425 protein-coding genes, 6 tRNA genes and 1 pseudogene (1 of these 432 cut by a window edge) are annotated in these 452669 nt (G+C 68.4%); 168 read left to right on the top strand and 264 right to left on the bottom strand.

Features of this window, described 5'->3' with window-relative positions; translation table 11 throughout:
- Positions 1 to 73: 73 nt before the first annotated feature.
- The gene (locus F6W70_RS13165) at positions 74 to 631 is read left to right on the top strand and encodes a phosphorylase family protein (protein ID WP_151486968.1); all 558 of its coding nucleotides are present in this window, start codon (positions 74 to 76) and stop codon (positions 629 to 631) included.
- Positions 632 to 711: 80 nt separating this feature from the next.
- Here the strand turns inward: F6W70_RS13165 and F6W70_RS13160 are convergent, their stop codons facing one another.
- From F6W70_RS13160 to F6W70_RS13145, 4 genes are all read right to left on the bottom strand, one after another.
- A complete protein-coding gene (locus F6W70_RS13160) occupies positions 712 to 3696 on the bottom strand; it encodes an AAA family ATPase (protein ID WP_151486967.1) in 2985 nt (994 codons plus the stop codon).
- A complete protein-coding gene (locus F6W70_RS13155; protein ID WP_151486966.1) occupies positions 3697 to 4866 on the bottom strand; it encodes an exonuclease SbcCD subunit D in 1170 nt (389 codons plus the stop codon).
- 256 nt (positions 4867 to 5122) lie between these two features.
- Positions 5123 to 5605: a DIP1984 family protein gene (locus F6W70_RS13150; RefSeq protein ID WP_017828106.1), complete on the bottom strand. Its 483-nt coding sequence runs from the start codon at positions 5603 to 5605 to the stop codon at positions 5123 to 5125.
- Positions 5606 to 5657: 52 nt separating this feature from the next.
- A complete protein-coding gene (locus F6W70_RS13145) occupies positions 5658 to 5966 on the bottom strand; it encodes a GNAT family N-acetyltransferase (RefSeq protein ID WP_151486965.1) in 309 nt (102 codons plus the stop codon).
- A gap of 332 nt (positions 5967 to 6298) precedes the next feature.
- On the opposite strand from F6W70_RS13145, the gene F6W70_RS13140 reads away from it, so the two are divergent.
- From F6W70_RS13140 to F6W70_RS13130, 3 genes are read left to right on the top strand one after another with little or no spacing between them, the layout of a single operon-like run.
- On the top strand, positions 6299 to 7006 hold the full coding sequence (locus F6W70_RS13140) for a winged helix-turn-helix domain-containing protein (RefSeq protein ID WP_151486964.1): 708 nt from the start codon (positions 6299 to 6301) through the stop codon (positions 7004 to 7006).
- 43 nt (positions 7007 to 7049) lie between these two features.
- The gene (locus F6W70_RS13135) at positions 7050 to 8009 is read left to right on the top strand and encodes a DNA-3-methyladenine glycosylase family protein (RefSeq protein WP_151486963.1); all 960 of its coding nucleotides are present in this window, start codon (positions 7050 to 7052) and stop codon (positions 8007 to 8009) included.
- Positions 8010 to 8031: 22 nt separating this feature from the next.
- On the top strand, positions 8032 to 8229 hold the full coding sequence (locus F6W70_RS13130; protein WP_017828101.1) for a hypothetical protein: 198 nt from the start codon (positions 8032 to 8034) through the stop codon (positions 8227 to 8229).
- Positions 8230 to 8238: 9 nt separating this feature from the next.
- Here the strand turns inward: F6W70_RS13130 and F6W70_RS13125 are convergent, their stop codons facing one another.
- From F6W70_RS13125 to F6W70_RS13110, 4 genes are read right to left on the bottom strand one after another with little or no spacing between them, the layout of a single operon-like run.
- On the bottom strand, positions 8239 to 8994 hold the full coding sequence (locus F6W70_RS13125; protein WP_017828100.1) for an iron ABC transporter ATP-binding protein: 756 nt from the start codon (positions 8992 to 8994) through the stop codon (positions 8239 to 8241).
- Entirely contained in the window at positions 8991 to 10019 is a 1029-nt protein-coding gene (locus F6W70_RS13120) for an iron chelate uptake ABC transporter family permease subunit (protein ID WP_151486962.1), read from the bottom strand. The genes F6W70_RS13125 and F6W70_RS13120 overlap by 4 nt, the downstream gene beginning before the upstream one ends.
- A gap of 7 nt (positions 10020 to 10026) precedes the next feature.
- The gene (locus tag F6W70_RS13115) at positions 10027 to 11013 is read right to left on the bottom strand and encodes an ABC transporter permease (protein ID WP_151486961.1); all 987 of its coding nucleotides are present in this window, start codon (positions 11011 to 11013) and stop codon (positions 10027 to 10029) included.
- Positions 11014 to 11061: 48 nt separating this feature from the next.
- The gene (locus F6W70_RS13110) at positions 11062 to 12057 is read right to left on the bottom strand and encodes a siderophore ABC transporter substrate-binding protein (protein ID WP_055869962.1); all 996 of its coding nucleotides are present in this window, start codon (positions 12055 to 12057) and stop codon (positions 11062 to 11064) included.
- Positions 12058 to 12157: 100 nt separating this feature from the next.
- On the opposite strand from F6W70_RS13110, the gene F6W70_RS13105 reads away from it, so the two are divergent.
- The 4 genes from F6W70_RS13105 (at position 12158) to F6W70_RS13090 (ending at position 14600) form a co-directional block, all read left to right on the top strand.
- Positions 12158 to 12925 carry a siderophore-interacting protein gene (locus F6W70_RS13105; protein WP_151486960.1) on the top strand — a complete coding sequence of 256 codons (768 nt, stop codon included), beginning with the start codon at positions 12158 to 12160 and terminating at the stop codon, positions 12923 to 12925.
- Between the two features lie 33 nt (positions 12926 to 12958).
- The gene (locus F6W70_RS13100; protein ID WP_055869954.1) at positions 12959 to 13363 is read left to right on the top strand and encodes a VOC family protein; all 405 of its coding nucleotides are present in this window, start codon (positions 12959 to 12961) and stop codon (positions 13361 to 13363) included.
- Positions 13364 to 13494: 131 nt separating this feature from the next.
- Complete coding sequence (locus F6W70_RS13095; protein ID WP_318278898.1) at positions 13495 to 13773, top strand: hypothetical protein; 279 nt, start codon at positions 13495 to 13497, stop codon at positions 13771 to 13773.
- Entirely contained in the window at positions 13773 to 14600 is an 828-nt protein-coding gene (locus tag F6W70_RS13090) for an acyl-CoA thioester hydrolase/BAAT C-terminal domain-containing protein (protein WP_318278897.1), read from the top strand. The genes F6W70_RS13095 and F6W70_RS13090 overlap by 1 nt, the downstream gene beginning before the upstream one ends.
- Before the next feature lie 3 nt (positions 14601 to 14603).
- Here F6W70_RS13090 and F6W70_RS13085 read toward each other — a convergent pair whose 3' ends face one another.
- The 3 genes from F6W70_RS13085 to sigJ are packed head-to-tail and all read right to left on the bottom strand — an operon-like array spanning position 14604 to position 18363.
- On the bottom strand, positions 14604 to 16064 hold the full coding sequence (locus F6W70_RS13085) for an MFS transporter (RefSeq protein WP_151486958.1): 1461 nt from the start codon (positions 16062 to 16064) through the stop codon (positions 14604 to 14606).
- 55 nt (positions 16065 to 16119) lie between these two features.
- Positions 16120 to 17460, bottom strand: coding sequence for a M20/M25/M40 family metallo-hydrolase (locus F6W70_RS13080; protein ID WP_151486957.1), 1341 nt, complete (start codon positions 17458 to 17460; stop codon positions 16120 to 16122).
- Between the two features lie 24 nt (positions 17461 to 17484).
- Positions 17485 to 18363 (bottom strand): RNA polymerase sigma factor SigJ, encoded by an 879-nt coding sequence (sigJ, locus tag F6W70_RS13075; protein ID WP_151486956.1) that lies wholly within the window; start codon positions 18361 to 18363, stop codon positions 17485 to 17487.
- A gap of 131 nt (positions 18364 to 18494) precedes the next feature.
- Between sigJ and F6W70_RS13070 the strand changes: the two genes are divergently transcribed.
- Positions 18495 to 19235, top strand: coding sequence for an SDR family oxidoreductase (locus tag F6W70_RS13070; RefSeq protein ID WP_151486955.1), 741 nt, complete (start codon positions 18495 to 18497; stop codon positions 19233 to 19235).
- A 93-nt stretch (positions 19236 to 19328) separates the two neighbouring features.
- Positions 19329 to 19595 (top strand): thioredoxin family protein, encoded by a 267-nt coding sequence (locus F6W70_RS13065; protein WP_151486954.1) that lies wholly within the window; start codon positions 19329 to 19331, stop codon positions 19593 to 19595.
- A 188-nt stretch (positions 19596 to 19783) separates the two neighbouring features.
- Here F6W70_RS13065 and thrC read toward each other — a convergent pair whose 3' ends face one another.
- The 5 genes from thrC to F6W70_RS13040 form a co-directional block, all read right to left on the bottom strand.
- Complete coding sequence (gene thrC / locus F6W70_RS13060) at positions 19784 to 21187, bottom strand: threonine synthase (RefSeq protein ID WP_151486953.1); 1404 nt, start codon at positions 21185 to 21187, stop codon at positions 19784 to 19786.
- Positions 21188 to 21275: 88 nt separating this feature from the next.
- Complete coding sequence (locus F6W70_RS13055; protein WP_151486952.1) at positions 21276 to 21782, bottom strand: methylated-DNA--[protein]-cysteine S-methyltransferase; 507 nt, start codon at positions 21780 to 21782, stop codon at positions 21276 to 21278.
- A 41-nt stretch (positions 21783 to 21823) separates the two neighbouring features.
- On the bottom strand, positions 21824 to 22588 hold the full coding sequence (erm, locus tag F6W70_RS13050) for a 23S ribosomal RNA methyltransferase Erm (RefSeq protein WP_151486951.1): 765 nt from the start codon (positions 22586 to 22588) through the stop codon (positions 21824 to 21826).
- A gap of 223 nt (positions 22589 to 22811) precedes the next feature.
- Complete coding sequence (locus tag F6W70_RS13045) at positions 22812 to 23414, bottom strand: response regulator transcription factor (protein WP_017828078.1); 603 nt, start codon at positions 23412 to 23414, stop codon at positions 22812 to 22814.
- Positions 23411 to 24610 carry a sensor histidine kinase gene (locus F6W70_RS13040; RefSeq protein WP_151486950.1) on the bottom strand — a complete coding sequence of 400 codons (1200 nt, stop codon included), beginning with the start codon at positions 24608 to 24610 and terminating at the stop codon, positions 23411 to 23413. Before F6W70_RS13040 ends, F6W70_RS13045 begins: the two co-directional genes overlap by 4 nt.
- A 155-nt stretch (positions 24611 to 24765) precedes the next feature.
- Here F6W70_RS13040 and F6W70_RS13035 point away from each other — a divergent pair, with 155 nt between their 5' ends.
- From F6W70_RS13035 to F6W70_RS13020, 4 genes are all read left to right on the top strand, one after another.
- Positions 24766 to 25314, top strand: coding sequence for a small multidrug efflux protein (locus F6W70_RS13035; RefSeq protein ID WP_151486949.1), 549 nt, complete (start codon positions 24766 to 24768; stop codon positions 25312 to 25314).
- 63 nt (positions 25315 to 25377) lie between these two features.
- Entirely contained in the window at positions 25378 to 25713 is a 336-nt protein-coding gene (locus F6W70_RS13030; protein WP_017828075.1) for an ArsR/SmtB family transcription factor, read from the top strand.
- A complete protein-coding gene (locus F6W70_RS13025; protein WP_151486948.1) occupies positions 25713 to 26372 on the top strand; it encodes a cation diffusion facilitator family transporter in 660 nt (219 codons plus the stop codon). Before F6W70_RS13030 ends, F6W70_RS13025 begins: the two co-directional genes overlap by 1 nt.
- A 34-nt stretch (positions 26373 to 26406) precedes the next feature.
- Positions 26407 to 27312: an SDR family NAD(P)-dependent oxidoreductase gene (locus F6W70_RS13020; protein WP_151486947.1), complete on the top strand. Its 906-nt coding sequence runs from the start codon at positions 26407 to 26409 to the stop codon at positions 27310 to 27312.
- Positions 27313 to 27355: 43 nt separating this feature from the next.
- Here F6W70_RS13020 and F6W70_RS13015 read toward each other — a convergent pair whose 3' ends face one another.
- The 3 genes from F6W70_RS13015 to F6W70_RS13005 all read right to left on the bottom strand — a co-directional run bounded on the left by F6W70_RS13015 (position 27356) and on the right by F6W70_RS13005 (position 30607).
- Complete coding sequence (locus tag F6W70_RS13015) at positions 27356 to 28636, bottom strand: hemolysin family protein (RefSeq protein WP_127481862.1); 1281 nt, start codon at positions 28634 to 28636, stop codon at positions 27356 to 27358.
- Positions 28637 to 28730: 94 nt separating this feature from the next.
- Positions 28731 to 29750, bottom strand: a complete 1020-nt coding sequence (locus F6W70_RS13010) for a TerC family protein (RefSeq protein ID WP_055877000.1) — start codon at positions 29748 to 29750, stop codon at positions 28731 to 28733.
- A 203-nt stretch (positions 29751 to 29953) separates the two neighbouring features.
- Positions 29954 to 30607, bottom strand: coding sequence for a GntR family transcriptional regulator (locus tag F6W70_RS13005; protein ID WP_151486946.1), 654 nt, complete (start codon positions 30605 to 30607; stop codon positions 29954 to 29956).
- A 113-nt stretch (positions 30608 to 30720) separates the two neighbouring features.
- On the opposite strand from F6W70_RS13005, the gene F6W70_RS13000 reads away from it, so the two are divergent.
- A complete protein-coding gene (locus F6W70_RS13000; RefSeq protein WP_318278896.1) occupies positions 30721 to 30879 on the top strand; it encodes a hypothetical protein in 159 nt (52 codons plus the stop codon).
- 10 nt (positions 30880 to 30889) lie between these two features.
- Here F6W70_RS13000 and F6W70_RS12995 read toward each other — a convergent pair whose 3' ends face one another.
- Complete coding sequence (locus F6W70_RS12995; RefSeq protein ID WP_151486945.1) at positions 30890 to 31879, bottom strand: SDR family oxidoreductase; 990 nt, start codon at positions 31877 to 31879, stop codon at positions 30890 to 30892.
- 139 nt (positions 31880 to 32018) lie between these two features.
- Here F6W70_RS12995 and F6W70_RS12990 point away from each other — a divergent pair, with 139 nt between their 5' ends.
- Both F6W70_RS12990 and F6W70_RS12985 read left to right on the top strand, forming a co-directional pair.
- Positions 32019 to 32546, top strand: a complete 528-nt coding sequence (locus F6W70_RS12990; protein WP_151486944.1) for a hypothetical protein — start codon at positions 32019 to 32021, stop codon at positions 32544 to 32546.
- Positions 32543 to 33136: a hypothetical protein gene (locus F6W70_RS12985; protein WP_151486943.1), complete on the top strand. Its 594-nt coding sequence runs from the start codon at positions 32543 to 32545 to the stop codon at positions 33134 to 33136. The genes F6W70_RS12990 and F6W70_RS12985 overlap by 4 nt, the downstream gene beginning before the upstream one ends.
- Before the next feature lie 37 nt (positions 33137 to 33173).
- Here F6W70_RS12985 and F6W70_RS12980 read toward each other — a convergent pair whose 3' ends face one another.
- Both F6W70_RS12980 and F6W70_RS12975 read right to left on the bottom strand, forming a co-directional pair.
- A complete protein-coding gene (locus F6W70_RS12980) occupies positions 33174 to 33719 on the bottom strand; it encodes a DUF6611 family protein (protein WP_318278895.1) in 546 nt (181 codons plus the stop codon).
- A 173-nt stretch (positions 33720 to 33892) separates the two neighbouring features.
- On the bottom strand, positions 33893 to 35200 hold the full coding sequence (locus F6W70_RS12975; RefSeq protein WP_318278894.1) for an FAD-binding oxidoreductase: 1308 nt from the start codon (positions 35198 to 35200) through the stop codon (positions 33893 to 33895).
- Between the two features lie 81 nt (positions 35201 to 35281).
- Here F6W70_RS12975 and F6W70_RS12970 point away from each other — a divergent pair, with 81 nt between their 5' ends.
- Entirely contained in the window at positions 35282 to 36202 is a 921-nt protein-coding gene (locus tag F6W70_RS12970) for a sigma-70 family RNA polymerase sigma factor (RefSeq protein ID WP_151486941.1), read from the top strand.
- 19 nt (positions 36203 to 36221) lie between these two features.
- Here the strand turns inward: F6W70_RS12970 and F6W70_RS12965 are convergent, their stop codons facing one another.
- On the bottom strand, positions 36222 to 37196 hold the full coding sequence (locus F6W70_RS12965) for an alpha/beta fold hydrolase (protein ID WP_127481858.1): 975 nt from the start codon (positions 37194 to 37196) through the stop codon (positions 36222 to 36224).
- A 109-nt stretch (positions 37197 to 37305) separates the two neighbouring features.
- Here F6W70_RS12965 and F6W70_RS12960 point away from each other — a divergent pair, with 109 nt between their 5' ends.
- Together F6W70_RS12960 and F6W70_RS12955 are read left to right on the top strand one after the other, a co-directional pair.
- The gene (locus F6W70_RS12960; RefSeq protein WP_151486940.1) at positions 37306 to 38280 is read left to right on the top strand and encodes a helix-turn-helix transcriptional regulator; all 975 of its coding nucleotides are present in this window, start codon (positions 37306 to 37308) and stop codon (positions 38278 to 38280) included.
- Positions 38281 to 38659: 379 nt separating this feature from the next.
- Entirely contained in the window at positions 38660 to 38971 is a 312-nt protein-coding gene (locus F6W70_RS12955; protein ID WP_081860107.1) for a thioredoxin family protein, read from the top strand.
- A 175-nt stretch (positions 38972 to 39146) separates the two neighbouring features.
- On the opposite strand, the gene F6W70_RS12950 is transcribed toward F6W70_RS12955, so the two are convergent.
- The 5 genes from F6W70_RS12950 to cmtR are packed head-to-tail and all read right to left on the bottom strand — an operon-like array spanning position 39147 to position 42821.
- Positions 39147 to 39356: a hypothetical protein gene (locus tag F6W70_RS12950; RefSeq protein ID WP_029259149.1), complete on the bottom strand. Its 210-nt coding sequence runs from the start codon at positions 39354 to 39356 to the stop codon at positions 39147 to 39149.
- A 54-nt stretch (positions 39357 to 39410) separates the two neighbouring features.
- On the bottom strand, positions 39411 to 39944 hold the full coding sequence (locus tag F6W70_RS12945) for a signal peptidase II (RefSeq protein WP_231494440.1): 534 nt from the start codon (positions 39942 to 39944) through the stop codon (positions 39411 to 39413).
- On the bottom strand, positions 39941 to 40549 hold the full coding sequence (locus tag F6W70_RS12940) for a cadmium resistance transporter (RefSeq protein ID WP_029259147.1): 609 nt from the start codon (positions 40547 to 40549) through the stop codon (positions 39941 to 39943). Before F6W70_RS12940 ends, F6W70_RS12945 begins: the two co-directional genes overlap by 4 nt.
- Positions 40549 to 42465: a heavy metal translocating P-type ATPase gene (locus tag F6W70_RS12935; protein WP_036271584.1), complete on the bottom strand. Its 1917-nt coding sequence runs from the start codon at positions 42463 to 42465 to the stop codon at positions 40549 to 40551. The genes F6W70_RS12940 and F6W70_RS12935 overlap by 1 nt, the downstream gene beginning before the upstream one ends.
- The gene (cmtR, locus tag F6W70_RS12930; RefSeq protein ID WP_029259145.1) at positions 42462 to 42821 is read right to left on the bottom strand and encodes a Cd(II)/Pb(II)-sensing metalloregulatory transcriptional regulator CmtR; all 360 of its coding nucleotides are present in this window, start codon (positions 42819 to 42821) and stop codon (positions 42462 to 42464) included. Before cmtR ends, F6W70_RS12935 begins: the two co-directional genes overlap by 4 nt.
- 234 nt (positions 42822 to 43055) lie before the next feature.
- Between cmtR and F6W70_RS12925 the strand changes: the two genes are divergently transcribed.
- The 6 genes from F6W70_RS12925 to F6W70_RS12900 all read left to right on the top strand — a co-directional run bounded on the left by F6W70_RS12925 (position 43056) and on the right by F6W70_RS12900 (position 47985).
- On the top strand, positions 43056 to 43337 hold the full coding sequence (locus F6W70_RS12925) for a metal-sensitive transcriptional regulator (protein ID WP_029259144.1): 282 nt from the start codon (positions 43056 to 43058) through the stop codon (positions 43335 to 43337).
- A gap of 31 nt (positions 43338 to 43368) precedes the next feature.
- Positions 43369 to 43692, top strand: coding sequence for a heavy-metal-associated domain-containing protein (locus F6W70_RS12920; protein ID WP_029259143.1), 324 nt, complete (start codon positions 43369 to 43371; stop codon positions 43690 to 43692).
- A 56-nt stretch (positions 43693 to 43748) separates the two neighbouring features.
- Positions 43749 to 45860 carry a heavy metal translocating P-type ATPase gene (locus F6W70_RS12915; protein WP_200935185.1) on the top strand — a complete coding sequence of 704 codons (2112 nt, stop codon included), beginning with the start codon at positions 43749 to 43751 and terminating at the stop codon, positions 45858 to 45860.
- A gap of 51 nt (positions 45861 to 45911) precedes the next feature.
- The gene (locus F6W70_RS12910; protein WP_051671013.1) at positions 45912 to 46373 is read left to right on the top strand and encodes a DUF6153 family protein; all 462 of its coding nucleotides are present in this window, start codon (positions 45912 to 45914) and stop codon (positions 46371 to 46373) included.
- 85 nt (positions 46374 to 46458) lie between these two features.
- Positions 46459 to 47058 carry a DUF305 domain-containing protein gene (locus F6W70_RS12905; protein ID WP_029259139.1) on the top strand — a complete coding sequence of 200 codons (600 nt, stop codon included), beginning with the start codon at positions 46459 to 46461 and terminating at the stop codon, positions 47056 to 47058.
- Positions 47059 to 47118: 60 nt separating this feature from the next.
- Positions 47119 to 47985: a F510_1955 family glycosylhydrolase gene (locus tag F6W70_RS12900; RefSeq protein WP_045278977.1), complete on the top strand. Its 867-nt coding sequence runs from the start codon at positions 47119 to 47121 to the stop codon at positions 47983 to 47985.
- Between the two features lie 81 nt (positions 47986 to 48066).
- On the opposite strand, the gene F6W70_RS12895 is transcribed toward F6W70_RS12900, so the two are convergent.
- Entirely contained in the window at positions 48067 to 48339 is a 273-nt protein-coding gene (locus F6W70_RS12895) for a hypothetical protein (RefSeq protein ID WP_029259137.1), read from the bottom strand.
- 258 nt (positions 48340 to 48597) lie between these two features.
- On the opposite strand from F6W70_RS12895, the gene F6W70_RS12890 reads away from it, so the two are divergent.
- The 13 genes from F6W70_RS12890 (at position 48598) to F6W70_RS12830 (ending at position 60440) form a co-directional block, all read left to right on the top strand.
- Positions 48598 to 49071, top strand: a complete 474-nt coding sequence (locus F6W70_RS12890) for a hypothetical protein (protein WP_029259136.1) — start codon at positions 48598 to 48600, stop codon at positions 49069 to 49071.
- A 71-nt stretch (positions 49072 to 49142) separates the two neighbouring features.
- A complete protein-coding gene (locus F6W70_RS12885) occupies positions 49143 to 49808 on the top strand; it encodes a DsbA family protein (RefSeq protein WP_134352971.1) in 666 nt (221 codons plus the stop codon).
- A complete protein-coding gene (locus F6W70_RS12880; protein ID WP_315985398.1) occupies positions 49805 to 50794 on the top strand; it encodes an NAD(P)-binding domain-containing protein in 990 nt (329 codons plus the stop codon). Before F6W70_RS12885 ends, F6W70_RS12880 begins: the two co-directional genes overlap by 4 nt.
- 9 nt (positions 50795 to 50803) lie before the next feature.
- Positions 50804 to 51718 (top strand): cation diffusion facilitator family transporter, encoded by a 915-nt coding sequence (locus tag F6W70_RS12875; protein ID WP_151486939.1) that lies wholly within the window; start codon positions 50804 to 50806, stop codon positions 51716 to 51718.
- The gene (locus F6W70_RS12870; protein ID WP_151486938.1) at positions 51711 to 52385 is read left to right on the top strand and encodes a copper resistance CopC family protein; all 675 of its coding nucleotides are present in this window, start codon (positions 51711 to 51713) and stop codon (positions 52383 to 52385) included. The genes F6W70_RS12875 and F6W70_RS12870 overlap by 8 nt, the downstream gene beginning before the upstream one ends.
- On the top strand, positions 52378 to 52917 hold the full coding sequence (lspA, locus tag F6W70_RS12865; protein WP_151486937.1) for a signal peptidase II: 540 nt from the start codon (positions 52378 to 52380) through the stop codon (positions 52915 to 52917). The genes F6W70_RS12870 and lspA overlap by 8 nt, the downstream gene beginning before the upstream one ends.
- Positions 52914 to 53249: a DUF6804 family protein gene (locus F6W70_RS12860; protein ID WP_151486936.1), complete on the top strand. Its 336-nt coding sequence runs from the start codon at positions 52914 to 52916 to the stop codon at positions 53247 to 53249. The genes lspA and F6W70_RS12860 overlap by 4 nt, the downstream gene beginning before the upstream one ends.
- A 25-nt stretch (positions 53250 to 53274) precedes the next feature.
- Positions 53275 to 54225 (top strand): cytochrome c oxidase assembly protein, encoded by a 951-nt coding sequence (locus tag F6W70_RS12855; protein WP_151486935.1) that lies wholly within the window; start codon positions 53275 to 53277, stop codon positions 54223 to 54225.
- On the top strand, positions 54209 to 55813 hold the full coding sequence (lnt, locus tag F6W70_RS12850) for an apolipoprotein N-acyltransferase (RefSeq protein WP_318278893.1): 1605 nt from the start codon (positions 54209 to 54211) through the stop codon (positions 55811 to 55813). The genes F6W70_RS12855 and lnt overlap by 17 nt, the downstream gene beginning before the upstream one ends.
- Positions 55798 to 56313, top strand: coding sequence for a DUF3515 family protein (locus F6W70_RS12845; protein ID WP_151486934.1), 516 nt, complete (start codon positions 55798 to 55800; stop codon positions 56311 to 56313). Before lnt ends, F6W70_RS12845 begins: the two co-directional genes overlap by 16 nt.
- On the top strand, positions 56310 to 58208 hold the full coding sequence (locus F6W70_RS12840) for a bifunctional copper resistance protein CopD/cytochrome c oxidase assembly protein (RefSeq protein WP_151486933.1): 1899 nt from the start codon (positions 56310 to 56312) through the stop codon (positions 58206 to 58208). The genes F6W70_RS12845 and F6W70_RS12840 overlap by 4 nt, the downstream gene beginning before the upstream one ends.
- Entirely contained in the window at positions 58205 to 58888 is a 684-nt protein-coding gene (locus tag F6W70_RS12835; RefSeq protein WP_151486932.1) for a copper resistance CopC family protein, read from the top strand. The genes F6W70_RS12840 and F6W70_RS12835 overlap by 4 nt, the downstream gene beginning before the upstream one ends.
- A 193-nt stretch (positions 58889 to 59081) precedes the next feature.
- On the top strand, positions 59082 to 60440 hold the full coding sequence (locus F6W70_RS12830; RefSeq protein WP_151486931.1) for a peptidoglycan DD-metalloendopeptidase family protein: 1359 nt from the start codon (positions 59082 to 59084) through the stop codon (positions 60438 to 60440).
- A 98-nt stretch (positions 60441 to 60538) separates the two neighbouring features.
- Here F6W70_RS12830 and F6W70_RS12825 read toward each other — a convergent pair whose 3' ends face one another.
- The 7 genes from F6W70_RS12825 to F6W70_RS12795 form a co-directional block, all read right to left on the bottom strand.
- Positions 60539 to 61300 (bottom strand): cytochrome c biogenesis CcdA family protein, encoded by a 762-nt coding sequence (locus F6W70_RS12825; protein WP_318278892.1) that lies wholly within the window; start codon positions 61298 to 61300, stop codon positions 60539 to 60541.
- The gene (locus F6W70_RS12820) at positions 61297 to 61866 is read right to left on the bottom strand and encodes a TlpA family protein disulfide reductase (protein ID WP_151486930.1); all 570 of its coding nucleotides are present in this window, start codon (positions 61864 to 61866) and stop codon (positions 61297 to 61299) included. The genes F6W70_RS12825 and F6W70_RS12820 overlap by 4 nt, the downstream gene beginning before the upstream one ends.
- Before the next feature lie 517 nt (positions 61867 to 62383).
- Complete coding sequence (locus F6W70_RS12815; RefSeq protein WP_151486929.1) at positions 62384 to 63802, bottom strand: hypothetical protein; 1419 nt, start codon at positions 63800 to 63802, stop codon at positions 62384 to 62386.
- A gap of 556 nt (positions 63803 to 64358) precedes the next feature.
- Positions 64359 to 65276, bottom strand: coding sequence for a hypothetical protein (locus F6W70_RS12810; RefSeq protein WP_151486928.1), 918 nt, complete (start codon positions 65274 to 65276; stop codon positions 64359 to 64361).
- The gene (locus F6W70_RS12805; protein WP_151486927.1) at positions 65273 to 65908 is read right to left on the bottom strand and encodes a Fe(II)-2OG oxygenase family protein; all 636 of its coding nucleotides are present in this window, start codon (positions 65906 to 65908) and stop codon (positions 65273 to 65275) included. The genes F6W70_RS12810 and F6W70_RS12805 overlap by 4 nt, the downstream gene beginning before the upstream one ends.
- A gap of 95 nt (positions 65909 to 66003) precedes the next feature.
- Entirely contained in the window at positions 66004 to 66438 is a 435-nt protein-coding gene (locus F6W70_RS12800) for an ASCH domain-containing protein (protein ID WP_151486926.1), read from the bottom strand.
- Positions 66435 to 68459 carry a hypothetical protein gene (locus F6W70_RS12795; protein ID WP_151486925.1) on the bottom strand — a complete coding sequence of 675 codons (2025 nt, stop codon included), beginning with the start codon at positions 68457 to 68459 and terminating at the stop codon, positions 66435 to 66437. The genes F6W70_RS12800 and F6W70_RS12795 overlap by 4 nt, the downstream gene beginning before the upstream one ends.
- A 290-nt stretch (positions 68460 to 68749) precedes the next feature.
- Here F6W70_RS12795 and F6W70_RS12790 point away from each other — a divergent pair, with 290 nt between their 5' ends.
- Positions 68750 to 69262: an HAD domain-containing protein gene (locus F6W70_RS12790; RefSeq protein WP_151486924.1), complete on the top strand. Its 513-nt coding sequence runs from the start codon at positions 68750 to 68752 to the stop codon at positions 69260 to 69262.
- Between the two features lie 24 nt (positions 69263 to 69286).
- Here F6W70_RS12790 and F6W70_RS12785 read toward each other — a convergent pair whose 3' ends face one another.
- Both F6W70_RS12785 and F6W70_RS12780 read right to left on the bottom strand, forming a co-directional pair.
- Complete coding sequence (locus F6W70_RS12785; RefSeq protein WP_151486923.1) at positions 69287 to 69664, bottom strand: hypothetical protein; 378 nt, start codon at positions 69662 to 69664, stop codon at positions 69287 to 69289.
- Between the two features lie 86 nt (positions 69665 to 69750).
- Entirely contained in the window at positions 69751 to 70173 is a 423-nt protein-coding gene (locus F6W70_RS12780) for a hypothetical protein (RefSeq protein WP_151486922.1), read from the bottom strand.
- A 262-nt stretch (positions 70174 to 70435) separates the two neighbouring features.
- On the opposite strand from F6W70_RS12780, the gene F6W70_RS12775 reads away from it, so the two are divergent.
- Positions 70436 to 70720 (top strand): helix-turn-helix domain-containing protein, encoded by a 285-nt coding sequence (locus tag F6W70_RS12775; RefSeq protein ID WP_205802387.1) that lies wholly within the window; start codon positions 70436 to 70438, stop codon positions 70718 to 70720.
- Here the strand turns inward: F6W70_RS12775 and F6W70_RS17835 are convergent.
- The 5 genes from F6W70_RS17835 to F6W70_RS12760 all read right to left on the bottom strand — a co-directional run bounded on the left by F6W70_RS17835 (position 70601) and on the right by F6W70_RS12760 (position 76410).
- On the bottom strand, positions 70601 to 71263 hold the full coding sequence (locus tag F6W70_RS17835) for a hypothetical protein (protein ID WP_164743609.1): 663 nt from the start codon (positions 71261 to 71263) through the stop codon (positions 70601 to 70603). The two genes, F6W70_RS12775 and F6W70_RS17835, sit on opposite strands and share 120 nt — an antisense overlap.
- 482 nt (positions 71264 to 71745) lie before the next feature.
- Positions 71746 to 72648, bottom strand: coding sequence for a TniQ family protein (locus F6W70_RS18045; RefSeq protein WP_363512367.1), 903 nt, complete (start codon positions 72646 to 72648; stop codon positions 71746 to 71748).
- On the bottom strand, positions 72645 to 73673 hold the full coding sequence (locus tag F6W70_RS12770; RefSeq protein ID WP_058631472.1) for an AAA family ATPase: 1029 nt from the start codon (positions 73671 to 73673) through the stop codon (positions 72645 to 72647). The genes F6W70_RS18045 and F6W70_RS12770 overlap by 4 nt, the downstream gene beginning before the upstream one ends.
- Complete coding sequence (locus F6W70_RS12765; protein ID WP_082682575.1) at positions 73670 to 75673, bottom strand: TnsB C-terminal domain-containing protein; 2004 nt, start codon at positions 75671 to 75673, stop codon at positions 73670 to 73672. Before F6W70_RS12765 ends, F6W70_RS12770 begins: the two co-directional genes overlap by 4 nt.
- Positions 75673 to 76410, bottom strand: coding sequence for a TnsA-like heteromeric transposase endonuclease subunit (locus F6W70_RS12760; protein ID WP_058631474.1), 738 nt, complete (start codon positions 76408 to 76410; stop codon positions 75673 to 75675). The genes F6W70_RS12765 and F6W70_RS12760 overlap by 1 nt, the downstream gene beginning before the upstream one ends.
- A 450-nt stretch (positions 76411 to 76860) precedes the next feature.
- Here F6W70_RS12760 and F6W70_RS12755 point away from each other — a divergent pair, with 450 nt between their 5' ends.
- The 3 genes from F6W70_RS12755 (at position 76861) to hrpB (ending at position 81760) form a co-directional block, all read left to right on the top strand.
- Complete coding sequence (locus tag F6W70_RS12755) at positions 76861 to 77289, top strand: MarR family winged helix-turn-helix transcriptional regulator (protein ID WP_151486921.1); 429 nt, start codon at positions 76861 to 76863, stop codon at positions 77287 to 77289.
- Between the two features lie 163 nt (positions 77290 to 77452).
- Positions 77453 to 79057, top strand: coding sequence for an SPFH domain-containing protein (locus F6W70_RS12750; RefSeq protein ID WP_151486920.1), 1605 nt, complete (start codon positions 77453 to 77455; stop codon positions 79055 to 79057).
- Between the two features lie 150 nt (positions 79058 to 79207).
- Positions 79208 to 81760, top strand: a complete 2553-nt coding sequence (gene hrpB / locus F6W70_RS12745) for an ATP-dependent helicase HrpB (RefSeq protein WP_151486919.1) — start codon at positions 79208 to 79210, stop codon at positions 81758 to 81760.
- 136 nt (positions 81761 to 81896) lie between these two features.
- On the opposite strand, the gene F6W70_RS12740 is transcribed toward hrpB, so the two are convergent.
- Together F6W70_RS12740 and F6W70_RS12735 are read right to left on the bottom strand one after the other, a co-directional pair.
- A complete protein-coding gene (locus F6W70_RS12740; protein WP_151486918.1) occupies positions 81897 to 82649 on the bottom strand; it encodes an AAA family ATPase in 753 nt (250 codons plus the stop codon).
- A 66-nt stretch (positions 82650 to 82715) separates the two neighbouring features.
- Positions 82716 to 84218: an L-serine ammonia-lyase, iron-sulfur-dependent, subunit alpha gene (locus F6W70_RS12735; protein ID WP_151486917.1), complete on the bottom strand. Its 1503-nt coding sequence runs from the start codon at positions 84216 to 84218 to the stop codon at positions 82716 to 82718.
- A gap of 55 nt (positions 84219 to 84273) precedes the next feature.
- Here F6W70_RS12735 and F6W70_RS12730 point away from each other — a divergent pair, with 55 nt between their 5' ends.
- Together F6W70_RS12730 and F6W70_RS12725 are read left to right on the top strand one after the other, a co-directional pair.
- Entirely contained in the window at positions 84274 to 84906 is a 633-nt protein-coding gene (locus tag F6W70_RS12730) for a hypothetical protein (RefSeq protein WP_055876918.1), read from the top strand.
- Between the two features lie 75 nt (positions 84907 to 84981).
- A complete protein-coding gene (locus F6W70_RS12725; protein ID WP_151486916.1) occupies positions 84982 to 85290 on the top strand; it encodes a hypothetical protein in 309 nt (102 codons plus the stop codon).
- 96 nt (positions 85291 to 85386) lie between these two features.
- On the opposite strand, the gene F6W70_RS12720 is transcribed toward F6W70_RS12725, so the two are convergent.
- Positions 85387 to 87117 (bottom strand): L-aspartate oxidase, encoded by a 1731-nt coding sequence (locus F6W70_RS12720; RefSeq protein WP_151486915.1) that lies wholly within the window; start codon positions 87115 to 87117, stop codon positions 85387 to 85389.
- Positions 87118 to 87188: 71 nt separating this feature from the next.
- Here F6W70_RS12720 and F6W70_RS12715 point away from each other — a divergent pair, with 71 nt between their 5' ends.
- Positions 87189 to 88124 carry a LysR family transcriptional regulator gene (locus tag F6W70_RS12715; protein WP_017828050.1) on the top strand — a complete coding sequence of 312 codons (936 nt, stop codon included), beginning with the start codon at positions 87189 to 87191 and terminating at the stop codon, positions 88122 to 88124.
- A 57-nt stretch (positions 88125 to 88181) separates the two neighbouring features.
- Here the strand turns inward: F6W70_RS12715 and F6W70_RS12710 are convergent.
- Positions 88182 to 88254: transfer RNA gene (locus tag F6W70_RS12710), tRNA-Arg, on the bottom strand.
- Between the two features lie 64 nt (positions 88255 to 88318).
- A complete protein-coding gene (locus F6W70_RS12705; protein ID WP_017828049.1) occupies positions 88319 to 88903 on the bottom strand; it encodes a hypothetical protein in 585 nt (194 codons plus the stop codon).
- 130 nt (positions 88904 to 89033) lie between these two features.
- On the opposite strand from F6W70_RS12705, the gene F6W70_RS12700 reads away from it, so the two are divergent.
- On the top strand, positions 89034 to 89873 hold the full coding sequence (locus F6W70_RS12700) for an SDR family NAD(P)-dependent oxidoreductase (protein WP_151486914.1): 840 nt from the start codon (positions 89034 to 89036) through the stop codon (positions 89871 to 89873).
- A gap of 23 nt (positions 89874 to 89896) precedes the next feature.
- Here F6W70_RS12700 and F6W70_RS12695 read toward each other — a convergent pair whose 3' ends face one another.
- The 8 genes from F6W70_RS12695 to F6W70_RS12660 form a co-directional block, all read right to left on the bottom strand.
- Entirely contained in the window at positions 89897 to 90760 is an 864-nt protein-coding gene (locus F6W70_RS12695) for a hypothetical protein (protein ID WP_151486913.1), read from the bottom strand.
- On the bottom strand, positions 90757 to 91002 hold the full coding sequence (locus tag F6W70_RS12690) for a hypothetical protein (protein ID WP_055869848.1): 246 nt from the start codon (positions 91000 to 91002) through the stop codon (positions 90757 to 90759). The genes F6W70_RS12695 and F6W70_RS12690 overlap by 4 nt, the downstream gene beginning before the upstream one ends.
- A gap of 110 nt (positions 91003 to 91112) precedes the next feature.
- Positions 91113 to 91766, bottom strand: coding sequence for a GntR family transcriptional regulator (locus F6W70_RS12685; protein ID WP_017828045.1), 654 nt, complete (start codon positions 91764 to 91766; stop codon positions 91113 to 91115).
- A 124-nt stretch (positions 91767 to 91890) separates the two neighbouring features.
- Positions 91891 to 92532: an NADPH-dependent F420 reductase gene (locus tag F6W70_RS12680; protein ID WP_151486912.1), complete on the bottom strand. Its 642-nt coding sequence runs from the start codon at positions 92530 to 92532 to the stop codon at positions 91891 to 91893.
- 59 nt (positions 92533 to 92591) lie between these two features.
- On the bottom strand, positions 92592 to 93533 hold the full coding sequence (locus F6W70_RS12675) for a GNAT family N-acetyltransferase (RefSeq protein ID WP_127481788.1): 942 nt from the start codon (positions 93531 to 93533) through the stop codon (positions 92592 to 92594).
- Positions 93534 to 93549: 16 nt separating this feature from the next.
- Positions 93550 to 93984 carry a Fe-S cluster assembly sulfur transfer protein SufU gene (gene sufU / locus F6W70_RS12670; protein WP_017828042.1) on the bottom strand — a complete coding sequence of 145 codons (435 nt, stop codon included), beginning with the start codon at positions 93982 to 93984 and terminating at the stop codon, positions 93550 to 93552.
- On the bottom strand, positions 93981 to 95288 hold the full coding sequence (locus tag F6W70_RS12665) for an aminotransferase class V-fold PLP-dependent enzyme (RefSeq protein WP_127481787.1): 1308 nt from the start codon (positions 95286 to 95288) through the stop codon (positions 93981 to 93983). Before F6W70_RS12665 ends, sufU begins: the two co-directional genes overlap by 4 nt.
- Before the next feature lie 43 nt (positions 95289 to 95331).
- Positions 95332 to 95712: a winged helix-turn-helix transcriptional regulator gene (locus tag F6W70_RS12660; RefSeq protein WP_055876892.1), complete on the bottom strand. Its 381-nt coding sequence runs from the start codon at positions 95710 to 95712 to the stop codon at positions 95332 to 95334.
- A gap of 90 nt (positions 95713 to 95802) precedes the next feature.
- Here F6W70_RS12660 and F6W70_RS12655 point away from each other — a divergent pair, with 90 nt between their 5' ends.
- Both F6W70_RS12655 and F6W70_RS12650 read left to right on the top strand, forming a co-directional pair.
- Positions 95803 to 96195, top strand: a complete 393-nt coding sequence (locus F6W70_RS12655; protein WP_151486911.1) for a nuclear transport factor 2 family protein — start codon at positions 95803 to 95805, stop codon at positions 96193 to 96195.
- Between the two features lie 76 nt (positions 96196 to 96271).
- On the top strand, positions 96272 to 96919 hold the full coding sequence (locus F6W70_RS12650; RefSeq protein WP_017828038.1) for a LysE family translocator: 648 nt from the start codon (positions 96272 to 96274) through the stop codon (positions 96917 to 96919).
- Positions 96920 to 96938: 19 nt separating this feature from the next.
- On the opposite strand, the gene F6W70_RS12645 is transcribed toward F6W70_RS12650, so the two are convergent.
- The 6 genes from F6W70_RS12645 to F6W70_RS12620 all read right to left on the bottom strand — a co-directional run bounded on the left by F6W70_RS12645 (position 96939) and on the right by F6W70_RS12620 (position 101466).
- Positions 96939 to 97739: a DUF1206 domain-containing protein gene (locus F6W70_RS12645; protein ID WP_151486910.1), complete on the bottom strand. Its 801-nt coding sequence runs from the start codon at positions 97737 to 97739 to the stop codon at positions 96939 to 96941.
- A 62-nt stretch (positions 97740 to 97801) separates the two neighbouring features.
- The gene (locus F6W70_RS12640; protein WP_151486909.1) at positions 97802 to 98437 is read right to left on the bottom strand and encodes a GyrI-like domain-containing protein; all 636 of its coding nucleotides are present in this window, start codon (positions 98435 to 98437) and stop codon (positions 97802 to 97804) included.
- 106 nt (positions 98438 to 98543) lie between these two features.
- Positions 98544 to 99410, bottom strand: a complete 867-nt coding sequence (locus F6W70_RS12635) for an AraC family transcriptional regulator (protein WP_151486908.1) — start codon at positions 99408 to 99410, stop codon at positions 98544 to 98546.
- A 111-nt stretch (positions 99411 to 99521) separates the two neighbouring features.
- Positions 99522 to 99656 carry a methionine/alanine import family NSS transporter small subunit gene (locus F6W70_RS12630; protein ID WP_082524373.1) on the bottom strand — a complete coding sequence of 45 codons (135 nt, stop codon included), beginning with the start codon at positions 99654 to 99656 and terminating at the stop codon, positions 99522 to 99524.
- The gene (locus F6W70_RS12625) at positions 99653 to 101275 is read right to left on the bottom strand and encodes a sodium-dependent transporter (protein ID WP_055869823.1); all 1623 of its coding nucleotides are present in this window, start codon (positions 101273 to 101275) and stop codon (positions 99653 to 99655) included. Before F6W70_RS12625 ends, F6W70_RS12630 begins: the two co-directional genes overlap by 4 nt.
- A gap of 102 nt (positions 101276 to 101377) precedes the next feature.
- Positions 101378 to 101466, bottom strand: a tRNA-Ser gene (locus F6W70_RS12620).
- 189 nt (positions 101467 to 101655) lie between these two features.
- Between F6W70_RS12620 and F6W70_RS12615 the strand changes: the two genes are divergently transcribed.
- The 4 genes from F6W70_RS12615 (at position 101656) to F6W70_RS12600 (ending at position 108317) form a co-directional block, all read left to right on the top strand.
- Positions 101656 to 102366, top strand: a complete 711-nt coding sequence (locus tag F6W70_RS12615) for an ion channel (protein ID WP_055876881.1) — start codon at positions 101656 to 101658, stop codon at positions 102364 to 102366.
- Positions 102367 to 102553: 187 nt separating this feature from the next.
- Positions 102554 to 104029, top strand: coding sequence for a DUF2252 domain-containing protein (locus tag F6W70_RS12610; RefSeq protein WP_151486907.1), 1476 nt, complete (start codon positions 102554 to 102556; stop codon positions 104027 to 104029).
- Positions 104026 to 105639, top strand: a complete 1614-nt coding sequence (locus F6W70_RS12605; RefSeq protein WP_151486906.1) for an MFS transporter — start codon at positions 104026 to 104028, stop codon at positions 105637 to 105639. The genes F6W70_RS12610 and F6W70_RS12605 overlap by 4 nt, the downstream gene beginning before the upstream one ends.
- A gap of 83 nt (positions 105640 to 105722) precedes the next feature.
- Positions 105723 to 108317, top strand: a complete 2595-nt coding sequence (locus F6W70_RS12600; protein WP_151486905.1) for a family 78 glycoside hydrolase catalytic domain — start codon at positions 105723 to 105725, stop codon at positions 108315 to 108317.
- Positions 108318 to 108330: 13 nt separating this feature from the next.
- Here the strand turns inward: F6W70_RS12600 and F6W70_RS12595 are convergent, their stop codons facing one another.
- A complete protein-coding gene (locus F6W70_RS12595) occupies positions 108331 to 110616 on the bottom strand; it encodes a glycoside hydrolase family 3 C-terminal domain-containing protein (RefSeq protein ID WP_151486904.1) in 2286 nt (761 codons plus the stop codon).
- Positions 110617 to 110709: 93 nt separating this feature from the next.
- Here F6W70_RS12595 and F6W70_RS12590 point away from each other — a divergent pair, with 93 nt between their 5' ends.
- Together F6W70_RS12590 and F6W70_RS12585 are read left to right on the top strand one after the other, a co-directional pair.
- A complete protein-coding gene (locus tag F6W70_RS12590) occupies positions 110710 to 111294 on the top strand; it encodes a TetR/AcrR family transcriptional regulator (RefSeq protein ID WP_055869795.1) in 585 nt (194 codons plus the stop codon).
- A 41-nt stretch (positions 111295 to 111335) separates the two neighbouring features.
- Positions 111336 to 111761 carry a DUF6196 family protein gene (locus F6W70_RS12585; RefSeq protein ID WP_151486903.1) on the top strand — a complete coding sequence of 142 codons (426 nt, stop codon included), beginning with the start codon at positions 111336 to 111338 and terminating at the stop codon, positions 111759 to 111761.
- 112 nt (positions 111762 to 111873) lie between these two features.
- Here the strand turns inward: F6W70_RS12585 and F6W70_RS12580 are convergent, their stop codons facing one another.
- From F6W70_RS12580 to serS, 4 genes are all read right to left on the bottom strand, one after another.
- The gene (locus F6W70_RS12580) at positions 111874 to 113127 is read right to left on the bottom strand and encodes an LCP family protein (protein ID WP_151486902.1); all 1254 of its coding nucleotides are present in this window, start codon (positions 113125 to 113127) and stop codon (positions 111874 to 111876) included.
- Positions 113128 to 113176: 49 nt separating this feature from the next.
- Positions 113177 to 113261 (bottom strand) — tRNA-Ser (locus F6W70_RS12575).
- A gap of 42 nt (positions 113262 to 113303) precedes the next feature.
- Positions 113304 to 114125 (bottom strand): HAD family hydrolase, encoded by an 822-nt coding sequence (locus F6W70_RS12570; protein WP_151486901.1) that lies wholly within the window; start codon positions 114123 to 114125, stop codon positions 113304 to 113306.
- Positions 114122 to 115438, bottom strand: a complete 1317-nt coding sequence (gene serS / locus F6W70_RS12565; RefSeq protein WP_151486900.1) for a serine--tRNA ligase — start codon at positions 115436 to 115438, stop codon at positions 114122 to 114124. The genes F6W70_RS12570 and serS overlap by 4 nt, the downstream gene beginning before the upstream one ends.
- 109 nt (positions 115439 to 115547) lie before the next feature.
- Here serS and F6W70_RS12560 point away from each other — a divergent pair, with 109 nt between their 5' ends.
- Positions 115548 to 115928 carry a YybH family protein gene (locus tag F6W70_RS12560; protein WP_151486899.1) on the top strand — a complete coding sequence of 127 codons (381 nt, stop codon included), beginning with the start codon at positions 115548 to 115550 and terminating at the stop codon, positions 115926 to 115928.
- Positions 115929 to 115964: 36 nt separating this feature from the next.
- On the opposite strand, the gene F6W70_RS12555 is transcribed toward F6W70_RS12560, so the two are convergent.
- The gene (locus F6W70_RS12555) at positions 115965 to 116495 is read right to left on the bottom strand and encodes an RNA polymerase sigma factor (protein ID WP_151486898.1); all 531 of its coding nucleotides are present in this window, start codon (positions 116493 to 116495) and stop codon (positions 115965 to 115967) included.
- Positions 116496 to 116578: 83 nt separating this feature from the next.
- Here F6W70_RS12555 and F6W70_RS12550 point away from each other — a divergent pair, with 83 nt between their 5' ends.
- The gene (locus F6W70_RS12550; protein ID WP_017831496.1) at positions 116579 to 117577 is read left to right on the top strand and encodes a diacylglycerol/lipid kinase family protein; all 999 of its coding nucleotides are present in this window, start codon (positions 116579 to 116581) and stop codon (positions 117575 to 117577) included.
- Positions 117578 to 117598: 21 nt separating this feature from the next.
- On the opposite strand, the gene F6W70_RS12545 is transcribed toward F6W70_RS12550, so the two are convergent.
- The 3 genes from F6W70_RS12545 to F6W70_RS17830 form a co-directional block, all read right to left on the bottom strand.
- Positions 117599 to 118330: a hypothetical protein gene (locus F6W70_RS12545; RefSeq protein ID WP_055869776.1), complete on the bottom strand. Its 732-nt coding sequence runs from the start codon at positions 118328 to 118330 to the stop codon at positions 117599 to 117601.
- A gap of 47 nt (positions 118331 to 118377) precedes the next feature.
- Complete coding sequence (cls, locus tag F6W70_RS12540; RefSeq protein ID WP_151486897.1) at positions 118378 to 119838, bottom strand: cardiolipin synthase; 1461 nt, start codon at positions 119836 to 119838, stop codon at positions 118378 to 118380.
- A gap of 86 nt (positions 119839 to 119924) precedes the next feature.
- Positions 119925 to 120098 (bottom strand): hypothetical protein, encoded by a 174-nt coding sequence (locus F6W70_RS17830; protein ID WP_017831493.1) that lies wholly within the window; start codon positions 120096 to 120098, stop codon positions 119925 to 119927.
- A gap of 112 nt (positions 120099 to 120210) precedes the next feature.
- Here F6W70_RS17830 and F6W70_RS12535 point away from each other — a divergent pair, with 112 nt between their 5' ends.
- A complete protein-coding gene (locus tag F6W70_RS12535) occupies positions 120211 to 121329 on the top strand; it encodes a DUF4192 family protein (RefSeq protein ID WP_151486896.1) in 1119 nt (372 codons plus the stop codon).
- Positions 121330 to 121362: 33 nt separating this feature from the next.
- Here F6W70_RS12535 and lysS read toward each other — a convergent pair whose 3' ends face one another.
- On the bottom strand, positions 121363 to 122895 hold the full coding sequence (lysS, locus tag F6W70_RS12530) for a lysine--tRNA ligase (protein ID WP_151486895.1): 1533 nt from the start codon (positions 122893 to 122895) through the stop codon (positions 121363 to 121365).
- An 80-nt stretch (positions 122896 to 122975) separates the two neighbouring features.
- On the opposite strand from lysS, the gene F6W70_RS12525 reads away from it, so the two are divergent.
- Positions 122976 to 124853 (top strand): DUF2207 domain-containing protein, encoded by a 1878-nt coding sequence (locus tag F6W70_RS12525; RefSeq protein ID WP_151486894.1) that lies wholly within the window; start codon positions 122976 to 122978, stop codon positions 124851 to 124853.
- 49 nt (positions 124854 to 124902) lie between these two features.
- Here F6W70_RS12525 and F6W70_RS12520 read toward each other — a convergent pair whose 3' ends face one another.
- From F6W70_RS12520 to hpt, 10 genes are all read right to left on the bottom strand, one after another.
- Complete coding sequence (locus F6W70_RS12520) at positions 124903 to 125595, bottom strand: DUF2520 domain-containing protein (protein ID WP_151486893.1); 693 nt, start codon at positions 125593 to 125595, stop codon at positions 124903 to 124905.
- Positions 125585 to 127630 (bottom strand): PH domain-containing protein, encoded by a 2046-nt coding sequence (locus tag F6W70_RS12515; protein ID WP_151486892.1) that lies wholly within the window; start codon positions 127628 to 127630, stop codon positions 125585 to 125587. Before F6W70_RS12515 ends, F6W70_RS12520 begins: the two co-directional genes overlap by 11 nt.
- A complete protein-coding gene (locus tag F6W70_RS12510; RefSeq protein ID WP_151486891.1) occupies positions 127627 to 128208 on the bottom strand; it encodes a PH domain-containing protein in 582 nt (193 codons plus the stop codon). The genes F6W70_RS12515 and F6W70_RS12510 overlap by 4 nt, the downstream gene beginning before the upstream one ends.
- Positions 128159 to 128641, bottom strand: a complete 483-nt coding sequence (locus F6W70_RS12505) for a DUF3180 domain-containing protein (protein ID WP_151486890.1) — start codon at positions 128639 to 128641, stop codon at positions 128159 to 128161. The genes F6W70_RS12510 and F6W70_RS12505 overlap by 50 nt, the downstream gene beginning before the upstream one ends.
- On the bottom strand, positions 128638 to 129177 hold the full coding sequence (gene folK, locus F6W70_RS12500; protein WP_151486889.1) for a 2-amino-4-hydroxy-6-hydroxymethyldihydropteridine diphosphokinase: 540 nt from the start codon (positions 129175 to 129177) through the stop codon (positions 128638 to 128640). The genes F6W70_RS12505 and folK overlap by 4 nt, the downstream gene beginning before the upstream one ends.
- Complete coding sequence (gene folB / locus F6W70_RS12495) at positions 129174 to 129569, bottom strand: dihydroneopterin aldolase (protein ID WP_055869756.1); 396 nt, start codon at positions 129567 to 129569, stop codon at positions 129174 to 129176. The genes folK and folB overlap by 4 nt, the downstream gene beginning before the upstream one ends.
- A gap of 33 nt (positions 129570 to 129602) precedes the next feature.
- A complete protein-coding gene (gene folP, locus F6W70_RS12490) occupies positions 129603 to 130412 on the bottom strand; it encodes a dihydropteroate synthase (RefSeq protein ID WP_151486888.1) in 810 nt (269 codons plus the stop codon).
- A complete protein-coding gene (folE, locus tag F6W70_RS12485) occupies positions 130412 to 131020 on the bottom strand; it encodes a GTP cyclohydrolase I (protein ID WP_151486887.1) in 609 nt (202 codons plus the stop codon). The genes folP and folE overlap by 1 nt, the downstream gene beginning before the upstream one ends.
- 1 nt (position 131021) lies before the next feature.
- Positions 131022 to 133022: an ATP-dependent zinc metalloprotease FtsH gene (gene ftsH / locus F6W70_RS12480; protein ID WP_055876837.1), complete on the bottom strand. Its 2001-nt coding sequence runs from the start codon at positions 133020 to 133022 to the stop codon at positions 131022 to 131024.
- A gap of 73 nt (positions 133023 to 133095) precedes the next feature.
- Positions 133096 to 133647, bottom strand: coding sequence for a hypoxanthine phosphoribosyltransferase (gene hpt, locus F6W70_RS12475; RefSeq protein ID WP_017831480.1), 552 nt, complete (start codon positions 133645 to 133647; stop codon positions 133096 to 133098).
- Positions 133648 to 133779: 132 nt separating this feature from the next.
- Between hpt and F6W70_RS12470 the strand changes: the two genes are divergently transcribed.
- Positions 133780 to 134376 (top strand): DUF937 domain-containing protein, encoded by a 597-nt coding sequence (locus F6W70_RS12470; RefSeq protein WP_151486886.1) that lies wholly within the window; start codon positions 133780 to 133782, stop codon positions 134374 to 134376.
- 63 nt (positions 134377 to 134439) lie between these two features.
- Here F6W70_RS12470 and tilS read toward each other — a convergent pair whose 3' ends face one another.
- On the bottom strand, positions 134440 to 135432 hold the full coding sequence (tilS, locus tag F6W70_RS12465) for a tRNA lysidine(34) synthetase TilS (protein WP_151486885.1): 993 nt from the start codon (positions 135430 to 135432) through the stop codon (positions 134440 to 134442).
- A 76-nt stretch (positions 135433 to 135508) separates the two neighbouring features.
- Here tilS and F6W70_RS12460 point away from each other — a divergent pair, with 76 nt between their 5' ends.
- Positions 135509 to 136174, top strand: a complete 666-nt coding sequence (locus F6W70_RS12460) for a TMEM175 family protein (protein ID WP_235563389.1) — start codon at positions 135509 to 135511, stop codon at positions 136172 to 136174.
- 83 nt (positions 136175 to 136257) lie between these two features.
- A complete protein-coding gene (locus tag F6W70_RS12455) occupies positions 136258 to 136749 on the top strand; it encodes an inorganic diphosphatase (RefSeq protein ID WP_055869737.1) in 492 nt (163 codons plus the stop codon).
- A 79-nt stretch (positions 136750 to 136828) separates the two neighbouring features.
- On the opposite strand, the gene F6W70_RS12450 is transcribed toward F6W70_RS12455, so the two are convergent.
- Entirely contained in the window at positions 136829 to 138187 is a 1359-nt protein-coding gene (locus F6W70_RS12450) for a M23 family metallopeptidase (protein ID WP_151486884.1), read from the bottom strand.
- A gap of 211 nt (positions 138188 to 138398) precedes the next feature.
- Between F6W70_RS12450 and F6W70_RS12445 the strand changes: the two genes are divergently transcribed.
- The 4 genes from F6W70_RS12445 (at position 138399) to F6W70_RS12430 (ending at position 139135) form a co-directional block, all read left to right on the top strand.
- Positions 138399 to 138471 (top strand) — tRNA-Glu (locus F6W70_RS12445).
- Positions 138472 to 138500: 29 nt separating this feature from the next.
- Positions 138501 to 138574, top strand: a tRNA-Asp gene (locus F6W70_RS12440).
- Positions 138575 to 138643: 69 nt separating this feature from the next.
- Positions 138644 to 138716: transfer RNA gene (locus tag F6W70_RS12435), tRNA-Phe, on the top strand.
- 128 nt (positions 138717 to 138844) lie between these two features.
- A complete protein-coding gene (locus F6W70_RS12430; protein ID WP_151486883.1) occupies positions 138845 to 139135 on the top strand; it encodes a hypothetical protein in 291 nt (96 codons plus the stop codon).
- Between the two features lie 39 nt (positions 139136 to 139174).
- Here the strand turns inward: F6W70_RS12430 and F6W70_RS12425 are convergent, their stop codons facing one another.
- The 3 genes from F6W70_RS12425 to F6W70_RS12415 all read right to left on the bottom strand — a co-directional run bounded on the left by F6W70_RS12425 (position 139175) and on the right by F6W70_RS12415 (position 141792).
- Positions 139175 to 140020, bottom strand: coding sequence for a coiled-coil domain-containing protein (locus tag F6W70_RS12425; RefSeq protein WP_151486882.1), 846 nt, complete (start codon positions 140018 to 140020; stop codon positions 139175 to 139177).
- Between the two features lie 47 nt (positions 140021 to 140067).
- Positions 140068 to 141393: a peptidoglycan DD-metalloendopeptidase family protein gene (locus tag F6W70_RS12420; protein WP_318278891.1), complete on the bottom strand. Its 1326-nt coding sequence runs from the start codon at positions 141391 to 141393 to the stop codon at positions 140068 to 140070.
- Between the two features lie 135 nt (positions 141394 to 141528).
- Positions 141529 to 141792, bottom strand: coding sequence for a hypothetical protein (locus F6W70_RS12415; protein WP_235563402.1), 264 nt, complete (start codon positions 141790 to 141792; stop codon positions 141529 to 141531).
- A 134-nt stretch (positions 141793 to 141926) separates the two neighbouring features.
- Between F6W70_RS12415 and F6W70_RS12410 the strand changes: the two genes are divergently transcribed.
- The 3 genes from F6W70_RS12410 (at position 141927) to F6W70_RS12400 (ending at position 144433) form a co-directional block, all read left to right on the top strand.
- Positions 141927 to 142232, top strand: a complete 306-nt coding sequence (locus tag F6W70_RS12410) for a DUF7882 family protein (RefSeq protein WP_017831470.1) — start codon at positions 141927 to 141929, stop codon at positions 142230 to 142232.
- A 47-nt stretch (positions 142233 to 142279) separates the two neighbouring features.
- Complete coding sequence (locus F6W70_RS12405) at positions 142280 to 142804, top strand: hypothetical protein (RefSeq protein ID WP_318278890.1); 525 nt, start codon at positions 142280 to 142282, stop codon at positions 142802 to 142804.
- Positions 142805 to 143032: 228 nt separating this feature from the next.
- Positions 143033 to 144433, top strand: coding sequence for a coiled-coil domain-containing protein (locus F6W70_RS12400; protein ID WP_151486880.1), 1401 nt, complete (start codon positions 143033 to 143035; stop codon positions 144431 to 144433).
- An 86-nt stretch (positions 144434 to 144519) separates the two neighbouring features.
- Here F6W70_RS12400 and F6W70_RS12395 read toward each other — a convergent pair whose 3' ends face one another.
- The 4 genes from F6W70_RS12395 to F6W70_RS12380 all read right to left on the bottom strand — a co-directional run bounded on the left by F6W70_RS12395 (position 144520) and on the right by F6W70_RS12380 (position 148518).
- Positions 144520 to 145638, bottom strand: coding sequence for a fatty acid desaturase family protein (locus tag F6W70_RS12395; RefSeq protein WP_318278921.1), 1119 nt, complete (start codon positions 145636 to 145638; stop codon positions 144520 to 144522).
- A 147-nt stretch (positions 145639 to 145785) separates the two neighbouring features.
- On the bottom strand, positions 145786 to 146070 hold the full coding sequence (locus F6W70_RS12390) for a hypothetical protein (protein WP_151486879.1): 285 nt from the start codon (positions 146068 to 146070) through the stop codon (positions 145786 to 145788).
- Between the two features lie 201 nt (positions 146071 to 146271).
- A complete protein-coding gene (locus F6W70_RS12385; RefSeq protein ID WP_151486878.1) occupies positions 146272 to 147228 on the bottom strand; it encodes an intradiol ring-cleavage dioxygenase in 957 nt (318 codons plus the stop codon).
- 75 nt (positions 147229 to 147303) lie between these two features.
- Positions 147304 to 148518, bottom strand: a complete 1215-nt coding sequence (locus F6W70_RS12380) for a low temperature requirement protein A (RefSeq protein ID WP_318278889.1) — start codon at positions 148516 to 148518, stop codon at positions 147304 to 147306.
- A gap of 279 nt (positions 148519 to 148797) precedes the next feature.
- Here F6W70_RS12380 and F6W70_RS12375 point away from each other — a divergent pair, with 279 nt between their 5' ends.
- Genes F6W70_RS12375 through F6W70_RS12365 form a run of 3 tightly spaced genes read left to right on the top strand, consistent with a single transcriptional unit; the run spans position 148798 to position 152658 of the window.
- Complete coding sequence (locus tag F6W70_RS12375) at positions 148798 to 150324, top strand: sugar transferase (RefSeq protein ID WP_017831463.1); 1527 nt, start codon at positions 148798 to 148800, stop codon at positions 150322 to 150324.
- Between the two features lie 4 nt (positions 150325 to 150328).
- Positions 150329 to 151522: a glycosyltransferase gene (locus tag F6W70_RS12370; RefSeq protein WP_151486877.1), complete on the top strand. Its 1194-nt coding sequence runs from the start codon at positions 150329 to 150331 to the stop codon at positions 151520 to 151522.
- The gene (locus F6W70_RS12365; RefSeq protein ID WP_141386585.1) at positions 151522 to 152658 is read left to right on the top strand and encodes a glycosyltransferase; all 1137 of its coding nucleotides are present in this window, start codon (positions 151522 to 151524) and stop codon (positions 152656 to 152658) included. Before F6W70_RS12370 ends, F6W70_RS12365 begins: the two co-directional genes overlap by 1 nt.
- A 66-nt stretch (positions 152659 to 152724) precedes the next feature.
- Here the strand turns inward: F6W70_RS12365 and F6W70_RS12360 are convergent, their stop codons facing one another.
- From F6W70_RS12360 to F6W70_RS12320, 9 genes are all read right to left on the bottom strand, one after another.
- Positions 152725 to 154035: a lipopolysaccharide biosynthesis protein gene (locus F6W70_RS12360; protein ID WP_055869694.1), complete on the bottom strand. Its 1311-nt coding sequence runs from the start codon at positions 154033 to 154035 to the stop codon at positions 152725 to 152727.
- 10 nt (positions 154036 to 154045) lie between these two features.
- The gene (locus tag F6W70_RS17990) at positions 154046 to 156868 is read right to left on the bottom strand and encodes a right-handed parallel beta-helix repeat-containing protein (RefSeq protein ID WP_318278888.1); all 2823 of its coding nucleotides are present in this window, start codon (positions 156866 to 156868) and stop codon (positions 154046 to 154048) included.
- A 191-nt stretch (positions 156869 to 157059) separates the two neighbouring features.
- Positions 157060 to 158412 (bottom strand): tyrosine-protein kinase domain-containing protein, encoded by a 1353-nt coding sequence (locus F6W70_RS12350; protein WP_017831458.1) that lies wholly within the window; start codon positions 158410 to 158412, stop codon positions 157060 to 157062.
- 56 nt (positions 158413 to 158468) lie between these two features.
- Entirely contained in the window at positions 158469 to 159779 is a 1311-nt protein-coding gene (locus F6W70_RS12345) for a hypothetical protein (protein WP_151486876.1), read from the bottom strand.
- An 11-nt stretch (positions 159780 to 159790) separates the two neighbouring features.
- A complete protein-coding gene (locus F6W70_RS12340; RefSeq protein WP_318278887.1) occupies positions 159791 to 164503 on the bottom strand; it encodes a PKD domain-containing protein in 4713 nt (1570 codons plus the stop codon).
- Between the two features lie 92 nt (positions 164504 to 164595).
- Positions 164596 to 165129: a DUF4352 domain-containing protein gene (locus F6W70_RS12335; RefSeq protein ID WP_055876782.1), complete on the bottom strand. Its 534-nt coding sequence runs from the start codon at positions 165127 to 165129 to the stop codon at positions 164596 to 164598.
- A gap of 198 nt (positions 165130 to 165327) precedes the next feature.
- Positions 165328 to 165945: an arsenate reductase/protein-tyrosine-phosphatase family protein gene (locus F6W70_RS12330; RefSeq protein WP_055876780.1), complete on the bottom strand. Its 618-nt coding sequence runs from the start codon at positions 165943 to 165945 to the stop codon at positions 165328 to 165330.
- Positions 165942 to 166661, bottom strand: coding sequence for a CDP-alcohol phosphatidyltransferase family protein (locus F6W70_RS12325; RefSeq protein ID WP_055869677.1), 720 nt, complete (start codon positions 166659 to 166661; stop codon positions 165942 to 165944). Before F6W70_RS12325 ends, F6W70_RS12330 begins: the two co-directional genes overlap by 4 nt.
- The gene (locus F6W70_RS12320; RefSeq protein ID WP_318278886.1) at positions 166652 to 167605 is read right to left on the bottom strand and encodes a glycosyltransferase family 2 protein; all 954 of its coding nucleotides are present in this window, start codon (positions 167603 to 167605) and stop codon (positions 166652 to 166654) included. Before F6W70_RS12320 ends, F6W70_RS12325 begins: the two co-directional genes overlap by 10 nt.
- A 190-nt stretch (positions 167606 to 167795) precedes the next feature.
- On the opposite strand from F6W70_RS12320, the gene F6W70_RS17985 reads away from it, so the two are divergent.
- Complete coding sequence (locus F6W70_RS17985) at positions 167796 to 169793, top strand: glycosyltransferase (protein WP_318278885.1); 1998 nt, start codon at positions 167796 to 167798, stop codon at positions 169791 to 169793.
- Between the two features lie 27 nt (positions 169794 to 169820).
- On the opposite strand, the gene F6W70_RS12305 is transcribed toward F6W70_RS17985, so the two are convergent.
- The gene (locus F6W70_RS12305; RefSeq protein WP_151486875.1) at positions 169821 to 170843 is read right to left on the bottom strand and encodes a glycosyltransferase family 4 protein; all 1023 of its coding nucleotides are present in this window, start codon (positions 170841 to 170843) and stop codon (positions 169821 to 169823) included.
- Positions 170844 to 171049: 206 nt separating this feature from the next.
- Here F6W70_RS12305 and rfbA point away from each other — a divergent pair, with 206 nt between their 5' ends.
- The 3 genes from rfbA to F6W70_RS12290 are packed head-to-tail and all read left to right on the top strand — an operon-like array spanning position 171050 to position 174332.
- Positions 171050 to 171922: a glucose-1-phosphate thymidylyltransferase RfbA gene (gene rfbA, locus F6W70_RS12300; RefSeq protein WP_151486874.1), complete on the top strand. Its 873-nt coding sequence runs from the start codon at positions 171050 to 171052 to the stop codon at positions 171920 to 171922.
- Positions 171919 to 172917: a dTDP-glucose 4,6-dehydratase gene (rfbB, locus tag F6W70_RS12295; protein WP_151486873.1), complete on the top strand. Its 999-nt coding sequence runs from the start codon at positions 171919 to 171921 to the stop codon at positions 172915 to 172917. Before rfbA ends, rfbB begins: the two co-directional genes overlap by 4 nt.
- Positions 172917 to 174332 carry a sugar nucleotide-binding protein gene (locus F6W70_RS12290; RefSeq protein ID WP_151486872.1) on the top strand — a complete coding sequence of 472 codons (1416 nt, stop codon included), beginning with the start codon at positions 172917 to 172919 and terminating at the stop codon, positions 174330 to 174332. Before rfbB ends, F6W70_RS12290 begins: the two co-directional genes overlap by 1 nt.
- On the opposite strand, the gene F6W70_RS12285 is transcribed toward F6W70_RS12290, so the two are convergent.
- Positions 174329 to 175549 (bottom strand): glycosyltransferase, encoded by a 1221-nt coding sequence (locus tag F6W70_RS12285; protein ID WP_151486871.1) that lies wholly within the window; start codon positions 175547 to 175549, stop codon positions 174329 to 174331. The two genes, F6W70_RS12290 and F6W70_RS12285, sit on opposite strands and share 4 nt — an antisense overlap.
- Positions 175550 to 175669: 120 nt before the next feature.
- Between F6W70_RS12285 and F6W70_RS12280 the strand changes: the two genes are divergently transcribed.
- A complete protein-coding gene (locus F6W70_RS12280; RefSeq protein ID WP_017831449.1) occupies positions 175670 to 176125 on the top strand; it encodes an FAD synthase family protein in 456 nt (151 codons plus the stop codon).
- Positions 176126 to 176144: 19 nt separating this feature from the next.
- On the opposite strand, the gene F6W70_RS12275 is transcribed toward F6W70_RS12280, so the two are convergent.
- Entirely contained in the window at positions 176145 to 176537 is a 393-nt protein-coding gene (locus F6W70_RS12275) for an SIP domain-containing protein (RefSeq protein ID WP_017831448.1), read from the bottom strand.
- 141 nt (positions 176538 to 176678) lie between these two features.
- Here F6W70_RS12275 and F6W70_RS12270 point away from each other — a divergent pair, with 141 nt between their 5' ends.
- From F6W70_RS12270 to F6W70_RS12260, 3 genes are read left to right on the top strand one after another with little or no spacing between them, the layout of a single operon-like run.
- A complete protein-coding gene (locus F6W70_RS12270) occupies positions 176679 to 176942 on the top strand; it encodes a glutaredoxin family protein (RefSeq protein WP_017831447.1) in 264 nt (87 codons plus the stop codon).
- A 31-nt stretch (positions 176943 to 176973) separates the two neighbouring features.
- Positions 176974 to 178368, top strand: coding sequence for an MFS transporter (locus tag F6W70_RS12265; protein ID WP_151486870.1), 1395 nt, complete (start codon positions 176974 to 176976; stop codon positions 178366 to 178368).
- A gap of 28 nt (positions 178369 to 178396) precedes the next feature.
- Positions 178397 to 180193, top strand: coding sequence for an aldehyde dehydrogenase family protein (locus F6W70_RS12260; protein WP_151486869.1), 1797 nt, complete (start codon positions 178397 to 178399; stop codon positions 180191 to 180193).
- A 3-nt stretch (positions 180194 to 180196) separates the two neighbouring features.
- Here the strand turns inward: F6W70_RS12260 and pip are convergent, their stop codons facing one another.
- Together pip and ypfJ are read right to left on the bottom strand one after the other, a co-directional pair.
- Positions 180197 to 181174: a prolyl aminopeptidase gene (gene pip / locus F6W70_RS12255; protein WP_151486868.1), complete on the bottom strand. Its 978-nt coding sequence runs from the start codon at positions 181172 to 181174 to the stop codon at positions 180197 to 180199.
- A gap of 66 nt (positions 181175 to 181240) precedes the next feature.
- Positions 181241 to 182125 carry a KPN_02809 family neutral zinc metallopeptidase gene (ypfJ, locus tag F6W70_RS12250; RefSeq protein ID WP_151486867.1) on the bottom strand — a complete coding sequence of 295 codons (885 nt, stop codon included), beginning with the start codon at positions 182123 to 182125 and terminating at the stop codon, positions 181241 to 181243.
- Between the two features lie 52 nt (positions 182126 to 182177).
- Here ypfJ and F6W70_RS12245 point away from each other — a divergent pair, with 52 nt between their 5' ends.
- Together F6W70_RS12245 and F6W70_RS12240 are read left to right on the top strand one after the other, a co-directional pair.
- On the top strand, positions 182178 to 183167 hold the full coding sequence (locus tag F6W70_RS12245) for a malate dehydrogenase (RefSeq protein ID WP_151486866.1): 990 nt from the start codon (positions 182178 to 182180) through the stop codon (positions 183165 to 183167).
- A 54-nt stretch (positions 183168 to 183221) separates the two neighbouring features.
- Positions 183222 to 183698: a recombinase family protein gene (locus F6W70_RS12240; RefSeq protein WP_055869643.1), complete on the top strand. Its 477-nt coding sequence runs from the start codon at positions 183222 to 183224 to the stop codon at positions 183696 to 183698.
- A 20-nt stretch (positions 183699 to 183718) separates the two neighbouring features.
- Here the strand turns inward: F6W70_RS12240 and F6W70_RS12235 are convergent, their stop codons facing one another.
- From F6W70_RS12235 to F6W70_RS12100, 28 genes are all read right to left on the bottom strand, one after another.
- Positions 183719 to 184360 carry a hypothetical protein gene (locus F6W70_RS12235; RefSeq protein ID WP_151486865.1) on the bottom strand — a complete coding sequence of 214 codons (642 nt, stop codon included), beginning with the start codon at positions 184358 to 184360 and terminating at the stop codon, positions 183719 to 183721.
- A gap of 33 nt (positions 184361 to 184393) precedes the next feature.
- A complete protein-coding gene (locus F6W70_RS12230) occupies positions 184394 to 186082 on the bottom strand; it encodes an alpha/beta hydrolase (RefSeq protein WP_170287910.1) in 1689 nt (562 codons plus the stop codon).
- Complete coding sequence (locus tag F6W70_RS12225) at positions 186063 to 186377, bottom strand: hypothetical protein (protein WP_055869634.1); 315 nt, start codon at positions 186375 to 186377, stop codon at positions 186063 to 186065. Before F6W70_RS12225 ends, F6W70_RS12230 begins: the two co-directional genes overlap by 20 nt.
- Positions 186378 to 186544: 167 nt before the next feature.
- Positions 186545 to 186832 carry a WXG100 family type VII secretion target gene (locus F6W70_RS12220; protein WP_028501988.1) on the bottom strand — a complete coding sequence of 96 codons (288 nt, stop codon included), beginning with the start codon at positions 186830 to 186832 and terminating at the stop codon, positions 186545 to 186547.
- 109 nt (positions 186833 to 186941) lie between these two features.
- Positions 186942 to 187619 carry a hypothetical protein gene (locus F6W70_RS12215; RefSeq protein ID WP_055869631.1) on the bottom strand — a complete coding sequence of 226 codons (678 nt, stop codon included), beginning with the start codon at positions 187617 to 187619 and terminating at the stop codon, positions 186942 to 186944.
- A 37-nt stretch (positions 187620 to 187656) separates the two neighbouring features.
- Positions 187657 to 188265, bottom strand: a complete 609-nt coding sequence (locus F6W70_RS12210) for a hypothetical protein (RefSeq protein ID WP_151486863.1) — start codon at positions 188263 to 188265, stop codon at positions 187657 to 187659.
- On the bottom strand, positions 188262 to 189563 hold the full coding sequence (locus F6W70_RS12205) for a putative T7SS-secreted protein (protein ID WP_055869622.1): 1302 nt from the start codon (positions 189561 to 189563) through the stop codon (positions 188262 to 188264). Before F6W70_RS12205 ends, F6W70_RS12210 begins: the two co-directional genes overlap by 4 nt.
- 14 nt (positions 189564 to 189577) lie before the next feature.
- A complete protein-coding gene (locus tag F6W70_RS12200; protein WP_055869619.1) occupies positions 189578 to 189925 on the bottom strand; it encodes a hypothetical protein in 348 nt (115 codons plus the stop codon).
- Positions 189926 to 190011: 86 nt separating this feature from the next.
- Positions 190012 to 190911 carry a hypothetical protein gene (locus tag F6W70_RS12195; RefSeq protein ID WP_151486862.1) on the bottom strand — a complete coding sequence of 300 codons (900 nt, stop codon included), beginning with the start codon at positions 190909 to 190911 and terminating at the stop codon, positions 190012 to 190014.
- Positions 190912 to 190990: 79 nt separating this feature from the next.
- Complete coding sequence (locus tag F6W70_RS12190; protein ID WP_052678951.1) at positions 190991 to 191278, bottom strand: WXG100 family type VII secretion target; 288 nt, start codon at positions 191276 to 191278, stop codon at positions 190991 to 190993.
- Positions 191279 to 191391: 113 nt separating this feature from the next.
- Positions 191392 to 191898 carry a hypothetical protein gene (locus F6W70_RS12185; protein WP_151486861.1) on the bottom strand — a complete coding sequence of 169 codons (507 nt, stop codon included), beginning with the start codon at positions 191896 to 191898 and terminating at the stop codon, positions 191392 to 191394.
- A gap of 50 nt (positions 191899 to 191948) precedes the next feature.
- The gene (locus F6W70_RS12180; RefSeq protein WP_151486860.1) at positions 191949 to 192527 is read right to left on the bottom strand and encodes a hypothetical protein; all 579 of its coding nucleotides are present in this window, start codon (positions 192525 to 192527) and stop codon (positions 191949 to 191951) included.
- Entirely contained in the window at positions 192527 to 193030 is a 504-nt protein-coding gene (locus tag F6W70_RS12175; protein ID WP_151486859.1) for a hypothetical protein, read from the bottom strand. Before F6W70_RS12175 ends, F6W70_RS12180 begins: the two co-directional genes overlap by 1 nt.
- Positions 193031 to 193049: 19 nt before the next feature.
- Positions 193050 to 194297, bottom strand: coding sequence for a hypothetical protein (locus F6W70_RS12170; protein ID WP_151486858.1), 1248 nt, complete (start codon positions 194295 to 194297; stop codon positions 193050 to 193052).
- On the bottom strand, positions 194294 to 194629 hold the full coding sequence (locus tag F6W70_RS12165; RefSeq protein ID WP_046746675.1) for a hypothetical protein: 336 nt from the start codon (positions 194627 to 194629) through the stop codon (positions 194294 to 194296). The genes F6W70_RS12170 and F6W70_RS12165 overlap by 4 nt, the downstream gene beginning before the upstream one ends.
- 85 nt (positions 194630 to 194714) lie before the next feature.
- A complete protein-coding gene (locus F6W70_RS12160) occupies positions 194715 to 195002 on the bottom strand; it encodes a WXG100 family type VII secretion target (protein ID WP_052678951.1) in 288 nt (95 codons plus the stop codon).
- A gap of 119 nt (positions 195003 to 195121) precedes the next feature.
- Complete coding sequence (locus tag F6W70_RS12155) at positions 195122 to 199621, bottom strand: type VII secretion EssC family protein (RefSeq protein ID WP_151486857.1); 4500 nt, start codon at positions 199619 to 199621, stop codon at positions 195122 to 195124.
- 43 nt (positions 199622 to 199664) lie between these two features.
- The gene (locus tag F6W70_RS12150; protein ID WP_151486856.1) at positions 199665 to 201005 is read right to left on the bottom strand and encodes an RDD family protein; all 1341 of its coding nucleotides are present in this window, start codon (positions 201003 to 201005) and stop codon (positions 199665 to 199667) included.
- Positions 201002 to 201712: a hypothetical protein gene (locus F6W70_RS12145; RefSeq protein WP_241244620.1), complete on the bottom strand. Its 711-nt coding sequence runs from the start codon at positions 201710 to 201712 to the stop codon at positions 201002 to 201004. Before F6W70_RS12145 ends, F6W70_RS12150 begins: the two co-directional genes overlap by 4 nt.
- A gap of 14 nt (positions 201713 to 201726) precedes the next feature.
- Positions 201727 to 203355, bottom strand: a complete 1629-nt coding sequence (locus F6W70_RS12140) for a serine/threonine-protein kinase (protein ID WP_151486855.1) — start codon at positions 203353 to 203355, stop codon at positions 201727 to 201729.
- Complete coding sequence (locus F6W70_RS12135) at positions 203352 to 204629, bottom strand: FHA domain-containing protein (RefSeq protein WP_151486854.1); 1278 nt, start codon at positions 204627 to 204629, stop codon at positions 203352 to 203354. Before F6W70_RS12135 ends, F6W70_RS12140 begins: the two co-directional genes overlap by 4 nt.
- A complete protein-coding gene (locus tag F6W70_RS12130; protein ID WP_151486853.1) occupies positions 204629 to 205444 on the bottom strand; it encodes a PP2C family protein-serine/threonine phosphatase in 816 nt (271 codons plus the stop codon). The genes F6W70_RS12135 and F6W70_RS12130 overlap by 1 nt, the downstream gene beginning before the upstream one ends.
- Positions 205441 to 206742 (bottom strand): RDD family protein, encoded by a 1302-nt coding sequence (locus F6W70_RS12125; RefSeq protein WP_151486852.1) that lies wholly within the window; start codon positions 206740 to 206742, stop codon positions 205441 to 205443. Before F6W70_RS12125 ends, F6W70_RS12130 begins: the two co-directional genes overlap by 4 nt.
- The gene (locus F6W70_RS12120) at positions 206739 to 209135 is read right to left on the bottom strand and encodes a transglutaminase TgpA family protein (protein WP_151486851.1); all 2397 of its coding nucleotides are present in this window, start codon (positions 209133 to 209135) and stop codon (positions 206739 to 206741) included. The genes F6W70_RS12125 and F6W70_RS12120 overlap by 4 nt, the downstream gene beginning before the upstream one ends.
- Positions 209132 to 210394 carry a DUF58 domain-containing protein gene (locus F6W70_RS12115; RefSeq protein WP_151486850.1) on the bottom strand — a complete coding sequence of 421 codons (1263 nt, stop codon included), beginning with the start codon at positions 210392 to 210394 and terminating at the stop codon, positions 209132 to 209134. Before F6W70_RS12115 ends, F6W70_RS12120 begins: the two co-directional genes overlap by 4 nt.
- Complete coding sequence (locus tag F6W70_RS12110; protein WP_055869575.1) at positions 210394 to 211365, bottom strand: AAA family ATPase; 972 nt, start codon at positions 211363 to 211365, stop codon at positions 210394 to 210396. Before F6W70_RS12110 ends, F6W70_RS12115 begins: the two co-directional genes overlap by 1 nt.
- A gap of 46 nt (positions 211366 to 211411) precedes the next feature.
- Positions 211412 to 217495 (bottom strand): Ig-like domain-containing protein, encoded by a 6084-nt coding sequence (locus F6W70_RS12105; RefSeq protein WP_151486849.1) that lies wholly within the window; start codon positions 217493 to 217495, stop codon positions 211412 to 211414.
- A 129-nt stretch (positions 217496 to 217624) separates the two neighbouring features.
- Positions 217625 to 218194, bottom strand: coding sequence for a DNA-3-methyladenine glycosylase I (locus F6W70_RS12100; protein WP_055869567.1), 570 nt, complete (start codon positions 218192 to 218194; stop codon positions 217625 to 217627).
- 119 nt (positions 218195 to 218313) lie between these two features.
- Between F6W70_RS12100 and F6W70_RS12095 the strand changes: the two genes are divergently transcribed.
- Positions 218314 to 219780, top strand: coding sequence for an alanine/glycine:cation symporter family protein (locus tag F6W70_RS12095; protein ID WP_170287909.1), 1467 nt, complete (start codon positions 218314 to 218316; stop codon positions 219778 to 219780).
- Positions 219781 to 219804: 24 nt separating this feature from the next.
- On the opposite strand, the gene F6W70_RS12090 is transcribed toward F6W70_RS12095, so the two are convergent.
- Positions 219805 to 220851 (bottom strand): NAD(P)-dependent alcohol dehydrogenase, encoded by a 1047-nt coding sequence (locus F6W70_RS12090; protein ID WP_151486847.1) that lies wholly within the window; start codon positions 220849 to 220851, stop codon positions 219805 to 219807.
- A gap of 125 nt (positions 220852 to 220976) precedes the next feature.
- Between F6W70_RS12090 and F6W70_RS12085 the strand changes: the two genes are divergently transcribed.
- Positions 220977 to 221423, top strand: a complete 447-nt coding sequence (locus F6W70_RS12085) for a DUF6841 family protein (RefSeq protein ID WP_151486846.1) — start codon at positions 220977 to 220979, stop codon at positions 221421 to 221423.
- A gap of 129 nt (positions 221424 to 221552) precedes the next feature.
- On the opposite strand, the gene F6W70_RS12080 is transcribed toward F6W70_RS12085, so the two are convergent.
- The 6 genes from F6W70_RS12080 to F6W70_RS12055 form a co-directional block, all read right to left on the bottom strand.
- Positions 221553 to 223619, bottom strand: a complete 2067-nt coding sequence (locus F6W70_RS12080) for an acyl-CoA dehydrogenase family protein (protein WP_151486845.1) — start codon at positions 223617 to 223619, stop codon at positions 221553 to 221555.
- A gap of 120 nt (positions 223620 to 223739) precedes the next feature.
- Positions 223740 to 224975, bottom strand: a complete 1236-nt coding sequence (locus F6W70_RS12075) for an HTTM domain-containing protein (RefSeq protein WP_151486844.1) — start codon at positions 224973 to 224975, stop codon at positions 223740 to 223742.
- On the bottom strand, positions 224972 to 225793 hold the full coding sequence (locus tag F6W70_RS12070; protein ID WP_151486843.1) for a DUF5819 family protein: 822 nt from the start codon (positions 225791 to 225793) through the stop codon (positions 224972 to 224974). The genes F6W70_RS12075 and F6W70_RS12070 overlap by 4 nt, the downstream gene beginning before the upstream one ends.
- Before the next feature lie 78 nt (positions 225794 to 225871).
- The gene (locus tag F6W70_RS12065) at positions 225872 to 230809 is read right to left on the bottom strand and encodes a choice-of-anchor G family protein (RefSeq protein ID WP_151486842.1); all 4938 of its coding nucleotides are present in this window, start codon (positions 230807 to 230809) and stop codon (positions 225872 to 225874) included.
- A 270-nt stretch (positions 230810 to 231079) separates the two neighbouring features.
- Entirely contained in the window at positions 231080 to 232849 is a 1770-nt protein-coding gene (locus F6W70_RS12060) for a glycoside hydrolase family 3 protein (RefSeq protein WP_151486841.1), read from the bottom strand.
- Positions 232846 to 234144: an MFS transporter gene (locus F6W70_RS12055; RefSeq protein ID WP_127481729.1), complete on the bottom strand. Its 1299-nt coding sequence runs from the start codon at positions 234142 to 234144 to the stop codon at positions 232846 to 232848. The genes F6W70_RS12060 and F6W70_RS12055 overlap by 4 nt, the downstream gene beginning before the upstream one ends.
- Positions 234145 to 234277: 133 nt before the next feature.
- Between F6W70_RS12055 and F6W70_RS12050 the strand changes: the two genes are divergently transcribed.
- Positions 234278 to 235552, top strand: coding sequence for a TetR/AcrR family transcriptional regulator (locus F6W70_RS12050; protein WP_318278884.1), 1275 nt, complete (start codon positions 234278 to 234280; stop codon positions 235550 to 235552).
- Between the two features lie 39 nt (positions 235553 to 235591).
- Here the strand turns inward: F6W70_RS12050 and recQ are convergent, their stop codons facing one another.
- Both recQ and F6W70_RS12040 read right to left on the bottom strand, forming a co-directional pair.
- The gene (gene recQ, locus F6W70_RS12045) at positions 235592 to 237640 is read right to left on the bottom strand and encodes a DNA helicase RecQ (protein WP_127481727.1); all 2049 of its coding nucleotides are present in this window, start codon (positions 237638 to 237640) and stop codon (positions 235592 to 235594) included.
- A 62-nt stretch (positions 237641 to 237702) separates the two neighbouring features.
- The gene (locus F6W70_RS12040; protein ID WP_151486839.1) at positions 237703 to 238212 is read right to left on the bottom strand and encodes a MarR family winged helix-turn-helix transcriptional regulator; all 510 of its coding nucleotides are present in this window, start codon (positions 238210 to 238212) and stop codon (positions 237703 to 237705) included.
- 59 nt (positions 238213 to 238271) lie between these two features.
- Here F6W70_RS12040 and F6W70_RS12035 point away from each other — a divergent pair, with 59 nt between their 5' ends.
- The 4 genes from F6W70_RS12035 to F6W70_RS12020 all read left to right on the top strand — a co-directional run bounded on the left by F6W70_RS12035 (position 238272) and on the right by F6W70_RS12020 (position 242194).
- Positions 238272 to 239714, top strand: a complete 1443-nt coding sequence (locus F6W70_RS12035; RefSeq protein WP_151486838.1) for an MFS transporter — start codon at positions 238272 to 238274, stop codon at positions 239712 to 239714.
- Positions 239715 to 239787: 73 nt separating this feature from the next.
- Entirely contained in the window at positions 239788 to 240132 is a 345-nt protein-coding gene (locus F6W70_RS12030) for a GNAT family N-acetyltransferase (RefSeq protein WP_151486837.1), read from the top strand.
- On the top strand, positions 240129 to 241064 hold the full coding sequence (locus tag F6W70_RS12025) for a pirin family protein (protein ID WP_151486836.1): 936 nt from the start codon (positions 240129 to 240131) through the stop codon (positions 241062 to 241064). Before F6W70_RS12030 ends, F6W70_RS12025 begins: the two co-directional genes overlap by 4 nt.
- A gap of 5 nt (positions 241065 to 241069) precedes the next feature.
- Positions 241070 to 242194 carry a DUF6226 family protein gene (locus F6W70_RS12020; protein WP_151486835.1) on the top strand — a complete coding sequence of 375 codons (1125 nt, stop codon included), beginning with the start codon at positions 241070 to 241072 and terminating at the stop codon, positions 242192 to 242194.
- A 1-nt stretch (position 242195) separates the two neighbouring features.
- Here F6W70_RS12020 and F6W70_RS12015 read toward each other — a convergent pair whose 3' ends face one another.
- The 7 genes from F6W70_RS12015 to F6W70_RS11985 form a co-directional block, all read right to left on the bottom strand.
- Positions 242196 to 243653: a sodium/solute symporter gene (locus F6W70_RS12015; RefSeq protein ID WP_055869527.1), complete on the bottom strand. Its 1458-nt coding sequence runs from the start codon at positions 243651 to 243653 to the stop codon at positions 242196 to 242198.
- Positions 243650 to 244024, bottom strand: a complete 375-nt coding sequence (locus F6W70_RS12010; protein WP_055869524.1) for a hypothetical protein — start codon at positions 244022 to 244024, stop codon at positions 243650 to 243652. Before F6W70_RS12010 ends, F6W70_RS12015 begins: the two co-directional genes overlap by 4 nt.
- On the bottom strand, positions 244021 to 244755 hold the full coding sequence (locus tag F6W70_RS12005; RefSeq protein ID WP_318278920.1) for a LytR/AlgR family response regulator transcription factor: 735 nt from the start codon (positions 244753 to 244755) through the stop codon (positions 244021 to 244023). The genes F6W70_RS12010 and F6W70_RS12005 overlap by 4 nt, the downstream gene beginning before the upstream one ends.
- Positions 244756 to 244763: 8 nt before the next feature.
- Positions 244764 to 245945: a sensor histidine kinase gene (locus F6W70_RS12000; RefSeq protein WP_055876661.1), complete on the bottom strand. Its 1182-nt coding sequence runs from the start codon at positions 245943 to 245945 to the stop codon at positions 244764 to 244766.
- 31 nt (positions 245946 to 245976) lie between these two features.
- Complete coding sequence (locus F6W70_RS11995) at positions 245977 to 246222, bottom strand: YbdD/YjiX family protein (protein WP_055869518.1); 246 nt, start codon at positions 246220 to 246222, stop codon at positions 245977 to 245979.
- Position 246223: 1 nt separating this feature from the next.
- Complete coding sequence (locus F6W70_RS11990) at positions 246224 to 248509, bottom strand: carbon starvation CstA family protein (protein ID WP_151486834.1); 2286 nt, start codon at positions 248507 to 248509, stop codon at positions 246224 to 246226.
- 184 nt (positions 248510 to 248693) lie between these two features.
- Positions 248694 to 251852 carry a S8 family serine peptidase gene (locus F6W70_RS11985; protein ID WP_170287908.1) on the bottom strand — a complete coding sequence of 1053 codons (3159 nt, stop codon included), beginning with the start codon at positions 251850 to 251852 and terminating at the stop codon, positions 248694 to 248696.
- Positions 251853 to 252019: 167 nt separating this feature from the next.
- Here F6W70_RS11985 and F6W70_RS11980 point away from each other — a divergent pair, with 167 nt between their 5' ends.
- Positions 252020 to 252565: an ECF transporter S component gene (locus F6W70_RS11980; protein ID WP_017831382.1), complete on the top strand. Its 546-nt coding sequence runs from the start codon at positions 252020 to 252022 to the stop codon at positions 252563 to 252565.
- Here the strand turns inward: F6W70_RS11980 and F6W70_RS11975 are convergent.
- Complete coding sequence (locus tag F6W70_RS11975) at positions 252537 to 253865, bottom strand: heparan-alpha-glucosaminide N-acetyltransferase domain-containing protein (protein WP_055869509.1); 1329 nt, start codon at positions 253863 to 253865, stop codon at positions 252537 to 252539. The genes F6W70_RS11980 and F6W70_RS11975 overlap by 29 nt on opposite strands.
- Before the next feature lie 184 nt (positions 253866 to 254049).
- Here F6W70_RS11975 and F6W70_RS11970 point away from each other — a divergent pair, with 184 nt between their 5' ends.
- From F6W70_RS11970 to F6W70_RS11955, 3 genes are all read left to right on the top strand, one after another.
- Positions 254050 to 255756, top strand: coding sequence for an ABC transporter ATP-binding protein (locus tag F6W70_RS11970; protein WP_151486832.1), 1707 nt, complete (start codon positions 254050 to 254052; stop codon positions 255754 to 255756).
- Positions 255753 to 256571 (top strand): energy-coupling factor transporter transmembrane component T, encoded by an 819-nt coding sequence (locus F6W70_RS11965; RefSeq protein WP_373695314.1) that lies wholly within the window; start codon positions 255753 to 255755, stop codon positions 256569 to 256571. Before F6W70_RS11970 ends, F6W70_RS11965 begins: the two co-directional genes overlap by 4 nt.
- Before the next feature lie 170 nt (positions 256572 to 256741).
- The gene (locus F6W70_RS11955) at positions 256742 to 257050 is read left to right on the top strand and encodes a hypothetical protein (RefSeq protein ID WP_318278883.1); all 309 of its coding nucleotides are present in this window, start codon (positions 256742 to 256744) and stop codon (positions 257048 to 257050) included.
- A gap of 101 nt (positions 257051 to 257151) precedes the next feature.
- Here F6W70_RS11955 and F6W70_RS11950 read toward each other — a convergent pair whose 3' ends face one another.
- From F6W70_RS11950 to F6W70_RS11940, 3 genes are all read right to left on the bottom strand, one after another.
- Positions 257152 to 258558: an HNH endonuclease gene (locus F6W70_RS11950; protein ID WP_318278882.1), complete on the bottom strand. Its 1407-nt coding sequence runs from the start codon at positions 258556 to 258558 to the stop codon at positions 257152 to 257154.
- Positions 258559 to 258765: 207 nt separating this feature from the next.
- On the bottom strand, positions 258766 to 259929 hold the full coding sequence (locus tag F6W70_RS11945) for an acyl-CoA dehydrogenase family protein (RefSeq protein ID WP_151486831.1): 1164 nt from the start codon (positions 259927 to 259929) through the stop codon (positions 258766 to 258768).
- Positions 259930 to 260081: 152 nt separating this feature from the next.
- Positions 260082 to 261011, bottom strand: coding sequence for a M15 family metallopeptidase (locus F6W70_RS11940; RefSeq protein WP_151486830.1), 930 nt, complete (start codon positions 261009 to 261011; stop codon positions 260082 to 260084).
- A 74-nt stretch (positions 261012 to 261085) separates the two neighbouring features.
- Here F6W70_RS11940 and F6W70_RS11935 point away from each other — a divergent pair, with 74 nt between their 5' ends.
- Together F6W70_RS11935 and F6W70_RS11930 are read left to right on the top strand one after the other, a co-directional pair.
- A complete protein-coding gene (locus tag F6W70_RS11935) occupies positions 261086 to 262177 on the top strand; it encodes an Rv2578c family radical SAM protein (RefSeq protein ID WP_055869491.1) in 1092 nt (363 codons plus the stop codon).
- A 46-nt stretch (positions 262178 to 262223) separates the two neighbouring features.
- Positions 262224 to 262763, top strand: a complete 540-nt coding sequence (locus tag F6W70_RS11930; protein WP_151486829.1) for a YaeQ family protein — start codon at positions 262224 to 262226, stop codon at positions 262761 to 262763.
- A gap of 60 nt (positions 262764 to 262823) precedes the next feature.
- Here the strand turns inward: F6W70_RS11930 and F6W70_RS11925 are convergent, their stop codons facing one another.
- A complete protein-coding gene (locus tag F6W70_RS11925; protein WP_055869485.1) occupies positions 262824 to 265100 on the bottom strand; it encodes a DEAD/DEAH box helicase in 2277 nt (758 codons plus the stop codon).
- Between the two features lie 281 nt (positions 265101 to 265381).
- On the opposite strand from F6W70_RS11925, the gene F6W70_RS11920 reads away from it, so the two are divergent.
- Complete coding sequence (locus tag F6W70_RS11920) at positions 265382 to 266278, top strand: aldose 1-epimerase family protein (protein ID WP_151486828.1); 897 nt, start codon at positions 265382 to 265384, stop codon at positions 266276 to 266278.
- A 144-nt stretch (positions 266279 to 266422) separates the two neighbouring features.
- Here the strand turns inward: F6W70_RS11920 and F6W70_RS11915 are convergent, their stop codons facing one another.
- From F6W70_RS11915 to F6W70_RS11875, 9 genes are all read right to left on the bottom strand, one after another.
- Positions 266423 to 269635 (bottom strand): efflux RND transporter permease subunit, encoded by a 3213-nt coding sequence (locus F6W70_RS11915; protein ID WP_151486827.1) that lies wholly within the window; start codon positions 269633 to 269635, stop codon positions 266423 to 266425.
- A 16-nt stretch (positions 269636 to 269651) separates the two neighbouring features.
- A complete protein-coding gene (locus F6W70_RS11910; protein ID WP_017831368.1) occupies positions 269652 to 270239 on the bottom strand; it encodes a TetR/AcrR family transcriptional regulator in 588 nt (195 codons plus the stop codon).
- Between the two features lie 140 nt (positions 270240 to 270379).
- On the bottom strand, positions 270380 to 271561 hold the full coding sequence (locus tag F6W70_RS11905; protein ID WP_318278881.1) for a Gfo/Idh/MocA family protein: 1182 nt from the start codon (positions 271559 to 271561) through the stop codon (positions 270380 to 270382).
- Positions 271562 to 271601: 40 nt separating this feature from the next.
- On the bottom strand, positions 271602 to 272660 hold the full coding sequence (locus tag F6W70_RS11900; RefSeq protein WP_151486826.1) for a LacI family DNA-binding transcriptional regulator: 1059 nt from the start codon (positions 272658 to 272660) through the stop codon (positions 271602 to 271604).
- A gap of 3 nt (positions 272661 to 272663) precedes the next feature.
- A complete protein-coding gene (locus tag F6W70_RS11895; RefSeq protein ID WP_318278880.1) occupies positions 272664 to 273545 on the bottom strand; it encodes a carbohydrate ABC transporter permease in 882 nt (293 codons plus the stop codon).
- Positions 273538 to 274497: a carbohydrate ABC transporter permease gene (locus F6W70_RS11890; RefSeq protein ID WP_017831364.1), complete on the bottom strand. Its 960-nt coding sequence runs from the start codon at positions 274495 to 274497 to the stop codon at positions 273538 to 273540. The genes F6W70_RS11895 and F6W70_RS11890 overlap by 8 nt, the downstream gene beginning before the upstream one ends.
- A 4-nt stretch (positions 274498 to 274501) precedes the next feature.
- Complete coding sequence (locus F6W70_RS11885) at positions 274502 to 275767, bottom strand: ABC transporter substrate-binding protein (RefSeq protein ID WP_055876621.1); 1266 nt, start codon at positions 275765 to 275767, stop codon at positions 274502 to 274504.
- Between the two features lie 106 nt (positions 275768 to 275873).
- Positions 275874 to 276233, bottom strand: a complete 360-nt coding sequence (locus F6W70_RS11880) for a fluoride efflux transporter FluC (protein WP_055876617.1) — start codon at positions 276231 to 276233, stop codon at positions 275874 to 275876.
- Complete coding sequence (locus F6W70_RS11875) at positions 276230 to 276604, bottom strand: fluoride efflux transporter FluC (protein ID WP_318278879.1); 375 nt, start codon at positions 276602 to 276604, stop codon at positions 276230 to 276232. Before F6W70_RS11875 ends, F6W70_RS11880 begins: the two co-directional genes overlap by 4 nt.
- An 87-nt stretch (positions 276605 to 276691) precedes the next feature.
- Between F6W70_RS11875 and F6W70_RS11870 the strand changes: the two genes are divergently transcribed.
- A complete protein-coding gene (locus F6W70_RS11870) occupies positions 276692 to 278218 on the top strand; it encodes an FAD-dependent oxidoreductase (RefSeq protein WP_151486824.1) in 1527 nt (508 codons plus the stop codon).
- Here F6W70_RS11870 and F6W70_RS11865 read toward each other — a convergent pair.
- The 3 genes from F6W70_RS11865 to F6W70_RS11855 all read right to left on the bottom strand — a co-directional run bounded on the left by F6W70_RS11865 (position 278187) and on the right by F6W70_RS11855 (position 280343).
- On the bottom strand, positions 278187 to 279026 hold the full coding sequence (locus F6W70_RS11865) for a nitroreductase family protein (RefSeq protein WP_151486823.1): 840 nt from the start codon (positions 279024 to 279026) through the stop codon (positions 278187 to 278189). The genes F6W70_RS11870 and F6W70_RS11865 overlap by 32 nt on opposite strands.
- Before the next feature lie 5 nt (positions 279027 to 279031).
- On the bottom strand, positions 279032 to 279403 hold the full coding sequence (locus F6W70_RS11860; RefSeq protein ID WP_055869455.1) for a hypothetical protein: 372 nt from the start codon (positions 279401 to 279403) through the stop codon (positions 279032 to 279034).
- Positions 279404 to 279545: 142 nt separating this feature from the next.
- Positions 279546 to 280343: a MerR family transcriptional regulator gene (locus F6W70_RS11855; RefSeq protein WP_151486822.1), complete on the bottom strand. Its 798-nt coding sequence runs from the start codon at positions 280341 to 280343 to the stop codon at positions 279546 to 279548.
- A gap of 170 nt (positions 280344 to 280513) precedes the next feature.
- Here F6W70_RS11855 and F6W70_RS11850 point away from each other — a divergent pair, with 170 nt between their 5' ends.
- From F6W70_RS11850 to F6W70_RS17825, 5 genes are all read left to right on the top strand, one after another.
- A complete protein-coding gene (locus F6W70_RS11850) occupies positions 280514 to 280987 on the top strand; it encodes a hypothetical protein (protein WP_055869451.1) in 474 nt (157 codons plus the stop codon).
- A gap of 95 nt (positions 280988 to 281082) precedes the next feature.
- Positions 281083 to 282603, top strand: coding sequence for a hypothetical protein (locus tag F6W70_RS11845; RefSeq protein WP_151486821.1), 1521 nt, complete (start codon positions 281083 to 281085; stop codon positions 282601 to 282603).
- Between the two features lie 3 nt (positions 282604 to 282606).
- Positions 282607 to 283221 carry an ABC transporter ATP-binding protein gene (locus tag F6W70_RS11840; RefSeq protein ID WP_055869444.1) on the top strand — a complete coding sequence of 205 codons (615 nt, stop codon included), beginning with the start codon at positions 282607 to 282609 and terminating at the stop codon, positions 283219 to 283221.
- Positions 283218 to 284423, top strand: a complete 1206-nt coding sequence (locus F6W70_RS11835; RefSeq protein ID WP_151486820.1) for an FtsX-like permease family protein — start codon at positions 283218 to 283220, stop codon at positions 284421 to 284423. The genes F6W70_RS11840 and F6W70_RS11835 overlap by 4 nt, the downstream gene beginning before the upstream one ends.
- Positions 284423 to 285352: an AfsA-related hotdog domain-containing protein gene (locus F6W70_RS17825; protein WP_170287907.1), complete on the top strand. Its 930-nt coding sequence runs from the start codon at positions 284423 to 284425 to the stop codon at positions 285350 to 285352. Before F6W70_RS11835 ends, F6W70_RS17825 begins: the two co-directional genes overlap by 1 nt.
- Here the strand turns inward: F6W70_RS17825 and F6W70_RS11825 are convergent.
- Complete coding sequence (locus F6W70_RS11825) at positions 285287 to 285922, bottom strand: ScbR family autoregulator-binding transcription factor (protein ID WP_082531492.1); 636 nt, start codon at positions 285920 to 285922, stop codon at positions 285287 to 285289. The two genes, F6W70_RS17825 and F6W70_RS11825, sit on opposite strands and share 66 nt — an antisense overlap.
- A gap of 65 nt (positions 285923 to 285987) precedes the next feature.
- On the opposite strand from F6W70_RS11825, the gene F6W70_RS11820 reads away from it, so the two are divergent.
- The 3 genes from F6W70_RS11820 to F6W70_RS11810 all read left to right on the top strand — a co-directional run bounded on the left by F6W70_RS11820 (position 285988) and on the right by F6W70_RS11810 (position 288472).
- Complete coding sequence (locus tag F6W70_RS11820) at positions 285988 to 286884, top strand: NAD-dependent epimerase/dehydratase family protein (protein WP_082531491.1); 897 nt, start codon at positions 285988 to 285990, stop codon at positions 286882 to 286884.
- A 125-nt stretch (positions 286885 to 287009) separates the two neighbouring features.
- Positions 287010 to 287849: a DUF4097 family beta strand repeat-containing protein gene (locus F6W70_RS11815; RefSeq protein WP_017831342.1), complete on the top strand. Its 840-nt coding sequence runs from the start codon at positions 287010 to 287012 to the stop codon at positions 287847 to 287849.
- The gene (locus F6W70_RS11810; RefSeq protein ID WP_055869430.1) at positions 287846 to 288472 is read left to right on the top strand and encodes a PadR family transcriptional regulator; all 627 of its coding nucleotides are present in this window, start codon (positions 287846 to 287848) and stop codon (positions 288470 to 288472) included. Before F6W70_RS11815 ends, F6W70_RS11810 begins: the two co-directional genes overlap by 4 nt.
- Before the next feature lie 223 nt (positions 288473 to 288695).
- Here F6W70_RS11810 and F6W70_RS11805 read toward each other — a convergent pair whose 3' ends face one another.
- Positions 288696 to 289241 carry a universal stress protein gene (locus tag F6W70_RS11805; RefSeq protein ID WP_055869427.1) on the bottom strand — a complete coding sequence of 182 codons (546 nt, stop codon included), beginning with the start codon at positions 289239 to 289241 and terminating at the stop codon, positions 288696 to 288698.
- A 150-nt stretch (positions 289242 to 289391) separates the two neighbouring features.
- Between F6W70_RS11805 and F6W70_RS11800 the strand changes: the two genes are divergently transcribed.
- The 5 genes from F6W70_RS11800 to F6W70_RS11780 all read left to right on the top strand — a co-directional run bounded on the left by F6W70_RS11800 (position 289392) and on the right by F6W70_RS11780 (position 294021).
- Entirely contained in the window at positions 289392 to 289577 is a 186-nt protein-coding gene (locus F6W70_RS11800) for a DUF3073 domain-containing protein (protein ID WP_017204296.1), read from the top strand.
- Positions 289578 to 289705: 128 nt separating this feature from the next.
- A complete protein-coding gene (locus tag F6W70_RS11795; protein WP_151486819.1) occupies positions 289706 to 290533 on the top strand; it encodes an MOSC domain-containing protein in 828 nt (275 codons plus the stop codon).
- 189 nt (positions 290534 to 290722) lie between these two features.
- Complete coding sequence (locus F6W70_RS11790) at positions 290723 to 292036, top strand: ABC transporter substrate-binding protein (protein ID WP_151486818.1); 1314 nt, start codon at positions 290723 to 290725, stop codon at positions 292034 to 292036.
- 90 nt (positions 292037 to 292126) lie between these two features.
- The gene (locus F6W70_RS11785; RefSeq protein ID WP_127481699.1) at positions 292127 to 293104 is read left to right on the top strand and encodes a carbohydrate ABC transporter permease; all 978 of its coding nucleotides are present in this window, start codon (positions 292127 to 292129) and stop codon (positions 293102 to 293104) included.
- Complete coding sequence (locus F6W70_RS11780; RefSeq protein WP_055869419.1) at positions 293101 to 294021, top strand: carbohydrate ABC transporter permease; 921 nt, start codon at positions 293101 to 293103, stop codon at positions 294019 to 294021. Before F6W70_RS11785 ends, F6W70_RS11780 begins: the two co-directional genes overlap by 4 nt.
- Before the next feature lie 4 nt (positions 294022 to 294025).
- On the opposite strand, the gene F6W70_RS11775 is transcribed toward F6W70_RS11780, so the two are convergent.
- The 4 genes from F6W70_RS11775 to F6W70_RS11760 form a co-directional block, all read right to left on the bottom strand.
- Positions 294026 to 294424, bottom strand: coding sequence for a type II toxin-antitoxin system VapC family toxin (locus tag F6W70_RS11775; RefSeq protein WP_151486817.1), 399 nt, complete (start codon positions 294422 to 294424; stop codon positions 294026 to 294028).
- The gene (locus F6W70_RS11770) at positions 294421 to 294654 is read right to left on the bottom strand and encodes a FitA-like ribbon-helix-helix domain-containing protein (protein ID WP_151486816.1); all 234 of its coding nucleotides are present in this window, start codon (positions 294652 to 294654) and stop codon (positions 294421 to 294423) included. Before F6W70_RS11770 ends, F6W70_RS11775 begins: the two co-directional genes overlap by 4 nt.
- Positions 294655 to 294855: 201 nt before the next feature.
- Positions 294856 to 300033: an endo-alpha-N-acetylgalactosaminidase family protein gene (locus tag F6W70_RS11765; protein ID WP_151486815.1), complete on the bottom strand. Its 5178-nt coding sequence runs from the start codon at positions 300031 to 300033 to the stop codon at positions 294856 to 294858.
- A gap of 264 nt (positions 300034 to 300297) precedes the next feature.
- Positions 300298 to 302124: a glycoside hydrolase family 35 protein gene (locus F6W70_RS11760; protein ID WP_151486814.1), complete on the bottom strand. Its 1827-nt coding sequence runs from the start codon at positions 302122 to 302124 to the stop codon at positions 300298 to 300300.
- Positions 302125 to 302218: 94 nt separating this feature from the next.
- Here F6W70_RS11760 and F6W70_RS11755 point away from each other — a divergent pair, with 94 nt between their 5' ends.
- Positions 302219 to 303253: a LacI family DNA-binding transcriptional regulator gene (locus tag F6W70_RS11755; RefSeq protein WP_017831332.1), complete on the top strand. Its 1035-nt coding sequence runs from the start codon at positions 302219 to 302221 to the stop codon at positions 303251 to 303253.
- A 49-nt stretch (positions 303254 to 303302) separates the two neighbouring features.
- Here the strand turns inward: F6W70_RS11755 and F6W70_RS11750 are convergent, their stop codons facing one another.
- The 3 genes from F6W70_RS11750 to purM are packed head-to-tail and all read right to left on the bottom strand — an operon-like array spanning position 303303 to position 307219.
- Entirely contained in the window at positions 303303 to 304616 is a 1314-nt protein-coding gene (locus F6W70_RS11750; protein ID WP_151486813.1) for an MFS transporter, read from the bottom strand.
- Positions 304613 to 306085, bottom strand: a complete 1473-nt coding sequence (gene purF, locus F6W70_RS11745) for an amidophosphoribosyltransferase (protein WP_017831330.1) — start codon at positions 306083 to 306085, stop codon at positions 304613 to 304615. Before purF ends, F6W70_RS11750 begins: the two co-directional genes overlap by 4 nt.
- Positions 306086 to 306109: 24 nt before the next feature.
- Positions 306110 to 307219: a phosphoribosylformylglycinamidine cyclo-ligase gene (gene purM / locus F6W70_RS11740; RefSeq protein WP_055869402.1), complete on the bottom strand. Its 1110-nt coding sequence runs from the start codon at positions 307217 to 307219 to the stop codon at positions 306110 to 306112.
- A 555-nt stretch (positions 307220 to 307774) separates the two neighbouring features.
- Between purM and F6W70_RS11735 the strand changes: the two genes are divergently transcribed.
- Positions 307775 to 309133: a SpaA isopeptide-forming pilin-related protein gene (locus tag F6W70_RS11735; RefSeq protein ID WP_170287906.1), complete on the top strand. Its 1359-nt coding sequence runs from the start codon at positions 307775 to 307777 to the stop codon at positions 309131 to 309133.
- A 101-nt stretch (positions 309134 to 309234) separates the two neighbouring features.
- A complete protein-coding gene (locus F6W70_RS11730; RefSeq protein ID WP_151486811.1) occupies positions 309235 to 309840 on the top strand; it encodes a zinc-binding alcohol dehydrogenase in 606 nt (201 codons plus the stop codon).
- 3 nt (positions 309841 to 309843) lie between these two features.
- Here F6W70_RS11730 and F6W70_RS11725 read toward each other — a convergent pair whose 3' ends face one another.
- Both F6W70_RS11725 and F6W70_RS11720 read right to left on the bottom strand, forming a co-directional pair.
- Positions 309844 to 310158 (bottom strand): potassium transporter Trk, encoded by a 315-nt coding sequence (locus tag F6W70_RS11725; protein WP_151486810.1) that lies wholly within the window; start codon positions 310156 to 310158, stop codon positions 309844 to 309846.
- Between the two features lie 102 nt (positions 310159 to 310260).
- Positions 310261 to 314457 carry an HtaA domain-containing protein gene (locus tag F6W70_RS11720; RefSeq protein ID WP_151486809.1) on the bottom strand — a complete coding sequence of 1399 codons (4197 nt, stop codon included), beginning with the start codon at positions 314455 to 314457 and terminating at the stop codon, positions 310261 to 310263.
- Positions 314458 to 314620: 163 nt separating this feature from the next.
- Here F6W70_RS11720 and F6W70_RS11715 point away from each other — a divergent pair, with 163 nt between their 5' ends.
- Genes F6W70_RS11715 through F6W70_RS11705 form a run of 3 tightly spaced genes read left to right on the top strand, consistent with a single transcriptional unit; the run spans position 314621 to position 317567 of the window.
- On the top strand, positions 314621 to 315727 hold the full coding sequence (locus tag F6W70_RS11715; protein ID WP_151486808.1) for a heme/hemin ABC transporter substrate-binding protein: 1107 nt from the start codon (positions 314621 to 314623) through the stop codon (positions 315725 to 315727).
- On the top strand, positions 315724 to 316797 hold the full coding sequence (locus F6W70_RS11710) for a FecCD family ABC transporter permease (RefSeq protein ID WP_055869388.1): 1074 nt from the start codon (positions 315724 to 315726) through the stop codon (positions 316795 to 316797). Before F6W70_RS11715 ends, F6W70_RS11710 begins: the two co-directional genes overlap by 4 nt.
- On the top strand, positions 316788 to 317567 hold the full coding sequence (locus tag F6W70_RS11705) for a heme ABC transporter ATP-binding protein (protein WP_444899233.1): 780 nt from the start codon (positions 316788 to 316790) through the stop codon (positions 317565 to 317567). The genes F6W70_RS11710 and F6W70_RS11705 overlap by 10 nt, the downstream gene beginning before the upstream one ends.
- Positions 317568 to 317578: 11 nt before the next feature.
- Here F6W70_RS11705 and F6W70_RS11700 read toward each other — a convergent pair whose 3' ends face one another.
- Positions 317579 to 318028 (bottom strand): MarR family winged helix-turn-helix transcriptional regulator, encoded by a 450-nt coding sequence (locus F6W70_RS11700; protein ID WP_151486806.1) that lies wholly within the window; start codon positions 318026 to 318028, stop codon positions 317579 to 317581.
- 63 nt (positions 318029 to 318091) lie between these two features.
- Here F6W70_RS11700 and F6W70_RS11695 point away from each other — a divergent pair, with 63 nt between their 5' ends.
- Positions 318092 to 318460: a VOC family protein gene (locus F6W70_RS11695; protein ID WP_055876529.1), complete on the top strand. Its 369-nt coding sequence runs from the start codon at positions 318092 to 318094 to the stop codon at positions 318458 to 318460.
- A 144-nt stretch (positions 318461 to 318604) separates the two neighbouring features.
- Positions 318605 to 319111 carry a hypothetical protein gene (locus F6W70_RS11690; RefSeq protein WP_318278878.1) on the top strand — a complete coding sequence of 169 codons (507 nt, stop codon included), beginning with the start codon at positions 318605 to 318607 and terminating at the stop codon, positions 319109 to 319111.
- A 78-nt stretch (positions 319112 to 319189) separates the two neighbouring features.
- On the opposite strand, the gene F6W70_RS11685 is transcribed toward F6W70_RS11690, so the two are convergent.
- Complete coding sequence (locus F6W70_RS11685; RefSeq protein WP_055869379.1) at positions 319190 to 319558, bottom strand: sterol carrier family protein; 369 nt, start codon at positions 319556 to 319558, stop codon at positions 319190 to 319192.
- Between the two features lie 49 nt (positions 319559 to 319607).
- Here F6W70_RS11685 and F6W70_RS11680 point away from each other — a divergent pair, with 49 nt between their 5' ends.
- Together F6W70_RS11680 and purD are read left to right on the top strand one after the other, a co-directional pair.
- Entirely contained in the window at positions 319608 to 320282 is a 675-nt protein-coding gene (locus F6W70_RS11680; RefSeq protein ID WP_055869376.1) for an NUDIX hydrolase, read from the top strand.
- A gap of 43 nt (positions 320283 to 320325) precedes the next feature.
- Complete coding sequence (purD, locus tag F6W70_RS11675) at positions 320326 to 321603, top strand: phosphoribosylamine--glycine ligase (protein WP_055869373.1); 1278 nt, start codon at positions 320326 to 320328, stop codon at positions 321601 to 321603.
- Positions 321604 to 321701: 98 nt separating this feature from the next.
- Here the strand turns inward: purD and F6W70_RS11670 are convergent, their stop codons facing one another.
- From F6W70_RS11670 to F6W70_RS11635, 8 genes are all read right to left on the bottom strand, one after another.
- A complete protein-coding gene (locus tag F6W70_RS11670; RefSeq protein ID WP_017831317.1) occupies positions 321702 to 322430 on the bottom strand; it encodes an amino acid ABC transporter ATP-binding protein in 729 nt (242 codons plus the stop codon).
- Positions 322427 to 323905 (bottom strand): amino acid ABC transporter substrate-binding protein/permease, encoded by a 1479-nt coding sequence (locus F6W70_RS11665; protein ID WP_055869370.1) that lies wholly within the window; start codon positions 323903 to 323905, stop codon positions 322427 to 322429. The genes F6W70_RS11670 and F6W70_RS11665 overlap by 4 nt, the downstream gene beginning before the upstream one ends.
- A gap of 54 nt (positions 323906 to 323959) precedes the next feature.
- The gene (locus F6W70_RS11660) at positions 323960 to 324514 is read right to left on the bottom strand and encodes a GNAT family N-acetyltransferase (RefSeq protein WP_151486805.1); all 555 of its coding nucleotides are present in this window, start codon (positions 324512 to 324514) and stop codon (positions 323960 to 323962) included.
- A 41-nt stretch (positions 324515 to 324555) separates the two neighbouring features.
- The gene (locus tag F6W70_RS11655) at positions 324556 to 324792 is read right to left on the bottom strand and encodes a DUF2442 domain-containing protein (RefSeq protein ID WP_036323853.1); all 237 of its coding nucleotides are present in this window, start codon (positions 324790 to 324792) and stop codon (positions 324556 to 324558) included.
- Positions 324773 to 324997 (bottom strand): DUF4160 domain-containing protein, encoded by a 225-nt coding sequence (locus F6W70_RS11650; RefSeq protein WP_151487233.1) that lies wholly within the window; start codon positions 324995 to 324997, stop codon positions 324773 to 324775. Before F6W70_RS11650 ends, F6W70_RS11655 begins: the two co-directional genes overlap by 20 nt.
- Before the next feature lie 122 nt (positions 324998 to 325119).
- Complete coding sequence (locus F6W70_RS11645) at positions 325120 to 326691, bottom strand: MFS transporter (protein ID WP_151486804.1); 1572 nt, start codon at positions 326689 to 326691, stop codon at positions 325120 to 325122.
- A complete protein-coding gene (locus F6W70_RS11640) occupies positions 326688 to 327314 on the bottom strand; it encodes a PadR family transcriptional regulator (RefSeq protein ID WP_151486803.1) in 627 nt (208 codons plus the stop codon). Before F6W70_RS11640 ends, F6W70_RS11645 begins: the two co-directional genes overlap by 4 nt.
- A gap of 73 nt (positions 327315 to 327387) precedes the next feature.
- The gene (locus F6W70_RS11635) at positions 327388 to 327936 is read right to left on the bottom strand and encodes a GNAT family N-acetyltransferase (RefSeq protein ID WP_055869356.1); all 549 of its coding nucleotides are present in this window, start codon (positions 327934 to 327936) and stop codon (positions 327388 to 327390) included.
- A 75-nt stretch (positions 327937 to 328011) separates the two neighbouring features.
- Between F6W70_RS11635 and F6W70_RS11630 the strand changes: the two genes are divergently transcribed.
- Together F6W70_RS11630 and F6W70_RS11625 are read left to right on the top strand one after the other, a co-directional pair.
- On the top strand, positions 328012 to 328890 hold the full coding sequence (locus tag F6W70_RS11630) for a phosphoribosylaminoimidazolesuccinocarboxamide synthase (protein WP_055869353.1): 879 nt from the start codon (positions 328012 to 328014) through the stop codon (positions 328888 to 328890).
- A 267-nt stretch (positions 328891 to 329157) separates the two neighbouring features.
- On the top strand, positions 329158 to 330486 hold the full coding sequence (locus F6W70_RS11625) for a uracil-xanthine permease family protein (RefSeq protein ID WP_017831308.1): 1329 nt from the start codon (positions 329158 to 329160) through the stop codon (positions 330484 to 330486).
- Between the two features lie 98 nt (positions 330487 to 330584).
- On the opposite strand, the gene F6W70_RS11620 is transcribed toward F6W70_RS11625, so the two are convergent.
- The 4 genes from F6W70_RS11620 to F6W70_RS11605 are packed head-to-tail and all read right to left on the bottom strand — an operon-like array spanning position 330585 to position 336012.
- Entirely contained in the window at positions 330585 to 332324 is a 1740-nt protein-coding gene (locus F6W70_RS11620) for an acetyl/propionyl/methylcrotonyl-CoA carboxylase subunit alpha (protein WP_151486802.1), read from the bottom strand.
- Positions 332321 to 333940: a 5-oxoprolinase subunit B/C family protein gene (locus F6W70_RS11615; protein ID WP_151486801.1), complete on the bottom strand. Its 1620-nt coding sequence runs from the start codon at positions 333938 to 333940 to the stop codon at positions 332321 to 332323. Before F6W70_RS11615 ends, F6W70_RS11620 begins: the two co-directional genes overlap by 4 nt.
- 22 nt (positions 333941 to 333962) lie before the next feature.
- A complete protein-coding gene (locus F6W70_RS11610) occupies positions 333963 to 334730 on the bottom strand; it encodes a LamB/YcsF family protein (protein WP_151486800.1) in 768 nt (255 codons plus the stop codon).
- Positions 334731 to 334734: 4 nt separating this feature from the next.
- Positions 334735 to 336012, bottom strand: coding sequence for an NRAMP family divalent metal transporter (locus F6W70_RS11605; RefSeq protein WP_151486799.1), 1278 nt, complete (start codon positions 336010 to 336012; stop codon positions 334735 to 334737).
- Positions 336013 to 336184: 172 nt separating this feature from the next.
- Here F6W70_RS11605 and F6W70_RS11600 point away from each other — a divergent pair, with 172 nt between their 5' ends.
- Positions 336185 to 336823, top strand: a complete 639-nt coding sequence (locus tag F6W70_RS11600; protein WP_017831303.1) for a GntR family transcriptional regulator — start codon at positions 336185 to 336187, stop codon at positions 336821 to 336823.
- Positions 336824 to 337059: 236 nt separating this feature from the next.
- On the top strand, positions 337060 to 337878 hold the full coding sequence (locus F6W70_RS11595) for a matrixin family metalloprotease (protein WP_055869336.1): 819 nt from the start codon (positions 337060 to 337062) through the stop codon (positions 337876 to 337878).
- Between the two features lie 75 nt (positions 337879 to 337953).
- Here F6W70_RS11595 and F6W70_RS11590 read toward each other — a convergent pair whose 3' ends face one another.
- Positions 337954 to 338640, bottom strand: coding sequence for a TetR/AcrR family transcriptional regulator (locus F6W70_RS11590; RefSeq protein ID WP_235563379.1), 687 nt, complete (start codon positions 338638 to 338640; stop codon positions 337954 to 337956).
- A 127-nt stretch (positions 338641 to 338767) separates the two neighbouring features.
- Between F6W70_RS11590 and F6W70_RS11585 the strand changes: the two genes are divergently transcribed.
- On the top strand, positions 338768 to 339640 hold the full coding sequence (locus F6W70_RS11585; protein WP_170287905.1) for a DUF1266 domain-containing protein: 873 nt from the start codon (positions 338768 to 338770) through the stop codon (positions 339638 to 339640).
- Positions 339613 to 340674 carry a DUF3137 domain-containing protein gene (locus F6W70_RS11580; RefSeq protein ID WP_151486797.1) on the top strand — a complete coding sequence of 354 codons (1062 nt, stop codon included), beginning with the start codon at positions 339613 to 339615 and terminating at the stop codon, positions 340672 to 340674. Before F6W70_RS11585 ends, F6W70_RS11580 begins: the two co-directional genes overlap by 28 nt.
- Positions 340675 to 340784: 110 nt before the next feature.
- Here the strand turns inward: F6W70_RS11580 and F6W70_RS11575 are convergent, their stop codons facing one another.
- The 5 genes from F6W70_RS11575 to F6W70_RS11555 all read right to left on the bottom strand — a co-directional run bounded on the left by F6W70_RS11575 (position 340785) and on the right by F6W70_RS11555 (position 346743).
- A complete protein-coding gene (locus F6W70_RS11575; RefSeq protein WP_151487232.1) occupies positions 340785 to 341780 on the bottom strand; it encodes a LacI family DNA-binding transcriptional regulator in 996 nt (331 codons plus the stop codon).
- A 143-nt stretch (positions 341781 to 341923) separates the two neighbouring features.
- On the bottom strand, positions 341924 to 343354 hold the full coding sequence (locus F6W70_RS11570) for a GH1 family beta-glucosidase (protein WP_318278877.1): 1431 nt from the start codon (positions 343352 to 343354) through the stop codon (positions 341924 to 341926).
- 5 nt (positions 343355 to 343359) lie between these two features.
- Positions 343360 to 344250: a carbohydrate ABC transporter permease gene (locus F6W70_RS11565; RefSeq protein WP_055869331.1), complete on the bottom strand. Its 891-nt coding sequence runs from the start codon at positions 344248 to 344250 to the stop codon at positions 343360 to 343362.
- Positions 344247 to 345335, bottom strand: a complete 1089-nt coding sequence (locus tag F6W70_RS11560; RefSeq protein ID WP_151486795.1) for a carbohydrate ABC transporter permease — start codon at positions 345333 to 345335, stop codon at positions 344247 to 344249. The genes F6W70_RS11565 and F6W70_RS11560 overlap by 4 nt, the downstream gene beginning before the upstream one ends.
- A gap of 97 nt (positions 345336 to 345432) precedes the next feature.
- The gene (locus F6W70_RS11555) at positions 345433 to 346743 is read right to left on the bottom strand and encodes an ABC transporter substrate-binding protein (RefSeq protein WP_151486794.1); all 1311 of its coding nucleotides are present in this window, start codon (positions 346741 to 346743) and stop codon (positions 345433 to 345435) included.
- Positions 346744 to 346877: 134 nt separating this feature from the next.
- Here F6W70_RS11555 and F6W70_RS11550 point away from each other — a divergent pair, with 134 nt between their 5' ends.
- The 3 genes from F6W70_RS11550 (at position 346878) to purQ (ending at position 348468) form a co-directional block, all read left to right on the top strand.
- Positions 346878 to 347411 carry an adenine phosphoribosyltransferase gene (locus F6W70_RS11550; protein WP_017831296.1) on the top strand — a complete coding sequence of 178 codons (534 nt, stop codon included), beginning with the start codon at positions 346878 to 346880 and terminating at the stop codon, positions 347409 to 347411.
- A 104-nt stretch (positions 347412 to 347515) separates the two neighbouring features.
- Positions 347516 to 347764: a phosphoribosylformylglycinamidine synthase subunit PurS gene (gene purS, locus F6W70_RS11545; RefSeq protein ID WP_017831295.1), complete on the top strand. Its 249-nt coding sequence runs from the start codon at positions 347516 to 347518 to the stop codon at positions 347762 to 347764.
- Positions 347761 to 348468 (top strand): phosphoribosylformylglycinamidine synthase subunit PurQ, encoded by a 708-nt coding sequence (gene purQ, locus F6W70_RS11540; protein WP_055869328.1) that lies wholly within the window; start codon positions 347761 to 347763, stop codon positions 348466 to 348468. The genes purS and purQ overlap by 4 nt, the downstream gene beginning before the upstream one ends.
- 7 nt (positions 348469 to 348475) lie before the next feature.
- Here the strand turns inward: purQ and F6W70_RS11535 are convergent, their stop codons facing one another.
- Both F6W70_RS11535 and F6W70_RS11530 read right to left on the bottom strand, forming a co-directional pair.
- A complete protein-coding gene (locus F6W70_RS11535; protein WP_151486793.1) occupies positions 348476 to 349741 on the bottom strand; it encodes a hypothetical protein in 1266 nt (421 codons plus the stop codon).
- Positions 349742 to 349928: 187 nt separating this feature from the next.
- Positions 349929 to 350201 (bottom strand): annotated as a pseudogene (locus tag F6W70_RS11530) (DUF1761 domain-containing protein); the annotation flags it as partial.
- Between the two features lie 222 nt (positions 350202 to 350423).
- Between F6W70_RS11530 and F6W70_RS11525 the strand changes: the two are divergent.
- Together F6W70_RS11525 and F6W70_RS11520 are read left to right on the top strand one after the other, a co-directional pair.
- Complete coding sequence (locus F6W70_RS11525; protein ID WP_055869325.1) at positions 350424 to 352094, top strand: glycoside hydrolase family 13 protein; 1671 nt, start codon at positions 350424 to 350426, stop codon at positions 352092 to 352094.
- Positions 352095 to 352180: 86 nt separating this feature from the next.
- Entirely contained in the window at positions 352181 to 353188 is a 1008-nt protein-coding gene (locus F6W70_RS11520; protein ID WP_017831290.1) for a LacI family DNA-binding transcriptional regulator, read from the top strand.
- On the opposite strand, the gene F6W70_RS11515 is transcribed toward F6W70_RS11520, so the two are convergent.
- Both F6W70_RS11515 and F6W70_RS18065 read right to left on the bottom strand, forming a co-directional pair.
- Entirely contained in the window at positions 353185 to 354831 is a 1647-nt protein-coding gene (locus tag F6W70_RS11515; RefSeq protein WP_151486792.1) for an FAD-dependent oxidoreductase, read from the bottom strand. The two genes, F6W70_RS11520 and F6W70_RS11515, sit on opposite strands and share 4 nt — an antisense overlap.
- Entirely contained in the window at positions 354828 to 354992 is a 165-nt protein-coding gene (locus tag F6W70_RS18065; protein WP_490524035.1) for a DUF8730 family Cys-rich protein, read from the bottom strand. Before F6W70_RS18065 ends, F6W70_RS11515 begins: the two co-directional genes overlap by 4 nt.
- A 97-nt stretch (positions 354993 to 355089) precedes the next feature.
- Between F6W70_RS18065 and F6W70_RS11510 the strand changes: the two genes are divergently transcribed.
- Positions 355090 to 355377 carry a metal-sensitive transcriptional regulator gene (locus F6W70_RS11510; RefSeq protein WP_141386496.1) on the top strand — a complete coding sequence of 96 codons (288 nt, stop codon included), beginning with the start codon at positions 355090 to 355092 and terminating at the stop codon, positions 355375 to 355377.
- A 51-nt stretch (positions 355378 to 355428) separates the two neighbouring features.
- On the opposite strand, the gene F6W70_RS11505 is transcribed toward F6W70_RS11510, so the two are convergent.
- From F6W70_RS11505 to fdxA, 4 genes are read right to left on the bottom strand one after another with little or no spacing between them, the layout of a single operon-like run.
- Entirely contained in the window at positions 355429 to 356058 is a 630-nt protein-coding gene (locus tag F6W70_RS11505) for a superoxide dismutase (protein ID WP_151486791.1), read from the bottom strand.
- Between the two features lie 12 nt (positions 356059 to 356070).
- Positions 356071 to 356580 (bottom strand): flavin reductase family protein, encoded by a 510-nt coding sequence (locus F6W70_RS11500; RefSeq protein WP_151486790.1) that lies wholly within the window; start codon positions 356578 to 356580, stop codon positions 356071 to 356073.
- Positions 356577 to 357935 carry an FAD-dependent oxidoreductase gene (locus F6W70_RS11495; protein ID WP_151486789.1) on the bottom strand — a complete coding sequence of 453 codons (1359 nt, stop codon included), beginning with the start codon at positions 357933 to 357935 and terminating at the stop codon, positions 356577 to 356579. The genes F6W70_RS11500 and F6W70_RS11495 overlap by 4 nt, the downstream gene beginning before the upstream one ends.
- Complete coding sequence (gene fdxA / locus F6W70_RS11490; RefSeq protein ID WP_091032694.1) at positions 357932 to 358258, bottom strand: ferredoxin; 327 nt, start codon at positions 358256 to 358258, stop codon at positions 357932 to 357934. Before fdxA ends, F6W70_RS11495 begins: the two co-directional genes overlap by 4 nt.
- A gap of 117 nt (positions 358259 to 358375) precedes the next feature.
- Here fdxA and soxR point away from each other — a divergent pair, with 117 nt between their 5' ends.
- Positions 358376 to 358825: a redox-sensitive transcriptional activator SoxR gene (gene soxR, locus F6W70_RS11485; protein ID WP_055869318.1), complete on the top strand. Its 450-nt coding sequence runs from the start codon at positions 358376 to 358378 to the stop codon at positions 358823 to 358825.
- A 126-nt stretch (positions 358826 to 358951) separates the two neighbouring features.
- Here soxR and F6W70_RS11480 read toward each other — a convergent pair whose 3' ends face one another.
- From F6W70_RS11480 to F6W70_RS11455, 6 genes are all read right to left on the bottom strand, one after another.
- The gene (locus F6W70_RS11480; protein ID WP_151486788.1) at positions 358952 to 361198 is read right to left on the bottom strand and encodes an exo-beta-d-1,3/1,6-glucosidase; all 2247 of its coding nucleotides are present in this window, start codon (positions 361196 to 361198) and stop codon (positions 358952 to 358954) included.
- Positions 361198 to 362316: an ABC transporter permease gene (locus F6W70_RS11475; protein WP_151486787.1), complete on the bottom strand. Its 1119-nt coding sequence runs from the start codon at positions 362314 to 362316 to the stop codon at positions 361198 to 361200. Before F6W70_RS11475 ends, F6W70_RS11480 begins: the two co-directional genes overlap by 1 nt.
- Position 362317: 1 nt before the next feature.
- Entirely contained in the window at positions 362318 to 363406 is a 1089-nt protein-coding gene (locus F6W70_RS11470; protein WP_055869315.1) for an ABC transporter permease, read from the bottom strand.
- Positions 363403 to 364209 carry an ABC transporter ATP-binding protein gene (locus F6W70_RS11465; protein WP_055869314.1) on the bottom strand — a complete coding sequence of 269 codons (807 nt, stop codon included), beginning with the start codon at positions 364207 to 364209 and terminating at the stop codon, positions 363403 to 363405. Before F6W70_RS11465 ends, F6W70_RS11470 begins: the two co-directional genes overlap by 4 nt.
- Positions 364206 to 365030, bottom strand: a complete 825-nt coding sequence (locus tag F6W70_RS11460) for an ABC transporter ATP-binding protein (RefSeq protein ID WP_055876456.1) — start codon at positions 365028 to 365030, stop codon at positions 364206 to 364208. Before F6W70_RS11460 ends, F6W70_RS11465 begins: the two co-directional genes overlap by 4 nt.
- A 71-nt stretch (positions 365031 to 365101) precedes the next feature.
- Positions 365102 to 366763 carry an ABC transporter substrate-binding protein gene (locus F6W70_RS11455; RefSeq protein ID WP_151486786.1) on the bottom strand — a complete coding sequence of 554 codons (1662 nt, stop codon included), beginning with the start codon at positions 366761 to 366763 and terminating at the stop codon, positions 365102 to 365104.
- Between the two features lie 160 nt (positions 366764 to 366923).
- On the opposite strand from F6W70_RS11455, the gene F6W70_RS11450 reads away from it, so the two are divergent.
- Positions 366924 to 367571: a TetR/AcrR family transcriptional regulator gene (locus F6W70_RS11450; protein ID WP_055869311.1), complete on the top strand. Its 648-nt coding sequence runs from the start codon at positions 366924 to 366926 to the stop codon at positions 367569 to 367571.
- Between the two features lie 53 nt (positions 367572 to 367624).
- Positions 367625 to 368839, top strand: coding sequence for an amidohydrolase (locus tag F6W70_RS11445; RefSeq protein ID WP_127481670.1), 1215 nt, complete (start codon positions 367625 to 367627; stop codon positions 368837 to 368839).
- Positions 368840 to 368864: 25 nt separating this feature from the next.
- Here F6W70_RS11445 and F6W70_RS11440 read toward each other — a convergent pair whose 3' ends face one another.
- The 7 genes from F6W70_RS11440 to F6W70_RS11410 form a co-directional block, all read right to left on the bottom strand.
- On the bottom strand, positions 368865 to 369443 hold the full coding sequence (locus tag F6W70_RS11440) for a hypothetical protein (RefSeq protein WP_151486785.1): 579 nt from the start codon (positions 369441 to 369443) through the stop codon (positions 368865 to 368867).
- Positions 369444 to 369447: 4 nt separating this feature from the next.
- Positions 369448 to 370116 carry a nucleoside/nucleotide kinase family protein gene (locus F6W70_RS11435; RefSeq protein WP_151486784.1) on the bottom strand — a complete coding sequence of 223 codons (669 nt, stop codon included), beginning with the start codon at positions 370114 to 370116 and terminating at the stop codon, positions 369448 to 369450.
- A gap of 6 nt (positions 370117 to 370122) precedes the next feature.
- On the bottom strand, positions 370123 to 371217 hold the full coding sequence (moaA, locus tag F6W70_RS11430; protein WP_151487231.1) for a GTP 3',8-cyclase MoaA: 1095 nt from the start codon (positions 371215 to 371217) through the stop codon (positions 370123 to 370125).
- 117 nt (positions 371218 to 371334) lie between these two features.
- Entirely contained in the window at positions 371335 to 372414 is a 1080-nt protein-coding gene (locus tag F6W70_RS11425; RefSeq protein WP_151486783.1) for a sulfate/molybdate ABC transporter ATP-binding protein, read from the bottom strand.
- Entirely contained in the window at positions 372411 to 373199 is a 789-nt protein-coding gene (gene modB, locus F6W70_RS11420; protein ID WP_055876433.1) for a molybdate ABC transporter permease subunit, read from the bottom strand. The genes F6W70_RS11425 and modB overlap by 4 nt, the downstream gene beginning before the upstream one ends.
- The gene (gene modA, locus F6W70_RS11415; RefSeq protein WP_151486782.1) at positions 373196 to 373972 is read right to left on the bottom strand and encodes a molybdate ABC transporter substrate-binding protein; all 777 of its coding nucleotides are present in this window, start codon (positions 373970 to 373972) and stop codon (positions 373196 to 373198) included. The genes modB and modA overlap by 4 nt, the downstream gene beginning before the upstream one ends.
- A 1-nt stretch (position 373973) precedes the next feature.
- Positions 373974 to 374366, bottom strand: a complete 393-nt coding sequence (locus F6W70_RS11410; RefSeq protein ID WP_017831266.1) for a TOBE domain-containing protein — start codon at positions 374364 to 374366, stop codon at positions 373974 to 373976.
- Positions 374367 to 374522: 156 nt separating this feature from the next.
- Here F6W70_RS11410 and F6W70_RS11405 point away from each other — a divergent pair, with 156 nt between their 5' ends.
- The 6 genes from F6W70_RS11405 (at position 374523) to F6W70_RS11380 (ending at position 379639) form a co-directional block, all read left to right on the top strand.
- A complete protein-coding gene (locus tag F6W70_RS11405; RefSeq protein WP_151487230.1) occupies positions 374523 to 375896 on the top strand; it encodes a D-alanyl-D-alanine carboxypeptidase family protein in 1374 nt (457 codons plus the stop codon).
- An 85-nt stretch (positions 375897 to 375981) separates the two neighbouring features.
- Positions 375982 to 376896, top strand: coding sequence for an esterase/lipase family protein (locus F6W70_RS11400; protein ID WP_151486781.1), 915 nt, complete (start codon positions 375982 to 375984; stop codon positions 376894 to 376896).
- A 4-nt stretch (positions 376897 to 376900) separates the two neighbouring features.
- Positions 376901 to 377686: a HesA/MoeB/ThiF family protein gene (locus tag F6W70_RS11395; protein WP_055869299.1), complete on the top strand. Its 786-nt coding sequence runs from the start codon at positions 376901 to 376903 to the stop codon at positions 377684 to 377686.
- Positions 377683 to 378918: a molybdopterin molybdotransferase MoeA gene (locus F6W70_RS11390; RefSeq protein ID WP_151486780.1), complete on the top strand. Its 1236-nt coding sequence runs from the start codon at positions 377683 to 377685 to the stop codon at positions 378916 to 378918. The genes F6W70_RS11395 and F6W70_RS11390 overlap by 4 nt, the downstream gene beginning before the upstream one ends.
- The gene (gene moaC, locus F6W70_RS11385; RefSeq protein WP_031206403.1) at positions 378915 to 379409 is read left to right on the top strand and encodes a cyclic pyranopterin monophosphate synthase MoaC; all 495 of its coding nucleotides are present in this window, start codon (positions 378915 to 378917) and stop codon (positions 379407 to 379409) included. Before F6W70_RS11390 ends, moaC begins: the two co-directional genes overlap by 4 nt.
- On the top strand, positions 379406 to 379639 hold the full coding sequence (locus F6W70_RS11380) for a MoaD/ThiS family protein (RefSeq protein WP_055869296.1): 234 nt from the start codon (positions 379406 to 379408) through the stop codon (positions 379637 to 379639). The genes moaC and F6W70_RS11380 overlap by 4 nt, the downstream gene beginning before the upstream one ends.
- Before the next feature lie 117 nt (positions 379640 to 379756).
- Here F6W70_RS11380 and F6W70_RS11375 read toward each other — a convergent pair whose 3' ends face one another.
- From F6W70_RS11375 to F6W70_RS11350, 6 genes are all read right to left on the bottom strand, one after another.
- Positions 379757 to 380191, bottom strand: a complete 435-nt coding sequence (locus F6W70_RS11375) for a molybdenum cofactor biosynthesis protein MoaE (RefSeq protein WP_017831259.1) — start codon at positions 380189 to 380191, stop codon at positions 379757 to 379759.
- Positions 380188 to 380676, bottom strand: coding sequence for a MogA/MoaB family molybdenum cofactor biosynthesis protein (locus F6W70_RS11370; protein ID WP_055876411.1), 489 nt, complete (start codon positions 380674 to 380676; stop codon positions 380188 to 380190). The genes F6W70_RS11375 and F6W70_RS11370 overlap by 4 nt, the downstream gene beginning before the upstream one ends.
- A 41-nt stretch (positions 380677 to 380717) precedes the next feature.
- On the bottom strand, positions 380718 to 382343 hold the full coding sequence (locus F6W70_RS11365) for a molybdopterin-dependent oxidoreductase (RefSeq protein ID WP_151486779.1): 1626 nt from the start codon (positions 382341 to 382343) through the stop codon (positions 380718 to 380720).
- A 96-nt stretch (positions 382344 to 382439) separates the two neighbouring features.
- A complete protein-coding gene (locus F6W70_RS11360) occupies positions 382440 to 382727 on the bottom strand; it encodes a hypothetical protein (protein WP_055869294.1) in 288 nt (95 codons plus the stop codon).
- 62 nt (positions 382728 to 382789) lie between these two features.
- Complete coding sequence (locus F6W70_RS11355; RefSeq protein WP_055869293.1) at positions 382790 to 383524, bottom strand: GTP pyrophosphokinase; 735 nt, start codon at positions 383522 to 383524, stop codon at positions 382790 to 382792.
- Between the two features lie 10 nt (positions 383525 to 383534).
- Positions 383535 to 384623 carry a VanZ family protein gene (locus F6W70_RS11350; protein ID WP_170287904.1) on the bottom strand — a complete coding sequence of 363 codons (1089 nt, stop codon included), beginning with the start codon at positions 384621 to 384623 and terminating at the stop codon, positions 383535 to 383537.
- 83 nt (positions 384624 to 384706) lie between these two features.
- On the opposite strand from F6W70_RS11350, the gene F6W70_RS11345 reads away from it, so the two are divergent.
- Together F6W70_RS11345 and F6W70_RS17980 are read left to right on the top strand one after the other, a co-directional pair.
- Positions 384707 to 386827 carry an APC family permease gene (locus tag F6W70_RS11345; RefSeq protein ID WP_318278876.1) on the top strand — a complete coding sequence of 707 codons (2121 nt, stop codon included), beginning with the start codon at positions 384707 to 384709 and terminating at the stop codon, positions 386825 to 386827.
- 81 nt (positions 386828 to 386908) lie between these two features.
- Positions 386909 to 387037 (top strand): hypothetical protein, encoded by a 129-nt coding sequence (locus F6W70_RS17980; RefSeq protein WP_318278875.1) that lies wholly within the window; start codon positions 386909 to 386911, stop codon positions 387035 to 387037.
- A 9-nt stretch (positions 387038 to 387046) separates the two neighbouring features.
- Here F6W70_RS17980 and F6W70_RS11340 read toward each other — a convergent pair whose 3' ends face one another.
- On the bottom strand, positions 387047 to 387751 hold the full coding sequence (locus tag F6W70_RS11340) for a DUF1361 domain-containing protein (RefSeq protein WP_151486777.1): 705 nt from the start codon (positions 387749 to 387751) through the stop codon (positions 387047 to 387049).
- A gap of 89 nt (positions 387752 to 387840) precedes the next feature.
- Between F6W70_RS11340 and F6W70_RS11335 the strand changes: the two genes are divergently transcribed.
- Entirely contained in the window at positions 387841 to 388488 is a 648-nt protein-coding gene (locus F6W70_RS11335; protein WP_151486776.1) for a DsbA family oxidoreductase, read from the top strand.
- A 161-nt stretch (positions 388489 to 388649) separates the two neighbouring features.
- Positions 388650 to 389525, top strand: coding sequence for an NmrA family NAD(P)-binding protein (locus F6W70_RS11330; RefSeq protein WP_055876392.1), 876 nt, complete (start codon positions 388650 to 388652; stop codon positions 389523 to 389525).
- Positions 389526 to 389603: 78 nt separating this feature from the next.
- Here F6W70_RS11330 and F6W70_RS11325 read toward each other — a convergent pair whose 3' ends face one another.
- Together F6W70_RS11325 and F6W70_RS11320 are read right to left on the bottom strand one after the other, a co-directional pair.
- A complete protein-coding gene (locus tag F6W70_RS11325; protein ID WP_151486775.1) occupies positions 389604 to 390629 on the bottom strand; it encodes an NADP-dependent oxidoreductase in 1026 nt (341 codons plus the stop codon).
- A gap of 74 nt (positions 390630 to 390703) precedes the next feature.
- Positions 390704 to 391105: a nuclear transport factor 2 family protein gene (locus F6W70_RS11320; RefSeq protein WP_151486774.1), complete on the bottom strand. Its 402-nt coding sequence runs from the start codon at positions 391103 to 391105 to the stop codon at positions 390704 to 390706.
- A 380-nt stretch (positions 391106 to 391485) separates the two neighbouring features.
- On the opposite strand from F6W70_RS11320, the gene F6W70_RS11315 reads away from it, so the two are divergent.
- Positions 391486 to 391989: a MarR family winged helix-turn-helix transcriptional regulator gene (locus F6W70_RS11315; protein WP_164743624.1), complete on the top strand. Its 504-nt coding sequence runs from the start codon at positions 391486 to 391488 to the stop codon at positions 391987 to 391989.
- A gap of 28 nt (positions 391990 to 392017) precedes the next feature.
- Here the strand turns inward: F6W70_RS11315 and F6W70_RS11310 are convergent, their stop codons facing one another.
- Entirely contained in the window at positions 392018 to 393181 is a 1164-nt protein-coding gene (locus F6W70_RS11310; protein ID WP_151486772.1) for an SLC13 family permease, read from the bottom strand.
- 206 nt (positions 393182 to 393387) lie between these two features.
- Between F6W70_RS11310 and F6W70_RS11305 the strand changes: the two genes are divergently transcribed.
- Genes F6W70_RS11305 through F6W70_RS11280 form a run of 6 tightly spaced genes read left to right on the top strand, consistent with a single transcriptional unit; the run spans position 393388 to position 401151 of the window.
- Positions 393388 to 393477, top strand: coding sequence for a potassium-transporting ATPase subunit F (locus F6W70_RS11305; protein WP_017201862.1), 90 nt, complete (start codon positions 393388 to 393390; stop codon positions 393475 to 393477).
- Positions 393477 to 395156: a potassium-transporting ATPase subunit KdpA gene (gene kdpA, locus F6W70_RS11300; RefSeq protein ID WP_151486771.1), complete on the top strand. Its 1680-nt coding sequence runs from the start codon at positions 393477 to 393479 to the stop codon at positions 395154 to 395156. Before F6W70_RS11305 ends, kdpA begins: the two co-directional genes overlap by 1 nt.
- Positions 395157 to 395158: 2 nt before the next feature.
- Positions 395159 to 397300 (top strand): potassium-transporting ATPase subunit KdpB, encoded by a 2142-nt coding sequence (gene kdpB, locus F6W70_RS11295; RefSeq protein WP_151486770.1) that lies wholly within the window; start codon positions 395159 to 395161, stop codon positions 397298 to 397300.
- Positions 397301 to 397325: 25 nt separating this feature from the next.
- Positions 397326 to 397928: a potassium-transporting ATPase subunit KdpC gene (gene kdpC / locus F6W70_RS11290; protein WP_141388280.1), complete on the top strand. Its 603-nt coding sequence runs from the start codon at positions 397326 to 397328 to the stop codon at positions 397926 to 397928.
- Positions 397925 to 400483, top strand: a complete 2559-nt coding sequence (locus F6W70_RS11285; protein ID WP_151486769.1) for an ATP-binding protein — start codon at positions 397925 to 397927, stop codon at positions 400481 to 400483. The genes kdpC and F6W70_RS11285 overlap by 4 nt, the downstream gene beginning before the upstream one ends.
- Entirely contained in the window at positions 400480 to 401151 is a 672-nt protein-coding gene (locus F6W70_RS11280; RefSeq protein ID WP_017831246.1) for a response regulator, read from the top strand. The genes F6W70_RS11285 and F6W70_RS11280 overlap by 4 nt, the downstream gene beginning before the upstream one ends.
- Here the strand turns inward: F6W70_RS11280 and F6W70_RS11275 are convergent.
- A complete protein-coding gene (locus F6W70_RS11275) occupies positions 401133 to 401936 on the bottom strand; it encodes a TspO-related membrane protein (RefSeq protein ID WP_055869278.1) in 804 nt (267 codons plus the stop codon). The two genes, F6W70_RS11280 and F6W70_RS11275, sit on opposite strands and share 19 nt — an antisense overlap.
- 94 nt (positions 401937 to 402030) lie before the next feature.
- Positions 402031 to 402597: a TetR/AcrR family transcriptional regulator gene (locus F6W70_RS11270; RefSeq protein ID WP_055876367.1), complete on the bottom strand. Its 567-nt coding sequence runs from the start codon at positions 402595 to 402597 to the stop codon at positions 402031 to 402033.
- Between the two features lie 96 nt (positions 402598 to 402693).
- Between F6W70_RS11270 and F6W70_RS11265 the strand changes: the two genes are divergently transcribed.
- Positions 402694 to 403536, top strand: coding sequence for an alpha/beta fold hydrolase (locus tag F6W70_RS11265; protein WP_151486768.1), 843 nt, complete (start codon positions 402694 to 402696; stop codon positions 403534 to 403536).
- 110 nt (positions 403537 to 403646) lie between these two features.
- Here the strand turns inward: F6W70_RS11265 and F6W70_RS11260 are convergent, their stop codons facing one another.
- From F6W70_RS11260 to F6W70_RS17815, 13 genes are all read right to left on the bottom strand, one after another.
- Positions 403647 to 404609: a siderophore-interacting protein gene (locus tag F6W70_RS11260; protein ID WP_151486767.1), complete on the bottom strand. Its 963-nt coding sequence runs from the start codon at positions 404607 to 404609 to the stop codon at positions 403647 to 403649.
- Positions 404599 to 405399, bottom strand: a complete 801-nt coding sequence (locus F6W70_RS11255) for an ABC transporter ATP-binding protein (RefSeq protein ID WP_127481648.1) — start codon at positions 405397 to 405399, stop codon at positions 404599 to 404601. The genes F6W70_RS11260 and F6W70_RS11255 overlap by 11 nt, the downstream gene beginning before the upstream one ends.
- Complete coding sequence (locus tag F6W70_RS11250) at positions 405396 to 406478, bottom strand: FecCD family ABC transporter permease (RefSeq protein WP_151486766.1); 1083 nt, start codon at positions 406476 to 406478, stop codon at positions 405396 to 405398. Before F6W70_RS11250 ends, F6W70_RS11255 begins: the two co-directional genes overlap by 4 nt.
- Positions 406475 to 407524: a FecCD family ABC transporter permease gene (locus F6W70_RS11245; protein ID WP_055869273.1), complete on the bottom strand. Its 1050-nt coding sequence runs from the start codon at positions 407522 to 407524 to the stop codon at positions 406475 to 406477. The genes F6W70_RS11250 and F6W70_RS11245 overlap by 4 nt, the downstream gene beginning before the upstream one ends.
- A 33-nt stretch (positions 407525 to 407557) precedes the next feature.
- Complete coding sequence (locus F6W70_RS11240) at positions 407558 to 408583, bottom strand: iron-siderophore ABC transporter substrate-binding protein (protein ID WP_151486765.1); 1026 nt, start codon at positions 408581 to 408583, stop codon at positions 407558 to 407560.
- A 192-nt stretch (positions 408584 to 408775) separates the two neighbouring features.
- Positions 408776 to 408979, bottom strand: coding sequence for a cold-shock protein (locus F6W70_RS11235; RefSeq protein ID WP_017831237.1), 204 nt, complete (start codon positions 408977 to 408979; stop codon positions 408776 to 408778).
- 358 nt (positions 408980 to 409337) lie between these two features.
- The gene (locus F6W70_RS11230) at positions 409338 to 409835 is read right to left on the bottom strand and encodes a hypothetical protein (protein WP_151486764.1); all 498 of its coding nucleotides are present in this window, start codon (positions 409833 to 409835) and stop codon (positions 409338 to 409340) included.
- Between the two features lie 185 nt (positions 409836 to 410020).
- Positions 410021 to 411100 carry a DUF998 domain-containing protein gene (locus tag F6W70_RS11225; RefSeq protein WP_318278874.1) on the bottom strand — a complete coding sequence of 360 codons (1080 nt, stop codon included), beginning with the start codon at positions 411098 to 411100 and terminating at the stop codon, positions 410021 to 410023.
- 90 nt (positions 411101 to 411190) lie between these two features.
- Positions 411191 to 411355, bottom strand: coding sequence for a hypothetical protein (locus F6W70_RS17820; RefSeq protein WP_164743623.1), 165 nt, complete (start codon positions 411353 to 411355; stop codon positions 411191 to 411193).
- Positions 411356 to 411391: 36 nt separating this feature from the next.
- Complete coding sequence (locus F6W70_RS11220) at positions 411392 to 412942, bottom strand: hydantoinase/oxoprolinase N-terminal domain-containing protein (RefSeq protein WP_151486762.1); 1551 nt, start codon at positions 412940 to 412942, stop codon at positions 411392 to 411394.
- Positions 412942 to 414090, bottom strand: coding sequence for an S-methyl thiohydantoin desulfurase family protein (locus F6W70_RS11215; protein ID WP_151486761.1), 1149 nt, complete (start codon positions 414088 to 414090; stop codon positions 412942 to 412944). The genes F6W70_RS11220 and F6W70_RS11215 overlap by 1 nt, the downstream gene beginning before the upstream one ends.
- A complete protein-coding gene (locus tag F6W70_RS11210) occupies positions 414087 to 415400 on the bottom strand; it encodes a cytosine permease (protein WP_318278873.1) in 1314 nt (437 codons plus the stop codon). Before F6W70_RS11210 ends, F6W70_RS11215 begins: the two co-directional genes overlap by 4 nt.
- 186 nt (positions 415401 to 415586) lie before the next feature.
- Positions 415587 to 416165, bottom strand: coding sequence for a TetR/AcrR family transcriptional regulator (locus F6W70_RS17815; RefSeq protein ID WP_170287903.1), 579 nt, complete (start codon positions 416163 to 416165; stop codon positions 415587 to 415589).
- Between the two features lie 98 nt (positions 416166 to 416263).
- Here F6W70_RS17815 and F6W70_RS11200 point away from each other — a divergent pair, with 98 nt between their 5' ends.
- From F6W70_RS11200 to deoD, 6 genes are all read left to right on the top strand, one after another.
- Entirely contained in the window at positions 416264 to 417301 is a 1038-nt protein-coding gene (locus tag F6W70_RS11200; protein WP_055869266.1) for an FUSC family protein, read from the top strand.
- Positions 417302 to 417320: 19 nt separating this feature from the next.
- Positions 417321 to 417989 (top strand): DNA alkylation repair protein, encoded by a 669-nt coding sequence (locus tag F6W70_RS11195; protein ID WP_151486759.1) that lies wholly within the window; start codon positions 417321 to 417323, stop codon positions 417987 to 417989.
- A gap of 154 nt (positions 417990 to 418143) precedes the next feature.
- Positions 418144 to 418515, top strand: coding sequence for a roadblock/LC7 domain-containing protein (locus F6W70_RS11190; RefSeq protein WP_151486758.1), 372 nt, complete (start codon positions 418144 to 418146; stop codon positions 418513 to 418515).
- A 95-nt stretch (positions 418516 to 418610) separates the two neighbouring features.
- Positions 418611 to 419162 carry a hypothetical protein gene (locus F6W70_RS11185; protein WP_151486757.1) on the top strand — a complete coding sequence of 184 codons (552 nt, stop codon included), beginning with the start codon at positions 418611 to 418613 and terminating at the stop codon, positions 419160 to 419162.
- On the top strand, positions 419159 to 419677 hold the full coding sequence (locus F6W70_RS11180; RefSeq protein WP_055869262.1) for a roadblock/LC7 domain-containing protein: 519 nt from the start codon (positions 419159 to 419161) through the stop codon (positions 419675 to 419677). The genes F6W70_RS11185 and F6W70_RS11180 overlap by 4 nt, the downstream gene beginning before the upstream one ends.
- Before the next feature lie 19 nt (positions 419678 to 419696).
- On the top strand, positions 419697 to 420407 hold the full coding sequence (gene deoD, locus F6W70_RS11175; protein WP_055876340.1) for a purine-nucleoside phosphorylase: 711 nt from the start codon (positions 419697 to 419699) through the stop codon (positions 420405 to 420407).
- Positions 420408 to 420436: 29 nt separating this feature from the next.
- Here the strand turns inward: deoD and putP are convergent, their stop codons facing one another.
- Positions 420437 to 421948: a sodium/proline symporter PutP gene (gene putP, locus F6W70_RS11170; protein ID WP_151486756.1), complete on the bottom strand. Its 1512-nt coding sequence runs from the start codon at positions 421946 to 421948 to the stop codon at positions 420437 to 420439.
- Between the two features lie 151 nt (positions 421949 to 422099).
- Between putP and F6W70_RS11165 the strand changes: the two genes are divergently transcribed.
- Entirely contained in the window at positions 422100 to 424634 is a 2535-nt protein-coding gene (locus tag F6W70_RS11165) for a DEAD/DEAH box helicase (protein WP_151486755.1), read from the top strand.
- Here F6W70_RS11165 and F6W70_RS11160 read toward each other — a convergent pair.
- From F6W70_RS11160 to amiA, 7 genes are all read right to left on the bottom strand, one after another.
- A complete protein-coding gene (locus F6W70_RS11160) occupies positions 424612 to 426297 on the bottom strand; it encodes an ATP-binding cassette domain-containing protein (RefSeq protein WP_151486754.1) in 1686 nt (561 codons plus the stop codon). The two genes, F6W70_RS11165 and F6W70_RS11160, sit on opposite strands and share 23 nt — an antisense overlap.
- Positions 426294 to 427928 carry an ATP-binding cassette domain-containing protein gene (locus F6W70_RS11155; protein ID WP_170287902.1) on the bottom strand — a complete coding sequence of 545 codons (1635 nt, stop codon included), beginning with the start codon at positions 427926 to 427928 and terminating at the stop codon, positions 426294 to 426296. The genes F6W70_RS11160 and F6W70_RS11155 overlap by 4 nt, the downstream gene beginning before the upstream one ends.
- On the bottom strand, positions 427925 to 428947 hold the full coding sequence (locus F6W70_RS11150; protein WP_151486753.1) for a nitroreductase family protein: 1023 nt from the start codon (positions 428945 to 428947) through the stop codon (positions 427925 to 427927). The genes F6W70_RS11155 and F6W70_RS11150 overlap by 4 nt, the downstream gene beginning before the upstream one ends.
- 8 nt (positions 428948 to 428955) lie before the next feature.
- Positions 428956 to 430359, bottom strand: a complete 1404-nt coding sequence (locus tag F6W70_RS11145; RefSeq protein ID WP_151486752.1) for a YcaO-like family protein — start codon at positions 430357 to 430359, stop codon at positions 428956 to 428958.
- Positions 430356 to 431357, bottom strand: a complete 1002-nt coding sequence (locus F6W70_RS11140; RefSeq protein WP_151486751.1) for a CocE/NonD family hydrolase — start codon at positions 431355 to 431357, stop codon at positions 430356 to 430358. The genes F6W70_RS11145 and F6W70_RS11140 overlap by 4 nt, the downstream gene beginning before the upstream one ends.
- Complete coding sequence (locus tag F6W70_RS11135; protein WP_151486750.1) at positions 431354 to 432154, bottom strand: hypothetical protein; 801 nt, start codon at positions 432152 to 432154, stop codon at positions 431354 to 431356. The genes F6W70_RS11140 and F6W70_RS11135 overlap by 4 nt, the downstream gene beginning before the upstream one ends.
- 85 nt (positions 432155 to 432239) lie before the next feature.
- Positions 432240 to 432338 (bottom strand): streptamidine family RiPP, encoded by a 99-nt coding sequence (gene amiA / locus F6W70_RS17975; RefSeq protein WP_017831216.1) that lies wholly within the window; start codon positions 432336 to 432338, stop codon positions 432240 to 432242.
- A gap of 114 nt (positions 432339 to 432452) precedes the next feature.
- On the opposite strand from amiA, the gene F6W70_RS11130 reads away from it, so the two are divergent.
- Genes F6W70_RS11130 through F6W70_RS11110 form a run of 5 tightly spaced genes read left to right on the top strand, consistent with a single transcriptional unit; the run spans position 432453 to position 438394 of the window.
- Positions 432453 to 433658, top strand: coding sequence for a hypothetical protein (locus tag F6W70_RS11130; protein WP_151486749.1), 1206 nt, complete (start codon positions 432453 to 432455; stop codon positions 433656 to 433658).
- Complete coding sequence (locus F6W70_RS11125; RefSeq protein WP_151486748.1) at positions 433655 to 435418, top strand: prolyl oligopeptidase family serine peptidase; 1764 nt, start codon at positions 433655 to 433657, stop codon at positions 435416 to 435418. The genes F6W70_RS11130 and F6W70_RS11125 overlap by 4 nt, the downstream gene beginning before the upstream one ends.
- A complete protein-coding gene (locus tag F6W70_RS11120) occupies positions 435415 to 436560 on the top strand; it encodes a FecCD family ABC transporter permease (protein ID WP_318278872.1) in 1146 nt (381 codons plus the stop codon). Before F6W70_RS11125 ends, F6W70_RS11120 begins: the two co-directional genes overlap by 4 nt.
- Entirely contained in the window at positions 436557 to 437333 is a 777-nt protein-coding gene (locus tag F6W70_RS11115) for an ABC transporter ATP-binding protein (protein ID WP_151486747.1), read from the top strand. The genes F6W70_RS11120 and F6W70_RS11115 overlap by 4 nt, the downstream gene beginning before the upstream one ends.
- Positions 437334 to 437377: 44 nt before the next feature.
- Entirely contained in the window at positions 437378 to 438394 is a 1017-nt protein-coding gene (locus tag F6W70_RS11110; protein ID WP_151486746.1) for an ABC transporter substrate-binding protein, read from the top strand.
- Positions 438395 to 438492: 98 nt separating this feature from the next.
- On the opposite strand, the gene F6W70_RS11105 is transcribed toward F6W70_RS11110, so the two are convergent.
- Genes F6W70_RS11105 through F6W70_RS11075 form a run of 7 tightly spaced genes read right to left on the bottom strand, consistent with a single transcriptional unit; the run spans position 438493 to position 443268 of the window.
- The gene (locus tag F6W70_RS11105; RefSeq protein ID WP_055869247.1) at positions 438493 to 438756 is read right to left on the bottom strand and encodes a type II toxin-antitoxin system RelE family toxin; all 264 of its coding nucleotides are present in this window, start codon (positions 438754 to 438756) and stop codon (positions 438493 to 438495) included.
- Positions 438753 to 439013, bottom strand: a complete 261-nt coding sequence (locus F6W70_RS11100) for a type II toxin-antitoxin system prevent-host-death family antitoxin (RefSeq protein ID WP_055869246.1) — start codon at positions 439011 to 439013, stop codon at positions 438753 to 438755. Before F6W70_RS11100 ends, F6W70_RS11105 begins: the two co-directional genes overlap by 4 nt.
- A gap of 47 nt (positions 439014 to 439060) precedes the next feature.
- Positions 439061 to 439450 carry a VOC family protein gene (locus F6W70_RS11095; RefSeq protein WP_151486745.1) on the bottom strand — a complete coding sequence of 130 codons (390 nt, stop codon included), beginning with the start codon at positions 439448 to 439450 and terminating at the stop codon, positions 439061 to 439063.
- 41 nt (positions 439451 to 439491) lie between these two features.
- The gene (locus F6W70_RS11090; protein WP_151486744.1) at positions 439492 to 440535 is read right to left on the bottom strand and encodes an acyltransferase family protein; all 1044 of its coding nucleotides are present in this window, start codon (positions 440533 to 440535) and stop codon (positions 439492 to 439494) included.
- Positions 440532 to 441482: a D-alanine--D-alanine ligase family protein gene (locus F6W70_RS11085; RefSeq protein ID WP_151486743.1), complete on the bottom strand. Its 951-nt coding sequence runs from the start codon at positions 441480 to 441482 to the stop codon at positions 440532 to 440534. The genes F6W70_RS11090 and F6W70_RS11085 overlap by 4 nt, the downstream gene beginning before the upstream one ends.
- Complete coding sequence (gene alr / locus F6W70_RS11080; protein WP_151486742.1) at positions 441479 to 442603, bottom strand: alanine racemase; 1125 nt, start codon at positions 442601 to 442603, stop codon at positions 441479 to 441481. The genes F6W70_RS11085 and alr overlap by 4 nt, the downstream gene beginning before the upstream one ends.
- Complete coding sequence (locus tag F6W70_RS11075) at positions 442600 to 443268, bottom strand: M15 family metallopeptidase (RefSeq protein WP_151486741.1); 669 nt, start codon at positions 443266 to 443268, stop codon at positions 442600 to 442602. Before F6W70_RS11075 ends, alr begins: the two co-directional genes overlap by 4 nt.
- Positions 443269 to 443355: 87 nt before the next feature.
- Between F6W70_RS11075 and F6W70_RS11070 the strand changes: the two genes are divergently transcribed.
- Together F6W70_RS11070 and F6W70_RS11065 are read left to right on the top strand one after the other, a co-directional pair.
- The gene (locus F6W70_RS11070) at positions 443356 to 444027 is read left to right on the top strand and encodes a response regulator transcription factor (RefSeq protein WP_017831205.1); all 672 of its coding nucleotides are present in this window, start codon (positions 443356 to 443358) and stop codon (positions 444025 to 444027) included.
- 10 nt (positions 444028 to 444037) lie between these two features.
- A complete protein-coding gene (locus F6W70_RS11065) occupies positions 444038 to 445120 on the top strand; it encodes a sensor histidine kinase (protein ID WP_151486740.1) in 1083 nt (360 codons plus the stop codon).
- Between the two features lie 123 nt (positions 445121 to 445243).
- Here F6W70_RS11065 and F6W70_RS11060 read toward each other — a convergent pair whose 3' ends face one another.
- The 6 genes from F6W70_RS11060 to F6W70_RS11035 all read right to left on the bottom strand — a co-directional run.
- A complete protein-coding gene (locus F6W70_RS11060; protein WP_151486739.1) occupies positions 445244 to 446764 on the bottom strand; it encodes an SDR family NAD(P)-dependent oxidoreductase in 1521 nt (506 codons plus the stop codon).
- Positions 446765 to 446907: 143 nt separating this feature from the next.
- Positions 446908 to 447666 carry an SDR family NAD(P)-dependent oxidoreductase gene (locus F6W70_RS11055; protein WP_151486738.1) on the bottom strand — a complete coding sequence of 253 codons (759 nt, stop codon included), beginning with the start codon at positions 447664 to 447666 and terminating at the stop codon, positions 446908 to 446910.
- A 41-nt stretch (positions 447667 to 447707) separates the two neighbouring features.
- Positions 447708 to 448955, bottom strand: a complete 1248-nt coding sequence (locus F6W70_RS11050) for an ATP-NAD kinase family protein (RefSeq protein WP_170287901.1) — start codon at positions 448953 to 448955, stop codon at positions 447708 to 447710.
- Positions 448952 to 450535, bottom strand: a complete 1584-nt coding sequence (gcvPB, locus tag F6W70_RS11045; RefSeq protein ID WP_055876283.1) for an aminomethyl-transferring glycine dehydrogenase subunit GcvPB — start codon at positions 450533 to 450535, stop codon at positions 448952 to 448954. Before gcvPB ends, F6W70_RS11050 begins: the two co-directional genes overlap by 4 nt.
- Positions 450532 to 451920: an aminomethyl-transferring glycine dehydrogenase subunit GcvPA gene (gcvPA, locus tag F6W70_RS11040; RefSeq protein WP_151486736.1), complete on the bottom strand. Its 1389-nt coding sequence runs from the start codon at positions 451918 to 451920 to the stop codon at positions 450532 to 450534. Before gcvPA ends, gcvPB begins: the two co-directional genes overlap by 4 nt.
- On the bottom strand, positions 451917 to 452669 hold the 3' portion of the coding sequence (locus F6W70_RS11035) for a beta-galactosidase (RefSeq protein WP_151486735.1). The gene runs 1362 nt beyond the window's last position; only the last 753 of its 2115 coding nucleotides appear in the window; its start codon lies off the right edge, out of view — the gene reads right to left on this strand; its stop codon occupies positions 451917 to 451919. The genes gcvPA and F6W70_RS11035 overlap by 4 nt, the downstream gene beginning before the upstream one ends.

The raw sequence follows: 452669 nt of genomic DNA, 5'->3' as shown, positions 1-452669 counted from the left end.
CTTCCGTGTTACACCCGGGTGACGCCGCGGCGTGCGCATGCTCCTGCCAGCGAAGACCTGAGAGAATAGGCCAGTGAAACTGCTGCTCGCTGCCCTCGACTCCGAACTGTCCGCATTCCCTGAGGAGCTCGACGGCTTCGACCGTCTCGTGAGCGGCCCCGGCAAGCTCCAGGCGACCTACGCCCTGACCCGCGCGCTCGACGCCAAGGTCTACGACGAGATCGTGGTCGTGGGCACGGCCGGCGCGATCGATCCCGACCTCGCGGCGACCGTCCACGAAGTCGGCACCGCGTTTCAGCATGACGTGACCGATCTCGACGGCATCTCGGGCCAGCACGTGTCACTGCCGGCACGTGTCTCGACCGGGCGCGACGGCGTGCTGATCGCCACCGGTGACCACTTCGTCGAGGACGCCGAAGTCACCGCCGTGATCCGTCCCTCGGGCGCGGCCCTGGTCGACATGGAGACCTACGCCTACATCTGGGTCGCCCGACAGTTCGATGTCCCGATCCGCGTGTTCCGCGCGGTGTCCGATCAGGCCGAAGACGGGGCGTTGACGGATTGGCGTGAGGCCGTCGCGCGCTGCAGCGTGCAGCTGCGCGAATTCATCCGCAGCGAGTACGGCGTCTGAGAGCGCGGGGACGCCCGTCCCCGCGTTTCGACTCAGCCGGCCTGCACTCCGCGGGCCACGATTGACTCAGCGCGCCTGCCTCAGCGGGCCTCGATGATGCTGGGCCCGTTCGGCAGCGCTCGCACCGTGAGCTGAGCGGGAATCTGCTCCTGCATGGCCTCGACGTGGCTGATGATCCCGACCGTCCGGCCTCCCTGTCGCAACTCGTCGAGCGTGCGCATCGCGACGTCGAGCGTGTCTCCATCGAGGGAGCCGAATCCCTCGTCGATGAAGAGGGTGTCCAGGCGGATCCCGCCCGCGCGTGCGGTGACGACCTCGGCCAGTCCCAGAGCGAGGGCGAGGGAGGTGAGGAACGTCTCGCCCCCCGACAGCGACTGCGGCGGTCGGGTCTGACCGGTGAAGGCATCGGAGACCACGATCCCGAGACCGGACGCAGCACCTCGAGCCGCCAGTGCATCGGAGTGCTGCAGTTGGTAGCGGCCCGTCGACATGTCGTGCAACCGGCGGTTGGCCGCCTCGACGATCTCTTCGAGCTCGGCGGCGAGGACGAAGGTCTCGAGCGTCATCTTGCGGGTGTTCGCGCCTCTGCCCGCGATCGTGTCGGCCAGGTTCTGCAGCACCTCGAACTCCGCGGCGTCGTCGGCGGTGCGGGCATGCTCGGTCGAGGCCGACTCGATCAGGCCTCCGAGCCGTTCCGCCGTGCCGGCCGCCCTCGCCGCTTCATCGACGGCCGCTGTCCAGGCGCCGCGGGCGGCGGCAGATGCCTGCTCAGCCGGCGCCGGGTCGATCGGCTCCTCGGGCAGCGTACGCAGTTCGAGATCGAACAGGACGGCCCGTTCCTTCTCCCGCTGCACGGCATGCTGGGCGATCCTCGCGTCGAGGGCCTCCTGCTCCGCCATCGAACGCAACGCCCCCTCGGCGGCGGCCACGTCATCGAACACGGACTCTGCGAGCGCCGCGTCCCTCTCCGTCTCCGCCTCGACGAGCGCCTCGGCCCTGCGCGTGCGCTCCGTGATGGCCTGGATGAGCGCATGTGCTGCGGAGATCCTCGACTCCGTGTCGGCGAGCCGGGCGGCGACGGTGTCGAATCCGCCCCGCGCCTCGACGATCAGTTCGTGCGCCTGGGCGCTCCGCTGCCGCAGAAGAGCGTGCTGTTCTCGTGCTTCCGCAAGGGCTCGCACATCCTCTTCCCGTTCGGCATCGAGCCGCTCGGCACGGGCGACGAGCTCGCCCAGCTGGATGTCGAGCGCCGTGAGGTCTTCCAGGGCCGCACGGGAGATCGAGAGCGCCGCAGCCGCATCACCGTACTCGCTCTCGGCCTGTTCGATGTCCCGCCCGTCGGCGCGGGCGGTGGCGGCGGCCGACTCGGCGCGCAGCGTCGAGGATGTCGACGCCAGCTGCCGCTCCTTCTGCGCCGCGGCATCTCGCGCCTCTTCCGCGAGGGCGATGTCTTCGAGCGAGACGGGGTCGGAATGCGTGGCCGGTGCCGGGTGATCAAGCGAGCCGCAGACAGGGCAGGGATGCTCCTGTCGGAGTGTTAATGCGAGTTCTCCGGCCATGCCGTCGGTTCGCCGCTGACGCAGCTGAGACAGGGCAGACTGCGCAGCCGCATGCAGCGCGGTGGCCTGCGTGAGCTCGAGGTCGAGTGCGCTCTCGGCGGCACGCAGCCGCTCCGCCTCCCGCGTGGCCTCTCGACGCACGTCTGCCGCAGCCAAGGCCGCCTGTCGGTCGTCCACACGGTCGGCGAGGCGCCGGGTCTCGTCTCGTCTCGTTGTCAGCGCGGCGATCTCTTCGGGAAGTGCGGTGCGCTTCGCGTCCGCGGCTTCGATGCGCAGAGTCGCTGCTTCGACCGCGGCCTCTGCCGATCGCACCTCGGCGTCGAGTGCCGGCGCCGCCTCTTCGAGTTCTCGCGCCCGCTGCCAGGCTCCGCTCTCCCTGGTGCGCTCCGCCGTCCACGCGTCCAGGTCGCCATCCACAGCGAGCCCGAGGGCCTCTCCTGCCGCACGGGCGCTCTGTTCGTCTCGGGATGCGCTCGCGAACGCCGCATGTGCACGTGCCGCGGCGGCGATCGTCGAACGGAGCGCTTCGGCGGCGCGCGCCGCGGTGAGCTCCGCGCGGGCCTCCTCGATGACGGGCACCTCGGAGTCGAGGCGTTCGAGCGCAGCCCTGGCGCGGTCGCGCTCACGCTGCGCACGCTGCTCCTCGCGCGTCGCGGCGAGCGCCTCATCGGCCGCCGCCGATTGCTTCTCCGCGTCGATGCGCTCCGATGCTCGACGCTCTGCGCGATAGTCGGCGCGGGCCCTCGCCCGTCGGAGGGCACCGAGACGCTCATCGATCGACGACGGCACGTGTGGAGCCTCGGGCTCTGTGTCATCGCCGTCTCCCGACAACCCGTCGGCGGCCACCAAGCGCTCGGCCTCGTCGACACGGGCCTCGACAGTCGCGAGCCGAGCGCCGAGCGCCTGCTCCGCCTCCCGACGACGCTCATCGAACCGCGCCTGCACGTCTTCGAAACGCTGCGTGCCGAACAGCCTGCGCAGCAGCGCCTGGCGGTCGCGGCTCCCCGCGAGCAGGAACTCCGAGAACCTGTTCTGCGCGAGCAGGATCACCTGCAGGAACTGCTCCCGGCTGAGCTGGAGGATCTCGTCGAGCTCGCCTGCGACATCGACCGCGCGTGCGGCGCGTCCGACCCACCCTGCATCCGTCCACTCGTCGAGGGCCACGGCCGACGCCTGCTTGGTCATGCCGCCGCCGCGCTTGGCCGGGCGCAGATACTCGGGCGAACGGGTCACCCGGAACCGGCCGGTGGGAGTGCTGAACTCGACGACCACCTCTGAGGGATCGTCGGGCTCGCAGTGGTCGCTCCGAAGGCGCTTCTCGCCGCCGTCGTATCGTGGCACTCCGCCGTAGAGACCGAAGCAGACGGCGTCGAGGATGCTGGATTTGCCCGCCCCGGTCCGTCCGGCGATCAGGAAGATGCCATCGTCGGCGAACGCGTCGAAGTCGACCGTCTGACGCGAGCGGAAGGGGCCGAACCCCTCGACCTCCAGGCGATGAAGACGCATCTAGACGAGCGCCTCGGCGCGCACACGCTCGTCGAGGATCGCCCGGATCAGGTCGCGCTCGGCCACCGTCGGCCCCTGACCCGCCCGCACATGTTCGAGGAAGGCATCGATGCGGTCGGCATCGGTCACCGCGTTGCGCAGACGCTGCACGTAGGAGCGCTCGTCTGCTTCGGCCCTGACCTCGGGCTGATGTTGCACCATGGCGCAGTAGGGGTAGCTCTCGCGGAGGCGGCGCATCGGCTCGGTCTGCGGCACGGCGTCGGTGTACACGGCGCAGACCCAGTCGTCTGCGTGCGCGGCGACGCTCTCGGCGGAAAGGAGCTCGTCGAGCGGGCCGGTGAGCGTGACCAGGCGGCGCGGCACCGGCAGCTCGAGCCACTCGACCTCGGCGAGTCCATCGGCATCGACGTCGACGAGCCACGACCCGCGAGGCTTGTCCTGCTCTCCGAAGCTGTAGTGCAGAGGCGCCCCCGCGTAGCGGACCCGATCACTGAGCTTCTGACGCCCGTGGATGTGGCCGAGCGCCACGTAGTCAGGACCGTCGAACACGCTCAGCGGTACGACATCGAGGCCGCCCTGGCGCACCTCGCGCTCGAGCCCGACCGTCGCGTCGACACCGGCGGCGAAGCAATGGGCGATCGCCACCGAGCGCCCCTCGTGCCGCGCCATTCCGTCGCGCACGAGGTCCATCGCATGCGCCATGGTCTGTGCCTGCGTGCGCAGCTGACGCCCTGAGCCATCGCCCTCGGGCCAGTGCTGACGCACGATCGCCGGCTCGAGATAGGGAATGCCGAAGAAGTGCACCGGGCCATGCGCATCGGCGACGGTGACGGGGACGCCGACCGCCAGCGGGTCGGTCAACACGTGGATGCCTTCGCGGAGCAGACGGGCCTGGAAGCCGAGCCGTGCGGCCGAGTCGTGGTTGCCGCTGGTGACGATGACACGGGCACCCGTCTCGTGCAGGGCCACCAGCGCATCGCCCAGCAGGGTGTAGGCGGCGCCGGACGGAGTGGCGGAATCGAACACGTCTCCCGCGATGACGACGACATCGACCGCGTTGTCGCGAACCTGTGCGGTGAGCGCTCCGAGAACCTCGGCGAGAGCGTCCATGGTCGAGTTGCCATGGAACGTCCGGCCGATGTGCCAGTCGGAGGTGTGCAGGATGCGCATACTCACACGGTACGAAGCCCCTCCGACATTCTGTCCGAGGCGTGCCGCAGCACACCCGGACGCCCCGGTGGAAGAAGAAGCGGAAGGTCCCCTGACCCACCCTCGTCACGATGATCGGCACGCGGTGATGCGAGATGCGCTGTGCACCTTCACCTGTGCGGAGTGCGGGGCTGCGCGATGCGATATCGGGGCTGCCCTCCGCCCGACAGGTGCCGGCTTGCCCCGCCGGCTGGGGGTTGTGCCCGCTTCTTCGTGACTACCGACTTCCGCTCTCCTCCTCCAGATCGTTCGACCAGTTCGCCTGCTGGATCCGGTTGTCGAGCTCGCGCAGCTCCTGGGCCACGGCGTCGGCCTGCGAGCGCAGCTGCGCCACGGGGAGCGCCGCGACCTGGCGCAGCTCCGATCGCATCTGGCGCAGGAACTGGTCGTTGGACCCGGATGCCGCGGCCGCGGCATCGGTCAGCACGGAGTGCCGCAGACGCAGCACGTCGCGCGCGGCGAGCGCGTCGGTCATGGTGCCGTCGGCCCCCAGATCGAGACGCGCGTTGGTGGCGTTGATGCGCCGGATGAGGTCGCGAAGCTGCGTGAGCGCGGCATCCGCCTCCACGATCAGGGCGGCGGCATCCTCCGCCGGCTCCTCACCTTCCTGGTAGCGGGCGTTCGCGACGATGCGCGCCCGCAGCTGCTCGATGCGGCGCTGCAGGTCGGCGCGTGCGGTGAGGGCTTCGGCGAGTTTCATGACGTCATCCTCGCAGGGAGCGACCGTAACAGTTCGTCATACGACCGGAGAGTCAGCGGGTGCGCAGGAGACCGGCACGCTCCGGGTGGGCGGAGAACCAGTCGGCGACGTACCAGCAGACGGCGTCGACCTTGCGATCACCTCGCTCCTCGATGTCGGCCACAGCTCCCTCGACGCCCTTCCCCGCATAGCCGTTGCCGCGGAAAGTCGGGACGGTGAACGCCCTGGTGAGCGCGATCGTCCGGCCATCGTCACGGTAGTCGAGCACGCTCACGAGCTTGCCGTCGCGCATGAGCGTGTACCGCGAGGCGTCCTTCTCGTCGGTCAGGATGAAGCCGTCGACAGTGTGCGAGATCGTCATTCGAACCACGTTACGCCCGCTCCGAGCGCCCGGGCGTTTTGACATGGGGCGTCACGATCAGACATAATCCCCCCATGACCACCAACGCAAGCCCTTTGTCCGCCCAGGAGGCGAACAGGACTGCCGGGATGATGATGCCCGGTCGCGTCGGTATGTGTTGCCGAATGTGTCGCTGAACGAACAGCCACCCCGCCTGACCTGAACTCCTCGCCATCTGCGAGGTCAGTGTCTCCGAGCATCCACCCTCGCTCGCTTCCCGGCTCCGCCGGTCATTCATGCAACGCATCAGAGCCCCGTTCGATTCGGGCTCACGTCCTGAGGACTTCATCATCATGTCGAACACCGCACTTCTCGAGCGTCCCGCCACCACCGCCGCGACCCGCACCCAGCAGGAGCCCGCCGCACCGCTCCCCGCAGCAGGAGCCGACCTTCCCGCCGTGCGCTCGCCCCGTGGCTTCGCCCTCTACGTCGGGCTGGACGAGATCAAGGCCGCAGAGGCCGGTGTCAGTCTCCCCCTCCTCGTCGACGCACTGCGCCGCACCCTCGCCGAGCTCGCGCCCGGAGCGGAGACCCACGCCACCGTCGCGCTCGCACCGCACGGCTCGGGCGGCCGTGACCTCGATGTGGTCCGGCTCGCGCTGCAGGAGCCGGGCGCCATCGCCCGCACCAAGGCCGCCGCCGAGGAGGACACCACCGACGAGGAGAGCGGCGTGACCGTCGACATCTCCCGCAAGCGCGTGCTGATCGACGGCGAGTCCGCCGCGTTCACGTACAAGGAGTTCGAGCTGCTGCAGTACCTCGTGCTCCGCGAGGGCCGCACCATCGAGCGCAGCGAGCTGGTCTCCGCTCTCTGGCAGGCACAGGACGACGAGACTCCCGGCGAGCGCACCATCGACGTCCACGTGCGTCGCCTCCGCGCGAAGCTCGGTCGCTACGAGGACATCGTCCGCACCGTGCGCGGAATCGGATACCGCTTCGACCGGCACGCCGACGTCGTCATCCGCTACGGCCACGGCACCCCCTCGCCCGACCGCTTCTGAGCCGCCGGGAGTCGGTGTCAGAACCGGCGCGTAGGGTGGGCGCATGACCCTCATCGCGCATCCCGCCGCGGCCGACGCCGCCTCCGCGGATGCTCCCCGAGAGACCGTCTACCGACCACCGCACCCCCTGGACCTGCGTCGCACGGTCGGCATGCTCCGCCGCGGCAGCAACGATCCGACGACCATCATCGACGGGACGGTGATCTGGCGTGCCATGCGCACCCCGCACGGCCCCACGACACTCGCCGTCCGCATGTCAGGCGACGAGGTCCGAGCCTCGGCCTGGGGTCCCGGTGCCGAGCACGCTCTCGACAGCGTGCCCGCGCTCTGCGGTGCCCACGACGATTCCGGAGACTTCGATCCCGCGCTGCACCCGCTCATCGCCGAGTCCGCGCGACGACACCCGGGCCTGCGTCTGACCCGCACCGACGAGGTGTTCGACGCGCTCGCGTGCGCGATCCTCGAGCAGAAGGTGACCGGCATGCAGGCCTTCGGCGCGTGGCGCTGGCTGGTATCCCGCTTCGGCACTCGGGCGCCGGGGCCGACTCCGCGACCGATGTTCGCCGCTCCCTCGCCCGAGCAGTGGTTCCGCATCCCCTCCTGGGCCTGGCACCGTGCCGGGGTCGAACCGCCCCAGTCGCGCACCATCGTGCGCGCGGCCGAGCGCGGCGACCGCATCGCCCGCGCTGTGGGAGCCGCCGTCACAGGGGCCGACCGCGACCGCGTGCTCACGAGCCTTCCCGGCGTGGGGGTGTGGACCTCGGCGGAGACCCGCATCCGCGCACTCGGAGATCCGGATGCGGTCAGCGTCGGCGACTATCACCTCGCCCACCAGGTCGGTTACGCGCTGACGGGAAAGCGCACCGACGACGACGGCATGGTCGAGCTCCTCGCCCCCTGGGCCGGACAGCGGCAACGAGTCGTGCGCCTCATCCACGCCAGCGGTGTGCAGGAGCCACGAAGGGGTCCCCGCCTCGCACCCGAAGATCATCGTGGGCACTGAGGACGCCACCTAAGCTGAGGCCATGTCACGTTCTCTGCTGCGCATCCTCGTCACCGTCGGCCTGCTGATCGTCGGCGTCGTGATCGGGCTGATCTTCCAGAACGTCTGGCTCGGTGTGCTGCTCGCGGCGATCGTGTGGCTCGGCTGGTTCCTCGGCTACGAGTCGCGCCGGGGCAACAACGCCGGCGTCAACGACGAAGACCACGGCATCGAGCTCTGAGGGGCCCGCTCAGTAGTAGACGGCAAGCGGCCCGGACGGACCGTCGACGACGCGCACAGGAGTGTCGAACACGCGGGTGAGCACCTCGTCCGTCATGATCGCGGCGGGGGACCCGAACTCCACCACAGCACCGTCCTTCATGGCGCAGATGTGGTCGGCGTAGTGCCCGGCGAAGTTGATGTCGTGCAGGACGATGACGATCGTGCGCCCCAGCTCCTCCGCCGCCCGCCGAAGATGCTTCATCATCTGCACGGCGTGTCGCATGTCGAGGTTGTTCAGCGGCTCGTCCAGAAGGACGAACTCGGTGTCCTGCGCCAGGACCATCGCGACGTACGCGCGCTGGCGCTGCCCGCCGGAGAGCTCGTCCAGATAGCGGCCCTCCAAGGCGCCGAGGTCGAGGAAGTCGATGGCCCGACTGATGATCTCCTCGTCGCCGCGATTCAGCCGCCCCTTCGAGTGCGGGAAGCGCCCGAAGCCGACGAGCTGGCGCACGGTGAGCCGGGTCACGAAGTGGTTCTCCTGACGCAGGATGGACACGACCTTCGCCAGGTCCTTCGACTTGGTGGAGGCCACGTCGAGTCCCGCGATCTCGATCGCACCGGCGTCCATTCCACTGAGACGACCGATCATCGTGAGCAGGGTCGACTTGCCCGCCCCGTTCGGACCGATGAGGGCGGTGATGCCGCCGGCGGGTATCTCGAGGTCGACGGGGCCGATCGCGACCTCGCTGCTGTAGTCCCGGCGAACGCCGTCGAGAGCGATCACAGTCTGCCCTTTCTGAGGATGACGATGAGGAAGACGGTGCCGCCGACGAGCTCGATGAGGATCGACACCATCCCCTGCGCGTAGAAGACGTTCTTCATCACGAAGTACGCCCCGGCCAGGATCGTGAAGGCCGTGAGCACCGCGACGGGGAAGATCAGCCGGTGGTCATGCGTGTCGGCGAACTGGTAGGCGAGCGTGGCCACCAGGAAGCCGAGGAACGTCATCGGTCCCACCAGAGCCGTCGATGTCGCCATCAGCACGGCGACGAGGAACAGCACGATGAACAGCTCACGGCGATGATCGACACCGAGGGAGCGCGCGGCATCGGGCCCGAGCGCCATCAGGTTGAGCCGACGCGAGCGGAGCCAGAGCAGCGCAGACGCCGCGACGACCAGCGGGATCGCCAACGGCAGGTACGAGGAGTCGGCGTTGGAGACATTGCCGAACAGGCGCGCGGCCAGCACGTCGAACTCGCTGGGCGTGAGCAGGCGCTGCATGAAGGTGGAGATCGCCCCGAGGCCTCCCCCGATCACGATGCCCACCAGGAGCATGATCTGCAGATTGCCGTAGCGGCCGGAAAGCAGCCAACCGTAGAGGGCGACGGCGAGAGCGACCATGATCGCGACCTGGATCGCGAACTGCCCGATGCCCTGGATCGCCACGATCCCTGCCACGCCGAACAGGTACACGGTCGAGGTCTGCACCACGCGGTACAGCGATTCGAAACCCATGATCGACGGGGTGATGATGCGGTTGTTGGTGACGGTCTGGAAGCTCACCGTGGCGATGGCCTGCGCGACCGCGACGAGCGCCATGACCGTGACGTCGGTCGCCCGGTGCTGGGCGATCCGCCAGAACCCGGTGGAGCCGACCGGCATCGGATTCGCCCACGCCAGCAGGCCGAAGCCCGAGACGACGGCGAGGACGAGAAGGGTCCCGAGCACGACGAAGTAGCGACGGCGCGCACGCGGGGTCGTGAACGAGCCCGCCGACCGCAGCGGGCCGGTGGTCGCCACCTCGCTCATCACGCCGCTAGCCACGTCGACGCTGCCTGAGCAGGAGGAGCACGAACACCACGGCACCGACCACCCCGAGGATCAGCGACACCGGCACCTCGAACGGCATGATGATGGTGCGTCCGATGATGTCGCACACCGTGACGATCGCGATGCCGAGCAGGCACACCCACGGCAGGTTGCTGCGCAGGTCGTCGCCGCGCACCATCGAGACGATGTTCGGCACGATGAGACCGAGGAAGGGAAGATTGCCGACGACCACGGTGACCACACCGGTGGTGACCGCGATCAGCACCGTTCCGAGCAGGATGATCCTGTTGTAGTTCACGCCGACGTTGGTGGCGACCTCTTCGCCGAGGCCGGCGATGGTGAGTCGATCGGCGACGATGAACACGATCACGCCGACCACCGCCACGATCCAGAGCATCTCGTACTGGCCGCGCATCACCGAGGTGAAGCTGCCTGCGAACCAGACGCCGATGATCTGCAGCGAGTTCGTCGCCAGCGCGAGGTACGTCGACAGCGCGCCGACGACCGCACCGAGCATGATCCCGACGATCGGCACGATGAGGGAGGACTTGAGGGCGACCCGCCGCAGGAACGCGAAGAACACCATCGTGCCGACGAAGGCCGCGAGCACCGCACCGGCCATCCGTAGCGAGAGCGACGGCTGCGGCACGAGGATCATGACCAACAGGAGTCCGAGCCCCGCCCACTCGGTCGTTCCGGTCGTCGTCGGCTCGACGAAGCGGTTCTGGGTGAGCAGCTGCATCACCAGACCCGCCATGGCCATCGAGGCGCCGGCCAGGACGAGGGCGATCGTGCGGGGAACGCGCGTGATCTGGAACATCTGCGCGCCGTCTTCCGCGCCGGTGACGTCGTACACCCCGGTGAAGAGCGAGATCACGAGGAGCACGGCGACGACGAGCACGCCGATGAGCAGTTTCACGTCGAAGAGCCGCCCGGCGTTGCGGGGCGGCGAAGCGATGTCGGTGGAGACCATGATGACGATGCGGCGGCATCCGGGTCACCCGGATGCCGCCGCAGTACCTCAGTTCTTCGCGCTCTTCTCGAGGGCGTCTGCGAGGTCGTTGAGGAACGCCGTGTACGTCTGGATGCCCTCGTTCAGGTAGGTGTCGGTGGGCATGTAGACGAGCTGCTTCTCCTTGACGGCGGTGACGCCGGCAAGCGCCTCCGAGCTCTCGAGGATCTCGGCCGCCTGCACGTAGTCGGGGGTCTCGGCGGCGAATACGGCGTCGCGGTCGAGCACGAGGATCCAGTCGGGGTTCGAGGTGGCGATCGCCTCGACCGAGATCTCGTCGCCCTGGTGGTCGTCGGTCGCGTCGTCGACCTCGAGTGCGGGGGTCAGCCCGAGGATGTCGTAGATCGGTCCAAGCGAGCGTCCGACGGTCGGGGCGAGGTAGCCGATCTCGCCGCCGGAGGTGTTCACGGCCATGACGGTGTCGGCGTCGTCGTAGGCGGCCTTGGCGCGCTCGACGGCAGCATCGAAGTCGTCGACGAGCTTGTCGGCCTCGTCCTGCTTGCCGAAGATCTCACCGAGCACGGTGACCTGACGCTTGAGCTCCTCGTCGAAGGGCTCACCCTCGCGCGGCTCGAGGTCGATGATCGTGGCGTCGGGCACGAGGTCGGCGATCGCCGTGTTGTGCTGCGTGAACCGCTGGCCGCTGATGATCAGGTCGGGCTCGACGGCGACGACCGCTTCGAGGTCGGGCTCGCTGTGGAGTCCGATGTCGACGATCGCGTCGTCCTTCACGTACGACACGGTCTCCGGCATGAGCGCGACGGCGGCGGCGGAGAGTTCGACGCCCCAGTCGGAGAGCGTCTGGAATGTGCGGTTGTCGAGGGCCACGACAGACGCGGGAGGCGTCGGGATCTCGTGCGTGCCGGTGTTGTCCTCGATCGTGACGGATGCTGCCGCGGGTTCGGTCTTCTCCGGTTCCGCCGAGCCGCCGGAAGCGCACCCGGCGAGGGCGAGGAGGCCGACGAGAGCGACGCTCGTGGCGGTGAGGGTTCTGGGCACGGACATGGAGAGACTCCTGTTCTGCGGGATCGGTGCGCACACGATGGGCGCCGGGGTGACGAGCAGGGATCACCTTCGCCCGTCACTTTTAGGTTAGCCTTACTTTATGAGCGATACGAAATCCGGTTTCTCGATCGAGCGTCGCGGCCTGGAGCTGCGCTTCCGCAACGTCACGCTGAGTGCCCGCGAATGGCTGGCACCGGACTTCGTGCGCGTGCGGCTGACCGGTTCAGACCTCGCGGGCTTCGACTCCCCCGGCTCCGACGACCACATGCGCCTGTTCTTCCCCGCAGGCCCGACCGGGTCCGTCGAAGAGCTGCGAGCATCCCCGAGCCGCGAGTACACCCCGCTCGCGTGGGGCGAGGACTGGCTCGACGTCGAGTTCGCCGTGCACGGCGACCAGGGCGTCGCGGCCCCCTGGGCTGCGACGGCACCGATCGGATCCACGATCGGCGTCGGCGGTCCGCGCGGATCGGCCGTCCTGGCCGGCGACCCCGGCTCCTGGCTGCTGGTCGGCGACGAGACCGCCATCCCCGCCATCCGCCGCTTCGCCGCGCTCATCCCGTCAGGCACCCCGGCACGCATCGTGGTGGAGACCGTGAACCAGGGGCGCGAGATCGACATCGAGGCACCGGTCGACGTCGAGTGGCTGCACCGCGGGGAGGCTCCCTCCGGTTCCGCACTCATCGCCCTCATCGAGACGCTGACCGCCGAAGACGTGGTCGGGCCCGACCCCTTCGTCTTCATCGCCGCCGAGCAGTCGATCGTCAAACCCGGCAGGGCGCTCCTCGAGCGCTGGGGTGTCGACACCGCGAACGCCGTCGTGAAGGGCTACTGGAAGCGCGACGAAGCCGAGTACCACGCGCCGCACTAGTGCGACGTCGGCGGCACCTGGAAGACTCGGCGCATGGCTCTTCTGGATCACCTGGGCATCACCGTCGGCGACCTCGAGCGCGGCCGGGCACAGTTCCACCCCGTCCTCGCCGCTCTCGGATATCAGAGCGGGGGTGCGGACGACCACTCCATCTCGTGGCACAACGGCGACGAGACCGAGATCATCCTCTACACCTGGGATGACGACTCCACCCCGCACCGTCATGGTCGTATCGGCTGGCAGCACATCGCCTTCGCCGTGCCGACGCGCGAGCAGGTCGAGCACCTTCATGCCGTCGCGCTCGAGGCCGGGTGGACAGCGATCCGCGAGCCCAAGGAGTACCCGCGCTATTCGGAGCGCTACTACGCCTCGTTCGTCGAAGACGTCGACGGCATCCGGGTCGAGTTCATGTACAACCCTCCCCGCGAGAAGGCTTGACGCCCGGGCGACCTATCCTCCACAAGCGCGCAGAGAAGCACCTTGTGCGCATCTTTCAGACGACCGATATCTTCGCCTCCCGCGCTCTGGCAGGCGTGCCGAATCGATGCGACGATGAGGGAGTGGGATTCATGAATGACGCGCAGATCTGGACCATGATCGGGTCGTTCACCGTGCTGATGTTCAGCACGCTCACTGTGGTGTCGACCTTGTTCGTCCGGATCCTCCGCAGCGAGATCGGCGGCCTGCGTACCGAGATGAACGGCCAGATCGACGGGCTGCGCATCGAGATGAACGCCCGCTTCGATTCCGTGAACACCCGCTTCGATTCCGTGAACACCCGCATCGACGGTCTCGACCGCGACGTGCAGGCCATCGTGAAGCGCACCTTCGGCCTCGACCGCGAGTGATGATGACGCCTCGCCGTCACGCCTCGGTACCGCATGCCGACCGGCACGATGCCTTTCCGGAAGTTCCCTGCGGCACAGCCGTGCTGCTCCTCGCCGGGTCCAGCGGTCGGGTCGAGTCCCAGCGGGCCGACCTGCTCGCACGGCACGGTGCACGGGTGCGCGCCATCCGCTGGTTCGGCGGCATGGGCCAGCGCCCCGCACCGCACGAGGTGCCGATCGAGCTGTTCATCGATCAGCTCGATCTCCTGCGCCGCGACGCCGATCGCGTCGCGATCTTCGGAACGTCGTTCGGAGCGGAGGCGGCCCTGGTGACCGCCTCCCTTCACCCGGTCGACGCGACGGTGGCCGTCGCTCCGTCATCCGTCGTCTGGGCCGGGCTCACCGACGGAGACTGGTCGTCGCACTGGACCAGCCGGGGCACGCCGCTGCCCGCCGTGTCGTTCGATCCGTCCTGGGTGTCGTCGACCGTGCCGCCCGAGTACCGATCCCTGTACGAGGCGAGCATCGATCGCGCTCCTGACGCGGCCGCGGCCGCAGCGATCCGCACGGAGTACATCACCGGTGTCGTCGTGCTGATCGCGGGAGGCGACGACCGCGTCTGGCCGAGTGGCCGATTCGCCGCCGAGATCTCCGCGCGCCGGAGTGCGCACGGACGGGAGACGACGGTGGTCACTCACCCTGCTGCGGGGCACAGGATGGTCTTACCCGGTGAGACGGTCGCGGCCGGCGGAGTGACGATGGCGCGCGGTGGGTCTCCTTCCGCTGACGCGGAACTCGGCGCGCTCGCGTGGCCGCAGATCGTGCACGCCCTCGACCTGCGGGTCTGAGGATCAGAGCGCCGGAGCGACCTCTGCCTCCGCCGTCCGATCGGTGAACGCGGTCTTCGGAACGAAGACGAGGATCACAGCAGCGACGAGCGCAGTCACTCCGCAGACGATCCACACCGTGAAGTAGCCGGCGAGCGAACCGGCGGTCCCCTCGTTCGCCCCCGCGGTGCTCGCGACTCCGTGCAACAGCGCGATGCCGAACACGCACGAGGCGATCGCACCGCCCACGGTCTTGACCGAGTTGGTCAGCCCCGTCGCCACCCCCGTCTGCGTGGCCGGAGCCGCGGATGCCGCAGCGGCAGGGAGCGCCGCGACCAGCGCGCCGGAGCCCAGTCCCACGACGACCATGTTCATGATCACCTGTGCGTAGGTGTCGTGGAACGGCAGGAACAACAGGAACCCGATGCCCACCAGCACCGAGGCCCCCATCAGGGTCAGACGAGGCGTCGCCCACCGTGCGACCGTCGAGAACAGGAGAGCGCCCGTGATCATGGCGATCAGGTAGACGCCGATGATCAGCGAGGTCGCGAACCCGCTCGTACCCAGACCGTATCCGTAGACCGTCGGATCGGTGCGGGCGAACGTCGACAGCGGAGCCTGCGCGCCCAGCACGCTGACCCCGAAGAGGCCTGCTGTGAGGAAGACCGGGCCGAGCGCGGGCGAGCGAAACATGCGCACGTCGATGAGCGGGTCGGCGCAGCGCAGCTCCCACAGCACAAATGGGATCACGAGCAGGACACCGAGGATCACGACTGCCCAGGACCAGGGATTGGTCAGGCCACCCTCGAGGCGGAGCAGGCTGAGACCGCCGGTGAAGCACAGGAGGGCGAGCGAGATGAGCACGAGACCGATCGTGTCGAAGATGCCGCCCGTGGGATCGGGAGACTCCTTGACCCCGAACAGGATCACGAAGAAGCACACCACGATCAGCACGGCCGGGATCAACAGCACGATGGTGAGGGGCAGCACGTCGATGAGCGCGCCACCGACGAGCGCACCGATGATCGCACCGCCTTCGAGCGCGGCGACGAGAAGGCCCGCCGCCTTGGCAGTGATCGAGGAGCGCCCCTCCATCCGGCGCGACCTCGACCAGATCAGGGCGATCTCGAGAGGGAGCCAGACGACGTAGAAGCCCATCAACGCCCACGCCGCGAGGAAGACCGGGAACGAATCGGTGAAGGGCAGGACCAGGGCCGCCGCCGCGGTGACCGCGGTCGAGATCAGCAGCATCCGTTTGTGCCCGACCATGTCGCCGAGCTTCGCGAAAGCCGGCACGACGAGCGCCGACAGCATGAGCTGCGCACCCTCGAGCCAGTTCACGTCGGCATCGTGGATGCCCAGATGACGGGCGATGTCGGTGAGCATCGGGGTGTAGTAGCCCTGCAGCACGCCACTGGTGAACTCGACGAAGGCGAGGAAGCCGACCACGACGGCGAGAGTGCCCAAGGTGCGGGTGCGCGTCATCGCGTCTCCTGCTTCTGCATCGGGTCCCCCGGCACGATCCGAGAGAAGGGTGAGATCACCCTAGCCGTTCGAGCAGCGCCCGATGGAATCGCTCTCCGCGCTCGAGAGAGGCGATCTCCACGCTCTCGTCGACGCCATGGATCGACGCGCGTTGCGCGTTGGACATCTCCAGCGGCGCGAAGCGGTAGACGGCAGGTGAGAAGCGATGGAAATGCCGCGAATCGGTGGCCGCCATCATCACGTACGGCACGGCGGGGACGCCGGGGAACGCCGTGTCGAGGGCCTCGGCCAGCAGAGCGAACGGGGCGTTGTCGGTCGGCGACTCCGGCGAGGGCTCGCTCGCCTCGATCACCTCGACCTCGACCAGCGGATCGCGGATGCGCCTGCGCACCCGGAACACGGTCTGCTGCGTCGTCTCTCCGAGCGCGATGCGCAGATTGACGGTGGCAGAGGCTTGCGACGGCAGCACGTTCGCCGCCGTGCCACCGGACTGCATGGTCGGGGCGACGGTGGTGCGCACGAGGGCCGCCGGCTCGCCACCGAGCGCGGCGAAGACCTGCGCCGTCAGCAGCGGCGCCGAGCCGAGCAGTCGCAGCAGGTGACGGGCCGGGCCCGGAGTCTGCGTGGCCAGCTGCGACAGCATCCGCAGGATGGCCTTCGAGGCACGAGGGCGGAAGGTGGTGGGTCCGAGCCGGTCCACGGCCCTGGCGACGCGCCGGACCGCGGTGAGCGGCGGCGGTGCGGAGGCGTGTCCGCCGTCACCCCGCGCGGTCAGCCGGAGCGTCATCACGCCCTTCTCGCCGACACCGATCATCGCTGCGCGACCGGGGACGAAGGGCAGGGGCGCGTCGACGACGGCACCCCCCTCGTCGAGCACGAGCCAGGGGACGATGCCACGCCCGCGCAGCACGCGGGCGATCTCCTCGGCCGCGCGCCCATAGGTCTCCTCGTTGCCGCCGAAGGAGAGATACACGTCCTGAGGAGGCACGAACCCGTCGGCGAGCAGATTCTCAACCGCCTCGAGCACCACGATCAGCGGGCCCTTGTCATCGAGGGCACCTCGTCCGTAGACCGAGCCGTCGGCGATCACCCCCGCGAAAGGCGGGTGCGTCCACGCGTCGCTCTCATCCACCGGGACGACGTCGTAGTGCGCCATCAGCACGACCGGGCGGTCGGAGGCCGCACCGGCCCCCTGCCAGTGGAACAGCAGCCCGAAGTCGGTGTGCCGTTCGAGCGCCAGCTTCTCGTGCGTCAGCGGGTAGAGCTCCGCGATGAGCGCGACGAACTCCTCGAACGGAGCCGAGCCGCGCTCGTCGAGCTCGGCCGAGACCGTCGGGATCCGGATCATCTGCGAAAGCCGCTCGGCGATGCCCGGGCGCACGGTCGGTGTGGTCACACCCGCCATCGTACTCAGCGGTTCTCAGGACCACTGAGTGAGCTTGTCGGGATTGCGCACGGCGAGCACCTCGGTGATCCGCTCGCCCTCGACGACGAAGGAGAACACCGCATCGGGGCAGCCGTCGAGCGTGGCAAGCGCGGCCAGCCCGTCCGCGGTGGGGACGAGGATGACCTCCGCGCCGGGGTGGCGCCGAGCGATGCCCTGCAGGAAACGTGCCACGCGATCGGCCCCGACGACCGGTCGCAGCGCCGCCGATTTCCTCCCGCCCGCGTCGGAGATGAGCACGACATCGGGATCGAGCACAGTGATAAGGCGATCGAGTCGTCCGGTCGCTGCGGCTTCGAGGAATGCGCGGGCGACGGCATCGTGCTGCTCCCGTGTCGCCAGGCGCGCACGCCGCTCTCGCACCCGTCGACGTCCCTGCGACGCGAGCTGTCTCACGGCGTCCGTGCTCCTTCCGACTGTCTCGGCGATCTCCGCGAACGGGACGCCGAACACGTCGTGCAGCACGAAAGCCACACGCTCGGGGGGAGTGAGCGATTCCAGGAGCACGAGCAGCGCCATCCCGACCGACTCGTCGAGGGACACGCTGTCGAGCGGGTCCGGAACTGGGGTGACGAACAGCGAGTCCTGCGGCACGGGCTCCGGAAGCCACTGACCGACATAGCTCTCCCTCCGCGCTCGCGCCGAGCCCAGGGCATCCAGGCAGATGCGTCCGGCGACGCGCGTCAGCCACGCACCCGGATTGACGATCCGTGCGCGCTCCGCGTCGGTCAGCCGCACCCAGCGCACGTAGGTCTCCTGCACCGCGTCCTCGGCATCAGCGACCGTGCCGAGCAGCCGATACGCGAGAGCGAGCAGGGTACGGCGTTCGGCTTCGACCACAACGAGATCATCCATCGCCTCCATCTTGGTCCGTCTCGGCCTCCTGCCGACGCCATGTCGATGCCGCTCTCGACAGGCGCCTCACGTTTCGTTCGCCTGCGTCGTCGTACAAGGAGAAGGATGTACCGAGACGAAGGAGAACACATATGAGGATCGTCGTCGCAGGAGGAACCGGAACCGTCGGGCGGCACACCGTCGAGGCGGTGCGGGCCGCGGGGCACGACGCCGTCGTCCTGAGCCGGTCACGGGGAGTCGACCTGGTGACCGGAGAGGGCCTGGGCCACGCCCTGGCCGGCGCGGACGCGGTGATCGACGTCACGAGCATCGAGACGCGCAAAGCCAGCGAAGCGATCGAGTTCTTCACCGCGGCGACAGGGAACCTGGCCGCGGCAGCCGCCGACGCGGGGGTCGGACACTTCGTGCTGTTGTCGATCGTCGGGATCGACCGCATGCCCTACGACTATTACGCCGGCAAGATCGCCCAGGAGAAGGTCGTCGAGGCGTCGCGCGTTCCGTGGACGACCCTGCGAGCGACGCAGTTCCACGAGTTCGCGGCGCAGATGTTCAGACGGGCGAAGTTGGGCCCGCTCCACATGGCTCCCAAGGCCCGGACACAGCCCGTGGCCGCCCGCAAGGTGGGTTCACGCCTCGCCGCCCTCGCAGCAGCGCCACCCCAAGGCCGTGCACGGGACCTCGCCGGGCCTCGCGAGGAGCAGCTGGCGGACATGGTCCGCGCGTACGCCCGGCGCGAGGGATACCGTGGCTGGGTGCCGACGCTGAACGTGCCGGGGCCGCAGATGGCCGGCATGAGGGCAGGGCTCGGTCTCCCCGGTCCCGACGCCGAGCTCGGACGTCAGAGCTTCGCGGAGTGGCTCGCTGCAGACTAGCGATCCCCCGCTCGGCTCTGTCCCTGGGGAACAGGGCGAGCAGGATGATGGTTGCATCTCTGCGTGGTGCGAGCCGCGTCCGAGGAGGTGTACATGGAACTGACCCTGGTGTCGTCGTCGTTCTGCGGCGCCTGCGCACGCACGCGGACCGTGCTCGCCGAGGCCGCGCGGTTCCTCCCCGAAGCGACCGTCATCGAGATCGACGTGGCACAGAGCCCGGATGCGGCAGAGGAGCTCGACATCGAGTTCACGCCCACCGTGATCATCCGCGATGATGCCGGTGCGGAGGTGTTCCGCGCCACCGGTGTGCCGACGGTCCCGCAGGTGCTCACCGCCGCGGTGAAGGCCCTCCCGGCCTGACGCATCGAGATCCTGCTCGTCGACCGGTCGAGTGCATATCGCACGAGGATCGCCCACGGATGTGCAGGTCGCACATCCGCACCGCCTCCGCGATCGGGCGAGACCCACGTTCTACGCCGAGACCCACTCGCGCCGACGCCGGCGGGAGTGGGTCTCGATTCGAAGCGTGGGTCTGGGCGACCGCGGAATCAGTGCAGCGCGTTCGCCTGGATGAAGGCGCGGAGCGCGTGCTCGTCATCGGCCATCTCGGTCACATGCTGCGGGGCATCGAGCATCTCCTGCAGCTCCGGCGCATAGCCGAGCTCGACGCCGATGGCCTCGTGGATGGTCTCGGCGAACTTCTCCGGCTTGGCGGTCTCGAGCACCAGCATCGGTACGCCGGGCTCGACATACTCGCGCGCGACCTTGACGCCGTCGGCCGTGTGCGGGTCGATGACTTCACCGGTCGTCTCGTACACCGAGCGGATGGTCGCCAGTCGGTCCTCGTGGGTCGACGTGCCGCTGACGATGCCGAACTCCTCGAGGAAGCGCTCCTGCTCGGAGGAGAAGTCGAAGTGGCCCTGTGCCTCGAGGTCGTCCCAGGCGCCGACGACGCGGGCAGGATCGCGGTCGACCAGCTCGAAGATGAAGCGCTCGAGGTTCGATGCCTTGGAGATGTCCATCGAGGGGCTGGAGGTCGCGAGCGTCTGGGCGGCGCTGCGCGGGCGGTAGACGCCGGTGCGGAAGAACTCGTCCAGCACGTTGTTCTCGTTCGCGGCGAGCACGAGGCGACGGATCGGCAGCCCCATCTGCTTGGCGAAGAACCCGGAGAGGATGTTGCCGAAGTTCCCGGAGGGCACGGTGAACGACAGCTCGGTCCAGCCGCCGGCATCCGTGGCGCGCAGCCAGGCCCAGAAGTAGTAGACGGTCTGCGCCGTGATGCGCGCCAGGTTGATGGAGTTCACCGCGCCGAGGTGCTGCGCCCGCTTGAAGTCGAGATCTCCCGCGAGCTTCTTGACCAGGTTCTGGCAGTCGTCGAAGACCCCCTCGACCGAGATGTTGTGCACGTTCGCGTCGTCGAGCGAGAACATCTGCGCCCGCTGGAATGCGCTCATGCGCCCCTGCGGCGACAGCATGAACACGGCGACGCGCTCCTTGCCGCGCAGGGCGTGCTCGGCCGCCGAGCCGGTGTCTCCCGAGGTGGCGCCGAGGATGTTGAGCACGGAGTCGTTGCGCTCCAGCGTGTATTCGAGCACCTGGCCGAGGAACTGCATGGCCATGTCCTTGAACGCCAGGGTGGGGCCTTCGGACAGACCGACCAGAGTCAGATCGTCATCGATCGCCCGCAGCGGCACCACACCGTCGGGGAAGTCGGCGTAGGCCGCATCCGTCATCCGCGCCAGGTCCGCGCGCGGGATGTCGGTCGCGAACAGCCCGAGCACCTCGGTCGCGAGCTGCGGGTAGGTCAGCGCACGCCAGCGCTCGAGCGTCTCGCCGTCGACGGTCGGCATGACCTCGGGCACAGCCAGGCCGCCGTCGGGCGCGAGGCCCTCCAGCAGCGTCTCGCTGAACGACTGCGGCTGCATGCCGCCGCGGGTGGAGATGAACTGCACGTTGGCTCCTCGGCTCGGGACTCGGCCCGTCCATTCTCGCAGGGTGTTCGCTTCCGAGATGACGCGATGACGGATGCCCGGCGTCGGCTCAGAACAGAGAAGTCGGCAGAGCCCCCTCATGCTCCAGCAGCCAGCGCTTGGTCTCGAGTCCCCGCCCCTCGTCACCGCCGGAGTATCCGCCGAGTCCGTCGCCCGCGACGACCCGATGGCAGGGCACGATCAGCGGAACGGGATTCGCGCCCATGATCGATCCGATGCCCCTGGCCGGCACCTCCGTGCCGCTGCGCGCCGCGAGTCCGCCGTAGGTGATCGTCTCCCCCTGCCCGACCGTCTCGTGGAGGGCCGTGAGCACCGCCCTCGTCGCCGCGGTCTGCTCGCCGAGATCGATGGGAACGTCGAAGCGACGCAGTGTGCCGTCGAAGTAGGCGGTGAGCTGCGCCAGCGCTTCGACGAGCAGGGGATCGGCGGCAGGGTCCGGCGGGACGACTACGCCCTCGGGCGGAGTCGACCGCCACATGACGCGGGTGATCGCCGCACCGTCGCTGACCACGCCGATGACACCGACGGGAGTCGAGACCGTTCCGAAGGCCGACATGCGTCGAGGCTACCTCCGACTCCCGGCCCCCGACAGCTGTGTCACCCTCGAGCGACCTGATGCCAGAGCGCTGCCCAGTCCTGCGGACGCAGATCGCGCGGAAGGCGACGCTCCCCCGCGCCGGAGGCCGCCACCGCACGTCGCGCCCGCGGCATCGGGAGGCGAGCGGCTGTCGCCACGATCGCGGGGAGACCGCCTCCGCGCCCCGTGAACATGGCCCGGACGAACGCGTCGTACGCCCGTCGGTCGGCGTCCGGCACGAGGGGTGAACCACGACGGGTGATCGCGAGCAGACCGCCGTCCACGCTCGGCTGCGGCGAGAACCCCCACGCGGGCACCCGGCCCTCGAGGGAGAACTCGAACCACGGCGCCGATTGCGCGGTCATCATCGTGCCTCCGCCGACGCCTGCCCGCTTGCGCGCCACCTCCCATTGCGTCAGGAGTACCGCGTCATTCCAACGCCCGCTCGACAGCAGCCGCCGGAGGATCGGCGTCGTCAGGTGGAAGGGGATGTTGCCGACGACGACCTCGGCATCGAACGGGTGCCGCGTGGCATCGGCGACCTCGACGCGCACTCCGGGCAGCGCCCTGCGCAGTCGGTGCACGCGGTGCTCGTCGATGTCGATCGCGGTGAGCGGCCTGCCCAGTTGCGCGAGTGCGCGGGTCAGCGCGCCGTCACCGCAGCCCAGTTCCAGGATCGAGCCGGAGGTGCAACCGACGAGAGTGGAGAGGCGGGCGAGGGTCGGACGGTGGGTGAGGAAGTTCTGGCCGAGTTCGTGACGGCCGCCATGGATTGAACGAGGCATGAGTGCGCTCCAGAAGAAGAATCGGAGCACCCCGAAGGAGGGAGGACGCGGAGAGCGTCAGTGAGGACTGCCCGTCCCGAGGTGCGATGACATCTCGGTGGACGGCGCGCAGATGCGTGCGAAGAGCGAGCGCGCCGTCAGGCGCGGCGGTCGCGTACGACGAAGGTGCGCCCCATCATGGGCGCAGCGCATATAGTTCCCATGCCCGTCAGCCTATCGGCCGTCAGATCCAGCCGCGTTCCTCGGCGATGAGCACGGCCTGCTGACGCGTGCCGACCGAGAGCTTCCCGAGGATGACGGAGATGTGGTTGCGGACGGTCCCGGGAGCGAGCGAGAGTGCCCGCGCGATCTGCCCGGTCGTCTCTCCACGACGGCCCGCCCGCAGCACGTCGAGCTCGCGATCCGTCAGCGGCGAGCGCTCATCGCTCAGAGCGTCCGCAGCGATCTCCGGGTCGACATAGCGGGCTCCGGCCGCGACACGGCGGATGACCGCTGCGACCTCGTCTGCCCCGCGGGACTTCGGCAGGAAGCCTGCCACGCCGGAGGCCAGGGCACGGCGCAGCACCCCCGGACGCGCATGACGGGTGACGACCACGCAACGCGTCGCGATCGCCCTGTTCACCTTCTCGGCCACCTGCACGCCGTCGAGGCCCGGCATCTCCAGGTCGAGCAGACACACGTCGGGCCGCAGCCGCAGCGCCTCGGCGACCGCCTGCTCGCCGTCGGCGCACTCTGCGACGACGTCGATGTCGGGCTCCAGCCGCAGCAGGGCCGCGAGGGCCGAGCGGATCATCCCTTCGTCATCGGCGAGCAGCACCCGGATCATCGCGCCTCCTCCGAGGTCGAGGGCACGGTCACGGCCACGACGAACTCATCGGCATCGCGCCGCACGTCGAGGGAGCCGTGCGCCTCCTCGATCCGCCGCCGCACGCCCTCGAGACCCGAGCCGTCATGTTCGATCTCGGCGCCGATCGCCACGTCGTTCGCGATCTCGTAGCGCCACGCATCGGCGGTCCGGGTCAGCACGAGGCGCGCATGCACCCCGCCGCCGTGCCGCAGGACGTTCGTGGTCGTCTCTCGGATGACGGGTCCGAGAGCCGACGCCGGCGCCGCATCGGCATCCGCATCGATCGCGGCATCCACCTGCAGTCCGGCCGCGGTCAGCAGATCACGGGCGTTGGCCAGTTCGTCTCCGAGCGGGACAGAGCGGAACCGCATCGCGAGGTCTCTGGTGCCCTGGCGCGCCTCGTCGACGCTGATCCGCGCCGCGTGCAGCTGCTGCATCCCCGCCTCCGGGTCGTCCGGCAGCAGACGCTCGGCGAGTTCCAGCTGCAACGCGACGACCTGGAGATGGTGCCCTTGCAGGTCGTGCACATCGGTCGCCACGCGCAGGCGCTCCTGGGTCGCGGCGAGCCGGGCCTCAGACGCCCTGGCGCGGTCGAGGGTCACCAGCACATCCCACCACCACAGCGAGCTCACGCTCATTCCGGGCAGCATCGCCCCGTAGATGACCGGCATCCACCAGGGAAGCCCGACTCCCACCCCGCTCGTCGCCGAATCGACCAGGGCGAGCGCGATCAGGAGGAAGGTCGCCGCGGCGACGACCCGCACCCGCACGCCGCGAGGCCAGCTCAGCAAGACGAAGAACTGCACCACCGGCATGGCGGCGAGTTGCCAGCTGCCGACGAGGAGACCAGCCGTCACTCCGTAGCCCACCGCGACGACGAACGGCACGGCCAGCCGCCCCCAGGCGACGCCGGGTTCCGCATCGAGGCGGTCGCGATAGTCCAGGAGCAGCATCAGCGTCGACGCGCACCAGAGCAGACCACCGAGACCGATGAACAGCAGGATGCCTCCGCTCAGATCGACCGCGGCGGCGATGCCCGTCCACGCTCCGACGAGCATCAGCTCGATGAACAGCACGGCCGTCACCGTGTACCACCAGGTCGCGGTGATGCCTCGCGCGAGCTGACGGGAGCCTGGCGCCGGTGCAGCGGCGAGGGCGGAGGGAACGCGGGTCACGCTCCCACGATAGAGCCGTGACAGTTGTCACGGTCTCGTCGTGCGATCCGCCCGGGAAGCGGTGACGGGTCGACACTGCCGCGGAAGGGCGTGCTCGGCTGGACTGGAGTCATCGCGGCGGAGACTCCGTTCGCACCGACGACCGGGAGCATCCCATGAACCTCATCGAGAACTTCCAGAACCTGGTGGCCCAGGTCCCCGACCTCGTGCAGCCGCTCATCGTCGCCCTCGCCGGCGCGGTCCCCTTCATCGAGGGCGAGGGCGCGGTGAGCATCGGCATCCTCGGCGGCATCTCCCCGGTGATCGCCGCGATCGCCGCGATCGTGGGCAACTTCCTCTGCGTCCTGGTGGTGGTGCTGGTGAGCTCGGGAGCGCGCCAGGCCGTCGTGAACCGTTCGCGCGCCAAGACCGCAGCGCTCGCGGGTGCCGGCGGGGGCACGGTCGAGGAGCCGGCCGCGGAGGTCTCGGACACGGGCCGTGGAAGCGCCCGACGCGAGAAGTTCCAGCGGGCTTTCGAACGCTACGGCGTGCCGGGGGTCAGCCTGCTCGGACCGCTCCTGCTGCCGACGCAGTTCACCGCGACGATGCTCGCCGCGTCCGGCATCGGCAGGGCGCGCATCCTGTTCTGGCAGGCGGTGGCGATCATCGGATGGACCACCGTCGTCGCCGTCATCGTCGGAAGCGCGGTGTACGCCATCCGCTGATCCGTCACGGAAGAGCTGAATTCAAGATCTCTTGAATTCAGCCTTTTCTGTACAGTGGGGTGCGTGACCACCGCTCTCGCCTCGCTCACCCACACGGCCGCCGTCGCCCGACTCGGGCACGCGCTCTCGGATCCCACCCGCGCCGGAGTTCTGCTCGCACTGCGCGAAGCGCCCCGCTATCCCGCCGACCTCGCCGACGCCCTCGGCGTCTCACGCCAGGCGATGTCGAACCACCTCGCGTGTCTGCGCGGATGCGGACTCGTCGAGAGCGTCCCCGACGGTCGACGCAGCAGCTATCGGCTCGCGGACCGCCACCTCGCACCGGCCCTCGACATGCTCATGCGCGTCATGCTCATCGTCGAGCCGGACTGCTGCGCGGGCGACGGCTGCACCTGCTGATGACCACGTCCACCGCATCGCGACGCGACATCCTGCACCGCCGCATCCGTCTGATCGTCGGCGTCACCATCGGCTACAACCTGATCGAGGCGGTCATCGCGATCGGTGCGGGATCCGTCGCGTCGTCGGCAGCGCTCATCGGTTTCGGCCTCGACTCGACGATCGAGGTCCTCTCCGCAGCCGCCGTCGCCTGGCAGTTCACCCGCCGCGATCCCGCGCGCTGGGAGAAGCCGACGCTGCGCGTGATCGCCGTGGCATTCTTCGCCCTCGCGATCTACGTGACGACGACGTCCGTGACGGCTCTCGTCACCACCGAACGCCCGGAGCACAGCACGATCGGCATCCTCCTGACCGCCGCGAGCGTCGTCGTCATGCCCTTCCTGTCGTTCGCCGAGCGCCGCGCGGGTCGCGAGCTCGGCTCGGCCACGGCGGTCGCCGACTCGAAGCAGACGCTCCTCTGCGCGTATCTCTCCGCCGCGGTGCTGGTCGGCCTGGTCGCCAACTCCCTGCTCGGATGGTGGTGGGCCGATGCGGTCGCCGGGCTCGTGATCGCCGCGTTCGCGGTGCGCGAGGGCATCGAGGCGTGGAAGGGCGACGCCTGCGCGACCTCGGTCGGCATGCTCCTCGAAGACGACGACCAGCACGAGAGCGATCGCTGAGGCGAGCAGCGCGACCTGCACCTAGGTTGGGGAGATGGATGCCGCTCCTCCACCACCCGGAGACCTGCTCGGACGCACGGTGCTCGTCACCGGCGCGAACGCGGGCATCGGCTACTGGTGCGCGGAGCAGCTCTCCACCCGAGGGGCACGCGTGCTGCTGGGGTGCCGCTCCCCCGAGCGCGCCCGGACCGCGTTCACCGCGATCCGGGGCCAGGTGCCCGGCGCCGACCTGAGCGTGCTGACGCTCGACCTCGGCTCCCTCGACAGCGTGGCCAGGGCGGCCGCAGAGGTGGACGAGAAGCTCGACGCGGTCATCGGCAACGCCGGGGTGAAGGCTGCCGATCGGTCGGCGCGCACGAGCGACGGATTCGACCTCATGGTGGGCACCAACTTCCTCGGCCACTTCGCCCTCGTCGCGCAGCTCGAGCCGCTCCTCTCACCGGATGCGCGTGTGGTCGCCGTCGGCTCGATCGCCCATCGCTTCGCGCACCTCGATCCCGACACCCTCGACGACCCGTGGAGCGGCCCCTCACTCCGGCAGTACGGACGATCGAAGGCGTCCCTGATGGCCTTCGCGTTCGAGCTGGCGCGACGCTGGTCCGGTTCCTCGCGCTCGGCGGTGTGCGCGCACCCCGGTTACGCGGTCGATCCGCTCACCCCGCCGCGTGCGGGTCTCGCCCCGGTGTCCGGCGTCGTCCGCGCTCTGGCCGCGCCGACACGCGTGCTCGTGCAGGGCAAGGACGGCGGCGCGCTGCCGATCGTGCATGCGGCCACGGCGGGCGATGTGGCCGGCGGGGACTACTGGGGTCCTGGCGGACTGCTCGAGTTCCGCGGGGCGCCGGCACGGGTGGCAGCCTCCGACGAGGTGCGCTCCGCGGACATCGGGTCGGCTCTGTGGTCGGCGGCGGAGAGCATCACCGGGGTGCGCTTCCCGGCCTGATCCCGGTCGGTACCGAGAGCGTCACCGCCGCCGACTTTCGAGCTCAGGCCTCCGGTTCGGCGACCTGTTCGGTCACGACTCGCACCCGGGCGATGCGTCGTCGATCGAGCTCCGCGACCTGGATCGTGGCGCCTGGCACCTCCACGACGTCGCCGACGACGGCGAGACGCCCCAGCTGCTCCGTCACGAATCCGGCGATCGTGTCGGACGAACCGCGCGGCATCGCCAACCCGGTGAGCTCCTCGAAGTCCTGCAGGTTGAGTCGTCCGTCGATACCGTCGTCCGCCGAGATGAACACCTCGGCGTCGTACTCGTCGAAGATCTCACCGACGACCTCCTCCACGAGGTCTTCCAGAGTGACCAGGCCGTCGGTCCCGCCGTACTCGTCGACGACCACCGCGATGTGGTGCCCCTCTGCGCGCATGCGGGTCAGAGTCGGCAGCACACGTGCGGTCGAGGGGATGTAGGGGATGTCGCGCATGAGCGCGCTCAGCGGACGCGTCGGATCGTCGGATGCGGCCTCGAAGAGATCGCGCACGTGCACGAACCCGGTGATGTCGTCGATCGAGGTCTCCGAGACGGGGTAGCGCGAGAACGGAAGGTCGCGCACCTGCGCCATCACCTCGCCGACGCTCGCGGCCTCGTCGAGGGCGACGACCTCGGGCCGCGGTCGCATGACCTCGCTGACCTGGCGCCCACGGAGGGACAGCACGTCGTCGAGGATGCGCCGTTCGTCATCGGGCAGCCCCTGATGGCTGGCCACGATGTCGCGCACCTCCTCATCCGTCATCTCGTCGCTGGTCTTGTGCGGATCGCCGCCGAGCAGCCGGACGAGGGCGTTCGTGGACACCGACAACAACCAGATCACCGGGCGCATGACCGTCGCGAACCCGTTGAGTGCGGGAGCGACCGCGTAGGCGAACTGCGCATTGCGCTGGATCGCGAGGCGCTTGGGCACGAGCTCGCCGAGCACCAGCGACAGATAGGCGATCACGAGGGTGAGCACGAGCGTGGCGACCGTGAGCGCGAGAGCAGGGGCGAGGCCCCACGACTCCAGCACCGGTGCCAGCGACGGCGCGATCGATGTCGCACCGTACGCCGCCGAGGCGAACCCGGCGACGGTCACACCGATCTGCACCGCCGACAGGAAGGTGTTGGGATTGCGGGCGAGGGCGGCGACCTTCGCCCCGCGGCGCCCGCGCTGACCGATGGCGTTGATCTGACTCTCACGCAGCGTGACCAGCGCCATCTCCGTCGCAGCGAAGACACCGCCGATCAGCACGAACGCGAAGACGAGGGCGATGTTCCAGAGCAGGTCGCCCATCAGAGGGCCGCCTCGTCTGTGGTGGGGTGAGCGCCCGGGATGAACCGGGCGCTCGTACTGTCAGAGTCCGAAGAGTCAGAACAGCGCTGCGCGCTCAAGAGTGCTCCTTGTCGTTGCGGGTGGTGGTGTCGGCGCCGGCCGGAACGGAATCCGGTGCCCGACGCGTCTTGAGAAGGCTGGCCACGGTCGCGATCGTGATGGTGGCGGCGATGAACAGCAGCGAGAACCAGATCGGGATCTCGGGAGCCCACAGCATCGGCTCGCCGCCGTTGATGAACGGAAGCTCGTTGACGTGCATCGCGTGCAGCACGAGCTTGACGCCGATGAAGGCGAGGATGACCGCGAGCCCCTGAGCCAGGTAGACGAGGCGCTCGAGCAGTCCGCCGATGAGGAAGTACAGCTGGCGCAGACCCATCAGCGCGAAGGCGTTCGCCGTGAAGACGATGTAGGCCTGGTCGGTGAGACCGTAGATCGCAGGGATCGAGTCCACGGCGAACACCAGGTCGATGAACCCGATCGCGATGATCGTGAGGAGCATCGGCGTGACGAAGCGCTTGCCGTTCTTCACCACGGTGAGGCGGTCGCCGTTGTACTCGTCGCTGACGGGGAGGTGACGGCGCACGAACGTCATGAATCGTCCGTTGGCCGGGTTGCTCTCGTGGTTGCTGAATGCCTGACGGTAGGCGAGCACGAGCAGCAGTGCACCGAACAGGTAGAAGATCCACGAGAAGTTCTCGATGAGCGTCGCGCCGACGGCGATGAAGATTCCGCGGAGGATCAGCGCGATGACGATGCCGATCATCAGCACCTTCTGCTGGTACTTCTTCGGCACGGCGAAGCCGGTCATGACGATGAGGAACACGAAGAGGTTGTCGATCGACAGCGCCTTCTCGGTCAGATACCCGGCGAAGTACTCCCCACCGAACGTCCATCCGGAGAAGACGCCGATGCCGACGCCGAACAACAGCGCAAGGCTGATGTAGAAGATCGACCAGCGCGCCGACTCCGCGATCGTCGGCTCGTGCGGGGTGCGCACGTGGGCGAAGAACTCGTAGACGAAGAAGGCGATCGTGATCGCGATCGTGATGACCCAGATCAGCGGCGTGATATCCAAATGAGGGCTCCAGACTCGGGGTACGACAGTACCGCCAAAGTCTTCTCCATTCCATGAGACATGGAACCGGTGGCCCGGGATGCGACATGCATCCGTAATGACGACCCCACCGTGTCGGAGTACTCCCCTTGGGATCTCCCAGATTAGAAGAAGTCCCTCTGCGATTCCTGTGGATCTGCCGAAAGTGCCATGCAGGCGGTCCGCTACTCCGGGGCGTCGGAGGGGGTGAGGTCCTGCTCCTCGGCGCGATCGATGATGGCGGGGAGCGCGTCGTCGAAGAAGGCGACCAGGACGGCGCGGGTCTTGCTCGCATCGCGCTCGAGGATCGCCTCTCGGAGGGAGACGACGAAGGCGCCGACGACATCCCAGTCGAACGCGCCCTTCGCATGCTGACTGAACCGACGGATCTGCGGCCCGAGGCGGTCGATGACGACGGCGCGCGAGGCGTTGCCCTCGATGCGCGCGAAACCCGTCGCGGTCGCACGAAGTGCGATCCCGAAGCCGACGACGTCGCGGTCCTTCACCGCTGTCGACATCTCCCCGGCGAGCTCGGCGAGGTACGCGGTGTCGTCGTCCTGGATCCGAGGCATCACATGACGCACCGCGCCGATCCAGATGTCGCCGAAGAGGTCGACGGCATTGCGGACCTGATCCAGATCGATCGGCGCGACCCGGGTGTAGCGGTTGCGCTGCATCTCGACGAGGCCGTGGTCGGCCAGGCGGTCGAGGGCATGGCGGATCGGGGTCTTCGAGGTGCCGAGGCGTTCCGCGAGCTCGTAGTCGCGCAGCCGCTCTCCCGGACGCAGCTCGCCGCTGATGATCGCTTCCTGCAACCGGTTGTACGCTTCATCGCTCATCGACCTGCGTTCGAGGGGTCCACCTGAGAGTGCCACCGCTTTGTCCTCCACTCGAGCACGTCGACGCAGTAAAGCCTGAAATCTTACCTGCACTGCAATGTATCGCATCCGGCATGACGCCCGAGGGCGTCCGGAGATACCGCGCCGGCCTGCTCACCTCCTACGCGATCGTGGTGCGCTACATCGATCGGGTCGGACTCGGCGAGCGCGACGTCTTCCGCTGTCCGCTCGCCGAGCAACGGGTCGCGATCGGAGTGGCGATCCAGCCCTGAACGTCGATGGCTAGACGCGTACCGTCGCGATCATCCGGTCCAGGTCGGCGTCGAGCCCGGCATCGATGACCTGCCGGGCGGGCGTGGCGTCGTGGTAGGCGATGATCTCCTCCGCACCGGCCCAGAAGGGCACACGGGTGCGGAGCTCGGGGACGATGCGGCGGATCTTGGTGGTGTCGAAGACCATCGGATGCGCTCTGTCGCCGTGCAGGTCCGCCGCAAGTGAGGGCCTGACGGCGGCGATCGTGTCGGAGGACACATGTACCAGCTCGGGACGGACTCCCGCGGCCTCGCCCAGCCACGTGTAGATCTGATCCCACGTCGGTGCGTGGTCTCCCATGATGTGGAAGGCCTCGCCGAGCACATCGCGACGCCCGAAGAGCCCCACGAAGCCCACAGCGAAGTCGGTCGTGTGAGTGATCGTCCACGGCGAAGTGCCGTCTCCGTGCACGACGACGGGTCGCCCCGCGCGCATCCGCGCCACGTCGTTCCATCCCGCCAGCGTGGGCATGCTCGTGCGGTCGTAGGTATGCGACGGGCGCACGATCGTGACGGGGAATCCTTGATCGCGATAGGCGGTCGTGAGGGCGGCCTCGCAGGCGATCTTGTTTCGCGCATACCCGGAGAACGGGTTGCGGAGCGGGGTTGATTCCGTGATCGGGAAGCGCAGCGGCGGCTTCTGATACGCCGATGCGGAGCTGATGAAGATGTACTGCCCCGTCCGGCCGGCGAAGCGGTCGATGTCGGCCTGCACGTGGGCGGGCGTGAAGGCCGTGAACTGCGCCACGACGTCGAACTCCCGATCTCCGAGCGCAGCCTGCACCGATTCCGTGTCGCGGATGTCGCCCTGCAGCAGCTCGACTTCTTCCGGCAGCGGCCTCTCCTCGGACCGCCCACGGTTGAGCACGGCGACCCGATGCCCGAGTTCCACCGCACGCTCCACGGATGCCGCGCTGATGACGCCGCTGCCGCCGACGAAGAGGATGTCCTGTGCGCTCATGTCCCGATCCTGTCATGCCGGCCTCGACAGGTCGCCGCCGTGTCGACGAGGTGCGGACTTCGTGAGCGAACGGGGCGGAGGCGCATGCGTTCCGTCAGGCTCCTTCATCGGCACGATCACGGAAGCGTAGGACGGAGACATGACCCTCACCGAGATCCTTCCCACGCTGCGACGGAGCATCCCCACTCCCCTCGACCGCTGGAGGTGGCCGACCCATTCGGAGCCCACGACCACCGATGTCGTGGTGGGCGGCATCTCGCTGATGCGTCTGTTCGAGATCAGCGGCTCACCCGCCGTGCTCACCGGAGACCTGCCGATACCCGGCACGGGCACCGACGTGACCGTGCTGCTGTTCCGTATCACCCTGCGTGTCGACACCCAGGAGGACAAGCGCATCGCCCTGACGGACTGCTCCTTCGACGGCGTCGATGCGGCGTGGGAGGAATGCCGCCTCATCGGCAGGGCTTCTTCGGCGAAGACGACGAGTATCGAGCTGATCCCCGGAGAGGAGGGCGGCGTGGCATGGCCGCATCCGGTCGCCGTCCTTCCGTCCGACGTTCGAGAGGGCGATCTCCTGGTCGTCCCCTGCATCGGCGCCGTCACGCTGCGAAACGTGCGGCCGCGCGCTGTGGGCGCGGCGGCGCTCCGGGTGGGGGCGTCGCGATGACCGTGCTGCACACCGTCCTGCATTCGACGGCCTTCGTGTGGAACGACCCACAACGCGACGTGCGGAAGCTGTGGCCGACCGATACGGAGGTCGGTGCACACGACATCGTGGTCGCCGGACGTTCGCTGACCGATCTCGCACGAGAGCGGCGCACCCCCTGCGTGCTGATCGCACCGACGGGCCCGTCCGCCGTCCACCCCGAGGCCGATGCGCACGTGACGCTGGTGGTGGCGCGGATCATCGCTCGCGAAGAGCCCCACGGTTGGCACCGCGAGGTCGTGGTGACGGTCGACTGCGCCCTGCATGCGCTCGCGCCTCTGGTCACCCACATCGACCTTCTGCACTCTCCACGTGCCCGAGATCTCGCGCCGACGACTCTGCAGACGGCGAGTGACGACACCCGGCTGAAGGCACGACTTCCGCAGGCCTGTGCGCCCGGCGACCTCGTCGTCTTCACCTGCACGGGCACTCTCTCGCTCAGCCAGGTCGTCCCCCGCGAGAACCCTGGCGCAGAGAGAGACGACGCCGAGGAGACCGAGGCGACGGGCAGGGCGTGCCGCAAGTATCAGAGCGACGCGGGCGTCGACTGATCGGCCGCCGGCGGGCTCGTCCTCTGCCCGGTGAGCGTCACCGCGCGGAGGCGGCGGCGATGGCCGCGGCCTGCGCATATGCCGCCGCCCAGATGCGGTCGAAGCGGTCGCGGTCGATCACGCCCTGGCGGCACGCGAGTGCGGCATCGCCCAGCGCCTCGGCAAGGCTGTCGAGGCGAAGCTGCTGGGCGCGCTCTCCCTCGGTGTCTTCGCCGAGGCCCGCTCTGCATGCGGAGACGGTGACCGTGCGGTGGCGGATGTCGCGCGACCGCCGAGAGAGCACGATGCCGATCGGAAGCAGGGCGGCCAGCAGGAGCGCGGCCGCGAGCAACGGAGAGACCCCCACAGCACACAGCACCACCCACGCCACGACCCCGCCGCCGAGCGACAGCGGCGTGTACCAGCGGTGGGCCTCCGCGAGGCGGAGTTCTTCGTCTGTGGAATCCGGCGGATAGACCGCGAGCACGCACGCGACGGTGCCGTAATGGCTCACAGACCTCGACAGGTATCCCCACCGCGGAGGGCGCGCTGCCCTCGATGCCGTTGAGCCTGAGGGGAAGGGAGGACGGGAGATGACGGACATGCCTCCCACGTTGCTCCGGCCGCGCGCGGGAAGCACCCGTGCAGACGGAACCCATACGGCCGCCGTCGCCATCCATGCGGGATGACGACGGGTGCGGGACCATGCCGGTCGGGATCAGGATCGACTCGGGCTGTGCGGAGCCACCAGGACGGGCGGCTCCGCACAGGCACTGCCTACAGGGCGTGTTCGGTGCGAATCAGCACCTGGGGGTCGCGCTGCTCGACGATGCGTCGGAGGCGTTCGAGCGCTTCACCGTCGTAGACGTTGTCGAGGCTGTCGCCGCCCTGGAGGAAGGTAGGGACCTTGCGTCCGGTCACCGGCAGCTGAGCGACGAGTCGCGCGTGCGACTCCTGGATGGCCGCAGCCGCGTCCTCATCGCGCGGGGAGGAGAACAGGCTGATCAGGTAGGGCTCCGTCAGCGCCCCCAAGGGGGTGTTCGACGGCGCGGCGAAAGCTCCGCCGAGCGGTCGCACCTGCACGATCATCGCCGGTGCGGGCGAGGCCGACGCAAGGGCCTCTCGCACGTCGCTGTCGAGGGTGCGCAGCAGTTCGACCTGTGTGATTCCCGGAGACGGGTCGGTGGGCTCATCGGCGATGGTCCCGATGTCAGCCAGGGGCATGTCGCGGACCCCATCGCGCAGCGGTGCAGGCAGGGCATCGAGCCGCAACAGCTCTCGGAGCTCCGTGTTCGAGCCGAGGTACGCCACGTCCAGAGCCACGAACGGCGGCGCGCCTGGGAAGCTCAGGATCTCGAGCCAGATCGTCAACTCGTCCGGGGCGTCACTCGTCAGCGAAGCGAAGGCGTCGACCACGGCGGCCGTGTGCTCTCCCGACCACATGATCCGCCCGCCGGCGAACTGCGCCGCCTCATGCAGCTGGAGCTCGACGAGTGTGACGACGGCTGCGTGCCCACCACCACCGCGCAGCGCCCAGAACAGGTCCGCATCGGACTCTTCGGTCACACGTCGGTGTTCGCCCTGCGGCGTGACGACCTCGAGCGCACGGATGGAATCGGCAACCCATCCGTACTTGCGTCCGAACCAGCTCAGTCCGCCCCCGAGCGCGAGCGCGACGACGTTGACGATCGGGCTGCTCCCCGCGAGCGCAGTGAAGCCCGCCGCCGCTGCGGCCTCCTGCAGGGCACCGGCCGAGATCCCCGCCCCCACCCGCGCGATACCGTCGAACGCGTTCACCGACAGTGTCGTCAGGTGCGACGTCCGCAGGACGATGGCCCCCGTCGCCGCACCGGTGGCACCATGTCCACCGGGCTGCACGATGATCGGGAGACCGTTGCGCGCCGCGAAGGCGACGAGAGCGGCGACGTCTTCCGCATCGGCCGCGTCGACGACGGCGATCGGTCGCTGATCGACGGCGATGTTCCACGGCGTCGAGCGCTCGTCGAAGCCGGCGTCGCCCGGAAGCACCACCTCTCCTCGCACGACGGTCCGCAGCTCGATGAGATTCTCGGTCTCTTGCGTCACAGGTAGTTCCTTCCCCAGTTGTCGGTGGGCCACGCTTGCGCAGCGAGCCGCTACCTATATGACGCAGGTAGTGTTCGAAAGGTGACCGCACCTCGCAGCAGCTCTGTGTCGAACGCAGAGGTCTTCGGCGCACAGCGAGCCCGGTTGCGTGTCCTGGCATACCGAATCCTCGGCGACATGTGGGACGCGGAAGATGCGGTGCAGAACGCCTGGCTCCGGTTCGCCGAGACCGACCTGAGCACGATCAACGACGTCGACGCCTGGCTGACCACCGTGGTGTCGCGTGCGGCGATCGACGTGACGCGGCGCCGACGCACGCACCAGACGCTGCCAGTCGACGACATCGCAGAACCCGCGACCCCCATCGACGATCCCCGTGCGGACCCGGAACGGCTCATCCTGAAGGACGAGCAGGTGGCGATGGCATTCACGATCGTGCTGCGAGAGCTCTCGCCGGTGGATCGTCTGAGCTACATGCTCCACGACGTCTTCGGCTATCCCTTCGCCGAGATCGCCGAGATCGCCGGCTCGACGGTCGACGTGGTCAAAAAGCGCGCGTCACGCGCTCGCCAGCGACTGCGCGATCGCGACTGGGACGCGATCAGACAGGAGCAGCGCCGCGAGGTGGTCGCCTTCCTCGCCGCCGCGCGCAGCGGCGAGATGCACGATCTGATCGCCCTTCTGGATCCCGATGTCACCCTGCGCGCCGATGCGGATGCGATCGCCCTGGCCGCATCGCGTCAGGCCGAGAACGCTCCCGCCCTCACGCCGAAGATCACCGGCTCCGACGCCGTCGGCGATGCCCTGTCCGGACGCATCGATGAAGCGATCATCGTGGAGTTCGCAGGGCTCGCGGCGATCGCGTATTGGCGCGACCGGAAAGAGATCGTCGCGCTCTACGTGTTGACCGTCGGCGCGGGGAAAGTCGTCCAGATCGATGCCCTGGCCGACCCCGCCACCATCCGGACGGCACTGCAGACCGGGATGCTCTCGAAGCCCTGACTCGTCGGCCTTCCGGCGCTCAGGATGCTGACCCTGACCACGACCCGGAGGAGCGCGTCGCGTCCTGTCGTCGCAGCCAACTCACGATCGCCTCGTTGAGTTCGGCGGGCTTTTCCTGCTGGATCCAGTGCCCGCAGTCGAGGCTGAGGACGTCGACGTTCGGCACGAAGTCCGCCAGGGTTTCGGATTTCTGCACCATGTCTCTGTCGCCGTAGATCATGAGTGCGGGGTGGAGGATGATCGGGTCCACATCGGCGAGCAGGTGCCAGTTGCGGTCGAGGTTCCTGTACCAGTTCACGCCGCCCGTGAATCCCGAGGTTTCGAAAGCCGAGACGAGAACGTCGAGTTCCTCGTCGCTCATGACGGGATCGCCGAGTGGTACCTCCGCTCGGGCGAGATCGATGAACGCCATCCCCGGCTGAGGCTGCCGCGGGGGTTCGTTCTTCCGGTACAGGTTGCGAAGGAACGGGAACGTGTTCTCATCGAAGACGGCGTCTGCGACGCCGGGCTGTCGATTGAAGTGGACGAAGTAGAAGTCACCACCGAGCACGGCTTCCATGAGTTCGATCCACGGAACCTCTCCACGTTCCTGATAGGGCAGGCTCAGATTGATCACCTTGTCCACACGGTCAGGATGCAGCAGCGTCAGCCCCCAGACGACGCTCGCGCCCCAGTCGTGACCGACGAAGACCGCCCTGTCGTATCCGAAGTGATCGAGAAGTGCGACGAGGTCGCCCGAGAGGTGTCCGATGTCGTAGGCCGTCACGTCAGCCGGCCGCGAGGAGTTGCCGTAGCCGCGCTGGTTCGGGACGATGACGTGGTACCCCGCAGCGACGAGCGCTGGCACCTGATGCCGCCAGACGGAGGCATGCCCGGGCCATCCGTGGCAGAGCACGACAGGGTTCCCGGCATTCTCTCGCCCGGCCTCGAAGACTTCGAGCTCGACGCCGTTGACCGGGATAAGGGTGGGGTCGGGGAAGTCGGACAGCTTCATGGATGCTCCTCTGAGTTCGGCACCGATCGCGGGTCTGGATCGGCGGCTACTCGGACCGTACGGAGCATTCTGGACACCTGATGTCCTGCATCCTCGGCAGGCTGAGATCATGAGAACCAATCCCACGGGCAGAGCCCTGCAGTTGTTGTCGCTTCTGCAGACCAACCGCTTCTGGCCCTGTGCGGAACTGGCGGCTCGGCTCGGGGTGACCGAACGAACGGTGCGGCGAGACCTCGACCGCCTTCGCGAGCTCGGCTACCCGGTCGATTCCACCTCGGGGAGGTACGGCGGCTACCGGCTCGCGACGGGAGCGCATGTGCCGCCGCTGATCCTCGACGACGAGGAGGCCGTCGCGGTGGCGATCGGCTTGCGCTATGCCGCGGAAGCCGCCATCAGTGGGATCGAGGAGACATCACTGCGCGCTCTGGCGAAGATCGAAGCGCTTCTGCCTCACCGGCTTCGTCGACGGGTGTCGGCGCTGCACTCGAGCGTCGCCTCCCTGAGGCGGGCGGTCGACGACGACGTCATCCATCCGGAGTCGCTGAGCGTATTCGCCGCAGCATGTCGCGACCACGAGCATGTGCGGTTCGACTATCGGCCAGCCCGGGAAGAGAGCAGCAGGCGGCACGTCGAGCCGCATCAGCTCGTCACAGCCGGGCGTCGCTGGTATCTCGTCGCGTGGGACCGAGATCGTGGCGACTGGAGAACGTTCCGACTCGACCGCATCCAGGCGCCGCGACCCGTCGGCACTCGTTTCCCGCTCCGAACGGTTCCCGGAGGAGACGCCGCCGAGTTCGTCGCGAGATCGATCGGCCGCACCGCCCGCGATCACGCTGCGACCCTCGTCATCCACATGCCGTACGCCGAGATCGAGGGCGTCCTCCGGTGGGCCGACCACACTCTGCGGGAGGATCACGCAGAGCACTGCGTCATCGGAATCCGCAGCGAAGATCTCGGAAGGCTCGCGATGACGATCGCCGAGATAGCGCTCACTGCTCCGGTATCTGTCATCGAGCCGGCCGAGCTCGCGAGCGCCGTCGAGCGGCTCGCCACCCACCTCGTCGACCGCGAGCGACTCACGTGACGGCTTCGGAAGCCGCCGCGTCGTCTCGGAGCACCTGCGAAGCGGAACTCCGGGATGGCGCCGTTGTCCGATCTCACGAAACTTGTCGGTTGGTGAGACGGAGCACCCCCGGAAAGACGGGTGAGTGGTGCGCTGCGGAAACTGCCGGTTGTCTCACGAAACTTGTCGGAAATCGCGGCCGCTTTCACATTGCCTAAAGGGTCGGGCGGGCCGTTTCGGCGCAACAGGTTCGGGCAGGGGTTTTCGGCAGGTGCGCGACCGGCGTGTCGCACAATCGGCCGGCGACCTCGGTACGTCGGCCGGAAACGATCGTTTTCGGTGATAGCCCTCCACCACAAATGGGTCACGACATCAGCAGAGAATCGAGGATGATTGAGTCGTGGAGATTGAGCTGCTGCATATCGCTGATTGCCCTAGCTGGGTTGAGGCCAGTCGTCGTGTTGCCGAGGCGCTTAGCGAAACAGGCCACGACGGATTGAGCCTGCGTTATCGACTCATCCGAACAGAGGAAGACGCCGCCGGGGTTCAATTTGCGGGCTCCCCGACGATCACGGTGGACGGAAACGATCTCTTCCCGGGGTCGGATCGTAGTAGTGAGTTGGCTTGCCGCATCTACAGCACACCTGCTGGGTTGGCCGGGATGCCAACGGTTGAACAGATCCGAGAGGCAATGAGGGCCTATGGAGACTGAGCTCGATGTCGCCTGCACGTGCTGCGGCCGGCATCTACCACGAAGGAAGCTGCACGCCCTCGGAAACGACGGTGCGTTCATCTGTCGACGATGCGGTTTGTGGGTCGCGCTTCGCTTACGACGTGACCGCCCGCCTACGTAGTCCCCACACTCAGAAGCCGCACGCACGGGCGAGCTACACCACGGCGATTGTCCGAACTTCGCGCTCCCATGCCTGGGTTGCGACCTGCACGGCATCCCAGGGGGAGCCGAGCGGGGGCGTGTAGGAGAGGTCGAGGTCGCTCATTGCGGCGATCGTCATGCTGTGGTGCAGCGCTGCCGCGTAGGTGTCGATGCGCTTGGAAATTTCCGCACCGCGGGTGCCGACGAGCTGCGCGCCGAGCAATAGCGCCGATGTAGAGGGCGAGTTGATGGGTTGTCCCCGCTTCTCAAAGCGGTTTCACTTTGTGGCCTCATCGCCGGCGCGGATCATGAGGAGCGCTCCGGTGACCGCTGCGGCGAAGATCACGATGTCGGCGATGTTCCCGATGAACCAATTTCCGTAGGCGAGAAAGTCCACGACGTGTCCGCGGGCGAATCCCGGATCGCGGAAAAGGCGGTCGCCTGCGTGTGAGGCGGCAGCTCCTCCGAGCGCGCCGATGACGATTGCCCATCCCAGGCGTTGTACTCGGAACGCGAACACGATTGCTGTGACGGTGGCGGCGACGGCTAGCAGCGCGAACACCCAGGTGAAGCCTTCCCCGAAGGAGAATGCCGCTCCGGGGTTGTAGGCGAGCTGCAAACCCAACAGGTCACCGATTAGGGGGACGCGCTCACGCTCAGTGAGGGCCGCTTCAGCCCACACCTTCGTTCCCTGATCAATCAACACGACAATCACGGCGATCAGGAGCGCTCCACCAGTGAGCTGCCACCGCCGCGCCGACGACCGCTCGCGCACAGCGGGCGGGTGAGCTTCTGTTTCGGAAGGGATCATGCGAGGACCTCGATCAGACGGACGATGACCCCGGATTCGATCAGGATGAACAGGCCCAGACCGATGAAAACTGCCGGTACAAGCCAGTGCTCGACGCGCTCCAACCCCTCGGTGACTGCCTTGTTAGTGCCGATGAGCCGGCCCGCCGCGCACCAGACGGCAACGAGGATGAGGAACACGACGATCATGATCGCGACGTCGCCGGGCGTGCTGGTGCGGAAGATCGGCGTGTAGAGGGAGATGTTGTCCGCCCCGTTGGCGATCGTGATACCAGCGACGCCCCACAGTCCGACCGCGGTGATCTTGGAGTCGTCGTCATCGTCATCGCCGTTGCGGCGCAGGCCGCGAATGAGCGTCCAGATGCCGATGCCGAGCGGGATCAGGCCAAGGAAGCCGACCCATTCGTCCGGGACGATGGTGAGGCCGAGCGCGGCGATCACGCTGATGACGACGAGGGTGATGAACCCGAGGTACTGGCCTGCGACGATCTGCCACGGCCGGGGTTTCCCTCGGCTGGAGGCGAGGAAAAGCACGGTGAGCACGACGATGTCGTCGATGTTGGTTGCCGCGAACAGGCCGATCGCTGATCCAATGGTGGCGAGCATCAGCGTCCCAGTCGTGGCGTGCGGGTGCGGGCGGCCCGCAGGCCGTTGAGGATCACGATGACCTCGGCGACCTCGTGGACCAGGACGACAGCCGCGAGCCCCAGGACGCCGAAGAGCGCGAGCGGGAGCAGGGCGGTGATGATCAGCAGCGACAGGATGATGTTCTGGTTGATGATCCGTCGACCGCGCCGGGCGTGATCGAACGCCCGCGGGATGAGGCGTAGATCATGGCCGGTGAAGGCCACGTCCGCGGATTCGATCGCTGCGTCGGAGCCGGTCGCGCCCATCGCGATGCCGACGTCTGCGCCCGCGAGGGCGGGGGCATCGTTGATGCCATCGCCGATCATCGCGACCGGTCCCGCCTTCGACAGTTCCCCGATCGCGGTCGCCTTGTCCTCCGGGCGCAGCTCCGCGCGCACATCGCTGATCCCGGCCTGCGCAGCCAGGGCACGAGCGGTCCGGGCGTTGTCGCCGGTGAGCATCGTCACCCCGACGCCCTGGCCGGTGAGTGTCCGGACTACCTGGGGGACTTCAGGGCGCAGCTCGTCGCGGACGCCGATCGCGGCGACCGGTGACCCGTCTCGGTGCACGATGACGACGGTCATGCCCTGCTCTTCCAGCGTTGCGACCCGCTCAACGAGGTCGCCGGCGTCCAGCCAGCGGGGACTGCCGACGGTGATTCTCGATCCGTCGACGGTGCCGTCAATACCGTGGCCGGCCTGCTCGGTCACATCTGCAGCTGCCGGTGTCCCCGGAGCTGCGGCGGTGATCGCTGAGGCAAGAGGATGTGTGCTGTGCTGCTCCAGCGCAGCCGCCCACGCCAACGCCTGGACCTCGGTTACACCGTTCGCGGTGAGTACGGCGGTGACCACGGGTTCGTTGCGGGTAAGGGTTCCGGTCTTGTCGACGGCGACGTGCCGGACCGTACCGAAGCGCTCGAAAACGGCGCCGGACTTGATGATCACACCGAACTTGCTCGCGGCGCCGATCGCAGCGACGACCGTCAGCGGGACCGAGATCGCCAGCGCACACGGAGACGCCGCGACCAGCACGACGAGCGCGCGGGTGATCCACACCTCCGGGTCACCCAGCAGCGAACCGATGATCGCGACGAGCGCCGCGAGGATCAGAACGCCGGGCACCAGTGGGCGGGCGATCCTGTCCGCCAGACGGGCACGCTCGCCCTTGTCGGTCTGCGCTTTCTCGACCAGCTCCACGATCGTCGTGAGCGAGTTATCGGTGCCCGCAGCCGTCGCCTCAACCTCCAGCGCGCCGGCACTGTTGATCGCACCGGCCGACACAACATCGCCAGGCTCGACCTCGACCGGGATCGACTCCCCGGTGATCGCCGATGTGTCCAGGCTGGAGCGCCCGGATCGGACGATCCCATCGGTCGCGATCCGCTCACCCGGGCGGACCACCATGACCTGGCCAACCGTCAACTCTCTCGCCGGTACCTGCGCGGAGACACCGCCCTGCAGCACCGTCGCTGTCTCCGGCACGAGCTTCAGCAGTGCCCTTAGCCCGCCGCGGGCGCGGTCCATCGCCTTGTCCTCGAGCGCCTCAGCGATCGAGTACAAGAACGCCAGAGCTGCAGCCTCCTCCACGTACCCGAGGATGACTGCGCCGATCGCGCTGATCGTCATCAGCAACCCGATGCCGAGCTTGCCCTTGAATAGTTTCCGGATCGCGCCCGGCGTGAACGTCGACGCGCCCAGCAGTAGTCCGACCCAGAACAGCACCAACGCCGGGATCTCTAAGCCGGACCACTCGAGGATCAGACCCCCCAGGAACGCGACACCCGAGAAGATCGGCACCATGATCCCGCGGTCTTTCCACCAGGGCCGCTCAGCCTCTTCGTGTTCCTCTCCCGCCGTGGCGGCAGGCTCATGCTCGCAACCACACGCCTCGCTCACGCGCCAGCCCCCGCTCCGCAGCAGCCCGCCACCGTGCACGCCGAGTCCACGCACGGGGCGTGCACGTCGACAGCCAGCGTCACGTCCACCAGTGCGACGAGGGCAGCAGCTAGGTGCGGGTCGGCGATTTCGTATCGGGTCTGACGGCCCTCCGGCTCGGCAACGACGATGCCGCAATCGCGCAGGCAGGTGAGGTGGTTCGACACGTTCGAGCGCGTCAGCTCCAGTTCGCGCGAGAGCACAGCGGGATAGCTCGGTCCGTCGAGCAACGTCATTAAGATCCGGGAACGGGTCGGATCAGCCATGGCCCGGCCGAGTCGGTTCATCACATCAAGACGGGAAGCAATGGTCAGCATGCACTGAACTATACAGTGACCGCTGACTGGTTATCAATTCGATCGAATGTTATGGCGTTCTGTTCGTCGCCGCGTCAACCAGTCGTGAGGTGCGCGATCCTGCTGTGGTGGACGACGCCGCATGCCGCCGGGCGCTCGATAGCGATCGTCCCGCGAAACTGCAGCCGGAGGCTGTCGTTCGGGAATAGGCCGGTGCCTGTTGAGTTACATACCCCCAGGGGGTATGTTGTGGGTATGAACGGTTACACCGACAACAAGGCGGATCTGCGCAAGCGATTGAGTCGGGTTGAGGGTCAGGTGCGAGGTATCTCGCGGATGGTCGATGAGGACAAGTACTGCATCGACATCCTGACGCAGGTCGCTGCGGCCACGAAGGCGCTCGAAACGGTGGCCTTGTCGCTCCTGGGTGACCATCTGAGCCATTGCGTCGCTCAGGCAAGCGCTGAGGGTGGCGAGGTTGCGGCGGAGAAGGTCCGCGAAGCTAACGACGCCATCGCTCGCCTGGTCCGTTCATAACCACACGTCTAACGATCTGGAGAAATTCACTATGACTGACCGCATCGAACTCGGACTGAAGGACGCAAACGCTGGTTGCGCATGCTGCGCAGCCCCATCGAACATCGAGGCATCCGCTCCTGTGGCGGCCCCGGTCTCGGAAGAGGTACTGGTCACGGGAATGACGTGCTCGCACTGTGTGTCGAGCGTCAGTGAGGAACTGAGCGCGCTTGACGGTGTCGCGTTCGTCGCTGTCGACCTGAACGCCGGCGGCTCGTCCCGCGTGACGATCCACAGCGCAGCCCCTGTCGATCCCGCTGCCGTGAGGGCTGCGGTCGAAGAGGCCGGTTACAGCCTCGCGACCAGCCAGGCCTGATTCACTTATCCGTCCGCACCCGGCTCGACCCCGGGCGCATCGAACAAGGAGTTCTGATGAGCCAGCACGACGAGCACACCCATCACATCGCACACGAGAATCCCGGCACCGCGCCGACGGCGCAGCATGACCACGCGGCGATGAGCCACGACCACGGCGCTCCTCAAGGTCACGCGGGCCACGGCGGTCACGCGGGCCACGGCGATCACGTGGGCCAGTTCCGGCGGTTGTTCTGGATCATGCTGGTCCTTGCGGTCCCGGTTGTCGGGTTCTCGGGGATGTTCTCGATGCTGCTCGGGTACCCGTTGCCGGAAGCCGCCTGGGTTGGGTGGGTGTCCCCGGTTCTCGGGACGGTCATGTACATCTGGGGTGGGGCCCCGTTCCTCACCGGCGCGGTGAGTGAACTTCGTGCCCGCAAGCCCGGAATGATGCTCCTGATCGCCCTCGCGATCACGGTCGCGTTCCTCGCATCCTGGGGCGCGAGCCTCGGCCTCCTCCATCATGAGCTGGACTTCTGGTGGGAGCTGGCGCTGCTGATCGTGATCATGCTGCTCGGCCACTGGATCGAGATGCGCTCCCTCGCACAGACCACCTCAGCACTGGATTCCCTCGCTGCACTGCTGCCCGACGAGGCGGAAAAGATCGAAGGCGACACGACCGTGACGGTCGCCCCGTCCGATCTGCTGGTGGGTGACGTGGTGGTGGTGCGCCCAGGCGGGCGGGTGCCCGCTGACGGGCGGATCGTGCAGGGCTCGGCCAGCATGGACGAGTCGATGATCACCGGCGAGTCCCGGCCCGTGCGCCGCAGCGACGGCGACCAGGTCATCGCCGGCACCGTCGCCACCGATTCCGGGGTGCGGGTCGAGATCACCGCGATCGGCGACGACACCGCTCTCGCGGGGATCCAAAAGCTGGTGACCGAAGCGCAGAATTCATCCTCGCGCGCGCAGCGGCTCGCAGACAAGGCCGCCGGGTGGCTGTTCTGGTTCGCGCTCGGCGCCGCCGCGATCACCGCCATCGTCTGGACGATCGTCGGCATGCCCGACGCCGCCGTGATCCGCACGATCACCGTGCTGGTGATCGCCTGCCCGCACGCGCTCGGTCTGGCGATCCCGCTCGTCGTGTCGATCGCCACCGAGCGTGCCGCTCGCGGAGGCGTGCTGATCAAGGACCGTCTCGCGCTGGAGAGCATGCGCACCGTCGACACCGTCCTGTTCGACAAGACCGGCACGCTCACCAAGGGCACCCCCGCCGTGACCGCGATCGACCCCGTCTCCGGGACCGACCCTGACCAGCTGCTGGCCTGGGCCGCGGCCGCGGAAGCAGACTCCGAACACCCCCTCGCCCGCGCGATCGTCAACGCGGCGAAAGAGAAGACCCTCACGGTCCCCTCGTCAGCCGATTTCGAATCGTCCCCGGCGGTCGGGGTCCGTGCACGTGTCGATGGGCGCGTGGTGCAGGTCGGTGGCCCGTACATGCTCGAGCAGGAACACGCCTCCGAGCTACCGGTCGCCGACGAGTGGCGCCGTGAGGGTGCGATCATCCTCCACGTGCTCGTCGACGGACAGGTCGCGGGTGCCCTGCGCTTGGCGGATGAGATCCGCTCGGAGTCGCGTCACGCCGTCGAGGCCCTCCACGAGCGTGGCGTGCAGGTGGTCATGATCACCGGTGACGCCGACGCGGTCGCAGCCTCCGTCGCGGGCGAGCTCGGCATCGACCGGTACTTCGCCGGGGTCCGACCCGAAGACAAGGCCTCGAAGGTGAAAGAGCTGCAAGGCGAAGGGCGCAAGGTCGCGATGGTCGGAGACGGTGTCAACGACGCCCCCGCGCTCGCGCAGGCCGACGTCGGCATCGCCATCGGCGCCGGGACGGATGTTGCGATCGCGTCCGCGGGCGTCATCCTCGCCAGCGACGACCCCCGGTCGGTGCTCTCGGTGATCGAACTGTCGCGGGCCAGCTACCGGAAGATGAAGCAGAACCTCTGGTGGGCCGCCGGCTACAACCTGCTCTCCGTCCCCCTCGCCGCCGGAGTGCTCGCCCCGATCGGGTTCGTGCTCCCGATGTCCGTGGGCGCGCTGCTGATGTCCCTGTCAACCATCGTCGTCGCGCTCAACGCGCAGCTGCTGCGCCGACTGGATCTGCGCCCGGACGCCGTGGCCGGTAAGTAGCGAGAAACAGTTAGGTCGACGGACGTAGGCTGGGGCGAACGGGAGGTGAGTATGTCGCTGATCAAGGTCTCACAACAGGTGCGCGGACCGCGCACGCTCACCCACACCGTCCTGGCCGTCCTCGCGATCGCCGTGGGCATTATCGCCGGCCTACTGGCGATGCACTCCTTCAACTCGCATGCGACGGCCGCCGGTCACCATGACACCGTCACCGTCAGCACTCAGGCCGAAGTATCCGCCCATCACCCCGACGCCTCCGCGACCGCCCTCGTGCCAGCCGCGCCGACACAGGAGGCGGGATGCGCGACGTGTGGGGCCGGAGATTCGATGACGTGGATGGCGTGCGTCCTCGCGCTCCTGGTGGCCACCATCCTTCTCAGGCGGATCGGGCTCGGCTGGCGGCACACCCTCTTGGTTGCGACCCGCGCGCCCGCGACAACACGCGGGCCCGCCCGCGCTCACGCCCTTCCCCCGCCTCCATCTCTCACGGTTCTCTGCATCAGTCGCACGTGATCACGCGCTAGCCCGCTCTGGCGGGCAACGCACCCTCGGGCACCGGCAGCCGCCGGGCCCCATCACTGACCCTTGGAGAACCCTCATGAAGATTCGACCCGCGGCGATCGCCGCACTCACCCTCACCGCACTGCTCGCCCTCGCCGGCTGCGCGGGAACCACCGGATCCGACAACGGCATGGAAGGCATGGACCACGGCGGCAGCTCGTCCGCGCCCGCAGAGACAGCAGATGCGAATGACGCCGACATCATGTTCGCCAGCATGATGAAGGAACACCACGCACAGGCCATCGAGATGTCCGACGTCCTCCTCAGCAAGGACGGCGTTGACGAGCGCGTCGTCTCTCTCGCCGAAGAAATCAAAGCCGCTCAGGAGCCCGAGATCCAGCAGATGGACCAGTGGCTCGAAGACTGGGGCGCGGAGATGGACAGCATGGAGGGCATGGATCACGGCAGCGGCATGATGTCCGAAGAGGACATGCAGGCCCTCGAAGATGCCGCCGGTCCCGATGCGGGGCGTCTGTTCCTCGAGCAGATGATCCAGCACCACGAGGGTGCCGTCGACATGGCGCAAGACGAAGTCGACAACGGTCAGAACAGCGACGCCGTCGCACTGGCCGAGACCATCATCGACACGCAAACGGAAGAGATCGCCACCATGAAGGAGATCCTCGCAACTCCGTGATCCACGGGTGGGGTGCGGGACTCCCGCACCCCACCCATAGATCTGTTTGCGGACACCATCATGCGAACCCTCAAGAACTTCACCCTGCCTACTTCCCGCCTGCGACGTCGCGGAGCACTCACGATCGCTACGACAATCGCGGCCAGCATCGTGCTCGCCGGGTGCACAGCACCTGCCGAGCCGACCACCGGACACGACCACGCCACCACCATCGAACACGTCCACGCGATCGTGCCTGACCCCTCAGGAGACGGCTACCTACTGGGCGCCCACGACGGGATCTACACGGCCACGCTTGACGGCGAAATTGGCGACCGCGTCCAGAACACCGACTTTGACGCGATGGGCCTCACCGCCATCGGGGATACCCTCATCGCGTCTGGACACCCCGGGCGAACGACTGCCCCCGAACTCGGTTCCCCCAACCTCGGAATCATCCGAAGCGACGACAGCGCCCGATCCTGGTCACCGGTCTCGCTCACCGGAGAGAAGGACTTCCACGCTCTCGCCGCCGGCCCGGACGAGAGCCTGTACGGGCTTGCGTCAGACTCCATCGAACTGCTCCGCAGCGACGACACCGGACAGACATGGTCGCCCGCCGGGGAAGTCGTCGCGGTCAACCTCGCCATCGACGCCGCAGGGCAACTGTTCGCCGCCACACCCGACGGGCTGCAAGTCAGCGCGGATGAGGGCGCCACGTTCACCACCGTGAACGATGCACCGCTGCTCTACCTCCTCGCCGCTTCACCCGATAGCAAGCGCCTCGTCGGTGTCGGCAACGGCGGACAGATCTGGGTCAGACCCGCATCAGGCGCGGAGTGGGTTCCCGCCGGCACAACCCACGGCTCCGCACAAGCGATCACCATCACGAACGGCGGCGACATCTTGGTCTTCGATCAGAGCGGACTCACTGCGCTGCCCCGCTAGGCCGCCCCGAACGGTCACAATCTTTCCCGGGTTCGGATCGCAGCAACGACTTGGGCTGAGGTAGCCGATCCCAGGGGTTACTTACACCAAAGTGCTCGTCCGAGTTTGGCGCTCCCATGCCTGCGTTGCGAGCTGCACGGCGTCCCATGGGGAGCCGAGCGGGGGCGTGCAGGAGAGGTCGAGGTCACTCATCGTTGCGACGGTCATGCCGTGGTGCAGAGCCGTGGCGTAGGTGTCGACGCGCTTGGAGATCTCCGCACCGCGGGTGCCGACGAGCTGCGCGCCGAGCAGCAGACCCCTTTTGTTCCCCTGTGCGCGTGCGGTCGGGTGGCGTTGTCCCTGTACTTGCTGCATGGCGGCCTCATCGCGCTCTGGAGTAACGCGTATGGCCGCTCTGCAGAGAACTTCTACTTGGGCTGGCTGGTGATCGTTCCGGGCATGATCGTGGTGGGTTGGCTGTGGTGGCGCTTCGCCGGAACTGGCCCAGTTGAATGGGCGATGGGCTGGCTCAGCGGACGTCCCAAGACTTCCTCGTTTCGCCGGTAGAACCAGCGCGTGGCTCACGAGTTCGCAAGGAATCTTGATTGGTGGGGCTGGTAGCATCCTGAGGTCATGGTCGTCTACGGTCGCACTCGCAACTGCGCCAGCCGCGCCGACGATTTCCTGATAACGAAGATCATTACAGCCCTCGGGCTGGCGCTTCTTCTCGTTGTCGGAGCATGGCCGGGCGGCCACCGTGACGCGACGGACGCGACTCCGTATCTGAGCACGACATCCTCGTCGTCACTAGGAACGCCTTCCGCCGGCCATGTCTCGGCGGGTTCGGGTGAAAGCGTTGCCGGCGCGACCGCCGAACAATTCGTGACCGGGGACACAGCAAACGACATCATGATCGGTGTTGCCGGGTGCCTCTTGGGTATCATCTGCTGCTTCTTGGTGCTCATCGTCACGCGGACCTTCCTCCGTCACGTCCCCTCTTCTCGCATTCGCGAACGTTTGCCGCGCGCACCATCACTGGCGGCCATGACGGGGCGCCTGTTCGCATTGCCTCCTTCTCTCACACAGCTTTCTCTGTCGCGGACCTGACCCTGGCGGCGCCATCTTTTCGATGGCGCTCCACTGGTCGTCCTCGTTCGTTGTGTGTGTTTGGAGTGTCTATGAAATCTTCCGTGAAAGCGGTACTTGTCACCGTGGCTTTTGCCGTGGTGTTGCTGGTCGTCGCGCTGGTCTTCGTCCTCATCAATCAGAATCAAGCTGCCGCACCCGAGACGGGGCCCGCTGATGGTCCACAGGTCGTCCGTGAGAACTCGCATGTCCTCGATGACGGAGGGGAAGGGGCGGTGACGGTTGTCGAGTTCCTCGATTTCGAGTGCGAGGCCTGCGGTGCTTTCTATCCCCTCGTCGAGGATCTCCGCGGCAAGTTCGATGGCGAGATCACTTACGTGATCCGCTACTTCCCGCTGCCGGGTCACCTCAACTCGAAGAACGCCGCGATCGCTGCCGAAGCCGCAGCGCAGCAGGGCCGCCTCGAAGACATGTATCACCGCCTGTTCGAGACGCAGCCTCAATGGGGTGAGGCTCAAGAGTCGCGGGCGGACCTGTTCCGGGGGTTTGCGGAGGAACTCGGATTGGACATGGCCGCGTTCGATGAGGCTGTCGCTGATCCTGCGACAGCAGAACGGGTTCAATTTGATCTAGACGAGGGTGAGCAGCTCGGTGTCAGCAGTACCCCCTCGTTCTTCATCGATGGGGAGCCTGTCGTACTGGAGACGTGGACCGATCTGGAGGACAGCATTGAAGCCGCGGTGAACGGTGCTGAATGATGGCGCATTCGCTATCGCACCGTCGCGTCATCATCGTTGGCGCCGGGCACTCCGGATTGGCGACAGCCGCCGCGCTCAGGTCCTCCGGGTTTGAGCCACAGAAAGACTTCGTGATCATCGATTCTGCAACCCCCGGTCAACGAAGCTGGGTCACACGGCGGCAGTCGATGAAACTACGCAGTGCGGCACGCCACAGTGTCGTCCGCGGGTTCCCTTTCCCGGGCGATGAAGACCGTCATCCGAGTGCGGATGAGATGTCCGACTACCTGTCTTCGGTGGAGAAAGCCATCGGTGTGAAAACCGTGTGGAGCACACGAGCTCTTGGAGTCAACCGGTTGGGCGACGGATCCACGCTGCATCTGTCGACCTCCGCCGGGGAAGTGCAAACCCGAAATGTGGTCTGCGCAACGGGAGCTGCCGCCGTGCCGCGCATACCGGGGTGGCGCCAGGAACTAGCAGTACCCGGTTTTGTGCTGCATTCCAGCCAGTACCTCTACCCCGCGCAGGTACCCCCCGGCCCCGTGTTGGTTGTTGGCGGCGGATACAGCGGAGTGGAGATTGCTGAGGAACTCGCGTCCTCCCACGACGTCACCCTCTCCACTCGAGCGGAACCCTCACGAGTATCAGAGCGGCCCATCTGGTCAAGGCTGCGGCGTAAGGGTCCGATGTCCGAGGCACGCCCCCGCGTAGCTTCGACAGACGTCACTCATGCCGCCGCCGTAACGGAGATTCGCGGAGACACCGTGATGTTCGCCGATGGGGCGTCCATGAAGCCGTATTCCGTGGTCCTTGCGACCGGATACAGGCCGGCAGACACATGGCTGCCCGATTCGGAGCCGCCCGGGCAGCCATTGCACGTCAGTGCACGCATCCCCGGACTGTTCACTGTTGGCATGCCGCGATACTCCCGCGCGGACGCTGACACCCTCGCTGGGGCGAGTCGCGATGCGGCGACCGTCGCCCGGCTCATCGTTGGACGGCCGTAAAGGAGCACCATGACAGAAACAGGGCACAGTCACGGTATTGGTGACGCCACTCCCCGCAATCGCCTGGTCATCGCGTTCGCGATCACCTCCTCGGTCTTCATCGTCGAAGTGATCGGCGCGATCATCACAGGTAGCCTCGCACTGCTCGTTGATGCTGCACACATGCTCACCGATGTCATCGGGTTGGCGATGGCCGTCACCGCTGCGCATCTGATGAACCGTCCCCCGACTCCCAAATACACCTTCGGTCTTCAACGCACGGAGGTGCTCGGTGCGCTCGCTCAAGCAGCTCTGCTGCTCGGAGTGGGCATCTTCGCGCTCGTGGAAGGCGTACGGCGGCTGTTCGAGCCCCCTGAGATCGCTTCGGGGAGTCTGCTGTTCTTCGGCATCGTCGGTCTCGTCGCCAACATCGCCTCCATGCTCGTGTTGTTCAGCGGCCGCGGACGCAATCTCAACATGCGCGCCGCGTTCCTCGAGGTCGTCAACGATGCCCTCGGTTCCGTTGGCGTCATCGCCAGCGCCATCCTCATCGCCGTTTTCGGTTGGTATCAGGCAGACGCCCTCGCGGGTGTCTTGATCGCGCTGCTCATCATCCCCCGCACCCTCATCCTGTTACGAGCATCCGGTCGGGTGCTGTTGGAGTCCACACCCGCCGGCCTCGACCTCGAGGATGTCCGCCGCCACATCCTCGCCCTTCCGCACGTGGTCGCTGTGCACGACCTCCACGCGACCCAGGTCTCGACCGACCTCCCCACGCTCACCGCCCATGTTGTGGTCGATGACACCGTCACGATGGAAGCTTCCGCCGCATTGCTGACATCACTTCAGCAATGCGTCAGCGAACATTTCGCCGTGAGCATCGAACACTCCACGTTTCAGATCGAACCCGAATCCCACCCCGGAGAGCACGACACCCATGCATAAACGCCTCTCGGCACGCACCACTGCCGTCCTCACCACCCTGTTGTTGTCGGCATCCGTCGTATTTGGGACTGCATCTCCGGCCGCCGCTCATGACGACTTCGTTTCGTCGTACCCCACCGCCGATTCGACCATCAACGGCTCTCCCGACGAGATCTCTCTGATGTTCACCGGGACCCTCACCGGTGGTGACGACGCAACGGTCGTTGAGGTTGTCGATGAAAGCGGAGCAAACGTCGCCGTCGACCCGCCAACGGTGAGCGGTGACTCGATCACTCAACACCTCTCCCCCGACGCCGCAACTGGCATCTTCACCGTCCGCTGGAAAACCGTCTCTGCCGACGGACACCCGATCGCCGGGGAGTATGTGTATACCGTCACGCCCGCGATGGACACGGAACCCAGCACTCCGACCACAAGCCCCACCCCTGAAACCTCCCCAGAAAGCACGGAGGAGCCGGAAGCGGCTCGACCCGCGCAAACATACGGTGGCACGGCATCCGGCGGCGGTGCTTTCGAACTGCTGCCCTTGTTCTTCCTCTCGGGTCTGGCACTGATTCTGGGGATCGGCGTTGTGGGCGTGGTTATGGCTGGGCGCCAGCGTCACCGGCGCGACCGCGCCCAGGCCGCCAAGGATGCCGCAGCTACGGAGAAAGACGCCGATGCGTGATCGAGTCCGCCGGTTGGCCGTGGTGCTCATCGTCGCCGCCATCGTCATCCTGATCGATCAAGGCACCAAGACTCTTGCCCTGAATACGTTGCGGCAAGATGCGCGTATACCGCTGATCGGTGACTGGCTCGGTCTTCAACTGGCCTTCAACCCCGGGGCGATCTTCTCGCTCGGGGAAGGCTCCACGTGGGTCATCACCGTCATCGGGGTCGCTGTCACCGCGGTCCTGATCGGTGCCGCCACCCGAGCCCGGGACGTGTGGTCGGCGGTTGGTTTCGGTTTCATCGTGGGCGGTGCGATCGGAAACCTCATCGACCGTTTATTCTCGCCGCCCGCGTTCGGGATCGGGCACGTCACCGACTTCCTCGCCTACGGGAACCTGTTCATCGGCAACCTTGCCGACGTCGCTCTCGGCATCGGTGCCGTATTCCTCATCGTCGCGGGTCTGCGCACAAGCCGTCGCCGGCCAGACCCCGCGTCCCGCCCCGATCCCGTCGACCCTGTACCCGCCGAAGAAACGGTTCACCCATGAGTCCCAAAGAACGCGTCCCCTCCACGTACCAGCGGAACGCCCTGGCCCCCAGCCTCGTCGCCGCCGCGATCCTGTTCCTTGCCCCGGCGCTCTTCCAGGCGAACTGGGCACCCCTCGTCCTCTTCATCGCCTCAATTTTCGGGCTGATCGTCGCGTGGTTTGCGCTGCAGGCGCGTCACTGGTGGTGGATCCCGGTCTTCCTCGCGATCGCCGTGCTCTGGAATCCGGTGATGCCATTCCCCTTCTCCGGTGTCGTGTGGACCACAGCACAGCCCATCGCGGCCGTGGTGTTCCTGGTAGCGGGTGCGACGATCAAGGTGATCCGGAAGTGAGCGGCGTGAGCTTCGTGTCACGACCATGCGTGTGAGCGGCGAGATCCCCAGCAGTCCCCCGTCTCTGCAGACGTTCCTCGCACCGGCCGACATCCCGCTTCCGGTGCTACCCATCGTCGCGGGGATCCTCGCTGCGCTGTATCTCGTCGGAGCGATCCGATTGTGGACGCACGGGCGTCGTTGGCCCGTGTGGCGGACGATCAGCTTTCTGCTTGGATGCGTTCTCCTCGCGGCGGTCACCGGTCTGGGCGTTGAAACCTACGGCCAGGCGCTGGTGTCCGTTTTCATGTTCCAGCAGCTCACTCTGATGATGATGGTGCCGCCGCTACTGGTCCTCGGCTCACCCGGAACCCTTCTTCTGCGAGCAACGCCGCATCACGGAGCGGGACGGGTAGTCCTCACAGCGGCCCACAGTGCTCTTCGAAGCCCGGTCGCGAGATGGGTACTCAGCCCGTGGGCCACTGTCCCGCTCTACCTGTTCGCGTTCTACGGCATCTACCTTGCGGGTGCTGCCGATGCCATCCTCGCTCTCGCCGGGGGTCACGTCGCGCTCGAGGTCGGATTCCTCCTCGCCGGCATGCTGTTCACCATCCCCATCTTGTCCTCCGATCCTCTGCCGATCAGGTTGGGCCATGGTGCGCGCGCACTGGACGTGTTTGCTGAAGCCGCACTGCACGCGTTCTTCGGGGTGTTCCTCATGATGGCCAGCACGATCCTGGTCGGCTCATTCGTCGCCCCCACAGAGGCGCTAGGCATCGATCCCCTCGCCGATCAGCAGCTAGCCGGCGCTCTGGCATGGTCCTACGGTGAAGCCCCGACCGTGCTGATGTTGATCTACGTGATGCATCGTTGGTTCCGCAGCGACACCGCTCGTGCTGCCGCGGCCGACCGGTACGCCGACGCGCACGGGAACGCCGACCTCGACACGTACAACGCCTACCTCAAAAAACTGAGCTCTCATGACCGTGACCGCTGACCCGCTGGTGAGACACGCCCTCTCCGTCCAATCAAAGCGCGGCAACCCCAGAGAGCACAACGCGCGCCTGCCAGCCGCGGCGCCCTTCCCCGTAGCGATCGTCGCGTCCGCCATCGCAGGAGGAATGCTGGATCTCGGCTACCCCGCAAACGGGTGGTGGCCTGCCACGTTCGTAAGCGTCACCATCGGGCTGTGGACGCTCCGCGGACGTTCTCTCCCCAAGGCGTTCCTGATCTCCCTCGTCTACGGCGCGACCTTCTACTTCACCCACCTGGTATGGGTTTCACGGTATCTGGGGCCCATCCCGTGGGTCGCGCTGGCTGGCTTGGAATCCCTGCTATTCGGTGCCGGCGGCGCACTGATCGCACTCGCCTATCGTGTCGCCACCACCCGGGCGCGACACGGGTATCGCGCGATCACTCCCGTGCTCGTCGCCGGGGTGTGGGTGCTGCGGGAAACGCTGATGGGGAGTACGCCATACACCGGGTTCCCGTGGGCGCGCGTCGGTTTCAGCCTTGCCGAGAGCCCGCTCGCGGAGGCCGCATCATGGGTGGGGACCACCGGGCTGTCCTTCCTGACGGTTCTCGTCTGCGCGAGCGTCGTGGAGGCCCTCATCCTCCGTCGATGGGAGCCAGCAGCAGCAGCGGCAGTCATCGTCGTTGCCGCGATAGCCGTCCCTCTGTTCCCCACCGAGCAAGCGGGAATGATGCGCGTCGGATGGGTGCAGGGCAACGGGCCCAGCGGCTACTTCGACACCAGGACAACAGGTGACATCCTGCGCGCGCAGGAAGAAGCGACCGCTCCTCTTCTGGGGCGTGAAATGGACCTCATCGTCTGGCCGGAAGGGTCCGTCGACGCCGATCCCCTGCGCGATGTCGCCGTCGCAGGCCGCCTTGATCGACTCGTGCAGGGTGCTGGCGCTCCGGCGCTGGTGAATGCGGCGACCACTCGTGGAGCCGACACGTTCAACACCTCGATGCTGTGGACGAGCGCCGGGCCGCAGCAGCTCCACGACAAGGCCAACCCCGTCCCTTTCGGCGAATACGTCCCGGACCGTTGGTTCTACGAAGCGATCGCCCCCGACCTCATCGGATTGATACAACGGGAGTACACGCCCGGCTCCAACACGCCCCTCGTGAATGTTGGCGATGTGCCCATCGGTCTGGCGATATGTTTCGACGTCATCTACGACGACGTCATCCACCAAAGCGCGGCCTCTGGCGCGCAGATGTTCGTGTTTCAAACCAACAACGCGGACTTCAGAGGCACCGACGAGAACCTCCAACAGCTGGCCATCGCCCGCATGCGCGCGATCGAAACAGGGAGAACTGCCGTGAACGTCTCCACCACCGGGACCAGTCAAGTCATCGGCAGCGACGGGCAGGTGTTGGCTCAGGTTGCGGTGGACACGACCGCGGCGAAGATCACCGAGGTCCCCCTCCACACCGGCACGACCCTCGCTGTCGTTTTGATGCCCTGGCTCGGCTGGACGCTCAGTACCGGAACCGTACTGGCGCTGCTCGTCATGTCGATCCGACAGCGGCCAGCGGATGCTGACTCCCCAGAAGACGGATGGACGAAGTTGTGAAACTCAAGATTCTGACCTCCGTCGCGGCACTGTGCGCACTGCTTCTACTCAGCAGCTGCGCACCCACCGTCCACCTCGAGCCCGCAGCAAACGCGAATGACCCGCTGTGCGCAGAGGTCGCCGTACGCCTACCGGACTCGATTGGCGACCAGGCTCGCGTCTGGACGGACGCTCAGGCCACCGCAGCATGGGGCACCCCCAGCAGCGTGCTCCTCACCTGCGGGGTGGAGCCCCCGGCCCCCACCACGCTGCAATGTGTCAGCTTGGGGGGCGTCGACTGGATCGTCGACGAGGAGGAGACCCCGAATCTGCGGCTCACAACCTACGGCCGAGATCCAGCTGCCCAGGTGTACGTAGACACGACCACCCTGTCTGCAGACGCGGTTCTTGAATCTCTCGCCGGAGCGATCCAGCAACTCCCCAAGACCGGTGAATGCACGGCGCCTGTGACCGAAGACCCAGACGTCGCGGACGCTGAGACGGGAGACACCGCTCCATGAATCCCGTCGTTCTCCGGATCGTTGGGCCGACGATTCTCGTTGTCGCCGCACTCATCGCGGTGGTGGTCGGGCTTGCGATCGGTGGAGGAGCTGCACCGAGACTCACCAGTGACCCTGGAGCGCTCGTGCGATGGGGACTCCCAGCCGCGAAGCTGTTCGTCAATCTTTCCGGTGCGGCGATGCTCGGGCCTCTGGTGCTGGCGGTGTTCGCTCTCCCCTTGGGAGAGAAACCGTTCACCGTCGCGCTCGATATAGCCTCCGCCGCCGCCGCCATCCTCACCATCGCAAGCGGGGTGGTGGCTTTCCTCACCTTCCTGTCCTCATTCAATCCGCAAGTGAGCCTGAGCGCCGAGTTCGGCACGCAGCTCGGCCGCTTCCTCCTCGACACCGAGCTGGGACGATCATGGCTCATCACCGCGATCCTCGCCTCGGTCGTGACAGTCCTCGCATTCGCTGTACGCAGCTATGGGGCGGTGCTGATCACAACCGTGCTCGCGATCATCAGCCTGATACCCATGGCCACCCAAGGCCATTCGGGTGAGCTCGCCAACCACGATCCCGCGGTCATGTCCCTCGTCCTGCACGTCATTTCAGCGGCAATATGGCTCGGAGGTCTCATCCTGCTCGTCGTCGCGCGACCGATCAGCTCTCCGCACGAACTCGAGAACCTGCTCCGCCGGTACTCGACGGTGGCACTCATCGCGTTCATCGGCGTCGCCGTCTCGGGATATGTGCGGGCGCTCACTGCCCTCGGCCGGTGGGAGGAGTTGGCCTCACCGTACGGCATCATCCTTCTCACAAAGATCGGCGCTCTTCTGGTCATGGGCGTCCTGGGTGCCGCCTACCGCCGTCGACTCATCGCAAAGGCCAACGAGGGCCGTGGCGCCTTCTGGATGATCGTGAGCGTCGAACTCGGTTTCATGGGTATCGCGAGCGGGGCCGCCGCCGCCCTCGCCCGCACCGCCGCCCCCGCCGACACGATCACACTCCCGCAGACCACCGCCGCAGAGATCCTCACCGACGCACCCGTCCCGATCGAACTCACCCTGCAGAGATGGTTCACGGCGTGGAGCCCCGACCTCCTCTGGGTGCTCGTCGCGGGTTTCGGAATCGTCTTCTACCTCGTCGGCGTCCGACGCGCACGGCGCCGCGGGTATCCGTGGACAGCCAGGCGGACGATCAGCTGGATTGCGGGGATGGGGGCGCTTCTGTGGACGACCAGTGGGCCGATCGCAGCCTACGACGACGCGCTCATCAGTATGCGATTCCTCTCCTTCGCTCTCCTCAGTCTCGCGATCCCCTTGCTCCTTGTCTTCGCGACGCCGATCACCCTCGCAACCTTGGTCATCCATCCACGGGACGATGGAAGCCGAGGACCGCGCGAATGGCTTCTCTGGGCCGCCCACAGCCCGCTGGCCAGATTTACTCTGCGCCCCGTCGTCTCCGCGGCTCTTTTCGCCACGTCGCTGTGGTTGTTCCACTACTCCGACCTGTTCCGATGGTCGCTCTACGACCAGCTCGGAGCGGAATGGATGATCAGCCAGCTCCTCGTCACCGGGTGCCTCTTCGTGCGATCGCTTTCCCTGAACGCGTCCACGAGTCCCGAGGGGCGGTGGCGGTGGGCTTCACTCACTGCACTCACAGGCGTGGCAGCGTTCTTCGGCATCGCCACTAGCACTCGCTCCGACCTCATCGTCGCGGAGTGGTTTGGCGCCATGGGGCGGACGTGGGGACCCACCCCTCTCCAGGACCAGGCCCTCGCCGGAGGCGCCACCTTGATGATCGCCGGAACGCTCGCAATCCTCACCGGCTTCTCCGTCCTCCACACGAAACGCAACAACCGACCTACCGGTAGCACCCCCGTGCCCACCGTACGAAAGGACCCGCACCTGTGACCTCCACCCACCGCACCCGCTGGCTCGCCAGCACACTTCTAGCCCTCATCACACTGGGAATCGTGGCCGCACCGGCCCCCGCAGCTCTCGCGCACGACAACCTCCTGGACACCGTGCCCGGGGCAGACGAAACCGTCACCCAACTTGACGACGTCGCTCTCACGTTCAGCGGGGAACTCATTGACTTCAGCCAGGCCAGCTTCGCCCAAGTGCAAGGACCCGACGGCCTCTTCTACGAATCCAGCTGCTCCACCATCGACCGCAATATCCTCACCACCCCGGTCGCACTCGGGGAACCGGGCGTCTACACCGTGCTGTGGAACGCCGTCTCCAGCGACGGTCACCCCATATCCGAGAGCTTCACGTTCACGTACGCTCCCACCGGCATCGAGCCAGGGCTGGGATGGGACAAACCAGCATGCGGGAACGAACAATCACGGATCCAACCGGCAAAGGCGTCGCCCTCCGCCGCGCCAACCACCGAACCGCCAGCAGCGGACACACCTGCCCCGGTGGTATCCGCAGGCGAGGACGAGGTGGCTTCGATCGCGATCCCGCTCATCATCGCCGTTGCTGTCATAGGTGCCGCGGTGATCACCGCCACCGTTGTTGTACGGCAAGTGAAGAAGAAAAAACACAACCGGTTGAGCGCCGACGGCCACACGGACCCGAAAGCGTGAGCTTCGTGTCAGGGCAGTCGAACTCAAGTTCGATGCGTCAGATATGGGCCACAGATCAGAGATCACGGGCGAGTCGGCGCGACTTCGGCCCCCACGAACGGACGATAGACCAGACGGCGGGCAACGCGAGCATGGCCAATCTGCACGCCCATGGCAGCAGAATCCACGAAGCCGAGCTCGAGGAGAGGGCACAGTGAACGAACGACGCGTCTCCGCGGCTGCTACGGAGGCGGCTGAAGAATGCGGGTGTGCACCCACGCCCGCCGAACGCGACTCATTCTGGAAGCTGAGTGTGACTCGACGTGGCGCTTTTGGACTCGGCGCGCTCGGCGTCGCTGCATTCGCTGCATTCGGTATCGGCTCCGGCGTCTCAGCGGCGCACGCTGCGTCCTACCCGAGCTGGGACGATGTCCAACGCGCCAAGAGCAACGAAGCTGCCAAGGCCGCCGAGATCACCCGGATCGAAGGGCTGATCCAATCCTTGACGCAGAAAGTCGCCGAGACCCAGGCTGCCGCTGACACAGCCTCCGACGAGTTCTACGCAGCACAACAGGAATACTTCGCTGCGATCACGGAAGCCGAGAGCCTGCAGGCGCAGGCGGACGAACAATCAGCGATTGCCGAAACCTCGGCCCGCAGGGCCGGTCAAGTTGCGGCACAGCTGTACCGCAACGGTGGAGACGATTCAGCACTGCAACTGTTCTTCTCCGGTTCCGCGGACAACGCCGATGAGCTCCTGTCCCGGCTGGGCACCATGGACAAGCTGCTCGAGTACAACCGGTCGGTCTACGATGACGCAATCTCGGCGCGCAACACCGCCCAATCGCTGACCGATCAGGCCACGGTCGCCCGCGACGAACGGGACCGACTACAGCAGGTCGCAGAGCAGAAGATGATTGCCGCACAAGAAGCAGCCGACGCCGCGCAAGCCGCGCTCGACGAGCAAGCCGCGAACCTCGAGACGATGCAGGCGCAGCTCGCCGCGCTGAAAGACACCACCACGCAGACAGTCGCTGGCTACCAGGCGGGTGTAGCCGCACGCGCGGCCGAAGAGCGAGCCCGTCGCGAACGTGAAGCCGCCGAAGCCGCAGCCAACGGAGGCGGCAACGGTGGCGGCGGAGGCTCCGCCGGGAGCGGCGGCTGGGTTCGACCCCACGGAGGCGGCCGAAGTTCAAGCTACGGCCCGCGGACCCCCATCTGCGGGTCGCAGGGCTGCTCCTCGAGCTACCACTACGGCGCGGACATGGCCAACGGCTGCGGAGCGGCGATCTACGCCGCCAACTCCGGAACCGTGGACTACGCCGGCGCCAACGGCAACTACGGCAACTACGTCCGCATCCAACACGGCGGAGGGGTCAGCACCGGTTACGCCCACATCAAACCCGGTGGCATCGCCGTCGGTCGAGGGCAGTGGGTCAATTCCGGCCAGGTCATCGCCTACGCCGGCGACACCGGCCGATCCTTCGGTTGCCATCTGCATTTCGAGGTGTACATCAACGGTGGTTACACCAACCCCGTCCGATTCATGGAAGACCGCGGCGTCTACATCTAAGGCTCCGAAACGGGATCACGAAGTGGCGCCGTCGAAATGAGCAGTCGGGTAGAGAGGACTGCTCCAGTCGTCACTCGCGGACATCCCTGCTAGGGATCTCAGAGAGGGAGGATGACGCTGCCCATCACCGCCGTCAGCCGCGACATGATGTCGGTCCACAGCCCGGTCACCATCAGGAGGCCGAGGACGATCAGCAGGATACCGCCGCAAACATTCAGCACCCGGATGTGATGGCGGAGAAACTCGACCGTCTTCGCCGCCCAACCGAACCCGAACGCGACCAACAGGAACGGGATGCCCAGGCCGAGCGAATACGCGAGGCCGAGGAAGCCAGCCCGGACAGGGTCGCCGGCGTTGAACGAAAGCGCGATGATCGCGGCAAGCGTCGGACCCATACACGGCGCCCAGCCGATACCGAGTGCCACTCCAAGTAGCGGCGCCCCGACGACCCCGGCCCGGGAGCCGACGTGGAAGCGGACCTCCCGCTGGGCGAAACTGAACACCCCGAGGAAGACAAGCCCCATCAGGATGACGACGGCGCCGAGGATACGCGTGACCAGGTCACCCCAGCGCAGGAAGAACACGCCGGCCGTCCCGCCCAGCGCAGTAATGAGAACAAATACGACACTGAAGCCGAGGATGAACAGCAGCACGCCAACCACGAGCTGACGGCGCTCAGGCGCGACTGCGTTCGTCGCGTCCCCCTTCGTCCGCGGCGCGACCGCTCCGCCGAGGAAGCCGAGGTAGCCGGGGACCAGCGGGAGCACGCAGGGCGACAAGAACGACACGAGGCCAGCAAGCATCGCGACGGGGACTGCGAGCCAAAGCGCACCGGACCCGATGATGGAGTCGGCGTTCACGGTGTCTCCGCTAGGGCGTCCTTGACGAGCGTCGAAAGGATCGAGGTGCCGTCGATGGGTCCGATGATGCGGGCGGCGACACGGCCCTGTCTGTCGAGCACGAGAGTCGTCGGCGTCGCCTGGATCGGCACAGCCTCGGAGAAAGCGAGTTTCGCCTCGGCCGTGTTCACGTCGATCAGGCTCGGGTAGGTGATGCCGAACTCGTCAGAGAAAGCTAGGGCAGTGTCGGCCTGGTCGCGGGTGTTGATGCCGATGAAAGCTACATCCTCGCCGCCGTATTCCTGCCAAACGCTTTCGAGATCCTTCGCCTCGATGCGGCACGGCGCGCACCCCGCGTACCAGAAGTTCACCACCGTGACCTTGCCGGCGTTGTCCGCACTGTCGAAATCATCACCAGTTTCAGTGATGCCGCTGAAGGCGACCGGTTCGCTCCGCTCGGCGATCGGGATCTCGACGATCGCGCCGTCGGCCGCCACATACCCGGTGTTCTCACCCTTGAGGAAGGAATCGCTGACCGGATCCGGCGCACACCCGCTCAGACCGATCGCGAACACCGCAGCGAGCATGATTCCCGCCGCACCACGAACGGTACGAAAGCGTGGGTCTCGAGGCACATTCGCACTGTACGCAGATCCCCTATGCGTCCGCCGAACCACGCCACCGCACTGTCGAAATCGCTTGCCGCTTCCGACGCTTCTCCAGAGCTAGTTGATGTGTAGGCGACCTCGGCGTTGCTGACACAGGTGTCGATCCCGGAAGACCGTGTGACAACATCCGCGAGAATCCGCCACCTTTCATGAGAACAGCGACAGGTTTCGTGAGAAACGACAATTGTCCGATCTCACGACAGTTGTCATGACGCGAGACACGACTGCCGCAGAATTCCGCGTCGGTCACGTGCGGCTCACGAGGCGGTTCGTCTCAAGAGAGTTATCAGACTTTCAGCACGAGAGAGCGGTCGTATTCAGCTGCTGTTGCGAGGTTCGGGTCCCCCCTCACTACTATGAGCAAAAGTCCGTATCCACTTCCGTCGTAACGAGCAGATATTTCTCCGTCTGACCCCACCAGGCTCACCTCGGATCATCATGTGAGCGGTAGCGGTTCAGGATGATCGTGATCCCAGGGCTCTGGAGCTGAAGCCAGTGCTCGAATGAGCAGGTGGCGCGTACCGGCCTCCCCCGCGAGGCCATCCTCCAGTCGCCCGATCTTGTCGCGAACGAGGATCTCCAGTTCTCCAAGGACACTCGTCTTGGACTTGTATCGATATGAGGTGGCCTGCTCAATCTCCGCCACCCCGAGATGGTCGTAGAGGAATCCTCGTAACATCGGGTTGCTGAAATCAGCGCGAATCGCACCGGATACTGATTCCCAGAAGGCCGAAAGATCTGAAGCTTCCACGTTAGCGTCTGGCGCTTCCGTCTCGTCCGCGCGGTGCACCGTGATCAATGGGTTGGGACGGGCGATAGCAACCCAGGCAGATGGAAACGGTGCCGAGATGCTGAGTAACTTGGCCCGGTCTTCGGCTGCGAGGGCGAAACCTTCCTGGAGATCGGGGAGCAGTTCTATCATGCGAGTGAGATACGGCAAGTGATGTCCATCGACCATAAACTGCAATCGTCGCACGCTTACCTTGTTCTCGAATAGGTCAAGGAACAAGCTTGAGACCCCTTGAGCGTCAAGGTCGGTTGGGTCAATCAGCGTCAGGCGATCATGGTCGAGACGACAGTACGGCCGTTGCGCGAGCCATTGATGGATCTCCTCGTTGCCCTGCGCGCTCGTCAGTACAACTTCTCCCGAGAGAAGCCTTCCGATGGTTTCAACATGCACGTCATGCAACACCTCCGCTAGCGCCAGCGCCTCCTCAGTCGCCGTCAGTTCGCCGCTGACTTCGCTTAGGAGCGCCCCCCGAAGACTCTCTAGTGCCTCTGACGAAAGCAGATGCCCATGACCGTCGACCACCGAGTAACTGTCCACCGACCATCGAACAACCCATCTGTAGGCACCGCCATAGTAGGCAATGTCAAGGTCGATCGGCTCGGCCCTGAACTGCTGCTTCACATTCTCTCTTGCCACCGCCATAGGTGAGATCTCGGATGTGGAGAGCGCATGTTCGATGAGGTCGTCTCCGACTAGGAGCATTATGGAGTGTTCCTGAAGGGTCCGGTAACTGCCGTAGACGTTCCCATTGACTCCATTCAAAGCGATCATCACGCCGATCGTTTGCGGGGCACTGAGGCGCTCGATGAACACCTTTCCAAGAAATCGCTGCCACATCGGCATGTTGATCGGGGTCGCGTAGGCCTTCGCCTCACCGACCAACGGCGTTCGGTGCGTGGAATTTGCAACCTGCGTCGAAAGGTTCGCCACAATGTCGAGCTCGTTTCCCCCAGCACGAATCACATTAAGGCGGACGTCCTCGAAGCCCTGGCCGCGCAAGATCGTTCGCACGAGCGCCTCCAGCTGCGCACCCTTATCGTCAGCGTTGACCCCAAGAACAAGCATGTGCCTCCAATCAATCAGACGAGCGTCGTCAGCCCAGCGCTCGTCCCGAGTAAGCGTAGCGAGTGAGGCTCCCGCGGTGCGTATGGGTCCCCCCTTCCGCCCGAGAGCTCGATTGATTCTCGCTAAGACCTGGGTGCGGGTGCGGATCGGGACCACGAGTTCCCTCGAATTCCGCGATTCGCGCCGAGCGCGTGAAGATACCCTTCTCCCGAAACTGCCGGAGACCGACGCGGGCGCGCGATGCTGAAACTGTTCTGCCTGGAGGTCCCTGCGAGTCCGCAGCAACGACCAGTCAAGCTGGTAATCATTTCAGCGCTCTTCGTAGAGCCTTGTCTTCTGCGATCGGCAGAGTAGCGCTACGAGGCTCTGAAAGACTCGACGCCATGGGGAGCCACGAAGCCCAAGCGCCCGCACATCTTCACCGAGAAGTATCTGGCCGCACGGGCTATCGCGAAGAAGGTCTCGACGTCCTCGATGATCAGAAAAGCACCGGATTGAGCGAAGGAGCGTCGTCGTCCAAACCGGGCGAGGTCAACGTGTGCGCGCGCTCCGAGACTCACTCATTGTTGTACTCCTCTTCGAACAGCTCGGCGACGTCCTCCAGGGATCCTTCTGCCTCAAACGAAAGATCGACTTCGGCCCGCTCAAGAAGATCTGCTTCGCCAAGGATAAGGTGACAGGATTCGCAGGCTAGTTCCTCCGTAGCAATGACTAGGGTGACGTGCGGATCTGGGTCATCGTAGGACGCTCGCACGAGCTCGCGATCCAGGATCTCTTCGCCTCCGATATCAGCCCCATTACCGCAAGCAGGGCATTCATGCGAAGAGCGATAACTCCAGCCACTGGCGGTGTTCTCGAATCGATCCCAGTCGATCTGCATACGTCCCGCCATACTGTTCGACAGGTGCAGACGAAGACGCAGTTGCGCGTTCTCGATCAGGGACTTCAGCCGTCGATCCCGATTGGCTCTGTTCGTCTCCAAATGCTCCTCGACCACAACGGCGCGCGCCGCCCCGACGTAGTCCTCCACGACCTTGTCACAGTGAGCAATGAGTACGTGAGCGAGGGCCCAGAACCGTGGCCACCAGTCTGCCGGAGGAATGACGTCGAAGCCAATATCCGCCGAATGGATGTATGCATTCCTGCCGAGCGAGAGCACTTTCGCCTCCGGGACGTTGAACTGCTTGAACGCTCGACCACAGCGCGCCCACACCGCTTTCGCCTGAATCGTGACGAAGCTATCGGCACCTTCGACCGCACCACTCGCGACGAGCAGGCTAGTGCCGTCGTCCGTTGGGAGTGCGATCAGTAAGGGACTGACTCGAGAGAGCGCGCTCTTGCCCAGCAGCTCGAGCGCACAACATGCCCAGAAGGCTGCTTCCTCAAACTCGACAGCGGCGTCCATGGCACGGTTGATGAAGAGCCTGCTCTTGAGCCACAGCCCTTCGCTGTCATATGGCATCAATCGCGTCATGGCCGGCTCCACTGGAAGGTGCGTCGTTCTAACACACGCTCAGCGTCTCCCGCGGAGACCTCGCCCCGGGCGTGTAGGCAATGCCGGTTGTCGATGAGAAGGATCGTGTCCGCTTCATCCCAATGATGCGCCACCGGCTTGAGACTCGAGAAATGCTCCGCTGCCTGCCGCGCGTACCCGTCTGCGGGGCTCATGCACGTTGGATCGAAGCGAACGGTCGCCCCCTCGGCGGCAGCCGCGAGGAAAGAGTTTCTCCCGTTGCGGACGGTGAACAAGCCGAACTGGGCGAACTCGGGATGCCAGGGCGTCCCGTTCTTTGTTGTCGCTGACCACACGTACGTCGGTGTGTTGTTGGGCTCCGCGGAATAGAGAGCGATGACGTCGGGTGGTTCCCTGAGATGTGCGCCGTCGGTGTGCAGGGGTTGTGCGCCGAAGCCGACTTGAGCACTCATCGTGAGACGCGGCGCATCACTCTTCGAAACGGGCTTTAAGGTCTGCCGCGTCGCGCCACGTTGCGTTGCCGCCCTCGAGTAACCATTGATGATCAACGCAGTCGTAAGTTCGATCGGTTTCCCTGTCACCGTGGTCCACCCGTTCCATCGAAGCTCGTTCAGGGCGTTGTCGATATCCACGTTGGTGACGATACCGCGACCCTAGGACAACGACGCGTATACACGGTGGTGCCCATCAACGCCGAACGCCGAGAAGCCCGCCTGCTCCGCTGACGTCAGTAGGTTTCGGACGAACCGCTGCTGGCGATCAGCTCGACCTGCAGTGAATCGAGGTAGCGGAAGCTCTGTGGGGGCCCAAATCCCAGCAGAGCTCGGAGCGAAGCGAGGGAGACTGGCCGCTCCCACGCTCTCGGGTGCTCAACTTCGAGAAGGGTGGAGGCGTCAGCGCCTTCGAGGTATTCACCGAGGGCCTCTTCTGCGATATCGATCGCGTCCGAGTGCAGCTCCCAGACACGGTCTGGTGGCAGTTTGCTTGCCTGCTTGAGGCGCACCGTGCCCACGATCGCACGCTCCGGCGAGCTCGAGTAAAGCACGATGGTTGTGCCGGCGGGGAGGTCGGGGAACTTGCGTCTGACTTCGACCGTCTTGCGTCCTTCGAGGATTGACCTCGCGTACCGCGGCTTTATCGACAGGAACAGAGCGCGGGTCATCGTCCCTCCCATCCAGCCTGAGTTCGAATGACGTCATCGAAGAGCCCGGGTGTTCCAGTGCGTGTCGTGATGAGTGAGGTGGTGACACCGTGCTTGCGTAGTAGCGCATCGAGTGATTTTCGCCCCAGCGGCGCGTCAAGCACGTGTGTGTCCTCGAATCTCAGCACCAGCACCTTCCCGTCTTTTGCGTGCCCTTGGATCTCCCCGCCCCGGAGGACCCCCAGGGTTCGGTACCGGTCAACTGCGTCCTGCACATGCATCACTTCGGCGTCGACCACACGAGAGTGTGCGACGACGGCGCGAACTGCGCGGTGTTCAGGGGCAGTCGGGTCCTTGGTGACATACCACAGCACCCGGGTTGGGATCTCCCAGTGTTTCATCTTTGGCGCCGCGAAGTACACGAACTCGCGAGCGAGCCCAAGGGCGGGTCGATCACGGACCTGGATAAGAGTGTCGTTGAAGCCAAGGAGTTCGCGGGCATAGCGCGGCTGGATCGGCACGACCCTCACGGGGACATCCGTCCCAAGCAGGAGTTGCGGCCAGTGCCGTCGCTCATACTCCGTCACTTCCGCCGGGGTGGTAAGGGAGGCGGTCTGTGACGGATCCGGGTGGCGTGCAAGCCGGGCGGTAGGTGGCTCGGATTGGAAGCCGTCGGTGACAAGTGCGGCTCGCAACACCGGGTTCAGAGCCCCTTCCACGATCGACACGGCGCCCGCGGCTCGCTCCAACGCCAGGGCACGGAGGTACCTAGTCAGTTGGAAGGCGATAGTTCCGCCGAGCGAACCTCGCGCGACCCGCATCACCGAAACGCGGAGCGTATCGTCGGTAGATTCCGTTCCGAGAAGAGCCCAACGCCGCCCGCGATCATCGAGGAGAACCTCAAGGCGCGCCGTGGCCGGTCTCGCAAGCACCGCACGAAGCTGCTTCCGGAACACTGTCCCCTTCTCGCCGTTGCGGATGTCGACAAACTCGTCTTCTAGATCCGCGGTGACTTGATCTACGGGCTGCCAGCGCAGGCCGGCCGATTCCAACTGCCCAGAGCGGAACTCAGTCGGCGCGGACGGGGGGATAAACGCACGAAGCAAATCCACTGGACGGAGCACGTCGATGGCGTACTGTTCTCGCGCCCACTCCGCCGTGGCTGCGAGAAAGCTCTCGTCCCGTGTAACAAAGTAGTCGGCACCAGCAAGCACGGCGTCCGCGAGGTGTTTAGCGTCATTTCGGAGGCTGGAGTCTCGCTGTATCGCCGCGGTAGACATGCGCGCGACGAACTCTGCTGCGAGCGGCCTCATTGTCTCGCGTCGTCGCAGCGCGACCAGTCCCTGGAGACTGCGTTGCACCCGTTGCCGTTCGACGGGCGGTTCCAAATGATTGACTTCGACGGACACCTCTGGTGACACCGCGAGCTCAACCACATCCACCAACCAGTCCGCGGCCAGCCCCTTCGACTCCTCTCGGTCTGGGCGCTCCATCTGGTTCGAGGCATACAGGTCAATCACGACGTTCGAATCGAGCACGGCGATGGGGCGCAAGGAGTCGTAGAGGGCGCTCTCAAGCAGGTCGAGTTGCCCGATCTTGCGTGTCCAGATCGTGAGCGTCGAGCCTTTAGCTGCTCTGCCAGGGCGTTCAGCAGTCGGCGCCATGTCCAGCGATCGCCAGAAGCCGTCCATGTCGTAGTCCGACCGACAGTGCGCGGTGATCACTGCACGATCGAGATTCGCAGCGATCGCTGCGTTGACCATTGCCTTGGCGAGGCCGGTCCCACGTGCGAGCGCATCAACACAGACATGTACAAGTTTCAGTGTCTGCTGGCGCGGCGTGCTGTAGAGGAGATAGCCCTGAACAACATTGTCGACCGTACCGAGAATGAGTCGTCGCCGCGCTCCCGCCTCCTCAAACGCGGCGAAAGGAAGATGGCCGAGCGTCGTGCGGTTCTTGCGGTGCAGTTCGATTACGCGTGCGTACTCTTGGTCCGCCTGGCCGCGTGTTGCATCCCATGGATAGATCTTCACCCGCGACATAGCGCTAAGCGTAGGGGTAGGAACGTCTCCGCGGGATAACACCCCAGACCGCGTGAAGACGGAGTCATGCACCCATTGCCGTTGCCGATGCCGTGCAACTGCGCGCGATGACTGTCGCCTCCTGGCCTATGCGGCGACCGTCGTACTCCATGACTAGGAGCGACTCGCACCCGAGCCACAGTGGTCCTAGGCTCGCGCTATGGCCATCTCGGAGCCCCCGTTCGTCACGCCAACGCGGCCGAATACCCGGCCAGCCCGAACACCGCAAACTCGCGCAGAGGTGTCTGATCGTGGATAGGCGTTCTCATCAGCGCACTGCACTGCTTGCGCTCGATGTCGATGGCACAATCTCCCGGATCTACCGCGACGAAGAGCCCGCGCCGCATCAGAACGATGAAGGCTGGCGCTCCTGGATGACGGTCGACGATGACATGGTGGACGCACTTGACGACCTCGCCCAGCGACCCGGCGTGCAGGTCGCCTGGCTGACGACGTGGCCGCGTGATCAGGTCGGCTGGTTGATCCGCGAGCCGTTGCGAGGCAAGCTCATCGGCCCGTACGTGCCCTGGCAGAACTGGCCCAAGCGTGGATGGCGGACGGCGAGCCTGACATCGTACATCCGGCAGACGAGCCCAAACGCAGTCGTGTGGGTAGACGATCAAGCTCCCGAGGAGGCTGAGCAACGGCTAACCGCGATGACGGAGGTCCCGTCGCTGGTCGTCCGCCCCAACAAGTTCGTGGGCGTCACCCTTGCCGATATTGGGGGAATTGATCAGTTTCTAGCCGAGCAGCTCGGACTCTGAACGCCCGCCGGGCACTGCGGGCGTTCATTCGGCGGCTTCCTCGGCCTTGGCACGGGCGTGAGATGCGCAGAGTGCCCACACCCACATTCGGATCGTGTAGGTCCTCGCCGGCGCCCCGCATTCTTCGCAGGTCGTCGTGCTCTCCCACTCAGCGGCAAGGATGGCTTCGCTGAACTCTTGGTTGTAGTCGTAGACGTCTTCGGATGCCCGAGCGTAAAAACTGAGAGAGCCGAACTTCGATTTGACCTGCTGAACAACGTAGCCCGGAGCGATCGCCGCGAGCTTTCTGTCAAGCCGGTCGAGAAGCGGGTACCAGCCGGAGCTCACATCGATGAGCTCAGGCCAGCCAGGTTCGATGCGAGCAATGATCCGCCGAAGCCCCGGCGGAGCGTCCTCAGTCATATCGTCCCCTCCTGATTGACGTTCTCCGCTCTAGACGACTCGAATGGGCTAGTGGTGGCTCACGGGTACCTCGGCTCAATGGGAGCCTACGTACCTTCGTTCGTTTCGTCAGCCACCTCTAGCGGTTCCTCAGGCAGTACCAGTCTGGAATGCTTCGAACCGTTACGGGCAACTAGGGACGCTCGGGACTGTTGCCGCAGTCGAGAATGCTCACGGAACGCGCGCCCTACGCGCAGACTGCGCATCACGGCCCTGTCGAAGCTAATCATTCCTCGACGACGCCACTCGATAGCGGCGTGACCTCGAAATCCCGTGACCGCCCGTCGGCGCTCCATGAACTCGAGTTCTGGGAAAGGACCCGGCAATCCACCGGTGTCGGGCAGCAGGTGGGTGAAGAGTTCGGCGAACGTCGGACCGAGGCCCGTGCGGCGTCGAGTCTGCGCGATGAAGATGGCGGCAGCCAGTGCCCATTCCTCCGCGGTGTCATCGCCGGTGAACTCTTCGAACATGTACACCCATTCTGTAGGCGGCGGACTCGTGATGTCCTGCCACCAGATCGGGAACGCCTCACACATGACGCACACCATCACATTTCGCGGTCGCATGCACGGGCCGATCCCGCGGCGCGACCGCCAGTCACCGGGATGGGCAGCACACGTGCAGGGAGTAGCGGAGCAATCCGACGAAGATGATGATTGTTTCGTATGGCCTCCCAAATTATGCCATACCGATTAGGCCAAACATGAGCGCCCGGATCTAGACGCTTGGAAGGTGCGCCAGCGGAACGACGACTTGGAAGCAGATTGGGCTGCGTTCGCGCAGCGCTTCGCCACTTCCCTTCGCACTGCTCGCCACAAAGCCAATCTGAGCCAGGAAGACGTGGCCTACCGCGCCGGGCTGACCCGGTACACGTATCAGAAGTACGAGAAGGGCGAATCACGCCCCGGCCACTCGGCTAACCCGACGTTGCGAACTCTCCTGGCTCTCACCCAGGTGCTCGGCATCACCTTGACCGATCTGGTCCCGGGGAACGCTCCCGATCTTCGAAGTCGCTGAGCGCTGTTCAGTCCCCTGCGTGACCCACGGTGCATCGTCAGCCCAGCCGGGAACGATGCGCCGGGATACGACCCGAGATGCAGGTGCCGCACGCACAGCACGCTCCACGATGTCCGCTCTTCTGCCGGAGCGCGTGACGTGGCGCAGGAGAACCGCTTTCTCACGGTAGGACGCTTCCGCGACCCCCTTCTCAAATGGCGTTTTCGATACCGTCGCCCCGCTCGATTTCGGCATTCGGATCGCGGTGTACATCGCGGCGCGGTGAACCGCTACGACCGTGGCTGCGGTCGATTCCAGTTCCGCCGTCCGGCTTCCACCTCCAATGCCTACGACGAGCCCGATAAGCCCTTCGACCTGCTGGGAGTCGCTCTCGGCGAGTGCAAACAAGCTGAGCGTGACGTCAGGGTGCGTTAGCGTCACGAGCAGGTCAACTGCCGGCGCATACGAGCACGAGGCTCGGAGCCAGCGCGCGTCAGGTCGCTCTTGCCAGCTGTCGATGATCAAGCGCAGGGCAAGGTCGTATTCGCCCGTGTGCATCGTCACCCCGCGTCTCCAAAGGATTCCTGAAATCGACTGTTCGGCGCGATGGCACGCCGACGGGGTGGACAGGAGTTCATCTTCACCGAGGAAGTGCCATCGACGGTGGCGAATGCAAAACCCACCTCCCCTACTGAACACCTCAGTCGGGTTTCCGTCGCTGCATACCAAGCACGCGGAGCGAGCGCGATCAACAACTTCGCACGTGGCGCAGCGTCGAAGCATCCACCGAACGTGGTGGCAGCGCCGATACAGACGGAAGCGTGCGCGCTCCTTGGCGAAGTATCCGGGAGGCAGCGCACCGATTGCCTCAGTCGCAGATGTGAATCGAGCGTTGGTCGAGCTCGACCTGTTGGCACCAACCGTCCGCTCCAAATAGTGGGTGAGCGCGCTGAGATCGAGGGAGTTGGCGACGGCCAACCTAGCTAGGAAACCGGTAGGCGTCTCCCCGGGCAGCGGAATCACACGACAGGGAAAAGTTCGCATGCCTACCTCGACCTCAGTTCCACACGATGGTTCAGCACATGCGCCCTGATCGCCTTGACCCTCGGAAGCATGCGCCTGGCAGCGGGCGTAAGCACGCAGCCGCCTTGCGTAGCGACCGCGGACCTGCCGATCCAGAGTTCCCGTCCCTGAATCCTCAGGCTGTCGAAGATGCCGTCCACGGCGCGATGCCCTAGAGAGTGCGCGGCGACTACGCGATCGAACAGCATTGCCAGTGCGTACCCACCGAGACCCTGCGACATCAGAACGTTCGCGAGACGAGCGTCAGTGAGCCGCGCAGTGAGCGCGATTCGCCGCGGAAATTGAGGAATCTCGTCATCCAGAAGTTCAGCTGCGCACCCACCTTCGAGATTTCGCAGTCGCAGCAACTCCGCGGCCGCATCAACTTCGGGTGACCGATACGGCACACCTCGAAGAGTGAGAGTTCCATTCAGCAGGCGTTGCGCGAGCAGGTGCTTGTGCCTCCCCGGCAGGGGAATATCTCGACCGCTTCCGTGCCACCTCCGGTGTCGCACGCAGACCGGACCGTGCATACGCGCGACTGTGACCTGATCGCCTCCGGCGCACCGTCTGCAGAGAGCCACAGCTGCCGGAATCATGCGACAACTCGGGCATTCGACTTGACGCGTGGCGCCACCATGTCCACAGGCGCGACCGCCGGCTTCGCGGAACAATGCACCATCCGGAAGCCCACCTAACGCCTCGATCTTCCAGAGGGCGCTTCTCGGTGTCACCCGAATTGGGAGGGTTCGATCCTCGCGTCGCAACGCCAACCAGAGGTCCTTTTCGCCGATTGCATTTGCGGCGCAAAGCCGCGCCCAGTAGCTCGCCGCCGTTTCCCCCGGATACAGGCGAACGGAAATCGGAAGCCCGAGACGCGAGGTCATGCCGCACTCGCAGGCGTTCGCGATCGTCGCGGCTTGCTTGTGTGGAGCGTTGCGGCCGTCTGACGGCGGGCAAGGTCGCGTTCGAATGCGGCCGCATCGAGCTTCTCGGTTCCGTCGTCCATCGCGCTCAGGGCAGCGAACTGCAAGAGGTCCTTGAGCAGTCCGATCTCCCCGCCCGTCAGCGCGTGCAGTGTCGGCGCCGCGGACAGAATCGATCCTGGCCGTTGCTCTGCTAGACACAGTGAGCTCTCCATGGCGAGAAGCAGATCACCCCAGCGAGCCTTCTCCGCGGTCGAGATCAAAGGAAATGGTAAGGCCACGTGCACTTCGAATCGCTTCCCGATCTGCCCACCACGTGAGCCGTCGAGAAGTCCGGTCCCCTCAACTGCGATTCCGGCGTAGACGAACGTGCCTCCACATCGCTCAGAAAGCTGCTTGAGCATGTCGGATGCCTCGACGTTCTGCCGGTACTTCAGATCGAGGTGATGCACGTCATCGACCAAGACGAGTTCGGTGGAGCATCTGCGCAGGGCGTTCGAGACCGCTTCCAGCAGGTCCCCGTAGGTCATCCTGCCGAGAACCGGGAGACCAAGGAATCGGGCGAACTCATGCATCAGAGCTTTGGCTGAGCACTGGGCGGGTACCGCGACATACACGACTGGGAGCATGCCCGGCCCCGCAGCCGGGTGGCCGGTGTCTCGCCGCCTGCGTTCGTGTGCTCTACCGATCTCGACTAGCGAAGTGGTCTTGCCCTGGCCTGGCTCCCCCGAGAGGATCAGGCCTAGCTTCCCGACTCGTCGGTAGGCGTTGAGCATGACGCGATCCCGAACGGCTCGCTGGAAGGCTTCGAACTGCGGTGTCCGCACGAAGGCGCCTGCCTGCGAGTATTGAGCTCGTCCCTGGTTGTATAACGCGCGGTCCCCGAAGCTCATGGCCCGAAGCTCCTCGGATGTGACCGGCGCCGGGCGCTCATACGCGGTGTCAACGTGCTCGCGCCAGCCTTCCTTGGTCGCGATCTCGATCATTCGTCGATCCTCCGCCGCACCTCGTCGAGCCTGTCTCCGATGAGAGGGAAGCCACCGCTGTTAGGCCATTCCTCGGTAGAGGTGGTCTCGATGGACGAGTTGTCACCGTCAGCAGGTCGTTTCTCGTCCTCGATGCTCTTCACACTGGTGAAGTTCATCGGATCTTCAGCGATCGCTGCCAATCGAGCGCGCTCTCGCCCGCTTCGCTTCTGACCGTTGCTTCGAGGGGCCGGATTCCCTTGACCGGCGAACGCCTTGATCGCCATCGCAAGCTCGCGACGTTCAGCATCGAGCTCAGCGACATCACCGGAGCGCGACGTGCGGGCGTACCGCCAGACATCACCCAGCATCGGGAGTTCATGGACCTGATTGGACCATCTCAGAGGGATGAACTCGCCGTCCCGCTCGAGCCAGACGACGTGCAGATTGTAGGGGTCTACGCGGATCGGCCATCGGCCGTTCCGCGCTTTGTCAGGAGACTTGCGCCTCCACAGGCCTTTGAGCCGCTCGGAGTTGTAGACGCGGTTATCGATGCGCACGCCGTAGCGGTTCAGAACTCGGTAGTCCACAGGTAGCAGCGCGATGTAGTCGTCTCGCGTCAGCGGTACGTGGAGTTCGGGCACGTAAGCACGGAACGCGCGACACATCTCGTTCGGCGACAACTTGATACGCGGATGCAACGGGTCCCGCAGTCCGTCATGCGGACGATTCTGCCACTCGACCGCGATCCAGTCCTCTAGGAGCTCCTGGGCCTGTGCGATCGTCAGTAGTTCGTCGGATTCCGTGTCTGTGTCGCGACCGCGATGTTCGACGCTGCGGCCGACATATCCCTTCACGTGCTGCAGCAGCATTGAGTTGATTGCCCCGAACGCTCGCTCTACGTGCGGTTTGTCCGTTGGTGTGTGCGGCGCCGAGGTGATCAGCGAGATATTCAAGGTTTCACACGCAGCGCGGAAATGCCGCGACAAATAGTTTCGTCCGCGGTCGGTGGTGATCGTGTCGGGAAACACATACGGCTGCGCGAGACGCAATCGCTCAAATCGCTCCTGATCGATCAGTTGATCGTCAGCCCATGCCGTCGAAATCAGCTGTCGGGTCTCGCGAACCCCTTCCATACGCCGGCCATAGGGCACCAGGGCCCGTGCAAGGACAGCCACCAGGTCGACGCTCTTCGTCCCTTCGGGGCGCAGCATCGCGGCAAGAATCGAGCGAGTTGCGACGTCAAGGAGAATCGTCAGTTCGGGCCGGCCGACGGTTTCGTCATCGATCCGCAACATGACATCGATCCGCGTGGAGTCCATCTCGACCAGTTCGCCGGGACGCAGTGCGGTGCGAGTGCCGAATGTGCCGTCGGGTTGAAGCGCAAGCGACTCGCGAGTCTTGGCCGAACCGAAGGTGAATTGCCCGTGCTCGTCTGCTTCGAGAAGTCGGAAGAACGTCGCTCGGCTCGGCAGCTTCACCGCATCGCCGTGGAGACGTTCGACGCGCCTCATGATTTGTTCGATCGCTGTAGTTCGACTCACAGTCGAGGCGCGGCTCTTTCCTCCGAGTACGTGGTTGATGGCCTCGACGAGGCGTGGATCCCATGTGCTCTTGCGTGGGGAGCCTTTGCCTGCAGTGGTCGTCCCCTGCTCTCGGAACGCTTTAAGCCGACGCTCCACGGCGCGCGTGGAGACAGTTCTACTTAGGCGCACCTCCAGCCACTCGCGCTCTGCTTCAACAGCCTTCCCGACCCCGATCTCTTCTCGGGTCGCCTCGATGCGTATGCACGATTGCAGCCACGGATCCATGTCCGGTGTGATGTCCTGCACCTGCAGAGAAAGGTTCAGCAGACCTGAAGTGTCGCTAGGCACCGGTGTTGCATCATGTCGAAGCTCGTCGAGAGCGACTTCGACCTCACTTCCGTCCTCATCTCGGAGCATCGCCGAATCCTTCTCAATAAACAAGACCGAGAACTTGCGTTGACGCCACGTGAGCGACCCGCCAACTACAACGCGCATCACACGCTCCTTTGCCACACGATCGTTCTGATGTTGAGGGCTTGATCGAGATCTGCCTCGAGCGCCCCTGACCAGAGGTGCGCGTAGCAGTGTGCGAAGCCCTCGGATCCGACACCGAGCAGCGCAGCTACCTCAGCCAGGGGTAGCCCATCTTCTGGGAGCATTGGCAGTTCTTCGCTGCTCGCCCAGTCTCGGAACGGGCCCAGGAATCGGAGGTTGGCCTCGCGGACTACCGATTCCGCGTCATAGACGACATACCGCCAGCCGCGCTCAGCGGCGAACACCGCTGTCATGTCGAACTGTCTTCTGACGTCGTCCTTGATCTGAGTCGCCGGCTTGACGTCCATCAGCACGGCGTGCCCGTCGTCCAGACGCACGAAGTAGTCCGGGCAGTGCTCGCGCGGGCCGTCGGGCGTGGTCCATCGGATCCACATGGGCTGGCTGGCGATCGCAACCACGCCCGGGGTGCGGTCCAATTCGATGAGGCAGCCCCGCTCCGTCAGCGACTCGAATCCGACAGACGCGCCAAGCGCTCCCATCCAGTGGTAGCCGTCGTAATGCCGCTTGAGCCGCCAACTGGGAAAGTTCCGAACGGGATCGCCTCGTTCGAAGGGCACGCTGTCGCAGTCGACGGCGTCAAGCTCTAATTGCACGCCATCGAGACGGTACTCAACGCGAGCTCGCGTCCGGTTCGCTTCAGTGGTGGGAGGAACAGGCCACTGCTGAGTCAGGTCCATAGGGATCCAATCGACATCGACGGATACTTCCTATTCGGCAGTCAGCCTCTCTCCTGGGGAGCGGTACTGGCCTATGTCCTGAGCCCTGACAAAGATGCCCCAACTGGGGATCTGCTCACGGGCAGACTATGTCCGGCACCCAACGAGGCTGGTCGACACGCCGCTCTTCCGACACGTCTAGTGAGACTCCGACACTTTCGTGAGACTCTCCGACAGCCTTCGTGAGACTCCGACACTTTTCGTGAGATCGGACAGCCGTGCGATCACCCACCCGAACTTTCCGTGACCAAACCGTTGCATTCGTTATCTCGCCGTTATACAGTGATCACACGGTGAATGTTTGCTGTGGCACTCACCGCATGTGATTGCAGGACACTCTTGGTGCAAGGGACAAGGGCCGGTCGGGAGCCTCTCCGACCGGCCCTTTACTGTTCGCACTATCCTGTGATGATGACCGATCGCAAGCTCGCCCTGGAGGCCTGGGAGAGCCTGTTCCGCGCGCAGCACCAGTTGTTCACCGAGATGTTGAGCGACTTCGAGCACAGCGATATCACACAGGCCGAGTACGACGTGCTGCTCACGGTGACCCGCTCCCCCGACATGACCGCGCGGCTGCGCGACATCACCTCGAACATGCTGATCAGTCAGCCCAGCGTCTCGCGCCTGGTCGACCGCATGGTCACGCGAGGACTCGTGGCGAAATGCGCGGACCCCGACGACGGACGCGGTGCCCTGATCCGCGCCACCGACGAGGGTGCGAAGGCCTTCCGCGCGCTCGCCACCGTGCACGGACGCTCGATCGCCGACCGCATGTCGCGCCTGGACGCCGACGAACTGCGCGCGCTGCGCGACCTCGCGGAGAAGCTCCGCGCCCGCTGACCTCCCCTGCACAGCGCAGAGCGCCGTGCAAGGTCCTCCTGTTCCCGCTCACAACCGTCGTCTCCTCAACGCGGGCGGGCACTATCTGGCAGGGTGGGGGACGAAGGCGCGCACCACGGCGCGCTCGAGACCGCCCCCTCGGGGGGAACCAGGGAGGTCATCCATGGAGATCGCCGGAATCGTCGGCATCCTCGTCATCGTCGGAATCGCCGTCGTCGTCGTCATCGTCCTACTGCTCGTCCTGCTGCTGTTCGCACGCAGCTGGATCAAGGTCGCTCGCGCCGACGAGGCACTCGTGATCTCGGGTCGCAAGCAGAAGGTGCAGACCGCAGTCCTCTCGGCAGACGGCTCGAGCAGGTCCGAGATGTCGGAGTCGCCGGTCACGGTCATCGTGAACGGCAAGTCGCTCGTCAACCCGATCACGCAGCGCCACGAGATCATCTCGCTGCGCTCACGCCAGGTCTCCCTCAACGCCGAGGCCCAGTCGCTCGACAGCGTGACCCTGAACGTCGACGGCGTCGCGATCGTGAAGATCGGCTCCGACCCGATCCTGGTGCGCCGTGCCGCCGAGCGCTTCGCCTCGCAGGACAAGGCGATCGAGCAGTTCACCACAGAGCAGCTCGAAGGTGCCCTCCGCGGCATCGTGGCCACCCTCTCGGTCGTCGAGCTGATGCGCGAGCGCAAGAAGTTCTCCGACCAGATCGCCGCCGATGTCTCGCAGGAGCTCGCCGAGCAGGGCCTGATCCTCGACTCGTTCCAGATCAAGGGCATCACCGACAAGGTCGGCTACATCCAGTCGCTCGGTGCTCCTGAGATCCAGGCGAAGCGCCAGTCCGCGGAGATCTCGCAGACCAACGCCGACCGCGCGATCAACCAGAAGAACATCGCGAACCAGGAAGCCAACCTGATCGAGCAGACCGCGCTCGACACCAACACCGCGAACTCCAACGCCGGCATCGGTCGGGCTCGCGCCGAGGCCGAGCAGGCTGAGAACCTCGCCCGCGAGCAGGCTCAGCAGGCCGTTCTGCAGCAGCAGGCCGAGAACAAGCAGGCTCAGCTCGACGCCGACGTCAAGCGCGTCGCCGACGCGCAGCGGTATGAGGCGGAGACCCGCGCACAGGCCGAGCTGTACACCCGCGAGCGCGCAGCCGAGGCTGCCGCGATCGAGCAGGTCAAGCAGGCCGAGGCCCGTACTCGCATCGCCGAGCAGCAGGCCCAAGCTGACAGGGCACGCGCCGACGGTGAAGCAGCTGCGGCTGTCGCGAAGGCGCAGGGTGAGGCAGACGCGCTGCGGTCCCAGGCAGAGGCCGAGTCCGAAGCCCGCCGCCTGCGCGCCAGCGCCGAGGCCGACGCGATCCGTGCCGAGGGTGACGCGCGAGCGGCCGCCCTCGAGGCGGAGGCGAAGGCCATCGCGTCGAACCAGGACGCGTTCCTCTCGCAGCGGGTGCTCGAAGTGCTGCCGTCGATCATGGCGGAGTTCTCGAAGGGCTACGCCGCGATCGGCAACGTGTCGATCATCGGAGGCTCGGGCGAAGACGGCGCCTCGAACGTCGTCGGAGCCGACAGCGCAATCGCGATGCGGTCGGTGTTCGACAGCGTCCACTCGGCCACGGGGCTCGACCTCGCCGGGATCATCCAGGGTCAGGCCGTCGGTCGCGGCATCGGCGAGGGTGTGGCTGCGGCCGCCGCTCCTACGCCTGCGCAGACGCGGGTTCCGAACCCGACCACTCCGCCGCCGCCTGCAGCACCGGCGACAGACACGGAGTAGTCCCCGCCACACGAAGACAGCGGATGCCGCGGCCCTTCCGCTCGCGGCATCCGCTGTCTTCCGGCCAGAATGCCGGTTCTGACCGCATCGGACGCAACCGTCCTGAGTTGTGGACGACGCCGGACGACGCCGACCGGGCAGACTGGGACGATGACGTCCGCTGCCTTCGACCTCGCCACCATCGGCGCAGGACTCTCGTTCGCAGCTGCCCTCGATGAGCTCGCCCAGACGCTCGACACGAGCACGTCAGCGGTGGTGAGCGCGCCACCAGGCACCGGCAAGACCACGCTCGTGCCGCCGCTGCTCGCCTCTCGTTCGACCGGCCGCGTCATCGTCACCCAGCCGCGTCGCGTCGCCGCCAGGGCCGCCGTGCGCCGGCTCGCACAGCTCGACGGTTCCCCGCTCGGCACTCGTGTGGGGTTCACCGTCCGAGGCGAGCGCGCGGTCGCAAAGGAGACGAGGGTCGAATTCGTCACGGCCGGCGTCCTGCTGCGGCGGCTGCTGAACGATCCCGGCCTCCAGGGCGTCGATGCGGTGATCATCGACGAGGTGCACGAGCGCGCGCTCGAGACCGACCTCCTGATCGGCCTGCTCTCGGAGGTACGCGAGCTGCGAGACGACCTCGTCCTCATCGCCATGTCGGCCACCCTCGACGCCGCGCGCATCGCCTCCGTCCTCGGCGTCGACGAGCAACCAGCCCCGATCGTCGACCACGATGTTCCCGCCTTCCCCCTCACCGAGCGCTGGGCTCCGAGCCCTGCACCGCGCCTCGACGAGCGCGGTGTCACCTGGGCGTTCCTGGATCACGTCGCGCGGACCACCGCATCCGCCGCTCGGGAGCTGCGCCGCGACGACCCCACGGGCGATGTGCTTGTCTTCGCGCCGGGCGCCCGCGAGGTGTCGGAGATCGCCCGCCGCGTCCGCGACACGACCGACTCCTTCGACGTGCGGGAGCTGCATGGTCGCATGCCCGCGTCCGAGCAGGATGCCGTGATCCGCGGGCGCCGCCCGGACGAGCAGAACCGCATCATCGTCACGACCTCGCTCGCAGAGTCCTCGCTCACCGTGCCCGGTGTGCGGCTGGTGGTCGACACCTGCCTGGCGCGCACGCCTCAGCGCGACGCGGCGCGCGGGATGACGGGGCTCGTGACCGCCGCGGCTTCCCGTTCGTCGAGCGTGCAGCGCGCCGGCCGCGGCACTCGCCAGGGACCGGGGACCGTCGTCCGCTGCATCGACGAACGCACCTACGCCGCCGCCCCCGCCCGCCCGACACCGGAGATCGCGTCGAGCGACCTGGCTGATGCGGCCCTGCTACTCGCGTGCTGGGGTGCGCCGGGCGGTGCCGGTCTGCGCCTGATCGACCCCCTGCCCGCTGACAGCCTGGCCGACGCCATCACGGTGCTGCACGGACTCGGCGCGATCGACGATGAGGGCCGCGCCACCGACGAGGGCCGCGCCCTGGCCCGCATCCCCACCGATCCGCGGCTCGCACGCGCGCTGCGTGATGGTGGCCCAGCGGTGGGCGCCCGACTCGCCGCCGAGGTCGTCGCGCTGGTGGGCGGCGACCTGCGCTCCGCGGACTCCGATGTCGCGCAGGCACTCATCGCACTGCGAGGCGGACGCACGGCGGATGCCCGTCGCTGGCGCACCGACGCGGATCGTCTCGAGCGTCTGAGCACGGCGACACCGGGGTTGCACTCCGACCTCGACGGCGTCGGCCTCGTGATCGCGCTGGCCTTCCCCGAGCGCGTCGCACGCCGCGTGGACCGCTCGGCCGACGGGGCGACTTTCCTGCTGGCATCCGGCACCCGCGCGGGAGTGACCGGCCCGCTCGCGGCGGTCGAGTGGCTGGCCATCGCCGACGTCGCGCGCGCGTCCGGGCGCGGGTCCGCCGGATCCGGGGCGATCGTCCGGTCGGCGGCGATGCTCACCGAGGAGCAGATGGAGCACGCGGCGAGCCACCTGCTCACCGACCGCGTCGAGGCAGAGTTCGTCGCAGGTCGCCTGCAGGCACGACGCGAGCGGCGCGTGGGAGCGATCCTGCGTTCCTCGGCACCGGTGCGCGCATCGGCCGAAGAGGGCCGCGACGCGGTACGACGCACGCTGCAGCGCGAGGGGCTGGGCATCTTCACGTGGTCCGCCCCGGCCACCGAGCTGCGGCGTCGTCTGGCGCTGCTGCATCGTGAACTGGGGTCGCCGTGGCCGGATGTCTCGGACGCCGGGCTGCTCGCCGCCCTCGACGCCTGGCTTGCGCCGGAGCTCGACGCACTGGCATCCGGCACTCCTGCCGCGCGACTGGAGCTGACGTCGGCGCTGCGCCGACTGCTGCCGTGGCCCGAGGCCGCGCGTTTCGACGAACTCGTGCCCGAGCGTCTGGAAGTTCCCACCGGCTCCCGCATCCGCATCGCCTACCCGGCGCCCGACGACCCTGACGCCCGGCCCGTGGTCGCGGTGAAGCTGCAGGAGTGCTTCGGGTGGGCCGAGACTCCCCGGCTGGTCGACGGGCGTGTGCCGGTGCTCTTCCATCTGCTGTCCCCCGCCGGACACCCGCTCGCGGTCACCGATGACCTGAACTCGTTCTGGTCGGGCCCGTATGCCCAGGTGCGCGCTGAGATGCGCGGCCGGTATCCGAAGCACCCGTGGCCCGAGGATCCCTGGGCCACCGCACCGACCAGGCACACCAAGAACCGCTCCGCCCGCTGACGCTCCACTCACTGAGAGGGGCCTCGGCCGGCGTCTCAATGCGTGCGCGGCCGCAGCGTGAGTGCTGCCGCGCGGTGCCGCAGCTGGCGTGAAACGACTCGCCAGCCTGCGACGTGCGCCGCGGATCGAGCCGAGGTCAGTCGAGCAGATGACGCAGGTAGCGCGGAGGCGAGTCGAGGAACGACCGCCAGTGATTCACGAGTTCGAGGTCGTTCCACTCGGCGGCGCGGATGCCCCAGTCACCGACCTCGAGGATGCGCGCCCCGGGCAACGCGGCGAGCACGGGAGAGTGCGTGGCACATAGCACCTGGCCGCCCTCGTCGACGATGCGCTGCAGCACGGCGATGAGCGCGAGCGTCGAGGAGAACGACAGTGCGGCCTCGGGCTCATCGAGGCAGTAGAACCCCGGCTCATCGAACCGGCTCTCCAGCAGCGCGAGGAACGACTCGCCATGGCTCATCTCGTGAAAGGCGATGTCGCCGCGGGGCGAGGGATTCTCTTCCAGGTACGTGTAGAACGAGTGCATCGTCTCGGCGCGCAGGAAGAAACCCCACCGGTTCGCACCCACGCCACGCTGGAGCCGCAACCACTCCGACAACGGCGACTCCGTCGGGCGCGTGCTGTGCTTCGCCTGGCGCGACCCGCCCTCGGGCGACAATCCGTAGGCGATCGCGACCCCTTCGACGATGGTCGACTTGCCGCTGCCGTTCTCGCCGACGAGGAATGTCACTCCGGGGTCGAGATCGATACCCTCCCGCAGCACCTGGGCGACGGCCGGGATGCTTGTGGGCCACTGCGCGCCGGGCGTGGGCGCGTCATCGGTCGGATGCACGGCGACGACCGGCTGCTGGCGCCGGCGCTTGCTGCGCGGGTCCCAGAACGGATCCATCACACTCTCCTCGGTCGGTCTCCGAGGAGGCTATCCGCGACTACCGACACGGCGCGCCAGTGGCGCTCAGCACTCGATGACGTTGACCGCGAGTCCGCCCTCGCTGGTCTCCTTGTACTTGGTCGACATGTCGGCGCCGGTCTGGCGCATCGTCTCGACCACGGCATCCAGCGACACGTAGTGGCTGCCGTCTCCGCGCAGCGCGAGACGCGCGGCGGTCACGGCGGTCGAAGCGGCGATCGCGTTGCGCTCGATGCAAGGGATCTGCACGAGCCCGCCGATCGGGTCGCAGGTGAGACCGAGGTGGTGCTCCATCGCGATCTCAGCCGCGTTCTCGATCTGACGGTTCGTGCCTCCCATCACCGCGGTGAGGCCACCCGCGGCCATCGCGCAGGCGGATCCGACCTCGGCCTGACATCCGCCCTCCGCCCCCGAGATCGAGGCGTTCGCTTTGAACAGCGAGCCGAGAGCGGTCGCCGTCAGCAGGAAACGTCGGATGCCACGGCGGCGGTTGGCCTCGGCCGTCTGCTCCGGGTCGAGGTCGGCATCCACCTGCGCGGCGAGGCTGCGACCGTCAGGGCCGAAGCCCAGCAGCGCACTTCCGACCAGCTCGCCGTAGGGCGTCACGGCATTGCCGGCACCGAGCCCGGAGTCGGCAAGGAACCGCCACCAGTACATCGCTACGGCGGGCAGAATGCCGGCCGCACCGTTCGTGGGTGCAGTGACGACGCGCCCGCCCGCCGCGTTCTCCTCGTTGACCGCGAGCGCGAAAGCCCCGAGCCATTCGCCGGGGAGTTCACGGTGCCCGTCGGCCGCGACCTCATCGAGCTGCGCACGGATCGTGCTCGCCCGCCGCTTCACCTTGAGCATGCCGGGCAGCACACCGTCGGAGTGCAGGCCGGCATCGACGCACGCCGACATGGCATTCCAGATCGCGTCCAGCCCGGCAGCGACCTCTTCCTCGCTGCGCACCGCAGTCTCGTTCAGTCGCGCGACCTCGGCGATCGACAGTCCGTTCTCGTCACAGAGGGCGAGCAGCGACGCGGCATCCGCGTAGGAATAGGGGAAGCCGGCAGAGGTGATCGACGTTTCTTCCCCCTCACGCCGGATGAAGCCTCCGCCGATCGAGTAGTAGGTCTCCTCGGCGATCGTCGCGCCGGCGGCGTCCCACGCGGTGATCGTCATGGCGTTCGGATGACCGGGCAGCCTGGTGCGTGGCGCGAAGACGATGTCGGTCTTCGCGAACGGGATCTGCTGCTGGCCATCGAGAGTGAGCGGCTCACCCGCCGGGTACTCGGTCCAGGCCGAACGCACCTCCGCAGGGTCGCAGCTCTCCGGCGACAATCCCCGCAGCCCCGCCACGACGGCATCCGGCGTTCCGTGTCCGATACCGGTCGCTCCCAGCGAACCGAACAGCGTGCACTCGATCCGCGACACCGCACTGAGCGTCTGGCTCGCGCCGAGCCGGTGGACGAAGTCCAGGGCCGCGCGCATCGGGCCCACCGTATGGGAGCTCGAGGGCCCCACTCCGATGGAGAACAGGTCGAAGGCCGAGACGTACGCAGTCACTCGTCCAGGTTACGCCGCCTTCCCCTCTTCAGTTCACCCCCATTAACCTGATCGCATGAGTGATGACACCGGGATCCTGCTGTTCCTCGCGGCGGGCGCGCTCGTGCTCGTGCTGATCGTCGTGTTCGGCGTTCTCAGCTCGCGCAAGAAGAGCAAGGCGACGACCCGCACCTGGAGCGTGCGCACCGGGTGGATCGGCGAGCAGCCGTTCCTGGAGAGCAGCGACCTGGCACCGGATGACAAGCGCCAGGAGGAGCTGTTCCGGCAGACCTACCCGATCGGCGGGACCGTCACGGTCGCGATCACCGATGATCAGGGAGAACGCGCCGAGCATGAGGTGCACGTCTCGCGGATCGGACGCAGTCTGCGTGCCGGTTTCCCGCAGGCGAAGATCGGCCTGAGCGCCTACTTCCGCGAATGGGAGGGAAGCGAGTTCCCCGCCGTCTTCCCGGTGAAGGGGTCCGACAAGATCGTCGAGATCGCGCTTGATGCCGACGGCGTCACGGCCAGGGATGCCGCAGGGGCGATCGTGTTCACCTCGCCCTGGTCGACGCTGCTGTTCTCTAACGGTCCCGACATCGTTCTCGCGGGCGGCACCGGCAAGACCGTGCGCGTGGAGTACAAAGACGGCGACGCTCTCGAGGAGCTGCTGATCAAGTACGGCACGCTGAAGCAGATGCACTTCTGAGGCCGCGTCAAGCCCCTTCATCCGGTGCGGTTGCGACGGCATCCTGATGGCGACGACATCGCGAAAGGGACGATCATGACGGACAGCACACCCGAGCAGGAACCGTCTCCCGAGACGCAGGCTCCCACACCCACCCCCTCATCGGGCGCCGATGCGGGGGAAGTGACGGCGGAGTCGCCCGCGCCGGATGCCTCCCCCGCACAGGCCGAGTCCGCTGAGCAGGCAGACCCCGATGAGGTGCCGAGCACCGAGCAGTTGCAGGAGCCGAGCACCGAGAAGGCTCCGGGCGAGGAACCCAAAGCACCCCAGCGCGACGAGGCCGAGCCCGATCATGAGGCCGTCGGCATCGGCGTGATCGACACCGAGGAGCCGCAGGCCGACTGAGCGTCGCCCCGGCGAGCCGGTTCCGGTCGCACTTTCTGCCGCCTGATCGGAGAGCGGACGGCAGAAAGTGCGACCCGGAGCGAGTCGGGTCCGCGACTACTCGACGAGCTTGCCCGTGGTGTCGACCTCGCGCATGAGCTCGGCGATCTCGGGCGAGATCTCAGGGATCGCCTCCCGGGTCACGCCGTCCTTCGGCGACCACACCAGGTTCACCTGCAGCGTGGGATCACTGTCGGGGAAGTCGCTGCGGTTGTGGCATCCGCGCGTCTCGCGACGCTCCAGTGCGGCCTCGAGCGTGGCGCGGGCGGCGAGCGCTGAGGCCTTGAGGTCGAACGCGTGCGCGAGGTCCTGGAAGCCCGCGATGTCGGGGTGGATGCCGATGTCCTCCATGCGCCCCTCGATCATGTCGAGGTCGGCGAGGCCTGCCAGCAGCCCCTCCTCCGAGCGCACCACACCGGCGTACCGGGTCATGAGGTTGCGGATCGCGCGCTGCAGGGCGCGCACGTTCTCGCGTCCTTCCGCGGCGAGCAGGTCGTCGATCTCGGCGCGGGCCTCGGCGACCGCCGACGCCGAGCGACGCTGGGCGTCGAGACCGGCCGCATGCTCCATGGCCGCCTGCCCGACGATGCGCCCGTAGACGAGAAGCTCGATGAGCGAGTTCCCGCCCAGGCGGTTCGCGCCGTGCAATCCGCTGGAGGCCTCACCGATCGCGTAGAGCCCGTCCACGTCGGTCTGGTGGTCCTCCGATCGCACCCAGACGCCGCCCATCGAATAGTGCGCGGTCGGGGCGATCTCGATCGGATCTGTCGTGATGTCGAGCATCTGCAGCTCCATCATCGTCTGGTAGACGCGGGGCAGACGGGTCATGATCGTCTCTCGGGGCAGGTGCGACACGTCGAGCCAGACGCCGCCGTTCTCGGTGCCGCGTCCTTCCTGGATCTCGGTGTACGCGGCGAGTGCGACGCGGTCCCTGGTCGACAGCTCCATCCGCTCGGGGTCGTACTTCGCCATGAACCGCTCGCCGAGAGCATTGCGAAGGATGCCGCCTTCCCCGCGAGCCGCTTCGGAGATCAGGGTGCCCGCTGCGCTCTCCGGCTCGATGATGCCGGACGGGTGGAACTGCACGAGCTCGGGGTCGCGGAGCCTGGCGCCCGCGTCGACGGCGAGACGGAAGGAGTCGCCCGTGTTCTCGTCGCGGCGGGAGGAGGTGCGCCGCCAGATGCGATTGTGTCCGCCGGCGGCGAGGATGACGGCGTCGGCGTGGATGAGGTAGCGGGTGCCGTCGGCCTGGTCGAAGCCGTAGGCCCCGAACACCACGTTGTCGCGCACGAGCAGGCGCGTGATGTAGACGTGATCGAGGATCGGGACCTCGAGCTGCTCGGCCTTGCGCACCAGAGTGCGCTGGATCTCCAGGCCCGTGTAATCACCGGCGAAGGCCGTGCGGCGGAAGGTGTGCGCACCGAAGAAGCGCTGGGAGATACGACCGTCGTCTTCGCGGGCGAAGTCCATGCCCCAGCGCTCGAGGTCGCGGATGCCGCGTTCGGCGCCCTGAGTGACGATCTCGACCGTGTGCGGGTTGGCGAGCAGGTAGCTCTCCTTGATGGTGTCGGCCGCGTGCTGCTGCCAGCTGTCATCCGCGTCCATGGTGCCGAGCGCCGCGTTGATGCCGCCGGCGGCGAGCGAGGTGTGCGCATCCTGCCTCGGGCGTTTGCCGACGGCGAGCACGTCGACACCGTGTTCGGCGATCTCGATCGCCGCCCGCAGCCCGGAGCCGCCGGTGCCGATGACGAGGACCGTGGTGGATATCTGTCGTTCGCGCGTAGCCATGCGATCCACGCTAGTTAGGCGATCCTAATAACTCCAATGCATAGTTCGACTGGAAACGATGCGGGTAGGCTATGGCCATGAACCTCGAGCAGCTCCGCGGGTTCGTCGAGGTCGCGCGTCTCGGACACTTCACCCGCGCCTCCGAGCACCTGCACCTGGCACAGCCGTCGCTGAGCCGGCAGATCTCGACGCTCGAACGCGAGCTCGGCGCCGAGCTGTTCCACCGCGCACGCGGCCACATCGCCCTCACGGCTGCGGGCGAGACGCTGCTCCCCCGCGCACAGCGCATGCTCGCCGAGGCCGATGCCATCCGCGACGAGATGGGCGAGCTGGCAGGACTCCGCCGCGGACGCGTACGCCTGGGTGCGCCGCCCACGCTCTGCATCAGCCTGGTCGCCGAGGCGATCCGCTCCTTCCACGCGAGTCATCCGGGCGTCGATCTGCATCTGACCGAGAGCGGTTCCCGCCGGCTCGTCGAACAGCTCGCCGTCGGCGCCGTCGACATCGCCCTCATCACCGAATCCGACGGCCCACCGCCCTCGGGCTTCAGCCTCACGCGCACCCCGCTGCTCGCCGAAGAGCTCGTCGTGATCTCCGCCGCCGCAGAGCCGCCGGTCTCGACCATGCCCGCGATGAGCCTCGCCCACCTCGCCACGCTCCCGCTGATCGCTCTCGACGAGACCTACGAGCTCCGTGCGACGACCGATGCCGCTTTCCGCTCGGAGGGGCTCCGGCCCACCCACGTGCTCGAGGGCGCCGAGATGGATGCGGTGCTGCGCTTCGTCGAGCGCGGTGTCGGTGTCGCGGTGGTCCCGGCGATGGTGCTGCTCGATCGGCCCGCCCTGCGGTCGGTTCGACTGACGCATCCGATGATGACCCGCACCGTGAGCCTCGCCCACCGTGCGGATGTGACCCCTGCCGTCGCCGTCGCCGCGATCCGCGAGGTCATCGTCGCCACGGCCGCTGAGGTCGCGCACCGCGACCCGGCCATCACGAGCCTGCTCTGAACGCAGAAACGGCCCCCACCGAAGTGGAAGCCGTTTCGTCACTGTCTCAACACAGTGTGCGCCCGAAGGGACTCGAACCCCTAACCTTCTGATCCGTAGTCAGATGCTCTATCCATTGAGCTACGGGCGCCCAGCCCGCTCAGCGGGCCGTAGAACAGCCTACAACAGTCGCGACGGGAAAGCGAAACGAGGCCTCACTCGTCGGCCGAGGCCGCCTTCTGCTGCTTCTTCCGCCGCTTGGCCTTGGCTCTCTGCTCCGACGAGAGCGCCTGCAGATCGACGAGCCGAAGCGCCTGCATACGCGCTTCGCGCATGCGGTTGTAGTCGGGATCCTGATCGGGACGCATGCCTTCGACGCGCAGGCGACGGTCGAGGTTGTGGCGCACGTCGGCCCAGGCGGCGTCTCTCGCCTCCTCGACGATCTCGGCGAGCCGCTCGCGGTCCTGCATGATCTCGCGCAGACGCACGGCCACACCGGTGGACTGCTTGGCCCGACGGCGGAGGTTGCGCACATCGCGGTCGCGATAGTCGTGCGTTCCCACCGGATCGGAGTGCCGACCTCTCGCGCGTTTGCGGAGGGCAGTGACGGTGGCCGCAGCCTCTTCCGATTCCTCGGCCATGGCGCGAAGCGCCTCACGCGCATCGTCGATGTACTTGTCCATGTCGAAGACACCGTCTTCGGCGATGGTGCCGATGAGGATGTGATTCTTCACCGCGAGGCGCGCAGCAGCGGTCGCGATCGCAACGCCTTCGGCGATGGCATCCGCTGTCCGTCCCACCGGTACCTCCTCTCCTTGAGCGTACCGGTATCACTGCGGCCCGGTGTCGGCCAGAATGGTTCGGAATCAGCTTGCCCCACCCATCCGACATCCGCGGGTTCGCACCCGGATCGCGCGCCGCAGGAGCCACATGAAGCACCTCGACCTCACCGGCAGCACCACCGTGATCACCGGAGCCGCCAACGGGATGGGCGCCGGCATCGCGCGTCTGCTCGCCGGTCGAGGAACGCACCTCGCGCTCATCGATCACGACGCCGCGGCGCTCGCGACCATCGCCGCGGAACTCACCGACGCCCACGTGACGACGCACATCGTCGACCTGCGCGATGACGACGCCGTGTTCGCCGCCGCCGCAAGCATCGCCGAGGGGCACCCACGCATCAACGCCCTGATCACGTGCGCCGGATCATCGATGCTCGGCGACATCGACCAGCTCACGATGGAGGAGATGCGCTGGCTCACCGATGTGAACCTGTGGGGCACGGTCTCGATCACCAAGGCACTCCTCCCCGCGCTCCGCGCAGCTCCGGCCGCGCATATCACGCACCTGGCCAGCGTCTACGCACTCGCCGCCCCCGCCGGACGCATCCCCTACGCCGTGAGCAAGTTCGCCGTGCGCGCCTTCTCCGAGGCACTGCGGCATGAGCTGGAGGGCACCTCGGTCAGCGTCGGCGCCGTCTACCCCGCGGGCGTGCGCACCGGCATCATCCTGCACGGGCGGTACGCCGCCGCGATCGATCCGGCCGTGGCCGCCCGCGCCGCCGCCGCGCAGGCCCGGATGTACCACACCGAGCCCGCGGACGCGGCGGCGCGCATCGTCCGGGCGACCGAACGACGCTCCGCGCGCACCATGGTCGGACGCGAGGCCCGCCTGATCGATGTGCTCACCCGCGTCGCGCCGTCGTCGTACTGGCGGGTGATGCGGCGGCCGCTGCGTGCCGCCATCGACACGACGACACCGGCGGACTGATCCGGGCCTGTGAGCGACTCCGCTCAGCGGACGGCGCCCACCCAGATGCCCGAGGCCCAGGCCTGCTGCTCGCCGTCGCAGCTGACCGATCCGGGGTACCCCCGCACCACGGCCATGCAGTTGGCGAGGAACTCGGGGTCGCTGCCGAACAGCGCCCCGTAGGCTCCGGACGACGTGAGCGAGCCCCACACGCGGAACTGATAGATGTGCGCGAGCTCGTGCGCCATGGCCCAGTTCAGCCGACCGTCGCTCCAGTTCACGATGTCGGCGCGGTACTTGATGTATCCGTTGCTGTTGGCGCACGCCGGGGCGTTGCCGCCCGCGCACGACGAGGACTCGTAGAGTCCGACGCCCCCGCCCCCGACGAGGTCGAGGGCTGCCCGCACCCGCGCATACCCGTCCGGGCCGCTCGACGACCATGCCGGCCCACCGGGGCCCGAGCTCTGAGCCGCTTGCCACGAGGCGACCTCGGTGCCCACCTTCTCGGCGAGCGCGTGGACGGTGGCCGTGGCCGCGGCGACCGTGTCGGGGTTCTCCTTCTCTGCGACCACGGTCTGCTGCGCCGAGAGTGCGGCGGCGCGATGCGTGGCCGTGTCCACCCGCCCCTCCGCCCCCTGGAGCGCGGTGGTCAGCGCCTGCAGTTCGGCGAGGAAGGCCGGGCGCAGGGCGAGGACCGCGGCACGTTCTGCGGTGTCCTGCTCCGCGCGGCCGACGGCGGCGTCGAGGTAGTCGGTGCGCTGGGTGGCGTCGTGATATCGGTCGTTCAGGGCCTCGAGCTGCGCGATGACTGCCGATCTCTCGTTCTCGAGAGCGTCGGCTCTGCCGACCATCCCCCCGACGAGCAGCACGGAGGCCGCGACCGTGACAGCCAGCACGCGCCGGATCACGGCAGGAATCCCGTCGTGTCGGCGATGTCCGCGTCCTGATCAGCGAGCTGCGAGCGAAGGGCTGTGAGCTTCTCTGCGAGCTCCAGGTTCTCGCCGCGAGATTCATCCAGCGCGCGCTCGATCCTCACGATCTCCGCTTTGACCGCGGCGATCGACTCCAGACGCTCCTGGTCGGCGATCACGACGAGCGAGATCCCACCGACCAGCAGGAGGCATCCGACAGCGACAGCAAGATTCCGCATCTCGCTCCCCAGGACAGCGCAACAGTTCCGGACCGACTCCGATCGCCCCAATATACAACCGGAGCCGTCTCTGCAGTCCCCCGACCGCGAGAGACGGTGGGCCCGACGGGTCAGGCGCTCAGATCGCCGCGCTCGGCGAGACGCCGCTCGGCTGCGGACTGTCCGCTGGCCAAGTGCGCCGGCACGATCCGACGCAGCGCTTCGGTGTCGCGCGCCGTCATCGCCTCGAGGATGATGCGGTGCTCGTCCGCCATCGCGAGCAGGTCGTCGTGCTGTCCGAACAACCAGCGCAGACGCGTGAGGAAGACGGCGATGAGCTCGCCGAGCATCTCGTTCGCCGCGAGCTCGACGGCGATCTCGTGGAACTCCGCCGCGGCGACCCTGGCCGCCTCGGAGTCCTCGGCGCGGGCGGCCTCGAGTTCGCGTTCGTAGGCTCCACGGATGCGGGCGATCCCGGCCTCATCGTGCCGCTCGGCCGCGAAGACGAAGATCAGCGTCTCGATGGCCTCGCGCACCTCGGCGAAGTCCTGGATGTCGCGGTGGGTGAACTCCCGCACGACCGCCCAGGTACGGGGGCGTGCGACGACGATCCCCTCGGCCACGAGCGTGCGGATGGCTTCGCGAACCGGGAGCCGGGAGACGTTCAGCTCCGCCGCGATATCGCGCTCGACGAGCCGTGCTCCCGGTCTGCGCCGCCCGAGGATGATGTCGTCGCGAAGGACGCGCGTGACTCTCACCGACTCGAGTTCGCCGCCTGCTGCCATAGCCCCCGCCATCTGGGCATTCTCGCACTCCGGGCGGTGTTCCTCAACTTTTGGTATCCCAAGGGTCGCGTGGGTGCGGGCCCTGCGGCGAGGGAGCTCTCCGCCTCCCCCGCCGCACCGGTGCTCAGGGCAGGCGGTTCGCGATCGCGAGGTTCGCGGTGAGCTCCTCGGCGTTCTGCCGGACCACGTAGGCGGGACGGTCTCGCTCGACTCGCCAGGAATCGCTCAGCGGCCCCACATTGACCGTGTCGAATCCGGCCTCGTCGTAGAAGCGGGTCACGAAGGCGACGGCCTCCGCGTCATCACCGGCCGTGGCCAGTGCGCGACGATCTGGGGTGCCGGCAGGTGTGCCGTCGGACGTGATCTCCGAAGCGAAGATGTGGTTGAACGCCTTCGCGATCTTCGAGTCAGGGAGGGCGCGCTGCACCAGCTCCGACGTCGTCGTCTCGCCCTTGTCGAGGGCCTCGATGTGGCCGTCCCGCTCGAAGTAGTAGTTGTTCGTGTCGAGGACGATCTTGCCGGCGAGCTGCTCGGCGGGGAGGTCGTCGATGGCGCGGAGCGGCACCGTGACGACCGCGACGTCGGCAGCGGCAGCGGCCTCCTGCGCGGTGGCCGCCCGAGCCTTGGGGCCGAGTTCGGCGACCAGATCGGCGAGCGTCTCCGGCCCGCGGGAGTTGGCGATCACCACGTCGTAGCCGTTCGCGATCGCCACGCGCGCGACCTGGCTGCCGATGTGTCCTGCACCGATGATTCCGAGAGTTGTCATGTGGGGACCAACGTCAGGCGCGCGCGGCTATTCCCGTCGAGTCGTCTCGTGACCGCGGATCAGAGGTCGCGCAGCAGGCTCTCCTCGGTGCGCCGGTAGCCGAGCTGTTCGTAGAGCTCGACCGCTCCCTCGTTGAAGCCGAAGACGTGCAGCCCGATCGACTCCGCGCCGAGCCGGCGGGCCTCGCGCTCGGCGGCGTGCATCAGCTCGCGCCCGTACCCCTTGCGGCGCTGATCCGCCGCCACCTCGATGTCGAGGATGAACGCCTGCGGTCGGCCGTCGCGCCGACGCATGCCAAACCAGAGGATGCCGACCTCGGTGCCGGCGACGGTGGCGGTGAAGAGCTCCTGCCCCTCGGTGTCGAGTCCGTCCGGAAGCTCCGCCCGCATCTGACGATGCGACTCGGCGGCGGCCTCCTCCGGCGTGTACCGGCCGGACTCGACGAGGTCGTGCGCGAAACCCTCCTCCGACGCGGCGACGAAACGGGGGAAGCGCTCCGCGGTCATCGGCCGCACATCGACGTGCCCGGCGACCTCGCGCACCGGAAGCGGCTCCAGCACCATCTGGATCGAGGCGACCTCGAACCCGCGTCCCTCGACGAATGCCCGTGCGGCCGCGTCCTGCGGGAAGAGCGGCATGGCGATCTGCGTCGCGCCCCTGTCGCGGGCGATCTGCAGGATGCTGTGGAGAAGATCGTCGCGCCGGGCATCGGTCGACGTCGTCTCGAAGACGAGGTCGAGGAGGAGCAGCTTCTGACCGTTCAGGGCCAGCAGGAGCGTTCCGAGCTCGCCATCCGCATCGTCCACGATGCTCGCGACCCACGCCGTCGATGTCGCGACGCCTTCGGGGAACAGCTCGTCGAAGGTGTGCTCGACGTGGCTGACCGCGTCTGCGCCGAGGCGTCGTCCCGAGCGCCTGTTGCCGTCGATGAGGCGCTGCCGCGACGCCGCCCTCCACTCGTCGAAGCGCGCGGCGGGCAGAGGCGTCAGGTGCAGGGGCATGCCTCCATCCTGCACCTCAGCTGCGGGTCAACGCGTCCTCTGCGGCGACCCAGGCGAGCATGGCGCACTTGACCCTGGCGACGTACTTCGACACTCCGCCGAGGGCCGCGGCGTCGCCGAGCAGCTCCTCGTCGGGTTCGATCTTGCCGCGGGATCGCATCGCCTCACGGAATGCCGCGATGCGCACCTCGAGGTCTTCGACGCTGAGTCCTTCGGCGAGCTCCGCCAGCAGGGAGGCCGAGGCCTGGGAGATCGCGCACCCGTGGCCCTCCCAGGCGATCGCCTCGACGCTGCCGTCGGCGTCGCGATGCACCTGGAGGGTGATCTCGTCACCGCAGGTCGGGTTCAGCTGGTGGGACTGCGCCGGGATCTCCTCGCGGAGTCCGTAGCCGTGCGGCGTGCGCGAGTGGTCCAGGATCAGCTCCTGGTACAGGTTCTGCAGATCGCTCATGCGCCCCTCCGGAAGAAGTCGATCGCTCCGGCGACGCCCTCGATCACGGCGTCCACCTCGGCATCGGTCGTGTACAGGTAGGTGCTCGCCCTGGTGGACGAGGTCACGCCCAGACGTCGGTGCAACGGCTGCGCGCAGTGGTGGCCGACGCGCACGGCGATGCCGAGGTCGTCGAGGAACTGCCCCACATCGTGCGAGTGGATGCCCTCGACGTCGAAGCTCGCCAGGCCCACACGGGGAAGATCGATTCCGGCGCCGAGCACGCGTACCCCGTCGATCGCGCTCAGCCCGTCGACGAGTCGGCGACCGAAGGCCGCCTCGTGCGCGGCGATGCGCGGCATCCCCACCTCGGTCAGGTAGCCGACAGCCGCGGCGAGCGCGATCGCCTGCGAGACGCGCTGTGTGCCGGCTTCGAAGCGCTGCGGCGGCGGAAGGTACTCGGCCTCGGTCGTGGTGACCGTCGTGATCATCGACCCGCCCGTCAGGAACGGCGGCAGGGCTGCCAGCACCTCGCGGCGACCGTAGAGGGCGCCGATACCGGTGGGGCCGAGCATCTTGTGGCCCGACAGCACGGCGAAGTCGACATCGAGGGCGCGGACGTCGAGGGGCAGATGCGGCGCGGACTGGCACGCGTCGAGCAGGGTCAGGGCACCGACCTCCCGCGCGAGGGCCACCAGCTGATCGGTGGGGTTGATCACTCCGAGCACGTTCGAGACATGCGTGAATGCGACGAGCTTAGTGCGCGTGGTGATCAGCTCGGCCGCGGCGTCGAGCCGCAGAGCGCCGTCGTCGTCGAGGGGGATGACCTTCAGCGTCGCACCGGTGCGTGCAGCGAGCTCCTGCCACGGGATGAGATTCGCGTGGTGCTCCATCTCGGTGGTCACGATCTCATCGCCCTCGCGGAGCCGGAATCGCTCGGCGGCGGCTCCCCCGCGCCCGAGCGACGCGTTCGACATCGAGTACGCGACGAGGTTGATCGCCTCGGTCGCATTCGAGGTCCAGACGATCTCGTCGTCGGCGGCTCCCACGAACCGGGCGACGGCGGCGCGCGCGTCTTCGAACAGCTCTGTGGCCTCGGCCGCGAGCGTGTGCGCACCGCGGTGCACCGCGGAGTTCAAGGAAGTGGCGAAGTCACGCTCGGCGTCGAGGACCGCGGTCGGTCGCTGCGACGTCGCTCCCGAATCCAGGTACACGAGCGGATGCCCCTGCACCCGCGCACCCAGGATGGGGAAGTCCCCGCGGATGCGCCGCACCTCGGCCTCGTTCAAGGGGGCGATCACGTCGACACCGGGAGAAACGCTCATCGTTCCAGTTTCCCACCTGTGGGCGACGGGTGGGCGCAGGCGGTCAGTGCCCGTCGAGCATCTTCGCGTCGGCGACCTCGTCGTAGCGGTCCTGCGCTTCGCGCACATCCTCCACATGCGACTCGGCCCAGACCTGCAGAGCCTGGAGCGGCTCGTACAGGGTGCGTCCGAGCGGGGTGAGCAGGTAGCGCGAATGGCCGTCTTGGCCGACCGCGCGATCCAGCATCCCGTCGCGTTCGAGAGCACGAAGCGTGTCGACGAGCACCTTCTTCGCGATCCCGTCCATCCGGGTGTGCAGTTCGCCGAAGCGCAACGGCTGCTCGTGCAGGAGCACGACGATCATCGCCGTCCATTTGTTCGCGATGCGCGCGAGCGAGGCGCGCGAGGGGCAGCTGGCGGAGAACACTGTCCACGTGCTCGACATTCGCCGCTCCTTCCGGGTGACGTTGAAGTAACCGCGCCGCTGTCGAGACGCTGGATGCTCCACAGTACCGACCCATCGAGAAGGAGCATCATGTCGGCTATCGACGTCGTAGGACAGTACGGTGCGGCCATGGCCGCCGGAGACATGGAAGCGCTGGCCGCGACCTTCCATCCGGATGCCGTCTGGCACCAGCCGGGGGCGAACCAGGTGTCCGGGGACCATGTCGGACCGGACGCGATCCTCGCGCACCTGGGTCGCTTCATGCAGCTGAGCGGCGGCACGTTCGCACTCGAAACCGAATCGGCGACCGAGAGCGGCAGCCTCGTCTCGGCCACGGTGCGCTTCCGCGCCCAGCGCGAGGGGCACGAGAATCTCGACCAGCACGGGGTCGACGTGTTCCGGGTCGCCGACGGCCGGATCGCCGAGGTCTGGCTGATGAGCGAGGACCAGGAGGCCGAGGACCGCTTCTGGGGCACGGCCTGATCGAGCGGCCGCTGGTCGCGGGCACCGGACGGTCGGGAGCTCGACCGTCCGGTGCCTCCGCGTCTAGGCTCATCCCATGATCGCCCAGGACACGCTGCTCGCCTTCGTCGTCGCAGCCTTCGTCATGGTCGTGATCCCCGGGCCCACCGTGCTGTTCACCATCGGGCGGGCGATGGCGCTCGGGCGGATGGGCGGCTTCCTCAGCATCCTGGGCACGGCGGTCGGGTCCATCCTCCTCGTCGTGGCCGTGGCGCTCGGCGTCGGGACGGTGATCGCGCAGTCGGTCGTGCTGTTCACGATCGTCAAGGTGCTCGGCGCCGGGTACCTGATCTTCCTCGGCATCCAGGCCATCCGTCACCGCAAGGACGCGGCGAGAGCGATGGCATCGGCACCCACGCGACGCTCGGGCTGGCGGCTGTTCGCCGAAGGCTTCGTCGTCGGGGTGACCAACCCGAAGTCCATCGCGTTCTTCCTCGCGATCCTGCCGCAGTTCGTCGACCTGGATGCCGGGTCCGTTCCCGCGCAGCTCTTCCTGCTCGGGGCGATCGTCGTGACGATCGGTGTGACCTGCGATGCGGTGTGGGTGCTCCTCGCGAGCGCCGCCCGCGACTGGTTCGGCCGCTCGCCTGGACGCATCGAGGCGATGGGCGCGTCGGGCGGAGGACTCATGATCGCGCTCGGAGCCTTCCTGCTGGTGTGGAGCGAGAAGCCCGCGACCGCCTGAGCGCTCTCGGAGGTCGCGGTCACATGCGCGCGAAGCGGGCCCGAGCGATGCAGAAGACGCCGTACACCACGAAACCCGCTCCCACCGCTCCCAGGACGAGTCCACCGAGGGGCAGCTCGAGCAGGCTGTGCAGGGCGGCATCGAGCCCTGCGCCCTTCTCCGGGTCCTGGGTGACGGCAGCCACGACGAAGAGCACCCCGGTCACGGCCACCGCGACGCCCTTGCCGAAGTAGCCGATCACCCCCAGCGTCACGATGCCGCCGCGCGCGGCCCCCGACGGCAGATCGAGCAGCTTCTCGAAGCCGCGGGTGAATCCGCCCACGACGAATCCGACCCCGACTCCGACCACGGAGAGCCCGACCACGACGAGCAGTGCGACCCCTCCCGGTGCCGAGAGGAGGATCGCACTCAGGGTCTTCGAGGCCGTCTCCGAATCGGCGTTGCCGCCCACGGCGTAGATGAGCGCCATGCCGGCGACCACGAGGTAGGCGAGGGCGATGCCGAAGAGCTTGACGCGCTGACCCCACTTCTTGGTCTCGGCCGGATCGGCGGCGAGGAACGCGCTCGCGATCTGCCATACGGCCAGCGCGATCAGACCGGCCGCGACGAAGACGAGCAGCAGTCCTCCGACCGGGTTCTGGCGGATCTGCTCCATCGCACCGTCCTGGTCGGCGTCGCCCGAGGCGCCGGCGGCGATGGAGATCGCGATCGACCCGATGATGACGTGGATCAGGCCGAGGACGACGAATCCGGCACGGGCGATCCGCCGGAATGCGGAGGACCCTTTGGCGACGCGCGCCACGTGTTTGACCGTGCTCATCGTTGAAGCGTATCCGTCGTGCGGGAGGCCGCGGAGGGGCTTGCGTTCCCGGCTCCCACCGCTCAGACGCCCCGCGTCACCGGCTGCCGGAGGATCGTGCGCAGCTTCGCAGGGACGGTGCGACGCAGATCGCTCAGGTAGATCTCGTGGTGGCGTCCTCGCATCTGCAGACCGTTCTCGGGAATGAACCGGTAGTGGAGGTCGTCGAGCACCGGCCCCTCGTCGTCGAACGGACCCACATGCAGCGTCTGCACACAGGTCCCCTCCTCGAGCGTCTCGAGCCGCACCGCATCCAGCGCCGGGATCAGCTCCTTCTTCTTCGCAGCCTTCTGCGCCACGGATTCCACAGCGTGCGCGAACATCGACGCGGTGATGTGGTCGCCGACCATGATCATCGACGTCCACATCCATGCCGACTTGTCGCGCCGGGAGGTGAACGACTCCATATCTGGTGCATGCCAGAGCCCTTCGAGGGGCATCACCACGGTGTCGACGCCGAGCTCGCTCCGACTCGCGAACTTCAACGCGTACGCCACGGGGAACAGGGCAGACACCGCGTCCCTGTAGGCGGGCGAGGTGTTCGGATCCCCCGCACCGTCGATCATCAGGTACTGCAGGGGCGGCACCTCGACGATGCGGAACTCCCCCCGCTTCGCCCGATACGCGTCGAGTGTCTTCTTGGGGTCGATGGCCACCATGATGTGCCTCCCTGGTCCGTGCGCCCAGTGTCGCACGGGGGGCGGACATGGGGCGGCGAGGCGGGGGCGGGTGGTGCGCGGATGCCCACCCGCCCCCGGCCGAGCGTCAGCCGTGCTCGACCGGAAGCCAGAGCTCACACGACGCGGAGTCCCCTGAGAACTCGAGGTAGCGCACGATCGAGGGGCCGGGACGCAGCCGCCAGGGGTTCGACGGGAACCACTCGGTCGCTGTGGCGGCCCACAGATCCTGCAGCGTCTCGGGGAACGGGCCGCGGGCGGCGAAGACCGCCCAGGAGCCGGCTTCGAGATGGAGGGAGTCGAGGTCGTCCGGAACGGGAGTGGCGCTCTGCAGTGCGACGCCATGCAGATAGGTGAGCAGCGTGTCCTCCGGCGCGTCCGGTTCGATGTCAGCGGTGACGGCCAGGATCCCCGACGGCTCGGCGTCGCCGAAATCCTTAAGCCGCGCATGCTCCTGGGACGGGATCGCAGCGATGTGCGCCTGGATGTGCGGGTTGACGCCTTGGTGGATCAACGGGACCTCGGCGGCGTGGCCGACGAGGACGAGCGCGGGCTGGTGGGTGATGGTGACGTCCATGGGGATTCTCCCTTCGACGCTCAGGCGGAACCGGAGCGTGGGTTGAGTGCGGAGAGGACCCCCGTCACGGCGCGCATCGGCTGGACTGATGCCGTGCACCGCCCGGAACGCGCGTCCGAATGCCTCGACCGACCCGTACCCGTGGCGCACGGCCACGTCGAGCAGACTCGCGGCGCCCGCAGCGAGCTCCGCCCCGGCGAGGGTCATCCGACGACGACGCACGTATTCCGAGAACGGCATGCCCGCGAGTGCCGAGAACATCCGGCGCAGGTGATACTCAGTGGTCCCGTGCTCATGCGAGAACGAGGCCACGTCGATCTCCTGGCCCGGGTCTCCCGCGTCGACCAGGTCGATCAGTGCGTTCAGCGTGCCGATCATGAGGTCCTCCTTTCCTCACCATCGTCACCGTCGCGTACCCATCGCGACCCGACTTCTGCGGTCCGATGCGATCAGCGCACGCACTCGATCGGCGTCAGAGTTCGATCGCCGTCAGAGTTCGACGGGCGGCGCGGGCTCGGTCTCCGACTCCTCGGGATGGCGCGCGAGGTTCACGATCCCGGCGACCAGGCCGCCCCAGACCGTGACCATCGCGATGATCATCATGACGATCGCTGTCGTGGTCATGCGCCGGCTCCCTTCGTGGTCGTGTCGATCAGCGGGATCGCCGAGGTCTCCGCATCCGGTTCGTATTCTTCCTTCGAGAGGAACTCGTCGTACTCGGGATCGTCCTTCGCGTGCGAGCGCCCGCTCCACGGCAGTGCCGACAGGATCAGAGCCAGCACGACCAGCGCGATGACCATCCCCCAGCCGAAGATCGCGAGGAACCAGCCGGGGTAGCCGCTGTACGGCTCGGAGGTCTTGGCGATCAGTTCGCTGATGAAGAGGTATCCGAGCACCACCGGCGCGAGAACGCCGACGAGCACCTTCCAGATCGTCCCCACACGGAAGCTCGAGCGCCGGTTCAGGTGCTCCACCAGCACCGGCAGCTTGTGCAGCAGCCAGGCCACGATGATCACGGCCACCAGCGCGACCGCCATGATGCCGAAGGAGTTGACGAAGGCGTCCGCCGTATCGAGCACCGACAAGGCCGTCGTCGTGGAGAAGAGTGCCATCGAGATGATCGCCAGCGGGATCGCGACCGTGAGCGTGGTGCGCACCCGAGCCCAGCCGAGCTTGTCCTGCAGCGCGGCCACGATCACCTCGAGGATCGAGATCAGAGAGGTGACACCGGCGAACACCAGTGCCCCGAAGAACAGCACGCCGATGATCGACCCGCCCGTTGCCTGCGACACGATCGTCGGGAAGGCGATGAAGGCGAGTCCGATGCCGGAGGATGCGACGCCGGCGACCTCCGTGCCCTGCGCCTGCGCCATGAAGCCGAGAGCCGCGAAGACACCGATCCCGGCGAGGATCTCGAAGCCCGAGTTCGCGAACGCGACGACGAGTCCGGAGCCGGTGAGATCGGTCTTGCGCTTCAGGTAGGAGGAATAGGTCACCATGATGCCGAAGGCGACGGAGAGCGAGAAGAAGATGTGGCCGTAGGCGGATGCCCAGACCCCGGGATCGGCCAGAGCTTCCCAGTTCGGGGTGAAGAACGCGTTCAGGCCGTCCATCGCACCCGGGAGGAACAGGGACTGCACCACGAGGATCGCGAACATGATGGTGAGCAACGGCATCAGGATCATGTTCGCCCGGCCGATACCGCGCTTGACGCCCAGCGCCATGATGACGATCACGATCAGCCAGACCACGACGAGCGGGATGCCGACCTGCGGCACGAACTCGGTGGACACGCCCACCTCGGCGACGTCGGCCGAGCGCAGGAAGTCGATGAAGAAGAAGTCGTTCTCGTTGCCCGCACCCCAGGTGAGTTGGGCCGAGAACCAGGTGTACATGGCCGCCCAGGCGATGATCACCGCGTAGTAGACGGCGATGACGACGCAGATAAGCACCTGCCACCAGCCGAGGGGCTCGGCAGCACGGTGCATGCGGCGGAACGCCAGCGGTGCCGATCCGCGGAAACGGTGACCGATCGCGTAGTCGAAGAACAGCAGCGGGATGCCGGCCGTGAGCAGGGCGCACAGGTACGGGATCAGGAACGCACCGCCGCCGCCCTCGTAGGCGACGTAGGGGAACCGCCAGATGTTGCCGAGGCCGACCGCGGAGCCGATCGCCGAGAGGATGAACACGTTCCGCGAGCTGAACGCCTCGCGTTTGTGGGTCTGCGTCGTTGCGGTTGCCATGCGGGCGAGACTACCCGAGGGCAGGCCCGATTCGCACTCGACACCGGATTCCCCCGCGCAGGAACCAACGAGAAAACCCCCGCCTGAGCGGGGGTTCTTGTGCGGAGACGAGGGGATTTGAACCCCTGGTCCCCGTGAGGGGACTCCACCTTAGCAGGGTGGTGCACTCGGCCGGACTATGCGACGTCTCCAGGCATCCGACCCGAAAGCACGGATGCACCTAGCCATCATAACGGGTCAGACGAGCGGTGACGAACCAGCCCTCGGGACTCTCCTTCTGGCCGACGCGCAACCGGCCTGAGCGGGGAGGCGCACTCGCGCTGGGATACTGGCCGCACATCGTGGGCGCCCCGCGTCCACCGCGCGGAAGAGGACCGATCATGCCCCGGACAGACACCGTGAAGCCGGAGCACTCCGACACGCCCCCGCGTCGCCGGCGAGACGGCCAGGCCCGCGGATACGCCATCATCCTCGTCCTGCTCGTCGTCTCCTACGGCCTGTGCGCCGCGCAGCCGAGCACGGATCCGAGCCCCTGGGCCTTCCTCGCGATGCTGGCGACGATCGCGATGGTGTTCTACGTGACCAGGGCCCGAAACCTCGTCCAACGCGTGTCGTGGGTGGTGCTCTCGGTGGCCGGGGCCTCCGCCGTCGCCGCCGTCCTCTTCGGTGTCGAGGGTCCTCTGCTCGCGATCCCGCTGTCGACGGCGTCGATGATCGCCCTGCTGGTCGCTCCCTGGGCGATCATCGCGCACCAGGTCAACCGACGCGGCCTCGACCTGGAGGCCCTTCTGGCGGCGATCACCGCGTACATCCTGGTCGGGATGTTCTTCGCCTTCGTCTACAACCTGATCTCTCAGTTCTCACCCACCCCCATGTTCGGCGACGAGAATCTCGACTCGCTCGGCAACCAGCTGTTCTTCTCCTTCACGACGCTGACCACGACCGGATACGGCAACCTGGTGCCGGTCGGCGCCACCGGACAGGGGATCGCCATCGCCGAGGCCATCACCGGGCAGCTGTTCCTGATCACCGCGGTCGCGCGGATCATGCGGGGTGCCAGCGCGAAGCGCGCCGCGTCATCCGACGCCTGACCCTGCGGCCGCAGTCGAGGAGCGTCGCCGACATCTCCCCGGCCTCGCCCGAAAGGGGTGATGCCCTCCCCGTGATCCCCCCCGCGGACTGCGACGATGAGCAGTGCGACGCCGCCCGCATCCGGCCCGGGATCCTCCTCCGGCCCTCCGGCTCCCGCGCCGTCGACAGACGGGTGGGAGGTACGGCATGGGGGACATCGGAAGCGCCGAGGAGCGCGACGAGTTCGCGCCACCGGATGCGGTCGCGCCGGAGTTCGTCGCCAGGTGGAGCCGCGGTCGCGACGCCCGTGCTCGTGCCCCTCGCTCACACCAGGGCCCGTGGCGTCCGGGAGCGGACCGCCCCGACCCGGTCGCGCTGCTCGAGGGGCAGGCCACCACGCGGGATCTCGACATCGTGCCGTTGCGGTACGAGCGGATGTCGGCCTCGCCGTTCGCGTTCTACCGGGGGGCGGCTCTGCTGATGGCCGCCGACCTCGCCACCGCGCCGCACACCGGCATCACCGTGCAGCTGTGCGGTGACGCGCACCTGTCGAACTTCGGCCTGTTCGGCACTCCGGAGCGCCGGCTCATCTTCGACATGAACGACTTCGACGAGACATTCCCCGGCCCGTTCGAATGGGACGTGAAGCGCCTGGCGACGAGCTTCGCCGTGGCCGGCCGCCATCGTGGCTTCTCCGCGGACGAGGTGCGTGCGTGCGTCCGCGCGTCGGTCGTGGGCTACCGGAAGGCGATGCGGCGCGCGGCCGACTCCCCTGTCCTGGACGCCTGGTACGACCGTTTCGACGCCGAGAGCGCGCGCCGACGGATCCGCGCGGAACGAGATCGGCGACGTGCGGACGACGTGACGGTCGCTCGATTGGATGCGGTGGTGAAGAAGGCGCGCAAGCGGGACCGGATGCGATCGTTCGCGAAGCTCGTGCACGTCGTCGACGGACAGCTCCGGATCATCCCGAACCCGCCGCTGGTGACGCCCGTCGAGGACTTCCTGCCGGGGGCCGGCGCCGACTTCGACGAGGCCGCCCTGATGCGGAATCTCCTCTCCGAGTACCAGCACACATTGCCGGGCGAGCACCACCCGATCTCCGAGTACCGCTACCGCCACATGGCCCGGACGGTGGGAGGGATCGGCAGCGTCGGCACGAGGGCCTGGGTCGTGCTCCTCAGCGGGCGAGACGACCACGATCCTCTGCTTCTGCAGGCGAAGACCGCGCAGCCTTCCGTCCTCGAGCGCTACCTCGGTCCGGGAACGCACGACAACGAAGGAGAACGGGTGGTGCGCGGACAGCGACTCATGCAGGCGGCCAGCGACATCTTCCTCGGATGGCAGCGGGTGGCCGGCGCCGACGGCACGACCCGCGACTTCTACGTGCGCCAGCTGCACGACTGGAAAGGCGGGATCGATCCGGAGACGATGACTCCGCGCGGGGCGGCGCTGTATGCGCGCATCTGCGGCGAGACCCTCGCCCGAGGGCACGCCAGGAGCGGGGACCGCGTCGAGGTCGCCGGGTATCTCGGTCGCGGGCGGGCATTCGAGGAGGCCGTCTGCGTCTTCGCCGACACCTACGCCGATCAGAACGAGCGCGACTTCACGAGCTTCCGCGACGCGCTCACGGCGGGGAGGCTCCCCACGAGGGGAGCCGCTCCCTCGAAGGAGTCGCCATGAAGCGCTGGGGGGTCATCGCCGTCCTCGGATCCGCGCAGTTCGTGATGGTGCTCGACGGCACCGTGATGAACGTGTCGATCTCGACGGTGGTGTCCGACCTCGACACCACCGTCACCGCGATGCAGGGCGCCATCACCTTCTACACCCTCACGATGGCCGCGTTCATGCTGTTGGGCGCGAGGCTGGGCGACGTGTGGGGTCGTCGCAGGGCGTTCGTGATCGGGTCGTGCGTGTACGCGGCGGGCTCGCTGATCACTGCGTTGAGCCCGAACGTGCAGTTCCTCTTCCTCGGCTGGTCGATCGTCGAGGGGCTGGGTGCTGTGCTCGTCATCCCGGCCATCGCGGCGCTCGTCGCCGACAACTACCGGGGAAGCGAGCGCATCACGGCCTTCGCGATCATCGGCGCCGTGTCCGGAGCGGCCGTCGCAGCGGGACCCCTGATCGGAGGATTCGTCACGACGTACTTCGACTGGCGCTACGTGTTCGCCGCCGAGGTGCTCATCATGATCGGTGTGGTGCTGTGCGCCCGCATCGTCACGGATCCGACGCCACGGCAGAGCGTGCGCATCGATCTCCTCAGCGTCGCCCTGTCCTCGATCGGACTGGTCGCGGTGGTGTTCGGGATGCTGCAGAGCAAGACCTGGGGATGGGTGCTTCCGCTGAATCCGCCCACCATCGGCGACGTCGCCATCGCACCGCTCGGCATCTCCCCCGCCGCCTGGTTCATCGTGCTCGGCATCGTGCTCCTCGCACTCTTCTTCTCCCGCCAGCGTCTTCTCGAGAACCTGGGGCGCTCTCCGCTCATCCACGTGGGCATGTTCTCGATCACGTCGCTGCGCAGCGGGCTCTTCGTGCTCGGAGCGCAGTACACGGTGACGGCGGGGCTGTTCTTCATGGTGCCGGTCTATCTGCAGATGACCCTCGGCCTCGATGCGCTGGAGACCGGCGTCCGGATCTTCCCGCTCTCGATCGCCCTCGTGCTGTTCTCCATCGTCGGCACCCGGCTCTCGCGCGTGCTCTCGCCACGCATGATCGTGCGCATCGGGCAGGTGTCCCTCGTCGTGAGCGCCGTCATCCTGCTCGGCTCCGCGACGAGCGACCTGCGCAGCGTGTTCTTCGCGACCGGGATGTTCCTCGCCGGAGCAGCCCTCGGACTGCTCGCCTCGCAGCTGGGGAATGTCAACATGTCGAGCGTGACGGAGAAGGAGACGAGCGAGGTGGGCGGGCTCCAGGGCGTGTTCCAGAACCTCGGCTCGTCGCTGGGAACGGCGCTGATCGGCTCGATCCTCATCGGCGCCCTGTCGACCTCGTTCGCATCGGGAGTCGCGTCGAGCGCTCTCCCCGACGCCACGAAGACGACGGTGGCGAGCGCCACGCAGCAGGGCGTCGCGATCGTGCCGGCAGCGGACGTGGCCGCCATCGCGGAGAAGGCCGGTCTGAGCGACGCGGACGCCGACTCCCTCGCCACGATCTACCGCGACTCGCAGCTGTCTTCACTGCGCATCGCGTTCTTCGCGCTGATCCTCATCAGCCTCCTGTCGCTGTTCTTCTCGAAGGGGATACCCCGCACGAACGACGCCCACCTGCGACGCACCCCGACGACCGGGTGACCCCGGGGCGGCGCGGGAGTCGTGGGGCACGAGATCGTCCGACTCCATCGCCGTTGTCCTCGGGATCGGCGAGGATGAGGAGCATGACGATCGTCTCCGCGCCGCGCATCGAGCACCACCGGGATCCGCTCGGCATCGGCGAGAGCCGCCCCCGTCTGAGCTGGAGGCTCTCCGGCGCACCCGACGGTTGGCGCCAGGAGCGGTATGCGGTCACCGTGGTGCGCGAGGACGGCGAGGAGCGCGTCGAGGTGAAGTCCGCCGCCCAGGTCCTGGTCCCCTGGCCGGGCCGGGCGCTCGGTTCGCGAGAGCGCGTCCGTGTGCACGTCGCGGTGCAGGGCGTCGACGGCAGCTGGTCGGACCGGAGCCCCGAGACCTGGCTGGAGACGGGGCTGCTGCATGCCGAAGACTGGTCGGCGCAGCCGGTCGGGCTCGATCTCGACGAGGATCCGGAGAGCGACGCCCGCCGCGCCACCCTGGTCCGGCGGAGCTTCCGCATCGACGGCACGATCGCCCGCGCCCGGCTCTACGCCACCGCGCACGGCCTGTACGAAGCCGAGATCAACGGCATCCGCGTCGGCTCCGACACGCTCTCACCGGGCTGGACGGTCTACCGCGAGCGTCTGCGGTACTACACCTACGACGTGACCGACCTGCTCGTCGACGGCGAGAACGCGCTCGGCGCCTGGCTCGGAGACGGCTGGTATCGCGGACGTCTCGGCTGGCGCGGCGGCCACCGCAACGTGTTCGGCGGCGACCTCTCCTTCCTCGGGCAGTTGGAGATCGTCTACGCCGACGGGCGGCGCGAGACGGTCGCGACCGACGGTTCGTGGAAGGCGGCGCTCTCCCCCATCCTGCGGTCCGGGATCTACGACGGTGAGGACTACGACGCGCGCCAGGAGATCCCCGGGTGGACGACGGCGTCGTTCGACGACGGCGGGTGGCTGCCGGTCGCCGTGCGCACGCGCGACCCGCGCACCCTCGTCGCCCCGACCGCCCCGCCCGTCCGGGTGACGCAGGAGGTCGCACCGATCGCCGTGCTCACCTCGCCCGGTGGTGCGCGCATCCTCGACTTCGGGCAGAACCTCGTCGGACGGGTGCGCATCCGCGTCGCCGGGCCCCGTGGCGCGACCGTCACACTGCGCACCGCGGAGGTGCTGCAGGAGGGCGAGATCTACACGCGCCCTCTGCGCAGCGCGCGCTCGAGCGACTCCTACACACTCGACGGACGTCCCGCGGGCGAGGAGTGGGAACCGCGCTTCACGTTCCACGGCTTCCGGTACGTCGAGGTCTCGGGGTGGCCGGGAGACCTCGATGCGGATGCCGCGGCCGGCGCCCTCATCGCGCGCGTGCTGCACACCGACCTGGAGCGCACCGGATGGTTCTCGTGCTCCGACCCTCTGGTCGAGCAGCTGCACCGCAACGTCGTCTGGGGCATGCGCGGGAACTTCGTCGACATCCCCACCGACTGTCCGCAGCGCGATGAGCGCGTGGGCTGGACCGGCGACGTGCAGGTGTTCGGGCCCACCGCCTCGACGCTGTACGACGTCTCCGGGATGCTGTCGGGGTGGCTCCGCGACGTCGAGGCCGACCAGCTGCCCGACGGCACGGTGCCCTGGTTCGTGCCGGTGATCCCTTCGCACAAGGTGTGGTCCCCGATCAGGGCGGGAGCCGCCTGGGGTGATGTCGCCACGCTGCTGCCCTGGACCCTCTACCAGCGCTTCGGTGATGACGGCGTACTGGCGACGCAGTTCGAGAGCGCACGCCGCTGGGTCGACAAGGTCGACTCCCTGGCCGGGCCCGACCGCCTGTGGAACGAGGGCTTCCAGCTCGGCGACTGGCTCGACCCCGCCGCTCCCCCACAGGATCCCGCCGATGCGCGCACCGATCGATATCTCGTGGCGACGGCCTACTTCGCGCGGTCGGCGCGAGCCGTCGCGGATATGGCTCGCGTGCTCGGGCGCACGGCCGACGTCGCGCACTACGAAAGCCTCGCCGCCGACGTCGCCGCCGCGTTCCGGGATGCGTATGTGCGCGCCGACGGCACGATGACCTCCGACGCACAGACCGCTTACGCCCTGGCGATCGTGTTCGACCTGCTCGCCGACGACAGGCGGCGTGCTGTGGCAGGCGCCCGCCTCGCCGATCTCGTGCGCGCCGCCGGCAATCGCATCGCGACCGGATTCGTGGGCACGCCGCTCGTCTGCGACGCGCTCACCATGACCGGGCACACCGATGCCGCCTACGATCTGCTTCTCGAGCAGGAGTGCCCGTCGTGGCTCTATCAGGTCGTGCAGGGCGCGACCACGGTCTGGGAGCGATGGGACGCGATGCTGCCGGATGGCACCGTGAACCCTGGAACCATGACGTCGTTCAACCACTACGCGCTGGGAGCGGTCGCCGACTGGCTGCACCGCAGCGTGGCCGGACTCGCCCCGGCGGAGCCCGGCTATCGTCGCATCCGCTTCGCCCCGCGGCCGGGCGGTGGTCTGACGCACGCGTCGGCGACGCAGCGCACACCCTACGGAGAGACCTCGATCTCCTGGCATGTCGAGCAGGATGAGCTGCGGGTCGAGGTCGTGGTGCCGGTCGGTGCCATCGCCGAACTCGATCTGCCCGGCGCGGCCCGTGAGGAGCTCGGGCACGGCGCGCACACGCGCGCCGTGCCCCTGAGTCCGTGACGGTGGTCGCGGCTCAACCGGCCGTGGAACCACCCGCGTTCGCCGCCGCGATCAGCTGCTCGATCTGCGCGAAGTCGACGGGAAGCCCGGGGAATCCGGCGAGGCGTCCGATCGGGAAGGACGCCATCATCTTCTGCATCGCCTCGTCGTTCGGCATCATCGATGCCGCGGCCGCGTCTCCGCCGAGCCCGCCCATCAGGCCGCCGAGCGCCTGCTGCACGATGGGTCCGGCGATCGGGTGTGTCATCAGATCCCCGACGGAGGAGTTCATGGTCAGCTCCTGGTGCACCGCGTCACCCGAGATCTCGACCGAGACACGGGAGCGGATGTCGCGGCTGGAGGCGGCGACCTCGACGGTGTACTCGCCGCCCTCGACGACCCAGCGGTCGACGCGGATGTCCCAGTAGGCGAGGTCCTCACGCCGCACGACGAGCTCGACGGAGCGGGTCTCACCCGCGGCCAGGGCGACCGAGGAGAATGCCTTGAGCTCGCGGGGCGCGCGCTGCACGATCGAGGTCGTCGGTGCGACGTAGACCTGCACGACTTCGCGGCCATCGCGGTCGCCGGAATTGGTGACGTCGAGGCGCACGACGATACCGCCGTCCACTCCGACCTCGGCCGTCGCACCGGTGTACTCGAACGTCGTGTACGAGAGTCCATGGCCGAACGGGAAGGTCACGTCGAGACCCTTCGCGTCGTACCAGCGGTAGCCGACCAGCAGGCCCTCGCCATAGCGCACGTGTCCGAACTCGCCGGGGAAGTTGCCGAAGGACGGGTTGTCCTCGAGCCGCACGGGCACCGTCTCGGTGAGCTTGCCCGAGGGGTTCACCGCACCGTAGAGCACATCGGCTACGGCGCCGCCACCGGCCTGGCCCAGCAGCCAGCTCTCGATGATCGCGGGCACGCGGTCGGCGAAGGGCAGTGCCACGACCCCGCCATTGGACAGGACGACCACGACGCGCGGGTTGACCTCGAGCACGGCATCGAGCACGGCCAGCTGCTCGGCAGGCAGGTCGATATGGTCGCGGTCGAAGCCCTCCGACTCCTCCGCAGCCGGCAGACCGAGGAACAGCACCGCCACGTCCGCCGTCCGGGCGACGCCGACGGCCTCGGCCCGCAGCTCCTCCGCGGTGCGACCGGATGCCTCGACGGCTCCGCCTTCGACCGCGAAGCCCGCGGCATAGCTGACGTTCTCGCCGCCCACGACACGCAGCTCGTCGAGCGCCTTGTCCACGCGGGTGGGGTTGATCAGCGACGAGCCGGCGCCCTGGAAACGCGGCTCGGTCGCGAAGGCACCGATCACGGCGACCTTCTGGTCTGCGGCGAGCGGCAGCAGCGCGCCGTCGTTCTTCAGCAGCACGATCGAGCGACCGGCGGCTTCCCGCGCGAGCGCGTGGTGCGCGTCGACGTCGAGCGGACCTGCGACGGCCGGACGCTCCCCCGCTTTGCGCACGAGGTCGATGGCACGGGCGGCAGCGGTGTCGAGCACGCTTTCGGGGAGGGTGCCCGCACGAACGGCCGCGACGAGCTGCGCGTCGGTCCGTCCACCCGAGGCCGGCATCTCCAGGTCGAGCCCTGCCGCGACGCCGACGACGCGATCGTTCACGGCTCCCCAGTCCGAGACCACTAGGCCGTCGAAGCCCCAGTCGTCGCGCAGCACGCTGGTGAGCAGCCACGGGTCCTCCGAGGTCCAGACCCCGTTGAGCTTGTTGTACGAGCACATGACGGTCCAGGGTGCCGCGTCCTTCACGACCCGCTCGAATCCGCGCAGGTAGATCTCGCGCAGCGGGCGCGGGTCCACATCCGAGCTCGCGCGCATGCGGTCGAACTCCTGGTTGTTGGCCGCGAAGTGCTTGAGCGAGGTGCCGACGCCCTTCGACTGGATGCCACGGACCGATGCGGCGCCGAGGATGCCGGACACGATCGGGTCCTCCGAGAAGTACTCGAAGTTGCGTCCGCACAGCGGTGAGCGCTTGATGTTGATGCCGGGGCCGAGCACGACAGCCACGTTCTCGATCGCGGCCTCCACCCCGATCGCGGCACCCACCCGTTCGATGATCTCCGGATCGAAGGACGAGCCGATGCCGACGGCGGGCGGGAAACAGGTGGCGGGGACGCTGCTGGCGAGACCGAGGTGATCGGTGCTGCCGGACTGCTTGCGCAGGCCGTGCGGACCGTCGGTCATCATCACCGACGGGATGCGCAGGCGGTCGATGGCCTTCGTGGTCCAGAAGTCCGCACCGCTGGTGAGCGAAGCCTTCTCCTCGAGGGTGAGGTCGGAAGCCGAGTTCTCGGTCATTGTGTCCCTTTCGCGCACGACGTCGATGTCCTGCGAAAACCATATGCCCTTCAGTATTAGATATCAAACGACATTCAGGATTAGGGTCGAGGCATGGCACGACGAGGTTCGTACGCGAAGGGCGTGGCGCGACGCGAGGAGATCCTCGAGAGCGCCCTCGACGTGATCGGGCGCAAGGGGTATCAGAACGCCTCGCTCAAGGAGATCGCCGAGGTCGTCGGAGTCACCCCCGCCGCACTGCTGCACTACTTCGGTTCGAAGGAAGAGCTCTTCACCGAAGTCCTTCGAAAGCGCGATGAGCACGACGGCCTCGATCCCTCAGGCCTCAGTGACGCCGAGGCTCGGACCGGGTTCATCGAGGTGATCCGCCACAACACCGAGGTCCCGGGGCTGGTCGCCCTGTTCTCACGCCTCTCGGTCGACGCCGCCGACCCCGAGCATCCGGCCCACGAGTACTTCCTCGACCGCAGCGCCCGCCTGCGCGAGTCGATCGCCGACAGCTTCGGCGCCGAAGAGCGGCGCTCCGCCCTCGATCCCGACACACTCGCTCGCGTGATCCAGGCAGCATCCGACGGTCTTCAGCTGCAGTGGATGATCGACCCGAGCGTCGACATGCCCGGCATCATGAGCGCTCTCATCGACGCACTCCATCCGCCCGCGCCACCCACCGACGACTAGACCGTCACCACATGTCGCGGCCGCATCGGTAAAGTCGGCCCATGGTCGATATCAGTCACGAAACCGCTGAGGCAACGAAACGACGACTACGAAGCGTGATAGCCGAAGCCGATCTTGTCGCCCTCGAGGGTGCATGGTCGTTCCAGGAATCACCGCTCGACCAGCCGCCGTCCCTCACGACCGACCTCCTCGCTGTCGTCAGGGACGAGGACACTTGGTCCTGGTTGGCGCGGTCGACGACCGAGACCGAACAGTTCGCGCTGTTCTCGTTTCACTTTCCGCCCCATCAGGACAACAGCGGATTCGTAGGTTGGCTCGCCAGCGAACTCAAGCAACGCCTCGGCACGGGAGTATTCGTGATCTGCGGTCAGAACTCCTCGCGAGGAGGCGTGTACGACTACTGGGGATGCCCGATCGCACTCCGAGCCCAAGCACGTCAGGTTCTCGACGAGCTCCGCACGCCGTAGATACGCGGAATCCCCGCACGGCACGAGCCGGTTCGCCAATACTGCACAGCCGCCGCGGTACGCGGGTCAGCGCAAGAACACGCAATCAGTTTGCGCGTGCACGCGGTGGGGGTCAGCGGACGTTGCCGTTGGAGCAGGTCTGCTGCGCGGCGGAGTTGCCCTTGATCGAATCGGGCAGAGCCACGACATTGTCGGGGGTTGCTGCCGGATCCGGAGTCGCCGCGGGGTCGGTCGCCGGCTCCTCGACGGGTGCCGTCGGCTCCTGCACGACCACGCCGTCGTTCTTATTGTTCTCGTGCGTAATCTGCAGCTGCGCGTTCGCCGCGAGCGCCTCCCAGAGCGCCGAGGCGGCGGTGTAGTTGGGGACGACCTTGTTCGGGTTGGCCGAGTCCGTGCCGTTCGGGTACTGCACGAAGACGATGTCCTCGAACGGGACCGACTTGACCGCGAGAGCGATCTGGACCAGCGTCATCGGGTTCGTGAGGGACTCGCTCGGCTCCAGGTTCTGGATCGCGGTGTTCGCGAGCTTCAGCATGACCGGGACGTTGCCGAGCACGTCGCCGCTGATCATCTTGCGGGCGAGGCTCGACATGTACTGCTGCTGGTTCCCGATGCGGCCGAGGTCGCTGCCGTCGCCCACTCCGTGACGTGTTCGCAGGAACTGCAGGGCCTGCAGCCCCTCGATCGTGTGCGTTCCTGCGGCCATGTCGAGGCCCGTGTAGCGGTCCTTGATCGGGTTGGCGAGGCAGACGTCGACGCCGCCGATCGCGTTGGTGATCTCGATCACACCACCGAAGGTGACGCCGGCCGCGAACTGGATCTCCTGGTCGGTGAGTTCGGAGATCGTCTTCACGACGCAGTTCAGGCCGCCGTCGGTGTACGCGGTGTTGAGCGGCTGCTTGCTCATCGCGGAAGTGGCGTTGCCGTTCTTGTCGGTGCAGGCCGGGATCGGGACCATCAGGTCGCGCGGGAAGCTGACGACCGTGATCCGGCGCGGCTCCTGCGAGACGTGCACCAGCAGGTTCACGTCGTTGAGCGAGCCCTCGGCATCCGCTCCGGAGCATCGCTCGCCGAAGAGGTCCTTGTACTTCTCTTCACAGGTGTCGACCCCGGTGAGCACCATGTTGAAGCCGCCCTCGTACTCGCCGATGTCCGGCGGGATCGGGTCCTGGCCCTCGATCTCGACCGCGTTCGCCGAGACGGTGCTCGAGAGGTCGTAGAAGACGTAGGCGCCGACGCCGAGCCCGCTCACCAGAACCACGGCGAGGCCGATCACGATGAACTTCAAGAGCTGGCCGACGGTGCCAGGAGTGCCCAGCTGACCGTGGCGCGCGATCGTGTGACGGCGTCGGGTGTTCTGGCTCACTCGGGTCCTTTCGGATTAAGCGCCGGTGCGGGGGCACCGTGCTCAAATGCGGAGGGTGTGGGATTCGAACCCACGAGACATCTCTGCCCACTGGTTTTCAAGACCAGCTCCATCGGCCGCTCGGACAACCCTCCCGACAGACGCTTCTGTCGACCAGGCGTGAGTCTAGCCGAGAACTATTCTCCTGCGCTGACCTGGGCGGGGGCTGGAAGCGTGTCGAGCGCTCGCGCCAGGCCGCCGTCGGCCACGTCTGCGGTGACCTCGCCGGCGGCTTCCTTCACCACGTCGGGCGCCTGCCCCATCGCGACGGCGCGGCCACCGAGCGAGCGAGCCCAGCCGAACATCCCGATGTCGTTGCGTCCGTCGCCGGCGACGAGGATGCGTCCCTCGTCGAGGCCCAGCTCGGTGCGCACCTGCTCCAGAGCGGTTCCCTTGTCCACGCCCTGCGGCGCGATGTCCAGCCACGCCGTCCAGCCGATCGCGTACGACACCTCGTTGAGACCGGCGTCCGCCACCAGGCGGTGGAAGTCGTCTTCGTCATGGCCGGGAGAGACGACGACGATGCGCGAGACGGGGAGTTCCCCGAGCTCGTCGAAGTCGACCTGGCGCCCGCCGTCGAGTGTCCAGTCATCGAGCTGCTCGGTGAACAACCGCTGCCCGGAGGCGAGTTCGACCATGTATCTGGCCTCGGGGAGACGCTCTCGCAGCAGGCCGAGGACCGGAGTGGGATCGAACGTCTCCACGTTCCAGCGCTCCCAGTCGTCGCCCGAGCGGCGCATCGTCACCGCGCCGTTGGAGCACACCACGTAGTCCGCGGTCAATCCGAGTTCCTCGACGTATCGTCGGGTCGCCATCCAGCTGCGACCGGTCGCGATGGTGACCATGTGCCCGCCGTCGCGAAGCCGGGCGATCGCTTCCGGAACACCGGGGCTCATCGTCTCGTCCTGCAGCAGGATGGTCCCGTCGACGTCGAGGCCGACCAGCCAGGGGCCCGTCATCGAGCGGCCCGCCCATCGACGAGGGGCTGGATCACGTCGAGGCCGCCGAGGTAGGGGCGCAGGACCTCGGGCACGCGCACGGATCCATCGGCCTGCTGGTGCGTCTCGAGCAGGGCGACGATCCAGCGTGTCGTGGCGAGCGTGCCGTTCAGCGTGGCGACGTGCTGCGTCTTCGCTGCTCCCTGCGTCGCTCCATCCGCCGCATCGACGAGAGGGCGATGACGCACGTCCAGGCGGCGCGCCTGGAAGGTCGTGCAGTTCGACGTCGAGGTGAGCTCGCGGAAGGCGCCCTGCGTCGGCACCCACGCCTCGATGTCGTACTTGCGAGCGGCGCTGGAGCCGAGGTCTCCCGCTGCCACATCGATCACGCGGTAGGCGAGACCGAGCGAGGTCAGCATCTCCTCCTGCAGGGCCACGAGGCGCAGGTGCTCGGCTTCGGCCTCCTCCGCAGTCGTGTAGACGAACATCTCCAGCTTGTTGAACTGGTGCACCCGGATGATGCCGCGGGTGTCCTTGCCGTGCGAGCCGGCCTCGCGGCGATAGCAGGTCGACCAGCCGGCGTAGCGGAGGGCACCGTCTGCCAGGTCGACGATCTCGTCCTTGTGATACCCGGCGAGCGCGACCTCGCTGGTGCCGACCAGGTACAGATCGTCGTCCTTGTCGAGGTGGTAGACCTCATCGGCGTGCTCGCCGAGGAAGCCGGTGCCCTGCATGATCTCCGGGCGCACGAGCGTCGGGGTGATCAGGGGCACGAATCCGTTCTGGAGCGCCTTGTCGAGCGCGAGGTTCATCAGCGCGATCTCGAGACGTGCGCCGATGCCGCGCAGGAAGTAGAAGCGCGCGCCGGAGACCTTGGCACCGCGTTCCATGTCGATCGCTCCGAGGAGCTCGCCGAGCTCGAGGTGATCCTTCGGCTCGAAGTCGAACGCCGGGACGTCACCGACGCGGCGCAGTTCGACGAAATCGGCTTCGCCGCCGGCCGGCACGCCGTCGATCACCACGTTCTCGATCCGAGCCAGAGCGGCAGCCGCGGCGTCGGCGGCCTCGTTCGCCGCGTGCTGGGCCTGCTTGACGCGCTCGGCGAGGTCTTTCGCCTGCGCGACCAGCGCAGCCTTCTCGTCTTTCGGAGCCTTCGCGACGAGCTTGCCGAAGGCGTTCTGCTCGGCGCGCAGCTCCTCGAACGCGGAGAGCGCGGCCCTGCGCGATCGGTCGGCCTCGAGAGCGACGTCGACGGTGCTCTGGTCGTTTCCACGAGCAGCCTGCGAGCGGCGGACGATCTCCGGATTGTCGCGGAGGAGTGCGAGGTCGATCATCCACCAAGTCTACGGTGAACGCTCCGAGGTGCCGGATGTCACACTCTCGGGCCGGTGTCGTCTTCCTCTGCAGTGGTCGGCACCGCGTCGACCTGTGGAAAGGAATCCCATGAGCATCCGCGTCACCTCCCTCGACCAGCTGAACCTCGCCTTCGCCGATCGCTTCAACGCCCGCGACCTCGACGGGCTGATGGCGCTGAACACCCCGGACGTCGTCTTCGTGCCCGCACCGGGAGCGGCCGTGACGGGCACGGACGCGATCAGAGGGGCTCTCGAGCAGTTCCTCGGTCTGAACCTGCCGATCTCGATGACGGTCCGTCACGTCTTCGAGAGCGAGGGCACCGGACTCGCGGTCGCCGACTGGACGATCACCGGCACGGGTCCCGACGGATCCGCGATCGACCTCGCCGGCACGACGGCCGATGTCGCGGTGCACGACGACGAGCACGGCTGGCGCTACGTGATCGACAACCCCTTCGGCACGGCCTGAGGCGGCTCGGAGGCCCGGCCTTGTGCCCGGCCTCCGTCAGCCCTCGTCCATCCCGGCACGTCGGCACACCCGCAACGCTCTCCGGGCACGCGAGATGCGCTGCCGCGCGGCCGCGGGTTCGATTCCGAGCCGGATCGCCACCTCCTCCGTGGAGAGGCCGTCGACCACGGTGAGCAGCAAGGGCTCCCGGAGCGTCTCCGGGAGCGAGTGGAGGGCGGCGAGCGCGCCGTCGAGGAACACCCGGACCTCCACGGCGGACTCCACGCTCGCCCCCTCGCCCGCCACGTCATCCTCCAGGACGGCCTCCCGCCGCCGCGCACGTTGCCGCGCGAGATCGATGGCGACGTTCCTGGCGATGACATCGAGCCAGGCGCACATGCGCCCCGGTTGCGGGGTCTCCAGGTGCGAGACCGAGCGCCAAGCCCGCAGGAGCGCGGTCTGGGCCGCGTCCTCCGCGTCGGAGACAGGCACCCCCAGCGAGATGCTGCGCCGCCGAAGCCGGTCGGGCTCGGTCTCGATCAGCGCGGAGAGCACGGCCTGCGAGTCGCCATGGGAGACATCGCGCATTCGTTCGCTCCCCTCGTCGCGGTCGAGCAGGGTCGCCCTCGCGGATGAGGAGACCCGAGCACTTCCCGGTTTAGAGTAGCGCCATGACCACCAGCGCCCCCGTCCCGCGACAGGCGGCGCTCGTCTACAACCCGATCAAGGTCGACGGAAAGCACCTTCGAGCCCGTGTCCGCGACCTCTCGCGCGAGGCGGGATGGGAGCATCCGGCCTTCTACCCGACGACCGTGGAGGATGCGGGTCAGCATGCCACGGCGCAGGCTCTCGAGCGCGGTGTGGATGTCGTGCTGGTCGCGGGCGGCGACGGCACGGTGCGCGCGGTGTCGGAAGCGATCGCGAACAGCGGTGTGCCGCTGGCGATCCTGCCCAGCGGCACCGGGAACCTGCTCGCCCGCAATCTCGGACTCCCCCTGGGCGACCCGACGGAGATGATCCGCGCAGCGCTCGGTGACTTCCGGCATCCGATCGACATCGGCTGGGCCCGCCTCACGCGACAAGACGGCGAGGAAGCCCGGCACGCCTTCGTGGTGCTGGCCGGCATGGGGCTCGATGCCGACATGATCGCGAACACCCGCTCCGATCTGAAGAGATCAGTGGGGTGGATCGCGTACGTCGATGGCGCCGCCCGTTCCCTGCCGCGCGCGAAGCCCTTCCGCGCCGTCTACCAGGTCGATGAGGGGCGCCTGCACTCGCACCGCGCTTACAGCCTGCTCTTCGCGAACTGCGGCACCCTTCCGGCCGGCATCTCCCTGATCCCCGACGCGTCGATCACGGATGCCGCCCTCGACGTCGCCGTCATCCAGCCGACCGGCATCTTCGGCTGGTTCGGGGTGTGGCGGAAGATCTGGTGGGACAACTCCGTGCTGCATCGCTTCCGCGCGGGACGCCGCGTGCTCGAGCATCGCGGCAAGAACGCCTCGGTGCACTACTTCCACGGATCAGCAGCAGAAGCCGCGTCAACCGACCCCGTCCCTATCGAGCTCGACGGCGACGAGTTCGGCGAGGCCGTGCGCATCACCTGCTGGGCAGATCCCGGAGCTCTGCTGCTGGCACTGCCCTCCGGTCACCCGGTGCATACCCTCTGAGAGCCGAAGGGCGCCTCGGGATCAGCGGACCTCGACCGTGCCGTCGAGAGCTCCGCCGACGAGGGTCAGGGTGAAGGGAGCATCGTCGTCGACCGTGTCCTCACCGAAGGAGAGGATGGTCGCACGCGGCGCCATGTCCATCGTGCAGGCCTGGTCGGCGTCGGTCGCGAACGTCGCCGTCCCCGCGTTCCCCGATCCCTCGAGCGAATCGACGACCGGCGGGCAGGACGAAGAGCCCCAGGTGAGCAGGACGAGACCGCCGTCGTCGAACCAGCCGGCGGAGGGCAGGTACTCGGTCGAGGTGCCCGGCGTCCCCGTCGCGGCCGGGTCGGCGTCGAGGTCCACATCGTCGGTGATGTCTCCGTAGGAGACGTTGAGGGTGATGTCGGCGGTCGGATCCACTCCCTCGGGAAGCGCACCGATGCTCGCGCGCGGCGCGAGGTCGGCCGTGCAGGCCTTCTCGGCGCCATCGCCGTCCGGATCCACGAGCGTGACCGTAACGGTTTGACCCTGGGCCTCGACCGTGTCGACCTGCGGCACACACGTCGACGAGCCCCAGGTGACGACGGCGAACATGCGTCCGTCATCGAGCAGTGTGCCCTCGACATCGTTCTGGTCGTCGACGCCGCCTGCGCTGGGGGCAGGCGAGCTTGTCGGCGTCTGCGCACCCGGCCCAGCGGTGCACCCGGCGACGAGGAGCGCAGCGGCGACGAGACCGATGACGGAGGCGAGAGGACGAAGTGCGAGGGTCATGCTCACAGGGTAGTCCCGGAGAAGTTCGCGCGGATAGCCCGCATCGCCTACTGAAGAGCGGAGGTGAGCCGGGCCAGGTTGTCGAGCACGGTCGAGCGCAGCGGCTGCTGCATCCACTCCTCCAGGGTCAGCTCGCGGCTGAGGGAGCGGTACTTGTCTTCGACCTCGCGCATCTCGGCGACGAACTCCTCGCCGCGCACCAGCATCGAGACCTCGAGGTTCAAGCCGAAGGAGCGCATGTCCATGTTGCTGGAGCCGATGACCGCGACCTCGTCGTCGATCGTCAGCGTCTTGGTGTGCAGGATGTAGGGCTTGCGGTACATCCAGATGCGAACGCCCGCCTTGAGCAGCACCTCGTAGTAGCTGCGCTGGGCGTGATAGACCATCGCCTGGTCGCCCTCTTCCGAGACGAACAGCTCGACGTGCACACCGCGGTCGACGGCTGCCGTGACCGCGAGCAGCAGCGCCTCGTCGGGGACGAAGTAGGGGCTGACGATCATGATCTTCTTCTTCGCCGCATAGAGCAGCGCGAGGAAGAGACGGAGGTTGTTCTCGACTTCGAACCCCGGTCCTGACGGCACCACCTGGCAGTCGAGGTCGCCGGAGCCGATGTTCGCGTGGGCGATGTCGATGCCCTCGAGCACCGTGTCGGTCTCGCTGTACCAGTCGGCGACGAAGATCGCGTTCACGCTCAGCACCACCGGGCCGTCGAGACGCACCATCAGGTCGACCCAGTGCAGACCGCGCCTGACGTTCTTCTTCAGGTTGTAGGTCGAGTCGGTGACGTTCTGCGATCCGAGGAAGGCGATGTTGCCGTCGACGACGAGGAGCTTGCGGTGATTGCGCAGATCGGGACGCTGCATCTTGCCCTTGAGCGGCTGCACCGGAAGCATCAGGTGCCAGTCCGCGCCCATCGCATTGAGCCGCGCGATGGTCTGCTTGTAGCGGGGCTTGCCGCGGTTGGCCCAGTGGTCGAGCAGCACGCGCACCTCGACGCCGCGCGCGCGGACCTCTTCGAGAGCACGGAAGAAGTTGTCGGTCGCGGCATCCGACTGCAGGATGTAGAACTCGACGTGCACATACTCCTGCGCCGTGCGGATCGCCTCGGCCATCTCGTCGAGCGACTCCTGGTAGTCGGAGATGAGATGAGCGCCGTTGTCGCCCGAGAGCGGGAGGGCGCCGAGCTTCTGGTTCATCTGCACGATCGGCCCGAACCACGCGGGGGCGTTCGGTCGGAGCGTGCCGAAATGCAGGTGCTCACTGGTCTCGGCGATGTACTCGTTGATCTGGTCCTGCTTGCGCCGGCGTGCCCGCGGGAGACGCGGATTGCCGATCACGAGGAACAGGAAGACACCGACGAACGGGATGAAGAAGACCGCCAGCAGCCACGCCATCGCCGCCGTCGGGCGGCGGTTGCGAGGGATGACGATGATCGCCGTGACACGGATGATGACATCGAGCACCAGCAGGAAGGCGGCGATCCACCATCCCCAGGTCTCCGCAGTCATCGCGCCCCCTTGCCACCGCAGTGACCATCACAGCAGTTGCGCACCGGAGTGGGTGCGCTGGCTTCACAGTAGCCGATGGGTCGGACTCAGGCGCGCGGCGGAAGACCCCGCGCGGCGCGCTCCTCGGCCTCGATCTGCGCGTGCACCTTGCGCTCGGTGCGGTCGAAGCGGAGGATGCCGCGGACCACGAAGAAGAACACGATGCTCACCCCGACGGTCGGCAGAAGCGACCATGCCGCGGCGAGCCAGAAGTTGTCCATCACTCCATGGTACGCGAGCCACTGTTCGTGCACAGTTCCGGGCTCACAGGATCTGTGTCCACAGGCCCCCTTTCGGCACCCACCGGTGCGCACGCTCGACCACACTCTGGGGATGACCACAGTTCTCCGCGCCGCAGATTCCGCCGCCTTCCTCGGCATCGTCCCCACTCTCGCGGGCTTCACGCCTCGTCGGAGCACCGTGCTCCTCCCCTTCCGGGGCACCCGCACTGACGGGGCCATGCGTCTCGACCTCCCCCGCGACGGCACCGACCTCGAGGCCTACGCCGACGCCGCGGTCGGCCTCGTGGCTCGCGTATCCGGGACGGATGCGGTCGCCGTCGTCGTCTACACCGACGAGGAGGCGCACCCCACACGAGACGGCCTCGTCCTCCCGCATGCGGTGATGCTCGACGAGCTCTTGGGATGCGCCGAGGATGCGGGGCTCCGCGTGGTCGACGCCCTCTGCGTGACCCCTTCCGGGTGGTCGAGCTACATCGACGACGAGCCGGAGCTCGGATCGCTGACGCAGATCTGCCGTCCGTCCGATCTGCTGCCGACGGGCGATGTCTCCGGAGACCAGAGCGTCGGCGCGGAACTCCCCCCGATCGATCTCGCGGAGAAGGAGCGTGTGGGAAGAGCATCGGTCGAGCTCGCCGCGCTCCTCGACGGGAAAGGACGAGGTCGGCTGACGGCGCGGGAGAATCCGCAGCTCGTCGCCGCGCTCGTCCTGCTCGAAGACGTTCCGGCCTTCTTCGAGTCCGTGCTGGCGGCGCCCGACGGTCTCCCGCCTCTCGCCACGGCCACGCTGCTGTGGTGCTTGGAACGACCTCTGCTGCGCGACGTCGCAATCGCTCAATGGGCGACCGACCTCGCGGGCGGCATCCGCACGCTCGATGCACAGACTGCTTTCGCCGCGTCCGGGGTGATGGTCCCCGACGAGGTGGGCCAGGTGTTCCTCGGACGCGGTCCCACCCCTGACACCGACCGCCTGCGATGCGCGCTGTCTGCGATGCGCGCTGCGTCCGCGAGGGCACCGCGACCCGCGCGACCTGCCCCGCTCACCGTCGCCGCGTGGCTGTCCTGGGCCCTGGGGCGCGCGAGCCACGCGGGCCGATACCTCGATATGGTGCGCGAGATCGACCCCCGCTACCCCCTCGCCGCCCTCCTCGAGACGATGATCGGCGGTGCGATGCTCCCGGAGTGGGCGTTCCGGTCTCGCTCGGCGGAGTGAAGGCGGGGCGGGGTGAAGGCGGCGCGGATCGGGCTACTTGACCAGGGGGAAGAGAATGGTCTCGCGAATGCCCAGGCCGGTGATGGCCATCAGCAGGCGATCGATTCCCATGCCCATTCCTCCGGACGGCGGCATACCGTGCTCGAGAGCGCGCAGGAACTCCTCGTCGACCGGCATCGCCTCGACATCACCGCGGGCTGCGAGCTTGGCCTGCTCGACGAAGCGCTCGCGCTGGATCACGGGGTCCACGAGCTCGGAGTACCCGGTCGCCAGTTCGAAACCGCGGATGTACAGGTCCCACTTCTCCACGACGCCCGCGATCGAGCGGTGTTCACGGACCAGGGGCGACGTGTCGACGGGGAAGTCCATCACGAACGTCGGGCGAACGAGATCGCCCTTCACGAAGTGCTCCCACAGCTCCTCGACGAGCTTGCCATGGGTGGCTTGCGGCGGCAGATCGACGTCGTTCTCCTGAGCGAACGCGATCAGGTCTTCGACCGCGTCCTGAGGGGTGACGGTGCGACCCGAGGCGGCGGAGAGCGACTCGTACATCGAGATGCGGTCCCACTCGCCACCCAGCTCGTACTCGGTGCCGTCGGCCCAGGTCACGGTCGTGGACCCGGCGACCGCGATCGCCGCGTTCTGCACGAGCTCCTGCGTGAGCGCGGCCATCTGGTTGTAGTCGCCGTATGCCTGGTAGGCCTCCAGCATCGCGAACTCGGGGCTGTGCGTGGAGTCGGCGCCCTCGTTGCGGAAGTTGCGGTTGATCTCGTAGACGCGCTCGATGCCGCCGACCACCGCGCGCTTCAGGTAGAGCTCCGGCGCGATGCGCAGGTAGAGCTCGGTGTCGAACGCGTTCGAGTGGGTGATGAACGGGCGAGCGGAGGCCCCGCCGTGCTGCACCTGCAGCATGGGGGTCTCCACCTCGAGGTAGTCGTGGCTCGTGAAGGTCGAACGCAGGCTCGCGTTGACGGCGGCCCGGGCGCGCACCGTGTTGCGCGCCTGCTCCCGCACGATCAGGTCGAGGTAGCGGCTGCGCACACGCCCTTCCTCGCTGAGCTCGGAGTAGGCGTTGGGCAGCGGCAGGATCGCCTTGGCCGCGATCGTCCAGTCGTCGGCCATGATCGACAGCTCGCCGCGGCGGCTGGAGATGACCTCGCCGTGCACGAACACGTGGTCACCCAGGTCGACGTACTCCTTCCAGTTCGCCAGCGATTCCTCGCCGACGTTCGCAAGGGAGATCATCGCCTGGATGCGCGATCCGTCACCCGCCTGCAGTGTGGCGAAGCAGAGCTTGCCGGTGTTGCGGCTGAACACCACCCGACCCGCGACCCCGACGATGACGCCGGTCTCGGCGCCCGCCTCGAGCTCGCCGTACTCGGCGCGCAGCGCGGGAATCGTGTGCGTCACGGGCACGCCGACCGGGAACGCCCCGCCGCCCGCGTCCGCCCGCTTCTCGATCAGGCGCTCGCGCTTGGCGAGACGCACGGCCTTCTGTTCGTGGACGTCCTCTTCGAGGGAAGAGTCGGTCGAGGCCGATTCGGGCGCGGCGGACGCGTCAGTCATGTGCGGGGCTCCTTGGAAGTCCCTCCCAGTTTACCGAGGCGGCGTGCCGCTCCTCGGCACGCGCTGGGTAGCCTCGAAGAATGGCCCACACCCGCATCCTCCGCGCGTTCGCCGCCCTCGCGCTCTCGATGGCGGCGGTCCTCGCCCCGGCAGCAGCTCTGGCAGCGCCCGGCGGGTCCGCATCGTCGGTCGCCGCCGCGCCGCATCCGGCCGCTGCGGCAGATGTCGACGACTTCTCCTACAGCTCGTGGGATGCCGTCTACGAGATCGGTCTCGACGACGAGGGCCGTGCTCGCATGCGGGTGACCGAGACCCTGGTCGCCGACTTCCCGGACTTCGACCAGAACCACGGCATCGTCCGCGGACTCGTGACGTCGTACGAGGGGGCGAGCACCGAGACCTCGGTCCTGTCGGTGACCGATGAGAACGGCGCAGACGTGCCGTACGAGACCGACGAGGAAGACGGCCTCCTCTACGTGCTCACGGGCAACGACGATGACTTCGTGCGAGGGCTCACTACCTACGTGATCGAGTACGAGATGCGCGATGTGATCCTCGCGACCGCTCCATCGGCGGGGTCATCCGCTCCCCCGGCCGACGAGTTCTACTGGGATCTGCTCCCCCTCGACAGCACGCAGCCCATCGACCGCTTCCGCGCCGAAGTCGTGTTCGACCCGGCATTGAGCGCGGAGCTCAACGGAGCCACGCGGTGCTACACCGGGCCCTCCGGCTCGAAGGACGAGTGCGAGTTGGAAGGCCCGACCACCGACGGCGGTGTCGCGACATTCCGCGTCGAGTCGGGCGCGCGCCCGGCCGGCGACGGCGTGACCGTCGCCATCGGCCTCGACCCCGATGCCGTCGCCCAACCCCTCGCCCGCACTCCGGACCCGGTCGCCGACATCACTCCGATAGTGGCGGCGGTGGGCGCTCTCGGGCTCTCCGTCGGCAGCTGGGCGGCCGTGTCGGCGTTCACGCGCAGACGGCGCGTCGCCACGGGGATCGTGGTCGCCCAGTACGACGTGCCGGATGCGCTGCCGCCGCTGCTCGCCGCCGCTGTGGTTCCCGGCGCCAAGGACGTGATCCCGGCCGAGATCGTGCACCTCGCCGTGCGCGGCGTGCTGCGCATCGAGGAGGGAGGCGAAGACGAAGACCCGCGGCTGCGCCGTCTGCCCGGAGCGCGCATCCCCGACCAGTTGGACGTCGACGCCCTCGAAGCGCTGTTCGCCGATGCGGGCACCGACGATGTGGTCGATCTCCCCGCCGCCGACGAAGGCTTCGCCGCTCGCATGACCGCGCTCCAGCACAGCGGAACGACCGCGGCCCGGAACCGCGGACTCACCGAGAAGGTGCGCAGCCGAGGTGCGATGATCCTGCAGTGGTGCGCGATCGGCATCGCGGTCTTCGGCTTGGGGTTCGGGATCTGGAGCGCGGCCAGCGGACGACTGTCGGCGATTCCCGCCCTCGTCGTGATCGCATTCGGTACGTTCCTCGTGCTCCTCTCCAGCCTCTACGCCTTCTCGAAGCACACCGTGCTCACCGCCGAGGGCGCCCGCACATACGAATATCTGCAGGGGGTGAAGGAGTTCATCCGCGTCGCGGACGCCGACCGCCTGCGCATGCTGCAGTCGTACAGCGGGGCTGAGCGAAGAGCCGACGGCACCGCCGACGTCATCCACGTGTACGAGAGGCTCCTCCCCTACGCCATCCTGTTCGGCATGGAGGACGAATGGGGCGATGTGCTCGAGAAGGCCTATACGACGGCCCAGCGCGGAGCATCCTGGATCGGCGATCCCGCATCGTTCGCGCTTCGGGCGCAGCTCGCCACGTTCGTGGCCTCGTCCCACTCGGCCGCGACGTATTCGGCCGCCTCTTCGGGCACGTCGTCGAGCGCCGGCGGATCGTTCGGCGGCGGCTTCTCCGGAGGTGGCGGCGGCGGAGGGTTCTCCGGCGGACGCTGAGCCCGCCCTCCGCGACCGGACGTGCGACGCGGGTCGAGAGGAGGAGCTCTCAGATCAGCGGCGGCGCGTCGGAGGCTTCGCGCAGCGCCCGCTCGACGGTCGACTGCACCAGTGCCGAGAGATAGCCGCCCGGATTCTCGACGCCGATCTCCCGCAGCCGTGTGGTCGACTGTCCGATGATCGAGCGTGAGAACTCGGTCGCCGTCGCGATGGCATCCGCATATGCCGGGCGATCGGTCTCGGCGATCACGACGGGCTCGCACCCCATCTCCACCGCGAGTGCCTGAGCGATCGGCAGCACGGCGGCTGGAGCCGTCACCGCGGCGAACCCGGCCTGGAGCTGTCGAAGGTCGATCGAGGTCCCGGTGAAGGTAATCGCAGGATGCACGGCGAGGGGGATCGCTCCGCGCTCGGCCGCTGGGCGGAGCACCTCGATGCCGTACGCAGGATCGGTGTGGAGCACGAGCTGACCGACCTGCCAGCCTCCCACCTCGGCGATGCCCGCCACCAACGAGGGCAGCTGCTCGGAGGGGACGGCGATGACCACGAGTTCTGCTCGACGGACCACCTCCAGGGCCTCGAGCACCGGCACATCAGGGAGCACGGCGGAGGCGCGTTCGTCGTCGGATCCACTGGTGATCCCGATCACGGCATGCCCCGCGCCTCCGAGCGCCGCACCGACGACCGGCCCGACGCGCCCTGCGCCGATGATGCCGACGCCGAGGCGACCGTCACGCGTCATCGTCGCTCCTCCTCCGCCGCCGCAGCGGGGGTGCGGGAGGAGTGTCCGACGCAGCCGGGGGTGCGACCGGAGGTGCCGGCGGAGGCGTTACCTCCGGCGCGGCCGGGGGCGCCGCAGGAGCACTCGCGGGAGGTGCAGGCGGCGGAGTCACCGGAGGCATGACCGGGGGCGCAGGAGGAGCTACCGGGGGCGCAGGAGGCGTGATGGGAGCACCCGCGGACGGCCCCCCGACCGGCGGAGCAGGCGGAAGAACCGGCGGAGCAGGCGGAAGAACCGGCGGCACAGGCGGAGCCGTCTGCACGGGGACGGGGAAGACCGGCGGCGGGCCGGTGTAGGCGGGCGGGGCCGCAGGAGCGGCCACCGTTGCCGCATCGGTGTGCGCGCTCCACCGGTGAGTGGTGTCGCGCGAGGCCGCCTCGGCGGCAGCGAGGCTGACCTCGTCGATCAGCGCCAGCGCGTCCGCCCGCTCGAACCCCGAGAGGTATCCGGTGATGGGACCGGGCACGGTGTGCACCTGCGCGCCGGAGACCCGCTGTGCCCGATCGATCGGTCCCTGGCTGAGGGAGACGCCCTGCAGGCGTGCCAGCGGGAACACCGCGAGCTTGCGCCACACGTTTCCGCGGCGCAGCAGCAGACCGAAGTCGGCGACCAGGTAGCCATGACGCTTCCAGGAGAACGGACGCCGCCACCGCGCGCGCCGCGCCATCGTGCGATAGGTGTCGCCGTCTGCGGGGCCGACGATGCCCTGTTCCCAGAGGAACGGGATGCTCTCCGTCGGCACGTCGGGCAGCACCAGAGCGAGCACTCGCTCGACGTCGGCGCGCTTGCCGACCGGCAGCACCACGTTGAACTGCTGCCCACTTCCGGACGACTGCTGAGCGGCGCTCTTGCCGCTCATCCGGTTGATCTTGATCGTCCACCAGCCGAACGGGCGCCACAGCAGCGACTGCGAGACCTCCACCGCGAAGATGCGTCCGGGCGGAAGGGTCTCGGTCACGGTCGTGAGAAGACCGTAGGTGATCCGCACACCGTCCGGGGTCGGCGCGATCGAGTAGCGGAGGGACTTCGAGATCTGCGCCCAGGTGATACCGACCACGGCGATGACCATGGGCACGCCCATGCCGAGGCCCATCCCGAGGATAACGATGCCGCCGTCGGTGACGCCGTCGGCCAGCATGCCGATCAGCGCACTGCCCATCGCGACCGCGAAGATCGCTCCGAAGAACACGAACCAGAGCAGGCCCGAGATCAGTTGCGATCCCACGAGCCGGCCGGTCGGGATCTTGACGACGCTCTCCGGGACCACGTCGGCGAGATCGACACCGGAGATGAGATCGTTCACCCCCGCGTTCATCGATCCGACCAGCTGCGCCCGAGCGGACGCCGGTGCGGCCGCTGCCGCGCCCGGGTTCCGTGCGGCATCGCGCGCCGCGCGTGCCCCGGAAGCCAGGCGCAGGATGTCGGCGCGCACGGCCTCGGCCCGCGGCGTCGCAAGGTACTCGAGCTCGACGTTCGCGTCGTTGCCGGCGCCGACGACCTCGAGCTTGGCGAGTCCGATGATGCGAGCGGGGAACGGACGGGTCAGGTTCACGCCCTGCACGCGGTCGAGAGGCGCGCGGCGGTGCGAACGGAAGATGATGCCCTTGCGGACCTCGACATGGTCTCCGGTGATCCGGAACTGCTGGAAGCGCCAGACGAACCAGAAGATCAGCACCAGCACGACCACGAGCCCCAGCACGCCGAGCAGCGCGACGAGGATCAGGTTGTTCGAGAGCACCCAGTCGACGGGGTCGGCGCCGCCGTAGTCGCCGTAGTGCGCCTCTTCGGGCGTGAACAGCGCCACGGCCCAGGCGATGAGCCGGTCCCGCATGTTCGCGATGACGATACCCGCGATGATGATCAGCGCCAGCCCGCCCTTGAAGAGCGGGGTGAGCGGGTGCATCCGGTGCCACTCGCCGTTCGCGAGCGTCTCGGAGGCCTCCCCGCCGACGGGTGCCTGAGCGCTCGGCGCGAGAGGGGGCTGCTGCTCGCTCACAGGCCTGTCCGGCGAGTCTCGGCGACGTGGATGAGCGTGTCGCGCAGCGCCTCGGCCGCCTCTTGGGTGAGGCCCGGGATCTGCACACCGGTCGTGGCTGCGGCCGTGACCATCTTGAGCTGGGCGATGCCGAACGCGCGATCGAGCGGCCCCTGCGTGATGTCGACCAACTGCATGCGGCCGTAAGGCACGGCGATCATGCGCTGCCAGAGGATCCCCTTGCGAAAGACGATGTCGTCGGCGCGGAGCATGTAGCCGATCGCCTTCGCCTGCCGCGGGAGGATGATGAGCGCGAACACGGTGATGAGCAGCATGATCCCGGCGGGGATCCACACCCACTGCTGTTGCAGCACGATGTTCAGCACGACGGCGGCGACGACGACGAGCACGATGAAGATCACGTTCTGCAGGATCTGCGAGACGACGTAGCGCGGCGAGATCTGGTGCCACGTGCCGTCGAGCTCGAGGCGGGCCTCGTTGCGTGCCGTGCGCAGCTGCGTGTACGTCCCCCGGTCGAGGGCGTCGAGGTCAGTGCCCTCCGCCGAGTTCAGGGGCGCGGTCTCTGGGTTCTGAGTCATCAGGATCCTTCGGCAGGGTGCAGAACTGTTCGGCGACGAGCGCGGCGATCACGAGGACGATCGCACTTCCGATCAGGGCCAGTATGGCCACAGTCGACCCTACCTGCGGAACCACGGGACGCGACACGAGGAAGACGAGCAACCCGCCTCCGAATCCCGCCATGATGGCGCCGAGTAGGCTCGACGCCCGGGCGAGCGTCGCCGCCCTGAGCGCACGGAACGGATCGATGCGGATGCCCGAGCGCACGCTCCGGCGCACCGGCCAGGCGACGCCGAGGGATGCGGCGGCGATCAACAGCAGGAGCACCGGGAGCAGCAGCGACGGAGTGAAGGTGATGCGGCCCGACGCGGTCAGCAGGTGATCGAGCAGGAAGCCGCCGGCACCGGAGAGCAGCGCGAGGACGACGAGCACGCCTGCAGAGGTGCGTCTCATCCCTCGCCCCGGGCGCGCAGCTCGGCTGCGAGGTCGGCGACTCTGCCCCGACCGGGCAGCACCGCGTCCTGGTCGAGGTCCAACCAGGGATCGAGCACGAAGAGCCGCTCAGCGGCCCGAGGGTGCGGCAGCTGCAGACGCGGTTCGTCGGAGAGCACATCGTCATACGCGATGAGGTCGAGATCGAGGGTGCGGTCGCCCCAGCGCTCACGGCGCTCCCGGCCGTTCTCGTCCTCGATGGCGTGCAGCATCCCGAGAAGGATCTCCGGAGCGAGCCGCGTGGTGACCAGCGCCACGGCGTTGACGTATCCGGGCGCTTCGGGGTCGGGGCCGTCGAGACGGAGGGCCACGGTCTCGAACAGCCGGGAGAGGCGCACCTCACTCACCAGCGGCAGCCGGGCGATCCTCTCGGCGGCCGCCCTGATCGTGCGATGACGATCCCCGAGGTTCGCGCCGAGCGCGACGACCGCGGTGGTCTCCGGGCGTCCGGGGCGAGGCCCCGGCATGTCGGGCGGGTTCGCGAGGTTGCGGCTCATGCGGTCGTGTCCTCCATCGCGTCGGTCGTGCGGCGGCGGGTGATGGTGACCGCCACATCGGCGAAGTTCAGCGGGATCGGCGCGTGCGGCTTGTGCACGGTCACGACGACCTCCTGCACCCGCCGGTCCTCGAGACCCACGGCGGCGATGCGCTCGGCGAGCGTCTCGATCAGATTCACCGGTTCACCGGCCACCACGGCGGCGACCTTCTCGGCCAGCTCTCCGTAGTGCACCGTGTCCGTCACCTCGTCCGAGTCTGCGGCCTTCGCGAGCGACAGCCGCAGACGCAGATCGATCGTGAAGTCCTGTCCGTCCCGGCGCTCGTGGTCGAAGACGCCGTGACGACCGAACACGGTCAGACCGGTGAGGACGATCTCGTCGAGGGACTGCATGCCTCTAGCGTACGGGGCCGCCCCCGATATGCCTCAGCCTTCCCAGGCGTGCGCGATCGCGAGCGCATCACGCGTGGATGCCACGTCGTGCACACGCACGGCCCAGACTCCTGCCCTGACCGCGAGAGCGCTGGTGACGGCGGTCGCGAGATCGCGCCGAGACTCCGACACCTCTTCGTCGGGGCCGGTCTCGTGACGCAGCACCTCGGCGAGGAAACGCTTGCGCGAGGTGCCGATGAGCACGCGAGGCCCCAGTGCGACGATCTCGTCGAGTCCCCGCAGCACATCCCAGTTCTGCCCACCCGCCTTCGCGAACCCGATGCCGGGGTCGACGATGAGGCGCGACGGGGCGATTCCGGAGGCCGCGGCCTCGCCGATGCGCTCCTGCAGTTCGCCGGCGACCTCACGCGCGACCCGCTGGTACTCGGCTTTCGCGTACATGTCGGCCGAGAAGCCACGCCAGTGCCCGATCGCGAAGTCGGCCCCGGACTCCGCGACGGCCGCACGCATGTCGGGGTCGGCGAGCCCTCCGGAGACGTCGTTCACGATCCTGGCGCCAGCCCGCACGGCCGCGGCCGCGGTCGAGGCGCTGAGCGTGTCGACGCTGACGGGCACTCCTGCGGCGGCGAGCTGCTCGATCACGGGGATGACGCGCTGCTGCTCGATCGTGTCGCCGACGCGGTCGGCACCGGGTCTGGTCGACTCTCCGCCGACGTCGAGCACTGCTGCGCCCTCGGCCCGCAGCCGCAGTGCATGGGCGACCGCGCGATCGACGTCGAGATAGCGCCCGCCGTCGCTGAAGGAGTCGGGTGTGACGTTGACGATGCCCCAGATGCCGGTCATCAGCGCGCCGTCGCCCCGAGGGGGACGGACGCGCCGATCAGCGTGATCAGCTCCGCCCTGGCGACGGCGTCCGTGTACTCGCCGCGCGCCGCGATCGTGAGGGTCGATGCCTCGGTCTGCCGGCCGCCGCGCATCGTCACGCACCCGTGGGAGGCATCGAGCACGACAAGCACGCCCCGTGTGTCGAGGTGCTCCGCGATGGTGTCGGCGATCTGCTCGCCGAGGCGCTCCTGCACCTGGGGGCGAGCCGCGAGAATCTCGACGACGCGCACGAGCGCTCCGAGTCCCACGACCTGCTCCCCGGGGAGGTAGGCGATGTGCGCATGCCCGGCGAACGGCAGTAGGTGATGCTCGCAGACGGAACGGAAGCGGATGTCGCGCAGCAGCACAGCACCGGAGGGCAGGGTGTCGGGGGCGGGACCGCGCGAGACGCTGATGGTGCGCGCGAGCGGCTCGGCCGGATCTTCGCCGACGCCTGAGAAGAACTCGGAATACAGCTCTGCCATGCGCGACGGGGTCTGCTTCAGCCCCGGTCGGTCCGGGTCCTCGCCGATCGCCTCGAGCAGCTCTCCCGTGAGCCGTTCGACACGCTGCCTGTCTACTGTCACGTCACGCCGTCGCGGGCCGCGGGTTCCCGGCTCCCGCCGAACCCTGCTGCGTGCGCGGCGCGCTGGCCGGAGCCTCGACGGATGCCGCGAGCGAGACATCTTTCTTCGGCACCTCGATCGGAGGGCGCTCGGACACGGGGCGTCTTTCGCTCGAAAGCCACAGCGGGCGCTCGGGGAGCTTCTTGATCTCGGTGAAGATCTCCGCGATCTGATTGTGGTCGAGGGTCTCCTCCTCGAGCAGCGCGAGGGCGAGCTTGTCGAGGATGTCGCGGTTCGCGCTGATGACCTCGTACGCCTCGTTGTGGGCCTGTTCGATGAGCGCGCGGACCTGGGTGTCGACCCGCTCGGCGATCGTCTCGGAGTACTCACGGCCTCGACCCATGTCGCGGCCGGCGAAGGGCTCGCCGCCTTCCGTCCCCAGCTTGACCGGACCGAGTTCGGCGGTCATGCCGTACTCGATGACCATCTTGCGGGCGATCGAGGTGGCCTTCTCGATGTCGTTCGAGGCCCCGGTGGTCGGATCGTGGAACACGATCTCCTCCGCGACGCGGCCACCCATCGCGTAGGTCAACTGGTCTTGGAGCTCGTTGCGGGTGACGGAGTACTTGTCGTCCAGCGGCAGCACCATCGTGTAGCCGAGGGCCTTGCCGCGGGGCAGGATCGTGATCTTGGTCACGGGGTCGGTGTAGTTCATCGCAGCGGCGGCAAGCGCGTGACCGCCCTCGTGGTACGCCGTGATCAGCTTCTCCTTGTCCCGCATCACGCGGGTGCGGCGCTGCGGGCCGGCGATCACACGGTCGATGGCCTCGTCGAGGGCACGGTTGTCGACCAGTTGCGCGTTCGAGCGCGCGGTGAGCAGAGCGGCTTCGTTGAGCACGTTCGCGAGGTCGGCACCCGTGAATCCGGGGGTCTTGCGGGCGACGACCTCGAGGTCGACACTCTTCGCCAGGGGCTTGCCCTTGCTGTGCACCTCGAGGATCTTCTGACGGCCCTTGAGGTCGGGCGCGTCGACGCCGATCTGACGGTCGAAGCGACCGGGGCGCAGCAGTGCGGGGTCGAGGATGTCCGGGCGGTTGGTCGCCGCGATCACGATGACGTTCGCGTTCGGGTCGAAGCCGTCCATCTCCACCAGCATCTGGTTGAGGGTCTGCTCGCGCTCGTCGTTGCCGCCGCCCATGCCGGCGCCACGGTGACGACCGACGGCGTCGATCTCATCGATGAAGATGATGGCCGGCGCGTTCTCCTTGGCCTGGCCGAAGAGGTCGCGCACGCGCGAGGCACCGACGCCGACGAACATCTCGACGAAGTCGGAACCGGAGATCGAGTAGAAGGGGGCTCCGGCCTCGCCGGCGACGGCGCGGGCGAGGAGCGTCTTGCCGGTTCCGGGAGGACCGTACAGCAGCACGCCCTTCGGGATGCGGGCTCCGATGGCCTGGAACTTCGCGGGGTCCTGGAGGAACTCCTTGATCTCATGGAGCTCTTCGATGGCCTCGTCGGCACCGGCCACGTCGGCGAAGGTGACGGTGGGGGTCTCCTTGTTGACGAGCTTGGCCTTGGACTTGCCGAACTGCATGACCTTGCCGCCACCGCCCTGCATCGACGACAGCAGCCACCAGAACAGCAGACCCAGCAGCACGAGGGGAAGGAGGAGCGAGAGGAAGCCGTCGAACCAGGTCGCGCGCGGGACGGCGTCGTTGAAGCCGTCCTTCGGAGCTGCCTCGTTGATCGCGGTGACCACCTCGTCGGCGCGCGCGTCGACGTAGTAGAACTGCACGTTCTCCGAGCCCTGGAACGGCTTGGAGAGCGTCATGTCCACGCGCTGATCGCCATCGGTGTTCACGACCTCGGTGACCGTGGTGCCGGAGAGGAGCTTGAGCCCCTCCTGCGTCGTGATCTGCTTGGGCGCGCCCAGATTCGAGATCAGCAGGAAACCGCCGAACAGGAGCACGCCGATCAGCGCGACGTAGATCAGCGGATTCCGGGTGAGCTTCTTCACATCCATGATCGGATCAGCGTATCGCGCGCGCCCTAGGGGGCCGCTGTGCGTTCACCCACGGCGTAGCGTGGCGCCGGCGTCAGCTGTAGACGTGCGGCGCGAGCACCGCGACATCGCGCAGGTTGCGGTAACGCTCGTCGTAGTCGAGGCCGTATCCGACGACGAAATCGGTGGGGATGTCGAAGCCCACGTACTTGCAGTCGATGACGACCTTCGCGGCCTCGGGCTTGCGCAGGAGCGCCAGCACCTCGATCGACTCGGCTCCGCGGGATCCGAAGTTCTCCAGCAGCCAGCTGAGGGTCAGGCCGGAGTCGATGATGTCCTCGACGATCAGGACGTGCTTGCCGTTGAGGTCGGTGTCGAGGTCCTTGCGGATCTGCACCACGCCGCTCGACTTGGTGCTCGCTCCGTAGCTCGAGACCGCCATCCAGTCCATCGGTGCGTGGAACGGCAGCGCCCGCGCGAAGTCGGCCATGACCATGACGGCGCCTTTGAGCACCCCGACGAGGACGAGGTCCTTACCCTCGTAATCCTCGGCGACCTGCGCCGCGAGCTGGTCGAGCTTGGCGAGGATCTCCTCCTCTGTGACGAGGATCTGTGCAAGGTCGTCCTGGATCTCCGCGGCGCGCATGGATCGATTTTAGGCGACGCGATCGGATGCTCGGTCCCAGGTTCGTCGATCGGGGAGGCATCTCCCCCTCGCGCGGCATCCGCACTACTGTGAGCGGTGATGTGGGCGGACGCCCCGACGGAAGGATTCACCATGGCTCTTGACGACATCCTCACGCAGGTGCCGATCGACGACATCGCCGAGAAGCTGGGCGTCTCGCGCGACGAGGCCAAGGTCGCGGTCGAGCAGGGCGGCGCGGTGCTGCTGGGCGGGCTCGCCCAGAACGCGCAGACGGATGAGGGCTCCGCCGCCATCCGGAACGCGCTCAAGAAGCACGAGGGCAGCTCCGGTGCCTCGAAGGTCGACGACATCGATCAGGCGGACGGCGGCAAGATCGTCGCGCACATCCTCGGATCGAAGGAGAAGGAGGTCACGAAGGAGCTCACGGAGTCGAAGGCGACCCCCGGCATCGACTTCGGCAAGCTCCTTCCGATCCTGGCCCCCATCGTGATGGGCCTCATCGCCAATGCGAACAAGGACAAGACGGCGAAGGCCGATGCCGGAGCCGAGAGCTCCGGTGGCATCGGCGACCTCATCGGCGGCCTGCTCGGCGGCAACGACAAGGGCGGCGCGTCGGGTGGCATCGGCGACGTGATCGGCGGGCTTCTCGGTGGCGGCAACAGCGGTGGCTCCGGCGGCGGCATCGACCTCGGTGGGATCCTCGGCGGCCTCCTCGGCGGAAAGAAGTAAGACCTCAACCCACCCATCCGGCCGTCGGGCACGGACGCGGAGAGCGTTCGAGACGAGACGCGCTCAGCGGCCGGATGCGGTGAAGACGATGCGCCCGCCGCGACGAACAGCCGAGCACCCTGGCAGGTCGATCGGTCCCTGACCGCTCCAGTCGGTCACCAGTCGCGCGACCTCGACGGTCTGCGTCCTCGTGAGGCTGACCCCGAACTCGCTGTCGACGACGAGACGGATGATGCGGTTGCGCAGCGCCGCAGGGTTGGCGGCGAGCGCTGCCACGCTCACCGAGATTCCCGCCTCCGCGTGTTCGACGATGTCTTCGATCGTCTCCTGGATCATCTCGTCGAACGCCTCGGCGTCTTCCCGCAGCTGCTCGGCCGTGCGTACGAGTGCCTCGGCGATGCCAGGGCCGAGCTCAGCCTCGAGAACAGGGAGCACGCGCTCGCGCACCCGGACCCTCGCGTAGCGGTCGTCGAGGTTGTGCGGGTCGTCCCAGGGGTCGAGCGCGGACGCCGCGCAGAATGCCCTCGTCGTCTCCCGCCGCACACCGAGCAGCGGTCGCACCCACCGCACGCCGTCGTCGTCTTCCCGCACCGGGGCCATCCCCTGCAGACTCGCGGCGCCGGATCCGCGGGCGAGTCCGAGGAGCACCGTCTCGGCCTGGTCGTCGAGGGTGTGGCCGAGCAGCACCGCTGCGGCGCGCACATCTGCGGCCGCATCGCGCAGCACCCCGTAGCGAGCATCGCGGGCGGCAGCCTCGGGGCCGCCCTCCCCCGCGACGTCGACGCGCACGATGAGGGGGTCGAGGCCGAGCTCGGCGGCGCTGCGCGCTGCGCGAGCGGCGACCTCTGCGGAGTCGTCCTGCAGACCATGATCGACGGTCAATGACGCTGCGCGGAGCCCGAGTCTCGAGGCCTCGAAGGCGGTGGCTGCGGCGAGCGCGAGTGAGTCCGCTCCACCGGACAGAGCGACGATGACCGTCGATCCCTCGGGGAGCGCGGCGAGCGCGGTGCGCACGGCCAGGCGGATCTCGGCGATGGCGGGAGGAAGTGACGGCACGATTCCACGGTAGGGCAATCCTCCGATCCGCGTGCCCGCCGCCGTGCGCAGCGGCGTCCGGGGCTATCCTGACGCCGTGACCGACAACACGCGTGCACTCCCCTTCCGGACCGAGAGATTCAAGGCGTTCGTCGACGCCGTCGTCGCTATCGCGATGACGCTGCTCATCCTCCCGCTGATGGAGTCGGTCTCCGAGGCCGCGTCCGGTCACATGAGCACGGCCGAGTTCCTGAACGAGCATTCGGGTCAGCTGCTCAGCTTCGGGCTGAGTTTCCTTCTCATCGCGACCTTCTGGATGGGGCATCACCGCCAGTACCGCGATGTGGAGTGGATCACAGGACCGCTGCTGTGGATCAACGTCGCCTGGATGGCGACGATCGTCTGGCTGCCGGTTCCCACGGCGATGATCGGACAGATGGACACCGACGCTCTGCAGGCCGTGGTCTACATCGGAACGCTGATCATGACGCAGGTGACCACCCTCGCCGGCTGGCTCTACCTGGCGCGTCATCGCGAGCTCAGCACCGTGTCGACCCAGACCATCCGTCTGGGGGCTATCGGCGACCTCGCCGCCATCGTCCTCTTCGGCGCGGCCCTCATCATCGCGGTCGCAGCCTCTCCGAACGGCTACTACGGACTCCTCCTGCTGCTTCTGAGCGATCCGATGAGCCGCGTGCTGAATCGTCTGTTCCGGAGTCGGTCGCACGAAGACGGTGCCCCACCCGTCGACGCAGGATCCTGAACGATCACGGCCTCCGAGCGTGCGAGTGCCGCAGGTAGGCTAGTCCGCGGCATCCAACCGAACTTTTCCTGAGGAGCACACGCATGGGCGCACACGACGCCGTCATCGAGATCCCGCGCGGCAGCCGCGTGAAGTACGAGGTCGACCACGAGACCGGACGAGTGCACCTCGACCGCGTGCTCTACACGACCTTCGGCTACCCGGCCGACTACGGCTACTTCGACAACACGCTCGGCGAGGACGGCGACCCGCTCGACGTGCTGGTACTGCTCGACCACGCGATCTACCCCGGCGTCGTCGTCGAGGTGCGTCCGGTGGCCGTGCTGAAGATGAGCGACGAGGCGGGCGGGGACGACAAGCTCGTCGCCGTGCTCTCGAAGGACCCACGCTGGGCGCACATCCAGGACATCGACGACATCGCCGAGTACACGAAGAAGGAGATCGCTCACTTCTTCGAGCACTACAAGGACCTCGAGCCCAACAAGTGGGTCAAGGTCGACGAGTGGGGTGACGCCGCCGAGGCGCAGCGCATCCTCGACGAGGCGATCGTCCGTTTCGGCGAGCAGGGCCACTGACCCCGCCGCACGCATGAAGAAGACCCCCGGTTCCGCTCAGCGGCCGGGGGTCTTCTTCCGTGTCAGGAGTGGTCGACGCTCAGGCGGATACTCCGCGATCGCTGAGGAAGGCCACAGGGTTCACGGGTCGGCCGCCGACGTACACCTCGAAGTGCAGGTGGCAGCCGAAGGAGCGACCGGTGTTGCCCGCATAGGCGATGACCTGACCGGAGTTGACCCACTGACCCGAGCGGACGAGGATGCCGCCGTCGCGAATGTGGGCGTAGCCGGTGCCGACGCCACTGCCGTGCTGGATGCGGATGTAATTGCCGTACCCGTCGTTCGGGCCGGCGTAGTCGACGGTGCCGGAGTTTGCGGCGTAGATCGCCGAGCCGCAGCCGTTGGCGAAGTCCGTGCCGTAGTGGAACGAGGAGGAGCAGCCCTTCGAGCCGCACTGCACGGAGCGAGGACCGTATCCGGAGCTCTTTCCTCCGCCGTGCGGACGGCACCATCCGCCGGATCCCTGGCTTCCTCCGCCACCACCGGCCGCGGCTGCTGCCGCCGCAGCTGCGCGCTCGGCGGCCTCGCGTTCGCGACGTGCCTTTGCCTCCGCCTCGACGCCGGCCTGGTATCCGGCGACCGTCTGGGTCGTCGCATCTTTGAGAGCTGCGAGCTGCGCTTGCATCGTGGCCAGGTTCGCCGACTGCTCGTCCAGGGCTGCCTGCGCCGCATCCGCAGCCTGCTGCGCCGCGATCATCTTCTCTTCGGCGACCTTCTGCAGCCGGTCGCGCTCGTTGCGCGCGACGACCGCCTGGTCGCTGAGGGACTGCGCGGAGTTGCGCGCCGCGACGGCCTTGTCGTAGACGGACTGGTTGTACTCGAGGAGCTTGTCCATCGTGCCGAGGCGCGCGAGCAGCTCATCGGCGTTGTCCGCCGAGCCCGCGAAGAACAGTTCCATCGACGTGTCGTCGCCGCCGTTGCGGTAGAGCTGCGCGGCAACCTGCCCTGCCTTGCGGGCGGAGTTGTCGGCGACCGCAGCCTGCTCGTCGGCCTTCGCCTGCATGGAGTCGGCTTCGGTGGCCGCAGCGAAGTAGGCCTGCTGAGCGTCGTAGAAATCCGCCGATGCGACCTGCGCCGCTGCCTGAGTCTCGGCGACCTTCTGCGTGAGCGACTGGATCAGTCCCTCGATTCGCGAGACCTCGGCAGCCTTCGCCGCCTCGTTGTTCTTCGCGCGCTGCACATCGTCCCAGCTCGGGTACGTGGCGGCATACGCGGCCGACACACCGTTGGTGATGCCGAAAGCACTGAGGGCGACGACGCCGAGAGCGCCGATGCCGAGGGCACCGCGACGGCTGATGCCCATCTTGCCGAAAGCACGGCGTTCTGTCGGAGTGGGCGCGCAGCCGCAGTCCTCGGACGCCGCAGCAACTGCAGCATCCAGCGTGATCTTGTCGTTCACACGGCCCCTTCCGCCGGTTTCACAGTTGCCACACTAACAACAACTTTCACATCCGCACCAGGGGGCATCGCGGCAATCGCGCCCGCTCCCGACACCTCGATCGTCCCCCCCGGAACACGCCCGGGGTGCGGCGCCGCGCCCTCGATTCGCGATTTGCTCAAAACATCCCTTATGCTTGAGCGTCGGCAAGGAAGTCCCCCGGGACTGACTCGGCCCCATCGTTTAGCGGCCTAGGACGCCGCCCTTTCACGGCGGTAGCACGGGTTCGAATCCCGTTGGGGTCACACCTTCCGGTATAATTGAAAACAAGTATGGCCCTGTAGCGCAGTTGGTTAGCGTGCCGCCCTGTCACGGCGGAGGTCGCGGGTTCAAGTCCCGTCAGGGTCGCTCCGTGCGATGAGCTCTTTCTTCGGAGAGGGCTCTTCGTCTAGGACGCGACAGGTTCGCCGGTCGCGCGGCTCTGTAGCTCAGTTGGTAGAGCGTTCGACTGAAAATCGAAAGGTCACCGGATCGATGCCGGTCGGAGCCACACGGCTGATCGTTACAATCAGCCCAGAAACCCTCGCCTAGCTTCTACATGGCGGGGGTTTTGCTTTGCCCTGGCGAGTGCTCCCCCGCGTCACCGTTCGACCGGGAGCCCCAAGACGAGGAGCACAGATGAGCACCCGCCGGATCGAGCTCACGATGCACAGGCCGCGCCTCGCGCTCTACCCGGGCGTCAGGCCGACGCTCGTCATCGGCGGACGAGGCCAGCCGACGCAGTGGGGCGATGGCACCTGGCAGGTTCCCGCCGACCGGCACACCACCATCGGCGTCTACCTCTACAACCGCATGTGGCGTTTCGGGCAGGCGGAGCTCGTTCTCGATCCCGAGGACACGTCAGCTATGGAATACAGAGCCCCGGTGCTCCCGTTTCTCCGCGGCCGCCTCATCCACCGCCCGCTCTGACCTTCCCGCGCCGCAAGCGCCACGGAGCGCAGGCGCCGGTCAGAGCGCTTCTTTCGCGTTCCGTGCCGTGTCGAGGGCATCGGCCGCAGCATCCGCCCTCATCGTCGCGTCCACCCGGCGCTGCTCCGCCTCCGGAAGGTCGCGCTCAGCCCTGGTCAGATCGGCGCGGGTCCGGGCGAGCTGGGCCTCGAGTTCCGAAACACGCGCGGTGAGCTCGTCCTTCCGGGCACGCAGCTCCCTCAGCGCCGCATCACGGTCGGCGAGCTCGCGCTCGGCCGACGCCTGTTCCTTCTCGGCCGCGGCGATCGCGCGCTCCGCATCGCGGCGGGCCCTTCGGTCTCGCAGTTCGTCCACTGCAGGCGGTGAGAGCGGCTCCAGCTCGGGCAGATCGCCCGCGACGGCGTCGCGCATATCGGTCGCCGTCGCCGACGGCGCGAGGGCGCGCACCAGCCGCCCTGACGCGACGGCAGACGCCGCCACCGTGTCGAAGAAGGCGGCGGAGATGCTCTGCTCGACCGCCTCGAGCGTCGCCGGTGTGACACGCTCGCCCCGCGACGCGGCCAGCTCTCCCGCGGCCTGAGCGAGCTTCCTCGTCAGCAGACGCCGTTCACGGCCGAGTTTCGCCAGTGCCGCGGCATCCAGGTCGTCCTGCGCCTCGCGAAGTTCCCGAGCCAACGCCAAGGCTTCTGCCAGCTGCCCGGCCCGCTCCTGGGCGAACACGTTCACCACCCACGCCGCGATCGAGGGCTTGCGCAGAGCGAGGATTCGCGATTCGAGTGCGGCTTCCCCGGCCTCCTCCGCGCGCGCCTTTCGCGACGATACGAACTCTTCCGGAGGCCCGGAGTACAACCCCGCCGCGATCTCCTCGAACGTCGGCTCGGCCATGCGCCCACCCTACGCCGCGCTCTCGGGCGCGGCGGGCATGCTGTCGACTACTCGATGGCGAGGTGATCGGCCCAGTCGGCGCTGACGAGCCTCCGCGCGCCGAAACCGCCGTCGCCGTTGCCCGGATAGAAGAAGAGCTCGCCCGCCGCCGTGCGCGCCAATAGGTCAGCCCTCCCATCGCCGTCGTAATCGACCCCTCCCGTCGCCGCGGTGAACTCCAACCACCCGCTTCCGACCACGACAGCGGCCGCGAAGCCGTTGGTCACCCCCCGATAGAACAAGAGCATTCCCGTGTCACCCAGCGCAATGAGGTCACCGCGGCCGTCGTTGTCGAAGTCGCCGCCGATGAGGAAGTGGAAGCCCTGCCAGCCACCGCCGAGGGTGACCTGCGGTGCCGCGAATCCCCCCGTGCCGTTCCCGCGGTAGATCACCAGAGTCCCCGCGGGCGAGACGCCCACCACATCCTGCTTTCCGTCGCCGGTGTAGTCGGCACCGGAGGTGACGTGCAGCATGTCGTACCAGCCGGCACCGATGCCCACGGGCGCCGCCACCCCTCCGGCACCGTTGCCGGCAGAGAACTCGAGCACACCATCCGTCCTGGCTGCGAGGACGTCCCCTCGTCCGTCGCCGTTGAGGTCGGCGCGCGTGAGGTGCCGGCGGTCGCCGGCCCAGCCACTGACCAGGGTCGTCGGAGCCTGGAAGCCTCCGGAACCCGTTCCTGCCCGCAGGCGCAGATCGCCGTTGCCCGCCACCAGCAGCAGGTCGGACCTGCCGTCGCCGGTGAAGTCAGCGGGCGGGATCGGAGGGCCGGACTCCGTGCGCAGTCCCGGGAACGTCAGGGGGATCGTCCCTCCGCGCGCGACGTTCGTCAGGCACACGAAGCCATCGTTGATCCCGGTGTACACGGCGCCGTTCCGCCGGACCTCGAAGTGCAGGTGGTACGCCGGCGAGTTCCCTGTGTTGCCCACGATTCCGATCTGCTGTCCACGCTCCACCCGGGTGCCGGGAGCGTAGGTTCCCGGCGAAGCCATGTGCGCGTACCGGGTGACGTAACCGCCCGGATGCTCGACATCGGTGTAGTTGCCGTAGCCGCTGTTCACCGTCCGCGACTTGATCACGCCGCTGTACGCGGCGAGGATCGGCGTGCCACCGGCGGCGGAGATGTCGATACCCTCATGCGCCCGATAGTTGCCACGGCAGCCGTCGCCGACCTTCGATTGGATGTTGCCCGAGGCCGGATACACCATCTGCCCATCGGTGGCCGCGGTCGCCGAGATGCTCGCCGACAATGACGGCACCAGCGCACCGATCACGACCGCGAGCGCGGTGGCGATCCCGATACGACCAAGACGCAGACGGGACGGACCCTTCATCTCGAAGTTCCTCTTGTTCGACGGCCCCAGGGGCGCGATGCCCACCGTCGTCACCGTAGCAGTGCGCCGTGCTGCGCCGCAGAGCGCGGCCGAGGCTCCCGCACATCCGTCCTCGGGAGCCCACGGCCCGCGCGATCACAGCAGGTCGTACTCCCCGCCGTACGGCACGGCACTGTCCCCGGTGTCGCGCGCGTCGTACTCCACCGTCTCGACGGAGATCACGACCTGCGTCGCCGCAGTGATCAGCACGCTCACCGCGCGATTGCCCACCACGACGAATTCGACGAACCCACCGCCCGCGCGCATCGCTCCTTCCATCCGGCCTCTCAGCTCCGCGACGTCCTGACCCTGCGCCAGGAAGAACTCTGATTCGTTGAGCGCAATCCGCGTACGCGCCATCGTCTGCACCCCGCCCTCCTCGTTGTCATTCCACTGTCGTCATGCTGCGACGGTATCGATCCGACGGCCCTTCGCAGAGGGGGTTGCGCACGGGCCGCAGAAGAGGCAGAACGCGCGCGGTGTAGCGTTCTCTCATGGGCAGACTGCGCTACGACGGGACCTCGGATCCGATCCTCATCGAAGACGCGACGCTGGCGCATCTGAAGATCGTCATCTCGACGAAGCTCCGCCGCCAGGAGAGTTTCATGATGACCTGGCGCCCCGTCACCGACGGCGTGGACAAGCGCGCCACCGTCTGGATCCACCCGGCGATCCCCCTGCAGTTCGGGTACGACGCCGCCGAGCAGCCACCGATCGATCCTCGACTGATCGCGGAAATGATGCAGGCTCTCAACGCGTCGGGCGAGCTGGTGCTCGACCATCTGATGACCTCCGTCTGACACGCTCTGCGCGAAGGGCACGTCAGGTGTCCGGATACGCTGTGCCCGTGGATGCTGCTGCGTACCTTCTCCTCGGCCTGCCGATCCTCGCGTTGATCATCGGCGGTCCGATCCTGAAGAGCCGCCTGGGCCGCAGAGCGTCGGAGGCCGGCGCCCGAGCCGGCAAGAAGTTCGCCTCGGACCAGCTCGACGCGGCACTCACCGAACTCGGCACCACAGTGGTGATCCAGGCCGCGGAACCCCGCGCTCGCGAGATCGTGGCATCGGCGATGGCGACGAAGGAGCGCGAGTACGTCATCCGCAGCGACGGCGCCTACGGCATCCGGTTCGTCGAGCCCGATGACACGGTCGCCCGGCTCGTTCCCGTCGCAGACGGAACCCGGATGCAGATCGAGACCTTCCGCGAGTACTTCGGTTTTCCGCAGACCGTGCAGCTGTGGACCGATCTGCGTTCGCGCATCGCCGCCGCAGCGGAGGTCCGCGAGGTCGCGGTCGCCCCAGGAGAACCCGTGCGATACGTGCGCGGCGAGCCTCTCGACGACAGGAACGCGCGCTGGGTGAACGAGGCCTGACCACCCGGCGCATCGAGCGCCCTCGACCGCAGCGCCGGCGGAGCAGGAAGACGAAGGCGAAACATTCAGCAGACGCAACTAGGCTGTAGGGCGCGCCCTGCCCGCCGGTCCTCCGCCGGGTCACGGTGGTGGCGTGCGCCCTGACGACCTCCTCCGGTCCACACCGTCCCGACTGTCGGGATGGAGCCGCCGCTCCCGGTGTGGCCCCGCCAGAAAGGCAAGAAACCCATGAGCGAATCTCCCGGTACCTCCGACCGCGACGGCGAGCGCTCGCCGGACTTCTTCGACCAGCTGATCGAGACCGCGCCCCGCGAGCAGCAGGGTGCGTTCACCGTCGGCTTCCGCGGCTACGACAAGGCCGAGGTCGACGCGGCGCTCTCGACTCTCCGCAACCAGCTCAAGCAGGCCGCCGCAGAGGTCGCCGAGGCCCAGGCCCGCGAAGAGGAAGCCGTCGAGGCGGTGCGGGAAGAAGAGCGCAAGGCTCGCGAAGCTCTCGAGAGCGAGCTGACGGCCGCGAACGCGAAGGTGTCCGACGCCGAGCAGCAGGTCGCCACCCTCACCTCCGAACTCGTCGACGCTCCGCAGCCGGACGGCGAAGAGGCTCCGTCGCGCCAGCAGTTCGAGGCGATCCTGCGGGTCGCCGAGGAGCAGGCGAACGTGCTCATCCAGAACGCGGCCGTGCAGGCCGACCGTCTGATGACCTCTGCCCGTGAGGAAGTGACCGCGCAGCGCGCTGAGGCCGAGGCCGACGCCGAGCGGATCACCGCCCAGGCGCAGCGTGACGCCGATCAGGTGCGCCTGAAGATGGACACCGAGTACACGGCGCACGAGGCACGCATCGAGCGCGAAGCCGCGCACGCCGCGGAGAAGGTGAACCAGGCCGCACAGGAGGCCACGGCGATCCGTACCGAAGCTGAGAAGGGCGCGGCCGCGCTGCGCTCGCTCGTCACCCGCGAGACAACCCAGCTGCGTGCCGATGCCGAGCGCGATGTGCGCGACATGAACGCCCGTGTGCTGGAGTTCGAGGAGACCCTCACCCGCCGCCAGGACGACGCGCAGCAGGAGTTCCTCGTGCTGCACAACCAGGCCGTCGCTCACGCGGAGCGGATCACCGACGACGCGAACGAGCAGGTCACGGCATCGCTCGAGCACGCCCAGCGCATCTCGGCACGCGCCGAGGACTACGAGCGCCTGACCCGCTCGCAGGCGCAGGCGATCGAGGCCGAAGCTCAGGTCCGCGCTCGCGAGACGCTCGAGCGCGCTCGCGCCAAGGCCCAGAAGATCGTCGATTCGGTCACCGGCCACACCACTGCGGTACTGCACGACGCTGAGGACCGCACCCGTCAGCTGCGGTGGCAGCAGCAGCAGCTGACGAGCTTCATGGCCGAGGTGCGCGAGCTGATCCGTCCCGACGGGATCTTCTCCGACGACTCGCTGCCCACGGAGATCACCGGAGCGGACGCGCCCGCAGCGCCCGCAGCGCCCGCGCCCGCGCCGGTCATCGCCGACGAGGTGCCGGAGGAGACCTTCCTCGGCGACGAGGTGCTCGAGGACGAGCTCGACGACGACCGCCCGCTCGAGAAGATCACGATCGACGTGGTGGAGACCAAGAAGAAGTCCTCCAAGTAGACCCACGAACGACAGAGGCGCGAGCAGGGATTCCTGCTCGCGCCTCTGTCGTTCCCGGACTGATCAGGCCCGGTGATGTCTGGTGGCTACCCCCGGCCGAACTGCGCGACTGCCGGGCAGTCGAAGGGATCTGCTCCGGCGGAGAGTCCGACCCGGTTCAGGTACTCGATGACGATCATGTAGGACCGACCGAGGCTGGTCTCCGTGTAGGGCACGTCGTTCGCCGCGCAGTAGTCGCGTACGATCTCCCGCGCCTTGGCGAGGTGCGGTCGCGGCATGCTCGGGAAGAGGTGGTGCTCCACCTGGTAGTTGAGGCCGCCCATGAGCCAGGTCGTCCACCATCCACCGCTGATGTTGCGGGAGGTGCGCACCTGCTTGGTGAAGAAGTCGAGGCGGGCGCCGGGCTCGATGATCGGCATCCCCTTGTGGTTCGGCGCGAACGCGGCTCCCATGTAGACGCCGAAGACCGCGAACTGCACCCCCATGAAGGCGAAAGCCATACCGAGGGGGAGCATCATGAACACGGGCACCAGGATGAGGGCGAACCGGAGCGCGATGATGCTGAGCTCGGTCCAGCGTCCCTTGACGTTCTTCGTCGTCATGAGGTACTTCAGGCCGAGGAAGTGGAGGTTCAGCCCCTCGAGGGTGAGGAGCGGGAAGAAGAGCCAACCCTGCTTGCGGGTGATCAGCTTGATCAGGCCCTTCGCCTTGGCGGCGTCCTCCTCGAGGAACGAGATCGTGTCGACCTCGATGTCGGGGTCCTTACCGACCTGGTTCGGGTTTCCGTGGTGCTTGGTGTGCTTCGAGTCCCACCACGAGTAGCTCATGCCGATGCTGGCGATCACGATGCGCGCGAGCTTGAAGTTCGCAGGCCCCGTGCTCAGGATCTGGCGGTGCGCGGCCTCATGCCCGAGGAACGCGATCTGCGTCAGGACGATGCCGAGCCCCGCAGCGATCAGCAGCTGGAACCAGCTGTCGCCGAGCAGGATGAAGCCGGTGATGAGGCCGCCGAGGGCCACCGCGATGCCTGCGGCCACGAAGACGTAGAACCACTGGGTGCGCTGAAGCAGGCCGGTCTCCTTGACCACCTGCGACACCTGCTTGTACGCCTGGGCCATGGGCGGGAAGTCCGCATTGCCGGAGTAAGTCTGACGAATCGGGCCCAGCGTTGCCGCGGTCGGTTCGATCTGTGTGATGGAGATGATCTTCTCCTGACGTTCGGAGCCCTCGAGCTGTGGAAGCCCAAGGCAGATGCCCAACGCTTACCTCACAGTAGCCCCGCCCACATGCGCCTTCGGGAATACATCCGCACCCCTTGACGGACCACGCTCGTTGTGCGTGAATCGCTGATTTCAGGCGCGGGCGCGGCGGGTGCGGCGACGCCAGGCCCGAGGCAGCATCGACGGAAAGACGGGCCCACGTCGGGAAGGCTGGTTCGCGTCTTCGAGCGCACGGAAGGCGTCATCGAGCGAGTCGAAGACGCCGAGCTCGGCGCCGTGGTTGTCGCGCACCAGGTGCGCGCTGCCGTCGAACTCGACGAAGCCGGCGAATTCGCCGCCGCGCGTCGCGACGTGCACATCTGTGTCGGCCTGCTTCCAGGTCAACGGATCGGACGGGGGAAAGGTGGTGGTGCTCATGGTCATGCTCATTGCTGTGTGGCGGACACGCGTGGCGCTCCGCAAGATGTGAGACCGAGGGCGGATTCCGCACGCATCGATGTGCGCGGTCCGTAATGGCCCTGATCAGTGGCGACGTGGCGGCCGAGAGGGGCGATGCACACACGCTGCTCCATAAGCATAGCAGACCGGCCCACCCGGCCCCCCATCCACGGTTTCGGCTCAGCTCGACGGCGGCCGCCCCCCGCCGCCCGACCCGCCCTGGCCCCCGCCCGCAGCCGGGGTGGTCGCCGTGTCGACGCCGACCGCGAGCGTGGCCGAGTACCCGCCCTGCACGCTTCCGGTGACGGCGGCCACCTGCAGGACACCGGAGTCGTCACCGAAGACGTTGTCGCTCGCGAGCGTGATCTGCGAGAGATTCCTCGCGGAGCCGTCATACGCAGCCTCTGCGTAGACGTCCGCGCACGCCGCCTCGGGAAGGGCCAGTTGCGACGTCGCGATGGCCGCGCTCGAGTCGGTGATCGAGCCCACATCCGGGTACACCTCGAAGTGGATGTGCGGCCAGCGCCCCGAGTAGCACCCGGGGAACACCGAGGTGAACGACACTCTGCCATCGGCATCGGCGACCTGCACACCGCGCAGGTAGGTGACATCCTCCAGCCCGGAGGAGTACATCGAGTACTCGCCCTGCGCCGTGCAGTGCCACGCGTACACCGCGACGCCCGCGAAGGGGACTCCCCCACTCGCGAGATCGATCACCTGCAACGCGAACGTGAGCGGAACACCTTCGGCGGTCGCACCGCCGTCGATCGACGAGCGGATGTCCTGTCGAACGATCCCCGAGTCCTCGAGCACATCGGGACCGTTCGATCCGTCTCCCGGGTAGGGCCCGGCCGTCTCGTCGGGGATCTCGCCGACGCTCACGGCATCGCCTCCTGAGGCCCCCGAGGTCGTCGTCGGCGTCGGGCTCGCCGACCCGGCCGATGTCGACGGCGCGCAGGCCGCGAGCACGACGGCGCCGAGGCCCACACCCGCGAGCCCGAGCACACCGCGCCTCGTCACCAGCGTGCGGATGTCGAAGGCGGCCCCCTGATCGACGATCTCCTCATCGCGACGATCGAGCAGGCGCCCCTCGTACGCGGGACCATCGGGGGTCTGGGTGGGTTCCGGAATACTCATGATCTGTCTCCTCCTCGACGGACTGTTGCGTGTCCTCAGCGTCGCGGAGCTTCCGATCAGGAGACTTTGCCCGATCTATGCCTTGTCTATGCGCGAGGACGCGACCGGGGGGCGGAGAATCAGCACGACCACGATGCCGACGAGCACCAGGGCGGTGAGCGTGACCGGGATCGGCAGGACCGGATCGAGCAGCACCAGCACCGCGCCTGAGGGCACCACCGTGTTCACGACACGGTCGGCGTTCTCACGGATCGCGATCCACCAGATGGCGAGGAGGAAGATCGCGATCGGGATCGTGACGGTGAGCGATGCCGCGATGCTCGACAGGTGGCTCTTCCCGGTCAGGACGTCGAGCTCCACCTCGATCCCGGCGGAGAAGGCGGCGGCGGCCCCGAACACGAAGTAGTGCGCGTAGCCGTACCGGAGCGAGCGTCCGAAGCTCGTGATGGCGCGGTGGTGCGGCGGCCAGAAGTAGATCCACCACAGCGACGCCGTGACGACGAGGGTGAGCACCGAGATGGCGATCAGCGGTCCGAGGCTCTCGACCTTGTCTAGGGCGTCGATGATCGCGTTGGCGGAGGCGAGCAGGCTCTCCCCGAGCACGATGAGCGTGAACAGCCCGTAGCGCTCGGTGATGTGGTGTGGATGCCACGGAGTCTGTCTGCGGTACTCGGCGAACACCGGGACGCTGATCTCGGCCAGCACGAAGAGCACGAACGCGACGATCTGCAGCGGGCCCGCCGGGATCAGCAGGAACAGGATCCACAGCACCTGGACTGCGGCGATGCCGAGAGCGTACCGACGCGTGGCCGACCGCAGGGGGCCTGCCGACCGCGACGCCCGCAGCCACTGCGCCACCATCGCGACGCGCATGACGACGTAGCCGAGGACGGTGAGGGTGAAGTCGCCCTCGTTGAAGGCCCTGGGTATGCCCGCAGCCAAGACGAGGACCCCGCCCATCTGCACGAACGTCGTGACCCGATAGAGCCAGTCGTCCGTGTCGAACGAGGTGGCGAACCAGGTGAAGTTCATCCAGGCCCACCAGATCGCGAAGAACAGCATCGCGTAGGAGGTGATGCCGTGCAGGAAGTGCCCCTCGCTGAGCGCATGGTGCAGCTGCGCGGAGGCGATGCTCACGGCCACGACGAAGACCAGATCGAAGAAGAGCTCGAGCGGGCTCGCGGTGCGGTGCGGCTGAGAAGGGTCGCGTGGCAGCATCGGTCGAAGCTGGAAGCGCGGAGTGTCTGTGTTCACGGTCACCGCGACAGAATAGCCCCCACTCACGGGCATCTCGCAGCTTTCTTTCTTCCATTCATCAGATTTACCTTCCCGTGGCGACGATGTTCCGCTACAGTGGTCAAGGTCTGCAGTGCCTGCTGTCAGCGATCATCGTTTGGGACGATGAGAACGCACTCCGTGATGTGGGAATCACGGGGAGTTTCAGCAGGACCCGAGGGGTCGGGACGCAGACGAAAGCCGTGAACGTGGGGTTCATGGTCTGGGGAAACTGGGGAATCACATGTCGCACTGGGGTTTTTTGCGTACATTCACGGCTCATGAGGCTTCGGCATGACTTCGGTCGAGGATGCCCTGAGCATCGCTCGTACCGGCTTCGTGCCGGTCGCAGCTCCGCGAGCCACCAAGTCGGTGACGCGCACGGTGGTCACACCGCGCCCTTCGGCGACTCTGGAACGGCGCCGTCAGTGGGAGCGTCGCTATCGGATGCGGCTGCGGACGACGGATGCGGCTGTCATCCTGTTCGCGATGGGTCTGACGGCAGCGGTCGAGCTGGCCACCGGCGTCTCCGTGCCCGAGGTCCTGCGCGACGGCATCCCGCTCGCCGCGCTGTGGTACCTCATGCTCAGCGCGCTGCACACGCGGGACGCCGCGTTGTTCCGCGCCAGCGCCACCGAGTACCGCGGCGTCGCGCATGCCACCGGACTCGCCTTCGGGATCATCGCCATCGTGGCGGTCCTGCTCGCATGGAAGTCGATGCAACTGACGCTGCTGCTGGGGCTGCCCGTCGGTGTGCTGACGCTTCTGGTGACCAGGTGGCTGTGGCGCCACTGGCTGCAGAAGCAGCGTGCTCAGGGGAGGTTCGCCTCCCGCACCCTCGTCGTCGGCAACAGGGACGACGTGGAGTACGTGGTGCGGACGCTGCACCCGATCGGCGCGTCCGGGTACCAGGTGGTGGGCGCGACGCTGCTCGATGGCAATGCGCGCGACATCGTGATCGACGACACGAGGTTCCCGGTTCTGGGGAACGTGAACTCCGTGTCGTCGGTCGCCGCCGAGGTCGGCGCCGACACGATCATCGTGGCGAGCCGCCCCGAAGGCGAGCCGGAGTTCGTCAAGCAGCTGAGCTGGCAGCTCGAAGGGACCGCTGCCGAGCTCGTGCTCTCCAGCCGGCTCACCGACGTCGCGGGTCCGCGCATCTCCTTCGCGCCCGTCGAGGGCCTGCCGCTGATCCAGGTGCAGATCCCGACCTACGAAGGCGGACAGCACCTGCTGAAGCGGGCGCTGGACGTCGCCGTCGCCACGCTCGCGCTGATCCCGATCGGCCTGCTGGCGCCTGTCCTCGCGCTGCTCATCAAGATGGACTCGCCCGGTCCCGTCTTCTTCTTCCAGGAGCGCGTCGGCCGTGACGGCCGCCGCTTCAAGATGGTCAAGTTCCGTTCGATGAAGACCGACGCCGAGAAGCAGCTCGCCATGCTCAAGGAGCAGAACGAGGGCGCAGGTCTCCTCTTCAAGATGAAGGACGACCCTCGCGTCACTCGTGTCGGCAAGGTGTTGCGCAAGCTCTCACTCGACGAGCTGCCGCAGTTCTGGAACGTGCTCATCGGCGACATGAGCGTGGTAGGTCCTCGACCGCCGCTCCCGAGCGAAGTCACCGCCTACGACGGCACCGTCTTCCGTCGCCTGTACATCAAGCCCGGGATCACCGGCCTGTGGCAGGTCTCCGGACGAAGCGATCTCTCCTGGGACGAGAGCGTGCGCCTCGACCTGCGATACGTCGAGAACTGGTCCGTGATGAACGACCTGCAGATCATGTGGCGTACCGCCAAAGTCATGGTGCAGCCCAGCGGGGCATACTGATCGGATGAGCAATTCGAACCGCCTCACCATCGCGATGGTGGGGACCCGAGGAGTGCCCGCGGCATACGGCGGTTTCGAGACCGCCATCGAAGAGGTCGGGCGCCGGCTCGCGGATCGCGGTCACGACGTCGTCGTGTACACCCGTGGTTCCGAGCGGCGTGAGAAGGAGTACCTCGGAATGCGGGTCGTCCACCTTCCCGCGGTCCCCGTCAAGCAGATCGAGACGCTGAGCCACACAGGGCTGTCAGCTCTGCACCTCATGTTCCGACGCCGGCCCGACGCGACCTTCGTCTTCAACGCCGCCAACTCGCCGTTCCTGCCCCTGCTCCGGATGCGCCGAGCACCCGTCGCCCTGCACATGGACGGGCTCGAATGGCGACGCTCGAAGTGGGGACCGCGCGGCAAGGCCTACTACCGCTGGGCCGAGCAGTTCGGGGTGCGCACCGCCGATGCTCTCATCGCCGATGCGCCGGGAATCGCCGACTACTACCGGCACCAGTTCGATGTGCCCACCGAGCTCATCCGCTACGGCGCCCCCGTCCTCGATCAGCTGCCCGAGCGCGGAGTCGCCGAGATGGGGCTGGAATCGGGCGGATACCACCTCGTGGTGGCCCGGTTCGAGCCGGAGAACCATGTGCTCGAGATCGTGGAGGGCTACCGCGACAGCGACGCGAAGTTGCCTCTCGTGGTGGTCGGCTCCGCACCGTACAGCGCGGGATACACCCAAGAGATCGAACGCGTGGCCGATGGTGACGAACGGATCCGACTCGTCGGCGGCGTGTACGACCAGGAGCTGCTCGACGCGCTCTATGCGAATGCACTCACGTACGTGCACGGCCACTCCGTCGGCGGAACCAACCCGTCGCTCCTTCGCGCGATGGGTGCCGGCACCGCCGTCATCGGCTTCGACGTCCCCTTCAACCGGGAGGTGCTCGACGGCAACGGTTGGTTCTTCTCCGATGCTGCCGACGTCGCCAAGCACGTGGTGTCGGCAGAGGCCGACCCGGCATCGACCGAGGCCCGCGCCACGGCCGTGCAGGAGATCGCGCGCACCCGGTTCCGCTGGGACGACGTCGCCGACGAATACGAAGCACTCGCCCATCGCATAGCCGAACGCGCGACGATCCACCCCTCCGCTCGACGGGCACGTCGCCGGTCGACAGACTGGGTCCCCGCGCCTGCCGGATCGGGGGCGTGATGAGCGGCGAGAGGAAGAAGCACACCGTTCTGCTCGTGCATCCCGGCGCCGAGCTGTTCGGCTCCGATCGCATGCTGCTCGAGAGCGCGATCGGCCTCGTCGAGGCGGGCGCACGCGTGGTCGTGGCCCTCCCGAGTACCGGCCTGCTCGTGAACGAACTCCGCAGCGCCGGCGCCGAGGTCGTCATCGTGCCGATGCTCGTGCTGCGCAAGGTCCTGCTGACGCCACGGGGCCTGCCGAAGCTGTTCCGCGACACTTTCCGCGGCCTGGGTGCCGCGTGGCGCCTGATCGGACGAGTGCGCCCCGACGTCGTCTACGTGTCGACGATCATCATCCCCGAATGGCCGCTGATCGCGCGGTTGCGGGGTATCCGGTCGGTGAGCCACGTCCACGAGGCCGAGGCATCGGGCAACCGACTCGTCAACCGCATCCTCTACTCCCCTCACCTGGCCTCCCACCGCACGCTGGTGAACAGTCGCTTCAGCCTGGATACGATCCGAACCGCGCTTCCTGCCCTCGCGCGTCGGTCGCACGTGGTCTACAACGGTGTCGCCTCTCCTGCGCAGCCGATTTCTCCCCGTCCTCGCACCGAGGGACCGCTCCGTGTGCTGTATATCGGACGACTCTCCCCCCGCAAGGGACCCGACCTCGTGATCGAGGCCGCAGCCCGGCTGCACTCCGCCGGGCGCCCTGTGGATGTGACCCTCCTGGGCGCAGTCTTCGAGGGGTATGAGTGGTTCGAGCGCGATCTGCGCGCGCAGGCCGCAGAAGCCGGGGTCTCCGTCGACTTCGCCGGATTCCACACCGACATCTGGCCGTTCCTCGAGAAGACCGATGTGCTGCTCGTGCCTTCCCGCATCGATGAGCCTTTCGGGAACACCGCCGTCGAGGGAATCCTCGCGCTGCGTCCGGTGATCGCCAGCGACAGCAGCGGTCTCCGGGAAGCGGCAGGCGGCTACGGCACCGCGCAGCTCGTCACCGCCGGCGACTCCGCTGCGATCGCGTCCGCTCTGACCGACATCGACACCCGCTGGGACGAGATGGTGTCGACCGTCGCAGACAGCCGTGGCGAGGCCCTCCGCCGTCACGCGCCCGAGGTGTACCGCTCGAGCATCACCACGCACTTGCTGGGCTGACGCCCCGCATGCGGGACTGACTCCCCCACCCATCCGGCACGGTTGCCACGGTCGCGCACCGCGCGGCTAGACCTGCTCGAGGTCTCCGACGGTCAGTCGCTTCTTGTTCCGGACGATGTAGATCGAGAACGGGATCAGCTGGCAGACGACGAGCGCGAAGGCGACGCCGATCAGCGGTCCCGCGATTCCCAGCACGGGCGTCAGCACGAAGGAGAGCGTGATCCCCACGGCGGCCATGCTGAGGGTGGGGATCACCTGGAAGCGGATGCCCGGCTTGTCCATGATGAACATGCCCAGCGGATACACCGCCGCGGTCATCATGATCATCAGGCCGAAGGCGAAGATCGTACTGGGACGCACGGTCAGCTCGCCCTGCGTGATGAACCCGAACAGCCACGGACCGACGAGCCACACCATCACCGTGGCGAGCCCGATGGCGACGGCGAACAGCGCCGACAGCAGGAACGGCCCCCGCCGGAGGTCGCCATCGTGCCTGCTCTTCGCGAAATGGGGCCAGAGCGCGAGTCCGCCCGCCATCACCAGTCCGTTGAGGGCGAAGAAGACCTGCCCGGCCACACCGTACTCGGCGACGTCGGTGGGGCCGCCCAGCTGAGCGATCACGTACCGCTGGGAGCCGACCGCGATCGGATAGGTGACCATCTGCGCGAGCATCGGCCAGCCGACATCCATCACCCGGACTCCCGGATACCGCCGGGGTCGCAGGACCATCCGCGCGGCCGAGGGGATCAGGGGCGAGGTGGTGCGCGCCGTGATGAGGATTCCGAGTACCGAGACGAGGAAGGATGCCGCGAAGGACGCGATGGCCACGAAGGAGTGCAGGTTCTCGCCGCCGAACGTGAGCATCAGCCAGACACCGGTCATGGTCAGCGGAGAGATCAGCCCTTGGAGGAGGATCACGATGTGATTGCGGCGCTGTCCCAGCATGATCCGCGCCCAGACGCCGAGAGGGATGCCCAGGCAGAAGATCGTCACGCAGTAGAACGCGGCCAGCGAGGCGCCGGGGCGTCCTCCTGCCTCGCCGAACACCAGCTCCCAGGCCCCGGTGAGCACCAGGATGGTGTTGATCGCCATCGCCGTGGCCGCGAACATGAGCAGCACGCGCCCGACCGACGTGAGCTGGTAACGCAGCTTCTCATCCGTGCGCACGTTCTCGCTCGTCGCGACGGCGTTGACCAGCACCGCCCCGCTGCCGAGGTCGGTGAAGGTCAGCAGCGACGGGATGGTCGTCAGAAGCGTGTACAGGGCGAAGCTGTCGACGCCGGCGCCGCCGATGATCATCCGGGTCGTGAGGACGCCGCAGACCAGCGCGATGACCATCGTCAGCGCACGCGCGCCGACAGCGAGAAGAGAGCCCATACTTACATCGTCACCGGGGCAGGGCCCCCAGCGTCGCGCCGTTGCCGGGGAGTCGCGATACTGAGGCGATATCAGACGGCACCGGAACCGCCACGGATCCCTGTGCGGCCGCGTACGCGGGCAGCAGCGCATAGCCGCCGTCGACCACCGGCGCGCCCTCGACGAACTGCGAGCGCCGATCCTGGCCCGTCGCTGCCGTGAACGCGGCGAGCGTGTCGGTCACCGCAGGGTCTCTCGAGACCGAGCCCTTCGACCACGCGGAGAACCACCTGGGGGTCCCCGGCGACGTGCGGTGGTAGAGGTTGCCCTCGACGCTCGACACCATCTGGGATCCGGTGTACTGCAGCGAGAAGTCCTGCACGCAGACCAAGCAGTTGCCGGCGCTCTCGGCGATGACGTTGTTCGACATCACCACGTTGCGCACGATCCACGAGGCCTGTGGCGCGTACCGGGTCCGCGGGTCGTGCCCCGGGGTGTTCGGGTCGGAGGCACGGCGGGAGTCCATCCCGATGCTGATGTTGCGGTTGCCGTTGCCGACGAACGTGTTGTTCCAGATCTTCACGTTGCCGGAGTTGAGCACGAACAGACCGAACTCGCCGTTGCGGGCGATGACGTTGTCGGCGATTACGGCCCGCTCCGAGAGTTCGACCATGACGCCGTGGCCGGTGTTGCCGATCACATCGTTGCCGGTGAACGCGACGTCGAGCACGGACTCGTCGAACCACGGGCCGCGCCCGTCATTGCCGGTGAACGCGCTGTCCTTCACCGTCACCCCGCGGGTGCGCGTGACCTTGAAGGCTCCTGACACCGGCGAATGGTTGAAGTGCTCGGCGTTGTTACCGACCGAGAGCATCTGCGTCACCGTGAGTCCGTCCGCCTGCGACGCACCTCCGCCGAGCAGGCCGTTGCCGATCAGCGAGACGCGCGTCAGCGTGGTCGCAGGCGCCCAGGAGTAGAAGCCCGTGGTCGAGTTGTCGCGAATCGTCACGTCGGTGAGCGAGACGTTCGGGGCGGCTGCGACCACGGTGCCCATCTGCGGAACGCTGGTGGCGTACCGGCGCACTCCGATTCCCCTGACCTCGGATCCCGCCGAGCGGATCGAGAGAGCCTGCGTGAGCACGCTCGCCTCGACCGACTTGCCCGTCGGGTTCGTGCCGATCACCAGACGCTTGGCGGAGTCATCGACGAAGAAGGTGCCTTCTTCGACCTGCGATGCGGAGGCCACCTCGCGCAGCTGCACGCCCGCGACCCAGATCTGGTCGGGGTGCGCGGCCATCGGGTGGGCCGGGTCGACGAACCGCCAGTCCGCCGCCGTGTTGTCCGGAGCGCCCTTGGTGTACGTCGGGCTCGCGTCGAGAGCCGTGTTCCAGCCATCGACGACCCACGCGCTTCCCGAGGCCTTCCAGCCGGTGACCGGCTTCGCACCGTCGAGCCACACCGACTCGTTGGGTGCGGGTTGGATGGTGACCCGCTTCTGCGCAGGCACCACGATCTCCTCGTGGTAGGTCCCGCCGCGAAGGACGATCGTGCCCCCGTTCGGGACGACCCGCAGCGCGGCAGCGATCGTCTTGACGGGTGAGTTCTTGGTCCCCGACGCTCCATCGAATCCTGCGGGAGCGACGTAGACGGCCGTTGCAGGGGCGTCATAGGAGAGCGTCCCCGGGGCCTTGGCACCGGGTTCCCCACGCACGCCCTCCGGCGTGACCGGGGGTACCGGCTCCGTCACCGGGGGCACCGGCGTGGGCGTCGGCGTGGGAGTCGGCGTGGGCGTGGGAGTCGGCGTGGGCGTGGGCGTGGGCGTCGGAGTCGGAGTCGGCTCGGTCGTCGGCTCCGGCGACGGCTCAGTCGTGGGCTCGGGCGACGGCTCAGTCGTGGGCTCGGGCGACGGCTCGGTCGTGGGCTCGGGCGACGGCTCGGTCGTGGGCTCGGGCGACGGCTCGGTCGTGGGCTCGGGCGACGGCTCAGTCGTCGGCTCGGGCGACGGCTCCGTCGTCGGCTCCGGCGACGGCTCGGTCGTGAGCGAGGGCGTGGTGACGGTGACGTCGTCGATGCCGACCGGCACAGCGGTGCGGGCCCCTGAGGACGTGTAGAGCGCGAACGCGTAGCCGCCTGCGGCCTGGATGCGGGCGTCGGAATCGTCGGTGTACGTCACCTGCCAGTCGCTCGGCTCGGCAGCGCTCGACTCCCAGGCCTTGGCGCCCAGTTCCACAGGACTCGCACCGGTGACGCTGAGCGCGACCGTCATGGTCGTGCCGCTCGTCACCGTGAGGGGCAGCTTGCGCTCGCTGAGGTGCTGCACACGCATGAGGTCGGAGAGCCGCACGATCGAGACATATGCCGAGCCGTCGGGATGAACGCGCACGCGCACACCATAGGAGTCGGCGCCGGAGACCCGAACCGCTTGAGAGAGGTAGAGCGGCCCTCCGACGGGAAGCTCGGGCACCGTCAGCGAGAAGCGGCTGTCCACGTCGCCCGCAGCGACGCCGTCGAGAGTGGCTCTGGCGGTGATTCCCGGCTTGCGGCTGGCGAGCTGGGCCTGTTCGCCCGACACGCTCGCCGTACCTTCCACCACACGCCATGCGCCCTCAGGAGACGAACCCCATCCCGAGCCGACCGTGCGATCCATGTCGTCGTCGATGACCGGGGTGTCGGTGGACGCCGCACGCGGGGAGAGGGGCACGGCGTCGTCTGCGAGCGCCGACGCGGGAACGGCCGTCAGCGCGGCGGTGACCGCCAGGACAGCGATCAGTGCGCCGGCGAGAACCCTTCGAGGGTGTCGGTGAGGCGGAGTGGAGGTCTCACGTGATGCGAGATCGAGGAACGGAGTGGACACGATGTCACCGTCTTCTGGGGCAGATTCATGATCACCCCGCATCTCCGCCGCAGTTTAAACCCCGGCAGCAAAGAGCGAGTCCCCCTCGCAACTCATGAAGAATACCCGGCTACCCGGGCAAAGACAAACGGACACAGCGTCTCACCGATATGCTGCGCTGCTGCGTCTTCCGCGCCTGGCCCGACGACGCCTCAGTCGCTGTAGTACTCGCTGCGATGCCGATCCGGGCGGGCGCGGTTGAGCACCGTACCGAGGATGCGCGCGCCACCCGACTCGAGCGACTTGATGCTCTTCGCGAGCGCGGCACGGCGAGTCTTCGTCGCGTCGACGACGAGGATCACGCCGTCTGTCTGGGTTGCGAAGAGGTTCGCATCGGCCACGCTGAGGATCGGAGGAGAGTCGATCACCACATAGTCGTACTCCGCCGCGGCGAAGTCGAGCAGCTGCGCCATGCGCGCCGAAGTGAGCAGCTCTGCGGGGTTCGGAGGCACGGTGCCCGCGGGCAGGATGTCGAGCGTGCTGTCGGCCACGCTGTGCTTGGCGACCTCGAACTCGACCTCGTCGAGCAGCACGCTCGTCAGCCCGATCGAGCCGTCGATGCCGGCGTGCTCGTGAGCCCGCGGCCGCCGCATATCGGCGTCGATCAGCAGCACGGAGTTGCGCAGCCCGGCGAGGGTCATGGCCAGATTCACCGAGACCGTCGACTTACCCTCGGAGGGCATGCCCGACGTCACCAGCAGCACCTTCACCCGCGAGGAGACGTTCGCGTAGGCGAGCGCCGAGCGGATGCGACGGAACTCCTCCGAGGTGTGGCCCAGCGGCTCCTGGGCGACGGCGATGCCTCGCATGGCCAGCAGCGGAGACTTCGAGACGACGCCCAGCACAGGATCGCCGCCCGCCTCGGTCAGCGTCTCCTCGGTGCGCATGCGGGTGTCGAGAACACCGATCAACGCCGCGATGGCGAGCCCGAGGACGGCACCGAGGAAGCCTCCGAGAAGGGCATCCCGAGGCTTGCTCGGCGTGAACTGGAACTCGGGCACGACGGCGTCATCGATCACCTGCGCGGTGATGGTGGACTCGCCCTGCGGGTCTTTGGGCGCCACATCCTTGACCACGATGATGAGCTGTTCAGCCACGGCGTCAGCCAGCTCGGCGGCCGCCTTCGCGTCATCGGTGATCCCCGTGATGCGCAGTGTCACGGTGCTCTGCGGGATCGTGACTTCGATGTCACGCGCGAGAGCACGCGGCGTCGTGTCGAGACCGAGCTCCTCGATGACGGGATCGAGCACCCGCGAACTCGTCGCGAGCTGCGCGAAGGAGAGCATCTGGCTCTGCGTGTACACCGAGCCCTGATTGAGGTCGGATGCGCTGGTGCCCTGGTTGAGAGCGAAGTACAGCGAGGTCGTCGCCTGGAAGAGCGGAGTCTGCAGAGAGGCGTAACCGTAGGAACCTGCGGCTCCGACGACCCCGAAGAGCACGACCATCCACCAGAACTTGCGCAACGAGCTGGCGATGACGCGCAGACTCACCCGGCTCTCGCCCATGACTCCCCATTCCCCCCTGAGACTTCGATTCTAGAGGAGTGTTCTCTTCGACGACTTCATGATTGTCCAGGCGCTGCTCTGCGCCCTGCTGCAGGCGCGAACGGATCGGCTGATCCCTGCCGCAACTCGGACGGCACCTCACGCGCTCCGCGCAGCATGTCGGCGTCACGGGCCCACGTGATCGCGAGCCCCACGCAGAACCAGAGGAACATGCTGTACTGCGTGATGAGCGCGACGACCACCAGGCTCGGCAGCTGGCCGACGACGGCGATCGACGCCGGACTCCGGGTGGAGCGCCGCACGGTCATGATCGCCGCGCAGACGAGGGCCGCCATGATCAGAAGGGTCGGCACATAGCCGTACCGGAGCAGGGTGAGGACGAGCGCGTTGTCGACGGAACGTGCGAAGTAGCCGAGGTAGTAGTCGCCCGACACGAGCGAGTGCCAGTCGCCCGGGTTGCCGAACAGCTGCACCTGCTGGAGGAGGACGAGCAGATCGGTGCGATAGTCCGCGCTGCCACCGGCTTCCTCCCCCGCCGCCCCGAAGACCGAGTCGATGATCGGGATCGCGATGGCGGTGCCGATGACACCGGCGACGACGACGGAGATCCGGAACTTCCTGGACACCCCGACGATCAGGAAGGTGGAGAGCACGAGCGTCAGCACGAGGGTGAGTTGACCGGCACGACTGAACGTCAGCACGGTCGCCACCGCGAGGATCACCACCCCGCCGATCTTCGGGATCAGCCGCCACTTGGTCGCCACGACGAACGCCGACGACATCGCCAGTGCGGCGCCGAGGGCGATCGAGTGCCCGAAGGCTCCCTCGACCCTCAGCACGCCGCCCCGCTCTTGGAGCGGGCTCCACGTGTCGTAGACGACGCCTGATCCGGGGATCAGGACGAACGGGTTGAACGAGGTGAAGAACTCGACGATGCCGAGGACCGCCGCGACGATCGCGACCACGGCGATCGTCGACGTGACCCACTCCGCACCGATCCGTGCGAGCACGACGCGACCCCAGAGGTACGGGATCACCCATTCGAGCAGTGCGGCGACGAGCGATGCGAGGTCGACCGTGCCGAAGCCGTACAGCCCCACGATGACGATGACGAACGCCACGACCCAGGCATCCGCAGCACGCAGCGGTACCACCGACCAGTTGACGATGATCATCAGAGCCGTGAGCAGAGTGATCGCCGCCCAGTAGAAGCCCACGTTCACACCGACCCAGAGCGGCACGAAGAAGAGCACGCAGGCCCACACCACGAAAGCGGTGCGCGGCAGCAGCCGGAGCACGAAAACGACGATGGCCACTGCTGCGATTCCTCCGACGGCGAGGAGCGCGATCGGAACAGCAGTGGCCATGCGTCAGGATCTTACTGGGGCGCGGTGACGCGGAACGAATCGAACGAGACGTTCAGCGGCGCCGTCGAGCTGCCCGACCGGTTGCCGCTGAGACCGACGGAACCTGCCGCCAGCCCCGTCGCGTCCGTGGCGTTGAGCTGCCAGTTCGCCGGCTCCGTGGTGCCGGTCGCCCAGATCTTCGCCGAGATGGCGGTCGATGCGGATCCGGTGACGGACACCTTCAGGCTGTACGACGTGTTCGCCGCCCAGACGAGTCCGGGTACGGCCTGCGTCAGCAGCACCGTCCCTTCACGGTGGACCACGAGCCACACGGTGCCGTCAGGACGCAGCCACGCACGGGCGAAGTACTTCCCGGCAGCAGTCTGTCGCGCGATGACACCGATGTAGGCGCCACCGGCGGCAGGAGCCTGGTCGACGCGGAACTGCGTCTCGAGGATCGCATCGCCGATCGAGGTCGTGTTGAGCGTCGCGTGGCGGGTGTCTCCGGCGATCAGGCTCAGCTTGCCCTGGCCGTCGGCGACGGTCGCCGCCGCCTGCGAGCCCCCGGCGATGCTCCAGGCGCCGCCCGTGACCGCCGAGCCCCATCCGGGACCAGCCGTACGGTCGAACTCATCGCTCACCAGCGCGGCCGGGTTGGGTTCAGGCTGCGGGTCGACCGGCGGTGCCGTGACCGTGACCTGCTGGGTGGCGGTGTTGGTCGCACCCTTGTCGTCCGTCACCGTGAGGGTCACCGTGTAGGTGCCCGCCGCAGCGTAGGCGCGGGAGCTCGTTGCTCCGGTGCCCGTCGATCCATCGCCGAAGTTCCAGGCGTAGGAAGCGATGGTGCCGTCGGAATCCGTCGATGCTCCACCATTGACGTTGACCGTCAGGCCCGTGGCCGTCGCCGTGAACGCGGCCGTCGGGGCGACGTTCGTGGGCTGGGGTTCGGGCTCCGGCTCCGGCTCCGGCTCCGGTGCCACCACGCCGAGGTTCTTCAGCGTGTAGTCGTCGAAGCTTGCGAGGTTGGTACCGGTCGCACTGCCCGCACGGTAGGAGAAGACGGTCGGCGCTCCGGCGGTCTGCAGTGCCGGCGTCGCGTCTGTCGTGGAGAGCTGCCAGTTGGCAGGCTCCGCGGCTCCGGCAGCCCACACCTTCGCGCGGATCGTCGTGGTTCCGGAACCGGACGTCTCCATGGCGAGGTTGAACGTGCTTCCTGCGGTCCAGGTGAGACCGGCGACAGCGGTGCTGGCGATGGCCGTACCGTTGCGGTGGATCACGAGCCACGTGCTCCCGTCCGCTCGGTGCCACGCGAGCGCCCGGTAACCGTTCGAACCCGAGCGGCGTGCACCGAGACCTTCGTAGGCGACACCCGTCGACGGACCGGAGGCCAGCGTGTAGGTGATCCGTGCCGAGGTGTCGAGGAGCGACGTGCCCTGCAGCAGCATCTCGCGGGTCTCACCCGGCGAGAGGTTCACCTTGCCGACTCCGTCTGCAACGGAGGTGACGGCGGCCGAACCGCTCATGGGCGCCCAGGTGCCGCCGACATCAGCCGCACCCCAACCGCTCGAGACCACACGACCGAACGAGTCGGACGCGGCGAACACCTGCTCCTGGACCGTCACGGAGTTCGTGACGCTCGCCGATCCGCCGAGGCTGTCGGTCACCGTCAGGGTGATGTCATGCGCGCCCGGCTGGGCGTAGGTGTGACCGGCGGTCGCGCCGGTGCCCGCCGCGCTGCCATCGCCCCAGTTCCAGGAGTAGGAGAGCGTCGCGCCGTCGGAGGCACTAGACCCTGCGGCAGAGACGTCGACGTTCATCCCCGACGCGGTCGAGGTGAAGGTCGCGACCGGGTTCGCGTGGGTCGTGACGGCCTCTCGCGTGGTCGTGGCCGTGCCACCGCGGTTGTCGGTGACCGTCAGAGTGACCGTGCGCGTGCCCGCCGAGGCGTACACGTGGCTGGCGACCTGGCCGGTCGAGGTCGAACCGTCTCCCCAGTTCCAGTCGTACGAAGCGATCGTGCCGTCGGAGTCGACCGAGGCGGAGGCGTCCGCCGAGACCGAGAGCCCGGCGCCCGTCACCTCGAAGGAGGCGGTGGGCAGCACGTTCGCTGCCTCGACCACGACGGGATTCTCGGTCGTGGTGGCCAGGCCGTTGCTGTCCGTGACCGTGAGCTTGACGGTGTAGGTGCCGGCAGCCGCGTAGGTGTGCGAGGCCGTCGCACCCGAGGCCGTCGCCGAGTCGTCGCCGAAGTTCCAGCTGTAGCCGGTGATCGTGGCCGAGCCGGTCGGCGCGGACGCGCTGGCGTCGAACGCCACAGCGAGATCGGTCGGTGTCCCCGTGAAGGCGGCCGTCGGCGGCTGGAAGCCCTTGCCGATGCCGTAGTGCGTCTGCACCTGTGCTGCGGTCAGCGCGTAGGGGTATACGGCCACCTCGTCGAGGGCTCCCTTGAAGTACTTGGAGCTCGGCGCGGAGGGCCAGCTGGTGATGTTGTCACCACCGATGCGCCAGTACCCCAGGGTGTTCTCTGCGCTGGTCGCACCGGGCGCGGACGCGACGAGCGCGCCGTCGACATACAGCTTCATGCCGTCTGCGCTCTGAGTCGCCACCGCATGGTGCCACGCGTTGTTGTTCAGTGCTGTGGAGTTCTGGATCGTCTGCGTGCTGCCCTGGTAGGTGCCGAAGATCAGCCGACCGTTGTTGGTCATGTAGAGATGACGGTCGTAGCTGGTGGAGTCACCAGAGGCCGCGTTCCCGTAGCCGATCAGCTTGCCACCGGTCGTGGTGTTGGTCTTGAACCACAGCTCCGTCGAGAACTCCGCGGGCGGGGCGACCTTGTCGGTCGTCGAGACGCGGCCCGTGGAGGTACCGGTGAAGGTCGACGCTCCTGTTGCGGTGTTCTCCACACCGGACGACGAGGAGCTCACACCCGAGCCGAACACCGGAGTGTTCGATCCGGCCCAGTCCTGCGGTGCGGTGCCCAGCGGGTAGTAGAGCTGAGGGTTGTCGGCGGTCACCGCGTTGGTGTAGCTCGAGACCGCTCCCGACGCGACGGTCACCGACATGGCCTGGCTGCTCACCGTGTTGCCGCTGGCGTCCTTCGCGACGACGGTGTACTCCTGCTGCGAGCCCGGTGTGGCGGTCTTGTCTTCGAGAGTGACGGCCGGTCGCTTCCACCAGGTTCCGTCGGCCGTGGTCGTGGCGATCGGAGTGGCCGTTCCCGTGCGACGAAGCTCGTAGGTGAGCGTCAGGTCATCGCGGTCCCAGTTGGCCGGGATCGACACCCGGACTCTTCCAGGGATGAAGGACTGCGCCGTGCCGGTCCAGTTGGCCGCCGAGAGACGAGGGCCGTCCTTGGCTCCGCCAGGAGGGTTCGTCGAGAAGCGCACGAGACCCTCGAAGCGACCGTTGTTCACGGAACGGAACTCTCCGCCGATCGAGATCATGTTGCCGGTACCGGTGATGGAGAGTCCGGCCTGTCCCATGCCCGTCGTCACACCGACGGCCCAGTCGGGCGTCCAGGCGTAGGGCGACGGACCGGGGGTTCCCGCCCAGTTCTTGTAGGTGCCACCCGCTGCCGGCTGGTTACCGAGCGTTCCGCGAGCATCAGCCGTGTACGCCTCCGAGTAGCGGTGCGTGCGCGGGCTCTGCTCGGGGTGCAGGCTCATCGTGCCGCAGGCGTGGGTGTGGCTCGTCGTGTAGACGACCTTGCCCGTCGAGTAGACACCGTAGTGGTCGCCGAGGCAGTCGGCGATCCAGCGGACCTGTCCGGTGCCGGCTTCCGCCGCGAAGGTTCCCTCGAGGTTTCCGGTGGCGGCGTCGGCGTAGACCCATCCGGTGCCGTAGACGGCCGTCGAGTCGGCGGCGAGGCCGAAGATACCGGCCTTGCCCGAGTTGCTGCCCGTGTTCGAGCCGTTCTTCACGGTCTGCGGCAGCGCCCACGACGAGTCCACGGCACCGGTCGTCTTGTCCAGCGCGACCGTGCCGCGCATGGTCAGGTCGCCGTTCACCTGCGAGAAGCGACCGGCGGCGATGACGTTCTGACCCGCGGGGTCCATGACCATCGCATCGACCTGGAGGTCGGTCTGCGGAGCCCAGTTCAGCAGGGCGCCGTTGGTGGCGCTGAAGGCGGCGAGGTTCTTGCGGGCGGTGCCGTTGCCCTGGGTGAACAGACCGCCCACGTAGACACTCGATCCGGAGGCCGCGAGGGCGTAGACGCCACTGCCGCCGATCGACGGCGAGAAGCCGGGGACGAGCTGGCCGGTCGTGGCGTCGAGGGCCGCGAAGTTCCAGCGTGCCTGACCGTTGACCGAGTTGAACGAGCCGCCGATGTAGATGCGGGTGCCGTCGGGCGACGCGGCGACGGCCTTGATCACGCCGTTCACCTGCGGGGCGAACGAGAGCAGCTGACCCGTGTTGATGTCATAGGCGAGAACGTTGGAACGCGCCGTCAGGCTGGTGCCGGGTGCGGCCAGGGGTGCACGGGCGTTGTCGAACTTGCCCACCGCGTACACGGTCGACCCGATCATCGCCTGCGCCCAGACATAGCCGTTGTCGATCTGCACCGTCGGGATCGGGTCCGACGTGACGACGTTGTCGTCGCGCTGCAGCAGGGGCGGTGGCGTCGACGGGACGTCTGCCGACGCCGCCTGCGCACCCAATGTCGTCATGCCTGCGACGAGCAACGCCGCCGTCACGACAGACGCAAGCGCGCTCAGCGCCCGCCTCGTGGTCGATGTGTTCCCCATAGTGACTCCCCAGCCGCCAGTTTTCTTCTTTGAAAGTGAGTTAGTGCAAGAACGAAATACCGAAATGTTGCGATGGTGCGCGTATGCGAGCGTCAGGAAAGCTGGCCGGCGAACGTCGCCACCGGCTCCCCCGCCGCGTAGTTGACGCTGATCTTCACCGAGCGCCCCTGCGTCGGATCGAGCATGAACACATAGGTGCCGGTGGTCTTCGCACCGGCGGCGAGCTCACCCTGCAGGGGCTTGTTCGGGCCTGCCGTGGTGGCGACCCCGATGTCACCGTCGTCTGTGACGAGGCTGACCACCGCGGAGTCGACGCTCTGTGCGCGCTTCGAGTCGTTGGCGACCGACAGTGTGACGACGACCGCAGACCCGGCGTACTCGCCGGGCGTCTTGGGCTCGATCGTGGTGGTCGAGATCTTGTCGATCGTGACGACCACGTCGGTGGAGAGAGTGATCGGGGCGTCGAGCGCCCCGTTCTCCTCCGTGAGAGCCGGGCCCTCGGTGGGGCCCTCGGCCTCCGCGTCGGCGGGCGGCGTCCAGTCGGTGGTGCTGGTGCCCTCAGGCGCCGGCGTCTCCGACGCGTCTGGCGCTGCGGTGCAGCCGGCCGTCACTAGTGCGAGCGCCACCAACGGCGCGACGAGTATCGCGCGTAGCGATCGCGAAGTGCCGTCCCCAGAACGGCATGATGAAACGTTGAACACTGCAGCTCCCCAGAACCCAGATTCCCCATCCCAAAGCCCCCTCGGCTTCGGGTCCCCTTCAACCGCGCAGAACGCGGCATCGGCTAATCGTAGTGCGAGGAGCGGAATATCGCAAGTGTTCACTCAGGACGAATGGCGCCGATGTCCTCCGAGCTGAGCGAGGATGGTCGCGACGGAGGCCTCGACCTCCGCGATCGTCTCCAGGTGTCCGCGGCTTCCGTGGCGATCGGCGATGCTCGTCGGGTCGACGGTCGTGCGGCCTCCGAAGAGCTGCCGCAGGCGGGCGCCGACGCCTCCGGACGGAGTCAACGGAACGGCTCGCGAGCGGGCCCGGTCGAGATGGGCGACATACTCCGCCACCCGATCGGGCGCGGACGACGCGAAGCCCTCGCCGAGGTGGGCGGCTTCCTTGATCGTGAACATCCAGTCACGGGACCGCGGCGCGAGTCGCACCAACTCGCCGCGGATGTCGCGCGATGCCGTGAGCACGATGCTCGCCTGCTCGATCTGCTCGATCGTGACCGGCGTCGCCCGGTGCGCCTGGGCCTGGGCCTGCCACTGCGCGTCATCATGCAGCGACGCCACAGCGGAGCAGATCGGATCGCCCTCGTTGACCCGGACACCGGCGCTGCTCACGGAGAGGGGGGAATCCGCCCCGAGTCCGCGCCGCAGTGCGAGTTCGGCCAACGGCGATCGACAGACGTTGGCGGCGCAGACGACCAGGATCCTCTCGTCGGTCATGCGGACGCACCGAGCCTTCCGATCTCGCGGAACCACTTCACCGCGGCGAGCGCGAGGAACAGGACGGCGGCGACGCAGAGCGCGCCGTAGCCGATCAGGAATGCCGGGGTCCACCCCCACAGGACGAACACGAGGCACACGAGGCCGAAGTCGGTCGGCAGCAGGATGAGGGAACGCATCAGGGTTCCCCCGCCGCGCTCATGAGTCGACGCCACCGCATGCTTGCCCTTGAGCAGGTCGTTGAGGAGCATGCCGGAGAAGGTGGTCGTCGCGACGATGCTGAACACGATGGGGATCAGCAGAAGCAGCGGTGTCTCCGGAACGACACGGTAGAGCCCGATCAGCACGGCCAGATGCAGCGAGGCGATCTTGAGGGTGTCGATGAAGTGGTCGAGCCACTCGCCCTGGGGGCTTCCCCCCCCACGCAGACGTGCGACCTGGCCGTCCGCGGAATCCCAGGCATACCCGAGCACCAGAAGGAGGGCGATCAGGAGGCCCATCGGCACGTTCACAGGCCCGAAAGCGATGAGACCGATCGCGACGAACGAGTGCACCGCGCTGATGATCGACACCTGGTTCGGGGTGAGCCCGATCCGATAGGCGACGGCGGCGAGCACCCTCCCGATGCGGCGGTTGACGTACACCGAATACGCGGGGGCCCCACGGGCATGCCCCTTCTGCGCACGCGCGAGACGATGGTAGGCGTCTACGACCATTTCCTGCCCTTCTGGACCGTTGTGTGCGTCCGTGCGATCCGACGAGCCTCGCGCACACCGCGGAGGTAGGCCCGGATCGGCGCGGCCGACTGGATCAGCTGTCGACGTCCGCCGCGGAGGATGACCTCCCTGGCCGTTCGGCGAATCGAGCGGCGCCAGCGCTGCACGGCCGCGTCATCGAGATGGCGCACGGCGTACAGCATCCGGTTGCGGATGTTGTAGTAGTAATAGCCCTCGGATTTCGCCCGTGAGGTCTCGGGCTCCGCGCGCTGCGTCCCTCCCTCGTCGTGCACCGCCCTGGCGTCTTCGACGAGCATGAGGGAACCGCCGGCTGAGACCACCCGACGCGAGAAGTCGACGTCTTCCCAATACAGGAAGTAGTCGTCATCGAAGCCGCCGGAGAGTTCCCACACCTCGCGCGTGATCCACAGGCAGGCCCCGCTCAGCCAGGGCTCGAACGGCTGGGTGTCGCCCTCGACGCGCTTGCGACGAGCGCGCATGGTGCCGTCGTGGAGCAGAAGGTCGATCCCGGCGAACCACGTTCTTCCCTCCGAGTCCGTGATCATCGGCGACGCGAGCGTCGTGCGCGAGGCTGCGGTGGCGGAGGCGAGTCGATGCAGCGAGTCGCGGTCGATGTGCGCATCCGGGTTGATCACGAGCACATCGGTCGCCCCTTCGGCGAGCGCACGCGTCACTCCGAGGTTGACGCCGCCACCGAAGCCACAGTTCGCATCCGGCTCCATCAGCATCCAGTCGTGCTCGCGCGCGATGTCCTTCGCGGCGCGACGCTCGTCCGCGTTCGACCAGTTGTCGACGACGATGACGAAAGCGTCCTGCGCGATCGCTCGTGCTTCCCGCTCGACCGTCACCAGGTTGCGCTGCAGAAGCGCGGCCGAGGCGTAGTTGACCACGACCACGGCAAGCCGTCCGTGCACGATTGACACGCGATCCTCCCCCCGGATCCGGCTCGCGGATCGCCTCGGGCGCCGGTCGAATTCCCCAGAGTCGCGACCGACGTCGACTCCCAGGACAAAGACTATACGCGAGCCCGCTCCGCAGACCGGTCTCAGGGGTTCACGATACGATGAGCCGGCGTCGGAGTCGAGGCGCGCTACTGCCATGGGGATGGGGCGGATGACCAGGGGACCGGAATCGAACGACATGATCGCGGTGACGATCGGCGTACCTACGTATCGGAGGCCGGAGCTTCTGGAGGCACTGCTGCGCACGCTGCCGTCGCGCATCGCGGAGTGCGACGACCTCGGCATCGCGGTGGACGTGCTGGTCGTCGACAACGACCCTGCAGGCTCTGCCCGCGACGTGGCCGCAGGCGCGGACCTTCCGGTGCGCTACGTCGTCGAGCCCGCACCGGGCATCGCCGCCGCCCGCAACCGGATCCTGGATGAGTGCGTGGATCGCGATCTGGTCGCCTTCATCGACGACGACGAGATCCCCCGGGAGGGATGGCTCTCCTCGCTCATCGAGGTCTGGCGCGAGCACGGGGCCGACGCGGTGATGGGTCGCGTGATCTCGGTCTTCGACGAGGACGTCGATCCGTGGCTGCTCGCATCGGGAACGTTCCGACGACCGCCCAGGCAGACGGGCACCGTGCTGCAGGTGGCCGCCGCCGGCAACCTGCTCCTCGACCTGCGGTCCATCCGCCGGCTCGGGCTGCGCTTCGACACGTCCCTCGGCCTGGGCGGTGGCGAGGACACTCTCTTCTCCCGCCAGCTCGCCCAGCGCGGTGGGCTGATCGTGTGGTGCAACGAGTCCGAGACCGAAGACCTCGTCGTCGCCTCGCGGCTGAGCCGATCCTGGGCAGCGCAGCGCGCGTTCAGCTCGGCGAACGCCGGCACTCGCATCCAGCTGCAGTTGACCGAGGGGAAGGCCCGGCGCGGCGTCCTGCGACTGCGGGCTCTGATCGGCGGTGTCGCGCGGATCGTGGTCGGCGGTCTGCGGAGGACCTTCGGAGCACTCACCTCGAACATCACCCACCACGCCAGGGGGACCCGCCTGGTGCACCGCGGCCGGGGTACGATCGCCGCCGCCCTCGGCCGTCGCTACGACGAGTACCGTCGCCCATCGGAGGATGACACGACCATGACCGATACCGGATCGACCATCCGCGTGATGCAGTCGCTGGGCGCTCCGCGTCCGACGACGAACCCGTACAACAAGATGCTCGATGAGGCACTCGGCTCCACAGAGGGCCTCACCCGTCTGCGCTTCTCCTGGGGCACGGCCCTCTTCGGGCGCTACGACGCCTTCCACTGGCATTGGCCGGAGGCGAAGCTGCACGGGTCCACCTGGTGGAAGTCCACGGGCAAGTTCCTGCTCACCGCAGCACTCGTGTTCCGCCACCGCCTCTCGCGCCGCATCGCTGTGGTGCGCACGGTTCACAACATCGAGCTTCCAGACGACAATGCGCCGCGGCTGTGGCTGCTGCGCTTCATCGATCGCCACACCGACTACCGGATCGTCATCAACGAGACGACTCCGCTCGCGCCCGGCACCCCCCACAGCCTGATCCTGCACGGCGACTACCGCGGCTGGTACACGAAGTTCCCCGCGGCGGAGCGGGTGCCGGGGCAGCTCGGGTCGTTCGGTGGAATCCGCCGCTACAAGGGGCTGGAGGGCTTCATCGACGCGTACGGCGAGGCGGTCGCCGTCGAACCGGCGCTGAGCCTGCGCATCGGCGGGCGTCCGTCCACCCCTGAGCTCGGAGACGACCTCCGCGCACGCACCGCAGACCTGCCCGGAGTGTCGCTGCACCTCGACTTCCTCAGCGACGCCGAACTCGTCCAGCTCGCCACGTCATCCGACCTCATCGTGCTGGCCTACCGCTTCATGCACAATTCCGGCAGCGTCCTCGCCGCCCTGTCGATGGACCGCCCGGTGCTCGTCCCCCGCAACGAGGCGAACGAGGCTCTCGGACGTGAGGTCGGCCAGGAGTGGGTTCTGATGTACGACGGCGACCTCGACGCTCCTACGGTCGTCGAGGCCTGGCGTGCCGCGACGACGCTCACGGGCTCACCCGATCTCTCCCGGCGCGACTGGGCCGACGCCGGTCGAGCGCACGCCGATGCGTTCCGCGCGGCTGTGCGGGTGAAACGACGCGGCGCGAAGCACTAGAGCGCCCAGACCGTCGTCGGCTCGAGGTCAGATCGCGGGCAGCAGCCCTCGCGCCAGGGATGCGACCATGATCTGCGTCGTGAAGTGCTGTTCCACCTCGATGCGGCCGTTTTTCCCGAGCTCTGCGGCGTGCGCCGGATCATCGAGCAGGCGGAGCACGGCGAGGGCGAGCTCCGCCGGATCCTCCGGGGGGACGAGGTGTCCGGTGCGGCCCTCGCTCACGTACTGGCGCATCCCCGGTGTGTCGGTGACGACGACAGGACGGGCCGTCGCGAGTGCTTCGAGCGCCACGGTCATCCCGGAGGCGTGCAGGTTCGGCCTGGTCGGTATGACGACGACGCTCGCGGTCGCGTAGAGGTCTCGGAGTTCCGCGTGCGGCAGGTGCCGGACGACCCGCACCCCCTCAGGCGGGGCGAGGTCCGACCGCGTCTGCACCACCGCTTCGGTCTCGGGACGGATCGCGAGGATGCGAGTGAGCGCCGCGAACAGGGTGGCGGGATCGCGATCCCTGTCGTTGCCCACGCTCACGATGCGCGGACGGGTCGGATACGGCCTCGGAACGAAGAACGCGCTGTCGATTCCGAAGGGCACGGCGAACACCCGAGTCGCGCCAGGCCCCAGCATCCTCCGCACGGGCTCGACCTGCGCTTCGCTGAGCACCCACGCAGCCTCGGCCCTCCCGAGCATCGAGACCATCCGCGTCGGCGCGTCGCCGGTCTCTGCCATGTCCGTGAGCCAGATCACGCCGGTGGCGAATCGGGTGCGCGGATGGGTCGTCTGCATCCGATAGGCCGTGTTCTCGTCCCAGGTGAGCGCGAGCCCGTCGACGGGCCTCGGTCCGACCGCTAATCGAGCACGGGCTCGAGCGACACGGCCGGGTGGGGCGAGATCGATCAGCTCGACATCGGCATGGTCGCGCAGCGCGTCGAGGCCGTACGGCCAGACGCTGGGCACCTCTCCCCTGGCGTGGCTCTGCTCCCAGGTGCGCACCGACTGTTCGGCACGATGCACCCAGGTGAGAGACAGCGAGGGACCGCCCTCGGATTCCACGAGCCAACTATGGACCTCCCCAGGCGTCCTGGCAAGAGGCGGTCGGCCCATGTGGAGTGGGGGGAGGCCTGTCCCAGCTTCCATTCACCAAGCCGCGATACGGACCCGGTAGAGTCGGGGTACGACTGTGGGGGTCGCCGGACGGCAGGGGATGGCCGTCCTTTCTGTCACGCCACCACGGACATCGACGTTTCACGAGGGGGATCATGAAAGGCATCATTCTGGCTGGTGGATCAGGCACTCGCCTGCATCCGATCACACTGGGGGTCTCGAAGCAACTGATCCCGGTGTACGACAAGCCGATGGTCTACTACCCGTTGTCCACACTGATGCTTGCGGGCATCAGCGAGATCCTGGTCATCACCACTCCTCACGACGCCTCCCACTTCGAGCGGCTGCTCGGAGACGGTTCGCAGTTCGGGATCTCCCTGACCTTCGCCCAGCAGGAGAAGCCCGATGGCCTCGCTCAGGCCTTCACCATCGGCGCGGACTTCATCGGCGACGACAGCGTCGCTCTGGTGCTCGGTGACAACCTTCTCTACGGACCTGGGCTCGGCACACAGCTCAAGCGCTTCGCCGACGTCGACGGGGGGGCGGTCTTCGCGTATTGGGTCGCTGACCCCGAGGCATACGGTGTCGTGGCATTCGACGGCGACGGCCACGCGATATCACTCGAGGAGAAGCCGAAGACCCCCCGCAGCAACTACGCGGTGCCCGGTCTGTACTTCTACGACAACGACGTGATCGACATCGCTCGCAACCTCGCGCCGAGTGCGCGCGGAGAGTACGAGATCACGGACGTGAACCGGGAGTACCTCGAGCGCGGCAAGCTTCAGGTCGAGGTCCTTCCGCGGGGCACCGCTTGGCTCGACACGGGGACATTCGATCAGATGACGGACGCCGCTGACTACGTCCGCACGATGGAACGACGGACCGGCATGAAGATCGGAGTCCCCGAGGAAGTCGCCTGGCGTCAAGGCTTCCTCGACGACGATGCACTCCGGGTACGGGCGGAGGCGCTCGTGAAATCGGGCTACGGCTCTTATCTGCTGGAACTGTTGGAACGAGGAAATTCATGACCCGCCTGCTCGTGACCGGCGGAGCCGGCTTCATCGGATCGAACTTCGTCCACCACGTCGTCACCCACACCGATGCGCACGTGAGCGTGCTCGATAAACTGACGTATGCAGGCAACCGAGCCTCGCTCGCCGGCCTCCCCGCGAACCGGGTCGAGCTGATCGAGGGCGACATCGCCGATGCCGAGCTCGTCGACGCGCTGTTCGCCAAGACCGACGCGGTTGTGCACTACGCCGCGGAGTCGCACAACGACAATTCGCTGCACGATCCTCGCCCTTTTCTCGACACCAACATCATCGGCACCTACACGCTGCTCGAGGCCGCCCGCCGACACGGGCGCCGCTTCCACCACATCTCGACCGACGAGGTCTACGGCGACCTGGAGCTCGACGATCCTCAGAGGTTCACCGAGCAGACCCCGTACAACCCTTCGTCGCCGTATTCGTCGACGAAGGCAGGCAGCGATCTGCTGGTGCGTGCCTGGGTGCGCTCGTTCGGCGTGCAGGCGACCATCTCGAACTGTTCGAACAACTACGGGCCCTACCAGCACGTCGAGAAGTTCATTCCTCGCCAGATCACGAACGTGCTTCGCGGCACCCGTCCGAAGCTCTACGGCGCCGGGCAGAACGTCCGCGACTGGATCCATGCGGACGACCACTCCTCGGCCGTGCTCACCATCCTTGAGAAGGGCGAGATCGGCGAGACTTACCTGATCGGCGCAGACGGCGAGAAGGACAACCGGTCGGTAGTCGAATTGATCCTCACGCAGATGGGCCTCCCGGCAGACGCCTATGACCATGTGACGGACAGGGCGGGCCACGACCTGCGCTACGCGATCGACTCCACGAAGCTCCGCACGGAGCTGGGCTGGGCGCCGCAGTTCTCGGACTTCGAGTCCGGTCTCGCGTCGACGATCGACTGGTACCGCGAGAACGAAGACTGGTGGGCGCCCGCCAAAGACGCGACCGAGTCGTTCTATGCGTCCAAAGGGCAGTGATGACGGAGTTCGGTAAGACGCTCACAGTCACTGAGACGCCGATTCCGGGGCTTCTCGTCGTCGACCTGCCCGTTCATGGGGACTCGCGGGGCTGGTTCAAAGAGAACTGGCAGCGCGAGAAGATGCTCGCCGCCGGGCTGCCGGACTTCGGGCCCGTGCAGAACAACATCTCGTTCAATGACGCCGTGGGTACCACTCGCGGCATCCATGCCGAGCCCTGGGACAAGTGGGTCTCAGTCGCCACCGGCCGGATCTTCGGCGCTTGGGTCGATCTGCGGGCTGGCGCAAGCTTCGGCACGGTCTTCACGACAGAGATCGATCCCTCTCGTGCCGTCCTGGTGCCGCGCGGCGTTGGCAACTCCTATCAGACGCTCGATGCGGACACGGCATATACCTACCTCGTCAACGATCACTGGTCCGCCGATGCCGAGTACTCGTTCCTCAATCTCGCCGACGAGACCTCGGCGATCGCCTGGCCGATCCCGCTCTCCGAGGTCGAGGTGTCAGCGAAGGATCTCGGCCACCCTCGCCTCGCTGACGTGACGCCGGTCGGTCCCAAGAAGATCCTGGTCCTCGGCGGAGGGGGGCAGCTGGGACTGGCACTGCGAGATGCGCTCGGCGACGCTGCGCACATCGAGTACGCGACGCGTGACACGCTCGACCTGCGGGAGACCGATCTGTACTCCGCGAGGCGTTGGCGCGACTACAGCACGATCATCAACGCCGCGGCATACACCGCGGTCGACCTCGCCGAGACCGTGGACGGACGCCGGGAGGCGTGGGCCACGAACGTCACGGGGGTGACGGCCCTCGCCCGTATCGCCACTGAGCACGGCATCACGCTGGTACATGTCTCCAGCGACTATGTCTTCGATGGCACCACGGCGGGACCGTACACAGAAACCGACGAGGTTCAACCGCTCGGCGTCTACGGCCAGACGAAGGCCGCGGGCGATGCCGTCGTGGCGACCGTGCCCCGCCACTACATCCTCCGCACTTCCTGGGTGATCGGCGAAGGCCGGAACTTCGTCCGAACCATGGCCTCGCTGGCAGAGCGCGGCATCGCGCCTCGCGTGGTCGGCGACCAAGTCGGGCGCCTCACGTTCACGGATGACCTCGCCTCAGCCATCGTGCACTTGCTCTCGAACACGGCTCCCTACGGCATCTATAACGTGACAAGCGGTGGCGACGCTCGTTCCTGGGCCGACATCGCCCGCGCGGTGTATCGACTGACAGGACACGACCCGGACGCGGTGACAGACGTCACCACGTCGGAGTACTTCGCCGATCAAACAGGTCCGATCGCTCCTCGTCCCCGCAACAGCGTGCTGGACTTGAGCCGCATCCGGGCGACGGGGTGGACTCCGCGAGAAGCGGACGAAGCCCTGGGGGTCTATCTCGCGTCGAATCTCTAGAGCTCGCCCGGCTTCATGACCTCGACGTCGATGGCGCGGATCACGCGCTGAGCCGCGGTATCCGTCGGCGGCTCGGCGCCGACGACCTCCCCCTTGCGCCGCCGTCGAGGCGCGTACACGACGAGGGAGTGGAACAGGAACCGGGCGAAGAAGGCCACGATGAGCGAGAGACCCGTCGCGACGACGCTCGAGATGTGCCACGACTCGACCATCAGCGCCATCACCGGGATCCGCAGCGCGGCCTCGACGTTGTTGAACGCGAAGGAACTGGCGAAGCGGATGCCGAGAGCGCGCGCATCGGTGCGCATGTCGGCGAACACGAAACGCTCCTGCAGCACGAAGTTGCCGATGATCGTGACCTCGGCACCGATGATCGCCGCCCAGATGTACGGCACCCCCGCAGCTGTGAGCGCCCACATGATCCCGAGGTTCGCGGCCGCGCCGATCACGCCGATCAGCGCGAACAGCGACATCTTGCCGAAGCGCAGTCGTGCGAGGTGCTCGAGGAACATCGCGCCCTGGCGAAAGCTCGCCTTCGACGTGCCGTGGCGTCGCTCGGCGAACTCCATCGGCATCTCGGCGATGCGCAGGTCGTTGCGCGCGAGGATCTCGAGGAGGATCTTGAAGCCCCGAGGCTGGAGCGTCGAGACGTCGAGGCGACCGCGGTCGACCAGGAAGAACCCCGTCATCGGGTCGGTGCTGCGAGCGAGGCGAATCGGGAACATCGCCCTGGTCAGCCAGGTCGCGACGCGGGAGACGCCGAAGCGCACCGCCGTGCCGAGACCGCTCGTGTCCCCTCCGCCGACGTAGCGGGAGGCGGCGACGACGTGGGCGTCCCCCTGCGCGAATCGAGCGAGCAGGACGGGAAGGAGCTCGGGCGGATGCTGCAGATCACCGTCCATCACGATGCAGACATCGGAGGCTGCGGCCTCGAGGCCGATGACGACGGCGCCGCCCAGCCCTCCGGTGTTCTCGGAGCGATGGATCACACGCACGGGGATCGGAGCATCGGCCGCGACGCGCTCGACCTCAGCGGCGGTGTCATCGGTGCTGTCGTCGACGAACAGGATCTCGGCGTCCCACCCCTCGAGCGCCACGGCGGTCCGCGCGACGAGCTCGGCGACGTTGTCGCGCTCGTTGAACGTCGGCACGATGATCGTGACCGGTGTCCCCACGTCCGCCCCCTGTTCTCCACGCGCATCGCGTGCGGCCTCCATCGTTCCACGGGATCCTGTGCAGAGAGAAACCCGAACCTGCTAGACTCTCGAACCGCGGCTGTGGGAGTCGCGAAGTGGATGGGGATCCGCTTACTGGGGAATTACTGATCTGGGGAGATCATGGGGACGCGTATCGGCTATGCCGTTGGTGCTTTCGACCTGTTTCACGTCGGGCATCTGAATCTACTTCGTCACGCCAAGCAGCACTGCGACATTCTGATCGCAGGCGTCGTCAGCGACGAGATGCTGCGTCAGGTGAAGGGCATCGAGCCCGTCATCCCGACCGCGGAGCGTGCGGAGATCGTGAAGCACATCTCGTTCGTCGACGACGTCTACGTCGAGACGACGCCGTCGAAGATGGACTCGTGGCGCGACGTGCAGTTCACGCACTTCTTCAAGGGCGACGACTGGCGCGGCACCGACAAGGGCCTGCGCCTGGAGCGCGAGTTCGCCGAGGTCGGGGTCGAGGTCGTGTACTTCCCGTACACGGCGCACACGTCGAGCTCGTCGCTGCGGCGTGCACTCGATGCGATCACCGCGGGTGCCAACGCTCCCGCGGTCGCCGCCTCGCGCTGAGCAGCACGCCGCCCGGCGGTCAGTTCGCGACGCCGAGCAGGCTGCGCGCCATGCGCGCCACGTGCGGAGGTGTGTGCGGTCCGAGCCACACCGTCCACTGCGACGGCGGCTCGCTGCACGCCCACTCGACGCACCACGCGTGCACGGCGTTCGCGAGGCGTTCGCCGCGCGTATGCGCCCTGGTGCCGTCTCCCCGTACCAGCCAGCGCACCGACACCCCGTCCGGGACGTCGATGTGTCGGAACTGGATGCGAGCCGCAGCCTCGAGGATGACGACGCCCTGGGCATCCCACGGCAGCCGCGCAGCGATGCTCGCGATGAATCCGGCGTCAGCCGCATCGCCGGCGATGAGCACGGCACCTTCGATGTCGTCCCAGTCGGGATCCTCCAGGTGCTCGCATGCGCCACTCATGCCCCCAGTGTAAGTAAGGGCACCCTTACTTACAAGAGATGCGCGCGGATCCGCGCCGACGGGGCACCTCTTCACACGCGTCCGACCATGATCCGCTCGACACTCAGCGCCACTTCACCCGAGCGGTCGTAGGCTGGGTGCATGACTTCTCCTGCCTCCGACACCATCACGATGTTCGGCGCCGACTGGTGCCGCGACTGCATCCGCACCAAGAAGCAGCTGGATGCACTCGGGGTCGAGTACACGTACGTCGACCTGGTCGCCGAGCCCGCCGCCGCAGACGTGGCGAAGGAGATCTCGGGTCGCACCAACATCCCCGTCGTCGTGTACCCCGATGCCTCGCATCACGTCGAGCCGTCGAACGCCGATGTCGAGTCGAAGCTGCGCGAGCTCTCGCTGATCTGATCCCGCGGCATCGCGCCACTACACTGGCGCGATGAGCACCGAGGCTCGGTCCGAACGAGCGCCCGTCCGTCTTTCTCCGCGAACGATCGCGCTGTACGCGATCGGCTCGCTCGGGACCGGCGGCTACGCCACACTGCCCGGGCTGGTGCTGACGTACTTCCTCACCGACAATCTCGGCGTCGCCGCACTCGCGGCAGGGCTGATCGTCACGGCGGCGAAGATCTGGGACGTGCTGATCGACCCGCTGATCGGGGCCGCGTCCGATCGCCAGCTCGCGCGCACCGGCTCTCGCCGCGGGTTCATGGTGACCGGCGCGCTCGCACTCCCCCTCTTCTTCGCCCTCACCTTCGCCGTACCGCCCACCTGGGGTCCCGTCGCCGGAGCGATCAGCGTGCTGCTGGCCTTCCTGGCGACCGCGACGGCTTTCAGCCTGTTCCAGGTGCCGTACGTCGCCCTTCCCGCGGAACTGACCGGCAGCTACGACGAGCGCACGCGTCTGCTCGGGTGGCGCGTCGTCGTGCTCACCGCAGCGATCCTGCTGTTCGGCGCCGGCGGCCCCGCGCTGCGCAATGCGGGCGACGACCCGGTCAGGGGATACCTCTTGATGGGCATCGCGTCGGGCGTCGTGATCGGCGTCGGGATGCTCGTGGCCGCTCGAACCGCGGATGATGCCGCCCAGCGGACCGCGGTCTCTCCCGCGACGGCCGTGACCGCCTCGACCTGGCGAGACCAGTACATGTCGGGCTTCCACACCCTCGGTGGCAGTCAGCCCTTCCGCGCGCTGCTGGGCACATTCGTGCTGCAGGCGCTCGCGACGGGAACGATGCTCGCCGGCGCGCAGTACGTCGCGACCTGGGTGCTGCGGTCGGAGGATGCGGTGACCTTCGTCTTCGTCGCACTGGTGGGACCGGCGCTGCTGGCCACCCCTGGGTGGACGGTCATCGCGCGACGGGTCGGCAAGGAGCGGGCCTTCGCGATGGCCAGCCTCCTGTTCACGGCGGCAGCGGCATCCCTCGTCTTCGCGGTGTGGTCGCCAGGTGCGTGGATCTACGCATCCGTCGCCGTGGCCGGCATCGCCTATGCAGGCCTGCAGTCGTTGCCGATGGCGATGCTCCCCGACGTGATCTCCCACGACGAGCGCACGAGCGGGCCCGGCCAGGCCGGCACCTTCACCGGCATCTGGACCGCGGGCGAGACGGTCGGCTTCGCACTCGGAGCGACCGCGGTGTCGCTGACGCTCGCGGCGACCGGGTACATCTCGACCGTCGCCGGCACCACCGTCGAGCAGCCGGAGGCGGCGATCACGGGTATCGTCCTCAGCTTCAGCGTCCTGCCCGCCGTGCTGATGGGCGCCAGCCTGCTGACGCTGCGCCGGTACCGCCTGCGTCGCGCGGACATCGATGCCGTCGCCGATTCCGACGCCTAAGCTGGGATCCCGTCCGAAGGAGACGTCGATGACTTCTGCGAGCACAACCGCCACCTCCGCCACGCCCTCGAAGCGTGCGCCGAAGAGCGGGGCCCCGACGCTGGGCGAAGCCGAACGAGAGCGCCTCGACTCCGCTGTCGACGCCCTCCAGACCGGAGCCCGCACCTGGTCGGCCCTCACGGTCGCCCAGCGGGTCACGCTGCTGCGCGCGGTGCGCACGAGTGTCGCCGCGACCGCGGAAGACTGGGCGACCACGGCCGCGGCCTCGAAGGGCCTCGATGCCCGTCATCCGCTGCGCGGCGAGGAGTGGCTCAGTGGGCCGTACAGCGTGCTGGGTGCGCTCGACGCCTACATCGAGACCCTGTCTCGTCTGGCGAAGGGCGCGAACCCCCTCGACGGGATCACGCTCGATCGCGCCCCGGGAGGGCGCACTCGCGTGCATGCCTTCCCGCTGACCGGAATCGATTCCTTCCTCCTTTCGGGCTTCACGGGCGAGGTCTGGCTGGAACCGGGCGTCACACCGGGCGCCGCTCGTGCGTCGGCCGGTCTCGCGCAGCGCACGCCCACCGAATCGGGCGGCGTCGGCCTGGTGCTCGGCGCGGGCAACGTGACCTCGATCCCGGTGCTGGACGTGCTCTACGAGCTGCTGGCCCACAACCGCACCGCGCTGCTCAAGGTGAATCCTACGCAGGATGCCCTGGTGCCGGTCTACAAGCGCGCGCTCGCACCGCTCATCGAGCCCGGCTTCCTGCGCATCGTCCGCGGCGGCCCCGAAGTCGGCGCCCACCTCACCGCACACCCCGGTCTCGTGCACGTGCACATCACCGGCTCCGCGGCGACGTTCGACACGATCGTGTGGGGCCCGTCGAAGGGCACGGGAGCGGCAGCGACCACGCGTCGTCGGCGCGAGAACCGCCCGCAGCTGAAGAAGCCGATCACCGCAGAGCTCGGCGGCGTCTCACCGATCATCGTCGTTCCCGGCGCATGGACAGACGCCGACCTCACCTACCAGGCCGAGCACATCGCCACCATGCGTCTGCAGAATTGCGGCCACAACTGCATCGCCGGTCAGGTCGTGATCATGTCGTCCGAGTGGGACCAGGCCGACGCCTTCCGCGCTGCCCTCCGACGGGCATACGCCAATGCGCCGGAGCGCCCGATCTGGTACCCGGGGTCCTCGTCGCGGATGGAGCTCGCGACCGACGCCTACCCCGACGCACTCGTGCTGGGTGACCGGCTGCTCGTCGAGATCGACGCGGACGACGACCCGAAGGCTCTGGAGACCACCGAGTACTTCGCGCCGGTGCTGGGTGTCGTGACGCTGCCTGGCACGGGCCAGCAGTTCCTGGACGCCGCCGTGACTCACGCCAACGACAAGCTCCAGGGCACCCTCGGCGCGAACCTGCTGATCGACCCCGCGACCGAGAAGTCGCTCGGGGCCGGCTTCGAGAGGGCGATCGCGGCACTCCGCTACGGCTCGATCGCGATCAACAGCTGGACGGCGTTCGCATTCATCACCCCCACTCTCACGTGGGGCGCGTTCCCGGGCGGGACGATCGGCGACGTGGGCAGCGGCATCGGCATCGTGCACAACGCGCTGCTGCTCGACCGGGTCGAACGCTCGGTGCTCCGCGGCCCGTTCCGCCCGTTCCCTCGATCTCTGCCGATCACGAACGGCGGCGGACGATTCACGATCCTGCCGAAGCCGCCGTGGTTCGTCTCCTCCCGCACCGGCGCGACCGTGAGCGAGGGGCTGACCCGCTATCGGGTGGACGGGCGCATCGCGGGTCTCGTCAAGACGCTGACGAAGGCGCTGCGGGCCTGAGGGTCAGCGCGCCGCGCGGGCGAATCTGTCGGTCGCCGCGCGGAGCGCCTTCTTCGTGCCGGGCTCGGTGGCCGCGTGACCGGCATCGTCGACCACGACGAGCTCCGCCTCCGGCCACGCCCGGTGCAGATCCCAGGCCGTCATCATCGGCGTCACGACATCATGCCGCCCCTGCACGATGACGGTCGGGATGTGACGGATGACGTCTACGCCGGCGATCAGCTGTCCCTCTTCCCACCAGCCTCGATGGACGAAGAAGTGGTTCTCCATGCGAGCGAAAGCGGTGGCCTTCACCGGGTCGGACATCGCCTCGATCTGCGAAGCGTTCGGCGTCAGCGTGACGGTCGACGCCTCCCAGGTCGACCAGGCGACCGCCGCCGGCACGTGCACGGCGGGGTCGGGATCGAACAGTCGGCGGTGATACGCCTCGATCATGTGCGACCGCTCCAGCAGCGGGATCGGCGCGATGAAGCTCTCCCAGAGATCAGGGAACAGGGCGGCGGCACCGCCCTCGTAGAACCACTCGAGCTCGACCCTGCGCAGCGTGAAGATCCCCCGGAGCACCAGCTCGGTCACGGCATCCGGGTGCGCCTGTGCGTAGGCGAGGGCCAGGGCGCTGCCCCACGATCCGCCGAACACCTGCCATCTCGCGATGCCGAGATTCTTGCGCAGGAGTTCGATGTCGGCGATCAAATGAGCCGTCGTGATGTGACGGAAGTCGGCATCCGGGGCGCTCGCGTGCGGTGTGCTCTTGCCGCAGCCGCGCTGATCGAGCAGCACGATGCGGTAGCGCTTCGGGTCGAAGAACTGCCGCTGCCACGGCGAGGTTCCGCTCCCCGGACCGCCGTGCAGGAACACCACGGGTTTGCCCTCGGGGTTCCCGCTGACCTCCCAATAGACGCGGTGGCCGTCGCCGACGAGCAGCTCCCCCGTCTCGTACGGTTCGATCGGTGGATACAGTGCATCCGTCTTCTTCATCATCGGCCCCCCAGCCGGTCGTGCTGACTGCTTCGTCAACGGTAGCGGACGTTCACTCGTGCGCCGGGATCACGGATCCAGCTGGTCAGCGGGAAGGGTCAGCGCCTGCTCGCAGACTCCCAGTCCGTTCTGGTAGCCCTCGGCGAACCAGCGCTGCCGCTGCTCGCTGGAGCCGTGCGTCCAGCTCTCCGGGTTCGAGAACCCCGACTGCGCCTGGATGCTGTCGTCACCGACCGCCGAAGCCGCGTTCAGGGCATCTTCGATCTGCTGTTCCGTCGGCGCGATCAGGTAGGGGTCGCCGTCGGCATCCGTCTGCTCCGTCATCCGTCCGAGCCATGCACCGGCGTAGCAGTCGGCCTGCAGCTCGATCCGCACGCCGTTGCTGCCGGGACCGGTCCCGTTGTTCGGGTATCGATCCATGTAGCCGGTGATGTTCTGGATGTGGTGGCCCCACTCGTGACCGACGATGTAGAGCTGCGCGAGATCGCCGGCCGATGCTCCGAACTGCTGCTGCATGAGCTGGAAGAACGTGGGGTCCACGTACACGTTCTCCTCGGGCGGGCAGTAGAACGGACCGACGGCATTGGAGGCGGTGCCGCACTGCGTCGATGTCGCGCCGTCGACGACGATCATCTCCGGCGCGCGGTAGCCCTCGACGTTGTCGCTCCAGAAGGCATCGAGCGCGACCTGTGCCCCGGCCATGCGGCAGTCGACGTCGGCGTTCGCGTCGGCACCCGTGTCGCAGTTCTCGATGGCCGACCCGCCAGCGGGCTCGCTCCCGCCGCCCGTGGCTCCCCCGCCGAGCAGCCCGGTCAGGTCGATGCCGAGCAGAGGCCCGGCGATGAGGGCGATGATGCCGAGCACGCCGACACCGGCGCCGCCCGCGATGGCTGCCGTGCGTCCGCGTCGACGTGTGGTGTTGCCCGAGATGTCGGCGTCGGGATTGAAGGTCATGCGTCGAGGGTACTCCGAGCGGAGGCCCCTCCAACGGACGTAGGCTCGGGGCATGACGACCACGATCACCATCACCGGCGCCGGCGGACAGATCGGCTACGCACTGCTGTTCCGCATCGCGGCGGGCGACCTGCTCGGCCCGGATGAGAAGGTGCGTCTGCGACTGCTGGAGATCCCGCAGGGGCTCGGCGCCGCGGAGGGTGCCGCGCTCGAGCTGCAGGACGGCGCGTTCGGTCTGCTCGAGCACGTCGAGGTGACCGATGACGCCGCGGTGGGCTTCGACGGTTGCGACCTCGCCCTGTTGGTCGGCGCACGGCCGCGCGGCCCCGGCATGGAGCGCGCCGACCTGCTCGCAGCCAACGGCGGCATCTTCGGCCCGCAGGGGGCTGCCATCGCCGCCAATGCCGCAGCAGGCGTGCGTGTCACGGTGGTCGGCAACCCCGCCAACACGAACGCCCTGATCGCGGCGGCTGCGGCCGACGGTGTGCCTGCGGAGCGCTTCACCGCGCTGACGCGGCTGGACGAGAACCGCGCGCGGGCCCAGCTCGCACACACACTCGGCGCTCCCGTGCACACCGTTCGCCGCGTGCCCATCTGGGGCAATCACTCGGCGACGCAGTTCCCCGACATCTCGCACGCGACCGTCGGCGGGCGACCGGTCGCAGAAGCGCTCGAGCAGATCGTGGGCGACGTTCCCGCCTGGCTCGACCAGACGTTCATCCCGCGGGTCGCCAAGCGCGGCGCCGAGATCATCGAGGTCCGCGGCTCGTCGTCCGTGGCATCGGCCGCGAGTGCCACCATCGACCACGTACGCGACTGGGTGCAGGGCACCGACGACTGGACCTCGGCCGGCGTCGTCTCGCACGGCGAGTACGGGGTCCCTGAGGGCCTGATCTCGTCGTTCCCGGTGCGCTCCGTCGACGGCGAGTGGCAGATCGTCGACGGGCTCGAGGTGAGCGACTGGGCGCGCACCAGGATCGACGCCTCCGTGGCGGAACTGCTCCAGGAGCGGGAGACGGTTCAGGCGCTCGGTCTCTTGTGAATCCGGTCGCCGCGGCGTCCGACGACAGGGCAGAATGGATGCCGGAGGTGCGCGATGAGCGAGACGATTGATCCCACGAAGACCACGGCATCGGTCGACGAGGCTCTGACGAGCCCCCTGCACCTGCCGCACGATGCTGCGACGTGCCCGAAGTGCTTCACCGAGCTGCAGCAGAACCGCAACTTCTGGACGGCCCGTCCCGACGGATCGCGTCTGGTCGGCCTCGTCGTCGCCCGCGAGGGGATGCCGTCGGTCGTCGAGCAGCGCGAAGACCTCACCCGTTTCGGTGTCCCGATCGAGGGATTCCGCCACCCTGCGCCCGACATCCTGGAGAGCTGGAACGACCGCCTCGCGCGTCTCATCTCGACCCTGCGCACGGGTGATGTGGTCGTGGTCGCGAACATCAAGGCACTCGGCCTCGACGCCGACGAAGGCGCCCGCACCGCGTCGGAGCTCCGTCGGCACGGCATCATCGTGAAGGTGCTCAGCCACGACGCGCGGCATCTGGCCGACGCGGCCGCCGCTCACTGACCGGGGCGACGCCTCCGACGCTATGGCGTCGGCGTGGGAGTCGGGCCGAACGCCGGCTCGCCTGGTGTCACACCGAAGAAGAGCGGATCGCTCGGCGACTCCTCACGCGGCAGGTACCCGTCCGAAAGGTTCGCATCACCGAAAATCAGGTCACCGAGCTCGTAGCGGTCACCGGACCAGCACTTGGTCGTCGCCGTCACGAGCACGTTGCCGTTCGTGATGAACGTCACCGTCAACAACGAGAAGTCGCCCTGCTCGCGCACGATCACATCACTCGACTGAATCTCGCCCGACCCCAAGTCCATGCCGTCGAGCTCATAGCCCGCATCCATGAGGTACTTCTGCACAGCGGCGCCTCGCTCGGCATGCTGCTCCGGGCCCACTTTCGTCGACCTGGCGAGAGAGAATTTGTAAGAACCGTCCGGGCACCCCGCCCCCGAAGGCTCCATGCCGAATGAGCCGCCCGGAGCCTCCCACCGGCCGTCGAAGATCAGCGCCTGGACGCCGTTCGTGACTTCGCGATAGTCAAGGTAGTGCTGCTTCGCCTGGGCGACGAGCTCGTCGCCGGTCGGGGTCGCCATGCCGTCTCCTTCATTCGTGCACCCGGTAAGGCCTAACGCGAGCACCGCCATCGCCGCGGTGATCCGCCAGCGCTTCGCCATCCGCCCGCCCCTTGCTGCCGTTGCCACCACGACTCAGTTCCACGCCTGGCCGTTGGCCACGATGTAGGCAATGTTACGGAAGGATTCCGAATCGCGAGCGAGGTATCCGTTGCCTTCTTCCCACCAGCCCCAGATACTGTTGCCGCCGTCGTGCGCCGCGTGGCCCGGGGTTCCGAGGCCGTCCTCGGTGCCGCCGCCCACCTTCGGCACGGTGCCGCCGTCGCTTTCGAAGCTGATCGCTCCCGGCAGCTCTTCGGGGTTGGTGCCGTGTCCGAAGGAGCTGTGCTCACCATAGCGGGCGACCAGATCGCCGGGAGCCCGCGACGCGTAGACCTGAGTGCCGGAATAGTCCATCGGATCATCTCCGGTCCACGTCTGGTGGTAGCCGTCCGGCACCCCCGCCGAGCCGACCGCGATCAGATTGTCGACACCGAGGTTGTCGGGGGATCCGCCCACCGCCAGGAAAGCGGTCGTGCTGCCGTACGAGTGCCCGATGACGGAGGTCGTGACGCTCGACGACACCTCGTTGTCGAGCCCTCGCAGCGTGGCGCTGAGAGTCGCGGCCCCCTCAGTAGCGCTGCCCATCGTGTGCTCGGTAAGAAGGTTGGGCGAGTCGTATCCGTACCAGGCGATCGTTGCCGACCTGGTCCCGTCGTTGTACCCGTCGGCGAAGAAGTTCAGGTCGCGTGCGCTCTGCCCCCATGCCTCGAGGTCTCCAAGGCCCGAGAACATCCCGCCGACGAGCACGTTCACGTTGGTGACGCCTTTGAGCGGGTCGACGGGGTCACCGTTCTCATCCTGAATGGTCACGCCGTACATGACAGCAGCGGTGGCTTGCGGCTGCTCGAAGGGGTTGAACATCAGCAACTGCCCCTGGAACCGGTTGATCTCGATCCCGAGGTTCTCGAACTGCGTGTCCAGCGGCTCGCCGTAGGGTCCGGCGTCGATCACTCGTTCATATGTCGCCCTGTTGGCGAGCATGCGATCGAGGTAGGGCACACCTTCGAGGTTCCCGATGAAGCCCGGGTACGTGAGACGGAGCGCATCGCGCTGCGCATCGGTGAGACTGTCCCAGATCCCCGTGACCTCGGCAGGGGTATCTGCGTTCGCCAGCGCGTCGATCGCCGAGAGGGTCGAGTCGCTGAGGGTCGAGCCGTCCGAATGGACGAGTCCGGCGATCGCTGCACCATACGCCTCGTCCCAGAGCGCGTATGCGGCTTCCCAGCTCTCCCAGAGGCCTTCGAGGGCGCTGCGTGTCGTGGCGAGCGAGCTCTGCGCGTCGGTGACGTCCTGTTCCGCGGTCGAACGCGTGCTCGCGTCGTCGTCGGGGGTGCACATCTGCTGCTGGGATCGTGCATTCTCGAGATCGGCGACCGCCGCCTCGTTCGCCGCATGCGCGGTCTCGATGTCGTCGATCAGGTCGTTCGCGGTTCTGGCATGCGTCGCGACAGCCTCACCGTAGGCCCGCACGACGTCGGCGATGCGCCCGAGTGTGGCGATGGTCGGGTTCATCCGAGTGGCGAGCAGCCCCGATTCGCGCTGCACGAGAGTGATGCTCTGGCCCCGCCCCTCGAGGCCACCGTCGATGTTGCGCAGCACGATCTGCGCGTTCCCTCCGGCGTCTGTGAGCTTTCCGAGATCGGCATGGATCCCTTCGAGCTGCCCACTGTCATACTCGATCTCCTCGAGCGTCCACCCGCGGTTAGGAGAGGTCAGCGACATAGTCGACATCCCATCCGCTACCCAGTGAGACGTCGAGGTCCTCGAATGACTCGTTGATGCTCGTCAGTCGATCGGTGATGCCGATCCCCGCGAGATGCTGCGCCCGCGCCTCGAGCATCGCCTGTCCCAGCGCGTTCTCGAGCATGACCCGCAGGCCCGTGCGCCCCGCGGGGTTGCCGACGCCCGTGTCGCGCGCGGCGATGTCGTTCGCGTACATGACGTAGTCACCGACCGAGAAGCTGATCTGCAGGACGGCGCCTTCGAGTGCGCGCTTGTCGATCTCGACGTCTGACATGGCTTCCCCCCGGTTCTGCCGTGATCCACCATAGTTGGACGCTCGTACGGCACCGATGGGGAGAACTGCCCATCGGGCGTGATCCGGAGCTCGAGGGCACGAAGAAGGGGCCGACGGCGAACCGTCGACCCCTCCTCGAGACTGTTGTGTCAGCTGGCGCCGCGGTGTCAGCTGCCGGCGAGCTGCTGATCCAGGTCCTGGATCGCCCGCATCATGCCCAGCAGCGACTCGGACATGTCGTTGATACCGTCGACCGCGGTCTTCAGACCCGTCGTCAGCTCCGTGTAGCCCTCACCGAACTTGCCCGACGCGTGCTGCGTCTTGAAGTCCTCACCCAGAAGCGTGTCCACCTGCCCCTTCAACGTGTCCAACTGACCCTGAATGTCATCACGAGCCTGCGACAGCGACGACGCCACCTGCTCCATCTCTGCATAAGACGCACCGAAATCGGCCATCGTCCACACCTCCGCAAATCGAAAGAACCGGACCCCTCCGGCCCGAATAAGACCACCCTACGGGGCAGCCGCAAACACCGTCGATGGGGACAAGTCCCCATCGACCGCCTCAACTGCCGGGAGTGGGCGTCTGCCCTGCCATGTCCGGGACCGCGGGCTCCTCGGCCAGCTGCTCCCACGCGAAGGTCGAGATCATGGCGTCGCTCAGCAGCTCGATGCCGTCGAGCACCTCGGCGGGGATCACGTCTCCGTCGGGGATCACGATGGTCGACGTGAACACGAGCGCCTTGCGACGCAGCGTCCCCGGTACCGGAATGATGTACGTCACCGTTCGGCCGCCGACCCCGTCGATCGCGGGCGCACCCGCGGGGCGCTTGGCCTCGGTGGACCAGCGGACGATGTGCTTGAGGTTCTCGTCGAGGAACACCGCGCCACGCGCGCGGAATGCCTCGGTCACCCAGGCGTCGAGGTTCTCGCCGTCGGGCGCATCGAGGGCAGAGGCCGTGATCGACAACGGCAGCAGCTCCTCCATCGGCACGTCCTCCTGCCGATAGATCGCGAACACCTTGGTGCGCCGCATGCCCTGGTTGGCTTGCGCCATCATCGTGCGGAACTCGGCGTCCAGATCGGGGCGCCCGGCCTGCATGAAGATCGCACTCGCCTTGCGCACGTCCTCCTGCTGCCCCGCGTTCGTCGGGAGGTGCGTCGTCCACCCCGGGGGCAGCACGAGACGGAAGGCGGGGATGCCGAAGCGGAATTCCACGCCGAGGTCGTTCATCTCATTCATCGGGCGGCACTCCTCGTGTCGATCGTGCGGTCGGCGGTCACGCGGGCTGGCCACTCGGCAGGGTGATGCCGGAGATGATCTTCGGGATCTGCTCCTCCATGAGAGCGAACGGCTCGAGCGTCGACCCCATCGCCTCGATCATGATCGCAGAGTTGCCGTCGCTCAGCATCACCGTCCAGTTCGCGATGGGGCGTGCCTCCCCGTCGTCGAGGAGCACGGCGGACGTGCGTCGCAGAAGGAAGCCCTTGCCGTGGGAGTCGGTCTCCAAGGCCGTGAGCTCGGACGCCGTCGAGTCAGGGAGGGTGGCGATCTCGGTCAGGATGGCAGGGATGTCCAGGTCGGCTGCCGCGGAGACCGTCACCTCGATCACGACGTCGCTGTACACCCCGCGCGGCACGAACCACAGTTGCACGGCGGCGTTGCCGGCGAGACCCAACATGCCCTCGGCCGTGAAGAAGAGCGCCTCGCGGTCCCCGTCCGAGAGCGGGGCCCGTTCGGCGTAGTGCTCGACCGCAGCCGACACCCACTGCTCCCCGATGCTCGGCTCTCGCCGCAGCAGGTCAGCCGCGGGCAGTGGGATGAACCACTCCGCGTCGTACGCGAAGTCCCATCGCGCCGCGCCGTCGGCGACCGGCACCGACGTCATCGGGTGAGACCGTTGAGCATGCTGGCCGGCGACAGACCACCGGAAGGGCTGCCGCCCGCGAGAGCCACGCCCTTGTCCGCCCACTTGTACACGTTGTAGGCCTGCTCGAACAGGTCGGGCGCCGGAGACTTCGCGAGGCTGGAGAGCGCATCCGGCAGCTGGTTCATCAACCGGTTCCCGTATCCGGTGCCGGCCGCGACCGCCTCCTGGAACGAGACGGTGAACGAGCGATTCGATCCGCCGAGGAAACGCTGGCCGAGCCCCGCGAGGGTGAACGGACCGGTCATGCGTGTCCGCGAGGCGTTCTGTACGAAGTTCGCGAAGTTCGCCTTGCTCATCACACCCCAGCTACCCTTCGGAGCCGCGGTGATTCCACGGATGTTGCGGATCTGGCCGAGCGGTCCGGTGAGCTGCTTCGGAATCGCCTTGAAGAACTTCCCGAATCCCTGTCCGAGCTTCCCGATCGGGAGGATCCCGATGATCGACATCGCGAGATCGCCCCAGCCCTTGCGCCCGTCGAACATCAGGGCGACCGTGAGTGCGAGTGCGATGACGCCGACCACGAGTGCCGCGATCGCGAAGAAGGGCCCGCCGATGATGAGTCCGAGCACGGCGATGGCGAGGCCGATCCAGCTCACCCACTCGGCCACCACGGCGAGGACACCGGCGATGTTCTCCCACGTGGAGTCCTCGCCGATCTTGTTCGCGTCGGTGAGCCCCGAGACGGCGGTCTCATAGGCCGTGTGCCAGGTGTCGTACTCGCCGTCGAACGCGTCGAGGTTGTCGTTGTGGGTGGTCTCCGCGGTGTTGAGGGTCGATGCCGCGCCGGAGGCGGCGTTCGCGAGATTCGTGCCGGCCGTCGTGCTCGCCGATGTGTCTTCGGGTGCCGGTGGGTTCAGCCGCGTCGACGTGTTGTGCGCCTGGAGCGCATCGGCGGCGTCGGCGGCATTCGACTGCGCGGTCTGCAGCTCGGTGAGGCTGGTCTGGCAGTCGGCCACGATGGTGCGCATGCGGCTCTGGGCGGTCTCGAGCGCCGCGGCGTAGTTGTTCAGCGTGGTCCCTGCCGGCTTGTAGCGGCGACCCGCCTCGTCGAGATCCTTGTGGACGTCGTCGACGACATCCTTGATCTTGTCCATCGCGTAGCCCTCGCCTTCGATGGAGCCGTCCTTGATCCCCTTGAGCGTCGCGGCGGCACTGACCATGCTGTCACCGAGCTCGACGATCTTCGTCCCCCTGTCGGCGATCGCCACGGCATCTCCGGCCACGACCTCGACGTCACGCCCCTTGTTCGTCTGCATCTGCTTCTCTCCCCCTAGACCGCGGCCGGCTGACGGCCGGCGCCCGGCGCGTTCCCCGAACCCGACTGCTCCATCGACGTTGCCATCTCGGTGTCGAGGCTCGTGACCTCGTCGACCGTGCCCTTGACGCGATCGGCGACCTCTTTGAGCTTGGTGAGCAGTTTGTCGCGGCTGTCGTTCCAGCTGCCCTCGAAGTCGTGGCAGCGATCCTTCAGACGTCCGTCGCCGTAGGGCCTGCCGACGGCGTTCTCGACGTCATCCTGCTTCGCCGCGGCCGACTCCAGCTCGGCCACGATCGCCGTGAGCTTCTCGCTGGTCGTCTGCAGATCACTGATCGGCACGAGCATGCGTTCGCCTGCCATGACCCCCTCCTTCTTTCCCGGACGCTATGACGTTACTGGGAAGCACCGCGCGACGCGATGGGGAGTACTCCCCATCCGCCGACACCTCAGACCTTCCAGCTGCTGTTCCTGCGCTTCTCCAGAATGCGCTCAGCGACTTTGATCACGTCGGCCATCGAGAGGAGCGAGAGTTCAGTGAGAGCCGCCGCACCGGGGCCGCGCTTCTGCGCCTTCGCAGCGGTGGTCCGAACCGCGGGGCGCGCGTCTCGGGAGAGCATCTCGACGAAGCTCGACCAACGCCGGAGGTCGAGTTTCGCCAGCTCGACGCGGTGCGTGCGGCGAAGACGTGAGAGTCGACGTCCGCCAGCTCTGCGCGTCGCGCTCGCCTCGTCGGCCGTGTAGTCGCCGCGACTCTGGGCCACTTTGGCCTGCTTCTGCGCAGTCACCTCGATGACTCGCGCAACCTCTTCCGCGTACGCAGGCATGGCCCGCAGGAGTCGCCGTTCCTCGGCCACCCAGCGCCGCAGGAGCACGTCACCGCACTCCGGACACAGCTTCTGCGGCATGACGCCATCGACCGCATAGCCGCATGCGCAGTCGATACCGCCGCGCTGCTGCGCCCGATGCGGACGTCCGCCGAGCTTCGCCCGCAGGAGCGAGGCTCCCACCGCGCTGCGCCCGAGCTCGTCCGCGAGGAATCCCTCGCCGCTCCTGCGCTGCATGTCGGCGACCAGCAGCTCCCAGCGCTCCTGGTCTGCCGGTCGGATCAGCGGGCGAGCGGAGGCCGCATATTCGTCCAACACCGCGGTGATCTCCGCCTCCTGAGCGGCGCGCTTCAACGCCGTCGCCGACGTCGCTCCCGGCCAGGACGGGAACGCGATGTGGGCCGCGAGTTCCCGCATCCGAGCGTCACCCGAGACTCCCGCCGCCTCATGCAGCGCGGCCAGGGGCGCATTCGCCTCCAGCACACCGCGTTCGAACTCCTCGACAGCCTCAGACGCACTCATGCTCCCAGAGTAAACGCCCGCGAACGACGAAGAGGGCCGACCGTCATGGTCGCCCCTCTTCGTGAAACCGTGCCGTGGTTCAGCTGCCGGCGAGCTGCTGGTCCAGGTCCTGGATCGCCCGCATCATGCCCAGCAGCGACTCGGACATGTCGTTGATACCGTCGACCGCGGTCTTCAGACCCGTCGTCAGCTCCGTGTACCCCTCACCGAACTTGCCCGACGCGTGCTGCGTCTTGAAGTCGTCACCCAGAAGCGTGTCGACCTGACCCTTCAACGTGTCCAACTGACCCTGAATGTCATCACGAGCCTGCGACAGCGACGACGCCACCTGCTCCATCTCTGCATAAGACGCACCGAAATCGGCCATCGTCCACACCTCCGCAAATCGAAAGAACCGGACCCCTCCGGCCCGAATAAGACCACCCTACGGGGCAGCCGCAAACACCGTCGATGGGGACAAGTCCCCATCGACGAGCCCGGTCAGTCCACCACTTCGATCGAGGTGAAGAGCGACGAGATATCGTGCTGCGCCTCGTGGAGCGCACCGCCGTCGTCGACGAAGACGTCGAGCATCAGCAGCGTCCGCGCAGTCCGTCCGAGGAGGCGCCTCAGCGCGATGGTCGAGTCCTCGACCGCGACGAGCAGCACGCAGTCCAGTGCCGTATCGAACGCGCTCCCCTCGACCTCGGTAATGTTCTGGACCATGCCTCCCGCACCGAGGAAGACGAGAGATTCCAGGGGCTGCTCGCACAGCGACTCGTCGAGTTCGACAGCCGTCAGGTGAGCGACGACCACCGCTCCGCCGATCGAGGGGAGCCACCAGAATCGTTCCTGCACCCCCGGAAGCGGCGGCTCGGCGCGCACGAGAGTGAGCGCGCTCTCGGCGATAGCCGTGCGGACAGCAGCGGGCGCCTCCGCAAGGGCTCGGTCACCTGCGACTTCGGCGGCCCAGGACACGTCATCGACGAAGTCTCTCCATGGGAACACGAGCGGAAGTGTCAGCCAAGCGGTCTGGTCGGGCCGCACCCGGTAGCGGCTCACGCACGCCACCGGAACGTCTCGACGATCGTATCGCTGAGCTCGATCAGACCATTCACCAGATCGGGTGCGGTGTCGTCGAGCGTGGTGATGGAGGTCGAGATGATCATGCCGCGACGATCGCGGGGGTTCGGAAGCGCGATGCCGTAGTCGATCTGCCGCCCGATCACGTCCGCGAGCTCGTCTGTGCCGCGGCGCTCGCTCTCGACCCGCAGAATCCGACCGATCGACGTGTCGAAAGCTTCAACGGTCCCCTTCGCCATGTCGCGGAACGCCGACTCGAAATCGGTTCCGGGACGAGCGACATGTTGGATCAACGCGAACGACATCGGCAGAGGTTTCGAGTCGTCCCCCATCGCGTCCGGAAGGTAGACCGCACCGACGCTCCGCGCCTGCATCTGCTTCCATTGCTGGCTGATCAGCATCCGCGCCTCGACATCGAGATCGGGGCGACCGAGCGCCCGAATCTGCGACGACATCCGCGTGGTCAGGGCTTTTCGCCCCTCATCATCGATGAAGTACCGCGTCCATCCCGGCGGGAACAGGATGCTGAATCCGCCGGGCTCGCCTTCGGCCATCAGCTTTCCTGACCGGGGGTCCATATCGGGCGTCCTTCACGCTGACGAGCACGGTCATCTCGGACGGCGAGGATCAGCGCTGCGACCATCAGAACCACAGTGGCGGCCCCGTCGAGACCGGCCGCGGCCCACCGCAGCGTCGCCTCGGTCGCCCCTTCCGAAGGGAGCATCCACGCGAACATCGCCGAGGACGCGGTGGCCGCACCCGTCGCCGCGAACGCTCCGCCCACTCGACCGGAATCGTTCACACGCGCCGTAGCGAGAACAGCGGCGGCCAGGATGAGACCGATGACGGACACGACGAGAGGTAGCAGCCCTGGAAAAGAGAACAGGGGGTAGTCGATGGCAACGCCCCACATCGGCGCACGACCGGCGGCGATCTGTCCTCCGGTGAGAAGCAAAGACCCAACGAGATAGACGATCAGCGCCGCCGCCTGCATCATCCGCAGCAGGAGATACATCGTCGTGATCCGCTTGTGCACGGAGGCCCGAGGGGAGGTCATGAGAATCAAGCGTAGGCCGTCACCAGGGCGCCGTGATCGACCCGTAGACGTTCAGACTCGTGGATCCGAGCCAGTTCACCGCGTTCAGCCGCGATACCAGGCTGGAGGGGAAGTGCGACGCGGTCGCCGCGATGAACTGCTGCACGGCAGGATTCGCCCCCCACTGCGAGTTGTGCATCGTCGTGAGGAATCGCTGCATCTGCTGCACCTCAGGGCCGCCGTTGACGATCGTCCGCAACGGGTTGACGAAGAGACCCGGCCTGGGCAGATTCGACATCGAACGGATCGGTGCCGCGAGCCACTGGAACGGCGTCGCCCAGGTGGACGGATGAAAGAGCCGCACGCGCGGAAGGCCCGCTCGGATCACCGAGGTGACGACACCCCGTCCGCCGCTGAGGACGGCACCGAGCGCGGGAACGCCCTTCGAGAGCACCCTACCGATCCCGAACGGCAGCAGGCCGAGCGCGGCGAGCCCGACGTCGCCCAGCGTCGCACGACCATCGAAATACTTGAGCGCAGTGAGACCGAGGCTGAGGAGAGTGAGTCCGAGGAGCACCCCTGCCAATAGACCTGTGAAAGGGGCGCCGATGATCAGTGCGACGATCGTGAGAACGATCAGGACGACGGATATGACGGTGAGGAGGTCGTCGACGAATCCCCAGAATCCGTCGCCGTTGTCGGCCGTGTCCATGGCCTTCTGCACACCCTCCACGGCATCGTCATACGCATCGGACCACGCCTCGAACACATGGTCGAAGCTGCGCCACTGGGCATCGCGATCCGCCTTCGCTCCGGTGAGCGAGGTGTTCGCCGCATCGACGGCGCCGGACGCTGCTTCCTTGTCCGCCTGCGTCGGCTCGTCCTCCCAGGGCCACTGATGATCGACCGAGGCCTGGTTCCGGTCAGCCGCTTCCTTCTCATCGAGCGCGCTCTGATACTCCCTCTCCGCGCGTTCGACCTCGTCGAGGTGAAGGTCGAGCCAGTTCTGCGCGGTCCGCAGCGCGTCCGCATACGTACGCAGCGCCTTGCCCGTCCCCTCGTAGCGCACCGCGGCATCGGACAGGTCACTCGACGACTCCCGTGCCATGTCGCCGAGTTTGTCCGTGCCTTTGCTCTTGTGGACGCTGGAGTCACCGATCTCGGTGAGCAGCACCGCCGTCTCGGACATCGTGACGGCGAGCTTCACGAATCCGTCGCCGTCATCCCAGATCACGGTCGGGTTTCCCTCGAGCGGTCGCAGTTCGTGCTGCGTGAACGGAGATCTCATCGCGGAGTGGCCTTCCCTACGGAGACGTCTGCGGTGCTCGTGGGGTTCTCGAAGCCGTTCGCGGTCTCGGAGTCCCACTGCTCCCAACCATCGATGATCCCGGTCAGCTGCTTGAGGATCTCGTCGAGGTTCTTCTGCAGCTTGCCTCGGTTCGACTTCCAGTCGTCCTCGAAGTCGGAGACCTTCTGCCGCAGCTCGGAACGTCCGTCCGGTTTTCCGACGGCGCTCTCCAGCGCATCGTTGGTCTGAGCCGCCGATTCGAAGGCGTCAACCGAGGATGTCAGGCCGGTCTTCGTCAGGCGAAGTCGGTCCAGATCGAGCATGATGTCCATCGCGAGTATCTTCTCCAGCGGGGATGATGAGAGAAAAGGGGCCGACGGATCCCGCCGCCCCCTTTCGAGTCAGAGTGCCCCGGTGTCAGCTGCCGGCGAGCTGCTGATCCAGGTCCTGGATCGCCCGCATCATGCCCAGCAGCGACTCGGACATGTCGTTGATACCGTCGACCGCGGTCTTCAGACCCGTCGTCAGCTCCGTGTACCCCTCACCGAACTTGCCCGACGCGTGCTGCGTCTTGAAGTCGTCACCCAGAAGCGTGTCGACCTGACCCTTCAACGTGTCCAACTGACCCTGAATGTCATCACGAGCCTGCGACAGCGACGACGCCACCTGCTCCATCTCTGCATAAGACGCACCGAAATCGGCCATCGTCCACACCTCCGCAAATCGAAAGAACCGGACCCCTCCGGCCCGAATAAGACCACCTTATGGAAATACCCGCACCGACGTCGATGGGGACAACTCCCCATCCGCGGCTTCGGCCGTTCCTACCCCTCGACGAGCGGCAGCTGCACGGTGACCTGGCGGCCGGCCTGCACGAAGATGCCTCGCCCCTCGGGGAAGTCGGTGCGCTTGACCTTCGGGAACGGCACCTTGAACACCGCGTCGCCGTCGAAGGAATCGGGCTTGAGGATGATGCCCTTGCGCCCGGCCTTGAAGTCGCCGATGAACCCGAAGCCGCTCGTGACCTGCGTGACGTCGGCGTCGCCGATGAGCAGGTGGTCACTGCGGTTGATCGCCTGGAAGAGGGCCTTCATCTCGCGCTCGGCGGGACTGTCGGCGAACTGGGGCACATCTTCGACCACGATGAGCACTCTGGTCGGGAGCGAGTCGTCGGCGATCAGCTCGGTGATCTCCTTGGCGAGCTCCTTCGCATCCTCCGGCGTCACCGCGCTGCGTGTCCAGCTCGCGTAGTCCTTGAGCTGAGCACGGCGGCCGCCGAAGTGGAACAGCACGGCGGAGGGGTCGAGCCGCCGCATCGAGGTGATGAGCGACTTCAGGGCGTTGGTCTTGCCCGACGACGGCGGCCCGGCCACGACGAACGTGCCGACCGGGTCGAAGTCGCGCGCGGCCAGGGTGTCCTCCGCGACGCCGAGCACCGGGAACTCACCCAGACGATCGGGAAGGTCGCGCACCGACAGACGAGTGGGCAGGGCGCCGATCTCCGGCACCTCCCTCGCACCCGACGCGCGCAGCTGCTCCGCGAGCCGTTCCAGCAGCTTGGTCTGCTCGGCGACGTTCGGGGTGCCGCCGAGAGTGGCGATCTGGGTCTCCCGACCATCGACGATGGCACGACCAGGCGCCGAACGCTCGTCCAGCACGTCCTTGGGGGCGTTGAGCATCGCGTACCCGGATTCGTCGGAGAGCCGCAGGACCACGCGCCGCGACACGTTGGCGCTGACCGCGGTGGGCACGGAGCCCGAACGGTCGGCGCTCGCGATCACGTGCACGCCCAGCGGGCGCCCCTCCCCGAGGATGCGCATGAACGTCTGATAGAACGGCATGCGCGCGGTGGTGGACTCCCACTCGCTGCGGAACTGCGGGAAACCGTCGATCAGGAGCAGGATGCGCGCCTCGTCCTTACCGGTGATCTCGCGGTACTCGGTCAGGCTGGAGGCATTGGCGGCGCTGAAGCGCTTTCCACGGTCATCGAGCACCTTGGCGAGCGAGCGGAGAACGCGCTGCACACGCTCGGAATCGTCGCCCGAGATGATCGACCCGACATGCGGCAGCATCTCCAGGCTCTTGAGCGAGCCGGAACCGAAGTCGAGGCCGTACACCTCGACGTTCGAATGCGCGGAGTCGAACCCGGCGGCGATCGCGATCGTGCGCAGCACGGTCGACTTGCCCGATCCACTCGTGCCGTAGACGAGCAGCGACCCGTCCTTGTCGGGATGGAAGTAGGCCGGCTCCTGCAGCTGACGCTCCGGGACATCCATCTTGCCGAGCAGCACCTGTCCGTCGCCGAGCACGGGGAGGTCGCGCATGTCGACGGCGCCCTCCAGATCGTCGAGCCACGGGCGTCGGGGCGCCGGGATGCGCGCCTGTCGCGCCGCGTTCACGAGCGTCGCCACGATGCGCTTCTGGTCGTTGGGTCCGAGGTCTTCGTCGTGGGAGTCGGACTCCGGAGCCTGCTCGGCCTCCCAGGTCTGGATCGAGCCGAACCGGAGCTCGGCGACCTTGACCTCGGCTACCTGCACCTCATCGGTCGTCCACCCGCCCGCGTAGGCGGACTGGAAGGGCACGAGACGCCCGGGACCGGTCTTCGCGATACCGCGCCCGGGTAGCGACGGCGAGAACGTCGCCGCCACCGGATCATCGACGACGTCCTTGGAATCGGATTCGTCGGCCATACGCAGCGCGACGCGGAGGTTGGTGTTCGCGCGGAGGTTGTCCTTGATGACGCCGGCGGGGCGCTGCGTCGCCATGATCAGGTGGATGCCGAGGGAGCGACCGCGCTGAGCGATGTCGACGACGCCGTCCACGAACTCCGGCACCTCTCCGGCGAGCGCGGCGAACTCGTCGATCACGAGCACCAGCGCGGGCGGGGTCTCCGGGTCGCGGCGCTTCTCGAGCTCGAGCAGGTCCTTCGCCTTCTTGCGGTTGAAGAGGTGCTCGCGGTGATGCAGCTCCGCGCGCAGGCTGGTGAGCGCACGCCGCACGAGGTGCGGGCTGAGGTCGGTGACGAGCCCCACCGTGTGCGGGAGGTCGACGCAGTCGGCGAAGGCGGAGCCGCCCTTGTAGTCGACGAAGAGGAATGTGACACGGTCAGGGCTGTGGGCGGCAGCCATGCCGAGCACCCACGCCTGCAGGAACTCGCTCTTGCCGGCACCGGTCGTGCCGCCGACGAGCGCATGCGGACCCTGCGTGCGCAGATCGAGGGTCATCGCATCGGTCTGCGACTGGCCGATGATGGCGCGCAGGTTCCCGGCCTTCTTGAGACGGGACTGGGGCGCGCCGGAGCGGTCGATGATGGTGTTGTTCTGCCGCCAGCGGTCGATCACGGCGTTCGCATCCTCAGCGACCTCGTTCCCCACGAGCGAGAGGAAGCTGACCGAGTTCGGGATGTCGGAGGAATCCTCGATCACGGTGCTCGAATCGACGACCGGAGCGAGACGCTTCGCGAACATCATCATGTACGCGTGCGAGACGCCCTCTACCTGCACTCCGTGGTAGTCCACGCCGCTGCGGACGGTGCCGACCACGGCGTCGCCGAGCCCGGCGCTCACATCCACGAAGGTGCGGCACGCCGCGGGCAGCGCTTCGACGACCGGGGCGACGAAGAGGGCGTAAACGCCGACGTCGGCACCACGCTCCAGGATCTGGGTCAGGCGGGCCCGGTCCACGGGGGCGTCATTGGTCACGATGACCAGGATCGCGGTCTGCCCGGGGAACGTGGCGTCCTCGGCCGCGCGCTTGACGTCGGTGCCGTAGCGCATCGGATCCCAGTCGGCGCCGTACGGAGGACGCGCCGATTTCGACTCCCGCGAGCGACGCAGCACGATCTCCTCGAGACCGCTGAGCAGGGCCGTGCCGGTCGAGGCGGAGTCCGCGAGCGGCATCTCCTTGAACGGGTTGCGCTCGCTCGAGGTGTGCGGCAGCCATTTGAGCCAGTCGAGCTCGTTCGCCCACCCCGGCTCGGTGAGGGCGACCGTGACCAGTTCGTTCGGCGAGTGCGTTCCGAACAGCTGGACCGCGATGCCGCGCAGCGCATCGCTGGCGAGCGAGGTCGGCCCCGCGACACCGATGGACCCCACACTCTGCAGGGATTCCAGGATGGGTACGTCGGCGATCATCCGGTACCGCTCCTCGAGACGGTCGACACGTTCGACGTACTCGACGAGCGCCTCCGGAGTCTCGGTGCGCTTGATGCGGGTGCGCGCCTCGCTCTCGCACACCCCGAGCCGCATGGCGAGGAAGTTCCAGTGCTCCGGTCGGCGCGTCCACAGCAGGGGGCCGAGGCGCATCGCCTCGTCGAACACCACCGCGACGGCCGGCACCTCGTTCTGCCGCACCTCCCGCTCCTTCGGGTGCGAGTGGTAGAGCGTCTCCTCGAGTCGCTCGAACTGCTCCTCGAACGACTCCGCCTCCTTGCGCAGGCGCTGGCCGATGTTGGTCTTCTGCGAGATGAAGTTGCCGAACATCATCATCGGTGATGCGGCGGCGATCAACAGGGACGCGGGGCGCTGCGTGATGCTGAACATCGTGACGGCCAGCAGGATCGGCGCGACGAGCATGGGCCAGGGGAAGAGCCTCGACGGCTGGTCGCGCGGGTAACGCGGTTCGTCCAGCTCCTGACCGGTGAAGCGTTCCTCGACCCGGGGGCTGCGGTTGAACATCAATGCTCCCCCGCGCTCGAGCACGGGGTCGCCCGACGCCGAACCGTCGAAGTCGCTGACCATGTGCACGACGAACTCGCAGTCGCCGAGCACGAACGTCTGACCGGGAATGACCCGGAGGCGTTGGACCAGACCGCCGTCCACGAGGATGCCGTTGGCCGAGTTCAGGTCGACCAGCTCGACGAACGTGGTCGCGACCTCGATCCTGGCGTGGCGCTTGGAGACGAGCGGATCGGCGATGGTGACATCGTTGGCGGCGTCTCGCCCGATCAGGAAGTGCCCGATGGGCAGCGGGAACTCCTGACCGGCGGCGGGCCCGGCGACGACCGTGAGCACCGCGGCAGGACGCGCACCGGCGCCTCCCGTCGAGGCCCGGTGGGGTCCGACGTTGACCACCTCGGCGAGGAATCCGGAGCCGATCGGGGCGTCACCCACGAGCAGGTCGGGGTTGAGCATAGTGAGCTGCTCGCTGGTCGGCGGCGCCACGGAGAGGGTGAGCACATCGGCCGCTCCCGCCGCGATGCTGCGCGCCGGGTCGGTCGTGGCGATCTGTCGCGCGACATCGGCGATCGTCGCGGTCGAGTCCGCCATCACGACCACATCGGTCAGAGGTGCTGCAGGTCGACGCAGGGTCAGCTTGACTCTCATCGCTCGTCCTCACCGCGCCGAGGGCGCATCTCACTGCTCAGGGTCATACCCACTCCACGTGGAGGGACCTGTCGCCGAAGCGGACCGTGTCCCCGGTCTTCAGCTCGGCGGGGTGGCCGGCCGGCAGAGCGGTCTCGGCGCCGCCCCGCACGACCGCACTGCCGTTGGTCGACGCGCGGTCGACGACGAAGACGCCCCGTCGAGCGGGCATCACCGCGATGTGCGTCTTGGACACCGATCGCGTGTCGTCGACCACCGGCACCAGGAGCGCCTCGCCCTCGCCGGGAGCCGCGCTCGGGGACCGCCCGAACAGCGTCGTCCCGCGCACCTCGATGCGCTCCCCGGTGTCGAGCACCAGAATCGCGCGGACGCCCACGGGAGCGACGACGGGCGCTGCCGGGGCGTCGTCCGGTGCCGGCGTCGCCGCAACAGGCCCAGCCGCTGGAACGGGCGGCATCGGCGAAGCCGCCGGAGGCGCCACGTACGCCGGGGCCGGGTCCGATGCCGGAGCAGGAGCCGGAGCCGGAGCGAACGATGCCGGACCCGGGGCTCCCGTCGCCAGCGACGGCGGCGTCGACGAGACCAAGGCCCCCGGAGCAGGAGCCTGCGCCGGCTCGACCGCCGGCCCCGACGCGGCGCGGTGCGCACCGATGACACCGCCGGAGAGACGCGCACTGGGGACGTACTCGGCCGGTGCATCGCGATGCACCGGCGTCGCCAGTGACGGCAGCGGGGCCTTCTCCTCGTGTTCGGGCGTCTTCACGCGCTTGCGCGCGATGCGCATGCGCTTCTGGTCGTAGGGGTTCAGCCCGCCGCGCACGTCGACGAACCAGGTCGCCGCGGCGAGGTCGAGCCACCCGCGTCCTCGCCGCTCGATGTCGAAGAGCGGGGAGAGCATGATCACCAGCACCGGGCCGATGAGCGGCACGATGAACGAGGCGTAGGCGACGAGGTAGCGGACCACGGCGCCGCGCCAGAAGCCGGGGCGTTCGAGGGTGCGCACGTTCACGGAGCGGATCCCGCAGATCGCCTTGCCGAGCGTCACACCTTTGCGGCCGTGCAGCACGAGCTGGACCACGACGTAGGCGATCATCAGGCCTTGCGAGACGGCCGCCGCGACGATGAGCCACACCAGGTCACCGCGGGCGAAGAACTTCTCGGGGTCGAACTGCCCGGCCACCGCCTGGGCGAGAACCGGGGTGAGCGCGATGATGGCCGGGAGCGCGATGAGCACGGCCACCGTCCACTCGATCACCGCGGCGAGCACGCGCGCCCCGCGCCCTGCTGCCCGCAGGCCCAGCGACTCCGCGTACGCGGGATCGGGGCGCCCGTGCGCGTCGAGTCCTTCGACCTCCGGTGCGTGGTCGTCGATCTCCCAGATCACTCCTGCTCTCCCTCGACCTCATCGACGGTGTGCGCGGTGTCGAGAAGGGGCAGGTCGCTCTTGCCGACCAGGCGCGACGCGATCACGTGCTCGACCAGACGCGCACGTCGGTTGGTCGCGAAGCTGCGCTGACCGCCGCGCATACCGGGCACACCGATCCGGTCGAACTTGTCGCACACGTTGTCGAGCTTGCGGTTGAACCGGGTGACGGTCCATCCGAGTCTCTCCGCCGCCTTCGCCGAGGTCGGGATCTCACTCATGCCGGTGCCGTCCCTGCGCAGCTGCGGCTCGGCCAGCGCGAGGATGAGGAGCTTCTGGCTGAGGGTCAACGGGACGTCGCCGATGGTGGAGGCGCCACCGTCGTCGTGCTCGCGCCTGGTCGCGCGGAACGCCGGCTCTGCCGCGTGCAGCGTGAGCTCGTACGTCGTCGGACCCGCGCTGAACACGACCGTGGTCGTCTCGAAGACCACGGGAAGACGTGCGCCGGGAGCAAGCCACGCCTGCACGCCGCCCGCCGAGTCGGTCACGGTCGCCGTGAGCCGCGTGCCGACGTTCGACAGCCACCACAGCCCGTCGGCGTCGGTGATCTCCAGGAAGTGGCGGTGCAGGAACAGGTTGTCATCCAGCTCGAGGTCGCCCTCGCGCCCGACGATGAACCGTCCGCCCGGCCGGACGGGGAAGTACTCCCCCGCGAACTCGACGGTCACTCCGCCTTCGCCACTCACTCGACGCACCCCCGCACGGTCTCGGACGCGCGACCGTCGTCACGTCGCAGCATCACGTCGATGCAGACGGTGCCCGCACCGGCGGTGACCGCCGCGGTCGGGTCCGGCGTCTGCTGCGGAGCGACCTCGCCGGAGACGACCACCGGCGTCCAGATGTACGAGTCGCCGTCGAGCGGGCTCGGGTTCGTCCAGGTGAAGACCACCTGATCGCCCTGCCGCGTGCCGGCGAGCTCGGTCACCTTCGGCACGACATCCGTTCCGACATCCTTCGGATCGACGGCCTCCGCCGTCTCTTGCGGTTCGGGAGCGATTCCCGCGACCAGGAGGTTCAGGCCGACGATCCCGCCGATCACGAGCACCACGCCCGCTGCGGCGAGCGCGATCCACAGGCCCTTGCGGCTGCGAGCAGGCTCGGCGGCGACCGGGGCAGGGGCAGGAGTGCCCGGAACCGACGGCGGCGGCACGGCGGCATCGGGTGCGACCACCATCGGTGCGCGGGCGATGGTCCGGTCATCGGCGCCCGGCGCCATCGGAGCAGCGGGAGCCGGGGTCGGCGCACGCAGCTGTGTCTGCTCGACGGACGGCTCCTCGGCGACCGGCGCGTCGAAGCGCGGCATCCCCGGCAACATGGCCGGAGGGTCCTTCCGCTGCGTCGTCGCCGACGGACGGGTGAACGACGCCATGTCGGGATCGATGCTGACGATCTCCCGCACCCGGGTGAGACCGTCGCCGTCGTCATCCAGGTCTTCCGCGGGCGGGTGGTCGTCGACGATGTCGATCGGCGTCACCGAATGCGAGAGCTCGATCTGCACCTTCTGCAGCGCTCGCGCGAACGCCACCGCACTCGGGAAACGGTCGTCGGGGTTCTTCGCCATCGAGCGCTCGAGCAGCCGTTGCAGACTCTCCGGGGAGTCCGGCCGCTTCAGCGAGGGGAGCGCAGCGCGCTCGATGCGCTCGATGAGGTCGGCGCTGGAGTTGCGCTCTCCAGGTCGCTCGAACGGCGATCGTCCGGCGAGCAGTGTGTACAGCGTCGCCCCGAGTGCCCACACATCCGTGCGGGGTCCGCTCTGCGGCGGCTCGGCGAACGACTCAGGAGGCGACCACGGGATCGACATCCCCGACGCCTCGCCGGTGGCCCCCGTCGTCGACGCGATGCCGAAGTCGGTGAGCGCCGGCCGGTTGTATTCGGTGACGAGGATGTTGGCGGGTTTGATGTCGCGATGCAGCACGCCGGCACGGTGGGCCGTCTCGACGGCGCCGGCCACCTGCACGCCGACCCGGAGTGCCTCGGCGACCGAGAACGGGTCCTTCCGTGCACGGAGCTGGAGGTTGGGCCGCGGGCAGTACTCCATCACGAGATAGGGGCGGCCGTCGCCGGCGACCCCCGCCTGGTAGATCGTGACGATCGCGGGATGCGTGGACAGCATCGCCATGACGTTCGCCTCATCGGCGAACTCCTGCGCCGCACCGCTCGAGATGCGATCGGCGAGCAGGACCTTCACCGCGACTCGGCGCCGAGGCATCTCCTGCTCGTACAGGAAGACATCGGCGAAGCCACCGGTGCCCAGCGGCTCCACATACGTGAAGCCGGGGAGATCCGGCGGCGGTGAGGGGCGACGCGTCACGGGAGGTCCTCGAAGGCCACGGTGACGCCGTCGCCCAGGTCGACCACGTCGCCGGAGAGCACCAGCGTCTGCTCGCCGGGGTGCAGCCGCACGGGGTCGGCCCCCGGACGCAGCAGAGTGGACCCGTTCGTGGTGTGCAGGTCGATGACCACGACGGTATCGCCTTCGGGTCTGACCTCGAGGTGGCTGCGCGAGATGTCCTGCTGGGGGCTCTCGACCGCGATCAGGTGCGGAAGGTTCGCACCGCTCGCACGGGTCGACCGCGGACGGCGTCCGATGATCACGGTGCGGTCGAGGGCAGTCACCTGTCCCGTGGAGAGCCGGATACGACCGACGGACACCGTGGTCGGCGCCGGAGCGACTTCGAGCACCTCGGTCGGCGCGTCGTTCGCGACCGGCGGCTCCTGGCGGAGAGCACGGAGGTCTGCGGCCGAGATCGTCGCACCGTCATGGTCGCCCTCCACGACGACCGGGGCGACCGGTGCCGCCGCCGGTGCCGGTGCCGGTGCCGCTGCGCCGACGGAATGCACGGTGGCTCCCCACAGCTGGTCGAAGTCGTCATCGACGGGCGGAGCGAGCGTCACCTCCGTCGGCGGCAGGAAGGCGTCGTCGATGACGGGGAGCGGCTCCTCCGGCTCCGGGTCCACATCCGACTGCGGCTCGGGCTCCGGCTCCGGCTCCGGTGCCGCGACGGGCTCCGGGATCCCGACGACGACAGGCTCCGGTGCAGCGACAGGCTCCGGCACCGCGACGGGCTCCGATGCGGGTGCGTCCGCTGCCGCGTCTCCGACAACCGGTGCCGGACCGAGCGCGGAGGTCAGCGGATCGGCGTCGCTCGGTTCGAGCTCGGCGCTCACCGCCGCGGCCCGCACGATGCCGCCCTGCACGGGCAGACCCACGGCGTCGGCGGGAGCCTCGACCGTGATGTCGATCTTCGTGGCACCGCCGAGGAATCGCTCGTTCCAGGTCGTGACCTCGGCGCCCGAGAGCTCGAGCGACTCCGTCCCGGTCTCCACCTGCGCGGAGACCGCTCCCCGCAGGGCGATGCGCACATCGGCGCCTTCGGCGACGGCTGCGACGAACGACGGCAGCGATGTGAACGACCCGCCCGCGTGCGTGGTGAGCACGTCGACGACGGTCGCGAGGGTCTTGTCCTCCGGCAGACGCTCCCACAGCCGGGCGACGACATCGCCGGGGACGTCGGGCGGCAGGGCGACGAGCGCTCCCGGGATGACGATCAGGTACCACTGTCCCGGTCGGTAGATGGTCTGCATCAGCGAACCCCTCCTGCTGCGGCTTCTCGTGGACGTGTGTCCTGGTCGATGTCCGTATCGGTGGCCATGAGCGTCCCCGGACGTGAGGCGACGGAGACGGCGTCGATGACGAGGACCGTGATGTTGTCCCTGCCCCCGGCGCTGACAGCCTCGTCGATGAGCACGTCTGCGGCTCGCTGGGGGTCCGACTCGGCTTTCAGAACCTCGCGGATGCGCGCGTCCGGCACCTCGGAGGTGAGTCCGTCGGAGCACACCAGGATGCGGTCGCCCAGTTCGGCGGGGAACATCCAATAGTCGGCGTCGCCGGTGCTGCTCGCCCCGATCGCGCGCGTGATGATGTTGCGGCGCCGATCGGAGACGGCGTCTTCGGTCGTGAGCTCACCCGACTCGATCAGTTCCTGCACCACAGAATGGTCGACGCTGATCTGCTCGAGCTCGCCGTCGGCGAAACGGTAGGTGCGCGAGTCTCCGATGTTGAGCGCGAGCCAGTAGCCCATGCCGTCGACCGAGGCGATGACCACACCGCTCAGCGTCGTGCCGGCACGGCCGTTGCCGGAGGTGGACAGCTCCTCCACGCTCTCCCTGGAGAGGGACAGTGCATCGCGCACATCGTCGAGGGCGAGAGAAGAGCGTCCGATGTACCGCGCGAACTCGGCGATCACCGCGGCGCTCGCGCGCTCCCCGGCCTCGTGCCCGCCCATCCCGTCGGCGACGACGAAGATCGGAGCGGCCGCGAGATGGGCGTCCTCGTTCAGCGCACGCCGAAGACCCGGATGCGTCGCCGATCCGGTCGAGACGATGAGTCCCGGCCTCACGCGTATCCGCCGATCGTGACGATGCGGTCGCCGATCTCGATCGCATCGCCCAGACGCACCGGCACGCGCTGCCCGGCGGGGCAGGCGATCCGCTGGCCTTCGCGGACGATGGTCATGCCGTTCGTGGAGTGCCGATCCATCACCCAACCGCCCGAGGTCTCCGCCGCCGCCTCGAAGTGCGTCTTCGAGAGCGAGAGCGTCTCGTCGCGCACCGGCACGAGCGTCACTCCCTCTTCCGGTGCGGGGTTGCGGCCGAAGACCGTGCGTCGCGACACGGACACACGAGTTCCGTCGTCCCAGGTGAACACCAGACGGTGTCCGGGAACGCTGATCCTGGTGTCTTCGAGGTCGTCCTCATCGGCGGCGACCGGAGCACTCGGGGCGGCCGGAGCCGCGGACGCGAGCGGAGGTTCCGGGGTCGCGGGCGCAGCTGCGGGGGTCTCGACGGCGAGGGGCGTCGGCGGAACGGGCGGCACCGGGCTGACGATCGGTGCTGCGATGGGAGGGGCCGCGACGGGAGGCGCCGGCTGCTGCTGGATCGTCGCGTCGAGTGCGGGCTCCGGCTCCAACGACGGAGCGGGCCGTCCGGGCGCATCCTGTGTGATCCCGGGGACGAAGGCGATGAGCGATCCCGCTTCGGCGACCGGTGCCGCGGGTGCGGCCGGGCGCGGCGGGACGGAGGCCGGTGCCGCGGGTGCCGGAGGCATGGCCGGGGTCGCGGCCACTGCCTCCGTCGGCTGCGGGAGCCCCGGGATCGCCGGTGCGGGCGTCGGGTGCGCCGAAGCCGTGGTCGGAGCAGGCACCGCCGGCGCCGCGGGCGATGCGGCGGCAGACCCGACGGCTGCGGGCACCTTGGCGTCCAGCATCAGGGAGCCGGCGACCTTGTCGTGCCAGCCCTGGAACCGTCCGGAGCCGTCGAAGAGCGGCGTGAAGTACCCCACCACCACGGAGGCGGCGAGGCCGAAGATGATGTTGCGCAGCAGCGCACGCCCGAAGCCCAGCGGGCTCGCGTCGGCCGCAGAGACGAGCCGCAGCCCTTGGGCACGCATGCCGATCGAGCCGTTGCCCGCCTGCATCACCGTGTAGACGACGAACCAGCCCAGGAGCACCAGGCTCACCACGGGACCGCCGACCAGCAGGACCCCGATGCTGCCTTCGATGCTGCCGGTGAGAGAGGCGGCGATGAGGAGTCCGCCGCCGAGCACGATCGCGAGCCCGCCGGCGATCAGGGCATCGATGATGTACGCGACGGCGCGACGGGCGACGGGCGCGATCTGGTCGGGCGCGGGCTGCGTCATGGGGTCTCGCTCTCGGAGGACGGGGGCGTCGTGCTGTTCTTGATGGTGCCAGGTTCGCGGCGAACGCGCACGGCCGCAGCTTCCTTCAGATTCTGGAATCCGTTCGAGATCGCGGTGCCGCCGATCAGGGAGCGGACGCTCAGTCGTGCCTTGAGGCGCTTCCAGAAGCCGGCGTCCTTCCCGAGGCCACCGACGATGTCATCGACCTCCTGCCAGAAGGACTCGACGTCCGCCGGGCTCGGCTCCGCGGGGCCGAACACCTCGGAGTCCGCGCGCTCGGCGAGGGCCGTGACCTGCGGCACCGTGAGCGAGGACGCCACGACCGCGGCCTCCTCGATGCGGGTACCGCCGGGCTGGATGCGGGCGCCGTAGTCGACCGCGCGGTCGGTCAGCTCGTCCCATCCCCCGCTGATGCGGTCGGCGGTGCGCGCGGCGGCGCGACGCGAGCGACGCTTCGCGGCCTTCCAGGCGCCGATCACGATGAAGGGCGAGGCGAGCAGGGCGATCACCCCGAGGGAGATGCCGCCGATCACCAGGATCGCCCCGATGATGCCCGCGATGTTCAGGCTCTCGTCTTCGGCCTCGCGGTCGTCGGGCAGGGTGGGCGGCAGGTCGACGGGCTCCTGCGGCGGAGGCGGAGGCTGCAGCACCTGCGGCTTCGGGTCGACCCGGGGCTTGGTGTTCTGATCGTTGGGCACCTGGTCTTCGGGCGGAGTCGGGTTGAAGCTCACCCATCCGATGCCCTCGAAGTTGACCTCGATCCAGGCGTGCACGTCGTCGCCGGTCGCGGCGAACACGGCCTCGCCCTCCCGCGTCTCGTCGGGGTAATAGCCCATGACCACGCGAGCGGGGATGTCGATCTGGCCCGCGAGCAGTGCCATGGCGACAGCGTACTGCTCATCGTCACCGATCATCTGCTCGCCGCCGATGAGAGTCGAGATGCGCTCGGCGGTGTGCCCGGCACGGGAGATGACCTCCCCCTCCAGGCCGTGACTGAAGAAGCCGTCTTTGGCGAGCAGGTTCTCGAGCGCGCGCACACGCTCGATCGGCGTCTCGGCGCCCGCGACGGTCTCGGCCGCGAGGGCGGTGAGCTCCTCCGGCACGTTGCTCGGCTTCGGCATCGCGACCTTGCCGAACGGCACCTCGGCGAGCTGCTCGTCGTCGGGCACGTTCGGCAGCACGGCATCCACCGTGTACTCGTCGCCCGTGGTCAGCTTCGTCGTGGCGACGGCCGTGCCCGTCTCGGTGTTCACGTAGGTGCCGCGGCGCAGCTGTTCGGCGTCGTCGCCCGAGAAGCTGATCTCGGACAGCTCTCCCGCGGTCGGCACCCACACCCCGCGATACTCGTCGATCTCGATCTTGAGCGTCACCGGGACGCCTTCGGCATCGGGCGACATGTTCGAACGCAGCGGCGTGAAAGCGCTCGACGAGGTGGGGCCGCCGTCGGTGACGTTGTAGACCATGCCGTCGAACTGGTCCATGACGGCGGTGCGGACACGCGCGCCCTTCGGCAGACCCTGCACCGTGAAGAGGGTCTCATCCGCCTCGTCGCGCACGTTCTTGCGGAAGGCCTGCAACGGGCTCGGATAGTCCCGGATGTCGAACGGCGGGATGATCACATCGCGGAACACGTGCCGCGGCTGCGCCGGGTTCGCTATCGCGCTCGTGGCGACTCCGGCTCCTCCGGCGATGGCCAGCACGGCGACACCCGCGAGCAGGCGGCGGGTGCGCATGTGCGACGCCCGCGACGGATCGACTTCGCTCACGGAGACGGCGGTGTTCTGCGGTGCCCAGAGCTGGCGCAGCGCGAGCCACGACATGCTCACGACGGCAAAGACGAGTCCCTGCACGAGAGGGAACGCAGGTTCGGGCGTCCCGAGCGCGATCACCAGCATGAGCAGGACGCCGGCGGGGATCAGCGCCCAGGCCACCTGCGAGAGGCGCAGCGCGAGGGAGGCGGTCACGGTGGTGATCACGAGGGCCAGCAGGAACGGGACGACGAGGTGTCCGTCGGCGGCCGCGACGGGGGCGACCGTGGTGAGCATCTGCTTCCAGGCGGTCACCGTGCCCAGCGCCAGGTTCTGCAGCGTCTCCAGTGTGGGGATGAATCCGAGGATCGAGGTCTGCGGCAGGGCGAAGGCGCCGCCGAACACGAAGTACGCGGCGACCGTGAGACCCGTGATGATCAGGATTCCCCAGCGGCGCCAGGTCGCGACGACCGCGATCGCGAGGCCGACCAGGATGCCTCCGGCGACGGCGGGCAGGAAGGACCCACCGGCGAACGTGGGCCAGAAGCCGATGAGCGCGGTGAGGACCAGGAGCGCCGTCGCTGTCAGGTCGAGGACCCAGCGGCGCAGGGGAAGATCGCCGAACGCGGCGGAGGATGCGGTCATGCGAGCACCTTCTGCAGGGCGAGCGGGATCTGTTCGAGTGCTCCGACCGTCACCACGTCGGCATCGCCGATGCGACGCAGAGCCGGGGCGGACGCGGTGGTGTCGGCGACGACCACGAGCACCCTGGCGCCGAACGGCAGGCGCGCACACGCGAGGCGGAGGTCGTCGGACTTCACGCGAGCCCCGCACACCAGCACGACCACGCTCGCCAGCGGCATGGTGGCCGACACGACGCCGGCGAGCTCGGCGATGCCGCCCTCCTTCGGCTTGCTGTTCTCGACCGCCGAGAGCGAGTCGAGCAGCTGCTTGCCGGTGCCGGCGGGCAGCTCCCGGCCCTGCACGCGCATGTCGACGCGCTGCGAGTCGCGGAGCGCGCGCAGGCCGATCGATCCCGCAGCCGAGACGCCGAGCTCGAAGTCGTCTTCGGTGGCGTAGTCGGCGAGAGAGCGCGAGAGACCGATCACGAAGTGCGAGCGCCGGGTCTCCTCGTACTGCCGCACCATCATCGTGCCGGTGCGGGCCGTCGAACGCCAGTGCACGTGACGCAGGTCATCGCCCGGCTGGTACTCCAGGAGAGCGTGGAAGGACACATCGTCGCGAGAGAGGTCGGCGGCGGGCAGCCCCTCCAGGTCGCGCAGATAGCCGAGCGACTGGCCGTCGAACAGCACGGTGCGCGGATGCACGAAGAGGTCGACGGGATCATCCCGCCGGTGCGCCCGCTCGAACAGACCGAGCGGGTCGCCGCGCACGACGCTGACCGGTCCGACCTTGACCACGCCGCGCTTCTGGGTGGGGATGGCGAAGAGCTCCTCCGCCTCCTCCCCCGGGGCGAGCCGCTGGATGCCGAACTCGCCGCGGCCGGAGCCGACCGGGAGCACGACGCGCGAGGGCAGGATCGCCCTGGAGCCGCGGTTGGCGAGGGTCAGGGCGCCGACAGCGCGCTCTCCCACGACAACGCGGGTGCGGGCGAGGTCGAGCGCCACGTCGTAGGCGGTGCGGCCGATCAGGAACAGCGCGCACAGGGCCACGGCGATCGCGATGACCACGGCCGCGATCGTGAACTCCGACCAGCCGGCGATCTGCCCGAGCACCCAGAAGCCGACGGCAAGGGCCATCAGCACCCAGGCCAGCGGACGGATCGCCGACGTGATCTTCCGGAGGCGCGTCAGGATGCGCGCGCCGATGACGGCCGCGATGTCACGCCAACCGGCGTCGCGCTCCGTCTGCGGCGGCGATGCCTGAAGGGCCTCCGCGGTCATCAGGCCGCCACTCGGGCCTGGGGTGCCGCCACCGCGTCGAGCACGCGGGCGATCACGGTGTCGCTGCTGGTGCCGGCGAACTCGGCCTCGGCGTCGAGCAGCAGACGGTGCTGCCACACCGGGCGGGCGAGAAGCTTGATGTCGTCGGGGAGCACGAAGTGGCGCCCCTGAGCGGCCGCCCACACCTTGGCCATGCGGACCATCGCGATCGCCCCGCGCACCGAGACACCGAGCCGGATGGCCCCGTCCTCGCGCGTGGCCTCGGCGAGCTCGGCCACATAGCGGAGCACGGCGGGCTCGACATGCACCGTCGCGGCGAGGTCGGCCATGTCGGCGACGGCGCTCGTCGTGATGATCGCGGACAGGCCGGCCGACGGGTTGCGGTCGGAGGCACCGGCGAGGATGCTCTCGGTCACGGCCAAGTCGGGGTAGCCGATCGACGTCTTGATCAGGAAGCGGTCGAGCTGGGCCTCGGGCAGCTTGTAGGTGCCCGCCTGCTCGATGGGGTTCTGCGTCGCGATCACGAGGAACGGACGCCCGGCCTCGTGCGTGACGCCGTCGACCGTGACGCGCGATTCCTCCATGACCTCGAGCAGCGCCGACTGGGTCTTCGGCGACGCACGGTTGATCTCGTCGGCGAGCACGATCGATGCGAAGATCGGCCCCTTGTGAAACTCGAAGCGGTGCGACTGCTGGTCGTAGATCGTCACACCGGTCACATCGGACGGCAGCAGGTCGGGCGTGAACTGGATGCGTGCGCTGGTGCCCTGCACGGTCGCGGCCAGCGCCTTGGCGAGGCTGGTCTTGCCCGTTCCCGGTGCGTCCTCGAGGAGCACATGCCCCTCGGCGAGCATCGAGGCCAGCACGAGGCCGACGATCTCCTGCTTGCCCTGCACGGCCTTGTCGATGTTCTCGACGAGGCGCTGGAAAGTGCCCTGGAACCAGGCGGCCTGCTCGGGAGTCATTGTCATGAGTGTGTCGTTCCTTGTTCTTCGGATGTCGAGAAGAGAGAGCGCATCATTGCCAGACGCGGTGTTCGAAGGCGTTGCCGTTGACCATCACCCAGGCTTCGATCACGCCGCGGCGGTTGCCGAGATAGCAGCTCAGTCGACCGCCGTAGTTGCCGTTGCCGTCCATCGTGATCGAGTACGGACCGCCCCAGACCCCGCCGTAGGTCGGGTCGTTGTTGTTGCACCGCACCGAGATGGTCTGACCGGGATCGAAGTCCTGCGCGTTGAGGTAGAAGTACGCGCATGTACCGTCGTTGCAGTTCGGCTGGCCGTTGGCATTGCCCGTGGAAGTGACCCAGGCCCGGGGGTTGGGCTTCGGTCCGGATGTTCCAGCCTCGGACCGGGTGATCTTCTGCCCCGCCTCATCCGTGACCTCGACATCGATGGTGTGGCGCTGGCTGTAGCCGTTGCCGACGGTGGTGCTTCCGTTCGCTCCGACGTTGGACCATCCACCGCCATCGATGCGGATGCGCACCGTCTTGATGCCGCGCCCATTGGCCGAGACGTTCGCGTTCCAGCCGAACGTCACGCTCGTGGGGTTCGGCGCTGCGGTGACCGACGGCTGCTTCAGCGGACCGTACGGGTTGCCCGACATCTGGCCGGACGCGTCGCTGGCGTAGGTCTGTCCATCGACCGTCGAGACGGCACGGACCCGCACGTTGTAGTTGGTTCCGTTCGAGAGTCCGGTGATGACGTTGTTGCCCGGCATCGCCGCCCAGTTGCCTCCGACGGAGTACTCGTATCGCACCTCGGTCGATCTGGCGCCATTCAGCGCGCCGGGAGACCAGGTGAGCGTGAGGGACCGGTCGCCCTCGGCGACGTTCGACAGAGAGGGCGCACCCGGCTTGTTCACGCCGCGGCGCGGTGCCGACATCGGGCTCCACTCGCCCCAACCTGCCTTGTTGTTCGCGCGGATGCGGTAGGTGTACGGCGTCTCAGACGTCGGCACCGAGACTGCCTGCGTCTTCGATCCGGCTCCAGGGAAGACCGTGTTGCGGAGCGTGCCGCCCTCCCACACCTGCAGCTCGAAGGAGTCGATCGGGTCGCCATTGGGGTTCCCCGGCACCCAGCTCACCTGCATCTGGGCCTGGCTACCCACGGCCGGCACCTGCGTCACGGTGGGCGCGGCGGCGGGCATCGGCGGGCCCGCGGGGACCTCGGATGCCGACCAGGCGCTCCAGCTCGACGGCTCGGGTGCGCGGTTGTGGGCCTGCACGCGGATCTGGTAGTTCGAGCCGTTCTCGAGGCCGTCCCAGGTCATCGAGTTGCCCGTGGCCTGCTTCTGCGACACGCCGGACGGCGGAGCGGGCGAGATCTCGAGCGTATAGCTCTCGACCGGGGATCCGGGCGTGGTCGGGGTGGCCCAGGAGACCTTGAGCGACTTGTCGCCGAAGGCGAGGGTCGGCGGGTTCGGGGTGTCGGGCCGAGCGTCCGGACGGGCGACCGCCGAGGTACCGGACGGCTTCGACTCGCCGACGCGGTTCGTCGCCGTGACCTGGAAGGTGTACTCGACGTTGTTGGTCAGCCCGTCGAGCGTGCAGGTCGTGGACCGGCACTCTTTCGAATACGGGTTGCCGCTGACCGATTTGACCGTGTACTTCGTGATCTCGGCACCGTTGTTCGACGGCGCTCCGTACGAGACGACAACGGTGCGATCCTGCACGCTCGAGACGAGCGGGGCTCCCGGTGCATCGGGAACACCCTGCACCGTGACGATGATCTGTCCGTTGGCCTCGCGGTCGGCATCCTTCGTCGCATCCTGGATGCGGTAGCGCACGACCATGGTGCCGACGAAGCTCGCATCCGGGGTCACGACCACCTGATCGCCCTTGACCGTGGCGCCTCCGGAGCCCGATTCGGTCACGGCGGTCATGAGCTTGAGCGGCGTCTCGGGGAACGGGTTGTAGTCGTTCGCGAGCACGGGCACCGTGATGCTCTTGCCCTGGTCGGCTTCCGAGATCGTGTCGGTGTTGGCGGCGGGCAGCGGTCGGGTCGAGGCCCCGACGCGCACGGTCACCGTGCCGTCGACCGGCTCGGTCGTCCCGTCGGTGATCTCGAGCTTCAGCGTCGCGACGGTGCCCTTCTCGACGTCGGACGAAGCTTCCACGAGCAGGTCGGAGCCGTCGATCTTGGCCGTGATGCCCTTGCCGGCACCGCTGACGTACTTGTACTTGTGCTTGCCCTCGTCTTCGGGGTCGGGATCGGTCGTCAACGCGGCGAGGTCGAGCGTCGAGGCCTTCTCACCGGGGGCGACGATGACCTCTGCGCCGATGAACTCGGGCTGCTGGTTCTCGGGCGGCAGCACGTTGATCGGGATGCTGAGCGTGGCCTTGCGTCCCTCAGGGTCATCCGGGCCCGTGCCGTCGGTCACCTCGAAGGTCAGCGAGTCCTGTCCGAAGTACCCCTCGGCCGAGGTGTACACGAGCGTCGTCTCGTCCTTCACGAGGTCGTCGCCGTTCGCGTACACCGCGTTCACCTTGGCGTGCTCGGTGATCCGCGCGGTTCCTCCGCCGGCGACGGTGACGAACTTGGAGAGCGGGATCTCCTTGGTCTCCCCGCTCATGACTTCGAGCGGTTTGGTCGAGTCGAGGATCGGGCGCAGATCCGATTCGGCCGGGACGAAGATGAACGCCGATGCGGACAGATCGTCCTGATCGGTGAGGGTGTAGCGGATGAGCTGCAGGTTCTCGGTCACGGTGACGCGCACCTTGCCGTTCTCGAGCTGCGTCGCTCCTTCGCCGAGAGAGACCTTCAGGCGGTCGGTCGTACCGTCGGGGTCTTCATCGTTCTCGAGGATGTCGAGATCGGCGCTCATCGTGCCGTCGGTGAGGTCGGTCGGGCGCACGCGATCGTCGCGAGCGACCGGCGCCTGCAACGGCACGTTCTCGTCGACGGTGATCTGCAGCGCCGCGGTGGCCTCTGCTCCGCGCGCATCGCGGATCGTGTACTGCAGCGACGTCTCGAGCTCACGGTTCGGCGCCTGAACCAGCACCCGGTCTCCCGAGACGCGGGCCGTGATGCCCGTGTCGGTCGGGACCTCCAGGCCGTTCTTGACGAGCGCGATCTTGTCGCCCTCGGGGTCGGAGTCGTTCGCCATCACCGGCACCGAGATCTCTCGACCCGGCCGCACGACCACGGCATCCTTGACGGCGAAGGGCCTCTGGTTGACCTGCTCGCCCGGGGCGATACCCACGCGGATCGTGGCGATGCCCTCCTTGCCGAGGCGGTCGCGCACGCGGTAGCGGAACACGTCGACACCCGAGGATCCGTCGAACGCCTCATAGGTGAAGTAGTTCTGCGCGGTCTCGGTGATGCGGCCCTTCGTGGGGCTGGAGGCGATGTCGATCAGCTCGACCGAGTCGCCGTCGGCGTCGATGCCGTCCAGTGGCACGGCGATGTTCGCCGTCGACCCGGCGAGCACGCGAGCCACGAGGTCCTGCGGGCGCGGCGCGGCGTTCGTCTCGGGGTCGACGGGCAGGATCTGGATCGTGACGTAGCCGGCGTCCTTCTGCTGGCGGGAGTCGACGGCCTCGTAGGTGAGGTACACCGTCTTCGCGACAGGGCCCGCCTTGAAGCGGATCGTGTCCTGCGAGACGAAGGCCTCGCCGTCCTCCGGATCGATGAGCGGCTCGACCAGCTCGGGGACGACGTGCATGACGTCGTCGTTCGGGTGCGTGTCGTTGTCGAGCACCGGGATGGTGACGACGTCGCCCGCCCGCACGATCGCGGTGTCGTCGTTCACGACCGGCTGGAGGAGCTGGTCGGGCGCGGGGATCGGGATCACCACGACCTCGCCCTCGGCCGACTTCGAGCCGTTCGAGATGCGGTACTTGATGCGGGCCTGATCGGTGAGCGAGCCCTGGTCGGTGATGCGGAGGGTCTCATGGTTGATGACTGACACCGAGACACCGGAGTCGTCCTCGATCGAGACGGACTGCACGACGAGGATGCCGCCGGCGGGGTCGACATCGTTCGCGAGCACGCCGAGGAGCACATCTCCGCCTGTGGGCAGCAGCGCGACGTCACGGACGGCGACCGGCGGCAGATCCGTCTCGCTCGCCTCCAGCACGTCGACGCGCACGATTCCCTGGCTGCTCTCGGGACCCGCGGTCGCGAGATACAGCACGTAGTAGGTGCCGGGGGCGTCGGCGGTGAAGGTGAAGGTCTTGTTGGGTCCGTCCGGCAGCACGGTCGCGCCGGGTACCTCGTTCACACGACCGAGGCGCAGCAGCTCTCGTCCCGAGCTGGTGTCGTTGGCGAGCGGGGCCACCGTCACCTGCTCGCCGACGCGGGTCACGACATGGTCGGCGTTGGTCTTGGGCTTGGTCGATCCTTCGGGCCGCACGTCGAGCGTCACGGTCGCTGTGGCGGTCTCGCCGTATCCGTCGGCGACCGTGACCTGCACCTCTTTGAGACCCTGCTGGCTCGCCGTGGCCTTGTACGTGATCTGGCCGTCGGTGCTGAAGTCGACCTCGTCGCCCGGCGCGGGCACCACGTCTTTGAGGTAGACGTCGTCGCCTTCCGGGTCGATCCAGTCGGGGAGGATGTTGTACGAGATCGTGCCGCCGGTCTCGACCGTCAGCGTCGTCCTGCGCTTGGGCGCCGGAGCGGTGTTGATGCTCTTGTCGTAGACGGTCAGGGTGACGGCCGCCGTGTCCTTGCCGCCGCGGCCGTCGTCGGCCTCATACGTGAACGCGGTCGACCCGGAGGCGCCTTCCTCCACCGCGATCTGCAACGATCCACCGTTCTGCACCTGCTGGATCGTCCCGACCGCGGGCTGGGCCTCGGCGAGCGCCGCCACCAGGACGTCGCCGTCGGGGTCGTTGTCGTTGTCGAGCACCGGGAGCATGGTCGTGACACCGGGGCGCACGCCGAACGTGTCATCCTCGGCGATCGGAGGAGTGTTCTCCTCCTTGCGTTCGGGGAGCGTGGTCTCGACGGTCTCCTCGGTGGAGTCGTCCTCGTTCTCGGTCTCGCCCTCCGGCGGGGTGAGGTCGTTCCAGTTGTCGACGCGCTGGAGACTCTCGTTGGCCAGCCAGGCCGCGCCACCGACGGCGTCGTTGAGGATGATGACGTCGCGGTTAACGCGGAACACGAGGCTCTTCGCGTCTTCGGCGCCGTCGACCTGGGCGTTGACGTCGTTGCCGGTGCCCGGGCACTCGCGGATGAATGTGGCGGTGCCCGCCCACGCGCCGTAGGTGCATCCGCGCAGCCAGACCGGAGCGGCCGCGGTGCCGGTGCCGCCGGCGTCGACCTCGGTCGGCTCGCCGCCGTCGAGGGGAACGCTCACCAGGGCGTTCGTGGTCGCGATCGCCACTGCGTCGGTGTTCTCGGACGCCTGCTGCAGGACCGCCTTGTCGGCGCCGGGGATCTCGGTGCGGATGCCACCGGGCGAGGTCACGACGCCTGCCGAGCGGTCGAGTACGACCGGCGTGCGGCCGACCGCCGTGATCGTCGGCTTCGCGGACGCGTCGAGCTCGCCGACGGATGCGGCCGAGGCATCGAGGGCTTCGCCCTCGTTGTCCACGGGCACAGTGACGACCTCGCCGCGCTCCGGGGCGAGTCCGAACACCGTGCCGTCCTTGGCGACCGCGACATCGGCTCCGGCGCCGAGTTCTGCGGCGGGCTCGTTCACCTCTGCCTCGAACGACGAGACGCCCTGGGCGGGGACGACCCAGAGCTCGCCGGTCTTCTGATCGAGGATCGCGGCCGTGCGGTTGCCCAGCGCGACCTTCGCCGAGGAGGGGATGCCTGCGGAGTCGCCGAGAGATACGCGTGCGGGATCGACGGCAGTGAGGGTGGAGGCGTTCTCATCGACGACGAGGATGTTGCTCGTGTCCTGAAGGATGTCGTAGTTCTCGCCCGTGGTGCGCAGACCACCGTCGAGGACCGTCGACTCGTTGTTGAAGTGCCCGACCAGCAGGCTCGACGTCTTCGTGATCCAGACGCCGCCGTCGTTCAGGTCGACCTTGGTGGTCGGGAAGCCCTCATAGGTGAAGGCCATCGTGGTGATAGCGATGACGCCGACGGTGACACCGGCGGCGGACGCCAGTGTTTTGGGCCGCGCGCGTATCCAAGACAACGCCTTCATTCCCGGTTCCCCCCCAGGTGACACTCTTCGTTAGCTCCTGGGCGGTCCCTCCGGGCCCACCGAGCACCCGTTCATCCTAACCGCGTCTCGGAATACCGCTCGATGGGGAGTTCTGCCCATCCGCGATGATCAGGCCCGCCAGCAGCCTGCGATGTGATCGTCGACCATGCCGCCCGATTGCATCAGGGCGTACATGGTGGTCGGCCCCACGAATCGGAACCCACGACGACGCAGTTCCTTGCTCAACGCCGTGGACTCCGGCGTGACGGCGGGGACGTCGGCGAAGGATGCGGGACGGGCGCCGGGGGCCGCCGGGGCGAACGACCACATCAGCTCGTCGAACTCCCCCTCGGCCATGCCGCGCACGATGCGGGCGTTGCCGATGGTCGCCTCGATCTTCGCGCGGTTGCGGATGATCCCGGCGTCGCCCATCAGGCGCTCGACATCGGACTCGTCGTACTCGGAGACGATCTCGGGCTCGAAACCCGCGAACACCTCGCGGAACCGCGGTCGCTTGCGCAGGATCGTGATCCAGGAGAGGCCTGCCTGGAACCCTTCGAGCGCCATCTTCTCGAACAGCGCGCGGTCGCCGTGCAGAGGCGTGCCCCACTCTTCATCGTGATAGCGACGGTACTCGTCGTCGTCGCCCACCCAGGCGCAGCGGTCGCGGGCGTCGGGGCCCGTGAGAAGAGAGGTCATCCGGTCAGGCTATCCGCGGCGACCGACACCGAGCGCCGACACGGAGGCGGACGCGTCCCACCGGAATGCTGTGCGCGCGAAAGCTGGTGTCATCGGAGCAGTTCCACCAGACTGTGCGCATGGATTCTGTGAACGAGTGGCTGCTGACGTGGGGCGACAACCTGTGGACGTGGATCGTCCTCCCCCTGGTCGTCCTCCTCGGCCTGTACTTCACGATCCGCTCCGGCATCGTGCAGTTCCGGTTGATCCCGGAGATGTTTCGCACGTTGACGGATCGCACCCCGCGCACCGAGAGCGGCGAGCCGCAATCCGTCTCGGCGTTCCAGGCGTTCACCATCTCCGCGGCCTCGCGCGTCGGCGTCGGCAACATCGCCGGTGTCGGCACGGCGATCGCGATCGGCGGACCCGGTGCGATCTTCTGGATGTGGCTGATGGCGTTCATCGGCGGGGCGTCCTCGTTCATCGAGTCCTCGCTCGCGCAGCTGTACAAGACGCGGGACAAGGACGGGTTCCTCGGAGGTCCCGCGTACTACATGCAGCGCGGGCTCGGCGCGCGTTGGATGGGAGTCCTGTTCGCCGTCATCCTCATCGTGTGCTTCCCGATCGCGTTCAGCTCGCTGCAGGCCAACACCATCCAGGCCACCATCGCGGGGAGCCTGGGCGGCGGGGCCCCCGCATGGCTGCCGTGGGCCATCGGCGCGGCGCTCGCCGTCCTCATGGGCCTGGTGATCTTCGGAGGTGTGCGCCGCATCGCCTCCGTCACCCAGACCCTGGTCCCAATCATGGCGCTGCTGTACCTGCTCCTCGGGCTCGTCATCGTGGTGATTCACATCGAGCGCCTCCCCGAGGTCTTCGCCATGATCTTCACGCAGGCGTTCGGGCCGAACGAGATCGTGGGCGCCGCGCTCGGCTACATCATCCTCACCGGCGTCAAGCGGGGCATGTTCTCCAACGAGGCCGGGCTCGGTTCCGCACCCAACGCGGGCGCGAGTGCCGCGGTGACGCACCCGGTCAAGCAGGGTCTGGTGCAGACCCTCGGCGTCTACTTCGACACGTTCCTGGTGTGCTCGATCACCGCGTTCATCATCCTCGTCTCGGTCCCCGACCTCGCGAACGCCGAGCGGGGCATCGGGCTGACGCAGGGGGCGGTGGTCGGTGCGCTCGGCAGCTGGTCGAACATCCTGCTGATCGTGATCATCTTTCTGCTCGCATTCAGCTCGATCCTCGGCAACTACTACTACGGGCAGACGAACATCGAGTTCATCACGTCGACGCCCGCCGTCCTGCTCGGCTACCGGCTCTTTGCCATCGGGGCGGTGTTTGTCGGATCGATCGTGTCGGCCGATGTCGTGTGGAACTTCGCCGACGGCGCGATGGGCTTCATGGCGATCGTGAACCTCGTGGCGATCGCGCTGCTCTCCGGAGTCGCCTTCAAGCTCCTCAAGGACTACACGCAGCAGCGACGCGAAGGACTCGATCCGGTCTTCACCAAGGCCCGTCTCCCCGAGGTCCGAGGAATCGAGGTGTGGGAGGACGAGCTCTCCGTCACCGGACCGATCGACCTGCCGACGTCTCGCCGCCGCTGAGCCGCCGCCGCCACGGCCGCGATGTCAGGAGCCGAAGGTCGCCGCGTCGATGACGAACCGGTACCGCACGTCGGATGCGAGCACGCGCTCGTAGGCGGCGTTGATGTCGGAAGCGGGGATGGTCTCGATCTCGGCGGCGATACCGTGCTCGGCGCAGAAGTCGAGCATCTCCTGCGTCTCCTGGATGCCGCCGATGTTGCTGCCGGCGAGCGAGCGACGGCCGCCGATCAGCGACATCACCCCGACCGAGAGCGGTTCGCCGGGAGCTCCGACGCACACCATGGCGCCGCCGACGTCGAGCAGGCTCAGATAGGAGCGCAGATCGATCACCGCGCTGACGGTGTTGAGGATCACGTCGAACGACGACCGCAGCTCACGGAAGGTCTCCTGGTCGCTCGTCGCGCGATAGTGGTCGGCGCCGAGCCGCAGCCCGTCGTCCTTCTTGCTCAGGGTCTGCGAGAGCACGGTCACCTCGGCGCCGAGTGCGTGCGCGATCTGCACGCCCATGTGCCCGAGGCCCCCGAGTCCCACGACGGCGACGCGGGTGCCCGGTCCGACGTTCCAGTGCCGCAGCGGTGAGTATGTCGTGATGCCGGCGCACAGCAGGGGAGCTGCGACATCCAGGGGCAGCGCGTCGGGGATCTTAAGGACGAACGCTTCGGTGACCACGACCTGCTCGGAGTATCCGCCCTGCGTGACGGTGCCGTCACGATCGGTGCTGCCATAGGTGAGGACGGCCCCCTGGGTGCAGAACTGCTCCTCCCCCCGCAGGCAGTTGCGGCACTCACCGCACGAGTTCACCAGGCATCCGACGCCGACGCGATCGCCGACCGCATGCCGGGTGACGCCCTCGCCGACCGCGGCGACGGTGCCGGTGATCTCGTGGCCGGGAGCGAGCGGGTACTGCTGCGGCCCCCAGTCGCCGCGCACGGTATGGATGTCGGAGTGGCAGATACCCGCGAACGCGATGTCGATCAGCACGTCGAGCGGGCCTAGCCCGCGTCGCTCGATGACGGTCTTCTCCAGCGGGGCCCCTTCACGGGGTGCGGCATAGGCGTTCACAGCAGACATCTCGGACTCCTCGGATCGGGTACCTGCCGAGACTACCCAGCACCGGATGAGAATCGGCCGTCCCGGCCGAATCGGCGATTGTCAAGGCCGGGTGCGCTCCGCTCGGCCACGCTTAGGCTCACGCCATGACCACCTCCGACGACACGATCTCCCGGTACCTCACCCGCTATGCGGACAGCCTGACCGCGTTCGATGCCGAGACCGCGGCGAGTCTGTGGTCGACGCCGGGGACGATCGTGAACGACCGCTCCTCCGGTGTGCTGGAATCCCGCGACGCCATGATCGACGGTCTGCGGCATTCCTATCCGATCTACCAGCGGCTGGGCCTGGCCTCCGTCGGATTCGAGCTGCTCGAGCGTCGCGATCTCTCCGATCGGCTCGTGCTCGTGCGCGTGCGCTGGCTGTTCTTCGACGCCGGCGGCGCACAGCTGACCGACACCGACAGCTACTACCTCCTGCGCGACGAAGACGAGGCGGGTCTGCAGGCGTGCGTGTGCGTCGAGACCGACGCGGCGCAGAAGCTCCAGGCCTTGGCCGCCGAACGCGGAGTGGATCTCACCGCGGCACCCTGACACCCGATCCGCCTCTCCCCGCACACCTGTCGGGAGGATACGCACCTGTCGGGAGAATCGCGCGGATTCGCCGTGCGCTCGTCACGAACTCCCGACAGGTGGATCAGGTCCGGGCTGAACCGCAGGCGGTCAGCGCTGCTTCTTCTTCAGCGCCTTCTCCTGGATCGGCGCCTGACCGGTCGCTGCGAGGTCGGCGTAGTAGGCGCGGGCCTCATCCTGACGCTGCTTCTCCAGGCCGCTCGCGATGGGCGCGCGCACGTGCTCGGGCTCGTAGCCGAACGCGTTCACGAGATCGAGCGCGAACGGACGAAGACGCGCGCACAGGCGGTCGATGTAACTCGACACGGCCGCAGCGCGCTGCGTCGACAGGCGTCCGTTGATCAGGTGCCAGGCGAGGTGCTTCTCGATGAGCTGCAGGCCGAAGAGGTCGCGCAGCCAGGTGAGCACCTTCCGCGTGTCCTCATCGTCGATCTGGTGGACGGCGTCGGTGAACGCCTCCCACTGCAGCAGCTCGCCGTGTGCGCGGGCCGCCTCGATGAGCTCGGCCTGGTTCTCGTTGAACAGGCGGGCGCCGAGGGCCTTGTCCTTCGCACCGGGGCGCAGGCGGGAAGCGATGTCGGCCACCATCTGCTGCACGCGTCCGGCGAGCAGGTCGTGCTGCTGCTCCTCACGCAGGCCCCGCTCGACCGAGCGGCTCACCTGACCGAAGTCGGAGACGGCCTGGCCGAGCTGGCGGAGACCGGCGCCGTGGAACAGCTTGCCCGCGGTCATGCCGACGGCGAACTTCGCGAGCGCCGCCGCATCCTTGCCCTGGAACTGCTTGGCGTAGTCGGTCAGCAGACGCTTGCCGACGAGCTGCAGCAGCACGTTGTTGTCGCCCTCGAAGGTGACGTAGATGTCGAGGTCGGCGCGGAGTCCGACCAGACGGTTCTCGAACATGAAGCCGGCACCACCGGTGGCCTCGCGGGCCTCCTGCAGTGTGTCGAGCGCGTGCCAGGTCGACAGCGGCTTGAGCGCGGCGGCCAAGGTCTCGAGGTCTTCACGGTCGGCCGGGGTGTCGGTGCGGCCGGAGAAGACGCCGTCGAACTTCTGCAGGAACTCGTCGTGCGCGAAGATCTGCGCGTACGTGGTCGCCAGGCGCGGGAGCAGACGGCGCTGGTGCTTGCCGTAGTCCATGAGCACGACCTCCTGCCCGTCCGCACCGTCGAACTGGCGGCGCTGGGTGGCGTAGGTGATAGCGATGTGCAGGCCGAGCGCCGAGGCCCAGGATGCCGCACCGTCGAGCGACACACGTCCCTGCACCAGGGTGCCGAGCATCGTGAAGAAGCGGCGGCCGGGGCTGTCGATCGCGCTGGAGTACGTGCCGTCCGCTGCGACGTCGCCGTAGCGGTTGAGCAGGTTGGTGCGCGGGATGCGCACGTGGTCGAACGAGAGACGCCCGTTGTCGATGCCGTTGAGTCCGCCCTTGAGGCCGTCGTCCTCGCGGCCGATGCCGGGAAGGTCGACGCCGTCCTCGCCGCGCAGCGGCACATAGAAGCAGTGAACGCCGTGGTTGACGCCGTTCGTGATCAGCTGCGCGAAGACGGTCGCCGCGACGCCGTGCAGCGCCGCGTTGCCGAGGTACTCCTTCGTCGCCCCGCGGAACGGGGTGTTGATCACGAACTCCTTCGTCGCCGGATCGTACGTCGCGGTCGTACCGACGGCCGCGACGTCGGAGCCGTGGCCGATCTCGGTCATCGCGAAGGCGCCAGGGATCGAGAGGTCCATCACACCGGGGAGCCACTTCGCGTGGTGCTGCTCGGTGCCGAGCTGAAGGATCGCGGAGCCGAAGAGTCCCCACTGCACGCCCGACTTGATCTGCAGGCTGGGGTCGGCCACCACCAGCTCCTCGAAGCCCGCGATGTTCGCGCCGTTGTTCTCCTCGCCGCCGAGCGACTTGGGGAACGCGCGGTGCACGGCCTTGTTCTCGACCAGGAGGTGCAGCTGGCTGAGCACGCGCTCGCGGTGCTCGTCCTTGCCGAGCTCATCCTTGCGCCAGAACGCCGAGTCCTTGATCATCTCGCGGGCCTGGCGACGCACGTCTGCCCACGTGCCCATCAGGGCGTCGTTGACGCGGGCGACATCGATGTGCAGGTTCGCATCCGCGGTGTCGGTGGAGGTGCGAGTCGTCTTCGGACGGACGGCGGCGTCGACCATGTGCGTTCCTCTCAGAGGGAAGTGGGATTACAGCCATGGTAGGTCTGCCACAACCAGAGACGAACTGCCCTGTCCACATCCTCCAACGCCCGACGGGCACATCTCGCCGCCGCGTTGTCGTCAGACCACAGTCCGGACTGGCGGGACCGCTTCGGGCGTCGCGGGCGGCGGTGCGGCGCCCGCTTCCTGCCAACGCCGCTTCGTCCCCGCGCTCAACCGCCCCCAAGTGCGGTCGCGGATGAAGATCGCGTCGATCGCGATCATGGTGAGCGAGAACCACGGGAGCCCCATGAGCACCGCGATGCCGATGTGGAAGGAGAGGATGCCCAGCAGGCCGATCAGCCGGGTGGGACGCGTCAGCAGCATGAGGGGGAAGGCGATCTGCAGGAGGATCGACCCCCAGCTCGCGATCGTGACCATCGGCCCCCACGCGGTGACGAGGTCGCTCAACACCGGCCAGGTGCCGAACCGCGCGGTCTGCAGCGGGTTGTAGACCGCATACCCCTCTTCCCACGGCGCACCACCCGCCTTGTAGAGCGCACCGGACGCGTAGACGAAGAACACCTGGGCGGCGAGTGCCACGAGGGCGAGATTGTGGAACATCGTTCCCAGCAGCGCCGGCTGGCTGTTCGGGGCGAACCACTCCCCCGACTTCGCCCGACGCCTGGCATCCAGCGACCACCGGGCTGCGGGGTCGGCGAAGAGCAGCAGCAGCAGCGCGATGCGGAACATGTTGTCGCCCTGGTCGCCCACCATGTCGTTGGCCTCGATGAAGCCCACCCAGAGGCAGAAGAAGATCGGGAGCACGATCCGGAAGCGCCACCCGAGGACGAACAGCACGGCGAGCACCCCGAGGAGAAGATAGAGCGCTGTGTAGAGGACGTCGTTGCCCATCGCGGCATGGAACGCGCTGAACACCCAGATCTTCGGGAACTCGCTCACCGGCTCCGCGAGCTCGCCGTTCCATGCCGAGCCCGATCCGAAGGTGTACAGGCGGGTGCCGAAGTTCGAGGCCAAGAGGCCGACCGCGGTGACGCCGAAGAGGATGCGTGTGACCGCGAGCCCGTAGAGAGCCTTCTTGCCGTTGAAGAGCCAGTCGCCGATGAACGCCGAGATGCGATCGACGGCCGAGAGCACCATCGCCCAGAGCCCGGCGATCATCGACGACACGAAGCTCAGCAACCGAGTCACGAACGACCTCGGCACGGTGTTCGCCGTCGCGGGCGCCGGATCACGGGGAGCAGCGGGAGGGGCGGTCGCCGGGGCGGGTGCCGACGTGGTGGTGCTCTGCGGCGCAGGATCCTTCCTCTTCTTCGCGTCGGACTTCCGCGCCGAGGTCTTGACCGGCGCGCTCACGGCTGGATCCTCTCGAACTGGCCACGGAAGGTGTTCGCGAAGTTCTCTCGACTCTGCCCTTCCTCTTCTATAGGGAGTCGCCATCCGGTGGTCGAGAACGTGGGGTCCGGCCGCTGTGCGCTCGGGTCGTTGCGATCCTTGTAGGGGATCACGTTCTGACGGCTCACGCGGTACTGCACCTTGACCACGGCATCCGCACCCCAGATCGCATAGGCCACCTGGGTCGCATATGCGGTGGAGAGATGCTCCTCGGCCATGTAGGCCGTCGTCGACGGGTTCTCGTCTCCGGGGAGTTCCTCGAAGGAGCGCACCATCCACTCCTCCCACCCCTCCTTCGCGAAGTCGAGACCGACCACCGCCTGCTGGTCGGCGTTGAGCTTGTTGTAGGCGTTCATCTGTCCGCTCGCCACCTCACTCGACTGGATGCCGGCCCGCGGCGGGAAGAGGTTGTACCGGATCATCGACAGCTCGACGTCTGTGGCACTCACCCAGCCGGTCTCGACTTCCTCGCCATCCTTCTCGATGACGGCGCGGACGTTGAAGTGGTAGTCGCCGTTGATGGGCTCGGGTGCGAAGACGCTCCACGATTGGCCGAACATCGGCAGCATGTATCCCGCCAGCACCTCCTGCGTGGGGATCTCCCGCAGCGCCGAGTAGGGAGCGATCCACAGGAACGACGCGCTGATGTGCCACAGCGTCAGGAGGCAGGCGGCGAAGGCGATGAGCTTCACCCACCAGGTCGGGCGCGGATGCACCGCGGCCGTCTCCGGTGACACGGAAACGTCCGCCTCCGGCGAGGACTCGACTCTGGTGCTCATCCACTTCCCTCCCACCGCCGAGGGTCGGGACCGCCGTGGGGAAACGGCCCCGACCACTCAGCGTTCCTGCATCGCGATCTACTCCGTCTGAACCAGGGGCCGGCGGGATCTCGCGAGTCTCATCGTCCCCAGCCCGAGCGTGAGGAGCAGCGCGGCCAGCGCGATCCACCCGCTCTGGAGCTGCCCGCCGGTCGTGGCCAGGCCCGATGCCACCAGCTGGAACGTCGCCGACACACTGCCGGAGGTCGCCCCGGTCAGTGTCACGGTGTGGGTCCCCAGATCGGTGGCCGTGGGGACCGTCCAGGCGAAGGTGACCGTGCCCTGGGCGTTCGCGACCTGGCTGCCCAGCGCGAGCGGGTCGGAGGTCATCACACCGGTGACCGTCTCTCCGGGCGTGAAGCCCGTGCCGACTGCGGTCTGCTGCTTGCCGCGCTCCAGCACAGGGGACTTGATCGTGATGGCGATGTTCCCGGTGGGATCGGCCGCCGCATCCGCCGAGGAGCTCGCAGTGGCAGTGGCGGAGGCGGTTGCGGAGGCCGCAGCCGTGGCTTCGGCAGAGGAGTCCGCCGCAGCCGACGCGGAGGCCGTGGCCGAAGACGACGCGTTCGCCGCCGCTGCCGCCGAGGCGTTCGGATCCGCATCGGCCGAGGCCGAGGCGTCGGCCGCGCTCGTCGAGGTCGCATCGTTCTGCGCCGCCGCCTGAGCCGCGGCCGCTGCCGAGGCGTTCGCCGCCGTGGTGGCCGTGGTGGAGGCATCCGTGGAGGCATCGGTGGTCGCTGCGGCCTGGGCCGCGGCGCTGGCCGACACGTCCGCCGCGGCGGATGCCTGGCTGGTCGCGTCGGCGAGTGCCGCAGCCACAGCGGCTGCCTCGACCGAGGCGTTGCTGTCATCATCCGCCTGGGCAGACGCCGAGGCCGATGCCGAGGCGTTCGTGTTGATCTCCGCCGAGGCGTCCGCCGAGCCGACCGCATCCGAGGAGGCATCGGTCGAGGCGCTCGCGATCGCCGCTGCGCTCGCGTTCGCCGCTGCACTCGTGCTGGCATCGTCCGTGGCCGAGGCTTCGGCCGCCGTGTCCGTCGTGGCGTCGGCCAGTGCTGCCGCCTGCGCGGCGATCGCCGCACCGGCGTTCGCCTCGGAGGTGGCATCCGCGGTCGCCGCCGTGGACGAGGTCGCCGTCGCCGCGGCCTCCGATGCCGCCTCGGCTGCCGGATCCGCCGCAGCCGATCCCTCCGCCGTCGCGTCGGAGAAGGCCGCCGCCTGCGCGGAGGCTTCGGCGACCGCAGCGGTGGAGGCGTCGGCATTGGCCGAAGCGGATGCCGAGGCCGCCGCGTTCGCGTTGGCCGCGGCCTCCGACGACGCGTCCGCCGAGGATGTCGCCGTCGCTGCGGATTCGGACGAAGCCGCGGAGTTCGAATCGGCTGCTGTCGAAGCCGCGGCATTCACGTCGCTCGAGGCGTCTGCCTGGGCCGCGGCCTGGGCAGCGACAGCCGCTGCGGCGTTGGCCGTCGACGTCGCATCGGTCGATGCCGTCGTGGACGCCGTGGTCGTCGCCGCGGATTCCGCGGCGGAGGTGGCATCGGCCGTCGCCGCCGCCGATGCGGTGGAGGTCGCATCAGCGAGAGCAGCGGCTTCCGCAGCTGCCTGGGCCGAGGGATCGCCGTCGGCGGTCGCATCGGCCGACGCCGAGGCCGATGCCGCCGCGTTCGTGTTGACATCGCCGGGGTCGCCCGCGGTCACCTCGGTGGTGTCCGAGCCGGTGACCGCACCCGCGGTCGCCGTGAGCGTGTAGCCCGTACCCGGGGTGGTGTCGATGGGCACCGGATAGTTCGCCGCGAAGGCCCCGGACGCGTCGGTGGTCACCGTCACCGGACCACCGACGTCCGCACCACCGCCGGGAGCGGTCAGCTGCAACGAGACCGAGGTGCTCACCGGCCACCCGGTACCCGTGACGGCGAGGTTGGTGCCCGCAGCAACCGTCGCCGCCGCATCGACGACGACCGGAGCCGCAGTGACCTCTGTCGTGTCGGTCGCGGTCTGAGCGCCGGCCGAGGCCGTGACCGTGTACCCGGTTCCCGCGGGCGTACCGGCCGGCACCGGGTAGTCGAGCGTGAACGCGCCGAGCCCGCCCGTCGTCACCGTCTGCGGTGTACCGACGGCCCCACCTCCCGGAGCCGAGAGCTGCACGATCACCTCGGTGTCGGCCGGCCAGTTGGTGCCGGATACGGCCAGGTCGCTGCCCGCCTGCACCGTCGCCGCCGCATCCACGGTCGCCGCGGCCGTCACCTCGGTCGTGTCGGAAGCCGTCTGGGCGCCGACGGTCGCCGTCACCGTGTAGCCGGTGCCGGGTGTGGCCGATGCGGGCACCGGATAGTCGAGCGTGAACGCACCGGACCCATCGGTCGTGACCGTCTCGGGGCCGCCGATGTTCGCGCCGCCGCCGGGAGCCGTCAGCTGCACCGACACCTCGGTGTTCGCCGGCCAGTTCGTGCCCGTGACCGGGAGCGTCGTTCCGGCCTGCACGGTCGCCGCCGCATCGACAGCAGCAGCGGCCGTCACCTCGGTCGTATCGATCGCCGTGACGGCTCCGGCCGTCGCGGTCACGGTGTAGGCGGCACCCGGTGTCGCAGACGCCGGCACCGGGTAGTCGAGTGCGAACTCGCCGGATGCATCGGTGGTCGCCGTCTCGGGGCCGCCGATGTCTGCACCGCCGCCGGGCGCCGTCAGCTGCACCGACACCTCGGTGTTCGCCGGCCAGTTGGATCCTGCGACCGGAAGACTCGTCCCCGCCTGCACCGTCGCGGCCGCATCGATCGCCGCGACCGGAGCGTCGGTCACCTCGGTGGTATCGGTGGCGGTCTGCGTACCCGCGGTGGCCTTCACCTCGTAATCGGTGGCGGCCGGGGTTCCCGCTGGGACGGGGTAGTCGAGGGTGAAGGTCCCCGCGGCGTCGGTGGTCACCAGCTCGGGACCGCCGATGTTCGCGCCGCCTCCCGGCGCCTGCAGCTGCACCGACACCTGGGTGTTCGCGGGCCAGTTGGTTCCGGAGATGCCGAGGTTCGTGCCCGCCTGCACGGCCGGTGCGGCATCGACCGCTGCTGCGGCGGTGACCTCGGTGGTGTCGGTTGCAGTGCTCGTGTCGTCGGTCGCGGTGACGATGTAGCCCGCGCCGGGAGGTGTCGCAGCGGGGATCCCGTAGCCGAAGGTGAAGGCTCCGTTGATATCTGTCGTCACCGGCAACGGGTCGTTGACGATCCCTCCACCGGGAGTCGTCACCTGCACCGAGACCTGGGTGTTCGCAGGCCAGCCGGATCCGGTGACAGGAAGGTTTGTTCCCGCCTGCACCGTGGCAGCCGCATCGATCGCCGCGACGGCCGCAGCCGCAGCCTTCACCGTCGAAGACCCGAGGTCGAGGGAGACTCCGCCGCCGACCGCAGGGAGCAGGTCCACCGCGAGGGCGCGCACCGTGAAGCTGTCTCCGGGGATGTCCCCCGTGGCGGGCTGTTCGTTGATCGTGATGTCGACGAGATCGGAGAGCACGCCCTGGAGCACAGGATCGAGCGTCGTGAGCACAGGGCCCGTCAACGCGGCGAGCGCCGGCTGCACGAGCGGGATCACGCTGTTCAGGGCGGTGTTCACGAGCGGACCCGTCGTGGTGGCGACCGCATTCGTGACGGCCGAGACCACCGGGTTGAGGAGGACGCCGATGTTGAGGCCGGCGAGGGTGATGTCCGTCGTGACCGTGGGCACGGGGGTCGCGGTGCCGGCGAACTGCGCCAGCGAGCCCTTGACCGTCACATCCCCCGATACCAGTGCCGTTCCGGTGAGCGGAACAGTGAGGTCGACGCCGACCGTCAGCGTCACCTGGAGCGCGTCGAGCGTGGACTTCAGGATCGTGGAGACCTTGCCGTTGAGGCTGTTCGGGTGCGTACCCGTCAGCGCTGAGGTGACCCCCTGCTGGATCGCGGAGATGGTCGCGGCCGAGAGCACCGGGGTGTTCGCCGGCAGGGTGTTGAGGTTCGCACCTGCGCCCGTCTCGACGAGGATCTTGGCGAGATCGACGGAGACCGTCCCGGTGCTCAGGTCGACGAGCACCGATCCCGTCGTGTTCTCGATCGGGGTCTCCAGCACTTGGGTGGTCACGGTCTGTCCGACCGTGTCGAGTCCGGCGATCCCGACCGTTCCTCCGGTCGCGGTGAAGGCTGCGAGCAGCGGCACATCGGGGATCGCGTTGATCGTGCTGACGAGGGTCGTGACGAGAGCGGTCAGCGCTCCACCGGGGCCTGCGAGATCGCTCACCGGAGTGACGGTGCCCTGGATCGCCGAGGCCAGCGTTCCCGACAGCCCGGCGACCAGGTTGCTGTGCAGATCGAGTTTCAGATCTGCGATGCGGTACTGGGATGTGGCCGCCGCGGCGTTCGATTCGGCGCGCGACGCGAGGGCACCGATGCCGACCGAGGCCTGATCGAGGACCGCGTCGGTGAGGCCGGCGACGGCGAGCTGGTCGAAGAGGTCGGTGAGCTCGAGCGTGCCGGGATTCACACCGCCGTCGATGGCGCCCGTGTCGATCGCCCCGCCCGTGGTGATCGTGCCCGACGACGCGATCGACTGCGTCTGCGTCGGCGACGAGCTGAAGCTCTGCGCCGCACCCAGATCACCGAGCCGCAGCAGACCCGGCCCGGTGCCGTCGGTCAGCAGCGGCACGTTCAGGGTGCCGACGTCGATGTTGAGCGCCTCGAGCAGACCCACGTCCAGCCCGCCGAGCTCAGAGCCCGGGGCTGCGGGGTTGCTGGTGAGCGTGTGACCGAGAGCCGCGATGTCGAGGCCCCCGAGCAGAGCGGCGGGCAGCTGGATGATCTGCCCCTGCGCGACCGCCGGATCGTTCGGATTCGCCGTGTCCAGCGCATTCGCCGCAGTCGGCACCAGCGCACTCGCGAGGATCACCGCGCCGACGGTGACGCCGGCGATGCCTCCTCCAACTGCTCTGCGTCGCCGCAGAACCCTCTCCTGCAATTCCATTCGCTACTCCCGTGTGATGCGATCTTCCGCGTCACATGGCCCCCCCACGGGTCGACGTCAGTCGGCCGAGCGATGTTGCGCCCATTCTTACGGGATCGCAAAGGGGATGTCCAGCATTCGTCCAGAAATCATCCGGATTCCAGCATCCTGCGAGACATTGCGCCCCCGAGGATGCGTGCGGCGAGACAGGGCGCCGCCGTCAAGTCCACGCAGACGAAGAAACCGCCCCGCTGACCGAGGGTCTGCGGGGCGGTTCCAGATCGAAAACGGTCAGAGCGAAAGCCCGTGGCCGAAGCGGAACAGCGGATCGGCGGTGTCGAACGGCACGTCGGGACGCGAAGCCTCGACCGCGGCCATCGACCGCGGAAGGTCGAACGGCAGCGTGCCCTGCGCGGGGAACGCGCCGCTGAGCACATCGAGCAGTGCCGCACCCGAAGCGCCCCAGTTGACGGTCACCGCGGCGGCAGCTTCCACGATCGGCGTCAGGATCGGCGGACGATCGGCGAGCACGTCGACGACGGTCGGCACGGCGGCCGCGACCTCGCGCACATGCGCGACCACCTGCTCCGAGAACGCGAGGGAGCCGGCGTGGAAGAAGTTCTCGAACATCGTCTCGCGCTCCTCGAACGGGGCGTGCAGGCGGATGATCGCCAGATCGGCCTCGCCCGGCGTCTCCACGACCTCCCCGAAGGATGCTGCGACCTCGGCGTCGATGCCCTCGACGTAGAGCTTTCGGCCGCGCGCGAAGGGCAGAGCACCGTTGTTCGAGAGCACCGTGATCGAGGCGCGCTGGGCGTCTTCCCCCGCGGCACGGAACTCCGCGCGCCCGACGATGTCGTCGGCCGCGTCCTCGTCGACGTACGGGTTCTCGAACAGTCCGAGCTCGAACTTCTCGCGCAGGATGCGTCGCGCCGAGACGTCGAGACGGGCCTCGGTCACCTCGCCCTCGGCGACGAGCTCGAGCAGGAGTTCCGGATTCGCCTCACCGCCGAACTGATCGGCACCGGCATCCAGCACCTTCTTCATGCGCTCGCGCGGCGTGAGGTGCTCCACACCCCAGGCACGTGCGGGGAAGGGCTGGCCGAAGATCTCGGAGTCGCTGATCAGGCCCCAGTCGGTGCACACGACACCGTCGAAGCGGTACCGCTCACGCAGCAGGCCGGTGATCACGGACTTGTTGAACCCGAATCCCACCTCCTCGTACTCCGTGCCGACGGGCATCCCGTAGTAGGGCATCATCTGCCGGGTGCCCGCGGCGAGCGCGTCTTCGAACGGCTTCAGGTGAAGCTCGAACTCGCCGCCAGGGTAGACCTGCTCCCGACCGTAGGGGAAGTGCGGGTCCTCTCCGTCCTTCTGCGGTCCCCCTCCGGGGAAGTGCTTGGTCATGGTCGACACCGAGCCAGGGCCGAACGATGCGCCCTGGAAGCCGCGGATGTAGGCCGCGCCGAGCCTGCCCGACAGCTCTGCATCCTCACCGAAGGTCGCCGTCTGCCGGGCCCACCGCGGCTCCGTCGCAAGGTCGACCTGGGGGTGCAGGGCCACGCGCAGCCCGACCGCCGTGTACTCCTGGCGGGCGATATCGGCGAAGCGCTCGACCAGTGACTCATCGCGGGTCGCTGCGAGGCCGAGGGTCTCGGGCCACTGCGAGAAGGGGCCGGCGAGGATCGAGGCCCCGGGGTTCTCACTGAACGAGTGGCGCGGATCGGTCGACAGCGTCACGGGAATACCGAGGCGGGTGGATGCCGCCAGACGCTGCAGCGCGTTCTGCCACGCCGCGATCTCCCGCCCGGTGGGCGCGGCGCCGAGCAGGTTGAAGTGGGTCATCCGCTTGGTCTCGAGGAACTCGCGGGCCGACGGAGTCGCGAAGACGGGGTTCGGCTCTTCGAGATCGCCGATCGCGATCATCGTGTGGAAGAACAGTCCCGCCTTCTCCTCGATCGTCATGGCGTCGAGGAGCAGCTGCACGCGTTCGTCGACGGGCAGATCGGCGTCCAGCCAGGGGCGGACGGTGGATGTGGCCGTGGTGTCGGAGATGGTCACTTGACTCCCTTGATGCGGTAGACGAGAACGGCGCCGGCGAGCGCGACGAGCGCGCCGAACAGGTACCAGGTGGTGTAGCCGCCGAGCGGGGTGGCCGCTCCCAGCGCGATGATGCCGGGGGCGATGGCCGGGGCGATCGACTGCGGAAGGGCGTTGGCGATGTTCAGCACACCGAGGTCTTTCGCCACGTCGTCGGGGTTGGGCAGCACCTCGGTCGCGAGGGCGAGGTCGACGGAGAGGAAGGAACCGGCGCCGAGACCGATGATCGACTGCGCGATGATGACGGTCGTGACATCGGGAGCGATCGCGAGGATGACCAGGCCGATGACCATGACGACCCCGGCGATGGCGACGAACGGGCGACGCTTGCCGATCTTGTCGGAGAGGAATCCACCGAGCGGGGACGAGATCGCCATCGCCGCCATCGAGGCCAGGTTGGCGGCGAGGATGATGCCGACAGCGCCCTGCTCGTCGAGCCCGAACTTGGTGACGAGGTAGAGCGGCAGGAACGTGGCGATGCCGGCGTATCCGAACATCACGAAGAACTTGGTGAGCCACGTCCAGCCGAAGTCGGGGTGCTTGCGCGGATTGAACACGAACGAGCCGAAGAACATCGCGACGGTGAACTTCTCTGCGGGCTTCTCGGTGAGACGCCGGTCCTTGAGGGTCAGGACGAACACGATCACGAGGATCAGCGCGATCACGCCAGGAACGACGAAGCGCTCGAAGTCACCGGGGAGGAAGTTCACCAGGAAGCTCCCGGCGAGGATGCCGATCGGAGTCGTGATGCCGATGATGCCGGAAACCTTGCCGCGGCTGGTGACCGGTACCTGATCGGGCAGCGTCGCATTGGCGGCGGCGAGCACGGCGTTCATCGCGGTCTGCACGAGGCACCAGGCAAGCAGGACCATCCACACCGAGGTCGCCGACCCGATGAGGACGAAGCCGCCGAGGCCGATGATCGCACCACCGAGGATCCACGGACGACGCATGCCCCAGCGCGACGTGGTGCGGTCGGAGAGCCGACCGACGAGCGGGTTCGCGATGAGGGCGAAGATCGCGCCGACGCCCATCACGAGCCCGAGGCTGCCCTCGGTGTTCACGGGGTCGATGTGCTGGACCTTGAACGCCATCGACACCATGACCGGGGTGAGCAGGGCCAGGTAGACGCCGAAGTTCACGGCGGCGAGGCCCGGCGTGTACCCGCGCGGGGTCTTCAGCGGCGTGGTCCCCGGGGCCTTGAACCCGGTGGTGCCGACCGCGGCCGCGGAAGCGGCGGATGACAACTCTGTCATGACAGTCCTTTCGATTCACCGCACGTCTTCGGTGACGCGGTTCTGGGTTGACCATACACCAATCTCGACCGGTTGGTAACTGAAACCAGACCGCTTGGTAATGAGCGAGGATAGGATGCACAAGGAGGATGCGATGACGACCACAGCGACCGGCTCGCGACATGCCCGCGCTGCCGCCACGCGCCAGCGCATCCTGTCTGCTGCGCACGACCTGTTCGTCGCACACGGCTATCGGTCGACATCCCTCCGCGACATCGCCGCCGCCGCCGCCGTCAGCCACCCGGGCCTGCTGGGCCATTTCGCCTCGAAGGACGACCTTCTCGGCGAGGTCGTCGCCGCACTGGAAGCCGACAACGAGAGCGTGTTCAGCGCGATCGCGGCGGCTGCCGAACCCGGCGAGCTGGTCTTCTCCAGCATCGCCGAGCGAAACGCACGCACTCCGGGCTACCTCGAGCTGTTCGCGGCGCTCACCGGCGAGGCCTCGGCCGTCGGTCACCCCGCGCACGCGCGGATGCGTGAGCGCTACTGCCGGCTGCGCTCGCTGAGCGTCGACGTCCTGGAAGACGCGAAGTACCACGGAGTCATCGCGGCTGATCGCGACGTCGACGGCGAGACCGTTAGGCATACGGCCGGGTGGGACGGCCTGCAACTGCTCTCGCAGTACCTTCCGGATCGAGTCGACGTGGTCGAGATGCTCGAGGAGCGCGAGAACCTCTGGGCGCTGCCGGTCGCATGGCGCGATCCCGACGACGACCCCTCATCCGACGCGGACGCGGCCGGCCCCCTGCCCGAGCTGCGCACGACGGCGACGCCGGACACCGAACCCGGTTATGCGGTCGGCCGTCGCCGCCGCACGCAGATCCTCGCCGATGCGACGCGCCTGTTCGCACGCGACGGCTACGGCGACACCAGCCTGCAGGACATCGCCACCGCGGTCGGGGTGTCGAAGTCGACGCTGCTGCACCACTACCCGTCGAAGGAGCTGCTGCTCAGCGCCGTCCTCACCGAACGGGACAGCGCCATCAACGAGAACCAGGGGGTCACCGGCGCAGCGTCCGCCGGAGAAGTGCTCCGCAGCATCCCCGATGGCGCCGCGCGGAGCTCACAGGATGAGCCGGGCCTGATCGAGGTGTATGCGGTGCTGTCCTGCGAGGCGGTTCCCGCCGCCCACCCCGCGCACGACTACTTCGCGACGCGGTTCGCGAACGCGCTGGAGTACTTCACCGAGCTCTTCCGCCTCGCCCAGGTCGACGGCGACCTGCCGACGGATCGCGACCCGGTGCACGAAGCCACGTGGCTCATCGCGATGTGGGACGGACTGCAGTACCAGTGGCTGTACGACAGGGAGCGGCTCGACATCGCCACGCACCTGCGCGCCCACCTCGACGACGTGCTGCCTCCGCGCTGAGTGCTGCGGCCTCGGATCAAGCGCTGACTCCGCGTCGGATCAGGCGGCGGCGATGACCGCCAGCACGCCCTCGCCGTAGGCCTCGCGCTTCTTCGCCCCGATGCCGGTGATGCCGTCGAGGTCGGCGAGGGAGGCCGGACGATGCTCGGCGAGCGCACGGAGGGTGGCATCGCCGAAGACGATGTACGCGGGCACGCCCTGCTCGCGCGCCGTCTCGGCCCGCCAGGCGCGCAGTGCTTCGAAGAGTCCGCGATCCCCCGCGTCCAAGGCGTCGGCGGCGCTGGCCTTGCGAGCGCGGCCGGAGGAGGTGGGGCGCCCGATCGTGTCCTTGCGCAACGGCACGGCGGTCTCCCCTCGGAGCACACCGGCCGCCTGCTCTCCGGGCGCGAGAGTGCCGTAGTCTCCCTGCGCGACCACGATGCCGCGAGCGAGGAGCTGCCGCACGACACTTCGCCAGTCCTGGTCGGAGAGGTCGTTGCCGATGCCGTAGGTCGCGAGCTTGTCGTGGCCCTGCTGCCGGATGCGCTCGGTCGAGGCCCCGCGGAGGATGTCGATCAGATGCCCGGCGCCGAACGCCTGATTGCGCTCGCGCTTGAGCCGCACGATCGTCGAGAGCAGCTTCTGCGCGGGGACGAGGCCGTCGAACGTCTCGGTGTCTTCCAGGCACGTGTCGCAGTTGCCGCACGGCTGCGACTCCTGACCGAAATAGCCGAGAAGGTTCTGGCGTCGGCACTCCACGGTCTCGCACAGGGCGAGCATGGCGTCGAGGTGCTGACCCATCCGCATCTTGAACGTGCGGTCGCCGGGGCTCTGGTCGATGAGCCTGCGCTGCTGCACGACGTCGCCGAGGCCGTACGCCATCCAGGCCACAGAGGGCTCGCCGTCGCGACCAGCGCGACCGGTCTCCTGGTAGTAACCCTCGACCGACTTCGGCAGGTCGATGTGCGCGACGAAGCGCACGTCGGGCTTGTCGATGCCCATGCCGAAAGCGATCGTGGCGACCATGACCACGCCGTCTTCGCGAAGGAAGCGCGCCTGGTTCGCCGCCCGCACCTCGGCGGGCAGACCCGCGTGGTACGGCAGCGCATCGAGCCCCTGGGCGGCGAGGTAGGTCGCCGTCTGCTCGACCGACTTGCGGCTGAGCGCGTACACGATGCCCGCGGGCTGCGCACCGTCGTCGCTCGCCGGCGTCTGGGATCTGATGAACGCGACCAGCTGCTTGCGCGGGTCGACCTTGGGCACGATCCGATACTGGATGTTCGGGCGGTCGAAGCTCGCGACGAAGTGCTTCGCGGCGCCGAGCTGCAGGCGCTCGGTGATCTCCTTGTGCGTCGCCGCGGTCGCCGTGGCCGTGAGAGCCATGCGCGGCACACCGGGGAACCGCTCACCCAGGTCACCCAGGGCGAGGTAGTCGGGGCGGAAGTCGTGACCCCACTGCGACACGCAGTGCGCCTCGTCGATCGCGATCACGCTGAGCGTTCCGCGCTGAAGAAGAGCAGTGGTCTGCGCGCTGGAAAGACGCTCCGGTGCGACGTAGATGAGGTCGAGCTCGCCGGCGATGTACGCCCTCTCGACCTCGCGACGCTCATCGATGGCCTGCGTGGAGTTGAGATAGGCGGCGTTGACGCCGTTGGCCCGCAGCGCATCGACCTGGTCGTGCATGAGCGCGATCAACGGGCTGATCACGAGCCCGGTGCCCTCGCGCACGAGAGCCGGCACCTGGTACGTGATGCTCTTTCCGCCACCGGTCGGCATCAGCACGACGGCGTCGCCGCCCGCGATGACCTGCTCGACGATGTCGGCCTGATCGCCACGGAACTCGTCGTACCCGAAGACCGTGTGCAGCGCCTCGCGCGCGGTCGGATAGCGGCTCGGGGCGGCGGTGCGCACAGCCGACGGCGCGGCCGTGGCGGACCGCGGAGCCACCGGGGTGACCGGCCCCTGCCCCCAGTCGAGCGGGGGCTCGAAGCCCGCGCCCTGCGGCTCCCAATCCATCGGCTCCGGCGGGACGGACGACTCCCACCCGTCGTCGTAGGGCTCGTCGGCGTACGGCAGATCCGCGTACGGGTCACGGGGAGTCTGCGGCATCCCTCCAGCGTAACCACCCCCGCCGACGCGGGCGGCGCGTCCTCCACAGGCGAGGGGCGCGATCAGCTCAGGGTCGACCGATCGTAGGCGCCGATGAGGCCATCGAGGAAGGTCGCGACCGTCGCCCGTTCCTGGGCGCTCATGGCCGCGATCTGCGCCTCGACCTCGTCGATCAGCGGCGCCACGAGGCGCTCAGCATCGGCAGCGGCATCTTCGGAGGCGGTCACGATGAGTTTGCGCCCGTCGGAAGGGTGACGATCTCGGCGCACATGACCGCGGTCTTCGAGACGGTTGAGGACGAGGGTCATGGCCGCGGTCGAGATCTCGATGCGATGCGCCAGCTCGGTGGGCGTCGCGGGTCCGCGCGAGATCAGATGGTCGAGCACCTCGAGACCCGGGGCATCGAGTTCGAGCTGCTTCGCGACCGACCGTTCGAAACGCCGCTGTCGCATCGTGAGCTGCTGCACACGGGACCGGATGTCGCCGTCATCGATCTCGCCGGCGTCGTGCCGACGCGACGGGTCGTACCCCGAAGCGGCTTTCGACACCCGCTCGGCTCGTTTGACATCCATGCCCGCAATGGTAATACTCCATATTGCTAATTTGATTGATAATCAAGAATTGAGATGACATGAGCGACGTGACCGAGGCCCCATACCGCTGGCGTTGGGCGATTCTGGGGGTGATGCTGGCTGCCGAGGTCATGGACATGCTCGATGCGACGATCGTCAACGTCGCCGGCCCGTCCCTGGAGGCATCGCTGGGAACGAACGCCCTGGGCCTGCAGTGGGTGATCGGCGGCTACGCGCTCGCGCTGGGAGCCGGGTTGATCCTCGGCGGCCGTCTGGGCGATCGCTTCGGACGTCGACGGATGTTCCTCCTCGGGCTCACTGCCTTCACGATCGCCTCCCTGCTGTGCTCCCTCGCCCCGACCGCCGAACTGCTGATCGCGTTCCGCCTGATCCAGGGCGCCGCCGGCGCACTGCTGCTCCCCCAGGGCCTCGGACTGCTGCGCGAGAACCTCTCGGGTGCCGAACTCGCGGTCGCCTTCGGCATCTTCGGCCCGGCACTCGGCCTGGGCGGCATCCTGGGCCCGATCATCGGCGGCGGACTCATCGAGGCCGACATCCTCGGTCTCGGATGGCGCTCGGTCTTCCTCGTGAACATCCCGATCGGAATCATCGCCCTGGCCGTCGCATGGCGCATCCTGCCGCGACGATCCGGCGATCGAGCCGTCCGCATCGACCTCCTCGGCGCCACCGTCATCGTCGCCTCCTCCGGCATCCTCGTCCTCGGCCTGACCTTCGGCCCCGAGCTGGAGTGGCCGCTGTGGGCCTGGGCATGCGTGGCCGCAGGGCTGGGCGGGTTCGTGATGTTCGGCTGGCAGCAGCGGCAGCTGCTCGCCCGTGGGGGCGTGCCCCTCGTCACGGCGACCATGTTCACCCGTCGCGCGTACACCTTCGGACTCGTGGGCATCGCCCTCTTCTTCAGCAGCCTGACGGGCACGCAGCTCGTGCTGACGCTGTTCCTGCAGCTCGGCAACGGCTTCAGTGCGGGCGAGGCGGGGTTGAGCAACCTGCCGCTCGCGATCGGCTCCGCGGTCGGAGGCGCGATCAGCGGCGCCTGGCTGGCCGAGAAGATCGGGCGGTCCGTGCTGCAGCTGGGAGCCGTCACCCAGCTGCTGGGCGCGGGGCTGCTGTGGTTCGAGCTGCAGCAGCCGGGCGACTTCAGCATCTGGACCATCGCCCCCGGCATCGCCCTCTTCGGCGTCGGCGGCGGCGCGATCATCGCGGCTCTGTTCAGCACGATCCTCGCGGCGGTGAAAGATGAGGAGATCGGTTCCGCCTCCGGCGTCCTCACCGCGGTGCAGGCGATCGCGAGCGCGGTCGGTGTGGCGATCTTCGCGTCGGTCTTCTTCGATGCCGCAGCATCCGGCACCCCTTCGCAGGCCTACCAGCAGACGCTCATCGTGCCCGCGTTGATGCTGATCGCCTTCCTCGCCCTGACCTTCCTCTTCCCGAAGAAGAGCCGCGACGACGCACACGCCGCAGCAGTCGAGGAGACGGCGCACTGACTCGTCACCCGGGAGCGACCAAGGCGCTTCCGGCGGGCGTAGGTTGGAGGCACCCCGTTCGAAGGAGCACCCGATGACCGAGATCACCGTGACCCGCAACGACGAAGAATCGCGCTACGAGCTCCGCTCCGACGACGTGCTCGCGGGCTTCGCGGCGTTCGATCTGCGCCCCGGATCCATCCGCTTCACCCACACCGAGATCGACCCGGCATTCCAGGGACAGGGACTGGCGGGGAAGCTCGCATCGGCCGCTCTGGCGGATGCGGCGGAGCGTGGTGATGCGATCGTGCCGCTGTGCCCGTACATCGCGAAGTACCTCGAGACCCACGAGGTGCCGGGCGCGGAGATCCGCTGGCCGAAGCCCCCGTCCGCCCCCGCCGGATCCGCAGGTGAGGACCCGACGGGCCGAGCGGAATGATCGGGCAGCGCCGCCTTATCCTCGAACCCCGCGAAGTGCCGCTCGGCGGGGTACGCGGCATGAACGTGCTGCGCGCACTGCCGCACCGCAACCTGCCGACGATCGGCGCCTGGTGCTTCCTCGACCGGTTCGGTCCCGCCGACACCAAGATGCGGGTCGAACCGCATCCGCACATCGGACTGCAGACGGTGACCTGGCCGCTGGTCGGAGAGATCCGCCACCGCGACTCGCTCGGCAGCGACGCCGACCTGCGCCGTGGGCAGCTGAACCTGATGACCGCGGGGAACGGGATCTCGCACTCGGAGTACTCGATCGGCGACGGGCCCGTCCCCCTCGATGCGCTGCAGTTCTGGGTGGTGCTCCCGGATTCCGCGCGCCACGGTGCCCCCGGGTTCGAACGGCACACCGCACTGCCCGCGCTCGCGATCCCGGCCGACGAGGGCGCGGATGCCGAGGCCACCGTCGTGCTCGGCGAGTTCGCCGGGGTGCGTTCCCCCGCCACCGTGCACACCCCGATCGTGGGCGCCGAGATCGTGCTCTCCTCCGGCTCGCGGGTGCACCTGCCGCTGCGTTCGGGCTGGGAGCACGCGCTGATGCTGGTCGAGGGCGATGCCGTGGTGGCAGAGCATCCGCTCGAGCGCAACGGCCTGCTGTATCTCGGCGACTCGCGCGACGAGGTGGAGGTGTCGAGCGACGAGGGCGCGCTGCTGTTCCTGCTCGGCGGCGAGCCGTTCGAGGACGAGATCGTGATGTGGTGGAACTTCGCCGGCCGCACGCACGAGGAGATCGTCGCAGCGCGCGACGCGTGGGAGGCGGAGTCGTCGGCCGCTGCTGAGCCGGCACGGTTCGGCATCGTCGGCGGTCACGACATTCGAATCCCCGCTCCGCCGCTGCCCGACGTGCAGTTGATGCCCCGCGGACGCCGGATCTGATCCTGATGACGACGTCGGACCTCTTCCCCGGCACTCTGGCGCCGATGCCGGGCGCCACAGCATCCGCCACGTTGATCTGGCCGAGCGTCGAGTCGGTCGCGCCCGCGCGATTCGTGGAGGGCTTCAAGCCCTTCGCGGCCTTCGCACGCGATTCCGATGCAGACCCCGCCGTCCTCGCGACCGACCTCTTCGCACTGTGGGACTTCATCGCTGCGCACGCCGAGCTCCTCGATGCTCCCGAGATGACGGAGGCAGCCTCGCGGTTCCTGGGGAACGCGATAGCCGTGGCGCATCCCGCGGCGAGGTGGCGGATGACGAGCGAGCCTGAGGTCGGTACCTCGGCCATGTCGATTCCGGTCGCGGGCGTGCTGCGGGCGATCGTGGAGCACCCGGAGCAGCGCGAGGCGTTTCGAGAGATGCTCGCCTCCTGGCCCCAGGCCGACCGCGACGACCTGGAGTCGAGTGCCCTCGCGCACCACGAGGTCGACGTCGACCTCGTGGTCGCCCCTATGGCGTTCGCACGTCCGCCCCTCGCGATCCCGGAGTTCTTCGACGACGACGGCCGGGTCATCGACTACGGGTCCCGCTGGGCCGGTGGCTCTCCGCCGGACGACGCCTACTCGCGGGTCTCCCATCCTGAGCGCTTCGCCCCCGTGCTGTCCGTCGTCGACGCGCTGGTCGAGCACCTGGCGACCTGGTACGTCGTCGACGTCGACCGACGGGTCTCCGAATCGGGGGCCCGCGTGATGTGCCTGCGCCCCACGACGGGCGCGACGATCACCCTCACGGTGTCGGCCGAGTCCGTCGACATCGAAGCCGGGGCCTTGTTCCGGGACCGTGCGCCCGTATGCACCTGCGACGCCTGCGACGAGACCGCCGAGAGCGTGGCCGACCACCTGGAGCAGACCCTTCTCGCGATCGCGGCCGGAGGGTTGAGGGAGGTCTTCCCCGTCGGACAGCGGCGCTGGCTGCACACCCGGATCCACACCCCCGACGGCAGCGGACGATCCAGTGGCGGCCAGCCCGACCCGGCGATCCCCGCGAAGCGTCTCGACGAGGCCGCCGACGTTCTCGGCCGTCTCCCCGATGGCTGGTGGCCGGCCTGGACGCTGCGCGCGGAGCCGGTCTGACTCAGCCGCGCTCTGGCGTATGCACCCGCGCGAGGAAGCGTTCCGTGCGCGGCGACGGGCCCCGCGGGTCGAGGATCGAGACCACGACGGTCACCGTCGTCGCGAGGGGAATGGTCCAGGCGGCGGGCTGGGCGAGGTACGGCGCCGCCGCCCCGACGCCGTCGATCAGGGCATGCACGAGCAGCGCGAGGCCGGCGGCGAGACCGCCGGACAGCATCCCGGCGACCGCCCCACGAGCGGTGAGTCCTCGCCACCAGACTCCCAACAGCACGACCGGTGACAACGTCGACGCCGCCACGACGAACACCACACCGACACTCGATCCGAGACCGGCCGGGGCCGTGAGCAGCGCCACGGCGAGCGGCACCAGCGCACAGAGCACGGCCGAGAGTCGGAACGAGCGCACCGATCCTGAGAACACGTCCTGGCTGATCACTCCGGCGAGCGACACCACGAGGCCGGCAGATGTCGCCAGGAAGGCCGCGAACGCCCCGGCAACGATCAATGCCGTGAGCAGCTCGCCGAACGCCCCGGGGAAGACGCGGGACGGCAGCAGCAGCACCACGGTGTCGGCGATGCCCGGCACTGCGAGGTCGGGAGCGGCGATGCGCGCCAGCAGGCCCATCGTGCTCGAGACCGCATAGAACGCACTGACCATGCCGATCACGATCACCGTTGTGCGTCGCGCCGAGACCCCGGTCGGACTCGTGTAGAAGCGCACCAGCACATGGGGAAGACCCATGGTTCCCAGCAGCAGCGCAAGCAGCAGCGAGGCCGTCTCGTAGGCGTCGAACCCCGAGGGGCCGGCCTCGACCGGGAAGACCAGCGCGGGGTCGAAGTCGTGCGGACCGCCGCTGAGCGCGAAGGCGATGAACACGACCGGCACGAGGAGAGCGGTGAGCTTGAGCCAGTACTGGAACGCCTGCACATACGTGATCGCGCGCATGCCGCCCGCGGCCACCGCTGCAGCCACGAGCACCGCCACGGTGACGGCTCCCACCCATTCCGGCAGGCCGGCCACGACGAGCAGGGTAAGGCCGGCACCGTGCAGCTGCGGCACGATGTACAGCCAGCCGATCACCAGCACCGCGATGCTCGTGACACGTCGGGCCGACGTCGACTCCAGGCGCGCCTCGATGAAGTCGGGGATCGTGTAGGCGCCGCTGCGTCGGAGCGGGGCCGCCACGAACGCGAGGACCAGGAGGTAGCCGGCCGCGTATCCGATCGGGAACCAGAACCCGCGGGCGCCGTCGAGCAATACGAGGCCTGACAGCCCGAGGAACGTACCGGCCGAGAGGTACTCGCCACTGATCGCCGACGCGTTCCACACGGGTCGCACGGTGCGCGACGCCACGAAGAAGTCTCCCGTGGTGCGGGAGATGCGCAGTCCGTAGACCCCGATGAGCAGCGTCGCGACGATGACGAGCGCGACGCCGATGAGATCGAGCACCACGTTCATTCGCGGTCCCGGAGCGCCCGGTACCGACGCTCGTTGCGCGCGGCGGTGCGCACGTAGAGCACCGCGAAGACGACGATGATCGGATAGAACGCGTACGCCTGCAGCAACCACGACAAGGGCAGGCCCCAGACCAGGACCTGTCCGATCTCGGGGATGAGGGCGATCGTCAGGGTGAGCGCGATCACGACGACCACGAACCCGGCGACCGTGCCGAGCGCGAGTCGGAGCTGGCTGCGCATCAGGGCCCGGGCGTACACGGCATCCGCCTCGTCCACGGGTGAGCCGGGCAGGGCGATGCCGCGGGTGAAGGTCGCTGGTCGCCGATCGGGCAGGTCGGCCGTGACGCGCACGCGCTTCGGCTTCTCGGTCATCCGGCGCCCTCTCCACGCAGCAGGGCATCGCGCACCGCCGGCACCAGACGCCGACTGACCGGCAGCGAGACCGCGCCGATCGACACGGCGGGCTCCGCCCCGGACAGACGCGCCTCGGTCACGGCGACCGTGCGCACGAGCGAGGAGCGATGGATGCGCAGGAATCCGGCCGCCGCCCACCGAGCCTCCAGCTCCGAGATCGGGATGCGCACCAGATGCCCTGTGCCGTCGCCGGTGTGCAGCCGGGAGTAGTCTCCCTGCGCCTGCACCCAGCGCACCTCGCTGCGGCGCACGAACCGCACGACGGATCCGACCGTGACCGGCAGCACCTCGTCGTCGCCGAGGCCCGCGGTGTCGCCGAGCTCGACGACCCGGTCGACCGCCTGACGCAACCGCTCGAGGCGCACGGGCTTGAGCAGATAGTCGGCAGCCCGCAGCTCGAACGCCTCCACCGCCCTGGCCTCGTCGGCGGTCACGAACACGACGGACGGCGGTTCGGCGAGGGTCATCAGAGCACGCGCGAGCTCCATCCCGTTCAACCCCGGCATGTGGATGTCGAGGAACGCGATCCGCACCGCCCGCTCGGACAGCACCCGCAGTGCCTCCGCCCCCGACGATGCCGTGAGGATCTCACCGACGCGGGGGTCGGTGCGCAGCAGGTGGACCAGCTCGTCCAGGGCGGGTCTCTCGTCTTCCGCGACGAGCACATCGATCGGAGGTGCGATGGTCATCATGAACGTCAGTCGTTGTCCGGGTCGTGCTGCGGCTGCGATTTCGGGACCCGCATGCGCACCAGGGTACCGGCGCCGGTGTTCGTCTCCACCACCAGGCCTCCGTCCGCGCCGTAGAGCTGACGCAGCCGGGTGTCGACGTTGCGCAGACCCACGTGGACGCCGTCGTCGCCCGCCGTGAGGGTCGCTCTCAGCCCCTCGGGGTCCATGCCGACCCCGTCGTCCTCGACCGTGATCTCGGTGTGGGTGCCGTCGTCGCGCGAGGCGATGCGGATCTCCCCTCCCCCGACGCCGGGTTCGAGACCATGACGGACCGCGTTCTCGACGAGCGGCTGCACCGACAGGAACGGAATGACCGTCGCGAGCGTCTCCGGCGCGATCTGCAGGGTGACCCTCAGCCGGTCACCGAAGCGGGCCCGCTCGAGCTCGAGATAGGAGTGGATGCTGCCCAGCTCTTCGGCGATCGTGGTGAACTCGCCCTGCCGACGGAACGAGTAGCGGGTGAAGTCGGCGAACTCGAGCACCAGCTCGCGCGCACGCGTGGGGTCGGTGAGCACGAACGACGCGATCGCCGTGAGGGCGTTGTAGATGAAGTGCGGGGAGATCTGCGCCCGCAACGACCGCAGCTCAGCCTCGGCCAGCTGCGTCCTCGACGCATCGAGTCCGCCGAGTTCGACCTGCGCCGCGCACCAGTCGGCGACCTCTTCGGCCGCCCGCACCAGCGCTGCCCGCACGGATGCTGCGAAGGCGACCACGACACCCACCACGCGTCCGTCGACGAGGATCGGAGCCCCGACGGCCTCGAGCTCACCGTCCCTTCCGCGCGCCGGGAAGACCTGCCGTCGACCGGAAGCGCTCACCTGCGCGGCGATGCGGCGTGCCGCGGACTCCAGTCCGTCGGAGGGGCCGTCGAACGACACGGTGCCCTCGGCGCTCACGATCGCGACCGCTGCGCTTCCGAGCAGCACGCGCAGGTGCCGTGCGGCCTTCACGACGTCGGGGGCGGAGAGCCCTGCACGCAGGTGCGGTGCCGCCAGGCTCGCCTGGTGCAGCGCCGTGAGCGCCGCCTGTTCGGCATCGCTTCCCAGGTCGGCGGCCCCGCGGGCGAGTCGGCGTGCGAGCAGGAGGAGCACCGAGAGGACGATGCCGCCGAGCACGCCCAGCACGGCGGCGAGAACGACGTCGGTCATGGTCCCAGCCTAGGCACCGACGACACCGCGCTCAGCAGCAGCGGGCACCGGGGTTGCGATCCTGGTCGTCCATCCGCTGCCGCCAGAACTGCCGTTCGGTCAGCGGCTCCTCGTCCGGGTGCTGGCGACGCTGATGGGCGACATACGTCGCATAGGCGCTGTCGCCCATCAGAGTCGTGATGTACCAGCGGATGCCGCGCCCGGCCCGCGCCACGGCGCCGACGAGCGTCCGCAGGAGGGTGGTCGCGGCATCCGCCCGGTTCATGGTGTCGGCCATCTCAGTGGGTCGACGCCTTGCGCTCGTCGGCCAGGAGCGGCTCCCACTGCTTCTCGAGTTCGCGCTCCTCGGCGCTCGGCAGGAACCCTGCCGGAGCGAAGCGGCGCGAGGCCACGGGGGCCTCCTCGGTGTTCTCGCCGCCGCCGTTGCGGATCGCCTTGATCGTCACGATCACGGCGGCCACCATGACGACGATGGCGAGGGTCACGAAGATGATCGAGAGCGTGCCCTGCACGGCGGTGTTGCGGATGACGGCGTCGAGCACCTGGGGCTCACCGAGCGAGGTGTCTCCGCTGTCGCGGGCGGCGACGTAGCGGAAGTGATTCGCCCAGTAGCCGATCGCCGGAACCGGAGACGCGATCTTGTACAGCGAAGCCGTGATGGTCACGACCGCGGTGAACGCGAGCGGCAGCCCGATGATCCACAGCCACTTGACGTAGCTCCGACCGCGCTTGGCGACGATGGCCATCACCACGGCGAGCGCGATCGCGGCGAGCAGCTGGTTCGCGATGCCGAACAGCGGGAAGAAGGTGTTGATGCCGCCGAGCGGGTCGGTCACCCCGAGGATGAGGATCGCTCCCCAGCCGGCCACCATGATCGCGGTGCAGATCCACACTCCGGGGCGCCACGACACGTCGCGGAACTTGGGGAACCAGGCGCCGATCGAGTCCTGCAGCATGAAGCGGGCGACGCGGGTGCCGGCGTCGACGGCGGTGAGGATGAACAGCGCCTCGAACATGATCGCGAAGTGGTACCAGAAAGCCATCATCGCCTGACCGCCGAGCGCCTGCTGCATGATGTGCGCGAGTCCGAGCGCGAGCGTCGGCGCCCCTCCGGTGCGGGAGACGATCGACTCCTCGCCGACCGCGGCTGCCGTGCCGGTGAGCATCTCGGGTGTGAGGTTCACCCCCGTCAGGCCCAGCGAGTTCACGAAGGCCACCGCCCCCTCGACTGTTCCCCCTGTCGCGGCCGTCGGGGCGTTCATCGCGAAGTAGATGCCCTGGTCGATCGAGATCGCGGCGACGAGGGCCATGATCGCGACGAACGACTCCATGAGCATGCCGCCGTAGCCGATGAAGCGCGTCTGGCGCTCCTTCTCGATGAGTTTCGGAGTGGTTCCGGACGCGATCAGCGCATGGAACCCGGAGAGCGCCCCGCACGCGATCGTGACGAACAGGAAGGGGAAGAGGGGCCCTGCGAACACCGGTCCCATGCCGTTCTCGCCGAAGACGCTGACGGCGGGGACGGTGATCTCGGGGCGCACGAGGACGATGGCTCCCGCGAGCATGACGATCACGCCGATCTTCATGAAGGTCGACAGGTAGTCGCGCGGGGCGAGCAGCAGCCAGACCGGAAGCACGGCGGCGATGAAGCCGTAGACGATGATGCCCCAGGCGATGGTCGTGCGATCGAGGTGGAAGATCGCCTGACCCCACTCGGTACCGGCGACCCAGCCTCCGCCGATGATCGCGGCCATCAGCAGCACGAAGCCGATGATCGACACCTCGGTGACCTTGCCGGGGCGGAGGTAGCGCAGGTAGACGCCCATGAAGAGCGCGATCGGGATGGTCATCGCGACCGAGAACACGCCCCACGGGCTCTCCCCCAGCGCGTTGACGACGACGAGGGCGAGGATCGCGACGATGATCAGCATGATCAGCAGCGAGGCGATGATCGCGGCGGTGCCGCCGATCCGGCCGAGCTCCTGACGGGCCATCTGGCCGATCGTGCGTCCGCCGCGGCGCATCGAGAAGAACAGCACGGTGTAGTCCTGCACGGCGCCGGCGAGCACGACGCCCACGATGATCCAGATCGTGCCGGGGAGGTACCCCATCTGCGCGGCGAGCACGGGACCGACGAGCGGTCCGGCACCGGCGATGGCCGCGAAGTGGTGGCCGTAGAGCACGCGACGGTCGGTGGGGACGTAGTCCTTGCCGTCCTGCTTCACCTCGGCGGGCGTGGCCCTGCGGTCATCGGGTCGGGTGATGTACTTCTCGATCACCTTGGAGTAGAACCGATAGCCGATGAGGTAGGTGCACACCGCGGCGAACACGAACCAGATCGCGTTGACGGTCTCGCCGCGGACGATCGCGAGCATGGTCCAGGCGACGGCGCCCAGCAACGCGATCGCGGACCACAGGATGATCTTCGGCAGAGTCCAGCGGTTCGCCTTCTCGTGGTGCTCCTCGGTGAGGGCGACGGAGGGGAGTTTCGGATCGGTGACGATCACGGGCTCGTCGTCGACGAGTCCGGCGCCGTCGCGGCGGCGCGACGAAGGTGGGGTCATGGAGGTCTCCTCGGGATACGCGACGTTGCGTTCCCCCACGTTAGGAAAGCGATGCCGCCGCACGGGGCCGAGCGAGTGGATGCTGCGACGAGCGGCGCGGATCACGCGGTGAACGGATGCGCGCACGCAGCACAGCACCCCGCGGTCCATCGACCACGGGGTGCTGTGCGGTGTCGCTTGCGGACTACTCCCTCTTCTCCCCACGCGGTGCCGGGGTCTCCGGTGCGGGGGTCTCCGGTGCGGGCGTAGCCGGGGCGCTCGTCTCCGGTGCCGGAGCCTCCGGTGCCTTCGCCTTCGGCACGTCGACCGTCAGCACGGTGCGTACATCGGAGTCGCCGTACTGCACGAGCCCGAGGTAGCGCGTGCCGGCGGTCAGACCGGTCCAGCTGAGGTCGTACGACATCTGCTTACCGCGGACCGCGGCGAGCGGGTTCGGCGTGGCGGTGAGGTCGCCCTCGCCGTCGGGCAGCACGTTGGCGTAGGTCATGTCCCACGTCATCGGGCCCGTCGTGGAGTAGATGTTCGCCACCACGAGGTACGTACCGGCCGTCGGTGACGGGATCGTGACCTGCTCGTCCGCCGAGCCGGTCGCCGAGCGCCAACGCTGGTAGTACTGCAGGTCGTCCGGGCTCACCACCCGGTACACGGTGAGGTCGAGGTCGCTGCCCTTGTCGTCGGACGAGTCGAGGTCGAACCTCGACAGCGTCGTCCCCTCGGGCACGTTCACGATCCACGACACGTCCTTGTTCGCGTCGCCCGACTTCTCATCTCCCGAGTGACCGTCGACGGGGTTGTCCGCGTCGGCGAGCATCTCGAACGGCGTCAGACCCGAGAGTCCGAGTGCCAGATCACCGGTGAGGCCGGGGGTGATGTCCACCGTGGTGCTGCCGTCGACGCCGGTGCCCGTGACCTCCGCCGGAGCGTCGGCCGTGACCGGGAACAGCGCGATCGGCGACCGCACCGAGTTCTTCGCACTCGTCCAGGTCAGCGAGCCGGTGGCCCACTGCTCCACGGGGGCGCTGGCGTTGTCGAACGTGACCGTGAAGGTCTTCGTCTGGCCGGGGCGGTCGAACTTGAGCTGCTGAGGTGTGACCTTGATGTTCACTCCCGGCACCGAGGCCTTGGCGGTGAAGGTGCCCTTCTCGGTCGAGGTGACCGTGCGGGTGACGGTCTGCGCGCTGGTCAGCGAGCCGATCGAGATCGACGCCTGGTTCAGATCGCTGCCGTCGATCGGGTCGATGCCGGGGAAGTCCGACAGCCCCTTCCCGTCGAGGAACGCCGCCCAGTCCTTGACCCCGTTGAGGTAGAGCAGACCCGGGTTCAGGTACCGCTTCGGGTCGACCTGACCCGCACCCTGCTCGAACGGGTTCTTGTTCTTCGATCCGTCGGGCAGCACCGTGTCGTAGGCGGTGGTCATCATCGCCGACTTGATCTCAGCCGGCGTCGCCTTGGGGCGCTCGCCGAGGTACAGAGCCGCGAGACCTGCGACGTGGGGAGAGGCCATCGACGTGCCGGAGAGGATGCCGAAGGTCGGCTTCTCGCCCGGTGCGTTCTCGGTCGCCGCGAGGATCGCGACACCGGGAGCCGCGACGTCCGGCTTCATCACATCGCTGCCGTCGGCCAGCATCGGTCCACGGCTCGAGAATCCCGCGATCTGCGGCGTCGGGGTGGTCACGCCCGTGGTGTTCTCACCGACGAGGGTGATCGGACGGTCCACGCCGCCCTGCACGTACGCGAGCACGGCGGCGCGGTGCACGGCGTTCAGGTGCACGGTCGGCACGGCGTGGAAATCGTTGTCGAGCGAGTCGGCCCCACCGGGCACGTTCACGAGGACCATGCCCATGCCACCGGCGTCCTTGACCACCTGCGACTTCTCGGCGCGGGCGTTGCCTCCGCGATCGCAGACCACGATGTGGCCGGCGACCTTCGCGGGGTCGAGGGTGCCGGGCAGGCAGAGCTGCGGATCGGCGGCTCCTGCGGCGGCGGCATCCACGGCGGCGATCGAGGGACCGGTGACCGTCTGCCCGAACGGCACGCTCACCGAGGCTCCGGCCTGCTCGAATCCGTCGAACTGCACCGTGCCCTCCCAGGTGGGGATGGTGGAGGCGGCGACCGTCGTGTACCAGGGCGATGCGTGATCGGCCGTGACCGGGTCGGGGCCGTCGTTGCCGGCGCTCGTCGCGACGAAGACACCCGCGGCTGCGGCGTTGAAGAACGCGAGGTCCTCCGGAGCCATCACGGTGCTCGCGGCGCCTCCGCCGATGGAGTAGTTGATCACGTCGACGCCGTCGGCGACGGCCTGGTCGATCGCGGCGATCAGGTCGCTCTGCGCGCAGATGTCATCCGTGGTCACCGTCGTGTCTGGACCGACGTAGCAGGCCTTGTAGGCCGAGATCTTCGCCGCGGGCGCGACTCCCGAGATCGTGCCGAAATCGACGTTCTCGATGCTGGCCTTGACCTTGAAGTTGCCCGCCGCGGTGCTCGCGGTATGGGAGCCGTGGCCGTCGCCGTCGCGCGGCGAGAGGTAGTCGTACTGGAAATCGAAACCGGCCGCCTCGGCTCCGGCGTAGAAGTACTGTCCGCCGATGAGCTTCGACGAGTAGTCGCTCTTGTCCCAGTCCTGGCCCTCGACCATCGCGGCCTGGAACTGCCCGCCGTCCGACTTGTCGAAGTAGACGTAGGTGCCGTCGGTGTAGGGCTGAGCGGCCTTGTTGCGGTTGTGCTGCTTCTTCTGCTTCTTGATCTTCTTGCCCTCGAACGAGGGGTGCTCGGGGGCGATGCCGGTGTCGATCACGCCGACGACGACGCCCTCTCCGGCTTTCTCGACCCCGCCGGTCTGCTGCCACACGCCGCCGCGGCCCTTGCGGTCGTCGCCGAGCCCGAGGTAGTCGGTCGACGTCTGCGCATCGGGGTGACGGATCTCATCCGGGTACACCCCGATGACGTCCTTCGACGCACGAAGCGCGTCGACCTGTTCGCCGCTGAGGTCGGCGCTGAAGCCGTTCAGCACCACCTGGTAGGTGGTGTCGGGGGTGACGCCGATGTCGCTGACGAGGTCGGTCTGCTCGGTCTGCAGATGCTCGACATAGCGTTGCGAATCCTGCGACTGCGTCTCCAGCTGCTCGCCTTCGGAGGGCTTGGTGGCCTTCAGACCCTTGACGTCGCCTTCGTAGGTGGCGAGCGGATCCGACTTCATCACCACGATGTAGTGCCCGGGGGTGCCTGCGACGGGGACGGGGTGCGTCACCTCCTCCGTCGCGGCGTAGCCGGTGGTTGCCGTCGATGCGATGAACAGCGTGGCCAGGGTGGTGGCGGCTGCCATCCGGAGGGGTGTTCGACCCATGTGGTGCTCCCGATGATCACGGCGCAGCCGCGTTGCTGCACCGCGGCCAACATAGTCCGGCTCTCGGCGATCGACGCGAGATCTGGCCGATCGACCAACCCGCATTCGCCGATCGACCAGGATTATCCACGGCCGCCCTCCCGATAGGTCGACAGTAAGCTGGAGAGGTGGCCCGCACCTCCGTCCTGTCGACCCGCGTACTGCTCGTCTGCGCGGCGATCGGTGTCGCGACGGGCATCCTCGCGGGCATCGCCGGCTGGGTGACGCCTGTCCTGCTGGCCAGTCCGCTGCTGTTCCTCTACGGCCTCGTGCTCGGTTCGCACGTGCTGCCGGGCATCATCGCGCAGGAGGTGCTGCGCCTTCCGCTCGTCGCGCTCATCACCCATGTGTTCGCCGCCCTGATCGCGAGCGCCTTCAACCCCGCCTGGGCGCTGCGCTTCATCGGCACCGCGCTGCTGTTCGGCCTGATCCAGGAGGGGGTGGCCGCCCTCACCCGCTATCGCTCCTGGGGACCGTGGCGCTTCTTCCTCTCGGCGGCGATCATCGGCGTCTTCGTCGCGGTCGTGGTGTTCTTCGCCGCTCACCTCTCGGTGATGCCGCTGTGGGCGCAGCTGCTGTACCTCGCGATCTCCGTGCTCGGACCCATCGCGTGGACCGCTGTCGGCCTCGCGATCGGCTCGGCGCTCAGTCGCGCCGGCGTCGCCCGCCGGTAGGCACCGCTCCCAGCCGTCTCGCGACCGCGCCCGAGATCGAGCTGACGAGCGCTTCGAGCGGACCACGACGCTGCAGCGCGGCCAGGATCGCACCGACGACGAGCGCCCCCAGGATGTGGACCCCGAGGATCCCCGGCCCGAGGTACCACCACGGGATGTCGGCCGGCGCGTCGATCTGACCGACGGACGCCAATGCGACGGTCGCGGCAGCCGCCGCGAGGACGTGGAGCGTGTAGACCGTGAGCGGTGCGGCTCCCGCCGCCCTGATCGGTTCCAGCACGCGGAGGGCGGCCTTCGGGAGGACGCCGGCGAGGAACAGCATGCTCGCGATGACGAAGAGGGCGATGCCGACGCCGCGCAGGATGTCGAGGGTCGTTCCCGTGTGCGGAGTCTGCAGCGCGAGCGCCCACCACTCCGGGGAGAGCGGTGCGCCGAAGCCCGGGGATCCGACCAGGCCGTCGATCGCCTCGGCGGCCTCCACCGGCATCGTCGCGATCACCGCAGCGCGCCCGAAGAGACCGTAGACCAGGGCACTGACCGACACCGCGAGCACGGCGAGAAGAGCGCCGACTCCGGCCATCCAGGCGAGGAGACGGGGCTCCGCCGCATTCCGGCGTGCGCCGATCAGCAGCTTCGCCACGGCCATGCCCACGAGCACGTAGACGATCCAGGTGATGACGGGGTAGGTCCCGGTGACGAAGACCGCCCGCAGAGCCACGAGCGGCTCTCCCCACTGCGGCCAGCTCACACCGCCGCCCTCTCCGACGACGCCGATCATCCCTCGCAGCTGGGCGTTGAGGATGGGGCCGATGACCGCGAGGACTCCTGCCCACACGAGCAGTCCCTTCGCGCCCATCCGCAGGAACGGGATACTGCCCAGCATCGCCACCCCGAAGTAGACGAGGACGACGACGATGCTCCCCGGCGCCAGGGCGAGCGTGGCCCCGAGCACGATGACGAGGAGACCGCGCACAGCCATCGCCCACCGGGCCGCCGCGATGTGCCCCCGCTCCAGGTAGGAGCGGGTCGCCAGGACCACGCTGATCCCGCCCACGACCGCGAACAGGGTCGACGCGTTCCCGTCGACGACGTTCGACAGCCAGGAGATGTGGCCCGGCATGCCGACCGGCGGGAGGAGGTGCGCGCAGAACATGCCGATGATCGCCAGGAACCGGGCGAAGTCGATGCCGACCATACGGCCGAGCTCTCCCCGGGATCCGGTCCCGCCTTCGCGGCGCGTCGGCACGCGTCCGCTCTCCTGCGGCTTCGCGATCGCGATCGTGTTCGTGTCTTCTCGCACGTTCTCCCCTTGTTCCGTTCGGCGCACAGAATGACGCCTCTACGACGATGCCCTGCATGCGGGCACAGCGCGTCCGCCTTCGGGATGACCGCTGTCATCCGGAAGAGGGCTTCTGCGCGCATGGATTATCAGGTAAGGCTCAGCTAAGTTAGAGGGGTACGATCCGCCGACCCGGGACTCCACCGTGCGCCCATCCGCGCCCCTGCTCCGCGTGCGTGAGCTCTCGCTCACCCACGCCGATGCGGCGCACCCCTCACCACGCGATGTGACCTTCGACATCGACGCGGGCGAAGTCGTGCTCCTGCTCGGACCGTCCGGTTCCGGCAAGTCGACGCTCACCCTCGCGCTGAACGGCCTGATCCCCCACGCACTCCCCGCGCGCATGGTCGGCACCGTCGAGGCGGGCGGGATCGACACCGCGAGCGCGCAGACGGCCGTGCTGAGCACACAGGTCGCGATGGTCTTCCAGGACCCCGATGCGCAGATCGTCACCGGAAGCGTCTACGACGAGGTCGCGTTCGGCCCCGAGAACCTGCTGCTCCCGCTCGATGTCGTCGAGAGTCGCGTCGAGGAAGCACTGCGACGGGTCGGCCTCTGGGATCGGCGCGATGAGAACCCCGACCATCTCTCCGGTGGAGGGAGGCAGAGACTCGCGATCGCGGGCGCTCTCGCGATGGGATCTGCGCTGATCGTGCTCGACGAGCCGACGGCCAACCTCGACCCGCAGGGCATCGACGACGTGTACGCCGCCCTGGCGGAGGTCGTCGCCGCCGGAGACCGCGCCATCCTGCTCGTGGAGCACAACCTCGACGCGGCGATGGCGTTCGTCACGCGTGCGATCGTGCTCGACCGCGAAGGTCGCGTCGCCTTCGACGGACCGGCCGCCGAGGTCATCCGCGAGCATGCCGATGAGCTGGTCGGGATGGGCGTGTGGCTTCCCGGCGCCACCCTGGCTGCGCTGCGCCTTCGGGGTCAGGGGATCTCCCTCGACCCGCTGCCGCTGTCGCCGCAGGAGCTCGCTGCCGCGCTCGAGCGCGAGGGAGTCTCCTCCCGCTCCGCCCGGCCGCCCGGCGCCGGAGGTTCCGGGCCGCTGAGCGACGAGAGCGACGGCGAGACGGGACGCCAGGCGCCGCCGATCATCCGCGCTCGCGGGCTGACCGTGCGCCGTCGCCGGACCGAGATCCTGCACGGGATCGACCTCGACCTCGAGGCCGGCAGCCTCACGGCCATCGTCGGTGCGAACGGTGCGGGCAAGACCACGCTGATCCAGTCGCTCGCCAGCGTCGTCCCCCCGCCGCGCGGTCAGGTGTCCGTGGACGGCGTCGACGCGGGGGCCGCGTCTCCGCGCGACCTCGCCGCACGCATCGGGTTCGTGTTCCAGAATCCGGAGCACCAGTTCATCGCGGCGACGGTCTTCGACGAGCTGGCCCACGGTCTGCGGCTGCGCCACGTGCCGGATGCCGAGATCTCGGCCCGCGTCGACGAGATGCTCACCCGCTTCGGGCTGGAGCACAAGGCGGATGTGCATCCGTTCCTGCTCTCCGGCGGCGAGAAGCGGCGGCTGTCGGTGGGTACCGCGCTGATCACCCGTCCGCGCGTGCTGGCGCTCGACGAACCCACCTTCGGACAGGACCGCGCCAGGGCCGCCGAGCTCCTCGAGCTGCTGCAGAACCTGCGTGCGGAGGGGACGACGATCGTGATCGTCACGCATGACCTCCAGCTCGTGGCCGAGCACACCACCCATGTCGTCGTCCTCGCCGATGGTCGGGTGCGGGCGGTCGGGCCCACCGCCGCTCTTCTGCAGGACGAGCAGCTGTTCGCCGCCGCGGGACTGCGCCTGCCGGCCCTGCAGCGCGTGCTGACCTCCGCCGGGCTCGGAGCGACCTCGTGACCACGGCGACGTTCGACCCCTACGCACGGATGACGGCGACATCGCGACGACAGTTCCTGTACGCGCTGAACCCGCTCGCGAAGATCGCCGGATTCGCGCCGGCGATGGTGCTGCTGGTCTTCGTGCGGGATCTGGCCACCCCTGTGGCCTTCCTGCTGCTCGCCTACGCCCTGATCCTGGTCGGCGCACGCCTGACGGGCAGACTCCTCGCCCTGCTGCTGCTCGGGCTCCCCGCCGGCATGCTTCTGATCGGTGTCGGCTTCTCGCTGTGGGTCGATGCCGGCCTCGTCGCCGGCAGTGCCCCCGTCCTGCAGATCGGCGACTGGACGCTCTACAGCGGGGCTCTGCTGATCGGTTTCGCGACCGCGCTGCGGCTCGGCTCCATCGTCGCGCTCGCGCTCGTCGGCGGGCTCACCACCAGCGGCCCCGATCTCGTGCGGGCCAGTGTGCAGCAGCTGCGGGTTCCCTACCGGATCGGCTACACGGCCCTGGCCGCGTTCCGGTTCGTGCCGCGGTTCGGCCATGAGCTGTCGGTGATCAGGGCCGCTCATCGGGTGCGCGGGCATCACGGCGGACGCGGACCCTTCGCGCGCATCGCTCGGGGGTGGGGGTACATCGTGCCGCTGCTGGCCGGGGCCATCCGTCACGCAGAGCGCGTGGCACTCGCGATGGACTCGCGTGCATTCGGTGCGCACTCGACGCGCACAGAACGACACCTCGTCCCGTTCCGCACACGGGACACCGTCTTCACCGTCGCGACCCTGCTGGCGTCGGCGGCGATCTTCGTCGTGTCCTTCCCCTGGCAGCTTCCCTGAAAGGCGTATCTGGGCGCTCGCGCCCGTGCCACCCTGCCGGAGGCTCCGTTCCGCGGCTATGCGGCGGGCGAGCAGGCGCTCGCCGCGGGCGCCCGCAAGCACCCCGTCGGCGAGCGCGGGGTAGACAAGAACGCCTGCTGACCTGTGCGGCGCTCGGTGTGGCGGGAGCAGTGTTTCTCGCACCGATGAACCGGTTCTCGACCGTGCTGACCAATCTCTGGTGGGCGGCCTTCACGGAGCTGCCGTTCCTGTTCGTGCTCTGGCGCTACTGGGGCACCTGGATGCACTATCTCGGTGCCGTCATCGTGGGCATCGTGTATCCGATCTCGGCGTGGGCGTGGTTCGACCTCGGGTCCATGTCTCTCTTCGCCCAGATCGCCTTCTTCGTCGTGGCGATCGCCAGCTGCGTCGGCGGCACGGCCCTCGGCATCCTGATCGCCGACCGTCTCCGCAGGGCGGGAATCGGCAGGCACCGCTAAACCGCGAGAGCGCAGCCGCACACGCCGGGCGGTGACATCGCCGGGCCGTGACGTCGAGCCGCGACGTCGTCAGGCAGCGACGTGGTCAGGCAGCGACGTCGTCAGGCCGCGATGTCGAAGCGTAGGCGGCCTCCGAGCCTCGGGGTTCGCGCAGAGTCGACGTATCGCGGCGGAATGAACCACACCCGCGCCGCCGTCCCGCTCCCGCTCCCGCTCCCGCTCCCGCTCCCGCTCCCGCTCCCGCTCCCGCTCCCGCTCCCGCTCCCGGCAGTATCGATGCGGATCTGCCACCCGTTGTCGTGGATGCGATGGTGACACGTTTCGCACAGCAGCACCCCGTTGGAGAGATCGGTCGGCCCGTGGTCTCGTCTCCACCATCGAATGTGATGCGCCTTGGTCGTCTCCGGCGGCAACCCGCACATCGCGCATCCCCCATCACGCTCTACCAGCGCCAGCCGTTGCGCCCGGGTGAACAACCGCTTCTCCCGTCCCCAATCGAGGATCTCGCTGTCTCCGCCGAGAACACACGGGATCACGCTGCCCCCGGCCGCCATCCGCCGCGCGGCCTCGACGCTGACCGGCTGATCGACCCCGTCCACGGTCGCCGACCCCGTGCCGGCCTCCAGATCGTCGAGGTTCATCCGCACGATCACCGTCGCACCGGCGACCGGCACCCGCTGCTCACACCCGAGCACGTGCGCGCAGAACACCGCGAGGGCATCGGCCTGGATCATCGGCACCGTCCGCCGATCCGCATCGGGCGCTTCCGCATCGGGCGCGTCTTTCCGCGCGGCGAACACGGCGGTCACGTAGCCCCGGATCGCGGTGACGACCGGCGCCGCGGTCTCGACATCGAGCACGGCGTTCAGATGCACCATTCCCTCACGCTCGAACAGTGTCAGCGCGCGCCTGCCGCGGCGCTCTTCCTCACGAGGCTCCAGACCATCCGGATCGAGCCATGCTTCTGCACGGACCACGAGCTTGCGCACATCGTCGAGTGCCAGACCTGCCGCCTTCTCCGCCAGCATGCGCTCGGCTTCGACGACACGCTCCACCCCCGTGGCGATCCGACAACGATCGAGCAACCCGATGATCATCGCGGCGGCGGGAGCACCGAGCGCCCCCGAATCCAGCGCCTCGCTCACCAGCGGATACTTCGCCGGCAGACGCGCACCCAGAAGGTCGCTCCGGGGTGCCGTCGCCTCTCCCACCTTGACGAGGCGCGACGCATCACCGGTCGACACCCCCGTGGCTGCCGCGATCAACGTCGCCGGGTTGCGGTAGCCCTGCTGCTTGGCCAGGCTCTCCGCCCCGAGCTCTGGACGTGACTCGCGGGAGATGCACGCCGCCACCGACACATGCACGGCATCCAACCGACGCCGCAACACCCCGATAGACGCGCTCACCTCGATCAGCTGCTCGCGGGACAGCTCTCCGGAGTCACCGGCATCTGACCACGCCTCATCGAGGCGTGACATCGCCTCGTGCAACGCGGTCAATTTCGACATACTCGATTCTACCGCGAACCGTCTCGACATTCGAATTTATGTTCTATTGAATACCGGTGCGACCGGCATGTCGTGAAGACCGAGAACCGAGTCAGCCGCCAGGAGTGCGTCGCTCCGAATGCCTGGTGGCACCGAGGTCCGGCGATACAGCAGGGACAGGAAGAGGCCCCGGATGCCGCATCCGGGGCCTCTTCTGCGCAGGTGACGTCAGCGCTTGCCGACGATCTGACGGCCGACGAGATCGCGCATGATCTCGTTCGTGCCGCCGTAGATGCGGTGCACCCGAGCATCGGTGAAGGCGCGGGCGATCGGGTACTCCATGATGTAGCCGTAACCGCCGTGCAGCTGCACGCCCGTGTCGAGCACCTCCCACTCGCGCTCGGTAGCCCAGAACTTGACCTTCGCGGCGTCCTCGGCGGTGAGCGTGCTGTTCTTGTAGGCGAGCAACGCGCGGTCGATGTACGCCCACATCGCATCGGTGGTCGCGGCCATGTCGGCGAGCCGGAAGCGGGTGTTCTGGAAGTCGGCGATGCGCTCGCCGAACGCCTCGCGGTCCTTCGTGTAGGCGACGGTCCAGTCGAGGGCGGCCTGCGCGGCTGCGGCTGCGGCGACGCCGATCGAGAGACGCTCGAGCGGCAGGTTCAGCATCAGCTGGATGAACCCCTGACCCTCCTTGCCGCTGATGAGGTTCTCGTCAGGGACGAACACGTCGGTGAAGCTGAGCTCGGCCGTGCCCCAGCCGTGGAAGCCCATCTTGCTGAGCTTCTTGCCCTGGTCGAAGCCCTCCATGCCCTTCTCCACGAGCAGCAGGCTGAAGGCGTCGGGACGGTTGCCTTCACCGGTCTTGACGAAGGTCACGACGACGTCGGCCGTCGTACCGGAGGAAATGAACGTCTTCGCACCGTTGAGGATGTAGCCGCCGTCGACCTTCTTGGCGTTGGTCTTGATGCCACGCAGATCCGAACCCGCACCAGGGTCGGTCATGGCGAGCGCGCCGAGCACCTCACCCGTGGCCATGCGAGGCAGCCACTTCTCCTTCTGCTCCTGCGTTCCCATGTGCACGAGGTAGGGCACGGCCAGGTCGTCCTGGATGCCGAAGGCACCGGCCAGCGAACCCGCGCCGGAGGCGATGACCTCCTCCATCACGATCGTGCGGAAGCGGTAGTCCTGCAGCATGCCGGCGCCACCGAACTCCTCCGGGACCGACAGGCCGATCAGACCCGCCTCTCCGGCGGCCAGCATCGTCGCCCGGTCGATCTCCCCCGCGGCGTCCCACCGCTCGATCGCCTCGTTGGTCACGTGGCGCTTGACGAAGTCCTTGACCAGGTCCCGGAATGCCTCGTGATCCTCGTCGTAGATGTCGCGTTCCATGCCGTCCTCCTGAACGTCTCATGCATCGTTGCTCCGGCGATTCTACGTCGCACAACCGGTCCAGGACAGGACGTTGTGAGAATGCATCCCATAAAACGTGACACTGGGTACCGCGGTTGTCGGATGCCGCAACCGTGGTGTTCCGCGCCGATTCAGTGCGCGTAGTCGGGGGCGGCCGGCAGCGCGAAGAACTCCTCGAGCGTGTGGAATCCACCCTCGTGATAGGCGACGGCGAGGTCGACGCCGACATAGCGGAGGTGCCACGGCTCCGGCGCATACCCCGTGACCGGGGTGCCGACCTGCTCGTAGCGCACGATGAATCCGTACTCCCAGGCGTGCGCCGCGACCCAGTCGCTCTGCGCCGTGGCACCGAAGCCGTCGAGTCCGCCGCAGCCCGTCCCGCACGCGACCACGTCGAGCGCGAGACCCGTCTGGTGCTCACTGTGGCCCGGACGCGCCGAGCCGGCATCCGCCTCGGCCTGGCCCTGCGATCGCACGTGCGAGCCGTAGGTCGTCACCTGCAGGCCGTAGGAGCGGTATCCGTTGTTCGCGCCGATCCGCCCGACACCGGCAGCGACCGCCGCATCCGCCATCTCGCCGACGGCAGCGGCCACGTCGGTGCGCACGCGCCCGGACGGCGTCGTCATCTGCAGCGGCACCGAGGCGAGGTCCGTCGGCTCGTACTCTGGCGGGTTCAGCGGCGACGACTTGTTCACCACGACCCACAGCCGCGCCGGATCACTGAGCGAGATGCAGGGAGCGTTGCCCGCGACGACGGCCTCGCGGAAGGCCGCGCCACCCCCGAACGCCGCGATCGTCGCCGCGTCATCGCCGTTCGCGATCGCCTGCTGCACCGAGGAGTCTGCGCAGGGGTCGGCCGCCGTGGTCGCGGCGACCTTGACCGGCGGGACCTGCATGATCGCGACCGGCACCGGCATCGAGTCGGCGCCGGAGGACGGCACCGGACCGGAACCGATCGACAACAGGACCCCGATCGCGGTCACGGCGACACCGATCGGCAAAGCGGGTCCGCGGATCGGGGACCGCGGTGCCGCATGCTGAGGGTGCGGCAGGAAGGGCATTGATCCATCCTCTCATTCGAAGATAAGTTGCAGAGTCGCTTGCGTTAACATCGTCTTTCTGTTCGAATTGTCGAATGAGGTGGCAGGGACAGAAGCTCGGAGAGACGGATGCGGCGGCGCTGCCCGGCCTCGAAGACCGATCGAGCGTCCTGCGCTCCGTCACGACTCCCGAGTTCGCCGGGATGACGTTCCACGAGGTGCTGTCGAAGTCGGCGCTGAATCATGTGCCCGGCGCCTCGCGCATGCCCTTCGCCTGGACGATCAACCCCTATCGGGGGTGTTCGCATGCCTGCGTGTATTGCTTCGCCCGCGGAACCCACGAGTACCTCGACCTCGACGGCGGGGCCGACTTCGACTCGCAGATCGTCGTCAAGGTCAACGTGGTGGAGGTGCTCGAGAAGGAGCTGCGACGCGGCAGCTGGGAGCACGAGACCGTCGCCCTCGGCACCAACACCGACCCGTACCAGCGGGCCGAGGGCAGGTACAAGCTCATGCCTGGCATCATCGAGACCCTCGCCGCGTCCGGCACCCCGATCTCGATCCTCACGAAGGGGACGCTGATCCGCCGGGACATCCCGCTGCTCGTGAAGGCCGCGAAGCGGGTGCCGATCGATGTGCAGATGTCGATCGCGATGTACGACGACGACCTGCAGAAGGCGATCGAGCCCGGAGCTCCGACGACTCAGGCGCGACTCGACACCGTGCGGGCGCTGGCGGATGCCGGGTTCCCGGTGACCGTGTTCCTCATGCCGATCATGCCGCACATGACCGACTCGCTCGCCGCGATCGACAGTGCCCTCGTGCGCATCAAGGAGGCCGGGGCGCGCGCCGTCATCTACGGAGCCCTGCACCTTCGTCCGGGAGTGAAGCCGTGGTTCTTCGAGTGGCTCGGCGAGGCGCGGCCCGACCTGGTGTCGTCTTACCGCGGGCTGTACCCGGGAGCGTCGGCCGAGGCCCCGAAGGGGTACCGACAGTGGCTCGCCAAGCGCACCCGTCCGTTGATCCGCATGCACGGCCTCGACGGCCGCCACGAAGACGACTACTCCCGCCGCGGGTTCCGCCCGGGGCAGGGCCACGTGCAGACGACGGTGTCGACCGCCGCGACGGTGCGCTTCACGCCCAGCGCACGATCCGAGGCGTCACCCGCGCAGCCGATGCTCTTCTGACCCGACGGTCAAGCGCGCATCCCGCAGCCGCGTAGGCTCGGGGATCATGGCGATCGGTTCCACAGTCCACACATTCGAGGTGCAGCTCGCTGACACCGATCGCGGCGTCTACGAGGACTACTCGCTGCGCGTGGCGCGGCATCCGTCCGAGACCGATGCCTACATGCTCACGCGCGTGCTGGCCTACGGGCTCGAGTTCGCCGAGGGCATCGCCTTCGGCGGCAGCATCTCCTCGACCGAGGAACCGGCTGTGCTCGTGCGCGACCTCACCGGCCTCATCACCGCCTGGGTCGAGATCGGTGCGCCCGACGCCGAACGCCTGCACTACGGCAGCAGGCTCGCCGAGCGCACCGTGGTCTACACCCACCGCGACCCCGCCAAGGTGATGGCACCGTGGACGGACAAGCGCATCCACCGCCGCGAGGACATCCGCGTCTACAGCTTCGACCCCGGCTTCATCGACAGCGCGGCCGGGCTGATCGAGCGCCGCAACACCATGACCCTCACCGTGACCGAGAGCGTGATCTACCTCGACCTCAACGGCACGAACGTCACCTCCGCCGTGCACGTGCACGAGCTCTCCTGACCGCGTACACGCGAAAGGCCCCGCCCCGCGGAAGCGGGACAGGGCCTTCGGAGAGATGACTCAGGCGGTCAGGTCGGCCGCGGTCGGCACGCGACCGGCGATCTCCTCGATCACGTCGTCGTCGAGACGGGCGTTCTCGAACGGCGCGTCGATCTCGGCGCGGTCGAGCAGCTCGGTCATGCGACGCTGGCGCTGACGCGTGATCAGCGTGACGACACGGCCCGAACGACCCGCGCGACCGGTGCGACCCGAGCGGTGCAGGTACGTCTTGTACTCGTCCGGCGCATCGGCCTGGACGACCAGGTCGATGTCGTCGACGTGGATGCCGCGGGCGGCGACGTCGGTGGCGACGAGCACGTTCACGCGTCCGGACGTCAGACGCTCCAGGTTGCGCGTGCGCTTGGCCTGGTTCAGGTCGCCGTGCAGCGAGACGGCCGGGATGCCGGCGTCGTCGAACTGCTCGGCGAGCATGTCTGCGTAGGCGCGGGTGCGGGCGAAGACCAGCGTCTTGCCATCGCGGTCGACGAGCGAGGTGAGGATGTCGGCCTTGTCGCGGTGCTCGATCACGAGCACGCGGTGCTCGATCGTGCTGGAGTCCTGGTCCTCTCCCGCGACCTCGTACACGGCCGGGTCGACGAGGAACTCGTCGACGAGAGCCGCGACCTCACGGTCGAGCGTGGCCGAGAACAGCAGCTTCTGGCTGCCGTCGGCGGTGTGACGCAGAATGCGCTGCACCGGCTCGACGAACCCGAGCTCGCACATGTGGTCGGCCTCGTCGAGCACCGCGATGCGGCAGTCCGAGAGGTCGAGCTTGCCCTGGTTGATGAGGTCCTCGACACGACCGGGGGTGCCGATCACGATGTCGACGCCCTTCTTGAGCGCGCCCACCTGGCGGCCCTGCGGCACACCACCGTAGATCTGCGTGGTGAACAGGCCGACGCTGCGGGCGATCGGCTGGATCGTGCGGTCGATCTGCAGCGCGAGCTCACGCGTCGGAGCGAGGATGATCGCACGCGGCGACCGTCCGAACTCACGACGCTTGCCGGCCTGCGACTGCAGCACGCGCTCGACGAGCGGAGCACCGAAGGCGATGGTCTTGCCGGAGCCGGTGCGGCCGCGGGCGAGGACGTCGCGCCCTGCGAGCACGGCCGGGATGCTGGCGGCCTGGATCGGGAACGGCGTGGCCGCACCCATGCCGACGAGGGTCTCGACGATGTTCGATCCGAGTCCGAGGTCGCCGAAGGTCACACCATCGACCTCGACGGCCGCGACGGACTTCGCCTCGAGGCGCTCGTGCACGACGTCGTCGCCCGGTGCGAACTTCGCTCCGGTCGAGGCCGGACGGCTGGTGGCGTTCCAGTCGTTGCGGCTCGGACGCTCGTTGCGCGCCGGACGCCCCCGGGTGTCGGAGGTCAGCGGGCGCGGGCGCTCGGTGCGGTAGGCGCCACCGGTCGACGGACGCGAACGCTCGTCGCGGCCGCCCTCGTACGAACGCTGCGTGCGGTCGCGGTCGAAGGCACGGCGTGCGCGGTCGGCGTCGAAAGAGCGCTCAGGGCGCGCGGCGCCACGGTCGTTCGACCGGGTCCGGTCGCCGGCACGGTCGTCGCGACGCGGACGCTCGTCGCGGTCGAACCGCGGACGCTCGGCACCGCGGTCGTTGTCGAACCGGGGACGATCTCCACCACGGTCGTTGGCGAACCGGGGACGCTCGGCGCCACGTCGATCGTCGCGACCCGGACGCCCACCATCGCGGTGGTCGTTGTCGCGGAAGCCCTGACGCTGGGTGCCGGCACCGCGGTCGTCACGACGCGCGCGGTCATCGCGGTCGAACCGGGGGCGGTCGCCGCCACGCTCGTCGCGGTAGGTGCCGGGTCCGGTCGGACGCTGTCCGCCGCGATCGTCCCGACGCGGGCGGTCGGCGAAGCGTCCGCCGGCGGTGGGCCGGTCGTTGAAGCGGGGGCGCTCGGAGCGCTCGTCGTTGCGGTGGTGCGGGGCCTCACGACGCCCGGACTCCGCGCGGTTGCGGATGCCGCGGGCCTCATCGCGGCCGGCGCGCTCCGACGCACCCCAGCGCTGCTTGGGCGCACCCGACTCGGCTTCGGCCGGACGGTAGCCGCGGTGGCCGGCGCTGCGGCTGCCGGGGCGACGGTCGTAACCGCCTGCGGCAGGAGCGGTGCGGCGATCGCCAGCATCCGCTCGTCCACCGCGCTCATCGCGCGCACCGTCACGGGCGGGGCCGCCGTTGTGACGATCGTGGAAGGAGGTCTTCTTCGCGCCGTAGCGCGGCTCGAAGTTCGCGGACGGGCGTCCGCCGCGGGGCTTCTTGTTCTTCGGCATTGCGTGTCTTTCTGTGTTCTCGCACGAGAACAGCGCCGCGCGCACGCGCGAGCACCCTGCGCCTGGTCGAACTCGACCAGCGGGGTTCCGGACTGTCAGCGGCCGGGGCCATTCATGTGATGGTTGATTAGCGTCGAGCGACGCTCACCATCGGCCCCTGGACTCACACTTCACACACATAAAACGTCCGCGCCAACGCGCGGGTGTCCGAAGCCGACCGGTCAAGTGTAGCCGACGCGCCTGAGAGACTGCCGACCCGATGGTGGCCGTACGATGACGAGGTGAGTACCGCTTCCCCCACCGGCGCCCAGATCACCCTCCGACTCGGCGAGGTGGACGCGCAGATCGCTCAGGTCGGCGCATCCCTGCGTTCGCTGCGCATCGGCGGTGTCGACCTCGTGCCGCCGTACCCGCACGACCTGCCCACCCCGGCCTGCTCCGGCGTGGTCCTCACCCCCTGGCCGAACCGGGTGCGAGACGGGGAGTGGGACGACGAGGGCACCACGCGAAGGCTCGCGATCACGGAGCCGAAGCTGCGCAACGCGAGCCACGGCCTGCTGCGATTCACGGCCTACGAGGTGGCGCACACCGACAGCGAAGCCGTGCTGCGGGCGAACATCGTCCCCCAGACCGGGTACCCGTACCTGATCGAGACGACAGTGACGTACACCCTCACCGCCGACGGCATCGAGGTGACGCACACGCTCACCAACCGCTCGAGCACGCCGGCGCCGGTCGCCCTCGGCACGCATCCGTTCGTGACGATCGGCGACGTCGATCCGCACGACCTCGTGCTGCGGGTGCCCGCGGAGACGGCGTTCGAGACCGACGAGCGGATGCTCCCCACCGGCACCCGACCGGTCGGACCCGAGCTGCGCGAAGGTGTGCGCCTGGGGGATGTCACCCTCGACACCGGATTCACCGATCTCGCACGCGACCCCGACGGGCGCGTGCGCCACTCGCTCACCGCGCCGGACGGTCGTCGCGTCACGCTCTGGCAGGACGAGGGCTTCGACTACGTGCAGGTGTACACGACGCCCGCCTATCCCGGGCAGAGCCTCGCGGTCGCGATCGAGCCGATGACCGCGCCCGCCGATGCGTTCAACAGCGGCCTCGGCATCCGTCGCCTCTCCCCCGACGAGACCTGGACCCTGCACTGGGGCATCGCGCTGTCCTGAGCCCGGCCGCTTGCGCTGTGGGCGGCTCGTTGCGGGGCCGCAGCAGTGAGCACCTCCTCGACGATCACGGAGAAAGGCCCCGAATCACGCATCTGGATGCGGATCCGGGGCCTTTCTGCGGAGGTGATCACCACCCGAGCGCGGCTACTCCCCGCGCTCGCGCAGTTCGCGGCGGGTGAGCTGCGATGCGTGAGGCAGGCCGGAGGCGTCGATCAGCACCGGCTGCCCCGACGCCGCAGCGGCACCGGACGCATCAGGCCCGACCGGAGCATCCGGCGTCGGGGTCCCGCCGGCACCCGCTCCACCGGCCTTGCGAGCCGCACGCCGCTCCTTGGCGCCCTCGACGAGGTTGTAGAGCGTCGGCAGCACGATCAGCGTCAGCACGGTCGACGAGATCAGACCGCCGATCACGACGATCGCGAGCGGCTGCGAGATGAACCCGCCGTGCCCCGTGATGCCCAGAGCCATCGGGGTCAGGGCGAGGATCGTCGCGAGCGCGGTCATCAGGATCGGCCGCAGACGCTTCTCGCCTCCGGCCTTGACCGCCTCGATGGTCGACAGACCCTTCTCCCGATACTGGTTCACGAGGTCGACGAGCACGATCGCGTTCGTCACCACGATGCCGATGAGCATCAGCACACCGATCAGCGACGCGACGCCGAGCGGTACGCCCGTGAGGATCTGCAGCAGGATCGCACCCGTCGCCGCGAACGGCACCGACACGAGCAGCAGCAGCGGCTGACGCAACGACTTGAACGTCGCGACCATGACCACGTAGACGATCAGGATCGCCGCGAGCATGGCGAGGCCCAGCTGCGAGAACGAGTCGGCCTGCTGCGAGGCGACACCGCCGACCTCGGCGGAGGCTCCGTCGGGCAGGTCGACCGCCGCGAGCGCCTCGTTCACCGACTGCGTGGCGGTGGCGAGGTTGTCGGATGCCGGGGGCACGGTGATCGTCGCCGTCCGACGGCCCTGCTCGGTGGTGATCGAGGTGGGTCCGTTCTGCTGCTCGACGGTGGCGATGTCCTGCAGCTGCACGATGCCGGCGGGGGTCGGGATCGTGAGCGTCCTGAGCGCCTCGACCGTGGTCGGCGGGTTCGGGGTGACGATGTAGACCGTGAGGGCGGTGTCGTCGATCTCGACGGATCCCGCCTGCTGCGGGCGCATGGTGCCCGACACGATGCCTCCGACGGCGACCTCGGAGAGTCCGCGCTGTGCGGCGGCCTCCCGGTTGACCACCACGGCGATGTACGGCAGCGACGCGGCGAGGTTGTCGCTCACCTGGCCGACGCCGTCGCGCCCGTCGAGCTCTTCGACCAGCGTGGTCGTCGCGGTCTGGAGGTCGTCGGAGTTCGAGGCGCTGACCGTGATCTCGATGTCGCTCGATCCGAAGCCGGCCGATGCCGAGACGGCCACGTCGCCCACGTCGTCGCCGAGTCCGTCGATCGCATCCTGCACGTCGGCGCGGAGCTTCTCCTGGTCGGCATCCGAGTCGGTCAGCACCGAGTAGGTGACGCCCGCACCGCCGGAGAAGGCATCGCTGAGCGCCGAGCCGCTGGTGCCGATCGAGGCCTGCACATGCTCGATGCCGTCGATGTCGAGGAGGGCATCCTCGACCGCGACCGCGGCATCCGACTTCGCCTGCAGGCTCGCCGACGGGCCGAGGTCCTGCGTGATGGTCATGGTGTTCTGACCGGAGTCGCCGAGGAAGTTGACCTTCATCAGCGGCGCAGCGGCCAGGGTGGCGCCGAGCACGACGACCGCGAGGATCACGGTGATGCCGGAGTGCTTCAGCGTCCAACCCAGGATCGGGCGGTACTGCCGCTGCAGCCAGGTCGGCGGGGCGTCGGGGTGCTCGGGGTCGATCGCGTCGCCGTGCTCGTCGAGCAGCGGCTTGCCGGGCTTGAGGAACCAGTATGCGAGGACCGGCACGATCGTGAGTGCGACCAGGAGCGACGCGACCATCGCGATCGTCACGGTCATCGCGAACGGACGGAACAGCTCGCCGACCATGTCGCCGACGAAGACGATCGGCAGGAACACCGCGACCGTCGTGATGGTGGATGCGGTGATCGCCATGGCGACCTCGCGCACCGCGAGACGGATCGCATCGCCCTTGTCGGCATCGCCGACGTAGTGGCGTTTGATGTTCTCGATCACGACGATGGAGTCGTCGACCACTCGACCGATCGCGATCGTGAGCGCGCCGAGCGTGAGCACGTTCAGCGAGTAGCCGAACGCCTGCAACCCGATGAACGTGATGAGCACGCTGGTCGGGATCGAGATCGCGGTGACGAGCGTCGACCGGACCGACAGCAGGAACACGAGGATCACGAGCACAGCGAAGACCAGGCCGAGAAGACCCTCGGTGGCGAGCGTCTCGATCGACTGCACGATGAACGGCGCCTGGTCGAAGATCACCGTGAACTGGGCGTCGGGGAAGGCCTCGCCGATCGTGTCGAGCGCGGCGATCACGCCGTTGGACACCTCGACCGTGTTCGCCGCGGGGAGTTTGGTGATCGAGATCGAGAGCGCGTCCTTGCCGTCCACGCGCGAGATGGAGGTGACGGGGTCGGACTCCTGCACGACCGACGCCACATCGCCGATGGTGGCATCTGTGCCGACCAGCGGAAGCGCGGCGATCTCCTCGACCGAGGTGATCTTCGCCCCGGTCTGGACGGTGAGCGTCTGCCCGTTCTCGGTGATGTCACCGCCGGGGAAGAGCGTGCCGTTCTGCTTCAGGGCATCGCTGATCGCCGTGGTGCTCGTGCCGACGGCGGCGAGCTGCGCGACGTCGGGGGTGATGCTGATGCGCTGCCCGACCCCGCCGACGATCTCGGCGGCGTTGACGCCGTCGACGTCTTCGAGTTCGGGGATCGCGACGGACTCGAGCTCGGCCTGGGCGTTCTCGGCATCCTCGAAACCCGTGACGGCGACCTGGATCACCGGGAAGTCGTCGATCGAGACCGAGAGCACCTGGGGGCTCACGTCCTCCGGCAGCTGCGAGGAGATGCGGTTGATCGCCTGCTGGATCTTCTGCTCGGCCGTGGCGAGGTTCGTGCCGTAGGCGAACATCGCCTGCACGATCGACGCGTTGGTGGTGCTGGTCGCCGTGGTCGATTCCAGACCGGGCACGCCCTGGATCGCCGCTTCGACCGGCGTGGACACGTCGTTCTCCACCACCTCGGGCGATGCGCCGGGGTAGGTCGTCATGACCACGAGCGCCGGCAGCTCAAGCGAGGGGATGAGCTCCTGCTTGAGGTTCGTGAGCGCGAGCCCGCCGAACACCGCCGCGACGATGGTGATGAGGGCGATGAGCGCGCGGTTCTTCAGGCTCAGGATGGCGAGTTTCGACAAGGCGGTTTCCTCGGTGTCAGGGGGTGGCTGTCGCTGCGGAAGGGGTGGAGACGGCGTCTCCGAGGATCCGCGCCAGTGCGGACTCGATGAAGGACTGGGCGAGGCGATCGTCGCGGATCTGCATGCTCCACATGACGCCGTCGATGAAGATCATCGCCGCTCTGGCGCGTTCTTCGCCGTAGGTCGGCGCGAGCAGTTCGACGAGGCGGTTCGACAGGTGTCGCGCGAGTTCACGAAGGCGAGGGTCGTGCACGGCTGCCGTGACCACGGCGCGGTCGGCCTGGACGGCGTGGTGGTCGTCCATGCTCTCGAAAACGAGAGCGGCGATCACCTCGGGGCTGTCGCCGCGCTCGGCGAGGGTCTGCCGGACACCGTCGAGACGCGCGTCGACCTCTTCGGCGAGCGCACGGAAGGCTGCGGCCCTGAGGTCGTCGAGGGTGTCGAAGTACTGGGTCGTCGCCCCGAGGGGCACCCCGGCGCGCGCGGCGACCATGCGGTGCGTTACGGCCTCTGCGCCCACCTCGACGATGAGCTCTGCGGCAGCGGTGACGATCTCGAGACGGCGCGCTTCAGGGTCACGTCGACGACGCGCACCATGCTTCATCCCGCCCCCTTGGACATCCGTACATGTACGTTTGTACATTTTCGGATTGTGAGGATGCTGGGAGCGGTCCCTTCGAATCGCGCGATGGGTTCCATCCGGGCCGCTGGTGCAGCCGGTCGCGCGATTCGAAGACAGTTGCCTCAGACCAGAGCGGCCTCGACCTGCCCCCGCTCGAAGTAGGCGACGAGCTCGGGATCCAGCGGCGGGATCTCGATCGCCGAGCCGTCACCTCGCAACGACGCGGTGGCGAGGATGCCCGCGGCCACCGCCTCGCGCGCCGCGACGGGAGAGGTCTCGGTCAGCCCCCCGTGGCGGACGAACCGCAGGAACTCGGCGACGAGCAGCGCGTCGGCGCCGTCGTGACCCGCATCCGGCACCTCGGGGACGATGAAGGTCTCGTCGGCGTCGGCCGCGCCGGCATGCCGCCGATTCCACAGCCCGACCTCGCTGCCGGCCACATCGCCGAAGTTCTCGATGCGCCCCTCGGTGCCGATCACGGTGTAGTTGCGCCAGTAGTCGGGGGTGAAGTGGCACTGCTGGTACGACGCGAAGATGCCGCCCTCCAGCTGCATGTTCACCATCGAGATGTCTTCGACGTCGACCACGGGGTGGAGCCCCGTGAGCGCGGTGGGCGGCCAGTTGTCCATGCTGAACCAGTCCGGCATCCGCTCCCCCGCCCTGTCGCGGCGGTCGGTGATGTCACCGTAGACGCTCAGCGCCCCCATCGCGGAGACCCGCTCGCTGTAGGCGCCGGCGAGCCAGTGGATGATGTCGATGTCGTGCGCACCCTTCTGCAACAGCAGTCCGGTGGTGCGGCGGCGGTCGGCGTGCCAGTCCTTGAAGTAGAAGTCGCCGCCGTGGCCGACGAAGTGCCGCACCCACACGGCCTTGACCTGGCCGATGCGGCCGCTCTGGATCAGCCCGCGCATGAGGGTGATGACGGGCATGTGCCGCATGTTGTGGCCGATGTAGAGACCAGTGCCGGTGCGGCGTGCGGTCTCGAGCATCGCATCGGCGTCGGCGAGGTCGATCGCGAGGGGCTTCTCGCAGAACACCGGCACTCCGGCTTCGAGGGCACGGATGCTGAGGGCTGCGTGCGTGTCGTCGGGTGTGAGCACCATGACGGCGTCGACGCCCGAGGCCAGCAGCTCGTCGAGCGAGTCGGTGATGAGGGCGTCCGGCACGAGGGCGCGAGCGTCCTCGCGAGCGCGCGGGGCGAGGTCGCATACGGCGCTGATGCGTGACCCCTGCCCCGGACGATGCACCTCTTCCTGGAGGGTCGAGCGCGCGCCGAAGCCGATGATGCCGATCTGGAGATCCACGATGGTCCTTCTGTGTGATGAGTCTGTGCGGATGCCGAGGTCAACGGGCCCGCGGTGCGGGGGCGTCGAGGTCGGTCGATCCGCCGGGGAAGAGCGTCCACGCGAAGTCGTGCAGGCGCCCGGGTGCGGAGTCGCTCTCGAGGGCACGGTCGACGATGATGCGCGCCTGCCTCTCGTAGAAGTCGGTCGGACCGACGGTCGTGAGCGTGGGCGCGATCAGGCGGGCGTCGGGGGTGTTGCCGACACCCACCACTGCGACGTCGTGCGGTACCCGGAGCCCGAGCATGTGCGCGGCGTTGATCGCGGCGATCGCGGCGAAGTCGGTCGTGGCGTAGACCGCGTGCGGCCGGTTCTCGCCCGACAGCAGCTCGACCGCGGCGGTGAAGGCGCTCGCCTGGGTGTCGGCGTACGTCACCGTCCAGGCAGGGTCAGGCTCGATGCCGGCAGCGGCCAGCTTCTGGAGGTACGGCGTGTAGCGGGTGACCTGCTCACCGGCGAGGCGCACCGCTCCCTCCGCGGCGATGCATCCGATCGCGGTGTGCCTCTCCAGCAGGTGATCCATCGCGATCTCGCACCCAGGGATCGCGTCGGAGCGGATCACGTCGAAGCCGTCCGGCTCGAGATGCTCCGAGAACACCACGAGGCGCTGTCCGCGACGCACGAGGTCGGCGAGGTTCTGCCGTGCCTGGTCGTCGAGTCCCACGCCGTCGAGGTAGGCCACGTCGCTCTCGACCCGGTCGAGAGCGGCGTGCCAATCGCCGTCGGCGAGGATCAGCGTGGTGAGCCCGTGCCTGTTGGCCTCGGCGTTCACCGCGTCGGCCACGGCCAGCGACCACGGGTCGCTGAGCATGTGCAGCGACAGCTGCACCATGCCGCTGCGTCCGGTGCGGATCGCCCGCGCCGCGCTGTTCGGCCGGTAGTTCAGCTCGTCGGCGGCCGCCAGCACACGTGCGGCGGTGGCCTCGGCCACACCGGCGCCGGATGCGGCCCCCGCCCGTCCGGAGAACACGTACGACACGGTCGCTGTCGACACGCCGGCCCGTTCGGCGACCATGCGCAGGGTCGGGCGCCGGGGCGCCTGGTGCTCGCTCTTCGCCATGTCTCAGCCCTTCGATCCGCTGAAGGCGATGCCCTGGATGAACTGCCGCTGCAGGACCATGAAGGTCACGAGCATCGGCAGGGTCGCCAGCAGCGCGCCCGCCATCAGCACCGGGTAGTCGGTGCCGTGGATGCCGACCAGCTGCGAGAGCCCGACCGACAGCGGCATCTTCGCGGGGTCGGTCGTCACGATCAACGGCCAGAGCAGATCGTTCCAGGACCACAGCACGGTGAACACCACAAGTGCGATGATGCCAGGCTTCGCCAGCGGAACCATGATCCGCCAGAAGGTCTGCCACGGATTGGCTCCGTCGATGCGGGCGGCCTCCTCGAGCTCGGCGGGCATCGACAGGAAGAACTGCCGCATCAGGAAGGTGCCGAAAGCACTGAAGATGCCGGGCACGATGAGCGCCTGCAGGGTGTTGAGCCAGCCGAGTGCCTGGATGATCTCGTACTGCGGCAGCAGGTAGAGCTGCGAGGGCACCATGAGCACCGAAAGGAACACCACGAACAGCGCGTTGCGTCCCGGGAAGGGGATGCGCGCGAACGCGTAGCCCGCCATGGTGCACAGCACCACCTGGCCGACCGTGCGCCCCACGGTGAGCCACACCGAGTTCAGGAACATCTGTCCGAACGGCATCGAGTCGAACACCTCGGCGAAGTTGGTGAACACCCATTCGCGCGGCACGAACGACGGCGGCACCTGCACCGAGTCGGACAGCGTCTTGAACGAGGTCAGCAGCTGCCAGACGAAGGGGAAGACCATCAGCACCGCACCGAGGATGAGCACGAGGTGCACGATCCAGATGCCGCGGTTCTTCGGCGTCCCGGAGCGGCCGGCGGAGGCGCCGACCACGGCGCGCGTATCGAGCGAGACGTCACTCATAGTGCACCCACTTCTTCTGCAGACGGAACTGCACGATCGTGAGGATCAGGATGATCACGAGCAGCAGGAAGGCCACGGCGGCCGCATAGCCGCGGTCGTTGTCGAGGAAGCCCGCCTCGTAGAAGAGATAGACGACCGTGCGGGTGTTCGGCATCGCGGGGTTGCTGCGTCCGAGCATCATGTAGATGAGGTCGAACACCTGCAGCGCCCCGATCACGCTGATCACGCTGACGAAGAAGATCGACGGCGACAGCAGCGGGATCGTGATGGAGAAGAACTTGCGCACGGGGCCTGCGCCGTCGAGGTCGGCGGCCTCCATGATCGTGTCGGGGATGCCCTGGAGACCGGCGAGGAAGATGACGATGTTGGTCCCGAGTCCCGCCCAGATGCCGACGACAGCGATCGCGACCAACGCGGTGTTCGGGTCGGTGAGCCAGCTGCGCCCCTCGATGCCGATCGCACCGAGCGCGGCGTTGAGCACCCCGTAGTCGCCGTTGTAGATCATGCGCCAGACCAGCGCGATGGCAGCCGGCATGGTGACGACGGGGATGAAGTACAGCGTGCGGTAGGCACTGCGACCCTTGAGCCCCGCCGTGTTCAGCAGAGCGGCGATCCCGACCGCGAGCGGGATGCCGATGAGGGCGATGATCGTGTAGATCGCGGTGTTGCGAAGGGCTCCGATGAGCTCGGGGTCCTGGAACAGGCGCGTGTAGTTCTCGATGCCCACCCACTCGGATCCGCCGAACGGGCCCGACTTCGTGAACGAGATGATGAGCGTGCGGACGGTCGGCCAGAGATAGAACACGGTGATGCCCAGTGCGGTCGGCCCGAGGAAGACCAGCGCCCACCAGGGCGAGGCTCCCGGGCTCCGCCGGCGGCGGCGGATGCCGGAGCCCTGCGGCTGCGGCATCCGCTGCGCCGTCTCGACCGCACGAGGTGCGATGACGGTCATGCGGTCACTCCTGCTCGGCGTCCAGTGCCGCCTGCATCTGGTCGGCGAGGTCCTGGAGGCCCTCCTTCGGGGTCACCGCTCCCGACCACACCTGCGAGAGCACCTCGCTCTCGATGCTCGTCCAGGCGGAGGTGTTCTTCGACACCGGGTACGGCACGGCGTTGTCGAGGGCGTCGATGTAGACCTGCAGGTCGTACTGCGGCAGGGCGTCGACCCATGCCTGCTGCATTCCCGTGAATGCGGGGATCACGGTGCCGGTCTCGGCCTGGATCTTCGCGGCCTGCTCTCCGGAGGCGAACTCCGCGAACGCCTTGGCCTCGGCCAGGTGCGCGCTCTTCGCATTCGCGACGTTGCCGACGCCGTGGATCACGCTCTGGTTCCCCTCGACGCCCGCCGGGAGCGGGGCGACGTCGACGATGTCGCCGATGTCGGCGTTGTCGGCGTAGGCGATCGCCGCCCACGACCCGTTCTGGAACATGGCGACCTTGCCGGAGAGGAAGAAGTCCTCGGGGTTGGTATCGGTCATCTGCTCCGCCGTGGGCGAGGACCCGGCGGCGATCAGATCGGTCCACAGCTCGATGCCCGCGAGCGCCTCCGGCGAGGCGTATCCGCTCTTCGTGCCGTCGGCCGAGATCACCTCACCACCGGCCTGCGCGATGGAGTTGTAGAAGTTCTCCTGGCCGTACTGGCTGGCCGCCACTCCGAACTGGCCCTTCGCGGGATCGGTGAGCTTCGCGGCAGCGGCGGTGAAGTCGTCCCACGTCCAGTCCGCCGACGGGTACTCGACGCCGGCGGCGTCGAACAGCGCCTTGTTGTACCAGAGGGCGACGGTGTCGAAGTCCCTCGGGGCGCCGTAGAGCTTGCCGTCGTAGGTGTAGAGGTCGATCAGGCCCTGCGGGTAGTCGGCGGCGTCGATCCCCCCGTCATCGAGCGGGGCGAGCTGACCGTTCGAGGCGTAGAGCGGGAAGTTCGGGCCGTTCATCCAGAAGACGTCCGCCGCCGAGCCGCCGGTCGCGGCCGTCTGCAGCTTGGTGAAGTACTCCTTGTACGGCGTGACCTGGACGTCGACCGTGACGTTCGGGTTCTCCTTCGTGAACGCCGCGGCGATGTCCTCCATCGCCGGCTTCTGGTTCTCGTCCCAGATGGCGTAGCTGAGGGTCACGTCGCCGTCGGAGCCGCCGCCCGTCGAGGCGGAGCAGGAGCTCAGGGCGAGGACGGCGACCGCTGATGCGGCGAGTGCGCCGAGAGCGCGGCTGGTCGTACGGGGCATCGGTGTCTCCTTCGACAGGTGCACGAGTGCGGGGGGTGTTAATCGTTTAGCGTTAATCGATTAGCAAGGAGGATAACGCGACGGAACCGCCCGTCGCAACCCCGGATCAGAAGAGGGAGCCGAGAGCCAGGCCGAGGCCGGCCGCGAGCACGCCGAGCAGCAGCATCCCGATCGCATTGAACGCGGATGCCCGGCGTTCGCCGTCACGCCACAGAGCGACCGTGTCGAGCATCGCCGTGCTGAACGTCGTGTAGCCGCCGAGCAGCCCCGCCCCGAGGAGGAAGGCGGCATCCGGCAGCGCGGCGGTGACGAGCCCGAGCGCGAACGATCCCGAGATGTTCACCAGCAGGATGCCCCAGGGGAAGCGGCGTCCGGCCAGACGAGCGACCCCGAGGTCGACGAGATAGCGCAGCACCGCGCCGATCCCTCCGGCGAGCGCGGCACCGAGGAACAGCAGCGGACTCACGATGCTCTCCCGGTGCGGGGGCGACCGAGATGCAGCCCCAGTGCCGCCGCACCGAGGCCGAGCACGAGGGTGCCCACCGCGTAGACGATGGCGAGGATCGGCGCGCGCGTCCACAGGTCGAGCGTGCCCGTCATGAAGGCGCTGTACGTCGTGAAGCCTCCGAGCACGCCGGTTCCGAGCATCAGCCGCAGGTCGGCCGATGCCGGAAGACGTGCGGCCAGCACGCCGATCAGCAGCGCACCGACCACGTTCGCGATGAGCACCGCGACGGGGAATCCCCCGGTGTCCGGGAGCACGAGCCCCAGGCCGAGCCGCGCCGCCGTACCCATCGTGCCGCCGGCGGCGACGAGGAGGATGCGGCGGAAGTTCACGTCCGCCACTGTAGTCCCCGACTGGCAGTGCGCCGTTCGGATGTCAAGGCGGTGGATACCGGATCGCGAACAGCGTTGACTGACGACATGAATCCCCTGTGGAAGCTCGACCGGACACTGCCCGCCGGATCGCCCTTCGAGCCCGGAGCCCTGCACGACGTCGTGATCGTGGGCGCCGGGATCACCGGCCTCTCGACGGCGGTGATGCTCACCAGGGCCGGCCTCGATGTCGCGGTGATCGACGCGGGCGGCATCGCCCAGCTCGCGACGGGCGCGAACACGGGAAAGCTCTCCCTCTTGCAGGGCGCACAGCTCGCGACCATCCGACGGCACCACCCGGCAGCGCTCGTCCGCGCGTACGTCGACGCCAACCGCTCGGGGATGGAGTGGCTGCTCGCGTTCGCGGAACTCGCGGGAGTCCCCTTCACGCGCCACACCGATCACTCGTACGCCCAGGGTCCCGCCGGGAAGGACACCGTCGACGAGCAGCATTCCGCCGCACGCGAGGCGGGCGTGCCGGCGAGGCTGCTGCCGTCCACCGCGCTCCCCGCGACGCCGTTCCCCGTGGCCGCCGCCGTGGCGCTCGACGATCAGGTCGCGATCGACCCCGTGGCCGTGTCGGTGGCCCTCGCCCAGGAGCTGCTCGCCGCGGGCGGCACGCTCCACACCGGCGTCAGAGCGACGAGGACCAGGGCGCTGACCGGACGTGTCGACACCACGCAGGGCCCGCTCTTCGCCGACCACATCGTGCTCGCGACGGGCACCCCGATCACCGATCGCGGGCTGTACTTCGCCAAGACGCGGGGGCTCCGGTCCTATTGCGTGTCCTTCCGGGTGCCGGACGACCTCCCCGAGGGGATGTTCCTCTCCGTCGACGGACCGACGCGCTCCATCCGCCCGGTCACCGCAGCGGACGGCCCCGGCGGCGACGCGCGGCTCGTCGTGGGCGGCAACGGCCACCCGGTCGGTCGCTCGGACGGCGAGGCGGCAGCCGTGGAGGATCTCATCGCCTGGACGCAGCTGCACTTCCCCGGCGCCGAGGAGACCCATCGGTGGTCGGCGCAGGACTACGAGTCGCACGACCTCATCCCGTTCGTGGGGGCGATGCCCCGCGGCCTCGGTCGCATCCGCTTCGCGACGGGCTACGCCAAGTGGGGGCTCTCGAACGCTCCCGCCGCCGCGCAACGACTGACCTCCGAGATCCTCGGCACGCCCCGACGCGACCGCCCGAGCTGGATCACGACGATCGGCACGCGCCTGACGGTCCCCGCCGACATCCGTCGTGGGGCCGTGGAGGGCGGCAAGGTCGCCACGGCACTCGTCTCCGGTTGGGCGGATGCCGAAAGTCGCCGCACCCCCGTCCCCCAGCCCGCCGAGGGTGAGGGTGTGGTGGCGAATCGGGCCGGGCGCCCGGTCGCCGTCTCCACCGTGGACGGTGTGACCCGCGCCGTCAGCGGCGTGTGCCCGCACCTGGGCGGGGTGCTCGCCTGGAACGACGCGGAGTGCTCCTGGGACTGCCCGCTGCACGCCTCCCGCTTCGATCCGGACGGCACGCGTCTGGAGGGTCCGGCGCTGCGGGACCTCACCCCGCTGTCGCCGACGGACCCGGAGTGATGTCGCCGGCGGGAGGGGCACCGTCCCACCCCTGCTGCGGCGTGTCGCCGTTCTCTCGGAACACGTACTGCGACACGAGCTTGCGCTGACTGCTCGACCAGTCGATGGCGGGTCGACGCTGCTCCGGCGGCAGGTAGCCCAGCCGATAGACGGCCATGAGCTCGAGGTCGTCCGGCACCCGCAGCAGCTGGACGATCTCCTCCCAGCGCCCCGGAACCTCCATCGGGAACGAGATGAACTGGATGCCCATGCCGAGCTCGACCGTGGTGAGCCAGACGTTCTCCATCGCCGCGCCCATGCTGAACATCGAGTAGAACGAGGAGAGCTGTCCCGGCCGGTACTCGCTGCGGTCGAGCATCACGCCCAGCAGCAGCGGTGATCCCGCGACGAGCTTCCGGTTCTCGGCGCCGAGGGTCTTCGGCACCCCGAAGGTGTTCATCAGCGTCTGCCCGCGCTTGGTGAACACCTGACTCGTGAACGGCCGAAGAGCGGCGGGCAGCTTGTCGAACAGCATGCCGCTGCGCTTCTCCTCCATCTCAGCCTGGCTGAAGCGGAAGTAGGGCTTGTAGCGCTCGAAGAACGTGCCGTTCGACATCGCCTCGGTCATGCTCTCCCCCGAGATGCGGGCGATCTGCTCGATCGTGTCGCGACTCTCGATCACGACGAACCGCCAGGGCTGACTGTTCAGCTGCGAGGGGGCACGCCCTGCGGCCTCCAGGAGGATGCGCTGGTGATCCTCGGAGACGGGGTCGGGCAGGAAAGCGCCGTTCGTGGTCTTGCGGCGTCGGATGGCATCGAGCAGTTCCATACGTTTCACTTCCGGTCGGCGGCGGATCGCGAGAGCACCAGCCCCGCGACGATGAAGGGAGCAGCGGCGAGCGCGACCAGCGGGTGCCGTCGGGTGTGAGTGCCGAGGTAGGGGATCGCCGCGAGGGGCACGGCCGCGGGCAGCAACGCGAGAGCGGCACGGCGCCCGGCGGTGCGGGGACCCCGCGACCAGCCCGCCACGAGGGCGGACACAGAGGTCGCGCACGTCGCGATGTACAGCGCGTGGTGCAGCCAGCGGAAGCGACGGGTGTCGATCAAGCGCAGGGCGACGGATGCTCCGAGCGCGACGTTCACGGCGTAGGCCGTGGCCGCAGCGATGAACAGTCCCGTCGATCCTGGGTCGTCGCGCCGTCTCATGGCATGACCCTACGCCCGGACCCGGGCGACGACCTCCCCCTTGCACCCGAGTGAGGCGGTCCGGTACGCGCTGTGCCCGGACGGAGAAGCCCCCTCGTGCGCGAGATCGCACACGAGGGGGCTTCTGCCGTCGAGCCCGGAGCTACAGGTTGCCGTCCGCGTAGACCCGAAGCGCGTCGCGGACGAACTCGGCGCCGTGCGTGCCTCCGGATGATGTCGCGTAGTTCGCACCGAAGCTCGGGTCCGCGACGTACATCTCGCCGAGCCCGATCACGTACGCCTTGACGTCACCGCCGGAGGCGGCGGCAGGTGTACCCGGGATGCCCGTGAGCCACTCGACGTGACGCCGAGCGACCTCCTGGGCCGCGGGGGACGCCGGATCGATGCCGCTCTCCGCCGCGGCGATCCAGTCGCGCCCGAGGTCGGACACGCGCCGCTGCCAGTCGGTGCGCTCGGCGTCGGTCATCCCCCGCCACCAGCTGTCGCCGTCGGCGTACGCCTTCTCGCCCCAGCGCTCCTCGACCTCCTGCTTGTAGCGGGTGTGATCGAAGCCGTCGAACATGTTCTCTGCCATGAGGTTCTCACCTCCTCTCAATGCCGTGATGGTGGATTCGACCGACGCGATCTGCCGCGCCAGCCGGGTCTGCTCTTCGCGCAACAGCGCGAGATGGGTCTCGAGTGCCGTCGCCTCGCTGCCGGCGCCCTCGCCGACCGATGCCGCGCCGAGCACCTCCGCGATCTGCGGCAGTCCGAGTCCGAGCTCGCGCAGCAGCAGGATGCGCTGCAGACGCACGAGCGCCTGCCCGTCGTAGTGCCGGTAGCCGTTGTGGGCGATGCGCGACGGCGGCAGCAGACCGATGTCGTCGTAGTGCCGCAGCGTGCGGCTGGTGGTGCCGGCGAGGCGGGCGATCTCCTGGATCGACCAGTCCTCCTTCTCCATCGCTCCTCCTTCCTTCGTGCTCTGCGTGGTGTTGTCTTGAACTCTAGAAGTTGACGTAGCGTCAAGGTCAAGACGATCGCCGGATTCATGTCAAATTGATTGAAAATAAACAGGTCATTCTGTATGTTTCTGATCAGGCGTCACACGACGCCTCGACCGGAAGGAATTCAATGAAGAATCGATCCAAGGCCCTCACGGGGGCCGTACTGGCAGTGGGGCTCATCGTGGCCGGCGCCACCAGTGCACAGGCTTTCAGCGGCAGCCGCAGCGTCACCCTGCCGGGTACGAACATCAATCTTCAGGCGAACGCCTGGAGCCAGAGCGTGTTGAGCGGGGGTCGAGCCGACTTCGCCACGTCATCGAAGGCGACCGTCAACGGAAGCGCCAAGTCGGTTGCCACCATCAAGAACACCGCGACGATCGAGGCGCGAGGCGTCAATGCATCGATCTCGGTGCCGGGGGGAGTGAGCGTCGGGGGGTCGGCGTCCGCGAAGTCTCTGAGCTGGACGAACAACAACGCCTGGATCTCCGACCTCGGCGGCACGGCTTCGTACTCCGGGCTGACAGTCTCGGTGCACGCGAACAGCGCAGCTTTCGCGGTCCATCAGGGCGTGAAGAACTACGTCGACGTTTGGTCGTGGTAGACCTCACGCGTACGGTGGCCTCGGGTCAAGACCCGAGGCCACGACGCGCGGGGGCCGTCCCCGCGATCGTTGCTCTCACGGCGACACTGATCGGCTTGACCGGCTGCACATCTGCGGAGGACGAGCGGAGTGCCACGCAGGCCGATACATATGAGTACGTCGACCGCTTGAGAGGCGTCAATGACCTGGCGCACGCTTCGCTCGAGCTACCTGCAACTGCGACGCTCGCCGGGGTCGCAGCCATCTCCATGAGCCAACGGTACGTTGGGGCTGAGCCCGAGCCGATGGATGACGTCGAACTGAGGCGGCTCGCCGACCGCTCGCCAGAGGATGCTCCGGCGATCTTCTCCCAACTGTGCGAGATCTCATCCGGAGATTCCCGGAAGGCCCGCAGCGCTCTCTCGCCTGACGCCGCCGCCGCCCTCGACGCGCTCTCTGCGAAGGACCTACCGTCTATCGATGACGAGGACGCGGCCGTGTTGGCAGCCGACGTGTTGAGCGCAATGGCCTGTCGCGACGGAGTGGCCGCGGCCGCTGTGCCACACGACATCCGTGACAGACTGCAGCAATCCGTCGAGAGCTTTCCGTTGCCGTTCGTTTCATTGCAGCATCAGGGGCTCCTCGCGGAGTCCTCCTCGCCGACGGTGGCCCCCGAGGACATAGAGCAGCTTCAGTCAGAAATCGCGTCGGAAGGATGCACGCAGTGGCGACAGGCGTGGGCCACCGCCGCGTCACGAGCAGCGACGCTTCCCGACACGATCATGCAATGCGCGGAGAGCACGACGACGGAGTTGAACGACCCGACGGTGCTGTACTACTTCGTTTCCGCTCATATGCCGCCCGCCGTGCTGTCCGGCATTCTCGAGCACAACGCCGCTGCAGTGTCCGACTGGAGCCGCGTCGACGCGGTGTTCAGCACGGCGGCCGACGAGCCGACAGGACTGGGGACCGTCGCGGCGACTCGCGACGCGGTTACCCTCCTGAAGACGCGGGGGATCGATACGCCTCCGGATTGGATCGCGGAGGGTCTCGCAACGGCCTTGGAGGGCGACCCCCTGGCATGGTCCGACGCGGGCTCGGCCAGCGACATCCTGTATCTGTGCGAGTCCCTGGCCAGTGCATGCCCCGCGAGCGTGATCGAAGAGGTCCGCAGCACCGTGATGGCAAGCATCGAAGATCTGGGCATTCCGACACCCGGCGATGACCTGTCGACGGCGCGGATCCTCGAAGCGGCTGCCGTTGCCGAACTCGAACTTCCGGGCTGCACGCCCGAGACGGTGGACCAATGGGCCCAGGACGCTCCGTTGTCGCTCGCGATGCTCGCCATGTCTCAGAAGGAGTGCTGGGAGACTTTGTCCTTCTCCAAGCAGGACTATATCGACGACGCGTCCGCTGCCATGCAGACGACGGATTTCCAGTCGGCGGCCGGCTACGTGATCCTCCACGCGCTAGGCACCGATGGCAGCGGCGACAGCGAGATGCGCGACGCTGTGTCGGCGAGCCTCGACGGCCTTATCGCGTTGATCGATGAATCAGAGGGGACCGGGTATGTCACCAAGGCGCGCCCACTGCCACTGGAGTTGCTCCGTGCACGAATTGAGAATTGGACCGAGTGATCGATGCTTCAAGCTGAAGATGTGAGCTACCGATACCCCGGGAGTGCGCGCGGCATCTCCCATGTCAATCTGCAAGCGCACGCCGGCAGAGTCACAGCGCTGGTCGGACCATCCGGCTCCGGGAAGTCCACGATCCTCGCCTGCCTGGCCTCCGTGCTTCGGCCTGATTCGGGCCGCGTCACGTGGAACGGAACCGACACCTCCGCCGCCGGATCGCGTGCGTTGATCACGCAGAACAGCTCACTCTTCGAAGACCTGTCTCTGTGGGAGAACGTGGCTCTGGCGTTCGGCCCACCTCGACGCGCCTCGAAACGGCGCGCCGTCGCGGTTCTCGAAGGTCTCGGAATGCACGAGCTGGCGGACTCAGCTCCCTCCGCGCTGTCTCTCGGCCAGCGCCAACGAGCGGCCATCGCCGCGGCCATTGCCCAGGACGCGGACGTGATCCTCGCAGATGAGCCCACCGGAAGCCTGGATGAGGCGAACGGTCGGCGGGTGATGGCTGCGCTGAGAACCATCGCCGACCGAGGAAGCGCGGTTCTGATCGCCACCCACGACCCTCAGGTGATGAAGCTCGTCGACGCCGTCGTGACGCTCGAATCCGAGGGTGGAGAGCTGTGAGTTTTCCCCGCCCCAGCCAGTGGTTCGCCCTCTCCGTGCGCCGGCGATTCTCGACCGCCCGAGACTTGGTTCTCCCCGTCGCTTTCGCGACGCTCGTCCTGAGCGCCATCTTGACCCCGGTGGCCGTGCTCTCGGGATTCGTGAGGGCGCAGGAGGTCTCGAGCACAGCACTGACACAAGTTGACGTGACGCCGGCCGCAGGCGCGGAGGACCAGATCGGCGGCATCACATCGAAAGACATAGAGCGGATGGCGGCGATCTCTGGAGTCGTGGACGTTCTTCCGAATGCGTCAGTGGGGATCTACGCCGCCGACGGCAGCACGTGGGCCCTCACCCTTCATGTGCTGAACCCGGCCAATCTCCCACCGGACCTGCCTGAAGCTGCAGCAGGCGAGGTCGTCGGCGACGGGATCGTGGTTCCGGACAAAGCCGACGGATCGGACCTGTCTGCTCTCGTCGGCGAAGCGGTTCCCGTCGCGTACACGCGGATGACGGGCGACAGCACCGGCGAGTTGAGCGAACGCGAGGTGCATTTCGTCGCGTCCTATGAATCGACCTGGCAGGGCTATGGTCCCGGAGTCGCCCTCGCATCCGAAGATCTGGTGCTCGAGCTCCTGGCGGCGCGGGGAGGCTTGCCTGCCGACGATTATCTTGCGACTGTCGGATTGACGGCGGTCACCGTGACCTCCGCATCGTCCGACGAGGTACCGCAGGTCACTGCCGAGCTCCGGGATCTGGGATTCACCGCCGTGCCGGTGGGCGACCGACTCGGAACTCTGCCGGGGATCTTTGCGATCTTCCCGCAGATCCTCCTGGTCGCCGCATGCGGGAGCGCCGTCCTCCTTCTGCTCCAGCTCTCTCGTGCTGTGCGCGGTTCCCTGGAACGCAGAGCCCCGGAGTTCGCACTCCTCCGGATCCACGGGTGGACATCCCGCGACGTCAAGCACCTCATCGCTCTCGACGTCGCGGCCGGCAGCCTCGCCGGTGCGTTCGGCGGTGCGCTGGCGGGCGTGTCGATCGGCGCGTTGCTCGTCGTCGCGCTCGTGCCCGGTGTCGCTCCGCCATTGGTTCTCACCGGCGCGCTCGCGGTGCCTGTCCTGGCACTGGTCGTGGCCCTCTTCTGCCTCGTCGTCTCCGTCGTCGCCTCACGGCGGGCCTTGAAGACCGATCCGTTCATCACCGTCATGTCGAGGAGCAGATAGTGGCACCGACGATCACGACCGAGGATGGCGCCATCGACAGGTCGACGGTGCACCGATCGTCATCTGACTCCGTGCTGCCCACGGGGTTCATCGACAACGGTGCGGACTTCGCGATCACGTTGAGAAGACCCCCTGATCAAGTCTTCGCGGGCGACCGCTTCGATTCACTGTTTCTCGCTGAGATGATCCGACAGTCGACTATCATGATCTGTCACCTCGGGTATGGCGTTGCGCCTACCCAGCAGTTCATCATGCTGGGGCTCGGCTTCGAGATGACGAGCCCGCAGCGGCTGAGCACCCGACTGAAGGCGCGAGCATGGGCGGAGTCGCCGAGGTTCGCCGCGGATGGGCAGCTCCGGTCCACGCGGATCCGCTTCGAGTTCAACGATGAACAGGGAAGCCTCGCGTCAGGGTACGGCGATGCGCGCATCGTCGACAGCTCCACCTATCGACGCTTCCGGGGTGCGCACGCAGATGCGCAGCCGTCGTCCGGACGTCCGGCGAGCAACATCCGTGCGAGCCAGATAGGAAGACACTCCGAGATCGACGTGGTCATCCGGCAAGTAGACGACGAGACCACACTCGATGTCGACGGGCACCACCCGTTCTACTTCGATCATCCACTCGACCACGTCCCGGGGGTTGCCGTGATAGAGGCATTCCGACAGTCGGTCGCTGCGCTCACACGCTGCCCCACCGCCGAATTCGAGACGTTCGACGCCGTCTACTCAAGCACCGTCGAGTTCGGCACGGAAGCCCTCCTCGACGTTCGCCCTCGTCCCGGCACACGGGATGTCGAGTTCATCATCGTCCAGGACGGAAGGCATGCTGTCTGCGCCTCCGCGAAGCTGCAGACGAGTCCCTCAACCAGTATCTCCGAAGATCCGGTCCGCCTCATCGATGAACTCGACTCTGCGGTCGGTGTGTGACACGGCCTTCACCAGGACATGCCACATCTCGCCGACGCGTCCCCTGAGATCAGCCCGCCCCGTGAGCGTCTCGGACACCAACTGAATCCCGGTGAAACTGGGAATGATGAAACGGGAAAGGACCTCTGGGGGAATCTCGCCGTTCGTCTCCTTGTTCGCATCGGCTGCACGCGCGAGCTCAGTGAAGAGCTCGAGCCAGTCGAGGTAGGGATCCGTGACGGGTCGGCTGAAGATGGAAGAGTCCGTGGTGAGCCGAACCCCGGCACGCACAATCTCTTCGTCCGTCAATCGTCGCGCGAGGTCCTCGCAGAGCAGCATCATCTGCGTGATGGCCGGGCGCTCCACCGAGAGGATCTCGGCGGCGGCCTCACGCACGATACGGTGCTGTTCGTCGACCAGAGCTCGAGCGACATCTTCCTTGGAGCGAAAATGAAAATAGAGCGCGCCCGCAGTCACTCCGGCGGCGTCCGTGATTTCCCCGAGCGTAGCGTTGGCGTATCCCGACCGACGGATCGCCACCGCGGCGCCTTCGAGTATTCTCCGTCGAGTCGTGCGCGCCCGTTCCTGCATCAGGTCTCCAGGTGTTCAGGGGTCGTCAGTACTCTACCGTCCGCCGGTGCCGCCCGTGCCCGCCGATGAGCGGCACCGGTTCGCTTCCGTCGACGGCAGAAGTGGCACTGATCGGGAGCAGCGGATTCATCGGCAGTCACACCAAGGCCGCCCTGGCCGAACAGGGCGTCACCGTCCGGACGCTCTCGCGGCGTGAGATCGGACCGGCGGGCCGCCCCGTCGACATTCGAGACGCTCGCGAACTCCGGCTGGCTTTGACGGGCGCCACGGCAGTCGTGCACTCAGCCTCCTATATCGGGAGCGACTCGAGCCTGTGCAGATCGATCAACATCGACGGCACGCGCAACGTCGTTCGAGAATGGCAGGAGAACGCCCACGGGCCACTGGTCTACGTCAGCACCGCTGCGGTATACGGCGATCACCGATTTCACGATCTGGTCGAAGGCGCTCGAGAGCCCGCGCCGCGAACGGTCCGCAGTCAATCACGTCGCGAAGCAGAACTCATCGTTCTCGACGCAGGCGGAACGGTCGTACGACCGCATCTGGTGCTCGGCCACGGAGACCGTTGGGTTGCTGACGGAATCCGCGATCTCCTGACCAGATTCGGCTCGCTGGGAGACGCGGGTTCGGCGCGCCACACCGCGATCGAGGTCACGCTTCTGGGACGCGTACTCGCCGAGCTCGCTGTCAGCCCGCGGCGGTGGCCAGCGGAGGTCTTTCACGCCGGGAACGCCGAACCCATCACGGTGTCCGCGTTGATCGATCTGCTCGGCGTCCCGGCGCCAGGGCCACGGAGTGACGCTGCAATCATGACGGATATCGCGACGCATCCCGCCTATCGCTTCCTTGCCGCCGATCGACACTTGAATGTCGACAAGCTCGCCCAGGTGTACACGGGGAGCCTCACCTCGCCGTTCTCACTCGCGCCCTCGTCTGCCGCGTGGTACCTCTCCCGCTCGTGACGTCGGGCACCAGGGTTCGTCGCCGCGGAGCACTATCTCCCAGACACCCTTGACAGGATCGAGATATATCGTGTTATTGTGGCAACACACGATATATCGTGACCCTCAACCCAGGAGAAGCAGACATGACCGAGAAGTGGCTCATCGCCCCCGGCGAGGAACGCGTCATCGACATCGAATCCGTCACCCGCCTCAAGGTGGGCCTCGTCGGCGGACAGGTCGACATCATCGCCCACGACGAACCGGGCATCCGCATCGAGGTGCACGGCGTCACCACCAAAGACCTGCGCGTCGAGGCGCACGACGGCGAGGTCGAGATCGACCACCCGCAGCTGGGTTGGGACAACTTCCTCGAGGTGTTCCGCAACTTCGGCTCCGGCGGCCCCCGCGCCGAGGTGAGCGTGGCGGTCCCCCGCGCGATCGCCCTGAACCTCGGCGTCGTCAGCGCCGGCGCGCTGGTCTCCGGACTCCGCAACGACGCCAGGCTCAACACCGTGTCCGGCGACATCATCGTCGACACCCTGATCGGCGACCTCACGGTCAACTCCGTCTCCGGCGACGTGCAGGTGCGCGGCCTCACCGGCTCGATCACCGCGAACAGCGTCTCAGGCGACGTGGCCGTCACAGGCACCGTGCGCCGTGCGACCGTCGACATCGTGTCCGGCTCCACTCTGGTCGATGCCGCGGGCGACGTGAACACCATCAACGTCAACTCGGTCTCCGGCGGCACCACCGTGCGCCTCGACGAGTCACTGGCCGCGAACTACGTCATCCGGTCCCTGAGCGGACGCCTGCTGATCGACGGCGTCGAGCGCAGCACCTCGGGCCCCAGCAACTACACCGGCACGACCGGAGAGCTCGCCGGACGATTCGTCGACCTGCGCGCGAACTCCGTCTCGGGCGGGGTTACCGTGCTCCGTCGCACCCCGGCATCGATCACGGAAGACGAGGAGTGGGAAGCATGAGCCCCGCCGTCTTCTCCCACGGCGACCTGCGCCTGTACCTGCTCTCGCTCCTCGCCGAGGCGCCGCAGCACGGGTACGGCATCATCCAGTCGCTCACCGATCGCACCGGCGGCACCTACACGCCCAGCGCCGGCACCATCTACCCGCGACTCGCGAAGCTCGAGGAGGAGGGCCTGGTCACCAAGACCGTCGACGGTCGCACCACGATCTACTCCATCACCGATGCCGGCAGGGCAGAGCTCGCCTCTCGCGAGGGCGACCTCGCCGGCATCGAGGCCGGGCTCACCGACTCGGTACGCCTGATCGCGAGCGAGGTGCGACAGAGCGTGCAAGACGCGATGAAGAGTCTGCGCGCCGACCTGGCCGCGGCAGAGAAGGGCGAGCGCGCGGCGGCGAAGAACCGGCCTCGTACGGCGACCGACGATTCCCGTCTCGTCAGCCGCGAGGAGATGCACCGTGCCGACGCCGTGATCAACGCCTTCCGAGCCAGGGTGCGCACCGACCTGCGCACCCATATCGCCAAGGGCGGCACGCTGTCGCCGTCGGTCGTGACCGAGCTCGAGACGGCACTGGACACTGCGGCACGCGGCGTGACGGTCGCCCTGAGCGCTTCCCGGTCGTGAGCGGGTCGACCCGCGCCGCAGCGTCTCCGCGGCCGGAAGAGACCCCACCCCGGACAGAGCCTTCCTCTCCGATGACGCAGCCGTCGCTCGGCGCCGCGCCGGTCTTGCACCCCGCACCGTCGGCACGACGTCACGGCATCGTCATCCACAGGGGGTGACATACACAGAAGAGGCCCCGCAGGCGATACGCCTGCGGGGCCTCTTCTGTGTTCGGAACCGCCCGCTACTGCTCGGGCCAGATCTCTTTCTGCTCGTCCGGCACCGACTCGCCGAGCGGCACGACCAGGATCGAACGATGCTGTCGGTGCGCAAGACGTGCGGCGACCGATCCGGTGAAGAACTCCCTGATCGACTCGCCGATGCCGCGTTTGCGCGTGCCGACGACGATCAGCTGGGCGTCGAGCTTGTTGGCGAGCTGCTTGATGGCCAGGGCCGGGTCACCGACCAGCTGCCGAGCCGTCCAGGTGATGTCGGTCCCCGCCAGAAGTCGGGCGGCCGTGGCCTCGACCGCCTCGAACTCCGCGGCGCCGGCGTCGAAGTTGATGTCGATCGGAGCCGAATGGACGTAGCCGTCCGGGTCCTCGTACGTCACGAAGCGCGTGACGTCGACGTGCGCGACGACCAGCGGCGCGCTCAGCAATCGCGCGTAGCGGACAGCCTCGTCGATCACGTGCCGATCCTGGTCGACCTGCATGCCGACGATGACGGCTTTCTGCAGCGCCGCGTTCTGTGCGGCCTCGTCGGAGGGAGTAGAGGTGTTGTCGGTCATGGAGATCGTTCCCTTCACCTGCCTGGCGTCGGCCAGAGGGTCTTACCCGCGTGCTATTCTGAATGCTACTCTTACCGGCTTTAGACCGGTGTCGTGAAAAATGCCGCGGGCCTTCAAACCCGCCGCTTAACTCGTGAGGGGGTCTCGCGCATGGGCCGTGGCCGTCAGAAGGCGAAACACACCAAGATCGCCCGCGAACTCAAGGCGTACAGTCCGTCGGTGAACTACTCCGCTCTCGAGCGCGAGTTGGCTCACCCGACCGACGAAGACGCATATGTCGACAAGTGGGCCGATGACTATGCCGACGAAGACGAGGACGAACTAGAGAAGGCCTGACCGCCCCTCTGTTCGTCACACCCGCACGTGGTGCGGGTGTTTCGTCGTGGCCTGGTGCCGAGGAGACAATCTCGGCACCAGTGCTTCATTCGTCGTGCGCGGGGTTCGGCAGCTGAGAGGATCTCCTCATGGCACGCGTCGTCTCCCTCTATCGCCACCCGATCAAGGGGCTCACTCCCGAGCACCGCGACTCCCTGACCGTGCACCCCGACGGCAGAGTCGCCGGCGACCGCGTGCTGGCGTTCCGATTCGCGGATGCCGCTGAGCCGGAGCACCGCGACGGCGTCGATCACTGGCCCAAGGCCAAGGGACTCGCCCTGCAGGACTTCCCCGGTCTCGCCGCGCTGCACACCCGCTATGACGACGAGACGCGGCGCATCCGCATCGAGCACGCCGGCGCGACTCTCGTGGAGGCCGACCTCGACGCACAGGGACGGCGCGATCTCGCGGATGCTCTCTCCGAGTTCGTCCTCGCGACCCCGGAGGGGCGCCGCCTTCGTCGGCCAGGCCGGCTCCCGCTGGTGCTCGTCGGCGACGGGCAGACGCCTCGCTTCCACGACCGCGCGCGCGGCTACGTCTCGGTGCATGGCCGAGGCAGCGTCCGCGCACTGGGAGAAGCGCTCGGGATGGGCATCGACGACCGGCGCTTCCGCTCGAACATCGTGATCGACGACGCCGCTGCGTGGCAGGAGCTCGCGTGGACCGGCGAGGTGTGCATCGGCGATCTCACCTTCCAGACCGCCGGTCCCATCGTGCGCTGCCTCGCGACCCATGCGAATCCCGACACCGGCGTGCGCGACGCGAAGGTGCTCACCACTCTCACGGGAGCGCTCGCGCAGCAGGAACCGACCCTCGGACGCCTGCTGCTGCCCGGCTGGACGCCGTCGGATGACGGCTCGACCCCCGGCGGCGGAGTGATCCACGTCGGTGACGAGGTCCGCGCGCACCTGGCGTGATCCTCGAGTGCCTCGACGAGGTATGTCAGCGCTCCCTTTCAGCGGCACGAGTGCGGCTGTGTTGTGATCATCCCGGGGTTGTGAGCGCAAACATTTTCTGATTTGATGTGCATGTGATCGACGGCGCCTCGGCGTCACTCCCCCGCCCAGGGCGATCCGCAGGAACATGACCTCAAAGAGGAGAACAGCATGGCAATCACCCCTCGCTTCACCCGCACTGCCGCGATCGTCGCGGTCGGCGCGGTGTCGGCCTTCGGCCTCGCCGCCTGCTCATCCGGCGATTCCGGTGACAGCGGCGCCAGCGGCGAACCCATCACGATCGAGTACCTGCACCGTCTCCCCGACGGCGAGGGCATGACGCCGGCGTCCGAGATCGTCGACCGCTGGAACGCCGAGCACCCCGACATCCAGGTGAAGGCGACGAAGTTCGACGGCAAGTCGAGCGACATGATCCTCAAGCTCGAGACCGACGTGAAGGCCGGCAACGGGCCCTGCCTCGCACAGACCGGCTACTCGGAGGTGCCGCAGCTGTTCGTGAAGGGACTGCTGCAGGACGTCGCCGATGAGGCCAAGAAGTACGAGGACAACTACTCCGCCGGAGCCTTCAGCGGCATGAAGGTCGGCGACGCCATCGTGGGCCTCCCGCAGGACACCGGCCCCCTCGTCTACTTCTACAATGAAGCCGAGTTCCAGGCGCTGGGCCTCGACGCACCGAAGACGCTCGACGACCTGACGGCTGACTCCGCCACGGCCGCAGCCGCCGGCAAGTACGTCACGGCCTTCACGCCCGACGAGGCGCAGAACTGGCTCTCCGCCCAGTCGGCCGCGGCGGGCGACACCTGGTTCACCACCGCCGGCGACGAGTGGAAGGTCGACGCCGAGGGAGCAGGCTCCGAGCGCGTCGCCGCGTTCTGGCAAGGCGTCCTCGACGGCAAGCAGACCCTCGCGACCGAGCGGTGGGGCGAGGGCTTCACCGCCGCGCTCAACGACGGCAGCCTCATCGGCCACATCGGGGCCGCGTGGGAAGCCGGGTTCCTCCTCGACTCGCTCGACGGCACGCCGGCCGAGGGGCAGTGGCGCGTCGCCCAGCTCCCCGACTTCGGCGCAGGCGCCATGAGCGGCCCCGACGGGGGCTCCGGCGTCTCGGTGATGAAGGGGTGCGAGCACCCCGCCGAGGCCATGGAGTTCAACGACTGGTTCAACACGCAGGTCGACGACCTCGCGTCGCAGGGCCTCGTCGTCGCCGCCAAGGGCGAAGTGGAGACCCCCGAGAAGATGCTGCGTCAGTTCGGCGGCCAGGATGTGCTCGCCGAGCTCGCCACCGCGACCGGAGATCTGAACCCCGACTTCCCGTATGCACCGGGCTTCTCGACGCTGTCGAAGATGAACGAGACCGCCGCGGCAGCCGTCGCCGGCACCGCATCGGTCGCCGACATCTTCACCACGGCTCAGGACACCGCGGTGTCCTCGCTGAAGGACCTCGGCCTCCCGGTCGCGGAGTGAGTCGACGAGAAGGCATCATCGGATGATCGACGGCGGAGTGCACGCGCAATCGTGCACTCCGCCGTCGTCTTGACATCGAGAGGCGACACCATGGTCACAGTGACCGAAACGCGAGGTGCGGCACCGGCGCCGACAGCGCGCATACCCGCGGGCCCCACCCGCCGGCGCCGGTTCGGGACCCGACGCGAAGGCCTCACGGGATGGCTGTTCATGACGCCGTTCGCCGTGCTGTTCGTGCTGGTCTTCCTGGTGCCGATCATCGTCTCGATCCGCTCGTCGTTCTTCGCGCAGGTGCCGGCAGGGGATGGACTCTACGGCGGCGGCGAGCTCGTCGACACGTTCGTCGGGCTCGAGAACTTCGTCACCGCCGCGACCAACGGAGCCTTCTGGACCGGCATGGGGCGCGTGGTCCTCTACGCGGCGCTGCAGATCCCCGTGATGATCCTCGTCGCCCTCGGACTCGCGTTGCTGCTGGACTCGTTCATCGTGCGTCGCCCGACGCTGTTCCGCCTCTCCTTCTTCCTCCCGTACGCGGTTCCCGGCATCATCGCGGCGATGATGTGGCTCTATCTGTACACACCGGAGGTGTCGCCCTTCCTGCCGTTCCTCCCCGAAGGCACCGACTTCATGGCGCCGGGCACGATCCTGTTCTCGATGGCGAATATGACGACCTGGACGTACACGGGCTACAACATGCTCATCTTCCTGTCGGCGTTGCAGGCCGTTCCGCGCGATCTGTATGAAGCAGCCCGCCTCGACGGCGCCTCCGGCTTCCAGATCTCGATGCGCATCAAGGTGCCGCTGGTGCGGGGAGCCGCACTCCTGGCGGTGCTGCTGTCGATCATCGGCACCATCCAGCTGTTCAACGAGCCGGTGGTGCTGCAAGCCGCGAACTCGTGGATGGGCAAGGACTTCACCCCCATGATGCTCACCTACAACACGATGATGGGCGAGATCTCACCGTCCGGCAGCGGTCCGGCATCGGCCTACTCGCTGCTCATGGCTCTGATCGCGGGTGTGCTCGCGATCGTGTACGCGCTGCTGCAGCGCCGGAAGGGCGACGCATGACCACCACGCGCCTCATCACCACCGAAGCATCCACACGTCGACGCCCTCGCCGTCCGCGCGATGTGGATGCCCCACCGCCCTCGATCGCGCCCACCCCGCTCGCGCGTGCGTTCGGCATCATCGCGCTCGTCATCGCCACGCTGTACTTCCTGGTGCCGGTGTACTGGCTCATCGTCGCCTCGACGAAGAACAACACCGACCTCACCTCGACCTTCGGCTTCTGGTTCGCCGGCTGGAACCTCGACACCAACTACGACAGCCTGATGAGCTGGACGCAGGGACTGTTCTGGCGCTGGGTGGGCAACTCGATGCTGTACTCCGTGAGCGCAGGCGTCATCGGCACCCTGTTCGCCGTGATGGCCGGCTACGCGATCGCGAAGTTCGCGTTCCCCGGCAAGCGCATCGCCGTGGGCGTGATCATGGCGGGGCTGCTGCTCCCCGTGGCGCTGCTGACCGTCCCGCTGTACATCGAGTTCCAGGCCCTCGGACTGACCAACACCGTCTGGGCGATCATCATCCCGTCGGCGGTATCGCCGTTCGGCGTCTTCCTCGGCATGGTCTACGCGCAATCATCGGTGCCGACCGAACTGCTCGAGGCCGCCCGCATCGACGGCGCCGGCGAGGCGCGCATCTTCTTCACGATCGTGATGCGCCTGCTGGGTCCGGCGATGGTGACGATCTTCCTGTTCATCTTCGTGGCCACGTGGAACAACTTCCTGCTGCCGCTCATGATGATCTCGAGTCAGGATCTGAAGCCCGTGACCCTCGGCCTCTACGGCATGGTGAGCTACTTCGCCCCCGACAAGGGCGCGGTCATGCTGGGCGCGCTGCTCGGAGTGATCCCGCTCGTGCTGCTGTTCTTCGCCCTGCAGAAGTACTGGCGCTCCGGCCTCGCCGCCGGCGCAGTGAAGGGCTGACCCTTCAACCGGAGTCCCCTGGCACCTCGACAACGCAATGACCGGAGGCCGCGCGCGCGAGCCTTCGGTCGTGCGTGACCAACGGGCAACCGAACACGCTTGCGAGCGCGACATAGGCCGCGTCGTAGGCCGTCACGTTCTGGCGGAGCGCCAGAATGCGCGGGATGAGGGGCAGCGTGGGGTACAGCTCGACCTGCAGCCGCGAGAGGTCGACGGCGGCGGTCTCGAGCGCGTCATCGGTCAGCTCGCCTCCACGGTTCAAGCCGCGCAACGCGGATGCCACCTCGACGGGAAGCAGATCGGGAGCGAGCAGCACCTCATCGGCCAGTCGCCGGTGAAGTGAAGAGCTCGAACCGACGTTGCAGAGCGCGTCGACCACGACGGAGGCGTCGACGACGATCATCGGTCGTCTCGCCCCTCTCTGATCGCCGCGACGATCGCCTCCGGCGAGATGACCGGTGCAGCAGGTCTCTCCGCGAGAGCGCCCAAGAGTTCAGGAACGGTGGGGCGGGACGCGAGGAGCGCCAGCTCAGATGTCAGGTACTGCTGCAGCGACTGCCCCCGTGCTTCCGCGCGTGCCGCGAGGACCGAGTGGATCGTCGGATCGAGGTCACGGATCAGCACGTTGGGCATGCTTTCAGTATGCATGCGTTCCTCTCGTTCGGCTATGGGGACCATCTTGATTCCTCGCGTGTTCTCGCCGCACGGCACGGGGGTGGCGCACCGGAGAATCGGGAGAACCCGATACCGGGCCCTGTCGTGCAGGAAGCCGCGTCCGCGCGTGCAGCAGAACGGCCCGGAGGATTCCCCTCCGGGCCGTTCTGCATCAGCGGATCAGCTGTGGCGGCGCCTCCGCAGCCAGAGGCCCAGACCGAGACCCATCGCGAGCAGGGCCGCGAGAGCCGCACCAGCCCAGATCGCCCCCTCCGCGCCGGTGGTCGCCAGGTTGCCGCTTCCCGCCGCCGCAGTGACCGCGAGGTCGCCGCGCGCCAGCTCGACACCCTGCGCGTCGGTCGCGACGAGCGCGTGTGCACCGGCGGGTGTCGCCGCGGGGATCGTGACGGTCGCCACGGCCTCACCGTCGGCAGACATGGTCAGCTCCCCGATGCGCACCGGCTCGGAGTGCAGCCAGAGCTGCACCAGAGCGTCGGGCTCGAAGCCGCTCAGCTGCACGGTCAGGGTCGCCCCGGCCGCCACAGATCCGATGGAGGGGGTGACGGTCGCCTTTTTCCCCGGCTTCGCCTTCTCGACCTTCACCGAAGCGCTGGCCAGCTCCGCACCCGCCGCATCCTGCACGATCACTCGGTGCTCTCCGAGCTGCGTGTTCGCCGGGATCAGCAGACGCGTCGTCAACGCGCCCTTGGCGTCGACCGCGGCATCCGTCAGCTTCACATCGTCGAGCCAGACCGACACCGTCGTTCCCGGGCCGAAGCCCGTGAGCGCCATGCCCACCGTCTCCCCGGCACGCACCGCGTCGGCGTCGAGTCCGAGCTTCGGATCGATCACCGGGTTGCAGTCGCTCAGGTCGTCGTCGGGACGCGTCTCGGGTGCGTGACCGTCCTGAGGGGCCGACGAACCGTACACGGCCATCTCCGCGACGGCCGCGAACTGCGTCCCCGAGATCGACGAGGTGGCGGTCACCCGGATGTAGCGGGCCGTGGTCTCCGCGAAGTCCACGTCCTGCCACTCGGCGGCGTTCTTCCACTCTCCCGAGGCGACGGGGGTGTACGTCTGTCCGTCGGTCGACACCGCGACCTCGTAGCCCTTGATCGGACCGTTCTGGTTGGCACCGCGGCGCAGGTACGAGATGCCGTCGACCTGCTCGGCGGCGCCGAGGTCGAACGTCACAACGTGCGGGTACGACGTCGCCGCCGAACTCCACCGACTGTGCCAGAACGTGCCGGCGTTGCCGTCGAGCATGTTCGCGGCCGCACCGTCTTCACCCGACGTCTCCTCGGAGCTCGCCGTCACGGAGATCTGCGAGTTGGGGATGCGGGCTCGCGAGGACACCGACACCTCCTGGGTGGTGGTGACCGAGCGCACATCGCAGTCCGCGAGGTACGTCGCGGCGATCCCGATGCCGACGGTCGTTCCCGCTGCCGCGGCCGGTGCGGTGACCAGCCAGGTGGTCTCCACACTGTCGCCGGCCGCGACCTCGCCGAACAGGTTCGACGAGCCGTCGGCGACCTCGACCGCGTAGCCCTCCGGCACCTCGAGCTGCACGCCGATGTTCTCGACGGCGATGGACTCGCTGTTGGTGAAGGTGGTCGTGAACGCGGTCTGCGCACCGGGGCTCAGCACACCCGCTTCGCCGGACACCGTCGCGCAGGGAGTGCCGCCGGTCGTGGGGCCGAGGTCGGTGACCGTGAAGTCGTCCAACACGAAGTCCACGTCCGGTCCCCCGACGCGCTCGAGTCCCACCCAGGTGTAGTCGCCGCATCCGACGATCACGTCCTGCGTGAACTCCGTCGTCTCCAGCGCCTGCGTGATCCCGGTGCGGCTGAGCGTGGTCGAGGTGACCGTGCCGCCAGACACCGCGTCGGTTCCGGTCAGCCAGCGGTACGCACCGCTCGCTCCGACCTGGTAGTCGAACCCGATGCGGTAGGAGTGTCCCTCCTGCAGCGGAACGAGCGTCGGGTCGGTGCGGTAGACGACTCCGTTGTTCTCGGAGTGCGACATGAGCGAGTGATCGCCGTTGAGCGTCGTGTCCACCGCGAGCCCCGCGAGGGGGCCGGCATCGAACGGCTTGGCGGTGTTGCGCCAGTCGCTGCTCGCATACGGGTCGTGCCGGCGCGAGATGCTCGTGCGCGGGTCGTCGATGCCGTTGGCGTCGCCCTTCACGAACGGCCCCCAGCCGGCCTCGTTGCCCTCGAAATCGTTCGAGTACACCGTGCCGGCCGCGAACGGCGCCGTGGTGTCGGCCGAGACGCGGGCATTGTCGATGCGGACCTTCGCGTCACCCGCGACGGCACCGATGGAGACGGTGACCTCACCGGATGCCGGAGCCAGGAACGACGTCGAGCCGCGCTGGTAGTACTGGCCCGCCTTGGAGTCGGCGCGCATGTAGTTGTACGTCGGCGAGAGGTTCCAGGTGCGCGTCACCGCGCCGGAGCCGGTGTCGACCGAGACGCTCACGTCACGGGTGGCGGTGGGGTCGATCTGCACCTGCGCGGAGAACGCGTACCGCTGCCCGGGAGTGAGTCCGGTCACCGTCTGCGAGATCGACGACGCGGATGCACCGAGAACGGCGATGTTGTCGCCCCGGGAGTCGTTCTTCGCGCTGCCCAGGTCGGTGCGCTCGATCGTCACATCCCCCTGCGGGTTCCAGACATCGAGCGAGCCGGAGTTGAACCCGGGGTCGTCGAGGCCGGCGTCGCGGTACTCGACGGCCGCACGCTGCGCACCACCCTGGGGCACCACCACGTAGGCCGTTCCCTTTTCTGCGCTGAGCGTCAGCTCACCGCCTGCCGCGTTGACCGTGCCGATCTTGACGCGCCCCTGGTCGCCGAGCTCGAACACGTCGAAGGCGGTGTTGCCGAGGAAGGCCTCGGTGAGGCCGAACGTCTTGTCTCCCCCGGAGGCCGAGTAGAAGTACATCTTGTCGGCGTCGACGGGCGAACCGGAGTCCTCGTTGGACTCCAGCGACTGCCACGGCAGCAGGTACGAGTCGCCGCGCAGCACCGTGGCACCGTCCATCGTGATGACCCTGGTGCTGCCGTCCATGCGCACCGCCACGTCGTCCGTCAGGGTCGCCGCGGCGCCCGCCTCGTAGGTGAGCAGGTCGAAGTGCTGCAGGAACTTGGTCGGCAGGCTCTGCTTCCAGATGTTGTCGACGAAGCCGTCCCAGTTGCGGTTTCCGACCCAGCCCTCGGCGTCGATCAGTCGCTGCTGGCCGAGCAGGGCGTCGTCGTTCCAGACGTCGGTCTGCCCGTTCTGGATGAAGCGCACCATGGTGGAGTTGATGCCCTTGTTGTCCTTGCCTCCGTAGGCCAGGTCGTTCGGCCAGTGCGACCAGACCGTGCTGTCGACGAACTTGTCGCCCCACTCGGTCGCGACCTCGAGGTCCATGCCGTTCAGCTCGTCCGCGAGCTCTTCGGCGACCCACCCGTTGGAGTAGTACACGTCGATGTAGACGCCGCTGAGGCCGGGGACCTCGTCGCGCAGCTGCTGGAAGCGGTCGAGCACCCGTCCGGTTCCGAGGTCGGTCTGCTGGTTGATGTAGTACGACTGGTCGAGCCAGTTCCAGCCCGGCTTGTACGGGGGCGTGCCGTCGAGGATCGCGGAGTCGAAGGCGTTCGCCTGCGGATACATCTCGGTGGCGTTGACGTGCACGCTCATGTCGGCGTTGAGCTTCGCGCCCTCGTCGACGAGGTTGTTCAGGTCGGAGAGGCCGCCCGCGCGCTCGTTGTAGTTCCCGCCGTAGTCGGTGTTCGCCGAGTCGTGGCCTTCACTGCCGTAACCCTTGTTGAGCACCCACTGGCCGAGACCGTCCGTCTGGTTCGCGATGCGCTTGGTGTTGTCGAGCACCAGGTCGAAGTAGTTCGTCGCGCTGGAGGCGAAGTTGAAGGGAATGCGGCTGACCACGCGCTCGGCGACCCGGTCGGCTCCGAGACGCGGGGTGTCGACCTCGCGGTAGCGGATCGCGGCATCCTGCCAGTCGACCCTCGCGTCGGCGTTGCGGTCGGCGGCGAGGAGGACGGTCACCTTGGGCAGGGCGTACGTCGTCACCCGGCTGTCGACGGCGGTGGTCGGATGGATCAGCCAGGCGCTGGAGCCGATCTCGGCCGTGCGTCCTGCGGCCTCGGTCACACGGGTGGTCAGGCGGGTGTTCCACGATGGGGTGCCGCCGGAGGCCTGGGTGGTCGCGTTGGTGATCACGCTGCCCACGAGAGCCCCGTTGCCGAGGAATGCGAAGGCCGCACCCTTCTGCCCGGTCGCCGTCGATGCGTTCACCGCGATGTGCTCATCGGCGTTCTTCGTGCTGTCGGGGCTGATCACCGTGCGATCGAGCACCGACCCGGCATCCGCGGCACTCGCGGAGAGGAAGGCGTTGTCGGGGAGACCGAGCGTGGTCACGGTCGCCGTGCCCTCGACCGCGGTGACCTCGAACCCGACGGTGCCGTCCTTCGCGACGCGGATGCTGCTGCGCACGGTGACGTCGATGCCCGTCAGCGTCGACACGTAGTCGATTCCGGTGGCCGACGGCGTCGAAGTGGTCTGCGACGCGTAGGCGGTGCCGTTGACCGACCAGGTCTTCGCCGAGGAGCGCTGGCCGGCGATGCTCTCACTGCCCACTCGGTACCCGGTGATGCGGGGGAACTCCGTCGAGACGACAGCGGTCGTGCCGCCGTCGGCGATCTCGACCGTCTCATCGGTGTCGGGGATCTCGGGCTCGGTGACGATCGGCGGCAGCTGCTCGTCGGAGAGGATCTCGATCTCGCCGGCCCCACCCCCCGTGGTCCCCTGCGCGTCGATCACGAGCAGGGCCACGTATCGGCCATCCTTCGCGGTGTCGAGCGTGATGCGCTGCTTCTCGTCGTTCGCGGTCGGCGCATGAAGCGTCGCCGTTCCCGAGGCTGCGCCCCACCCGCCCTCCGCAGGCGAGTTGCGCGCGACATCGGGATCATCGCTCACGTAGACCTCGACCGTCTTCGCGGCGACGCCCTGCCCCCTCTTGACCGAGTAGTCGAGGGCCTTCACCGAAAGCGACCGTTGCAGATCGACGACGATCCAGTGCGGGAACGGGGCGTTGGCGGAGTACCGCGATGTCCACTGCGTCGCGAAATCTCCGTCGAACGCGCCCAGCGCCGTGCCGTCGAGGGACGGCGGAGCCGGATAGGGGTCCGACTCGCTCGACACCGCGTGCAGGCGGTAGTCGGCCTTGGGGACCGGGATCAGGTCGGCAGCCTGCGCGGCTGGCGCCTGAGTGAGCACGCCACCGAATGCGAGCGCCGTCGCCAGCAGGGAGCTGAGGGCGACGGCGGTGCGGGGCGGTCGGGAAGGTTTCGACACGTCTTGCCTCTCGGTCGGGGTGACGCCGGGAGCACAGACGCTCCGGTGCGTCGCAGATGATCATCGACAACCCTCATCGATGTTTGCGCTATCACAATATGCGCACGATGGCCTTAAGATCAAGGCTTTTCACTGAGCGAGCGCAAACATCTTCGAACCGTTACAGCGGCGAAGCCCACACTCAGCACCGAGGCCCACCCTCACAGCCGCCGGTGACGATGGGTCTCGGCGCGGAGGATGGGCCTCGGAATGCGACAGGGCGGATCAGGAGCCGATGAACTCCTCGGTCTCCCCGAACGACGGTTCGTCGCGGATCTCGACCGTCGCGCCGAGGCCGTCGGTGTCGAGCACCACGAGCTCGTTGCGTCCGACCTTCCAGAGCGGCGCCGGCGCATAGAGCGTCTCCTGCGGACCGACCTTCCAGTAGCGCCCCAGCAGGAAGCCGTTCAACCAGACCATCCCCTTCGACCCCCCGGGGAAGGCGAGCCAGGCGTCCAGCGGCTCGGCGATGTCGAAGGACGCGACGGCGACACCGTCTGACGCCTCCGCTGATCGGTCGAGGCCCGGCGCCGCGGTCGGCGCTTCCTGGAGAACCAGGCGATGCGTCCAGCCGTTGACCAGCCGACGACCGATCATCACGCCACGCATGATGCCCTTGCCCTCCCCGGTATAGGGGCCGTAGTTGATGCGTCCGAGACTCTCGACGACGAGCGTGAGCCGTCCCGCTCCGCCATCGACGGGCAGAGCGAGGGAGGTCTCGCCGTCACGTTCGAGCACCCCGAGCGCCTGGGCGTCGAGGAACACCACGGCACGATCGTGCAGTCCGTCGATCGTGAGCGTCGCATCGGCGGGGAAGGAGACATCCGCCTCGTAGACGACCAGGCCGTCTTCGGCACCGAGCTCCTCGAACGTGCGCGGGCGCGGCGAGACCTCTCCGGTCACGGGAAGAGTGGCGACCAGCTGCAGTAAGGAGCTTCGCTGCTCGAGCGGTGCGGACGCTGCAGCCTGTCGCCGCGGGCCTGCCGGAACCGGAGGGAGCTCGGATGCGTGGAACGGCGCGAACATCGCCCGCAGCGCGTGGAACTTCTCGTTGAGCGTTCCGTCTTCGCCGATGGGGGCATCCGAGTCGTAGCTGGTGACGGTGGGCTGAAGCACCCGGTCGTGATTCGCCCCGTTCCAGAGGCCGAAGTTCGTTCCACCGTGCGCCATGTACAGGCTCACGGATCCGCCTGCGGCGAGCAGTTCCTCGATCGTCCCTCCGGTGCTCGCGGCGGAGCGCACATGGTGCCGCTCGCCCCAGTGGTCGAACCAGCCGCCCCACAGCTCGCTGCACATGAGCGCATCCCCCTCACGACGCAGCTCCACGGCCCGGGCCACGCCGGTGCCGAACGTGAACGTCGCCATGGCACCGGGAACGCTGCCGTGCTCGATCATGTCGCCCGTGATTCCGTCGGCGGTCGTGAGCATCTCGACCATCCCGCGACAGCGGAGCCCCTCGCGCAGGTGCGCCAGGTAGGCGGCATCGCTGCCGAACGAACCGTACTCGTTCTCGATCTGGATCGCGACGATCGGACCGCCGTGCGAGGCCTGGAGCGGGACGAGCCGGGGGATCAGCTCGTCGTACCAGGCGTCGACCGCGGCGAGGAAGCCGGCATCGCTGGTGCGCAGCGCCGCGACGCGCCCCGAGAGCCAGGACGGGATTCCGCCGTTGGACCACTCGGCGCAGATGTAGGGACTGGGCCGGAGGAACACGTCCAGGCCGATGTCCCCGGCGAGGCGGATGAAGCGCTCGATGTCACGCCACCCGTCGAAGCGCACGTCGCCCTCGACGCGCTCGTGGAAGTTCCAGGCGACATACGTGTCGACAGTGTTCGCGCCCATCGCGGCGAGTCGGCGCAGGCGGTCCTCCCACTGGTCGGGATGCACCCGGAAGTAGTGGATCGAGCCCGCGAGGATACGGTGGGCGACGCCGTCGCGGAGGATCTCCCCGTCGCGCCAGGTCAGGGTGGGCGCGCCGATCGGCGACGCGGCGGCCGGGGCATCGACGGCAACGGAAGAGCCGTCGAAAGCCGAGGCGAGAAGGTCAGGCATAGCGCTCCAAGCACGAGTGTTTGCGTTCACATTATCGCATCACACGACTCGCCGCCTCCTGGATTTACGCCGATTGATCGCTACCATTGAGCACATGTCACCTCGTCGCCCGAGAGACGACCGCGCCCCCAGCCAGGTCGATGTCGCCCAGCTTGCCGGTGTCTCCACGCAGACCGTCTCCCGCGTCATGTCGGGGCAGGACAACGTGCGCCCCGACACCGCCAGGCGTGTGATGGCGGCGGTCGAGGAGCTCGGCTACCGCGTGCACGCCGCCGCCGCCTCCCTCGCCTCCGGTCGCACCCGCGTGCTGGGAGTGATCGTCGTCTCGACCGACCGGTACTCGTCGGCGGCGCTCGGCGTCGGCATCCAGCAGGCCGCTGCAGCGAACGGGTACACCGTGTCGACGGCCGCTGTCGCCGACCATGCGTCGGCCGAGGCGTTCCTGGAGGCCTTCGACCGACTGGAGCGGCAAGGAGCCGAGGGCATCATCCTCGGCGTGCCGGTCGAGCTCGAGAGCCCGGCGATGCGGGCGCGGACCGAGCGCACACCCGCGACCCGGAGCGAGCGCACCTCTCTCGATGAGGACGCCCCGCTCGCCGTCGACCAGAGGGCGATCGCCCGCCTCGCCGTCGAGCATCTGCTCGACCTCGGGCACAAGACCGTCTGGCACGTCTCGGGCGACGACTACTGGACCGAGACGCAGCAGCGCAGCGAAGCCTGGGAGCAGACGCTCCGCGATCGCGGAATCGTGCCGCCGCCGCTGATCCCCGCCGACTGGACGCCCGAATCCGGCTACCGCGCGGGTCGCACGATCGCGGCGATCCCCGAGGCCACGGCCGTGTTCGTCAGCAGCGACGAGATGGCCTTCGGTCTGATCCGCGCCCTGCACGAGGCCGGCCGCAGCGTGCCCGATGATGTGTCCGTGGTCAGCGTCGACGACATCGCCCTCGCCGCGTACGCCTCCCCCGCCCTGACGACCGTCCGTCAGCCCTTCGAGGCGATGGGCCGTGCCGCAGCTCTCCGGGTCATCGCCCAGATCGAGGGGCACGATGCGGTCGGCGACATGCCCTCCACCGATCCTCAGCTCATCGTGCGCTCATCGACCGCGCCGCCGCGATCCGCCCGATAGCCCTCAGCCGCGCCGCGCGGCTCGGTCTGCGGGTCGGATTCTTCGGGGTTCACCAGCGACCGTGCCGGCGCTCCCACTCGTCCTCGACCGTGCGACGACGACCCGCAACGATGCCGGCGGGGATCGCGACGATGAGCACGCCCGCGATCACGAGCAGCGGGATCTGCCAGCCCGCGGTCGTCTCGTGCAGCAGCCCGACCAGCAGCGGGAAGGTCGCCGCGATCGCGTAGCCGATGCTCTGCACGAAACCGCTCAGCGCGACGGCGCTCTCCGGTGTGCGGGCGCGGATGCTGAGCAGCACGAGGCTGAGAGGGAACATGATGGCGGTGAGGCCGAAGATGCTCACCCACAGCGGCAGCGCGACGGTCGGGACGAACAGGAGACCGGCGAGCCCGACCAGCCCGCCGCCGACGGCCACGAAGAAGAGCGGACGCGTCGCCTGGAACCGGACGACGAGGATCGGCACCAGCAGCGAGCACGGCAGACCGATCAGCGCGAACAGTGAGAGCAGGAAACCTGCGGTCGCCGGAGTCACACCGCCGATGTCGACGAGCATGGTCGGCATCCAGGCGAACGAGACGTAGGCCATGGTCGACGACGCTCCGAAGACGACCGCCAGCGCCCAGGCGAGGGGCAGTCTCCACAGGCGGGCGAAGTGCCGACGGTTCGCCGGAGCGGTCGAGATCGGACCGGTCGCGACGGCCACCGCATCCTGCACGTCGTCGACACCGTCGGTGGGATCGGGGACGAGCAGTTCCGTCTTCACCGGCTCACCCGCTCGCGGGCCGTTCTTCAGCAGAAGCGCCACCCAGGGCACCAGCGCGATGCCCGCGACGAGGCCCCACATGCCCAGAGACACCCGCCAGCCCAGCGAGTCGGCCACCGGCACCGCGACCAGCGGAGGCAGGAAGGTCGACACCGCCATGGTGGTCGAGTAGATGGTCATCATGACCCCGAGTCGATCGGGGAAGTACTTCTTGACCAGTGGCGGCAGCAGCACGTTGCCCGAGCCGACCCCCGCGAACACCACGGCCGTCGCCGCGAGCAGGGTCGTCGAATCCACGGCGAAGCCGCGCAGGAGCAACCCCAGAGCCATCAGCGTGATCGCGGCGACGGCCATCCGCTCCAGACCGAATCGGCGCTCGAACAGCGGCGTGAGCAGACCGAAGATCGCGAAGCACACCGGCGGCGCGGCGCCGATCAGGCCGATGACGACCGGCGAGACCGGGAAATCCGCGGCGACATGATCGATCACCGGGGATAGCGAGGCGACCGCCGAGCGCAGCGAGAACGCCACCAGGACGATCCCCACGAGTGCGAGTGCCCGACCCTGCCACAGCGGTCGTGCGCTCGGCATCGTCATGAGGTCTGCGACCCCTCCACCCAGGCCAGATACTCATCCGAGACGGTGCCGGTCACATAGCGGCCGTCGAAGCAGCTCATGTCGAGGTCGGTGAGCACCGATCCCTCGATGATCGCCGCCTTGAGGTCTTCGACCTCCTGATAGACGAGGTGGTCGCAGCCGAGCTCCTCGGCGATCTCGGGAATCGTCCGCCCGTGGGCGATGAGCTCGTGCCGCGAGGGCATGTTGATGCCGTACACGTGCGGGTGCCGCACGGGAGGAGCTGCAGAGGCGAAGGTCACCGAGGCGGCCCCGGCATCCCGCGCCATCTGGATGATCTCCTTCGAAGTGGTCCCGCGCACGATCGAGTCGTCGATGAGGAGCACGTTCTTGCCCTGGAACTCGGTCGACATCGCGTTCAGCTTCTGACGGACGCTCTTCTTGCGCACCGCCTGCCCCGGCATGATGAAGGTGCGACCGACATAGCGGTTCTTGTAGAAGCCCTCGCGGTACTCGATGCCGAGCTTGCGGGCGACCTCCATCGCGGCGGGGCGCGAGGAGTCGGGGATGGGCATGACCACGTCGATCTTGTCCATCGGCACGTGCTTGGCGATCGTGTCGGCGAGACGATCGCCCATGCGCAGCCGCGACTCGTACACCGAGATGCCGTTCATGACGGAGTCGGGGCGGGCGAGGTAGACGTACTCGAAGGCGCACGGCGCGAGAGTCGCGGCCGTCGCGCACTGCTTGGAGAACAGCTCGCCGTCGTTGGTGATGAAGACGGCTTCGCCGGGCTCGACCTCGCGCACGACCTCGTAGTCGCCGTTCTCGAGCACGAGCGATTCGCTGGCGACGACCCACTCGTCCTTGCCGTGCGCACCGTCGACCGTCGAGGGACGACGACCCAGGATCAGCGGGCGGATGCCGAAGGGGTCGCGGAATGCGAGCAGGCCGTAGCCGGCGATCACGGCGATCACCGCATAGGCGCCCTCGATGCGCTCGTGCGTGCGGGCGACGGCCTCGAACACACGCTCGGGGTCGAGGTCGACGGTCGAGGTCGTGTTCTGCAGCTCGCCGGCGAGCACGTTGAGCAGCAACTCGGTGTCGCTCGAGGAGTTGAGGTGACGGCGGTCGCGCTGGGCCATGTCGGCCGTGAGCTCACGCGTGTTGGTGAGGTTGCCGTTGTGGATGAGGATGATGCCGTACGGCGCGTTCACGTAGAACGGCTGCATCTCCTCTTCGTTCGAGGCCGTGCCCTTGGTGGCGTAGCGCACGTGACCGAGCCCGACGTTGCCGAGCAGCGCGCGCATGTCGCGGGTGCGGAACGCTTCGCGGACCATGCCCTGCGCCTTGGCGTTGTGCATCACGCCATTTGCCTCGGCGGTGGCGATGCCCGTCGCATCCTGGCCGCGGTGCTGCAGCAGCAAGAGTGCGTCGTAGATGTCCTGATTGACCGGGGCAGAGCCCACCATTCCGACGATGCCGCACATGGGGTGGTTACTTCATCCGTTTCTTCAGTGGGAGGAGTAGGCGCCCACGAGGCGCACCGCTCCGCCGTCGACGCCCTTGGCGCCCTGTTCGAACTCGCCGGCCGGACGCGCGCCGAAGCCCACGGTCGCGACCTGCCAGGCGGGCATGCCCTCTGCGGCGAGCGCAGCGATGGCGGCATCTTTCTTGTCCTGCGCGATCACCGCGAGGAAGCCGATGCCGAGGTTCCAGGTGCCCTCCGCCGACTCGAGCGAGGAACCTGCGATGTCGCTGAGCACGCGGAAGACCGGGCTGGGCGACCACGTGCCGCGATCGACCTCCGCCCAGGTCCCCTGCGGGAGCACGCGGGCGAGGTTCGCCGCGATTCCGCCGCCGGTGACGTGGCTGAGCGCGTGAACGCCGCCGCCGAGCGCATCGATGAGGCGCAGCAGCGGGAGCGTGTAGAGGCGGGTCGGCTCGAGGAGGGCCTCACCCCAGGTGGTACCGAAGTCGGCCGCGGTGTCTGCGTAGCTGATGCCCGCGCCGGTGACGATATGGCGAACGAGGGAGTAGCCGTTGGAATGCAGACCGCTGGACTGCACGGCGAGCACGACGTCGCCGTCCTGCACGCGCTCGGCGCCGAGGATGGCGTCGGCCTCGACCACGCCGGTGGCGGCACCGGCGACATCGTAGTCGCGCGGCCCGAGGAGACCAGGGTGCTCTGCCGTCTCGCCGCCGACAAGTGCGGTGCCCGTGGCGGAGCAGGCCTCGGCGATGCCGCGCACGATGTCGGCGATGCGCTGAGGCACGACCTTGCCGCACGCGATGTAGTCGGTCATGAAGAGCGGCCTGGCACCCACCACGACGATGTCGTCGACGACCATCCCGACCAGGTCCTGCCCGATCGTGTCGTGCTTGTCGATCGCCTGGGCGATCGCGACCTTGGTGCCGACGCCGTCTGTGCTGCTGGCCAGTAGCGGCCGACGATAGCCGAGCAGCGCGCTGGCGTCGAACAGGCCGGCGAATCCGCCGACACCGCCGAGCACTTCGGGTCCGTGCGTCGCGCGCACGGAGGACTTCATCAGCTCGACGGCGAGATCGCCTGCAGCGGTATCGACGCCGGCTTCGGAATAGGGATTGGTGGGGGAGGCAGCCACACCTCGATCCTACCGTCAGCCGAGGGCCGCGATCTCCGGATCGAGAGGCACGGATGACGCACTCGAACCGCGACCGATTGCCCGTCAGCACTCGAGGTCCGATCGGGCACCGCCAGCAAGACGTTGACTCACCGAACTTCACGTGCGACCGTAATGAACGGCGACGTCTTGCGTCTCATGAGTATCGGGGCTTCGCTGGGGGCTCTGGGCCTGTTCGACCCGTCTTGCGCGTCGAACGCCTCTAACTGGGAGAGAAGCATGAGAATTCGAGTTCGCGTGGGTCGCCCCTGGATGATCGGTGTCGTTGCCGCAGTGATCGCCGTACTCGCTGGCGTGCAACCAGCGTCAGCGGCCGGGCCCTCTGTATCTCCGGTGCGCAGTGTCGTATCTGTACCCCTGACGGATCCGCCCGTTGTGCCGGCGTGCGAGGGCACCACGTCCACGGCCGACGGATCTGACAACACGCCCACCTCGTTCACCCTGATCGGGGAGGCGCAAACCGAACTTCTCGCCAGCAGAGTCGTTTTCCAGTACGGAAACGAGGGGACGCGTGTGATGGATGACGCGACCGGAGCGCTGTCGAGCTTCGCCGGCGGGCTGCCGTACTGCGGCGGCAAGCTGGATGGCGCGGGCAACGTCGATCTGGGGTGGCGCTTCTGCACCGACTTCCACGCCGGCGGATGCGCAGGCCGCCCTCCTGGGGAGGTCGAGGGCAACCCGAAGATCAGCGAGGAGTCGGCGCACCAGATCGCCTACGTTCTGAGCACGGCTGATGTCAGTACGAAGCGGTCGCGGGCACTGGCGCAGCTGCAGGTGTGGTGTCTCAGCGAGGGCCACGCGGCCGACACGGTGAACACTGAGGCGCGGAACTACTTCAACCAGTACCAGTTCGACGGCTCCGACCCGGCCAACCCGGAGACCGCCGTGATCTCCGACGCGGAGGCGACGTGCGCGCAGCATCCGGTCATCCCCGCGACGCCGACGCTCGCGGTCACCGGACCGGCTCAGCCCTCGACGACTGTCGCTCAGACCGCCCAGTTCACTGTTGCCGCTAACTTCGACTGGCCGATCACGATCACCTCCACCGGCACCGGGCCCGTGACGCTCTGCCCGGGTGCGGCAGCTGGTGTCACGTTGACGGACGGCATCCTCACAGCTCCCCAGTCCTCGAACGTGGCTCTGTGCACGACGACCGACACCGCAGGGGCGGTCACTCTGACGGCGGCAGCGACCGGAATGCCCACCGCGATCGACCTGTCCTACGTGTGGAACGGCGATCCGACTTGCCAGGTCTTCGTCGACTTCCTCACGCCGACGGGAGAGAGCCTGTCGGCGTCCGCGACGACCGACTTCGTCGCCCCGGCGGACCTGTTCGGAGGCATCACGATCGCCAAGACCGACGTCTCGGGCGCACCGCTCAGCGGAGCATCCTTCTCCATCTTCCTGAGCCAGGCGGATGCGACCGCGGGCGTCAACCCCGTGACCCTCGACGGCCTCTCCGTCTTCCCGGTGGGCGCTGACGGAACGCTCACGCTGTCGGAGATCAGGCGCTCGGACTGGGCCAACGGAGCGCCCGTGGCACCCGGCGACACCGGATACCAGTCCTACTGGCTCAAGGAGATCACCGCCCCAACCGGCTACGTCCTCCTCGCGTCGCCGATCGAGTTCTCCGTGACCGAAGGAACCACAACAGCAGGCATCGACCTGGCCGTCGCCAACGTGCGAGCGGACGTGCCGACGACGGGCGGTGGATCCGGCGATGGCACCGTCGCCAACACCGGCAATGGCACCCTCGCCAACACCGGCGGTGTCGACCAGTCGCCCGCGCTCGCGCTGAGCGGTTTGCTCCTCCTCGTCGGCGCCGCACTGATGTCCGCGCGAGGCGCACGGCGGCGCTCGCGTTCGCTCACCTAGGTCGTATTCCGATCCGGCGCGCAGCACACTTTCCGTTCAAGAGGCGCGAAGGTCGCGACGCTCATTGCCGCACATGGCCCCATCGCACCTACGATGGGGCCATGTCCGACAAGCCGCAGTGGCTGATCCGCGAAGACGCGAGCGTACCGGTTCTCGTGGCGCTAGCGCTGCGCCAAGGACTCGGCATCCGAGCCACGGACGATCTGCCGGGCCTGCGCGATCTGCCGGTCAGAACTCCGGATGCCGCCACGGCCTCTCCCGCGGTCGAAGCGCAGTGGCGCGAGTACTGGGACATGACGGTCGAGCCGCGCGCGCATCACTCTGGCGTCCCTCTCGAACTCGTCGACGGCTTCGACACCCTGGTGGCCCTGCCGGCCTCCGGGGCCGCAGAGCTGACCTCGGCGATCACACCATTCGCGACACCCGTCCTGGAATACGCCCGCAGGGCGCACGACCGCTACGTGTCGTCGATGAAGAGCCACACAGGCAGCGACTCCTACCGGGCATATGCCAGCGCGATCGCGGAGTTCGAGCGCGAGGTCGGGCGGCGTGCGCACTCCTTCGAGCTGAACGTGCAGGTGCTCCCGCTGTCGCAGCGGGGGATCTGGTGGATCGGAGCGCTCACAGTGGCGGTGACCGATGGCCTGCGTCGGGACGTCGTGGCGTTCGACGCCGCGATCCGCCCGGTGATCGCCGAACTCGCGTAGAGGTCAGTCCTCTTCGACGACGGTCTCGCGGTCGACCCGCACGACCCGGTCGTGACGACGGGCGAGGCGCTCCATGATCAGGCCGGCGATGCCGCCGAGCGCAATGCCGATCGGAACGGTCCACAGCAGCAGGAAACCGAACACTTGACCGGGCGGGTAGACGACGTCGAGGGCCTGCGACTCGTCGAAGCTGCCGGTCCAGGTGAGGATGCCGGCCGCGATCACGCCGACCACGACGCCGATGCCCATGAGCACGCCGTACCGCGGCACGCGGCGCACGGTCGCTTCGACGGTCTGGTGGGAGTCGGTGGGGGCCATGCATCCATTGTCCCACCACCGACGGATACCGCGCACCGGGTGACGAGAGAACGGCCCTCCCCGCGTCCGCCGCGGGGAGGGCCGTTCCGTGGTGCGCGTCGGCTAGAGCTCGGTCGCCGTGTCGGCGGTCTCGGCCTCGCGGTTGCGGCGGACGATCAGCACACCGCCGGTCGCCGCGAGCAGGATGACGAGCAGGCCGCCGACGATCCACGGCCACACCGGGGCGCCTTCGGCGTCCGCAGGCTCGTTCGCGGTGGTCACCACTGCGGTCGCCGCGGAGTCGGAGTCGGGCTTCTCCTCGGCGACGCCGCAGTCGGCGCCGACCGGGATCACGGCGGTGACCGGGTCGAGCTCCTCACCCGCGGCGTAGGTGCCGAACGCGGATGCGCCGGCCTCTGTCAGCGTGGTCGGGATCGCGTCGAGCGTCAACACACCGTCGGCCGCGGCCGCATCGCCGAGGGGGAACTCTGCGAGACGCACGCCCTTCTGGTCGATGCGCTCTCCGCCCTGCGTGGTGCCGGTCACGTCGAAGACGAGATAGCCCTTCTCTCCGGCGAGCTCGACACCGGCGTTCGCGAGCGTCGTGTTCAGCGCTCCCTCGTGACCGGTGAACGTGATGCTCCCGCCGTACGAGACCAGGCCGGCGAGGGTCTTGTCGTCGAACGAACCGGTGCCGTTCTCCCACACGTAGTCGGGGTACCGGTAGGCGACGTCGGTCAGCGTCCAGCCGCCCTTCGCGATGCCCTCGATGTAGGTGCGGAACGACTCCTTGTAGCCCCACTCGAGCGTGGCGCCCTCGACCGTGCAGACGCCGATCGCGGTCGTGGCCCTGTTCAGCGTGAACGCGAGACCGCGGTTCACCGAGCCCTGGAACGTGAGCGTGTGCGCGCCGTCCTCGAGACTTGCCGGGAGTGCACCCGACCAGGTGGCGACGCCGTTCGCGTCGGCCGTCACGGTGTCGAGCAGAACCGGGGTGGAGTAGACGACGACCTTGATTCCCTGCTCGTTCGCGCGGAATCCGGATGCCGACACCGTCGCCGGCCGCCCTGAGGCGAGCGCCGACAGGTTGGCCTCGTCGGCGTCGATGCCCTCGGTCGCCGGCGGGGTCGCCGGGAGCGTGGTCTTCGACGTGACGGCCGCCGCTGCGACCGTGCCGCTCGACCCTGCCGGCGCCGCGGAGACGGAGCCGATCGTGAACGTCACGGGGTTCAGCGTGGTGCCGTAGCCCGACAGCACGCGGTCGCGTCCCTCGGCGGTCAGCGCCGCGGGGGCTGCCGTGTACGTCACCGCACCGTTGGCCGCGATGCGCGCCGCATTCGAGAGGTCGAGGGTCGCGAACGGCACCTGCGCACCGCCGCTCGTGACGTACAGCGTCGCAAGGTTCGCGGACGTGATGCGGATCTGCGGGTTCGACACGGTCACATCGAGCACGCCCTGGTGTCCGGTGAAACGCACGGAACCGCGGTACACGACGCTGCCGAGACCGGTGGCGATGTCGAAGTCGCCGCCGACCGTCTGGCCGAACTGGAACTGGCCGCCCGAACGGGTCGCCCCGTCGGAGACCGCGATCGAGCCCTTGGCGATATCGCTCGTGATGTAGTTCGTGAACGACGAGGAGATCGCCCAGCGGAGGGAGCCGCCGGGAACGTTCGCCGCCGGGGTCGTCGGCGTGACCGGTGTCTCGGGCACCTCCGGCACCTCCACGTCGAACAGTGCGTCCCACTGTGCGGACGTGATGGTCACGCCCGATCGGGCGTAGATCGTGCTCGCATCGGGATTCGAGTGCTGCTTCCACACGATGACCTCATACGACTTCGTGCGGTCGAGGTTCTTCGCCGCGGTCGTGAGGTCGATCGAGAAGGCGCCGAACGTGACCTTCTGCGCCCACTGCATCGCGAGGAACCCGCCATCGGCGCTCACGTCTGCCTCGGTTCCGGCTTCGACCAGTGCGACGTATGCGCCGGGGATCTCGCCCAGATTCGTGGCTGCGGCCGCGACGGTCAGACCGTCCTTCGCCGTCGCCGTCTTCACCGTCGTGACGACGGTCGGCCCTGCCGGGAAGAGGGTGTCCCACTGCGCGTCGGTCACCGTGACGGCGCCCCGCGCGTAGATCGTGCTCGCATCGGGCATCGAGTGCTGCTTCCAGACGATGACCTCGTACGACTTCGTACGGTCGAGCGTGTCGGCGGCCGCGGTCAGGTCGACGGTGAACGCGCCTCCGGTGATGTTGCGCACGTACTGCATCGCGAGGAATCCGCTGCTGCTGGTGACGTCCGCCTCGGTGCCCTTCTCGATGACGGCGACGTACGCGCCGGTGACCGCACCGAGCTTCGACGCGGATGCCGTGACGGTCAGGCCGTCCTTCGCGGTCACAGACTTCGCCGTGGGCGTCACGGCCGGGGTGACGCCGTAGTCCAGGGCGACGCTGCGCTCCTGGTCGGCATTGATCACTCCACCGGCCGCGTAGGTGTAGACGCCGTAAGAACCGGGCGTCGTGGCCGCGTCCTTCAGCGTCAAGGCCGCCTGGAACGTTCCGTCGGCCGCGATGTCGACCCACTGCGCACGGATCGCGCCCTGATACTGCGCAGGGACCTCGTTCAGCACGCCCTCGGCCAGAGCCCAGGCCTGCGAGCCGACCGAACGTGTCGACGATGCGGCACCCGTGGACGGCTGCCATGTCGAGGCGAAGTTGCCGAAGACGACGTAGGTGCCCTGCGGAAGGTGCTTCGGGATCGGCACCCCGCGTCCGCCGATGTTCGCGGCCGGGTCGTAGCCCACACCCTTCACCACGACCTCGTCACCGGCCTTGAGCGGCACTCCGGCCGCCGGGGTGGTGCCGTCGGCGAGGAACACCTCGATCGCTGCGGAGACCGGGGCGGGCTGCAGGCTCTCCCACTGCGCGTCGGTGACGGTGATGCTCGAGCGGGCGTAGATGGTGCTCGCGTCAGGGTTCGAGTGCTGCTTCCAGACGATGACCTCGTAGGACTTCGTGCGGTCGAGCGTGTCGGCGGCGGCGGTCAGGTCGACCGTGAAGACGCCGCCCGAGATCGGACGCACGTACTGCATCGCGAGGAACCCGCTGCTGCCCGTGACGTTCGCCTCGGTGCCCTTCTCGATCAGTGCGACGTACGCGCCGGTGATCGCACCGAGCTTCGACGCGGATGCCGTGACGGTCAGGCCGTCCTTCGCGGTGGCCGTCTTCACGACCGCGGAGACCGTGGGGTTCTCGCTGTAGTTCAGGGCGACGCTGCGCTCCTGGTCGGCATTGATCACGCCACCGGCCGCGTAGGTGTAGACGCCGTAAGACCCCGGCGCCGTCGCGGCATCCTTCAGTGTCAGAGTCGCCTGGAACGTGCCGTCGGCCGCGATGTCGACCCACTGCGCGCGGATCGCACCCTGGTACTGCGCAGGGACCTGGTTCAGCACGCCCTCGGCCAGAGCCCAGACCTGCGTACCCACCGAGCGGGCCGATGACGCGGCCCCGGCGGAGGGCTGCCATGCCGAGGCGAAGTTGCCGAACACGACGTAGGTCCCCTGCGGGAGGTGCTTCGGGATCGGCACACCACGGCCCTCGGTCCCGAGGTTCGCGGCCGGGTCGTAGCCGGAACCCTTCACGACCACCTTGTCGCCCGCCTTGAGCGCCACGCCTGCGGCCGGAGTCGTGCCGTCGGCGAGGAAAACCTCGATCGCCGCCGACTTCGGGGTCTCACCCGGATCCGTACCGGGGTCGGTACCCGGATCCGTACCGGGGTCAGTTCCGGGGTCGGTACCCGGATCCGTACCGGGGTCAGTTCCCGGGTCGGTTCCCGGGTCGGTTCCCGGGTCGGTGGGAACGGTGCCGAACACCGCGTCCCACTGCCCGGCCGAGACGGCGACATCGCCCCGGCCGTAGATCGTGGTCTCGTTCGGATTCGAGTGCTTCTGCCAGACGAGCACTTCGTACGCCTTCGTGCGGTCCAGCGAGCCGGCCGGCGCGTCGAGCGTGAACGTGCTCTCCCCTCCCGCGACCGTCGGCATGACGAACGCGGCGTACCCGCCCCCGCCGCTGAGCCCGGACTCCGTGCCCTTCACGATGAGGGCCGCGTAGGCGCCTTCGACCTCGGGCAGACCGCTGACCTGCACCTGCACGCTCACCCCCGAGGTTCCCGCGGAGGCGACCGCGGCTGTGACCGCCGCGCCGGCGGCGTGCGCGGGCGGGACGATCACCGCACCGGCGGCGACGAGGAGGAAGGAGACGAAAGCGGCGAGCAGCACGCGTATGCGGGCGCTCCCTGAGGATGCTGTGGCTGAGGCGTTCACGGTTCTCCACGGCTCCGGGCGCGCAGAAGAACACGCACGCCGGCGGTGCCGCAATGCAGTCGGGCGAAGGTTGGATTTTGGTTAGGCTTAGCTAAGTAAGCCGTCGACCCCGAGCGTAGAGGTGCGCATCATCGCGCGTCAAGTTTTAGGATAGCCTTGCCTAATGCGTCGCGTCTCCGCCCTTATCCTCGTCGCCGCTCTCACCGTCGGGCTCACGGCGTGCGCAGAGCCGGGGGCCACGGCCGCACCGGCTACCGCCGCGGATGACGACTGCCCTCAGGCATCCGTCCCGCTCGATGCGCTCGACCTGATCGACGACGTGCGCGGCCACACCGGCCCCTCCACCGCCTGCCTCTCGACCCATGCGATCGAGCCCGTCGACGACGACAGCGCTCCGAAGCTGCCTGTGACGGTGACCGACAGCGAAGGCCACGAGGTCGAGATCGCCGACATCGACCGCATCCTCCCGATCGACATCTCGGGCACGATCGCGTCGACCGTGTTCGCGCTCGGACTCGGCGACCAGGTCGTCGGCCGCGACGCCTCCACCGTCTTCGCCGGCACCGAAGAGCTCCCGGTCGTGACCAAGACCGGCCACACGCTCAACGCCGAGGCGATTCTCGAGCTGGCGCCGACCGTGGTCCTCACCGACACCACGATCGGTCCGAAGGAGGTCCGTCAGCAGCTGCGCGACGCGGGCATCGCCGTCGTCGTGATCTCCAGCGATCGCCGTCTCGACACCACCGACGAGCTGGTGACCGAGATCGCCGCTGCGCTCGGGGTGCCGCGCCGGGGTGAGACCCTCATCGCACGGCTCGACACCTCCGTCGACGAGACGCTCGCAGAGATCGCCGCCGTCGTGCCCACCGACGAGGCCGACCGCGCCCGGATGCTCTTCCTCTACGTGCGCGGCAGCGCCAACGTGTACTACATCTTCGGTGAGGACTCCGGAGCGGACTCCCTGATCGACGCGGTCGGCGGCGTCGATGTGGCGGCCGAGATCGGCTGGGAGGGCATGAAGCCGATGACCGCCGAAGCCCTTGTCGCCGCACAGCCGGACGTGCTGGTGATGATGACGGACGGCCTCGAATCGGTGGGAGGCATCGACGGACTCATCGAGCGGATCCCCGCCGTGGCTCAGACCCCTGCCGGCGTGAACCGTCGCGTGATCGACATGGCCGACAGCGAGATCCTCAGCTTCGGCCCGCGCACCGCCGACGTGATCGGCGCCCTGGCCCGCGCCCTGTACGCCCCCGAGCCCGCGACGTGACCGGGGAGGTCGCCACCCCGACTCCGACGAGGTACCGGGGCCTGCGGTTCGCCCTGGTGACGGTCGGCCTGATGGTCGCTCTCGCGATCACCGGGATCGTGTCGATCACGAGCGGGCAGTACGACCTCTCCCCCACCTCCCTGATCGGCGTGCTGCTGCGCGGGGTCGGGATCGACACCGCGTGGGCGCCGACAGCTTCCACCGACTACGGCGTGATCTTCAATCTGCGGATGCCGCGCATCGTGCTGGGCCTCCTCGTCGGCGCCGCCCTCGCCGTCTCGGGCGTTCTCATGCAGGCGATCTTCGGCAACCCGCTCGCGGATGCGGGGGTCGTCGGCGTCTCCTCGGGTGCCGCGCTGGGCGCTGCGGCGAGCATCACGTTCGGGCTGGCGACCTTCGGGATGTGGACCACACCCGCCTTCGCGTTCCTCGGCGGCCTGATCGCGGTGTTCTCGGTGTACTTCATCAGTCGCTCCGGCGGCCGCACCGAGGTCGTGACCCTCCTGCTCACGGGCATCGCGATCAATGCGATCGCGGGCGCCGGGATGGCCTTCCTCACCTTTCTCGGCACCACATCCACTCGCGAGCAGATCGTGTTCTGGCAGCTCGGCTCACTCAACGGGGCCCTGTGGTCGAACATCCAGCTGGTGGCTCCGCTCGTGCTGATCGGCGTGGTGGTCGCGCTGATCGTCGCCCCGAGTCTCGACCTCTTCGCCCTCGGCGAGCGCACCGCCCGGCACCTCGGCGTCAACGTCGAGCTGTTGCGGATCGTGGTCATCGTCACCGTGGCCCTCCTGGTGTGCGCGGCGGTGGCGTTCGCCGGCATCATCGGCTTCGCCGGGCTCGTCGTGCCGCATCTCATGCGCATGCTGATCGGCCCCGCCCACCTGCCGCTCGTGATCGCCTCGGCTCTCGGCGGCGCACTGCTCATCGCGGTCGCCGACCTGGTCGCACGCACCGCCGTGCCGCTCGCCGACCTGCCGATCGGCATGATCACCTCGCTCGTGGGCGGCCCCTTCTTCCTGTGGCTCCTCGTGCGCACGCGGCGTCGCTCGGGAGGATGGGCATGACCGTGCGGCTGCGCGGAGCGGGACTCACGGTCCGTGTCGGCGAGGGGCGGACGATCCTCGACGACGCGTCCATCGAGATTCATTCCGGAGAGATCCACGCCCTCGTCGGGCCGAACGGGGCGGGCAAGTCCACTCTGTTCGGGGTGCTCGCGGGAGACGTCATGGCACAGGCCGGTTCGGTCGAGCTCGACGGCCAGCCGATCGACCGCGTCAAGCCGCGCATGCTCGCCCAGCAGCGTGCCGTGCTTCTGCAGGAGAACACCGTCACCTTCCCCTTCAGCGCAGAGCAGGTCGTGCGCATGGGGCGGACGCCCTGGGCGCGCACGCCCGCGGCTGACGATGACGACGAGCGGGTGTCCACGGCGATGGCGCAGACCGAGGTGACGGCGCTCAGTGCCCGCGCGGTGCCCTCCCTCTCCGGCGGCGAGCGCGCCAGGGTCGCCCTCGCCCGCGTTATCGCCCAGAGCACCGGCATCCTGCTGCTCGACGAACCGACCGCCGCCCTCGACCTGAAGCACCACGAAGACGTCATGCGGCTGATCCGTGGGCGTGCGGATGCCGGGATCGCGGTGGCCATCGTGCTGCACGACCTCAATGCCGCGCTCGCGCACGCCGACCGCGTCACGCTCCTCGCCGACGGCCGGGTGGCAGCGACGGGCACCGCCGCGGAAGTGCTGACGGCGGGCCGGATCGAGCAGGTCTACGGCCAAGCGGTCGACGTGTTCCCGCACCCCGTGACGGGGGTCCCCCTGGTGGTCGCGCGGCGCTGATCCGAGCCGGGCTAGGACTCCTCGCGCAGCGAGCGGATCATGCTCCGGAGGATCTTCAACGCTCCGGCCTGCTCGCCCTCGCTCATGCCGGACAGCATCCGGACCTCGACCGAGCGGACGGCAGCAGTCGCGGTCGCGAGGCTCTCCCGACCGCGATCGGTGAGGCGGGCGGGGAGGGCTTTGCCGACCGGAGCCTCCGTCGGTCTGGTCACGAACCCGTCCCGTTCCAGCGCCTGGAGCAGCACGTTCATGGACTGCCGCGTGACGAAGGCGCCGCGTGCGAGCTCAGAATTCGACAGGCCGGGCCGTTGCGCGAGCAGTTCGAGGCAGGAGTAGTGGGTGATGGTCATCCCGAGCGGGCGCAGGACCTCTTCCATCGCCGCGCGCAGGGCACTGGACGCCTCCTTGAGCAGGTAGCCCAACGAGGTGTCGAGGTCGATGCCGGCGCGGTCTTGACTCATGTCAGTATTCTGACATACGCTGACCCATGTCAGAAAACTGACACGAAACGAAGGACTCCCCTCATGCCCGTCACCGGCCCCGATTTCATCTCCCTGCAGGCACGCGATCTCGCCGCCTCGCAGGCGTTCTACGAGCACTATCTCGGCCTCGTCCGCTCTCCGGCCGGTCCCCCTCACGCCGTCGTCTTCGAGACGAGACCCATCGCGTTCGCCCTCCGTGACGTCGCACCGGACACCGATTTCACCGATGTAGCCCAACCCGGCATCGGCGCTGCGATCTGGCTCCACGCCACCGACGTGCAGGCCATCCACGACGCGCTCCTCGCCGATGGCCACACCATCGTCGCGGACCCGATCGACGGACCCTTCGGACGGACCTTCACCTTCGCCGACCCCGACGGGTACCGGATCACCCTCCACGATCGCGCCTGACCCACCGTCCACGCTCCGCCCGCAGGGGGCTGTCGGTCACCGAGATCGGCAGACGTGCGGAGCGCGCGATCCCCGCCCCTTCGCGCATCACCCCGACGACGAGCCATCGCGCGAAGCCGTGTCGGTCGGCGACATACAATCACGATGACGGCGACGCGCCAGGCCGAGAATCCGGCGCCGATGCGAGGGAGGGCGAGGATGTTCGGTTCGAAGAAGAAGAGGCAGAGCCTCAGCGATCTGATGGACCAGCTCAGGCCCGATCTGAGTCGGGAATCGCTCGGCGTCGGGCCCGCCTTCCCCGGGGTCACCCCGAACCCGCTGCTGAGCGCGAAGGCACGCAGGCGCAAGGCGGAACTGCGCGACGGGGTGCTCGCGCTCGGTGTTCTCGTCGATTGGCGCGAGGTCAGCAGCGACGGCAACCCGCGCGTCGTGCTGATGCTCGATGTGGAGACGGTCGAGGGCACGTCGTTCCGCGGTATCGCCGACGAGGATCTCACGATCACCGCGCTCACCCGGCTCGCACCGGGGCAGACCATGCACGTGCGATACCGACCGGCCGTCATGGACCACTACGTCGCCCTCGCGCGGGATGCCGACCCCGCCGACGTGCAGCAGGTCACCGACGAGATCGCGCGCGCCAAGCGGGCCTGATCCGCACCGTCGATCGACCGCGCCCGAGTGCGTCAGAAGGCCGACGCCCTCTCCGCCGACCCTGTCCGCACGGTCGCGCTACGGACGCACGGGAAGGACGTCGCTCAGGTCGGCACGCGTGCCGGACGCGTGGATGCGTCCGCCGGACGCGGCATCCGCCCATCGCTCCGCGCCGGTGGAGACGGCGATCCAGGTCGCGGCATCCATCTCGACGACGTTGGGCGGCGTACCACGGGTGTGTCGAGGACCCTGGATGACCTGCACCGCACCGAACGGCGGCACCCGCACCTCGACGCTGTTGCCCGGTGCCTTCTCGTCGAGCAGCTGCAGCAGGTAGCGCACGGCGGTGGCGAGGTCGGTGCGCTGCGGCTTCGCACCCGCGGCCTCCGCGGCGCGGACGGCATCGAGAGCCGTGCGCCCGTCCGCGATGTCGATCTTCCTGGCCATCAGTCCAGACTACGACCGACCGTGCGAGACGAGTTCTAAGCTCGGACGCATGAGTATGCATCCCCAGGGCGCCCGCGCCGAGCTGCTCACGGCCGTCGCCGACCACTCGTGGGGAGTGCGCATCCCCCCACTCGCCGACCCGCAGAGTGCCCACGATGCGGCCGTGCTCATCTTGTTCGGCGTGCTCGATCGCATCCCCGCGTCCACCACCGGCCCCGCCGTCGCGCGTGACCTCGACGTGCTGCTGCAGCGGCGCGCGCCCACGCTCTCCTCACATCCCGGACAGGTCTCCTTCCCCGGCGGCCGCGTGGACCCGGGCGATGCCGATGTCGTCGCGACGGCCCTGCGCGAGGCCGAGGAGGAGACCGGGCTCGATCCGACCGGCGTCGAGATCCTGGCCACGCTGCCCGTGATCCCACTCGCCGCGAGCAACCATCTCGTCACGCCGGTGCTGGCGTGGTGGAGGTCGCCCTCGCGGGTCGTGGCGGTCGACCATGCCGAGACGGTCGAGGTGTTCCGCGTGCCCGTCGCGCAGCTGCTCGACCCGGAGACCCGGTTCACATCGACCATCACACGGATGGGGCACACGTTCCGCGGCCCGGCGTTCGACGTCGACGGCACGATCGTCTGGGGCTTCACCGCGATGGTGCTCGACGCGCTCTTCGACGCGGCCGGTTGGACCGTGCCGTGGGACGCCACCGTGGAGCGGACCGTCGACCTCTGAGCCGGACCGAAATCCGGAGCGCCACCCTCGGTAGTCTGGACGGGTGAAGATTCTCGTCCTCGGTTCCGGTGCCCGTGAGCACGCGATCATCCTCGCCCTGCGGGCCGAGCAGACGGAGCACGAGATCTTCGTCGCTCCCGGCAACGCCGGCATCGCCCAGGATGCGACCCCTGTCTCGGTCGATCCCCTCGACGGCGGGGCGGTCACCGCATTCGCGCACGAGCACGCGATCGACCTGGTCGTGGTGGGCCCGGAGGCTCCCCTCGTCGCCGGCGTCGCCGATGCCCTGCGGGTGCGGGGCATCCCCGTGTTCGGACCGGGCAAGGCGGCCGCACAGCTGGAGGGCTCGAAGTCGTTCGCGAAGCGGGTCATGGACGCCGCCGGTGTGCCCACCGGTCGCGCCGTCCGCGCCGCCACCACCGCCGAGGTCGAGAGCGCATTCGACGAACTCGGTGCCCCGTACGTGGTCAAGGCCGACGGTCTGGCTGCGGGCAAGGGCGTCATCGTCACGTCCGACCGCGCCGAGGCCCTCGCGCACGCCGAACAGTATCTTCCCGCCGGCCCGGTGCTGATCGAGGAGTTCCTCTCCGGCCCCGAGGTCTCCCTCTTCTTCCTGAGCGATGGCGACACCGTGCGTGCGCTCAGCCCCGCGCAGGACTTCAAGCGTGCGCTCGACGGCGACGCCGGACCCAACACGGGTGGCATGGGCGCCTATTCGCCGCTGCCCTGGCTCGCCGAGCAGTTCGGCAGCGAGCAGGCCTTCGTCGAGGAGGTCACGCGCGACGTGGCGCTCCCCGTGGTCCGTCAGCTCGACGCCGAGGGCACGCCGTTCATCGGTCTGCTGTACGCGGGGCTGATCCTGACCCCGGCGGGTGTGCGCGTCATCGAGTTCAACGCGCGTTTCGGCGACCCCGAGACGCAGATCGTGCTGCCGCGGCTGGTCACCCCGCTGTCGGAGCTGCTATTCGCCGCGGCATCCGGAACCCTCGAGGACCAGCCCGAGCCCGTGTTCAGCGACGAGGTGGCGATCACGGTCGTGCTGGCCAGCGAGGGCTACCCCGAGGCGCCGCAGACCGGGCGGCCCATCGAGGGCCTCGCAGACGCCGCCGCCGTCGAAGGCGTCCGCCTCGTGCACGCCGCGACCGCGAGCCCGGATGCGCCCGGTGGATCGCTCATCGCCACGGGTGGCCGTGTGCTGAACGTGGTGGCCGTCGCCTCCGACTTCCGCACTGCGCGCGACCGGGCCTACGAAGCGATCGCCCACATCCGCCTCGACGGATCGCACTACCGCACCGACATCGCCGCCCGCGTCGCCGAATAGCCTCCGCGAGCGCACGACCTCCCTACGCAGACTTCCCGTGCACTCGGCGAGTGCACGGGAAGTCGATGCGAATGCGTGGAGCGCGGAGCGGACGCCCCTCAGAGGACCTTCGAGAGGAAGTCCTTCAGGCGCTCGTTCTTCGGCGAGCCGAAGAGCTCTGCGGGCGGGGCCTCCTCGACGACGACGCCGCCGTCCATGAAGACCGTGCGGCCGGAGACCTCGCGGGCGAAGCCCATCTCGTGCGTCACCAGCACCATGGTCATGCCGCCGGAGGCCAGGTCGCGGATGACCTGCAGCACCTCGCCGACCATCTCCGGGTCGAGCGCGCTCGTGGCCTCGTCGAACAGCATGATCTCGGGGTCCATCGCAAGTGCACGGGCGATAGCCACGCGCTGCTTCTGCCCGCCGGAAAGGGACGCCGGCTTCGCATCCGCCTTCTCCGAGAGACCGACCCGCTCCAGGAGCGACAGCGCCCGCTCACGCGCCTCGGCCTTCGTCATCTTCCCGCACTCGACCGGCGCGAGCGTGATGTTCTCGAGCACGGTCATGTGCGGGAACAGGTTGAAGTGCTGGAACACCATGCCGATGCGCTGACGCACCTCGTCGAGCTTCACGCTCTTGTCGGTCAGGTCGACGCCGTCGATGACGACGTGCCCTGACGTGGGCTCCTCGAGCTTGTTGAGGCAGCGCAGCAGGGTGGACTTGCCCGAGCCCGAAGGCCCGATGACCGCCACGACCTCGCCGTCCTCCACAGCCAGGTTGATGCCCTTGAGCACCTCGTTGTCACCGAACGATTTGTGCAGGTCCTGCACCAGGATCTTGCTCATGCGTTGAACGTCCTCTCCAGGCGGTTCGCGAGCAGCGTCAGCAGCGTGATCACGACGAAGTAGATGATGGCGACGATCGTCAGCACCTGGGCCGACAGGTACGTCGAGGCGATGATCTGACGGGAGACGAACGTCAGCTCCGCGAGGCCGATCACGCTGATCAGCGACGTGTCCTTGAGGGTGATGATGCCCTGGTTGACGAACGAGGGGATCATGATGCGGAACGCCTGCGGGAGCACGACCTTCTGCATCGTCTTCCAGTGTCCGAGACCCAGCGAGCGCGAGGCCTCGTTCTGTCCGGGATCGACGGCCTGGATGCCACCGCGGATGATCTCCGTCATGTACGCACCCGTGTTGAGCGAGAGCGTGATGGCACCGGCGACGAACGGGTTGAACGTGAGACCGGGGAACAGCTGCGGGATCGCGAAGAACACGAAGAACGCCTGGATGAGGATCGGGGTGCCGCGGAAGACGTAGACGTAGGCGGTGGCGATCCACCGGAACGGCGCGAACTTCGAGACTCGACCGAAGCCGAAGACGAGCCCCAGGATGAACGCGGCCACGATGGCGACGATCGTCGCGAGGATCGTGAGCCAGAGGCCCTCCATGAGTGCGGGCCAGTACTGCACCGCGACCGAGATGATATCGGTGGGCTGCGTGGACTTCTCGCCGCCGGAGAGATACGTGTCGACGATCTTGTCGTACTCGCCGGACGCCTTCAGGTTCGAGAGTCCCGCGTTGAACTTCTCGATCAGCTCGGGGTGTTGGCCCTTGTTGACCGCGAAGCCGTACTCGCCGCCCAGTTCCGGCTGACCGATGAGGCGGAAGCCGGACCCCTGCTGGATGCCGTAGGCCAGCACGGGGAAGTCCTCGAAGTAGCCGACGGCCTGACCGGCCTTGACCGCATCGACCATGTCGGTCGTGTCCTGGTACGGAGTGACCCGGAAGCCGTACTCGTCCTTGTTCTCGTCGGCGAAGGTCTGCCCCTGCGTACCGGTCTTGACGGCGACGGTCTTGCCGTCCAGGTCGTCGAGCGACTGGATGTCGCTGGCTTCGAGCACGCCGAGCTGGACACCACTGGTGAAGTACGGCTCGCTGAAGTCGAAGGCCTTCTGCCGCTCCTCGGTGATCGACATACCGGCCATGACCGCGTCGACCTGGTTCGACTGCAGCGCCTGCACGGCGGCGTCGAAGCCGAGCTGGCGGATCTCGACCTCGAACCCCTGGTCCTTCGCGATCGCACGGAGCAGGTCCATGTCGATGCCGACGAGGTCGCCGTCCTGATCGGTGAACTCGAACGGCGCGAACGTCGTGTCCGTACCGATGACGTACTTGTCGCCGTCGCTCGCGGCGGTGGCGGGTGCGGCTCCGGCCAGGAGCGCTCCGACGGCGACGAAGGCGACGAGCGCGGCAGCACCTGCGGTGCGCACCGAGCGGCGCAGACGGCTCACCGCGGCGGATGGGTTTCGGATCACGACGTGTGCTCCCCGGGTCGACAGCAGCGACCGGACGACCGCCGAGGATCTACCCTAGCTCGCGGCGAGTCGTGTGCCCGAAACGTCGATCCAGTAGCGCCGTACCAGGGGCTGCCCGGCTTCCGGCGCATCGATCACGTCTTCGAGCTCGCCCCCGGCCCCCTCGATGGTGCGGATGGAGCCGATGTTGTCGTCGTCGCAGGTGAGCATCACGCGGTCGTAGCCGTCGGCCTTCGCGGCGCGCAGCATGAGGCGCAGAGCCTCGCGCACGATCCCCTCGCGACGCCTCGTCGGGATCACGGAGTAGCCGATGTGGCCGCCGAAGCGGCGGAGGTGGTCGTTGAGTTCGCGGCGGAAGGAGAGGAAGCCGACGACGTGGTCGCCCTCGGTGATCCAGTAGTAATCGCACGGCACGTGGCCCTCCGGGAGCTCGGCGCCGGGTGTGGCGTACAGCTCTGCGCGCTCGACGAACTCGTCGAAAGCGGCCCGGTCGGGGACGAAACCCTTCTCGATACCCGCGCCGTCGATGTGTCCGCCCTCGAACTCGGCCACCGCGGCGGCCCAGGAGTCGAAGAGGTCGATGCTCGGTCGTGAGAGTGCGATCGTCATCGCCCGATGACACCACATTCGCCGGACCACCGCAAAACCTGTCAGCGACCTCGGAGGAGATCGGCGATGGAGACATCTTCATCGAGCTGCGGCCAGTGGATGCCCTCCCCGACGCCGATCAAGCGCCAGACCGCACGTTCCGCGACGCTCGCAGCGGCTAGCCGCGGGAACCAGTCGAGAGGAACGCTGATCGTGCGTCCGTCCTTCATCCGCACGTGCAGTTCGCGCTCATCGATCACGACGCCGACCGCGACAGCGTCATCCACCGAAGTGCTCATGCCACGCCTCCTCGATCAGATCGCGTCGGTGTTCGATCAACCGACGAAGCAGTCGCAGCTCTCGGTCGTCGAATCTCGTCTTCGCGGCCGATTCTACTGGGGGCAGCCAGAACTTCGCGGTGAATTCCGCCCGCTCCCCGTGCACATGCGGGGGCTCCGATCCCTCGTTGCTGTAGAAGAAGAATCGGTGCCCGCGCACTCGCATGACCGCAGGCACGGGGTGACGGTCACGTGATCGCCCTCCCTCTCCAGGGCGCGAACGAAGACGATCCCGAGAGGTGCGGGATACACACCTCTCGGGATCAATTGTGGAGGGAGGGTCGTCGACTACTCGGGGCGCGCGGCCACGGGCGCCGCAGCCTCCGTCTTGTCATAGCGGCCGAGGAACAGCGAGGCGATGAGGGCGACCACCATCACGCACGCCGGCAGCAGGATCGCCTGCGACATGCCTGCGGCGAAGCCTTCGGCCACCTGGGGCGGCAGCGTCCCTCCGGTGGAGCCACCCGCCGGCGCATCCGCGAGACCCGGAAGGTTCGCCTCGAGCCGGGACTGCATGAACGCGGCGATGGAGGCCGAGCCGATGACCGAACCGATGGTCCTGGTGGTGTTGTAGATGCCGGCACCTGCACCAGCCTGGCGCGGCGGGAGCTTGCGCGTCGCGGTCGTGGCGAGCGGACCCCACATTCCGGCGTTGCCGACGCCCATCAGCGCGGAGGGCAGCAGGAACATCCAGATCGCGGTGTCCATGTTGATCAGAGCCGAGTACCAGATGAGTGCCCCGGCGACGCAGAGCAGCCCCGGGATCAGGATGATGCGCGGATCCACGCGGTCGAGCAGCTTCCCCGCGACCGGAGCGAGAACGCCCGAGAGCACGGCCATCGGGATCAGCAGCAGCGCGGCCTCGGTGGGGGTGAGACCCCGCGCGGTCTGGAGGAAGAACATCATCGGCAGCGACATGCTCGTCACCGTGAAGCCGACCGCGGCGATCGCCACGTTCGCTCCCGAGAAGTTGCGGTCGCGGAACAGTTCGAGCGGAACCAGGGGCTCGCTGCGGGTCTTGGCCTGCTGCAGGATGAACAGTCCGAGCACCACGAGTCCCACGATGATCAGGCTCCACACGGAGATCGGACCCCAGATCACACCCCAGTCGTACTTCTCCCCCTCTTGGAGACCGAACACGATGAGGAAGAGGGCCACGGCGCTCAGCACCACGCCCACGACGTCGAAGCGGTGCGAGTGAGTCGCCAGCTTCGGGACCAGGCGCCAGGCGAGCACGAAGGCGACGATGCCGACCGGGATGTTCACGAAGAAGATCCACTCCCAGCCGAACCCGTCCACGAGCAGCCCGCCGACGAGCGGGCCGACGAGGGTGGCGACACCGGCAGTGGCGCCCCAGAGGCCCATCGCGGCGCCGCGGCGGTCCGGCGGGAAGGTGCGGGTGATCACGGCCATGGTCTGCGGAGTCATGAACGCGGCACCGAGGCCCTGCACGGCGCGAGCGACGATCAGACCCTCGAGGGTCGTCGACAGTCCGCACCACAGCGAGGCGAGAGTGAAGACCGCGAGGCCGATCAGGTAGATGTTCTTCGGGCCGAACCGGTCACCCAGGCGTCCGGTGATCAGCAGCGGCACGGCGTAGGCGAGCAGGTAGGCGCTCGTGACCCACACGACGTTGTCCAGGTTGTTCGTGTTCGGGTCGAGCGCCGCCTTGATCGCCGGGTTCGCGACCGACACGATCGTGGTGTCGACGAGGATCATGAAGAAGCCGATGACCAGCGCCCAGAGGGCAGGCCACGGGCTCGTGGGCTTGTGCCCCGCGGAGTAGGTGCCGGTCGACGGACCGGAGGTCGAGGGCGCGGACGCCGGCGGGCGGTCTCCGTCGCGAGGGGTATCTGTCATTGCTGTGCGGCCTTTCGCTGAGCGCGGTAGCGGTCTGAGTTCTGGAATGCCGAGGGACCCCACGGCAGGACTTGGGTCTCGAGGCGGTCGAGGAGGGAGTCGAGCCAGCCGAGCTCGGCGGCCAGCAGAGCCTCCTGGCGTTCGATCTCGACGAGCACCTGCTCGGGAACGCTCTTCTCCCGGGCCGAGTGGAGACCGTCGCGGTGCCTCGCGTGATCCTCGACGAGGGCGAGGCGCCTCGCCCTCAGGAGGTCGATGACCTCAGGTCGCTCGAGGTTGTGCGCCTCGGCGAGCGCGATACGGAAGTCCGCAGGGCGATCGATGCGGGGCAGCTCGCGCTGCACCCACGTCATGACCGCTTCGCGTCCGGCTTCCGTCAGGGCGTAGGTGGTGCGCTCCGGGCGGTTGCCCTCGCGGTCGATGCCCAACTCGTCGATCAGACCCGCGCGGTGCAGTCGGGAGACCGTGTGGTACAGCGTCCCGTTGGTGATCGTGAGCAGGCGGTCGTCGTGACGGGCGCGCATGAGACGCACCATCTCATAGGGGTGCATGTCGCCCTCGCGCAGCAGCGCGAGCACCATCACGCCCATGGGGGTGAGCCGATCGACAGCGTCCTTCGCCATGCCCCTCACTTCAAATAGTCCATGTGGACTATACGCCTCTTTCGGCGGAGCGAACAGCTGCGATCCGCCTTCTCTACAGCGACACGGCTGTGAGTTGGGCCGGATCGAGCGGACGGTCCGCGTAGACGAGGCGCCAGACAGACGGATCGGGGTTGCCCGCATCCGGTGCCCTGTGGACGAGTTCGAGGCCGACCTTCTCGGCGACCTTCGCCGACGCATGGTTGTGCTCGACGAGATAGGCGATCACGGGGCGGTCGGGATCGACCGCACGCGCCTGCTCGACAGCGGCGAACGCGAGTTCGGTGGCGTACCCGTTCCCGTGATGATCGGCCGACAGCCGGTACCCGAGGTTCCAGACCGCGTCGCCGAGGAGCGTGCACCCGCCGTTGCCGATCACCTCACCCGTGGAACGCAACCGGACCACCCACGATCCCAACCCGGCGCGGGCCCAGCTCGCCTCCCAGCGCGCCATGCCCGCAAGAGTGTCTTCCGGTCGCTGATGCCGAAGGGACGGATAGTGCGTCCACACCCGCGGATCGGCGGAGATCGCGAACAGCGCGTCGAGATCGCCCTCGACCGGACGCGAGAGTCGAAGACGCGGCGTGAGGATGTCGTCCGTCATGCCACCAGGCTAGATCGCCCCTCTGACACCGGGACCACGGCATTCGGTAACCGCGGGAACCGGGATAATGGGCGGGTGAGCACACCTTCAGAAGGCACGGCACAGAGCATTCCCGGCTGGCGGCACATCTACTCGGGCAAGGTCCGCGACCTGTACGCCTCGGAGGATCCGGCGGACACGCGCATCCTCGTCGTGGCCTCCGACCGCGTGAGCGCCTTCGATTTCGTGCTCTCCCCCGGCATCACCGAAAAGGGTGCCCTGCTGACGCGACTGAGCCGCTGGTGGTTCGCACAGCTCTCCGATTTCCCCAACCACATCGCCGAGGGCGAGCTCCCGGATGCGGTCGCCGATCGGGCGATGCTCGCGCAGTCGCTCGAGATGCTGCCGATCGAATGCGTCGTGCGCGGCTACATCACGGGGTCGGGCTGGGTCGAGTACCAGGAGAGCGGCACCGTCTGCGGCATTCCGCTGCCCGCCGGCCTGCAGAACGGCGACCGCCTGCCGGAGCCGCTGTTCACCCCGGCCTACAAGGCACCGATGGGCGAGCACGATGAGAACATCACGTTCGAGCGCGCCGTCGAGCTGGTCGGCGCCGAGCGCGCGGCCGAACTGCGCGACACCTCCCTCGCGATCTACGCCCGCGCGGCGGCGATCGCCGAGGAAAAGGGCCTGATCCTCGCCGACACCAAGTTCGAGTTCGGGACGGATGCCGACGGTACCCTGCGCCTGGCCGACGAGGTGCTCACGAGCGACTCCTCGCGGTACTGGGATGCGGAGGCCTGGCGCACCGGTACGACGCCGAACGAGCGGATGGCGAGCTTCGACAAGCAGATCGTGCGCGACTGGATGGCCGCGAACTGGGACCAGCAGGGCGAGCCGCCTTTGCTTCCGGAAGATATCGTCGCACGCACCGCCGACCGCTACCGCGAGCTGATCGAGCGCCTCGGCGCCTGAGCGCTCCCGATCGCCGGGTCCCGATCTCCGGGGTCCGACCTCCGGGGTCCGACCTCCGGGGTCCGACCTCCGGGTCCGACCTCCGGGGTCCGACCTCCGCACGGATGCATGACGATCGGGCGGATGCATGACTCTCGGCCGCGGGACCCTCATGCATCCGTCGCTCACACCTTCACATGCGAGGGGGGGTGGGCGCTCAGGGAAAACTCAGGAATCGGTAGTGTTGCTCCGGCACCCCTGCCATCCCCCGAACCTTGAGGAGCCCGCATGGCCCTGTGGAAGCTGCACGGAAACGGCCGCACGGTCGAGCCCGGCGCCGTCGTCCGTCCCGATGAGCGTTTGAACTGGCCCGCCACGATCGCGATCGGTCTCCAGCATGTCGTGGCCATGTTCGGCGCCACGTTCCTGGTGCCGATCATCACCGGGTTCCCGGTCGCCACCACGCTGCTCTTCAGCGGCGTCGGCACGATCCTGTTCCTTCTTGTAACCCGCAACAAGCTGCCCAGCTACCTGGGCTCGTCGTTCGCCTTCATCGCACCGGTCACTGCCGCGACCGCCTCCGCGAACATGGGAACCGCCCTGGCCGGAATCGTCGCGGTCGGTGTGCTCCTGGCGATCATCGGCGTCGTGGTGCACACGGTCGGTGTGAAGTGGGTCGACCGTTTCCTCCCGCCGGTCCTGGCCGGAACCATCGTCGCGCTCATCGGTTTCAACCTCGCGGGCGCAGCGCACAACAACTACGCCGCCGCCCCTGTGACCGCGACGTTCACCCTCGCCATCACGATCCTCTTCGCCGTCGTCTTCCGCGGATTCCTCGGACGCATCTCGATCTTCCTCGGCGTCATCGCCGGGTACATCTTCGCCGCGTTCCGCGGTGAGCTCGACTTCTCGGCCGTGGAGAAGGCCGACTGGGTCGGTCTTCCCACCTTCACCTTCCCGAACTTCACCGAGCCCGGCACCCTTACGGCACTCGCGATGTTCCTCCCGGTCGTCCTCGTGCTGATCGCCGAGAACGTCGGACACGTACGCGGTGTCGCGACCATGACCGGTGACGCGACCGTGAACCAGCAGACCGGCAAGGCGCTGATCGCCGACGGCGTCTCGACGACCCTCGCCGGATTCTTCGGCGGATCGGGCACCACGACCTACGGCGAGAACATCGGCGTGATGGCGTCGACGCGCGTGTACTCCACCGCGGCCTACTGGGTGGCCGGCGCAGCCGCGATCCTGCTCAGCCTCTCCCCCAAGTTCGGCGAGGTCATCAACTCGGTGCCCGCCGGTGTGCTCGGCGGCGTGACGACCGCACTGTACGGCCTGATCGGCGTCATCGGCATCAAGATCTGGGTCGACAACCGCGTCGACTTCTCGCGCCCGGTCAACCAGTACACGGCAGCCGTCGCGCTCATCATGGCCGTCGGCGGGTTCATGATCAAGGACGAGGCCTCCGGCTTCGAGCTCGGCGGCATCGTCATCGCCACGGTGGCGGCGATCCTGATCTACCACCTGGGCAACCTGATCGCCCGCCTGCGCAAGACGGGTGCCGACGACCCGAAGCCGCTCGAAGCCGTCGGCCCGCTCGGCGGAGACCCCGCCTGATCACTCCCGCGCATACTCCGGTCGCACTCCGGTCGCACTTTCTGCCGCTCTCGGGCCTCTAAGACGACAGAAAGTGCGACCGGAGCAGGACTGGCTGCTCAGGAGATGAGGGCGAGAACGGCGTCAGCGGGAACCATCGCTGCGAGCTCTGCACGCTGCGACAGGATCCCTGCCCGGTGGGCGGCGACCGTGGTCTCCATCTTCATGGCGTCGAGGAGCGCGACCGGGTCGCCCTCCCCCACATCGGCTCCGTCGTCGACGAGCCACCGCACGAGCGTGCCCGGCACCGGCGAGCGCAGTTCTGCCGGATCGGCCGAGGGCGCCACCGCCGCAGGATCGGCCGGCCGACCGAATCCGGCCAGCAGCGCGGCGGGCAGTCCGAGCACGACCCGTCGCCCGTCGATCTCGACCGGGAAGCGTTGAAGAGCAGCCTCCGGCACGACTGCAGGCCGCGCCTGCGTCTCCAGCTTCGGCAGCAGGGCGCTCTCGATCCACTGCGTGTGAACCGCGAAGGACTCCGTGGCGAACGCCTCGTCATCGAGCGCCATCACATCGAACGGGATGACCGTCGCCGGGCCTTCGACGGTGAGCTCGCGCAGAGCCCGTCGCGCGCGCACGATGGCCGCGTCGCGGGACTCGGCGTGCACGATGAGCTTGGCGATCATCGAGTCGAACGCCGGCTGCACGACATCCCCCTCTTCGATGCCGCTGTCCCAGCGCACACCAGGACCACCAGGGATCCGCAGCCGCTCGACGCGACCGGGGCTCGGCAGAAAACCGCGGCCGGGGTCCTCAGCGTTGATCCGGAACTCGAAGGCGTGCCCGACCGGCTTCGGTGTCTCGACGATCGACGGGCCTTCCCCGAACGCGATGCGGAACTGCTCGCGCACGAGGTCGGTTCCGGTGACCTCCTCGGTGACCGGATGCTCCACCTGGAGCCGGGTGTTGACCTCGAGGAACGAGATGGTGCCGTCGGCCGCGAGCAGGAACTCCACCGTGCCCGCCCCGCGATACCTCACCTCACCGCAGATCGACCGCGCCGCATCGTGGAACCGTGTGCGCTGCTCGATGGAAAGGCCGGGAGCCGGCGCCTCCTCGATGAGCTTCTGATTTCGGCGCTGCATCGAGCAGTCGCGATCGCCGACGACCACGACGCCGCCGAGCCCGTCACCGAGCACCTGCACCTCGATGTGTCGCGGGCTCTCGAGGAAGCGCTCGACGAAGCACTCCCCCCGGCCGAACGCCGCGACCGCCTCACGGGTGGCCGCGTCGAAGGCCTCGGCGACCTCCGACAGCTCCCGCACGACCTTGAGCCCGCGACCGCCACCGCCGAATGCCGCCTTGATCGCGATGGGGAGTCCGTGCTGCTCGGCGAACGCCACGGCCTCCTCGGGCCCGGCCAGCGGCTCATCGGTGCCGGCAGCCAGCGGCGCTCCGACCTGCTGAGCGATACGGCGGGCGGTCATCTTGTCGCCGAGCGCGTCGATGCTCGCCGGCGTCGGTCCGATCCAGACCAGCCCCACGTCCTCCACGGCCCGCGCGAACGCAGCGCTCTCCGAGAGGAATCCGTATCCGGGGTGCACGGCGGTCGCCCCGGACTTCCGTGCGGCGGCGAGCAGCGCATCGATGGAGAGGTACGTGTCGGCGGCAGTGACACCACCCAGTCCCACGGCCTCGTCGGCCAGACGCACGTGCAGAGCGTCGGCATCCTGATCCGCATAGACCGCGACGGATGCGTACCCGGCTTCGGCGCAGGCGCGGATGACGCGCACCGCGATCTCCCCGCGATTCGCGATCAGGACCCGCTGCGTGGTCGGCACGGTCGACACGGTGGTCATGAGGACTCCTTGACGGTGAAGCGGAGGCGCACTCCCGGAGCCAGCTGACCTGCGAGGTCGAGACTGCGATCCGTGAGCGCTCCGATGATGGGGTATCCGCCGGTGAGCGGATGGTCGGGCAGGAACAGGACCGGCTGTCCGTCGGGCGGCACCTGGATCGCGCCGGTGACGGCGCCCTCGCTCGGGAGCTCTCCTCCGAGGGCGCGCTCGAGCGGCACCTGGCCCTGCAGTCGGATGCCGACGCGGTCGGAACGCGGCGTGACGGTCCATTCCTGACCGGTGAGGGTCTCGACCGCTGCGGTCGTGAACCAGTCGTCGCGCGGGCCGAGGGTGATCTCCAGGTCGACGAGATCCCCGGGGGCGGGGAGCTCGCGCGCAACGACGGACGGGTCGACGGCGTGCCGGCCGGCGTCGCCGATGGGGAGCACCGTGCCCGCTGTCAGTGCGAGGGGCCCGAGTCCGGCGAGGGTGTCGGCGGCGCGACTGCCGAGGGCCGGGGCCGCATCCACTCCACCGCGGACCGCGATGACGTAGCGCAGCCCGTGCTCGGGGTGACCGAGCGTCAGTTCGTCGCCGTCGACGGTGGCGAAGGGCTCGCCGTGCGTGACAGGACGAACGCCTCCTCCGGCCTCTTCCAGCGTGAGCGCGCCGGAAGCCCCTGTGACGGCGGCGACACCGGCTCCGCGGAACCGCAGCACGACACCCCCGACGCTCTCGAGAACCGCAGCCCGGGCCGTATTGCCCACTGCGCGGTTCGCGTCGCGCATCGCCCGGCGGTCCGCCACCCCGGATGCCGAGACCCCGAGCGCGGCATAGCCCGAGCGCCCGGCATCCTGCACCAGCAGCTGCAGCGACGCACGGACGACCTCGACGGCCGCCTCCGCGCCGCGACCCGCGCCCTCCGCATCGGCTGGAGTGGGTTGCGGCGCGGCTCGCCGGGCGGGCTCCGGAGAGCCTCCGGTTCCATCCAGCCGAGCAGCGTCCAGCCTCATCACGTCCAGCCGAGCCTCGTCCCGCACTCGTTCGAACCGCACGGCGGTCCCCGGCGACAGCAGGGCGGGCGGGTCCCGGTCGATGTCCCACATCGCGGCATCCGTGCGTCCGATGAGCTGCCATCCGCCGGGGCTCTCGCGCGGGTACACCCCGGTGAACTCCCCCGCGAGCGCGACCGATCCGGCGGGCACGCGGGTGCGCGGAGACGCACGGCGGGGCACATCGAACAGGGGGTCGCTGCTCACGACGTATCCGAAGCCCGGGGCGAATCCGGAGAATGCGACCCGCCAGTGGGCAGCGAGGTGCCGGTTCACGAGTTCCTCCGCCGTCACGCTCAGCAGAGATGCCGCTTCCTCGAGGTCTTCGCCGTCGTACCGCACGGGCACCGTGACCTCTCCCGTGCCGGGCAGATGCGCGGTGTCGATCGGCGTCGCGGCGAGCGCGGCCGCAAGGTCGGATGCCGAGACGCGAAGCGGATCGAAGCGCACGAGCACGGTGCGGGCGCCGGGGATGCGCTCGACGATGCCGGGAACGCCCTCCCAGGCGAGGTTCAGACGCATCGCCTCGTCGAGGTCGTCCGCCTCGACGAGAAGAGCATGATCGGATGCCGTGCGGATGCGCATCAGACGAGGTGTTCCGTGTTCGTCATCGCGCGCCCGCGAACGGTGCGATCGTGATGCCTGCGTCCTGCAGCATCCGCCTGGTCGCAGCCGCCATCGCCACCGAACCAGGGCTGTCGCCGTGCACGCAGATCGACTGCGCGACCACGGGTACGTCGGTGCCGTCGATCGCACGGATCACGCCCTCCGAGGCGAGGCGCACCATGCGCTCCGCGACCGCATCCGGGTCGTGCAGCACGGCCCCCTCCTCAGTACGCGACACCAGCTGCCCGTCGGGCTGATAGGCGCGGTCGGCGAAGGCCTCAGCGGCGACCGCGAGTCCGGCGCGCGCGGCGACATCGAGCACGACGCCCCCGGAGAGCCCCAGCAGCACCAGGCTCGGATCGATCGCGCGGATCGCCGCCACGACGGCCTTCGACTGCCGTTCGTCGCGCGCGATCGTGTTGTAGAGCGCACCATGCGGCTTGACGTACGAGACCCTCCCGCCCACAGCGGCGGCGAGTCCCACGAGAGCACCGAGCTGGTACTCGACGTGCGCCTGCAGCGAGGCCGAGTCGATGTCGACCTTCGTTCGTCCGAAGTTCTCGTAGTCACGGTAGCCGGGATGCGCGCCGATCACGACGCCGCCCTGCACTGCTGCTGCGAGCGTCTCGCGGATGCCCTCAGGGCTCCCCGCATGGAACCCGCATGACACGTTGGCGCTCGTGACGAGGCGCAGCATGCTCGCATCGTCACTGACGATCCGGTCGGCGACGTTCTCGCCGAGGTCCGAGTTCAGGTCGATCGACGTCATGCGATCACGCTCCGATTCCGAGGAAGGCGAAGATGGGGCCGACCGAGACGATCCCCATGTACCAGGTGAGCAGCGTCACGAGCGTACCGGCGACGAGCAGCCACATCGGGTACTTCTTCGAGCCGAGCAGGTCCCGGCGGAACCAGCCGATGTACATGAACACCGTGAGTCCGATCGGCAGGATCAGGCCGTTGAAACCGCCGACGAAGACGAGGATCGCCGCGGGTGCCGTGCCGATCGACAGATACACCGCCAGCGACACCACGATGAAGGCGACGGTCGCCAGCTGCAGGGGCCAGCCGCCCTTGAGCTTCTTGGTGAAGGTGGAGAGGAAGGTGGCGGAGGTGTACGCCGCCCCGATGACCGAGCTGATCGCGGCGGCCCAGAAGATCGCGCCGAAGATGCGGAGTCCGGCATCGCCGAGCACCGCGCCGAACGCCTGACCGGCGGGGTTCGCGCCCTGACCGGAGAGGTCGAGCGTGACGCCCGAGGCCACGACCCCGAGGATCGCGAGGAACAGCACGTAACGCATGACGCCGGTGACGAGGATGCCGTTGGTCGCCGCACGCATCACGGAGCGGGCGTGCTCCGGTCCGGTGTGGCCGGAGTCGAGGTAGCGGTGGGCGCCGGAGTAGGTGATGTACCCGCCGACGGTTCCGCCGACGATGGTCGTGATGGTGGCGAAGTTCAGTTCATCCGGCGCGAACGTCTGGCGCAGGGCCTCGCCGATCGGCGGCTGCGCGATGACGGCCACGACCACGGTCATGACGATCATGCCGATGCCGAGCACGACCAGCACGACGTCCATCACCGGTCCCGCCTTCTTCACGAGGAAGATGATGATCGCGAGGGCCGCGGTGACGATGCCGCCGAGCTTGGTGTCGATTCCCAGCAGAGCGTTCAGTCCGAGCCCACCACCGGCGATGTTGCCGATGTTGAACGCCAGCCCGCCGATCACGACGAGCACGGCGATCAGGTGCCCCGAGAAGGGGATGGCGCTGTTGGCGAGTTCGCCGGCGCGCTTGCCCGAGGAGGTGATCATGCGCCAGACGTTCAGCTGCACCGCGATGTCGACGAGGATCGAGATGAGGATCGCGAACGCGAAGGCCGCCCCCATCGTCGCCGTGAACGTGGCGGTCTGCGTGATGAAGCCGGGGCCGATGGCGCTGGTGGCCATGAGGAAGATCGCGCCGATGACGGCACTGCGGCCCGCGCGCTTCTTGACGGACGAGAGGCGGGCCTCGTCCTCCGGGGAGAGGGCGGCGGTGGTCTGCTCAGACATGCGGGGGATTCCCATCGTCGTTGGTGGGTGTCGGGTGACCCCCAGTGTAGAACGGATAGAACCCGATTGTTCAACAATCATGTTACGGCCGTGCTACAGAGCGGTTGCTTTCGTGTGATCCCTCACGGCCACCCGCAGACGATCCGACCACGGCGCCACCTACGATGAAGGCATGAACCAGCAGGGCGTGCTCGCCGACGTGCTCCGACAGCGCATCATCGACGGCGACTTCGCTCCGGGGTCGCGACTGTCCGAGTCCGCCCTCGCCGAGCAGTTCGACGTCTCGCGCAACACCCTCCGTGAAGCATTCCGCGTGCTCGCCGAGCAGGGGCTCGTCGAACACATCCCGCATCGCGGCGTCTCGGTGGCATCCCCCACCATCGCCGACGTGATCGACATCTACCGCGCCCGCCGTGTGATCGAGTGCACGGCGCTGCGCCAGTCCGAGCCGGAGCACCCCGCCGTACAGCTCATGCGCGATGCCCTGGCCGAGGCAGAGGAGCAGCTGCCGCACGAGGACTGGCGGCGCATCGGCAGCGCCAACATGGCCTTCCACGACGCGATCGTCGCCCTCGCCGACAGTGCACGCCTCTCCCGCACCTACCGAGACGTCGCCGCCGAGCTGCGCCTCGTCTTCCTCGAGATCGACGAGCCGCGATCACTGCATGAGCCGTTCGTCCGGCGCAACCGCGCGGTGCTCACCGCGCTGCTGGAGCGCGGGCCCGAAGCGGCCACCGAAGAGCTCGAGCGCTACCTCACGGCATCCGAGCGCAGCGTGTTGGGGGCCTTCGCCCGCATGGGTCACCCCTGACCCCCGACCTCTCGCGACGTCGGACAGCACGTTCGACCAGAACAGCATTCGGTATTTCTGACCTGAGTGCAGAAATCTGTGAACGTGCCGGGAGATGCCTTGCGATCCCGTGAGAGGCATGGTTACCGTGAGCGGACTTCGGAGCGATCGACGACGCAGAGTTGCCCGCCTTTCTCCCCGAGGGCCGCGCACCGAGGGGGCGCGCGGAATCGTTCAGATCGAAAAGGACAAGTACTTTGCGACTCACGAGAAAACTGGCGTTCGCCGCTACCGCGGCTGCTGCGCTCTGCCTCGGCACGGTCATCCCCGCTGCCGCGAACTCCGCACCCGACGCCGACGACATCCCCACCTTCCAGGAGTTCGAGGCGTCGACCTACCGAGACATCGACGGAGCCTACGTCGTCAACGGGGACGAGGTGATCTCCAACCAGGGCGAGCTGCGGTCATTCTACGAACAGCTCCTGGGCGCCGATCCCGTGACCAACGGCCTCATCGTCAACACGGTCAACAGCATCGACGACAAGTGGTCCGACGCGCAGGCGAGTGCTCTCACCTATTGCGTCAGCACGGCATTCGGTGCACGTCACGCCGACGTCGTGAGCGCGATGGAAAGCGGCGCCGCGCTCTGGGAGGCCGCATCCTCGAAGATCGACTTCATCTACGACAGCAGCGCCGATGCCAACTGCACGACGCGCAACAACGCCGTCCTCTTCTCCGTGGAGCCCGTGCAGACGACGCAGTACATCGCCCGGGCCTTCTTCCCCAGCACGGCGCCGCGCCTGCAGAACGTCCTCATCGACGACTCGATCTGGACCCCGGGCTCGTCCTGGACCCCGACGAATGTGCTGGGTCATGAGCTCGGTCACGTGCTCGGCTTCCGCCACGAGCACACCCGCCCCGAGGCCGGCACCTGCTTCGAGGACAACAACTGGCGTCCGCTGACGCCGTATGACTCGTCGTCGATCATGCACTACCCGCAGTGCAACGGATCGTCCGCCGATCTGTCGATGACGAGCGTCGACACCGACGGAGTCGTCGCACTCTACGGAAACTGACACCGTTCACTCGAACGCTGTCAGAATCAGCGGGGCCCGGTCGTTCACGACCGGGCCCCGCGTCCGTACTGTTCGTCACGCGGATGCGTCCGCGCGCTCCTCGTCCGAGCGCAGCGCCGCTGTCGCCCGAGGCCGCGGTTCACCGTCGCGGAGGGGGACCGGCGGCGCGATGGGCGTCGTCGGCTCCGGCAGACCGTAGCGCCGGAACATCCAGCGTCGCGCCTCCTCGAGCGGGTAGGTGTCGCCGAAGACGGCGGACTTCACGAAGACACCCTCGATCGTGCTGCGCAGCATGACCTCCTCGAGAGCCGGATCCTCCGCCCCCCGCGCGCGGAACAGGTCGCGAACCGCGTCCTCCGCGGCGGTCGCCGCCGCTTCGTGCCGCGCCTCCGACACCGCGAACAGCCGGTGCGTCGAGGGCTGCTGCTGCATCGCCAGCACGGCCCGCTGCAACGGAATCGCGTAGGCGGTCGCCGTGAGAGCGGCGTCGATCACCGCCGCGAGCATCTCGTCGGGGGTCCCCTCCACTCGGGCGAAGCCGAGCACCGTCTCGAACCAGCGATCGATCACGGCGATGACGAGCTGCTCCTTGCCACCGAAGTGGTAGTTCACGAGCCCCTGCGCAACACCCGCGCGCTGGGTGATCTCCGCGATGCTCGCACCCGCGACGCCGCGTTCGCTGAAGGTCTCGATCGCCGCCTGCAGGATGTTCTCCCTGGCGCGCTCGCGGGCCAGCCGGTTCTGCTCGTCGGAGCGCGCCATGTGGCATCCACCTCCCGAGTCCTGCCGGCTTGTCTTTTCCGAATCGCCCCCTGCCGTATAGATTACTCACTGAATACGCGTTCAATCTATGAACCGACACGGACTTCCCCCCTGCCCAGGAGCATCAATGCACTCTCTCGCGAGCGTCGACTTCAACAGCGTCACCTCGATCTTCGAATGGCTCATCAGCCAGTGGTGGGCCTGGGCGATCGTCGGCGTCGTCGCGCTGTTCTTCCTCGTGAGCTGGATCCTCCCCGCGGCCAAGGTCAAGGCTTCGCCGGACTACTCGACCAGCGACGCCGAGGCGAACGAGCTCGCGCTCGGCTTCCTGCAGATCGTGAACCTGCCCTCCGGATACTGGAACGATCCGACCGCCTCGCTCCTCGGCGACAGCGAGAAGAAGGTCCTGGTCGACCAATGGGGTGTGCACACACGTGACGACTGGCTCGCCAACATCGAGCGCCTCAGCACCGTCCGTCGTCGTCGCGAGGTGTGGATGCTCTACCTCGCCGTCCGCGTCGAGCTCGCCCAGCGCCTCGGACGCACCCCGAAGGCCAAGGAGTGGCTTGCCGCGATCGTGCAGGAAGGCGGGGACAAGCGCGATGCGCGCACCTTCGTCACCTCGATCGAATACGCCGAGTCCGAGGTGCGCAAGCGCGTGGGCAAGGACATCGTGACCCCCGGTCTCTTCGTGAAGACCCTCGACGGTTACGGGATCGGTCAGGCCGTCGCGATGACCACCTGGGGCGTCGCGCTCGGACACGGCGACGTCGCTGAAGCACGCGCGATCATCCACCGCATCAACATCGAGGCACGCCCGGCCTTCGAGTCGTGGGCAGACTTCGGCCTGAGCTACATCGTGGGCCGCGTGATGCACTGGTCGGACGGCAGTGTCGACGAGAAGTCGTTCGAGAAGTTCGGAGACGGCTGGTCCGACTTCCAGGCCGCGGCGACCGAGAAGCGCAACGGTCCGTGGGCGTCGCTGTCGTGGAGCCTGTAGCCGTCGATCTGGAACCGCTGCGAAGAAGCGCGGGCCTCCGCGACATCCTCACCTATGAACGCCTCTGCGGGATCCCGCCGCATCGCCGGTTCCTGGTGGTCCTGGTCGCCGTCCTGCTGTTCGCCGCCGCGATGCTGACGGGTCTGTGGTTCCTCGGGCGCGGCGACATCCTCACGGTCGCACCCATCCTCGGGGTGTTCGTGATCGGGTACACGGTGCTCGCCGCCGTCGGCTTCGTCTGGTGGGCTGTGGGTCTGAGCCGCCGGGTGAAAGTCGCAGCCTTCGCCTGGCAGAACGGCTGGGCCTACGCCGACGCACTCGAGCGAACCCGCCGCCCCGGCACCGCGTTCACGCGGGTCGTGCACGGGCGTGAACGTGCGGTGATCGCCTGCGATGACGAGCGGATGCCGTTCGAGATGGGCATGCACCATTCGGTCTCGCACGGCCAGGAGCGCGCGACGATCCAGCGCCCGTTCGCGTTCATCGAACTGCCGCTGCCGGCACCCGTTCCGCACATCGTGCTCGCGAACCGGAAGCGCAGCATCATCCCCACGCTGGGCCTGGGGCGCGGGGCTGCGCGCCTGGACCTGGAAGGCGAGTTCGCGAAGACGTTCCGCCTTCTCGTGCCGAAGGGCTACCAGCAGGACGCGCTCTACATCTTCACACCCGACCTGATGGCCCGCGTGCTCGACCTCGGCTCTGGTGCCGAGATCGAACTCGTATCCGACCGGCTCTACGTCTACCTGCCTTCCGACACGCGGTTCGACCGCGCCGAGACCATGGCGGCGGCGATCACCCTCGCCGAGGAGTTCCACCGCCGATTCGCGGCACGCACCGAGCTGTATCGCGACGATGACGCCGGAGACATCGCCGCCAGAGCGGGCGTGTCCATCGGCCTGCGTGGCCAACGGCTGGGCGGCCGCGGGATCTCCGTCTTCGCGCTCGCCGGCACAGCCGCGGTGCTGCTGCTGTCCGCAGGCATCACCGCGTTCTCCTTGTTCGGCGGTGATCTGCTGACGTCGATCTTCGGCTGACCTGCTCAGCCGACACCGACCCACGGCTGTGGGCCTGGCCCGGAGGGGGCGCCAGGGCCACAGCCGTGTTCATGCCCCTCGCCGCAGGGTGCGCCCACCGGCGCGACCGCTCAGGCGGAGGCGCGGATCACCAGCTCGGTCGGCAGGATCGTCGTGGTCGGCGGCTCTTCGCCTGCCAGTCGCGACAGCAGGACCCGGGCCATCGCCTCACCCTGCGCGTACATCGGCTGGCGCATCGTGGTCAGCTGCGGATCGGTGGTGATGGCGACCGAGGAGTCGTCGAAACCGACCAGGGCGATGTCCTCCGGCACACGCACACCCGCCGAGCGCAGTGCCGTCAGTGCGCCACGGGCCATCAGGTCGCTCGCGACGAAGATCGCATCCGGTCGTCCGCCGTCGAGCAGCCGCCTGGCGGCTTCCGCTCCGCTCGACTCGGTGTAGTCGCCTTCCTCCTCCGCGTACGGAGTGAGTCCGGCGTCCGCGAGAGCCGCGCGGAACCCCTGCACACGATCTTCCGAGGCGACCATCGTGAGCGGACCCGAGATCGTGGCGATGCGCGTGCGCCCGATGTCGATCAGGCGGCGGGTGGCGTTCCTCGCTCCGGCCACGTTGTCGACATCGACGACGTAGTCGCCGTCGCGCCGACGCACGGGGCGTCCACCGAAGACGACCGGAACGGCATCCGCGATCCGATCGACGAACGCGTCGCTCGTGTGATGCGACACGATCAACGCGCCGTCGACGCCGCCGTTGCGCACGAAGCTGGTCATCTTGTCGCCGGGGTCATCGCTCGCGATGAGCAGGTTGAGCAGGTAGTCCGAGCCGCCGAGTGCACCCGTGATCCCGGCGACGATGGCCGCAAAGAACGGGTCGCCGAAGAAGCGGGTGGTGTCCTCCGGCACGATCAGGGCGATCGCGTGCGTCTGCCGTGAGGCGAGGGAGCGTGCCGCGCGGTTGGGCACGTAGTTCAGCTCATCGATCGCGGCGCGCACGGCGGCGAGGGCCTCCGGGCTCACGGCGGTCGACCCGTTCACGACGCGCGACACCGTCGATCGGGAGACACCGGCGGCGGATGCCACCTCTTCGATGGTCGCTCGGGGCGACATCAACGTACGCACTCTTCCATCGCCCTATTCTCACCGGTCGGCGCGGGCTGCGACGACACTCCCTCCTCCGCGTCGCGCAAACTGCCGCCTCTCGACCCCGGACGGGACCGCTCCGACGATTCGAATCGGGAGCGACGCGCTGATCAGAGCGCGCGGTCGCCGATGATGCGCGCGTACTCCCGCCCCGAGTCCTTGAGGGTGCGCTCCTGGGTGTCGTAGTCGACGCGGACGATGCCGAAGCGCTTGTCGTAGCCCCACGCCCACTCGAAGTTGTCGAACAACGACCAGTAGAAGTAGCCGCGCACGTCCACACCCGCCTCCGCGGCGTCGAGCACCGCACCGAGGTGCAGTCGCAGGAACTCGGTGCGGTCGGCATCGTGCACGCGCGTCTCGCCGTCTTCGACCACCACGACGTCGTCGTAGGCCGCGCCGTTCTCGGTCATGTAGAGCACGGTGCCCGCGGGCTCGGCGTACTCGGTCCAGACGCGCTGGAGCACCCGGGTGAGGCCCTCGGGCTGCACCTCCCAGTTCTGCGCCGTGCGCGGCAGGCCCCGCTCGACCGCGTGGATGTCGTCGCTCGACGGATAGGGGCTGCGCCGCACTCGTTCGGTCTCTGGCTCCGCGGAGACGGGCCCTTCGACCGGCGCCGTGCCCGAGACGAGGTCTCCGTGGTAGTAGTTCACCCCTTGCGTGTCGATGTGCTGCGAGATCGTCTCGAGGTCGCCGTCATGCACCGCCGCCTCGAACCGTGCGACAGCCTCGGCATCGACCGCGCGGATGTCGTCGACGATGTCGGCCGGGTAGCTGCCGCGGTAGATCGGGTCGAGGAACCAGCGGTTGAACTGTCCGTCCACGCGCCTGGCCGCGTCGACATCGGCCGGGTTCTGCGGATCGGCGGGGTCGGCGACCGTGTGGTTCAGGGTGATGCCGAGGTTGAGCGAGGCATCACGGCGACGGAGCTCCTCGACCGTCCTGCCGTGCGCGAGCAGCAGGTGGTGCGAGGCGAGCAGACCTTCGGCGATGCTGGTGTGCCCCGGTGCGTGCTCGCCGGCGGTGTAGGAGAGGAACGATGAGCACCACGGCTCGTTCAGGGTGGTCCACACGTTCACGCGATCGCCGAGCGCATCGTGCATGGTGCCCGCGTACTCGAGGAAGCGATCGACCGTGTCACGGTTCGTCCAGCCGCCCGCCTCCTGCAGCGCCTGCGGCATGTCCCAGTGGTACAGCGTCAGCCAGGGCAGGATATCGGCGCTGAGCAGTTCGTCGACCAGGCGCTCGTAGAAGTCGACACCGGCCGCGTTCACCGCTCCGCCGTCGGGGCGCACCCGCGACCACGACGTCGAGAAACGATACGTCTGCAGGCCGAGCTGCTTCATGAGCGCCACGTCCTGCGGGTAGCGGTGATAGTGATCGCAGGCCACATCGCCGTTCTCCGCACCGATCACGGCACCCGGCTCGCGCGAGAAGGCATCCCAGATGGATGCGGTGCGTCCGTCCTCGAACGCCGCCCCCTCGATCTGGTAGGCGGCGGTGGCGGCGCCGAACAGGAAGTTCTCGGGGAAGGAGCGGGTCATAGGGGTCATCCTTTCACCGCGCCCGCCATGATGCCACTGACCAGCTGGCGCCCGGCGACCACGAAGAGCACGAGCAGCGGGAGGGTCGCGAGCACCGCGCCGGCGAGCACGATCGAGTAGTCGATGTAGTACCCGGACTGCAGCTGGCTGAGCGCCGTCTGCAGGGTCGGGTTCTGCGGGGAGAGCACGATGAGCGGCCACAGGTAGTCGGTCCACGCGGTCATGAACGTGAAGAGTCCGAGGATCGCCATGGCCGGCCGGGCGGCGGGGAGCCCGACGGTCAGGAAGGTGCGGAACTGGTTCGCCCCGTCCATCCTCGCGGCCTCGATCAGCTCGTCCGGGATGACGTCGACCAGATACTGCCGCATGAAGAACACGCCGAACGCGGTGACCAGCGTCGGAACGATGACCGCACCGATCGATCCGGTCCAGCCGAGCTCGCGCATCAGCATGAACAACGGGATGATGCCCAGCTGCGTCGGGATCGCCATGGTCGCGATCACGAAGATCATCAGTCCGTCGCGGCCCTTGAAGCGCAGCTTCGCGAAGGCGTAGCCCGCGAGCGTCGAGAACGTCACGACCGAGAGCGTGATGATGCCCGAGATGAGGAACGAGTTGCCGAGGGCGAGCCAGAACGGGATCGCGTCGAACACCCGAGCCGCATTGGCGAGGAAGTTGCCGCCGGGGATCAGCGGGAGCGTCTCACCTCGCGTCGCGTTCGTGCCGCTGGCGACCACGACCGACCACCACAGCGGGTAGACGCTGCCGATGATGAACGCGGCCAGGAGGCCGTAGGTGAGGAAGCCGGGGCGGCTGCCGATGCCGGCGGTACCGCCGGCGACGGCTCGGCGCCGGCGGATCTTCTCGGGGACGCTCAGCGCCTGGGTGGCGGTCATCGCGCGTTCTCCTCGGTCGTGGTGGCGATCGTCGATCCGGCGGTGGCCCTGCTCGCCGCCGATCCGGCGGTGCGCGCGCGGGGACGGGCCGCACGGCTCTTAGGGGCGTCTCCGGTGGAGATCCGCCGGGAGATGAGGAAGTTGATCACACCGATCCCGACGATCAGCAGGAACAGCAGGATCGCGACGGCGGACGCCTCTCCGAGGTTTCGTCGGAAGAACGCCAGCTCCCACAGGAACAGCACCGTCGTCTGGAACTGGCGGTCACTGCCGCCGATGCCGCCCGCGGTCGACACGTCGAACAGACGCGGCTCGGCGAAGATCTGCAGCCCGCCGATCGTCGCGGTGATGATGACGAAGATCAGGGTCGGACGGATCGTGGGGATCGTGATGGAGAAGAAGCGTCGCGCGGCTCCCGCCCCGTCGAGCGCCGCGGACTCGTACAGGTCGCGCGGCACAGCCTGCATCGCGGCCAGCAGGATCAGGGCGTTGTAGCCCGTCCAGCGGAAGTTCACCATGACCGCGATCGCGATGTGCGACAGCGCGGTGTTGTGCTTCCACTCCTGGTCGGCGATACCGATGAGGTTGAGGAGGTTGTTGGCCAGGCCGTCGGCCTCGTTGAAGATGCTCGAGAAGATGATGGCGACGGCGACCGGGGTCACGACGAACGGGATCAGCACGCTCATCCGCCAGAAGGTCGGCGCCCGCAGGCCGCGGTCGAGCAGGTAGGCGATCACGAGGGCCACGGCCAGCTGCGGGATCGCGGAGAGCAGGAAGATGCTCAGGGTGTTGCCGATCGAGTTCCAGAACATCCCGTCGCCGAGGATCTCGACGAAGTTGCCGACACCGACGAACTCCCCCTCGCCCTTCAGCAGATCCCACTCGTGCACGGCGACCCAGACCGTGTAGAGCAGGGGGAACAGCCCCACCAGCCCGAACAACAGGAAGAACGGCGAGATGTAGAAGTACGGTGAGGCGTTCTGGTCGAACCGTGAGACGCGGTGGCGCCAGGAGGGCTTCGACGGCGCATCCTTCGCCGGGGATGCCTTCTCGCGGTTTTCCGCGGGCGGGGCGGTGAGAGTCATGGGGTGTCCTTGTCCCGGAGTTCCGAGGAGTCCCGGTCGCAGTTCCTGTCGCCGACCGTGGGGCGAGGCGACAGGAACTGCGACCGGAAGGGGGATGTCAGCCGACGAGGTCGTTCAGCAGACCGACGGCCTGATCCCAGGCGCCCTGGGTGTCGGTCTCGCGGCGATCGAGGCTGCTGAGCGCCGGGCCGAAGACGTTCTCCTGGATGACCGAGTCATCGGCACCCTTGAACTGGGCCACGACGCCCTTGGCGCGCTCGGCGAGGATCGCACCGGTCGGGGCGTCGTTGAAGAAGGCGTTCGGCGTCGCGTCGGCCGCGAGCGTCTCCTGCGCCTTGATCGTCGAGGGGAAGTTGCCGGCAGCAGCGGACTGCTCCACCTGCTGCTCGGGCTGCGTCAGCCAGTCGGCGAGCTCGGCGGCCGCCTTCTTGTGCTGCGACGACTCCGGGACCGACAGGAACGCACCGCCCCAGTTGGCTGCGCCTCCCGGGAACACGTCGGCGAAGTCCCATCCGGTCGATGCGTCTCCGCCGCCGGCTTCGACCTGCCCCTGCACGACGGCGAGCATCCAGCCCGGGCACACGAAGGTCGCGAAGGTGCCGTCGACGAACGACTTGCCGCCGTTCCAGTCCCACGCCGTCTGCGCGGCGGACTGGCCGCCCTCGGTCGCGGCGCCCAGGAGCTCGAAGCGCTCCTTGAGCTCGGCGTTGTCCTCGACGTTCAGCGTGCCGTCGGCGGCGTAGTACCCCTCGTCCAGCTGGTTGACCATGGCGTTCCAGACGAAGCCGGAGTGGTCGTACCAGGCCTTGCCGGTCTTCGCGGTGTAGTCGGCGCCGACCGCGAAGTAGTTCTCCCAGTCGCCGTTCAGCAGCTCGGCCACCGACTCGCGGTCGCTCGGGAGCCCCGCCGCCTCGAAAGCAGCGCCGTTGTAGCAGATGCCGCTCGGGCCGATGTCGGTGCCGTATCCGATGACGCGACCCTCGGCGTCGGTCGCCTGACCGTACTTCCAGTCGACCCAGTCATCCTTGCGGTCTTCGATGCCGTAGTCGCGCAGATCGACGAAGGTGTCAGAGACGTCCATGATGGCGCCGAGCCAGCCCTCCTCGATCGCGACCACGTCGCTGAGGCCGGAACCGGCGGCGATCTTGGTGAACGCATCGGTGCGGGCGTTGCCGCCGGTGTCGATGTTGGTCGCCTCGATCTTGACGTTCGGGTGCGCTTTCTCGTACTCCTTGTAAAGGTCTTCGTAGCCGAAGGTGCCGAACGTGGTGACGGTCAGTGTGACCTGTTCGTCGGCGCTTCCTTCCCCGGAATCTCCGGTGTTTCCGGAGCAGCCGGCGAGGGCGAGGGCGGAGACGGATGCCACGGCGGCAGTCACGAGGATCCGGTGGCGGGCACGTGTGTTCACAGTTCACTCCTTTGTGGTGGTCGTGCGGTGTGTGGTGCTTCGGGGTGTCGTGGGAGCGCTCCCACGAACTGACCAGTCACTCTATGGGAGCGCTCCCACGGTGTCAACCCGACCGCGCGGGGTACCCTTGGGCAGTGCCCGAAGCCACCCTGTCCCCCGCCCTCGTCCGCGCCGAAGCCCTGATCCGCAATGTGCCGGACTACCCGCAGCCGGGCATCATCTTCCGCGACATCACGCCTCTCCTCGCCGACGCCGAGGCCCTCCGCGTGACGACCGAGGCGATCATCGAGCCCTTCGCCGGGCAGTTCGACGTGATCGCGGGCATCGAGGCGCGAGGGTTCATCCTCGCCAGCGCCGCCGCCATCGCCGCAGGCGTCGGACTCATCCCGATCCGCAAGGCCGGCAAGCTCCCCCGCCCCGCGGCATCCGTCGACTACGCCCTCGAATACGGCACCGCCACGATCGAGATGCACGACGATCTGCCGGCCGGATCCCGCGTGCTGCTCATCGACGACGTGCTCGCCACCGGAGGAACCCTCGCCGCGGGGCGCGAGCTCGTCGAGCGCCTCGGAAGCCACGTCGTCGGCATCTCGGTGCTCTTCGAGATCGACGGTCTCGGCGGCCGCGAGGCAGTCGGCGACCTGCACACCGTCTTCCACTCCGCGTAGTCGGTCTTCCGCTCCGCGCGGTCGCGCACACGCGCCGGGAAAGAACGCGGGCCCGGGGCAGTAGACTGGGTGCGCCCGTCCGCCCGCGACTCCCGGAGCCGTTCATGCCCACCATCGTCGTCGACGTCATGCCCAAGCCCGAACTGCTCGACCCGCAGGGGAAGGCCGTCTCCGGCGCCTTCGCCCGCCTCGGCGTCGAGGGCTTCACCGACGTGCGCATCGGCAAGCGCTTCGAGCTCACCGTCGAGGGCGAGGTCACCGACGAGGTTCTCGCCGAGGCCAAGCGCATCGCCGACGAGGTGCTCTCCAACTCCGTGATCGAGGATGTCGTCGGCATCGAGGTCGCCGAGTGACCGTCCGGATCGGCGTCATCACCTTCCCCGGCTCGCTCGACGACCGCGACGCGCAGCGCGCCGTGCGCATCGCCGGTGCCGAGCCCGTCGCGCTGTGGCACGGCTCGCATGACCTCGAGGGCGTCGACGCCCTCGTCCTCCCCGGCGGCTTCAGCTACGGCGACTACCTGCGCGCCGGTGCGATCGCCGCACTCTCGCCGATCATGAGCGAGGTCAAGGACGCCGCGGCGAAGGGCATGCCCGTGCTCGGCATCTGCAACGGCTTCCAGATGCTCGTCGAGGCGCATCTGCTCCCCGGCGGCCTGATCCGCAACAACCACCAGCACTTCGTGCGCCGCGACCAGCGGCTCACGGTGGAGAACTCCGACACCGCCTGGACCAATGCGTTCCGCAACGGCCAGGAGATCGTGATCCCCCTCAAGAACGCCGACGGCGGCTACATCGCCGACGAGCAGACGCTCGACCGCATCGAGGGCGAGGGGCTCGTGGCCTTCCGCTACGCCGGAGTCAACCCGAACGGGTCGCTGCGCGACATCGCCGGCCTCACCAACGAAGCCGGAAACGTGGTCGGCCTGATGCCGCACCCCGAGCACGCCACCGAGGCAGGATTCGGCCCCGACACCTCCGTCGCCATGCGCAGCGGTGTCGACGGACTCGACTTCTTCACCAGCGCCATCGCCGCGGTCGCCCGCGTCGCCGCGTAGCCCCGGGTCACTCGACCGGCAGCGCGAAGGGGTTGTCCCCGGCTGCCGAGAGCAGGTACCACGCGGTCGCACCGGTGTGCAGGCTGGCGTAGTAGAGGTCGCCGAATCCGGAGTCGAGGCCATCGTTCGACGTCGCGACGATGCCCTTGCCGTCGCCGTTGGGCGCGTCGCGCTGCGCCAGACGAATGCTGCCCAGCAGCGTCTCGGCGCGATCGGCGTCGCCCGCTCCGTCGCGCAGCTTGAGGGCGAGAGCCAGGTGCCCGCCGCCCTCGAACCATGCCTTGGACACGTCGACCTCGCTGATCGACGGCCCCGTGTACGGGCCATCGGTCGCGATCAGGTTCGCGAGTGTCCAGTCCAGAGCGGCGCCGTAACGCGGATCGCCGGTGGCGAGTGAGCTCCACGTCTGGGCATCCAGGGGGATCGGGCGGGTGTTGACGGTCGAGCCGTCGAGTCCCGTGCCGGTGTTCACGTGGCCGTCGGCGCTCTGCATCGCCGCGACGAAGTCGGCCGCCACGGCTGCTCTCTCCGACCACACCGGATCCCCCGTGAGCTGTGCCAGCTGCGTGAAGAACCCCGACACATCGCTGTTGTGCTCGGTGGACTTCCAGCTCAGCGACGTGCCGTCCTCGAGCTGACCGCCGGTGTAGCCGTGCGGGGCCCTGACCATGTCGGCCGTGTTGTCCTGGATCCACTGCCCCACACGCAGCGCTCCGTCGAGGTACCGCTGATCCCCGGTGGCGTGTGCGAGACGCGTGAGGGCCAGCCCGACCCATGCCTGATTCCCGGTGAACGAACCGGGACCGGTGATCTCCACTCGCCCCTGACGGATTCCATGCGGCTCGTACGACGCCCGGGTGCGCCCGTCGCCGATCGGGTCGTTGTCCTGCACAAAGAGGAGCGTGTCGCCGATCGCCCGCGCGCGACGGAGATCATCCGGAAGGCCGCGCGCGGTGTAGGCGATGATCACGAGCGCGTCGTCGTAGACGAACGAGGGGGTGAAGTCCCAGCTCGGAGTGGTGAAGAACCCGCCCTCGTAGCTGCGCGGCAGACAGTGACCGGCCCCGTCGCAGAACTGGTCGACACGCGCATCCAGGAACTCGTACGCCAGCGCGACGGACTGCGCGGCATCCGGAGCGCCCGCCCCGGAGCCCTGGTCGTCCGCCGGCCGGATGGCACCCCAGGCGGCAGGAGCCGCTCCCACGAGCACCGCCGCGGCGACGAGCGCTGCGGCGATCGCCCACGGCGCCGATCGGCGCGAAGAACCGGACATCGGGACCCCTCGGTCAGAACCGCGCGCCGTCAGGACCACGCGGGCGGCCCGGAGACCACGAGACCCACACTGACAGCCCCGTCGAGACCGCAGAAGCGGCGAAAGTCTAGGGATGCCCCTCCCATCGGCGAATCCGATGCGCGCCGATCCGCTGACCGCCCCCGATCGCCGGAGTCCGGGCGGTTCGCTAGGCGAGCGCCGGCGGCCAGACGCCGATGATGAGCGCCATGACGACGACGGTCACCAGCTCGTGAGCGATGTTCAGCGTGGTGAGCCTGGTCGAGCGCCCCTCGAACGCGTCATGCGTGATGAAACGGGCGGCCGTGAAGCCCGCCCACAGCGTCACCGCGGTGACGATGGCACCCCAGAAGTACGATCCGCCGTAGAAGTGCCAGGCGATCGAGGAGGCTCCGGCGAGCACCCATGCCGTGATGAAGCTCACGATCACGGTGGTGATGATGCCTCCACTCATCGGATGCCTCACCCTACTCCCCGGTTGCGATCGGGCCGCCGGCGACACCGGCATGAGACCGTGACGGATGCATGACCCCCGCGGGCGAAGAGCTCATGCATCCGGCGAATCCTCCTGCAAACGCCCGCACGCCCGCGCGCGGCTCCGGTCACCGAACCGATTCGATCCCCGCTCTGGCATGAATGTAAGCGTTTGCACTAGCCTGTTCCCATGGCACAGCTTGAGCAGATCGCAGCCCCCGGTTCCGAGTGGTGGCGCAGCGCCGTCATCTACCAGATCTACCCCCGTTCCTTCGCGGATGCCTCGGGTGACGGCATCGGCGACCTGCCGGGCATCACCAGCCGGCTCGACGCCCTGCAGGAGCTCGGCGTCGACGCGATCTGGCTGAGCCCGTTCATGACCAGCCCGCAGCGTGACGCCGGCTACGACGTGGCCGACTACCGCGACGTCGACCCGCTGTTCGGCACGCTCGCCGACTTCGACGACATGCTCGAAGCGGCCCACGCACGCAACATCCGCGTGGTGGTCGACCTGGTGCCGAACCACTCCTCCGACCAGCACGTCTGGTTCCAGCAGGCACTGAAGGCCGCGCCGGGAAGCCCCGAGCGCGCGCGCTACATCTTCCGCGACGGCAAGGGCGAGAACGGCGAGCTTCCGCCGAACAACTGGGAGTCGGTGTTCGGCGGCGGCATGTGGGAGCGCGTCGTCGAGGCCGACGGCACCCCCGGCCAGTGGTACCTGCACATCTTCGACGCCACCCAGCCCGACTTCGACTGGACCAATGAAGAGGTGCGCGAGGAGTTCCGCTCCATCCTGCGCTTCTGGCTCGACCGCGGTGTCGACGGCTTCCGCGTCGACGTGGCGCACGGCATGATCAAGGCCGACGGCCTGCCCGACTACACGCCCCCGAGCGATGCCGACTCCATGGGCGGCGGCGAGTCGAACGTGCCGTACTGGGGCCAGGACGGCGTGCACGACATCTACCGCGACTGGCACAAGGTGCTCGCCGAGTACGACGGCGACCGCGCGCTGTGCGGCGAGGCCTGGATGCCGACGCTCAAGCAGACCGCTCTCTGGGTGCGTCCGGACGAGATGCACCAGACCTTCAACTTCCCGTATCTGATGACGCCGTGGGATGCGAAGGCGCTGGGCGATGTCATCCGCGAGTCCCTCGACGACTTCGGCGCGGTGGGCGCCCCCAGCACCTGGGTGCTGTCGAACCACGACGTCGTGCGCCACGCCTCGCGCCTCGCGCTGACCGCCGAGAACCCCCAGGGCGAGGGCATCGGCCCGAACACCCCGAGCAAGCCGGACACCGCGATCGGCCTGGCTCGCGCCCGCGCCGCGACCACGCTCATGCTGGCACTGCCCGGTTCCTCGTACCTGTACCAGGGCGAGGAGCTCGGGCTGCCCGAAGCCATGGAGATCCCGGACGAGTACCGTCAGGACCCGACCTGGTTCCGCACGAACGGCGAGCGCTACGGACGCGACGGATGCCGCGTACCGCTGCCGTGGGAGGCGGAGGCTCCGGCCTTCGGCTTCAACGACACCGGTCTCTCGTGGCTCCCGCAGCCCGCCGACTGGTCGGCCTACGCCCGCGATGTCGAGGAGGTCGACCCCTCGTCGACGCTCGCGCTGTACAAGCGTCTGCTGGCCGCTCGTCGTGAGCACGGCTTCGGCAGCGGCTCGCTGGTCTGGGAGGACGCCGGTCCCGACGCGGTGGCCTTCCGCCGCGGTGACGTACACGTGGTCGCGAACCTCGGCACCGCGCCGATCGACCTGCCGGCCGATGCCCTCGTGATCCTGCAGAGCCAGCCGTTCGAAGGCGCATCGATCCCGGTCGACACCGCCGTCTGGTACACCACCGCAATCCAGGCCTGACAGGCCCTTCCGGTCGCGATTCCTGCCGCTCACTCCCTCGTGAGACGACAGGAATCGCGACCGGAGCACTTTTCGAGAAGGAACACATGGCCAGCATCGATGAGGTCGCCCGGCTCGCCGGAGTCTCCACCGCGACCGTCTCGCGCGCACTGAGCGGACGCGGCCATGTGTCCGAGTCCGCGAAGGAGAGGGTGCAGGCCGCGGCGCAGTCGCTCGGCTACGTCGTCTCGTCGCGCGCGTCGAGCCTGGCCTCCGGTCGCACCCGCAACGTCGGCGTGATCGTCCCCTTCCTCGACCGGTGGTTCTTCAGCACGGTGCTCTCCGGCGTCTCCGCCGCTCTCATGCGCGCGGGCTACGACATCACGCTGTACAACATCACCGCCGACAAGGACGTGCGCCGCCACGTGTTCGACACGTTCCTGCGTCGACAGCGCGTGGATGCCGTGATCGCGGTGTCGATCGAGCTCGACGAGGACGAGACGCAGTACCTGCTCGACCTCGGGCTTCCCGTGATCGCGATCGGCGGTCCGAACCCGAAGCTCGACACCCTCACGGTCGACGACGTCGCGGTCGCGCAGCTGGCGACCGAGCACCTGATCAGCCTCGGCCACACCGACATCGCGCACATCGGGGCGAACCCCGAGTTCGACATCGACTTCCACATCCCGACCAACCGCCGCCTGGGCTTCGAGAAGGCTCTGGCGAAGGCCGGCCTCCCCCTGAACCATGCCTTCCTCGAACCAGCCGACTTCACGGTCGAGGGCGGATACCGGGCGGCCAAGCAGCTGCTCGGACGCCCGGGACCCCGCCCGACCGCGGTGTTCGCGGCGTCGGATGAGATGGCCATCGGCGCCCTGCTCGCGGCTCGCGACCTCGGCTTCAGCGTGCCGGAGGAGCTGTCGATCGTCGGCATCGACGGGCACGAGCTCGGCGAGTTCTTCCGCCTGACCACGGTCGATCAGTTCCCGCTCGGACAGGGAGAGCGGGCAGCGGATGCGGTGCTTGCGAAGCTCGCCACCCCGGATGCCGTGCACATCCCCTCGGCGCTGCCCTACGAGCTGAACGTGCGCGGGACGACCGCGCGCCTGCTCTAGCCGCGAAGCAGGGTGGCGTCGCGCCAGGTGCGATAGCCGCCGTCGAGGTTGCGCGCGTCGACACCGTACTGCCGGAGGATCCGGGTGGCGATGTGCCCGCGCAATCCGACCTGGCAGTGGACCACGACGGGCCCGTCCGGCAGTTCGTCCCGCCGATCCCTGAGCTCATCGACCGGCACGTTGAGGGCACCGGGAATCGCCCCGGCCGCGAACTCCGCGGGCGAGCGCACGTCGATCAAGGTGGCTCCCGCCGCCTGCGCGGCCTCGAGCTCATGCCACTGGATCGTCGGAGTGGTGCCGGTGCGGGTGTTCTCCGCGACGTAGCCGAGGATGTTCACCGCGTCCTTCGCCGAGCCGAACTGCGGCGCGTAGGCGAGCTCGAGATGCGCGAGCTCGGCCGCGGGCATGCCGGCCTGCATGGCCGTCGCCACCACGTCGATCCGCTTGTCCACACCGTCCCGCCCGACGATCTGCACCCCGAGGATGGCGTCGGATCCAGGGTCGGCGAGCAGCTTCATCGACAGCGTCTCGGCACCGGGGTAGTACCCCGCATGGGATCCGGGGTGCACGTGCACGACGTAGAACTCGCGCCCCGCCGCCCGGAGCTGCCGTTCACTCCACCCCACCTTCGCCGCGGCGATCCCGAACACGCGGACGATCCCGGTGCCGAGTGCGGGTCGCACCGTCTCGGTCCGCCCCGCGATGAGATCGGCCACCATGCGGCCGTGTCGGTTCGCGAGGCCGGCCATGGTGATGAGAGCCGTGTCACCGCCCACGAGCTCGAGCTTCTCGACGCCGTCTCCCACAGCGAACACGTCGGGCGCGCTCGTGCGGCACATCGAATCGACCGCGATGCCGCCGGTCTCACCGAGGCGGATGCCGGCGCCCTCCGCCAGCGCCGTCTCCGGTACGACGCCGGAGGCATCGATGACCAGTTCCGCGGCGACCGACGACCCGTCGCTGAGCGTGACGGCGCCGCTCCCCGCCGTGGCGACCTCGACCCCGAGGCGCACGTCGACACCGCGCGCACGGATCTCGGCGGCTATCGGGGCGGCCATCTCCGCATCGAGAGGAGAGAGCAGGTGGGGCCCCCGCTGCACGAGGGTGACCGACGCTCCCCGTGCGACGAGGTTCTCGACCGCTTCCAGGCCCGTGTAGCCACCGCCGACGACCACCACCGGCACTCCGGGGCGTGAGAGCGACGCATCGATCACGTCCGCGTCTTCGACCGTCCGCAGACTGCGGACGGGGACGTCGGAGAGGGGCTCATCCCGCCGCGGGCGCGCACCGGTGGCGAGGATCAGCGTGTCGTAGCGCTGCGTGAAGCGGTGCCCGGTGTCGACGTCCATGACCTCGACCACCTTCTGGGCGGTGTCCACGCGCACGACATCGTGACGCACGCGGACGTCGAGTCGGAAGCGGCTGCGCAGCGACGGGGGCGTCTGCAGGAGCAGCGACTCGCGTTCTGCGATCGCGCCTCCCACGTAATAGGGCAGCCCGCAGTTCGCGTAGGAGACCTCGGGTCCGCGTTCGAAGACCACGATCTGCGCGTGCTCGTCGAGCCGGCGCAGGCGCGCAGCCGCGGACATCCCCCCGGCGACACCGCCGACGATGACGACCGTGAGCGGTTCGGCGGACGTCATCGCTGGAACATCCGCGAGAAGAAGCCGCGCTGCGTCTGCTCCTTCGGGTGCCCGGAACACCACTGCGATGCGGGAACCGTTCGCCGCACAGCGTCGACGTGCTCACCGCACCCCGCCCAGGTCGTCTTGCCACAGGTCTTGCAACGGACTGCTCGGCACATTGTTCTCGACTCCTCACCGATACCCCCACGGGTATCTGGGTCTCACTATACCCCAGGGGGTATAGTGAGAAGTCCAGCCGACACTCAGGGAGCGAACATGTCATCCGCAGACGCCGAGACTCAGCGCAAGATCGTCAATCGACTCAAGCGCGCGCAGGGACAGCTCGGGGCCGTGATCGCCGCCGTCGAAAGCGGAGGCGACTGCCGCGCGGTGGTCACACAGCTCGCCGCCGTCACCTCGGCGCTCGACAAGGCGGGCTTCCAGATCATCGCCTCCGCCATGAAGGAGTGCCTGACCGACCCGGAGGCGGAGGCGGAGACGGCCACCGACACCGGTGGGGTGTCGATGGCCGAACTGGAGAGGCTGTTCCTCTCCCTCGCGTGACCGCGAGCACGGCCGGTCGCGCAGATACTCGCGGCCGGCCGTGCATCACGGTCAGCTCGCGACGATGAGACCCTTCGTCGCCGTGCGGGCCGCCTCGAAGCGACGCTGCACGTCGGGCCAGTTCACCAGCTCCCAGAACGCCTTGACGTAGTCGGCGCGCACGTTGAGGTAGTCGAGGTAGTACGCGTGCTCCCAGACGTCCAGCTGCAGCAGCGGGGTGACGCCGAGCGGGGCATTGCCCTGCTGGTCGAACAGCTGGAAGATCACGGGGCGCGCTCCGACGCTGTCCCACGCCAGCACGGCCCAGCCCGATCCCTGCACGCCGAGCGCGGTCGCGGTGAAGTGCGCGCGGAAGGCCTCGATCGACCCGAACGCGTCGACCAGCGCGGCCTCCAGCTCGCCCTCGGGGGCGCCGCCGCCCTCGGGCGAGAGGTTCTGCCAGAACACCGAGTGGTTGATGTGGCCGCCGAGGTTGAACGCGAGGTCCTTCTCGAGCTTGTTGACGTTCGCGAGGTCGCCGGCGCTGCGAGCGGTCGCGAGCTGCTCGAGCGCGGTGTTCGCACCGGTCACGTAGGTCTGGTGGTGCTTGGAGTGGTGCAGCTCCATGATCTTGCCCGAGATGTGCGGCTCGAGGGCCGAGTAGTCGTAGGGCAGCTCAGGGAGCGTGTAGAGAGTGGACATGACGTCTTCCTTTCAGTGGTGGGTGTCGCTCGGAAGGGCGTGGAAGCGGCGGTCGAGGTAGACGAGCGGGCGGCCGGTCGGCCCTGCCAGCACGTCGATGACCTCGGCGATGACGACGGTCGACGAGCCGACCGCCACGGTCTGGATCGTCCGACAGCGCAGCGCCGCCCTGGCCTCGGGGAGATGAGGCTCTCCGGTCGGCAGTGCGGCCCACCCCTGCTCGGGCGTGAATCGCTCGGAGCCGCTCACGGCGAAGCTCTGCGCGAGGTCGGCATGCTCGTCGTCGATCAGGTGCACCACGAAGGTCGCAGCCCCCAGGATCGCCCCGGCGGAACCGGTGGCACGGGTCACGGAGAACACGATCGCGGCAGGGTCGACCGCCACAGAGGCGACACTCGACGCCGTGAGACCGACCGGGCCCTCGGGTGTGCTCGCGGTGATGATCGCGACGCCGGCGGGGTGCGTGCGGAACGCGGCCTTGAGCGCCTCGCCGATCGGGGTGGGTACGGGTGTTGCGGTCATCGGCCGGCCTCCATCATCTGTTCCTGCTTGGCATGCATCAGCATCTCCTCACGCTCGACGAGCTTGGTCCGCTCGCGACCGCGGTCGGCGCCGGCGCTGCGCTCGGCCGCATCGATGCGCAGCCACCCGTCGAAGTCGACGGCGTGGGTGAGATGCGCGATCGGGTCGTCGTCGCGGGCCTCGCGCTCCAGGGCGTCGAGGTCGTCCACGAGATGTCCGATGGTCTGCGCGGCGTCCGATTTGGTCGAGCCGATCAGCCCGACCGGACCGCGCTTGATCCAGCCGGTCGCGTACAGCCGCGGGATCGGTGCGCCCTCCGCGTCCACGACGCGTCCCTCGACGTGCGGCACGACGCCGAGATCGCCGTCGAACGGCATCCCTGGAACAGGGGTCGAGCGGTAGCCCACGGCACGATAGACCGCCCCGACCTCATAGCGCAGCAGGTGCCCGGTACCGACCATCCGGCCCAGCTCGTCGGAGGCGGTGCGCTCCATCTCGATGCCTGTCACGGCGTCGGAGCCGAGCAGTCGCACCGGGCGCTGCCGCAGGTGCAGGTGGATGCGGCGCGAGGCGGTGCGGCTCGCCGGATCGAGGGCCGCCCACTCGGTCATCGTGCGCACGATGATGCGGCGCTGCGAGAACTGGGCGACCATCCGCTCGGCGTGCTCGTCGAGAGCGAGCTCCTCCGGGTCGACGATCACGTCGACATCGTCCTGCTCGGCGAGCTCTCGCAGCTCCATGGCCGAGAACCGCACGTCGGCGGGGCCCCGACGGGCGAACAGGTGCACGTCGCGCAGCGGGCTGGCCGCGAGCTGATCGAGCACGGCATCCGGAGTGTCGGTGCGGGTCAGCGCCGAGGCGTGCGTGGCGAGGATCCTCGTCACGTCGAGCGCCACGTTGCCCGCACCGAGCACGGCCACCGTCTCCGCCGTGAGAGGCCAGGTGCGCGGCGCATCAGGGTGCCCGTCGTACCAGGCGACGAAGTCGGCCGCGCCGAAGGATCCGGGCAGATCGATGCCGGGGATGTCGAGGGCGACGTCGAGGTCGGCCCCCGTCGCCACGATCACCCCGTCGTACGCCGCACGCAGCTCATCGATCCCGACGTCGACGCCGATCTCGACGTTGCACCGCAGCCGGATGCGCGGGTTCACGAGCACCTCGTGCAGCGCATCGGTGATCTTGCGGATGCGCGGATGGTCGGGGGCGACGCCGTAGCGGACCAGGCCGTAGGGCGCCGGCAGCTTCTCGAACAGGTCGATCGACGCGTTCGGCACGCGGCCGAGCAGGATGTCGGCGGCGTAGATGCCCGCAGGGCCCGCCCCGACGATGGCGATGCGGGGTTCGGCGACGGTCATGCGTGTTCTCCCTGGGGTGCGAGCGCGGCGATGATCGGGTGGTCGAAGGCGAGCATCCCCGTCTTCGCGGCGCCTCCGGGAGATCCGATCTCGTCGAAGAACTCGACGTTGGCCTTGTAGTAGTCCTGCCACTCGTCGGGCAGATCGTCTTCGTAGTAGATGGCCTCGACGGGGCAGACCGGCTCGCAGGCACCGCAGTCCACGCACTCATCCGGGTGGATGTAGAGCGACCGCTCGCCCTCGTAGATGCAGTCGACGGGACATTCGTCGATGCAGGCCTTGTCCTTCACATCGACGCACGGCAGAGCGATCACATAGGTCATCGCGGGGTCTTCGTTCGGGTCACGCTGTCCTCGTTCGGTCGTTCGGCCCGTATCGGGGCCACCTGACAACCGTAAAACCTCAAGTATACTTGAGGTCAAATCGAGGAAGGCACCGGGATGAGTCCGCACGCACCCGACGAGCCGCTGACGATCGGTGAGATGACCAGGCGCACCGGAGTCGCCGCTTCCGCTCTGCACTTCTACGAGTCGCTCGGTCTCATCGCCTCGACCCGCACTCCCGGGAACCAGCGCCGCTACGCCCGGCACATGCTGCGCCGCGTCTCGCTCATCACGGTCGCCAAACGCCTCGGCATCCCGCTGTCCGACGTGCAGACGGCTTTCGCCGACGTGCCCCTGACCGAGACTCCGAGCCACGCCGACTGGCAGCGGGCCTCGAGGCGCTGGAAGCGCGAACTCGAGAAGCGCCGTGAGGGCATCGAACGACTCGAACGCGAACTCACCGGATGCATCGGCTGCGGCTGCCTGTCGATGAAGGCGTGCGGCCTGCTCAACCCCGACGACGCCCTGGGCACCCAGGGCGCCGGCCCCCAGCGCCTGCAGGACTGAACCCTCGCGTCGCCGCGTCACTATCGCCGAGACCCACGCTCGCCCGCCAGACCCATCGCCGCAGAAGTCGGCGGCAGTGGGCCTCGGCGAGGGGCGTGGGTCTCGGCGAGGCAGGGCTACGACAGGTCAGGCGACCTCGAAGTCCGCGGAGAGGAGAGCCTCGTCGCGGGAGCTGGGGCCGACGAGCAGCTCGAAGGCGCCGGCCTCGATGATGCGGTTGCCCGCGGCATCCACGATCGTGCAGTCGGCGACCGGCAGCTCCACCCGCACGCGCGCGGACTCGCCGGGGGCGAGGTCGACCTGACGGAAGGCCTTGAGCTCCTTGTCGGTCCAGCTCACGCTCGTCACGGAGTCGCGCACGTAGACCTGCACGGTCTCGCGCACGGGCCGCTCCCCTGTGTTCGACACCGTGACGTGACCGACGATCGTGTCGGACTCCCGCAACGAAGTCGCCTCGAGCGTCAGGTCGGAGTACTCCACCGTCGTGTACGAGAGGCCCTCGCCGAATGCCCAGGCGGGCGACTGCGTGAGGTCGGCATAGCGATCGCCGTGCTGTCCGCGGATCTGGTTGTAATAGGTCGGCTGCTGGCCGACGTGGCGCGCGAACGAGATCGGCAGGCGCCCCGACGGTTCGGCCGCGCCGGAGATGATGTCGGCGAGTGCGCGCCCGCCCTGCATGCCGGGGTTCGCCGCCCAGATCACGGCGGCGGCCTTCGATGCCGATGCCGGGAGCACGAGCGGCTTCGAGGCGAGCAGCACGATCACGACGGGCGTGCCGGTCGCGATGAGCGCATCGATCAGGGCGTTCTGCCCGCCGATGAGCTCGAGCGTCGCAGTGGAGCGCCCTTCGCCGACCAGCTCGATCCGGTCGCCGACGACCGCCACGACGACGTCGGAGTCGGATGCCGCGGCGACAGCCTCCGCGATCAGCGCGGCATCCGGCTCGCAGGCCTTCACCACCGGCGGACGCGGCTGCTTGTCGGGGAAGAACGGCCCCTGCGGGTCTTCTTCGAGCGTGAGGATGTCGGCGCCGCGGGCGTGCGTGATGGTCCAGCCGTCGACCGACTGCAGACCGTCGAGCACGGTCGTGATCATCTCGCGGGGCTGGCCGTCGAGCCAGCCCGCCTGGCCGGAGCCGCCTGCCCAGTCGCCGAGCTGTGTCTGGGCATCGTCGGCGAGAGGCCCGGTCACGGCGATCTTCAGCGCCGCCGTGGGATCGAGCGGCAGCACACCGTCGTTCTCGAGGAGCACCAGCGAGCGTCGGGCGACCTCGAGGTTCAGCTCGGCGTGCGCCGCACTGCCCACCACGGCGTCGAGCTCGGTTCCGGGAAGACGCGGGTTCTCGAACAACCCCAACTCGAACTTGAGCGTGAGGATGCGCGCGGCCGCCGCATCGAACGCGTCGTCGGCGAGCATGCCCTCGGCCACCGCGTCCAGTGCTCCTTCGAAGAACGACGGCGTGGTCATGATCATGTCGTTGCCCGCCCGCACGGCTGCCGCGGCCGCGTGCGTGATGTCGGGCTGGATCCGCTGCTCCCACACCATGCGACCGACGTTGTCCCAGTCGGTGATGAGCGTGCCGGTGTAGCCCCACTCACCGCGCAGCACGTCGCTGAGCAGCCAGTCGTTGGTCGTGATCGGCACGCCGTCGGTGGTCTGATAGCCGAGCATGAACGTGCGGCATCCTTCGCGGGCGACGCGCTCGAACGGCGGCAGGAACCACGAGCGCAGCTTGCGCCGTGAGATGTCGGCCTCGCTCGCATCACGCCCGCCCTGCGTCTCGGAATACCCGGCGAAGTGCTTGGCGGTCGCGAGGATCGCGGTCGGATCGTCGAGTCCGTCGCCCTGGTAGCCGCGCACCATCGCCGAGGCCAGCTCGCCGATCAGGAACGGGTCTTCGCCGAAGGTCTCGTCGATGCGACCCCAGCGCAGGTCGCGCGCGATGCACAGCACGGGAGAGAACGTCCAGTGGATGCCGGTCACCGCGACCTCTTCGGCGGTCGCGCGTGCGACGCGCTCGACGAGGTCGGAATCCCACGACGCGGCCATGCCGAGCTGCGTGGGGTAGATCGTCGCTCCCGGCCAGAACGAGTGCCCGTGGATGCAGTCCTCCGCCACCAGCAGCGGGATGCGGAGCCGGGTCTGCGCCGTGAGCTCGTTCGCCCGCAGGATGCGCTCGGGCGAGGTGTGCAGGATCGATCCGGCGTGACGGCGGGCGATGTGGTCGTCGATGTCGTCGCGGGCGTCGAGCTGGAGCATCTGCCCGACCTTCTCCTCCAGCGTCATGCGGCTGAGGAGGTCGGCCACGCGTTCGGGGATCGAGAGAGCGGGGTCCTGGTACGGGAGCTGCGTGGTCAGAGTCTGAGAGGTCATCACTTCGTGTTCTGAGTCGAGGTCTTCGAGGAGTCTGGGGAAGTCGTCGAGGTTACGGGATCGGGAGCCTTCTCGGGCAGGGGCACGCTGCGGACGGCCGTGACGGCGTCGTTCACGTTCAGCCCCTTCTTCTTCATCGCTCTGGCCCGCTCGCCCGCGGAGCGCAGGCGCGGGTTGACGTACTCGTCGATGCCGAAGTTGATGAGCGAGAGGGCGACGCCGATGATCGCGATGCAGAGGCCGGCGGGCACGTACCACCACCACAGACGCGGGAACGCGCCGTTCTGCTGGGCCCAGAACAGGATGGTGCCCCAGTTCAGGTTGCTCACCGGGATCACCCCGATGAACGCCAGCGTGGTGAGACCGAGGATGGCCGCCGTCACGGTCCCGACGAAGCTCGAGGCGATGAGCGCCATCAGGTTCGGCAGCATCTCGACCGTGATGATGCGGCGCAGCGGTTCACCGTTGGCGCGCGCGGCCTGGATGAAGTCGCGGTTGCGCAGCGACATCGTCTGGGCACGCAGCACTCGGGCGCCCCAGGCCCATCCCGTGATGCCGAGCACGGCGGCGATCACGATCAGGGGCGGGTTCTCGAACTGGGAGGCGATGATGATGATGAGCGGGATGCCGGGGATCACCAGGAACACGTTGGTCAGCGCCGACAGCGACTCGCTCTTCCAGCCGCGCACGTACCCGGCGATCACACCGATGGTGATCGCGATGATCGTGGCGATGAAGGCGGCGAGGAAGCCGACCACGATGACGCCACGGGTGCCGTAGATGATCTGGCTCAGCACATCCTCCCCCATGTGCGTCGTGCCCAGCCAGTGCTCCCAGGAGGGGGGCTGGCGCAGGGCGGTGCGGTCCTTCTGCGTCGGACCGTACGGCGAGATCCACGGCGCGAGGACGGCGATGAGCACGAACACCCCGAGGATGATGAGCCCGGCGATCGACTTGGGGTTGCGGAACATCGCGAACGCCTGGGAGAGCTGCGACCAGAACGTCTTGCGCGGTGGGGCGGCGACGGGCGGGGTGCGCAATGTGGCGGTCTCCGGCATGCCGGAGACGACGGCCGACCCGTCGGGCGCCGTGCTGTGGGCGGTGGTGGGAACGGTCATGTCAGGACTCCATCTGGCGCGTGCGCGGGTCGAGGTAGGCGTAGACCACATCCGCGAGGATGTTGGCCACGAGCACCGACAGCGTGATCACGAGGAACACGCCCTGCATGAGGGCGAAGTCCTTGGCGTTGGTGGCATCGAGCAGGAGCTTGCCGACGCCCGGATAGCTGAACACCATCTCCATCACGATGGTGCCGCCGACGATGAACCCGATCGACAGCGCGAAGCTCTGCACCTGCGGCAGCACCGCGTTTCGGGCGGCGTAGCCCCAGAGCACCCGCTTGTTGGGCATGCCCTTGGCCTGAGCGACCGTGATGTAGTCGTCGTCGAGCACGGTCAGCATCATGTTGCGCATGCCGAGCACCCAGCCGCCGAGCGAGGCGACCACGATGGTCAGTGCCGGAAGCGTGCCGTGCATGATCACCTGGCCGATGAAGTCGAAGCTCCATTCCGGGGATTGCCCCTTGTCGTAGGCATGCGATGAGGGGAACCACTTCAGGGTGGAGGAGAAGATCGCGATCGCGATGAGGCCCAGCCAGAAGTACGGGATGGTGTTGAAGAACGTCGTCACCGGGATGATCGCGTCGAGCTTGCTGCCGCGCTTCCATCCGACGACCGCTCCGGCGACGGTGCCGATCGTGAACGAGATGATGGTCGCGATGCCGACCAGGCCGAGCGTCCACGGCAGGGCTGACGCGAGCACCTCCGCGACCGGGCGCAGACCGTGCAGCGTCGAGATACCGAGATCGCCGCGCAGCAGCATCCCCCAGTACTCGATGTACTGCTGCCAGATCGACTTGTCCGTGTCGATGCCGAGCAGGATGCGCAGCGACGCCTCGGCCTCGGGGCTCACGCTGCGGTTGCGTGCGAGATACGAGCTGACCGCATCGCCCTTCATGAAGCGCGGCAGGAAGAAGTTGATCGTGATGGCCGCCCAGAGCGTGAACAGGTAGAAGGCCGCGCGACCGGCGAAGAAGCGCCATGGCACGCGCCGTCGTCCGCGTTCTGCCGCGGTCGCGGTGGTGCCCACCTCGAGGGCGTCGCGGGCGACGAGGTCGTCGTCGTCGAGCTGGGGGAACGCGGTGCTCACAGTGCGCCTCCGGTCGATGTTGCCTGTGCGAAGAACTTGTCCGGGTCGGGGGAAGCAGATCGCAGTTCGCGCGTGTACGGGTCCTGCGGGTTGAGGATCACGTCGTCGGCGGCGCCGTACTCCACGACGCGGCCCTGGTTGAGCACCATGATCTCGTCGCTGAAGTGGCGGGCGGTGGCGAGGTCGTGGGTGATGTAGAGCACGCCGAGCCCCTCTTCGCGCTGCAGGTCGGCGAGCAGGTTCAGCACACCGAGGCGGATCGAGACATCGAGCATCGACACGGGCTCGTCGGCGACCAGGAGCGAGGGACGCGAGGCGAGGGCACGCGCGATGGCCACCCGCTGCCGCTGGCCGCCCGACAGCTCGTGCGGGCGGCGGTCGATCACGGCGTCCGCATCCAGGCGCACGCGGTCGAGGAGTCGGCGCACCTCGGCCTCCGTCTCCCGCTTCGGCACGACATCGTCGAGGCGGATCGGACGCTCCAGGTGGTAGCGGATCGAGTGGTACGGGTTGAGCGAGGCGAACGGGTCCTGGAACACCATGCGCAGCTGCTGCCGGTACTTCCGCAGACCCCTGCCTCGCCGAGGGATGGGTGCGCCGTCGAGCAGCACTTCTCCGCTGGTCGGGGTCTCGAGCTGGGTGAGGATCTTCGCGATCGTGGACTTGCCGCTTCCGGACTGGCCGACCAGCCCGATCGTCTGCCCGGAGGTCAGGGTGAAGCTCACATCGTCGAGGGCTTTGATCTGGCCGGCGCCGCGCACGTTGTAGGCCTTCGTGACGCTTCGGAATTCGAGGGTGGTCATCGCACCAGCACCCCTCTCTCCCCGGTGAGTCGGGGGAACGACGACAGCAGCGTCTTCGTGTATTCGTGCGCGGGCTGCGTCCAGATGCGCTCCGCGGTCGCGAGTTCGATGATCTCGCCCTCGCGCATGATCGCGATCCGGTCGCTGATCTCCAAGAGGAGAGGAAGGTCGTGGGTGATGAAGATCACCGAGAAGCCGAACTCGTGCCGCAGCTGCGAGATCTGCTTGAGGATCTCCCGCTGCACCAGCACGTCGAGGGCGGTCGTGGGTTCGTCCATGACCATCAGCTGCGGGCGCAGGGCGAGGGCCATCGCGATCATCACGCGCTGGCGCATGCCGCCGGAGAGCTCGTGCGGGAAAGAGCGCATGCGCTGGCGTCCGACCTTGACGATCTCCAGCAGCTCCTCGGACTCGGCACGCCGCTGCGCGCGGTTCATGTCGGGACGATGGATCTCGAAGACGTCCTCCAGCTGCGACCCGATCGTCGCCACCGGATTGAGGGCGTTCATCGCCCCCTGGAACACCATCGACACCTTGTCCCAGCGGAACCGCTGCATCGCGTCGACATCGAGAGCGTTGATGTCGATGTCGACGCCGGTGACGTCGTGGAAGGTCACGCTGCCGCCGGTGATGACGGCCGGTGCGCGCAGCAGGCGCTGCACGCCGTAGGCGAGGGTGGTCTTTCCGCATCCGCTCTCCCCGGCGAGGCCGAGGATCTCGCCGCGCTGCAGTTCGAGGGTGACGTTCTTCACCGCCTCGACGGGGGGATCGACGTCGTACACGACCGAGAAGTCGCGCACGCTGAGCAGGGGTTCTGGCATGGGGTGTCCTTCGTCGATCTGATCGGGGAGCCCGCACCGCCCTCGGCGCGGGCTCCCCTGCAGGATGGTGCCTACTCGGCGGGCTTCAGCTTCGTGAGGATCTGCACGATGTTCTGCTGCGTCGGGTCGGCCGACGCGTACGGGTCCTCGTCCGAGGGCCACCCGACGTAGTTGCGGGTGTTGAACTCACCCAGCAGCGGGTGCGCGCCCAGCGGGATGGCCGGCACCTGCTCGGAGAAGATCGTCTGCAGCGTGTCGAGGGCCGTCGTGCGCTCTTCGTCCGACGAGGCGTTGGCGTAGGTGTTCAGCGCCGCCGTCGCCACCGGGTCGTCGAAGCGACCGAAGTTGAAGCCGGCCTTGCCCTCGGGCGAGATCCAGCGCGGATCCATGGTCGAGGTGTAGAGGCCGTACGCCGTGCCGCTGTCCTCGAGCCAGTGGATGATCGCCGAGAACGTGCCGTTGTCGCGGGGGTCGGCCCAGCCGCCCCAATCCGGCATGTCGATCTTGACCTCGGCGCCGATGGCCTCGGTGACGTCTTCGGCGATCAGCTCCTGCGCGGTGTTCCAGTCGCTCCATCCGGAGGGGACCGAGAGCGTGAACGAGACGGGCTCGCCGTCGGGGTCGATCAGCGCGTCGTCCTTCCAGGTGTAGCCGGCGGTGGTGAGCAGATCGCGCGCCTTCTCGGCGTCCACCGCGTACTCCTTGTCCGTGAACGCGGGCTGGATCTCGTCGTCGAGGATCGAGGAGAGGCCTGTGACCGACCAGACGGGCTCGCTCGCGCCTTCACGCGCGATGTCGACGTAGGCGTCGCGGTCGATCACCCAGGCGAGAGCCTGACGGAATGCGGGGTCGTCGAACGGCTTCTGCTGGAGGTTCATGAACAGCGTCGCGGAACCGGTGGTGGGCGCCGCCCAGAACTTGTTGTGCTCGGGGTCGGCCGAGAGGAACTGCTCCTCGATCTGCGGGATGAACGCCTGAGCCCAGTCGGCGTCGCCGTTGGCGAGTGCCGTGGTGAGCGCGGTGTTGTCGCCGTAGGAGACGTAGTGCAGCTCGGGCACCGCGAGGTCACCGCCCCAGTAGTCGTCGCGGGCTTCGAGGGTGACCGACTCCGTCGACCAGTTCGAGAGCACGTAGGGGCCGGTGCCGACGAGGTCGTCGCCCTTGACGGGGTTCGTGGCCGGGTCGTCGAGGTTCTCCCAGATGTGCTTCGGGACGATCGGCACGTGCAGCACGCGGGCCTGGTTGACGTACTTCGACTCGGCGAAGGTCAGCACGACCGCGTCGCCCTCGACCACGGCGCCCTCGAACTGCAGGCCGGCAGTGTCGAGAGCCGGAGTGGAGACGAGCTCATACGAGAAGACGATGTCGTCGGCGGTGAAGGGCGTGCCGTCACTCCAGGTGACGTCCTTGCGAGGGACGACCGTGAGAACGGTGTAGTCGTCGTTCCACTCGATGCTCTCGGCGAGCCACGGGGTCACGCCGCGGTCGCCGGTCTGGTTCACGAGGCCCAGCGTCTCGAAGATCACCTTGCCGTAGCCGTACTTCGACGCGGAGGAATCACCGACGAAGGGGTTGTTCGACTCGGTGGTGATCGCGCCGTCTGGCTTGGCGATGGTGAGGGATGCGGAGCCGGCACCCTCGTCGGATCCACCACCTGTCGAGCAACCGGCGAGGGCCGATACGCCGAGGGCGGTGATCGCGGTCACGGCGATCAGAGACTTTCTGAGCTTCATTGCTTCTCCTAGGGGCACGGGTCTTTGTGCGGCGTCGCCGGAGGACGGGGAGTCCGCCGACTGTCGTGATTTGCTTACTGTCGAGAAAGTAAGCTTCCGTGAGGTTACCGAGTAGTAAGTTTGATCGCAAGCACAATCCGACGATGGAGAGGAGGCCGCGGTGTCAGACAGCGACCAGACCGTGCGCGTGCGCCCGGCGACCCTCGCGAAGCGCGAGCAGATCCTCAAGGCGGCCGTGGAGATCTTCGGCAACAAGGGGTCGACCAACGGCACCCTGGCCGATGTGGCTGAGCAGGTCGGCATCACGCATGCGGGCGTCCTCCACCACTTCGGCTCGAAGCAGAAGCTGTTGCTCGAGGTGCTCGCCTACCGCGACCAGGCCGACGTCGCGGAGCTCGCCGAGAAGCACATCCCCGGCGGACCCGAGCTGTTCCTGCACCTGGTGCGCACGGCATTCGCGAACGAGAAACGGCCCGGCATCGTGCAGGCGTACACGGTGCTCTCCGCCGAGTCCGTGACCGACGACCACCCCGCCAGGGACTACTTCGAGGAGCGGTACACGACCCTGCGTCGAGAAGTCACCGCCGCATTCCACGAGCTGTGCGCCCAGGAGGGCGTGCGCGATCCGGACACCATCGCCGCAGCCTCCGCCGCGATCCTCGCGGTGATGGACGGCCTGCAGTTGCAGTGGCTCCTGCACCCCGGGACCGTCGAGCTCGGAGAGACGAGCGAGTTCGCGATCCAGGCGATCGTGAACGCCGTGCTGCGCCCCGGGCCGCAACTGCCGACCTACGTGCACCCCGCCTGATCCGTCGATCGCGCACCCTCGGCACGAGCCGCTCGCAGGGCTAGGCTCGGGCCATGACGATCGATCTCGAAGCGCTCTACATCGACCTGCACCAGCACCCCGAGCTCTCGTTCCAGGAGACGCGCACCGCCGGCATCGCCGCCCAGCATCTGCGCGACCTGGGCCTCGAGGTCGAAGAGGGCGTCGGAGTCACCGGCGTCGTCGGCGTGCTGCGAAACGGCGAAGGTCCGGTCGTGTGGGTTCGAGCCGACATGGACGCGCTCCCTGTCGAGGAGCAGACCGGCCTGTCGTACGCGAGCACCGCCAAGGGCATCGACCCAGCGGGCACGACCGTTCCCGTCATGCACGCCTGCGGTCACGACATGCACGTCACCGCCATGATCGGCGCGGTCGAGAAGCTCGTCTCCGAACGCTCCGACTGGTCGGGAACCCTCGTCGTGCTGATCCAGCCCGCCGAGGAGTACGGCGCCGGGGCGCGCGCGATGCTGGACGACGGCATCCTCGACCGCTACCCGAAGCCCGACGTGGTGCTCGGCCAGCACGTCACGCCGCTTCCCGCCGGCGTGATCGGCGTGCGCAGCGGCACGCAGATGGCGGCCTCCGACGGGCTCACCGTCACCCTGCACGGGCGCGGCGGACACGGCTCGCGCCCGCACGCCACGATCGACCCCGTCGTGATGGCGGCAGCCACCGTGATGCGTCTGCAGACCATCGCCTCCCGCGAGATCGATCCGCAGGGCGTCGCGGTCGTGACGGTCGGCTCGATCCATGCCGGCCTCAAGAACAACATCATCCCCGCCGAGGCGAAGCTCGAACTGAGCCTGCGCTACCCGAACGAGGAGACGCGCGAGAAGGTGCTCGCGAGCGTGGAGCGCATCGTGCGGGCCGAGGCCACGGCCTCGGGCGCCGAGCGCGAGCCCGAGATCCGCACCGATCACACGCTGCCGGCCACGATCAACGACGAGCACGCCACCGCACGCGTCACCGCAGCGCTGCAGCGCGCGCTGGGCGAGGCAGCCGTCATCGACCCCGGCATGTTCACCGGCAGCGAGGACGTCTCATGGTTCGCCCGCGACGCCGGAGTGCCTCTCGTGTTCTGGTTCTGGGGCGGCATCGACCCCACGCGGTTCGCCGAGGCGGTCGCCGCCGGTCGCCTGGGAGAGGACATCCCCACCAACCACTCGCCGTTCTTCGCGCCGGAGATCCACCCGACGATCGAGGTCGGCGTGACCGCCCTCTCGGCCGCGGCCCGGGAGTTCCTCGCCTAGAGGTGGAAGAACCGGGCAGGGCCGCTCATGCGACGGTCTGCTGCGTCCGCAGGAAGACGTGCAGGTCGAGGGAGTCTCTCCTGCTCGGCTGTTCAACAGAAAGATGGCGGTGCAGCAGGTCGGCGACCTCTCCCGGAATCGGGTCGATCGCGTGGGCCTTCTTCACGTCTTGGGAGCCGAATCCTGCCAAGAGCGTCACGGACTCGCCGTCCGTGCCCCTCACCTCGACGCGGGCGTAGTCCGTGTCGAGGCGGATCAGCACACGAGCGATGGCGGCCCAGGGGAGCGCTCGCTCCACCCCGGCACCGATGATCCGGATCCCCCCGTCATCCCACTCGATGACGTAGCGCTTCCTTCGCCAGGCGAAGATCCACAACAGGGCGAGCACGATGACGACAGCCACGCCACCGGCGACCGCGACGACACCGGACCTGCCGAGGATGGAATCGGTCTCGAGGGAGATCGCGATCAACGCCGCCGTGGCAGCGGACCCTCCCACAGCCACGCAGCCGACGATGATCGCCACGAGCTGGCGCATGGAGACTCGCGTCGCCCGGATCGTCAGGCGGTACCCGTCACGCCCCTGCCCGATCGGCTCCCACATCCGTTCACCCCCCGTTCCGTCGATACGTCGGCTGCTCGAGGATCGTGTTGTCCCAGACCCACGTCGCCCGCTCCTGCGGCCGGGCCGCTGAGAGGTACAGCCGCTGACCGCCGACGTATCTCCGGTTCGACGGAGCCTCCGGGTCCGGGTCATGGTTCCCCGGGAATCGAGCGTTGCCCCGGGGGACGCTGACCTCGAAGGGCGCGTGGACCCAGACCGTCGCGTCCCACACCTTCGCAAGCTCGGGACGCTGGAGAAAGATCCCGTCGACGAGCACGACCCCCGCCGGAGGAACGGCTATCGGAGCGGGGTTGACAGCTTCGTCGCGATCGACGTCCCAGACGCCCGGTGTGATCGAGCCGTGCACACGCAGGCCGTCGACCACGCACGCGTGGAAGGCATCGTATCTGTACGAACCGGAGTAGAACCCTTCTGGACCTGCACCCGCGGCGACGCGCTCCGCCTTCGGGCGGTGGAATCCGTCGATGCTCACACGGACGACAGGTCTGCTCGAACGTCGCCGCGCGTGAACCGCGAGTTCGCGGGAGAGGTGCGATTTGCCTGCCCCGTCGAAGCCGTCCAGGGCCACCAGGATGCGATTCTCAGGACGAAGGCTCTCGATCTCAGCCCACAGCCGCGTCAGCACGGCCGCACGCGAGTCGGCGATGCGCACGCCGGCTCAGCCGCCGATCGCGTTCATGCCGCGCGCCGGTTGCAGGAACGAGGGGTCGTTGATCGCGTGTCCCGGGAGCTTGCCGTGCACGCAGGAGCGCAGCATCGCGGCGATCCCGTCGGAGCGGGCCCCCGCCGCAGAGGCCGACTCCCCGCGCAGCACGTCGACCAGGTCGTACTCGACGTTCGAGAACAGACAGTTGCGCAGCTGACCGTCGGCGGTCAGGCGCAGACGGTCGCAGGCGCCGCAGAACGGGGCGGTGACCGAGGCGATCACACCCACCTCGTGCGGTCCGCCGTCGATGCGCCACTTCTCGGCCGGCGCTCCCCCACGACCCTCGACCGGGTCGAGACGCCAACGCTCGCCCAGGGATGCGAGGATCTCCTCGCGCGTGACCATCGAGGCTCGGTCCCAGGTGTGTCCGGCATCCAGCGGCATCTGCTCGATGAAGCGCAGCTGCGCGCCCATCCTCATCGCGAACTCCACGAGGTCGACCAGCTCGTCGTCGTTGACGCCGCGCATGGCGACCGCGTTCAGCTTGAGAGGGCGGAGGGACGAGGCCGCGGCCGCGGCGATGCCCTCGAACACGTCGTCGAGTCGGTCGCGCCGGGTGAGATCGGCGAAGCGCTGACGGTCGACCGTGTCGATGCTGATGTTGAGGCGCGTGAGCCCGGCATCGATCAGGTCGGGGAGCTTCGGGGCGAGGCTGATGCCGTTGGTGGTCATCGCGACCTCGACGGGGCCGTCCTCCCCCTCGATGCGGGCGATGCGCCGCACGACCTCGACGATGTCGCTCCGCAGCAGCGGCTCGCCGCCGGTGAGGCGGAACGTGCGGATGCCGAGAGCGGCGGCCACCTCGGCGACCTCGACGATCTCGTCGGTGGAGAGGATGCTCGTGCGGGCGAGCCATTCGTTCCCCTGCTCGGGCATGCAGTAGGTGCAGCGCAGCGAGCAGCGGTCGGTGAGCGAGATGCGCAGATCACGATGCACACGGCCATGCGTGTCGACGAGACCGCCACCGGGGGCCTCGTGGCCGGCCGCCTGCGGCGCCGATGCGGCGTGCGGCGGGCGCACACCGATCACGACCGGCACGGCCGTCATGGCGCTCCCCCCGCTCCCCGTCATCGTTCGAGACTAACCCGCCGAGACCCGGTCGGGGCCGCCTCGGCGACGGCGAGCGGGAGATTGTCAGCGTTGCGACGGCCTTCGCGGGGCTGCTCAGACCACGGAAACGAAGCGCACGCGCTCGGGGTCTATCCGCAGGCGGACCTGATCCCCCGATGCGAGCCCGTCCGCTTCGGCGAGCGAGACGTCGACCGCGCACGCCCGGGTCTGCACCCGCACCCCGGCGAGCGTGGATTCGAGTCGTGTGACCTCGGTCTCCCAGGCATCCGATTCCGCATCACCGACGACCTGCACATGCTCGGGACGGAACACTGCGGCGAGCGGCGAGCCCACGACCGCGGCGAGCGCGAGCGAGGCGGCATCCGTGCTCGCGAGACGCCGGTGACCGCTGCGCCACCCGCCGTCCGCCGCGACGCCGACCAGCCGATTGACGCCCGCGATCGAGGCGACGAAGTCCGAGGCGGGCGCAGACAGCACGTCGCGCACGGGTCCGGTCTGCGTGACACGCCCCGACTCGATGACCACGAGACGGTCAGCCAGCGCGACGGCGTCCGCGGCGTCGTGCGTGACCGCGAGCGTGGTGATCCCGGTGAGCTGATCGCGCAGCATCTGTCGGATGTCGCCCGCCGTCGCCGGATCGAGCGCCACCAGCGGTTCGTCGAGCAGCACCGCGCGCGGAGATGCGGCGAGCGCTCTGGCGACCGCGACGCGCTGCCCTTCGCCGCCGGAGAGCTCGCGCGGCATGCGATCCCCCGCTCCGGGGAGTCCGACGCGTGCAAGCCACTCATCGGCCGAGTCTCGCGCGGTGCGGGCGTCCTCTCCTGCCGCGCGAGGGCCGAAGGCGACGTTCTCGCGCACCGACAGGTGGGGGAACAGCCGCGCATCCTGGCCGAGCAGCACGATGCCCCGGTTCATGGGTGCGGTCCGCACGCGCGGAGCGGCGACGCGGTCGACCACGCGTCCGTCGACCTCGATCTCCCCTGCAGTCAGCGGCTCGAGCCCTGCGAGCGCCTGCAGCAGGGTCGATTTGCCCGCACCACTGGGCCCCATGATGGCGACGGTCTCACCGACCGCGACCTGCACCGCGACCTCGACGGCGAAGTGCTCGCGTTCGACGATCACCTGCGCCCGCAGCCCCGGCGCTGCGCCGGCGTGGTGCTCCGACGGACTCATCGTGTCACCCCCGGTCGCCACCCGCGCACCAGCAGCAGTACGACGATCGCGGTGGCGAGCAGCAGCAGCGCGAGGGCGACCGCCGTGCCCTGCGACACTCCCGCTCCGTTGAACGCCGTGTAGATCGCCAGCGGCATGGTCTGCGTGACCCCAGGCCGATTTCCGGCGAACAGCGCCGTCGCCCCGAACTCGCCGATGGCCCGCGCGAAGCACAGCACGACGCCGGCGACGATGCCCGGAGCCGCGAGCGGCAGGGTGATGCGGCGCAGGATCGTCCATCGGCCGGCTCCGAGCGCCGCCGCCGTGCGTTCGTAGTCCACACCCGAGGTGCGTACGGCACCCTCCACGGCCAGCACCAGGAACGGCAGCGCGACGAACGTCTGCGCCAGCACCACCGCCGGGGTGCTGAAGGACAGACCGAGTCCGCCGAGCCACCCTGCACGCCCGAACAGGTACAGCAGCGCGACACCGCCCACCATCGGCGGCAGCACCAGTGGCACCGTGACGACGGCGCGCAGCACCGCTGCCAGTCGAGGGCCGGAGCGGGCGATGTACAGCGCGAGTGGCACGCCCACGATGATGCACACGACGGTGGCCACGAGGCCGGTGCCGAGCGAGAGCAGGAGTGCCGAGAGCGCAGCCTGCGATGTCACATCCGCAAGGAAGGTCGACCACTGCACCCGCGCGACGAGAGCGGTGAGCGGCAGGACCAGGAAGACCAGTCCGACGAGGGCGGGAACCGCGAGAGCGCGCGGAGCGTATCCATGCGCAGGTGCCGCGCTCACGGGGCTCCGAAGCCGAAGTCCGCCAGGATCCTCTGACCCTCCGCCGACAGCACGAAGGCCACGAACGCCTCGGCCGCCTCGACGTTCGGCGCGTCGGAGAGCGCGGCGATCGGGTAGTGGTTGACGACCTCGTCGGCGCCGTCGGGCACGATCACCTCGACATCGTCACGACCGATCACGTCGGTGGCGTACACGAGTCCGGCGTCGGCTTCGGAGGCGGCGACCTTCGTGAGCACGGCCGTCACGTTCTGCTCGAGACTCGCGGCGTCGACCGTCACGCCCGCCGTGGAGAGCAGCTTCGCGGAGGCCGCACCGCAGGGCACCTCCGGCGCGCACAGCACCGTGGTCACGTCGGCCAGATCGGCCAGTGCCCCGACCCCGCCCGGGTTGCCGGTCGGCACGGCGATCACGAGGGTGTTGGAGGCGAACAACGCAGGATCCACCGCAGCATCGGTCGCCTTGTCCATGTTGGCCTCGTCGGCGGATGCGAACACGTCGGCCGGCGCGCCTTCGAGGATCTGCGTGACCAGGGTCGACGAGCCGTCGTACACGGGGCTGAACCGCACGCCCGGGTTCTCGGCGGTGAAGGCCTCTCCGATCGCGTCGAAGGCCCCGCTGAGGGAGGCGGCGGCGTAGACCGTGAGGTCTCCGCTCAGGCCGCCCTCCGCCGTCGTCGGTGTCGCCGTGCTCCCGTCGGCGGTCGCACAGCCCGTGAGGGCGAGCGCGACGGCGGCGAGGACGGCGACCGCGGAACGGCGGAACGGGCGGTTCATGTCAGCCCTTCGGGACCTCGACGACGACCTGGGTCGCCTTGACGGATGCGGTGGCGAGCGAACCGACCTCGAGCCGGAGTTCGCGCACCGCTTCGGACGAGATCAGCGAGACGACCCGATGCGGTCCGGATTGGATGTCGATCTGTGCCATCAACCCGTCGACCTGCACCCGGGTGACGATGCCGACGAAGCGGTTGCGGGCGCTGGAGAGCACGTCTCCGGCCTTCTTCGCCTCCTCCGCGAGGGCGACGGCTCGCGCCGCGACGGCATCCCCGGGGATCTCGGCCGGAACCGCATCGGTGACCGGCAGCAGACCCTGCTCGATCCATCGACGGACCGTGTCGTCGCTCACCCCGAGCAGCTGCGCGGCACGGGCGATCCGGTAGGTCTGCATGAAGAGAATCTACCGCAGATACGGAGATATCTACCGATAATCTCCGATTCTACGACGCCGCGCGGCCGAACACCCCACCCTCAAGCGCCGCGATCCCCGTGTCCCCCGAATGGCCGATACCGCGTGCGTCGGATGTCCGACATGATGACTATCACCATGACGGCACCGAATCCACCGGCGGACGACCTGTCCGACTTCGCCGAGCTGATGACGCACGAGCAGGAGTTCCTCTCCCCTCGTGATCTCGTCGATCCGGTAGTCCGCCGAAGGCGCAGGCGCCGCGGTCTCATCATCACGGCGGTCTGCGTCGTCCTGTTGCTGGCCGCGACCGGCGGCTACGTCGGGTGGGCTCTCACCGCTCCCGTCGGTGCGCCCACTGTCACCACACAGACACCGCAGGCCCCGACCGTCGATGCGGCGGCGGTCGCCACGCCCCCGGTCGGCGCATCGGCGATCAGCGTCTCCGGCGCGGACGCCTACCTGGGCGAGTCGGCGAGTGGGATCTGGACGTCGAGCGGCACCGGCGAGCCGCTCCCCATCGCGAGCATCACGAAGCTCATCACCGCGTTGGTCATCCTCGAGGCCTCCCCGCTCGCCTCCGCAGAAGACCCCGGACCGACGATCACGTTCGACAAATCCGATCACGACCTCTACGACAGGTACTACGTGATGGGGGCGACCATCGCCCCCATGCCCACCGGCACCTCGATGTCGCTGCGCGATGCCCTGGCCGCCATGCTGATCCCCTCGGCGAGCAACTACGCCGAGGCGCTGTCATCCCGGATCTTCGGATCGCAAAGCGCGTTCCTCGGCGCGACGCGCAACTGGCTCGCCGCCCATGGGCTGACGGGCACGACGATCACCGAGCCCACGGGGATCAGCCCCCGCAACACGAGCACGCCCGCCGACCTCCTGGCGATCGGGAAGCTCGCCGCCGCGAATCCGGTGATCGCTCAGATCGTCGCGACCCCATCGATCTCACTCCCCGGCGCCGGCCCGCTCAACAACACCAACGGACTTCTCGGAACCAGCGGCATCACGGGGTTGAAGACCGGCAGCCTCGGCGAGGGCACCTACAGCCTGCTGTACACCGCGACCCTCGTCGTGGGCACCACCGACCCTCTCGCGGTGACCGGTGTCGTGCTCGGAGGACCCTCGCGCGAGTCGGTGAACGCCAGCGTGATCGCCACTCTGGACAGCGTCCGCGCCGGTTTCCACCAGGTGCCGGTAGCGACCTCAGGACAGGAGATCGGCACGATCTCGACGCCGTGGGGCGACACCGCGCGACTGGTCATCGGAGAGGCGGCATCGATCTTCACCTGGTCGGACACGCCGATCACCGTGACGATGGACATCGAGACTCCGCCGACCTATCGGGACGGCTCGGTCGTGGGGAGCGTCACCTGGACCGCGGGCCCGAACACCGTCACCGCCCGGGTCCAGATCAAAGGCAGCATCGACTCGCCGTCCGAGTGGTGGCGACTCACCCACCCGTCCGAGCTCGGCTCGATGACGGATGCCGCGCGCTGAGGCGACACGGGCGATCCGATCGACCGTCGTCAGAGCACCCGCGTTCTGCCCTATCCTGACCGCGTAGGTCTTCGGAAGGAACACCATGGCGGATGCTGTCGTTCTCGTATCGGGCGGTGCTGCAGTGACACCGTTCACGGATCCCGACCGCGCCAGCGGGTCGGGCCTCGCCGCCGGCAACACGCTCACCGCCCTTCGCGCTCATCTTCTCGAGCGTGGCGCTGCGGTCTTCACCGCACCCGCCCGCATCGGAGACGGCGAGGTCAGGGAAGACGCCGGGTGGCAGGGTTTCGCTGATGCGCCCGTCGTGCTGCCCGCAGAGATGACCGTCAACGCGGTCGGCGGGATCGACGAGGGCGGTGCCCGCTTGGCCGCATTCCTGCGGTGGCTCGGCGAGGAACACGGCTTCACCGACGTCGACCTCGTCGCGCACTCGATGGGCGGGCTGTTCTCCCGCGCGGCGATCCGCCATCTGCAGGGGGCCGGACCGTCGGTGCATCGACTCCTCACCCTCGGGACCCCGTGGGAGGGTTCGCTGCTCGGCGATGTGCTCACCGGCGAGATCTCCGCGAACGACGCCGCCGGCGACGAGGGGACCGCCCAGATCCTGGAGAGATCGCACAGCTACGCCGCCGAGAACTCGCAGGGCGCTGCCGACCAGGTCTCGCGCCGGTTCCTGCGGGAGTGGAATGCGACCCAGGTCGGAGTGCTCGACACGATCGCCGTCACCGCGATCGGCGCCGGGCACTTCCACGCGGCGTCCGAACCGCTCCAGCTGTGGCCGCACGACGGGCTCGTGTCGCAGCGGAGCGCTCGGGCGGACGACGTGCCGAGCGAGGTCCTCCCCCGCGCTGTCCGTCACAGCTTCGACGACGACGTGCACAGCATCTTCTTCGCCGACGCCTTCGGCCTGCCGTGGGAGCGGGCGCTCACCTGGGATCCCGAGGTGTTCGCGGTCGTCGACGATGCGCTCCAGGCCAGAACCGGGGGCATACGCTGAACCCATGCAGCCCCTCGTCGCCCCGGTCGCCGCGCTGGACCCCGAAGAACTCGTCCGCACGGCCCGGCACGCGGTGCTCTCCGGCATCGGCGAAGAAGGTCAGCGCCGCCTCAACGCCGCGCATGTCACGATCATCGGCGCGGGAGGGCTCGGCTCCCCCGTCCTGCTCGCCCTGGCCGCCGCGGGAATCGGCACCATCACGGTGATCGACGACGACATCGTGGAGCTCACCAACCTGCAGCGCCAGCTGGCGCACCGGGTGGAGGACATCGGAGCGTTGAAGACCGCATCCGCCGCGCGCGCCATCACCGCCCTCGCTCCGCAGACCGTGGTGACCCAGGTGCCCGAACGCCTCGACGCCGTCAACGCCGAACGCCTGCTCGCCGGCGCCGATGTGGTGGTCGACACGAGCGATTCGTTCGCGACCCGCCGCGATGTGGCTGCGGCGGCCGAAGCGCTCGGACTCCCCCTCGTGTGGGGTGCCGTGCAGGAGTGGCATGCGCAGGCCACGGTGTTCTGGTCGGACCCGCCGGAGGGGGAGCCGGTGGTGCTCGCCGACCTCTTCCCTCTGGGCACCGAGGGTGAGCCGCCCAGCTGCGCTCAGGTCGGTGTTCTCGGAGCCCTGTGTGTGCAGGTCGGCGGGCTGCTGGCGGGCGAGGTGATCAAGCTCCTGAGCGGTGCCGGCGAACCGCTGCTCGGTCGGCTCGCGATGATCGATGCGCTCACCTCCCGCCAGCACGAGATACCGATCCGTCCGGCGTCCGCGGCGACGAGGGCGGTGCGCGCATGACCGGCCGCCGCACGGTCGAGGAGCAGCTCGCCCGTGTGCTCGATGCCGTCCGCCTGATCGAGAGCGAGGCGCGTCCGGTGGCTGATGCCGCAGGGCGCACCCTCGCCGCTCCCGCAGCCGCCGCCCACGACATCCCCCTGTTCGACAACTCCGCGATGGACGGCTTCGCCGTGCGCGGCGGCGATGTCGCTGAGGCCTCCGAGGAGAACCCGGTCACTCTGCGCGTGGTCGCCGACCTCCCCGCGGGCGTCGACCTCGACCCCCCGCTCGGCGTGGGCGAAGCCGCCCGCATCATGACCGGGTCCCCCACCCCCACCGACGCCGACGTGATCGTGCCGTTCGAGGACACGGCCGGTGGCCTCGCCGACTCGCTCGACGAGGTGAGGGTATTGCGCGCTCCGGCGAAGCCCGGGGTGTTCGTGCGCCGACGCGGGGCCGACCTGCACGCAGGCGACGAGGTCGTGCACGCCGGCGAGCGCCTGGGTCCTTTCCAGCTGGCCGCCGCGGTCGCCGCCGGGGTCGCCGAGGTCTCGGTGACGCGAGCTCCGCGCGTGGCGGTGGTGTCGACCGGGAGCGAACTGCTCGCACCGGGGGAATCCCCCACCCGCGGGCGCATCCCCGACTCCAACGGCCCCCTGCTCGAACAGCTGGTCTCCGAGGCCGATGCCGAGGTGGTGCTGGTCGCGCGCGTTCCGGACGAGGCGGGCGCCGTCAGGGCGGTGACCGCCGAAGCCCTCGCCCTCGGCGCCGATGTGATCGTGTTCACCGGCGGGGTGAGCGCGGGGGCCTACGAGCCCGTGCGCGGGGCCTTCGACGGCGGCGGACAGGTCGAGTTCAGCGCGGTCGCCATGCAGCCCGGCAAGCCGCAGGCCTTCGGAGTGCTCGATGACGGGTGCCTGGTGTTCGGCCTGCCGGGGAACCCCGTGAGCGTGGCGGTGTCGTTCGAGGTTTTCGTGCGCCCCGCCCTGCTCGCGATGCAGGGGCGTGCCCTGATCCACCGCCCTCGTGCGCCGTTCACCGCCGACGCATCGTGGACGCCGCCCCCGGGACGTCGCCAGTACCTGCCGGCCGTGGTCGACCTCGCCGCGCGCACGGTGCGTCCTGCGACCGCCGGCGGATCGGGATCCCATCTCGCCGGCGGACTCGCACGTGCGCACGCGTTCGCGATCGTGCCGGCAGAGGTCGAGACCGTCGCCGTGGGCGATGTGATCGATGTCATGCTGGTCGGATGAGCTTTCCCCACCTTGACGCCGGCGGCCGCGCGCACATGGTCGATGTGACCGCGAAGCAGCCGACCGTCCGCACCGCGACCGCCCGCGGTTTCGTGCGCTGCAGCACCGACGTGATCGCCGCCCTCCGCGACGGCACCGTGCCGAAGGGCGACGTGCTCGCCGTGGCGCGCATCGCCGGCATCCAGGCGGCCAAGTCCACGCCTTCGCTGCTGCCGCTCGCGCACGTGATCGGGGTGCACCGTGCGAGCGTCGAGCTCGACATCGTCGACGACGGCGTTCGCATCGAGGCGACGGTGGGCACCGCCGATCGCACCGGGGTGGAGATGGAGGCTCTCACCGCCGTCTCGGTCACCGCTCTGGCGGTCGTCGACATGATCAAGGGCGTCGACCGCGCGGTCGTGATCGAAGACGTGCGCATCGTGGCGAAGTCGGGTGGGCGCTCGGGCGACTGGGTGCGCCCCGGAGAAGCCGCCCCCGGAGATGCCCGATGACGCGGGTGCGCTACTTCGCCGCCGCCGCAGAGGCCGCGGGGACGGGCGAGGAGGAGCGCGGCGAACGTTCCCTCCTGGCTCTGCGGACCGCCGTCGTGGCTGAGCATCCTGCTCTCGCCGACATCCTGCCGCGCTGCGCGGTGCTCGTCGACGGGGTGCGCACCGACGGCGACATCGCCCTCGACGACGCCGAGCTCATCGACGTGCTCCCGCCCTTCGCGGGCGGCTGACCGCGCGCCACGTGCATGACCGCCGGCCACCTGCATGATCGCCGGCCGGCGTTTCCTCCTGCATACGGCAAAACCTCATGCAGGTGACGCGTCGAGAACGGCGATGATGCGAGGGGCTCAGCCGCCGATGCCCTTCCACGACGACGTCCCGTCGACCTCGAGCTGACGCTTCCACACCGGCAGGTCTGCCTTGATCGCCTCGATGACGGCCCGGCACACCTCGAACGCCTCGGCGCGGTGCTCGGAGGCGACCGCGATCACGACGGCCGCATCGCCGACGTCGAGGCGTCCGATGCGATGGCTCACCGCCACCACGGCGGGGGCCTCCGCTCCGGCACCGGCCTCCTGGGCGATCCTTCGCAGTGCCGCCTCCGCATCGGGGTGCGCGCTGTACTCCAGTCCGACTACGGGCGTCTCGGCGTCCGGGTCGTTGTCGCGCACGCGACCGACGAAGGTCGTCACCGCTCCCAGCCGGGGATCTTCGACCGCCGCCAGGTGTGCATCCAGATCGAGTCGCGCTTCCGATACCGCTGCGATTCGCACGTCGTTCATGAGTGGTCTCCGCCCTCCACTTGATCCAGGATGTGCGCGGCGACGCCGAGCACCACGGGTACGCCGGAGGCGACAGCGCGGGTCGAGCCGGGCAGGTTCACCACGAGCATGCCCGCCGGGTCGACGATGCCGGCGAGCCCGCGCGACAGCACGGACAGCGGGGTGTCGGCGAGGCCGCGACGACGCAGCTCCTCGGCGATGCCGGGAAGCTCGCGGGTGATCACACGCCGTGTCCCCTCGGGTGTCAGATCACGAGGGCCGATGCCCGTCCCACCGGTGGTCACGACCAGGCGGATGCCACGTGCGGCGGCTCGGCGCAGGGCGTCCGCCACCGACCCCGCACCGTCGGCGATGACCTCGGCGTCGGGGCAGTGCCACCCTGCCTCACGCAGCAGCCCCACGGCGATCGGGCCTCCCCGATCCTCGCGTTCTCCGGAGAACGAGCGGTCCGAGACGGTGATCACGAGTGCGGGGAACGGGCCCATGGCTCCCACCATAGGCCCGAGCGGGTGACCGCGCACGGGTCTCAGTTGACCCGGATGAGCGAACGCTGCCAGCCCGACGATCCGTTCGGCGCGATGGGTGCCCGCTCCTGGATCTGCAGGTCGCCGTTCTTGTTCACCGCGCGCACCGCGACATAGTGCGTGCCCGGTGTGGCATCCCACTCCATGAACCACTGCACCCAGGTGTCGTCGTTGATCGGCGCCGACAGGGTGGCCTGAACCCAGTCGCCGTCGTCGATGCTCACCTCCACGCGCTCGATGCCGACCGACTGCGCCCAGGCGACTCCGGCGATCGGGATCTTCCCCGCCGCCACCGCCTCGCCGATCTTGGGGGTGTCGACGCGAGAGGCGAACTTGATCGGCGCCTCGGCGCTGTAGCCACGCGGCGTCCAGTACGCCTCGTCCTGGGCGAACGTCGTCACCTTGAGCTCCGTGAGCCACTTGGTCGCCGACACGTACCCGTAGAGTCCGGGAACCACCATCCGTACAGGGAAGCCGTGCTCGAGCGGCAGCGGTTCGCCGTTCATCCCGACGGCGAGAATCGCATCGAGGTTGTCATCGGTGAGTGCCGACAGCGGCGTGCTCGCGGTGTAGCCGTCGACGCTGCGCGAGAGCACCATGTCGGCGCCGGACTTCACACCCGCCTTCTTGAGCACGTCTCGCAACGGCACCCCGAGCCACTTCGCGTTCCCGACGAGCTCGCCGCCGACCTCGTTCGACACGCACGTGAGCGTGATGGCGTACTCGTCGAGGCCCATGTCGAGGATGTCCTGGAAGCTCATCTCCACACGCTGGTCGACCATGCCGTCGATCACCAGACGCCAGGTGTCCGGATCGATCGAGGGAACCGTGAGGGCCGTATCGACGCGGTAGAAGTCCTTGTTCGGGGTGAACAGCTTGCTGAGCCCGGGGATGTCGAGCTCGGCGCCGTCCGGCACCGTGACCGTCGTGCGGGGGGAGGGCAGCTTGAGCGCGCTCCTGATCGCCTCCACCGATGACACGGCCATGCTCACCGTGCGAGCCGTGATACCCACCACCAGCGCGGATGCTCCGGCGAGAGCGGCGAGGACGAAGAAGCGGCGCCTGTCGATCCCCGGCCGCGCAGGTTCCGCAGCGGCGAGGTCGGCACCGGTCTCAGCGGCGTCCGCGGACACCGTGTCGTCGTTCTCTTCCCCCGGCGTTGCGACCACGGATGCCCTCCACCCGCGCAGGCGCCGGCACAGGAGAACGAGGACGAACGACCCCACGACGGTTCCGAGCACCGGCGGCAGGAAGGCGAGCGGGGTCACCGCGGCGCGGGTCACGATCGCCGCGGTCGAGAGCACGCCCGCGATCACCAGAGCGATCACGCCGAGCGGCGGACGCACCAGCTGCAGGATGCCGGCGATCGCCGAGGCGATGAACACCGCGAGACCGAGGCCGGCAAGCAGCGCGATCTTGTCGTATTCGCCGAAGGTGGCGATCGCGAACTCCTTGAAGGGCTGCGGCACGATGTCGATCACGAACCCGCCGACCGCGAGGATCGGACTGGCCGCGCGCGCGAAGAGCAGCGCGAACAGCTCGGCCGTCGCGAGGAAGACGCCACCGCCGATCACGCCCGCGAGGGCGGCCCAGACGAGGAATCTCTTGCCACTGCGGCGCTGCACCATGATCGTCTCCTGTTCCACCGGGTCCGGTGTGATCCCCCGTTGTTCGGAGCCGAGGCGCGATCGGATGTGAGGATCGACGGAAGACGCTCCCGCAGGTCAGAGACGCCGCACGGTGATGGCCTCGCGTCCCTGGAACTGCCGCAGCGTGCGCATGCAACGGGAGCACAGGATCTCGACCCGACGCGGGTGGCCCTCGCCGCACACGCAGTCGACCGTGACGCGCCACTTCGCCTTGCGCCCGCACGGCTGGTAGCCGTCGTCGTCGCCGTGGTCGCACTCGCACCGCTGCCGTTCGCGGTCGACTCCCGCGAGTTCGTCGATCTTCGCGACTTCGTCGACGTCGGTGTCGGCCTCGACGGCCTCGGCTTCCTGCGTTCTCCCCACCAGCCGATGCTCCCAGGACCGCGGCTGCGCGCGCAACACGCTCTCGCGCGGGCGCGCCCCGGTCAGACCCCGACCACCCGTGGATCGGTGGGAGCGTCCGGGATCGCCGGCGGTGCGGGAGGAGGCGCCGGGGCGAGCTGGCGCTGCGGCACCCCGTGCGCCTCGCGGTGCAGGCGCTCCATGCGGCTGTCGAGTTCGGCGGCGGCATCCGCGGCATCCGAGAGGCTGTCGACGAGGTGCGAGGGCACCTGGTTCGAGAACTTGTAGTAGATCTTGTGCTCGAGGCTCGCCCAGAAGTCCATCGCTATCGTGCGGAACTGCACTTCCACCGGCACCGAGAGCGCACCGGTCGACAGGAACACGGGCACCTCGATGATCGCGTGCAGGCTCTTGTAGCCGTTGGCCTTGGGGTGGGCGATGTAGTCCTTGACCGTGCGCACGGTCACGTCGTCCTGCGCGGTGAGCAGGTCGAACAGTCGGTAGACGTCGGCGACGAAGCTGCAGGTCACGCGCACACCGGCGATGTCGGTGATCTCTGCGCGGATGCGGTCGAAGTCGGGCTCGTCGATGCCCTTGCGGGCGATCTTCTCGACGATGCTGTCGGGCGACTTCAGTCGACTCTTCACGTGCTCGATGGGGTTGTACGCGTGGTCGTGCGTGAACTCGTCGCGCAGGATCGAGATCTTCGTCTCGACCTCGCGCATCCCGAACTCGTACTCGCGCAGGAACCGCTGCAGCTCGTCGCGCAGCACGCGGGCCTGGTTGATCGTGTCCTCGGTGACGTGAACAGTCGTCATGCCCTCGACGTTACGGCTTCGTGATCGGAAACCGCTGTGGATCCCTGATGTCCGCGCGGGCGTCGACGAGATGCTGACCGGAGAGGACGCCGGGGAGCCCGCGCCCGAAGCGGGTGGTGAACAGCATCACGATCGCGACGAGGATCAGGAGCGACGAGGCGAGATCGAAGAATCCCCCCAGCAGTGCGAGCGCGCTGAGCCCGCCGATGCCGCCCGTCCACCGCAGGAGCCGGGGGAACGGCGCCGGCAGGGGTGAGCCCGTGTACCGCAGCTGCACGGCGATGTCACCGATCGAGCGCCCGCTGATCAGGATCAGCACCAGGAAAAGGGCCGAAGGGACGATGGTTCCCGCGGCGGACGCGAGGCCGCCGTCGAGCACCGCTGCGCGATCGTCGGCCACGAACTGCAGCCACAGCTGCACGGACACACTGACGCCCACGCTCAGGAACCCGAAGGCGAGGCCATCGCACAGCATCGCGAGGGCCCGGCGACCGCGGGTGACGGGACGCGGGAGGTCAGCGTCGGGGCTCGCCTTCGCGCCGCGCAGCGCCCTCGGGACGAGGAGGGCCACTGCGCACCCGACGACGGCGCCCAGCGTGTTCGTCATGAGGTCGCCCACGTCGAAGAAGCGGTACGCGCACGGGTAGACGCCCCACACACCGGTCAGCTGCGTGGTCTCGACCAGCAGCGACAGACCGAAGCCTGCGGCCAGCGCCGTCAGGATGCCGCGGCCGGCGAGCACGCGGACGAAGAAGCCGAGCGGTACGAACAGCACCACGTTGAACACCAGCTGCAGCAGGGCCGGGTGCCGCAGCGGGTTCCCCGGCGCCGCGAGGGCCTTCTGCACGTCGCGCACGACCGACATCGGATCGGTGATCGCCCCCACGCAGCGGATCGCGTCGGGGTCGGGCAGTGGAAGCAGGGTGTAGGTCCAGATGGCCCAGAAGTAGATGAGGGCCGCGAGCCAGAGCAGCGTGCGCCCGAAGCCGAGTCGCCCGCGCCGCCGGTAGCTGACCGCTACGAACGGCACGAACAGAAGGATGCCGAAAGCCACGCCCACCGCGATCGCGATGAATCCGAGCAACACTTGATCTTCCACCGCGTGCCAGTGTAGCCGCGCCCGTAAGGATTGCGTGAGGACCGCACATGCCACCGTAGGGATTCCGTGAGGATCGCGTGAGGATGCCATCAGGAGGCGTAGTGTCGCCCGACGTGCCAGACGAAATCAGGGAGGCCGCGGACGCACCGCCGCGCGCCAAGCGCATCCTCATCGGAGAACCGCTGACGAGTCAGCAGGTCGACGACCAGCTGCTCCCGAAGCGCATGGCTCTGCCGATCTTCGCATCCGATGCCCTCAGCTCGGTGGCCTACGCCCCGCAGGAGCTGGTGATGATCCTGCTGATCGGCGGGCTCACCTTCCTGTCGTTCACGCCACTCGTCGCGATCGCCGTCGTCGTGCTGCTTGTCGTGGTCGTGCTCAGCTACCGCCAGCTCATCAAGGCGTACCCGTCGGGCGGTGGCGACTACGAGGTCGCGTCGAAGAACCTCGGCGAGATCCCCGGCGTGATCGTGGCCGCGGCACTCCTGGTCGACTACGTGCTGACCGTGGCCGTGTCGGTCGCCTCCGGTGTCGACAACATCATCTCGGCCGTGCCGGGGCTCGACCCCTTCCGCATCGAGCTCGCCGTCGGCTTCGTGGTGCTCATCATCGTCGTGAATCTGCGCGGGGTGCGCGAGGCCTCCTTGGTCTTCGCGATCCCGACGTACGTGTTCATCGGCTCGGTCGGCATCATGATCGTGACCGGCCTGATCCGCACCTTCCTCGGCGACGCCCCCGTCGCCTCGAGCGCCGAGTTCTCGGTGCAGGCGGAGAGCCTCGGGCAGGCGGCCGTGATCCTGCTGATCCTGCGCGCGTTCTCGAGCGGATGCTCCGCCCTCACCGGCGTCGAGGCCGTGTCGAACGGGGTCCCCGCGTTCCGCGCCCCGAAGGTGCGCAACGCCCAGTCGACCCTCGTGCTGATGGGCTCGATCGCCATCTGCCTCTTCGCAGGGCTCACCGCCCTCGCCCTCATCACCGGCGTGCACTACGCCGAGAACCCCTGCGACCTGGTCGGGTTCGACTGCACGAATCCGCAGCCCTCACTGATGGCCCAGATCGCCGCAGCGACCTTCGGCGGCGGCAGCATCGCGTTCTTCATCGTGCAGGCGGCGACCGCGTGCGTGCTCCTGCTCGCCGCGAACACCGCGTTCAACGGCTTCCCGCTGCTGGGCGCCGTGCTCGCCCGCGACGGCTACGCTCCGAAGTCGCTCAACACCCGCGGCGACCGCCTCGTGTTCTCGAACGGCATGATCCTGCTGGGCATCGCGGCGATCGCGGTGCTCGTGATCTTCCAGGCGAAGCTGACCACGCTGATCCAGCTGTACATCATCGGTGTGTTCGTCTCGTTCTCGCTCGGACAGATCGGCATGGTGCGGCACTGGCGACGCGTGCTGCGCGGACCGGTCGAGGACACGAAGGACTCGGGGGTCGACGGCGCCTCAGCATCGGATCGCCGCTCGGCGAAGGTCGGCCTGATCATCAACTCGGCCGGCGCTGTGATGACCGTGCTCGTGCTGGTCATCGTGACGATCACCAAGTTCACGCACGGCGCGTATCTGGTGTTCTTCGCGATCCCGATCCTCGCCTTCCTGATGTTGGGCGTGAAGCGGTACTACCGCGACGTCGAGCACGAGATCGCGATCGACGACACCACCCGGTTCGGTGCGACGGGCGACCTCGCCATCGTTCTCGTCAACCGCCTGCAGAAGCCGGTCGTGAAGGCCATCGACTACGCGATCGCGGCCAAGCACGGCAAGACCCTGGCGGTGCACGTGGCGGTGGCCTCCGACGATGCGGCACAGCTGCAGAAGGACTGGGCCGACCACCTCGTGCCGATCCCGCTCGTGATCGTCGAATCCCCGTACCGCTCGTTCGCGCAACCGGTCACCCAGTTCATCAAGCAGTACCGTGAGAAGCACGGCTCGTCCGTCGTCACCGTGTACCTGCCGCAGTACATCGTGGGCCACTGGTGGGAGTCGTTCCTGCACAACCGTCGCGCCCGCCGTCTCGCCAACCAGCTGATGCTCGTGCATGGGGTGTCGATCACCCTCGTGCCGTGGCTGCTCGACTCTTCGGAGCTCATCTACGGCCGTCGCTCACGCCCGCTGCCCGGGCAGGAGCGCGCCGGTCGCCCTGTGGTCGTGAACGGCCGACGCGCGCATCGTCCTGCCGGTCCGCCGCAGGACGGCGCCCCCGAGGCCTGAGTCCGCGTCGTCCCCCGCCCCTTCCGGATCTCGCGTTCGAATCTCCGTGAACCCGATGGTCGTTATCGCGCAATACAGAGTGTGAGCATCCACGACGAATCGATCTTCCGCCCCGCCCCCGACCCGGCGTCCGTCTCGCTGCCGCCGACCGTCCAGGTCGATCTCACCTGGCTGTGGACCGACCTCGGAGCGAAGCCCGACCGGCATTGAGCGAGGCGGTCATCGCTGGATCTCGAGGGTGAGGAAGTTCTCGACGATGGGCCCTGCGACCACGATGTAGATCAACGCGAGGAAGATCGCGTATGTCGCGGTGAAGCCGATCGCTGCGCCTCGCGTCGTGCGGGTGAGGAAGTGCTCCCCGATGCGTCTCAGCAGTGCACCCGGGTGCCGGATGTCCCAACTGTTCACGCGGATGTAGCGCCCCAGGTACATGCCGAACGCGATCGCCACCAGGACGCCCCCGACGGCGACGAGCGATGGCCATCTCATGAAGGCACCGGCCTGATCTCCGAAGAGCTGCAGGGCGAAGATCATGTGCGCGAGGAACACGTTGACCACGGTGTTGATGACCCCCGACATCGCGAGCGAGATGACGAGAATGATGTCATACCACAGCGGCACGGGGTCGTCGGCCTTGCGATGAGACTGGTTGAGCTCTGTGATCAGGTAGCTGGCGTTGGGCAGCATGAGCAGCCACGCCACACCTCCCACGACCAGTGCTGCCCCGGTGAGCGGTGGAGCCACCACGATAAGCGCGACAGAGACCGCCATCACCACCGCGAGGATCAGCACGGGGACGATCGACAAGAAGATGTTCCAGAGCATCGGCCGGTACAGCCGGGTGCCGTAGACCCGCGCCCTGAGCAGCACGAGCACCGTCGCGTAGATGTTCAACCCCAGAGAACCCACGAAGAGAATGACCATTCGACGGAGCGTACCCAAAAAAGCCCTTATCGTCCGAGTTCGGATAGTATGAATCCATACAATCCGCGGATGAAGAGAGCGATGGTGTGATGAAGGTCGAGATGTGGGCAGATGTCGTCTGCTCGTGGTGCGGTATCGCCAACGAGCGGATCAACGCGGCGATCGAGCAGTTCGAGCACGGTCGCGATACCGAGCTCCAGCACCGGTCGTTCCGGCTTCTCCCCGAGCTGCCCGAGGGCACCGGGTGGGAGTTCACCGAGTACATGTCGACGCAACGAGGCGCGACGGAACAAGAGGCGACGGAGATGGCCCGCCGCATCGAGGACATCGCCCACGCCGACGGCATCAAGGCCTACCACGTGGCCGGCAACACCATCGGCAACACGACGCTCGCGCATGAGTTCCTGGCATGGGCGACGTCGAAGGGAAAGCACCGAGAGGCATGGGACCTCGTCTTGCGCGAGAAGTTCGGCAGCAGGGTGGAGATCTGGACGAGCGAGGAGCTCGCGACATTCGCTGAACCCCTGGGTCTCGATGCGCAGGAAGCCCGGGCGGCGCTGGATGAGCGTCGGTTCCGCAGCAGCGTCGAAGCCGATCATGCGGAACTGACCGCGCTCGGCTCCGGGGGCGTTCCGTTCGTGGTGATCGACCGCACCTACGCACTCTCCGGCGCGAAACCCGTGAGCACGATCGTCGCGGCCCTCGAACAGGCATGGAACGAAAGGGCATCCGCATGAGCGCATCGCAGAGACCACTCCTGCGGCCTTTCGACGGTGAAGACCAATCCGGCGGCGAGGAGATGTGCACCCCGCAGGGTTGTGTGCTTCCCGTGGTCGGAACCGGGTCGCACACCTCAGAGCCGCGCCTCACCGAGTCCGCCGCCCGAGAGGAGGCCTAGATGCTGATGGTCACAGGTGCCACCGGCCAGCTCGGGCGGGGCGTCGTCTCACACCTGCGCCGATCGAACCTCGAGGGGAACTTCACGATCCTGGCGCGCGATGCCGCGAAGGCTGCACGGTTCGTCGACGTGCCCGTTCGGCTGGCCGACTTCGACGACCCCGCCTCGCTCCCTCCCGCCTTCGCTGGCGTCAGCACTCTCCTGCTCATCTCGACGATGTCGATGAATCGAGCGCACCAGCAACGCCAGGTGGTCGATGCGGCCGTCGCGGCAGGCGTCGAGCACATCGTCTACACCGGCCTCGCCATCCGCGACATCGCGTCTTCCGGAGTGCGGGACATCATGAGCAGTCACTTCGAGACCGAAGATCACATCACGGCGAGCGGGGTGGGGTACACCTTCCTGCGCAACACCATGTATGCCGAGGCGATCCGGGATATCGTCAGCCCGGCTCTGCGAGACGGTTCGTTCTCGTTGCCCGGCGGGGCGGGACGCGTGCCGTACGTGCTGCGTGCCGAGCTGGCTGAGGCGGCCGCGAACGTCCTCATCGACGGCGGCCACGAGAACAGGACCTACACTCTCACCGCCGACCGCTCCTGGTCGTACGCCGAGGTGGCATCGGCCCTCTCAGAACTCGTGAGCAGCCCTGTCGAGTATCGCGACGTCTCCGCGGACGAGTTCACCTCGATGCTCGCGGGAACCGGCATGCCCGAGTTCGCGAGACACCTCACCGCAGGGACGGTGGCCGATATCAAGGACGGCCAGTACGAGGTCGTGTCATCGGACCTGACCGCACTGCTCGGGCGCCGCCCTCGCGGGCTCCCGGCGATGCTGTCCGAGTTGTACCAGGGTGCTCTCGCCGAGAGCGGCGTCTGAGAAGCGCGGGAGAAGCGCACCAGAAGGGCCGAGCCTCTGACGTGGTCAGCAGCTCGGCCCTTCTCCTGTGAGCAGGTGTCACACCCGAACGACCATCTTCCCGGTGTTCTCTCCGCGCATCATCGCCAGGAATGCATCGAACATCCCGTCGAAGCCCTCTCGAATCGTCTCGCGGTGCCGAAGCGTGCCCTCGGCGATCCACCCCGAGGCCTCCGTCAGGAAGCGCTCGCGCAGATCCATCTCCTCCGACACCATGAACGCGAGAATCCGCGAACGCGTGATGGAGAGGTGCCAGAGGTTTCGAGGCCCGACCACGGCTTCGTCGTTGTACTGCGAGAGCATGCCGGCGAGCACGAAACGCGCATGCACGCGCAACGCCCCGATCCCGGCTTCCATCGCCTCGCCTCCGACGTTGTCGAACACGACATCCACCCCGTCGGGCGCCAGCTCGGCGAGCTGATCCGCGATCGGCGCGGTCTTGTAGTTGAAGGCGGCGTCGAAACCGAAGACCTCGACGAGCTCTCGCACCTTCTCATCGCTGCCGGCGCTTCCGATCACGCGCTCTGCACCGCGGAGCTTCGCGATCTGGCCTGCGACGCTGCCCACCGCGCCGGCTGCTCCCGACACGTAGACGGTCTCGCCGCCCGAGATCTCGGCGAACCGTTCGATCCCCACGTAGGCGGTCAGCCCCGGAATTCCGAGAACCCCCAGGTATGCGGGCAGAGGCGCTGCGTCCGGGTCCACGGGGAATGCCGTGTCGGCATCGAGCACGGCATGCTCGCGCCATCCGAGAACATGGAAGACGTGGTCTCCCACGGCGAAGTCGTCCGATCGCGATGCGAGCACTCTGCCGATGGCAGGTCCGTCCATCGGCGCGCCCACGTCGAACGGAGGCATGTACGACTTCTTGTCGCTCATGCGTCCGCGCATGTAAGGGTCCACCGACAGGTATTCGTTCTCTACGAGGATCTGCCCGTCCTGGAGGTCGGGGAGCGCGAGGACCTGAAGGGCGACGTCGTCCGTCGTGGGTCGCCCCTCCGGGCGACTCACCAGGGACCACGCCCTGGTCGAGGTGGGCAGGGGTTCGGCAGCGTTGTTACTCATGGCTTCTTCCGTCACGGATGTCTGGATCATCATCAGAGGAGAGGTGGTGGACCGAAGCCCACCACCGAGATCATCTATTCCGTGATGACGTTGTAGTCGCTCTCCGGAGCGGAGGTCGCGTACTCCTCCATGCGGGCGATCAGACCGTCGCGGAAGGTGTAGACCTGCACCCACTTCTGGGTGAAGTCGCCCTCGGCGTTGCTCATCGTGAACTTCTCGCGGCCGAACACGGCGACGACATCGCCCTCCTGCACCATGCTGAGCACTTCGAACTGCTCGACGGACATGGTCGTGAAGTTGATCTCGAAGAACTTGGTGACCGCGGCCTTGCCCTCGAAACGCATCGACGGCAGCTTCTGGGTGCCGTGGTGGATCCAGACCGAGTCATCGGTGACGGTCGCTGCCGCGGCGTGCGCGTCCTGCGCACCGAAGGCTGCGAACATGCGATCCAGTACGGACTTCTCTGGGGTGCTCATGATGAATTCCTTCCTGGACGACGACTGTCGGATCCCGACCGCCGCCCATTAATTGAACGATACGAGATGATCTTATCTCGGATAATCTGCGGGGGCTCGGCCCGGGGAGGACGGGAAGTGGGCCTGGATTCAGGCGATGCCTCTCTCGTGCGCGCGCAACGGAGCGCGGAAGGGTCCGCGGAATGCACTCACCGTCGCGGCGCCCGAAGGGATCCGTGGTCACGTCGGCAGGACCCCTCCGGCCCCCACACCGGAGGAGCCCTGCCACGTCGGCAGGGTTTCTCCGGCCCCCACACGGGAGGAACCCTGCGGCCCGACGCAGGATGAAACTTTGCACGGACCAAGATCATCTTATAACAGATAATCCTGAGAGGTCTGATATGCCTGAGTACAATGAGGACGTGCTCCCCGACATCGATCTCTCCACACCCTCGATCGCGCCGTGCGCGACCATCGAGGGTCCGGAGGGCGCGGCGCTCGTCTGGATGTTGCGTCAGTCCGAACGCGCCCTGACGGCGACGTTCGATGAAGCCTGTCGCTCGGTCGGGCTTCGAGATGTGCGCGACACCCTCGTCCTCTCCGTCGCAGGAGACGGAGCAGGACACACCCAGACGGAGATCGCTCAGATCGTCGGTCTGGACAAGACCACCCTCGGCGGCATCATCGACCGCCTCGAGAACGACGGCCTCCTCGTGCGCACCGCGCACCCTTCGAACCGCAAGGTGCGCATCCCCACCACCACGCCGGCCGGAGCCGAGGTCCTGGCCGAGGCGAATCAGCTCGGACAGGAAGCGGTGGAGACTCTCATGTCGAGCTTCAGCGCCCCGGAGATCGCGGACCTCCGCTCCTTCCTCTGGCGCATCTCGTCCTCGCCGACCCCGTAACCAGGCCCGCTCGAACTCCGCCGCGTCGCTAGCCCGAGACCAGCATCAGCACGAGCACGGCGGCGAGCACGGTCGGCACCGCGGCCACCACGCCCCACAGCATGAAGCGGCTCCATCGGATCGTCACGCCCAGCGCCACGACCCGGTGGTGCCAGAGCAGGGTGGCCAGCGAGGCCCAGGGCGTGATGAGCGGGCCGAGGTTCACCCCGATCAGCAACGCCATCAGGGCGACGGGATCGCCTGCTGCGGGCTCGAGCACGAGATAAGCCGGAAGATTGTTGATCGCGTTGGCGCTCACGGCCCCGAGCGCGGCGAGCCGGAACAGGTCGCCGGCAGAATCGCCGTTCGCGGTCGGCGAGGTCAGGAAGTCGAGGAGCCCCTGCGCGTGCGCGGCCTCCACGAGCACGAACAGTGATGCGGCGAGCGCGAGCGCCTGCCACGGGACCAGCGAGAGCCGCAGGGCACGCCGCCTCCGTACCGCGAACAGGCCGATCAGCGCGAGGGCGGCGACCGTGGCCGGGATCCAGACGTCATGGGTGAGGGCGAGCAGTGGCATCAGCACGAGGAGGATGCCGGTGGCGCTCCAGAACAGCGTCGGATCGGCGGGTCTGCGCGGCACCGGCGTCTCGTACGCACCGAAGACGGTACGCCGATGCATGATCGTGAGGATCGCGACGGGAACGAGGATGCCGACCAGCGTGGGCGCCCAGCTGAGAGCGATGAACGCCCCCGGCCCGTCGCCGATCGCGGGGGCGGCGAGCAGGTTGGTGAGGTTCGACACCGGGAGTGCGAGGGATGCCGTGTTGGCGAGCCAGACGGTCGCCAACGCGAACGGGAGGGGTGAGACGCCGATGCTCTGCGCCAGGACGACCACGACCGGGGTGACGATCACCGCGGTCGTGTCGAGCGACAGGAACACCGTGCTCACCACGGCGAGCGCGACCACCAGCGCCCACAGAGCCAGCACCCGCCCCCGGCCCCAGCGGGCGAGCCGCTGCGAGACCACGTCGAAGACCGCCGCGTCGCGGGCGAGCTCGGCGACGATCGTGATGGCGACGACGAACCCCAGCACTGGGGCTATCCGTGCGCCGAGAGCCCCGGCATCGGCGCGCGGCAGGAGCCCGCTGACCACGCAGACGAGCGCGATGACGACCAGTCCGGCGACGACCCACGTCCCGGCCCCGATCCTCATCCTTCTGATTCCCACCCCGTGAGCATAGGGCTCGATCGTGAGCAACCCGCATGCATCCGCTCGGAGGGCGTAGGGGAAGCGTGAGGATCGCCGTGACGGGAGCCGTGCGGGAGTTGTATCGGATCCGTGCTCGACATCATCTACATCGCGCTGACTCTTGCGCTGTTCGCCCTCGTGTCCCTGGTGGCCAAGGGGGTGGAGCGGCTGTGATCGTCTTCGAGATCCTCGCCGCCGCCCTCGCGGTCGCCGCCGTCGTCTACCTCGTGGTCGCGCTCGTCGCGCCGGAGAGGTTCTGATGGACGCGTCGATCTGGTTCGGCATCCTGCAGCTCACGGCCGTCGTGGTCGTGCTCGTGCTCCTCTACCGCCCTCTCGGCGACTACATCGCCCATGTCTTCACCTCGGCGCGTGACCTGCGGGTCGAGCGCGGCGTGTACCGACTCATCGGCGTCGACTCCTCATCCGAGCAGACCTGGCGTGCCTACGCCCGCGGCGTGCTCGCGTTCTCGGTGGTCGGCGTCCTCCTCGTCTACGGCCTGCAGAGGCTGCAGGCGTTCCTACCGCAGTCCCTCGGACTCCCGGCGGTGCCGGAGGGCCTGTCGTTCAACACCGCCGCCTCGTTCGTGGCGAACACCAACTGGCAGTCCTACTCCCCCGAGCAGACCGTGGGCTACACCGTGCAGCTCGCAGGCCTCACGGTGCAGAACTTCGTCTCGGCAGCAGTCGGCCTCACGATCGCGATCGCGCTGATCCGCGGTCTCGCCCGTCGCGGTTCGACCACCATCGGCAACTTCTGGGTCGACCTGATCCGCGGCCTCGGGCGCATCCTGCTGCCGATCGCCCTGATCGGCGCGGTGGCGCTGCTCGCCGGCGGCGTGATCCAGAACTTCGCCGGCTTCACCGACATCACCACCGTCTCCGGTGGCACCCAGACCATCCCCGGCGGTCCGGTCGCCTCGCAGGAGGCGATCAAGCTCCTGGGCACGAACGGCGGCGGCTTCTTCAACGCCAACTCCGCGCATCCCTTCGAGAACCCGACCGGCTTCACGAACCTGCTGCAGGTGCTCCTGATCCTCGTGATCCCGTTCTCCCTGCCCCGCACCTTCGGGCGCATGGTCGGCGACCACCGCCAGGGCTACGCGATCGCCGCCGTGATGGGCACGATCTTCCTGGTGTCGACCTTCACGCTCTCGGCTCTCGAACTCGCCGGCCGCGGCACCGCACCCGAACTCGCCGGAGCGGCGATGGAGGGCAAGGAGGTGCGCTTCGGCATCCTGGGCTCGACGCTGTTCGGAAGCGCCAGCACCCTCACATCGACGGGTGCGGTCAACTCGATGCACGATTCGTACACAGCGCTCGGCGGGATGATGCCGATGCTGAACATGATGCTCGGCGAGGTCGCCCCCGGCGGCGTCGGCTCGGGCCTGTACGGCATGCTCGTGCTCGCGATCATCGCGGTGTTCGTCGGCGGACTGCTCGTCGGCCGCACCCCGGAGTACCTCGGCAAGCGGATCGGTCCGCGGGAGATCAAGCTCGCGAGCCTGTACATCCTGGTGACCCCGACACTCGTGCTGGTCGGCACCGCGCTGAGCTTCGCCGTTCCCGGCATCCGCGAAGACGTGGAGTCCACGAGCATCCTGAACCCGGGCGTGCACGGCATGAGCGAGGTGCTCTACGCGTTCACCTCGGCGTCGAACAACAACGGCTCCGCGTTCGCCGGACTCACCGCGAACACCCCGTGGTTCAACACCGCGCTCGGTATCGCGATGCTGCTCGGACGCTTCCTGCCGATCGTGCTCGTGCTGGCCCTGGCCGGCTCGTTCGCCGCACAGGAGCGCATCCCTGCCACATCCGGCACCCTGCCCACGCACCGACCGCAGTTCGTCGGCCTGCTCCTCGCCGTGACCATCATCGTCACCGCGCTCACCTACTTCCCCGTGCTCGCACTGGGACCCCTCGCTGAAGGACTCGTCTGACCATGACCCTCATCACCACTCCCTCCGAACAGCAGGATGCCCCGGCATCCACCCCCGCAGAACCGCCACGCTCCTTCGGCTGGTCGCAGCTCGTGCAGGCCCTTCCCGGAGCGCTGCGCAAGCTCAACCCGGCAGCCCTGGTCCGAAACCCTGTCATGCTCCTGGTCTGGGTCGGCGCCGCCTTCACCACGGTGCTCGCGATCGCCGAGCCGTTCCTGGGCGGCCCGGCCGACTCGGGCGGCACCCCGGTTCCGGCGCCCTTCACCTGGGGCATCGCGATCTGGCTGTGGCTCACCGTGCTGTTCGCGAACGTCGCCGAATCCGTCGCCGAGGGCCGCGGAAAGGCCCAGGCCGCGAGCCTGCGCAAGACCCGCACCAGCACGATGGCCCGTCGGGTGGTCGGCTACGACAAGGCCGCAGACGCCGCGGCCGAGCGCACCGCCACCGCCCAGGTCTCGTCCGCCGAGCTGCAGCGCGACGACATCGTGATCGTCACGGCGGGCGAGCTGATCCCCGGAGACGGCGACATCGTCGCGGGTATCGCCACGGTCGACGAATCCGCCATCACGGGCGAGAGCGCCCCGGTGATCCGCGAATCCGGCGGCGACCGCAGCGCCGTGACCGGCGGCACCCGCGTGCTGTCCGACCGCATCGTGGTGCGCATCACCTCGAAGCCGGGCGAGACCTTCGTCGACCGCATGATCGCGCTCGTCGAGGGCGCGAGTCGTCAGCGCACCCCCAACGAGATCGCCCTGAACATCCTGCTCGCGAGCCTGTCGATCATCTTCGTGGTCGTGGTGCTGGCCCTGAACCCGATCGCCTCGTACGCTGCATCCCCCGTCAGCATCCCGGTGCTCATCGCCCTGCTCGTCTGCCTGATCCCGACCACCATCGGGGCGCTGCTGTCGGCGATCGGCATCGCGGGCATGGACCGCCTGGTGCAGCGCAACGTGCTCGCGATGTCGGGACGCGCGGTCGAAGCGGCAGGAGATGTCACCACGCTGCTGCTCGACAAGACCGGAACCATCACCTACGGCAACCGTCGTGCGCACGAGGTGCTGCCCCTTCCCGGCACCGATGCGGACGAGCTCCTCCGCGTCGCGGCCCTGTCCTCCCTCGCGGACCCGACCCCCGAAGGCGCCTCGATCGTCGAGCTCGCCGCGGGACAGGGCATCCAGGTGACAGCACCGGATGATGCGGTGGTCATCCCCTTCACGGCGCAGACGCGCATGTCGGGCCTCGACCTCAGCGACGGCACGCAGATCCGCAAGGGTGCCGGCTCGGCGGTGCGGGCCTGGCTCGGACTCGACGGCGACGACGTCGAGCTCACGAAGCGCACGGACTCGGTGGCCGAGAGCGGCGGCACCCCGCTCGTGGTCGCGGTGACGACACCCGGTGCCCCCGGCCGCGTGCTCGGGGTCGTGCACCTCAAGGACATCGTCAAGGACGGCCTGCGCGAGCGCTTCGAGGAGCTGCGCGCGATGGGCATCCGCACGGTCATGATCACGGGTGACAACCCGCTCACGGCGAAGGCGATCGCCGCCGAGGCCGGTGTCGACGACTTCCTCGCCGAGGCGACTCCCGAGGACAAGCTCGAGCTGATCCGCCACGAGCAGCAGGGCGGTCGGCTGGTCGCGATGACCGGCGACGGCACCAACGATGCCCCCGCTCTCGCGCAGGCCGACGTCGGTGTGGCGATGAACACCGGCACGTCGGCGGCGAAGGAGGCCGGCAACATGGTCGACCTCGACTCCGATCCGACCAAGCTGATCGACATCGTGCGCATCGGCAAGCAGCTGCTCATCACCCGAGGAGCTCTCACCACGTTCTCGCTCGCGAACGACATCGCGAAGTACTTCGCGATCATCCCCGCGATGTTCATGGGGGTCTTCCCCGGACTGGCGGCGCTCAACATCATGCAGCTGCATTCGCCGGCTTCCGCGGTGACCAGCGCGATCATCTTCAACGCGATCGTGATCGTCTTCCTGATCCCGCTCGCCCTGCGCGGAGTGAAGTACCGGCCGGCGAGCGCCTCGCAGATCCTGCAGCGCAACCTGCTGATCTACGGCCTCGGCGGCGTGATCGCCCCGTTCATCGGCATCAAGCTCATCGACCTCGTGATCAGCCTCATCCCGGGCTTCTGACCCGGCTCTGAAAAGGAATCCAGACATGTCCTCCACACGCACCGCGGCCCGCACCACCGGTGTCGCCGTCCGCGCGATGCTCGTCCTCACCCTCGTGCTCGGCGTCGGCTACACGCTGCTGGTCACCGGCATCGGCCAGCTGCTGCTCCCCTGGCAGGCGAACGGCTCCCCCCTCCCCGATGAGCGGGGCAGCTCGCTGATCGGCCAGTCCTTCACGGATGCCGACGGCGAAGCGCTCCCGCAGTACTTCCAGTCGCGTCCGTCCGCCGCGGGCGACGGCTACGACGGCGCCGGCTCCAGCGGCAGCAACCTCGGCCCGGAGAACGCCGACCTGGTGGCCTCGATCGAGGAGCGCAAGGCTGCGATCGCGGAGCGCGAGGGCGTCGACCCGTCGCAGGTACCGGCCGATGCGGTCACCGCCTCGGCCTCGGGCCTGGACCCGCACATCAGCGTGGCGTACGCGCTGCTCCAGGTGCCGCGCGTGGCCGAGGCCCGCGGACTGTCCGCACAGGAGGTGCGCGACATCGTGGAGTCTAGGATTCAAGGGCGGGATCTGGGATTCCTCGGCGCGGAACGCATCAACGTCGCCGAGCTCAATCTCGCGCTCGATGAACGGGAGGGCGAATGACCGCAGCGCCGCTTCGTCGATCTCACGGCCACTCACGCCGGGGGCGGCTCCGAGTACTCCTCGGAGCCGCCCCCGGCGTGGGCAAGACCTACGAGATGCTCGCCGAGGGGCGTCGCATGCTCGACGAGGGTCACGACGTCGTGATCGCGATCGTGGAGACGCACGAGCGCGCCGCCACGCAGGCGCAGACCGCCGGGCTCCCCGAGGTGCCGCGGCGGGTCGATCTGCACCGGGGCATCGCCCTGACCGAGCTCGATGTCGACGCCGTGCTGGAGCGGGCGCCCGAGATCGCCCTCGTGGACGAGCTGGCTCACACCAACGCCCCCGGATCGCGCAACGCGAAGCGCTGGCAGGACGTCGACGAGCTGCTGGACGCGGGCATCGACGTGATGACCACCGTCAACGTGCAGCACATCGAGTCGCTGAACGCCGTGGTCGAGAAGATCACCGGCATCGCGCAGCAGGAGACCATCCCGGACGCCGTGGTCCGCGCCGCCGACGAGATCGAGGTCGTCGACCTCGCCCCGCAGACCCTGCGCGATCGGCTCTCCGCCGGGTTCGTCTACCCGGCCGAGCGGATCGACGCCGCCCTGTCGAACTACTTCCGCCTCGGCAACCTCACCGCGCTGCGCGAGCTCGCCCTGCTCTGGCTCGCCGATGAGGTCGACAGCGCCCTGCGCAGCTACCGCGCCGAGCAGGGCATCGAGGGCACCTGGCAGGCCAGAGAACGCGTGGTCGTCGCCCTGACCGGCGGCCCCGAGGGCGAGACGCTGCTGCGCCGCGGCGCCAGGATCGCCGCGCGCTCCGCCGGCGGCGAGCTGCTCGCCGTGCACATCTCGGCACAGGACGGCCTGCGCGACGAGACTCCTGGCGCCCTCGCCGCGCAGCGCACGCTCGTGGAGTCGCTCGGCGGCACCTACCACCAGGTCGTCGGCGACGACATCCCGGCCACACTGGTCGAGTTCGCGCAGGGCGCCGATGCCACGCAACTCGTGATCGGCGTCAGCAGGCGCAGTCGGCTCACCGCCGCACTGACCGGCCCCGGCATCGGCTCGGAGGTCATCCGCCGCTCCGGCGACATCGACGTGCACATCGTCACCCACGCCGCGGCGGGTGGGCGGATGGTGCTCCCGCGCATCACCGGCGGCGCCCTGGGCTGGCGGCGGCAGCTGCTCGGCTTCGGCGTCGCCCTCCTCTTCGGGCCGATCCTCTCGTGGATCATGTTCACGTTCCGCAGCCCCGAGTCGATCACCGCCGAGGTTCTCGCGTATCAGCTGCTCGTCGTGGTCGTGGCCCTGATCGGCGGCATCCGCCCCGCGGTGTTCGCGGCGGTGCTCTCGGGCGTCACGCTCGACTTCCTCTTCGTCGCTCCGCTCTTCACGATCACGATCGCCCATCCGCTGCACGCGCTCGCCCTCTCGCTCTACGTCGTCATCGCGATCCTGGTCAGCATCATCGTCGACCAGGCCGCGCGTCGCGCCCGCACCGCCCAGCGCGCCGCGGCCGAAGCCGAACTGCTCGCCGCGGTCGCCGGCAACGTGCTCCGCGGTGACAACGCCGTGCTGGCGCTGGTCAGCCGCACCCGGGAGGCGTTCGGCCTCAGCGGCGTGCGCCTGCTCGCACCCGACGGCGAGGTGCTCGCCAGCGACGGCGAACCCCTGGCCGACGGGCGTGCCACGACCATCCCGGTCGGTGTCGTCCCCGGCGGCGGACCCCGCGCGGTGCTGGAGCTGAACGGTGAGCCCCTCGCCGGACCCGAGCGTCGTCTGCTGGACGCGATCGTCGCCCAGTTGTCGGCCGCGATCGAGCACACCGACCTTCGTGCGACTGCGAGCGAGGCCGAGGCGCTGGCCGAGACCGATCAGGTGCGCAGCGCCCTGCTGTCGGCCGTCAGCCACGATCTCCGGCGCCCGCTCGCCTCGGCGGTCGCGGCCATCGGCGGCCTTCGCGGCTCCCACGGCCTGTCGGCATCCGATCGCGGGGAGCTGCTCGCCACCGCCGACGAGAGTCTGGCGACGCTGTCGACGCTGGTGACCGATCTGCTCGACGTGAGCCGCGTGCAGGCGGGCGTGCTCGCCGTGTCCTCGTCTCGGATGGATGCCGCCGGCTGCGTGCTCGCGGCCGTGGACGAACTGGGCCTCGGTCCGTCGGACGTCGAACTGGCTCTCGACCCCGACCTGCCCCCGCTGCACGCCGACCCGGTGCTGCTCCTGCGCGTGCTGGTCAACGTGATCGCCAATGCGCACCGGCACTCCCCGGATGACACCCGGGTCATCGTGTCTACGAGCGCCCTCGGTGATCGGGCCGAGATCCGCATCATCGACCGCGGAGAAGGCGTCTCGCCTGAGCGGCGCGACCGCATCTTCCAGCCGTTCCAGCGATTCGGCGACACCGACAACACGACAGGACTCGGGCTCGGACTCGCCCTGTCGCGCGGGTTCACCGAGGGGATGGGCGGTACCCTGACACCCGAGGACACTCCTGGTGGAGGCCTCACCATGGTCATTTCCCTGCCGCTGGCTGCAGGACCCCGCGACACGGAGGGCACGGAGTGAAGCTCCTCATCGCCGACGACGACCCGCAGATGGTTCGAGCCCTGAGGATCACCCTGGCCGCGCACGGATACGAGGTGGTGGTGGCCCCCGACGGCGCCGCCGCGATCGCCGCCGCCGCGCAGACCCACCCCGACCTCATCATGCTCGACCTGGGCATGCCCCGGCTCGACGGCATCGAGGTGATCCAGGCGCTGCGCGGGTGGACCAACGTGCCGATCATCGTGGTGTCCGGCCGCACGGGCTCGGCCGACAAGGTGGAGGCGCTCGACGCCGGAGCCGACGACTTCGTGACCAAGCCGTTCCAGGTCGACGAGCTGCTCGCACGTCTGCGCGCGCTCTCCCGTCGCTCGATCCCGGCCAGTGGCGAATCGACCGTGGCATTCGGCGACGTGGTGGTCGACCTCGCGACCAAGACCGTGACCCGCGGCGGCGCGCGCGTGCACCTGACCCCGACCGAGTGGCGGATGCTCGAGCACCTGTCCCGGCATCCGGGGGCTCTGGTCACCCGCCAGGATCTGTTGAAGGAGATCTGGGGCAGCGAGCAGGTCTCCGACTCGGGCTACCTGCGCCTGTACATGTCGCAGCTGCGCAAGAAGCTCGAACAGGCGCCCGGTGCTCCCGTGCACCTGCTCACCGAAGCCGGGATGGGCTACCGACTGGTGCTCTGAGCCGCGGAACTCCTCCGACGGATCGCGGCGACAACGGCGACGAGCACCAGCACGACGGCCACGACGATCGCAGCGACGGCGGTCGGGGTGCTCGCAGGCTCTCCCGTGAGCCTGCCCACGGCGAGCCAGGACAGACCCCAGGCCGTCGCGAGGGCCGGAGCGATGCGTCCGGTGATCCATGCCGCGGCTGCGCCGATCACCAGGACAACGGCCAGCACGGCGATCGCCCAGGCATCCGCCGCCTGCGCCCAGCTCTCGGGAGCGATCTGCGTGAGCCAGGCAGCCGTGTTCGCGACGGTCGCGATCGTGACCCAGCCGAAGTGCAGACCGTTCGCGCCGTCGGTGAGGATGCGATCGGCGAGGTTGCGTGCCGGGAAGCGTCCGAGCACCACGATCACCCGGGCGAGCACGGCCAGCAGCAGCGCGATCACGATGACCGTGAGCCACAGCGTGAGGTACTGCGCCGTCACCAGCCACAAGCCGTTCAGCACCATCGATGCGGCGATCCATCCGCCCACGGCCTGCTGGCGAGGATCCTGCCGCTGCGCCGGGAACGCCTGCCACACCGTGTAGGCGATCAAGCCGAGGTAGATGAGCGACCAGATCGAGAAGGCCGGTCCCGCCGGGGCGAGATACGACCCCTGCGCCGAGAGCGCGCCGTCCTGCAGGTCGTCGACGGATGTTCCACCGAAAGCTCCCGCCCCGATGGTGGCCGCGATCAGCATGAACGTCGCCGCGGAGATGATCAGCGTCTGGCGACCGATGCCCTTCGTGCGTGATTCCATGCGTCGAACGATACGGGGACCGCGAGCGGAGCGCATCGGGGTTGACACCCGATCCCCGTTTCGCTAACCAGGTGAGGCAAATGCGCCTCTCGGATCAGGAGCGAGCGAACGCCGCGTCGATCAGGACTTCGGCGGCACCCCGAGCCTGCACGGCGACGGCCGGATCGGCGGAGATCGCGGCCGTGCTCTGCGCACCCTCGGCGAGGATCGACAGCTGTGGGGCGAGCGCCGCGGGAGCGCCCGTCTCGGCGACCAGGTCTGCCATGTACTGCTGGAACGACGCCTTGTGTGCGCGCACGATCTCGGCGACCTCGGGATTCGTGCCGCCGAGCTCGCCGAATGCGTTGATGAAGGCGCAGCCGCGGAAGTCGTCGGCGCAGAACCAGTTCTCGAGGTATCCGTAGACGGCGAGCAGCCGCGCACGAGGATCGTCACCGGCCCCCGCCACCGCCTCCGACAGCCCCGACTCCCACTGGGCGTGCTTGCGCTCGAGGACCGCCGCGACGATGTCGGTCTTCGCGGGGAAGAGCGAGTAGAGGCGACGCAACGAGACCCCGGCGAACTGACGCAGCTCGTCCATGCCCACGGCCGCGTACCCCTTGCGGTAGTAGAGCTCTTCGGCGGCGGTGAGGATGCGCTCGCGGGCCTCGTCTTCGGTCATGACCAGAAGTCTACTTGACACGAGAACGAACGTTCTCTACATTGGAGACATCGAGCGAGAACGATCGTTCTCACCGGGATCGAAAGGATCAGGATCATGGGTTACATCACCGTCGGCAACGAGAACAGCACCCCGATCGAGCTCTACTACGAAGACCAGGGATCGGGCCAGCCCGTCGTCCTGATCCACGGCTATCCGCTCGACGGCCACAGCTGGGAGCGCCAGACCCGCGAGCTGCTCGCACAGGGCTATCGCGTCATCACCTACGACCGCCGTGGGTTCGGCGGATCGTCGAAGGTCAACACCGGCTACGACTACGACACCTTCGCCGCCGACCTCCACACGGTGCTGGAGACACTCGACCTGCGCGACGTCGTTCTCGTCGGCTTCTCGATGGGAACGGGAGAGCTCGCCCGCTACGTCGCCCGCTACGGCCACGAGCGCGTGGCGAAGCTCGCCTTCCTCGCCTCGCTCGAACCGTTCCTCGTGCAGCGCGACGACAACCCCGAGGGTGTTCCGCAGGAGGTCTTCGACGGCATCGAGGCTGCCGCCAAGGGCGACCGCTTCGCGTGGTTCACCGACTTCTACAAGAACTTCTACAACCTCGACGAGAACCTCGGATCGCGCATCAGCGAGCAGGCCGTCACCGGCAGCTGGAACGTGGCCATCGGCAGTGCCCCCGTGGCCGCCTACGCGGTCGTGCCGGCATGGATCGAGGACTTCCGCTCCGACGTGGAGGCGGTGCGCACCGCCGGCAAGCCCACGCTGATCCTGCACGGCACGAAGGACAACATCCTCCCGATCGACGCGACCGCCCGCCGGTTCCACCAGGCGGTGCCGGAGGCCGACTACGTCGAGGTCGAGGGCGCTCCGCACGGTCTGCTGTGGACCCACGCCGACGAGGTCAACTCCGCACTGAAGACCTTCCTCGCGAAGTAGGTCCTCCGCGCCGCATCCGCCCCCGTCGCCCTTCCGGTCGCTCGAGATCCTCCACAGCGACGGAGAGTGCGACGGGGGCGATGTGCGATCGGGCCGACGCCGGTAGCGCCTCAGCCGCGCATGGCGACACCGCGACGCCAGTAGCCCATGAAGGCCACCTGACCACGATCGATACCCAGGTCCTTGACCAGGTGGCGACGGAGAGTGGTGACCACGCCGCTCTCCCCCGCGATCCAGAAGTAGCGTTCAGCCGGGGCGTCGGCCGCGGCGATCTCCTCGCCGAGCCCGGAGTACTCCGGCGTCTCCCACAGCAGATCCTCGCCGTCGATGTCCTTTACCCGGATCTCGTCCGCGGCGTCGGCGTCACCCAGGTAGCCGAGCACGGCGGGGATCAGGCGCAGACCGTGCGGCTCACCGGCATCGCGCGGCAGCCAGTGCACCTCGACGCCGGTCGGCACGTCGATGCGCAGGATGTCGGCGGGCGACGGCACCTCGATGAAGGCGACGCCGCGCAGGCCCCGAGGTGCGTCCTCCAGAATGCGGGCGATCGCCGGAGCGGCCGTCTCGTCCCCCGCGAGCACGACCGATGCGGCGGTGCCGGGGGCGAACTCGGCGCCACCGTGCGCGCCGACATCGACGCCGCGACGCGGTCCGACCAGGTACAGCTCCTGCCCGACCGCGGCCTGGCTCGCCCACAGCGACGCGGGTCCGGTCAGGCCCGGCTCGAGGTGCAGCACGAAATCGACGTCGACCTCGGTCCCGGTCTCGTCGTCGACGCGCAGCTCGCGCACGGAGTAGGTGCGCATCGATCCGCGCTCCTCCTCCGGCACCGCGAGGAAGGTCTGCCACCAGTTGTCCGATGCCCGGTCGAGGTCGGGAAGAACACCGGTCGCGGGCGGGAAGACCAGCTTGATGCGACTGTCGAACACTTCACCCGGCGTGCCGAACTCGCTCAGCTCGTCGCCACCGAAGGTCACCCGCACGAACGAGGGCGAGACGCGCACGACGGCCCGCACCTCGGCGCGGGTGAGGATATAGGTTGGACGGTCGGTCGTGGTCGTCTCAGCGGACATGGTGCCTCCCGATGGGTGTGACCATCGGCTTGCCGGAGACCGGATCGATGGTGATCTGATTGGCGAGGCCGAAGACCTCTTCGACGAGTTCGGCGGTGACGATGTCCTTCGGGGCCCCCGCCGCGTGCACCCGACCGTCCTTCATGGCCACCAGCTCGTCCGCATAGCGGGCGGCGAGGTTGAGGTCGTGGAGGACCATCACGATGGTCGTGCCGCGCGAGACGCTCAGATCGGTGAGCAGATCGAGCACCTCGACCTGGTGGGCGACGTCGAGGAACGTCGTCGGCTCGTCCAGCAGCAGGATGTCGGTCTCCTGCGCGAGCGCCATCGCGATCCACACGCGCTGGCGCTGACCGCCAGAGAGCTCATCGACGCTGCGGTCGGCGAGGTCGGAGATGCCGGTCGCGTCGAGGGCATCCGCCACCACCTCGTAGTCGTGCGTGCTCCACCGCGCGAGCATCTTCTGATGCGGGTGCCTTCCGCGGCCGACCAGGTCGGCGACGGCGATGCCCTCCGGCGCGACGGGCGACTGCGGCAGCAGACCGAGGATGCGCGCGACCTCCTTGGTGGGGCGGGTGTGCACCGAGGTGCCGTCGAGCACGATCTGGCCTTCGCTCGGAGACAGCAGGCGGGCGAGCGCGCGCAGCAGCGTCGACTTGCCGCATCCGTTCGCGCCCACGATGGTGGTGATGCGACCGGGCGCGATCTGCAGGTCGAGGCCGTCGATGATGGTGCGGTCGCCGTAGGCGAGCGTCACCCCCTCGGCCGACAGGCTGTGCGAGACGGTCATAGCGAACCCCCGGAGCGGTTGGTGCGGATGAGCAGGTAGATCAGATAGGGCGCGCCGACCACGCCGGTGATGACGCCGACGGGGTAGCGGGTGCCGAAGGCGAACTGTCCGATCAGGTCGCCGCCGAGCACGAGCGCGGCGCCGACGAAGGCCGACGGCAGGAGCAGATTCGCCCCCGGACCCGTGATGCGCGCCGCGATGGGTCCGGCCATGAACGCGACGAAGGCGATGGGACCGGTGGCCGCGGTCGCGAAAGCGAGGAGCGCGACCGCACCGAGGATGAGCAGCAGGCGCGTGGCGTTGACCCGGATGCCGAGGCCCGCCGCCGAGTCGTCTCCGAGCTGGAGGGCTCCGAGCGAACGCCCCTGCGACAGCATCAGCGGCACGATGACCACCGCGGCGATCGCCATCGGGAGCACGCGCTCCCACGATGCGTTGTTGAGGCTTCCGGTCAACCACTGCATCGCGGTCTGGATGTCCCAGTTCGCCGCCCTCGACAGCATGTACGAGATGATGCTCTGCAGCATCGCCGCGACCCCGATCCCGATCAGGATGAGTCGGGTGCCGGCGAAGCCGCCCTTGATCGAGAGCAGATAGATCACCAGGGCCGTGGCGACGGCGCCGCCCAGGGCGAGCAGCGACACGACAGGACCGTTGACCGAGAGCACGATGATGCCGAACACGGCCGCGGCACCGGCACCGTTCGAGATGCCGATGATGTCGGGAGACGCGAGCGGATTGCGCAGCATCGTCTGGAAGCAGACACCCGCCATGCCGAAGGCGATCCCGGTGAGGACGGCGAGCACCGCTCGCGGCAGCCGCAGGTCGCCGACGGTGAACGAAGCACCGGGCACGGTCTCACCGAGGATCACGCGGATCACCTCGTCGGGCGTGTAGAACGTGTTTCCCACCATGAGAGCGACCGCGAAGAGGGCGAGCACCAGGACGCCGAGGACGATCGTGGCGACCGCGTGCCGACGGTGACGCGAGCGACGGCCCGCGACGATCCTGGCGATCCGGGCAGATGCCGGCTCGTCGACCCGGTCGAGGGTGTGCACGGCGTGTTCGGTCGACCTCACAGCTCACGCACCTTCTGCCGACGGACGATCCAGATGAAGAACGGCGCTCCGATGATGGCGGTGATGATCCCGACCTGGATCTCCTCCGACGACGGGGCGATCACGCGACCCACGATGTCACTCGCGGTCAGCAGCGCGGCACCGGCGATGGCCGAGAACGGGAGCAGCCAACGGTGATCGGTGCCCACGAGCATGCGGCACACGTGCGGGATGATCAATCCGACGAAGCCGATGGGCCCCGCGATCGCGGTGGCGGCTCCCGCGAGGATCACCGCACCCAGCGCCGAGATCAGGCGCGTTCGGAAGACGTTCTCGCCGAGCCCCTTGGCCATCTCGTCGCCGAGCGCGAGGGAGTTCATCCCCCGGGAGCAGAGGAAGCAGATGAGGGCGCCGACGGCGAGGACGGGCGCCGTGAGGGCGATGCGCGGCCACTCCGCCCCGCCGACGCCGCCGATCTGCCAGGACTGGAACGTCTGCAGCAGATCGACGCGAGGGAGCATGACGGCGCTGATGAGCGAGGCGAAGGCGGCCGAGGTGGCGGCACCCGCGAGTGCGAGCTTGAGGGGCGTCGCTCCCCCGCGTCCGAGCGATCCGACCGTGTAGACGAAGACAGCGGCGATCCCGGCTCCCGCGATCGCGAAGGCCATCTGTCCGTAGGGATCGGCGAGGCCGAAGAAGGCGATGCCGCACACGACGGCCAGCGAGGCGCCGTTCGAGACGCCGAGGATGCCGGGGTCGGCGATGGGGTTCCGCGTCACGGCCTGCATGGTCGCTCCGGATAGGGCGAGTGCCGCGCCGACGAGGAGCGCGAGGACCGTGCGGGGGATGCGCTTGACGATCGCGGCCTCGGCGATCGTGTCGGTGCGGCCGGTGAGGGCCGCCGCGATGTCGTCGAAGGAGACCGCCCGCACGCCGAACGAGATGGACAGGATGCTGAGGACGACGAGCACCACGATCCCGACGAGGAGCCAGATGGTTCTCACCAGCACCGGGCGCCGCAGGTCTGCGGCGCCCGGTGCCGGTGCGATGACGGTTGCTGAGGTCACTGAGCATTCACTCCGCTGCGGCGGATCGAACGACTACGGCGCGAGCGGTGCAGCCAGGAGCGCGAGGTAGTCGCTGAGGCCCCACGGGATGGACAGCGGCGACGGGTTCGCCGATGCCGCGATGGGGGTGGCGTCCGGAAGGACGGCGATGCGCCCCTCGGCGATGGCCGGGATCTTCGACAGCAGCGGGTCGGCCTGCAGCAAGGGGATGATCGTCTCATCGCCGTACGTGATGAACAGGTCGACGTCATCGAACTTCTGCGCCTCTTCGGCGCTGACCGTCAGGTAGAACTGGTCGCTGTCCTTGTTCTCCTCGACGATCGAGGGGAACGGCAGTCCGAGGCCGTGGAGGTAACCGGGGCGGGTGTCGACCGCCGTGTAATAACCGACCTGACTGAGGTCGGTCGGGTCGATGTAGGAGAAGAGGACCTTCTTGTCCTTCAGCACGCTGTTGGCCTCCAGCGCCTTCTGCGCGTCGGCGTCCAGCTGCTCGATCAGAGCCTTGCCCTCCTTCTCGAGGCCGAGGGCCTTGGAGTCCATCTCGATCATGTCGTTGACCGAGGTGCCCCAGGCGACCGTCGGGTACGCGATGACCGGAGCGATCTTGGAGAGGGTGTCGTACTCCTCCTGCGTGAGGCCGGAGTAAGCGGCGAGGATCACGTCGGGCTCGGTGTCGGCGACGGCTTCGTAGTCGATGCCGTCGGTCTCGTCGAACAGCACCGGCGTCTCGGCGCCCAGCTCATCGAGCTTCTCCTCGACCCAGGGCAGCACGCCGTTGTCGTCGTCGTCACCCCACGACGCCTTGCTCATGCCGACCGGAACGATGCCCAGGGCCAGCGGCACCTCGTGGTTCGCCCACGCGACGGTAGCGACGCGCTCGGGCTTCTCGGTGATCGTTGTCTCGCCGTAGACGTGCTCGACGGTGACGGGGAAGGCGTCGTCGGATGCGGGGTTGCCGCCGGTGGTCGAGGTCGACTCGGGCGCGGAGGACGCACAGGCGGAGAGGCCGATGGCGAGCGCGGCGGCCGCGCCGATGGCGAGGATTCGAGAGGTGCGCACAGGCGTTCCCTTCGGGTTCGGGGTGAGGGGGCGGCGCAGATGAAGCGCCCAGCCTTTGGTAAGCCTGGCCTAATCTAACACGGAGGTTAGGTGAACCTCACCCCGGATCTTCCCGAGGTTCCGACGACGGAGGCACGAAAAAACCGGCCGGATCCGTGAGGATCCGACCGGTTTCAGGAAGTCAGCGCGCGCTCAGAGAGCGCGGATGTTCGCCGCCTGCATGCCCTTGGGGCCACGCTCAGCGTCGAATTCGACCTTCTGGTTCTCGCGGAGCTCCTTGAAACCGGAGCCGGCGATAGCCGAGTAGTGGGCGAAGAGGTCGTCCGAGCCGTCATCGGGAGCGATGAAGCCGAAGCCCTTTTCCGCGTTGAACCATTTCACAGTGCCAGTGGCCATGTGTTTCTACTTTCTGTTGATCTAGCCGCTGTTTTACACGGCTTGTGCATCGCACCGGAAGAACCGGAGGATACGAGTGAGCCTCCCTCCGAACGGAAGGGGCGAAGTTTTCAGGGGATCCGTGCCGAACCAATCGGCGCAGAATTCGGATCCAGATGTCGGGCCACACACGTCGCAGCAAGCGTTCGCGGGCCGGTGATGAATGACGCCTCCGGGAAGAGGCACGTTGCCTACCGTACCACGCCATCCCCGCGAGCGCGCCCCCGACTTTCCGACGAGGTCCCGCGAGGCTCAGGACAGCACGGAAAAGGCGCGGGTGGCCCGCGACGTCTCAGAGGGAAGTTGTGTCGACGGCGCGTCAGCGTGAGTCGCGTTTGGCTTGTCGGCGCGCTCCCTGCGCTCGTGTGGACGCGTCCCTCTTCACGCCGCCGGTCGTCTGCTGGTGTTCCCGCATGCGGCCGGCTGCCGCCCCTCCGTCATCGCTGGGCGCGTCGCCACCAGGTCCGCTCCATTTCCCCGCCCGCGCGCGCGCCAGTCGCTCGTCCTTGAGCGCCTCGGCTGCGTCGTGGGCGGCCCGAGCGAGTTCCGTGCTGATGATCGACAGAGCTTCTTCGAACACATATGCACGGCCACGCGCCTTATCGGAGCCGGCGGCAGCAGCACCTCTGCCGCCCGCCTGGCCGACTCGCTCAGCAGCACCGCGACGGTAGTTCGTCGTGTGCTTGTTGCGCGCCCGCCGGACTCGCTTGTGCAGGTCGAGCAGGCCATCCTCGTCGAGTTCAGCGAGCCGCTGCGGCTCCAGCTCACGGATGAGGTCGCGTTCCTTGTCCTTCAGAACCCACAGATACTGGTCCATTTCCCTCGTTCTCCTTTGACTGGCGTTTCTGCCTTCGAGTGGTGGAAGTGAGTATCCATCGTGGGAGCCTCTGCCGCCAGGGGGAGTTTCGCAACCTCCACCGATGTGCGGACTGTCTCCGGCGCGAAGAGGCACAACAGCTCGGCGACAGTCCGCTCTGAGCCCCCGGGCATCGGGCGGATGCCCTATCTTTCCGATGGCCCGCCCGAAGGATGCCGGGCGCGCCTCAGCGACGGGCGCGCCGAGGGCCGAGACCCCTCAGGTGCGACGATCGCGAGCACGCGGACGAGCGTCGCCATCCACAGCAGTCCGAGCCCCACGACGATCGCCTCGACCGCTGTGGCCGAGTACAGGCCGAGCGGAATCCACAGCACGAGCGCGACCACGAGGAGCAGCCCGACGCCGACCGAGGTGACCAGGAGCGCACGAGGGTGTCCGGGAATCGAGGTCACGGTGGTCGCGGCCGCCACGGCGAACAGCACGAGCGTCGCGAAGGCGGCGATGTCATGCGGGATCGGCACCCGGTTCAGCGGCAGCAGCCCGACCGCGGCGAGCGCGACGCCGGTCGCCGCCCACAGCGCGACGACGACGGCGATGCGGGAGAGGACCCCGTCGCCGCGCAGACGGTGCAGGTCGCGCCCGATGTACGAACCGACGGTCGCAACGAGCAGACCTGCCACGACGAGGGTGCCGTTGAACGCCCACGACCCGGAGCCCAGCTGCGAGAAATTCTGCTCCCACCAGCGCGGGTCGTCCGCGGTCACCATGGCGAACAGCGTGCCGATCACGAGGAAGCCGAACAGCAGCGCGGCGAGGTCGGCTGTGCGCAGGCCGACACCGGCTCCGAACGCGAAGCGCCCACCGACAGCCGAGACCACCCCCGTCAGGAGCCCTCCGCCGAGCGCCGCGAGCTGCAGCCCTTGGAGACCGGCAGCCAACACCTCGGAGGCGAGCAGCACTCCCATCATCGTGACGGCGCCGAACGCCACGGTGAGGGCGCCCGTCGAGAGGTCGGAGATCACCGCCTGCCAGCGCGGCATCGACCTCGTCTCACCGCGGCGGTGCATCAGCGTGCTCGCGAGGAAGGCGGCGGAGGCGATCACGCCCGCGATGACGGCGGCCGGCATCGCGAGTGCGCCCTCCCCCGTGAGCGGGCGCGCGTCACCGGCCAGGATGAGCACGGCGACCGCCGTGCCGACCCCGAAGCAGATGACGGTCGCCCAGACCGCCCTCGTCTCGCCGCGCAGCTTCGCGTCCTGCTCCATGTGCCCCATGCAAGCACGCACCTATGACGGGCGGTAGCCCCGCTCACCGCATCCGGCGGTTCGCCGCTTCCCGAGGAGCGGAGGAGTTCCTCAGGCGTGCTGCAGGGCCTTGGGGGTGAAGTAGGTGACTTCCCCCGTCTCCTCCTCGATGCCGAAGATGAACTGCCCCGACGGTGTGGCGCGGACGTCGATGATCTTTCCCCGTGAACGAGGAGTGACGACGTCGTCACCCGGCTTGAACGTGCTCTTCGTCATGCCGCGATCGTACAACGCGCGCCGGCGCTGCTCGTCTCAGGCCGCCAGGCGACCGACCGCTCTGGCACGGATGAGCACGGCTGTACCGTCGGAGTAGGCCACCGGCAGCTCCTCCACCGCGACGACCTCGATCGTCGCCGGGTCCGCGCCCGCGAGCCGCGCGCGCTCGGTCGCCTCGGCGGCGGCATCTGCGCGCGAGGCCCGTTGGTCGGACGGGTCGACCCGGTAGATCTTCTCGACCTGCCCGGCGACCTCGCCGAGGGCCGCGCCCACTGCGTTCGCCGCGCCGAAATGGTCGGGGCGGATCAGTTCGGCGACCCCGTCGAGCTCGGTCGGAGCGATGATGCCGCCACCCCCGACCAGGATGACCGGGACCGGTGCGGCGTTCGGCTTCATCCGGTCGATCGAGTCCTCGAGGATCTCGCGCATCGCACTCCAGGCCGCGGCGCCGACCGTCTCAGGAACCGCGGGAGCCTCGAGACCGTCGATCCCGGCCCCGCCGATCGCGAGGGCGATGTCGGTGGCCGTGAGGGTGCTTCCTCCGAAAGCCAGGCCCTCCTGAGGAAGCCGATAGCCGACGCTGTCGGGGCCGACCGTCGTGCCCGCCTCGGTCTCGCGGATGATCGTGCCACCGCCGAGTCCGACCGACAGCACGTCGGGCATGCGGAAGTTGGTGCGGATGCCGCCGATCTCGACCGCGTGGGCCGACTGGCGCGGGAACCCGTCGACGAGCACGCCGATGTCGGTCGTGGTGCCGCCGATGTCGACCACCAGGGCATCCGTCGCCCCGGAGAGATGCGCGGCGCCACGGATGGAGTTCGTGGGCCCGCACCCGATCGTCAGCACCGGGAACTCGAGCGCGTACTCGAGCTGCATGAGAGTGCCGTCGTTCTGGCCGAAGTAGGGCGTGGCGGGGATGCCGCGCTCGCGCAGGGCCGCCACGAAGCCTGCGGCCATCTGCCGGAGCGTCTGCATCAGCGCCGCGTTCAACACGGTCGCGTTCTCGCGCTCGAGCAGGCCGAGCGAGCCGATGCGCGCCGACCGCGACACGGGAACACCCAGCTCCTCCGCGACGATGGCGGCGACCCGCTCCTCCTGGCTCTCGTCGATCGGGGCGAACACCCCCACGACGGCGACCGCGTCGACCTCGCCGCGCATCCGTGCACAGGCCTCGCGCACGGCATCCTCATCGATCGGCGAGAGCACACGGCCGTCGACCTCGAAACCGCCGGCCAGCAGCTGCGCGTGCTCACCGATCGCCGCACGCAGATCGTCCGGCCACCCCTCCAGCGGAGGGACGGCGGTGGTGGCCGGTGCACCGAGTCGGAGGATGCCGACGCGGCCGAGCCCGCGGCGCTCGACGATCGCGTTGGTGCAGTGGGTGGTGCCGAGCATGGCGTGCCCGATCAGGGCGGCGTCGACGCCGGAAGCCGCGAGCACCGCGTCGATCGCCGCGGCCACGCCGTCGCCGGTGTCGGCCGTGGTGGGCCGCTTGACCGAAGCGACGACGTCGAGCCGCTCGTCGAGGATGACGGCGTCGGTGTTCGTGCCGCCGACGTCGATGCCGATGCGATACCTGCCGGCCATCACGCGGCCTCCTCATCCGTCGTGCGCGCACCGGAGCGCTGCGCGATGTCTTCGACCGGAACCCACTCCACGTCGTACCCGAAGTGGGCGGGTCCGGCGGTCTCCAGGCCGATGGGCGTGCGCCACTTGTCGTGGCAGGGGATCGCGATCACCGCGACCCGCGCGCCGTACCGGAGGGACTCGGTCGTGATCGGCATGCCCGTCGCCAGGTCGAGCACGGCGATCAGATCGGGGGTCACGGCCGCGAGCACGCCGTCGCGGCGTCCGAGCAGCATCTCGTTCTGGAAATCGAGCCGGAACGCACTCCCCCGGTCCACGCCGACACCGACCAGCTCGGCCGCGCCGCGCGTGAATCCACCATCCACGGCGCGCTGCAGATCGGCGACCTTGCCGTCGAACAGCCGCACGGCGTCGAGGTCGGCGCACAGGGCGTCGATGCGCTCATCATCGCGAAGCTCGCGTCCGGCGGCGTCCCTCCCCCGCAGGATGCGCCCGATGCGCTGAGCGAGTCCGAGGGTGCCGGGGATCGCGCACTCGCGCACGACGTCGCCGCCGTACGCGTAGTCGATCATGGTCGCCCCTCCGCCCATCTCGACGGTGACCGCCCGCGCGATGCGCTCCGACCATCCGCCGTCGACCGGGCGGCTCACCACCTCATTGCCGTGATGGTCGACCAGCACGGTCGTGCCGGGTCCGTAGCCGGCCAGGTGGAAGGTGACCATCTGCGCCTCGGGGAACGCCCGACCCATCGCATCGCCGTCGACCACCGGGAGGCCAGCGAGGGCCGCGGCCGCGATCGGGATCATCGAATTGCCGCCGCCGACCTCGATCGGCATCACCGCTGTCGCTTTGCGACCCACGGCGCGCTCGATAGCGTGCAGGGCCGCGAGCAGCTCGGACTCGGCCTGGATGCGCTCCACACTCACGGAGGGGGCGCCGATCCCTCCGATCGGGATGACGAAGTCGTCATCCCTCAGGTCGTCGACGGCGATCAGCGGGACCGGCCCGTGCAGGCGGATGAGTCGCTTGGCGATCAGGGAGCCGACATGCGGGTCGCCGCCTCCTCCGGTGCCGAGCACGGCGGCACCGAGGGCGATCTCGTCGATGTCGGCTTCCGTGATCACAGGCGTCGTGACGACAGCGCTCATGCGCTCACCTCATCCGTGACGGGGGCCGACACCGGCGTCACGCGACGACGCAGCGGCAGCAGCACGAGATACGCGACGAAGCCCACGAGGAGGCCGTCGAGAGCGGAGATCGAGGTGAGCGTGAACCAGCCAAAGCCGGGGCCATCCGCCGGATTCGTCGTCGCGACGGCGACGAAGATCCCGACCACCCAGGCCGCGATGGACCAGCCGTCGACCAGCGGCACGGTGGCGCCGTGCGCCCAGCGCGCCGTCTTTCGACCCGTGAAGAACGACGCCAGGTACACGCCGCCGTAGGGGGCGATGATCGTGCCGATGACGAGGATGAACTGTACGAAGTAGTCGGCAGCACCGATCACCCCGACGATGATGCCGATGGCGCCGAGCACGATCGTGACGGTGCGACGGCTCAGCCGCTCGCTGATCGACGCGAACGAGAGTCCGGCCGAGTAGAGGTTGGTCGTGTTCGTGGTCCACTGCGCGAGGATCAGCACGATCACGGCGACACCGCCGAGGCCGAGCGCGAAGAAGATCGCCATCAGCTCGGTGCCGTCCATGATGCGGGCGAGCAGGATCGCGACGACCAGGATGATCGAGTTGCCGAAGAAGAACCCCACGAAACCGGCGATCATGGCCTGCTTCGGGGTCTTCGCCCACCGCGCCATGTCGGGGGCGAGCACGACCCCGAGGATGAAGATACCCATGACGAGCGACACCGCACCGCCGAAGGTGAAGGTCGCCTCGACCGGGGCCTGGAGGCCCGCCGCACCGTTCACCGTGAAGGCGACGATGACGCCGACGACCAGCAGCAGAAGCAGCAGCGGCACCGCGAGGGTGCTGAGACGGTTGATGGAGCGGTAGCCCCAGAACGCGGTGATCGCCATGAGCACGCCGCCGATCGCGGTGAACACCTGCACCGGCACGTCGATGCCGGTGAACTCAGCGAACGCGATCTGCGCGTTCGCGCCGAAGAATCCGGCCTGCACGGCGTACCAGCCGACCAGACTCACGGCGATCGCCAGGGCGAGGATCGCGCCGCCGATGCGGCCGAACACGGCGCGGGAGATCATGGCGGTGGAGAGCCCGGTGGCGGCGCCGACGTAGGCGCAGGCCATCGCGAGCAGTCCGAGCAGCAGAGATCCGAGCATCGTCGCGCCGATCGCCGGCCAGAAGGCCATGCCGGAAGCGAGAGAGACGCCGAGGAACGCCCCGGAGAGGTCGATGCCGATCGCGATCCACACGGTGGCGATCGACAGCCAGCTCTTGCGCTGGTCCTGCGGCACGACGCCGTGCTCATAGTCGGTGGTGGTCATCATCTTTTCCTTGAGAAGTGGCCCTGCGAGTCGTCGGCGGGGATTCGGGTTCCCGGAATGCGGACGACTCGCAGGGCGGGTCGGGGGCGGCCTGTCTGTGCGGCCGGGTCGTGCGATGCCGGGTCGGAGTTCGTGGCTCCGTGCCGGCGAGGGGTGATGGTGTCCGCCGCATCGGTGCGGCGGGATTCATCGGGACAGGATCGTGGAGAGGTGTCGCCAGGCTTGATCGAAGCGCTCGCGGTAGATCTCGGGCGTGTAGTGGGTGAGCTGGAGGAAGAGGCCGTCCATGACCACGAACACCAGAGCCGTGAAGCCGTCGGCGTCACCGGCGGTGAAGGTGCCTGCCGCGACACCGTCTTCATAGGTCTGGCGCACGGCGGCCGCGAGGGTCGACTCCGAATCGAGGAAGATCTGTCGCAGCTGCTCGCCACCGGGACCGTACTCGGTGACAGCGGCCCTGAGGCTGAACTCCGCGAGGTCGGGTCGGTCGCGGTAGTACGCCTCGATGCCCCCGAGGATGTGGTGCAGGCGCGCGAGCGGCTCCAACTCGGAGCTGTTCCTGAGGAGCTCGTCGAAGAACGCGGTGTGATCGACCGAGACCCCGGCGTACACCTCGGCGTACAGCGCCTCCTTGCTGGGGAAGTGCGCGTAGAGGGAGGGCGTCTTGATCCCGACGGCCTCGGCGATCTCGCGCAGGCTCGTCTCGGCGTACCCCTGACGCGCGAAGATCGTGCGGGCCTCCGCGAGGATCGTTGCTCTGGTCATCATCTACCTAACGACTATTAGTTAGGCAGAGCGTAACCCCGCATCTCCCTGCGACGCAAGAGCCACGGGCACAGGACGTCACGACTACCGTGGAGGGCATGCGCATCCCCGCCGCGATCCGCGCCTCCCAGCGCTCCCCGCTGCTGCAGGTCGTGAAGTCGGCCGCGGCGACGATCGCCGCGTGGCTGATCGCCGGATGGGTGTTCCCCGCGCAGCTGCCGGTCTTCGCCGCGATCGCCGCGCTGCTGGTGGTGCAGCCCAGCGTGAACCAGTCGCTGTCGAAGGCGCTCGAGCGCAGCATCGGAGTGATCGCCGGTGTCGTGATCGCCGTCGGACTGGGACTGCTGTTCGGCTCGCCGAGCTGGATCGTGCTGCTGGCGATCGTCGTGGCGATGCTGGTGGCGTGGATCTTCCGAGCCTCGCCGGGCACGGGCAACCAGGTGGCGATCTCGGCGATGCTGGTGCTGGCGCTGGGGTCGTCGAGTCCCGAGTACGCGTTCGCACGCATCGTGGAGACGCTGATCGGGGTCGCGATCGGCATCGTGGTGAACGCCCTGATCGTGCCTCCGGTTCTGGTGGCACCGGCTCGCCGAGATGTGGGACTGCTCGGCCGCGAGCTCGCCGCCAGCCTCGACCGCCTGGCCGACGCGCTGCCCGAGCCGCAGACGCCTGCGAGGCTGCAGGAGCTGATGCTGGAGGTGCGGCTGCTACGGCCGATGAAGGAGGCCGCAGAGGCATCGATCGCCGCCGGGGAGGAGTCGCTCACCCTGAACCCGCGCCGCTCGACCCACCGAGCCGATCTGAGGGAGATGCGTGCGCTGCTCGACCGGCTCTCCCCTATCGTGACCCAGACGATCGGCATGACCCGCGCCTACTTCGACCACTACGACGATGAGATCGGTGAGGAACCCGCCGTCGCCGCGATCGCCGAGCAGCTGCGGCGAGCCGGGCACGATGTGCGCTTGGCGGTGCAGATCGCCGATGCCTCGCCGGAGCCCGACACCATGACCTCGGCGATCCCCGCGCTCACCGCTCCCCTCGTGATCCGTCCGCCCTCGTCACAGCACTGGATCCTGATCGGCTCGCTCATGGAAGATCTGCGCCGGATCAGGGGAGAGCTGCTCGACGAGGACTGACCCCGCTTACCCTGGAGGCATGTCCGACATGACCGTCGCGGAAGCCCTCGGGGAACTCGCCGCTCTGGAAGACCCGAAGATGCGCTCCGCCAACGAGAAGCGCGGCGACGACCACGGCATCAACCTCAGCCGGATGCGCGCACTGGCGAAGCGGATCAAGACCGACCAGCCCCTCGCGCAGGAGCTGTGGGCCACCGGCGAGACGCCCGCGCGACTGCTGGCTCTGCTGATCTGCCGCCCGCGCGACTTCACCGCCGACGAGCTCGACGCCATGCTGCGCGAGACGCGCCCGCCCAAGGTCAACGACTGGTTCGTCAACTACGTCGCCAAGAAGACGCCGCTCGCCGAGGAGCTGCGGCTGCGCTGGTTCGACGACGCCGACCCGACCGTGGCCGCCGCGGCCTGGTCTCTCACGACCGTGCGCGTGACGAAAGACTCCGACGGTCTGGACCTGCCGCACCTGCTCGACCTGATCGAGCGGGACATGAAGGATGCGCCCGCACGGCTGCAGTGGGCGATGAACGAGACCCTCGCCACCATCGGCATCTTCCATCCGGAGCACCGCGCACGAGCGCTGGAGATCGGCGAGCGCCTGCAGGTACTCGCCGACTACCCGACCGCACCCGGGTGCACCTCGCCGTTCGCGCCGCTCTGGATCGGCGAGATCGTCCGGCGCCGCGAGGGCTGAGCGCCGGAGGGAAGAGCCTCGGACCTGGCGTGTCCGCAACGTGTCGCCTCGCACAGTCGGTAACGTTATACACTTTATCCACTCGCATGTGCACTGGGGGCGATCGCAAGGTGCGGTCGCCGGTACCTGCGAGCGGAACTGGGGACGCATCATCATGGCTACGCAAGATCAACTGAACGCACTCATCGCCGACATCGCGAGCGACATCAACGGCTTCATCGGCGCATCCGTCGTCGACGTCGAGTCGGGCCTGCCGCTCGCTTCGCACTCGGTCCGACCGGACTTCGACCTCGACGTCGCCAGTGCGTACAACAGCGAGATGGTCAAGAACAAGCGGAAGACGATCGACGCTCTCCGCCTCGAGGCCACCCTCGAAGACATGCTGCTGACGCTCGACACCCAGCTGCACCTGATCAAGATGATCGAGGGCGATACCTTCATCTACCTCGCAGCCGACTGCCAGGCGACGAACCTCGCCCTCCTCCGCTCCGCCGTGAACCGCCACGTGGCGGCCTTGAACGCTTGAGCGGCGGGGCCGTCGGAGCCGACAGCCCCGGGAGCGAGTCGTGGGTGCGCGCAGCCCTGTCGGATCTACCGACGAGGCGCGCGCGCTGGCGACGCGTGAGCCTGCCGACGCGCTTGCGGCTCGTCTTCGCCGGGCCGGTCGGCGCCGGCAAGACCACAGCGGTGCGCGCACTGAGCGACGTCGCCCCCGTGGACACCGACGTTCCCATCTCGGCGGGCTCCGCGGAGTACGGCGACGCAGGAAAGAAGACCACCACGGTCGGACTCGACTACGGAGCCTGGAAGCCCACGGACGAGATCTCGGTGGCCCTCATCGGGTTCCCCGGACAGGACCGCTTCGCCCACGCACGGCAGAGCTCCTCCTCGTCCGACACGCGCATCCTGCTGTGGTTGCGCGCCGACAGCGAGAGCATCGCCGACGACGCCGACGACTGGCTGCCGCGCTTCGCCGGCGACCACCATCGGCTGGCGATCGCCGTGACCCGTTGCACCGACGACGCGATCGACACCGTGCGCGCCGCGCTCACCGAGAGCCTGGAGCGATACGGCATACCGCCCACGCGTGTTCTCGCGACGGACGCCCGCGACCGCGAGAGCGTCATGCGGGCGGCCTGCGCGGCACTGGACCTCCCGGAAGAGGAGTCATGAACGCCTCCACTCGAGCGGATGGCCCCGCTCCGACGACAGAACCGGCATCGGCGCAGGACGCCGTGCTCATGCATCCGGACCTCGCCGCGAACTGGGCGCTCTGGTCCGGCGTGGTGAGCCAGGCGGCGCTCACCCGGCTGCGTCACCTCGAGGAGCGATTCCCCGAGCTGACGACGGCGGTCCTCTCGACCGCCGACGGCCTGCACATCGCGTCGGTCGGCACCCTCGGGGAGACCGGCGACCGCCTGGCCGCCATGAACGGCTCGCTGTTCGCCGTCGCCAGGGCCGAGGCCGAGATCATCTCGCAGGGAACGGAACCGAGCCTTTCCGCCGTGGTCTCGGTGTCGATCGGGCAGAGTCAGCTGTCGCTGCTCAGCTTCATCCTCGCCCCCTACGGCCAGCTGCTCCTGTCGGTGTCGGCGAAGGGGGTGCAGGTGGGGACCGTCATCGTGCAGGCCCGTTCGGCCGCCTACGAGCTCATCACCGCGCTCGGGCTCGCGGGTGCACCGGGATGAGGCTGACTACGCTGAGGCCATGAGCACCCACATCGCCGCAGAACCCGGTCAGATCGCCCCCATCGTCCTGTTCCCCGGCGACCCGCTGCGGGCGAAGTGGATCGCCGAGACCTTCCTCGACGATGCCGAGCTGTACTCCCAGACGCGGGGCATGCTGGGCTTCACAGGTACCTGGGAGGGGCACCGCGTCTCGGTGCAGGGCTCCGGCATGGGACAGCCGTCGATGGCGATCTACGCGAACGAGCTGTTCGACGCCTATGGGGTGCAGACGATCGTTCGCGTCGGCTCGTGCGGCGCACTGACCGAGAAGGTGAAGATCCGCGACATCATCATCGCGAACGGCGCCAGCACGGACTCCGGCATCAACCGGGTGCGCTTCCATGGCCTCGACTTCGCACCCGTCGCCGACTTCTCGCTGCTGCGCGCCGCGGTCGAGGCGAGTGAGACCGAGCCCCTGGAATCGGCCGTGCACGTGGGTCAGCTGTTCTCGAGCGACCAGTTCTACAGCACCCGCCCCGAGCTCACGGAGCCGTTCGTGCAGCACGGCATCCTGGGCGTCGAGATGGAGGCCGCCGGCCTCTACACGCTCGCGGCGTACTACGGCAGGCGGGCTCTCGCGATCTGCACGGTCAGCGACCACATCGTCACCGGCGAGGAGACCACCGCGCAGGAGCGCGAGCAGACCTTCGGCGACATGATCCGCATCGCCCTGCGCGCCGCGACCGCGTAGCTCGGCGGGCCGCCGCCCCCGCACGGAAGCTACGGGGTGTCGCCGACGGCCTGCGGGCGGGGCAGCGCCAGCATGACGCCGGTGTCGGTGAACTCCTGCTGGATCTCATCGTCGTGCCGGTAGGTGACCAGGCTCACACCGACCGCCGCGATCAGGGCGAACACGAAGGCGGGAAGCAGTTCGTAGAGCCCGGTGTCGAGCGCCTTCCAGATGAACACCGTCGCGGCACCGACGAACATGCCTGCCAGCGCACCCCAGTTGGTGAGCTTGCGCCAGTAGAGGCTGAGCAGGATGACGGGCCCGAATGCGGCGCCGAATCCCGCCCACGCGAACGACACGAGTCCGAGGATCGTGTCGTTCGGCGTGATCGCCAGCACCGCCGCGATGATCGCGACGCCGAGGACCCCGAGTCGCCCCATCAGCATGAGGGTCTTCTGCGAGGGCGGCGTGCGCCGGAACACGCCGTACAGGTCTTCGACGAGCGCCGAGGAGCAGACGATCAGCTGGCTGGAGATCGTGCTCATGATCGCGGCGAGCACGGCCGCGAGCACCAGGCCGGCGACGAACGGATGCAGCAGCGTCTGCGACATGAGAAGCACGACGGTCTCGGGGTTGGCGAGGTCGATGCCCGTCTTGGCGATGTAGGCGAGGCCCACGAGACCCGACAGCACAGCGCCCCCGAGGGAGACGACCATCCAGGAGATGCCGATGCGTCGGGCGCTCTTCGCCTCCTGCGGCGAGCGCAGAGCCATGAACCTCACGATGATGTGCGGCTGTCCGAAGTACCCGAGGCCCCAGGCGAGGGAGGAGACGATGGCGAGGACGGTGCCGCCGGTGAGGGCCGTCCCTGGGAGCATCGAGAGGTGGTCCGGCGCGACCTCGTTGATCAGCGCGCCCGTCTCGGCCAATCCACCGATGGCGACGATCGCCGCCACGGGGATCACGATCAGCGCGATCACCATCATGAGTCCCTGCACGACGTCGGTCAGCGACGCTCCGAGGAACCCGCCGAAGAGCGTGTACGCGAGGGTGACACCTGTCACCAGCAGCATGCCGGTGAGATAGTCGCCGTTGAACGAGCTCTCGAAGAAGACGCCACCGGCCACCATGCCCGAGGAGATGTAGAGGGTGAAGAACACGAGGATGACGACGCCGGACACCACGCGGAGCAGTCGCGTCGTGTCGCGGAGCCGATTCTCGAAGAAGCTCGGCACCGTGATGGAGTTGCGCGACACCTGCGTGTATGCGCGAAGACGGGGCGCGACGAGCAGCCAGTTCAGGTAGGCGCCGATCGTGAGGCCGATCGCGATCCACGCCTCGATGAGACCGGAGACGTAGATCGCCCCCGGGAGACCCATCACGAGCCAGCCCGACATGTCGGAGGCGCCGGCACTGAGCGCGGCCACCCACGGCGGGAGGTTCCGACCGCCGAGCATGTAGTCCTCGTGATCGCCGGTTCGCCGGAAGGCGATCCAGCCGATGAGCAGCATCCCCGCGAAGTACAGTGCGAGTGCTGCGAACGTGAAGATCTGGTCGGGCATCGTCGTCCCCCCTGGGCGGTGCGGTCACCGCTCCGTGGTCCGTCGATGATGCCACGGGGAGCGTGCGGCCACCTACGAAAGCCGCGCGAATATACCGGCTCAGAATGCCCCGGGCGCGACCGTCGCGGGCGGATGGGATGATCGAGGGACCATGACTTCCACTCCGCGGCTCGATCCCGCCCTCGTTCCGGACGCCGCGGATCCGGATGCCGTCTACCTCGCGTTCGTCGAATGGGCGGAGTCCACCGGCATCAGCCTCTACCCCGCGCAGGACGAGGCGGTCATCGAGATCGTCTCCAGCAACAACCTGATCCTCTCGACCCCCACCGGCACGGGGAAGTCGCTCGTCGCGATCGGCGCGCACTTCAGCGCCCTCGTCGCCGGACGCCGCAGCTACTACACCGCGCCGATCAAGGCGCTCGTGAGCGAGAAGTTCTTCGCGCTGGTCGACGTGTTCGGCGCGGAGAACGTCGGCATGGTCACGGGCGACTCCTCCGTGAACGCCGATGCCCCGATCATCTGCTGCACGGCGGAGATCCTCGCGAACCTCTCGCTGCGCCAGGGCACCGATGCCGACGTCGGTCAGGTCGTGATGGACGAGTTCCACTTCTACGCCGACCCCGACCGCGGCTGGGCATGGCAGGTGCCCCTGCTCGAGCTGCCGCAGGCCCAGTTCATCCTGATGTCGGCGACTCTCGGCGACGTGACAGAGCTCGCGGCCGACCTCACCCGGCGCACCGGTCGCGAGACGGCGACCGTGACCGGTGTCGAGCGTCCCGTCCCCCTGCACTTCTTCTATGAGACGACGCCGATCCACGAGACCATCGATGACCTGCTGAGCACGGGACAGGCGCCGATCTACGTCGTGCACTTCTCTCAGGCCGCGGCGATGGAGCGGGCCCAGGCGCTCTCCAGCACGAAGGTCGCCACCCGCGAGCAGCGTGACGAGATCGCGGCGCTGATCGCCGAGTTCCGCTTCACGACCGCGTTCGGCAAGACCCTCTCCCGCTTCCTGCGCGCGGGGATCGGCGTGCACCACGCCGGCATGCTGCCGAAGTACCGGCGACTGGTCGAGCAGCTCGCCCAGCGCGGACTGCTGCGCGTGATCTGCGGCACCGACACCCTCGGCGTGGGCATCAACGTGCCGATCCGCACCGTGCTGCTCACCGCGCTCACGAAGTTCGACGGCACCAGGATGCGGCAGCTGAATGCCCGCGAGTTCCATCAGATCGCCGGCCGCGCAGGACGTGCGGGCTACGACACCGCCGGCACGGTGGTCGCACAGGCGCCCGAGCACGAGAGCGAGAACGTCGCGGCCGTGAAGAAGGCCGGCGACGACCCGAAGAAGAAGCGCAAGATCGTCCGCAAGAAGGCGCCGGACGGGTTCGTGTCGTGGGGAGAGCCCTCCTTCCGCAAGCTCATCGACGCCGTGCCGGAGACCTTGACCTCGCACATGCAGATCACCAGCGCGATGATGCTCAACGTGATCGCCCGTGGCGGCGATGTGTTCGCGAATATGCGTGCGCTGGTATACGACAATCACGAGCCGCGGAAGCGTCAACGCGAGCTCGCGATCAGGGCCATCGGCATCTACCGCACGCTCCGCGAATCGGGCATCGTCGAGAAGACCTCCGAGGGAGACATCCGCCTCACGGTCGATCTGCAGCCGAACTTCGCCCTCAACCAGCCGCTGTCGCCGTTCGCCCTGGCCGCCTTCGAGCTGCTCGACCCCGATCCCTCCGCCGGCACTGGTACCGGTTCGTATGCGCTCGACATGATCTCGATCGTGGAGTCGACGCTCGACGATCCGCGCGCGGTGCTGAGCCAGCAGGAGTTCCAGGCCCGCGGCGAAGCGGTCGCGGCGATGAAGGCCGAGGGCATCGAGTACGACGAGCGCATGGAGCTGCTCGAGCAGATCACCTACCCGAAACCGCTCGACGAGCTGCTGACCGCGGCCTTCGAGACCTTCAGCGCGGCGCAGCCCTGGATCCGCGACTTCGAGCTGCACCCCAAGTCGGTCGTGCGCGACATGTACGAGCGCGCCATGTCGTTCGGGGAATATGTCGCGTACTACAAGATCGCGCGCTCCGAGGGCGTGGTGCTGCGCTACCTTTCCGACGCGTACCGGGCGGCCTCGCAGACCATCCCGGAGGAGTTCAAGAACGAGGATCTGCGCGACCTGATCGAATGGCTCGGCGAGCTCGTGCGACAGGTCGACTCCAGCCTGCTCGACGAGTGGGAGGAGCTGATCGCCGGCGTCGACAACGGGCGCTTCGATCCGCACGCGCCCGACGAGCCGATCGTCCCGCCCGCGCCCAAGCGCCTCACGAGCAACATCCGCGCGTTCCGCATCCTGGTGCGCAACGAGCTGTTCCGCCGCGTGCAGCTCGCCGCGAGGGAAGACGTGGACGCGCTGGCCGAGCTCGATCCGGGCTTCGGCGCCGACGCCTGGTCCGATTCCCTCGACGGGTATTTCGCCGACCACGACGAGATCCTCACCGGTGCCGATGCCCGCAGCTCGAAGCTGCTGATCCTCACCGAAGGCGCCACCTCCTGGAGCGCGCGGCAGATCTTCGACGACCCCGCCGGCGATCACGACTGGGGCATCACCGCGACGATCGACCTCGCCGACTCCGACGACGCAGGTCAGGCCGTCGTCACGGTCACCGGAGTGGACCGGCTGTAGCCGCAGCCTCCTCGCGCTCCACACCTTCTCTCTCCACACCGACCACCCGTCCGAATCTCCCCAGCGTCTCCCGCCGGTGGGAGGCGGCGATGACCGTCCCGTCGAAGTCTTCGAGCACGTCGGAGATGATGCGCTCCGACTCGGCATCCAGGCTCGCGGTGATCTCGTCGACGATGAGCACCCTCGGCTCCCGGCACAGCGCACGAGCCAGCGCCAGCCGCGCACGCTGACCACCGGAAAGACGCACCCCGTGCTCGCCGAGGTCGTCGTCGAGGGTGATCCAGCCGTCGGCGCCCACCCGCGTGAGCGCGCGACGCAGCTCCTCGTCGGTGCGGGCGTCGGCGCCGCGCACGAGGTTGTCGCGCACGGTGCCGTGGAAGAGTCGCGCATCCTGCTCCACCACGGCCACGGTCCGGCGGAGATCGTCGTCACGGATGCGGCCGAGGGGGTACGCGAGACCTGCGGCATCGACGAGCGCGACCGTGCCCGCAGCGGGATCCCACAGCCGCGCCGCGAGCGCGATGACCGTGCTCTTGCCGGCTCCGGACGGCCCCGCGAGCCCGACGTGCTCCCCGGGATCGACGTCGATCGACCAGCCGTGCAGCACCTCCGTGCGGTCGTCGTACGAGAACGACACCTTCTCGAAGCGCACGCCAAGCGGACCGTCGGGCAGCGGCAGCGGACGATCGACCGGCGACACCACCGGTGGGCGGTCGAGCCCCGCACCCACGCGAGCGGCACTGGCGATCAGCGGATGCAGCTCGGACACGGTGTGCGCGGCATCCGCGACCGCGGCGACTCCGGCCACGGCGAGTGCGATCACGGCGGGCAGCAGCGCGGCCTGTGCGCCCCCGACCGTGCCGTCGAGAGCCAGGGTCGCCGCGATCACGCCGATCACGACGGCGGTGAGGATCAGCTCGCGCATCCCGTCGACGAGGTGGGCGATGGCCTCGCGCCGGCGGCTGATGCGCGCCGACCTCCGCGTTCCCGCGACGGCCTCGCGCACCACCCGATCCTGCAGGCCGTAGGCGAGGATCTCGCGCAGCGCACCGAGCGCGTCGACCAGCCGTTCGGACTGCTCCTCCCGCTCCCGCTGTTCGCGCGCACCGATCCGTCGCGCAGGACCCGCTCCGGCCCCGGCAGTGAGGGCGACCGCCGCCGCTCCACCGAGCATCACGGCCCCCGCCATCGGCATCACGAGGAACGCGCACACCAGCGCTCCGGCGAACAGCGTGAGCGCGGCGCCGATCTGAGCGACGGTATGCGCGTAGAAGAACTCCAGCTTCTCGATGTCGGTCATCGCCACGGATGCCGCACGCCCGGAGTGCTCCCGTCGGCGCCCGGGAACGCTGCGTGCGTAGGCGTCGAACAGCGCCATCCGCAACCGGGCGAGCACCCGGTAGGCGAGGGCGTGCGAGACGTCCATCTCGCGCCAGGTGAGGAACGTGCGCAGCAGCACGAGGGCGCCGAGCGCGAGCCACCAGCCGACCGGCGGCCACTCCGCGTGCACGACGGCCCCGCCCACACCGAGGGCGGTGAGCACCCCGATGGCCGCGAGGGCGCACAGGCTCGTGGTGGCGATCAGATAGCTGCCGAGGATGCGTCGCCATTCCGGTCGCAGCGGCGGAAGCAACCGGGCGAGGATGCCTGCCGACGAGGTCATGAGGTCTCGTCCACGAGCACTCCGTCGCGGAGCACCCGCACGTCGGCGGCCCGGGCCAGGGCCTCGGGACGGTGGCTGATCATGAGCACGATCCTCTCTGCGGCGACGCGTTCGAGCGTCTCGGCCACGGTCAGGGCACTGCGGTCGTCGAGGGCGCTGGTCGGCTCGTCCACGAGCAGCACAGGGCGGTGGGCGAGCAGCGCCCTGGCGAGGGCGAGGCGCTGCCGCTGCCCGCCGGACAGGCTCGTCCCCGCCTCGGCCACCATCGCGTCGAAGCCTCCCGGGATCACTCGGATCTCATCGAGCACCCCTGCCGCCGCGCACGCGCGTTCCAACGCCTCCTGCCCGGCGTCGAACAGATCGACGTTCTCCCTGATGGTTCCGGCGAACAGGACCGGCCGCTGCGAGACCACGGCCACGTCGCTCGGGTGCAGCGCACGCCCGTCGAGCTCAACCGTGCCCGCCGTGGCCGGCAGGAAGCCGAGCACGAGGTCGAAGAGGGTGGACTTGCCGGCGCCGGACGGGCCGGCGATCGCATGCACCTGGCCGCGCTCGGCGTGAAGCTCGACGCCGCGGAGCACATCGTGATCGGCGTCGGGGTAGCGGTAGGAGAGCCCGGAGACGCGGAGCACGTCGGCGGAGGTCGCCGGTGTCGTCTCGCGCTCCGTCGCAGCTGCGGGTGACCGGCGGAACGCCCCGAGCGCGGCGAGGCCCGGAACGGCCGTGAGCCCGAGGAATCCGGCGTGCCAGTGGCGGGAGAGCTCGCGCACGGGACGGAACGCCTCCGAGGAGAGCAGCAGCAGCGCGTAGACCTCGACGGCCGGCGGCTGCCCGGTCATGACGGAGACGACCGCGAGCCCGGCGGCGATCACCACTCCCGCCTGCACGGCGAAGTCGGTGATGGCGGTCTCCGCGAGCGATGACCGCATCACGCGTTCGGTGGCCGCCCGCAGTGCCTCCGACCTGGTGTGCAGGCGCGAACGCGTGGCCGGCACGTCGCCCAGCGCACGCAGCGTCGACATGCCCCGGAGCGCCTCGAGCAGGTCGCCGCTGAGAGTCTCGTAGCTGTCCCAGTGCTCGAATCCGCGCCGGGCGAGCATCCGCTTCCACAGCAGAGGGCCCAGCACCGCGAGCAGGATCCCTGCGGCGACGCACAGCGCGATCAGGGGTGACAGCACCGCGACCAGGCACACCGCGACCACGCTGCCGACGACGAGCTGTATCACGGCAGGGATGTACTTCGACACGTAGGCGTCGGTGCCGTCGATGCCGTCGCCGAGTGCCAGCTGGGTCGAACCGTCGCGGAGGCGGGCGTCGTGCAGCCGTTCGGGTACGAGGACTGCCGCGACCGCCGCGCCCCGCAGGTCTTCTCTCACCCTTCCGCCCAGGCGGGAGGCGACATCACCCTGCACGAGCGTCAGCAGCATCCGCAGGAGCCCGATCGCGAGTATCGCGCCGATGCCTCCCACGGCCCCCGCTGCGTCGCCGCGCACGAAAGCCGCGAGCGACCAGGCGAGCGCGAACGCCTGCAGGAGGTGCGTGGCGAACACGAGGAGCAGGAACAGGATGCTCCCGGTCAGGAGCCAGGGATGCCGTCGCGCCTCGCGCCACAGCTCGGGGACGATCATCATCGTGCACCTCCGGGAGAGTCGAGGAAGGCGAGCGCATGGAGGATCCACCGGTCACCGGTCGCAGAGAAGCCGGAGACGGGGCGGGTGCCCCTGTCTCCGAGGAGCGCGGCCTCGTAGCAGAGGCGAGCCGCGTCGAGATGGGCGCTCCAGAGCGCGGCGCCGACGACGGTCGAAGGGGCCGTGACCGGCACCGACCAGGAGCGGACCTCGGTCGCCCCGCGCACCCAGGACTGCCCGGAAGCTCTCTCGATGCGCTCGATCGCGGGAGCGGGCGTGCCGCCGATCCGGGCACCGAACTCCGCGGTCGCGGGCGAGCGCCGGGCTCCGAGAGCACGACGAGCCGCGGGATCCGGCGCCGGGTCGTGGGGGATCTCGATCGCAGCGAGCGGGATCTCCGGCGCGAGCCCGCGACGGATCCAGGCATCGGCATCCGTCGCGCGAGGCACCCCGAGCAGAGACCGGAGCCGGGTCGAGGGGCCGACCTCCACCGGTCCGGCCTGCACCCCCAGCAGGAAGAGCACGGCGGCGACCGCGTAGGCGGCATCGGCGATCCACAGCGGCCACGCCCGATGCCGGTAGCGACCGAAGGACCGACCGGGCAGCACCGTGAACACCACGCGCGCGATGCCGTCGTCCGCGGCGGGCGATGGCCACCCGTCCGCACGATCGGCGGCGAGGTCGCGACGGCGGAAGATGCCCTCCTCGTGATCGACCGCCCAGTGCGTGCCGGACCTGTCCATCAGGTGCGTCTGCACCGGGTAGCACGCCCCGGCCGACGGGACAGGACGCTGACGGATGCGTGTGCTCAGCCCGTCCGCACTCCGATGGAACCGCCCCGGGTGCCAGAGGGCATCCACGAGCTCCCGCACACCCCGGTGGGGTTCATCCGCCACGGCGCCGGTGCGGTGCCAGGCGTTCGTCCGCGGCCCCGGCGGCAACGGACCCGCGGGCATGCGCGACGTCGGCGCCTCGTCGAGCGGGGCGGGAAGACCCGGGAGTGCGCTGATCGATGGGCTCATGGCCGACCTCACATGTGCGGGGCCGGGAGGAGCGTGAAGTCCTCCGGAGCCCCGGTCCACGTCGCGCGCCAGCCGCGATCCTCCGCCGCCTCACGGAACCGCGGCATCCCGAGGTACGAGAACGCCGCCGGAGCGTTGGGCACGAGCCCCGTCACGATCGAGCGCACCACGCGCAGGGCGGTCCGGCGCACATCGGTGGTCGTGAGGTCGCGCGTGAGCACGCGGTGTCCACGAGCGTGCAGGCGCGCGTACACCTCGTCCATCGTCACCGGGCTCATCGTGCTCAGCGGATGCACCCCCTGCGCGGGCGCACGGAATCGACGCGCCTGGTCGTGCACGGCCGGATCGAGCCACACCTGCACGTGCGCTCCGAGGTCGATCACGTTCTCGAACTGCGACCCCGCAGCGGCCGTGTAGCCGGCGTCTGGGCGGAAGTCGAGGGTCAGGCCCTTCGCCATCAACCCCTCGGCGACCGCACGGAACACCCATCCGTCCGCCGTCGTGCAGCCCTGCGTGTAGATCCAGGTGTGCACGGCTTCGAGCACCGCCTTCCGCGCCGCGCGTGCCGGATCGAGCGCGGCCGAGAAGCCGGCTGCGTAGAGCCCGCGCTCCTCGTCGTGCACGAGCGCGCCGATCGCCGGGGCGAACTCCGAGGGCATCGCCACCAGCCACACGCGCAGGCTGCTGCCTCGCAGATCGTCGAGAAGACCGGGGACCGTTGCCGGGTCGATGCCGAACGTCGGCCCGTCGAGGTGCCACCACACCTCGAGCGCATCCCGCTCGATCACCTCGATCACCCCGCGGTCGCGGGCGTCGTCGAAACCCGCCCCGGTGGCGATGCCCGCATAGTTCAGGTGGTGCGTCCGCGGCAGCGAGCGGAAGCGCGACTGCCGCCAGTTCAGGTGCACGAGCGCGTCCGGCATCCACACCGAGCCGCCGTCGAGGTCTTCGCAGCGCGCCCAGAGCGTCGGCGTCGAGGGAAGCAGCCGCTGATAGGGGAAGCCGGGGCGCGTGAGCTGCCAGTCGGCGAAACGCGGGAGATCGTCCTCGTCGATGACGCTCTCCCCTTCGGCGCGCAGCTCCTGCGCGGTGGCGACGCGCAGCTCGTCGCGAGGGAGCACATCGGGCAGCCAGTTGCCGCAGTACCGTTCCACCCCCTCGCCGATCGCGGCGATGCGTGCCTGAGCGGGGTCGCCGAACGACGTACCGAGGGAGACCCGGTCGGCGGGCCACTCGCCCAGCATGCGCGCGTCGGCGACGGATGCCGTCAGCGCCAGGTATCGGTGCGGGGCGCCGACCGGGTGGGGCACCTCCCGCACGGAACGGATGATGCCGGTCTCCGCATCGACCAGCGACTCGGCCGGGAGCGTCGCGCGGTCGGGGGCGTGGTCGAGGGTGTCGTGCGCGGTCATGCTGTCCTCTCGTATCGCCAGCGACCGGTGTCGGGTTCGAAGGCGGATCGGGTGCGGCGGAGCCCGGGCGGACCCTGCTCGCGCGCGGTGGATGCCGGCGCGGACACGGGCGCCGACTCCTCCGCTGGCAGCCCGTTCTCGGCGAGCCAGGAATCGAGCACGCGTCCGATGCCGCCTGCGCGGCGCAACCGGGAGCGGACCTCGTCGTCGTCGATGTCCGCCGCGAGCCGGTGCCCCCACGGACCGTCGACCAGGTGGACGGGCCCTCGCCAGGCGGCAGCGAGCCGACCGGCATCCGCGAAGAAGAAGTCGTGATCGCCGCGGATCAGCAGCAGCGGCGCACGAAGCGCGCCGTACGCACGGTCCAGGTCGACGGCCGGGGCGGACCAGAGTCGTCGCCACCCGGACAGTGCCACGCGCGACCAGCCCCACTCCTCGGCAGCCCGGTGCACGCCGACCTCGGTCGCCCACGCGACGCGTGCCGCGAGCTCCTCATCGGTCAGCGGCGGCTGGGAGCGCGCTCCCCGGCCGTGCTGGTGCCACCACCCGATCCGGTGGCGCAGGTGGGGGCGCCCGTTCTCGTCCCAGGCGGTCTCGGCGAGTCCGAGCGCGGGGACCAGGAGCACCAGCGCGTCGACGTCGGCGGCCCTGGCGGCTTCGAGCGCGGTGTGCGCGGCGTACGAGCCGCCGGACAGCACGAGGGGGAGCCCGGGGTTCTCGGCCCTGACCGCCTCGACCACCGCGCGTCCGTCGCTGCGTTCCGCGAGGTAGGGGTGCCATTCGCCGTCGGATGAGTGTCGCCCGCGCACGTCGTGGATCACGCAGCGGTAGCCCCGGCCGGTCCACGCGCGAGCGGTGTCGCCGTGACGCCAGGCCCCGTAGGGCGTGCGGATGATCACCACGCCCCGAGGCTCGGCGGGCTCCCAGGCCCAGCCGCGCAACAGGGCGCCGTCATCCGCGACGACGGTGTGGAGGCGGGCGTCACGCGGCGGGGTCATCGGAGCACCCGGCGCGGGGCCGCGGGGAAGGGGAGCACCGTGTGCTCGCTGACGGCGCCGGTCGCCGGAACCAGCTTCCAGAGGGTCGTGCGCAGGCGGTCGAGTTCCGCACCGCCCTGCGCCCAGGCGAGGATCACGTGCAACGTTCGGGCGAGGGCGAGCACCCTGGTCGCGTCGTCGACGGGGACGGCGGCAGGCGGACCCGCGTGCTGCCAGGCCTCGCTCGACGCCGGCGCACTGCTGGCCGCCAGCCGCCGTGTGGCCACCTGGCTGGAGGTCGGGTCGCTCGCATCGATCGCGAGCGGATCGATCAGGATGCTCTCGCCCTCCCTGTGGACGCGGAGCCAGGCGATTCCGCGTTGCGGAAGAAGATCGAGGGCGGCCCATCGTCGACGATCGTGCGCACCCTCGGCGTAGGCGATCACGAGGGCGGCGTCGTCCACCGGTTCCGACGCGGTGTCCACGACGGTGACCTGGGCGCCCCAGCCCGCGAGCATGCGCTCCAGCTCGTCCACGAACGGGCCGGTGCCGATGAGGCAGACGGCACGGCGATCCACCGGCCATCGGCGCAGCGCGTCGGCAGCCTCGCGCTCCTGCACCTCACGGGTGACGCGGTCGAGGGTGACAGCGGCATCGCCCTCGGCGTCGCTCCCGAGGGCGCCGAACAGCTCTGCGGGCGGCGCGTCGACCAGGGCGAATCGTCCGGTGCGCAGGCGGATCCGGGGGCGACCGTCGGCACCGACGACGAGATGGGCGCCGGAGCCGGGGAGCGGCAGGATGCGGGGTTCGGAAGTCATGGATTCTCTCGGTGATGGGCCCGGCCGGGCGCGAACGCCCGGCCGGACGGGAGTGCGCTCGAAAGCGCGACGGAAGGATCCGCGATCAGTCGAAGGGGTTCTCGACCAGTGCGTTCGAGTGCGATGCCGACAGGTGCGCCAGCTGCTCGGACTCTTCGATCTCGGCGAGGATCTGCTTTTCCATTTCGTTCTCCTTCAGTGAGGTGGTCCGTCCCGCGGTGTGCGGGGCGGGTTCACGATTGTGAACACTGACGACCCTAAATGATAATGATTCTCAATATCTAATAGGATCGCTGACATGTCCTCCTCCACACCCCTCCTCGCCGCTGATCACCGGGCCGGAGTCGTCTACGAGATCCACGACGGCTCCCGGCGTGTCGCGGTCGCCGACAGCTGGCTCGCCGAGCACGCGGGCTTCCTCCGCCTGCCCACCGGAGCAGCCGGGCGCTGGGCCTTCGCCGACGACCGCGGCGGCGCGCTGGTCGTCGGCGACACGGACGCCGTGCGGCGCATCCCGATCGCCATCCCCGCCGAGCACCTCGCCTGCGATCCGAGCGGCCGCCACGTGGTCGTCACCTCCGGTCTGGGGATGAACGAGGAGGCGTGGAGCGACCTGGTGTCGGTCGTCGACCTCACGACCGACTCCTCCGTGCGCTTCCGGGTGCGCACGGGCGAACCCGGAGTCGTGCTCGCCCCCGATCAGGCCTCTGGAGAACCGACGATCGTGCTCCGCCATCGCGAGCCCGGCGCGGTGGAGGCGCTGCCCCTGGCGAGAGCCCTCGACGTCGGAGCCCACGCCCCGGTTCTGCGCGGACACCTCCTCGACGACCTCGCCGCAGACGGCCACGGCGACGTGATGGACCCGGGCTCCGGTGTCGTCGGCATCGCGACGAGCCGCGGCCTCGAGCGGTTCGTCGTCGACGCCGGGCTGCCCCGCGCCATCGGCATCGCCCCCTGGCCCGTCCACGGACGCGCGTACTACCTGCGCCTCGCCGGTGACACGGGAAGAGCCACGGGCATCGTCCGCGGCGGACCGGCCTCCCCCGGAGCGTGGCCGGAGTGGACCAACACCTTCGTCGAGATCGACCTCGCGTCGGGAGCGACCCGTTCCGTGCCGTTGCCACCGGGACTCGCCTTCCGGTTCGCACTCGCCACGGGCATCGCGGCGGTGTGCGTGATCCACCCCGACGGCGATGTCGTGGTGGTGATCGATCGTGAACAGGCGCGCGTCTCGCGGATCACTCCGATCCCGGCGATGACGCACCCGCCCCGCGCAGGACAGCTGCCGTGGGACGGCGTCGATGGTCGCCCCGCGCAGCGCCGCACCCTCGCGATCGATCCCAGAACCGGAACGATCGCGGTCACCAGCGGGGGAGACGGCACGATCCTCCTCCTCGACGATGAGGGCATCTCCACGATCGAGCTGCCCACCCCGCTCGACGAGGGCGGACACCTGCTGTGGGCGGGCGGCGGCGACCGCATCGACGACCTGGTGGGGCGATGAGCGCGCACCGATCCCTGTTCGACGACGCCCTCGCGCGCGCCGAGCGCCACGGCCGTCCGGGCCTGCCGGTCGGCGGCTTCACGCTGGGCAGAGCGGACGACCGCTCCCGCCGCGGCATCCACCGCGTCGACGGCACGACCGTGATCGAGCCCGACGGCCACCTGCACCGGATCTTCCCCTCCCCCGACCGCCGACTCGTCGCCGTCGAGTGGGCACCCTCCGCCGACGAGAACGCCGTGTTCGGCATCGTCGACGTCGCCGCCGGCACGCTGCGCCTGCATCCCGACATCCGCCTGCGCTACGACACCGTGGTGTGGGCAGCGGACTCACGGAGCCTCGACGTCGTCGCGAGCCGCGACCGGAGGCTCGTGACCCTCGACCTCGAGACGGATACGCGACGGGCTGTCCCCCTCGAGTCCGAGGCGCGACTGCGGCTGTTCCCGGGCGGGAAGAGCGGACTGTGCGCCCTGAGCTCGGGCTCCCGAGGCACGACGCTGACCGACCGGGCCACCGGGACCCTTCTGGGACGGTGGCCCGCGCTCCTGCGCGCCGCACCGCTCGACGCCGGCGTGCTGGTGTGGCACGACGGCGGGCTCGATGCCGTGGCGAACGACGGTGCAGGCGTCGACGGCGACGCGAAGCACGGCCTGCTCTGGCGCTGGAGCGATCCCGACGCGCAGATCGTCGATGTCGCAGCGCACGGGGACCGTGTCGTCGTGCTCGCCGTCGCCGACGGGCGCAGCGTGCTCGTCGACCTGGTCGACGGCGTCGAGATCGAACGCTCCGAAGCGGACTCGGCCAGCACCGACACCCTCACGACGACGGCGATCGGGTTCGACGACGGTGTGCTGCACCTGGGCGTCGAAGGGCCGCTCACCCCACCGCGGATCGTCGAGCGCACGAAGGAGAACGCCACGATCGCTCCCCCTCCCGCAGAGACCCTCGGCGCCACCGTGCGCCACGATCTGCCCGCCGACGACGGCGCGACCCTGACCGTCCACGTGACCGCTCCGCCGGGCGCAGAGGGCCCGCTGCCGCTGATCCTGACCTGCTACGGCGGCTTCGGCGTGCCCCATCTCCCGCTCTTCGAACCCACCGTGCCCGCATGGGTCGCCTTCGGCGGCGCCTACGCCTCCGCGCAGCTCCGCGGTGGCGGCGAGCGCGGAAGGGCCTGGCGCGAAGCGGGCAGCGGCGCCCGCAAGCATCGCACGATCGCCGACCTCGCCGACGTCGCACGCGGACTCATCGCGGCCGGGATCACCCGCCCCGATCTCCTCGTCCTCGCCGGGGCCTCCCTGGGCGGGGTCATCGCGGCCGGGTGCGCGATCGAGCACCCGGAGCTGTGCGCGGGCTTCGTGACCACCGCCGCTCCCCTCGACCTGCTCGCCCTGGACGATCATCCCCTCGGGGCGCGCTGGCGAGCCGAGTTCGGCGATGACGGCACCCCGGGATCACGCGCTCGCCTCCGCACCCTCTCTCCCCTCGCTCAGGCCGAAGCACTCCCGGTCGGGACTCCGATCCCCTCCTACCTCGGTGTCGTGCTCGGTGAGGACACCCGGGTGCTTGCCCGAGACACGCACCGGATGGTCGAGGCGCTGCAGCAGGCGGGCGGCTCGGCCCGCCTCTGGACGGCCGCCGGAGCAGGGCACGGCGCGAACGAATCCGCTGCCCTGCACGCGCTCGGTCTCACCGTGCTGGACTTCGCGGCCGAAGTCACGACCACCATGCCTTCCGACGCCCCGAGGGGAGCCTCCCTATGAGCGCATCGACCGCCACCCTCGCCGAACGGCGCGAACGGCGCATCCGCTTCCCCCGGCGCCGAGGCGGCGAGCGCCGCCGGGCCCGGAGCGGAGGCCGCCGGATGCTGCCGGTCGGTCCCACCGTGACGATCATCGCCGTGCTCGCCGTGCTCGTCCTCGTGCTCTCCGCTGCCACCGGACCCGTCGCCGTCTCCCCCCTCGACGCCGCGAAGATCGTGATCGGCCATCTGATCCCCGGCATGCCCTGGATGTCCGATGGCACGCTCACGCCGTTGCAGGACCAGGCCGTGTGGCAGTTCCGGGTGCCGCGATCGCTCCTGGCCGCACTCTCGGGCGCAGGGCTCGCTCTCGCCGGGGCGATGATGCAGGCAGTCGTGCGCAACCCGCTCGCCGAGCCGTACATCCTCGGCGTCTCGTCCGGGGCGAGTGTCGGCGCTGTACTGGTGATCGTCTCGGGCGGGGCCACGTTCCTCGGCCTCACGATGAGCGGGGCGGCTTTCGTGGGCGCGATGGTCGCCTGCATCCTCGTCGCCATGCTCGCGCGCATCCGCGGAGAGCTGTCGCCGACCAGGATGATCCTCGCCGGTGTCGCACTCGGCGCCCTGCTGAGTGCCGTGACCAGCTACCTCACGCTCACCACCGACGCCCAGAACGTCGTCAGCGTGATGTTCTTCCTCCTCGGCAGCGTGTCGGCCGCCGACATGTCGTCGCTGCTGATCCCCGCGGTCGCGCTCGCGATCGCCTGCATCGCCGTGTTCGGGCTCTCGCGATCGATGAACGCGCTGCTCTCCGGCGACGAGTCGGCAATGGCTGTGGGCGTGCGCACGACCAGGCTGCGCGGTCTGCTGCTCGTGCTCGCCTCGCTCCTGACCGGTGCGATCGTCGCCGTGAGCGGCGGCATCGGCTTCGTCGGCCTCGTCGTGCCGCACATGGCCCGGCTCCTGGTCGGCTCGGATCATCGGCGGATGCTGCCGATCACGGTCCTCGGCGGTGCGCTGTTCCTCATGGTCGCCGATCTGCTCGCCCGCACGGTCGCGATGCCGACCGAGATCCCCCTCGGGATCCTCACCGCGTTCGTCGGGGCTCCGTTCTTCCTGTGGTTGATGCGCAGCGGCGGCGAGCGGGCGGGGTTCGACCGATGAGCGTGCTGTTCGACGACGTGAGCGTCGCACGCGGCGGTCGCACCGTGCTGCACGGCGTCGACCTCGAGGTCGGCACCGGGCGCATCGTGGGACTCCTCGGCCCCAACGGCAGCGGCAAGTCCACGCTCCTGCGCGCGCTCTTCACGGGTCAGCGTCCGCACGCCGGACGCGTGCTGATCGACGGTGCCGACGTGTCGCAGCTGGCCCCGCGCACACTCGCGCGCACCGTGTCTGTCATGCTGCAGGACTCCCCGTCCGAGTTCGATCTGACCGTGCGGGAGACCGTGCTCGTGGGCCGTTCGCCGCATCGTCCGCCCTTCAGCCGGGACACCGCGGAGGATCAGCGCATCGTCGACGAGGCCCTGCGCACCGCCGACGTGCACGACCTCGGCGACCGCCTGGTGCGACGGCTCTCGGGTGGTCAGCGCCAGCGGGTGATGCTCGCCCGTGCGCTCGCGCAGAGCGGCGAGATCCTCGTGCTGGACGAACCGACCAACCACCTCGACATCGCGCACCAGCTCGACCTGATGCGCGTCGTGAGCGGACTTGGCACGACCGTGATCGCGGCCCTGCACGACCTCAACATCGCCGCGGCGTTCTGCGACGACGTCGCCGTGCTCGACGAGGGCAGGCTCGTCGCCTTCGGTCCGCCCGACACCGTGCTCACCCCCGCGCTCGTCGACGAGGTCTTCCACGTCACCGCCCGCGTTGCCATCGAGGTCGACACCGGGGCGCGGGCGATGACGTTCCATCCGCGACAGTCCGCCGGCTGATCCGCTCGACACCTGAACCCACACCCCTACCAAGGAGAAGAAGAATGACACCCCGCACCCGAACCACCCGTCTGCTCGCCGCCGTCACCGTCGGACTGGGCGCGATCGCCCTCACCGGATGCGGCGGCGGCGTCTCCGCCGGATCCGCACCCGACTCCGCCGGCGAGGCGATCACGATCGAGAACTGCGGCCGCACGGTCGAGATCCCGACCACGCCGACCGCCGTCGTCGGGCTGCACCCGTCGCAGACCGAGCTGCTGCTGCGCCTCGGTCTCGCCGATTCCCTCGTCGGTCAAGCGCAGGCCACGGCCCAGAAGCTGCCGGCCGACGTCGCGGGCCTGGCAGCCGATGTGCCGGTCATCGGCGGAGACGCCCCGCCGAGCCGTGAGGAGCTGCTCGCCGTCGAACCCGACTTCGTCTACTCGCCCACCACCTACGAGTTCACCGCCGAGCAGGGCTTCGCCAGCATCCGGCAGCTCGCAGACGCCGGTGTCGCCGCGTACACCGCGACCGGCGGATGCTTCGACCGCCGCATGGAGGGCACCGTCGACGACCTCTTCATCGACCTCGACAACCTCGGCGCGATCTTCCACGTCGAGAAGGAGGCGAACGACCTGATCGCGTCGTCCCAGGCCGAGCTCGCCACCGTCGACACCGCGATCGAGGGGCAGGACCGCCCGCGCGTCGCGCAGATCTTCGTGGAGGGGACGACCCTCACCGCGATCGGCGCCGGTATCGAGTACGACATCCTGCAGCGCGCCGGTGCCGACAATGTCTTCACACCGGACGACCCCGCATTCGCCGACTTCTTCGCCGCCGAGATCACCCCGGAATCCCTCGCCGCCGAAGCACCCGATGCACTCGTTTTCGCGGTGACCGACTCCGCGCACGAGGCCGCTGTCCGCTCGTACCTCGCAGCGACCTTCCCCGACATGCCCGCCGTGCGCGACGGGCGACTGATCGCGGTGCCCTCGACCGACCTGTTCCCCGGCACGCTCGGCAACGTCTCGGCGGTGCGGCTGATCGCCGAGGAGCTCTACCCCGACGCGGTCTTCGACTGACCCGCACGGCCGCACCTCGGGGAGCGTGATCCCCGAGGTGTCGCCGTCGAATGCTCAAGGGGTGTCGCATCAGATCGATCCCGCCCCGAGCGCGGCGTTCAGATCTCGTATACGTCTCGGCGGTGAGCGACCCGCACCACGGTCACGAGCACCTGGTCGTCGATCACTTCGTAGAGAACGCGGTAGTCGCCGATGCGCACCCGCCACGCGTTGTCATAGCCGGAGAGTTTGCGGACTCCATGGGGGCGGGGTTCGCGCTCGAGTTCGGCGATCCCGGAGAGCACCCGTCGACGGATCTGCGCATCGAGTTTGCGTAGCTCTTTGGCGGCCGCTGTGGTGAACTCCACCCGATAGGTGGTCACGCAACTTCGGTGAGGAGCTCATCGAGCGACACACGCTGTCCATCGTCTGCAGCCTTGGCCGCCGCGAACTCGGCCGCATCGCGCGCGGCCTCGAGCTCTTCGAGAAGTTCCAGGTCAGCCACGCTGATCACGACGGCCGTGAGCTTCCCGTGGCGAGTGACGCCCACACGCTCGGAACCATAGGCGACTCCACCGAGGACGTCGGCCAAGCTGTCGCGAAGATCCTTCGACGGGACGCTGCGGCTGATCGTGTTCATGATGTCATTCTACCGCTTATGTACATAAGTGGAAGAAGATACAGAAATCAGGCCTGCATGACAGCGAGCACATTGCCGGCCGGGTCGCGGAACCACGCGATGTCCGGGCCGCGACCGTTGCCGCGGACGATACCGCGCTCATCGGAGGGGAACTCCTCGTCGCTGTAGATCTTGGTCTCCACACCCCGGGCGATGAGCTCGTCGACCGCGGCATCGACATCCGCCACCGGGAAGTTCAGGATCGTGAAGCTCGCCGGCGTGTGGTTCGGCTTCGAGTAGACGAGGATCGACCCGCCGCTCGGCAGCCGCAGATCGAGGAAGCCCATCGCGTTGCGCTCGACATCGAGCCCGAGGGCCGTGCCGTAGAACTCTTCCGCCGCGTCGATGTCGTCGACGCTGAATCCGCTGAATGCGTTGTCCGCTGTGAAGGCCGCCATGGTTCCAGCATCCGCCGTCCTCCGCCGATTGTCGAGGCCCTTCATCGGCGCAGTCGCGGCACCAGGCGGTCGGTCGCCTGCAAGGGGTCGAACAGCACCCCGAGCCCGCAGCGCATCAGCAGCGCATGCACGCCCAGACAGATCACGATCACGGCCGCCGTCAGCACGATGGGGCCGATGGCTTCGAGCACCGGCGTCGTCCTCCCTCCCGCAGCATCCAGCCCCGCATCGATGAGCGCGAGCGGCATCATGTGCAGCACGTAGATCGGCAGGGTGCGCTGCCCGATCCAGCGCAACGGTCGCGCGATCACTCCCATCCGCCGATCGAGGAGCACGCTGAGCGACACCCCGAACGCCACCGCGATCAGCGCGAGCGCGGGCCACACTCCCGGCAGCAGGCGAATGGCGAGGCCTGCCACGACCGCCAGCGCCGCGACGTACACGGCCGCGAGCGCGAGCGTGCGCCACACCCCGACGCTCTTCGCGAAGCGTTCGACGACCGCACGCAGCCGCAGCCCCACGAGGAAGAAGAACAGGTTCTGTACCAGCTGCCACAGGTTGCCGAGATCGGGGCTGACTCCGGCCCCGGCGACCGCCGCGACCACGAAGGCGACCGACAGCACCACGGCGGTCGGCAGGGCGCGGGTCAGTCGACCGATCGCCAGGTATACGGCGAGCGCGAGCAGATACCAGAGGTTCGTCGGGCTGATGGTCAGCTGCGCGAGCAGCTCCCACCCGTCGGTCGCCCGCGCTGTGTCGAAGTCGGGCGCCAGGGCGAGCACGAACGTCTGGATGAGCACCCAGACGACATAGAGCAGCGAGAGCCGCGCCGCCCGCCGTCGCCAGGAGTTCCCGTCGTCGGCGAGCACGGCCCGTGCGGCGAACATCCCGGAGACCAGGAAGAACAGCGGGATCCGCAACGGCAGCAGCTGGGCGTTCAGCATCGCCCAGGCGTCGGTCACGGGACCGGCACCCGCCACATCGATCGCATGCTTGGTCACCGCATGCCAGAGCACCACCAGGATGATGCAGATGCCTTTCGCGACATCTGGCCATCCGACGCGAGAGGCGGAAGACGCCGTCACGACGCCGCGCGCACGAGCCGCGTGACCAGGTCGACGTAGGTCACGCCCGCCGCCGCGAACATCCGCGGCACCTGCGACGCAGCCGTCAGACCTGGCATGGTGTTCACCTCGTTCAGTACCGGACCCCGGTCGGTCAGGAAGAAGTCCATCCGCGCGACCCCGTCGCAGCCGAGGGCGTCGAACACCGCGATCGCCGCCCGCTTGAGCGCGGCCACCTCGGCCGCGTCGAGCTGCGCCGGAACCGTGAACCGCGCGCTGCCGTCGTACTTCGTGGCCGTGTCGAACAGTCCCGTCGCGTGGATCTCGAGGGGCGGGGCCGCCCAGCGGATGCCGCCCTTCTCACGCAGCACCGCCACGTCGATCTCGCGCCCCCGCACGACCTCCTCGACCAGGACCCGGCGGTCGAAGCGCGCGGCCTCGTGCAGCGCGGCGAGCAGATCCTCCTCGCGCGTCACAAGACTCACGCCGTGGCTCGACCCGGCCGACACCGGCTTCACCACGATCTCGCCCTCGAACTCCACGTCGCCGATGTCGTCGGCCGAGACGAGACGACCGCGCGCGGTGCCCAGCCCGACGGCATCCGCCACCAGCTTCGTCGTCCACTTGTCCATGCCGATGGCCCCGGCCCGCAACCCCGAACCCACCACACGCACTCCGGCGAGCGCGCACAGCGCCGCGAGAGCTCCGTCTTCGCCCAGGGCGCCGTGCACCGCGGGGAAGACGACGTCGGTCCGTGTGAGCAGCGGAAGCGCCAGCGCCAGCGACTCGGCCGGCGATCCCCCGTTCGGGCGACCGTCGACGCGCCAGATCCCGTCGCGGTCGATGGTCACGCACGTCACCTCGTGATCCCCCATCCGCAATGCGGCGGCAACCGCGGCGGCAGACGCCAGCGACACCTCGTGCTCGGCGTTCTGCCCGCCGCCGACGACCAGCACCTTCGTCGTCATGCGACGCTCCTGCGCACTCGCGCCCCGATTCCGGTGACGACCGTGTGCGGGATGGTCCCCGCCCACCGCGCCCACTCCTGCACCGAGGGCACGGCCCCTCCGTCGGGCCCGAACACCGTCGCGACCGCACCCCGAGGGAACAGTGCGGCGCCCGTATCGACCACGATCTGATCCATCGACACCCTCCCGACGATCGGATGCCGCGCCCCGCCGATCGCCACCCCCGCGCCGACCGCGAGCTCGCGCGGAACACCATCGGCGTATCCGACGCCGATGACGGCCAGATGCGTCTCCCGAGCGGTGAGGTGGGTGCCGCCGTAGCCGACGGCGGTCCCCGCCGGCACGAGAGCACTGTGCACGACGGGCGCCGTCCACCGCGACGCACCGACCAGGGCGGTCGTCTCCGAGGGGTCGATGCCGACCAGCCCCGCGCCGATCCGCACCATACCGAAGTGCGTGGCGGGGTCGGTCAGGGCGCCGGATGTCGCGGCGAGGTGCACGAGCACAGGGCCCAGACCGGCGCGCAGCATGGCATCGCGTGCCTGCCGCATGCGCAGCACCGCAGCCGCGTTCGCCGTGGGATCGGCCTCGTCCGCTCGCGGCAGGTGACCCATCAGCCCGACGACCTCGACCCTGCCCCGTCCGGAGCGCGCGAGTCGGAAAAGCTCGGACCAGTCGTCGAGAGGGCACCCTCCCCTCGCCATGCCGGTGTCGAGATGCAGATGCACGCGCACCGGGTCCGCGGCGTCGGCGATCAGCTGGCGCAGCTCTTCGACCGAGCCGATCGCGATGTCGATGCGGTGCGCGGCGGCGGCTTCGGCATCGACGCCCGACGGGTTCAACCACGACAGGATCGGCACGTCGAGTCCGGCGTCGCGGAGCGCGAGCGCCTCGGCGACGTCGGTCACCCCGAGCCAGTCGGCCCCGGCGGCGACCGCGGCTTTCGCGACGGTGACGGCCCCGTGTCCATAGCCGTCGGCCTTCACCACGGCCATGATCGGCACGGCGGTCATGGCTCGCACGTGCCTCAGGTTCTCGGCGACGGCATTGGGGAGGGTGCACAGTGTCGGCGCGTGCAGGCGCGAGAAGGTCACGGGTTCGGTGGCGAGAAGAGTGGTCATCGCTTCGTCCTCGGGTCGGCGGTCGGGTCGGCGAGCATCTCGGGGCATCCGTCGTCGACGGCCTCCGGGCGCAGCTCGTAGTGCCAGGACTCGTTGGCGTAGATCTGGCAGAGGCCGTAGCGCGAGCCGCGCTGTGCGAGCCAATCGAGCGCCGACCAGGGACCGAGGTCGACGGCACCGCCCGTCACGTGCTCCGAGGTCTCGGGGGTGGCCACCCAGCGGCGCGCCTCGTTCTCGGATCCGTACTGGATGATCGCGTCCTGCAGCATCCGCTCCTGGAGTGCGGGCGAGCGCCATCCGCTGTTCACCCGGAAGGTGACGCCGTCGCGCTCCGCATCGGATGCTGCGCGCTGCAGAGCCTCGAGCAGGGCGGAGTCGAGGTTGCCGACGGCGACCCTGTCCACCTCGAAGGCCGTGGGCTTGTCGTCGTCGCGGATCACCCCGTCGGCCTCGCTCGGGGCGATGACGGATCCGGTGATGTCTCCGGTCGGAACAGGGGTGGACGCGGGCGATGGGTCCGAATGCGTGGCGTCGGCGAAGGCCACGGACAGCGACTGCTGCACCGCGATCGCGAGGATCACGGCGGCGGCGAACGCGATCGCGGTGATGACGACCCTGCGGCGACGGCGCGCTCGGAGCGGAAGAGGGGTGGTGCGGGTGTTCATGCTCCCAGTGAAGAAGAGGGCCGGTTGCCAGGGCGTATGCGCTTTTGCATACGCTGCCGATATGCCGCACTGCGTAGGATCGCAGCCATGCGTGTACTGATCGTCGAGGACGAGCCCTACCTCGCCGAGGCGGTACGCGATGGGCTGCGCCTGGAAGCGATCGCCGCCGACATCGCGGGCGACGGCGACACCGCGCTCGAGCTGCTGAGCGTCAACTCCTACGACCTCGCCGTGCTCGATCGCGACGTTCCCGGCCCGTCCGGCGATGACATCGCCCGATGGATCGTGGCCTCGGGCAGCGGCATCCCGATCCTCATGCTCACCGCCGCCGACCGGCTCGACGACAAGGCGACCGGCTTCGAGATCGGCGCCGACGACTATCTCACGAAGCCGTTCGAACTGCGCGAGCTCGTGCTGCGCCTGCGCGCCCTCGACCGGCGCCGGCAGCGCAGCCGTCCGCCCGTTCTCGAGGTCGCGGGCCTGCGCCTGGACCCCTTCCGCCGCGAGGTGTACCGCGACGACCGCTATGTCGCCCTGACCCGCAAGCAGTTCGCCGTGCTGGAGGTGCTGGTCGATGCCGAGGGCGGAGTGGTCAGCGCCGAGGAGCTGCTGGAGCGCGCCTGGGACGAGAACGCCGATCCGTTCACGAATGCGGTCCGCATCACGGTCTCCTCTCTGCGCAAGCGACTGGGCGAGCCGTGGCTGATCCTCACCGTGCCGGGTGTCGGATACCGGATCGGGACGGACGCCGATGCGTAGGCGCCCCGGCATGAGCGCCCGCCTCAAGCTCACCCTCAGCTACGCCGCTGTCGTGCTGGTGTCGGGGTTGCTGCTTCTCGCCGCCGTGGGGCTGTATCTGCTGCGCTACGTACCGGACGTGCAGATCCCCTACATCGACTTCTTCGTGCCGAACCGCTCCGACCTGATCCGGGCGTTCGTGCCGGTCGCCTCGGTCGTCATGGTGGTGCTGCTCGCCCTGGGACTCGGCGGCGGCTGGTTGCTCGCCGGTCGAATGCTGGCGCCTCTCGAGCGCATCGGCGACGCGGCGCGGCTGGCGGCGCAGGGGTCGCTCTCGCACCGGATCGCCCTCCCCGGCCCCCGCGACGAGTTCCGCGACCTCGCCGACGTCTTCGACTCGATGCTCGAGCAGCTGGAGGCCCACGTCGCCGAGCAGCAGCGGTTCGCCGCCAATGCCTCGCACGAGCTGCGCACCCCTCTCGCGATCTCGCAGACGCTGCTCGAGGTCGCCCGCGATGACCCCGAGCGCGACGTCGATGCGCTGATCGCCCGCCTGCAGGAGGTCAACACCCGCGCGATCGACCTCACCGAAGCGCTGCTGCTGCTGAGCCGGGCGGACCGTCGCGCGTTCACCCGCGAGATCGTGGATCTGTCGCTCCTCGCGGAAGGAGCGGTCGAGGCGCTGGTGCCGCTCGCCGACCGTCGCGGCGTCGCCGTGGAGGTGGGCGGTGCCCCGGCCCCGGTGCTCGGCTCCTCCACGCTGCTGCCGCAGCTGGTCACGAACCTCGTGCTCAACGCGATCGTGCACAACCTGCCGTCGGGTGGGGCCGTCGCCGTGCGGACGCACTCGATGCCCCACGCCGTCGCACTGGTCGTGGAGAACACCGGCGAGCTGCTGCCGGCGCACCGCGTGGCGACGCTCATCGAACCCTTCCAGCGTGGTGCCGAGCGCACCCGCAGCGACGACCATGCCGGGGCGGGACTCGGTCTCGCGATCGTCGACCGCATCACGCAGGCCCACGGGGGCACGCTGGTGCTCACCCCGCGGACGGACGGCGGCCTGATCGTGACGGTGTGGCTGCCGCATCCGTACCCGGTCGAGCCTTCCGCCTGACCTGGCTGCCGTCCCGTCCCGGTTCAGATGTCGGAAGATCTTCCGGATGCCGGAGCAGATGGGGATCTTCGGCCCGACATCCGCCCTTTCTCCCGACGGATGAACCGATACGGGAGCGCGGGCTCACCAGGGGCTGGGCTCGTAGTCCTTCAGGAACACGCCGTGGATGTCTTCGCCGGCCTCGCCGCGCACGATCGGGTCGTACACGCGGGCGGCGCCGTCGACGAGGTCGAGCGGGGCGTGGAAGCCCTCTTCGGCCAGGCGCACCTTCGTGTAGTGCGGACGCTCGTCGGTGATCCACCCGGTGTCGACGGCCGTCATCAGGATGCCGTCCTTCTCGAGCATCTCACCGGCACTGGTGCGCGTGAGCATGTTGAGTGCGGCCTTGGCCATGTTCGTGTGCGGGTGGCCTGGCCCCTTGTAGCGGCGGGAGAACTGCCCCTCCATGGCCGAGACGTTCACCACGTACTTGCGGTGCGAACCCGAGGCGGCCATCGACGCGCGCAGACGGCTGATGAGCAGGAACGGTGCGGTGGTGTTGGCGAGCTGCACCTCGAGCATCTCGAGCGGATCGACCTGCTCGATCGACTGCACCCAGCTGTTCACGCGGTTCACGTCGGGCACAAGGCCGCCGGCGTCGATCGCGGTGCCGTCGGCGTGCTTCTCCAGCGACGAGGATCCGGGGGCCATCGCGAGGCGTGCGAGGTCTTCGGCCGTGAGCGCCTGGCCGCCCTGCTCGGCGACCGTGCCGCCGAGGGCAGCGACCGAGAGCAGCGGATGCGCGTCGACGGATGCCTGCAGCGCCTGCGGGTGCGGGTCGGCCGTGTGACCGAAGGTCTCCATCTCGGGCAGCGGTCCGTCGGGAAGCGGCTGCAGCTCGGCATCCGCAAGCAGCGAGTACGCGCCCGGCGAGCGGCGCACGGTCTGCGCGGCATTGTTGATGAGGATGTCGAGCGGACCCTGCGCGGCGACGGAGTCGGCGAGGCCGATCACCTGGGCGGGGTCGCGCAGATCGATGCCGACGACGCGCAGACGGTGCAGCCAGTCGGCCGAGTCGGGCAGAGCAGAGAAGCGGCGGACGGCGTCGCGCGGGAATCGGGTGGTGATCGTGGTGTGCGCCCCGTCGCGGAGCAGCCGCAGCGCGATGTGCATGCCGATCTTGGCGCGGCCACCCGTGAGCAGGGCGCGCTTGCCGGTGAGGTCGGTACGGGCGTTGCGCTTGCCGTGGCTGAAGCGGGCGCAGTCCGGGCAGAGCTGGTGGTAGAACGCATCCACCTGCGTGTAGGGCTGCTTGCAGATGTAGCAGTTGCGGGGCTTGAGCAGCTCGCCCGCGATCGGGGCGTCGATCACGCTCGTGGCGAGGTCGTTGCCGCGCGTCTCGTCGTCGATGCGGTTGGGCGCTCCGGTGGCGGTGCGGGCGACCACGGCCTTGTCGGCCTCGGCGATCGCATCGCGGATCTCCTTGCGGCGCACCCGCTTGACGGCCTTGAACATCGCCGCGGTCGCATGGCGCACGGCGACGAAGTCCGGATGCTCGTTGTCGATCTGGTGCAGCTCGGCGAGTACGCGAAGAGTCGTGGCGAGATCGTCGGGGTCGACGCCCGGTCCGAGGTCGGGTGCAGCGTCGGAGGGGGCGTCGGTCATTGTGCTGATTTTACGCGAGTGTCCTGGGGGTACGCCCGGCCCCGCCCGCAGGGCACATGAGCCTGGCACATGAGCCGGTCGTCGAGCGCACGGCGCGACGTCGAGAGCCCGCGCACTCGACGGAGTGCGCGGGCTCACCGCAGCTACGCGATCCCGCCGCCGTCCACGACGAGCGCCGACCCCGTGACGTACGAGGAGTCGTCGCTCGCGAGCCAGACCACGGCCTGCGCGACCTCGCTCGGCTCGCCCATCCGGCGCAGCGGACGATCAGCGGCTTCGGCGAGGAAGGCGTCGGTGTCCTGCGCGAGCTGACGGGCCTCGTCGCGCAGCATCCCGGTGTTCACGTCGCCGGGGTTGACCGAGTTCACCCGGATGCCGGCAGGGCCGTGGTCGATCGCGAGCGCACGCGTCATGTTCACGACCGCCCCCTTCGAGGCACAGTACGAGAGGGCCTGGCCGCCACCCTTGAGGCCCCAGCCCGATCCGGTGTTGATGATCGAGCCTCCGCCCGCCGCCTCCATGATCGGCACGACGTGCTTGCACATCAGGAAGATCGAGCGCACGTTCACGCCGAACACGCGATCCCACTCCTCGACGGTCGTCTCGACCGCCGTGGTGCGACGGATGATCCCCGCGTTGTTGAAGACGACGTTCACTCCGCCGAGCTCCTGGAGAGAGGTGGCGACGACGCGTTCGATGTCGGGTTCGCTCGCCACGTCGGCCGCGATCGCGATGGCGGTGCCGCCCGCGGCACGGATCTCCTGCGCGACGGCTTCGGCCGCCTCCGCATTCAGGTCGACGACAGCGACGGCCGCGCCCTCGGCGGCGAGCGCGAGCGAGGTGGCACGACCGATGCCGCCGGCACCGCCGGTGACGATGGCCTTCTTGTTCTCGAGACGCATGGGGTGTCCTTTCGGGTTCGTTCAGAAGATGTCAGACGCAGTCAGGGGATCAGTTCGGGGGCGCTCACGGCGTACAGGCTGCTGGTACCCGCGCCGGTGACGATGCGCACGTGTCCGGCGAGTCTCGCATCCAGCTCCGGGTCGCCGGTGTCGACGAGGAGCGGGCGGCCGTGCAAGTCGATGAGCTTCTGCTCGGGGGCGACGACGAGGAGCGGGTCGTCGCCGAGAGCACGCAGGACGGCAGCCGAGAGCTGCTGGTTGCCGCGCCCGAGCAGGAATCCCTGGCCGCCGATCACGGTGACCACGGCCTGAGCCGGCCCCTCGGCGATCTCGGCGAGGAGTTCCTGCTCGCTCGCGCCGCAGACGACGATCGTGCCGTCGAGCACGACATCCACTCCGAGCGGGGATCCCTCGACGCCCAGCTGCCGGGCGATCTCGGCGGTCGTGCCGCCGGGACCGAGCAGATAGCGGACGCCCGGGAGCATGCGGGCCACGGCGCCACGCGCCGCCGCCTCGACCGCCGCCGCCTCGGTCACGGGTGTCGGCGCCTTGCGCGCCTGGGTGCGGCCGCTCCGGTACGGCACCCGCAGCATGCCGTAGAGCGTGGGGTCGACGCGGGCGCGCCGCATCGCGGCCTCGTCGATGTCGAGTACCTCACGCTCGTCGGTGGGAAGCCCTCCCAGGTCGATCCAGTCCGCGGCGATCGCCCCCGCCGCCCGCGGACTGACCGCGAACACGGGCGAGTACATCTTCACTCCGGCCGGCACCCCGAGCACGGCGGGCATCCGCGTATCCGCGTGCTCGGCATCCGCGTGCACCTGTCGGGCGTCCATGCCCCCGGGTGCGGATCTTTCGGCGTGTCTCCCGACATCCGTTCCGGCTCCCGACGGATGCTCGGCCCCTTCGAGCCCCGCGACCGCATCCCGCAGCGTCCCGTCACCGCCGACCACGAGGATCAGGTCGACGCCGTCCGCGGCGAGCGCCGCCACCGCACGCGAGGTGTCCCCCGCCTCCGTCTCGTTCCGCTCTACACCGAGCGCGGGAGCCACGACACGCGGAACCAGCCCGGCCGCGCGCACGGCGTCGGCGCCCATCGCACCGGCGGCGGTCGCCACCACGAGCCCGGGATGCCGTTCGGCGAGCATCGTCAGGGCGAGGACCGCCCGCTCCTGCACGCGCGAACGGGCGCCGCGCGCGAGGGCGAGGCGCTGCACGTCCGCGCCGTCGGAGCCGGCGAGGCCCGCAGGCCCGCCGACTCCGGCGACAGGGTTGACGACGAGGCCGATCACGACGCGACAGACTCCGCGGGGAAGTACTTCCGCTGGTACGCGCGCCACGTGATCGCCCACCGTTCGGGGTCGTCCAGATCGTCGTGGTGTGTGTGGTGCACGGTCTGGTTGTGCGGGGCGGTGCGCACCACCTCGGGGGTCTCGCGCGCCTCTCGCGCCACTTCGGCCAGGGTGGCCGCGTACTCGTCGAGCTCGGCCATCGAGTACGACTCGGTCGGTTCGAGCGTGAAGGGCTGCGGCACCACGTAGGGGTGGTGGCTGGTCCAGTAGTGCATGCCGAAGTCGGTCATGCGCACGCCGATCTCCTCCGACGAGATGCCGGTCTCCTGGTACAGCTCCTCCCACGAATAGCGCACCTGCTCGATGCGACGGCGGCCGGTGGCGTACGGGGCCGACGCTCCGGGAATCCCGAGAACGCGAGCCATCAGGTAGTTGTTGTTCAGCACGGCGGTCTCGGCGGCGGCCAGCAGCCCCTCGGCTCCGAGCGCCATGATCCACGAGTAGGCCTTCACGAGGGCGGGGATGACGCCGAAGAACGGCCCGACCGCACCGATCGAGAGCTCGCCGCCCTCGGCGACGGCGAAGGTCCCGTCATCGTCACGCACCACCCGCGGCCCCGGCAGGAAGGGGGCCAGCGCCGCACTCACGGCGTTCGCGCCCGATCCGGGTCCGCCGCTGCCGTGCGGGGTGCCGAAGGTCTTGTGCAGGTTGAAGTGGCACACGTCGAAGCCGGCATCGCGGGCTCGCGTGACCCCGAGGATGCCGTTCGCGTTGGCCTGGTCGTACGAGGCGAGGGCCCCGACCGCGTGCGCGGCATCCACCCACTCCCGGATCGCCGGGTTGTAGATGCCGGTGTCCTCGGGGTTGGTGACCATGATCGCCGCGGTACGGGGCGACAGTGCCGCCTTCAGCGCGTCGAGCGAGGGGTAGCCCTCGGCGTCGGGATACACGGTGATGACCTCGTAGCCCGCAGCCTTCGCGGCGGCCGCGTTCGAGGGGTGGCTGAAGATCGTGGTGATGACCTCGCGGCGCTGCTCGCCCTCGCCGTTGGCCTCGTGGAAGGCGCGGATCATGGCGATGTTCGCCCAGATCGCGGCCGATCCGCCCTGCGTGTGCAGCGAGACCTCGTCCATGCCGGAGATCTCGGCGAGCATCCGCTCCAGCTGCCAGACGATCTCGAGCACACCCTGTGCGTCGGCCGGGTCCTGGTGCGGGTGCATCGCGGTGAGCTGCGGGGTGTTCGCGAGCTGGTCGTTGATCTTCGGCGCGTACTTCATGGTGCAGGTGCCCTGCCCGATGTCGACGTTGAAGTCGGCGCCGAGGTTCTCCTGCGACAGACGCAGATAGTGCTTGAGCACACGCATCTGCCCCATCTCGGGCAGCTTCGGCTTCGACGCACGGCGCAGGGAGGCGGGGAGTGCGGCGACCACGTCGCCCACCGCCTCGCGCACGCCGGGCTCGACCTGCGAGACCAGTACGCCGCGCTCGCCGGGCGTGGTCAGCTCGAAGATGATCGGCTCGTCCCAGCGAGCCTGCTGGAAGCGGCGCAGCGCCGGCTTCGGGGCGACGGGGAGGCTCATCGGTTCTGCTCCTTCGCGAAGAGATCGGATGCCGTGACCTCGGCGAGTGCGCCCGCCAGAGTGTCGATGTCGGCCTGGGAGGTGAGTTCGGTGACGCAGACGAGCAGGCGGTGCTCGTCCACGACCACCCCGGGTTCGATGCCCCTGGCGCGCAGCGCGGTGACGACCGCCTGCGCCGTGACGTCGGCGAAGGTCACCGTGAATTCCCGCAGATGAACGGCATCGTCGTCGAGCGCGACACCGGGCACCGCGGCGAGCGCCTGCTGCGCGTACCGGGTGCGGGCGAGGAGCACCTCGCCGAGCTCGGCCATGCCGGCAGGTCCCATGAGTGCGAGGTAGACCCCGGCGGCGATGCCCCAGAGGGCCGCGGCCGTGCCGACCCACTCCTTCCCGTCCTCGCGATGGGCGAACGAGGTGCGGTCGTAGGCCACGTCGCCGAAGCCGTACTCGCCGGGCACATCGGTGGTGGCGAGCCCGAACAGCCGCGACGGCATCTCCATCACGAAGGTCGGGTCGTCGTGCACGGCGATGAAGCCACCGTGGGCGCCGCCGAACCACTGGTGCAGGCCGAGGGACTGGATGTCACCGGTGACGATGTCGGCTCCGGCCACCGCGGGAGGGGTGAGGACGCCGTAGCCGATCGGGTCGGTGCCGACGACGACCACGGCGCCCGCCGCGTGCGCGGCATCCGCGATCTCCGACAGCGCGGCCTCGACCGCTCCCGTGGCGCTGGGCGTCTCGACCCAGACCGCGGCCACGTCATCGCCCAGTGCCGCACGAACGGCGGCCACGTCGGCCGTGCCGCCGACGGTCGACACGTGATCGAGCGTGAGGTGCGCGCGGACGTAGTCGTGCACCTTCGCGAGCTTCGCGGGGAGCACGTCGCTGACGACCAGCACCCGGCCGCGGCCGGTGAGGCGCCCCGACATCGTCAGGCCCGTCGCCGTGGCCTGGTAGCCGTCGTAGGTCGGCACGTTCACGACGTCCATCTCGAGCAGCTCGGCCATCAGTGACTGGTACTGGAACAGCGCCTGGAACCGGCCGTGGTCCTCATAGGGCTCACCGGCGTAGGCGGTGAGGAACTCGCTGCGCCCGATGACCTCGTCGACGACCGCCGGCACATAGTGGTTGTAGGTGCCCGCGCCGAGGAAGCTCAGCCGCTCCGCGGTCGAACGGTTCTTGGCGAGCAGCCCCCGCACGTGGCGGGCGAGGTCCTGCTCGGCCACGAACGGGGCCGGAAGGTCGAGCGGACGGCTCAGTCGCAGCGATGCCGGGATGTCGGCGTAGAACTCGTCGACCGACGCGGCACCGACGGCTGCGAGCATAGCCGCTCGAGACTCCGGGGCGGTGTTGGGGATGTACGGATGCACGAACGGGGCGGTCATGCGTCCTCCTTCTCATCGTTGTTGCTCAGGGACGTGTCATGCGAAGACGCGATCGGGGTGGCGAAGGGGATGGATTCGGCGCGGGGCGCGGCGAGGACGGCGACTCCGTAGCGGTCGAGCTCGAGCCGGTCCGCGTGACGGATGCCGGTGAGCAGGTCGACGCCCGGGGTCGGGATCTCGAACGCGACAGGGGAGCGTCCGTGGTTCAGATAGAACGTGTAGTCGGTGGTGTCGTCGGCGCGCGTGACGACCTCGACCTCGATGTCGGTGTGCGCGCGGGCGGGAACGCCGGCCGTGCGCAGCACATCGCGGAAGACCGGGAGCAGGCCCTCAGGGTCGAACATCGCGCTGACGTACCAGGCCGAGCCCGCCCCCGCCGTGCGACGGGTCACCGCGGGCAGGCCATCGAGCTCGCCGCTCGCATAGGTGCCGCGCACCTCCACGTCGTCGTCGGCCTCGAGCCACTCGCTCCACGACGGCACGGTCAGGGTGTCGCCCGCGTAGTCGATGCTCTCGGTCAGACCGTCGGCGATCGGCCACTGCTCGTCGACCTCGATGCCCAGCAGGTCGCGCAGCGGTCCCGGCGCTCCGCCGTCGTGCACCTTCTCGGTGGCGTCGACCACACCGGAGAACGGTCCGACCACGAGGTGCCCTCCGCGCCCGACGAAGGCCCGCAGGGCATCGGCCTGCGACTGCTCCACGATGTAGAGGTTCGGCACCACGACCACGTCGTACGCGTCGAAGGGACC

The organism is Microbacterium maritypicum, from assembly GCF_008868125.1.
Classification (GTDB): domain Bacteria; phylum Actinomycetota; class Actinomycetes; order Actinomycetales; family Microbacteriaceae; genus Microbacterium; species Microbacterium maritypicum.
Note: the sequence above shows the minus strand (reverse complement) of the source record. Positions and strands in the feature narration are given on the sequence as shown.

What these genes read in the sequence shown, in the direction of transcription:
- F6W70_RS11865 (WP_151486823.1), bottom strand. Translation starts at nt 279,026, where the DNA reads ATGGAACTGCTCGATGCCATCCGACGCCGCAAGACCACGAACGGCGCT.
- modA (WP_151486782.1), bottom strand. Translation starts at nt 373,972, where the DNA reads ATGAACCGCCCGTTCCGCCGTTCCGCGGTCGCCGTCCTCGCCGCCGTC.
- F6W70_RS12025 (WP_151486836.1), top strand. Translation starts at nt 240,129, where the DNA reads ATGATCGGGCAGCGCCGCCTTATCCTCGAACCCCGCGAAGTGCCGCTC.
- F6W70_RS11325 (WP_151486775.1), bottom strand. Translation starts at nt 390,629, where the DNA reads ATGAGTAACAACGCTGCCGAACCCCTGCCCACCTCGACCAGGGCGTGG.
- F6W70_RS12755 (WP_151486921.1), top strand. Translation starts at nt 76,861, where the DNA reads ATGACCGATCGCAAGCTCGCCCTGGAGGCCTGGGAGAGCCTGTTCCGC.
- F6W70_RS11500 (WP_151486790.1), bottom strand. Translation starts at nt 356,580, where the DNA reads ATGACCGCAACACCCGTACCCACCCCGATCGGCGAGGCGCTCAAGGCC.
- F6W70_RS12230 (WP_170287910.1), bottom strand. Translation starts at nt 186,082, where the DNA reads ATGTCGCTGACCTCTCCTAACCGCGGGTGGACGCTCGAGGAGATCGAG.
- putP (WP_151486756.1), bottom strand. Translation starts at nt 421,948, where the DNA reads ATGCCCGACCAGATCTTCACGTTCGCAGCACTCGCACTGTACTTCGCG.
- F6W70_RS12525 (WP_151486894.1), top strand. Translation starts at nt 122,976, where the DNA reads ATGGCCCACACCCGCATCCTCCGCGCGTTCGCCGCCCTCGCGCTCTCG.
- F6W70_RS12180 (WP_151486860.1), bottom strand. Translation starts at nt 192,527, where the DNA reads ATGGCCGAAGGCGAGCCCGGCGGATTCAGCATCCTGTTCCCGCCGGGA.
- F6W70_RS11070 (WP_017831205.1), top strand. Translation starts at nt 443,356, where the DNA reads ATGCGTGTACTGATCGTCGAGGACGAGCCCTACCTCGCCGAGGCGGTA.
- F6W70_RS12430 (WP_151486883.1), top strand. Translation starts at nt 138,845, where the DNA reads ATGAGCACCCGCCGGATCGAGCTCACGATGCACAGGCCGCGCCTCGCG.
- F6W70_RS11190 (WP_151486758.1), top strand. Translation starts at nt 418,144, where the DNA reads ATGGCTACGCAAGATCAACTGAACGCACTCATCGCCGACATCGCGAGC.
- F6W70_RS11265 (WP_151486768.1), top strand. Translation starts at nt 402,694, where the DNA reads ATGGGTTACATCACCGTCGGCAACGAGAACAGCACCCCGATCGAGCTC.
- F6W70_RS12340 (WP_318278887.1), bottom strand. Translation starts at nt 164,503, where the DNA reads ATGGGGAACACATCGACCACGAGGCGGGCGCTGAGCGCGCTTGCGTCT.
- F6W70_RS11445 (WP_127481670.1), top strand. Translation starts at nt 367,625, where the DNA reads ATGACGATCGATCTCGAAGCGCTCTACATCGACCTGCACCAGCACCCC.
- F6W70_RS12510 (WP_151486891.1), bottom strand. Translation starts at nt 128,208, where the DNA reads ATGACTCAGAACCCAGAGACCGCGCCCCTGAACTCGGCGGAGGGCACT.
- F6W70_RS11075 (WP_151486741.1), bottom strand. Translation starts at nt 443,268, where the DNA reads ATGAACACCCGCACCACCCCTCTTCCGCTCCGAGCGCGCCGTCGCCGC.
- F6W70_RS12700 (WP_151486914.1), top strand. Translation starts at nt 89,034, where the DNA reads ATGAAGCACCTCGACCTCACCGGCAGCACCACCGTGATCACCGGAGCC.
- F6W70_RS11815 (WP_017831342.1), top strand. Translation starts at nt 287,010, where the DNA reads ATGACCGAGAAGTGGCTCATCGCCCCCGGCGAGGAACGCGTCATCGAC.
- F6W70_RS11210 (WP_318278873.1), bottom strand. Translation starts at nt 415,400, where the DNA reads ATGACCACCACCGACTATGAGCACGGCGTCGTGCCGCAGGACCAGCGC.
- F6W70_RS11805 (WP_055869427.1), bottom strand. Translation starts at nt 289,241, where the DNA reads ATGACCGACAACACCTCTACTCCCTCCGACGAGGCCGCACAGAACGCG.
- F6W70_RS12545 (WP_055869776.1), bottom strand. Translation starts at nt 118,330, where the DNA reads ATGACCCTCGCACTTCGTCCTCTCGCCTCCGTCATCGGTCTCGTCGCC.
- F6W70_RS11785 (WP_127481699.1), top strand. Translation starts at nt 292,127, where the DNA reads ATGGTCACAGTGACCGAAACGCGAGGTGCGGCACCGGCGCCGACAGCG.
- F6W70_RS13105 (WP_151486960.1), top strand. Translation starts at nt 12,158, where the DNA reads ATGAGCGATACGAAATCCGGTTTCTCGATCGAGCGTCGCGGCCTGGAG.
- F6W70_RS12290 (WP_151486872.1), top strand. Translation starts at nt 172,917, where the DNA reads ATGACGGAGTTCGGTAAGACGCTCACAGTCACTGAGACGCCGATTCCG.
- F6W70_RS11590 (WP_235563379.1), bottom strand. Translation starts at nt 338,640, where the DNA reads ATGGCGCGCTCCGACGAGCAGAACCGGCTGGCCCGCGAGCGCGCCAGG.
- F6W70_RS12090 (WP_151486847.1), bottom strand. Translation starts at nt 220,851, where the DNA reads ATGTCTGCTGTGAACGCCTATGCCGCACCCCGTGAAGGGGCCCCGCTG.
- F6W70_RS11575 (WP_151487232.1), bottom strand. Translation starts at nt 341,780, where the DNA reads ATGTCGCCCCGAGCGACCATCGAAGAGGTGGCATCCGCCGCCGGTGTC.
- F6W70_RS12220 (WP_028501988.1), bottom strand. Translation starts at nt 186,832, where the DNA reads ATGGCCGATTTCGGTGCGTCTTATGCAGAGATGGAGCAGGTGGCGTCG.
- F6W70_RS11235 (WP_017831237.1), bottom strand. Translation starts at nt 408,979, where the DNA reads ATGGCCACTGGCACTGTGAAATGGTTCAACGCGGAAAAGGGCTTCGGC.
- deoD (WP_055876340.1), top strand. Translation starts at nt 419,697, where the DNA reads ATGAGCACCCACATCGCCGCAGAACCCGGTCAGATCGCCCCCATCGTC.
- F6W70_RS11585 (WP_170287905.1), top strand. Translation starts at nt 338,768, where the DNA reads ATGCACTCTCTCGCGAGCGTCGACTTCAACAGCGTCACCTCGATCTTC.
- kdpC (WP_141388280.1), top strand. Translation starts at nt 397,326, where the DNA reads ATGTCCTCCACACGCACCGCGGCCCGCACCACCGGTGTCGCCGTCCGC.
- F6W70_RS11910 (WP_017831368.1), bottom strand. Translation starts at nt 270,239, where the DNA reads ATGAAGCATGGTGCGCGTCGTCGACGTGACCCTGAAGCGCGCCGTCTC.
- pip (WP_151486868.1), bottom strand. Translation starts at nt 181,174, where the DNA reads ATGATGAAGAAGACGGATGCACTGTATCCACCGATCGAACCGTACGAG.
- F6W70_RS12855 (WP_151486935.1), top strand. Translation starts at nt 53,275, where the DNA reads ATGCGTGTGAGCGGCGAGATCCCCAGCAGTCCCCCGTCTCTGCAGACG.
- F6W70_RS11860 (WP_055869455.1), bottom strand. Translation starts at nt 279,403, where the DNA reads ATGAGACGGCGCGACGACCCAGGATCGACGGGACTGTTCATCGCTGCG.
- F6W70_RS11655 (WP_036323853.1), bottom strand. Translation starts at nt 324,792, where the DNA reads ATGAGCACTTCGGTGGATGACGCTGTCGCGGTCGGCGTCGTGATCGAT.
- F6W70_RS12780 (WP_151486922.1), bottom strand. Translation starts at nt 70,173, where the DNA reads ATGTTCGAAGAGTTCACCGGCGATGACACCGCGGAGGAATGGGCACTG.
- cmtR (WP_029259145.1), bottom strand. Translation starts at nt 42,821, where the DNA reads ATGCTGACCATTGCTTCCCGTCTTGATGTGATGAACCGACTCGGCCGG.
- F6W70_RS11950 (WP_318278882.1), bottom strand. Translation starts at nt 258,558, where the DNA reads ATGTCGAAATTGACCGCGTTGCACGAGGCGATGTCACGCCTCGATGAG.
- F6W70_RS12285 (WP_151486871.1), bottom strand. Translation starts at nt 175,549, where the DNA reads ATGGAGGCCGCACGCGATGCGCGTGGAGAACAGGGGGCGGACGTGGGG.
- F6W70_RS11715 (WP_151486808.1), top strand. Translation starts at nt 314,621, where the DNA reads ATGCGTCGCGTCTCCGCCCTTATCCTCGTCGCCGCTCTCACCGTCGGG.
- F6W70_RS11410 (WP_017831266.1), bottom strand. Translation starts at nt 374,366, where the DNA reads ATGCAGACCTACCGGATCGCCCGTGCCGCGCAGCTGCTCGGGGTGAGC.
- F6W70_RS11225 (WP_318278874.1), bottom strand. Translation starts at nt 411,100, where the DNA reads ATGGAGCAGGACGCGAAGCTGCGCGGCGAGACGAGGGCGGTCTGGGCG.
- F6W70_RS12585 (WP_151486903.1), top strand. Translation starts at nt 111,336, where the DNA reads ATGGTCGATATCAGTCACGAAACCGCTGAGGCAACGAAACGACGACTA.
- F6W70_RS11690 (WP_318278878.1), top strand. Translation starts at nt 318,605, where the DNA reads ATGACGGCGACGCGCCAGGCCGAGAATCCGGCGCCGATGCGAGGGAGG.
- F6W70_RS12425 (WP_151486882.1), bottom strand. Translation starts at nt 140,020, where the DNA reads ATGGCCGAGCCGACGTTCGAGGAGATCGCGGCGGGGTTGTACTCCGGG.
- F6W70_RS11640 (WP_151486803.1), bottom strand. Translation starts at nt 327,314, where the DNA reads ATGGCGAAGGACGCTGTCGATCGGCTCACCCCCATGGGCGTGATGGTG.
- F6W70_RS11315 (WP_164743624.1), top strand. Translation starts at nt 391,486, where the DNA reads ATGCCTGAGTACAATGAGGACGTGCTCCCCGACATCGATCTCTCCACA.
- F6W70_RS11465 (WP_055869314.1), bottom strand. Translation starts at nt 364,209, where the DNA reads ATGACCACCCTCGAATTCCGAAGCGTCACGAAGGCCTACAACGTGCGC.
- sufU (WP_017828042.1), bottom strand. Translation starts at nt 93,984, where the DNA reads ATGAGCGATCTGCAGAACCTGTACCAGGAGCTGATCCTGGACCACTCG.
- F6W70_RS11635 (WP_055869356.1), bottom strand. Translation starts at nt 327,936, where the DNA reads ATGACGGACGACATCCTCACGCCGCGTCTTCGACTCTCGCGTCCGGTC.
- F6W70_RS11390 (WP_151486780.1), top strand. Translation starts at nt 377,683, where the DNA reads ATGACCGGCCGCCGCACGGTCGAGGAGCAGCTCGCCCGTGTGCTCGAT.
- F6W70_RS11700 (WP_151486806.1), bottom strand. Translation starts at nt 318,028, where the DNA reads ATGAGTCAAGACCGCGCCGGCATCGACCTCGACACCTCGTTGGGCTAC.
- F6W70_RS18065 (WP_490524035.1), bottom strand. Translation starts at nt 354,992, where the DNA reads ATGTGCCGAGCAGTCCGTTGCAAGACCTGTGGCAAGACGACCTGGGCG.
- F6W70_RS11145 (WP_151486752.1), bottom strand. Translation starts at nt 430,359, where the DNA reads ATGACCGCGCACGACACCCTCGACCACGCCCCCGACCGCGCGACGCTC.
- amiA (WP_017831216.1), bottom strand. Translation starts at nt 432,338, where the DNA reads ATGGAAAAGCAGATCCTCGCCGAGATCGAAGAGTCCGAGCAGCTGGCG.
- F6W70_RS13150 (WP_017828106.1), bottom strand. Translation starts at nt 5,605, where the DNA reads ATGAAACTCGCCGAAGCCCTCACCGCACGCGCCGACCTGCAGCGCCGC.
- F6W70_RS11095 (WP_151486745.1), bottom strand. Translation starts at nt 439,450, where the DNA reads ATGGCGGCCTTCACAGCGGACAACGCATTCAGCGGATTCAGCGTCGAC.
- F6W70_RS12810 (WP_151486928.1), bottom strand. Translation starts at nt 65,276, where the DNA reads ATGACGCGATTGATGCCATATGACAGCGAAGGGCTGTGGCTCAAGAGC.
- F6W70_RS12520 (WP_151486893.1), bottom strand. Translation starts at nt 125,595, where the DNA reads ATGACGCGTGACGGTCGCCTCGGCGTCGGCATCATCGGCGCAGGGCGC.
- F6W70_RS12365 (WP_141386585.1), top strand. Translation starts at nt 151,522, where the DNA reads ATGAGCGGCGAGAGGAAGAAGCACACCGTTCTGCTCGTGCATCCCGGC.
- F6W70_RS11605 (WP_151486799.1), bottom strand. Translation starts at nt 336,012, where the DNA reads ATGTCTGAGCAGACCACCGCCGCCCTCTCCCCGGAGGACGAGGCCCGC.
- F6W70_RS11120 (WP_318278872.1), top strand. Translation starts at nt 435,415, where the DNA reads ATGAGCGCATCGACCGCCACCCTCGCCGAACGGCGCGAACGGCGCATC.
- F6W70_RS11400 (WP_151486781.1), top strand. Translation starts at nt 375,982, where the DNA reads ATGGCGGATGCTGTCGTTCTCGTATCGGGCGGTGCTGCAGTGACACCG.
- F6W70_RS12115 (WP_151486850.1), bottom strand. Translation starts at nt 210,394, where the DNA reads ATGACCGCGGAGGCCCTTCAGGCATCGCCGCCGCAGACGGAGCGCGAC.
- F6W70_RS11770 (WP_151486816.1), bottom strand. Translation starts at nt 294,654, where the DNA reads ATGCCCAACGTGCTGATCCGTGACCTCGATCCGACGATCCACTCGGTC.
- F6W70_RS11795 (WP_151486819.1), top strand. Translation starts at nt 289,706, where the DNA reads ATGGCACGCGTCGTCTCCCTCTATCGCCACCCGATCAAGGGGCTCACT.
- F6W70_RS11425 (WP_151486783.1), bottom strand. Translation starts at nt 372,414, where the DNA reads ATGAGTCCGTCGGAGCACCACGCCGGCGCAGCGCCGGGGCTGCGGGCG.
- F6W70_RS13055 (WP_151486952.1), bottom strand. Translation starts at nt 21,782, where the DNA reads ATGTCGGCCTTCGGAACGGTCTCGACTCCCGTCGGTGTCATCGGCGTG.
- purS (WP_017831295.1), top strand. Translation starts at nt 347,516, where the DNA reads ATGCCCACCATCGTCGTCGACGTCATGCCCAAGCCCGAACTGCTCGAC.
- F6W70_RS13015 (WP_127481862.1), bottom strand. Translation starts at nt 28,636, where the DNA reads ATGGGCGACCTGCTCTGGAACATCGCCCTCGTCTTCGCGTTCGTGCTG.
- F6W70_RS11455 (WP_151486786.1), bottom strand. Translation starts at nt 366,763, where the DNA reads ATGAAGCTCAGAAAGTCTCTGATCGCCGTGACCGCGATCACCGCCCTC.
- F6W70_RS12125 (WP_151486852.1), bottom strand. Translation starts at nt 206,742, where the DNA reads ATGACGCAGCCCGCGCCCGACCAGATCGCGCCCGTCGCCCGTCGCGCC.
- F6W70_RS11375 (WP_017831259.1), bottom strand. Translation starts at nt 380,191, where the DNA reads ATGAACGACGTGCGAATCGCAGCGGTATCGGAAGCGCGACTCGATCTG.
- F6W70_RS18045 (WP_363512367.1), bottom strand. Translation starts at nt 72,648, where the DNA reads ATGACCTCGCGTCTCGGGCTTCCGATTTCCGTTCGCCTGTATCCGGGG.
- F6W70_RS12380 (WP_318278889.1), bottom strand. Translation starts at nt 148,518, where the DNA reads ATGCCCGTGAGTGGGGGCTATTCTGTCGCGGTGACCGTGAACACAGAC.
- F6W70_RS12600 (WP_151486905.1), top strand. Translation starts at nt 105,723, where the DNA reads ATGACGATCGTCTCCGCGCCGCGCATCGAGCACCACCGGGATCCGCTC.
- gcvPA (WP_151486736.1), bottom strand. Translation starts at nt 451,920, where the DNA reads ATGACCGCCCCGTTCGTGCATCCGTACATCCCCAACACCGCCCCGGAG.
- F6W70_RS11610 (WP_151486800.1), bottom strand. Translation starts at nt 334,730, where the DNA reads ATGACGTCGATCGACCTGAACTCGGACCTCGGCGAGAACGTCGCCGAC.
- F6W70_RS12325 (WP_055869677.1), bottom strand. Translation starts at nt 166,661, where the DNA reads ATGGTCGTAGACGCCTACCATCGTCTCGCGCGTGCGCAGAAGGGGCAT.
- F6W70_RS11620 (WP_151486802.1), bottom strand. Translation starts at nt 332,324, where the DNA reads ATGACCACCGTGTCGACCGTGCCGACCACGCAGCGGGTCCTGATCGCG.
- F6W70_RS11320 (WP_151486774.1), bottom strand. Translation starts at nt 391,105, where the DNA reads ATGAGCACCCCAGAGAAGTCCGTACTGGATCGCATGTTCGCAGCCTTC.
- F6W70_RS12105 (WP_151486849.1), bottom strand. Translation starts at nt 217,495, where the DNA reads ATGAAGGCGTTGTCTTGGATACGCGCGCGGCCCAAAACACTGGCGTCC.
- F6W70_RS11510 (WP_141386496.1), top strand. Translation starts at nt 355,090, where the DNA reads ATGTCATCCGCAGACGCCGAGACTCAGCGCAAGATCGTCAATCGACTC.
- F6W70_RS12505 (WP_151486890.1), bottom strand. Translation starts at nt 128,641, where the DNA reads ATGAGACGCACCTCTGCAGGCGTGCTCGTCGTCCTCGCGCTGCTCTCC.
- lnt (WP_318278893.1), top strand. Translation starts at nt 54,209, where the DNA reads ATGACCGTGACCGCTGACCCGCTGGTGAGACACGCCCTCTCCGTCCAA.
- F6W70_RS12070 (WP_151486843.1), bottom strand. Translation starts at nt 225,793, where the DNA reads ATGAGCACCAGAGTCGAGTCCTCGCCGGAGGCGGACGTTTCCGTGTCA.
- F6W70_RS12210 (WP_151486863.1), bottom strand. Translation starts at nt 188,265, where the DNA reads ATGACGTCGGTGCCGGTCGCCGACGGCGCGGCGCGATGGGACTTCGCG.
- F6W70_RS12910 (WP_051671013.1), top strand. Translation starts at nt 45,912, where the DNA reads ATGTCGCTGATCAAGGTCTCACAACAGGTGCGCGGACCGCGCACGCTC.
- F6W70_RS12815 (WP_151486929.1), bottom strand. Translation starts at nt 63,802, where the DNA reads ATGCTTGTTCTTGGGGTCAACGCTGACGATAAGGGTGCGCAGCTGGAG.
- F6W70_RS11760 (WP_151486814.1), bottom strand. Translation starts at nt 302,124, where the DNA reads ATGCCTGACCTTCTCGCCTCGGCTTTCGACGGCTCTTCCGTTGCCGTC.
- F6W70_RS12225 (WP_055869634.1), bottom strand. Translation starts at nt 186,377, where the DNA reads ATGTCAGACGTCGAGATCGACAAGCGCGCACTCGAAGGCGCCGTCCTG.
- hrpB (WP_151486919.1), top strand. Translation starts at nt 79,208, where the DNA reads ATGACGTCCGCTGCCTTCGACCTCGCCACCATCGGCGCAGGACTCTCG.
- F6W70_RS12870 (WP_151486938.1), top strand. Translation starts at nt 51,711, where the DNA reads ATGCATAAACGCCTCTCGGCACGCACCACTGCCGTCCTCACCACCCTG.
- F6W70_RS12715 (WP_017828050.1), top strand. Translation starts at nt 87,189, where the DNA reads ATGGCCATGAACCTCGAGCAGCTCCGCGGGTTCGTCGAGGTCGCGCGT.
- F6W70_RS11335 (WP_151486776.1), top strand. Translation starts at nt 387,841, where the DNA reads ATGAAGGTCGAGATGTGGGCAGATGTCGTCTGCTCGTGGTGCGGTATC.
- F6W70_RS12885 (WP_134352971.1), top strand. Translation starts at nt 49,143, where the DNA reads ATGAAATCTTCCGTGAAAGCGGTACTTGTCACCGTGGCTTTTGCCGTG.
- F6W70_RS11285 (WP_151486769.1), top strand. Translation starts at nt 397,925, where the DNA reads ATGACCGCAGCGCCGCTTCGTCGATCTCACGGCCACTCACGCCGGGGG.
- F6W70_RS11940 (WP_151486830.1), bottom strand. Translation starts at nt 261,011, where the DNA reads ATGCCCTTCCTGCCGCACCCTCAGCATGCGGCACCGCGGTCCCCGATC.
- F6W70_RS12040 (WP_151486839.1), bottom strand. Translation starts at nt 238,212, where the DNA reads ATGGATGTCAAACGAGCCGAGCGGGTGTCGAAAGCCGCTTCGGGGTAC.
- F6W70_RS11130 (WP_151486749.1), top strand. Translation starts at nt 432,453, where the DNA reads ATGTCCTCCTCCACACCCCTCCTCGCCGCTGATCACCGGGCCGGAGTC.
- F6W70_RS11230 (WP_151486764.1), bottom strand. Translation starts at nt 409,835, where the DNA reads ATGGACCAGTATCTGTGGGTTCTGAAGGACAAGGAACGCGACCTCATC.
- F6W70_RS12940 (WP_029259147.1), bottom strand. Translation starts at nt 40,549, where the DNA reads ATGCTCGCCACCATTGGATCAGCGATCGGCCTGTTCGCGGCAACCAAC.
- F6W70_RS13115 (WP_151486961.1), bottom strand. Translation starts at nt 11,013, where the DNA reads ATGGTCTCCACCGACATCGCTTCGCCGCCCCGCAACGCCGGGCGGCTC.
- F6W70_RS11135 (WP_151486750.1), bottom strand. Translation starts at nt 432,154, where the DNA reads ATGACTTCCGAACCCCGCATCCTGCCGCTCCCCGGCTCCGGCGCCCAT.
- erm (WP_151486951.1), bottom strand. Translation starts at nt 22,588, where the DNA reads ATGCCTCGTTCAATCCATGGCGGCCGTCACGAACTCGGCCAGAACTTC.
- F6W70_RS11200 (WP_055869266.1), top strand. Translation starts at nt 416,264, where the DNA reads ATGCGCATCCCCGCCGCGATCCGCGCCTCCCAGCGCTCCCCGCTGCTG.
- F6W70_RS12610 (WP_151486907.1), top strand. Translation starts at nt 102,554, where the DNA reads ATGGGGGACATCGGAAGCGCCGAGGAGCGCGACGAGTTCGCGCCACCG.
- F6W70_RS12280 (WP_017831449.1), top strand. Translation starts at nt 175,670, where the DNA reads ATGGGGACGCGTATCGGCTATGCCGTTGGTGCTTTCGACCTGTTTCAC.
- F6W70_RS12900 (WP_045278977.1), top strand. Translation starts at nt 47,119, where the DNA reads ATGCGAACCCTCAAGAACTTCACCCTGCCTACTTCCCGCCTGCGACGT.
- F6W70_RS12065 (WP_151486842.1), bottom strand. Translation starts at nt 230,809, where the DNA reads ATGGAATTGCAGGAGAGGGTTCTGCGGCGACGCAGAGCAGTTGGAGGA.
- F6W70_RS11930 (WP_151486829.1), top strand. Translation starts at nt 262,224, where the DNA reads ATGGCGATCGGTTCCACAGTCCACACATTCGAGGTGCAGCTCGCTGAC.
- F6W70_RS12795 (WP_151486925.1), bottom strand. Translation starts at nt 68,459, where the DNA reads ATGTCGCGGGTGAAGATCTATCCATGGGATGCAACACGCGGCCAGGCG.
- F6W70_RS12690 (WP_055869848.1), bottom strand. Translation starts at nt 91,002, where the DNA reads ATGCGGAATCTTGCTGTCGCTGTCGGATGCCTCCTGCTGGTCGGTGGG.
- F6W70_RS11085 (WP_151486743.1), bottom strand. Translation starts at nt 441,482, where the DNA reads ATGACGACGAAGGTGCTGGTCGTCGGCGGCGGGCAGAACGCCGAGCAC.
- F6W70_RS11345 (WP_318278876.1), top strand. Translation starts at nt 384,707, where the DNA reads ATGCCATCAGGAGGCGTAGTGTCGCCCGACGTGCCAGACGAAATCAGG.
- F6W70_RS11660 (WP_151486805.1), bottom strand. Translation starts at nt 324,514, where the DNA reads ATGACGATCGCACTCTCACGACCGAGCATCGACCTCTTCGACTCCTGG.
- F6W70_RS12800 (WP_151486926.1), bottom strand. Translation starts at nt 66,438, where the DNA reads ATGACCCGCGCTCTGTTCCTGTCGATAAAGCCGCGGTACGCGAGGTCA.
- F6W70_RS11730 (WP_151486811.1), top strand. Translation starts at nt 309,235, where the DNA reads ATGTCCGACAAGCCGCAGTGGCTGATCCGCGAAGACGCGAGCGTACCG.
- F6W70_RS11995 (WP_055869518.1), bottom strand. Translation starts at nt 246,222, where the DNA reads ATGGCCGACACCATGAACCGGGCGGATGCCGCGACCACCCTCCTGCGG.
- soxR (WP_055869318.1), top strand. Translation starts at nt 358,376, where the DNA reads ATGAGTCCGCACGCACCCGACGAGCCGCTGACGATCGGTGAGATGACC.
- F6W70_RS12400 (WP_151486880.1), top strand. Translation starts at nt 143,033, where the DNA reads ATGAGCGAATCTCCCGGTACCTCCGACCGCGACGGCGAGCGCTCGCCG.
- F6W70_RS13070 (WP_151486955.1), top strand. Translation starts at nt 18,495, where the DNA reads ATGAGGATCGTCGTCGCAGGAGGAACCGGAACCGTCGGGCGGCACACC.
- lspA (WP_151486937.1), top strand. Translation starts at nt 52,378, where the DNA reads ATGCGTGATCGAGTCCGCCGGTTGGCCGTGGTGCTCATCGTCGCCGCC.
- F6W70_RS11985 (WP_170287908.1), bottom strand. Translation starts at nt 251,852, where the DNA reads ATGGGTCGAACACCCCTCCGGATGGCAGCCGCCACCACCCTGGCCACG.
- ftsH (WP_055876837.1), bottom strand. Translation starts at nt 133,022, where the DNA reads ATGGATGTGAAGAAGCTCACCCGGAATCCGCTGATCTACGTCGCGCTG.
- F6W70_RS12995 (WP_151486945.1), bottom strand. Translation starts at nt 31,879, where the DNA reads ATGAGCGCACAGGACATCCTCTTCGTCGGCGGCAGCGGCGTCATCAGC.
- F6W70_RS11825 (WP_082531492.1), bottom strand. Translation starts at nt 285,922, where the DNA reads ATGCAGGAACGGGCGCGCACGACTCGACGGAGAATACTCGAAGGCGCC.
- F6W70_RS13135 (WP_151486963.1), top strand. Translation starts at nt 7,050, where the DNA reads ATGACCCTCATCGCGCATCCCGCCGCGGCCGACGCCGCCTCCGCGGAT.
- F6W70_RS11155 (WP_170287902.1), bottom strand. Translation starts at nt 427,928, where the DNA reads ATGATGATCGTCCCCGAGCTGTGGCGCGAGGCGCGACGGCATCCCTGG.
- F6W70_RS12925 (WP_029259144.1), top strand. Translation starts at nt 43,056, where the DNA reads ATGAACGGTTACACCGACAACAAGGCGGATCTGCGCAAGCGATTGAGT.
- F6W70_RS11685 (WP_055869379.1), bottom strand. Translation starts at nt 319,558, where the DNA reads ATGGCCAGGAAGATCGACATCGCGGACGGGCGCACGGCTCTCGATGCC.
- F6W70_RS12720 (WP_151486915.1), bottom strand. Translation starts at nt 87,117, where the DNA reads ATGGCTACGCGCGAACGACAGATATCCACCACGGTCCTCGTCATCGGC.
- serS (WP_151486900.1), bottom strand. Translation starts at nt 115,438, where the DNA reads ATGATCGACCTCGCACTCCTCCGCGACAATCCGGAGATCGTCCGCCGC.
- F6W70_RS13065 (WP_151486954.1), top strand. Translation starts at nt 19,329, where the DNA reads ATGGAACTGACCCTGGTGTCGTCGTCGTTCTGCGGCGCCTGCGCACGC.
- F6W70_RS13025 (WP_151486948.1), top strand. Translation starts at nt 25,713, where the DNA reads ATGACCACGTCCACCGCATCGCGACGCGACATCCTGCACCGCCGCATC.
- F6W70_RS11520 (WP_017831290.1), top strand. Translation starts at nt 352,181, where the DNA reads ATGGCCAGCATCGATGAGGTCGCCCGGCTCGCCGGAGTCTCCACCGCG.
- F6W70_RS12175 (WP_151486859.1), bottom strand. Translation starts at nt 193,030, where the DNA reads ATGACCTCCCCTCGGGCCTCCGTGCACAAGCGGATCACGACGATGTAT.
- F6W70_RS11800 (WP_017204296.1), top strand. Translation starts at nt 289,392, where the DNA reads ATGGGCCGTGGCCGTCAGAAGGCGAAACACACCAAGATCGCCCGCGAA.
- F6W70_RS13045 (WP_017828078.1), bottom strand. Translation starts at nt 23,414, where the DNA reads ATGATCCGGGTGCTGCTCGCCGATGACGAAGGGATGATCCGCTCGGCC.
- F6W70_RS11725 (WP_151486810.1), bottom strand. Translation starts at nt 310,158, where the DNA reads ATGGCCCCCACCGACTCCCACCAGACCGTCGAAGCGACCGTGCGCCGC.
- F6W70_RS12765 (WP_082682575.1), bottom strand. Translation starts at nt 75,673, where the DNA reads ATGCGCGTTGTAGTTGGCGGGTCGCTCACGTGGCGTCAACGCAAGTTC.
- purF (WP_017831330.1), bottom strand. Translation starts at nt 306,085, where the DNA reads ATGTGCGGCATCGTCGGAATGGTGGGCTCTGCCCCGGTCAATCAGGAC.
- F6W70_RS12820 (WP_151486930.1), bottom strand. Translation starts at nt 61,866, where the DNA reads ATGCTCGCTGCGGTGTTCGCGATCGGTCTGAGCGGGTGTGCGCCGGAT.
- F6W70_RS12390 (WP_151486879.1), bottom strand. Translation starts at nt 146,070, where the DNA reads ATGAGCACCACCACCTTTCCCCCGTCCGATCCGTTGACCTGGAAGCAG.
- F6W70_RS11150 (WP_151486753.1), bottom strand. Translation starts at nt 428,947, where the DNA reads ATGAGCCCATCGATCAGCGCACTCCCGGGTCTTCCCGCCCCGCTCGAC.
- F6W70_RS12915 (WP_200935185.1), top strand. Translation starts at nt 43,749, where the DNA reads ATGAGCCAGCACGACGAGCACACCCATCACATCGCACACGAGAATCCC.
- F6W70_RS11855 (WP_151486822.1), bottom strand. Translation starts at nt 280,343, where the DNA reads ATGGAGAAGGAGGACTGGTCGATCCAGGAGATCGCCCGCCTCGCCGGC.
- F6W70_RS12615 (WP_055876881.1), top strand. Translation starts at nt 101,656, where the DNA reads ATGCCCCGGACAGACACCGTGAAGCCGGAGCACTCCGACACGCCCCCG.
- kdpA (WP_151486771.1), top strand. Translation starts at nt 393,477, where the DNA reads ATGGACGCGTCGATCTGGTTCGGCATCCTGCAGCTCACGGCCGTCGTG.
- F6W70_RS12260 (WP_151486869.1), top strand. Translation starts at nt 178,397, where the DNA reads ATGACTTCTGCGAGCACAACCGCCACCTCCGCCACGCCCTCGAAGCGT.
- F6W70_RS12035 (WP_151486838.1), top strand. Translation starts at nt 238,272, where the DNA reads ATGAGCGACGTGACCGAGGCCCCATACCGCTGGCGTTGGGCGATTCTG.
- F6W70_RS12590 (WP_055869795.1), top strand. Translation starts at nt 110,710, where the DNA reads ATGGCACGACGAGGTTCGTACGCGAAGGGCGTGGCGCGACGCGAGGAG.
- F6W70_RS11900 (WP_151486826.1), bottom strand. Translation starts at nt 272,660, where the DNA reads ATGGCGAAGAGCGAGCACCAGGCGCCCCGGCGCCCGACCCTGCGCATG.
- F6W70_RS12725 (WP_151486916.1), top strand. Translation starts at nt 84,982, where the DNA reads ATGACGGACAGCACACCCGAGCAGGAACCGTCTCCCGAGACGCAGGCT.
- F6W70_RS17820 (WP_164743623.1), bottom strand. Translation starts at nt 411,355, where the DNA reads ATGACGAAGAGCACGTTCAAGCCGGGTGACGACGTCGTCACTCCTCGT.
- F6W70_RS12010 (WP_055869524.1), bottom strand. Translation starts at nt 244,024, where the DNA reads ATGACCGAGAAGCCGAAGCGCGTGCGCGTCACGGCCGACCTGCCCGAT.
- F6W70_RS11780 (WP_055869419.1), top strand. Translation starts at nt 293,101, where the DNA reads ATGACCACCACGCGCCTCATCACCACCGAAGCATCCACACGTCGACGC.
- F6W70_RS12665 (WP_127481787.1), bottom strand. Translation starts at nt 95,288, where the DNA reads ATGAGCGTTTCTCCCGGTGTCGACGTGATCGCCCCCTTGAACGAGGCC.
- F6W70_RS12905 (WP_029259139.1), top strand. Translation starts at nt 46,459, where the DNA reads ATGAAGATTCGACCCGCGGCGATCGCCGCACTCACCCTCACCGCACTG.
- F6W70_RS12000 (WP_055876661.1), bottom strand. Translation starts at nt 245,945, where the DNA reads ATGACCGACGTCGTTCTCGCCGCCGTGCTGGGCGTGCTCGGCGGCATC.
- F6W70_RS11560 (WP_151486795.1), bottom strand. Translation starts at nt 345,335, where the DNA reads ATGACTCTCACCGCCCCGCCCGCGGAAAACCGCGAGAAGGCATCCCCG.
- F6W70_RS11125 (WP_151486748.1), top strand. Translation starts at nt 433,655, where the DNA reads ATGAGCGCGCACCGATCCCTGTTCGACGACGCCCTCGCGCGCGCCGAG.
- F6W70_RS13120 (WP_151486962.1), bottom strand. Translation starts at nt 10,019, where the DNA reads ATGAGCGAGGTGGCGACCACCGGCCCGCTGCGGTCGGCGGGCTCGTTC.
- F6W70_RS11160 (WP_151486754.1), bottom strand. Translation starts at nt 426,297, where the DNA reads ATGACCTCGTCGGCAGGCATCCTCGCCCGGTTGCTTCCGCCGCTGCGA.
- F6W70_RS11625 (WP_017831308.1), top strand. Translation starts at nt 329,158, where the DNA reads ATGGCCCTGTGGAAGCTGCACGGAAACGGCCGCACGGTCGAGCCCGGC.
- F6W70_RS12455 (WP_055869737.1), top strand. Translation starts at nt 136,258, where the DNA reads ATGGGCGCACACGACGCCGTCATCGAGATCCCGCGCGGCAGCCGCGTG.
- F6W70_RS11365 (WP_151486779.1), bottom strand. Translation starts at nt 382,343, where the DNA reads ATGGTGCAGCGCCGCAGTGGCAAGAGATTCCTCGTCTGGGCCGCCCTC.
- F6W70_RS12215 (WP_055869631.1), bottom strand. Translation starts at nt 187,619, where the DNA reads ATGAATGAGATGAACGACCTCGGCGTGGAATTCCGCTTCGGCATCCCC.
- F6W70_RS11925 (WP_055869485.1), bottom strand. Translation starts at nt 265,100, where the DNA reads ATGCCGAAGAACAAGAAGCCCCGCGGCGGACGCCCGTCCGCGAACTTC.
- F6W70_RS13130 (WP_017828101.1), top strand. Translation starts at nt 8,032, where the DNA reads ATGTCACGTTCTCTGCTGCGCATCCTCGTCACCGTCGGCCTGCTGATC.
- F6W70_RS11255 (WP_127481648.1), bottom strand. Translation starts at nt 405,399, where the DNA reads ATGACCGTCTCGCACAGCCTGTCGGCCGAGGGGGTGACGCTCGCCTAC.
- F6W70_RS11065 (WP_151486740.1), top strand. Translation starts at nt 444,038, where the DNA reads ATGAGCGCCCGCCTCAAGCTCACCCTCAGCTACGCCGCTGTCGTGCTG.
- ypfJ (WP_151486867.1), bottom strand. Translation starts at nt 182,125, where the DNA reads ATGACCTTCAATCCCGACGCCGACATCTCGGGCAACACCACACGTCGA.
- F6W70_RS12095 (WP_170287909.1), top strand. Translation starts at nt 218,314, where the DNA reads ATGGATTCTGTGAACGAGTGGCTGCTGACGTGGGGCGACAACCTGTGG.
- alr (WP_151486742.1), bottom strand. Translation starts at nt 442,603, where the DNA reads ATGACCACTCTTCTCGCCACCGAACCCGTGACCTTCTCGCGCCTGCAC.
- F6W70_RS13100 (WP_055869954.1), top strand. Translation starts at nt 12,959, where the DNA reads ATGGCTCTTCTGGATCACCTGGGCATCACCGTCGGCGACCTCGAGCGC.
- F6W70_RS11695 (WP_055876529.1), top strand. Translation starts at nt 318,092, where the DNA reads ATGCCCGTCACCGGCCCCGATTTCATCTCCCTGCAGGCACGCGATCTC.
- F6W70_RS12470 (WP_151486886.1), top strand. Translation starts at nt 133,780, where the DNA reads ATGGCTCTTGACGACATCCTCACGCAGGTGCCGATCGACGACATCGCC.
- F6W70_RS12235 (WP_151486865.1), bottom strand. Translation starts at nt 184,360, where the DNA reads ATGGCGAAGCGCTGGCGGATCACCGCGGCGATGGCGGTGCTCGCGTTA.
- F6W70_RS12345 (WP_151486876.1), bottom strand. Translation starts at nt 159,779, where the DNA reads ATGGCCACTGCTGTTCCGATCGCGCTCCTCGCCGTCGGAGGAATCGCA.
- F6W70_RS12020 (WP_151486835.1), top strand. Translation starts at nt 241,070, where the DNA reads ATGACGACGTCGGACCTCTTCCCCGGCACTCTGGCGCCGATGCCGGGC.
- F6W70_RS12890 (WP_029259136.1), top strand. Translation starts at nt 48,598, where the DNA reads ATGGTCGTCTACGGTCGCACTCGCAACTGCGCCAGCCGCGCCGACGAT.
- F6W70_RS12980 (WP_318278895.1), bottom strand. Translation starts at nt 33,719, where the DNA reads ATGTCCGTCATCTCCCGTCCTCCCTTCCCCTCAGGCTCAACGGCATCG.
- F6W70_RS12195 (WP_151486862.1), bottom strand. Translation starts at nt 190,911, where the DNA reads ATGAGTGCGTCTGAGGCTGTCGAGGAGTTCGAACGCGGTGTGCTGGAG.
- fdxA (WP_091032694.1), bottom strand. Translation starts at nt 358,258, where the DNA reads ATGACCTATGTGATCGCTCTGCCGTGCGTCGATGTGAAGGACAAGGCC.
- F6W70_RS11405 (WP_151487230.1), top strand. Translation starts at nt 374,523, where the DNA reads ATGACGGCACCGAATCCACCGGCGGACGACCTGTCCGACTTCGCCGAG.
- F6W70_RS12960 (WP_151486940.1), top strand. Translation starts at nt 37,306, where the DNA reads ATGAGAACCAATCCCACGGGCAGAGCCCTGCAGTTGTTGTCGCTTCTG.
- F6W70_RS11945 (WP_151486831.1), bottom strand. Translation starts at nt 259,929, where the DNA reads ATGGAACGCGACATCTACGACGAGGATCACGAGGCATTCCGGGACCTG.
- hpt (WP_017831480.1), bottom strand. Translation starts at nt 133,647, where the DNA reads ATGCGCGCCGCGGAGATCCAGGACGACCTTGCACAGATCCTCGTCACA.
- F6W70_RS11355 (WP_055869293.1), bottom strand. Translation starts at nt 383,524, where the DNA reads ATGACGACTGTTCACGTCACCGAGGACACGATCAACCAGGCCCGCGTG.
- F6W70_RS12120 (WP_151486851.1), bottom strand. Translation starts at nt 209,135, where the DNA reads ATGACCGCATCCTCCGCCGCGTTCGGCGATCTTCCCCTGCGCCGCTGG.
- F6W70_RS12840 (WP_151486933.1), top strand. Translation starts at nt 56,310, where the DNA reads ATGAATCCCGTCGTTCTCCGGATCGTTGGGCCGACGATTCTCGTTGTC.
- F6W70_RS11645 (WP_151486804.1), bottom strand. Translation starts at nt 326,691, where the DNA reads ATGACAGATACCCCTCGCGACGGAGACCGCCCGCCGGCGTCCGCGCCC.
- F6W70_RS12880 (WP_315985398.1), top strand. Translation starts at nt 49,805, where the DNA reads ATGATGGCGCATTCGCTATCGCACCGTCGCGTCATCATCGTTGGCGCC.
- rfbB (WP_151486873.1), top strand. Translation starts at nt 171,919, where the DNA reads ATGACCCGCCTGCTCGTGACCGGCGGAGCCGGCTTCATCGGATCGAAC.
- F6W70_RS11615 (WP_151486801.1), bottom strand. Translation starts at nt 333,940, where the DNA reads ATGCGCATCCGCACGGCATCCGATCATGCTCTTCTCGTCGAGGCGGAC.
- F6W70_RS12595 (WP_151486904.1), bottom strand. Translation starts at nt 110,616, where the DNA reads ATGACCGAGAACTCGGCTTCCGACCTCACCCTCGAGGAGAAGGCTTCG.
- F6W70_RS11820 (WP_082531491.1), top strand. Translation starts at nt 285,988, where the DNA reads ATGAGCGGCACCGGTTCGCTTCCGTCGACGGCAGAAGTGGCACTGATC.
- F6W70_RS12845 (WP_151486934.1), top strand. Translation starts at nt 55,798, where the DNA reads ATGGACGAAGTTGTGAAACTCAAGATTCTGACCTCCGTCGCGGCACTG.
- F6W70_RS11370 (WP_055876411.1), bottom strand. Translation starts at nt 380,676, where the DNA reads ATGGGCCCGTTCCCCGCACTCGTGATCACCGTCTCGGACCGCTCGTTC.
- F6W70_RS12275 (WP_017831448.1), bottom strand. Translation starts at nt 176,537, where the DNA reads ATGAGTGGCGCATGCGAGCACCTGGAGGATCCCGACTGGGACGACATC.
- folK (WP_151486889.1), bottom strand. Translation starts at nt 129,177, where the DNA reads ATGAGCCGCAACCTCGCGAACCCGCCCGACATGCCGGGGCCTCGCCCC.
- F6W70_RS12990 (WP_151486944.1), top strand. Translation starts at nt 32,019, where the DNA reads ATGACCCTCACCGAGATCCTTCCCACGCTGCGACGGAGCATCCCCACT.
- F6W70_RS12085 (WP_151486846.1), top strand. Translation starts at nt 220,977, where the DNA reads ATGACCACCTCCGACGACACGATCTCCCGGTACCTCACCCGCTATGCG.
- F6W70_RS12770 (WP_058631472.1), bottom strand. Translation starts at nt 73,673, where the DNA reads ATGATCGAGATCGCGACCAAGGAAGGCTGGCGCGAGCACGTTGACACC.
- F6W70_RS12685 (WP_017828045.1), bottom strand. Translation starts at nt 91,766, where the DNA reads ATGGCAGCAGGCGGCGAACTCGAGTCGGTGAGAGTCACGCGCGTCCTT.
- F6W70_RS12985 (WP_151486943.1), top strand. Translation starts at nt 32,543, where the DNA reads ATGACCGTGCTGCACACCGTCCTGCATTCGACGGCCTTCGTGTGGAAC.
- F6W70_RS12920 (WP_029259143.1), top strand. Translation starts at nt 43,369, where the DNA reads ATGACTGACCGCATCGAACTCGGACTGAAGGACGCAAACGCTGGTTGC.
- F6W70_RS11810 (WP_055869430.1), top strand. Translation starts at nt 287,846, where the DNA reads ATGAGCCCCGCCGTCTTCTCCCACGGCGACCTGCGCCTGTACCTGCTC.
- F6W70_RS12660 (WP_055876892.1), bottom strand. Translation starts at nt 95,712, where the DNA reads ATGTCGAGCACGTGGACAGTGTTCTCCGCCAGCTGCCCCTCGCGCGCC.
- F6W70_RS11525 (WP_055869325.1), top strand. Translation starts at nt 350,424, where the DNA reads ATGGCACAGCTTGAGCAGATCGCAGCCCCCGGTTCCGAGTGGTGGCGC.
- F6W70_RS13155 (WP_151486966.1), bottom strand. Translation starts at nt 4,866, where the DNA reads ATGCGCATCCTGCACACCTCCGACTGGCACATCGGCCGGACGTTCCAT.
- F6W70_RS12740 (WP_151486918.1), bottom strand. Translation starts at nt 82,649, where the DNA reads ATGGATCCGTTCTGGGACCCGCGCAGCAAGCGCCGGCGCCAGCAGCCG.
- F6W70_RS11195 (WP_151486759.1), top strand. Translation starts at nt 417,321, where the DNA reads ATGTCCGACATGACCGTCGCGGAAGCCCTCGGGGAACTCGCCGCTCTG.
- F6W70_RS12555 (WP_151486898.1), bottom strand. Translation starts at nt 116,495, where the DNA reads ATGCGCGATGTCTCCCATGGCGACTCGCAGGCCGTGCTCTCCGCGCTG.
- F6W70_RS11165 (WP_151486755.1), top strand. Translation starts at nt 422,100, where the DNA reads ATGACTTCCACTCCGCGGCTCGATCCCGCCCTCGTTCCGGACGCCGCG.
- F6W70_RS11505 (WP_151486791.1), bottom strand. Translation starts at nt 356,058, where the DNA reads ATGTCCACTCTCTACACGCTCCCTGAGCTGCCCTACGACTACTCGGCC.
- F6W70_RS12155 (WP_151486857.1), bottom strand. Translation starts at nt 199,621, where the DNA reads ATGAGAGTCAAGCTGACCCTGCGTCGACCTGCAGCACCTCTGACCGAT.
- F6W70_RS12375 (WP_017831463.1), top strand. Translation starts at nt 148,798, where the DNA reads ATGACTTCGGTCGAGGATGCCCTGAGCATCGCTCGTACCGGCTTCGTG.
- rfbA (WP_151486874.1), top strand. Translation starts at nt 171,050, where the DNA reads ATGAAAGGCATCATTCTGGCTGGTGGATCAGGCACTCGCCTGCATCCG.
- F6W70_RS11215 (WP_151486761.1), bottom strand. Translation starts at nt 414,090, where the DNA reads ATGAGCGCTGTCGTCACGACGCCTGTGATCACGGAAGCCGACATCGAC.
- F6W70_RS11565 (WP_055869331.1), bottom strand. Translation starts at nt 344,250, where the DNA reads ATGACCGCCACCCAGGCGCTGAGCGTCCCCGAGAAGATCCGCCGGCGC.
- F6W70_RS12965 (WP_127481858.1), bottom strand. Translation starts at nt 37,196, where the DNA reads ATGAAGCTGTCCGACTTCCCCGACCCCACCCTTATCCCGGTCAACGGC.
- F6W70_RS12730 (WP_055876918.1), top strand. Translation starts at nt 84,274, where the DNA reads ATGAGTGATGACACCGGGATCCTGCTGTTCCTCGCGGCGGGCGCGCTC.
- folP (WP_151486888.1), bottom strand. Translation starts at nt 130,412, where the DNA reads ATGACCGGCATCTGGGGCATCGTCAACGTCACACCCGACTCCTTCAGC.
- F6W70_RS11310 (WP_151486772.1), bottom strand. Translation starts at nt 393,181, where the DNA reads ATGAGGATCGGGGCCGGGACGTGGGTCGTCGCCGGACTGGTCGTCATC.
- F6W70_RS12080 (WP_151486845.1), bottom strand. Translation starts at nt 223,619, where the DNA reads ATGGTCGACGCCGCCGTCCGTCCGAAGACGACTCGCACCTCCACCGAC.
- F6W70_RS12635 (WP_151486908.1), bottom strand. Translation starts at nt 99,410, where the DNA reads ATGATCGGCACGCTGAACGCACTGATCGACCTGGTCGACGCGGGAGAC.
- F6W70_RS11535 (WP_151486793.1), bottom strand. Translation starts at nt 349,741, where the DNA reads ATGTCCGGTTCTTCGCGCCGATCGGCGCCGTGGGCGATCGCCGCAGCG.
- F6W70_RS12160 (WP_052678951.1), bottom strand. Translation starts at nt 195,002, where the DNA reads ATGGCCGATTTCGGTGCGTCTTATGCAGAGATGGAGCAGGTGGCGTCG.
- F6W70_RS13085 (WP_151486958.1), bottom strand. Translation starts at nt 16,064, where the DNA reads ATGACGCGCACCCGCACCTTGGGCACTCTCGCCGTCGTGGTCGGCTTC.
- F6W70_RS11140 (WP_151486751.1), bottom strand. Translation starts at nt 431,357, where the DNA reads ATGACCCCGCCGCGTGACGCCCGCCTCCACACCGTCGTCGCGGATGAC.
- folB (WP_055869756.1), bottom strand. Translation starts at nt 129,569, where the DNA reads ATGCAGTCCCTCGACGAGATCGTCCTCACCGGTCTGACCGTGTTCGGT.
- F6W70_RS12370 (WP_151486877.1), top strand. Translation starts at nt 150,329, where the DNA reads ATGAGCAATTCGAACCGCCTCACCATCGCGATGGTGGGGACCCGAGGA.
- F6W70_RS12680 (WP_151486912.1), bottom strand. Translation starts at nt 92,532, where the DNA reads ATGACAACTCTCGGAATCATCGGTGCAGGACACATCGGCAGCCAGGTC.
- F6W70_RS13035 (WP_151486949.1), top strand. Translation starts at nt 24,766, where the DNA reads ATGAACCTCATCGAGAACTTCCAGAACCTGGTGGCCCAGGTCCCCGAC.
- F6W70_RS11650 (WP_151487233.1), bottom strand. Translation starts at nt 324,997, where the DNA reads ATGCGAGTGCGCGGGCACCGATTCTTCTTCTACAGCAACGAGGGATCG.
- F6W70_RS11840 (WP_055869444.1), top strand. Translation starts at nt 282,607, where the DNA reads ATGCTTCAAGCTGAAGATGTGAGCTACCGATACCCCGGGAGTGCGCGC.
- F6W70_RS12760 (WP_058631474.1), bottom strand. Translation starts at nt 76,410, where the DNA reads ATGGACCTGACTCAGCAGTGGCCTGTTCCTCCCACCACTGAAGCGAAC.
- F6W70_RS11895 (WP_318278880.1), bottom strand. Translation starts at nt 273,545, where the DNA reads ATGAGTGACGTCTCGCTCGATACGCGCGCCGTGGTCGGCGCCTCCGCC.
- F6W70_RS11440 (WP_151486785.1), bottom strand. Translation starts at nt 369,443, where the DNA reads ATGTGGGAGCCGATCGGGCAGGGGCGTGACGGGTACCGCCTGACGATC.
- F6W70_RS12860 (WP_151486936.1), top strand. Translation starts at nt 52,914, where the DNA reads ATGAGTCCCAAAGAACGCGTCCCCTCCACGTACCAGCGGAACGCCCTG.
- F6W70_RS12200 (WP_055869619.1), bottom strand. Translation starts at nt 189,925, where the DNA reads ATGGCAGGCGAACGCATGCTCGTGCCGATCAGTGATCTGCAGACGACC.
- F6W70_RS12750 (WP_151486920.1), top strand. Translation starts at nt 77,453, where the DNA reads ATGGAGATCGCCGGAATCGTCGGCATCCTCGTCATCGTCGGAATCGCC.
- F6W70_RS12650 (WP_017828038.1), top strand. Translation starts at nt 96,272, where the DNA reads ATGATCGCCCAGGACACGCTGCTCGCCTTCGTCGTCGCAGCCTTCGTC.
- F6W70_RS13160 (WP_151486967.1), bottom strand. Translation starts at nt 3,696, where the DNA reads ATGCGTCTTCATCGCCTGGAGGTCGAGGGGTTCGGCCCCTTCCGCTCG.
- F6W70_RS12785 (WP_151486923.1), bottom strand. Translation starts at nt 69,664, where the DNA reads ATGACTGAGGACGCTCCGCCGGGGCTTCGGCGGATCATTGCTCGCATC.
- F6W70_RS11680 (WP_055869376.1), top strand. Translation starts at nt 319,608, where the DNA reads ATGAGTATGCATCCCCAGGGCGCCCGCGCCGAGCTGCTCACGGCCGTC.
- F6W70_RS13140 (WP_151486964.1), top strand. Translation starts at nt 6,299, where the DNA reads ATGTCGAACACCGCACTTCTCGAGCGTCCCGCCACCACCGCCGCGACC.
- F6W70_RS11110 (WP_151486746.1), top strand. Translation starts at nt 437,378, where the DNA reads ATGACACCCCGCACCCGAACCACCCGTCTGCTCGCCGCCGTCACCGTC.
- F6W70_RS11750 (WP_151486813.1), bottom strand. Translation starts at nt 304,616, where the DNA reads ATGACGATGCCGAGCGCACGACCGCTGTGGCAGGGTCGGGCACTCGCA.
- F6W70_RS11275 (WP_055869278.1), bottom strand. Translation starts at nt 401,936, where the DNA reads ATGGAATCACGCACGAAGGGCATCGGTCGCCAGACGCTGATCATCTCC.
- F6W70_RS11515 (WP_151486792.1), bottom strand. Translation starts at nt 354,831, where the DNA reads ATGACGTCCGCCGAACCGCTCACGGTCGTCATCGTCGGCGGTGTCGCC.
- F6W70_RS11495 (WP_151486789.1), bottom strand. Translation starts at nt 357,935, where the DNA reads ATGACCGTCGCCGAACCCCGCATCGCCATCGTCGGGGCGGGCCCTGCG.
- F6W70_RS11380 (WP_055869296.1), top strand. Translation starts at nt 379,406, where the DNA reads ATGACGCGGGTGCGCTACTTCGCCGCCGCCGCAGAGGCCGCGGGGACG.
- F6W70_RS12055 (WP_127481729.1), bottom strand. Translation starts at nt 234,144, where the DNA reads ATGACAGAGTTGTCATCCGCCGCTTCCGCGGCCGCGGTCGGCACCACC.
- F6W70_RS12605 (WP_151486906.1), top strand. Translation starts at nt 104,026, where the DNA reads ATGAAGCGCTGGGGGGTCATCGCCGTCCTCGGATCCGCGCAGTTCGTG.
- lysS (WP_151486895.1), bottom strand. Translation starts at nt 122,895, where the DNA reads ATGACTGACGCGTCCGCCGCGCCCGAATCGGCCTCGACCGACTCTTCC.
- F6W70_RS12265 (WP_151486870.1), top strand. Translation starts at nt 176,974, where the DNA reads ATGAGCACCGAGGCTCGGTCCGAACGAGCGCCCGTCCGTCTTTCTCCG.
- recQ (WP_127481727.1), bottom strand. Translation starts at nt 237,640, where the DNA reads ATGCCGCAGACTCCCCGTGACCCGTACGCGGATCTGCCGTACGCCGAC.
- F6W70_RS12205 (WP_055869622.1), bottom strand. Translation starts at nt 189,563, where the DNA reads ATGCAGACGAACAAGGGGCGTGACGTCGAGGTCGTGGCCGGAGATGCC.
- F6W70_RS11755 (WP_017831332.1), top strand. Translation starts at nt 302,219, where the DNA reads ATGTCACCTCGTCGCCCGAGAGACGACCGCGCCCCCAGCCAGGTCGAT.
- F6W70_RS12625 (WP_055869823.1), bottom strand. Translation starts at nt 101,275, where the DNA reads ATGGCAACCGCAACGACGCAGACCCACAAACGCGAGGCGTTCAGCTCG.
- F6W70_RS12560 (WP_151486899.1), top strand. Translation starts at nt 115,548, where the DNA reads ATGAGCATCCGCGTCACCTCCCTCGACCAGCTGAACCTCGCCTTCGCC.
- F6W70_RS12640 (WP_151486909.1), bottom strand. Translation starts at nt 98,437, where the DNA reads ATGGTGGCCATCGACCCCAAGAAGACACTCGACGCGTATCGGGCGAAG.
- F6W70_RS11600 (WP_017831303.1), top strand. Translation starts at nt 336,185, where the DNA reads ATGAACCAGCAGGGCGTGCTCGCCGACGTGCTCCGACAGCGCATCATC.
- F6W70_RS12875 (WP_151486939.1), top strand. Translation starts at nt 50,804, where the DNA reads ATGACAGAAACAGGGCACAGTCACGGTATTGGTGACGCCACTCCCCGC.
- F6W70_RS12100 (WP_055869567.1), bottom strand. Translation starts at nt 218,194, where the DNA reads ATGACCTCTCTTCTCACGGGCCCCGACGCCCGCGACCGCTGCGCCTGG.
- F6W70_RS13090 (WP_318278897.1), top strand. Translation starts at nt 13,773, where the DNA reads ATGATGACGCCTCGCCGTCACGCCTCGGTACCGCATGCCGACCGGCAC.
- F6W70_RS12895 (WP_029259137.1), bottom strand. Translation starts at nt 48,339, where the DNA reads ATGCAGCAAGTACAGGGACAACGCCACCCGACCGCACGCGCACAGGGG.
- F6W70_RS11270 (WP_055876367.1), bottom strand. Translation starts at nt 402,597, where the DNA reads ATGACCGAAGACGAGGCCCGCGAGCGCATCCTCACCGCCGCCGAAGAG.
- F6W70_RS11885 (WP_055876621.1), bottom strand. Translation starts at nt 275,767, where the DNA reads ATGCCCCGTACGACCAGCCGCGCTCTCGGCGCACTCGCCGCATCAGCG.
- F6W70_RS12570 (WP_151486901.1), bottom strand. Translation starts at nt 114,125, where the DNA reads ATGACGGGCCCCTGGCTGGTCGGCCTCGACGTCGACGGGACCATCCTG.
- F6W70_RS12645 (WP_151486910.1), bottom strand. Translation starts at nt 97,739, where the DNA reads ATGAGCACGGTCAAACACGTGGCGCGCGTCGCCAAAGGGTCCTCCGCA.
- F6W70_RS12945 (WP_231494440.1), bottom strand. Translation starts at nt 39,944, where the DNA reads ATGATCCCTTCCGAAACAGAAGCTCACCCGCCCGCTGTGCGCGAGCGG.
- F6W70_RS11260 (WP_151486767.1), bottom strand. Translation starts at nt 404,609, where the DNA reads ATGTCCGCTGAGACGACCACGACCGACCGTCCAACCTATATCCTCACC.
- F6W70_RS12005 (WP_318278920.1), bottom strand. Translation starts at nt 244,755, where the DNA reads ATGACCATCGCACCTCCGATCGATGTGCTCGTCGCGGAAGACGAGAGA.
- F6W70_RS11475 (WP_151486787.1), bottom strand. Translation starts at nt 362,316, where the DNA reads ATGACCGTTCCCACCACCGCCCACAGCACGGCGCCCGACGGGTCGGCC.
- F6W70_RS12360 (WP_055869694.1), bottom strand. Translation starts at nt 154,035, where the DNA reads ATGGGCTCTCTTCTCGCTGTCGGCGCGCGTGCGCTGACGATGGTCATC.
- F6W70_RS11990 (WP_151486834.1), bottom strand. Translation starts at nt 248,509, where the DNA reads ATGACCCCACCTTCGTCGCGCCGCCGCGACGGCGCCGGACTCGTCGAC.
- F6W70_RS12675 (WP_127481788.1), bottom strand. Translation starts at nt 93,533, where the DNA reads ATGCCCCTGCACCTGACGCCTCTGCCCGCCGCGCGCTTCGACGAGTGG.
- F6W70_RS12240 (WP_055869643.1), top strand. Translation starts at nt 183,222, where the DNA reads ATGAGCGAGACGATTGATCCCACGAAGACCACGGCATCGGTCGACGAG.
- F6W70_RS12550 (WP_017831496.1), top strand. Translation starts at nt 116,579, where the DNA reads ATGACCACCAGCGCCCCCGTCCCGCGACAGGCGGCGCTCGTCTACAAC.
- F6W70_RS11055 (WP_151486738.1), bottom strand. Translation starts at nt 447,666, where the DNA reads ATGCGTCTCGAGAACAAGAAGGCCATCGTCACCGGCGGTGCCGGCGGC.
- F6W70_RS11570 (WP_318278877.1), bottom strand. Translation starts at nt 343,354, where the DNA reads ATGACCCGCTCCTTCCCCGAGAACTTCCTGTTCGGCGCCGCCACCGCC.
- F6W70_RS11100 (WP_055869246.1), bottom strand. Translation starts at nt 439,013, where the DNA reads ATGAACACGATCAGCCGCAGCGTCCCGTCGAAGGATCTTCGCGACAGC.
- F6W70_RS11735 (WP_170287906.1), top strand. Translation starts at nt 307,775, where the DNA reads ATGGATGACGCGACCGGAGCGCTGTCGAGCTTCGCCGGCGGGCTGCCG.
- F6W70_RS11890 (WP_017831364.1), bottom strand. Translation starts at nt 274,497, where the DNA reads ATGACCGTCATCGCACCTCGTGCGGTCGAGACGGCGCAGCGGATGCCG.
- F6W70_RS13005 (WP_151486946.1), bottom strand. Translation starts at nt 30,607, where the DNA reads ATGAGCGATGAAGCGTACAACCGGTTGCAGGAAGCGATCATCAGCGGC.
- F6W70_RS12190 (WP_052678951.1), bottom strand. Translation starts at nt 191,278, where the DNA reads ATGGCCGATTTCGGTGCGTCTTATGCAGAGATGGAGCAGGTGGCGTCG.
- F6W70_RS11330 (WP_055876392.1), top strand. Translation starts at nt 388,650, where the DNA reads ATGCTGATGGTCACAGGTGCCACCGGCCAGCTCGGGCGGGGCGTCGTC.
- F6W70_RS11340 (WP_151486777.1), bottom strand. Translation starts at nt 387,751, where the DNA reads ATGGTCATTCTCTTCGTGGGTTCTCTGGGGTTGAACATCTACGCGACG.
- F6W70_RS11870 (WP_151486824.1), top strand. Translation starts at nt 276,692, where the DNA reads ATGAATCCCCTGTGGAAGCTCGACCGGACACTGCCCGCCGGATCGCCC.
- F6W70_RS13095 (WP_318278898.1), top strand. Translation starts at nt 13,495, where the DNA reads ATGAATGACGCGCAGATCTGGACCATGATCGGGTCGTTCACCGTGCTG.
- kdpB (WP_151486770.1), top strand. Translation starts at nt 395,159, where the DNA reads ATGACCCTCATCACCACTCCCTCCGAACAGCAGGATGCCCCGGCATCC.
- F6W70_RS12330 (WP_055876780.1), bottom strand. Translation starts at nt 165,945, where the DNA reads ATGACCGACGAGAGGATCCTGGTCGTCTGCGCCGCCAACGTCTGTCGA.
- F6W70_RS11935 (WP_055869491.1), top strand. Translation starts at nt 261,086, where the DNA reads ATGAGGTGGCAGGGACAGAAGCTCGGAGAGACGGATGCGGCGGCGCTG.
- F6W70_RS11460 (WP_055876456.1), bottom strand. Translation starts at nt 365,030, where the DNA reads ATGCCAGAACCCCTGCTCAGCGTGCGCGACTTCTCGGTCGTGTACGAC.
- gcvPB (WP_055876283.1), bottom strand. Translation starts at nt 450,535, where the DNA reads ATGAGCCTCCCCGTCGCCCCGAAGCCGGCGCTGCGCCGCTTCCAGCAG.
- F6W70_RS11850 (WP_055869451.1), top strand. Translation starts at nt 280,514, where the DNA reads ATGAAGAATCGATCCAAGGCCCTCACGGGGGCCGTACTGGCAGTGGGG.
- F6W70_RS12270 (WP_017831447.1), top strand. Translation starts at nt 176,679, where the DNA reads ATGACTTCTCCTGCCTCCGACACCATCACGATGTTCGGCGCCGACTGG.
- F6W70_RS12170 (WP_151486858.1), bottom strand. Translation starts at nt 194,297, where the DNA reads ATGAGATCTCCGTTCACGCAGCACGAACTGCGACCGCTCGAGGGAAAC.
- F6W70_RS12245 (WP_151486866.1), top strand. Translation starts at nt 182,178, where the DNA reads ATGACGACCACGATCACCATCACCGGCGCCGGCGGACAGATCGGCTAC.
- F6W70_RS12135 (WP_151486854.1), bottom strand. Translation starts at nt 204,629, where the DNA reads ATGCAGACCATCTACCGACCGGGACAGTGGTACCTGATCGTCATCCCG.
- F6W70_RS12385 (WP_151486878.1), bottom strand. Translation starts at nt 147,228, where the DNA reads ATGAGTATTCCGGAACCCACCCAGACCCCCGATGGTCCCGCGTACGAG.
- F6W70_RS12655 (WP_151486911.1), top strand. Translation starts at nt 95,803, where the DNA reads ATGTCGGCTATCGACGTCGTAGGACAGTACGGTGCGGCCATGGCCGCC.
- F6W70_RS11115 (WP_151486747.1), top strand. Translation starts at nt 436,557, where the DNA reads ATGAGCGTGCTGTTCGACGACGTGAGCGTCGCACGCGGCGGTCGCACC.
- F6W70_RS11220 (WP_151486762.1), bottom strand. Translation starts at nt 412,942, where the DNA reads ATGGCCGGCAGGTATCGCATCGGCATCGACGTCGGCGGCACGAACACC.
- F6W70_RS12350 (WP_017831458.1), bottom strand. Translation starts at nt 158,412, where the DNA reads ATGGGCGAGAGCCGGGTGAGTCTGCGCGTCATCGCCAGCTCGTTGCGC.
- F6W70_RS11775 (WP_151486817.1), bottom strand. Translation starts at nt 294,424, where the DNA reads ATGATCGTCGTCGACGCCTCCGTCGTGGTCGACGCGCTCTGCAACGTC.
- F6W70_RS13110 (WP_055869962.1), bottom strand. Translation starts at nt 12,057, where the DNA reads ATGTCCGTGCCCAGAACCCTCACCGCCACGAGCGTCGCTCTCGTCGGC.
- F6W70_RS12415 (WP_235563402.1), bottom strand. Translation starts at nt 141,792, where the DNA reads ATGGCGCGTACGCGGATTGCGCTCAACGAATCAGAGTTCTTCCTGGCG.
- F6W70_RS17985 (WP_318278885.1), top strand. Translation starts at nt 167,796, where the DNA reads ATGACCAGGGGACCGGAATCGAACGACATGATCGCGGTGACGATCGGC.
- F6W70_RS12410 (WP_017831470.1), top strand. Translation starts at nt 141,927, where the DNA reads ATGGGCAGACTGCGCTACGACGGGACCTCGGATCCGATCCTCATCGAA.
- F6W70_RS11180 (WP_055869262.1), top strand. Translation starts at nt 419,159, where the DNA reads ATGAACGCCTCCACTCGAGCGGATGGCCCCGCTCCGACGACAGAACCG.
- sigJ (WP_151486956.1), bottom strand. Translation starts at nt 18,363, where the DNA reads ATGGATGATCTCGTTGTGGTCGAAGCCGAACGCCGTACCCTGCTCGCT.
- moaC (WP_031206403.1), top strand. Translation starts at nt 378,915, where the DNA reads ATGAGCTTTCCCCACCTTGACGCCGGCGGCCGCGCGCACATGGTCGAT.
- F6W70_RS12165 (WP_046746675.1), bottom strand. Translation starts at nt 194,629, where the DNA reads ATGGACATCATGCTCGATCTGGACCGACTTCGCCTGACGAAGACCGGC.
- F6W70_RS12110 (WP_055869575.1), bottom strand. Translation starts at nt 211,365, where the DNA reads ATGACAATGACTCCCGAGCAGGCCGCCTGGTTCCAGGGCACTTTCCAG.
- F6W70_RS12535 (WP_151486896.1), top strand. Translation starts at nt 120,211, where the DNA reads ATGACCACAGTTCTCCGCGCCGCAGATTCCGCCGCCTTCCTCGGCATC.
- F6W70_RS12050 (WP_318278884.1), top strand. Translation starts at nt 234,278, where the DNA reads ATGACGACCACAGCGACCGGCTCGCGACATGCCCGCGCTGCCGCCACG.
- F6W70_RS13145 (WP_151486965.1), bottom strand. Translation starts at nt 5,966, where the DNA reads ATGACGATCTCGCACACTGTCGACGGCTTCATCCTGACCGACGAGAAG.
- F6W70_RS12030 (WP_151486837.1), top strand. Translation starts at nt 239,788, where the DNA reads ATGACCGAGATCACCGTGACCCGCAACGACGAAGAATCGCGCTACGAG.
- moaA (WP_151487231.1), bottom strand. Translation starts at nt 371,217, where the DNA reads ATGACGGCCGTGCCGGTCGTGATCGGTGTGCGCCCGCCGCACGCCGCA.
- F6W70_RS12630 (WP_082524373.1), bottom strand. Translation starts at nt 99,656, where the DNA reads ATGACCACGACAGCGATCGTCATGATGATCATCGCGATGGTCACGGTC.
- F6W70_RS12015 (WP_055869527.1), bottom strand. Translation starts at nt 243,653, where the DNA reads ATGAACGTGGTGCTCGATCTCATCGGCGTCGCGCTCGTCATCGTCGCG.
- F6W70_RS11060 (WP_151486739.1), bottom strand. Translation starts at nt 446,764, where the DNA reads ATGACCGACGCCCCCTCCGACGCTGCACCCGACCTCGGACCGGGCGTC.
- F6W70_RS11480 (WP_151486788.1), bottom strand. Translation starts at nt 361,198, where the DNA reads ATGACCTCTCAGACTCTGACCACGCAGCTCCCGTACCAGGACCCCGCT.
- F6W70_RS11670 (WP_017831317.1), bottom strand. Translation starts at nt 322,430, where the DNA reads ATGAGCAAGATCCTGGTGCAGGACCTGCACAAATCGTTCGGTGACAAC.
- F6W70_RS13000 (WP_318278896.1), top strand. Translation starts at nt 30,721, where the DNA reads ATGACGCCCGAGGGCGTCCGGAGATACCGCGCCGGCCTGCTCACCTCC.
- F6W70_RS17815 (WP_170287903.1), bottom strand. Translation starts at nt 416,165, where the DNA reads ATGACCAGAGCAACGATCCTCGCGGAGGCCCGCACGATCTTCGCGCGT.
- F6W70_RS11790 (WP_151486818.1), top strand. Translation starts at nt 290,723, where the DNA reads ATGGCAATCACCCCTCGCTTCACCCGCACTGCCGCGATCGTCGCGGTC.
- cls (WP_151486897.1), bottom strand. Translation starts at nt 119,838, where the DNA reads ATGACTGCGGAGACCTGGGGATGGTGGATCGCCGCCTTCCTGCTGGTG.
- F6W70_RS12420 (WP_318278891.1), bottom strand. Translation starts at nt 141,393, where the DNA reads ATGAAGGGTCCGTCCCGTCTGCGTCTTGGTCGTATCGGGATCGCCACC.
- F6W70_RS11395 (WP_055869299.1), top strand. Translation starts at nt 376,901, where the DNA reads ATGCAGCCCCTCGTCGCCCCGGTCGCCGCGCTGGACCCCGAAGAACTC.
- F6W70_RS17830 (WP_017831493.1), bottom strand. Translation starts at nt 120,098, where the DNA reads ATGGACAACTTCTGGCTCGCCGCGGCATGGTCGCTTCTGCCGACCGTC.
- F6W70_RS13020 (WP_151486947.1), top strand. Translation starts at nt 26,407, where the DNA reads ATGGATGCCGCTCCTCCACCACCCGGAGACCTGCTCGGACGCACGGTG.
- F6W70_RS11705 (WP_444899233.1), top strand. Translation starts at nt 316,788, where the DNA reads ATGGGCATGACCGTGCGGCTGCGCGGAGCGGGACTCACGGTCCGTGTC.